The following is a 461,373-nucleotide window of genomic DNA, read 5'->3' on the forward strand; positions in this document are numbered from 1 at the left end:
ATTAGGTGTAGATATATGAAATTTAAATCAAAGACCTTCTGTTAAAAATAAATTAATTAATAGTTCTAAAAAAATATTATTAGGTTTAGGGACAATTGGTTTAATTAATTATGCAAAATTTACTAATAATGATATTAATCCTAATCCAACAGAAAATCCAATAACTCCTACAACAATTAATCCATTTCCAGATAATTTATTATTTAGTAATAATAGAACTGATAATCATTTAATAGATTGAGATACGTATATTAGTTTAAATGTTTATGGTGTTTCAAATATTATTAATGGAATTACTGAATTAATACCAAATAGATTTGAAAATATTCGTAAAATAGCAAATATGGTCACCGGTGGATGTTTAATATCAAGCGGTGTAGCAATGGGTATAAATAATGATTTTAATAATGCTTATGCAGTCCCTACCATAATTGCTGGTGCAAGTGAAATTATTCATAATTTGTTACCTATAGAAACTAATCATAATGAAGAAATGCAAGAAATACCATTTAATAATGAAACTGCAAGATTAATTAATGATAATAGATTTACTATTAATAGTGAAACTGCAAGTCAATATTATGGTAGTGATAATATGAGTGAAGTTCCATTAAATCACGATAATGCTTTATTAAATTGAGATTATAATCACATGAGTTTATAATGAATCCTTTAATTATTGAATGAATATACAATGCTTTAGTAAGTAATGATATTAAATTAGCATTAATAAATACTTTAAAAACTTATTATAAAAATCAATCATTAAAAGCAGTATTTGATAGTGAAAATATTAGTGAAAAAGAAATACATCAACCATATAGTGTTTTTAATCCAAATATACTTAAAAAATTAACAAGTATATTAAAACCAACTGAATTATCTATATTACAAAATGAAATTAATAAATTTAAAAATCCAATAAATAGTTTTAAAAATTCTATTATGCCAACAGAAATTAGAACTGTTAAAAATTATGTAAATAAATTTGATAATTTACTTAAAGAAAATGAAGAAGAAATACCAAATAATGCATGAGAAGTATTATCAAGTTCATGATTTAAAAAAGGAAGATTTATTGTTGATAATAAAAATTTAAAAATTGGAACTTTAACAACATTATTTCAAAGTGATAATGATAAAAGACAAATATGATATGGTCCATATACTTATCCAATATTTCCACAAGAAATATGAATATTAATGACACAAGCTAAAGGTAAAAATGGTTCTGGTGCTGGAACAATATTTTGAAAATTTTGAAATAGAAAATGATTACCAAGTCAATTAAGAAAATATGTTAAAAGTGAATTAGCAAAAAAAGGTAAATATTATGGTTCACAAGATACTAGTGTAATTTATCCTAATAATATTAATGTACAAAAAACTATGCTGGAATGGCAACCTTTTTTAGGACTATTTTTTGGTAGACATTTGTTTTTGATAATTAACTGGAGTTAAGTAGTTTAAAGTGCTGTGAATTCTTATGTTGTTATATCAATTGATGTAATCAAATAATTCTAATTTTAATTGGATTAATGATGTAAAATTTTTATCATTAATAAATTCGGTTTTGAAAGTTTTAAAGGTTGCTTCAGCAACAGCGTTATCATAAGGACAACCTTTTTTGCTTAAAGAGCGATTAATATTGAATGCTAGTAAAAGTTTATCAATAATTTTATTATTAAATTCATTACCGCGATCACTATGAAATATTTGAATATCTTTTAAACAGCGATTTGAGTGCATAAATGCTTGATATACTAATGATGCATCTTTTTTAGTACCTACACTATGTCCAATTATTTCGCGGTTAAATAGGTCAATTAATAAACAAATATAGTTTCACTTACCATTTACTTGAACATAAGTTAAATCACTAACAATAACTTCATTTTTAACTCTATTATTAAAGTTTCTATCAACAAGATTGTTTATTGGACTATCGTTAACTTTGTTATTATGATTTTTGTATGATAATTTAGTGTATTTTGATATTAAATTATGTTTATTCATAATTTCTTTAATTTTTCGTCTTGATAAATAAATTTCTTGGTTTTCTAGAATGACTTTTAATCTTCTAGTACCATAAACTTCTTTATTTTCTTTAAAAGCACTAATAACAGCTTCATCATAAATATTATTTTTGATTTTATTTTCTTTTTTCTTTAAATTAAAATAATATGTTGATTTAGAGATTTTTAAAAAATGACACATTGTGCGAATTTTATATTTAGATTTATTTTTGACAATAATTTCTATTTTCTGCCTATTATTAGTGCTGCTTGCTTTAAAATATCATTTTCCATTCTTAATTGTTTTAATTCTTTTCTTAATTTAATTAATTCATTTTCTTCAAAAGAACGATTATCTTTAGTTTTAAAACTACCTGAATTAGTAAATTGCTTAATTCAATTGTAAGTAGCTGCTCTTGTAACATTATATTCTTTAGCAAGGCAAGATACTGGAATGGCAACCTTTTTTAGGACTATTTTTTGGTAGACATTTGTTTTTGATAATTAACTGGAGTTAAGTAGTTTAAAGTGCTGTGAATTCTTATGTTGTTATATCAATTGATGTAATCAAATAATTCTAATTTTAATTGGATTAATGATGTAAAATTTTTATCATTAATAAATTCGGTTTTGAAAGTTTTAAAGGTTGCTTCAGCAACAGCGTTATCATAAGGACAACCTTTTTTGCTTAAAGAGCGATTAATATTGAATGCTAGTAAAAGTTTATCAATAATTTTATTATTAAATTCATTACCGCGATCACTATGAAATATTTGAATATCTTTTAAACAGCGATTTGAGTGCATAAATGCTTGATATACTAATGATGCATCTTTTTTAGTACCTACACTATGTCCAATTATTTCGCGGTTAAATAGGTCAATTAATAAACAAATATAGTTTCACTTACCATTTACTTGAACATAAGTTAAATCACTAACAATAACTTCATTTTTAACTCTATTATTAAAGTTTCTATCAACAAGATTGTTTATTGGACTATCGTTAACTTTGTTATTATGATTTTTGTATGATAATTTAGTGTATTTTGATATTAAATTATGTTTATTCATAATTTCTTTAATTTTTCGTCTTGATAAATAAATTTCTTGGTTTTCTAGAATGACTTTTAATCTTCTAGTACCATAAACTTCTTTATTTTCTTTAAAAGCACTAATAACAGCTTCATCATAAATATTATTTTTGATTTTATTTTCTTTTTTCTTTAAATTAAAATAATATGTTGATTTAGAGATTTTTAAAAAATGACACATTGTGCGAATTTTATATTTAACTTTATTTTTGACAATAATTTCTATTTTCTGCCTATTATTAGTGCTGCTTGCTTTAAAATATCATTTTCCATTCTTAATTGTTTTAATTCTTTTCTTAATTTAATTAATTCATTTTCTTCAACAGAACGATTATCTTTAGTTTTAAAACTACCTGAATTAGTAAATTGCTTAATTCAATTGTAAGTAGCTGCTCTTGTAACATTATATTCTTTAGCAAGGCAAGATACTGATTTGCCACTTTGATATAAAGCTACTATTTGTTTTTTAAATTCATCGGTATATGAGTTAATATTGGCCATAATTATAGTTCCTTTCTTTGTTCACTTGTCTACGTAATTAGTGTACAATAAAGTGGAATGGCAACCCTTTTTAGGACTATTTTTTGGTAGACATTTGTTTTTGATAATTAACTGGAGTTAAGTAGTTTAAAGTGCCGTGAATTCTTATGTTGTTATATCAATTGATGTAATCAAATAATTCTAATTTTAATTGGATTAATGATGTAAAATTTTTATCATTAATAAATTCGGTTTTGAAAGTTTTAAAGGTTGCTTCAGCAACAGCGTTATCATAAGGACAACCTTTTTTGCTTAAAGAGCGATTAATATTGAATGCTAGTAAAAGTTTATCAATAATTTTATTATTAAATTCATTACCGCGATCACTATGAAATATTTGAATATCTTTTAAACAGCGATTTGAGTGCATAAATGCTTGATATACTAATGATGCATCTTTTTTAGTACCTACACTATGTCCAATTATTTCGCGGTTAAATAGGTCAATTAATAAACAAATATAGTTTCACTTACCATTTACTTGAACATAAGTTAAATCACTAACAATAACTTCATTTTTAACTCTATTATTAAAGTTTCTATTAACAAGATTGGTTATTTGACTATCATTGACTTTATTATGATAATTTTTGAATGATAATTTAGTGTATTTTGATATTAAATTATGTTTATTCATAATTTCTTTAATTTTTCGTCTTGATAAATAAATTTCTTGGTTTTCTAGAATGACTTTTAATCTTCTAGTACCATAAACTTCTTTATTTTTTTTAAAAGCACTAATAACAGCTTGTTCATAAATATTATTTTGAATTTTATTTTTTTTCTTTAAATTAAAATAATATGTTGATTTAGAGAGTTTTAAAAAATGACACATTGTGCGAATTTTATATTTAGATTTATTATTTGCAATAATCTCTACTTTCTGCCTATTATTAGTGCTGCTTGCTTTAAAATATCATTTTCCATTCTTAATTGTTTTAATTCTTTTCTTAATTTAATTAATTCATTTTCTTCAACAGAACGATTATCTTTAGTTTTAAAACTACCTGAATTAGTAAATTGCTTAATTCAATTGTAAGTAGCTGCTCTTGTAACATTATATTCTTTAACAAGGCAAGATACTGATTTGCCACTTTGATATAAAGCTACTATTTGTTTTTTAAATTCATCGGTATATGAGTTAATATTGGCCATAATTATAGTTCCTTTCTTTGTTCACTTGTCTATGTAATTAGTGTCCAATAAAGTGTAACCCATCCAAGAATTGAAAATGGAGAATTTGACTAATGATAATATTACCTACTTTGTTTGAAAATAAAGATGAAATCGAAGTATTATCACCATTTCCCAAATCAATTCATACCAGTAATGATATTAGAACAATTATTTTAAGAGAATATCCAAATGTTAAATCAAAACACATAATTGTTTCTGATCCCGAAGGTAATGCTGCATTAATAGTTGGTGATAATGATGTTTATCAAGGTTGAATTAAAGTAACAGTTAAAAAATTAGAAATTAAAGGACAATAAAATGATTAATAATTATGAATGACTATGATATTGTGATAGTTATGGTTGTAAAAATAACAATAGTAATCAAGAAATATATGTTTGCTCAATTAAAAAAGATAAAAAATTAGGATTATGTAAAACTCATTTTAATAATTACAAAAATATAACAATTGATTATGTTATCAAAATTAAAGGAGAATAGAAAATGACAATATTCAAATTAGACTTAATAAATAAAAAATTAGAAAAATAAGATGAAAATCATCAAAAATGGGAAAAAATTAAAAACAAGGAGAATAAAAATGGAAACAAATAATTATACTTTAACTAAATTAATTAGAACTGGAATAAGTCCAATTTGTGCAATGATTGGTACAAGTGCTTATTATGGTCAAGTAATTGCAAATCCAGTATTAGGTTCAATTAATAGTTTATTATTTGGTAAAAAGTTAGGTTTAGATATATGAAATTTAAATCAAAGACCAAATACTAAAACTAAATTAATTAATAGTTCTAAAAAAATATTATTAGGTTTAGGAAAAATTGGTTTAGCAAATTATAGTAAATGAACAGAAAGTAATATTAGTCCTATTATTCCAACAACACCAATTCCAATAACTACTACAACTACAACAGAAGGTCCGCCATGATTACTATTAGATAAACAAGAACATCAGTCATTAATGGATTGAGATACATATATTTCATTAAATGCTTATGGTATTTCAAATCTTATTAGTGGATTAACTGAGTTAATACATAATAAATTTGAAGCAATAAGAAAGATTTGTAATATGGCAACTGGTGGATGCTTAATATCAAGTGGTGTAGCAATGGGTATAAATAATGATTTTAATAATGCTTATGCAATTCCTACTATTGTTGCTGGTGGAAGTGAAATAATCCATAATTTACTACCTATGGAAACTACACATCATAATGAAGAAATGCAAGAAACATCATTTAATGATGAAACTGCAAGATTAGTAAATGATAATAGATTCACAATTAATAGTGAAACAACCAGTCAATATGGTAGTGATAATATGAGCGAAGTACCATTAAATCATGATAATGCTTCATTAAATTGAGATTATAATCACATGAGTTTATAAAGGAGGTGAATAATTTATGAATAAAGAAAAAATAATTGAATATTATAATCAGGAAATAAAAACATATAAAGAAAGAATAGAAGAATTCAATAAAGAAATATCTGTATTAGTAGAAATTATAAGTAATTCACAATCAATGATTGAAAGAATTAATGGTGGTCAATTTGATGAATAATTAAAAATGGCTTTTCTCCCTTTATGTACTATTTTAATTTTATCACATAAATGCTTAGAAAAGCCTATCTACGGACTTCTCCCCACATTTTTAAATCAAACATAGAATTACAGTTTCAAAACTAGGTATCTTGTTGAATTTATATGCAGCTTCTTTAGCATATAAATGAACATGATGTTTTGCAACTTTGATATGTGTTTTAAATGTTCTTCTTATATGTTTTCAAACTGATTCAATTTGGTTGGTATTTACACCAATTTTTGAAACATAGCCATCTTGATGGTTAACTGTTTCATGCTTAGTGAAAACTGATTTAAAATCGCAATATCCTTTTCAAGAATCAGTATATACAAGACATTTTGAAGAAATGTGGTTTTTTGCAAACTGCAAAAGATTTTTACTCTTTGCGTTTTTCAATACTTTCACAATTAAATTATTGGTTGTTTTTTGATAAATGCCAACAATCAAATTTTTATTCACCAAGGATCTTCCTTGTTTTTTAAAACCCATATGTGAAAGATACATTTCATCAATTTGCACTGTACCTTCAACAATAAATTGAGGTTTTTGTTTTGCAATACGTGTTCTGATCTTATGAGTCATTCTTCAAGCAGTTTTCAAAGTCACTCCCAATTCTTTTGCAATATCTGTTGATGGAATTCCATGTTTGGTGTTTATTCATCTAAAGATAAGATAAAACCAAGATGTTAAAGATGTTTGTGACCTTGAAAATATGGTGCCTGTGAGAATGCTAAATGTTTGATTACATTTTAAACATCTCATTCTTTTTAAATCAGAAGTATTCAAATTAAAATTAAAACACCTAATACATTTGTTTTCTTTCAAATTTGCTATATATGCAAGACATTGCTGTTCAGTTTGAAAAGCATTTTTGAATTCATTCAGTTTCATTATTCCCTCCACAAGTACATGTGGGGAGAAGTCCGTTAAAAATAAACAATTGAAAGGAAAATATTCAGATGAAAGAATTTTTACATGAATTAATAATTATTGGAACAAGTGTTGGAACATTAATTTGCAGAGAAATTATTGTTTTATTAAAAAGATTTATCACAACTCCAAAATATGTTAGAGCAAATAACAAAAGGCTTTTCTCCCTTTATGTACTATTTTAATTTTATCACATAAATGCTTAGAAAAGCCTATCTACGGACTTCTCCCCACATTTTTAAATCAAACATAGAATTACAGTTTCAAAACTAGGTATCTTGTTGAATTTATATGCAGCTTCTTTAGCATATAAATGAACATGATGTTTTGCAACTTTGATATGTGTTTTAAATGTTCTTCTTATATGTTTTCAAACTGATTCAATTTGGTTGGTATTTACACCAATTTTTGAAACATAGCCATCTTGATGGTTAACTGTTTCATGCTTAGTGAAAACTGATTTAAAATCGCAATATCCTTTTCAAGAATCAGTATATACAAGACATTTTGAAGAAATGTGGTTTTTTGCAAACTGCAAAAGATTTTTACTCTTTGCGTTTTTCAATACTTTCACAATTAAATTATTGGTTGTTTTTTGATAAATGCCAACAATCAAATTTTTATTCACCAAGGATCTTCCTTGTTTTTTAAAACCCATATGTGAAAGATACATTTCATCAATTTGCACTGTACCTTCAACAATAAATTGAGGTTTTTGTTTTGCAATACGTGTTCTGATCTTATGAGTCATTCTTCAAGCAGTTTTCAAAGTCACTCCCAATTCTTTTGCAATATCTGTTGATGGAATTCCATGTTTGGTGTTTATTCATCTAAAGATAAGATAAAACCAAGATGTTAAAGATGTTTGTGACCTTGAAAATATGGTGCCTGTGAGAATGCTAAATGTTTGATTACATTTTAAACATCTCATTCTTTTTAAATCAGAAGTATTCAAATTAAAATTAAAACACCTAATACATTTGTTTTCTTTCAAATTTGCTATATATGCAAGACATTGCTGTTCAGTTTGAAAAGCATTTTTGAATTCATTCAGTTTCATTATTCCCTCCACAAGTACATGTGGGGAGAAGTCCGTAACAAAATTATAAAACATCAAAAAAAATTAGCAAAATTAAATGAAAAAATTAATAAAGAAAATAAATAATAAAGGGTGATGTAAATGTTAGAAAATGAAGATAATGTTCAACAAACAACTGAACCTTTAACTGAAAATAATGCTCAACAAGAAATAAAAAATAAAGTTAATGAAGCAGAAAATAAGTTAAATAAACTTAATCAAGAAATTGAAGAAAAAGAAATAATTAATATATTTAAAAAATATCAAGTTAAAACTGAATTTTATGATTATTTAAAATTTAAAACTAATAATTTAGAAAATTCAAAAATTGAAGAAACTATTAAAAAAATGATTAAAGAACAACCAGTATTTAAAAAAACAATTAATACAGGTGGCAATAAACAAATAATTATTAATAATAAAACAAATGATAAAGAAAATTTTTTAATTAATTATGGCTTTTCTCCCTTTATGTACTATTTTAATTTTATCACATAAATGCTGAGAAAAGCCTATCTACGGACTTCTCCCCACATTTTTAAATCAAACATAGAATTACAGTTTCAAAACTAGGTATCTTGTTGAATTTATATGCAGCTTCTTTAGCATATAAATGAACATGATGTTTTGCAACTTTGATATGTGTTTTAAATGTTCTTCTTATATGTTTTCAAACTGATTCAATTTGGTTGGTATTTACACCAATTTTTGAAACATAGCCATCTTGATGGTTAACTGTTTCATGCTTAGTGAAAACTGATTTAAAATCGCAATATCCTTTTCAAGAATCAGTATATACAAGACATTTTGAAGAAATGTGGTTTTTTGCAAACTGCAAAAGATTTTTACTCTTTGCGTTTTTCAATACTTTCACAATTAAATTATTGGTTGTTTTTTGATAAATGCCAACAATCAAGGTTTTATTCACCAAGGATCTTCCTTGTTTTTTAAAACCCATATGTGAAAGATACATTTCATCAATTTGCACTGTACCTTCAACAATAAATTGAGGTTTTTGTTTTGCAATACGTGTTCTGATTTTATGAGTCATTCTTCAAGCAGTTTTCAAAGTCACTCCCAATTCTTTTGCAATATCTGTTTATGGAATTCCATGTTTGGTGTTTATTCATCTAAAGATAAGATAAAACCAAGATGTTAAAGATGTTTGTGACCTTGAAAATATGGTGCCTGTGAGAATGCTAAATGTTTGATTACATTTTAAACATCTCATTCTTTTTAAATCAGAAGTATTCAAATTAAAACTAAAACACCTAATACATTTGTTTTCTTTCAAATTTGCTATATATGCAAGACATTGCTGTTCAGTTTGAAAAGCATTGTTGAATTCATTCAGTTTCATTATTACCTCCACAAGTACATGTGGGGAGAAGTCCGTTAATTATAAAAAGAAAAATTATTTATAAACGAAAGGAAGAAATAAAATGTCAGTACCATTTAATCAAAATTTAGACAATACAGAGAGATTAGTAGAAGCACCAGAATTTATAGATTTTTTTAAAATTTCAAATAGTCCATGGGCAAACTTTTTCCCTACTGAAATTGTTGACTCAGTAAATATTGAGTTTATTGTTAAAAAACCAAAAAAACCAGAAGTAAAAATTATTGCTTGAGATGATAAAAGTAAAAGATATGAATTACCATATGTTGATACAGATAAAATTAGTAAAAAAATAACTAAAAAATATCTTGCAGGAGAAATTATTGCAGATGTAGATTTAAAAGCAAATAATGGACAAAATTTATTAGATAGTATGCAATATGAAGTTGCTAATGACTTAGCAGATAAATTGGCAATTGATGATACACAAGCAATTGCAAAATTTGCTACTAAAATTGATATTGAGTATTGAGGAAATGTTTAGTAATCTGTGTAACTTACAAAAATAACTATGTTTAATTAATTCTAGTAAATATAATTAAATGACTAGAAAGAGTGAGTTACAGATGGCTAAAAAAGATAACTTTAATAATAATGATCCAATATCAAAAGCAGTAGATTTATTACTAGAAAATACTGAAGATTTAACAACAGTTTTTAAACCTGGCGGTTTATATAAAGAATTAACAAAAAGATTAGTTGAAAAAATGTTGAATTCTGAAATGCAAAATTATTTAGGATATGAAAAAAATCAACATAGTACTACTGAAAATGCTCGTAATGGTACAAGTTCAAAAAAATTAATAACTCAACAAGGTAAAATTGAAATTGATGTACCAAGAGATCGCAATAGTAATTTTAATCCTGTAATAGTTCCTAAAAGGCAAAGAAGATTTGATGGTTTTGATCAACAAGTTCTTTCCTTGTATGCAAAAGGAATGACATTATCTGACATTAGAATGCAGTTGCAAGAGTTATATCATGGTGCTGATATTAGTGAAAGTGTTATTAGTCAAATTACTGATGATGTTATTGATGATGTTAAAGCATGACAAAATCGACCATTAGAAAGTATTTATACTATTGTTTATTTTGATTGTATAGTAGTTAAAGTACGACAAGATAAACGGATTATTAACAAATCAGTTTATATAGCATTAGGAGTTGATTTAGAAGGCAAAAAAGATGTTTTAGGATTATGAATTAGTGAAAATGAAGGTTCTAAGTTTTGATTATCTAATTTCACAGAAATGAAAAATCGTGGCTTAAATGATATTCTTATTGCTTGTAGTGATAATTTAACAGGCATGTCAGAAGCAATACAATCAGTTTATCCTAAAACAGAACATCAATTATGCATTGTTCATCAAATTAGAAATAGTTTAAAATATGTTTCATACAAACATCGAAAAGGTCTAGTTGCAGATTTAAAACCAATTTATAGTGCATGTAGTGAAGAACAAGCAATGCAAGCTTTAGAATCGTTTGAAAGTAAATGAAATAAACAATATCCTCAAATTACTAAATCTTGATATAAAAATTGAGATAATTTAATGGTTTTTATTAGTTATCCAGTAGAAATCAAAAGAGTGATTTATACTACAAATGCTATTGAATCTGTTAATAGTCAATTACGAAAAATCATCAGAAATAAAAAAGTTTTTCCTAATGATATGGCAGTTTTCAAAATATTTTACTTGGCAATTGAAAATATAACAAAAAAATGAACATTGCCTATTCAAAATTGAAATACAGCAATTGCTCATTTTATGATAAAATTTGAAGATAGAATTAATCTAAACTAGTACTTTATAAAACAAAGATACACAGATTATTAAAAAGCCTCGATATTGAAGATACAACACCAGTAGGCTATTTAAAATCAATGTTATCGGCTTGAAATACTTTGTTTCAATTTAGAAATATTGCAAATAGTAAATTTTTTATTACTAATGGTCTTTATGATAGTTTAGTTTATTTAGCAGATAATAAAGGTTTAATTACTGATAATCAATTGGCACAACAATTACGTTTAAATGGAAATAATTTATATGTAAAAGGTGTATTATGTGAAATCGTTCTTGATGACTATATGATTTTTACTAATGATAAAAATGAACAACAATTAATGACCTTTATTTTAGCAACACCAAGAGCGATGAAAAGATACATGATAGAAAATACAGTTATTTATGTAGATTTTATTAAAGATGATAAAGCAGGAAGAGCATATAAAGTTGCTGGTGAAGTTGTTGGAGAAGCAATTCCATATATTTCTAATAATGAAACAACATCAAGATGAATGTTATGTGGAGTTATTAAAACAGAAAAAACTGATTTAAAAACTAAAATTACAGTTTTAACAACAAATATTACTGCAAATGTTAATAAAAATAATAATGAATTAGATACACAAATAAAAAGTGCTAATGAACTTAAATCATTAAATCCAAATTTAACAAATCCAACTATTAAATATTTTAGTGATGCACAAGGAAAAACTAATGTAAGTAATCAAAAACAAAAAGCAGGTGACTTATATATAACTATTACTGCAAATGTTAATGACTTAAATTATAAAGGAACAACAAATCCAATTAAAATAACTCTTAAATAAAGGACATTAATATCATGCCAATTGGTACAACTAGTACAGCAATACTTTTAAACATAAATAAACCAAAACATACTAGAATAAGTAAACAACAAGAAAATAAAAGTTTTTGATGAGAAATTTTAGAAATGATTGGTGTACAAGTTATAGCAGTAGCACTTGCTCCTTTTACTGGTGGATTAAGTGAAGATTTAGCACTTGGATTAGGTGCAAGTGATTTAATTGCTAGTATTAGTGCTGTTGGTGTAGAATTTTTAACTGATTTTACTATTAATCAAGTTTATGATTATTTAAAAGGAAATGTAACACCATTAAATACTTTTTTTAATATATTACCAGCATTTTCTGGACTTAATAAAATTAGTCGTGGTTATCGTACAACTAAATTTATTAAGTTAGCACAAAAAACTAAAACATTAGAACAAGTTGGTATTAAAGAAGCAAAAAACTTACAAGAAATTATTAGTCAAGTAAGTGGAAAAGAAATTTTAACAGATAAAATTATTGGTAATAAACGTTATTTAATGAATTATAGTTTTACTCCTAATCGTGAAACAGTATTACGAGATTTAGGTTATGTTGCTGAAAGACAATATAAGAATAATTTTCAAAAACTAGAAACAGAAAAATTAATGGAACACTTATTATTACAAAATACATTAATAAAATTAAGTCCATAATTAACTCCTAAATTTAAAATTAAAGATATTGAAAAAGCAAATAACTTTTTAAAAAAATTTACGGACTTCTCCCCACATGTACTTGTGGAGGGAATAATGAAACTGAATGAATTCAACAATGCTTTTCAAACTGAACAGCAATGTCTTGCATATATAGCAAATTTGAAAGAAAACAAATGTATTAGGTGTTTTAATTTTAATTTGAATACTTCTGATTTAAAAAGAATGAGATGTTTAAAATGTAATCAAACATTTAGCATTCTCACAGGCACCATATTTTCAAGGTCACAAACATCTTTAACATCTTGGTTTTATCTTATCTTTAGATGAATAAACACCAAACATGGAATTCCATCAACAGATATTGCAAAAGAATTGGGAGTGACTTTGAAAACTGCTTGAAGAATGACTAATAAAATCAGAACACGTATTGCAAAACAAAAACCTCAATTTATTGTTGAAGGTACAGTGCAAATTGATGAAATGTATCTTTCACATATGGGTTTTAAAAAACAAGGAAGATCCTTGGTGAATAAAACCTTGATTGTTGGCATTTATCAAAAAACAACCAATAATTTAATTGTGAAAGTATTGAAAAACGCAAAGAGTAAAAATCTTTTGCAGTTTGCAAAAAACCACATTTCTTCAAAATGTCTTGTATATACTGATTCTTGAAAAGGATATTGCGATTTTAAATCAGTTTTCACTAAGCATGAAATAGTTAACCATCAAGATGGCTATGTTTCAAAAATTGGTGTAAATACCAACCAAATTGAATCAGTTTGAAAACATATAAGAAGAACATTTAAAACACATATCAAAGTTGCAAAACATCATGTTCATTTATATGCTAAAGAAGCTGCATATAAATTCAACAAGATACCTAGTTTTGAAACTGTAATTCTATGTTTGATTTAAAAATGTGGGGAGAAGTCCGTAGATAGGCTTTTCTCAGCATTTATGTGATAAAATTAAAATAGTACATAAAGGGAGAAAAGCCAAAATTTAATACTGATTTAAAAGAAGTATTAAAAATGAATCAACATGATTGATTAAATTTAGTTCATACAATACATACAGAAAATAGATATGGAAAAACTTTAATTTTAGATTTACAAAAAATTCGTGCTAATGCTATTAAATTTAATTTTAAAAATAATGTTATTCATCAACTTGTTTTAAAAGCAAATCAAACTTTTAAATATTTTGATATTAGATTTTATTTAAAAAAAGGTTTAAATAAATTTTGAAAAGATACACCATATTTTGAAAAAATACGAGAAAGTATATATAAATTACAAGAAAAATTTGAAAAGTTAGAAAAACAAGTATTTGAAAAAATTCAGAAATTAAAAGAAAAAGCAACTGATTTATTTACTAGTGCAGAAAAAAGAGCAATTAAAAACGCACAATTAATTCCATTAAATTCACCAGTATTTATGGGTTGTAAAATTCAACCTTTGTCATTAGATAAATGTGCAATTACTATTTATCATCGCAATCCTAAATATAAACCAATTACAGTTGTTGATAGTATTCTTAAAGCAAAAACTTTTGTTACTCAAATACATCCATTCCATTGATATCGTTGATATAGTGGTTGATACATTGGTTATGGAGTTAATCAAAATAAATGATTAAAAGCAATAGCATTTGCTCCACCAGTGGTGCAACAAGTAATTAGAGATAGTTTTAAAGTATATAGAGAAATATTTAGAACTATTATAACTTATCATAAAGTAGTAAATGTTATTAATAATCCTATTGAAAATATTAACAAATCATTTAAAAATGTTGGTTTAAAATTTAGTGTTAATACTTTATTTGGTACTGGATTATTACATCATTTAGAAAAGTTTGCATATAGTCAAGTTGTAACAAAAAGTAAGAAAAAAATAAAAAAAGGTAAAAATAAAATACAAAAAGAAATTGAACATATAACACATAAAAAAACAAAAAAACATACTCATCATTATAAACAAGCATTTTTTAAGGAATGATAAATTATGATTAATAAACTTTGAACTGATGTCAGTCTTGAAAATTATAATAACTGATATCCATTAACTGGAAAAATTACAGAAACTCCACAACAATATATACAAACATGACCAAATATTAATGATTGATTTATAACTTTTGCTATTCGCGCGCAAAATGATATTAATGCTTATCTTGATTTTATTTTATCTAAATTTCCTTTTGATAGTTTTAAAGATGAATTAATTAAAGAAACATTAAGAGATATGGTTTATGTTATGGTTGAACATTGAGTATTTAATCGTACACCAATTGAATTTAATGTTGATGCTACTATTCAATTTAATAATGGTAATCAATTTAGTGCAAATAGTACTCCTACAATTAATGTTTGAGATTTAGCACCTAGTAGAATGAAAATATGAGCAAGATTAACAGAATTAAAACAAATATTTTCAAGTTATAATAATGATGAAATAGATGTTGAAAAAATTGACTTAAAAGCATTTTATACTAGAAATCAAGTTGATGAATTAATCGAACAACAAAAAGAATTTACATTATCAAAACAAATTAAATTATATGATGATTTAGTTGATGATAATGAAAATGAAATATATAGAGGTCCTGTTAGTAAATTTATTAATAAAGGTTATGTTGCAACTGATTATGATAAAGAAACTGAAACAATGATTTTAGATTGACCTGATGAAATTGGTAAATTACCCCCCGAAGCATTACAAAATAATCCACAAATTGGTGATTATACGCATGCACCAACTTGTGATTTTTCTGCTAAACAACAAAAACGAATTACTACAAATGAAAATAATATTAAATTATTAGAAACTAAAGTTGATAATAATATCAAATCAATAGAAAATAAAATTGAGATTAATAAACAAAATATTGATGATATTAAAAATAACGAGGCTTTTTAATAATCTGTGTATCTTTGTTTTATAAAGTACTAGTTTAGATTAATTCTGTCTTCAAATTTTATCATAAAATGAGCAATTGCTGTATTTCAATTTTGAATAGGCAATGTTCATTTTTTTGTTATATTTTCAATTGCCAAGTAAAATATTTTGAAAACTGCCATATCATTAGGAAAAACTTTTTTATTTCTGATGATTTTTCGTAATTGACTATTAACAGATTCAATAGCATTTGTAGTATAAATCACTCTTTTGATTTCTACTGGATAACTAATAAAAACCATTAAATTATCTCAATTTTTATATCAAGATTTAGTAATTTGAGGATATTGTTTATTTCATTTACTTTAAAAAGATTCTAAAGCTTGCATTGCTTGTTCTTCACTACATGCACTATAAATTGGTTTTAAATCTGCAACTAGACCTTTTCGATGTTTGTATGAAACATATTTTAAACTATTTCTAATTTGATGAACAATGCATAATTGATGTTCTGTTTTAGGATAAACTGATTGTATTGCTTCTGACATGCCTGTTAAATTATCACTACAAGCAATAAGAATATCATTTAAGCCACGATTTTTCATTTCTGTGAAATTAGATAATCAAAACTTAGAACCTTCATTTTCACTAATTCAGGAAATGTTTAGTAATCTGTGTAACTTACAAAAATAACTATGTTTAATTAATTCTAGTAAATATAATTAAATTACTAGAAAGAGTGAGTTACAGATGGCTAAAAAAGATAACTTTAATAATAATGATCCAATATCAAAAGCAGTAGATTTATTACTAGAAAATACTGAAGATTTAACAACAGTTTTTAAACTTGGCGGTTTATATAAAGAATTAACAAAAAGATTAGTTGAAAAAATGTTGAATTCTGAAATGCAAAATTATTTAGGATATGAAAAAAATCAACATAGTACTACTGAAAATGCTCGTAATGGTACAAGTTCAAAAAAATTAATAACTCAACAAGGTAAAATTGAAATTGATGTACCAAGAGATCGCAATAGTAATTTTACTCCTGTAATAGTTCCTAAAAGGCAAAGAAGATTTAATGGTTTTGATCAACAAGTTCTTTCCTTGTATGCAAAAGGAATGACATTATCTGACATTAGAATGCAGTTGCAAGAGTTATATCATGGTGCTGATATTAGTGAAAGTGTTATTAGTCAAATTACTGATGATGTTATTGATGATGTTAAAGCATGACAAAATCGACCATTAGAAAGTATTTATCCTATTGTTTATTTTGATTGTATAGTAGTTAAAGTACGACAAGATAAACGGATTATTAACAAATCAGTTTATATAGCATTAGGAGTTGATTTAGAAGGCAAAAAAGATGTTTTAGGATTATGAATTAGTGAAAATGAAGGTTCTAAGTTTTGATTATCTAATTTCACAGAAATGAAAAATCGTGGCTTAAATGATATTCTTATTGCTTGTAGTGATAATTTAACAGGCATGTCAGAAGCAATACAATCAGTTTATCCTAAAACAGAACATCAATTATGCATTGTTCATCAAATTAGAAATAGTTTAAAATATGTTTCATACAAACATCGAAAAGGTCTAGTTGCAGATTTAAAACCAATTTATAGTGCATGTAGTGAAGAACAAGCAATGCAAGCTTTAGAATCGTTTGAAAGTAAATGAAATAAACAATATCCTCAAATTACTAAATCTTGATATAAAAATTGAGATAATTTAATGGTTTTTATTAGTTATCCAGTAGAAATCAAAAGAGTGATTTATACTACAAATGCTATTGAATCTGTTAATAGTCAATTACGAAAAATCATCAGAAATAAAAAAGTTTTTCCTAATGATATGGCAGTTTTCAAAATATTTTACTTGGCAATTGAAAATATAACAAAAAAATGAACATTGCCTATTCAAAATTGAAATACAGCAATTGCTCATTTTATGATAAAATTTGAATACAGAATTAATCTAAATTAGTACTTTATAAAACAAAGATACACAGATTATTAAAAAGCCTCTACAACGATTTAATTTATTCCGGATTTTTGACAACTGCCCTAAAATTTTTCATAATATCATTTTTTACTCTTTTCATTTTTTAAATCATTTAACATTTATTGAACAAAATGAACGATTTTTAGCAATATTTAAAGTATTAAAAATTTGACCAGTTACTATAATTTCATCGTTTTTGTTTAATAAAATACAGCGTCTATAAAATTTTGGGTTGTTAAAAATTAAAGTAACATAGTTTAATCCATTTCATTGACCTCTAACACTATAATATAATTCTTTATTACCTTTTTCGTAATATTTTGCTTCAATAGTATTACTTAGTTTTACTGTTAATTTGACATAATTTGCTTTATCTTTCATGTTTATAATTTCCTTAAATAATTATCAAAAATTAATATTTTTTTATGATTTTTTAAATAATATTGAATATGCTTATAAGCATCTTGTTCATGTTTTGTTAATTTTATATTTCCTTTATAATTTGTTATTTTATTTTTATTTTTTGGTTGGTTTTCTAGATAATCTCAGTTGAAAACATCTTGAACTAATACCATTAATGCACCAATGATTTTAGGCGTTGATAATGGATTAGTTAGTAATTGTTTTTAATTTAAAAAGAAATTTTCTACAATAACTAATATTTTTTTATCAATAAATTTTTCTTTAATTAATTGAAATTTTTCTTTATACATATTTTTAGTTAATAAAACAGTTAATGTATTGAATGTTTCATTAAAAACAATATTATTAGTTTCATTTGAATATATAACAATTCCATTATTACCAATTCCAGCGGGGTCAATTCCAATAATTAAATCATATTGCATTAATTAAGTTAACCTCTAATAACTGTTTTAATAATTTCTAAATTACAATTACATCAACAATATTTACATTCTTCAATAAATTCTTTATGACCACAAACTAAATTATCTTTTTTTATAATCAACAATCAGTTTAATTAGTCCTATTTTAAATTCAATATCATCACTGTCTGGTATGCGAATCGTTCCTCTTTTAGTTAAATATTATTTATCCATATTTATACCTCCTACTTAACCTAATATTTAAAGGCTTTTCTCCCTTTATGTACTATTTTAATTTTATCACATAAATGCTGAGAAAAGCCTATCTACGGACTTCTCCCCACATTTTTAAATCAAACATAGAATTACAGTTTCAAAACTAGGTATCTTGTTGAATTTATATGCAGCTTCTTTAGCATATAAATGAACATGATGTTTTGCAACTTTGATATGTGTTTTAAATGTTCTTCTTATATGTTTTCAAACTGATTCAATTTGGTTGGTATTTACACCAATTTTTGAAACATAGCCATCTTGATGGTTAACTGTTTCATGCTTAGTGAAAACTGATTTAAAATCGCAATATCCTTTTCAAGAATCAGTATATACAAGACATTTTGAAGAAATGTGGTTTTTTGCAAACTGCAAAAGATTTTTACTCTTTGCGTTTTTCAATACTTTCACAATTAAATTATTGGTTGTTTTTTGATAAATGCCAACAATCAAGGTTTTATTCACCAAGGATCTTCCTTGTTTTTTAAAACCCATATGTGAAAGATACATTTCATCAATTTGCACTGTACCTTCAACAATAAATTGAGGTTTTTGTTTTGCAATACGTGTTCTGATTTTATGAGTCATTCTTCAAGCAGTTTTCAAAGTCACTCCCAATTATTTTGCAATATCTGTTGATGGAATTCCATGTTTGGTGTTTATTCATCTAAAGATAAGATAAAACCAAGATGTTAAAGATGTTTGTGACCTTGAAAATATGGTGCCTGTGAGAATGCTAAATGTTTGATTACATTTTAAACATCTCATTCTTTTTAAATCAGAAGTATTCAAATTAAAACTAAAACACCTAATACATTTGTTTTCTTTCAAATTTGCTATATATGCAAGACATTGCTGTTCATTTTGAAAAGCATTTTTGAATTCATTCAGTTTCATTATTCCCTCCACAAGTACATGTGGGGAGAAGTCCGTATTTAAAATACAATCATAACAAATCGCTTTACTATTTTTATCTCTTAAAAAATATTTTCTTGTTTTTTATATCATTATTATTAAAGAATAAATAATCTAATTTATTTTGTTTACATGTTCAACAAAAATATTTTTTCATTATGAGTTGAATTTTCCTTATAAGAAGTAACTAGATAATTAATTGGTAAATGATCATGTTTATATGGATTATTTATGGCTTTTCTCCCTTTATGTACTATTTTAATTTTATCACATAAATGCTGAGAAAAGCCTATCTACGGACTTCTCCCCACATTTTTAAATCAAACATAGAATTACAGTTTCAAAAATAGGTATCTTGTTTAATTTATATGCAGCTTCTTTAGCATATAAATGAACATGATGTTTTGCAACTTTGATATGTGTTTTAAATGTTCTTCTTATATGTTTTCAAACTGATTCAATTTGGTTGGTATTTACACCAATTTTTGAAACATAGCCATCTTGATGGTTAACTGTTTCATGCTTAGTGAAAACTGATTTAAAATCGCAATATCCTTTTCAAGAATCAGTATATACAAGACATTTTGAAGAAATGTGGTTTTTTGCAAACTGCAAAAGATTTTTACTCTTTGCGTTTTTCAATACTTTCACAATTAAATTATTGGTTGTTTTTTGATAAATGCCAACAATCAAGGTTTTATTCACCAAGGATCTTCCTTGTTTTTTAAAACCCATATGTGAAAGATACATTTCATCAATTTGCACTGTACCTTCAACAATAAATTGAGGTTTTTGTTTTGCAATACGTGTTCTGATTTTATGAGTCATTCTTCAAGCAGTTTTCAAAGTCACTCCCAATTCTTTTGCAATATATGTTGATGGAATTCCATGTTTGGTGTTTATTCATCTAAAGATAAGATAAAACCAAGATGTTAAAGATGTTTGTGACCTTGAAAATATGGTGCCTGTGAGAATGCTAAATGTTTGATTACATTTTAAACATCTCATTCTTTTTAAATCAGAAGTATTCAAATTAAAATTAAAACACCTAATACATTTGTTTTCTTTCAAATTTGCTATATATGCAAGACATTGCTGTTCAGTTTGAAAAGCATTGTTGAATTCATTCAGTTTCATTATTCCCTCCACAAGTACATGTGGGGAGAAGTCCGTTATTTATTTTAAAACCTTTTCTGTTTTCTTCTCACGTAATGTTATATTTAAAACAAGGATTAGTAATTTTAGTTTTGTTATCTGTTATTTCACCTATAAATCAACTATTATGCTGTTCATAAAATTTTAATGGTTCAAGTTTTATATCATTAAGATAATATTCTTTTGGAGCAGTTGGTTTATTAACAGTTATTTTTTGGTCTTTAATATATGGTTCTAATAATTTTATTAATTCATTACCACTTAATTCTCTTTTAATATTTTCTAAATTAAAAACTCAATATGTGTAACTGTTATCAACAATAAAAGAATTATTTTTCGGACTTCTCCCTACATGTACTTGTGGAGGGAATAATGAAACTGAATGAATTCAAAAATGCTTTTCAAACTGAACAGCAATGTCTTGCATATATAGCAAATTTGAAAGAAAACAAATGTATTAGGTGTTTTAATTTTAATTTGAATACTTCTGATTTAAAAAGAATGAGATGTTTAAAATGTAATCAAACATTTAGCATTCTCACAGGCACCATATTTTAAAGGTCACAAACATCTTTAACATCTTGGTGGAATGGCAACCTTTTTTAGGACTATTTTTTGGTAGACATTTGTTTTTGATAATTAACTGGAGTTAAGTAGTTTAAAGTGCTGTGAATTCTTATGTTGTTATATCAATTGATGTAATCAAATAATTCTAATTTTAATTGGATTAATGATGTAAAATTTTTATCATTAATAAATTCGGTTTTGAAAGTTTTAAAGGTTGCTTCAGCAACAGCGTTATCATAAGGACAACCTTTTTTGCTTAAAGAGCGATTAATATTGAATGCTAGTAAAAGTTTATCAATAATTTTATTATTAAATTCATTACCGCGATCACTATGAAATATTTGAATATCTTTTAAACAGCGATTTGAGTGCATAAATGCTTGATATACTAATGATGCATCTTTTTTAGTACCTACACTATGTCCAATTATTTCGCGGTTAAATAGGTCAATTAATAAACAAATATAGTTTCACTTACCATTTACTTGAACATAAGTTAAATCACTAACAATAACTTCATTTTTAACTCTATTATTAAAGTTTCTATTAACAAGATTGGTTATTTGACTATCATTGACTTTATTATGATAATTTTTGAATGATAATTTAGTGTATTTTGATATTAAATTATGTTTATTCATAATTTCTTTAATTTTTCGTCTTGATAAATAAATTTCTTGGTTTTCTAGAATTACTTTTAATCTTCTAGTACCATAAACTTCTTTATTTTTTTTAAAAGCACTAATAACAGCTTGTTCATAAATATTATTTTGAATTTTATTTTTTTTCTTTAAATTAAAATAATATGTTGATTTAGAGAGTTTTAAAAAATGACACATTGTGCGAATTTTATATTTAGATTTATTATTTGCAATAATCTCTACTTTCTGCCTATTATTAGTGCTGCTTGCTTTAAAATATCATTTTCCATTCTTAATTGTTTTAATTCTTTTCTTAATTTAATTAATTCATTTTCTTCAACAGAACGATTATCTTTAGTTTTAAAACTACCTGAATTAGTAAATTGCTTAATTCAATTGTAAGTAGCTGCTCTTGTAACATTATATTCTTTAACAAGGCAAGATACTGATTTGCCACTTTGATATAAAGCTACTATTTGTTTTTTAAATTCATCGGTATATGAGTTAATATTGGCCATAATTATAGTTCCTTTCTTTGTTCACTTGTCTATGTAATTAGTGTCCAATAAAGTGTAACCCATCCATATTTCTTATATTAACTTGGAAATTTAAGCTATTTATTAAAATATCCATCAGGATATTTACCATCTCATTTTATATCTCCTTGATGTCTTGGTTTGATATCAAAATATAAATCTATTTTATGATAATCTCCACTTTTATGCGATCATATAATTGCTCCTTTACCACCAACAATTTTTATACGGTCATAATTATAAAATGATAAATCTTGTAAGAATATCATAAATAAGAATTTTATTCATTATTTTATTATACTTTTTATGATTTCTTCAACAAGAAAATTTTCACCAAAAATTTCATTAATATTAGCATTTTCAATGATATTAGTAATAGTTGCTAAATTATATTTTTGTTTTTCTAGTTTTTTTTCTAAACTAGTAGTACCTGCTGAGCCTAGGAAATCACCATATATTTTAATATTTTCAATAATTCCTGCCTTAACATTCATTCAAACGTGAATAGTTCCTTTACTAGGAAAAAGTGTTTTATGCTTTAAATCAAAATCTGGAGATTTACCATAAACTCAATCTCAAGTTCGATATTTAGTATTTGCTAATAATTCAATATCAGCAATCATTTTTTCAGAAAATTCCATAATCTTTGTATTTTTTGTACTTTTTAATTGTTCAATAATTAAATTTTGAAATTCTTCAATTGTTATTGGTGGATTTAATAATGGTAAAATATTTGTTACTCGTGCTTGTACTGATTTAATACCTTTTGATTTTAATTTATCCAAATCAGGTTTTAATACTTTTGGTAACATTTGCATATCAACATTAAAAAGAATAGTACCATGATGTAAAATTCGATTTTTATATGTATATTGGGCATTACCCGATATTTTTTTATCATCAACTAAAATATCATTTTTACCACTAAATTGAGCATTTAAACCTAGACTTTGTAAAACATTAACTATTGGTTTTGTAAAAAGAGCATAATTACGAGCATTATCTTTATTTTTATCAAAAATAAAAGTAAAATTTAAATTTCCTAAATCTTGATAAACAGCTCCACCACCAGATAATCTTCGTACAACATTAACTTTTTTTGTTCTTACATATTCATTATTAATTTCTTCAATTGTATTTTGGTTTCTACCAACAACAATAGTATTATTATTTTGTCATAATAATAAGATTTCATCAGTTATATAAGGATTAGTAATCAAATATTCTTCGGCTGCTAAATTAAAATATGGGTCTTTGCTATTATTAATATAATAAATCATTATTAATTTAATCTCCTTTATCTTCAGTTTTAAAATTTGTTAATAAATGAACAAATTTTAAAGTAGTTTTGCAATATGTATCATAATCGGTAGTGACGGCTCTTATATGTTTAGCAAATGGCATAATTAATAATTCACTTATTGTTTCTTCTTCATAATTTATTTTCTCTTCATACATTTTTTGTGCCATTGTTGCTGGTACAGTTTCATCATCATTACCATGAATAAATAATACAGGAATTGAAGAACAATATTTTAATTTATTAATAGGATCAATACTATTAATATTAAATTTATCTTTTAACCTAAAGAAAAATTTAACACCATAATAAAATCAAAATCAATGAAGGTTAAAGTATTGTTTACCCATAATTTTAATAATATGACTAAAACTATCAAATCCACAATCAGAAATTGCACATTTAACACCAAATTTACCAGTATCAAATCGAGATATTGTTTCCAAAACAGTACTAGCACCCATACTATTACCAATTAAAGTAATATTGGGGGGTTGTTTAAAATCTGTTTCTGTTAAATAATTATTAAGACTTAAAATAACAGCATATAAATCATCTGCTTCTTTATTGCCAAAAGTAATTGCATCATGAATATTATTACTACCATGACCTCTTGTATCATAAGTAACAATACTATATCCCTGCTCATAAAAATGTTTAACTAAATATAAAATGCTATAGCGATTTTGTTGTCAACCATGAGTTGCAATTATTCATTTATGATTTTTATTAGATTGATGATTATTAATGAAAAAAGCTGATAACAAGCGATTATCATAAGTAGTTATCGTCATATCTTGTGCTTCCATCATATCCCAATTACTATCATCAATCATTAGTTGTAGAGAATTTTGTAATTCCATATCTCGATTATAAAAACTCAAAGTATTAAGATCAATTTTATCAAAATTTGGATTAGTACTTCGTCCAATTCGTTGAAAATTTTCCATAACATTTCGCATCATTAAACCAATAAAAAAATTAGTAATTAAAAAAGGAATAATCCATAATGGAAAAGTAAATATCAAAATAATTTTTAATCATCAAGCAATTTTATATTTACTTTCTTTAACTGGTGAAGTCATTCTTGCTCTAAGTTTTAAATATTTTTCATTACTAACCATTATATTTTATTCCTCTCAAAATTAATTTGATAAGGCAATCTATTTTTTCTTACCTTTTAAATATGGATCTGGATATGTAACATCTTCTTTTGTTAAAATTCCTGTTGCTAAAAGTGCTGCCGCAGTAACAAAGTTATAAGGCTTATTAAAGTGTGGTAAAAAATACATATCAATTAATGGAATTTCATCAATAGTAACCTTTTTCAATATTGCTAATGAAAACATTGCAATTGTTTCTGTATGATCATGAGTTGAACCAATTTCAGCTCCAACAATACGACGAGAACTCTTTTCTCATATAATTTTAATTTTTACTTCATGATTTTCACTCATAAAAGGTGGAAACACTGTATCTTGATAAAAATATGCTTCTACATTATTAGAACCTAAAATTGCTTTTGCAGAAACTTCTGATAAACCAGTAGCACATAACTTTCAACCAAAAACAGCAATTGCATTTGTTCCTTGAACACCAGGAAAGGCGATTCTTGTTTTAGGATCTGTTTTTGCAACATTTAATCCAGCAATTAAACCACTACGTACAGCATTAGTTGCTAAGGTAATATTAACATTTTTATTTCAAGCATTTGAACGAATATTAATACAATCACCAATTGCATAAACATTAGGATCTGAAGTTTGAAAATATTCATTAACTTCAATTGCACCACGAGGATCTAAGTTAAGTTGAACTTTACCATTCTCATCTTTCAAGATAGCAGTATTTGGTAAGAAACCAACAGCCATAATTACTAAATCAGCTTTATATGTTCCTTTATTAGTTTTTACTTCACTCACTTTATCATCTTTAATAATAAATTCTTGTAAAGTTTCTCCTAATTGTAATTTTACTCCTACTTTTTTCATATCTGCTTCAACATCATTTGTAAATTCTTCATCATAATAACGAGGCATAATACGATTTTCAAAATCAATTAAAGTAACTTCTTTTTTATCTTTATAAAAAGCTTCTACTAATTCAATACCAATATAACCTGCACCAATTACTACTACTTTTTTTACTTCCGGTTTACTCAAATCAGAAATAATTTCTTGAGCATGTTGGTATAGTTTTGATAAATGAATGCCATTTGTTAATTTAACACCATTTAAAGTATCTTTAACAATCACACCATCTTTATGAGCAATTAAACCAGGAATTTCTTTACCACCTGGATTTAAGATTGGTCATGAACCAATTCCTAATACTAACTTATCATAACTTTCAATAAATACTTCATTAGTATCTAAATTTTTAATAGTAACAGTTTTTGCTTTACTATCATATTTAATCATTTCATGTTTTTCTTTAATTTTAACACCTAATGCTCTTAACTTTTCAATTGTGGCATAAAATAATCCTTTTGGATCAGTAAATTCTTTACCAACTCAAAGCGCAATTCCACATCCTAAAAATGAAATATTATTATTACGATCATATGCTACTACTTCACTATTTGGATTAGACCTAATAATTGCCTTTAATGCTGTTGTTCCGGCATGATTAACACCTATAACAACTATCTTTTGTTTTCTTTCCATGCTAAAATCCTCTCTTACTTATTACTTTTTTTTCAATTTCTTTTATTGTGTAATCACAAATACAAATATATACATTATTTTATCACTTTTTATTTAATAGTTACAACTCTTTCTTTGTTCAGTAAATGAATATAACAATAATTTTAAGAAACTGAAATTGCCATTGCTGATGGACTACTTCCATCATGATCATGATGATATTTATTAATTTCTAATAAGCCACGACAAGTATCTCAATTATTATTTAAGAACGGCTTATTAGTTTGTTTATTTTTTTTGTCATAATTATTTATTTTATTTATCATGCTTTTATCAAAATTTTCAATTTCATCTTTTTCAAAAATTTTAAAAATTTTCTTTTCTTTAATGTCTTTATATGTCATACTTTTTTCTCCTTGAATCTTTAAAGTATTTATTTTTAATTAAAATTTGATAATTATTAAGTATTTTCACTTAATTTAAACATTATATATCAAAACAAAAAACCTTAATATATTTTTTTCATTTTTTAAATATTTTTTAATAAATTATATGTATCTTGACAAATCATTAATTCTTCATTTGTTCTAATTTTAAAAATAGGAACTTCTGATTGTTTATCACTAATTTCTAAGTAATCATTATACTTATCATTATTTTTATTAGTTACTAATTTTAAAGTAAACACTTTAATTTCCTCAATAACTAATTGACGAATAATTGCAGAATTTTCACCAATACCTGCTGTAAATACTAATGCATCAATATTACTATCTAAATCATTACCATATTGAACAATATAATTAGCAATTCTTTGAACAAACATTTTTATTGCTAATTGTGATTGTAAATGATATTTATGGTTTTTATCATTACTACTTGCAAGAACATCACGTAAATCAGAAGAATGTCCACTAATTCCTAATAAACCTGAACTTTTATTTAAATCATTAGTAATAGTTTCAATAGTTGCTTCTGCTTTAACATTACACATATAACCATGAATAGAAGGGTCAATGATACCACTTCTAGAACCCATAATTAAACCATCTAATGGTGTTAATCCCATGCTAGTATTAAAACTTTTACCATTTTTAATAGCACAAATACTAGCACCATTACCTAAATGACAAATAATAGCATTAATCTTATCTTTTGGTTTATTTAAAATATTAGTTAATTTATCTAAAATATAACGATAACTAGTACCATGAAAACCATATCTTCTTACCTTATATGTTTTATATCAATCATATGGAACTGAGTAAAGATATTTTTCTTCAGGAATAGTACTATGAAATGAATTATCAAATACTGCCACATGTTTAGCATGTGGAACTAATTTTTGAAAAGATGATAATCCTTTTAAAGCTGGTGGATTATGTAATGGTGCTAATGGAATACATGCTTTGATACCAGCAATGACTTTCTCATCAATAACAATTGAGTTATTAAATTTTTGACCACCGTGAACCATACGATGACCAATTCGTTTAATATCATCAAAATTATTAATGACCTTATACTCAATTAATGCATCAATAACTGTTTGTGCTCCTATAACATGATCGGCAATATCTTTCGTTACTTCATGTTTAATAAAGTTATCACCATTAGCAATTTCAATAATAAAATTACTATTTTTAATAGCTATCCTTTCAACTAAACCTTTACAAAGAATAGTAAAATGAGGTTGTTTATCATTATTAATAGCATTAAAAAGTTGAAATTTAATAGAACTACTTCCAGCATTAATAACTAAAATTTTATTTTGTTCTGACATATTTGTTTTATCTCCTTATTAATTCTTAATTAATGTTTGAATAGCAGTGATCAATGCTGTGTAATAAATGTCATCAATAGTAGCACCACGAGAAAGATCATTAACTGGCTGATTTAAACCCAAAACAATAGGACCAATAGCTTTATAATCACCTAATCTTTGGGCAATTTTATAACCAATATTAGCAGCATCTAAAGTTGGGAAAATAAATGCATTACAATGATTTTTAATTGTTAATTCTGGGAATTTTTTATTTCGCACTTCTTGATCTCAAGCAGCATCAAATTGAATTGGTCCTGCTACTTGCACATTCTTTAATTTTAAATGCTGAACAAAGTTAGTAGCATTACGTACTTTATCAACACTTTCACCACTACCACTAGTATTAGTAGAATAAGATAACATTGCTAATTTAATTCGATTAAATTCTAAAAGTTCGCCAAAGTGAATTGTAGATTTTGCAATATCTGCTAATTGTTCAGCTGTTGGATTTAAATTAATTGAACCATCACTAAATAAAAATATTTCTTCATTTTTATTCATAATAAATGTACTTGAAACAGTTTTAGTACCTGCTTTTGGTCCAATAATTTGTAAAGCCGGACGTAAAATATCAGCAGTAGTAAAAGTAATACCACCAACAAAACCATTAACTTCTTTATTATTTAATAACATCATTCCATAGTAATTACGACTTAATACCAATTTATTAGCTGCTTCTAAAGTTAAACCCTTTGCTTTTCTTAATTCATATAATTGATTAGTAAAATTTGTTACTTGATTTTCTTCAATAGATAATGTTTTAATATTAGAATTTTTAATATTACTAGTAATTTCTTTATCATTATTAAATAATAAAACTGGTGTAATAAAATTTTTAACAGGTGAATTATCATTAATAATTTTTAAAGCTACTGCCTGTACTTTTTCATTATCACCTTCTGGAAATAAAATTCTGATTGATGTTTTGCTTTTTTGTAAAATAGATAAAATAAAATCTAATAGTTTCATATTATCTTCTCTCCTTTAATTTGTTAATTTTGATTGCTAATAATAGTTGCAATTGCTTTATTTTGTACTGCTTTAATGATATTATTTTCAACCTTAATATCAAATACCATAATTTTCAAGTTAGCTTCCATGCACATTGTTGAAGCAGTTAAATCCATTACTTTTAATTGTTTATTAGTAATATCTTGATATGATAAATGTGAATAACGAATAGCATTTTTGTTAATATTTGGATCTTTATCATAAACACCATCAACGCCATTTTTTGCCATTAATAATATATCCGCATTAATTTCAGTAGCACGAAGTGCTGCTGCAGTATCCGTTGTAAAGTACGGTGAACCAGTACCACCAGCAAAAATACAAACATAGCCTTTTTCAAAACTACTAATAGCTTTTTTGTAATAAAAAGGTTCAGCAACTTGATTAATCTCTAATGATGTTTGCACAATAACTTTTACGTTAAGAGCTTTTAACTTTGATTCAATTACCAAAGCATTCATAATAGTTGCTAACATTCCCATATAATCAGCATTAATTCTTTTTAAACCAATCTTTTCTCCTTGTTTAGCACCACGTCAAATATTACCACCACCAATTACTAAACCAACTTCTACTTTTGCCTTAACTAGGGTTTGAATTTGTTTACAAACATTATCAATACTTTCATTATTATATAATTCATTACTACCATCACCTAAAGCTTCACCACTAATTTTTAATAATATTCGTTTATATTTAAATTGTTCCATTTTTTATCATCCTCCTTAAATTTAATATTATAAAAAGCCACAGATTGCTTTGTGGCTTCTTATTTATTTACTGTTATCACTAGATAATGAATCATTATTTGCGCTTTCAGCGACAGTTTCTAATTCAACGTTAGCAATAACTTTTTGTGCTAAATGATCTTTAACAAAAAGTTGTGCTTGTGGAGTAATAATTGTTAAACGTTTTTTAATTTTTTTAATACCCTGTTCATAAACAATTTTTAAAACATTTTTCTTTTGTTCCAATGCAACAATTTTACTAGTATTAACGCTTTGTCCAAAGAAATAAATATTATGTTCATCAACTGCGATACCAAAATCAAAACTAAAAATATATGCTAATCCTAACATGATAACTAAAAATATATACTCTACTATTAATAAACTTAAAAAAGCAGGATCAGATTTAATATATTCTGGTTCAAATGTTCAAACTTGCATTCCAATTGGAACAATCGAGATAACTAAACCAATTACCCCAACTATTAATGTTGCTACTAATAATTTTAAATTCAAAAATTTAATAGTTGTTTTTGGTTTATTAAAACTATATCATCCTCAAACAAGAATAACTAATAATAATATAAACATTACTAATGCAATATAATATATAATTTGAAAATTCACTTTATTTACCTCCTAAATGTTTATTTGGCAGAACTATCAATTTTTTCACCTAATTGATAACGTATCATAGCTATAATTGTAGCATGATTTTTAGTTAAATACTCTTTAACCTTAATTGTATTATCTTTAATATAAAGTTGATCAACAATAGTTAATTCAGATAATACTTTTTCAAAACGACCTCTTATAATATTTTCAAGAATATTATCAGGACTTTTTTTTGCTTTCAATTTTTCTTCTTCTTTTGTTTTTTCACTAATAATTGATAATTCTTTATCACGAACTGTTGCGGGTATGTGATCAATATCAATATATTTAGCATCTGCTGATACTAATTGCATAGCAACATTATTTGGAATATCACTTTCCTTATCAACACCTTTGATAATAACTAAACCACTATATTTACCACCACCATGGACATATGAACCAAAAACTTCATCACTATTTTTACTTAAATATTGAAAACGATTTAAAACAATATTTTCACCTAATTTAGCGATAGCAAATCTTATCTCATCATTTAAACTTTCACTACTTCCATCAGCTTTTAACATTAAAGCTTCTTCAATAGTTTTAGGTTGATGTTTTAAAATTGTTTCTAAAATCTTAGTAAATAAATCATTAAAATCTTCTAAATCAGCAACTTGTTCAGTTTGACAATTTAATTCAGCAATAATTGCATTATTACCACTAATAACAACTTTAGTAACCCCTTCAGTGGCTTTATTAATACTTTTTTTCTCTGCTTTTGCTAAACCTTTAATTTTTAATAGGGAAAGTGCTGCTTCAAAAATATTATTTTTTTCCATCAAAGCTTCTTTACAATCAGTAATTGGTAAATCGGTTGTATCTCTTAATTTTTTCAATAATTTAACATCTACTTTAACTTCTGACATATAAACTATTCTCCTTTATTCTTTATTTTTTCAATTCCATTTTCAGTTTTATTTTGATCAAGACTAGTAGTTTCTTCTACTACTATTTCTTTTTTATCAATAACTGGTTTTACACTTTGTCCTTCATTAATAGCTTCAGCAATTTTCTTTGTAATTAAAGTAATTGATTTTGTAGCATCATCATTACCAGGAATAATATAATCAATATTATCTGGATTTGAATTACTATCACAAATCGCAATAATTTTGATACCAAGTTTAACTGCTTCTTCGACAGCAATTTTATTAGTAATAGTATCAGTAACAAAAATAGCTTCTGGTAATTTATACATATTTCTAATACCACCAAGATTACGTTCTAAACGCGCTTTTTCTTTAATTACTAGCATTTGCTCTTTTTTTGTTAAAAGTTTAATTTCTCCACTTTTTTCTTTATTTTCAATATCAATTAACTTTTTAATACTTGATTTAATAGTTTTAAAATTAGTTAAATTACCACCTAATCAACGTTCTGTTACATAGGATGAATTACAACTAATTGCAAGTTCTTGCACAGCTTCTTTGGCTTGTTTTTTTGTACCTACAAATAAAACTTTACCACCATTTTCACTAGTTTCTTTAACAAAGTGACAAGCTTCATCTAATTTACGCATTGATTTTTGTAAATCAATAATATGAATACCATTTCTTTGACCAAAAATATATTTACGCATCTTTGGATCTCATCTTTTAGTTTGGTGACCAAACTGAACTCCCGCTTCAAGGAGTTGTTCACGTGTTACAACTGACATATTGTCTCCTTCTAATTTGTTTTTCTTCCATTTATTTCTAACATTGGCCACTTTTTAATTAAAAAGCACTAGGCAATGAATTCACAAATGTGTTGCTTATTTTCATTAAATTAAGCCTATATATTGTAGCATATTTTTTATATTTTAAACAAATTATTTTTAAACATAAAAATAGAATTGTATTTTAATAAACTATATTATAAAAATATTTTTTTATTTTTCTTAAAAAAATATGGCTTTTCTCCCTTTATGTACTATTTTAATTTTATCACATAAATGCTGAGAAAAGCCTATCTACGGACTTCTCCCCACATTTTTAAATCAAACATAGAATTACAGTTTCAAAACTAGGTATCTTGTTGAATTTATATGCAGCTTCTTTAGCATATAAATGAACATGATGTTTTGCAACTTTGATATGTGTTTTAAATGTTCTTCTTATATGTTTTCAAACTGATTCAATTTGGTTGGTATTTACACCAATTTTTGAAACATAGCCATCTTGATGGTTAACTGTTTCATGCTTAGTGAAAACTGATTTAAAATCGCAATATCCTTTTCAAGAATCAGTATATACAAGACATTTTGAAGAAATGTGGTTTTTTGCAAACTGCAAAAGATTTTTACTCTTTGCGTTTTTCAATACTTTCACAATTAAATTATTGGTTGTTTTTTGATAAATGCCAACAATCAAGGTTTTATTCACCAAGGATCTTCCTTGTTTTTTAAAACCAATATGTGAAAGATACATTTCATCAATTTGCACTGTACCTTCAACAATAAATTGAGGTTTTTGTTTTGCAATACGTGTTCTGATTTTATGAGTCATTCTTCAAGCAGTTTTCAAAGTCACTCCCAATTCTTTTGCAATATCTGTTGATGGAATTCCATGTTTGGTGTTTATTCATCTAAAGATAAGATAAAACCAAGATGTTAAAGATGTTTGTGACCTTGAAAATATGGTGCCTGTGAGAATGCTAAATGTTTGATTACATTTTAAACATCTCATTCTTTTTAAATAAGAAGTATTCAAATTAAAATTAAAACACCTAATACATTTGTTTTCTTTCAAATTTGCTATATATGCAAGACATTGCTGTTCAGTTTGAAAAGCATTTTTGAATTCATTCAGTTTCATTATTCCCTCCACAAGTACATGTGGGGAGAAGTCCGAAAAATAATACCAATAAAAACACACAATATATTATAAAAGTAAAAAGTAAATTACACATATAAAATATTTATTTATGATATAAAATAACAAAAACTTAATATTAAGTTTTTTAAACTAATTACTTTAATTTTAAAAGTAAATAATTTTTTTATATTTAAAAAGGAAGATGGAAGAAAAATGTGGATGGGTTACACTTTATTGGACACTAATTACATAGACAAGTGAACAAAGAAAGGAACTATAATTATGGCCAATATTAACTCATATACCGATGAATTTAAAAAACAAATAGTAGCTTTATATCAAAGTGGCAAATCAGTATCTTGCCTTGTTAAAGAATATAATGTTACAAGAGCAGCTACTTACAATTGAATTAAGCAATTTACTAATTCAGGTAGTTTTAAAACTAAAGATAATCGTTCTGTTGAAGAAAATGAATTAATTAAATTAAGAAAAGAATTAAAACAATTAAGAATGGAAAATGATATTTTAAAGCAAGCAGCACTAATAATAGGCAGAAAGTAGATATTATTGCAAATAATAAATCTAAATATAAAATTCGCACAATGTGTCATTTTTTAAAAATCTCTAAATCAACATATTATTTTAATTTAAAGAAAAAAGAAAATAAAATCAAAAATAATATTTATGATGAAGCTGTTATTAGTGCTTTTAAAGAAAATAAAGAAGTTTATGGTACTAGAAGATTAAAAGTCATTCTAGAAAACCAAGAAATTTATTTATCAAGACGAAAAATTAAAGAAATTATGAATAAACATAATTTAATATCAAAATACACTAAATTATCATTCAAAAATTATCATAATAAAGTCAATGATAGTCAAATAACCAATCTTGTTAATAGAAACTTTAATAATAGAGTTAAAAATGAAGTTATTGTTAGTGATTTAACTTATGTTCAAGTAAATGGTAAGTGAAACTATATTTGTTTATTAATTGACCTATTTAACCGCGAAATAATTGGACATAGTGTAGGTACTAAAAAAGATGCATCATTAGTATATCAAGCATTTATGCACTCAAATCGCTGTTTAAAAGATATTCAAATATTTCATAGTGATCGCGGTAATGAATTTAATAATAAAATTATTGATAAACTTTTACTAGCATTCAATATTAATCGCTCTTTAAGCAAAAAAGGTTGTCCTTATGATAACGCTGTTGCTGAAGCAACCTTTAAAACTTTCAAAACCGAATTTATTAATGATAAAAATTTTACATCATTAATCCAATTAAAATTAGAATTATTTGATTACATCAATTGATATAACAACATAAGAATTCACGGCACTTTAAACTACTTAACTCCAGTTAATTATCAAAAACAAATGTCTACCAAAAAATAGTCCTAAAAAGGGTTGCCATTCCACAATGAAATGAAGAAATGAAAAATAAAAGTAATCAAAATGCTGGAAGTTCTCATTGAGATAGAAAACAAAATAGTAATCCTTTTAGTTCTCCATTTAAATAAAATTAAATATAACTATATAAAAAGAAGAGTGAAATTTCACTCTTCTTTGTTATATTTATTAATTTTAATAATTAAGATATAAATAAAGTCTCTTCAGTAGCAAATTTAATATCACCAATTGATATTTTTACTTTTATGGTATTTCCTTTAACAAAATTTCCTGTACCTTCTGCAGATTCACTAACTTTAATTTTTAAAGCACCTTGTTTAATAAGGTCAGCAATACTTTTTACTGTTTTACCTTCAAGTTCAGTAGTTTTAAAATATTGTGTTAAATCTGTACCAACTGGAAATTTTGCTTTTGGTTCCCCAACTGCAAATCCAGGAATAGATTCAAAATTAGCATTTGATATTGTAGTTGGTAAAATTGATGTAACTAATCCTTGATCTGATTGACCCAAAATATCTAATGAGAAATTATCACCTAATGACTTATTATTTTTTTGAAAATTAAAAATTAGTGTTCCACCAGTAACTACATAATCAGCATTATCTGCCTTCTTAGAAATTGCAGGTGAATATGATTGAACATTGATACTAATTTCATTTGTTTTTTTAACCTCAAATATTCTGTTTTCACCTTCACCAGTTTTTGCTTCAATTTTTAAAACATTAACTAAAAAATTCGCAGCATCATTTGACTTAGCTTTTTGCTCACCAGTATCACCTTTTAATAAAGCTGTCGCAGTAATTGCTAATTGTTCAGATTTTCATGATGCTAATTTACTAGTTGCATTAATATCAATACTCAATTTAATTAGTGAATTAGCATTTGTATCTAAAAAAACAAAATCTTTTTTAACTTGAACATCCATTTCTTTAGTTGGTGTAGGATTTGGATTTGCTCCTCCTCCACAAGCCACAACTGAACTTGCTGCAACAGTACTTAAACTAACTGCTCCTAATAATTTTAACAACGTTTTTATATTTCTCATAATCGTTCCTCCTCAAAAATTTTTTTCCAAAAATAAAAATTATTTTCTGTTATTATTATACATTCTTTTTTTCAGTATACATAATTTTTATAGTAAAAGTCATTTTTTAGTGTTATTTATTCTTTTAAGAAAAAAAATATGTAATTTTATATTAATTAATAAATATTTTTTATTTTTATATAACGATTTACAATAAAAACTATCTGGTAACTTAATACTTCCTGAAACACTATTTCATAAATTTTTAATAACAGGAATTGATATTCCTGCTAACATGGCACCCATCAAAAATTGAGGAAAATTACCACTAACTGCCTGACACTCTTGATCAGTCATTGGTTCTAAATCTTCTAAAATCATATTTATCAACCTCCTAAAACTTATTTTTATTTAAAAAATAGTTTTTTCCTTTTTAAATTTTATAAGTTTAAAAAAATTAAAAAAAAGAATATTTTATTTGATACTCAAATAAAATATTCCTTTAACTAAAAATTTTAATTGTTAATAATTACAATAAATTAAATTTAAACTATTTTTATAATTTCTAAAATATTAATTAAAATTTTTGCTTATATATAAGTACCCTTCAGTTCCTGCTGCATATAAATTATCACCTTGATCAGTTGTTAAAGCAAGAATATGTTCTCAACCATTTTCTATTCCTATCATTTTATAAAATATAGATGAGTCTTTTACTTTTTTATAAACTTCATTTGAATCAACACCAATAAATAAACTACCTTCTTTATCTATTACTAAACGTTTAATTTCATGGCCTGTTTCTAACATTTTAGCATACATACTACCATTATCAATTTTATAAACATTACCATTATCAGATCCAGCAAAAATATTATTTGTACTATCTATTACTAAACTTTTCATTGACCCAGCATCATCTCGTTGTTTAATTAATTTAAATTCACTTATACCATCATAGCTTTTATAAATTTTACCACGATTATCAGCACCCGCATAAACAGAACCATCTTCACCTACTGCTAAACTATTAATATAATCATGTGTTCCTAACATATGATTAACATTACCATTTTTATCAATGCTATATACACCATCATCGTTACCAGCATAAACAATGCCGGTTTTTTTATTAACTGTTAAAGCTCATATTCAATTTGTTGAATCTGGCAATGAAATTTTTGGGAGCGTGTCGAAGATGTCGATAACTAATCATTTTCAAAAATAAAAACTTTCTTTTTTTACCCTTGAATTAAAAATAAATGACAAAAGACGAGAATAAAATTCTTGTCTTTTTTTGTAATTGTAAAATTTTAAAATTTTTAATAAATCTCTTTAACGCTATTATCAACACGTGTTAGGGAACTAAAAAAGTGAAATACAACACAGTTGTTAAAAATAGTAGCTAGCATGTGGACTTGCATGGATAAATAAAAAGTGGAGTGATACCTAATAAATTATACTAACCATTAATGGTAATTCTTGGGGTGGGAGCGAATTGGAAACTAGTATATATAGACCTGCTTAGGGAACCTACTATATTAAAATTCTATTTTTTATTTAACCAACCTTGCCACTCCCCAGTGAGCAAGTGTTGGTTTTATTTTTTATTTTTTTGAAAAAATTTTTGGGCGAGAAAATAAATTTCAAACTTGTAAAAAAAATTGAGCGGTGCCGGTTCAATTAAAATATTAATTTGTTTAACACAAATTAAATAAATATTGAATCGAATGCCTCAATGTTTTTTAAAATTTCATAATTTATTTTTGAGCCCATAATTTCTGGAATTAATAAAACGAATAGTAGTATTATTAATAATCTAAAAATCAAAATATATGTTCTTTATGCTAGAAGCAACAGAACATATTAGGAAAGGATTATTATGCAAATAGAATTTAAAAAAGAACAAATTGTTAAAGATAAACCACAATCTATTCTTATTGATTATGTTGAATATAAATTATCACTTCCAAAATGAATGATTAAAAATAATTCTTTTATTGTTGATAATAATTACACATATTGAGTTTTTAATTCTGAAAATATTAAAAGAGAATTAAATGGTGATGAATTAACAAAATTATTAGAACCATATATTTCTGAACAGAAAATAACTGTTAATAAACCAACTGCTCCAAAAGAATATTATCTTAATGATATAAAACTTGAACCATTAACATTTTATGAACAGCATAATAGTTGATTTATGGGTGAAATAACAGATAACAAAACAAAAATTACTAATCCTTGTTTTAAATATAACATTACGTGAGAAGAAAACAGAAAAGGTTTTAAAATAAATAATCAATATAAACAAGATGATTTACCAATTAATTATATAGTTACTTCTTATAAGGAAATTTCAACTCATAATGAAAAAGTATTTTTGTTGAACATGTAAAAAAAATAAATTAGATTATTTATTCTTTAATACTAATGATATAAAAACAAGAAAATATTTTTTAAGAGATAAAAATAGTAAAGCGATTTGTTATGACTGTATTTTAAATATTAGGTTAAGTAGGAGGTATAAATATGGATAAAGAATATTTAACTAAAAGAGGAACGATTCGCATACCAGACAGTGATGATATTGAATTTAAAATAGGACTAATTAAACTGATTGATGATTTAAAAAAAGATAATTTAGTTTGTGGTCATAAAGAATTTATTGAAGAATGTAAATATTGTTGATGTAATTGTGATTTAGAAATTATTAAAACAGTTATTAGAGGTTAATTTAATTAATGCAATATGACTTAATTATTGGTATTGACCCCGCTGGTATTGGTAATAATGGAATTGTTATATATTCAAATGAAACCAATAATATTATTTTTAATGAAACATTTAAAACTAAAACAGTTTTAGAAAGTAAAAATTTGTATAAAAAATACTTTTTATTAATTAAAAAACATTCTGATAATAAAAAAATATTAGTTATTGTCGAAAATTTCTTTTTAAATTCAAAACAATTATTAACTAATCCATTAGCAACTCCTAAAACTATTGGTACATTAATGGTATTAGTAGAAGATGTTATGAATTGAGATTATTTAGGAAGTGAACCAAAAAATAAAACTAAAATAGAAAATTATAAAGGAAATATAAAATTAACAAAACATGAACAAGATGCATATAAGCATATTAAATATTATTTAAGGAATTATAAAAATGAAAGAGAAAGCCAATTATGTCAAATTAACAGTAAAACTGAGTAACACTATTGAAACAAAATATTACGATTCATTCCTTAAAAAATGCTTTTTTGGAAATGTTTAGTAATCTGTGTAACTTACAAAAATAACTATGTTTAATTAATTCTAGTAAATATAATTAAATGACTAGAAAGAGTGATTTACAGATGGCTAAAAAAGATAACTTTAATAATAATGATCCAATATCAAAAGCAGTAGATTTATTACTAGAAAATACTGAAGATTTAACAACAGTTTTTAAACCTGGCGGTTTATATAAAGAATTAACAAAAAGATTAGTTGAAAAAATGTTGAATTCTGAAATGCAAAATTATTTAGGATATGAAAAAAATCAACATAGTACTACTGAAAATGCTCGTAATGGTACAAGTTCAAAAAAATTAATAACTCAACAAGGTAAAATTGAAATTGATGTACCAAGAGATCGCAATAGTAATTTTACTCCTGTAATAGTTCCTAAAAGGCAAAGAAGATTTGATGGTTTTGATCAACAAGTTCTTTCCTTGTATGCAAAAGGAATGACATTATCTGACATTAGAATGCAGTTGCAAGAGTTATATCATGGTGCTGATATTAGTGAAAGTGTTATTAGTCAAATTACTGATGATGTTATTGATGATGTTAAAGCATGACAAAATCGACCATTAGAAAGTATTTATCCTATTGTTTATTTTGATTGTATAGTAGTTAAAGTACGACAAGATAAACGGATTATTAACAAATCAGTTTATATAGCATTAGGAGTTGATTTAGAAGGCAAAAAAGATGTTTTAGGATTATGAATTAGTGAAAATGAAGGTTCTAAGTTTTGATTATCTAATTTCACAGAAATGAAAAATCGTGGCTTAAATGATATTCTTATTGCTTGTAGTGATAATTTAACAGGCATGTCAGAAGCAATACAATCAGTTTATCCTAAAACAGAACATCAATTATGCATTGTTCATCAAATTAGAAATAGTTTAAAATATGTTTCATACAAACATCGAAAAGGTCTAGTTGCAGATTTAAAACCAATTTATAGTGCATGTAGTGAAGAACAAGCAATGCAAGCTTTAGAATCGTTTGAAAGTAAATGAAATAAACAATATCCTCAAATTACTAAATCTTGATATAAAAATTGAGATAATTTAATGGTTTTTATTAGTTATCCAGTAGAAATCAAAAGAGTGATTTATACTACAAATGCTATTGAATCTGTTAATAGTCAATTACGAAAAATCATCAGAAATAAAAAAGTTTTTCCTAATGATATGGCAGTTTTCAAAATATTTTACTTGGCAATTGAAAATATAACAAAAAAATGAACATTGCCTATTCAAAATTGAAATACAGCAATTGCTCATTTTATGATAAAATTTGAAGATAGAATTAATCTAAACTAGTACTTTATAAAACAAAGATACACAGATTATTAAAAAGCCTCAATTTTTTTGAACTTGTACCATTACGAGCATTTTCAGTAGTACTATGTTGATTTTTTTCATATCCTAAATAATTTTGCATTTCAGAATTCAACATTTTTTCAACTAATCTTTTTGTTAATTCTTTATATAAACCGCCAGGTTTAAAAACTGTTGTTAAATCTTCAGTATTTTCTAATAATAAATCTACTGCTTTTGATATTGGATCATTATTATTAAAGTTATCTTTTTTAGCCATCTGTAACTCACTCTTTCTAGTCATTTAATTATATTTACTAGAATTAATTAAACATAGTTATTTTTGTAAGTTACACAGATTACTAAACATTTCCTAATAATCCGTTTATCTTGTCGTACTTTAACTACTATACAATCAAAATAAACAATAGGATAAATACTTTCTAATGGTCGATTTTGTCATGCTTTAACATCATCAATAACATCATCAGTAATTTGACTAATAACACTTTCACTAATATCAGCACCATGATATAACTCTTGCAACTGCATTCTAATGTCAGATAATGTCATTCCTTTTGCATACAAGGAAAGAACTTGTTGATCAAAACCATCAAATCTTCTTTGCCTTTTAGGAACTATTACAGGAGTAAAATTACTATTGCGATCTCTTGGTACATCAATTTCAATTTTACCTTGTTGAGTTATTAATTTTTTTGAACTTGTACCATTACGAGCATTTTCAGTAGTAGTATGTTGATTTTTTTCATATCCTAAATAATTTTGCATTTCAGAATTCAACATTTTTTCAACTAATCTTTTTGTTAATTCTTTATATAAACCGCCAGGTTTAAAAACTGTTGTTAAATCTTCAGTATTTTCTAGTAATAAATCTACTGCTTTTGATATTGGATCATTATTATTAAAGTTATCTTTTTTAGCCATCTGTAACTCACTCTTTCTAGTCATTTAATTATATTTACTAGAATTAATTAAACATATGGATGGGTTACACTTTATTGTACACTAATTACGTAGACAAGTGAACAAAGAAAGGAACTATAATTATGGCCAATATTAACTCATATACCGATGAATTTAAAAAACAAATAGTAGCTTTATATCAAAGTGGCAAATCAGTATCTTGCCTTGCTAAAGAATATAATGTTACAAGAGCAGCTACTTACAATTGAATTAAGCAATTTACTAATTCAGGTAGTTTTAAAACTAAAGATAATCGTTCTGTTGAAGAAAATGAATTAATTAAATTAAGAAAAGAATTAAAACAATTAAGAATGGAAAATGATATTTTAAAGCAAGCAGCACTAATAATAGGCAGAAAATAGAAATTATTGTCAAAAATAAAGTTAAATATAAAATTCGCACAATGTGTCATTTTTTAAAAATCTCTAAATCAACATATTATTTTAATTTAAAGAAAAAAGAAAATAAAATCAAAAATAATATTTATGATGAAGCTGTTATTAGTGCTTTTAAAGAAAATAAAGAAGTTTATGGTACTAGAAGATTAAAAGTCATTCTAGAAAACCAAGAAATTTATTTATCAAGACGAAAAATTAAAGAAATTATGAATAAACATAATTTAATATCAAAATACACTAAATTATCATACAAAAATCATAATAACAAAGTTAACGATAGTCCAATAAACAATCTTGTTGATAGAAACTTTAATAATAGAGTTAAAAATGAAGTTATTGTTAGTGATTTAACTTATGTTCAAGTAAATGGTAAGTGAAACTATATTTGTTTATTAATTGACCTATTTAACCGCGAAATAATTGGACATAGTGTAGGTACTAAAAAAGATGCATCATTAGTATATCAAGCATTTATGCACTCAAATCGCTGTTTAAAAGATATTCAAATATTTCATAGTGATCGCGGTAATGAATTTAATAATAAAATTATTGATAAACTTTTACTAGCATTCAATATTAATCGCTCTTTAAGCAAAAAAGGTTGTCCTTATGATAACGCTGTTGCTGAAGCAACCTTTAAAACTTTCAAAACCGAATTTATTAATGATAAAAATTTTACATCATTAATCCAATTAAAATTAGAATTATTTGATTACATCAATTGATATAACAACATAAGAATTCACAGCACTTTAAACTACTTAACTCCAGTTAATTATCAAAAACAAATGTCTACCAAAAAATAGTCCTAAAAAAGGTTGCCATTCCAATAGTTATTTTTGTAAGTTACACAGATTACTAAACATTTCCTACCGATGTTGTCAATAATATTCAAATTTGTCTTTAAATTATAAGATTAGACGAGAATAATTTAGACTTCAATAGAGTATCTACAGTTAACTTTGTAAATTATAATCCTTTTAATCTTTAAACAAAAAAACGTAAGTATTACTTACGATTTCTATTTTGTTTACGTTCATTTTCAGTCAAGAATTTTTTACGCATACGAATATTTTGTGGTGTTACTTCAACTAATTCATCGCTAGCAATAAATTCTAAAGATTCTTCTAAACTAAAAATAGTTGGTGGTGTTAATCTAACAGCTTCATCATTACCTGAACTTCTAGTATTTGTTAATTGTTTTGCTTTGCAAGGATTAACATCTAAATCTTTATCACGATTACTTAAACCAATAATCATTCCTTCATACACTTTAGTTTGTGGTTTAACAAATAAAGTACCACGTTCTTCTAAAGAATTTAAAGCATAAGGTAATGTTGTCCCTGTAATCATACTTACTAGAACGCCATTTCTATTATTATTAATTTCGCCTTTTAATGGTTCATATGTAAGGAAACTACGAACCATAACACCCGTTCCACGAGTAATATTAACGTATTGACGACCAAATCCAATTAATCCTCTTGTTGGAATATGAAAAATAATTTTATCACGAACATTATCAGAATCCATATTAGTCATAATACCTTTTCTTAGATTTAAATTATTAATAACAGTACTACTATATTCAGTAGGATGATTTAAAATAATTTCTTCGACTGGTTCAGTGGTGTGTCCTTTTTCATCTTTTTTAAATACTACTTCCGGTTTAGAAATACCTAATTCAAAGCCTTCGCGACGCATATTTTCAATTAAAACAGATAAATGTAATTCACCACGACCAAAAACTTTAAAACCATCAGCATTACTTCCGGATAATTGTTCTATTTTTAAACCAACATTAGTTTCTAATTCTCTTGTTAAACGTTCTTTAATTTTATTACTAGTTACTAGTTTACCTTCAGTTCCAGAAAATGGTGAATTATTGACAAGGAAATTCATTGACATTGTTGGAGCCTGTATTGTAATTGGTTCCATTGACACAACATTATCTTTATCACAAATAGTATTACCAATTGTTATATTTTCAATACCCGCTATGCAAACAATATCACCAGCAACAGCGTTTTTAACAGCTACTCGTTTTAATCCTTGATAAACAAATAAATATTTTACTTTTGCTTTTCTTTTTAAATCATAATCATCAACAACAATTATTTCTTGTCCTTCAGAAATAGTACTTTGAAATAATCTACCAATTCCAATTCTACCAATAAAACTATCATAATCTAATGAACTAATTTGCATTTGTAAAGGCTCATTATATTTTACTAATTTAGAAATTTTAGCATGTTTAATAATTGTTTCAAATAATGGTTCTAAATTTTCGCTTGGTTGATTCAATTCATATTGGGCAATACCTTGTTTAGTAATTCCATAAAGTGTTGGAAAGTCTAACTGTTCATCATTAGCATTTAATTCCATAAAAAGTTCTAATACTTCATCTTTTACTTCTTCAATTCTTTGGTCCTTTTTATCAATTTTGTTAATCATTAAAATTGGATTTAAGTTATGTTCTAGTGCTTTTTGCAATACAAAACGAGTTTGTGGCATTGGTCCTTCAACACTATCAACTAGTAAAATAACACAGTCTACTGTTTTCATAATTCTTTCAACTTCAGAGGAAAAGTCAGCATGACCAGGTGTATCAATAATATTAATTTTTGTATTACCATGCATGATTGAACAATTTTTAGAATAAATAGTAATTCCTCGTTGACGTTCTTGATCATTACTATCCATTATTTGTTCAACAATAACTTGGTTTTGATGAAAAATATTTGATTGCTTTAATAAAGCATCAACTAATGTTGACTTTCCAACATCGACGTGTGCTATCACTGCAATATTAATAATTTTTTGTTCAGCAGAAACTTTTTCTTGTTCAGACATTATTCATTCTCCGTTATTCTTAAATTTTGACATTATATAAATTATACGCAATATTTTTAAATTTAGTAAAATAATTAAAAAAATAATTTATTTAAAATGATTTTTTGACATATAATAATTATCTAAATCTTATGATTTGTGATTTTTTTTCATTTTCATCAGTTTTGTTTCTATATTTACTTTTATCATTATTATTTAAAAAATTATTTTGTTGTATTTGTTGGGTTAATAAATATGTTTGTATATCATTAAAATTATTTGTATATATAAAACTGCTACTAGGTTTTGATATTTTTATCGGACTTCTCCCCACATGTACTTGTGGAGGGAATAATGAAACTGAATGAATTCAAAAATGCTTTTCAAACTGAACAGCAATGTCTTGCATATATAGCAAATTTGAAAGAAAACAAATGTATTAGGTGTTTTAATTTTAATTTGAATACTTCTGATTTAAAAAGAATGAGATGTTTAAAATGTAATCAAACATTTAGCATTCTCACAGGCACCATATTTTCAAGGTCACAAACATCTTTAACATCTTGGTTTTATCTTATCTTTAGATGAATAAACACCAAACATGGAATTCCATCAACAGATATTGCAAAAGAATTGGGAGTGACTTTGAAAACTGCTTGAAGAATGACTCATAAAATCAGAACACGTATTGCAAAACAAAAACCTCAATTTATTGTTGAAGGTACAGTGCAAATTGATGAAATGTATCTTTCACATATGGGTTTTAAAAAACAAGGAAGATCCTTGGTGAATAAAACCTTGATTGTTGGCATTTATCAAAAAACAACCAATAATTTAATTGTGAAAGTATTGAAAAACGCAAAGAGTAAAAATATTTTGCAGTTTGCAAAAAACCACATTTCTTCAAAATGTCTTGTATATACTGATTCTTGAAAAGGATATTGCGATTTTAAATCAGTTTTCACTAAGCATGAAACAGTTAACCATCAAGATGGCTATGTTTCAAAAATTGGTGTAAATACCAACCAAATTGAATCAGTTTGAAAACATATAAGAAGAACATTTAAAACACATATCAAAGTTGCAAAACATCATGTTCATTTATATGCTAAAGAAGCTGCATATAAATTCAACAAGATACCTAGTTTTGAAACTGTAATTCTATGTTTGATTTAAAAATGTGGGGAGAAGTCCGTAGATAGGCTTTTCTCAGCATTTATGTGATAAAATTAAAATAGTACATAAAGGGAGAAAAGCCATTTTTATTTCAATAAATAAAGGAAATGTTTAGTAATCTGTGTAACTTACAAAAATAACTATGTTTAATTAATTCTAGTAAATATAATTAAATGACTAGAAAGAGTGAGTTACAGATGGCTAAAAAAGATAACTTTAATAATAATGATCCAATATCAAAAGCAGTAGATTTATTACTAGAAAATACTGAAGATTTAACAACAGTTTTTAAACCTGGCGGTTTATATAAAGAATTAACAAAAAGATTAGTTGAAAAAATGTTGAATTCTGAAATGCAAAATTATTTAGGATATGAAAAAAATCAACATAGTACTACTGAAAATGCTCGTAATGGTACAAGTTCAAAAAAATTAATAACTCAACAAGGTAAAATTGAAATTGATGTACCAAGAGATCGCAATAGTAATTTTACTCCTGTAATAGTTCCTAAAAGGCAAAGAAGATTTGATGGTTTTGATCAACAAGTTCTTTCCTTGTATGCAAAAGGAATGACATTATCTGACATTAGAATGCAGTTGCAAGAGTTATATCATGGTGCTGATATTAGTGAAAGTGTTATTAGTCAAATTACTGATGATGTTATTGATGATGTTAAAGCATGACAAAATCGACCATTAGAAAGTATTTATCCTATTGTTTATTTTGATTGTATAGTAGTTAAAGTACGACAAGATAAACGGATTATTAACAAATCAGTTTATATAGCATTAGGAGTTGATTTAGAAGGCAAAAAAGATGTTTTAGGATTATGAATTAGTGAAAATGAAGGTTCTAAGTTTTGATTATCTAATTTCACAGAAATGAAAAATCGTGGCTTAAATGATATTCTTATTGCTTGTAGTGATAATTTAACAGGCATGTCAGAAGCAATACAATCAGTTTATCCTAAAACAGAACATCAATTATGCATTGTTCATCAAATTAGAAATAGTTTAAAATATGTTTCATACAAACATCGAAAAGGTCTAGTTGCAGATTTAAAACCAATTTATAGTGCATGTAGTGAAGAACAAGCAATGCAAGCTTTATAATCGTTTGAAAGTAAATGAAATAAACAATATCCTCAAATTACTAAATCTTGATATAAAAATTGAGATAATTTAATGGTTTTTATTAGTTATCCAGTAGAAATCAAAAGAGTGATTTATACTACAAATGCTATTGAATCTGTTAATAGTCAATTACGAAAAATCATCAGAAATAAAAAAGTTTTTCCTAATGATATGGCAGTTTTCAAAATATTTTACTTGGCAATTGAAAATATAACAAAAAAATGAACATTGCCTATTCAAAATTGAAATACAGCAATTGCTCATTTTATGATAAAATTTGAAGATAGAATTAATCTAAACTAGTACTTTATAAAACAAAGATACACAGATTATTAAAAAGCCTCAATTTTTTTGAACTTGTACCATTACTAGCATTTTCAGTAGTACTATGTTGATTTTTTTCATATCCTAAATAATTTTGCATTTCAGAATTCAACATTTTTTCAACTAATCTTTTTGTTAATTCTTTATATAAACCGCCAGGTTTAAAAACTGTTGTTAAATCTTCAGTATTTTCTAATAATAAATCTACTGCTTTTGATATTGGATCATTATTATTAAAGTTATCTTTTTTAGCCATCTGTAACTCACTCTTTCTAGTCATTTAATTATATTTACTAGAATTAATTAAACATAGTTATTTTTGTAAGTTACACAGATTACTAAACATTTCCAAGAACTCCAATTGGAGTTAAAAAAACTGCTGAATTTGTTAAAGAACATTGTCAAAAATTTTATGAAAATATTGAACAAGCAAAAATTATTATTTGTGGTGATAGTGCAGGATGAATTAAAGAAGTTGCTGATTATTTAGGTGCACAGTTTGTTTTAGATAAATTTCATTTAATTAGAACATTATATCTTGGAATAATGGCTGGAAATAAAGAAAAATATTTAGAAGAATATAATCATTGTAAATATTTAATTAATAATGGTCAATATGAACAATTAATTAACTATTTATATAATCAATTAGATAATCATAAAAAATTTAAAAAAACAATACTTTAAAAATAATAAAGAAGGTATTGAAAATCAAGGTGCAAAATCAAATATTGGTTGCTTTACTGAAACTAATATTTGACATGTTTTAAAAGAAATGCTTGGTAATAGAACATATAATATTTTAATTTATATTAAAATGGTTATTTTTAAATGTAATAAGATAAATTTAGAAACATAATTTTAATGAATGTAATAATTATTGATTATTTCACAATTTTGAATAGCATCTCAAAAATTATTATTTTTTAATTTTGTTTTGAAACCAATAATGAAAAAAGTTAATGATATAGTTATAAAAAATAAAATTGGAAGTAAAAATAAAACCAAAAAAATGCCACTTCGTAATTCAGTTCATTCATAAAAATTTTCTTTAATATGATGAGTTCCAAAATTATAAAAATATTTTGCAGAATGCTCTATGATAAAACTTAATTGAAAGTGTTTTAACATATAAAATCCATCAATACAATTTAATTTTTTGTTTAAATAAAAAAGATTAAAATGACTAAAATCTATTAATATTAATCCTATAATTAAAGTTAAAATAGTAAAAATAAATAATAATACAGTTAATAACTGTAATTTTTTAAGTGCTTTAATTTTCATTTTTAAATTCTCCTTAATTTTACTTCATAATTTTAACACTTACTAAACTTAATTATAAGTATTTTAGTTGAAATATTTTTTAAAAAATAGTAATATAAATGTACAATTTCATAAAAATCCAAATTATTTCTTGTCTAAAATTATAATAAGACTATATGAATTAATTTAGGCTTTTCTCCCTTTATGTACTATTTTAATTTTATCACATAAATGCTGAGAAAAGCCTATCTACGGACTTCTCCCCACATTTTTAAATCAAACATAGCATTACAGTTTCAAAACTAGGTATCTTGTTGAATTTATATGCAGCTTCTTTAGCATATAAATGAACATGATGTTTTGCAACTTTGATATGTGTTTTAAATGTTCTTCTTATATGTTTTCAAACTGATTCAATTTGGTTGGTATTTACACCAATTTTTGAAACATAGCCATCTTGATGGTTAACTGTTTCATGCTTAGTGAAAACTGATTTAAAATCGCAATATCCTTTTCAAGAATCAGTATATACAAGACATTTTGAAGAAATGTGGTTTTTTGCAAACTGCAAAAGATTTTTACTCTTTGCGTTTTTCAATACTTTCACAATTAAATTATTGGTTGTTTTTTGATAAATGCCAACAATCAAGGTTTTATTCACCAAGGATCTTCCTTGTTTTTTAAAACCCATATGTGAAAGATACATTTCATCAATTTGCACTGTACCTTCAACAATAAATTGAGGTTTTTGTTTTGCAATACGTGTTCTGATTTTATGAGTCATTCTTCAAGCAGTTTTCAAAGTCACTCCCAATTCTTTTGCAATATCTGTTGATGGAATTCCATGTTTGGTGTGGAATGGCAACCCTTTTTAGGACTATTTTTTGGTAGACATTTGTTTTTGATAATTAACTGGAGTTAAGTAGTGGAATGGCAACCCTTTTTAGGACTATTTTTTGGTAGACATTTGTTTTTGATAATTAACTGGAGTTAAGTAGTTTAAAGTGCCGTGAATTCTTATGTTGTTATATCAATTGATGTAATCAAATAATTCGAATTTTAATTGGATTAATGATGTAAAATTTTTATCATTAATAAATTCGGTTTTGAAAGTTTTAAAGGTTGCTTCAGCAACAGCGTTATCATAAGGACAACCTTTTTTGCTTAAAGAGCGATTAATATTGAATGCTAGTAAAAGTTTATCAATAATTTTATTATTAAATTCATTACCGCGATCACTATGAAATATTTGAATATCTTTTAAACAGCGATTTGAGTGCATAAATGCTTGATATACTAATGATGCATCTTTTTTAGTACCTACACTATGTCCAATTATTTCGCGGTTAAATAGGTCAATTAATAAACAAATATAGTTTCACTTACCATTTACTTGAACATAAGTTAAATCACTAACAATAACTTCATTTTTAACTCTATTATTAAAGTTTCTATTAACAAGATTGGTTATTTGACTATCATTGACTTTATTATGATAATTTTTGAATGATAATTTAGTGTATTTTGATATTAAATTATGTTTATTCATAATTTCTTTAATTTTTCGTCTTGATAAATAAATTTCTTGGTTTTCTAGAATGACTTTTAATCTTCTAGTACCATAAACTTCTTTATTTTTTTTAAAAGCACTAATAACAGCTTGTTCATAAATATTATTTTGAATTTTATTTTTTTTCTTTAAATTAAAATAATATGTTGATTTAGAGAGTTTTAAAAAATGACACATTGTGCGAATTTTATATTTAGATTTATTATTTGCAATAATCTCTACTTTCTGCCTATTATTAGTGCTGCTTGCTTTAAAATATCATTTTCCATTCTTAATTGTTTTAATTCTTTTCTTAATTTAATTAATTCATTTTCTTCAACAGAACGATTATCTTTAGTTTTAAAACTACCTGAATTAGTAAATTGCTTAATTCAATTGTAAGTAGCTGCTCTTGTAACATTATATTCTTTAACAAGGCAAGATACTGATTTGCCACTTTGATATAAAGCTACTATTTGTTTTTTAAATTCATCGGTATATGAGTTAATATTGGCCATAATTATAGTTCCTTTCTTTGTTCACTTGTCTATGTAATTAGTGTCCAATAAAGTGTAACCCATCCATTTCTAGAATGACTTTTAATCTTCTAGTACCATAAACTTCTTTATTTTTTTTAAAAGCACTAATAACAGCTTGTTCATAAATATTATTTTGAATTTTATTTTTTTTCTTTAAATTAAAATAATATGTTGATTTAGAGAGTTTTAAAAAATGACACATTGTGCGAATTTTATATTTAGATTTATTATTTGCAATAATCTCTACTTTCTGCCTATTATTAGTGCTGCTTGCTTTAAAATATCATTTTCCATTCTTAATTGTTTTAATTCTTTTCTTAATTTAATTAATTCATTTTCTTCAACAGAACGATTATCTTTAGTTTTAAAACTACCTGAATTAGTAAATTGCTTAATTCAATTGTAAGTAGCTGCTCTTGTAACATTATATTCTTTAACAAGGCAAGATACTGATTTGCCACTTTGATATAAAGCTACTATTTGTTTTTTAAATTCATCGGTATATGAGTTAATATTGGCCATAATTATAGTTCCTTTCTTTGTTCACTTGTCTATGTAATTAGTGTCCAATAAAGTGTAACCCATCCAAATTAAAAGTTCCTCTTTGGTTGGAATTAAATTTTTTGCTAAAATTTTAATAAATCCTAGATTTTGATTTGCTATAAGTAAATTTAAGTCTTTTTTCTCTTGTGTGGTTGTAATATTTATATTTATCGTTTTTTCACCTATAAAGTTTATAGAAGTACTTAATGCAATTATTTTTATAATTAATTTTCTATTTTTAATGCTGAATTATACTTGTAAGTGCAAGTAAATAAAATTGCAAAAAAATTCTCATATAAAAATTTCATAATGCTAAATTTATTTTATAAAAAAAGTAAGGAGTTTTTATATGAGTTATAAACATCTTGGCGTAGATGAAAGAATTTATATTGAGAATCAATTGAAATTTAAAGTTAAAATTAGTGAAATAGCTAAAAATCTTAATCGAAATATTAGTACTATTATTCGAGAAATTAATAGAAATCAAGATAATAGTAATTATTTTTCATTGATTGCACAAAATAAAGCTGAAAATAGAAAACAATCACATATTTTTTTTCATAAGTTTAAAAATAAAGATTTAGTAAAATATGTGCAACAAAAACTATTATTAGGCTGATCACCTGAACAAATTTATGGCAGAATTAAAAATTTTCATAAACAATGAGTTATTAGTTTTAAAACAATTTACAATTGAATTTATTCTGGATTGCTTGATCAAGTTACTAGTAAAAATTTAAGAAGAAAAGGCAAAAAACGCAAATCTCAAGAAAATCGTGGCAAATTCAATAGCAAATCAATTAAAGAAAGAGATCTTAATATTAATGATCGTATAACACTTGGTCATTGAGAAGGAGATACTATAGTATCATCACGAGGCAAAAGTAAAAAATGTTTAATAACTTTAGTTGAAAGAGTATCACGATTTACTTTAGCAATATTAGTTAAAAACAGAACTACTAAAGTTATTAACAAAAATATTAGCCATTATTTATCAATTCTTCCTAAAAATATTGTTAAAACCATTACTTTTGATCGTGGTAAAGAATTTTCAAATTGACAACAACTTGAAAAAAATTTAGATGTGAAAATTTATTTTGCAAATCCATATTCACCTTGACAAAGAGGTACTAATGAAAATACTAATGGTTTAATTAGAGAAAAATTTCCTAAAAAATTTAATTTTTCAAAAACTTGTAAAAATGAAGTTCATAAATTTATATTGTCTTTAAACCAAAGACCAAGAAAAATACTAAATTATCTTTCACCGATAGAATATTTGGATAGAAAAATAATTTAGTTGCACTTACCTTTACAATTTAGCAATATCAGCATCTTGTAGAGGTGTATTATTATTTTTACTAATTTTTACATCGCTTAGTTGTAAATTTGAAAATGTTTTTTTCTTAATTTATTAATTAATTCAACTTTAAAAACTTTTACATTATTATCAAGTGTTGTAATGTCTAAGTTATCAGATAAACCTTTTAAATCTTTTTTATGTACAGGATATACTGTTCCTCCACAAGCAACTAAACTAATACTTGTTGGTGTTGCAACCATTAAAGATAATATAAATCTTAGCAGTTTTTTCATAATTATTTACCACCTTATTTTTTTCTTATTATTTTTTTTATTGTTTAAATTTTGGTAATTTATTGGGATTATCAATTTTTGAGCCAGTAGCAAAATTACTGTGTTCTATTATTTTTTTTACATTTCATTTTGAAAGTTTTTGATTGAATGATCTTGCATTAAAAAACATTTTATTCATATTTGTTACATTAGAAGTATTTCAATTTGAAATATTTTGATTAAATGTTAAAGCATCAGCAAACATTGAATTCATATTTATTACATTTGATGTATTTCAATCTGCAAGACTTTGATTAAATGCAATAGCATTTTGAAAGATAAGACTTAAATCTGTTACTTTTGAAATGTCTCACTTTGAAATATCTTGATTGAAGACAATAGCATCTCAAAACATGTGTTTTAAAGAAGTTATTTCTGGTGGTAATTGATCTGGCACTTTTTGAATTGTTTTTGGCATTTTAACCACTTGAATTTGATTAATGATGTTTTTATAAAATCCAATTTGAACAATTTCTTTGCTATTTATATTTGATAAATCTGTTTCATTAGTTGTTATTTGTTCTCCATCTTTGTCAATGTAAATTGTGTCTTGTTGAGTTTTATTAATTATATGTGCATTTTGTTGCGAACTACTATTTAAATTAACATTATTTACATTTCCAACAGTAATTGTAATTGCTAAAATACTTAATGTTGTTAATATTTTTTTCATATTACTAACACCCTCCCTCCTTTATTTTTTGTTATTATAATTTTACATGATTTTAAAAACTAGTTATTTATGTATATATCTTTTCATATATTGTTAAGTGATAGTTTAATTATATTTATAAGATTATCTGCAACTTTCGATTTAATTTTATTTAAACTTTGATATACTAAAACATAGTAAATAGTTTATAAGCAAAAGATAGGTGAATAAATAATATTATGAGTATCGATAAAAAATACATTAGAAATTTTTCAATTATTGCCCATATTGATCATGGTAAATCAACTTTGGCTGATCGTATTTTAGAATTAACTAATGCCGTTTCAAAAAGGGAAATGAAAAATCAATTGTTAGATTCACTGGATTTAGAACGTGAACGTGGCATTACAATTAAACTAAATAGTGTACAGCTTAAATATCAATCATTAGATGGTCATACTTATTTGCTTCACTTAATTGATACTCCAGGTCATGTTGACTTTACTTATGAAGTATCGCGTAGTTTAGCAGCATGTGAGGGTGCCATTTTAGTAGTTGATGCTGCTCAGGGTATTGAAGCACAAACTTTAGCAAATGTATATTTAGCATTAGATAATGACTTAGAAATTATTCCTGTTATTAATAAAATAGATTTACCAAGTGCTGAACCAGAAAAAGTTAAAGAAGAAATTGAAAAAGTATTGGGTTTACCTGCTGATTATGCGCCTTTAATTTCTGCAAAAACAGGTATTAATATTCGCGATGTTTTAGAAGCAGTTATTAAATATATTCCTTATCCAATTGATGCTGACGATAATGAACCATTACGTGCTTTAATTTTTGATTCATTATATGATAAATATCGTGGAGTGATGGCATTTATTATAATCAAAACTGGTGTAATTAAAGTTGGTGATAAAGTAAGAATGATGTCAACTGGTGCTGAATATGAAATTACTGAATTAGGAGTACGCACACCAAAAGAAGAAAAGAGAGAAATGTTAACAGCTGGTGAAGTTGGTTGAATTAGTGGTGCAATTAAAATAATTAGTGATATTCATGTTGGTGATACGATTACTAGTGTTATTAATCCTGCTGATGCACCATTACCAGGTTATAAAACTTTAAAACCAATGGTTTATTGTGGTTTATATCCAATTGATACTAATAAATATCAAGAATTAAAGGATGCATTATATAAAATTCAATTATCGGATGCCTCATTAATTTTTACTGCTGAAACATCACAAGCATTAGGTTTTGGTTTTCGTTGTTGTTTTTTAGGGTTATTACATATGGATGTTATTCAAGAGCGTTTAGAGCGTGAATATAATTTAGTTTTAATTTCAACAGCTCCTTCTGTAATTTATGAAGTAAATTTAACTAATGGTGAAAAGTTAATAATTGATAATCCAGCAAAATGACCAACTGTGCAAACAATTAAAAGTGTAGAAGAACCATTTGTACAAGTAACAATAATGACACCAGAACAATATGTTGGTGCATTGATGCAATTATGTCAGGATAAACGCGGAACTTATTTAGATCTAAAATATGCTGATAATTTACGAAGAACTCTTATTTATAATATGCCACTGAATGAAATTGTCATTGATTTTTTTGATAAATTAAAATCAATATCAAAAGGTTATGCTTCATTAGATTATGAGTTAATTGGTTATCAGGAAAGTAAATTAGTGAAAATGGATATTTTATTAGCAGGTAATATTGTTGATGCATTATCTGTTATTGTTCATAAGGATTTTGCTTATGATCGTGGGCGTGTTTTATGTGAAAAATTAAAAAAATTAATTCCGAAACAAAATTTTGAAGTTGCTATTCAGGCTGCTATTAATAATAAAATTATTGCTCGTCAAACTGTGCAAGCAGTTAGAAAAGATGTTATTGCTAAATGTTATGGTGGTGATATTACAAGAAAAAGAAAACTTTTAGAAAAACAAAAAGAAGGAAAGAAAAAAATGAAATCGATTGGTAATGTTGAATTACCACCAGAAGCATTTCGTGCTGTTTTAAAAATAGATGAAGAAAATTAAAAAAAATGTATATATATATATATATATGATTTGTATTTTTCTAAATTGAATTATTTGAAAATAAAAAAATAATTGACTTAAATAGAACAATTATTTTTTTATTTGCTAAATTGTAAAGGTAAGTGCAACTAAATTATTTTTCTATCCAAATATTCTATCGGTGAAAGATAATTTAGTATTTTTCTTGGTCTTTGGTTTAAAGACAATATAAATTTATGAACTTCATTTTTACAAGTTTTTGAAAAATTAAATTTTTTAGGAAATTTTTCTCTAATTAAACCATTAGTATTTTCATTAGTACCTCTTTGTCAAGGTGAATATGGATTTGCAAAATAAATTTTCACATCTAAATTTTTTTCAAGTTGTTGTCAATTTGAAAATTCTTTACCACGATCAAAAGTAATGGTTTTAACAATATTTTTAGGAAGAATTGATAAATAATGGCTAATATTTTTGTTAATAACTTTAGTAGTTCTGTTTTTAACTAATATTGCTAAAGTAAATCGTGATACTCTTTCAACTAAAGTTATTAAACATTTTTTACTTTTGCCTCGTGATGATACTATAGTATCTCCTTCTCAATGACCAAGTGTTATACGATCATTAATATTAAGATCTCTTTCTTTAATTGATTTGCTATTGAATTTGCCACGATTTTCTTGAGATTTGCGTTTTTTGCCTTTTCTTCTTAAATTTTTACTAGTAACTTGATCAAGCAATCCAGAATAAATTCAATTGTAAATTGTTTTAAAACTAATAACTCATTGTTTATGAAAATTTTTAATTCTGCCATAAATTTGTTCAGGTGATCAGCCTAATAATAGTTTTTGTTGCACATATTTTACTAAATCTTTATTTTTAAACTTATGAAAAAAAATATGTGATTGTTTTCTATTTTCAGCTTTATTTTGTGCAATCAATGAAAAATAATTACTATTATCTTGATTTCTATTAATTTCTCGAATAATAGTACTAATATTTCGATTAAGATTTTTAGCTATTTCACTAATTTTAACTTTAAATTTCAATTGATTCTCAATATAAATTCTTTCATCTACGCCAAGATGTTTATAACTCATATAAAAACTCCTTACTTTTTTTATAAAATAAATTTAGCATTATGAAATTTTTATATGAGAATTTTTTTGCAATTTTATTTACTTGCACTTACAAGTATAATTCAGCATTTTTATAAATCATATTTTTAGATTAAAATCAGATTTCTCACAATTTTATGTTAAATATATAGTATTTTTTTTAATTCTGCAATTATTTCCATTTTAATTTTGATGTAATTTTTTTGCATTTCAATATTAATTAAATTTTCTTGAGTTTTTGACTGATTATTTTCTAAATTATTTTTTAATTATTGCGTGACACTCAATTTCTCTAGAGTAATTTTTAATCATATTTTTTATGTTATTAATCATTTTATATTCCCCATTTCAAAGTTTTATAAATAATTTAGGCTTTTCTCCCTTTATGTACTATTTTAATTTTATCACATAAATGCTGAGAAAAGCCTATCTACGGACTTCTCCCCACATTTTTAAATCAAACATAGAATTACAGTTTCAAAACTAGGTATCTTGTTGAATTTATATGCAGCTTCTTTAGCATATAAATGAACATGATGTTTTGCAACTTTGATATGTGTTTTAAATGTTCTTCTTATATGTTTTCAAACTGATTCAATTTGGTTGGTATTTACACCAATTTTTGAAACATAGCCATCTTGATGGTTAACTGTTTCATGCTTAGTGAAAACTGATTTAAAATCGCAATATCATTTTCAAGAATCAGTATATACAAGACATTTTGAAGAAATGTGGTTTTTTGCAAACTGCAAAAGATTTTTACTCTTTGCGTTTTTCAATACTTTCACAATTAAATTATTGGTTGTTTTTTGATAAATGCCAACAATCAAGGTTTTATTCACCAAGGATCTTCCTTGTTTTTTAAAACCCATATGTGAAAGATACATTTCATCAATTTGCACTGTACCTTCAACAATAAATTGAGGTTTTTGTTTTGCAATACGTGTTCTGATTTTATGAGTCATTCTTCAAGCAGTTTTCAAAGTCACTCCCAATTCTTTTGCAATATCTGTTGATGGAATTCCATGTTTGGTGTTTATTCATCTAAAGATAAGATAAAACCAAGATGTTAAAGATGTTTGTGACCTTGAAAATATGGTGCCTGTGAGAATGCTAAATGTTTGATTACATTTTAAACATCTCATTCTTTTTAAATCAGAAGTATTCAAATTAAAAATAAAACACCTAATACATTTGTTTTCTTTCAAATTTGCTATATATGCAAGACATTGCTGTTCAGTTTGAAAAGCATTGTTGAATTCATTCAGTTTCATTATTCCCTCCACAAGTACATGTGGGGAGAAGTCCGATAATTTATTTATATTTTTGATTATATCATTTTATTTATAATTTTTATAAATAAAATGATATAATTTTCTATAATAAATCTAGTATTCATAGAAAAATAAATTAAAAGCAAGTTTAAATAAAATGATATAATAAAAAAACAATTCCCTAAGAAATTGATAAAATTTTAAGGCTTTTCTCTCTTTATGTACTATTTTAATTTTATCACATAAATGCTGAGAAAAGCCTATCTACGGACTTCTCCCCACATTTTTAAATCAAACATAGAATTACAGTTTCAAAACTAGGTATCTTGTTGAATTTATATGCAGCTTCTTTAGCATATAAATGAACATGATGTTTTGCAACTTTGATATGTGTTTTAAATGTTCTTCTTATATGTTTTCAAACTGATTCAATTTGGTTGGTATTTACACCAATTTTTGAAACATAGCCATCTTGATGGTTAACTGTTTCATGCTTAGTGAAAACTGATTTAAAATCGCAATATCCTTTTCAAGAATCAGTATATACAAGACATTTTGAAGAAATGTGGTTTTTTGCAAACTGCAAAAGATTTTTACTCTTTGCGTTTTTCAATACTTTCACAATTAAATTATTGGTTGTTTTTTGATAAATGCCAACAATCAAGGTTTTATTCACCAAGGATCTTCCTTGTTTTTTAAAACCCATATGTGAAAGATACATTTCATCAATTTGCACTGTACCTTCAACAATAAATTGAGGTTTTTGTTTTGCAATACGTGTTCTGATTTTATGAGTCATTCTTCAAGCAGTTTTCAAAGTCACTCCCAATTCTTTTGCAATATCTGTTGATGGAATTCCATGTTTGGTGTTTATTCATCTAAAGATAAGATAAAACCAAGATGTTAAAGATGTTTGTGACCTTGAAAATATGGTGCCTGTGAGAATGCTAAATGTTTGATTACATTTTAAACATCTCATTCTTTTTAAATCAGAAGTATTCAAATTAAAATTAAAACACCTAATACATTTGTTTTCTTTCAAATTTGCTATATATGCAAGACATTGCTGTTCAGTTTGAAAAGCATTGTTGAATTCATTCAGTTTCATTATTCCCTCCACAAGTACATGTGGGGAGAAGTCCGAATTTTAATTTATAATAAGTATATTAATAATAATTACTTAAATGGGGAGTAGGGGGTTATGTGAAAATTTTATTAAAAATAATTGATTGTTTGAACCCAATTTCTATTTTTAAAAGTATTAAAAAGTATATAGAAAATAGAGCTAAGATTGAAGCAAAATTAATTGATAAAGAAAAGCAAAGACAACATGAAAAAGATTTACAAGATTCTAGATTTAAACATGAATCACTTGAAAATGAAAAAGACAGAAAATTACAAAAAGAATTAGCTGAAGAAAAAACTAAAAGATTAGGGTTAATATTAGAAAATAAATTAATTATAAATAGACAAAATTATTATTTAAAACATGATAATAATCCTAGAGGCTTTTTAATAATCTGTGTATCTTTGTTTTACAAAGTTACTAATTTAGATTAATTCTGTCTTCAAATTTTATCATAAAATGAGCAATTGCTGTATTTCAATTTTGAATAGGCAATGTTCATTTTTTTGTTATATTTTCAATTGCCAAGTAAAATATTTTGAAAACTGCCATATCATTAGGAAAAACTTTTTTATTTCTGATGATTTTTCGTAATTGACTATTAACAGATTCAATAGCATTTGTAGTATAAATCACTCTTTTGATTTCTACTGGATAACTAATAAAAACCATTAAATTATCTCAATTTTTATATCAAGATTTAGTAATTTGAGGATATTGTTTATTTCATTTACTTTCAAACGATTCTAAAGCTTGCATTGCTTGTTCTTCACTACATGCACTATAAATTGGTTTTAAATCTGCAACTAGACCTTTTCGATGTTTGTATGAAACATATTTTAAACTATTTCTAATTTGATGAACAATGCATAATTGATGTTCTGTTTTAGGATAAACTGATTGTATTGCTTCTGACATGCCTGTTAAATTATCACTACAAGCAATAAGAATATCATTTAAGCCACGATTTTTCATTTCTGTGAAATTAGATAATCAAAACTTAGAACCTTCATTTTCACTAATTCATAATCCTAAAACATCTTTTTTGCCTTCTAAATCAACTCCTAATGCTATATAAACTGATTTGTTAATAATCCGTTTATCTTGTCGTACTTTAACTACTATACAATCAAAATAAACAATAGGATAAATACTTTCTAATGGTCGATTTTGTCATGCTTTAACATCATCAATAACATCATCAGTAATTTGACTAATAACACTTTCACTAATATCAGCACCATGATATAACTCTTGCAACTGCATTCTAATGTCAGATAATGTCATTCCTTTTGCATACAAGGAAAGAACTTGTTGATCAAAACCATCAAATCTTCTTTGCCTTTTAGGAACTATTACAGGAGTAAAATTACTATTGCGATCTCTTGGTACATCAATTTCAATTTTACCTTGTTGAGTTATTAATTTTTTTGAAATTGTACCATTACGAGCATTTTCAGTAGTAGTATGTTTATTTTTTTCATATCCTAAATAATTTTGCATTTCAGAATTCAACATTTTTTCAACTAATCTTTTTGTTAATTCTTTATATAAACCGCCAGGTTTAAAAACTGTTGTTAAATCTTCAGTATTTTCTAGTAATAAATCTACTGCTTTTGATATTGGATGATTATTATTAAAGTTATCTTTTTTAGCCATCTGTAACTCACTCTTTCTAGTCATTTAATTATATTTACTAGAATTAATTAAACATAGTTATTTTTGTAAGTTACACAGATTACTAAACATTTCCGCATTTTCTATTATTTCTTGAATATTAAAAAAACTATCATAACTAATAATATGTTTTAATATTAAAGTTCAGCACTACCAAAAGTATTATATGTTCTAGTAAATCCAATAACAACTACTTCTTATAATGAATCAACTTCATTTTGCGTTATTTTTTTATATAAAACCATTCTTTCATTTTTTAAAAATATCACTAAAAAATAAGCAAGTAAACTATTACTAAAATGATATAACTAACATAGTATCTTTACTAAATTTTTTTAATTTATCTATTTTACTTAAACTATTATTTAAAATAGTTTATAAACAAAAATTAATCTTTAAAAAAGAAAAAATATAAAAAAGAATTAATTAATTCACTACTAATAAAAGTAGTGGGTCTCATAATAAAGTCATTTCATCCATTTACAAATTCAAATTTGGTAGTATTTTTTCAATAGTTAGTTATTGCCACAATTGGTGACATAATTATTGAAACTGTTCATGATAAACTAATTAAACTAAATGGTTTTATTCCTGATTTTCAAATAGGAGTAGTGGTAGTTTTAATATTATTGTTATTACCAGTTAATAATGGTAATTATGAATATGTTAATGATTATGACAAAATTAGGCTTTTCTCCCTTTATGTACTATTTTAATTTTATCACATAAATGCTGAGAAAAGCCTATCTACGGACTTCTCCCCACATTTTTAAATCAAACATAGAATTACAGTTTCAAAACTAGGTATCTTGTTGAATTTATATGCAGCTTCTTTAGCATATAAATGAACATGATGTTTTGCAACTTTGATATGTGTTTTAAATGTTCTTCTTATATGTTTTCAAACTGATTCAATTTGGTTGGTATTTACACCAATTTTTGAAACATAGCCATCTTGATGGTTAACTGTTTCATGCTTAGTGAAAACTGATTTAAAATCGCAATATCCTTTTCAAGAATCAGTATATACAAGACATTTTGAAGAAATGTGGTTTTTTGCAAACTGCAAAAGATTTTTACTATTTGCGTTTTTCAATACTTTCACAATTAAATTATTGGTTGTTTTTTGATAAATGCCAACAATCAAGGTTTTATTCACCAAGGATCTTCCTTGTTTTTTAAAACCCATATGTGAAAGATACATTTCATCAATTTGCACTGTACCTTCAACAATAAATTGAGGTTTTTGTTTTGCAATACGTGTTCTGATTTTATGAGTCATTCTTCAAGCAGTTTTCAAAGTCACTCCCAATTCTTTTGCAATATCTGTTGATGGAATTCCATGTTTGGTGTTTATTCATCTAAAGATAAGATAAAACCAAGATGTTAAAGATGTTTGTGACCTTGAAAATATGGTGCCTGTGAGAATGCTAAATGTTTGATTACATTTTAAACATTTCATTCTTTTTAAATCAGAAGTATTCAAATTAAAACTAAAACACCTAATACATTTGTTTTCTTTCAAATTTGCTATATATGCAAGACATTGCTGTTCAGTTTGAAAAGCATTGTTGAATTCATTCAGTTTCATTATTCCCTCCACAAGTACATGTGGGGAGAAGTCCGCAAAATTAAATCATCCTTTTTATTTTCATTTTAACTATCTAATTTTGTTCTTGTAAAAATGTTAATAATTGCTCAATTGCTGAATTATGATGAGAAATTTTATTTTTATCTGCTAATGACAATTCACCTAAAGTAGCATGTACTACTGGAACATAAAATATTTGATCGTAACCAAAACCATCATTACCTTTTATCTCAGTAGTGATTTCACCTTCAAGTTTACCAATAAATGCTTTAGTAATCTTATGATCAAAATCAACATAAGCAATAGCAGAAATAAATACTGCTGCACGATTAGTTTCACCTTCCATTTGTTCTAAAATGTCTAACATTGCATCATGATAGGACATTTCTCCCTTTCATCGTGCTGAGTTAATACCAGGAAAATTATTTAAAGCCAATATTTCTAATCCTGAATCATCAGCAATAACAGGACCATTCACTAATTTTGCAAGTGTTGTTGCTTTTAAAATTGCATTTTCAATAAATGATGTACCTGTTTCATTAATTTCAAGAGGAGAATTAAGATCTAACATTGATTTGACATTATATCCCTTTGTTTGTAATATACTATTTAATTCATTAATTTTACCGATATTATTAGATGCAAACCATAAGGTTTTAGCAGTCATTAATAATCAATCCCTTCACGAGCAATTTGACCTTGTTCAAAATAATGTTTAATTGATTTAACTTCACTAATTAAATTAGCACATTGTTCTAAGGCAAAAGATGCATATCTACCAGATAATGCAATTTCAATATGTCTTTTTTTATTTTTTAAAATTTCAATTAAGTCTTGTTCTTTAATCAAATTATTTTGAATACACCCTAAAATTTCATCAACAACAATAAGATCAGTATTATCACTTTGACTTAACAGTTTTAATCTAGTAAGACCATAATTAGTTTCTTGTTTTAATTTATTTTTTTCTTCTTCATCCATTTCTCAAAAAAATTTTTGCGAAGATTCATAAAAACTTTCAATTTTAAGTTTAGTATTTTTTTTTAAAAAATTAATTTCACCAGAAGGACGATTTTTTAAAAAACGTAAGTAACTAACATTAAGATTATTACCCAATTCTCTAATTACCATACCATTAAGAATTGAGGTTTTACCTCTTCCTTCACCTTTATAAATATGAATATAACCTTTTTTTAACATACTATCACTTACTTTCAATAATTTTTATTTAATAAATTGTATAATTTTATTACGGACAATACAAACAAAATAGAGGTGTCATTTTGAAATTTAAAACTATTAAACCACCATATCAATTAGAACTATTAAAAACAAAAGGTTTAACCAATGACTTATTTTTAGTAAATAAACATTTTTTTTAAAACAATCTAAAGATGTTTTGCAACCTTTTTTGAATTTTACAAATCAAATTAATGTTATTAAATTAATTAAATCAAAAAAATTTACATTACCTATTAATGAAGTCAATATTAATAATAATAAACTATTAACCTTAATGCCATATTATCATAATTTAATTAATTTAAGCGAACAAATAATTAATAAACAAATATTAGAACAAATTTCATCATTGGTAAAACAACTACATAATATTAAATTTGATAATAAATCATTAATTAAAACTTGAAAAGGCTTAGAACAACTTAATTTATACTGTAATTTAACTACTAGTAATCCTTGCTTAGAAAAAATAACCAGTGAGGTAATCAAATGAATTGCTACTTATCAACCAACAACAATTATTTTATCTCATAATGATTTAACATTAAATAATTTTGTTAAAAAAAATAATTGCTGATATTTAATTGATTGAGATTTTGCCTGTTGAAATGATGAATTATTTGATATTGCCTCTTTTGCTTCTGAAAGTTTAACTTCTGAAACCGAAATTAATACTTGATTTAATTGTTTTAATTTAAATAATGAACAAACAATTATTGCTAAAAAATGAATGAATTATCAAAATTTAATTTGATATTATTGAGCTTGTTATTTATACGAACAAACTAATTTAAACATATATAAAGAAATTAGTGAAAGTAAATTAACTAATCTATTAAAATAAGTTATTTAAATAATTCATCATTTTAATTCTGATTATGTAGTTTTAACTTCTTAACAAATTGAACCATAATTAGGTAATTTATTAGTAGTCTGTTTTTTTTGTTCAATTTGTTTTCCTTGTAAATTTATTTCTACTATATTATTAACAGCTGAAATGTTTGATTCTATTTCAATAACTATACATTTATTATTTGAAGTGTGTTCTTGTAACAATGGCATTCTTTCATCATTTACAATTTGACAATTATCATTTTAAGTAATATTTTTATGTAAATTTTCTTTATAATCACATTTTGCACAAATTTCATTATTATCTCTTATTTGATTTATAAATTCTTTTACTCAATATTTCATTATTTATTTACTCCCTTTTTTCTTTTTTATTTTTCATTAGCATATACAATAAAATTTAATTTTACTGGAAATAGTTTTTAATAAATAGTATTTATAATGTTTAATAATTATTGTAAATATAAAGAATATCACAATTATTATGGCTTTAATAATTTACTACTAGAATTAGCAAAATATTTAATTGTTTCTATTAAATCTTTATCCACTTGTTTTTTTAAATCATCTAAATTAGTAAATTTTAAATTATCACGAAGAAAATCTAAAAATCTAACTTTAATGATTTTTCCATATAAATCTTGATTAAAGTTTAATAAGTAAGTTTCAACTAACGGCTTATTATTACGTAACATAATTACTGTCATACTTTGATATCATTTATTATCTACTTCAGTAAGCGTAATATAAGTAGCAAGACCTGGTAGTGCATAGTTTGTTAATAACGATAAATTAGCAGTTGGAAAATTAATCGTTCTAGCCTCTTTAATACCATGAACTACTTTACCACTAATTGTATATGGCTCTTGTTGTAAACAAAGATTAGCACTACTAATATCTTTATTTTGTAAAAGTTGTTTAATATAAGTTGAAGAAACTTTGTTATTATTAATAATAATATCATTACAAAGATAAACTTGTAATGAAGATTGTTGTAATGTTTTAATATTACCTTGCCCTTTATAACCAAACCTAATATTTGGATTAACAACTACTGCTTTAACATTATTTGCCAATAATCACGAAATAAATTGCTCTGGTGAAAGTGTTGCTATTTCTTTACTAAACTTAATTTCCCAATAATAATCAAAATTATATTTAGCAATTGTTTTAATTTTATCTTCATTACTTAATAAAACCTCATTATTTTTATTACTAATTACACTTTGTGGTTTTCTATCAAAACTAATAATACATGTTTGATAATTATTTATTGTTGAATTAACTAATAATTGTTTAAATAAGGCTTGATGACCTTGATGAATACCATCAAAAAATCCTCAACAAGCAATAATTGGTTTAGACATCAATTTTTGATTTTGAATATTTAGATTTTTCAATTTTAATATCTTCATTACATTTAAAACCTCGTTGGCTTACGTATAAATTATTTTTTTGATTACGATAAATAGCTAATGGCAAATGTTCAGAATTAACAACTAAAACATATGGCTCATTAGTACTATCAATAACTAAAGGTTTACCATCAATAACACTTTTACTATTATCAACAACAATCGCTGGCATAATATTTTTAACACCATCATAAATACTAATATGATTTTTACTAACTGTTTCTTCATTGATAACATCTAAATTTAAGGCATTACTTAAATCAAAACCCGATTGATGAATTCTTCTCAAATAAGTTAAAGTTGCTGATGTATGTAAAATTCTAGCAATGTCAGTAACCAAAGCTCGAACATAAGTTCCTTTTGAACATACTACTTCAAAAGTAACTAAATCATTATTAAAACTAATTAATTTTAAAGATTTAATATAAACCTTACGTTTTGGTAATTCAACAGGAATATTATCGCGAGCATATTCATAAAGTTTTTTACCATTAATTTTAACTGCTGCATAAGCAGGAATTATTTGCTCATATTGACGATTATTATAAAATTCAAGTGCTTTAACAATTTCTGATTCTTTTAAATCAAGATGTGGTTTTGATTCAATAATTTTACCAGTAATATCGCCGGTGTCGGTTTTTAAAAATAGTTGCATTTTTGCAATGTAAACTTTATCACTTTTTAAAATAAAATCACTAATTTTGGTTGCTTCATTCACAAGTACTACCATTAGTCCTGTTGCTAAAGGATCTAACGTACCTGTATGACCAATTTTATTTAATTTCAAACGTTTTTTAATAACAACAAGACAATCTTGTGATGTCATAAATGAAGGTTTATCTATTAATAATATATAATCTTTTAACATGCGTTTCACCTACTTTACTTCTTTATCAGAAGCTATTTCTTGATACTTTTCAACATGTTTACAATTTGGATAATTAGTACACCCTAAAAATTTTCGATTTTGTTTTGAAGATTTAACAACCATTCAACCATCTGTACATACTAAACAAGGTTTAATTTTTTCTAATTGTTTTTGAATATATCGACATTTTGGAAATGCTGAACAACCGTTAAATTTACCATATCTTCCTGTTCTTTGCACAAGTGGGGCACCACAAAGTGGACAATCTTGATCTAATAAAACTGGTTTAATTTTAAACTCAGTCATTTTATCAAAAGCATCATCAATCCTTGGTTCAAACTTAACTCAAAAGTCTTTTACCACTTGATGCATATCAAAATTACCATGAGCAATTTGATCTAATTGAGTTTCAACTTGTGAAGTATATATCTCATTAATAATATCATAAAAAAACTCTTGAAGTTTATCATTAGTTAAAAGACCTTTCTCAGTAGCTTTAAAAGACTTATTTTCAATAATAACATAACCGCGTTCTTTAATAGTGTTCATAATTGGATTATAAGTTGATGGTCGACCAATTCCTAGTTCTTCTAATGTTTTAATTAATTTAGCTTCTGTGTATCTTGGTTTTGGTTTAGTAAAGTGTTGCTGTAAATTTACTGACTCAACTTTAATAATTTGATTTTTTTCAAATTTTGGTAAAACTAAAAGTTCTTCATTTTCAAGACTTTCTATATCAAGCGTTAAAAATCCTTTAAACTTGATTTGTTGTCCTGTTAAACGAAATTGATAATCATTATTTTTAAATAAAACAGTAGTACTAATTAATTGTGCTGGTGGCATTAATGAACTAAGGGCACGAAAATAAATTAAATTATAAAGTTTTAATTGATCTTTATTTAAAAAATCAATAGCACGTTTATTATTCATTGTTAAATCAGTTGGTCTGATTGCTTCATGAGCATCTTGCACATTTTTTTTATTAGTCTGTTCTTTCTTCTGCCCAAGATATTGGTCACCATATTCATTAACAATTAATGTTTTGGCATTTTCAATAAATTTATCATTTAAACGTATTGAATCAGTACGAGGATAACTAATAAATCCGGTAAGTGTTCCATTAACATCAATTCCTTCATACAATTGCTGAGCAATAAGCGTTGTTTTAGCAGTACTAAAATTTAATTGCGTTGATGCTGCTTGTAATAAACTACTAGTAGTAAATGGATTTAATGAATTACGCTTACGATTTTGTTCAGTAACAGAAATTACTTGATAACTATCACTTAATGCATTTTTAATAGCAACTGCTTCTTGTTCATTATTAATAACTAACAGTTCTTCTTTATATTTTTCACAATTTAATATTATTTTTTTTTGATAAGTACTATTAATTGTTCAAAATTCTTTACTAATAAAATTAGTAATTTCACGTTCTCTTGTTGCTATTAATTTTAATGCTACTGATTGTACTCTCCCTGCACTACGTGAACCGATCTTTTTTTGTAATAGATTACTTAAGCGAAAACCAATGATACGATCAACTATTCTTCTTGCTTCTTGACTACGAACTAATGGTAAATCAATACTATGTGGAGATTTAAATGCTGTTAAAATTGCATCTTTAGTAATTTCATTAAAAGTTATTCGTGATGATATATTACTTGTTGCTAATACTTGATCTAAATGATAAGCAATTGCTTCTCCTTCGCGATCATGATCGGTTGCTAGATAAACATGAGTAATACTTTTTAATTTACTTTTTAATTCTTTTACCTTTCGCATTTTTTTGCGATCAATTTTGTAAATTGGTTCAAAAGTTTCTAAATCAATTCCCAAACCATATTGACCTTTAATTGCTAAATTACGAATGTGTCCATCCGAAGATAACACTAAATAATCATTACCTAAATATGATTGTACTGCTTTACTTTTAACTGGAGATTCCATGATTACTAATTTTGATGGCATCTTATATCTTCCTCTATATATAATTTATTAACTTTATTCAAATACTATTTTGTAATATATATAACTTTAACGCGAAAGTCAATATTTTTTTGGATATATGCTTTTTTATAAAAATTTTGGGAGCGTGTCGAAGATGTCGATAACTAAAAAGTTTTAAAAATTGCTCCTTTCTTTTTTAAACCCTTAAATTAAAAATAAATGACAAAAGACGAGAATAAAAATCTTGTCTTTTTTTGTGTAATTGTAAAATTTTAAAATTTTTATGGCTTTTCTCCCTTTATGTACTATTTTAATTTTATCACATAAATGCTGAGAAAAGCCTATCTACGGACTTCTCCCCACATTTTTAAATCAAACATAGCATTACATTTTCAAAACTAGGTATCTTGTTGAATTTATATGCAGCTTCTTTAGCATATAAATGAACATGATGTTTTGCAACTTTGATATGTGTTTTAAATGTTCTTCTTATATGTTTTCAAACTGATTCAATTTGGTTGGTATTTACACCAATTTTTGAAACATAGCCATCTTGATGGTTAACTGTTTCATGCTTAGTGAAAACTGATTTAAAATCGCAATATCCTTTTCAAGAATCAGTATATACAAGACATTTTGAAGAAATGTGGTTTTTTGCAAACTGCAAAAGATTTTTACTCTTTGCGTTTTTCAATACTTTCACAATTAAATTATTGGTTTTTTTTTGATAAATGCCAACAATCAAGGTTTTATTCACCAATGATCTTCCTTGTTTTTTAAAACCCATATGTGAAAGATACATTTCATCAATTTGCACTGTACCTTCAACAATAAATTGAGGTTTTTGTGCAATACGTGTTCTGATTTTATGAGTCATTCTTCAAGCAGTTTTCAAAGTCACTCCCAATTCTTTTGCAATATCTGTTGATGGAATTCCATGTTTGGTGTTTATTCATCTAAAGATAAGATAAAACCAAGATGTTAAAGATGTTTGTGACCTTTAAAATATGGTGCCTGTGAGAATGCTAAATGTTTGATTACATTTTAAACATCTCATTCTTTTTAAATCAGAAGTATTCAAATTAAAATTAAAACACCTAATACATTTGTTTTCTTTCAAATTTGCTATATATGCAAGACATTGCTGTTCAATTTGAAAAGCATTGTTGAATTCATTCAGTTTCATTATTCCCTCCACAAGTACATGTGGGGAGAAGTCCGAAAAGTTTTTATTAGACCCTACATTATTAATTAAATCTTTTAATGATTTAAAAAGATATTATAAATCAATAACTATTTATTATGATTATGATATTAAAACAGTACAAGAAATTCATAATAATTCCATTCCTACTATAACATCAACTTTATATACTGATTTTTCTATAGAAGAAAATTTTACCAATCCAAAAAAATATGATGGAATTCAAGAAATTTTATTAAAAGATTTAATTTTTCAAGATAATCCTCCAGTTAATAACCTTAGATTAGGTTATTGAAGTCATAATACTTCTGGTTCTACAATACAACTTGAAAAGGAAAGTGGTATTGCTAATATATATGGAATAACTAACGAACATTATAATTTAAATAATTACAAATTTAAAATCAAAGATAATGGTAATATTGGTGGGTGAGAAAATAATTTTGAAAATAATAATTTTTTAAATTATTGTATTGTAAATAATAATTTGAAATGAAATTTTTATTTACAAGCAACATTAGGAAAAATTGAAAATATGTGATATATTACAGGTAAAATTGGTGAAAATGATAAAGCATATGCTAGAGTATATATTGATAGTATTAAAGCAAATATATATAAAATAGTACTAAATTCAAGATAATTATGATATTATAATACTATTAAGTTAAGTAAAATATTCAAGGAGTAAATTATGGATACAAAAAAAATGTTATAACTCATGAAATAGAAAGGAAAAATTTGTTGATAAAATTTATAATAATAAGTTTTTTTTAATAACTATTATGATGACAGCAATAATAATTTTGATGATAATAGTTGCTTCTCTGTTTTTTGCATTCTTTTTAAAATAATATTTCCCCACAATCTTAAATATTAATGTATAATTTACTATAATACTTATCAAGGGTTATAGAGAAAGATAAGTATATAATTTCACTTTTATATTATTAGTAGGTTGGCACCTAATTTAAAAGTTACCAATTAAGGTAACTTTTTTTGTTTATATTATTAAATTTTAATTATAAACTTGTTATATTACTTGTAGAAAAATTAGGTTTATTATCAATTGGTAAATGTTGTTCATGATTAATAGATTTTGTAAACTCATCAGTTCATTTAGTTACATTTTTAAGTTCATTTTTTTCTTCAAAAATTTCTCTTCTTTTTCTATCATTAGGATTTGAAATTTGAGTTTCAAATGTATCATCATTATATAATCTAATTCCATTTCCAAGTTTCACAGAGCATTCAAGAGATGATTCAGAAGCTCATCAATTACAGTATTGTGATGCACCTATTTTTAAATAATAATTATCATCCTCTCAATATCAAGTTAAACCAAATCTTTGATGAACTGCTATTTTCGCTGATAAATAATTATCATCAAATTTTTGTAAACTGTTGTCTATAGAATAGTCATTACTTTTTGTATTTTCAATAATATCATGAAATTTATTATTTCTATTGCCTTTATATTTCATAAAATATTTAAGATCATATGTATTTTCTGATTTATGATTTTTTGGTTTACCATCATAAATTCAAGAACCTCATTTTGTTTTAACACCTCAACTATCAGAAAAAGTATCACCTAAAAATTCTAATTTTTCATAATTATCAATGGGATTAATTTTTTGTAATTGTAAAATTTTGTTCTCATAATTAGTTTGTATACTAAGATTAGGTTCCAAATTCATGTATCAATTATCTTTATTATAGTAATAGTAAAGTTTTATTTCCTTTTCTAGATTAGAACTTTTTACTTTAGAATCAAATAATTCTTCTGCATATACAGAATCAGGATACAATATATTTATATGGTCTGTATTTATATAAAAAATTTCTTCTTTTTTTGTTGTTACAAAAATTTTATTACTTTTTAATATTGATATAGAATTTATTTCATCATCAATATTATTTACTTTAAAAACAAAGTCTTTTCCGTGAATTAAATAAACTCCTTCTGTAGTTCCAGCATAAATATCTCCTGCTTTTAAATTTCTAACTTTTGTATTTTCATCTAAAACTTTTATAGCAGTTATATTTCCTTCAATTTTATCAATTTCTGGTTTTAAATCACAAAACTTTTCATGTCAATATTTATTTATTGCTTCTCTTTTTCCTCTAGTACAATCTCTATCTATTTTATCTAATAGAGGAGAAATCAATAAAAAAATCCTAATTCCAGTTTGCAATAAAAGTATTGTAACAGTATCTATTGATGTATTTTCTAAATGGTTTAATACTTCAGTCATAAAATTTCTTTCAGAAAAATTTCTAATTCTGTTTAATCTTTGATTAATTTGATTTCTGATTTGTATATATAAGTCAGTTTAACCATATTCATTATAGATTCTATTAAGGAACAATGCTAGGTGTGTTTGAGAATATTGACCTCATCTTATTAATAATTGATAATTATTGTTGCTATTTAATCCAATTGAAAAATAATTTCTATTAATAATTAATTCCCTATTTATGATATTTTCTCACTCTCTAAATATTAATGCTTCAGCTGTCATTAAAATAACTCTACCTAATGATAACGCTAAACTTCCTAAAGGACGTTCTGTATCAACATTTATATCAATCGTTAATCTTAAAAAAGCATTATAAATATTAGTTCAATAAATATTAGTATCTTCACTTGGCAACAGATGTCTATAAGCATTACAAATATGATTTAACATTATAGAATTTATATTAGGTATCGTTGTTAATTGTGGATTGTATCGACCAGAAGGAGTTCCTAAATTAGGATTAAAATAATAATAAGTTTCAATATTTGATGTATGTGAACCAGTATCATGATGATTTATTATAAAACCTTGAATATATAAAGCATCTGCACTTAAAACTAATTCTAATTCTATTGAATTGCTTTGTCCATTTTGTTCTTGTATAATTCGGACTGGAAGTCGAAAATAACCATAATTTGTTTCGGGATTTAAAATATATAATTGATTATCAGTTGCAGGAAGATTTAATAATATATTGTTTTGAGCTAATTCATTAATTATAGCTTGAAAACTTGTTCGATATTGTTCAGGATTATTTAATCTAATAATTAATCTTTCACTTAATTGAAAAATTGCTCTACTTGGTCTTGGATGTGGTGTCACTTGCTTTTTAATTCTTCTACTTTTTTGATGACGGTATTTGTGATGTTCATTATGTGTAGTTAAATTACTATTTCATAATGGTAAATTTAATAAAGTTAATTCTTGATTTTCTAATAATGATATATTAGTAGTATTTTTGCTAGCTCAATCTTTAATATTTTGATTATCAATTGACTTAGCATATATACCTTCACTTTTAGAATTAAAAAGTGGTGCAGATAATATTCATAATTTAAATCAATAACTTGGATTAAAATATTTCATAATTTTATACCTCTTTATTTTAAAAATAAAAACCCATTTACTTTAAAATAAAGTAATGAGTTAAAAAATTATATTAAAAACTTATATTAAATTTATGAGTTTATTCTACACCATTATTTTATTTATACTTGTTTAAACTTTTTTATAATATTCTTTAATTTCTTTTACTTTATTATTAAATTGTTTTTTATGAAAATAACACATATTAAAAAATTGAATTACACTATCTTCTATATTTAAAGTTTTTAAAGTAACTAATACTTTACTATTACAATCTTTAACAATACATTTTAATAATACTTTTTCTTGTTTTTGTTTTTGCATTAATCATCTTCCTTTTTACAATTACATAAATTAATTGATATATTTAATTGTTTTAATTTTTTTAAATTTTTTGATGATTCAATAATTGCATTTTTTGTAAAAATATCCATTTCAAATTCTATTTTCATTATTTATTTTCCTTATTTAAATAATATCAACCAATTAATAAACTATCTGCTTCATCATGATTTGATATTTTTATATTTCATTCATATTTTTCATTTAAATAAAAACATATATCTTCACTTATTTTTTTAGGCTTTTCTCCCTTTATGTACTATTTTAATTTTATCACATAAATGCTGAGAAAAGCCTATCTACGGACTTATCCCCACATTTTTAAATCAAACATAGAATTACAGTTTCAAAACTAGGTATCTTGTTGAATTTATATGCAGCTTCTTTAGCATATAAATGAACATGATGTTTTGCAACTTTGATATGTGTTTTAAATGTTCTTCTTATATGTTTTCAAACTGATTCAATTTGGTTGGTATTTACACCAATTTTTGAAACATAGCCATCTTGATGGTTAACTGTTTCATGCTTAGTGAAAACTGATTTAAAATCGCAATATCCTTTTCAAGAATCAGTATATACAAGACATTTTGAAGAAATGTGGTTTTTTGCAAACTGCAAAAGATTTTTACTCTTTGCGTTTTTCAATACTTTCACAATTAAATTATTGGTTGTTTTTTGATAAATGCCAACAATCAAGGTTTTATTCACCAAGGATCTTCCTTGTTTTTTAAAACCCATATGTGAAAGATACATTTCATCAATTTGCACTGTACCTTCAACAATAAATTGAGGTTTTTGTTTTGCAATACGTGTTCTGATTTTATGAGTCATTCTTCAAGCAGTTTTCAAAGTCACTCCCAATTCTTTTGCAATATCTGTTGATGGAATTCCATGTTTGGTGTTTATTCATCTAAAGATAAGATAAAACCAAGATGTTAAAGATGTTTGTGACCTTGAAAATATGGTGCCTGTGAGAATGCTAAATGTTTGATTACATTTTAAACATCTCATTCTTTTTAAATCAGAAGTATTCAAATTAAAATTAAAACACCTAATACATTTGTTTTCTTTCAAATTTGCTATATATGCAAGACATTGCTGTTCAGTTTGAAAAGCATTGTTGAATTCATTCAGTTTCATTATTCCCTCCACAAGTACATGTGGGGAGAAGTCCGTTTTTTTATTTCAATTTTTTAAAGAAATATTAATAATATTATTATCTATATATCATTTCTTTCATGAAGAAGGACTTATTAACATATTTTTTGTTAATAATTTATTAAATTGTCCAGCAATAAAACCACGTAAATGCTCTTGTGTTTCATAACCAATACCATTTTTTGAATGAAAAGTACCACGTTCCATTAATAAATCATATTTATTCATATCTATTAAATAACTTATTTGTAATTGTATTTTTTCTCAATCATAATTATAATCTTTAAAACTATAACTATTTATTCATATTGGTTTTTTATTTTCTCATAATGTAAAACCTGTATTTTTAATACTTGGGTCTACTGAAAGTAAATAATTATTCATAATTTCTATACTCATTTTTATTATTATTTTTTAAATTTTTAAATCTTTCACGAATTTCTTTAAATTTATCAAATAATACTTTTAAATAATTTTCACCCATTAATATTAAAAAATCTTCGGACTTCTCCCCACATGTACTTGTGGAGGGAATAATGAAACTGAATGAATTCAACAATGCTTTTCAAACTGAACAGCAATGTCTTGCATATATAGCAAATTTGAAAGAAAACAAATGTATTAGGTGTTTTAATTTTAATTTGAATACTTCTGATTTAAAAAGAATGAGATGTTTAAAATGTAATCAAACATTTAGCATTCTCACAGGCACCATATTTTCAAGGTCACAAACATCTTTAACATCTTGGTTTTATCTTATCTTTAGATGAATAAACACCAAACATGGAATTCCATCAACAGATATTGCAAAAGAATTGGGAGTGACTTTGAAAACTGCTTGAAGAATGACTCATAAAATCAGAACACGTATTGCAAAACAAAAACCTCAATTTATTGTTGAAGGTACAGTGCAAATTGATGAAATGTATCTTTCACATATGGGTTTTAAAAAACAAGGAAGATCCTTGGTGAATAAAACCTTGATTGTTGGCATTTATCAAAAAACAACCAATAATTTAATTGTGAAAGTATTGAAAAACGCAAAGAGTAAAAATCTTTTGCAGTTTGCAAAAAACCACATTTCTTCAAAATGTCTTGTATATACTGATTATTGAAAAGGATATTGCGATTTTAAATCAGTTTTCACTAAGCATGAAACAGTTAACCATCAAGATGGCTATGTTTCAAAAATTGGTGTAAATACCAACCAAATTGAATCAGTTTGAAAACATATAAGAAGAACATTTAAAACACATATCAAAGTTGCAAAACATCATGTTCATTTATATGCTAAAGAAGCTGCATATAAATTCAACAAGATACCTAGTTTTGAAACTGTAATTCTATGTTTGATTTAAAAATGTGGGGAGAAGTCCGTAGATAGGCTTTTCTCAGCATTTATGTGATAAAATTAAAATAGTACATAAAGGGAGAAAAGCCAAAATCTTTATTATTATTTGGATTTAATCTTTCCATATTTTCTCTTATACATTCATCAAATAAAACTGTATTTGTAATCATATATTTTTCAAAATAATCTAATTGTTTTTCACTTGGTTCTCATTTTTCATTAGATGCTTTTATATTATTAACGTAATTATTTTGTGGTTTATTATTTTGAATTAAATTTATATTATCATTATCTGGGTCAAGTTCATCTTCACTTAATAATAATAAATTCATTAAAAAATATCTATAAGCATAAGTTTCTGCACTACCTTTTGCTTTTGCAATATCAGTATTTGGATGGGTTACACTTTATTGGACACTAATTACATAGACAAGTGAACAAAGAAAGGAACTATAATTATGGCCAATATTAACTCATATACCGATGAATTTAAAAAACAAATAGTAGCTTTATATCAAAGTGGCAAATCAGTATCTTGCCTTGTTAAAGAATATAATGTTACAAGAGCAGCTACTTACAATTGAATTAAGCAATTTACTAATTCATGTAGTTTTAAAACTAAAGATAATCGTTCTGTTGAAGAAAATGAAATAATTAAATTAAGAAAAGAATTAAAACAATTAAGAATGGAAAATGATATTTTAAAGCAAGCAGCACTAATAATAGGCAGAAAGTAGAGATTATTGCAAATAATAAATCTAAATATAAAATTCGCACAATGTGTAATTTTTTAAAACTCTCTAAATCAACATATTATTTTAATTTAAAGAAAAAAAATAAAATTCAAAATAATATTTATGAACAAGCTGTTATTAGTGCTTTTAAAAAAAATAAAGAAGTTTATGGTACTAGAAGATTAAAAGTCATTCTAGAAAACCAAGAAATTTATTTATCAAGACGAAAAATTAAAGAAATTATGAATAAACATAATTTAATATCAAAATACACTAAATTATCATTCAAAAATTATCATAATAAAGTCAATGATAGTCAAATAACCAATCTTGTTAATAGAAACTTTAATAATAGAGTTAAAAATGAAGTTATTGTTAGTGATTTAACTTATGTTCAAGTAAATGGTAAGTGAAACTATATTTGTTTATTAATTGACCTATTTAACCGCGAAATAATTGGACATAGTGTAGGTACTAAAAAAGATGCATCATTAGTATATCAAGCATTTATGAACTCAAATCGCTGTTTAAAAGATATTCAAATATTTCATAGTGATCGCGGTAATGAATTTAATAATAAAATTATTGATAAACTTTTACTAGCATTCAATATTAATCGCTCTTTAAGCAAAAAAGGTTGTCCTTATGATAACGCTGTTGCTGAAGCAACCTTTAAAACTTTCAAAACCGAATTTATTAATTATAAAAATTTTACATCATTAATCCAATTAAAATTAGAATTATTTGATTACATCAATTGATATAACAACATAAGAATTCACGGCACTTTAAACTACTTAACTCCAGTTAATTATCAAAAACAAATGTCTACCAAAAAATAGTCCTAAAAAGGGTTGCCATTCCAATTTTTAGCACAAGCAAGTATATCAAAATATTTAATTTCTTTATCATTATCTAAATCAATAATTGTATATCTTTTAAAATAAGTTATTTCTACTTCTTTAGTATCTAAATAATTTATTTTTCTATCAGTTGTTAATATATCTTCATGTGTAATAACAATATTTAATTCTTTACATAATAATTTAAATTTATTAAAAATATCACTTAATAATCAATATTTATAATTTCCAAATTTATTAAAACAATTTTTAGGTGTACTACCAATTTCTAATTGTAATTTAAGTATTTTTTTATATAAATTATTCATTATAATCACTCTTTCTATTTTTTATTTTTTTTAATTGCATTTTTAATTAAATTTCTTACAAATTCAGATACAGTTATATCTTTTTCTTTACAAAAATCTTTTAAGTTTTGAAATTCTAATTCTCTAAATCTAATTATTAATATTTTATTTAATAATTCTTTTTTAGATATATTTTTAGGTGACATTATTATTCACTACTTTCTTTTTTAAAAGCATTTTTAATACTTTCACCATATATACCATTTTCAATATCTTGAAAAAATTGTTGTAAATTATTTGTTATTTCTTGAAAACTTTTATTTTTCATTATTTATTACACTCCTTTAAAATTTTCTAATTGTAATTCATTAATATAATATTCATATAAGTAATCTCAATTATTTGATGTTAAATACATATCTTCTTCAATCATGTCATTAATACATTTATTACAATAATAATTATTATCTATTTCACTAATTCAGATATATTTTTCATTATGAATATTACATTTCATTTTTTTCACCTATTAATTTATAAAAACATTTATTACAAGTTCTATTTCCATATGATTAATTTTTATGACAAATATCACATGAACCTTTAATTCTATATTCTCTACATTCCATAATTATTTATCCCTTTCTATAATTTTTAATATTTCTTGTATTTCAATATATTTTTGATTTTTTAATAATTTTTCATTACATATTTTTTTTATTAATTCTATTTTTTCAACATTTAATAACATATTTAATTTCCTTTAATACTTTAAATAAAATATTTTTTCATTATGATTTTCTATATTTTTCATTGGTGTAATAATATAATTTATTGCTAAATCATTATGTTTATATGGATTATTTATTTTAAAACTTTTCATATCTTGTTCTCATGTAATGTTATATTTAAAACATTCTTGATTTTTATCATTTTTAAAAATATAATAACCATTATATTCTTCATAAAATTCACAAGATATTAATTCATTTTCATTTGTATTAATATTTGGAATATTTTTAATATATTTTAAAATATCACTACCTTTAACACTTTCAATATCTTTTGTTATTGATTTTTTACCTAATTTATAATAAAAATCTTCAATTATTTTTAATGCTATTTTTTTATTTTTTTCATCAATAATAGTATCTTTAATAGGAAATCATGTTTCATATTCACCAATTTCTAATAACATACCTTTAGTTGTTTCTTTAATTTTATTTTTAATATCTAAATTAACATTAATCATTACGTATCCTTTCTATGTATAAGCCTTATCACCTACAGTGATAAAAGGCTTATATACTACTAACTACTTATCTACTCTACGTAAGGCTTATGCTACTGTAAGTAGCAAAGCCTTGGAGGGTAGGGGTTCTAGGGGAAGGGAACCAAAAAATATCAAGTTGTAAAAGAGCATGACAAAAATTACTATTGGTTAATTCCAGCACAATAGCCTAAATAATTTTTATTTAGTTATGGAATAATTAATTACTTTAATAAAGTGCTGGTTTAATAAAATAATTAATTATAATTGTTTAACAATTAAAAAATGAGAGTATTATCTCTCATTTAAGTTTTTATTAAATCTAACCATTAACTTGATACGCCCTCATTAGAAAACTTAGTACCATTCATAATATTAATTGCTTCTAAAATTAAATCTTTATCAACTATTCCGTTTTTTCAAAACTTTTACTATAAGGCAATGCTTTTTTAGTTATTATTTGACTAATATCATTACTTAGTCAAAGCAAATTAACCTCTTTAACTAAAAAAGGTAAATATGTTGTATCTGGCATATAACGAATAATAGCCTTTGTCATTCCATCTAACATATCAACATCAATATTATCAGTATTCATTTTTTCTTTTCTTAATTCACTTTTCAAACTAAATGAATTAGGAATTATAGTATAAGTTTCTTTAATACTATTATTTATTTTGCTTAGATTCGTACTTAATACATTTCCAAAAGTTCCTACAGTTGTTCCAAATGTTAAAAAACTTAATGTTGCTAATAATAACTTCATAAATTAAAACCCCTTTATATTGATAATGTAATTCTACATGATTTCTATGTTTACTTCTTTCTAATTATTTTTACAATTAATAGTATTCATTATTACAAATAATACTTAAGTTATTATTATATTTAATTTAAAAAAATGATTAATAAAGCATATACATTGCCGTAATCAAGAAAAAAATAAAAAAAACTTTATTAGTTATTGCAAATTATACTTTTCTTCAATATAATAATTAAGGTTTAGTAAATGCCCGGTTAGCTCAGCGGCAGAGCATTCGACTGTTAATCGAAGTGTCATAGGTTCAAATCCTATACTGGGCGCCATTATTCTAAACTCTTGTTTTCTACGGCTCGTTGGTGAATTGGTAAACACATAGGATTTTCATTCCTACATTACGGGTTCGATCCCCGTACGAGTCACCATTAATTAATATTTAGACTGCAAGTATTATAATTACTTGTTTTTTATTCGCCTAGATGTCTCGTTAGCTCAATTGGCAGAGCATCAGACTCTTAATCTGAGGGTTGTAGGTTCGAGGCCTATACGGGACACCAAAATGCGGAATTGGCGAAACTGGCAGACGCACCAGATTTAGGCTCTGGCGCCGAAAGGCATGAGGGTTCAAGTCCCTTGTTCCGCACCATACATTATTTTGTTAACCTTTATGTTTTTCATTAAAGGTTTTTTTCTTTTTTAACATTTTTATATAATAAAAAATTAAAATAAAATATTATATTTTAAACATAATATTTTATTTTAATTTAAGAAATTTTATTCTATGGAAATATATAGTATTTTATTATTTTATCTTTATAATATTAATAAAATAATAGAAAAAAAGAAAGCAGGAAATGATTGATGGTAAAAATAATTTTTACTGATGTAGATGGTACTTTATTTGATAGTGGCAGTGCCTTAAGTGAAATTAATCTTAATGCTTGTTTAAAAGCTCAAAAAAATAATATTAAAGTTGTAATTAATACAGGTAGATATGGTGAAAATGCTATTCGTGTTGGTAAAATGATTAATGCTGAAAAATATGATGGTTATATTATTGGTAATGATGGTGCTGAAATTTGATCATATACTAAACAAAAATGAATTTATTTACAACAATTAAATTCAGAAATAACAATTAAAATTTATGAATGATTAACCAAATATAATAAACAAATGATTTTACATTTTAATAGTATTGATACTTTGTATGTTAACCATGCGGCTAATAGTTGAAGTACATGAGTTGAAAATCTGCAAATTAAAATTATTAAGTTAACTAATAGTACTGATATTAAAATGCCAATCTCAAAAGTAATGGTTATTTTAGAAAAATATTGAAAGGCTAATGAAATTACAAAATTCATTAATAGTTTTGAAACTAACTTTCCAGATTTAACAATTGTTCAATATCATACAAATGTTTTTTCAATTGGTAATAAAAACATTAATAAAGGTTCGGCACTACAATGATTATGTAATCATTTAAATATTGACACTAAAGATGCATTAACGATTGGTGATGAATTTAATGATTTACCAATGTTTGAAGTATCTGGTCATCCAATAGTAATGGAAAATGCTAATATTGCTTTAAAACCATATGGTAAAACTATTGCTCCAAATAATGATGAGCATGGAGTTGGATACATTATTAATAATTATGTTTTTAAAAAATAAAAACTTAATATTTTTAAAAATATACTATTATAGTTTATTAACACACTAATAATTAAAATATATTATAATAATAATATAAGAAAAGTGAAAGGAGAAGGAAAATATGGCAGCAAAAAAACCTACTGTTTTTAATATTTTTATGAAAACTACATTGTCAAAGGTTAAAGCAGAACACCCAGAATTAAAACACACTGAGGCTTTTGGAAAAGCAGCAGCATTATGAGCTAATGCTGAAGAAAATCCCAAAAACAAATAGATAGACAGATAATTGCTTAAAAGAGTCAGATTTAAAATCTGACTCTTTTAAATATAAAAAAATATTGAAATTTTAAAAAAACACTAAAATTGCTATACAAATCAACAATGATAAAGTATAATCAAAATACTTACCTAGTAGGGTTATAGAGAAAGGTAAGTTTTAATTTTTAAAAAGGCTTTTCTCCCTTTATGTACTATTTTAGTTTTATCACATAAATGCTGAGAAAAGCCTATCTACGGACTTCTCCCCACATTTTTAAATCAAACATAGAATTACAGTTTCAAAACTAGGTATCTTGTTGAATTTATATGCAGCTTCTTTAGCATATAAATGAACATGATGTTTTGCAACTTTGATATGTGTTTTAAATGTTCTTCTTATATGTTTTCAAACTGATTCAATTTGGTTGGTATTTACACCAATTTTTGAAACATAGCCATCTTGATGGTTAATTGTTTCATGCTTAGTGAAAACTTATTTAAAATCGCAATATCCTTTTCAAGAATCAGTATATACAAGACATTTTGAAGAAATGTGGTTTTTTGCAAACTGCAAAAGATTTTTACTCTTTGCGTTTTTCAATACTTTCACAATTAAATTATTGGTTGTTTTTTGATAAATGCCAATAATCAAGGTTTTATTCACCAAGGATCTTCCTTGTTTTTTAAAACCCATATGTGAAAGATACATTTCATCAATTTGCACTGTACCTTCAACAATAAATTGAGGTTTTTGTTTTGCAATACGTGTTCTGATTTTATGAGTCATTCTTCAAGCAGTTTTCAAAGTCACTCCCAATTCTTTTGCAATATCTGTTGATGGAATTCCATGTTTGGTGTTTATTCATCTAAAGATAAGATAAAACCAAGATGTTAAAGATGTTTGTGACCTTGAAAATATGGTGCCTGTGAGAATGCTAAATGTTTGATTACATTTTAAACATCTCATTCTTTTTAAATCAGAAGTATTCAAATTAAAACTAAAACACCTAATACATTTTTTTTCTTTCAAATTTGCTATATATGCAAGACATTGCTGTTCAGTTTGAAAAGCATTGTTGAATTCATTCAGTTTCATTATTCCCTCCACAAGTACATGTGGGGAGAAGTCCGTTTAAAAATATAAAAAAAGTTACCAATTAAGGTAACTTTTTTTATATTTTTGATAAACTTCATTTATTTTGACTTGTAGATGGTTTATCAATATCTTCTAAATTAATTGTTTCTCAATCATTATTTTCTCTTTCTTTTACTAATAGAGAAAGTTTGTTCTTATAATAATCAATTATCAGTTGATTAATTATAATCAACTTTTCATCAGGCTTTGGTTCAACATTATTTTTTTTCTTCTATAATACCTATCATTTTTTGTAAAATAGATATCTTTTGATCAAGCTCTGCTTTTTTTTCTTGATTTTATCTAGCCATTTAAATTCCCCCTTTTAAAAAATTAAAGTACTTTTTTATTTATTATTAATTTATATATTATCTAATATTTATATTTTCTTCATTTAAAAATTAATGAATTTCCAACAACAGTTATATCAGAAAGAGCCATTGCAATTGCTAAATCAGATTGTTCTAAGGCAATAACATCATTAATACCATCACCAACAAACGCTACTTTTTTACATTTTGCTTGTAAATCAGCAACAATTTGTGATTTACCTTGTGGTGTAACATTAGCAAAGGATGTTTCTATCCCAACACGATTAGCAATAGCAAGTGTTTGTGATTCATTATCACCACTAATTAAAATAACCTCAATTCCTTGTTTTTTAACTTTTTCAATTGTTAATAATGCATTTGTTTGTAATTCATCTTCTAAAATAAAAATGGCTTTTCTCCCTTTATGTACTATTTTAATTTTATCACATAAATGCTGAGAAAAGCCTATCTACGGACTTCTCCCCACATTTTTAAATCAAACATAGAATTACAGTTTCAAAACTAGGTATCTTGTTGAATTTATATGCAGCTTCTTTAGCATATAAATGAACATGATGTTTTGCAACTTTGATATGTGTTTTAAATGTTCTTCTTATATGTTTTCAAACTGATTCAATTTGGTTGGTATTTACACCAATTTTTGAAACATAGCCATCTTGATGGTTAACTGTTTCATGCTTAGTGAAAACTGATTTAAAATCGCAATATCCTTTTCAAGAATCAGTATATACAAGACATTTTGAAGAAATGTGGTTTTTTGCAAACTGCAAAAGATTTTTACTCTTTGCGTTTTTCAATACTTTCACAATTAAATTATTGGTTGTTTTTTGATAAATGCCAACAATCAAGGTTTTATTCACCAAGGATCTTCCTTGTTTTTTAAAACCCATATGTGAAAGATACATTTCATCAATTTGCACTGTACCTTCAACAATAAATTGAGGTTTTTGTTTTGCAATACGTGTTCTGATTTTATGAGTCATTCTTCAAGCAGTTTTCAAAGTCACTCCCAATTCTTTTGCAATATCTGTTGATGGAATTCCATGTTTGGTGTTTATTCATCTAAAGATAAGATAAAACCAAGATGTTAAAGATGTTTGTGACCTTGAAAATATGGTGCCTGTGAGAATGCTAAATGTTTGATTACATTTTAAACATCTCATTCTTTTTAAATCAGAAGTATTCAAATTAAAATTAAAACACCTAATACATTTGTTTTCTTTCAAATTTGCTATATATGCAAGACATTGATGTTCAGTTTGAAAAGCATTGTTGAATTCATTCAGTTTCATTATTTCCTCCACAAGTACATGTGGGGAGAAGTCCGATAAAAATATTAGTAACAACTTTATTAATTGCCAATGCCAATACTTTCTGGCTAGGAGTAACTGTTTCAAAGTCAAATGTTTTTAGAAATGGACTAAATGGCATTTTTGCTTTTTGTAAATTTTCAAGTGATGAAATTTGTAATTCTTCAGTTTGATATTTTGCTTTAATACCAAAACCAATTTGTTCTTTAACCTCGGTAATTGTCAATGATTGTCAAACATTATTAGTATTAGAATATAAAGAAAAAGCTAAAGCCAAAGGATGTGTTGAATGCTTTTCCATAGCAATTGCCTTATTAACATGTTTTTCTTGACCATAAATTTTATTAATAACCAAATTACCAGTAGTTAATGTTCCTGTTTTATCAAAACAAATGGTATCAATCTTAGTAATTTTTTCAAAAGCACTAGCCTTATTATAAATGATTCCTATTTTTGCTGCTTTATTAATTCCAACAGCAACTGCTAATGGTGTTGCAATTCCTAATGCACAAGGACAAGCAATTATTAAAGTTGCAATTGCAATTTCTAATGATTCTTGCACACCATTACCTACTGCAAAATAACGAATAAGAAAAACTAAAATGGCAATTAAAATAACAGTTGGTGTAAATCACCCAGAGATTTTATCAGCCAATTTTTGTAATTTTGGTTTCTGAGATTGTGCATCTTCAACTGCCTTAATAATACTTGCTAATACTGTGTCTTTACCAATTTTAGTTGCTTTCATCCTAAAACTATCACCAACATTATTAGTTCCACCAATTAAATTTTGGTTAACTTGTTTCGTAATAACTTGCAATTCACCAGTTAACATTGATTCATTAATAAATGCTTCTTCACTAATTAATTGACCATCAGTAGGAATATTTTCACCTTTTCGAATAATTAAAATATCATTTAATTGTACATCTTCAATATTAATAAAAGTTTCTGTTTTGGTATTATAATCATATTTTAAGATTGATTTTGGCTTTAATGACATTAAACTTTCTAAGCCACTAGTAGCCCTTTTCTGTGCAACAGCACTAATTAAATCACCAAGTAAAACAATCATAATAATTGAAGCACTAAATTCAAAATATAAGTGTTCGGTTTTATTAATTATCATTAAATAAATAGAAAAAATAAATGCCGTTGTTGTTCCTAGTGCTACTAAAGTATGCATACCAGGTCATTTTTGTTTAATTAATTCTCGATAAATACCAATATAAAATTTACGACAAAAATAAAATTGAATTGGAATTGCTAGTGCAAATTGAACATAAGGATTACGTAAACTATCAAAAAATGAAGTATTAGGTATCATAATTAATAATAATGGTAGTAACAATATTCAACCAATAATAAGTTCAATTAAATCACGTAATTTAACATTATGTTGATGATTATGATGTTGTTCTGACATATGAGATTGATGTTGTTCACTACTATGACTATGACTACTATGATCATCTGTAATATCTTTCATATCAACTTGGTGACTCGTTTTTATATATTTAATCTCAGTTTCAAACTTACAAATTTCATATCCTAAATGATGCATTGCTTTTTTAATTTTTTTTTCATTTCAAAACTTAGGATCATAACTAAATTGTGCTTTTTTAGTAGCAAAATTGATACTAACAGTAATACCATCTTCTTTAGTAAAATGTCTTTCGATAACACTAGCACAAGAGGTACATGAAACATCTGACAGTACTGCTCTACTAATAACAAAATTATCATTTATATCACTTGTATTATTCATATTAACTTCATCTCCTCAAATTTTAATATTTTAATCTTTTTTATTATTTTTTAACACACAATATATACAAAAATAAATTATACACATTTTAATGTTAAAAAATATTAAAAAAACTAAATCCCCAATCATGTTATTGGGGATTTATTACCTTAAAAAGTAATTAAAAAGTAATATATTTATATTATAACATAGACTACCTTAAATCTAAAATTTCATTATAAACTGGCCATTTTCTTTGATTCTATTTTTACTTCAATTTGTGAATCTATATTATTTATAGCGGTTTTTTTATCTGCAAACTTATCATTGTCAACTTCAATTTGTCTTCTTTGTTTTTCATCAAATTTTTTTGCTGCATCTATGCCAAAAATAATAGCACCACCAACAGCAGCAATACCAGCACCAACAGGAATAAAAACAGGTGTTATTACAGCATTGGCAATCCCACCAATAGCAGCAGCACTAGTAGCAGCAGTTATAATATCAGTTTCTAATTGTTCTTCAGAACGGTTACTAACAGCACTGACACCACCCGCAACAGTAGCAGCAACTAAACCGCTCATTTGAGCAATAGGATTAATATACAAAGCACCAACAGCAGCACCAGTAGCAACACCTTTAGTCACTTTTATAATTTTTGCGGTTGTTCGATGTTTTGTTTTAAATTCTTTTCATTTTGTAGGTTTTTGTTCTACATTTTCTTCTGATTTTGCTTCAATATTTTGTAAAATTTCATTTTTTATAGGCATTTCTTTTAATCTTCCTTTCAAATAAAAACTCATTTATTTTTATCAAAATAATGAGTTAAAAACTTATATTAAGTTTAATTATTATTATATTCTATTCTATACTGAATATTGATATTTTTAATAAATATCGGACTTCTCCCCACATGTACTTGTGGAGGGAATAATGAAACTGAATGAATTCAACAATGCTTTTCAAACTGAACAGCAATGTCTTGCATATATAGCAAATTTGAAAGAAAACAAATGTATTAGGTGTTTTAATTTTAATTTGAATACTTCTGATTTAAAAAGAATGAGATGTTTAAAATGTAATCAAACATTTAGCATTCTCACAGGCACCATATTTTCAAGGTCACAAACATCTTTAACATCTTGGTTTTATCTTATCTTTAGATGAATAAACACCAAACATGGAATTCCATCAACAGATATTGCAAAAGAATTGGGAGTGACTTTGAAAACTGCTTGAAGAATGACTCATAAAATCAGAACACGTATTGCAAAACAAAAACCTCAATTTATTGTTGAAGGTACAGTGCAAATTGATGAAATGTATCTTTCACATATGGGTTTTAAAAAACAAGGAAGATCCTTGGTGAATAAAACCTTGATTGTTGGCATTTATCAAAAAACAACCAATAATTTAATTGTGAAAGTATTGAAAAACGCAAAGAGTAAAAATCTTTTGCAGTTTGCAAAAAACCACATTTCTTCAAAATGTCTTGTATATACTGATTCTTGAAAAGGATATTGCGATTTTAAATCAGTTTTCACTAAGCATGAAACAGTTAACCATCAAGATGGCTATGTTTCAAAAATTGGTGTAAATACCAACCAAATTGAATCAGTTTGAAAACATATAAGAAGAACATTTAAAACACATATCAAAGTTGCAAAACATCATGTTCATTTATATGCTAAAGAAGCTGCATATAAATTCAACAAGATACCTAGTTTTGAAACTGTAATTCTATGTTTGATTTAAAAATGTGGGGAGAAGTCCGTAGATAGGCTTTTCTCAGCATTTATGTGATAAAATTAAAATAGTACATAAAGGGAGAAAAGCCATAAATATATACATATTAAACAACTTTTATCTTTTTTTATAGCAACAAATATTATACTATTAAGTTTCTACTTCAACTTCATTAGTATTAACATCATCTGCTAATTTACTAATTACTAAATCAATTCCTTGTTTACTAATACTAGAAAATAAAATAATAGGAGTATTAGTGCTAAGTTTTAAAGTTGATAATATTAATTTTTTATTTTTTACTAATTGACTATTTTTCACTTTATCAACTTTAGTAGCAATTAAATGAATTTTTAAATGATAATGTTGTAAATATTCCAACATATCAATATCATCTTTACTGGGTGCATGTCTTAAATCTAATAATAAAAAAACTGCTTTTAAATTTTTTCGTGACTGAAAATATTCATCCATCATTGTCGCAAATTGGATTTTTTTTTCATTTGATACTTTAGCAAAACCATAGCCAGGAACATCAACAAAGCGACAAATATTATTATTAATTGTAAAAAAATTTAGCATTTGTGTTTTACCAGGTGTTTGTGAAACTCTAGCTAACTTACCATTATTACAAATTGTATTTAAAAATGTTGATTTACCAACATTACTGCGACCAACAAAACAAAATTCAGGAATTTCATCCTGCGGCCATTGTTCTTCTTTAATAGCACTAGTTAAAAATTGTGCTTGCTTAATTCGTTCCATTTTTTACCTCTTATTCAAAAATATATTATAGTTAATAGTTAAGATTTAAACTAATTATTATTTATTATTTTAATTTGGCTTTTCTCCCTTTATGTACTATTTTAATTTTATCACATAAATGCTGAGAAAAGCCTATCTACGGACTTCTCCCCACATTTTTAAATAAAACATAGAATTACAGTTTCAAAACTAGGTATCTTGTTGAATTTATATGCAGCTTCTTTAGCATATAAATGAACATGATGTTTTGCAACTTTGATATGTGTTTTAAATGTTCTTCTTATATGTTTTCAAACTGATTCAATTTGGTTGGTATTTACACCAATTTTTGAAACATAGCCATCTTGATGGTTAACTGTTTCATGCTTAGTGAAAACTGATTTAAAATCGCAATATCCTTTTCAAGAATCAGTATATACAAGACATTTTGAAGAAATGTGGTTTTTTGCAAACTGCAAAAGATTTTTACTCTTTGCGTTTTTCAATACTTTCACAATTAAATTATTGGTTGTTTTTTGATAAATGCCAACAATCAAGGTTTTATTCACCAAGGATCTTCCTTGTTTTTTAAAACCCATATGTGAAAGATACATTTCATCAATTTGCACTGTACCTTCAACAATAAATTGAGGTTTTTGTTTTGCAATACGTGTTCTGATTTTATGAGTCATTCTTCAAGCAGTTTTCAAAGTCACTCCCAATTCTTTTGCAATATCTTTTGATGGAATTCCATGTTTGGTGTTTATTCATCTAAAGATAAGATAAAACCAAGATGTTAAAGATGTTTGTGACCTTGAAAATATGGTGCCTGTGAGAATGCTAAATGTTTGATTACATTTTAAACATCTCATTCTTTTTAAATCAGAAGTATTCAAATTAAAACTAAAACACCTAATACATTTTTTTTCTTTCAAATTTGCTATATATGCAAGACATTGCTGTTCAGTTTGAAAAGCATTGTTGAATTCATTCAGTTTCATTATTCCCTCCACAAGTACATGTGGGGAGAAGTCCGTTTAATTTTTATTAATATTAATAAAATTAGTAAAATGAATATTATCTAATGGCCATATACCAAAACCAAAAAATAATGCAGCCAAAATGATACCACCAACAATAATACAAATAGCAAGTCATTTTATAATTTTAAATAATAACATAAAGCTAATAATAGCAATAGCTATTATAATAATACCAACTATTACAAATGTATTCATGTTTACCTCCTATTATTTTAATTATTAAAGTAACACGTAACATTAATTAATAATAACATAAAATAAATTCGAATATTTTATAGTAATCATCTTTTTCTTAAAATTATATAAATTAAAAAAAGTTATCTTTTTAAAGAGAAACATGTTAAAATGTCAAAGGATAAAGGAGAGTGATATCATGACTGACAGCGATTCCGTTTATAATAAGAAAAATAATACTAATTTAAAAATTAGTAATTTTAAAAGTGTACTTTTAAATAAAGATTCAGTTAAATATTCTCCTGTTATTTTTACTAAAAAAATATTTTTTTAGCGTGTTAATAAATTTCTAAATCCTTATTTAAAAGTCTTAAAATAAGAAAAATAAGGAGGTAAAGAAATTATGAAGATTTTTTTAAACAAAATTTATTTTAAATTACAATTTAGTTTTAAAAAACCATTAGTTTACACAAATGGTGATTATATTAAACAAATTGCACATTTTAACCAAAAACAATTACTAAAAAATTTAGATTTACATAATTTTGGTCTTAAAATAGACCAAATTGAAATAAGAAGAAAAAAATATGGTATTAATACTTTAAAAAATACAAAATTTAATTGAATTTTAGAATTTTTAAAATCATATTTTGGACCATTCAATATAATTTTAGCAATTATTACTATCTATAATTTATTCTCATATTTTACAAAAAATGATACTTCAATTTATTCATTGGTTGCCGCTATTATTGTTGGAACTATGATTTTATTAAGTGGAACCCTAATTTACATTCAATCAATACGAGCTTTTTTTATTACTAAACATTTAACAATTTTGGTCAAAAATACAAATACTGTTATTCGTAATATAAACATTAATCAAATTACTAAAGAAAACTCAATTAAAATAATTAAAAAAGCACAAGAAATAAATGTTAATGAATTATTACCAGGTGATTTAATTTATTTATCAGCGGGTGATTTAATTCCTGCTGATTTAAAAATTTTATTAAGCAATGATTTATTTATTAATCAATCATCATTAACAGGAGAATCACTACCTGCTCAAAAACACGCTATTAACGATCCTACATATCAAAACTTATTTGATTTACAAAATATTTGTTTTATGGGAACAAGTGTTGTCTCTGGAAGTGCAATTGCTATTGTTATAGCAACAGCTACTAACACCTACTTCGCTACTATTGCTGATACAATAAATAAACAACGTCCATTAAGCAGTTTTTCCAAAGGAATTAAACGCGTTACTTTAATGTTAATTTGCTTTATGCTAGTAATGGTACCCATTGTGTTAATTATCAATGGTCTTTTAAAAAACAATTGACCTGCAGCATTTATTTTTTCAATTTCGGTTGCTGTTGGTTTGACTCCTGAAATGCTACCAATGATTGTTACCTCTAATCTAGCGCGAGGTGCTAGTAAAATTAGTAAACAAAAAGTAGTTGTTAAACAACTAGCTGCTATTCAAAATTTAGGTGCAATTGATATTTTATGTACTGATAAAACAGGAACTTTAACTAATGATAATATTGAAGTAGTCAACCATATAACATTGGATAATAAAACAAATAATGACTTAATTAAGTTTATTTATTTAAATAGTTATTTTCAAACAGGAATAAAAAATCCAATGGATAATTCAATACTTGAATTTGGAGAAAAAAACAAATTAAAAAATATAAGTAATTATTATCAAAAAATTGATGAAATTCCTTTTGATTTTAATCGTCGTAAATTAACAGTTGTTTTAGAAGATAAATTAAATAATAAAAAATTAAGGCTTTTCTCCCTTTATGTACTATTTTAATTTTATCACATAAATGCTGAGAAAAGCCTATCTACGGACTTCTCCCCACATTTTTAAATCAAACATAGAATTACAGTTTCAAAACTAGGTATCTTGTTGAATTTATATGCAGCTTCTTTAGCATATAAATGAACATGATGTTTTGCAACTTTGATATGTGTTTTAAATGTTCTTCTTATATGTTTTCAAACTGATTCAATTTGGTTGGTATTTACACCAATTTTTGAAACATAGCCATCTTGATGGTTAACTGTTTCATGCTTAGTGAAAACTGATTTAAAATCGCAATATCCTTTTCAAGAATCAGTATATAAAAGACATTTTGAAGAAATGTGGTTTTTTGCAAACTGCAAAAGATTTTTACTCTTTGCGTTTTTCAATACTTTCACAATTAAATTATTGGTTGTTTTTTGATAAATGCCAACAATCAAGGTTTTATTCACCAAGGATCTTCCTTGTTTTTTAAAACCCATATGTGAAAGATACATTTCATCAATTTGCACTGTACCTTCAACAATAAATTGAGGTTTTTGTTTTGCAATACGTGTTCTGATTTTATGAGTCATTCTTCAAGCAGTTTTCAAAGTCACTCCCAATTCTTTTGCAATATCTGTTGATGGAATTCCATGTTTGGTGTTTATTCATCTAAAGATAAGATAAAACCAAGATGTTAAAGATGTTTGTGACCTTGAAAATATGGTGCCTGTGAGAATGCTAAATGTTTGATTACATTTTAAACATCTCATTCTTTTTAAATCAGAAGTATTCAAATTAAAACTAAAACACCTAATACATTTGTTTTCTTTCAAATTTGCTATATATGCAAGACATTGCTGTTCAGTTTGAAAAGCATTGTTGAATTCATTCAGTTTCATTATTCCCTCCACAAGTACATGTGGGGAGAAGTCCGAAAATTAATTTGTAAAGGTGCAATTGAAGAAGTTATTAATACATGTAATCGTATAGTTTATCAAGATAAAGTAATACCATTAAATTCTGATTTAATGAAAATGGTTAATAAAAAAATAACAAAATTAAATGAACAAGGATTACGTGTCTTAGGTGTCTCATATGAAGATACAAATCTTACTAATAATAAATATAATGAAACAAACGAAAAAAATTTAATTTTTCTTGGTTTTGTAACTTTTCTTGATACACCAAAACCTACAGCAACAAAAATGATCAAATTGCTAAAAACACATGGTGTTGATCTTAAAATATTAACTGGTGATAATGAATTAGTAACAAGAGCAATTTGTAATCGTGTTAATCTAGAAATTAAAGGATTAATTTCTGGTGAACAATTAACTGGCCTAACTGAATATGAATTAAAAAGAATTGTTGAAAATAATAATATTTTTGTTAAACTAAACCCATTACAAAAGGCAAAGATTATTCAAACTTTAAAAAGTAATGATCACGTCATTGGTTTCATGGGTGATGGTATTAATGATGCTTTAGTATTAAGAAATGCTGATGTTGGAATTTCTGTTGATAATGCTACTGATATTGCAAAAGAAGCATCAGATATCATTTTATTAGAAAAATCATTATTAGTTTTAGAAAAAGGTATTATTGAAGGTCGTCGCATTTTTGGTAATATTTTAAAATATATTAAAATCACGATTGCTTCTAACTTTGGTAATGTATTTAGTGTGCTAGTAGCATCAGCATGATTTGCTTTTGCACCAATGTCACCAGTACAATTATTATTTCAAAATTTATTATATGATATTTCACAATTTACAATTGCCTTTGATCGTGTTGATCTATCATTTTTATTAAAACCACAACGCTGAAATCCAAAAGGAATGTTACCATTTGCTTTTATTAATGGACCTATAAGTAGCATTTTTGATATCTCTACTTTTGCAATTTTAGGATTTGGATTTGGTGTCTTTGGTAATCCTTCTGCAGAAAATATTAATATGTTCAACTCAGGATGATTTATTGAAGGTTTATTAACACAAACATTAATAGTACAAATGTTTAGAACTGAAAAAATTCCTTTTATTCAAAGTCGTGGTACTTGACCGGTGAATATAATGGCAATTGTTATTTGTACCATTGGATTAGGTTTACCTTATACTTACATTGGTCATCAAATGAATATGATAGGACCACCGCCAGTCTATATTCCAATTGTTTTAGGAATAATCATGACTTATTGTGTGCTAAGTCAATTAATAAAAATGGGATACATTAAAGTATTTAAAAAATGATTATAACGGCTAATTAATATTAAAGTTTGCAATTTTAAATAGCAATTATCTATATTTAATATAGAAATAAATCTTATGATATAATTTTTTCAAACTTAATATAAGTTTTTAACCTATTTATTTTAGTTTTAAAATAAATAGGTTTTTTAATTTGATAGGAGAAAAAAATGTCTAATTTAAAAGAAATATCTAAATTAAATACAACTATAAAAATTAATAAAAATGAAAAATTAATTAAAGCCGCTAAACATGATGATTTAGAATTGACCCAAACTTTACTAAAAAATAATGCTGATGTTAATTATGTAGATGAACATTATAATAGTACATTAACAATAGCTGCTGAACATGGTAATTTAAAAATTGTTCAAATTTTATTAAAAAATAACGTTAATATTAACCATATAAATGATTTTGGTGATGATGCTTTAAGAATGGCTGCTAAAAAGGGACACACAGAAGTAGTTAACGCTTTATTAGCAACAAATAGTAAGATTATTAATCACAAAAATTGAATTGGTGATAGCGCTCTAATATCAGCAGCACAAAATGGGCATGTAAATACAATTAAAACTTTATTAAAAAGTGGTGCTTATATTAATGATACAAATATATTTGGTGATACTGCTCTAATATGAGCTACTGAAAACGGACACACAGAAACAGTTAAAGTTTTAATAACAAAAGATAATGACATTAATAATCATGTAAACAACATTGGTGACTCTGCTTTAATAATAGCCGCCAGAAAAGGTTATTTGGAAATAGTTGATACTTTAATTAAAATAAACTCTGATGTAATTCTACATAGAACTAAATTTAATAATACTGCTTTAATAATAGCGGCTAAAAATGGACACTTAGATATAGTAAAAATTTTAATAAAGAATGATATTAATATTAATCGCGAAAATAATGTTGGTGAAAATGCCTTAATATGAGCTGCCAGAAACGGACACACAGAAGTAATTAACGCTTTATTAACAAAAAATAGTGATATTATTAATCATAAAACAAAATATGGTAATAATGCTCTAATATGAGCTGCCAGAAACGGACACACAGAAGTAATTAACGCTTTATTAACAAAAAATAGTGATATTATTAATCATAAAACAAAATATGGTAATAATGCTCTAATATGAGCTGCCAAAGAAGGACACCTAGATGTAGTTAACACTTTAATAAAAAGTGGAATTGACCTTAATCATATTAATTATTTTGGTGATAATGCTCTAATATGAGCAGCCAAAGAAGGACACCTAGATGTAGTTAACACTTTAATAAAAAATGATATAGATATTACTCATTTAGATGCTAATGGTGATAGTGCTTTAACATGAGCTACTAGAAATGGACATTTAGAAATACAAAATATAATTAATGAATCAAATTATTGAAAATAACAAATAAATTCTATAGATTTACAAAATCATAATTTACAGAACAAATGTGATAAATCAAATTCTTTAAAAATATAATTTTTAAAAAAAGAAATAAAAAAAATTAAAAGATAATAATATTTTTTTGGATTTTTTCATGATAAAATCTTAAATAACATAAAGTAAATCTAAAAGAAAAAAGGACATAACTATGAATAAAAAAACAATATACTATAGTTTATTAATAATTCCTATTTCTTTATTTGTATTATTACTTACTTTATTTTTAACAAATATTTGAAAACCCTCAATTGTTGCTATTATTTTTATTACTATTTTGTTAATAATAGTAGCAATTTTTACATGATATCTTATAAAAAATAGTTATTCACAATTTGATGAAGAACATATCCATAATTTTGAAGATAATTTTAAACAACGATTTTGAAAACTAGGAATAATTGGTTTTATTGCTGATTTTTGTGACACAATTGGTATTGGTTCATTTGCAGTAAGTATTATTTTATTAAAATTAACAAAACAAGTACGTAATGATAAAAAAATTTTAGGAATTATGAATGTTGGTCATAGTATTCCTACTTGCTTAGAAGCAATTATTTTTATTGCTTTAATTCAAGTAGCATGACCAACACTAGTTTCATTAATTTCTGCTGCAACATTAGGTGCCTATTTAGGCGCCATTATCGCAAATAAAATTAAACTTAGTTGATCACAACTATTTATTGGTATTCTATTATTTATTGTTTCAATTATCATGCTTTTAGGTCAAAAACAAATTGGAATTATGCCAACAGCGGGTAATAATAATAGTCTTGATATTTGATGAAAATATTTGGTTGGTATTAGTATATTCTTTATCCTTGGTGCTTTCATGGCATTAGGCATTGGTATTTATGCTCCAGCAATGGCAACTACTTATTTATTAGGTCTTAACGCTGAATGTGCTTTTCCAATTATGATGGGATCTGCAGCTTTTTTAATGCCAGTTGCTGGCACACGTTTTATTAAAGATAAAAACTATGAAATTAAACCAGCAATTGCTTTCACACTATGTGGATCAATTGGTGTTATTTGTGCTTACTTAAGTGTATTCTTATTATTACAAAATGGTCTTGGCTTAAATAAAGAACAATTTATTAATATCCTACTATGATTAATTATCGTAATAATTTGATATACATCTTCTTCACTAATAATTACATCAGTAAAAAATTTACGTAATTATAAAAAACAAAAATCACATCAGAAATTAATTATTGACTCTTAAAAATCATAAAAGGTTGTTAATTAACAACCTTTTATTATTACTACTTAAATTTTATTATTGCTAAAATCATCAATTCCTTTTTTAATAATATTAAATACTTGCTTTGATAATACATCAGTAGATAATTTAATAAATTCACTTGGCTCAATTAGCTTATGAAAAATAAGATGAATATCTTTTTTGCCTTTATATTTTAGATCAAAAATTTGATAAGAATTAATAATAGTAACAGGAATAATTGGTACATAAGATTGATATGCCATATTAAAAGCACCTGCTTTAAATTCTTGCATTTCTTGTTGATGACTTCTTGTTCCTTCTGGAAAAATCATCATTGTACGCGGAATTCTAATTAATTCCTTTGCTTCTTGAAAAGCCGTAACGGCTGTTCGTGGATTATTACGATCAATAAATAAAACATCAATTAAAAAAATAAATCTTCGTGCCAAATGGCTTTTTTTTAATTCTTCTTTTGCAATAAAACCTAAAGGTGCATATAAACTATAATCATTTACCGATAATACTAATAATGGATCAAAATTTGATTGATGATTGGCAACCATTACACAACCTTTTCTTTTTGGTCAATTCTCAATGTTATGAACGGTTAATTTAATATTATATAATCATTTAATATAACGCACACGTTTTTTCAATCAAATATATCGTTTTGCTTCAGAAACTAAACTTGGGTCTTTTAATACCTTTCTTGTCATTGAACCTGATTTACTATAAGTTTGTAATAAATAAGGTCATGTTAAAATTGCTTTTCAAATGTTCATTATTATTTTTTTTCCTTTCTTTGATACACATTCGCCACAAATTCTGCAAATTCTGTTGTTTTGATTAATTTAAAATCAGAAAAATTACTAATAGGAAATAAAAGATCACCATTATATAAATTTTTAATGACTGAAACATATAAATAATCAGCATAATCTCATGCCTGCTTATAAATTTCAGCACCACCAATAATACAAATATCTGTTTTTTTATTACCTTGATATTGTTTTAAATATGAAATAATATCATTTGTGAAAGTAATATTATTATCATTTAGAAATTGTTGATAACGTTCTTGATGATTAGTAACAACTATATTGTAACGATTTTTTAATGGTTTGCCAATACTTTCAAAAGTTTTTGAACCCATTAATACATTTTTATTTAAAGTAATGCTCTGAAAATATTGCATTTCTTCTTTAATTTTTCAGGGCAATTTATTATTAAAACCAATTACCTTTTCTTTGGTCATTGCTCAAACTAAAATTACCATTATACTGCAACCTGACCTCTAATCAACGGATATGGATCATATTGTTCTAATTTAAAATCTTCAAATTTAAAATTAAATAAATTAGTAATATTTTTATTAATAACTAAAATTGGTAATGATTTTGGTTTTCTACTTAATTGTTCATTAATTTGTGAAAAATGATTACTATAAATATGAGCATCACCTAAAGTGTGAATAAATTCTCCTAACTGATAGCCACATATTTGTGCTAACATTATTGTTAATAATGCATAAGAAGCAATATTAAAAGGAACTCCTAAAAAAATATCTGCACTACGTTGATATAATTGACAAGATAATTTTTTATCATCAGAAACGTAAAATTGAATTAAAGTATGACATGGTGGTAGTGCCATATTTTTAATTTCTGCAGGATTTCATGCTGATAAAATGTGTCTTCGTGAAAAAGGATTGTTTTTTAAATTTTCTATTAACTCCTGCAACTGATCAACACCATTAAAATTACGTCATTGTCTACCATAAACAGGTCCTAAATCACCAAATTCAAGAGCGAATTGATGATCAGTTTTAATTTTTTCAACAAATTCTTCTAAAGTTTCATTTTGATATTTTTTACTTTCCATAAATTTCTTATAAGGTCACTCATTTCAAATTCTAATATTATTTTTAACTAAATATTCAATATTAGTATCACCAGCAATAAATCATAATAACTCATGAACAATAGAAGCAAAATGAACTTTTTTTGTAGTTAATATGGGAAAACCTTTTTGTAAATCAAAACGCATTTGATAACCAAAAGTAGAAACAGTACCAGTGACTGTTCTATCAGCTTTTTTATATCCTTTTTCTAAAACATATTGACATAAATCTAAATATTGTTTCATAATCATTACCTCTTTCATAAATCAAATTAAATCAATTATATTTTAACAAAAAATATTTTTTTATCTAAGTTTTAATTTTATTATTTATTTTATATACATATTCAAAAATTTGTAAAATACACTTAATAAATATTTAATTTTTATTATGTCTATGTATAATTAAAATAAAATATCAACATCATATTTCATGTTATTTGAAATGAAAATTAAATTGAGTCAAAATCAAGTATTTAGTTGAATAGGTGTTATTTCTGGTTCTAGCTTACTTATTTCTTTTATATTACTTTTAATGTTTTTACTAATAAAATTTTTATTAAATTATAAACAAAAAAACAAAGTTAAAAGAATACTTTCTTCAAATGATTTTAGTCAAATCATAGAAACGAAAAAAGAATTAAAAATAAAATTAAGAAAATATTTTAAAGAAATATTTATTAGAGATGTTGATATAAATTTATTTAAAAAATTCCTAAAATCAGAAAGTGGAGTTAATAAAAAACCAACAAAAATTGCCTGAAATTTTTTTATAATTTTGACAAGTTCAATATTAGTAAATAAATCCGAAGGAAGAGTTTCTGAAGCAATCAAAAGTATTAAAAATACTTTTGATGAAAGTAAACAAATATTATTAACTTCTGATAAAAATAACTTAGTAACAGATGTAATTTTAAAAATTATGAAGGCTTTTCTCCCTTTATGTACTATTTTAATTTTATCACATAAATGCTGAGAAAATCCTATCTACGGACTTCTCCCCACATTTTTAAATCAAACATAGAATTACAGTTTCAAAACTAGGTATCTTGTTGAATTTATATGCAGCTTCTTTAGCATATAAATGAACATGATGTTTTGCAACTTTGATATGTGTTTTAAATGTTCTTCTTATATGTTTTCAAACTGATTCAATTTGGTTGGTATTTACACCAATTTTTGAAACATAGCCATCTTGATGGTTAACTGTTTCATGCTTAGTGAAAACTGATTTAAAATCGCAATATCCTTTTCAAGAATCAGTATATACAAGACATTTTGAAGAAATGTGGTTTTTTGCAAACTGCAAAAGATTTTTACTCTTTGCGTTTTTCAATACTTTCACAATTAAATTATTGGTTGTTTTTTGATAAATGCCAACAATCAAGGTTTTATTCACCAAGGATCTTCCTTGTTTTTTAAAACCCATATGTGAAAGATACATTTCATCAATTTGCACTGTACCTTCAACAATAAATTGAGGTTTTTGTTTTGCAATACGTGTTCTGATTTTATGAGTCATTCTTCAAGCAGTTTTCAAAGTCACTCCCAATTCTTTTGCAATATCTGTTGATGGAATTCCATGTTTGGTGTTTATTCATCTAAAGATAAGATAAAACCAAGATGTTAAAGATGTTTGTGACCTTGAAAATATGGTGCCTGTGAGAATGCTAAATGTTTGATTACATTTTAAACATCTCATTCTTTTTAAATCAGAAGTATTCAAATTAAAATTAAAACACCTAATACATTTGTTTTCTTTCAAATTTGCTATATATGCAAGACATTGCTGTTCAGTTTGAAAAGCATTTTTGAATTCATTCAGTTTCATTATTCCCTCCACAAGTACATGTGGGGAGAAGTCCGATTATGAATTTAAAAATCAGACCAATCTTAATTGCTAGTAGATCACTAACAAAAATAGATACTAATGGTAATTTCATCATTAATGATGAAAATTTAAGCAAAGAATAAATCGAAGATTTTTGAAAACAAATTGATAAAGTTAGAAAAGATTTAATAGAAAACAAATACTTATATTTTATTTCAATACTTTCACTTTCAACTGCAACTAATGAACAAATCAAAAAATTATTAAACTACACAGATCAGTATAAAATACATAAAAAATAAACATTATAAAAATAATTTTTTTAAAAAAATTCTTATATTATGTTGCTTTTTAATAGATTTTTTAAATTATATATGTATATAATTAAAATGGAATATTATTATTAATATCATAATAATTTTCAATAAATATTGGCTTTTCTCCCTTTATGTACTATTTTAATTTTATCACATAAATGCTGAGAAAAGCCTATCTACGGACTTCTCCCCACATTTTTAAATCAAACATAGAATTACAGTTTCAAAACTAGGTATCTTGTTGAATTTATATGCAGCTTCTTTAGCATATAAATGAACATGATGTTTTGCAACTTTGATATGTGTTTTAAATGTTCTTCTTATATGTTTTCAAACTGATTCAATTTGGTTGGTATTTACACCAATTTTTGAAACATAGCCATCTTGATGGTTAACTGTTTCATGCTTAGTGAAAACTGATTTAAAATCGCAATATCCTTTTCAAGAATCAGTATATACAAGACATTTTGAAGAAATGTGGTTTTTTGCAAACTGCAAAAGATTTTTACTCTTTGCGTTTTTCAATACTTTCACAATTAAATTATTGGTTGTTTTTTGATAAATGCCAACAATCAAGGTTTTATTCACCAAGGATCTTCCTTGTTTTTTAAAACCCATATGTGAAAGATACATTTCATCAATTTGCACTGTACTTTCAACAATAAATTGAGGTTTTTGTTTTGCAATACGTGTTCTGATTTTATGAGTCATTCTTCAAGCAGTTTTCAAAGTCACTCCCAATTCTTTTGCAATATCTGTTGATGGAATTCCATGTTTGGTGTTTATTCATCTAAAGATATGGATGGGTTACACTTTATTGGACACTAATTACGTAGACAAGTGAACAAAGAAAGGAACTATAATTATGGCCAATATTAACTCATATACCGATGAATTTAAAAAACAAATAGTAGCTTTATATCAAAGTGGCAAATCAGTATCTTGCCTTGCTAAAGAATATAATGTTACAAGAGCAGCTACTTACAATTGAATTAAGCAATTTACTAATTCAGGTAGTTTTAAAACTAAAGATAATCGTTCTGTTGAAGAAAATGAATTAATTAAATTAAGAAAAGAATTAAAACAATTAAGAATGGAAAATGATATTTTAAAGCAAGCAGCACTAATAATAGGCAGAAAATAGAAATTATTGTCAAAAATAAAGTTAAATATAAAATTCGCACAATGTGTCATTTTTTAAAAATCTCTAAATCAACATATTATTTTAATTTAAAGAAAAAAGAAAATAAAATCAAAAATAATATTTATGATGAAGCTGTTATTAGTGCTTTTAAAGAAAATAAAGAAGTTTATGGTACTAGAAGATTAAAAGTCATTCTAGAAAACCAAGAAATTTATTTATCAAGACGAAAAATTAAAGAAATTATGAATAAACATAATTTAATATCAAAATACACTAAATTATCATACAAAAATCATAATAACAAAGTTAACGATAGTCCAATAAACAATCTTGTTGATAGAAACTTTAATAATAGAGTTAAAAATGAAGTTATTGTTAGTGATTTAACTTATGTTCAAGTAAATGGTAAGTGAAACTATATTTGTTTATTAATTGACCTATTTAACCGCGAAATAATTGGACATAGTGTAGGTACTAAAAAAGATGCATCATTAGTATATCAAGCATTTATGCACTCAAATCGCTGTTTAAAAGATATTCAAATATTTCATAGTGATCGCGGTAATGAATTTAATAATAAAATTATTGATAAACTTTTACTAGCATTCAATATTAATCGCTCTTTAAGCAAAAAAGGTTGTCCTTATGATAACGCTGTTGCTGAAGCAACCTTTAAAACTTTCAAAACCGAATTTATTAATGATAAAAATTTTACATCATTAATCCAATTAAAATTAGAATTATTTGATTACATCAATTGATATAACAACATAAGAATTCACAGCACTTTAAACTACTTAACTCCAGTTAATTATCAAAAACAAATGTCTACCAAAAAATAGTCCTAAAAAAGGTTGCCATTCCAATAAGATAAAACCAAGATGTTAAAGATGTTTGTGACCTTGAAAATATGGTGCCTGTGAGAATGCTAAATGTTTGATTACATTTTAAACATCTCATTCTTTTTAAATCAGAAGTATTCAAATTAAAACTAAAACACCTAATACATTTGTTTTCTTTCAAATTTGCTATATATGCAAGACATTGCTGTTCAGTTTGAAAAGCATTGTTGAATTCATTCAGTTTCATTATTCCCTCCACAAGTACATGTGGGGAGAAGTCCGTAAATATTAATAAGAAACTAAAATAAAATTAATAACTAACACAAAACAAGTAACTATTTAATTAAAAAATTATAATACTAAATTTTTTTATTTTTTTTAAACTAATACCCCAAATTATAAATATAAAAGTTATATATTTTTTTGTCGTATTATGTTTAACATTTTATGGATAAAACTAAGGAAAAGCAGATTGACTACAACTAAAATATTTAATTGAATAGCTTATATTTCAAGTATTACTTTACTTATTTTTTTCATATTACTTTTAATGTTTTTACTAATAAAATTTTTATTAAATTATAAACAAAAAAACAAAGTTAAAAGGATACTTTCTTCAAATGATTTTAATCAAATCATAGGAACGAAAAAAGAATTAAAAATAAAACTAAGAAAATATTTTAAAGAAATATTTATTAGAGATGTTGATATAAATTTATTTAAAAAATTCCTAAAATCAGAAAGTGGAGTTAATAAAAAACCAACAAAAATTGCCTGAAATTTTTTTATAATTTTGACAAGTTCAATATTAGTAAATAAATCCGAAGGAAGAGTTTCTGAAGCAATCAAAAGTATTAAAAATACTTTTGATGAAAGTAAACAAATATTATTAACTTCCGATAACAATAATTTAGTAACAGATGTAATTTTAAAAAATTATGAATTTAAAAATCAGACCAATCTTAATTGCTAGTAGATCACTAACAAAAATAGATACTAATGGTAATTTCATCATTAATGATGAAAATTTAAGCAAAGAAGAAATCGAAGATTTTTGAAAACAAATTGATAAAGTTAGAAAAGATTTAATAGAAAACAAATACTTATATTTTATTTCAATACTTTCACTTTCAACTGCAACTAATGAACAAATCAAAAAATTATTAAACTACACAGATTAAAATATTAAATGTTTAAATAAAATATAAGTAAAAAACAAATTTAAATTTTTAAAACAATATCTTTAAAATTACCTATTAAGACTTATGTTTTATAATCAAAAAAATTATAAAACATAATTTTTAATAATTTTAAAAAAGGAGTTAAACAGTGAGAAAAATTTTTATTTCATATCATCATCTAAGAGAACAAGAAGAAAAAGACCAATTAGCAGAGTTAATTAAAAAGTATGCTAATTATTTAAATATAAAAGACATGTCTGTAGAAATAGGGGATATTGATACCACATGATCAAATAATGAAATCGCTAAAACTATTAGACAAAATCATTTAAAAGATACAACTATTACTATTCTTATTCTAGGAATACATACAAAATGTAGACAACATATTGACTGAGAAATTGAAGCTTCATTAAATAAATATGGAAGTTTAAATAGAAGAAAGAAGATAAATATTTTTATAATACTTTTAACTGCTGATTTTATTAAAAAAGCAAAAATAAATTGTAATTTTAATAACACTTGTGATTATTCTTCTTTAATCACCCAAGAAAATGCTGGTCAAAGAATATATGAAACCGTAATAAATAAACATGCAATTATTGCTACTTATGATGAAATCTTTTCAGATATAATAATTCTTAAAAATTTACTTGATAAAGTTCAATCTAATCATAAAAAAGAAGAAATGTTTTATCAAAATGTTATCAGCCGTATTTTTTTAAAACCAACTGTTTTAAAAGATAATACTAAAGATACTGTTTTTAATGAAAAAAAAGAAATAGATAATGCAATATTATCTTCAAATAAAGATAATGGTTTTAAAGAAGAAGATAGTGATATTGAAATACTTTCTGAATCAGACGAAGAAATAGAAAATGCAAAATTATCTTCAAATAAAGATAATGGTGTTAACAAAGAAAATGATGATAATGATAGTGTAGTACCTTCTAAATCAGAGGAAAAAATAAATAATGAAAAATTAACTTCAAGTCAAGATAGTGGTTTTAACGAAGATGATGATAGTAATATTGTAGTACCTTCTAAATCAGAGGAAAAAATAAATGATGCAATATTAACTTTGAGTAAAGATAATGATTTTAACAAAGATGATGATAGTAATATTGTAGTACCTTTTAAATTAGAGGAAAAAATAGATAATGTAATATTAACTTCAATTCAAGATAGTGAAATTAATAATCAATTACTACAAGAAACTACAACCAACTTTACTAAAGATGATAATAAAAGTAATCTTTTAAGAAAATTATCTTTAAAACATAATAGTAAAGATAATGGAATTGGTAGTGAACTACAAAAAATAAGTATAATGAAAGATGAAAATTTTAAAAGAATACATCTCCATAAAAAAGGTAATTCAGAAGAATGTGAAGCAAAAGAAAAAGAAGAAAAAACAATGCAAGAGTTTACTAAAAAAACAAAAAAATTTATAAATTCTGGTAAAACTAATTATACACAAGAATGTCCAGAAATATATTTATCCTATCTTTAAAACATACAACTAGTAAAATTAAACATTAGAAAATAAAATATAAATATTTAAAAAGTGAGAATAAAATTTTCACTTTTTATGGAAATGTTTAGTAATCTGTGTAACTTACAAAAATAACTATGTTTAATTAATTCTAGTAAATATAATTAAATGACTAGAAAGAGTGAGTTACAGATGGCTAAAAAAGATAACTTTAATAAGGGAGGTTCCCAAAAAAGTAGGAAGATAAATTACTAGATAAATAAATTCTTTTGAATATTACCATTTCAAAATGATGATAGATAAATTAAATTTTCTTTAACCCTTAAATTTTTAAATTTATATTCGACGTATTTTAAAAAATATACATTTAAAAAATAAAATAAAAATTATTAACAAGGAAAAAGACAAGAAATAATCTTGTCTTTTTTTGTAATTGTAAAATTTTAAAATTTTTAAGAACCGTCTTTAACACTATTATCAACACGTGTTAGGGAACTAAAACAGTGAACTACAACACAGTTGTTAAAAATAGTAGCCAGAGCATGTGGACTTGCATGGATAAATAATAAGTGGAGTGATACCTAATAAAATATACTAACCATTAATGGTAATTCTTGGGGTGGGAGCGAATTGGAAACTAGTATATATAGACCTGTTGTAGGGACCTATTGTATTAATTCTATTCTTTATTTAACCAACCTTGCCACTCCCCAGTGAGCAAGTGTTGGTTTTATTTTTTATTTTTTTTGAAAAATTTTTTTGGGCGAGAAAATAAATTTCAAACTTGTAAAAAAAATTGAGCGGGGCCGGTTCAATTAAAATATTAATTTGTTCAACACAAATTAAATAAATATTGAATCGAATGCCTCAATGTTTTTTAAAATTTCACAATTTATTTTTGAGCCCAGAATTGCTGCAATTAATAAAACGAATAGTAGTATTATTAATAATCTAAAAATCAAAATATATGTTCTTTATGCTAGAAGCAACAGAACATATTAGGAAAGAATTATTATGCAAATAGAATTTAAAAAAGAACAAATTGTAAAAGATAAACCACAATCTATTCTTATTGATTATGTTGAATATAAATTACAATGTCCAAAATGAATGGTTAAAAATAATAGGGCTTTTCTCCCTTTATGTACTATTTTAATTTTATCACATAAATGCTGAGAAAAGCCTATCTACGGACTTCTCCCCACATTTTTAAATAAAACATAGAATTACAGTTTCAAAACTAGGTATCTTGTTGAATTTATATGCAGCTTCTTTAGCATATAAATGAACATGATGTTTTGCAACTTTGATATGTGTTTTAAATGTTCTTCTTATATGTTTTCAAACTGATTCAATTTGGTTGGTATTTACACCAATTTTTGAAACATAGCCATCTTGATGGTTAACTGTTTCATGCTTAGTGAAAACTGATTTAAAATCGCAATATCCTTTTCAAGAATCAGTATATACAAGACATTTTGAAGAAATGTGGTTTTTTGCAAACTGCAAAAGATTTTTACTCTTTGCGTTTTTCAATACTTTCACAATTAAATTATTGGTTGTTTTTTGATAAATGCCAACAATCAAGGTTTTATTCACCAAGGATCTTCCTTGTTTTTTAAAACCCATATGTGAAAGATACATTTCATCAATTTGCACTGTACCTTCAACAATAAATTGAGGTTTTTGTTTTGCAATACGTGTTCTGATTTTATGAGTCATTCTTCAAGCAGTTTTCAAAGTCACTCCCAATTCTTTTGCAATATCTGTTGATGGAATTCCATGTTTGGTGTTTATTCATCTAAAGATAAGATAAAACCAAGATGTTAAAGATGTTTGTGACCTTGAAAATATGGTGCCTGTGAGAATGCTAAATGTTTGATTACATTTTAAACATCTCATTCTTTTTAAATCAGAAGTATTCAAATTAAAATTAAAACACCTAATACATTTGTTTTATTTCAAATTTGCTATATATGCAAGACATTGCTGTTCAGTTTGAAAAGCATTGTTGAATTCATTCAGTTTCATTATTCCCTCCACAAGTACATGTGGGGAGAAGTCCGAATAATAGTTTTATTGCTGATGATAAATATACATATTGAGTTTTTAATTTAGAAAATATTAAAAGAGAATTAAGTGGTAATGAATTAATAAAATTATTAGAACCATATATTAAAGACCAAAAAATAACTGTTAATAAACCAATTGCTCAAAAAGAATATTATCTTAATGATATAAAACTTGAACCATTAAAATTTTATGAACAGCATAATAGTTGATTTATCGGTGAAATAACAGATAACAAAACTAAAATTACTAATCCTTGTTTTAAATATAACATTACGTGAGAAGAAAACAGAAAAGGTTTTAAAATAAATAATCCATATAAACATGATGATTTACCAATTAATTATTTAGTTACTTCTTATAAGGAAATTTCAACTCATAATGAAAAATTATTTTTGTTGAACATGTAAACAAAATAAATTAGATTATTTATTCTTTAATACTAATGATATTAAAACAAGAAAATATTTTTTAAGAGATAAAAATAGTAAAGCAATTTGTTATGACTGTATTTTAAATATTAGGTTAAGTAGGAGGTATAAATATGAATAAAGAAAAACCATTTTCTTATAAAGACCAAGAAATTATTAATGAATATAATAAAAAAAGTAATCAAGAAATAAAAAAAGAACATTTAAATAATATAGAAAAATTAAGATAAGATTTTAAAAAAGAAGTAATTAATGAATATAAAGAAAAAATAATTAATAGAATACTTGATTATGAAACCTTTTATATTGGTGATACACAAGGTTTAACTCCATTCGGATTTATTATTAAATTAAGAGATGAAATTAAAAATGGAGACTTTGATTAATAATGCAATATGACTTAATTATTGGAATTGACCCCGCTGGAATTGGTAATAATGGAATTGTTATATATTCAAATGAAATTAATAATATTGTTTTTAATGAAACATTTAAAACTAAAACAGTTTTAGAAAGTAAAAATTTGTATAAAGAATAATTTTTATTAATTAAAAAACATTATGATAATAAAAAAATAATAGTTATTGTAGAAAATTTCTTTTTAAATTCAAAACAATTATTAACTAATCCATTAGCAACTCCTAAAACTATTGGTACATTAATGGTATTAGTAGAAGATGTTATGAATTGAGATTATTTAGGAAGTGAACCAAAAAATAAAAATAAAATAACAAATTATAAAGGAAATATAAAATTAACAAAACATGAACAAGATGCTTATAAACATATTCAATATTATTTAAAAAATCATAAAAAAATATTAATTTTTGATAATTATTTAAGGAAATTATAAACATGAAAGAAAAAGCAAATTATGTCAAATTAACAGTAAAACTAAGTAATACTATTGAAGCAAAATATTACGAAAAAGGTAATAAAGAATTATATTATAGTGTTAGAGGTCAATGAAATGGATTAAATTATGTTACTTTAATTTTTAATAAACCAAAATTTTATAAACGATGTATTTTATTAAACAAAAACGATGAAATTATAGTAACTGGTCAAATTTTTAATACTTTAAATATTCCTAAAAATCGTACATTTTGTTCAATTAATGTTAAATGATTTAAAAAATGAAAAGAGTAAAAAATGATATTATGAAAAATTTTATTAATAGTACCAATATTAATAACAAGTATAACACTAATAATAATTTTAATATTTATTATTAAAGAATTAAAAAATGAAGGCTTTTCTCCCTTTATGTACTATTTTAATTTTATCACATAAATGCTGAGAAAAGCCTATCTACGGACTTCTCCCCACATTTTTAAATAAAACATAGAATTACAGTTTCAAAACTAGGTATCTTGTTGAATTTATATGCAGCTTCTTTAGCATATAAATGAAAATGATGTTTTGCAACTTTGATATGTGTTTTAAATGTTCTTCTTATATGTTTTCAAACTGATTCAATTTGGTTGGTATTTACACCAATTTTTGAAACATAGCCATCTTGATGGTTAACTGTTTCATGCTTAGTGAAAACTGATTTAAAATCGCAATATCCTTTTCAAGAATCAGTATATACAAGACATTTTGAAGAAATGTGGTTTTTTGCAAACTGCAAAAGATTTTTACTCTTTGCGTTTTTCAATACTTTCACAATTAAATTATTGGTTGTTTTTTGATAAATGCCAACAATCAAGGTTTTATTCACCAAGGATCTTCCTTGTTTTTTAAAACCCATATGTGAAAGATACATTTCATCAATTTGCACTGTACCTTCAACAATAAATTGAGGTTTTTGTTTTGCAATACGTGTTCTGATTTTATGAGTCATTCTTCAAGCAGTTTTCAAAGTCACTCCCAATTCTTTTGCAATATCTGTTGATGGAATTCCATGTTTGGTGTTTATTCATCTAAAGATAAGATAAAACCAAGATGTTAAAGATGTTTGTGACCTTGAAAATATGGTGCCTGTGAGAATGCTAAATGTTTGATTACATTTTAAACATCTCATTCTTTTTAAATCAGAAGTATTCAAATTAAAATTAAAACACCTAATACATTTGTTTTCTTTCAAATTTGCTATATATGCAAGACATTGCTGTTCAGTTTGAAAAGCATTTTTGAATTCATTCAGTTTCATTATTCCCTCCACAAGTACATGTGGGGAGAAGTCCGAAAATGAATATAAAGTATTAAAAATATTAAGTGAAATTTCTAATAAAATTAAAAATAAGGAGAAAAAATAATGACAATAAATGAATTTTTAAACAAATGAAAAGAAGAATGAGAAGGAATTAATATTGGTCATTTTTCAATAAATGGAGATTTTACTTTAAACCTAGATGATATTTGTATTGATAAATATGACTTAAATAAGTTTAAAAAATTGATAAATGATTTTGAAAATAATTTTAAAAATTGAGAAAAACTTGAAAATTGTAATAGTTGTGGAAATATCATATGAGAAGAAAATAAATAATGATAATAAAAATAAAAAAGAATAATAAATGTGGTTATGGTAGAGTTTTTGCTCATAAATGTAATAACTTATGTAAACAAAAACAAAATAAAAGAGTTAGGAAAGAAAGGTTAAATTATGAATAAAGAAAAATTAATTTTAGATATCGATGAAATTATAAATGATAAAAATCCACATAGAACTTATACAGAATATGTATTTTCTTTAAAAGAAAGAATTGAAAATGGAGAATTTGACTAATGATTATATTACCTACTTTATTTGAAAATAAAGATGAAATTGAAATATTATCACCATTTCCAAAAGCAATTCATACCAGTAATGATATTAGAGCAATTATTTTAAGACAATATCCAAATGTTAAATCAAAACAGAGGCTTTTTAATAATCTGTGTATCTTTGTTTTATAAAGTACTAGTTTAGATTAATTATATCTTCAAATTTTATCATAAAATGAGCAATTGCTGTATTTCAATTTTGAATAGGCAATGTTCATTTTTTTGTTATATTTTCAATTGCCAAGTAAAATATTTTGAAAACTGCCATATAATTAGGAAAAACTTTTTTATTTCTGATGATTTTTCGTAATTGACTATTAACAGATTCAATAGCATTTGTATTATAAATCACTCTTTTGATTTCTACTGGATAACTAATAAAAACCATTAAATTATCTCAATTTTTATATCAAGATTTAGTAATTTGAGGATATTGTTTATTTCATTTACTTTCAAACGATTCTAAAGCTTGCATTGCTTGTTCTTCACTACATGCACTATAAATTGGTTTTAAATCTGCAACTAGACCTTTTCGATGTTTGTATGAAACATATTTTAAACTATTTCTAATTTGATGAACAATGCATAATTGATGTTCTGTTTTAGGATAAACTGAGCCTTTTTAATAATCTGTGTATCTTTGTTTTACAAAGTTACTAATTTAGATTAATTCTGTCTTCAAATTTTATCATAAAATGAGCAATTGCTGTATTTCAATTTTGAATAGGCAATGTTAATTTTTTTGTTATATTTTCAATTGCCAAGTAAAATATTTTGAAAACTGCCATATCATTAGGAAAAACTTTTTTATTTCTGATGATTTTTCGTAATTGACTATTAACAGATTCAATAGCATTTGTAGTATAAATCACTCTTTTGATTTCTACTGGATAACTAATAAAAACCATTAAATTATCTCAATTTTTATATCAAGATTTAGTAATTTGAGGATATTGTTTATTTCATTTACTTTCAAACGATTCTAAAGCTTGCATTGCTTGTTCTTCACTACATGCACTATAAATTGGTTTTAAATCTGCAACTAGACCTTTTCGATGTTTGTATGAAACATATTTTAAACTATTTCTAATTTGATGAACAATGCATAATTGATGTTCTGTTTTAGGATAAACTGATTGTATTGCTTCTGACATGCCTGTTAAATTATCACTACAAGCAATAAGAATATCATTTAAGCCACGATTTTTCATTTCTGTGAAATTAGATAATCAAAACTTAGAACCTTCATTTTCACTAATTCATAATCCTAAAACATCTTTTTTGCCTTCTAAATCAACTCCTAATGCTATATAAACTGATTTGTTAATAATCCGTTTATCTTGTCGTACTTTAACTACTATACAATCAAAATAAACAATATGATAAATACTTTCTAATGGTCGATTTTGTCATGCTTTAACATCATCAATAACATCATCAGTAATTTGACTAATAACACTTTCACTAATATCAGCACCATGATATAACTCTTGCAACTGCATTCTAATGTCAGATAATGTCATTCCTTTTGCATACAAGGAAAGAACTTGTTGATCAAAACCATCAAATCTTCTTTGCCTTTTAGGAACTATTACAGGAGTAAAATTACTATTGCGATCTCTTGGTACATCAATTTCAATTTTACCTTGTTGAGTTATTAATTTTTTTGAACTTGTACCATTACGAGCATTTTCAGTAGTAGTATGTTGATTTTTTTCATATCCTAAATAATTTTGCATTTCAGAATTCAACATTTTTTCAACTAATCTTTTTGTTAATTCTTTATATAAACCGCCAGGTTTAAAAACTGTTGTTAAATCTTCAGTATTTTCTAGTAATAAATCTACTGCTTTTGATATTGGATCATTATTATTAAAGTTATCTTTTTTAGCCATCTGTAACTCACTCTTTCTAGTCATTTAATTATATTTACTAGAATTAATTAAACATAGTTATTTTTGTAAGTTACACAGATTACTAAAAATTTCCTCAAAACACATAATTGTTTCTGACCCGGAAAGTAATGTTGCATTAATAGTTGGTGATAATGATGTTTATCAAGGTTGAATTAAAGTAACAATTAAAAAATTAGAAAATTAAAGGAGAATAAACAAATGCAGAAGGAAAAAATTAAAATTAGAAATTATGAATTTGAATTAAATTCTTATGTAGTAGATTATTTACTAGATGTTATAAGAGAACTAATAAAAACAAATAAAGGAGATTAAAATGCCAAACGAAAATACACAATCAAATTATACTTTAACTAAATTAATTAGAACTGGTATAAGTCCAATTTGTGCAATGATTGGTACAAGTGCTTATTATGGTCAAGTAATTGTAAATCCAGTATTAGGTTCAATTAATAGTTTATTATTTGGTAAAAAATTAGGTTTAGATATTTGAAATTTAAATCAAAGACCAAATACTAAAACTAAATTAATTAAGGCTTTTCTCCCTTTATGTACTATTTTAATTTTATCACATAAATGCTGAGAAAAGCCTATCTACGGACTTCTCCCCACATTTTTAAATCAAACATAGAATTACAGTTTCAAAACTAGGTATCTTGTTGAATTTATATGCAGCTTCTTTAGCATATAAATGAACATGATGTTTTGCAACTTTGATATGTTTTTTAAATGTTCTTCTTATATGTTTTCAAACTGATTCAATTTGGTTGGTATTTACACCAATTTTTGAAACATAGCCATCTTGATGGTTAACTGTTTCATGCTTAGTGAAAACTGATTTAAAATCGCAATATCCTTTTCAAGAATCAGTATATACAAGACATTTTGAAGAAATGTGGTTTTTTGCAAACTGCAAAAGATTTTTACTCTTTGCGTTTTTCAATACTTTCACAATTAAATTATTGGTTGTTTTTTGATAAATGCCAACAATCAAGGTTTTATTCACCAAGGATCTTCCTTGTTTTTTAAAACCCATATGTGAAAGATACATTTCATCAATTTGCACTGTACCTTCAACAATAAATTGAGGTTTTTGTTTTGCAATACGTGTTCTGATTTTATGAGTCATTCTTCAAGCAGTTTTCAAAGTCACTCCCAATTCTTTTGCAATATCTGTTGATGGAATTCCATGTTTGGTGTTTATTCATCTAAAGATAAGATAAAACCAAGATGTTAAAGATGTTTGTGACCTTGAAAATATGGTGCCTGTGAGAATGCTAAATGTTTGATTACATTTTAAACATCTCATTCTTTTTAAATCAGAAGTATTCAAATTAAAACTAAAACACCTAATACATTTGTTTTCTTTCAAATTTGCTATATATGCAAGACATTGCTGTTCAGTTTGAAAAGCATTGTTGAATTCATTCAGTTTCATTATTCCCTCCACAAGTACATGTGGGGAGAAGTCCGAATATTTATATTAAAATGGTTATTTTTAAATGTAATCAAATAAATTTAAAAACATAACTTAATTAATTTTTTTTATTAAAATTTTAAAAACTTATTAAATTAAAAGTTAATAAGAATTTTTGTTGTGTATAAATATTAATTTTATTATTGATTTTTTCAATTTTTGTATTTTAATTGAAATTAATTTAATTTAGTAGTAAGATGTATTTACAATTGCATATAATTACAATTATTTCTTGTCTATAATTTGAAAGAAATCTTTAAAAAGTAATTATATCCTCCTTTTTTGTTACCGTCCCCTTTAATAATAATGATCCAATATAAAAAGCAGTAGATTTATTACTAGAAAATACTGAAGATTTAACAACAGTTTTTAAACCTGGCGGTTTATATAAAGAATTAACAAAAAGATTATTTGAAAAAATGTTGAATTCTGAAATGCAAAATTATTTAGGATATGAAAAAAATCAACATACTACTACTGAAAATGCTCGTAATGGTACAAGTTCAAAAAAATTAATAACTCAACAAGGTAAAATTGAAATTGATGTACCAAGAGATCGCAATAGTAATTTTACTCCTGTAATAGTTCCTAAAAGGCAAAGAAGATTTGATGGTTTTGATCAAAAAGTTCTTTCCTTGTATGCAAAAGGAATGACATTATCTGACATTAGAATGCAGTTGCAAGAGTTATATCATGGTGCTGATATTAGTGAAAGTGTTATTAGTCAAATTACTGATGATGTTATTGATGATGTTAAAGCATGACAAAATCGACCATTAGAAAGTATTTATCCTATTGTTTATTTTGATTGTATAGTAGTTAAAGTACGACAAGATAAACGGATTATTAACAAATCAGTTTATATAGCATTAGGAGTTGATTTAGAAGGCAAAAAAGATGTTTTAGGATTATGAATTAGTGAAAATGAAGGTTCTAAGTTTTGATTATCTAATTTCACAGAAATGAAAAATCGTGGCTTAAATGATATTCTTATTGCTTGTAGTGATAATTTAACAGGCATGTCAGAAGCAATACAATCAGTTTATCCTAAAACAGAACATCAATTATGCATTGTTCATCAAATTAGAAATAGTTTAAAATATGTTTCATACAAACATCGAAAAGGTCTAGTTGCAGATTTAAAACCAATTTATAGTGCATGTAGTGAAGAACAAGCAATGCAAGCTTTAGAATCGTTTGAAAGTAAATGAAATAAACAATATCCTCAAATTACTAAATCTTGATATAAAAATTGAGATAATTTAATGGTTTTTATTAGTTATACAGTAGAAATCAAAAGAGTGATTTATACTACAAATGCTATTGAATCTGTTAATAGTCAATTACGAAAAATCATCAGAAATAAAAAAAGTTTTTCCTAATGATATGGCAGTTTTCAAAATATTTTACTTGGCAATTGAAAATATAACAAAAAAATAAACATTGCCTATTCAAAATTGAAATACAGCAATTGCTCATTTTATGATAAAATTTGAAGACAGAATTAATCTAAATTAGTAACTTTGTAAAAAAAAGATACACAGATTATTAAAAAGCCTCCTTTTTATTTTAATTTAGTATTCTTCTTCAAGTGAAGAATTACCCATACCTATTAACTTCTCAGTTGGCATTAAACCAGTACCGGCCGGTATCAAGTTTCCTAAAATAACATTTTCCTTTAAACCACGTAAATTATCTTGTTTTGACTTAATAACAGCATTAGTTAATACTCTTGTTGTATCTTGGAAAGAAGCAGCAGCCAAGAATGATTCTGATTCTAATGGTGCTTTTTTAATCCCTAAAATAATTGGATGACCAAAAGCGGGTTTTTTACCAGCAACAATAATTTTGGCATTAACATTCTTAAATTCTTTGATATCAACAATCGCTCCAGGCAATAATGGTGAATCATTACCTTCAACTACAAAAATACGATTCAACATTTGTTTTACAATAATTTCAATATACTTATCAGAAATTTCAATTCCTTGTAAACGATAAACACGTTGTACTTCTTTTAAAATATATTGTTGAACTTCAATGATTCCTGCTACTTCTAGTAATTGTGTAATATTAATTGCACCTTCAGTTAGTTTTTGGCCAATCTTAACATTATCACCAATTTTAATTCTTACCTGCGCATTATATTGAGTTTTATATTCTTTATAGTCAAGTTTTGACTTTACAGTAATTGTATAAATTCCTTGCTCTTCACGAATATCTGTTACTTTACCATCAAACTCACTAATAATAGCAACAGCACCTTTGGGATTAGTAATATCTAATAATTCTTTAATTCTTGGTAATCCTTGGGTAATATCACTACCACCAGCAACTCCTCCAGTATGGAAAGTTCTCATCGTTAGTTGAGTTCCTGGTTCACCAATTGATTGCGCTGCAATAATTCCAACTGCTTCACCAATAGCAACAATAGAACCTGTTGTTAAATTAATACCATAACATTTTTGACAAACACCATAACTTGCTTCACAAGTTAAAACTGAACGAATATTTATTTTTGTAATTTTTGCCTCTAATATTGTTTCTACTAATTTTTCAGTAATTAATTCATTATTTGCAACAATTACATTATTGTTACTATCAACAACATCACCTTGAACAAAACGTCCAAATAAACGGTCACGTAAGGGCACAATAATATTATTACGTTTTTGGTCAACAACGTCACTAATTATAAAGCCATTACCGGTATTACAATCTTCTTCAGTAACAATAATATCTTGTGAAACGTCAACTAGTCTTCTTGTTAAATAACCTGAGTCAGAAGTTTTAAGCGCCATATCTGCCATTCCTTTACGAGCACCATGGGTAGAAATAAAGAACTCTGAAACATTTAATCCTTCACGGAATGAAGATTTAATTGGTAATTCAATAACTTCTCCTTTTGGATTATTCATTAAACCACGCATCCCTACTAATTGAGTAAAGTTACTAATATTAGTTCTAGCACCTGAATCTCACATCATAAAGATTGGATTTTCAATATCTTTTCTTAAAACTGTTTCTAGTTCAACTTGAATATTATTTTTAATACCACTTCATTTATTAATAATATGGTAATGACGCTCACGATTAGTTAACATACCTTGTTTATAAAACTTGTTAATTGTTTTAACATATTCATCTGCTTCTTTAAATAATCTTGTTTTACCTGAATAAGATACAACATCGCCTGCAGAAATTGTTGTTCCTGAAATTGTTGAAAATTTAAAACCAAGATTTTTCATTTTATCTAACATTTGTGCAGTTAATTGAGTTCCAAAAGTTTTAAAATATTTATGAATAATATCTGCTAAAGCTTTTTTCTTAAATGGTTCAACAATAACTCTTTTTTTAATAAATTCACGAAAATCAACATCAGTTGTAACTAAATCTTCATTATGGGTTTCAGTTAAATTAATAATATTTGGGCGATTAATAAATGGCATTCTTTCTGAAAACATTTGATTAAAAATAATCTTACCAATAGTAGTAATTAAAAATTTGTTTTGATCGGTAGCAGCAAATTTACTTGCACCTAAACTAGCAACACGAATTCCAATAATAGCATGTAATGAAACTTGTTTTGTATCATAAGCTTTAATTGCTTCATTAACATCTTTAAAAATTGAACCTTGACCTAATTCATCTAATTTTTCAATAGTTAAATAATAATTACCAAGAACCATATCTTGAGTTGGCGTAACAATTGGTTTACCATCTTTAGGACTTAAAATATTTTTTGAACCTAACATTAAACTTCTTGCTTCAGCTACTGCTTCTTGGGTAATTGGCACGTGAACAGCCATTTGGTCACCATCAAAGTCAGCATTAAAAGCAGGAGTTACTAGTGGATGTAAACGAATAGCTTTCCCTTTAACTAGAATTGGTTCAAATGCTTGAATTCCTAAACGGTGTAAAGTTGGGGCACGGTTTAATAAAACAGGACGATCTTTAATTACTTCTTCTAAAACATCTCAAATTCGTTCATCTTGGATTTCAATTAATTTTTCAGCAATTTTAATATTTAAAGCTAATTCTTGATGAACTAATCTTTGCACAACAAAAGGTTTGAACAAAATAATTGCCATATCACGAGGAATACCACATTGATACATTTTTAATTCCGGACCAACAGCAATAACACTTCGACCTGAATAATCAACACGCTTACCTAATAAGTTTTGACGGAAACGTCCTTGTTTTCCTTTTAATGTTGAAGTTAAAGATTTTAATGGACGTTTATCTCTTCCTGTTACTGGACGTGCTTTACGTTCATTATCAAATAAAGCATCAACTGATTCTTGCAACATTCTTTTTTCATTATTAATAATTAAGATTGGTGCTCCCATTTGTTTTACTTTTTTTAAGCGTTCATTACGAATAATAATTCTTCGATATAAATCATTAATTTCTGATGTTGTAAAACGACCACCATCTAACTGAATAATTGGACGAATATCAGGTGGAATCACCGGAATAGCGTGTAATACCATTCATTCTGGTTTATTTCCTGATTTAGCAAATGAATCAATAACATCTAAACGACGTTCTAGTTTTCTACGATCAGTTTGTGATTTCTTGTTTGTCAATTGTTTTTTAATGGCAAGAAATTCTTTTTCTAAATTAATATTTTTTAATAAATACTCAATAGCTGAAGCACCAATTCCAAATTTTGTTCCAGTATGTTTAGTAATAAATTGAGCACATTCATCCATTGAAAATGGACGTGAAGTATCTGCTAAAGTATCAGTTAACATTTGAGAACGAGTATAAGCAAAAGAAGAAGGTTCTAATTGTTCTAAAATTTGTGCAAATACTTTACGTAAACGATTACGAGTATCAGTTGAAGATTTAGCATTACCTAAATCCATAATCATTTTTTGTTTTAAACCTTTAGCGGTCCCTGGGTCTAAAACAATATAAGAAACAAAATATGCTACTTCTTCTAAGTCTTTAGCTTTCATATCTAATGCTAACGCAATTCTTGAAGGAGAAGCCTTTAACATTCAAATATGAGTTACTGGCTCTTCTAACTCAATGTGTCCTAAACGTTCACGTCGAACAATTGCTTCAGTAATTTCTACTAAACAACGTTCACAAACTTTACCTTTATTTTTTATTTTCTTATATTTACCACAAGTACATTCATAATTTTTAGTTGGTCCAAATATTCGTGCATCAAATAATCCATCTTTTTCAGGTTTTAATGACTTATAATTAATTGTTTCTGGCTTTGTAATTTCTCCATGTGATCATGAGCGAATTTGATCGGGAGAAGCAAGAGAAATTTTAAGGGCAGTATAATGTTTTGAATTTTTTTGCATTTGCATATATTTATTACTCCTTTTCTAATCCTCAAGATAACTTTCGACTTCTTCATCGTAAGTTACCACTTTTTGTTCTTGACCTTTTTCGTCAATTAACACAATATTTATTCCTAAACCTTGTAGTTCTTTTGTTAAAACATTAAATGATTCAGGGATACCTGGCGTTGGAATCTGTTTATTACGTAGAATCGCTTCATAAGTTTTAATTCTACCTTTAATATCATCAGATTTAATAGTTAGGATTTCTTGTAAAGTATGAGCAGCACCATAAGCTTCTAATGCTCAAACTTCCATTTCTCCAAATCTTTGTCCACCATTTTGTGCCTTACCACCTAATGGTTGTTGAGTAATTAATGAATATGGACCCACATTACGAGCATGTAATTTATCATCTACCATATGTGATAGTTTTAGCATATACATAACACCAACAGAAATTTTCTTGGCAAACTTTTCACCAGTTAAACCATCATATAATGTTAATTTATCAAAATCATTATATTTTGCTTCTTTCATAATATCTAACAAGTCTTGATTTTTTGCACCATCAAAAACAGGGGTTGCTACTTTAATTCCTAAAGTTTTAGCAGCCATTCCTAAGTGTAATTCAAGAATTTGTCCAATATTCATCCGCGATGGTACTCCTAATGGATTTAACATAATATCAACCGGTGTTCCATCTTCTAGGAAAGGCATATCTTCAATTGGTAAGACTTTAGAAATAACACCTTTATTTCCGTGTCTTCCAGCCATTTTATCTCCTTCTCGGATTTTACGTTTTTGGACAATAAATACTTTAACTACTTCTTCTACTTCTGAAGGTAAGTCAAAACCATCTTCACGTTTATAACGTTTAATACCTTGAACAATTCCAGCACCACCATTAGGTACTCGTAATGAATTATCTTTAACATTACGTGATTTTTCACCAAAAATAGCTGCTAATAATTTTTCTTCAGCAGTTGATTGTGTTTGACATTTTGGTGTAACTTTACCAACAAGAATATCTCCTTCTTTAACTTCAGTTCCAATTAAAACAATTCCTTCATCATCAAGATAACGTCTTGATTGTTCAGAAGTATTAGGGATTTCACGTGTAATTTCTTCTTTACCTTGTTTTGTTTTTCGACATTCTAAATTATATTCTTCAATATGCATTGAAGTATAAACATCATCTTTTACTAAACGTTCACTAATAATAATAGCATCTTCATAGTTATAACCATGTCAAGTCATGAAAGCAATAATTACATTTTGTCCTAATGCAAGTTCGCCATCTTTCATCGAAGGTCCATCTGCTAAAATTTGATTAACTTCAACTTTATCACCAACTTTTACTAATGGCACATGAGTTACTGCTGTTCCTTGATTACTACGTTCAAAACGACTTAACTCATAAGTTGTTATTTCATCTTCTGATTTAATAATAATTTCATGAGAATCAACATATTGTACAACTCCCGGTAAATTAGCAACAATAGCTAATCCTGAGTCACGAGCAACAGCATACTCAACACCCGTACCAACAATTGGTGTTTGGGTTTTTAATAATGGAATTGCTTGACGTTGCATATTAGCTCCCATTAAAGCACGGTTAGCATCATCATTTTCTAAAAAGGGAATACAACTTGTAGCTATTGACACAATTTGTTTTGGTGAAACATCAATATATTCAACTTCGTTTGGTCCAACAATAATATTTTGACCATTACTACGAGCAATAACATTATTATTTTTAATAACATTATTAGTATCTAATTCAATATTAGCTTGTGCAATGATATAATTCTTTTCTTCACCAGCAGTTAAATATTTAATTTCATTAGTAATTTTACCTGCAATTACTTGACGGTAAGGTGTTTCAATAAAACCGTATTCATTAATACGAGCATAAGTGGCTAAATTATTGATTAAACCAATATTAGGTCCTTCAGGAGTTTCAATCGGACAAATTCTTCCATAGTGAGAATAGTGAACATCACGAACTTCTAAACTAGCACGATCACGTGATAATCCACCAGGTCCTAAAGCAGTTAAACGTCTTTTATTAGCCAATTCTGCTAATGGATTAGTTTGATCCATAAATTGTGATAATTGTGATAAGTTAAAAAACTCACCAATAACAGCTGTTAATGGTTTATTATTTGTAATATTTGCTGGTTTCATTTTATCACTATCAGTAGTTGACATTTTTTCTTTAACGTTTTTTTCAATACGTCCCATTCCAATACGAAATTGGTTTTGTAGTAATTCACCAATTGTACGAATACGACGATTTGCTAAGTGATCAATATCATCAGCATTACCAATACCATGAACAAAATTTAAAATATAAGAAAGAGTTGCTAAAATATCAGCAATAGTAATAATTACTTCTTTACATTTAGGATTAATTCCAACAACATTAATAACTTCATTTAATCTTTCTTTATCATTATAAACTTTAATTAACTGCACATAATGTTTTGGTTCACTATCACTGATTGATGTTTTTAAAGGTACTAAACATGCTCCTTCTTCTAATACTGTTTTTAGAATTTCTAATTGTGATTTACCAATTACTGTTTTTTTTGATAAAACAACATTACCTCTAATATCTTTAATATCTTCAGCTAGAGTGTAATTTAAAACACGATCTGTAATAGCTAATTTTTGAATTAGCTTATATCTTCCTGCTTTTGTTAAATCATATTTTTTTGAATCAAATAATAATCCAGTTAAAAATTTTTCAGCACCATCAACACTGGCAGTTTCTCCGGCTTTAATTTTTTTATAAATTTCTTGCACTGCTGCTGGTAAATTTTGATGTTCATCATATTCATAAGTATTTAATAAAACATCATCTTTACCAATGATATTAATAACATCATCTTTAGTTAATCCTAAGGCAGTAAGTAAAGTGGTTACTGCAATTTTACGTGATTTTTCAATTTTAACTTGAATAATATCTTTAATTGCATTTTTATTACGAACTAATTTATTACGTTTAGAATCAGTTTCAAATTCTAGTCAAGTTCCACGTGATGGAATTAAATCACCTAAAAATTTATATAATCCGGTTTTTGGATCAATTTCAATTTTAAAATATGCACCTGGTGAACGAACTAATTGTGAAACAACAACCTTTTCACTTCCATTAATAATAAATGTTCCTTTTTGTGTCATTAATGGAAAATCACCTAAAAATACATCTCCTTCACGAGTTAATGTATAATCAACAATTAAAACATCTTCTTCTCTACTTTTAATAGTAACTTCAATAGTTGAAAATTCACTATTAGCATGAACATTTTTTTCTTCAAAATAATATATATTATCGCTAACTTTTGGTTCATTAATGTTTTTAATACCAAATTGGTCTTTAATTCAACGCATTAAATAATCTAAAATATTATCTTTAGCAGCAATAGTTAAATGACGATTATTTTCATGAATTGATAGAGATAATTTTGTATAGATTGGTGATTCATAAGTTTTTGACTCATCTTTTGCTTCTTTTAATGTTCTTCTTGGTTTACGAAATTCTCAATCAATCAATGATAAAATAATACGATTATCATTATCAGTTACCGGAAATATTTCATTAAATACTTCTTGTATTCCTGTATCAATAAATCATTTATAAGTATCACGTTGAATTGAAATTAAATCAGGAAGATCTAAATTTCCTGATACTTTAGTATAGTCACGTCTTTTAGCATAATGACCAAATTGTTTTGTAGTATATGACATTGGTTCATCTCCAATTTTAAAAATTTATTAAAATCAAATAATTTGATTTCAGTTAATTAGTATTAAATTACTAATTAGTTTGATAAAATATTAAGTTTTAAGTTGATAATTTTTAGTTAAATAACAAACAGAAAACCAGTTTTAATTAATACTGGTTTTCATATAAATTTTTAATATTTGAACTACTTAACTTCAACAATAGCACCAACGGCTTTTAACGTTGCTTCGTGTTCTGTTGCTTTTGCTGTATCAATATTTTCTAAAATCTTTTGTGGTCCTGTTGCTACTGCATCAACCATTTTTTTAGCATCCATTAAAGACATTGTTCCACCAACAATTGCCTTAACTGCTTTAATAACATCAACTTTTTTGTCTCCTACTTCTTTTAAGATTACAGAAACTGTTGATGGTTTTGTTGCTTCTTCTTTAGCTGCTGCTGGTGCAGAAGCAACTGCTGCAGTTACTCCAAAAGTTGTTTCAATTAATTCAACTAATTCTTTTAATTGAACTGCTGTCATTGTTTTAACATGTTCAATAATTTGTTTATTTGTAATATTTTCCATTATTTTTTCCTCCATATATTTTTTTATTTAATAAGTGTTAATTATGCGTTTTCTTTTTTTTGGGCTACTGCTTTAATTGCTAAAGCCAAATTGCGAACTGGTGCTTGTAAACAAGAAGCTAACATTGAAATTAATTCTAATTTTGATGGTAATGAAGCTATTTTTTGTAACTCACTTTGGTCAATAACTTTCCCTTCAAAAATGCCACCTCTTAATACTAATAATTTATTAAAATTAGCATAATTAGAAACTATTTTAGCTGTTTCTAAGTCGTTTTCAAATCCAAAGATAAAACCATTTGGACCAACTAAACTACTTTCAAGCGATGAATATTCTTTTTTTAAAGAACGAGCAACTAAATTATTCTTATAAATAGTGAATGTTGCACCTTTAGCTCTTAATTCCTTACGTAAAGAACTAATTTCTTCAACATTCATACCTTGATATTGTACAACAATTGTTGTTTTTGAATCATTAATTTGCTTAGCAATTAAATCAATAGTTTTTTGTTTTTCAACCATTGCTGGGCGCATAAGTACACCTCCTTATTATTCTGAAATAACTAGCAATAAGTAGTAAATAAAAATCGGAGCAAAACCGAGTAAATCACATGCATATATAATGATGGAAATTACCTGAGCAACATAATTAAGACAAAAGTCCGTTGCTGTCTTTGGCTTATTCTAGCTTGTATATTATATGATATATATATATTAAAATCAAGAAAAATTTACAAAAGATTAAATAAATAATTTTTTATTATATATCTTTTAAGTTATAAACACTATTTTTAATAACATAAATGCTAATTTCATCAATATCTTAATTAAGATTAAAAAAATAAACGGACTTCTCCCCACATGTACTTGTGGAGGGAATAATGAAACTGAATGAATTCAAAAATGCTTTTCAAACTGAACAGCAATGTCTTGCATATATAGCAAATTTGAAAGAAAACAAATGTATTAGGTGTTTTAATTTTAATTTGAATACTTCTGATTTAAAAAGAATGAGATGTTTAAAATGTAATCAAACATTTAGCATTCTCACAGGCACCATATTTTCAAGGTCACAAACATCTTTAACATCTTGGTTTTATCTTATCTTTAGATGAATAAACACCAAACATGGAATTCCATCAACAGATATTGCAAAAGAATTGGGAGTGACTTTGAAAACTGCTTGAAGAATGACTCATAAAATCAGAACACGTATTGCAAAACAAAAACCTCAATTTATTGTTGAAGGTACAGTGCAAATTGATGAAATGTATCTTTCACATATGGGTTTTAAAAAACAAGGAAGATCCTTGGTGAATAAAACCTTGATTGTTGGCATTTATCAAAAAACAACCAATAATTTAATTGTGAAAGTATTGAAAAACGCAAAGAGTAAAAATCTTTTGCAGTTTGCAAAAAACCACATTTCTTCAAAATGTCTTGTATATACTGATTCTTGAAAAGGATATTGCGATTTTAAATCAGTTTTCACTAAGCATGAAACAGTTAACCATCAAGATGGCTATGTTTCAAAAATTGGTGTAAATACCAACCAAATTGAATCAGTTTGAAAACATATAAGAAGAACATTTAAAACACATATCAAAGTTGCAAAACATCATGTTCATTTATATGCTAAAGAAGCTGCATATAAATTCAACAAGATACCTAGTTTTGAAACTGTAATTCTATGTTTGATTTAAAAATGTGGGGAGAAGTCCGTAGATAGGCTTTTCTCAGCATTTATGTGATAAAATTAAAATAGTACATAAAGGGAGAAAAGCCAAAATAAATTAAAATAAACTTCATATTGAAGTTTATTTTAATTAAAAAAATTGTTTTTTTATAACTGGTTACTATTTTTACTACTAGAGTTTTTGCTTTCACTTGAAGAAGATTCACTATTTATTTTTGATTTATCTAACTCAAGATTTTTACAAACTCTTTCTCTTCTTTCAGATTCATTTTTTTCTCCTCAAGCTTTATTTATTTTATCAGCATTTTTAGCATGTGCTTCTTGTTTTAATTTATTATTCTCAATAGATTTTCATGGCATAATTTATTATTCCTTTCACTTTTTGAATATTTTTTCTACCTTTAAATACTCAATAAAATTATATATTTTTTATTAAAAATATATATAAAAATATATAAAAAATTATGGGAGATTGTCAAAAATCCGGAATAAATTAATTCATATAGTCTTATTATTATGTTAGACAAGAAATAATTTGGATTTTTATGAAATTGTATTTAAATAATATAATTTTTTTAACTTAAATGCAACTAAAATACTTATTTTTAAAAAGGCTTTTCTCCCTTTATGTACTATTTTAATTTTATCACATAAATGCTGAGAAAAGCCTATCTACGGACTTCTCCCCACATTTTTAAATCAAACATAGAATTACATTTTCAAAACTAGGTATCTTGTTGAATTTATATGCAGCTTCTTTAGCATATAAATGAACATGATGTTTTGCAAATTTGATATGTGTTTTAAATGTTCTTCTTATATGTTTTCAAACTGATTCAATTTGGTTGGTATTTACACCAATTTTTGAAACATAGCCATCTTGATGGTTAACTGGATGGGTTACACTTTATTGGACACTAATTACGTAGACAAGTGAACAAAGAAAGGAACTATAATTATGGCCAATATTAACTCATATACCAATGAATTTAAAAAACAAATAGTAGCTTTATATCAAAGTGGCAAATCAGTATCTTGCCTTGCTAAAGAATATAATGTTACAAGAGCAGCTACTTACAATTGAATTAAGCAATTTACTAATTCAGGTAGTTTTAAAACTAAAGATAATCGTTCTGTTGAAGAAAATGAATTAATTAAATTAAGAAAAGAATTAAAACAATTAAGAATGGAAAATGATATTTTAAAGCAAGCAGCACTAATAATAGGCAGAAAATAGAAATTATTGTCAAAAATAAAGTTAAATATAAAATTCGCACAATGTGTCATTTTTTAAAAATCTCTAAATCAACATATTATTTTAATTTAAAGAAAAAAGAAAATAAAATCAAAAATAATATTTATGATGAAGCTGTTATTAGTGCTTTTAAAGAAAATAAAGAAGTTTATGGTACTAGAAGATTAAAAGTCATTCTAGAAAACCAAGAAATTTATTTATCAAGACGAAAAATTAAAGAAATTATGAATAAACATAATTTAATATCAAAATACACTAAATTATCATACAAAAATAATAATAACAAAGTTAACGATAGTCCAATAAACAATCTTGTTGATAGAAACTTTAATAATAGAGTTAAAAATGAAGTTATTGTTAGTGATTTAACTTATGTTCAAGTAAATGGTAAGTGAAACTATATTTGTTTATTAATTGACCTATTTAACCGCGAAATAATTGGACATAGTGTAGGTACTAAAAAAGATGCATCATTAGTATATCAAGCATTTATGCACTCAAATCGCTGTTTAAAAGATATTCAAATATTTCATAGTGATCGCGGTAATGAATTTAATAATAAAATTATTGATAAACTTTTACTAGCATTCAATATTAATCGCTCTTTAAGCAAAAAAGGTTGTCCTTATGATAACGCTGTTGCTGAAGCAACCTTTAAAACTTTCAAAACCGAATTTATTAATGATAAAAATTTTACATCATTAATCCAATTAAAATTAGAATTATTTGATTACATCAATTGATATAACAACATAAGAATTCACAGCACTTTAAACTACTTAACTCCAGTTAATTATCAAAAACAAATGTCTACCAAAAAATAGTCCTAAAAAAGGTTGCCATTCCATGGTATCTTTTCCCATCAGCAAAATATTCAATAATAGTTTGTTCAACATCTTCACCAATTCTTTTATATTTAGGTAATTCTAGTCATTCATCAACTAAACAAACACGAACTAATTTTTGTAATTTTTCATCAAAATATTCATAAATTCTTCTTTTATAAGTTACTAATCCATACATTGTTTTTCTTGTTCGATATTGATAATCAACAATTTTATATGGCTTTTCTCCCTTTATGTACTATTTTAATTTTATCACATAAATGCTGAGAAAAGCCTATCTACGGACTTCTCCCCACATTTTTAAATCAAACATAGAATTACAGTTTCAAAACTAGGTATCTTGTTGAATTTATATGCAGCTTCTTTAGCATATAAATGAACATGATGTTTTGCAACTTTGATATGTGTTTTAAATGTTCTTCTTATATGTTTTCAAACTGATTCAATTTGGTTGGTATTTACACCAATTTTTGAAACATAGCCATCTTGATGGTTAACTGTTTCATGCTTAGTGAAAACTGATTTAAAATCGCAATATCCTTTTCAAGAATCAGTATATACAAGACATTTTGAAGAAATGTGGTTTTTTGCAAACTGCAAAAGATTTTTACTCTTTGCGTTTTTCAATACTTTCACAATTAAATTACGGACTTCTCCCCACAAGTACATGTGGGGAGAAGTCCGTTTTATATTTCTTTTTATCTCTTGTATTTTTTATTCTTCAATCTCATTTTTCTCATTTCTTTGTTATATGTTCTAAAATTAATTTATCAATTTTAGGATATTGTTCTTTATAAGTTCATTTATAATTAAAATCCATATTATTATCCTAATCATTTTTTTAAATTTCTAAATTTATTATATACATATATAAGTTTAATTTTAATAAAAATAAAAAATTTTTTTAACTTCTACTCTTTTTGTTTTTTATAGTAGCTGAATTATACTTGTAAGTGCAAGTAAATAAAATTGCAAAAAAATTCTCATATAAAAATTTCATAATGCTAAATTTATTTTATAAAAAAAGTAAGGAGTTTTTATATGAGTTATAAACATCTTGGCGTAGATGAAAGAATTTATATTGAGAATCAATTGAAATTTAAAGTTAAAATTAGTGAAATAGCTAAAAATCTTAATCGAAATATTAGTACTATTATTCGAGAAATTAATAGAAATCAAGATAATAGTAATTATTTTTCATTGATTGCACAAAATAAAGCTGAAAATAGAAAACAATCACATATTTTTTTTCATAAGTTTAAAAATAAAGATTTAGTAAAATATGTGCAACAAAAACTATTATTAGGCTGATCACCTGAACAAATTTATGGCAGAATTAAAAATTTTCATAAACAATGAGTTATTAGTTTTAAAACAATTTACAATTGAATTTATTCTGGATTGCTTGATCAAGTTACTAGTAAAAATTTAAGAAGAAAAGGCAAAAAACGCAAATCTCAAGAAAATCGTGGCAAATTCAATAGCAAATCAATTAAAGAAAGAGATCTTAATATTAATGATCGTATAACACTTGGTCATTGAGAAGGAGATACTATAGTATCATCACGAGGCAAAAGTAAAAAATGTTTAATAACTTTAGTTGAAAGAGTATCACGATTTACTTTAGCAATATTAGTTAAAAACAGAACTACTAAAGTTATTAACAAAAATATTAGCCATTATTTATCAATTCTTCCTAAAAATATTGTTAAAACCATTACTTTTGATCGTGGTAAAGAATTTTCAAATTGACAACAACTTGAAAAAAATTTAGATGTGAAAATTTATTTTGCAAATCCATATTCACCTTGACAAAGAGGTACTAATGAAAATACTAATGGTTTAATTAGAGAAAAATTTCCTAAAAAATTTAATTTTTCAAAAACTTGTAAAAATGAAGTTCATAAATTTATATTGTCTTTAAACCAAAGACCAAGAAAAATACTAAATTATCTTTCACCGATAGAATATTTGGATAGAAAAATAATTTAGTTGCACTTACCTTTACAATTTAGCAGTATTAATTTTTTAAACATGTTAATATTTAAATGTAAAATATTAAAATAGGTGATTGATATGAAAACTAAAAAAATAAATAATAAATTATTTTGGGAGCGTGTCGAAGATGTCGATAACAACTCATTTCCCTTAAATAGCTCCTTTCTTTTTTAAACCCTTGAATTAAAAATAAATGACAAAAGACGAGAATAAAATTCTTGTCTTTTTTTGTAATTGTAAAATTTTAAAATTTTTAATAACCGTCTTTAACGCTATTATCAACACGTGTTAGGGAACTAAAAAAGTGAACTACAACACAGTTGTTAAAAATAGTAGCTAGCATGTGGACTTGCATGGATAAATAAAAAGTGGAGTGATACCTAATAAAATATACTAACCAGAAATGGTAATTCTTGGGGTGGGAGCGAATTGGAAACTAGTATATATAGACCTGCTTAGGGAACATACTATATTAATTCTATTCTTTATTTAACCAACCTTGCCACTCCCCAGTGAGCAAGTGTTGGTTTTATTTTTTATTTTTTTTTGAAAAAATTTTTTGGGCGAGAAAATAAATTTCAAACTTGTAAAAAAAATTGAGCGGGGCCGGTTCAATTAAAATATTAATTTGTTAAACACAAATTAAATAAATATTGAATCGAATGCCTCAATGTTTTTTAAAATTTCACAATTTATTTTTGAGCCCAGTTTTCATGGAATGAATAAAACGAATAGTATTAGTATTAATAATCTAAAAATCAAAATATATGTTCTTTATGCTAGAAGCAACAGAACATATTAGGAAAGGATTATTATGCAAATAGAATTTAAAAAAGAACAAATTATGGCTTTTTTTCCTTTATGTACTATTTTAATTTTATCACATAAATGCTGAGAAAAGCCTATCTACGGACTTCTCCCCACATTTTTAAATCAAACATAGAATTACAGTTTCAAAACTAGGTATCTTGTTGAATTTATATGCAGCTTCTTTAGCATATAAATGAACATGATGTTTTGCAACTTTGATATGTGTTTTAAATGTTCTTCTTATATGTTTTCAAACTGATTCAATTTGGTTGGTATTTACACCAATTTTTGAAACATAGCCATCTTGATGGTTAACTGTTTCATGCTTAGTGAAAACTGATTTAAAATCGCAATATCCTTTTCAAGAATCAGTATATACAAGACATTTTGAAGAAATGTGGTTTTTTGCAAACTGCAAAAGATTTTTACTCTTTGCGTTTTTCAATACTTTCACAATTAAATTATTGGTTTTTTTTTGATAAATGCCAACAATCAAGGTTTTATTCACCAAGGATCTTCCTTGTTTTTTAAAACCCATATGTGAAAGATACATTTCATCAATTTGCACTGTACCTTCAACAATAAATTGAGGTTTTTGTTTTGCAATACGTGTTCTGATTTTATGAGTCATTCTTCAAGCAGTTTTCAAAGTCACTCCCAATTCTTTTGCAATATCTGTTGATGGAATTCCATGTTTGGTGTTTATTCATCTAAAGATATGGAATGGCAACCTTTTTTAGGACTATTTTTTGGTAGACATTTGTTTTTGATAATTAACTGGAGTTAAGTAGTTTAAAGTGCTGTGAATTCTTATGTTGTTATATCAATTGATGTAATCAAATAATTCTAATTTTAATTGGATTAATGATGTAAAATTTTTATCATTAATAAATTCGGTTTTGAAAGTTTTAAAGGTTGCTTCAGCAACAGCGTTATCATAAGGACAACCTTTTTTGCTTAAAGAGCGATTAATATTGAATGCTAGTAAAAGTTTATCAATAATTTTATTATTAAATTCATTACCGCGATCACTATGAAATATTTGAATATCTTTTAAACAGCGATTTGAGTGCATAAATGCTTGATATACTAATGATGCATCTTTTTTAGTACCTACACTATGTCCAATTATTTCGCGGTTAAATAGGTCAATTAATAAACAAATATAGTTTCACTTACCATTTACTTGAACATAAGTTAAATCACTAACAATAACTTCATTTTTAACTCTATTATTAAAGTTTCTATCAACAAGATTGTTTATTGGACTATCGTTAACTTTGTTATTATGATTTTTGTATGATAATTTAGTGTATTTTGATATTAAATTATGTTTATTCATAATTTCTTTAATTTTTCGTCTTGATAAATAAATTTCTTGGTTTTCTAGAATGACTTTTAATCTTCTAGTACCATAAACTTCTTTATTTTCTTTAAAAGCACTAATAACAGCTTCATCATAAATATTATTTTTGATTTTATTTTCTTTTTTCTTTAAATTAAAATAATATGTTGATTTAGAGATTTTTAAAAAATGACACATTGTGCGAATTTTATATTTAACTTTATTTTTGACAATAATTTCTATTTTCTGCCTATTATTAGTGCTGCTTGCTTTAAAATATCATTTTCCATTCTTAATTTTTTTAATTCTTTTCTTAATTTAATTAATTCATTTTCTTCAACAGAACGATTATCTTTAGTTTTAAAACTACCTGAATTAGTAAATTGCTTAATTCAATTGTAAGTAGCTGCTCTTGTAACATTATATTCTTTAGCAAGGCAAGATACTGATTTGCCACTTTGATATAAAGCTACTATTTGTTTTTTAAATTCATCGGTATATGAGTTAATATTGGCCATAATTATAGTTCCTTTCTTTGTTCACTTGTCTACGTAATTAGTGTCCAATAAAGTGTAACCCATCCAATAAGATAAAACCAAGATGTTAAAGATGTTTGTGACCTTGAAAATATGGTGCCTGTGAGAATGCTAAATGTTTGATTACATTTTAAACATCTCATTCTTTTTAAATCAGAAGTATTCAAATTAAAATTAAAACACCTAATACATTTGTTTTCTTTCAAATTTGCTATATATGCAAGACATTGCTGTTCAGTTTGAAAAGCATTGTTGAATTCATTCATTTTCATTATTCCCTCCACAAGTACATGTGGGGAGAAGTCCGCAAATTATTAAAGATAAACCACAATCTATTCTTATTGATTATGGTGAATATAAATTACAATGTCCAAAATGAATGATTAAAAATACTAGTTTTATTGCTGATGATAAATATACATATTGATTTTTTAATTTGGAAAATATTAAAAGAGAACTAAATGGTAATGAATTAATAAAATTATTAGAACCATATATTAAAGACCAAAAAATAACTGTTAATAAACCAACTGCTCCAAAAGAATATTATCTTAATGATATAAAACTTGAACCATTAACATTTTATGAAAAGCATAATAGTTGATTTATGGGTGAAATAACAGATAACAAAACAAAAATTACTAATCCTTGTTTTAAATATAACATTACGTGAGAAGAAAACAGAAAAGGTTTTAAGATAAATAATCCATATAAACATGATGATTTACCAATTAATTATATAGTTACTTCATATAAGGAAATTTTAACTCATAATGAAAAAGTATTTTTGTTGAACATGTAAACAACATAAATTAGATTATTTATTCTTTAATACTAATGATATAAAAACAAGAAAATATTTTTTAAGAGATAAAAATAGTAAAGCAATTTGTTATGACTGTATTTTAAATGTTAGGTTAAGTAGGAGGTATAAATATGGATAAAGAAAAATTAATTTATTATCTTGATAATGAATTTATGGAATTACTTAAAGATGATATTAGTGATGAAATTAAAATTAATATTAGTAATTGAAAACTTAAATTAATAATGAAATTACAAGAAAAAATTCAAAATGGTGAATTTGATTAATTATGCAATATGACTTAATTATTGGAATTGACCCCGCTGGAATTGGTAATAATGGAATTGTTATATATTCAAATGAAACAAATAATATTGTTTTTAATGAAACATTTAAAACTAAAACAGTTTTAGAAAGTAAAAATTTGTATAAAAAATACTTTTTATTAATTAAAAAACATTCTGATAATAAAAAAATATTAGTTATTGTCGAAAATTTCTTTTTAAATTCAAAACAATTATTAACTAATCCATTAGCAACTCCTAAAACTATTGGTACATTAATGGTATTAGTAGAAGATGTTATGAATTGAGATTATTTAGGAAGTGAACCAAAAAATAAAACTAAAATAGAAAATTATAAAGGAAATATAAAATTAACAAAACATGAACAAGATGCATATAAACACATTCAATATTATTTAAGGAATTATAAAAATGAAAGATAAAGCCAATTATGTCAAATTAACAATAAAACTCAGTAACAGTATTGAAGCAAAATATTACGAAAAAGGTAATAAAGGATTATATGGAAATGTTTAGTAATCTGTGTAACTTACAAAAATAACTATGTTTAATTAATTCTAGTAAATATAATTAAATGACTAGAAAGAGTGAGTTACAGATGGCTAAAAAAGATAACTTTAATAATAATGATCCAATATCAAAAGCAGTAGATTTATTACTAGAAAATACTGAAGATTTAACAACAGTTTTTAAACCTGGCGGTTTATATAAAGAATTAACAAAAAGATTAGTTGAAAAAATGTTGAATTATGAAATGCAAAATTATTTAGGATATGAAAAAAATCAACATACTACTACTGAAAATGCTCGTAATGGTACAAGTTCAAAAAAATTAATAACTCAACAAGGTAAAATTGAAATTGATGTACCAAGAGATCGCAATAGTAATTTTACTCCTGTAATAGTTCCTAAAAGGCAAAGAAGATTTGATGGTTTTGATCAACAAGTTCTTTCCTTGTATGCAAAAGGAATGACATTATCTGACATTAGAATGCAGTTGCAAGAGTTATATCATGGTGCTGATATTAGTGAAAGTGTTATTAGTCAAATTACTGATGATGTTATTGATGATGTTAAAGCATGACAAAATCGACCATTAGAAAGTATTTATCCTATTGTTTATTTTGATTGTATAGTAGTTAAAGTACGACAAGATAAACGGATTATTAACAAATCAGTTTATATAGCATTAGGAGTTGATTTAGAAGGCAAAAAAGATGTTTTAGGATTATGAATTAGTGAAAATGAAGGTTCTAAGTTTTGATTATCTAATTTCACAGAAATGAAAAATCGTGGCTTAAATGATATTCTTATTGCTTGTAGTGATAATTTAACAGGCATGTCAGAAGCAATACAATCAGTTTATCCTAAAACAGAACATCAATTATGCATTGTTCATCAAATTAGAAATAGTTTAAAATATGTTTCATACAAACATCGAAAAGGTCTAGTTGCAGATTTAAAACCAATTTATAGTGCATGTAGTGAAGAACAAGCAATGCAAGCTTTAGAATCGTTTGAAAGTAAATGAAATAAACAATATCCTCAAATTACTAAATCTTGATATAAAAATTGAGATAATTTAATGGTTTTTATTAGTTATCCAGTAGAAATCAAAAGAGTGATTTATACTACAAATGCTATTGAATCTGTTGATAGTCAATTACGAAAAATCATCAGAAATAAAAAAGTTTTTCCTAATGATATGGCAGTTTTCAAAATATTTTACTTGGCAATTGAAAATATAACAAAAAAATGAACATTGCCTATTCAAAATTGAAATACAGCAATTGCTCATTTTATGATAAAATTTGAAGACAGAATTAATCTAAATTAGTAACTTTGTAAAACAAAGATACACAGATTATTAAAAAGCCTCTTTTGCATTTCAGAATTCAACATTTTTTCAACTAATCTTTTTGTTAATTCTTTATATAAACCGCCAGGTTTAAAAACTGTTGTTAAATCTTCAGTATTTTCTAGTAATAAATCTACTGCTTTTGATATTGGATCATTATTATTAAAGTTATCTTTTTTAGCCATCTGTAACTCACTCTTTCTAGTCATTTAATTATATTTACTAGAATTAATTAAACATAGTTATTTTTGTAAGTTACACAGATTACTAAACATTTCCTTTTTGTGGCCAATACCCCCAATCATTTCTATTAAAGCACTTAATCCTTTTGGCATACTAATCACCTCCCTCCTCTAACTATTTTCTTGCTCTTTCTTTACGCTTTTGTTCTTTACAATATCAACAATCTGGGTCAACTATATTGTGTTTTCTATTTTTAAATTTTCAAAATATCTTTTTAATAGTACCTTTAAAAGCCCAAGAAGTACCAAGCACAGCAATTATCACAACTATTCACTTAACCATTATTTTTTACCCCCTAATAAAAAATCATCATAATTCATATTTTCACTTAATCTTTGGTCAAAATTTCTTTTTGCTTTTTTCTTATGCAACTTTTGTCTTGACATATTTTTTCATTTATCTTTTTTCATAAAATTAATTCACTCCTTATAAAATAAATGTTCTTATAGTTTTATTTTGTTCATTATTTCTTAAATTTTCATCGGACTTCTCCCCACATGTACTTGTGGAGGGAATAATGAAACTGAATGAATTCAACAATGCTTTTCAAACTGAACAGCAATGTCTTGCATATATAGCAAATTTGAAAGAAAACAAATGTATTAGGTGTTTTAATTTTAATTTGAATACTTCTGATTTAAAAATAATGAGATGTTTAAAATGTAATCAAACATTTAGCATTCTCACAGGCACCATATTTTCAAGGTCACAAACATCTTTAACATCTTGGTTTTATCTTATCTTTAGATGAATAAACACCAAACATGGAATTCCATCAACAGATATTGCAAAAGAATTGGGAGTGACTTTGAAAACTGCTTGAAGAATGACTCATAAAATCAGAACACGTATTGCAAAACAAAAACCTCAATTTATTGTTGAAGGTACAGTGCAAATTGATGAAATGTATCTTTCACATATGGGTTTTAAAAAACAAGTAAGATCCTTGGTGAATAAAACCTTGATTGTTGGCATTTATCAAAAAACAACCAATAATTTAATTGTGAAAGTATTGAAAAACGCAAAGAGTAAAAATCTTTTGCAGTTTGCAAAAAACCACATTTCTTCAAAATGTCTTGTATATACTGATTCTTGAAAAGGATATTGCGATTTTAAATCAGTTTTCACTAAGCATGAAACAGTTAACCATCAAGATGGCTATGTTTCAAAAATTGGTGTAAATACCAACCAAATTGAATCAGTTTGAAAACATATAAGAAGAACATTTAAAACACATATCAAAGTTGCAAAACATCATGTTCATTTATATGCTAAAGAAGCTGCATATAAATTCAACAAGATACCTAGTTGGAAATGTTTAGTAATCTGTGTAACTTACAAAAATAACTATGTTTAATTAATTCTAGTAAATATAATTAAATGACTAGAAAGAGTGAGTTACAGATGGCTAAAAAAGATAACTTTAATAATAATGATCAAATATCAAAAGCAGTAGATTTATTACTAGAAAATACTGAAGATTTAACAACAGTTTTTAAACCTGGCGGTTTATATAAAGAATTAACAAAAAGATTAGTTGAAAAAATGTTGAATTCTGAAATGCAAAATTATTTAGGATATGAAAAAAATCAACATAGTACTACTGAAAATGCTCGTAATGGTACAAGTTCAAAAAAATTAATAACTCAACAAGGTAAAATTGAAATTGATGTACCAAGAGATCGCAATAGTAATTTTACTCCTGTAATAGTTCCTAAAAGGCAAAGAAGATTTGATGGTTTTGATCAACAAGTTCTTTCCTTGTATGCAAAAGGAATGACATTATCTGACATTAGAATGCAGTTGCAAGAGTTATATCATGGTGCTGATATTAGTGAAAGTGTTATTAGTCAAATTACTGATGATGTTATTGATGATGTTAAAGCATGACAAAATCGACCATTAGAAAGTATTTATCCTATTGTTTATTTTGATTGTATAGTATTTAAAGTACGACAAGATAAACGGATTATTAACAAATCAGTTTATATAGCATTAGGAGTTGATTTAGAAGGCAAAAAAGATGTTTTAGGATTATGAATTAGTGAAAATGAAGGTTGTAAGTTTTGATTATCTAATTTCACAGAAATGAAAAATCGTGGCTTAAATGATATTCTTATTGCTTGTAGTGATAATTTAACAGGCATGTCAGAAGCAATACAATCATTTTATCCTAAAACAGAACATCAATTATGCATTGTTCATCAAATTAGAAATAGTTTAAAATATGTTTCATACAAACATCGAAAAGGTCTAGTTGCAGATTTAAAACCAATTTATAGTGCATGTAGTGAAGAACAAGCAATGCAAGCTTTAGAATCGTTTGAAAGTAAATGAAATAAACAATATCCTCAAATTACTAAATCTTGATATAAAAATTGAGATAATTTAATGGTTTTTATTAGTTATCCAGTAGAAATCAAAAGAGTGATTTATACTACAAATGCTATTGAATCTGTTAATAGTCAATTACGAAAAATCATCAGAAATAAAAAAGTTTTTCCTAATGATATGGCAGTTTTCAAAATATTTTACTTGGCAATTGAAAATATAACAAAAAAATGAACATTGCCTATTCAAAATTGAAATACAGCAATTGCTCATTTTATGATAAAATTTGAAGACAGAATTAATCTAAATTAGTAACTTTGTAAAACAAAGATACACAGATTATTAAAAAGCCTCACCTAGTTTTGAAAATGTAATTCTATGTTTGATTTAAAAATGTGGGGAGAAGTCCGTAGATAGGCTTTTCTCAGCATTTATGTGATAAAATTAAAATAGTACATAAAGGGATAAAAGCCATTTTCATTATTAATTTCTAATAATTTACTTTGAAATTCTAATGTTTGTTTTAATTCTTTTACTTGATTATTTAAATTTTGAAATTTTCTTTCTAATTTTTTTTTTCATATCTTTTTCTTTCAACTTTTAAATCATTCTTTTTAATAAATTTATTTTCTTTTCTCTTAAAAACTCAATTTGTTATTTTATTTTTAATATTATTTCATGGAATACCAATATAACCCACAACAATACCAATTAAAATAGATACTGGTTTAATTGCAACAATTCCTAAAACTATAATGCTAGGAATTAATCCTAAAAATATACTAAATGTAATACATCCAGTTAATGCCATAAATTTTAAAATTCATCACATATATATTTTCACTTTAAACACCACCTAGTGTATAAGCATAAGAATAATCCCAATTTAAACTTGCTCTATCTAAATTAATCTCTGACATACTATCATCATTTAAATCAACATCAAGCATACCGTCATCTGTACTTTGATAATCATTAACACTACCATTAATTAATCTTGCTCTTTCATCAGTAAATACTTCTTGTAATTCTGTATTATTATGTGTATATCCTAACGGTAACAATAAAGTATTTATAATCTCACTTGCACCAGCAATAATCGTAGGAATAGCAAAATAATTATTAAAATCATTATTAATACCCATTGCTACACCACTACTAATCAAACATCCACCAGTACCCATATTTGCTATCTTTCTTATATTTTGAAATCTATTAGGTATTAATTCAGTTAATCCACTAATAACATTCGCTATACCAAAACTATTTAAAGATATATAAGTATCTCAATCTACAAAAGGCTTATCAACTACTGGCTTAGGTGTTGGTATTGGAGTAGGAATTGGTGGTTCAGTTGGACAAGGTGGTCAAAAACATGGTTCATCTCTTAATAAAAAAACTGACTTATCTACATAATGAACAAACTTAGCATAATTTATTAAACCAATTGTTCCTAAACCTAAAAATATCTTTTTATAACTATTAATCACTTTATTTTTAGTAGTAGGTCTTTGATTAATATTCCATATATCAATTCCTAACTTTTTACTAAATAACAAAGAATTAATAGAACCTAAAATTGGGTCTTTTAAATATTGACCATAATAAGCACTAATTCCTACCATAGCACTTAATGGACTTAATCCAGTTCTTAAAATTTTAGTTAAAGTATAATTACTAGTTTGTTCTAAATCATTAGGCATAAATAAAACTCCTTACTTTATATACACTAATAAGGAGCTTATTTATGAATTATAATCTAATCCATTGGGGCTTAATGAAAAATATATAATCCATATATAAGCCCCTTATTTAATTTTTACTTATTTCTTTTATTCTCTTTTCTTATTCGTTCCATTTCATTAGCAACTCTGTAACAAATTTCACAACCATATACTCTTTCATAAGTTAAATCACTACACTTATGTCTCATAATTTAACTTACTTTCTTGCTGTCTCATTGCCTTATTTAAAGCAATATCTAATATACAATTTGGACAATAATATTTTTTAGTATATAAGTTTTGTAAAACTCTTTTAGGACAAATAACTTGGTCACAAAGTTTACACATATAAATTGCTAAATGAAATGCTTGTTCACATGAACAATTATCATTTTTAGCCATAACTTAAACTTAACTCCTAACATATTAATAATTATTTAAAATTACCCTTTTAATAAATAACTATTTTCAATTAGAAAGTTTTTTAATATTACCGCTTAAATCAAGTTCAAGTGAATAAAAATTACCAACTTTTAAATCAACAGTAGATAAACAATTATTAAAATCACTAGCAAATTCGGGATTATATCATTTATCACGTGTTTGGCCAGTTGGCACGCTTGTTTGCTTATTTATTTCTACAAATTTCAAAAAATCAAACTTTAATGTTTGAACTTTATTATTTTTATCGGGAATAATACGCCCTTTTTCAATATTAACTAACTGTACTTTAAACATAAAAAAACTTAACCTCGACTATTCATTAAAATTTAATTTAATAAGTTAAGCATAGTAGGGTAAAACCTATACTTATTAATAATATATCATAAAAATATAAAATTTCAACAAAAAATAAAAAAATGAACACTAGTAAGAATAGTCGTAATTACTAATGTTCAATAAACATTATATATATATATATATATATATACAAGTAAAAATATAGAAAAACTAGTTTTTTTTCTAATGTAAAACTTTTTTCTTAAAATCTATTTTTTCAACTTTATTGCCAAAAACTTTTTCTGTCCAAGTCAAAACATCTTTATCTCTTTGAATTAAATAACCGATTTCACTAGTCCGTAAATAATGCTTATACGATAAAGCACTTAAATATAAATAGCGTTCATAATCTTCATACTCTTTAAAATAATCATTAACAACAGTACTTTCAATAATCCCACCAATCATAACAGTATCACCATTATTATCTTTTTGAGTTTTAAAATAAAACACATTTGTTGCATTAAAACTTGCTTTAATTATATCTGCAATTGTTAATTTCTTAATTCCACGAACTACAATAGGATTTTTACAATTACGACTAAAAGCATAAGCTTTTACACCTATATCTGCTTGATTTAAAGACTTAACATCATCTATTGCTTTTGTAACATATTTTCCTAAATATTTAATAACAAATTCATTAGTACCTTTTTTAACTACCCTTAAATCATTAAAACCATGAGTTCATTATTCTGCTAACATACTTTTATGTATCTTTCTATTAAAAATTATATGAAAATGTATAGCACAACGAGATTGATATTCATAAACATAAAAATATTTTAATTCTCCTAAATAATGAAAACGTTTAGGGTCATTTCATCACTTCTTTATTTTAAGAAAAAATAAACGAATATCTTTTTTTGCTTTTTTAATATCTTTTATATTATCTTTATAAGTTAAAGTAACAAAACTTAACATTTTACTATTATAAAAATTATGTAATGCTTTTTGAATTAAATTAGTTTTAGTACGAATAGTACTATTTCTTAATTTTTGTTTATTGCCAACATAAGACTTACCCCTAACATTCTCAATATTATTTAAAAAAGAAATAGGTAAAATTACATTTTTAACATAACAAGCATAAAAAATCTTTTTAACATAAAAATCTTGTTGAATATCCATACATAAAAATCGCTAATTCTAGGTTTTAAAAACCAATTTTATATATTTTAATAACAAACAAATCTTAACATAAAAAATTATAAAAACAAACAATAAAACAAAAACGTTACTTAATTAATTTAATCAATATTATATTAATTTTACAATAAAAATGTACCTTTAAATTTTTAGGTACATTTTTATTATTTTCTATTTTTTATTAACTTTGTATCATTCTAATTCTAAATCTTGTGCAACATCCATAACTACTTCTGACATTGTTGGATGTGGATGACAAGAAGAGGCTAATTCAACAATAGTACCTTCCGTTTGCATAATATTAACAATTTCAGCAATTATATCAGTAGCCGTTGAACATAAAATATGAGCACCTAGGATTTCTCCATATTTTTTATCAATAATTATTTTAACAAAACCATCAGTCTCACCATCAGCCAATGCCTTACCATTAATAGTAAATGGTATTTTCTTCATCAAATATTCTTTACCTAAAGATTTACATTCAGTTTCAGTTAAACCAACACTTGCCACTTCTGGGAATGAATAAATACAACTAGGCATTTTATTATAATCTACTTCTTGCTCTTTCAATGGATGATTATCAGCATCCGTTCTACCTTCTTTAACTAAAATATTATTAAGCGCTGCTAATCCTTGTGTTGATGCAACATGAGCAAGCATTCTTTGACCATTAGCATCTCCAATTACATATATATTATCAATAACATTATTGTTAGCATCTAAAGCTTCCAATTTATTATTTACGGCAAATGCTTGATTAGGCTTAATTTGAATTCCCAAATTAGTAAAACCTTCAGTAATCGGCGTTCTTCCAGTACTTAATAAACAATAGTCACTAGTTACTGTTAATGGTTTTTTATGTTCTTTATCGGTTGCAGCATAATAAGTTAAAGTTTTATCCTTTAATTCATTAACACTATGACCAGTAATAATATTAACAGCATTTTTTTCAAGAATTTTAGTTAAAGTTGTGCTAATATCTTCATCTAGTAATGCTAAAATACGATCTAAATATTCAATAATAGTAACTTTAGTACCAAGTGTACTAAATAAACAAGCAAACTCAATTCCAATAACACCACCACCAATAATAGTTAGTGTTTTTGGAACTTCTTTTAAAGAAAGAATTTCAGTCGAAGTTAATAATGTTTGGTTTGTTTTTAAATCTTTTTCACTTAAACCTTGTGGACCATTAGGATTATCAAACATTTTTACTTTTGAACCAGTAGCAATTATCATATATTTAGTAGTATATTTCTTTTCTTTACCATCTTTAGCTTTCACTAAAATCGTATTTTTATCAATAGCACTTCCAATCCCTAATAATTGTTCTACTTTATTAGCTTTCATTAAAAAGCCAACTCCACCAGTTAAACCTTTAACAACACCAGTTTTACGATCTTGCATTACTTTTCAATTAATTTCAATATTTTTTTTATCTTTAATAGCAACACCATATTTATCAGCATTTTCAATATAATGAAAAACTTTTGCGCCCTTTAGTAACGTCTTAGTAGGAATACATCCAACATTTAAACAGACTCCACCTCAGTTATCTTTTTCAACAATTGCAGTTTTTAAACCCATCTTTGCTGCTCGAGCCGCTGTTACATAACCACCAGGGCCTGCCCCGATAATTATTAAATCAAAATCATAGTTAGACATCTTTTACATTTTCTCCTTAAGCTAAAATTAATGTTGGATTTTCTAATAACTCTTTAAGTCGAGAAAGGAAATAACCAGCAGGTGCACCATCAATAACACGATGATCAATTGAAAGTGATAATGGAAAGAACTTATGTTCAACAATTTTACCATCAGCAATAATTAGTTTTTTTTGCATCATCCCTAGACCCAAAATTGCTACCTCTGGATAATTAATAACTGGTGTTCCCATTTCAATTCCTGCTGAACCAAAATTAGTAATAGTAAATGATCCACCTTGCATTTCATCACCTTTTAATAGCCCCTTACGAGCTTTATCACCTAATGAATTAACTTGTCTTGCTATTTCAAATAATGAAAGTTGATCAGCATTTTTAATAACAGGAACTACTAAACCCTTTTCAGTATCAGCTGCCATACCAATGTTATAATATTTTTTAACAAGAATTTCATTATTAGCCATGTTCAAAGTTGAATTAAGTAATTTAAATCGTTCTTCTTTTAACGCTTTAGCAACAACCTTTACAAAGAATGGCATAAATGTTAATTTAGCACTACCATCTGGATCTTTTTCCGCTGGTTCTTTTAAAGTTGCACGTAATTGTACTAAGTTTTCAGCATCAACATTAATCATTAAACTAACATGTGGTGCTGTATAAACTGATAATGACATTTGATTAGCAACAGCCTTACGAATTCCTGATAATGGTAAATGTTCAACATTACCAAAACTTTCGATTTTAGTAACATTAATACCTTGTGAACTAATAGTTGTAGCAGAAACTGAAGATATTGAATTAATAGGTGTTGTTGATGCAGTAGTACTGGTTGTTGTACCACCATTCTTGGCATTTAATAAATCATCTTTTAAAATTCTACCACGAGGACCAGTTCCTTTAATTGTTCCCATATCAACACCTAAGTCACGAGCCATTCTACGTGCTAATGGTGTTGCTAATACTTTACCCGTTTGTTGAATAGGTTGCACATTTTGTTTTGGTAATTCAACTGGTGATACTGTAGATGTACTAGCAACTGATTCAGATTTTGGTGAAGAATTTGTTGATGAAGGACTTTTATTATCACTAATCGTTCCACCAAACTCAACAATAACAGCACCTGATTTAATACTATCTCCTTCTTTAACAAGAATCTTAGAAACTTTACCATCCGCTTCGGCTTTAATACTATCTGAAGCTTTATCTGCTTCAATATCAACAACATTATCACCTTTTTTTACATTATCTCCAACTTTAACATGAATTTGAGTTACAGTAACTTCATCGATTCCATCCATATCTTTAAACTTCAATTCCATCTTTTCACTTTCCTTTCTTTAAACAACTAACTAAACTGGATAATTCATCATTAGTTTAACTTTTTCCATAATTTTATCTGGACTAATTATAAATCATTTTTCACCTTTAGACAGTGGAACAGTAATATCATAACCTGTTAATCTTGTTGGAGGACATTCTAAATATTCAAAACACTTTTCATTAACAACGGTAATAATTTCTGAAGCAACTGAAAATGAACGAACCGCTTCTGAAACAACTAATAATCTTCCTGTTTTTTTAACAGAATTAACAACTGTTTCTTCATCTCATGGTTGTAATGTTTGTAAATCAATTAATTCAATTTTAAAATTTTCTTTTTCTTCTAAAATTTTAACAGCAGCTTCACAATCATAAACTTTTGAACCATAAGTTACAATCGTTAAATCAGGTTTTTCTTCAGACTTATATTCTTTAAGAACTTTAGCTTTACCAAGAACAGCCACTTCATAAGCATCACTAACTTCTTCTCTAACATCATATGTATAATTATTGCTAGTATAACTATTGAAATAAGTTCCTAAACATTCTAAAACAATAACAGGATCTGGACTTTCAATTGCTGCCAATAATAATTTTTTAGTATCATTAGGTTTTGAAGTCATAACTACTTTTAAACCTGGAATATGACAAAATAAAGCTTCAATTGCTTCTGAATGATGCTCCAAAGCACCATTATTACCGTTATTTCAATCATATGAAGGCATACGTACTACCATTGGACAAGTGAATCTACCACGAGAACGATTTCTCATTCGTGCAGCATGACATAACAATTGTTGAAAAGCAGGGAAAGCAAATCCTGAAAATTGCATTTCAATAATTGGATTTAAACCATTAATTGCCATTCCAACGGCACTACCAGCAATAACTGCTTCAGCAATTGGTGCATCAAAACAACGATTAACGCCAAATTTTGCTTGTAAACCTTTAGTTGCTCGAAAAACACCACCAACATTACCGGCATCTTCACCATAAACAACAACATTAGGATTTTTTTTAATTGCTAATTCTAAGGCTAAAGTAATAGCTTGCACATTATTTCTTTTCATAATTATTTTTTCTCTCCTTCATTGAAGAAAGCTTTTGCTTCTGCTTTTTGTTCTATTAATTGTGGTGTTAATTTTTCATATGTATAATCAAATATTTCATCAATTGAAACATTTTCATTTTTTAATGCTCAAGTAATTGCATCATTAACCTTTTTAGTAATTTGTTTATCTAATTCTGCTTGTTTGTTGTCATCTCAAAGTTTAATTGATTTTAAATATTCTCTAATACGATCAATTGGATCTTTTTTTAATCATTCTTGTTCAATTTTATAATCTTCAGCAGAAAAATAATCTTTTTTAATATCAAAAGCAGAATGCGCATTTTGACGATAAGTAACAGCTTCAATTAATGAAGGACCATTACCTTTTTTTGCTCTTTCAATTGCTTCTTGTGTAGCATAATAAACAGCAAAAAAATCATTACCATCAACACGAATATTAGGTACGCCAAATGCTGTTCCTTTTTGTGCAAAAGTTGGACTCATTGTTGCTTTAGCAGTTGGTGTATCTAATGACCACTGATTATTTTCAACAAAGAAAACAACAGCTAATTTATGGATAGCAGCAAAATTAATTGCTTCAGAAAACTCACCTTCAGAAGTACCACCATCACCAATCGTAGTAATAACAATTCCTTTATCTTTTTTATATTTTTCAGCAAAAGCAATACCTGTTGCATGTGAATATTGAGTAGCAATTGGAATATTAACTGGTAAAATATTAACACCTTTCGGCATTTGACTTCCCATTTCATTTCCTAATCAATATTGAATTACTTTTTCAACTGGATATCCAGCAGTAATTCATGCTGCATTATTACGATAGGCTGGTACTAATCAATCAATACCTGGTCGTAAACAACTAGCATAAGCAACTTCAACACCTTCTTGACCTTTTGAAGATAAAAAGTTAATAACTTTTCCGATTACTTTTGGAATTCCATTTACTAATTTAACTTGTCATTTTTCATCTTTTTCATAGTTTAATTCCATTTGCATTTGTTCTTGTATTCGTGAAAAACACATGTTTTCATATGCTTTTAATAAAACCTTACTATCAAATTTTTTTAAATAATCAACAAAATTAGGATTAATTACTCCTTTTTCATTTAATATTTGAAAAATTTCTTTTTGGGGATTATCAAATTTATCAACTCACATTTAAATTTTCCTCCTAAATATTTTAGCTAATTGCAGTTACACTTTTAATTATACTAATTTTTAAAATAATGAATGAACATACCTTTTCATTATACTACTAATAATTGTTGGTTCAAGATAATTTGTACTAAAATATTAATTTATCTCCCGTTTTATTAATATCGTATTTTTTTATTTCCTATTATCATGTAAAAATGAAAAATATATTCTAACAATAAACAAAATAAAAAAATAATTCAAATAATAATATCGTTGTTTATTTATTTTTTTACAACATAAAGTCCTAATAAAATTAGGACTTTATAATAAAATTTATAATCATAAAACATTATCAAGATAATAAATATACAATAAAAATATTTTTAGGCTTTTCTCCCTTTATGTACTATTTTAATTTTATCACATAAATGCTGAGAAAAGCCTATCTACGGACTTCTCCCCACATTTTTAAATCAAACATAGCATTACAGTTTCAAAACTAGGTATCTTGTTGAATTTATATGCAGCTTCTTTAGCATATAAATGAACATGATGTTTTGCAACTTTGATATGTGTTTTAAATGTTCTTCTTATATGTTTTCAAACTGATTCAATTTGGTTGGTATTTACACCAATTTTTGAAACATAGCCATCTTGATGGTTAACTGTTTCATGCTTAGTGAAAACTGATTTAAAATCGCAATATCCTTTTCAAGAATCAGTATATACAAGACATTTTGAAGAAATGTGGTTTTTTGCAAACTGCAAAAGATTTTTACTCTTTGCGTTTTTCAATACTTTCACAATTAAATTATTGGTTGTTTTTTGATAAATGCCAACAATCAAGGTTTTATTCACCAAGGATCTTCCTTGTTTTTTAAAACCCATATGTGAAAGATACATTTCATCAATTTGCACTGTACCTTCAACAATAAATTGAGGTTTTTGTTTTGCAATACGTGTTCTGATTTTATGAGTCATTCTTCAAGCAGTTTTCAAAGTCACTCCCAATTCTTTTGCAATATCTGTTGATGGAATTCCATGTTTGGTGTTTATTCATCTAAAGATAAGATAAAACCAAGATGTTAAAGATGTTTGTGACCTTGAAAATATGGTGCCTGTGAGAATGCTAAATGTTTGATTACATTTTAAACATCTCATTCTTTTTAAATCAGAAGTATTCAAATTAAAATTAAAACACCTAATACATTTGTTTTCTTTCAAATTTGCTATATATGCAAGAAATTGCTGTTCAGTTTGAAAAGCATTTTTGAATTCATTCAGTTTCATTATTCCCTCCACAAGTACATGTGGGGAGAAGTCCGTATTTTTATTTAATGTAAGATAAATATTCTTCATATCCTTCTGTAATCATTTCTGATAATGGAATAAAACGTAAAGCTGCTGAATTAATACAATAGCGTAAACCGCCTTCTTTTTGTGGACCATCCTTAAAAACATGCCCTAAATGAATATCAGTTTTTTTAGAACGTACTTCAGTACGCTGCAACATTAGATTAGTGTTATCTTCCTTTTTAAGGATAACTATTTCACTGATTGGTCTTGTAAAACTTGGTCAGCCATGACCAAAATTACATTTATCTGATGATGCAAATAATGGTTCACCTGATAAAATATCGACATAAATCCCCTTTTCCTTATTATCTCAATATTTATTTTTAAAAGGAAGTTCCGTTACTGATTTTATAATGACCTCATATTGTAAAGTAGTTAACTCATTAATAGTTTTAATTTTTCATTTTTGTTTCATATTTTTTGTGTTTTTGGGTTATAATATGTACAAATACGTCGTTTATAATTTAATAAACCTTTTTTTGTTTTTAATCTTCTTTTTCTAAATCTATATGATTTATATACAGATTTATCACATGTACTTCATAAATAATCATCTATTTTTTTAAATAATTCTTCTGTTTGTTGTAAATTTAATTCATCTTGATTAAAATAGTGTTTGTCTCAATCAAAATGATTTGCGAATGGTAATATAAACATTTTTAATGTTCCTTTCTAATTTTTGTTTGTTAATAATTTAAGTTTAATTTTTTTAAAAAATAAGGAGTAAATATGGCTTTTATCACTAGTTATGCACAATTAAATAAAAAATATAGTCTTAATTTTAGTGATAATAATTATGGTTTTAGTTGAGATATTTTTAAACAATTTGTTGGTGATGAATGAGCAGAATTTTTTACAACTAATTGTTTTTATCGTTTTGTTCCAACTGCACGTGGAACAAGAAAAATGGAATGGCAACCTTTTTTAGGACTATTTTTTGGTAGACATTTGTTTTTGATAATTAACTGGAGTTAAGTAGTTTAAAGTGCTGTGAATTCTTATGTTGTTATATCAATTGATGTAATCAAATAATTCTAATTTTAATTGGATTAATGATGTAAAATTTTTATCATTAATAAATTCGGTTTTGAAAGTTTTAAAGGTTGCTTCAGCAACAGCGTTATCATAAGGACAACCTTTTTTGCTTAAAGAGCGATTAATATTGAATGCTAGTAAAAGTTTATCAATAATTTTATTATTAAATTCATTACCGCGATCACTATGAAATATTTGAATATCTTTTAAACAGCGATTTGAGTGCATAAATGCTTGATATACTAATGATGCATCTTTTTTAGTACCTACACTATGTCCAATTATTTCGCGGTTAAATAGGTCAATTAATAAACAAATATAGTTTCACTTACCATTTACTTGAACATAAGTTAAATCACTAACAATAACTTCATTTTTAACTCTATTATTAAAGTTTCTATCAACAAGATTGTTTATTGGACTATCGTTAACTTTGTTATTATGATTTTTGTATGATAATTTAGTGTATTTTGATATTAAATTATGTTTATTCATAATTTCTTTAATTTTTCGTCTTGATAAATAAATTTCTTGGTTTTCTAGAATGACTTTTAATCTTCTAGTACCATAAACTTCTTTATTTTCTTTAAAAGCACTAATAACAGCTTCATCATAAATATTATTTTTGATTTTATTTTCTTTTTTCTTTAAATTAAAATAATATGTTGATTTAGAGATTTTTAAAAAATGACACATTGTGCGAATTTTATATTTAACTTTATTTTTGACAATAATTTCTATTTTCTGCCTATTATTAGTGCTGCTTGCTTTAAAATATCATTTTCCATTCTTAATTGTTTTAATTCTTTTCTTAATTTAATTAATTCATTTTCTTCAACAGAACGATTATCTTTAGTTTTAAAACTACCTGAATTAGTAAATTGCTTAATTCAATTGTAAGTAGCTGCTCTTGTAACATTATATTCTTTAGCAAGGCAAGATACTGATTTGCCACTTTGATATAAAGCTACTATTTGTTTTTTAAATTCATCGGTATATGAGTTAATATTGGCCATAATTATAGTTCCTTTCTTTGTTCACTTGTCTACGTAATTAGTGTCCAATAAAGTGTAACCCATCCAAAAACTTGAAATTGCTTAGCATTTGATTTATTTATATGTTGTAATTTTAGTGATAGTAGTGTTCAAGAAGTAAGAAGATATGAAAATACTCATAGTGAAACTACAATTGGTGCTTTAATGAATGTTTGTCAAGTTTTATTAGATACATATAATATTAATTTATTACCTAATAATCCACATGGCATTAAATGAAAAATTACTAAGGATGGGGGATGTATTATATTTCCAAGTAATCAACAAATTGACTTTATTGGTTATGCTAATGGTAATAAAATTTTTGGAAAAGAAGCTGGTGGTTCAAGTTTTTTAGGTTCAAGAACAGATGAAATTATTATGGCAGAAGAAAAAGAAACATTAACTGAAAAGCAACTAACATATCGATATGAAAGATTACAAAACTCTATGTTTAGAAGCAACAGAATTAAAGTGTCAAATGAACCAATTAAAGAGTGAAGTTGAACATTTATTGATAAAAATATATATAGTAGTACATTTTGACAAAAGATTACTCGCTATTTTTACAAAAGTTTCTTTATTACTTTTACATGTAATCCATATGATAAATATCATCCATTTTATTTAAAATACTGTACGCCGTTTTTACCATTAAATGATAAAGTGATGAATAATCTTAAAAAAGTTGGTAAAGTTTACTATGAAAATCAAGACATATTTAGTGGTTTAGGTTTATTTGTTTTAAGATTTACTATTCAACCATTTTGAAATAAATTACCTGACATTCAAAAAAGAACATTATTAGAAATGAAAAAAAGTAATCCTGATGAATTTAATTCTGTTAATTATGGTTTTGAATTTTTAGATAGTGATGCAACAATTTTTCCATTTCAAAAAACAGTAAAATATTGACAATCATATATTTTAAAACAATTTTATAATCAAGAAAAAGATATGTATAAATTTGATTTTTATAGTGTTGGTATTGATTGAGCTACGGGACCAAAAGACCATACTGTATTTATGGTATTTGGTTTTAAAGAAGGCTTTTCTCCCTTTATGTACTATTTTAATTTTATCACATAAATGCTGAGAAAAGCCTATCTACGGACTTCTCCCCACATTTTTAAATCAAACATAGAATTACAGTTTCAAAACTAGGTATCTTGTTGAATTTATATGCAGCTTCTTTAGCATATAAATGAACATGATGTTTTGCAACTTTGATATGTGTTTTAAATGTTCTTCTTATATGTTTTCAAACTGATTCAATTTGGTTGGTATTTACACCAATTTTTGAAACATAGCCATCTTGATGGTTAACTGTTTCATGCTTAGTGAAAACTGATTTAAAATCGCAATATCCTTTTCAAGAATCAGTATATACAAGACATTTTGAAGAAATGTGGTTTTTTGCAAACTGCAAAAGATTTTTACTCTTTGCGTTTTTCAATACTTTCACAATTAAATTATTGGTTGTTTTTTGATAAATGCCAACAATCAAGGTTTTATTCACCAAGGATCTTCCTTGTTTTTTAAAACCCATATGTGAAAGATACATTTCATCAATTTGCACTGTACCTTCAACAATAAATTGAGGTTTTTGTTTTGCAATACGTGTTCTGATTTTATGAGTCATTCTTCAAGCAGTTTTCAAAGTCACTCCCAATTCTTTTGCAATATCTGTTGATGGAATTCCATGTTTGGTGTTTATTCATCTAAAGATAAGATAAAACCAAGATGTTAAAGATGTTTGTGACCTTGAAAATATGGTGCCTGTGAGAATGCTAAATGTTTGATTACATTTTAAACATCTCATTCTTTTTAAATCAGAAGTATTCAAATTAAAACTAAAACACCTAATACATTTGTTTTCTTTCAAATTTGCTATATATGCAAGACATTGCTGTTCAGTTTGAAAAGCATTGTTGAATTCATTCAGTTTCATTATTCCCTCCACAAGTACATGTGGGTAGAAGTCCGATATAAAATTCGCACAATGTGTCATTTTTTAAAAATCTCTAAATCAACATATTATTTTAATTTAAAGAAAAAAGAAAATAAAATCAAAAATAATATTTATGATGAAGCTGTTATTAGTGCTTTTAAAGAAAATAAAGAAGTTTATGGTACTAGAAGATTAAAAGTCATTCTAGAAAACCAAGAAATTTATTTATCAAGACGAAAAATTAAAGAAATTATGAATAAACATAATTTAATATCAAAATACACTAAATTATCATACAAAAATCATAATAACAAAGTTAACGATAGTCCAATAAACAATCTTGTTGATAGAAACTTTAATAATAGAGTTAAAAATGAAGTTATTGTTAGTGATTTAACTTATGTTCAAGTAAATGGTAAGTGAAACTATATTTGTTTATTAATTGACCTATTTAACCGCGAAATAATTGGACATAGTGTAGGTACTAAAAAAGATGCATCATTAGTATATCAAGCATTTATGCACTCAAATCGCTGTTTAAAAGATATTCAAATATTTCATAGTGATCGCGGTAATGAATTTAATAATAAAATTATTGATAAACTTTTACTAGCATTCAATATTAATCGCTCTTTAAGCAAAAAAGGTTGTCCTTATGATAACGCTGTTGCTGAAGCAACCTTTAAAACTTTCAAAACCGAATTTATTAATGATAAAAATTTTACATCATTAATCCAATTAAAATTAGAATTATTTGATTACATCAATTGATATAACAACATAAGAATTCACAGCACTTTAAACTACTTAACTCCAGTTAATTATCAAAAACAAATGTCTACCAAAAAATAGTCCTAAAAAAGGTTGCCATTCCAATAAGATAAAACCAAGATGTTAAAGATGTTTGTGACCTTGAAAATATGGTGCCTGTGAGAATGCTAAATGTTTTATTACATTTTAAAAATCTCATTCTTTTTAAATCAGAAGTATTCAAATTAAAATTAAAACACCTAATACATTTGTTTTCTTTCAAATTTGCTATATATGCAAGACATTGCTGTTCAGTTTGAAAAGCATTTTTGAATTCATTCAGTTTCATTATTCCCTCCACAAGTACATGTGGGGAGAAGTCCGTTAAAGAATATAATAATGCTCGTTATTATGACCCGTATGTTATTTGTGAATTAGTAGTTACTCCAAACGATTTTATTAATGAAAACGAAAAAATTAATGCTTATGTTAATGAAATTTTAGGATTAATGGATAATTTTGAAAATTTTGACCAAGCAATTTATTTTTATGATGATAAAGCAAGAACAGCAATTGATTGATTAAATCAAAAATTAATAGATGAACATAATACTATTTTAATAACACAAACTGCTATTAAACATGCTTCAAATTTAAATCAAGAAGCAGGATTAACTAATAGAGTAATTTGAATGATAAATATTATGAGTTATGGAAACTTTTATGCTAATAAAGATGATTTACCAAAAACTACTCAATGTTTAGAAGAATTACGTTATGACCAAACCAAAACTAATATTCCTGACAAAAATATGTATCAAGATCCATATGATGCTTTGTTTTATGCACTGTATCCATATAAAAATGTAATTAGGGGTAAAAATAATGCTACTGTGAAAAAAATTATCTTCACATTTGCTATATAATAAACAATTTCAATATAATTAATAGTATAGGTCTCATAAAATAAACGCCTTTAATTTAGGCGTTATTTTGCATTTAAAAGCATACTTGTAAAAATAATCAAAAATAGTACAATTTATAAGTAAAATCAAGGAAAAAAAAGAGTAATTTAATATGAAAACATGAATAAAAACAAATTTAAGTAAAATCACATTAGCATTAGCATTAACTGGTCCTACAACCGGAACAATAGGATTAATCATGGGGGGTGCTTACCCATGAAAATAGTAAAGATTTATGGGAGATTGTCAAAAATCCAGAATAAATTAACGGACTTCTCCCCACATGTACTTGTGGAGGGAATAATGAAACTGAATGAATTCAACAATGCTTTTCAAACTGAACAGCAATGTCTTGCATATATAGCAAATTTGAAAGAAAACAAATGTATTAGGTGTTTTAATTTTAATTTGAATACTTCTGATTTAAAAAGAATGAGATGTTTAAAATGTAATCAAACATTTAGCATTCTCACAGGCACCATATTTTCAAGGTCACAAACATCTTTAACATCTTGGTTTTATCTTATCTTTAGATGAATAAACACCAAACATGGAATTCCATCAACAGATATTGCAAAAGAATTGGGAGTGACTTTGAAAACTGCTTGAAGAATGACTCATAAAATCAGAACACGTATTGCAAAACAAAAACCTCAATTTATTGTTGAAGGTACAGTGCAAATTGATGAAATGTATCTTTCACATATGGGTTTTAAAAAACAAGGAAGATCCTTGGTGAATAAAACCTTGATTGTTGGCATTTATCAAAAAACAACCAATAATTTAATTGTGAAAGTATTGAAAAACGCAAAGATTAAAAATCTTTTGCAGTTTGCAAAAAACCACATTTCTTCAAAATGTCTTGTATATACTGATTCTTGAAAAGGATATTGCGATTTTAAATCAGTTTTCACTAAGCATGAAACAGTTAACCATCAAGATGGCTATGTTTCAAAAATTGGTGTAAATACCAACCAAATTGAATCAGTTTGAAAACATATAAGAAGAACATTTAAAACACATATCAAAGTTGCAAAACATCATGTTCATTTATATGCTAAAGAAGCTGCATATAAATTCAACAAGATACCTAGTTTTGAAACTGTAATGCTATGTTTGATTTAAAAATGTGGGGAGAAGTCCGTAGATAGGCTTTTCTCAGCATTTATGTGATAAAATTAAAATAGTACATAAAGGGAGAAAAGCCTAAATTAATTCATATAGTCTTATTATAATTTTAGACAAGAAATAATTTGGATTTTTATGAAATTGTACATTTATATTACTATTTTTTAAAAAATATTTCAACTAAAATACTTATAATTAAGTTTAGTAAGTGTTAAAATTATGAAGTAAAATTAAGGAGAATTTAAAAATGAAAATTAAAGCACTTAAAAAATTACAGTTATTAACTGTATTATTATTGATTTTTACTATTTTAACTTTAATTATAGGATTAATATTAATAGATTTTAGTCATTTTAATCTTTTTTATTTAAACAAAAAATTAAATTGTATTGATGGATTTTATATGTTAAAACACTTTCAATTAAGTTTTATCATAGAGCATTCTGCAAAATATTTTTATAATTTTGGAACTCATCATATTAAAGAAAATTTTTATGAATGAACTGAATTACGAAGTGGCATTTTTTTGGTTTTATTTTTACTTCCAATTTTATTTTTTATAACTATATCATTAACTTTTTTCATTATTGGTTTCAAAACAAAATTAAAAAATAATAATTTTTGAGATGCTATTCAAAATTGTGAAATAATCAATAATTATTACATTCATTAAAATTATGTTTCTAAATTTATCTTATTACATTTAAAAATAACCATTTTAATATAAATTAAAATATTATATGTTCTATTACCAAGCATTTCTTTTAAAACATGTCAAATATTAGTTTCAGTAAAGCAACCAATATTTGATTTTGCACCTTGATTTTCAATACCTTCTTTATTATTTTTAAAGTATTGTTTTTTTAAATTTTTTATGATTATCTAATTGATTATATAAATAGTTAATTAATTGTTCATATTGACCATTATTAATTAAATATTTACAATGATTATATTCTTCTAAATATTTTTCTTTATTTCCAGCCATTATTCCAAGATATAATGTTCTAATTAAATGAAATTTATCTAAAACAAACTGTGCACCTAAATAATCAGCAACTTCTTTAATTCATCCTGCACTATCACCACAAATAATAATTTTTGCTTGTTCAATATTTTCATAAAATTTTTGACAATGTTCTTTAACAAATTCAGCAGTTTTTTTAACTCCAATTGGAGTTCTTGTTTTTCTTATAATTGCTTTTACTCTTTTATTTTGTACTTTATGATTAATATTATCTGTATATGTTACTATTAATCTCATAGAGTGTTTTGTACCTTTACGTTTAAAATCTCAAAATTTTCGATGTCCATCATCAATTGCTACAAAAATAGGTTGATTTTTTTCCAATTTTACTTTTACTGGATTTGCTTCATTTATTTCTAAATTTTTAAAAACTCTATGAACGCTACTAACACTAATACCTGCCTTTTTACAAATCGCACAAATATCACGATATCTTTTTCCATCAGCAAAATTTTCAATAATAGTATCTTCGATATCTTCACCAATTCTTTTATATTTTGGAAGTTCAATTTTTTTCATCAACTAAACAAACACGAACTAATTTTTGTAATTTTTCATCAAAATATTCATAAATTCTTCTTTTATATGGATGGGTTACACTTTATTGGACACTAATTACGTAGACAAGTGAACAAAGAAAGGAACTATAATTATGGCCAATATTAACTCATATACCGATGAATTTAAAAAACAAATAGTAGCTTTATATCAAAGTGGCAAATCAGTATCTTGCCTTGCTAAAGAATATAATGTTACAAGAGCAGCTACTTACAATTGAATTAAGCAATTTACTAATTCAGGTAGTTTTAAAACTAAAGATAATCGTTCTGTTGAAGAAAATGAATTAATTAAATTAAGAAAAGAATTAAAACAATTAAGAATGGAAAATGATATTTTAAAGCAAGCAGCACTAATAATAGGCAGAAAGTAGAGATTATTGCAAATAATAAATCTAAATATAAAATTCGCACAATGTGTCATTTTTTAAAACTCTCTAAATCAACATATTATTTTAATTTAAAGAAAAAAGAAAATAAAATCAAAAATAATATTTATGATGAAGCTGTTATTAGTGCTTTTAAAAAAAATAAAGAAGTTTATGGTACTAGAAGATTAAAAGTCATTCTAGAAAACCAAGAAATTTATTTATCAAGACGAAAAATTAAAGAAATTATGAATAAACATAATTTAATATCAAAATACACTAAATTATCATTCAAAAATTTGGAATGGCAACCTTTTTTAGGACTATTTTTTGGTAGACATTTGTTTTTGATAATTAACTGGAGTTAAGTAGTTTAAAGTGCTGTGAATTCTTATGTTGTTATATCAATTGATGTAATCAAATAATTCTAATTTTAATTGGATTAATGATGTAAAATTTGGAATGGCAACCCTTTTTAGGACTATTTTTTGGTAGACATTTGTTTTTGATAATTAACTGGAGTTAAGTAGTTTAAAGTGCCGTGAATTCTTATGTTGTTATATCAATTGATGTAATCAAATAATTCTAATTTTAATTGGATTAATGATGTAAAATTTTTATCATTAATAAATTCGGTTTTGAAAGTTTTAAAGGTTGCTTCAGCAACAGCGTTATCATAAGGACAACCTTTTTTGCTTAAAGAGCGATTAATATTGAATGCTAGTAAAAGTTTATCAATAATTTTATTATTAAATTCATTACCGCGATCACTATGAAATATTTGAATATCTTTTAAACAGCGATTTGAGTGCATAAATGCTTGATATACTAATGATGCATCTTTTTTAGTACCTACACTATGTCCAATTATTTCGCGGTTAAATAGGTCAATTAATAAACAAATATAGTTTCACTTACCATTTACTTGAACATAAGTTAAATCACTAACAATAACTTCATTTTTAACTCTATTATTAAAGTTTCTATTAACAAGATTGGTTATTTGACTATCATTGACTTTATTATGATAATTGGATGGGTTACACTTTATTGGACACTAATTACGTAGACAAGTGAACAAAGAAAGGAACTATAATTATGGCCAATATTAACTCATATACCGATGAATTTAAAAAACAAATAGTAGCTTTATATCAAAGTGGCAAATCAGTATCTTGCCTTGTTAAAGAATATAATGTTACAAGAGCAGCTACTTACAATTGAATTAAGCAATTTACTAATTCAGGTAGTTTTAAAACTAAAGATAATCGTTCTGTTGAAGAAAATGAATTAATTAAATTAAGAAAAGAATTAAAACAATTAAGAATGGAAAATGATATTTTAAAGCAAGCAGCACTAATAATAGGCAGAAAATAGAAATTATTGTCAAAAATAAAGTTAAATATAAAATTCGCACAATGTGTCATTTTTTAAAAATCTCTAAATCAACATATTATTTTAATTTAAAGAAAAAAGAAAATAAAATCAAAAATAATATTTATGATGAAGCTGTTATTAGTGCTTTTAAAGAAAATAAAGAAGTTTATGGTACTAGAAGATTAAAAGTCATTCTAGAAAACCAAGAAATTTATTTATCAAGACGAAAAATTAAAGAAATTATGAATAAACATAATTTAATATCAAAATACACTAAATTATCATACAAAAATCATAATAACAAAGTTAACGATAGTCCAATAAACAATCTTGTTGATAGAAACTTTAATAATAGAGTTAAAAATGAAGTTATTGTTAGTGATTTAACTTATGTTCAAGTAAATGGTAAGTGAAACTATATTTGTTTATTAATTGACCTATTTAACCGCGAAATAATTGGACATAGTGTAGGTACTAAAAAAGATGCATCATTAGTATATCAAGCATTTATGCACTCAAATCGCTTTTTAAAAGATATTCAAATATTTCATAGTGATCGCGGTAATGAATTTAATAATAAAATTATTGATAAACTTTTACTAGCATTCAATATTAATCGCTCTTTAAGCAAAAAAGGTTGTCCTTATGATAACGCTGTTGCTGAAGCAACCTTTAAAACTTTCAAAAACGAATTTATTAATGATAAAAATTTTACATCATTAATCAAATTAAAATTAGAATTATTTGATTACATCAATTGATATAACAACATAAGAATTCACAGCACTTTAAACTACTTAACTCCAGTTAATTATCAAAAACAAATGTCTACCAAAAAATAGTCCTAAAAAAGGTTGCCATTCCAACTTTAATGATATTCCAGAATTTAAAATTGGACAACCTAAATCAAAATTATTAGTTGATACAGATTTAACAAACTATCTAAAAAGTCCAATTTATTCTTTAGGAGAAAGAATTGCTGATCTTATGAAACAAGGTGACCACTTTAAAGTTAAAGTAAGTAAATCCGTAAATGATGGAACTTATTTTTCAAAAGGTGATGTTATTAAAGTAAAATTTTCAATTGGTGAAATTCAATTTAATAATGAATATACGCTAACTATTATTTAAAATAAAAAATGAATATAATAATTATTCATTTTTTTATTATTAATTAAATATTAAAAGTAACATTTCATGATATTAATTTATCTATATTACTGATGTTAATCTCTTTGTTTGAGATTTACTACCTTCAATAACACTATTATTTTCTGATTCATTTATTTTTTCTACTATATATGTCATAGCAGAAACCGTTCCCACCGCAATAATACTACCAGCAAGCACAGGAGCAATAACGGGTGCACCACCAGCTCCAATTATAATACCACTAATAGCAGCAGCAGAAAGAACAGTAGTTGCAATAACTGTTTCAGATGGTGTTGGATCGATTATATGATTTTTAATTACTTTTTTTAACTTAGATATTTTTTAAAACTTTTTTTAATTTTTTTATTCATAAAACCTTTTTCTCCTTATTTTAATTAAAAACCCTTTACCTTAAAACTTAAGTAAATGGGTATAAACTTATATTAAGTTTATAAAATTATACCATATTGTCTATATTAGATATCAATAATTGATAATAAGTAAACTATTCTAAAACAGTTATTTTTTTATTTTTTAAATAATCAAATTCTTGATCATTTCAAAAACTATAATTTGATCTAATCTTATTTTTACTAAGAGCATAATAAAGTGGAATAGCAACAAAATAAGCAAAGATAGCTTGAATACTATCAGTAATTAATTCATTAACTGTAATAGCATAATCTTGATAAATTACTAAATAAGACAATGGGTAAATAAGTAATAAAATACCAGCAAAAAAGAAAGTATAAATAGTACTTCATCAAGATTTATTAATTAATAACTTAATAACAAAAAACATTAAAATTCTAATAAAAATTGTAATAGGAATAAACACAATTTTAACACCACTAATTAAATCAAAAATGCCACCCGCAATTGGTCCTGCAAATAACAGCATTGGCCCTTCAAAAAAAGCACAAAACGGAATAAAAACAGCATCAAATAATTGCAAAGTAGAATTTCCACCAAATAAACTAGTAATTGCTCAACCAAAAAGAAAAGTTGAACAATAACCAATTGTTACTAATAAACCAGTAATAATACCAGTCATTGCTAGATATTTAATTGAGCGAAAACGATACATCTTTTCCTCCTAGATTACCAAAAAATATTAGTTATTTTTTTATTACTATTTAAAGATAAAACCAATTGCAATTGGATTAATTTTAGAACCATAGTAACAAGCTGCTATAATTTCTTTTTTACCTGCTGGTTGAATAACCTTAATTACTATGTTATTAGTTTTAGTGGCAACAATAATACCTAATTTATTTATTGCAACAATTGTTCCTGGCAGAGCATTTGATAATTCATTAGTTACTGTTACTTGATGAATTTTGTATATATTATCATTCAATGTAGTATAAGCGATTGGTGTATTATACAATCCACGAACATGACATGAAATTAATTGTGCTGAAAGATTTCAATTAATTTTTTCATCACTTCTTTTAATATTTAAACCAAAAGTTACTTTATTTTCATCTTGTTCTTGCTCTTGTATTTCATTATTAATGATTTTTAATAAATATTTTATTAACATATTTTGTGCTAAAGTTATCAACTTATTAACTAAAGAAGTATATGTATCCTCAATACCAATTGAAACTTGTTCTTGAACATAAATTGCTCCTGCATCCATTTTACTTACCATTTTCATTAATGTAATACCAGTAGTTTGTAATCCATTAATAATTGCTCATTGAATAGGGGCACCACCACGCAATGATGGTAATAATGAAGCATGAATATTTAAACATTTATATTTTGGTAAATTTAAAATTGCTTTTGGTAAAAATTGACCATAAGCACAAGTAAGAATAACATCAATATTTAATAATTGTAAACTTTTTAAACTTTCAATAATATTTTCTGGTTGGAAAACAGTGATTTGATATTCTTCTGCCAATTGTTTAATTGCTAAAGGAACAACTTCTTGTTTACGACCAATTTTACGATCTGGCTGACAAACAACACCAACTATTTCAACTTCATTTTTCATTGTTATTAACAATGTTTTTAAAATATTTTCAGAAAAAAAAGAAGAACCCATAAATAAAATTTTAAATTTTTTCATAATTTTCGCCCTCAATTTTTGCTTTGTACATTTCAATAATATTTTTTACATGTCAGAATAATACTACCATACCTAAAGTATCTTGAGCACAATATTTTAACATATTTTCACGAAAATTATGAATTCAATTAGTTAAACTAATGTTATTTTCAACTCTTCTACGAAAAACTTCTGATGCCATATCTCCTTTTTTAATAACTAATCCTTCATAAGAAAAGGAAGGTTCAAATGCTGGTAAAGTTTTTTTAATTGAAAGAGAACCATAAAACTGTTCTTTATAAATTTTAAATTCTTTAAAAAAATCTTGTAAATCAATAGTACCATCATGGATTAATGATAATTTATTTTTATATTGAGGATAATAATAAGCTAATTTTTTAAGAACAGATTTTTCAAATGATTGATTATAAGCAACATACGTACCCTTACCATGAATATTAATTAAATCATGACATAATTTTTTTGTTAACATTTCTCTTGGATCATCATTTCCATCTGCTAAAAATTCATAATGTTTAATTGATTTATAAGTTTTAAAATCAAAATCTGGTGCCAATAATACATGGACAGAATATTGAAAAGGAATTTGTTGATATGGTTTACTATTTTTAAACTTAGGTATTGCAGATTTCATAGTCTCAAAATCATACATATAAATTGGATATTGGTACTTTTTGTATTCAATTTTTAAATCAACAAATTTATTGCCATCAATTAATTTTTCACCATTTTTAATTACATCATATTGTCTTAAATGTAAATTAGACTTTGTTAAAAATGGTAATAATCTTTCATCATTAATTTCTAACAAATCTTCTTCATAATATCACAATGCTTTCTTAGTTTTTCTTAAACGATATAATTCAAAAATAGTATTATGAATAGAAAAATATTTAAAAATATGAGGACAAAATTGATTACTATTTTCATGACAATAAGGTAAAGTTAATAATTTAACTATTTCATCAATATCACTAATTTTAATAATATTCTTAATATTTTCATATTGTAATTTAAAATTATTATTTAAAATTTCATCTTGAATTGATTCAAAAAGACTAAAACTTTTTTTAGTATTAGGACTTTTTTGCCAAGTTGATCCATTAACAATAAATAATTCATTTAAATCTATTTTTTCTTTATTAACATAATTATTATTTAAATACATAATATAAGTATTAACTACTTTAATTCCACATTTGGTTAAAATATCATACTGATAAAGTAAATCTCACATATGTTCTTCTTTAACTCAAGTTACTGCTTTTACTTCAATTAAATCCCAACCATCATTATTTCGTTTTAAAATATCACACTTAGTAACACAGCCCTGATATTCAAATCTTGGTTCAAATAAAACATCATACTCTTTATTATTAATAATTTCTATGACATTATTACCTGGTTCAGACTCAAAATTAAAATAAGAATATTTTACTTTAAAATATTCTTGAGCATAGTGCCCAGTTTCAATACCATCTGCAATTGTTTCACCAAGATAAAATTCAGAATCATCTTCTTCATTATAATTATTTTCAAATGTATCATCATCTAAATCAGAAATAGTAATTAAATTAGATTTAAATTTACTACTTGTTTTAGTATGCGTTAGTTCAACAAAATTTATTATCTTTTTCTCTTCAATTAAATGCTTAGCTAAAGCATAATTTTTTGCATTTAAAAATCATGAAAGTTTTCGACAAATACGGAAATGCTTATAATCATCTTTATAAATTTTCATTACATATCACCCAATTGCCTACTTAAAAATAAAGATTTATTTATCTTTTCATCCAGAAAATTTATCATGAATTGCAATTTTAGGTTTTTCTAAATTTTTAGCACGTTTTTTATTTTCTTTATTTTGTAAACGTTCTTCTTCAATTGCAAGTTTAACGGCTTCATTTTCTTTTTTAATTGCTGTTTTTTCTTCTGCTGTCTTTCTTTTTATTTTAATTTTACCACTACGTTTTTTTGACATTTCAATTTTCTTAAGTGTTTCTTCTAAATCCAATTCACAATTTACTTTTCAAATTGTTTCAAATTCTTTCTTTGATAATTGCTTAGTAAATCCTTCTACCTCAAATGCTTTAGTTGCAAATAAATCATTTTTCTTAGAATCATATAATTTTACAATTACATCAAAAACATCACGATAGCGATATTCTTTACTACTACGTGAAACTACTTGTTCAAATTCTACTGTTTTATGTTGCAATTTTAATTCATCACGCATAAAGGATTTAATAATATTTTTTACTTCTTTTTGACGTTGTTTTTTCTCTTCTTTTTTCTTCTTTTTTGCTGAAATGGTTGTAAAAATAAAAATTATTAAAACTACTCCTATAAGCGCTAACATTCATCATTGACTAGATAAATTTCCCATTTTTTATTCCTCTTTTTTTGATTTATAAATTTTCCTCGATTACTGCTAATAGTTTAGTTGGACTCATCGGTGAAATTGTTAAAATTAAATTAACATCTTTTTTAATTACAAAATAAAGATGTGTTTTATTTACTCTAATATATTTAAAACTTTTTGTCTCTTCAATATCATAAGACTCATTAATCAATTTTAAACAATATTCACGTAATTGGATATCATTTAAGTCTTGCAATTTTAATCTTGTTCTAATCCTACCAATACTATGGTAAGAAAATTGATAAGGGTTACGAAAATAGTAACTCATTTATTTACCACACCTACATTTATCATTAAAGTTTTTAAACAAATAATTTACATTAAAAGTGTAAAAAAATTAAAATATACTATTAACAAAAAGCTAACACATTAATTATACTGAAAAAATAAAAAATATTATACAACATTTATGATTTTTGTTATAATTATTTTTGTTGTAATTAATCTATAAAACATGTTCAAAACAAAAAAGGAGAAAAAATGGCTAACATTGCATCACAAATTAAAAGAATTAAAACAAACCAAAAAATAAATGAAATTAATAAAAGTTATAAATCTAAAGTTAAAACTGCTTTAAAAAAAGCTGAAATATCAATAAAAAACAAAGCAGAAAATGCTACAGTACTTGTTAATGAAGTATGTAGTTTAATTGATAAAGCTGTTGTTAAAGGCATTTATCACATTAATAAAGCTGCTCGTCAAAAATCTAAAATTATGACTAAATTAGCAAAAGCAAAATAACTATAATTTATTTTAAAAAGAGACACTATTAATAGTGTCTCTTTTTATATAATTGATATTTTTAAACTAAATTTTTGTTTTAATAAAGGCTTTTCTCCCTTTATGTACTATTTTAATTTTATCACATAAATGCTGAGAAAAGCCTATCTACGGACTTCTCCCCACATTTTTAAATCAAACATAGAATTACAGTTTCAAAACTAGGTATCTTGTTGAATTTATATGCAGCTTCTTTAGCATATAAATGAACATGATGTTTTGCAACTTTGATATGTGTTTTAAATGTTCTTCTTATATGTTTTCAAACTGATTCAATTTGGTTGGTATTTACACCAATTTTTGAAACATAGCCATCTTGATGGTTAACTGTTTCATGCTTAGTGAAAACTGATTTAAAATCGCAATATCCTTTTCAAGAATCAGTATATACAAGACATTTTGAAGAAATGTGGTTTTTTGCAAACTGCAAAAGATTTTTACTCTTTGCGTTTTTCAATACTTTCACAATTAAATTATTGGTTGTTTTTTGATAAATGCCAACAATCAAGGTTTTATTCACCAAGGATCTTCCTTGTTTTTTAAAACCCATATGTGAAAGATACATTTCATCAATTTGCACTGTACCTTCAACAATAAATTGAGGTTTTTGTTTTGCAATACGTGTTCTGATTTTATGAGTCATTCTTCAAGCAGTTTTCAAAGTCACTCCCAATTCTTTTGCAATATCTGTTGATGGAATTCCATGTTTGGTGTTTATTCATCTAAAGATAAGATAAAACCAAGATGTTAAAGATGTTTGTGACCTTGAAAATATGGTGTCTGTGAGAATGCTAAATGTTTGATTACATTTTAAACATCTCATTCTTTTTAAATCAGAAGTATTCAAATTAAAATTAAAACACCTAATACATTTGTTTTCTTTCAAATTTGCTATATATGCAAGACATTGCTGTTCAGTTTGAAAAGCATTGTTGAATTCATTCAGTTTCATTATTCCCTCCACAAGTACATGTGGGGAGAAGTCAGTTAATAAATACCAAATTCAAAAATTATTTAGCTAATAATGTAAAGTTAGAACTTGATGCTCTAATCTCAGCAAAAATTTTATTTTTTTGAAATTCATCTGATGTATCCATAACTATAAAAATACTAAAATTACTAATATCTAATTTATTACGATCAAATGTACTGTGAATTTTATAAATAGAAGCACCATTTTTAGTAATAATATTAATAATTTCGCTAATAGTACTATTATTAATTTTACCGTTAACTGAAAAAGGAACTCGTCGATGTGAACTAATTAAGGCACTATTAATAATTGTTCCTAATGTAGTAATATCAACATTGCCACCACTAATTACACAAACAACATTTTTATCTTTACCAATGATTTTATCTAATTTACCAGAAAGAATAGCAGCAACACTAACAGCACCACTACCTTCAGTTACAATTTTACATTTTTCTAATAAAAATAACATTGCTTGTGCAATTTCTTCTTCGCTAACAGTAATAACTTTATCAACATTTTTCTTTAAAATATTAAATGTTAATTCCCCTGTTTGTTTAACAGCAATTCCATCAGCAATTGAACTTTTACCTTGAATTTTAAATGGTTTTCCTTGTTTTAAAGCTTGATTATAAGAATCAACATTTAGTGCTTCAATACCAATAAATTTAATACGGACTTCTCCCCACATGTACTTGTGGAGGGAATAATGAAACTGAATGAATTCAACAATGCTTTTCAAACTGAACAGCAATGTCTTGCATATATAGCAAATTTGAAAGAAAACAAATGTATTAGGTGTTTTAATTTTAATTTGAATACTTCTGATTTAAAAAGAATGAGATGTTTAAAATGTAATCAAACATTTAGCATTCTCACAGGCACCATATTTTCAAGGTCACAAACATCTTTAACATCTTGGTTTTATCTTATCTTTAGATGAATAAACACCAAACATGGAATTCCATCAACAGATATTGCAAAAGAATTGGGAGTGACTTTGAAAACTGCTTGAAGAATGACTCATAAAATCAGAACACGTATTGCAAAACAAAAACCTCAATTTATTGTTGAAGGTACAGTGCAAATTGATGAAATGTATCTTTCACATATGGGTTTTAAAAAACAAGGAAGATCCTTGGTGAATAAAACCTTGATTGTTGGCATTTATCAAAAAACAACCAATAATTTAATTGTGAAAGTATTGAAAAACGCAAAGAGTAAAAATCTTTTGCAGTTTGCAAAAAACCACATTTCTTCAAAATGTCTTGTATATACTGATTCTTGAAAAGGATATTGCGATTTTAAATCAGTTTTCACTAAGCATGAAACAGTTAACCATCAAGATGGCTATGTTTCAAAAATTGGTGTAAATACCAACCAAATTGAATCAGTTTGAAAACATATAAGAAGAACATTTAAAACACATATCAAAGTTGCAAAACATCATGTTCATTTATATGCTAAAGAAGCTGCATATAAATTCAACAAGATACCTAGTTTTGAAACTGTAATTCTATGTTTGATTTAAAAATGTGGGGAGAAGTCCGTAGATAGGCTTTTCTCAGCATTTATGTGATAAAATTAAAATAGTACATAAAGGGAGAAAAGCCATAATTTAATAAAAAACTAATATAAATAAAAAATACTTATATTAGTAATGAACATATATTAAATTATTAATAATAATATCACAAATATTGATTTTAATAAAATTTAATATTTCATTTTATTACTAAAATAATTTATTATAATAAATATTAAAAATAAAGTAATTTTTCGTTTATAAAAAAATATTAGATATAATACTTGTAATCTAAAATATAGTTTTTGACCTATTGTTTTATTTTTTAACAAATAGGTTTTTATTTTAAAAGGGGGACAAAATGAAAACAATTAAAAAAGAGCAATTATTTACTAACAAAACTTATTTAATAAAGGCTTTTCTCCCTTTATGTACTATTTTAATTTTATCACATAAATGCTGAGAAAAGCCTATCTACGGACTTCTCCCCACATTTTTAAATCAAACATAGAATTACAGTTTCAAAACTAGGTATCTTGTTGAATTTATATGCAGCTTCTTTAGCATATAAATGAACATGATGTTTTGCAACTTTGATATGTGTTTTAAATGTTCTTCTTATATGTTTTCAAACTGATTCAATTTGGTTGGTATTTACACCAATTTTTGAAACATAGCCATCTTGATGGTTAACTGTTTCATGCTTAGTGAAAAATGATTTAAAATCGCAATATCCTTTTCAAGAATCAGTATATACAAGACATTTTGAAGAAATGTGGTTTTTTGCAAACTGCAAAAGATTTTTACTCTTTGCGTTTTTCAATACTTTCACAATTAAATTATTGGTTGTTTTTTGATAAATGCCAACAATCAAGGTTTTATTCACCAAGGATCTTCCTTGTTTTTTAAAACCCATATGTGAAAGATACATTTCATCAATTTGCACTGTACCTTCAACAATAAATTGAGGTTTTTGTTTTGCAATACGTGTTCTGATTTTATGAGTCATTCTTCAAGCAGTTTTCAAAGTCACTCCCAATTCTTTTGCAATATCTGTTGATGGAATTCCATGTTTGGTGTTTATTCATCTAAAGATAAGATAAAACCAAGATGTTAAAGATGTTTGTGACCTTGAAAATATGGTGCCTGTGAGAATGCTAAATGTTTGATTACATTTTAAACATCTCATTCTTTTTAAATCAGAAGTATTCAAATTAAAACTAAAACACCTAATACATTTGTTTTCTTTCAAATTTGCTATATATGCAAGACATTGCTGTTCAGTTTGAAAAGCATTGTTGAATTCATTCAGTTTCATTATTCCCTCCACAAGTACATGTGGGGAGAAGTCCTTTAATAAATTATGAAACTATAGAAAAAATTAAAAAACAACTACTAAATTTAAAAGCAGAAAAAATAAAACTTATTGAAAAAAGTGAGAAAATTGAAAAAAAAATTAATAATTATCAAAAAACTATTCAATTTTGAATTAAACAAGACTTTTCTCCCTTTATGTACTATTTTAATTTTATCACATAAATGCTGAGAAAAGCCTATCTACGGACTTCTCCCCACATTTTTAAATCAAACATAGAATTACAGTTTCAAAACTAGGTATCTTGTTGAATTTATATGCAGCTTCTTTAGCATATAAATGAACATGATGTTTTGCAACTTTGATATGTGTTTTAAATGTTCTTCTTATATGTTTTCAAACTGATTCAATTTGGTTGGTATTTACACCAATTTTTGAAACATAGCCATCTTGATGGTTAACTGTTTCATGCTTAGTGAAAACTGATTTAAAATCGCAATATCCTTTTCAAGAATCAGTATATACAAGACATTTTGAAGAAATGTGGTTTTTTGCAAACTGCAAAAGATTTTTACTCTTTGCGTTTTTCAATACTTTCACAATTAAATTATTGGTTGTTTTTTGATAAATGCCAACAATCAAGGTTTTATTCACCAAGGATCTTCCTTGTTTTTTAAAACCCATATGTGAAAGATACATTTCATCAATTTGCACTGTACCTTCAACAATAAATTGAGGTTTTTGTTTTGCAATACGTGTTCTGATTTTATGAGTCATTCTTCAAGCAGTTTTCAAATTCACTCCCAATTCTTTTGCAATATCTGTTGATGGAATTCCATGTTTGGTGTTTATTCATCTAAAGATAAGATAAAACCAAGATGTTAAAGATGTTTGTGACCTTGAAAATATGGTGCCTGTGAGAATGCTAAATGTTTGATTACATTTTAAACATCTCATTCTTTTTAAATCAGAAGTATTCAAATTAAAACTAAAACACCTAATACATTTGTTTTCTTTCAAATTTGCTATATATGCAAGACATTGCTGTTCAGTTTGAAAAGCATTTTTGAATTCATTCAGTTTCATTATTCCCTCCACAAGTACATGTGGGGAGAAGTCCGTTAAACAAAATAAAGAAATAGAAGATAAAGTATTTCAATTTAATATTCAAATCTATAAATTAAAGTAACAAAAAATTAACAAAATTAAAAATTTTTTTATTAATCTTTTTTCATTTGGAAAAATAAATAAAAATAAAAGTATTAATAATTTAATTGAAACAGAAGAAATAAATTGTGAATTATTTAAAAAACAAAATTAAATAATCAACAAAAAATTAATATTTTAAATTCAAATTATATTGAAAAACAAACAGAATATGCAAATTTAATAACTAATATTAATCAAATAACTGAACATGAAAACAAATTATTAGAAGATAAAAATAATTTGTTAAATAATAACAATAATTTATTAATTGATTTATTAAATCAAAAAGAACAGCAAGAAAAAGAAACAATTGTCGAAGTCAATGAACAAATGGTTGAACAATTTGAATCAGAAATATTTCAACTTAGTGAAAAAATTTGTGATTTGGAAAATCAATTATTATCTAACAGTAGTGATGAAGGTTTTAATTCAAAATCCACATCAACAGATTCTTTAAATTCAGATATTTCAGTACCTCTAAAATGCAACCAAAACTACAAATATCTAACCCCATTAATAAACAAAAAGAAAAGGACATCCCTTGAGAACAAACACTACGTAAATATGAAAATGATATTCCAACAAAAAATTATAAGCAAAGAATAAAGCCAAGTAATTCAAGAATAGTAAAATTTTAAAAATTAAACATATTTAAATAAACGCCATAAAAGGCGTTTATTTAAATTATATATTAAAGAAATTTTCAATCTTTAGAAATTAGCAATATCAACTTTATCTTTTGCTTTTGGTATATCAATTACTGGTGGAGATTCTGGATATACTTTATTCATACTACTTGCTAAATTTCTTACTCATTTATCACGATGATAAATAAATAAAGAAATAATCATCTTAAGAACATCACAAGAACGCATAATAGCATAAATATAAACAATATCTAAAGGACTATAATGTACCTCAATAAATAAAATTAATATTGAAAAACACCAAGTAAAACAACTATCAACAAGTAAAACAGTAATTGCTAAGCCACCAGCACGAAATGCATAAATACAAGTATACAAAATAGTATAAGCACTAAAAACTATAGCATCAACACGCATCATTCAACTAGAAATTCGTAAGGCTTCTGTTGTTGCATTAAATAATAATTGTGGTAAAAAAAATGAAGATAAAACTAATAAGCTAGCAAAAAATAATGATACAAAAAAGCCTAACCTAATTAAATGTTTAGCATTATATTTAGCACCAATCAAATCATCGGCACCTAAACGATTGGCAATTAACACCGAAGAAGCAATACCAAATCCAATATATAAAGTATAGAACATGGTATTAATCGTGGAAGCAATTGCCGAACCACTTAATGCTTCAAAGCTTCATTGCGAAATTAATCTAATAATCATTGTCGTAGCAACTGCAAATAATAAATCATTTAACATTAATGGCCATGTTTTAATTATAATTTTTTTAAATAAATCACCCCTAATCTTAAACATTTTCAAAACTTTTGGTTGAAATTCATATTTCTTTCATATAATAAAACCACTAATTAATGCCAACTGAGCAATTCTCGCTGTTAAAGTAGCAACTGCTGAACCTCGTGCTCCAATTCCTGTAACTACACCAATACCATTAATTAATAATAAATTTAGGCTTTTCTCCCTTTATGTACTATTTTAATTTTATCACATAAATGCTGAGAAAAGCCTATCTACGGACTTCTCCCCACATTTTTAAATCAAACATAGAATTACAGTTTCAAAACTAGGTATCTTGTTGAATTTATATGCAGCTTCTTTAGCATATAAATGAACATGATGTTTTGCAACTTTGATATGTGTTTTAAATGTTCTTCTTATATGTTTTCAAACTGATTCAATTTGGTTGGTATTTACACCAATTTTTGAAACATAGCCATCTTGATGGTTAACTGTTTCATGCTTAGTGAAAACTGATTTAAAATCGCAATATCCTTTTCAAGAATCAGTATATACAAGACATTTTGAAGAAATGTGGTTTTTTGCAAACTGCAAAAGATTTTTACTCTTTGCGTTTTTCAATACTTTCACAATTAAATTATTGGTTGTTTTTTGATAAATGCCAACAATCAAGGTTTTATTCACCAAGGATCTTCCTTGTTTTTTAAAACCCATATGTGAAAGATACATTTCATCAATTTGCACTGTACCTTCAACAATAAATTGAGGTTTTTGTTTTGCAATACGTGTTCTGATTTTATGAGTCATTCTTCAAGCAGTTTTCAAAGTCACTCCCAATTCTTTTGCAATATCTGTTGATGGAATTCCATGTTTGGTGTTTATTCATCTAAAGATAAGATAAAACCAAGATGTTAAAGATGTTTGTGACCTTGAAAATATGGTGCCTGTGAGAATGCTAAATGTTTGATTACATTTTAAACATCTCATTCTTTTTAAATCAGAAGTATTCAAATTAAAACTAAAACACCTAATACATTTGTTTTCTTTCAAATTTGCTATATATGCAAGACATTGCTGTTCAGTTTGAAAAGCATTGTTGAATTCATTCAGTTTCATTATTCCCTCCACAAGTACATGTGGGGAGAAGTCCGTAAATTTAATAAAAAGTTAATAAATACTGAAACAAAAGTTAATATTAATGAAATATAACCACGTTTTGTTTCGCGAAATACTGAAACAAAAGCAAAGTTTATTCCTAACAATGGATAAGAAAAAACAATTCATTGATTATAATCAATACCTTGTGCTGTTGCTAAAGATGCTGAATGAAATTCATAATAACGTAAAATAATTTGTACAAATTGGGGATCATTTTTATCAATATTATGAATATTCATAAAATCAATAAGTGAATTTTCACTAAAAGGATGATTATAATTTAAAATGTCCTTTAACTCATTAATATCATTAAGAGTTAATCCTTTAGCAGCACATAATTGATTAAATTTATCCAATGCACTACTAGGACTAGTAGTATAAGAAATTAAATATTCACCTACTGTATAAGATAAAATAATAACTATTACTCCAATTAAAAATCCAAAAATAATTCTCATTCTTACTGTTTGTCTTAAAGAACCATATCTTCCAGCTCCATAAAATTGAGCACCAAAAATACTAACACCGTTGATAAAACCTCCCATAACGGCATAAATAATAACAAAAATTTGATTAGAAGCAGTAACTCCCGAAACAGCAATTTGTCCTGCTGAATATTGCAAATGATAAAAATGTTCTAAACCATTATCTTTTCATCAACTTCAATTATCTCAAAGTCCTAATGAAGTAAAAATATCCCTAATATGATTATTCATTGGCTTTAAATCACTAATAAAACTATCCTTTAATTCTCCAACCATAATATTATCTAGTAAATTCATTGATGCTGATAATATTTGTTGCAATACTGCTGGAATAATAATCATTAATGCTAATAAATATCATTTTTTAGTAGCAAAAAAATTACTAATTTTATGTGGATTTGCTCTATTATTAATTTTAAATCCACTAATTTTCATAATTTCACCCTTATCATTAATTTGCTCTATATTATAATAATAATTTTACATCATTTAAATAATGAGGTTTGAAATTTAATATCGGACTTCTCCCCACATGTACTTGTGGAGGGAATAATGAAACTGAATGAATTCAACAATGCTTTTCAAACTGAACAGCAATGTCTTGCATATATAGCAAATTTGAAAGAAAACAAATGTATTAGGTGTTTTAATTTTAATTTGAATACTTCTGATTTAAAAAGAATGAGATGTTTAAAATGTAATCAAACATTTAGCATTCTCACAGGCACCATATTTTCAAGGTCACAAACATCTTTAACATCTTGGTTTTATCTTATCTTTAGATGAATAAACACCAAACATGGAATTCCATCAACAGATATTGCAAAAGAATTGGGAGTGACTTTGAAAACTGCTTGAAGAATGACTCATAAAATCAGAACACGTATTGCAAAACAAAAACCTCAATTTATTGTTGAAGGTACAGTGCAAATTGATGAAATGTATCTTTCACATATGGGTTTTAAAAAACAAGGAAGATCCTTGGTGAATAAAACCTTGATTGTTGGCATTTATCAAAAAACAACCAATAATTTAATTGTGAAAGTATTGAAAAACGCAAAGAGTAAAAATCTTTTGCAGTTTGCAAAAAACCACATTTCTTCAAAATGTCTTGTATATACTGATTCTTGAAAAGGATATTGCGATTTTAAATCAGTTTTCACTAAGCATGAAACAGTTAACCATCAAGATGGCTATGTTTCAAAAATTGGTGTAAATACCAACCAAATTGAATCATTTTGAAAACATATAAGAAGAACATTTAAAACACATATCAAAGTTGCAAAACATCATGTTCATTTATATGCTAAAGAAGCTGCATATAAATTCAACAAGATACCTAGTTTTGAAACTGTAATTCTATGTTTGATTTAAAAATGTGGGGAGAAGTCCGTAGATAGGCTTTTCTCAGCATTTATGTGATAAAATTAAAATAGTACATAAAGGGAGAAAAGCCTTTAATATATAAAAAATACTTAAACTACTAAGTAAAATCTCTACGATTAAATACTAATCATGAAGAACAAAATAAACCAATACCAAGCAAAACATAGACAGTCAATAAAACTGGAAAATTAAGAATTTTACTATTAGTTGCTTTATTGGTATCAACTTCATAATTTGTGTTAACTTTATTAAAACTAACTAAATAAGGATCTGCTGTCATAGTATACTCCTCTGGATAAGAAAAGATTGAACCTTGTTTAGTCGATATTCCATCTCAAATATATTTTAATTGATAAAAAATATTTAAATAACGCATTGCTTTAACTTGTGATGTCTTAGTATTAAGAGCATCATATTGTGATTGAGAAAGAGATGTATTTAAACCCGTAATCATAAGATTTACTCAATAATCAACATCATTGCTACCAACACCATTTGATCTTTTGGAACCAAGGTTATCAAGTCCAACTTTTTTACCTGTCATTAATTCTTCAAAACTTTGTTCTTTTCATTGACGAAAAGCATTACTAATATTGTAAATATGAGTAACTAAGTCTTTAGGAGCATCAGTAGTTGGTGGAGTAATAGTACTACCATTCTTAATTGCTAATACTATTGTTTGTTCTTTTTGATAATCATAATTATTTGGATACTTAACTTCTTTAATATATGTATCGTAAATACTAAACATAGCCTTTTGAATAGATTCAATAGTAGTTGTTGGGTTTTTTCTATATACATCATTAATTCAATCAATATCAGTTTTATCTAATTTAGCTTTTACATTATTATAAACTGCTAATGACTGTGAAACAACATAATATGTAGGATCAAATGTTACTAAACGATTAATTAATGTCGCAAAAATACTGAATAAAGCAGCCATTCCAATCATAATTGCAACTAAAGCCTTAGCATTTAAAATTAATGAAAATAAAATAGCAATTGAAGAAATAATTAAATCAAAAATAATAGCAACACCAAATAAAATTCATAAATAAGGAAATACCGCACTATAAATAGTTGAACTACCAATGCCAGGAATAGTAATGACAAAACTAGCAATAAAAATAGATAAAAATAAATATAAAATAATTACCACTTGTAAAGATAATAACTTTTCAGTCCAAATTCTAGTTCTACTAACTGGTTTTGATACTAAAATCAATAAAGTACCATCATCAATTTCATCACGAAAAACTTGTGTTGCTTTAACTGAAATAAATACAAAAATCATAATTGATAAAAGTACCGAGAATGATAATACTTTTCATTGTGGTACATAAAAATTTAATGCTTGATCATAAGTTAATTGTTTTATTGCTTCAGAACCCACAAATAACGAAATTAAAGACCAAGATAAGGCAAGAAAAATTAAAGTTATAATAAAAATAATTCAAGTTGAAGGAGTAGCAATCATCTTTTTAAAAGTATAACGAAATATTGGCATTATTTTTCTCCCTTCTTATTTTTATCATTGGCTTCCATAACAATTCGTTCATACATTGTTTGTAAATCAACAGTATATGGTTTTAAATAAGTAATGATAATATTAGCATTTAAAGCAATTGCTAATACTTCTGCAACTTGTGCCTCAGTTTTAATATTTACCAATAAACGATTTTCATTAACATCTACTGAAAATTTTTTATCTATTAATAACTTCATTAATTTATTATTATCATTATTAGAACTTATTTCATATAATGAATCAGTTTTATTAACCAATCCTGTATAAACAACTTTACTATAATTTAAAACAGTAACTTCATCAGCTAAATTTTGTAATTCAGATAAAATATGTGATGAAATAAAAACAGTTTTACCTTGCTCACGAAGTTTTCTTAAATCATTAAACAATTCTGTTCTCGCTGTTGGATCAAGATTAGCGGCTGGTTCATCTAAAATTAAGACATCTGGATTATTTAATAGTGATTGTGCTAATAACACCTTTTTCTTCATACCCGAAGAATAAGCATTAGGGTTACGTTTTTTAAACTTTCATAAATCTAATTCCTTTAAAATCATTTCTGTCTTTTCCTTAGCAACTTTATATTTCAAACCGCTAATTTGTCCCATTGAAATTAAATAATCATAAGTAGTAATTCGTTTAGGAAATCTTGCAGCTTCTGGAATATAACCAACTTGTTTTTTTGCTTCAACTGTTCATGAACGCTTACCATGAATAATTAAATCACCGTGTGTTTCAACCATAGCGCTAATTAAACATTTAATAGTAGTGGTTTTGCCTGATCCATTTGGACCAATAAAACCATGAATAGTACCTTTTTTAACTTTAATAATAGCATTATCAACAGCTTTAAATTTTTTAAACTGTTTAGTAAAATCACAAATTAAAATTGCATATTGAGCATCTTCAGGATTAACTATTACATTACGGTTATAATGATTACGTCAGTTTTTAAAATATGATTTAATAAAATTTAGAAATTTATGTTTTTCTTTTGATTTAGCATTAACATCATCTTCAACTAAAGAACTATTAATAACTGGTTTTAATATTTCTTGTTTTTTCATACTCATTCTCCTAACTACTTAAATATAATAAGGCTTTTCTCCCTTTATGTACTATTTTAATTTTATCACATAAATGCTGAGAAAAGCCTATCTACGGACTTCTCCCCACATTTTTAAATCAAACATAGAATTACAGTTTCAAAACTAGGTATCTTGTTGAATTTATATGCAGCTTCTTTAGCATATAAATGAACATGATGTTTTGCAACTTTGATATGTGTTTTAAATGTTATTCTTATATGTTTTCAAACTGATTCAATTTGGTTGGTATTTACACCAATTTTTGAAACATAGCCATCTTGATGGTTAACTGTTTCATGCTTAGTGAAAACTGATTTAAAATCGCAATATCCTTTTCAAGAATCAGTATATACAAGACATTTTGAAGAAATGTGGTTTTTTGCAAACTGCAAAAGATTTTTACTCTTTGCGTTTTTCAATACTTTCACAATTAAATTATTGGTTGTTTTTTGATAAATGCCAACAATCAAGGTTTTATTCACCAAGGATCTTCCTTGTTTTTTAAAACCCATATGTGAAAGATACATTTCATCAATTTGCACTGTACCTTCAACAATAAATTGATGTTTTTGTTTTGCAATACGTGTTCTGATTTTATGAGTCATTCTTCAAGCAGTTTTCAAAGTCACTCCCAATTATTTTGCAATATCTGTTGATGGAATTCCATGTTTGGTGTTTATTCATCTAAAGATAAGATAAAACCAAGATGTTAAAGATGTTTGTGACCTTGAAAATATGGTGCCTGTGAGAATGCTAAATGTTTGATTACATTTTAAACATCTCATTCTTTTTAAATCAGAAGTATTCAAATTAAAACTAAAACACCTAATACATTTGTTTTCTTTCAAATTTGCTATATATGCAAGACATTGCTGTTCAGTTTGAAAAGCATTGTTGAATTCATTCAGTTTCATTATTCCCTCCACAAGTACATGTGGGGAGAAGTCCGATTTAATATTTGGATTTTTACTTTTTAAATAAATTGAAATACCACTTAAAAGTCCTCCTCCACCAATTGGAACTAAACAATAATCAATTTCTTTACCCATTGCATTCATTTGTTCATATATTTCCAAACCAATTGTACCTTGACCAGCAATAACAAAATTATCATCATATGGATGAACTAACGTTAACCCTTCTTCTTTTTCAAGTCTTAATGCTTCAGACATTGCATCATCAAACATATTACCACAAAGTTTAACAGTACATTTAGCACCACCAAATTCTTTAGTAGCAGCAATTAAACCCTTTGCTTGCTGTTCCTTTGATAAATTAAGAATTTTATTTAAAGCGCCTCTAATTTTAAAACTACCTGTTTTTTGTAAATTTTCTAACTTTAAAAATATATTATTACCAGAAAATGAAGAAAGTTTATCTGCTTTTATCAAACTTGTCTTACTAATTTTATCTTTAATTTTTGAATACGTTTCTTCAATTATTTCTTCACTTACTAAATTTTCCACAATGGTTCCTCCTGAGTTTCTATCTAATTTCTCAAATATAATTAATTATACAATATAATAACTTTTATTTATAAAACAACAAAAGTAATCATTAATAGTGAAAGGGTCACCCCTAAGTTGCAATAATTATACTCTAGTGAAAAAGTAATTGAAATACTCTTTCTGGAGTATTTTTAATTATTGTATGAAATCTTGTATTATTGTATTTTCAAATAGCATGATTCATATGTAATAAAAAGGTATTTTTATTTTTGAATTTTTGTCTTTTAAAATAAACAACTTTTAAAGTTTTAAATACAGTTTCAACAATTGCATTTTGATATGAAGCATAGCCATCTGTCATGCTTAATTGAATATTATTTTTTTTAGCATAATTTCAATAATCATGAGTTCGAAACTGTATTACGCGATCAGTATGAATAATCGTATTATGCAAATTATATTTAAAAGACATGTCTTTTAAAGATTTTATAAGATGTGATTTTTCTTGATTTTTAGATCAGTGGTGATGTAATATTTTTCGTGAATAAAAATCAACAAATGCTCACAAGTATAGTTTTTGATTATTAATTTTAAATTCACTAATGTTTAAAGCAATTTTTTCTAATGGTTTATTAACGTTAAAACTAATGGTATTATTAGCTTGTTTTAATAAATTAGGTGCTATAAATTTATGTTCGGCTTTTAATTTTGATTTTTTGCCATAAGTTCCTTGTTTATGAATTGTTTTTAAACCTAACCTTTTCATTGCTGAAAGTGCTTTTTTTCTACCAATTTTTAAAATGGCAGCCATTCGTTTATGACCATATTCTTGTTGACAACCATAATCTTTATCATCATCATAAAAGATTAAATTTATTGCTTGGTCGTAACTATCATCAAACTTTGGTTTTCATTCTGGACATCCACGGATCTTTCACTTGCGATATCCTTCATTAGAAATTTGTAATAAATTTACGGACTTCTCCCCACATGTACTTGTGGAGGGAATAATGAAACTGAATGAATTCAAAAATGCTTTTCAAACTGAACAGCAATGTCTTGCATATATAGCAAATTTGAAAGAAAACAAATGTATTAGGTGTTTTAATTTTAATTTGAATACTTCTGATTTAAAAAGAATGAGATGTTTAAAATGTAATCAAACATTTAGCATTCTCACAGGCACCATATTTTCAAGGTCACAAACATCTTTAACATCTTGGTTTTATCTTATCTTTAGATGAATAAACACCAAACATGGAATTCCATCAACAGATATTGCAAAAGAATTGGGAGTGACTTTGAAAACTGCTTGAAGAATGACTCATAAAATCAGAACACGTATTGCAAAACAAAAACCTCAATTTATTGTTGAAGGTACAGTGCAAATTGATGAAATGTATCTTTCACATATGGGTTTTAAAAAACAAGGAAGATCCTTGGTGAATAAAACCTTGATTGTTGGCATTTATCAAAAAACAACCAATAATTTAATTGTGAAAGTATTGAAAAACGCAAAGAGTAAAAATCTTTTGCAGTTTGCAAAAAACCACATTTCTTCAAAATGTCTTGTATATACTGATTCTTGAAAAGGATATTGCGATTTTAAATCAGTTTTCACTAAGCATGAAACAGTTAACCATCAAGATGGCTATGTTTCAAAAATTGGTGTAAATACCAACCAAATTGAATCAGTTTGAAAACATATAAGAAGAACATTTAAAACACATATCAAAGTTGCAAAACATCATGTTCATTTATATGCTAAAGAAGCTGCATATAAATTCAACAAGATACCTAGTTTTGAAACTGTAATTCTATGTTTGATTTAAAAATGTGGGGAGAAGTCCGTAGATAGGCTTTTCTCAGCATTTATGTGATAAAATTAAAATAGTACATAAAGGGAGAAAAGCCTAAATTTAATAGAAAAGATTTGGGCGGTTGTCAAAGGGCGCATCACTTTAACCCTTAGAATCATAATTGGATAACAAAGAACGATATAAATATCGTTCTTTTTTTGTTAAAAGATTAAAACTTAATAAAACTGTCGTAGAAGTCTAATAGTGAGTACTTTATGTAAATACTTCTATATCAGTATAAAAGCGCATTTAATGTTAAGCAAGTTAAAATGTTACACTGTATCGCTTAATGTAATTATAGATTAATTTGAATAGCCTTATTATGGCTCAGTAAATAACCCATTAATCTAATTAACAATTACATTTGTATTATTTAAGAAAATAGGGGGTTTATATATAAATACATACCTCATTAACAATATCATAACACAATAAATTGGAATGGCAACCTTTTTTAGGACTATTTTTTGGTAGACATTTGTTTTTGATAATTAACTGGAGTTAAGTAGTTTAAAGTGCTGTGAATTCTTATGTTGTTATATCAATTGATGTAATCAAATAATTCTAATTTTAATTGGATTAATGATGTAAAATTTTTATCATTAATAAATTCGGTTTTGAAAGTTTTAAAGGTTGCTTCAGCAACAGCGTTATCATAAGGACAACCTTTTTTGCTTAAAGAGCGATTAATATTGAATGCTAGTAAAAGTTTATCAATAATTTTATTATTAAATTCATTACCGCGATCACTATGAAATATTTGAATATCTTTTAAACAGCGATTTGAGTGCATAAATGCTTGATATACTAATGATGCATCTTTTTTAGTACCTACACTATGTCCAATTATTTCGCGGTTAAATAGGTCAATTAATAAACAAATATAGTTTCACTTACCATTTACTTGAACATAAGTTAAATCACTAACAATAACTTCATTTTTAACTCTATTATTAAAGTTTCTATTAACAAGATTGGTTATTTGACTATCATTGACTTTATTATGATAATTTTTGAATTGGAATGGCAACCCTTTTTAGGACTATTTTTTGGTAGACATTTGTTTTTGATAATTAACTGGAGTTAAGTAGTTTAAAGTGCCGTGAATTCTTATGTTGTTATATCAATTGATGTAATCAAATAATTCGAATTTTAATTGGATTAATGATGTAAAATTTTTATCATTAATAAATTCGGTTTTGAAAGTTTTAAAGGTTGCTTCAGCAACAGCGTTATCATAAGGACAACCTTTTTTGCTTAAAGAGCGATTAATATTGAATGCTAGTAAAAGTTTATCAATAATTTTATTATTAAATTCATTACCGCGATCACTATGAAATATTTGAATATCTTTTAAACAGCGATTTGAGTGCATAAATGCTTGATATACTAATGATGCATCTTTTTTAGTACCTACACTATGTCCAATTATTTCGCGGTTAAATAGGTCAATTAATAAACAAATATATTTTCACTTACCATTTACTTGAACATAAGTTAAATCACTAACAATAACTTCATTTTTAACTCTATTATTAAAGTTTCTATTAACAAGATTGGTTATTTGACTATCATTGACTTTATTATGATAATTTTTGAATGATAATTTAGTGTATTTTGATATTAAATTATGTTTATTCATAATTTCTTTAATTTTTCGTCTTGATAAATAAATTTCTTGGTTTTCTAGAATGACTTTTAATCTTCTAGTACCATAAACTTCTTTATTTTTTTTAAAAGCACTAATAACAGCTTGTTCATAAATATTATTTTGAATTTTATTTTTTTTCTTTAAATTAAAATAATATGTTGATTTAGAGAGTTTTAAAAAATGACACATTGTGCGAATTTTATATTTAGATTTATTATTTGCAATAATCTCTACTTTCTGCCTATTATTAGTGCTGCTTGCTTTAAAATATCATTTTCCATTCTTAATTGTTTTAATTCTTTTCTTAATTTAATTAATTCATTTTCTTCAACAGAACGATTATCTTTAGTTTTAAAACTACCTGAATTAGTAAATTGCTTAATTCAATTGTAAGTAGCTGCTCTTGTAACATTATATTCTTTAACAAGGCAAGATACTGATTTGCCACTTTGATATAAAGCTACTATTTGTTTTTTAAATTCATCGGTATATGAGTTAATATTGGCCATAATTATAGTTCCTTTCTTTGTTCACTTGTCTATGTAATTAGTGTCCAATAAAGTGTAACCCATCCATATTCTTATATTGTCTTTCAGCAACATATCCTAAATCTCGTAATACTGTTTCACGATTAGGAGTAAAACTATACTTCATTAAATAACGTTTATTACCAATAATTTTATCTGTTAAAATTTCTTTTCCACTTACTTGACTAATAATTTCTTGTAAGTTTTTTGCTTCTTTAATACCAACTTGTTCTAATGTTTTAGTTTTTTGTGCTAACTTAATAAATTTAGTTGTACGATAACCACGACTAATTTTATTAAGTCCAGCAAATGCTGGTAATATATTAAAAAAAGTATTTAATGGTGTTACATTTCCTTTTAAATAATCATAAACTTGATTAATAGTAAAATCAGTTAAAAATTCTACACCAACAGCACTAATACTAGCAATTAAATCACTTGCACCTAATCCAAGGGCTACACTTTCACTTAATCCACCAGTAAAAGGAGCAAGTGCTACTGCTATAACTTGTACACCAATCATTTCTAAAATTTCTCATCAAAAACTTTTATTTTCTTGTTGTTTACTTATTCTAGTATGTTTTGGTTTATTTATGTTTAAAAGTATTGCTGTAATAGTTGTACCGATTGGCATGATATTAATTTCCTTTATTTAAGAGTTATTTTAATCAGATTTGTTGTTCCTTTATAATTTAAGTCATTAACATTAGCAGTAATAGTTATGTATAAGTCACCTGCTTTTTGTTTTTGATTACTTACATTAGTTTTTCCTTGTGCATCACTAAAATATTTAATAGTTGGATTTGTTAAATTAGGATTTAATGATTTAAGTTCATTAGTACTTTTTATTTGTGTATTTAATTCACTATTATTGTTATTAACATTTGCAGTAATATCAGTTGTTAAACTTGTAATTTTAGTTTTTAAATCAGTTTTATCAGTATTAATAATTCCACATGCCATTCAACGTGATGTTGTTTCATTATTAGAAATATAAGGTATTGCTTGACCTGTAACTTCTCCACCAACTAAATACATTCTTCCAACTTTACCATCTGCCACTTCTTGAACATAAATAATTGTATCTTGCAACATATATCTTTTCATTGCTCTTGGCGTTGCTAAAACAAATGACATAATTTCATCATCATTTTTATCATTTTTAAAAGTCATATAGTCATCCATTACAATTTGACATAATACACCTTTAATATATAAATCATTACCATTTAATCTTAATTGTTGTGCAATTTCATTATCAGTAATTAAACCTTTATTATCTGCCAAGTAAACTATACTATCATAAAGAGCATTAGTAATAAAGAATCTACAATTTGCAATATTTCTATATTGAAATAATGTATTTCATGCCCCCAACATTGCTTCTACATATTTAATTGCTTGTGATTTTGGTTCTGTTGATTTTTCAATCATAAATTTAATTGCATATTTTGCAATTACATTAGTATTGTTATTAGCTAAATAATCTGCTAAATCATTAGCAACTTCATATTGCATACTTTGTAATAAATTTTGTCCATTTTCTGCTAATAAATCTTTTGCTGCAATTGTTTCGCCAGCAACAGCTTCTTCTGTAATTTCTTTAATAATTTTATCTTTATCAGCATATCCGACATCTATTCTTTTACTCTTATCATTTCATTGAAGAACTTTAACTTTTGGGTCTTTTGGTTTTTTAACTATAAATTCAATTCTTGTTGAATTAACCATTTCGATAGGAAAAAAACTTGCCCATGGACTATTTGATTGTTTAAAAAATTCTATAAACTCTGGTGCTTCTACTAATTTTTCGGTATTATCTAAATTTTTATTGAATTGTATTGCCATTTTTTGATTTCCTTTCTGTTATAAATTATTATTTTTTTTATAATCCAATAATGTACTTTTTATTGAATTTTGTTGATTTGTTATTATTGTTTGTTGTTTACCACCTGTATTAATTATTTCTTTAAATACTGGTTGTTCTTTAATAATTTTTTTAATAGTTTCTTCAATTTTTGAATTTTCTAAATTATTAGTTTTAAATTTTAAAAAATCATAAAATTCAGTTTTAACTTGATATTTTTTAAATATATTAATTATTTCTTTTTCTTTAATTTCTTGATTAAGTTTATTTAACTTATTTTCTGCTTCATTAACTTTATTTTCTATTTCTTGTGAAGAAGCATTGTTTTCAGTTAAAGGTTCAGTTGTTTGTTGAACATTATTTTCATTTTCTAACATTTACATCACCTCTTTATTATTTATTTTCTTTATTAATTTTTTCATTTAATTTTGCTAATTTTTTTTTGATGTTTGATAATTTTGTTATTTGCTCTAACATGTTTTGGAGTTGTAATAAATCGTTTAAATCAAACAATTAATTCTCTGCAAATTAATGTTCCTACACTTGTTCCAATAATGATTAATTCATGCAATAATTCTTTCATTTCAATATTTTCCTTTCAATTATTTATTTTTTAATTATTCGTCAAATTGACCACCATTAATTCTTTCAACCATTGACTGATAATTACTTATAATAGTTACTAATAAAGAAATTTCTTTATTTAATTGTTCCATTCTTTCTTTATGTATTTTTATTTCGTGATTATAATATTCAATTATTTTTTCTTTATTCATTATTTTTCACCTCCTTTATAAACTCATGTGATTATAATCTCAATTTAATGAAGCATTATCGTTATTTAATGCTACTTCGCTCATATTATCACTACCGTATTGACTAGTTGTTTCACTATTAATTGTGAATCTATTATCATTTACTAATCTTGCAGTTTCATCATTAAATGATGTTTCTTGCATTTCTTGAATATGATGTGTAGTTTCCATAGGTAATAAATTATGGATAATTTCACTTGCACCAGCAACAATTGTAGGTACTGCATAAGCATTATTAAAATCATTATTAATACCCATTGCTACACCACTTGATATTAAACATCCACCAGTTGCCATATTACAAATCTTTCTTATTGTGGAATGGCAACCCTTTTTAGGACTATTTTTTGGTAGACATTTGTTTTTGATAATTAACTGGAGTTAAGTAGTTTAAAGTGCCGTGAATTCTTATGTTGTTATATCAATTGATGTAATCAAATAATTCGAATTTTAATTGGATTAATGATGTAAAATTTTTATCATTAATAAATTCGGTTTTGAAAGTTTTAAAGGTTGCTTCAGCAACAGCGTTATCATAAGGACAACCTTTTTTGCTTAAAGAGCGATTAATATTGAATGCTAGTAAAAGTTTATCAATAATTTTATTATTAAATTCATTACCGCGATCACTATGAAATATTTGAATATCTTTTAAACAGCGATTTGAGTGCATAAATGCTTGATATACTAATGATGCATCTTTTTTAGTACCTACACTATGTCCAATTATTTCGCGGTTAAATAGGTCAATTAATAAACAAATATAGTTTCACTTACCATTTACTTGAACATAAGTTAAATCACTAACAATAACTTCATTTTTAACTCTATTATTAAAGTTTCTATTAACAAGATTGGTTATTTGACTATCATTGACTTTATTATGATAATTTTTGAATGATAATTTAGTGTATTTTGATATTAAATTATGTTTATTCATAATTTCTTTAATTTTTCGTCTTGATAAATAAATTTCTTGGTTTTCTAGAATGACTTTTAATCTTCTAGTACCATAAACTTCTTTATTTTTTTTAAAAGCACTAATAACAGCTTGTTCATAAATATTATTTTGAATTTTATTTTTTTTCTTTAAATTAAAATAATATGTTGATTTAGAGAGTTTTAAAAAATGACACATTGTGCGAATTTTATATTTAGATTTATTATTTGCAATAATCTCTACTTTCTGCCTATTATTAGTGCTGCTTGCTTTAAAATATCATTTTCCATTCTTAATTGTTTTAATTCTTTTCTTAATTTAATTAATTCATTTTCTTCAACAGAACGATTATCTTTAGTTTTAAAACTACCTGAATTAGTAAATTGCTTAATTCAATTGTAAGTAGCTGCTCTTGTAACATTATATTCTTTAACAAGGCAAGATACTGATTTGCCACTTTGATATAAAGCTACTATTTGTTTTTTAAATTCATCGGTATATGAGTTAATATTGGCCATAATTATAGTTCCTTTCTTTGTTCACTTGTCTATGTAATTAGTGTCCAATAAAGTGTAACCCATCCAAATGATAATTTAGTGTATTTTGATATTAAATTATGTTTATTCATAATTTCTTTAATTTTTCGTCTTGATAAATAAATTTCTTGGTTTTCTAGAATGACTTTTAATCTTCTAGTACCATAAACTTCTTTATTTTTTTTAAAAGCACTAATAACAGCTTGTTCATAAATATTATTTTGAATTTTATTTTTTTTCTTTAAATTAAAATAATATGTTGATTTAGAGAGTTTTAAAAAATGACACATTGTGCGAATTTTATATTTAGATTTATTATTTGCAATAATCTCTACTTTCTGCCTATTATTAGTGCTGCTTGCTTTAAAATATCATTTTCCATTCTTAATTGTTTTAATTATTTTCTTAATTTAATTAATTCATTTTCTTCAACAGAACGATTATCTTTAGTTTTAAAACTACCTGAATTAGTAAATTGCTTAATTCAATTGTAAGTAGCTGCTCTTGTAACATTATATTCTTTAACAAGGCAAGATACTGATTTGCCACTTTGATATAAAGCTACTATTTGTTTTTTAAATTCATCGGTATATGAGTTAATATTGGCCATAATTATAGTTCCTTTCTTTGTTCACTTGTCTATGTAATTAGTGTCCAATAAAGTGTAACCCATCCATTTCATTAATAATGGTCAATATGAACAATTAATTGATTATTTATATAAAGAATTAGATAATCATAAAAAGTTAAAAAAACAATATCGGACTTCTCCCCACATGTACTTGTGGAGGGAATAATGAAACTGAATGAATTCAACAATGCTTTTCAAACTGAACAGCAATGTCTTGCATATATAGCAAATTTGAAAGAAAACAAATGTATTAGGTGTTTTAATTTTAATTTGTGGATGGGTTACACTTTATTGGACACTAATTACATAGACAAGTGAACAAAGAAAGGAACTATAATTATGGCCAATATTAACTCATATACCGATGAATTTAAAAAACAAATAGTAGCTTTATATCAAAGTGGCAAATCAGTATCTTGCCTTGTTAAAGAATATAATGTTACAAGAGCAGCTACTTACAATTGAATTAAGCAATTTACTAATTCAGGTAGTTTTAAAACTAAAGATAATCGTTCTGTTGAAGAAAATGAATTAATTAAATTAAGAAAATAATTAAAACAATTAAGAATGGAAAATGATATTTTAAAGCAAGCAGCACTAATAATAGGCAGAAAGTAGAGATTATTGCAAATAATAAATCTAAATATAAAATTCGCACAATGTGTCATTTTTTAAAACTCTCTAAATCAACATATTATTTTAATTTAAAGAAAAAAAATAAAATTCAAAATAATATTTATGAACAAGCTGTTATTAGTGCTTTTAAAAAAAATAAAGAAGTTTATGGTACTAGAAGATTAAAAGTCATTCTAGAAAACCAAGAAATTTATTTATCAAGACGAAAAATTAAAGAAATTATGAATAAACATAATTTAATATCAAAATACACTAAATTATCATTCAAAAATTATCATAATAAAGTCAATGATAGTCAAATAACCAATCTTGTTAATAGAAACTTTAATAATAGAGTTAAAAATGAAGTTATTGTTAGTGATTTAACTTATGTTCAAGTAAATGGTAAGTGAAACTATATTTGTTTATTAATTGACCTATTTAACCGCGAAATAATTGGACATAGTGTAGGTACTAAAAAAGATGCATCATTAGTATATCAAGCATTTATGCACTCAAATCGCTGTTTAAAAGATATTCAAATATTTCATAGTGATCGCGGTAATGAATTTAATAATAAAATTATTGATAAACTTTTACTAGCATTCAATATTAATCGCTCTTTAAGCAAAAAAGGTTGTCCTTATGATAACGCTGTTGCTGAAGCAACCTTTAAAACTTTCAAAACCGAATTTATTAATGATAAAAATTTTACATCATTAATCCAATTAAAATTAGAATTATTTGATTACATCAATTGATATAACAACATAAGAATTCACGGCACTTTAAACTACTTAACTCCAGTTAATTATCAAAAACAAATGTCTACCAAAAAATAGTCCTAAAAAAGGTTGCCATTCCAAGTCCTGTTTTAAAATACGCAACTTACTTTAATCCATTCAAATACGCTATGGATCCATTTATTCAAGCTTTAATTGAAACAAGTTTTACTTTTACAACAACTTATGGAATATATCTAGGAGTTGCACTTGGATTGATTGGTATTTACACAATAGTTGCAAGTTCAAAATTACGTTGACAAGCATAATAAAAATAATAATTAAAAATAATAAAATTAAAAATGACTTTTAGTCTTTTTTAATTTTATTATTTAAATAAATCAATATTACGTCAAAATTTATGATCTTTTGTATCTTTTTTATTATCATTATCTAAACTATCATCAAAAAGTGATGGATCGATTTCATAGGGTTTACCACTTAAAGCATTATTAATAACATTTTGATATTCCGAATTGGCTCTCATAATTTTATTACGATCAATTTTTGGATTAAGAATAGCAATAACTAGTATAATAGCAATTGGTAAAATTGCTGATGCTGCTGTAATATATGTTAATATTTGAAAAGCTTTAAAAGTTGCTAATCCTTTTAATCAGGGTAAAGCATTAGGATTAATTTTGTCACCTTTATCTAAAAAAGAAGTAAATGTTCTTAATAATGAATCATCTGTTGTCATATAAAATAAATTTGAAATTGTATAAATTATTCAAAAAATTAAAATAACTATTAAAAAATATGATGTTCGATATAAATCACGACCTAATTTTGGTGGTTTTAAAATTGAATATAAAAAGCCTCCATTTAAAACTATTGTTGTAACAATAGTGAAAACTATAGTTTTTGATTGTTGTGCAAAATTATAATAAACGGGTGATGTACTATTATCTTTAATTTGAAAAGTACCTGCTATAAAATAAGTTAGTATATAAGTAGCTATTGCTAGCACTGTTGTTAATAAGAAAAAAGCTGATAATATTTTCTTTAAAAGTGGAATATATTTTGGTTTATTCATATAAGGGTAAAATTTAGGATTTGTGGCGGGATGTTGCGGTAATACACCTAACTTCGCTAAATTTGCTAAACTATTATTATCAAGATTATTAATATTTAAATTATTACCTAGATTCCCAATGCCACCAATATTAGGATTTGTATCAACATTATTATCAACATTCTGATTATTTGGAGTAACACTTGGCTTAACCTCAGTAGCATCATCACTAAAATTATTTAATGCAGTAATTTGATCATTTAATTCATTAAAAGTATTATTATCAAACTGTCTTATTCGTTCAAGACTTTCTTTTTCCACAGTCTTACAAATATTAGTAATTGTAACTATTAATAAGTTACGCTCTTCAAGAATTTCAATACGATTTTTAGGAGAACTTTTAGTAATACTCAAACTACGATTTACCAAATTAGAAATTAACTGCAAAAATTCTATTGCATACTTTTTATCTTTTAATTCTTTTAGTTCTTTTTCAAGAAAAAATAAATTAGAAATTTGTAATTCTAAAATTTTTAAAAGTTCTTCATTAGCAAAAATAGATTTTCTAACAATTAAATTATTTAAACTGTTATATATAGTACTTGATATTTCATAGTATAATGCAACATTTAAATCTTCTTCTGAGTACACTTTTTCGGTTTTTTTCTTTGTAACTCTTTTTACTTTTGGTTTAACCAATGTAATGTCACTATTTTCTTCTACTAACTTTTTTTCTGTAACATCAGTATTTTTATTACTTTTCATTATATGTATCACCTCTTGAGTTTAAAACATCTATAATTATATACTAAATATTCAAAAAAAATAAATCAATTGCAATATTTTTATTAAACTTTCCTTTTTTGATATTGTAATCTAATTCATATAATTTTAACAAAATATTATTAATATTTAAATTAATATTTAAATATTGTTCTAATATTTTTACTTGAAACTTGGAAATATTTAATATATTGGAAATATCTTCATTACTTTTTTTTTGTTTAACTAAAATTTTGATATCTCTAATTAATTCTAATTGATATACAAGAATATTAATCAATTTAATTTTATCATAATTAATAACATTATAATAGTTATATTGTGTTCAAAAATTGTTATAATCTTTTTTTAATATATATTCAACAGTTTTAAAAATATTTGTTTCAAAATATTTAGGAACCACCTCAATAATAATATCTGAAGTTATTTTTTTTCCAATTAACCTTAATTTTGATAACTCATTTAAAATAATACTGACATCATTTGGCAAGTATTCTAAAAGAAAATTAGTTGCTTCTTGAGTAATGTTAACTTTAAAACTATTGCAAACTTTATTAATTAATAATAATAATTGTGATTTTGTATAATTTTTAATTTTGATAATATTAAATTGTTGAAATTCTCTACTAATTTTAAAATCAACATTTAAACTTTTAATAATTATCATTGTTTTTTGATTATGATTAAGCAAAGCATTAACAAATTTTTTTTCTTTAATATATTTTTGCCATAAATTACTGCTATCATTAATTACGATTACTTTATTTTCTTCAAATATACTCATAATTTGAATTTCATTAATAATATTAACAATTGTATCCTCTTGTAATTCATATAGATTATAATCATAATTTTCTTTTTTATGATTTTTTTTAATTAATTGTTCAATATTTTTTCTTACTAAATACTCATCTTGACCATGAACAATATAAACCATGTTTCGAACCTCACAAAATTATTAATATATTTTATGTTAATGTTATAATATAATAATGTTTCATATATAATCACACTTTTATTTTTTCCTCAATAATAAACTTTTTTAAGATTATTCAGTGTTTCAATATTCGGAAAACACTTTCGTTTTTGATAATATTCCAAATTTGAACTTTTATCTTATATACTAATTGTTATATCTAATGTTTTAAAACATTATCACTTTTCAACTAAATTATAAAGATCTTCAGCAACTGCTTGATGCACTAATGTTGTTGGATGAACTTCATCAAAGAAGAAATAATTATTTAATGTTTCTTTTGTTGAACCATTAACATATGTTCTGTAACAGCACCATCTAATGCCATATGAGCATAATCAGATTCAATTGCATTTTGAGTAATATTTTTTCCTTCTTGTTGAAATATCAACGCATATTTAGTTAATTCTTCTCTTAAACTAAATCTTCTAATAAAATTAGGATAATTAGTTGTATATAAAGATATCTCATGATTTCAAAGTGTTTTATAAGCATCAGATAATTGTTTTGCTAAAACTTGCGATTTAGTTCCATAATATTTTGGGACAAGACTAAAATCTGGAACATCAGTAGCAACAATATGTTGAATGCCTTTATTAATTAATTCTTGAATTATATCTCCTTCTTTTATAATTGCATTATAAATAATATCAAGTCCTTTATAATAGTTACCACTATCAATAGCAGCCAACATATCATTATTTCCTGATTCAAGAAAGACTAAATCATCACTTTGTAAATTTTGATGTTGAGATAATAAAGCAGCCATTTGATGTTGAAGGCTAAAACGATTTGAATAAAATTCTCCTGTTCATGAATCATTTTCAGCTGCAACAGCGCCTCCAACCGCATAGTTATTACCAAATTGTTCATAAGTTGCTGCATCATTTAAAATCGTATATTTTCATCCTGCTTGTAAGTTTAAATGTAATTTATTAGCTAAAATTTCAGCTGCAACCTTACCATTGCTGAAAGAGCGATTTAAATAATATGGATCTCCTAATTCTACTTGAGCGACTCATAAAGGTGCTAATGGTGATTTTTGGACAAAGTCACTCCCAGCTCCAACAAAACTACCAGTATCAGAAAGACTATCACCAAGAACGTATAATTGATGATAATCAGTAACTGTTTTTTCTGCCTTGCTATTGGATGTAATAGTAGTTATTAACATTGAAGGTAACAACAAAATTTTTAATAAATGATTTATTTTTTTCATATTTTTTCCCCTTTTGTTTTAATTATATATTTTTTAGCTTTCTTTTCTAAAAAGTAATTTTCTTTTAATTATTCAATACTTTTACTAAATACTCATATTGAACATGAATAATATAAATACTATTTCTAATCTCACAATATTATTATATCAGTTTATATTAACGTTATAATATCATAATGTTTCATATATATTCTTATAATCACAGTTTTATTTTTTCCCGAATAATAAATTTGAGCATTAATTTTTTTAAGATTATTCAATGTTTCAATATTGGGAAACTGTCTTCGTTTTTGATAATGTCCGGAAATTAATGCTAGTTCTGGATTAAGAGTTTTTAAAAAACTAATAGTTGATGAAGTTTTTGAACCATGGTGAGGAACTTGTAAAATATTAATTTTACTTAATACATGGGTGTTAACTAATAAATTTTCGGTTTGTTCTTCAATATCACCAGTAAATAAAATTTTATAATTATAAACTTTTAATAACAAAACTAAACTTTTATTATTTTCAGAAACATATTGCAAATTAAAACCATAAACTAAATTATGAATTGGATTAAAACCATCAATAACATATTGCGATAATTGATTGGTATTTTCATAAATTTTATCTATTTTTAAGTTCATTTTCAAAAATCCAATATTACTAATATGATCTAAATCATGATGAGTTAAAAATACTGCTTTTAAACTATGAATTCCTTTTGCTGAAAGATAATTATAAATAGTTGGATTATTTGGTTTTAAATCTTCTGTGCCCGCATCAATTAAAATAGCAGATTTATTATAAGGACTAGTTATTAAAAAACTCATAGCATTACCAACATTAATCATTGTTAATTCATAATAAGGTTTAATAATACTATTCATTCATAATGTTGAAAGTAAAACAAAATTAATAATCGGACTTCTCCCCACATGTACTTGTGGAGGGAATAATGAAACTGAATGAATTCAAAAATGCTTTTCAAACTGAACAGCAATGTCTTGCATATATAGCAAATTTGAAAGAAAACAAATGTATTAGGTGTTTTAGTTTTAATTTGAATACTTCTGATTTAAAAAGAATGAGATGTTTAAAATGTAATCAAACATTTAGCATTCTCACAGGCACCATATTTTCAAGGTCACAAACATCTTTAACATCTTGGTTTTATCTTATCTTTAGATGAATAAACACCAAACATGGAATTCCATCAACAGATATTGCAAAAGAATTGGGAGTGACTTTGAAAACTGCTTGAAGAATGACTCATAAAATCAGAACACGTATTGCAAAACAAAAACCTCAATTTATTGTTGAAGGTACAGTGCAAATTGATGAAATGTATCTTTCACATATGGGTTTTAAAAAACAAGGAAGATCCTTGGTGAATAAAACCTTGATTGTTGGCATTTATCAAAAAACAACCAATAATTTAATTGTGAAAGTATTGAAAAACGCAAAGAGTAAAAATCTTTTGCAGTTTGCAAAAAACCACATTTCTTCAAAATGTCTTGTATATACTGATTCTTGAAAAGGATATTGCGATTTTAAATCAGTTTTCACTAAGCATGAAACAGTTAACCATCAAGATGGCTATGTTTCAAAAATTGGTGTAAATACCAACCAAATTGAATCAGTTTGAAAACATATAAGAAGAACGTTTAAAACACATATCAAAGTTGCAAAACATCATGTTCATTTATATGCTAAAGAAGCTGCATATAAATTCAACAAGATACCTAGTTTTGAAACTGTAATTCTATGTTTGATTTAAAAATGTGGGGAGAAGTCCGTAGATAGGCTTTTCTCAGCATTTATGTGATAAAATTAAAATAGTACATAAAGGGAGAAAAGCCTTAATAATAATAACTGTTAACATTCTTCAATTAAAATATCGTCAACAGTTATAAATAACTATTAAAATAAAAAAATAAAGTTGTAAAATTCAAATTTCAATTTTAAAAGTCGGAATTCAAATATTACTCATATTTATTAACTTAATAATAATAATTAAAAAATTTAAAATTGGAGAAACAAAAAAACTTAAAATTGAATTTAAAAATAAATTTAAAAATAAAATAACATCACAAAAAATAATGATTGGTGTAAAAAATAATAAATATGCAACAGTTAATAAACTAAAACCATGATTTATTTGTCACTGAATAGGAATAGTGAATAAAAATAAAACAAAATTAATCAATAACATTCTAATCCAATAACTATATTTTTTAAATTTATTATTAATAAATAAAATCAAAAAAGTAATACCAAAAGAAAGTTGAAATCCTAAAAGATAGAATTGTAAAGGTCATAAACAAAGACAACAATAAGCACTAAAACTAAGAATAGAAATTGGATGAATAGTTTTTTTATTAAATTTTAAAATACAACTAAAAATTAAAAAAAATAATGCTTTCATTGCTGCAATAGATTAATTAAGTAAATATAAATAAAAACATAAAATTACAAAGCAAATTAAAAGTTTAATTAATTGATTTTTGATAAATCAAAAACTTTTTTTAAAAAAAACAAAGAAAAAATTAATGTGTAAACCACTAACAACAATAATTGGAGTAATACCAAACTTATTAAAAATGGTAAAAATAGATTTGTTTTCTTCAGTTTACTGACCAAATAATAATACGGACTTCTCCCCACATGTACTTGTGGAGGGAATAATGAAACTGAATGAATTCAACAATGCTTTTCAAACTGAACAGCAATGTCTTGCATATATAGCAAATTTGAAAGAAAACAAATGTATTAGGTGTTTTAATTTTAATTTGAATACTTCTGATTTAAAAAGAATGAGATGTTTAAAATGTAATCAAACATTTAGCATTCTCACAGGCACCATATTTTCAAGGTCACAAACATCTTTAAACATCGGAAATGTTTAGTAATCTGTGTAACTTACAAAAATAACTATGTTTAATTAATTCTAGTAAATATAATTAAATGACTAGAAAGAGTGAGTTACAGATGGCTAAAAAAGATAACTTTAATAATAATGATCCAATATCAAAAGCAGTAGATTTATTACTAGAAAATACTGAAGATTTAACAACAGTTTTTAAACCTGGCGGTTTATATAAAGAATTAACAAAAAGATTAGTTGAAAAAATGTTGAATTCTGAAATGCAAAATTATTTAGGATATGAAAAAAATCAACATAGTACTACTGAAAATGCTCGTAATGGTACAAGTTCAAAAAAATTAATAACTCAACAAGGTAAAATTGAAATTGATGTACCAAGAGATCGCAATAGTAATTTTACTCCTGTAATAGTTCCTAAAAGGCAAAGAAGATTTGATGGTTTTGATCAACAAGTTCTTTCCTTGTATGCAAAAGGAATGACATTATCTGACATTAGAATGCAGTTGCAAGAGTTATATCATGGTGCTGATATTAGTTAAAGTGTTATTAGTCAAATTACTGATGATGTTATTGATGATGTTAAAGCATGACAAAATCGACCATTAGAAAGTATTTATCCTATTGTTTATTTTGATTGTATAGTAGTTAAAGTACGACAAGATAAACGGATTATTAACAAATCAGTTTATATAACATTAGGAGTTGATTTAGAAGGCAAAAAAGATGTTTTAGGATTATGAATTAGTGAAAATGAAGGTTCTAAGTTTTGATTATCTAATTTCACAGAAATGAAAAATCGTGGCTTAAATGATATTCTTATTGCTTGTAGTGATAATTTAACAGGCATGTCAGAAGCAATACAATCAGTTTATCCTAAAACAGAACATCAATTATGCATTGTTCATCAAATTAGAAATAGTTTAAAATATGTTTCATACAAACATCGAAAAGGTCTAGTTGCAGATTTAAAACCAATTTATAGTGCATGTAGTGAAGAACAAGCAATGCAAGCTTTAGAATCGTTTGAAAGTAAATGAAATAAACAATATCCTCAAATTACTAAATCTTGATATAAAAATTGAGATAATTTAATGGTTTTTATTAGTTATCCAGTAGAAATCAAAAGAGTGATTTATACTACAAATGCTATTGAATCTGTTAATAGTCAATTACGAAAAATCATCAGAAATAAAAAAGTTTTTCCTAATGATATGGCAGTTTTCAAAATATTTTACTTGGCAATTGAAAATATAACAAAAAAATGAACATTGCCTATTCAAAATTGAAATACAGCAATTGCTCATTTTATGATAAAATTTGAAGACAGAATTAATCTAAATTAGTAACTTTGTAAAACAAAGATACACAGATTATTAAAAAGCCTCATAAAAAGTTGTTATATTTAAAAAATAAATTATTCTTTTATTTTAACTCTTTTGACTCAATTTCATCAATGTTGTTACTTCTTCTTCTGTCAAATAACGATATTCACCCATTGTTAAACCTTTTAAAGTAATATTAGCAACTTGTAAACGTTTTAAAGTAATTACTCTACTTCCTATTGCTTTAATCATACGTTTAACTTGTTGATTTTGTCCCTCATGAATGGTTAGATGTAGTAAAGTATTTTCTTTTTTTATATTTTTATAAATTATTTTAACAATAGCAGGAGAAGTTGTAAATGAAGTTGATAAAATAATACCGTCTTGTAGTTTTTTAATAGCATTTGATGACAAAATACCACTTGCCAATACTTCATATACCTTATCTATTTTATAACGAGGATGAATAATAGCATTAGTAAATTCACCATCATTAGTCATTAACAACAAACCTGAAGTATCAAAATCTAAACGACCGACTGGGTAAATTCTACTATTAATATTAGTAAAATAATTCATTACCGTTGGTCGATTTTTAGGATCACTGACTGTTGTTAAACAATTAGGTGGTTTATAAAATGCTAAATAAATATGATTAGATTGCTTAATAATTTGATTATTAACTTTAATAACATCACTACTTGTAACTTTAAAACCTAACGTTGTAATAATTTGCCCATTAACTGTTACTTGCCCATTAATAATTAGTAATTCTGCTTTTCGTCGTGAACATACTCCAGAATTAGCAATAGCTTTTTGCAAGCGTTCTAAATCATTATTCATTAGTAAAGTTGTAGACTTCTTGTTCATCATTTTGGTTATTAAATTGAGGCAAAGTTGGTAATTGAGTTAAAGATTCGATATTAAAATGATCCATAAATTCATCAGTTAAATCATATAAAATTGGTTTTCCTGGTAATTCACTACGACCAATCTCAGTAATTAAATTTAAACTTTTTAGTTTAAAAATAATAGAATCACAATTTACACCACGAATATCTTCAATTTGTGGTTTAGTAACTGGATGATTATAAGCAATAATAGCTAGTGTTTCTAAAGCTGCTTGTGATAAACGTATTAAAGGTTGTTGTTTTAATACTTGATAGCGATTATAATGAATAGGTTTTGTTGTTAATTTATAAATATTACCAACTTTAATTAAACTTAAACCACTGGTATCATCATCATTTAATTTCATTTGTAAAGACGCAATTAAATTTTCAACAGTCTTTGGTTTTTTTGTTAATTCTAAATATTCAGCAAGTGTTAATAAATCAAGGCCTTCATTGCCAGCAATAAATAATAAACCTTGTAAAACTGCTAATCTTTCGTTTGTTTTTCAATTGCTATTATTCATTTTTCTCACCTCGATAAATTACTTTAATTTCAGTAAAAGTATTAGTTTGTATAATATGTAAAATTTGATGATTTGCAAGATCTAAAATTGCAATAAAAGTAATAATAAAATAATGTAAAGTTAATGCTTTAGTAAAAAATAATTGTTCTAAAGTAAAGTGTTGCTTGGGGTTTTTCTTCAGTAACTGTTTAATTTCTTTAGCTCGATCTTCAGCTGAAATTAAGTTTAATGCTAAATTAACTGGTAATTTATTTTCATTTTGTAGTCTATTAAATAAGTTTAACATTGCTTGTGTTAATTTATTAATATTATTTTTTACCAAAATTGGTGTAATTTCATCAACTAAATATGTTTTTAAATCACTAGGTGTTTTTGTTAATAATTGGGTTCTATATAAAGCCTGTTCTTTAAAATAATTACTTATTTCTTTGAATTTTTTATATTCTAATAAACGAGCAATTAATTTTTGACGATTAACTTCATTTTCATAAGCACTATCTACCACTAGTTCTTGTTTTGGTAATAATTGTTTTGATTGCAATTCTAATAAATAAGCAGCAATCGGTAAATATTCACTTACTAAATCAATGTTTTTAATTAATTCTTCATTAATAAAATGAACATATTGGTTAGTAACATCATTTAGATTTAAATCTAAAATATCAATATTTTTTTCTTTAATTAAATGCAAAAGCAAATCCATTGGTCCTTGAAAAGATTCAATTGTAATTACTGGTTGTAACATTATTCTCGTTCCCTCAATATCATTTTATACTTATTAATATTAACGGACTTCTCCCCACATGTACTTGTGGAGGGAATAATGAAACTGAATGAATTCAAAAATGCTTTTCAAACTGAACAGCAATGTCTTGCATATATAGCAAATTTGAAAGAAAACAAATGTATTAGGTGTTTTAATTTTAATTTGAATACTTCTGATTTAAAAAGAATGAGATGTTTAAAATGTAATCAAACATTTAGCATTCTCACAGGCACCATATTTTCAAGGTCACAAACATCTTTAACATCTTGGTTTTATCTTATCTTTAGATGAATAAACACCAAACATGGAATTCCATCAACAGATATTGCAAAATAATTGGGAGTGACTTTGAAAACTGCTTGAAGAATGACTCATAAAATCAGAACACGTATTGCAAAACAAAAACCTCAATTTATTGTTGAAGGTACAGTGCAAATTGATGAAATGTATCTTTCACATATGGGTTTTAAAAAACAAGGAAGATCCTTGGTGAATAAAACCTTGATTGTTGGCATTTATCAAAAAACAACCAATAATTTAATTGTGAAAGTATTGAAAAAAGCAAAGAGTAAAAATCTTTTGCAGTTTGCAAAAAACCACATTTCTTCAAAATGTCTTGTATATACTGATTCTTGAAAAGGATATTGCGATTTTAAATCAGTTTTCACTAAGCATGAAACAGTTAACCATCAAGATGGCTATGTTTCAAAAATTGGTGTAAATACCAACCAAATTGAATCAGTTTGAAAACATATAAGAAGAACATTTAAAACACATATCAAAGTTGCAAAACATCATGTTCATTTATATGCTAAAGAAGCTGCATATAAATTCAACAAGATACCTAGTTTTGAAACTGTAATTCTATGTTTGATTTAAAAATGTGGGGAGAAGTCCGTAGATAGGCTTTTCTCAGCATTTATGTGATAAAATTAAAATAGTACATAAAGGGAGAAAAGCCAATATTAATTATAACTTAATTTAATAGTACTTGATTAATCTTTAATAAATAAAAAAACTTATTTTTAATTTTTTAATGATTAAAATAAGTTTTAAAAGTTATTATATATTTAAATATTATTATTTAACTTCACGTAACGTAATATTAATATTTTCAACATTTATTTCAAATTTTGAAGATGTCTTTATATCTGGAAAGTCTTTACTTAGGTCATATTCTAATTTAAAGTTTAAATTAAAATAACCATTTTTTTCGTTAGGATTAAGATTAAATCCACTTTCGGGATTAGTAATAGTTATTACACTATCATTTCATTTGGGAACAAGAATACTATAAATTTTATTAATATTAGCAAAATAACCCTTTGTTATAACTTGTTCTTTTATATTATTCATTTCCTTATAATCTGAAAAACTTTCTGAAGCATTTGGTAATTCCTTTACTGCATCAACTGTTCATTCAGAAAATATTTTTGAAATTTGTGTTGTTGCATCAACAAAAGTTTGGTTAATCTGAATAGCAGACTTACTTTCAATATCACCAGTATTAAAAGTAGATTTACCATCATTACCAACTAAGAAATCAATAGTAATATTACTAACATTACCATTAAATACAATTGATTTATCATCATTATTGGTCACCGTTGGATCTGCCATTTTAAATAAAGTTGATTTAGCATCATCTGAAAATTCAAAACTTAAACTTAAACCAGAATATTGAACTTTATCTTTAATGGCAACATTTAAATTTTGTTTAATATATGATAACTGAGTTCTAGCAATATCTTCTTTTGAAGGTGCATCAATTTTTCCACTAATTGGTAAGTTTTCAACATTAACATTTAAAACATTATCTTTAATTTCTCCATTAATAAGTTTCTCAATAAAATCTTTAATTGCATCAGCTTTTTTTTGATCACTAGTATGACTTGTATCATTATTAATTGTAATTTTAATATCTTTAGTAACTGATGGTAAATTTAAATAAGAGATTTCCGCTTTTACTCATAAATAACCATTGACTAATTCACTACCAGTTGGTAAAACAAACTTAGGTTTTTCTTTTTCATCATTATCATTATCTTTTTTTGGAACATAGTCCATAATTTTGACATGTGCATCAGGGTGATATCAATTTGTTGGATGTTCATTGGTACTTTCTTTAAGTTTACTAGAGAAAAAGTTACCAATAGCTGTTTGCACAGAAGTATCTAATTTGCTAAAAATTTTACCTTTCATTTCTCCTATATTTGTATCATCTGATAAATTAAGATCAGCCTTAATTTGCACACTACTATCAGTAACAAAAGAGGCAGCAAAATTAAGAATATCCCTTGGAGTCATTTGATTATTTTCACTACCACAAGCAATAACTGTTACAACTGGTGTTGTTGCTAAAGCAAGTGTGCCCAGTAATTTTAATAAAGATTTCACAAAAACGCTCCTTATCATTTCATTTAATTAATATTTTTAAAATACTGTAACATTATAAACAATTTTAAACTAAATTACATTATTATTTCTAAAATTATTGGTTTAATATCGTATTTTTTATTAGTAATCTGAAATGTAGAAATTGCCAAATCTAAAAATTGTTGATGGAAATGTTGATCTTTATTAGTATGGAGTTCCATAATTACACTATTTTTTTCAACTTTTTGACCATGAATTTGTTTTAAATAAATTCCTGCCACCGGATCAATGATATCAGTTTTCGTAGTTCTTCCTGCTCCTAATATTACTGATAATTCACCTAAAGCATAATTATTAGTAAAATCTAAATAGCCCAATAATTGCGCCTTAACTTTAATAATATATTTAGCTGGTGGTAATTTATCAATATTATCAAGATATTTAGTATCTCCACCTTGACTTTTAACAAAATCATAAAAAATTTGTAGTGGTTTTTCACTAGTAAACATAGCATTAACTTTATCAATACCCTCTTTTAAGGTTTTTACCTTTTTAGCTCCCAATAAGGCTAAAGCTACTAAATTACTAACAAGGATCTTCAAATCTTCTGGTCCTTTATTTTTTAAACTTAAAATAACTTCTTGTAATTCTAGTGCATTACCAATTGTTCGTCCTAAAGGCTTATTCATATCACTAATAATAGCATAAATTTTTTTATTAAAAGCTTTACCAATATGTACCATTAATTTTGCTAACTCTCTTGCAGTTACTATATCCTGAACAAAGGCACCTTTTCCGCATTTAATGTCTAGTAAAATTAAATCAGCGCCCATTGCTATTTTTTTAGACATAACACTAGCAGCAATTAATGGTAATGAATCAACTGTTCCTGAAACATCACGTAATGCATATAATTTTTTATCAGCAGGCACTAAATTACTAGTTTGACTAATAATACTCATACCAACTTTATTAACAACTTTAATAAAATCTGATATTTCTAAATCACATTTAAAATTTGGAATTATTTCCAGTTTATCAATAGTACCACCAGTAATACCCAATCCTCTTCCAGAAATTTTTGCAACCTTTAATCCACAAGCAGCAGCTATTGGAGCAAATACTAAACTAGTTTTATCACCAACACCACCAGTTGAATGTTTATCAATACTAAAACCAGTAATTTGTGATAAATCCATGGTTTCACCACTATTAATAATATCTTTTGTATATTCTACTAATTCATCATTAGTCATTCCCTGAAAATAAACAGCCATTGCTCAAGCACTAATTTGATAGTCTGGTATTGTTTCATTGGCAATACCTTCTGTTAAAAATTTTAGTTCTTCTTTATTTAAACTTTGTCCTAATTTCTTTTTAGAAATTAAATCAATCATATACATTTTAATAAAACACCTTACTTTCTTTTTATTAAATAACAATTGCAATTGCAATTGCATTAGTTTCATTATGTGATAAAGATAAAAGTAATTGATAATTATTAATAATAGTTATTGGTTGATTATATTGATTATAGCTAATATCAATATTTTTAAATGTTAACTTTTCTTGTGGTAATGCCTTAAAAATTGCTTCTTTTAATGCTCATCTTCCTGCCAAAAATTCCTGTTGACGTTGTAAAGAATATTGATTAAAAAGTATAATTTCTTTTTTACTTAAAATTCTTTTAGCAAGTTCTTCAATATTTTCTATTCGATTTACTTCAATAATATCTATACCTACACTACGCATTGTTAACTCCTTATATAAAATAAAAGGTTAAAACCCTAAAATCCTTGTTTTTATTATATAATTAATATGAAAGAAAGTGTGATATTAATTTCAATAAATCAAATAAATTTTGAAAAGATGGTGGTATATTAATGACATTTTACTTAAATCAAAAACAAAAATCATTAATTAAAGAACACTACCAAAACTATAAAGTTGATAATAAAAATAGTAGTTATGAATTATTTCAATATCATAATATAACAATTGAAATTTATCAAGAAAAAGTTATTTTTAAAGGTACTAAAGAAGATATTATTGCAGAATATCGCAGTATTTGAAATCAACTTGATGAAAATCAATCACCAGTCATTGGCAATGCTGAATTTGGTATTAATAATTTTTTTGGTCCACTTGTTATTATTAGTTCTTATATTGGTTCAGGTAATTTAGAAAAATTACGTTTACTTAACATTCGCGATTATAAAGACTTATCGCAAAGTAAATTTATTGAATTAGCACAAGATATTATGAAAACAATTATTTTTGAGTCAGTAATCATTAACAATCGTAAATATAATCAATGAATTGATGCGGGTTATAGCCCCAATATTATTAAAACTTGAGGAGAAAATCAAGCATTAGTTCGTATGTTACAACATAGAATTCAATATGATACTATAGTTATTGATCAATATATTAATGAAGATACATATTACAAATACATTGAAAATATGAAAGATAATCGTAATAAAATTATTAAAGATAAAGTTCAATTTGTTACTAATGCAGAAAGTAAGTATTTAGCTATCGCTTGTAGTACTATTATTAGTCGTTATTTATTTTTAGAAGAAATTAAAAAAATAAAAGTTATTGACACTAATACAATTCCATTAGGTACTGGAAAAGAAGTTAATGTATTTTTAGAAAAAATTAAAAATGAAAAAACAATTGAATTTAATAAATTTCTTGAACGTCATAGCAAAAAATCATTTACTGAATTTTTTAAATAAATAATTAAAACTTAATGGCTTTTCTCCCTTTATGTACTATTTTAATTTTATCACATAAATGCTGAGAAAAGCCTATCTACGGACTTCTCCCCACATTTTTAAATCAAACATAGAATTACAGTTTCAAAACTAGGTATCTTGTTGAATTTATATGCAGCTTCTTTAGCATATAAATGAACATGATGTTTTGCAACTTTGATATGTGTTTTAAATGTTCTTCTTATATGTTTTCAAACTGATTCAATTTGGTTGGTATTTACACCAATTTTTGAAACATAGCCATCTTGATGGTTAACTGTTTCATGCTTAGTGAAAACTGATTTAAAATCGCAATATCCTTTTCAAGAATCAGTATATACAAGACATTTTGAAGAAATGTGGTTTTTTGCAAACTGCAAAAGATTTTTACTCTTTGCGTTTTTCAATACTTTCACAATTAAATTATTGGTTGTTTTTTGATAAATGCCAACAATCAAGGTTTTATTCACCAAGGATCTTCCTTGTTTTTTAAAACCCATATGTGAAAGATACATTTCATCAATTTGCACTGTACCTTCAACAATAAATTGAGGTTTTTGTTTGGAAATGTTTAGTAATCTGTGTAACTTACAAAAATAACTATGTTTAATTAATTCTAGTAAATATAATTAAATGACTAGAAAGAGTGAGTTACAGATGGCTAAAAAAGATAACTTTAATAATAATGATCCAATATCAAAAGCAGTAGATTTATTACTAGAAAATACTGAAGATTTAACAACAGTTTTTAAACCTGGCGGTTTATATAAAGAATTAACAAAAAGATTAGTTGAAAAAATGTTGAATTCTGAAATGCAAAATTATTTAGGATATGAAAAAAATCAACATAATACTACTGAAAATGCTCGTAATGGTACAATTTCAAAAAAATTAATAACTCAACAAGGTAAAATTGAAATTGATGTACCAAGAGATCGCAATAGTAATTTTACTCCTGTAATAGTTCCTAAAAGGCAAAGAAGATTTGATGGTTTTGATCAACAAGTTCTTTCCTTGTATGCAAAAGGAATGACATTATCTGACATTAGAATGCAGTTGCAAGAGTTATATCATGGTGCTGATATTAGTGAAAGTGTTATTAGTCAAATTACTGATGATGTTATTGATGATGTTAAAGCATGACAAAATCGACCATTAGAAAGTATTTATCCTATTGTTTATTTTGATTGTATAGTAGTTAAAGTACGACAAGATAAACGGATTATTAACAAATCAGTTTATATAGCATTAGGATTTGATTTAGAAGGCAAAAAAGATGTTTTAGGATTATGAATTAGTGAAAATGAAGGTTCTAAGTTTTGATTATCTAATTTCACAGAAATGAAAAATCGTGGCTTAAATGATATTCTTATTGCTTGTAGTGATAATTTAACAGGCATGTCAGAAGCAATACAATCAGTTTATCCTAAAACAGAACATCAATTATGCATTGTTCATCAAATTAGAAATAGTTTAAAATATGTTTCATACAAACATCGAAAAGGTCTAGTTGCAGATTTAAAACCAATTTATAGTGCATGTAGTGAAGAACAAGCAATGCAAGCTTTAGAATCGTTTGAAAGTAAATGAAATAAACAATATCCTCAAATTACTAAATCTTGATATAAAAATTGAGATAATTTAATGGTTTTTATTAGTTATCCAGTAGAAATCAAAAGAGTGATTTATACTACAAATGCTATTGAATCTGTTAATAGTCAATTACGAAAAATCATCAGAAATAAAAAAGTTTTTCCTAATGATATGGCAGGTTTCAAAATATTTTACTTGGCAATTGAAAATATAACAAAAAAATGAACATTGCCTATTCAAAATTGAAATACAGCAATTGCTCATTTTATGATAAAATTTGAAGATAGAATTAATCTAAACTAGTACTTTATAAAACAAAGATACACAGATTATTAAAAAGCCTCGAGAAGTCCGTAGATAGGCTTTTCTCAGCATTTATGTGATAAAATTAAAATAGTACATAAAGGGAGAAAAGCCATCAATTATTAACCTTAAATGATGTTAAATTAATAGGAATTTATATTAATGCAAAAAATCCAAAACTTTTAAAAAATATAAAACATATTGCAGATAAATATAATTTTTTAACTAAAGTTATGTTAAATAAAATTTTTGAAAATATTAAAGAATATTTTGAAGATGAAAGTGAAATTAATTTTAGGATTGATGAAAGACAAGATAAAGGATTATTTCCAAATGGTTTAGAACAATATTTAAAACAAAATTGAAAACTATGTAATGTTAATGAAAATATAAAATTAAGGCTTTTCTCCCTTTATGTACTATTTTAATTTTATCACATAAATGATGAGAAAAGCCTATCTACGGACTTCTCCCCACATTTTTAAATCAAACATAGAATTACAGTTTCAAAACTAGGTATCTTGTTGAATTTATATGCAGCTTCTTTAGCATATAAATGAAAATGATGTTTTGCAACTTTGATATGTGTTTTAAATGTTCTTCTTATATGTTTTCAAACTGATTCAATTTGGTTGGTATTTACACCAATTTTTGAAACATAGCCATCTTGATGGTTAACTGTTTCATGCTTAGTGAAAACTGATTTAAAATCGCAATATCCTTTTCAAGAATCAGTATATACAAGACATTTTGAAGAAATGTGGTTTTTTGCAAACTGCAAAAGATTTTTACTCTTTGCGTTTTTCAATACTTTCACAATTAAATTATTGGTTGTTTTTTGATAAATGCCAACAATCAAGGTTTTATTCACCAAGGATCTTCCTTGTTTTTTAAAACCCATATGTGAAAGATACATTTCATCAATTTGCACTGTACCTTCAACAATAAATTGAGGTTTTTGTTTTGCAATACGTGTTCTGATTTTATGAGTCATTCTTCAAGCAGTTTTCAAAGTCACTCCCAATTCTTTTGCAATATCTGTTGATGGAATTCCATGTTTGGTGTTTATTCATCTAAAGATAAGATAAAACCAAGATGTTAAAGATGTTTGTGACCTTGAAAATATGGTGCCTGTGAGAATGCTAAATGTTTGATTACATTTTAAACATCTCATTCTTTTTAAATCAGAAGTATTCAAATTAAAACTAAAACACCTAATACATTTGTTTTCTTTCAAATTTGCTATATATGCAAGACATTGCTGTTCAGTTTGAAAAGCATTGTTGAATTCATTCAGTTTCATTATTCCCTCCACAAGTACATGTGGGGAGAAGTCCGTAATTGATTTATAAAAATTGCTTTTTCTGTAACATTTAAATCTGTAGCTTTTATTTCAATTTTATTTTTTAAACTTTCTTTTAAATTATTTTTTACTTTGTTATATATAAATTTTACTTTTCTTATATCTTTACATATATAGCCTGCTATGACAAAATATTTATGTCTATTATTTATTGATAAAGTCCCGGATTCATCTAATATTATATATTATAAATACCATTATATACTACACTTTCATAAGTTATCAAATTTATTATACTTGAATCATATATAAAAGTATAGTAAAATATAATAAAGTCCTTTAAGATAAACCGTATACCACTTGATTACTAAGCGTATGTTAAGTACGTGGTTTCTTAGGCAAAATCCCTTTAATTAGGGATTTTTTATTAATAAAAGTTACCTAGGTAACTTTTATTTTTTACATATAATTAATATTTTTAAATATCTTAATTTCTTTTTTTTATTTATTATAATTATCAATATATCTATTTAATCTATTTAATAACCACCCTTAGCTTCATCCCCTGAAATAATAGCAACACCATTACTAGTACCAATTCTAGTAGCACCAGCATTAATCATCGCCATTGCATCATCTTCATTTTTAATACCACCAGAAGCTTTAATTGCAACATGAGGACCAATATTTGCTTTCATTAATTTAATATCAGCAACCGTTGCACCACCATTAGCAAAACCAGTTGAAGTTTTAATAAAATCTGCTTTTACTTTAGTTACTAACTGACAAGCAATAATTTTTTGTTCTGTTGTTAATAAACTACACTCAATTATTACTTTTAAAATAATATTTGACGGACATGCATTACGAACTGCTTGTAGATCTTGCAATACAAGTTTTTGATCATTATCCTTTAGTGCCCCAATGTTAATAACAACGTCAATTTCTTGAGCACCATCTTTAATCGCATTAATTGTTTCTGCTACTTTAGTTTGTGTAGTATTGGCACCCAATGGAAAACCAACCACTGTACATACTTTAACATTACTATTTTTTAATAAAGTAACAGCACGATTAACATAAAATGGATTAATACAAACTGCTTTAAAATAATAAGTTTTAGCTTCTTTACATAATGTATCAATCATTGATAATGTTGCTTCTGGTTTTAATAATGTATGATCAATATATTCATTTAAATTAATATTACTTTTCATAAACTTCAACTCCTAATTCATTTTCACTTTTAATAATTGCTTCAATAACTTCAAGATTCATTAAACTATGATTTAATCAATAATCTCGACTTAAATAATCTTTATTTTTAATCATTTTTACAAAGTCATTTAATTCATATGTCATTAAACTTTCTTCATTGGTATTATCTGCGATTTCTTTTATTCCGTTTTTAGTATAAACCTTAATTCCACTTAATGGATGAACTTGTGATAAAACAAGACTACTATTATGACCTATAAATTCACTTTGTGCATAAGAGGTTACTCCTTTACTACAAATAATAGTAGTAATAGTTCCATTTTCATGCTTCAAAATAACATGATTACTTAAATTAACACCATTAGGTAATTTAATTGCCATCGCTTTAACTGTTTTTACTTTACCTAATAAATACAATACTAATTGTAATGGATATACTAAACTATCATAAGTTGAACCTTTACCAAAATCTTTATCAAAAACAGAATCATATATTCCTTTTTCAACTGATGGCATTCTTGAAGAAATACGATTAAAATTAAGGTTAACTACTTCTGGATTTATTTCATGCACTAATTTTTTTAATTTAGAAAAAATAGGTAAATGAACAGTAACATAAGCTTCTAATAAAATTATTTTTTTACTTCTTGCTAAAGAAATTAGGTTTTTAACTTCTTCAACTGTAAAAGTAATAGTTTTTTCTACCAAAACATGAATATTATTTTTTAAAAATAATTTACTTTGTTTGTAATGCAAACCATTTGGTGAAGCAATATAAATAGCATCAATATGTTCTATCATTTTATTTAAATCATCAGTACTATGGGCAATATTATATTTTTTTGCTCATGTTTCTGCTTTATCTAAACTTCTTGAATATATACAAGTTATTTTAACTTTTTTATTAGTTAACGCTTGCTTTATAAATCTTTGAACAATTTTTCCAGTTCCAATAATACCAATTCTAATCATCTTGTACTCCTCTAACTTTTTAAACTTGTTTCATAATTAATGATTGAAATTAAAAATAAAGGTGCAGTTTCAGCACGTAAAATTAATTTTCCTAAACTAATATTACTAAAATTAAGTTGTGTTAAAGTTGCAATTTCTTCTTTAGTGATTCCTCCTTCGGGTCCAACTATAATTGTTATTGATGATAATTTATTATTTATTTGACTAATTCAACTAGTTTCTGATGAATTTTCATATGCAACCAAATTAAGATGAGACCGATATCGCTCTAATTGTTTTAAATCAAAAACAACGGGTGTAACAATCGGAATTAAATTGCGATTTGATTGTTTGGCAGCAGCTTTTGCAATATTTTGTCAACGTAAAACTTTCTGTTCTGCTTTTGTTATTGTTAAAACACTAACACATCGTTTTAACTGCAATGGCACAATTTGATAAACTCCCAATTCTACTGCTTTTTGAATGACTAAATCAAATTTTTGTTCTTTTAATAAAGATATTACTAATGTGATTTTACATCTTAATTCTGAATTACTATTTGGCACTGTTTTTATAATTTCGCATTTAATAACTGATGTAATTTCAATAATTTTTGTTAAATATTTTTGTTCTTGATGAATAATAACTATTTCATCATTAATTTTATGACGTAATACTTTAATTAGATGTTTACTATCTTCTTCATCCAATATTAAAATATTATTAGTTTTATGGTTAGTAAAGTAGCATTCCATAGTCCACCTCTAATTTGATTATAACATAAGGTAAAACTCAAATTAACCAGTTTTAACTATCATCTTTAATTTATAAAATATAAAATTTCTTTTTTCTTTTATCATGAAACTAAATTAAAAACTACTTAATTAATTAAGTAGTTTTTAATTATTTATAAAATAATACATTTTGCAACTTTAGTAATGAGGCTTTTTAATAATCTGTGTATCTTTGTTTTACAAAGTTACTAATTTAGATTAATTCTGTCTTCAAATTTTATCATAAAATGAGCAATTGCTGTATTTCAATTTTGAATAGGCAATGTTCATTTTTTTGTTATATTTTCAATTGCCAAGTAAAATATTTTGAAAACTGCCATATCATTAGGAAAAACTTTTTTATTTCTGATGATTTTTCGTAATTGACTATTAACAGATTCAATAGCATTTGTAGTATAAATCACTCTTTTGATTTCTACTGGATAACTAATAAAAACCATTAAATTATCTCAATTTTTATATCAAGATTTAGTAATTTGAGAATATTGTTTATTTCATTTACTTTCAAACGATTCTAAAGCTTGCATTGCTTGTTCTTCACTACATGCACTATAAATTGGTTTTAAATCTGCAACTAGACCTTTTCGATGTTTGTATGAAACATATTTTAAACTATTTCTAATTTGATGAACGATGCATAATTGATGTTCTGTTTTAGGATAAACTGATTGTATTGCTTCTGACATGCCTGTTAAATTATCACTACAAGCAATAAGAATATCATTTAAGCCACGATTTTTCATTTCTGTGAAATTAGATAATCAAAACTTAGAACCTTCATTTTCACTAATTCATAATCCTAAAACATCTTTTTTGCCTTCTAAATCAACTCCTAATGCTATATAAACTGATTTGTTAATAATCCGTTTATCTTGTCGTACTTTAACTACTATACAATCAAAATAAACAATAGGATAAATACTTTCTAATGGTCGATTTTGTCATGCTTTAACATCATCAATAACATCATCAGTAATTTGACTAATAACACTTTCACTAATATCAGCACCATGATATAACTCTTGCAACTGCATTCTAATGTCAGATAATGTCATTCCTTTTGCATACAAGGAAAGAACTTGTTGATCAAAACCATCAAATCTTCTTTGCCTTTTAGGAACTATTACAGGAGTAAAATTACTATTGCGATCTCTTGGTACATCAATTTCAATTTTACCTTGTTGAGTTATTAATTTTTTTGAACTTGTACCATTACGAGCATTTTAAGTAGTACTATGTTGATTTTTTTCATATCCTAAATAATTTTGCATTTCAGAATTCAACATTTTTTCAAATAATCTTTTTGTTAATTCTTTATATAAACCGCCAGGTTTAAAAACTGTTGTTAAATCTTCAGTATTTTCTAGTAATAAATCTACTGCTTTTGATATTGGATCATTATTATTAAAGTTATCTTTTTTAGCCATCTGTAACTCACTCTTTCTAGTCATTTAATTATATTTACTAGAATTAATTAAACATAGTTATTTTTGTAAGTTACACAGATTACTAAACATTTCCGACTTCTCCCCACATTTTTAAATCAAACATAGAATTACAGTTTCAAAACTAGGTATCTTGTTGAATTTATATGCAGCTTCTTTAGCATATAAATGAACATGATGTTTTGCAACTTTGATATGTGTTTTAAATGTTCTTCTTATATGTTTTCAAACTGATTCAATTTGGTTGGTATTTACACCAATTTTTGAAACATAGCCATCTTGATGGTTAACTGTTTCATGCTTGGTGAAAACTGATTTAAAATCGCAATATCCTTTTCAAGAATCAGTATATACAATACATTTTGAAGAAATGTGGTTTTTTGCAAAATGCAAAAGATTTTTACTCTTTGCGTTTTTCAATACTTTCACAATTAAATTATTGGTTGTTTTTTGATAAATGCCAACAATCAAGGTTTTATTCACCAAGGATCTTCCTTGTTTTTTAAAACCCATATGTGAAAGATACATTTCATCAATTTGCACTGTACCTTCAACAATAAATTGAGGTTTTTGTTTTGCAATACGTGTTCTGATTTTATGAGTCATTCTTCAAGCAGTTTTCAAAGTCACTCCCAATTCTTTTGCAATATCTGTTGATGGAATTCCATGTTTGGTGTTTATTCATCTAAAGATAAGATAAAACCAAGATGTTAAAGATGTTTGTGACCTTGAAAATATGGTGCCTGTGAGAATGCTAAATGTTTGATTACATTTTAAACATCTCATTCTTTTTAAATCAGAAGTATTAAAATTAAAACTAAAACACCTAATACATTTGTTTTCTTTCAAATTTGCTATATATGCAAGACATTGCTGTTCAGTTTGAAAAGCATTGTTGAATTCATTCAGTTTCATTATTCCCTCCACAAGTACATGTGGGGAGAAGTCCGAAAATTAAATGTAAAATATTTAGATTCTAAAACAAATTTAGATATTCAAATGGCAGATTATATTGATAATATAATTTTTGTAAAAAAAAATTATCCTGAACATTCACAACCTATAAATTTTATTAATGACTGGGAATTAAATAATAACCTAATATGATATTATGAAGATTATCATAATAAAAAAATAATTGAAAAAGATGAAGTAAAAACAACAAAGAATACACATGTTACACATGTAAATCTAGTAAATGTTAAAAAAATAGATAAAATTAAAGAGTTTAAAAAAGTAAATAATAATGTTTTGATAGAAAATATATATCAAAAGGTGAATTTTTGAACATTAACGCACTATAAAAATGGAAGAATATTAATTCAAGGTAAAGAAATTATTGAATTAATAAAAATTTTAGAAATAGAAAATTTTTAGAAAAAACTGTTTAAAATGGTAATTTTTTATAGTAAAAAATAAGCAGTTTCTCATAATTACATTCTATTTTTAAATATTTCACCAATCTTTTTATCATTCCAAATAAAATATTTGATTTATTAGTATTTTATTTCCAAAAATTTGAAAAACTTATCAAAAAAAATAGATTTTTCTGATAAATCAATATATAATTTATGAGATACTAAAGTAAGGAGGCAACAGACTATGGCAGTACCAGCAAGAAGAACGTCAAAAATGCGTAAAAATACACGTCGTGCCCATGATAGTTTATCTGCAACAACTACAACTAACTGTTTAAATTGTGGAGCAATTACTAAACCACATCATGCCTGTATGAAATGCAAGACATACAAAGGTGTAAGTATTACTAATCCATTACAAGCAGAAAAAACATCATCAACAGAAAAAAAATAAAATATGAATATATCTTATCTTAGATTACCTTCCTCATTATTTATTTAAAATATTATTTTAAATATTAGAGTTTTTTTACTTTACAAAATTATTTTATAATAGTTAATAATATATTAAAATATAGATTATAATTTATTAAAATAGACACTATTTATTAGGAAGTGTAGAGTATTAAAAATAAGGGTTATTATGATTTATTATTAAAGATTAGTGATGATATTAGCAATAACTTCCAAACATCACATATTAATGATGAAAAAGAATTAATTAAAGAAATTGATCATTATTTAGTTAAACAACTAAATAATACTTTAATTGAAAAACGGACTTCTCCCTACATGTACTTGTGGAGGGAATAATGAAACTGAATGAATTCAACAATGCTTTTCAAACTGAACAGCAATGTCTTGCATATATAGCAAATTTGAAAGAAAACAAATGTATTAGGTGTTTTAATTTTAACGGACTTCTCCCCACATGTACTTGTGGAGGGAATAATGAAAATGAATGAATTCAACAATGCTTTTCAAACTGAACAGCAATGTCTTGCATATATAGCAAATTTGAAAGAAAACAAATGTATTAGGTGTTTTAATTTTAATTTGAATACTTCTGATTTAAAAAGAATGAGATGTTTAAAATGTAATCAAACATTTAGCATTCTCACAGGCACCATATTTTCAAGGTCACAAACATCTTTAACATCTTGGTTTTATCTTATCTTTAGATGAATAAACACCAAACATGGAATTCCATCAACAGATATTGCAAAAGAATTGGGAGTGACTTTGAAAACTGCTTGAAGAATGACTAATAAAATCAGAACACGTATTGCAAAACAAAAACCTCAATTTATTGTTGAAGGTACAGTGCAAATTGATGAAATGTATCTTTCACATATGGGTTTTAAAAAACAAGGAAGATCCTTGGTGAATAAAACCTTGATTGTTGGCATTTATCAAAAAACAACCAATAATTTAATTGTGAAAGTATTGAAAAACGCAAAGAGTAAAAATCTTTTGCAGTTTGCAAAAAACCACATTTCTTCAAAATGTCTTGTATATACTGATTCTTGAAAAGGATATTGCGATTTTAAATCAGTTTTCACTAAGCATGAAACAGTTAACCATCAAGATGGCTATGTTTCAAAAATTGGTGTAAATACCAACCAAATTGAATCAGTTTGAAAACATATAAGAAGAACATTTAAAACACATATCAAAGTTGCAAAACATCATGTTCATTTATATGCTAAAGTAGCTGCATATAAATTCAACAAGATACCTAGTTTTGAAACTGTAATTCTATGTTTGATTTAAAAATGTGGGGAGAAGTCCGTAGATAGGCTTTTCTCAGCATTTATGTGATAAAATTAAAATAGTACATAAAGGGATAAAAGCCTAAAAAATTTAAAAATCTTGCTTTAAAGTTGTATGACTTTATTGGTATTGGTCAATATCAATTAACAATTAAGAGTGATTATATTACTATTAAATTTTTAGTAGAATAAATAATATTTTATTTTTTTAATTTTATAAAAAATTTTAATGATTTTAATTTTAAAAAAATAATGTTTTTTTATGATAATTAGGTTGACAATAATTATGGCATGTTGTACTATTGTTATTGTCCCAAAAATAAATGGGTTACAAACTAGAAAAAACGATCTTTGAAAACTAAATAGAACAAGAATTAATCCGTCAATTTTTTATTAAAAATTAAATAAGTCAGACATCATCTTTTAACAAAAACAATTTTATTGAGAGTTTGATCCTGGCTCAGGATTAACGCTGGCGGCATGCCTAATACATGCAAGTCGAACGAAAGTAGCAATACTTTAGTGGCGAACGGGTGAGTAACACGTATCTAACCTACCATTTAGTGGGGAATAACTGTTGGAAACGACAGCTAATACCGCATATGTTATTTATTTGCAATGATAAATAATGAAAGGAGCATTTGCTTCGCTAATTGATGGGGATGCGGCGCATTAACTAGTTGGTAAGGTAATGGCTTACCAAGGTAACGATGCGTAGCCGATCTGAGAGGATGAACGGCCACATTGGGACTGAGACACGGCCCAAACTTCTACGGAAGGCAGCAGTAGGGAATTTTTCACAATGGGCGAAAGCCTGATGGAGCAATGCCGCGTGACTGATGAAGGTCTTCGGATTGTAAAGGTCTGTTGTAAAGGAAGAAGTGCTAGAATAGGAAATGATTTTAGTATCGACCATACCTTACCAGAAAGCCACGGCTAACTATGTGCCAGCAGCCGCGGTAATACATAGGTGGCAAGCGTTATCCGGATTTATTGGGCGTAAAGCGTGCGTAGACGGTTTTGCAAGTCTGAGGTTAAATTTAGGGGCTCAACCCCTAACCGCCTTGGAAACTACATTACTAGAGTATAGGAGAGGTTAGTGGAATTTCATGTGTAGCGGTGGAATGCGTAGATATATGAAGGAACACCAGTGGCGAAGGCGGCTAACTGGCCTATTACTGACGTTGTGGCACGAAAGCGTGGGGAGCAAATAGGATTAGATACCCTAGTAGTCCACGCCGTAAACGATGAGTACTAAGTGTTGCCATGAGGCAGTGCTGTAGCTAACGCATTAAGTACTCCGCCTGAGTAGTATGCTCGCAAGAGTGAAACTCAAAGGAATTGACGGGGACCCGCACAAGCGGTGGAGCATGTGGTTTAATTCGAAGCAACGCGAAGAACCTTACCAGGTCTTGACATACCTTGCGAAGCTATAGAGATATAGTAGAGGTTAACAAGGATACAGGTGGTGCATGGTTGTCGTCAGTTCGTGTCGTGAGATGTTTGGTTAAGTTCAGCAACGAACGCAACCCTTGTCCTTAGTTGCCAGCATTAAGTTGGGGACTCTAAGGAGACTGCTAGTGTAAGCTAGAGGAAGGTGGGGACGACGTCAAATCATCATGCCCCTTATGACCTGGGCTACACACGTGCTACAATGGCTGATACAAAGAGTCGCTAAACCGCGAGGTCAAGCAAATCTCAAAAAGTCAGTCTCAGTCCGGATTGAAGTCTGCAACTCGACTTCATGAAGTCGGAATCGCTAGTAATCGCGAATCAGCAATGTCGCGGTGAATACGTTCTCGGGTCTTGTACACACCGCCCGTCAAACCACGAGAGTTGGCAATGCCAGAAGTCGGTGTCCTAACCGCAAGGAGGGAGCTGCCAAAGGCAGGGTTGATGATTGGGGTTAAGTCGTAACAAGGTATCCCTACCGGAAGGTGGGGATGGATCACCTCCTTTCTATGGAGTTTAGTTTCTAATAAGAAACCAAGACAACAAGAAAAATTAGATGGATGATTTATTGGATTACTTCTTTTGTTCTGTTTAGTTTTCAGGGATTGTTTTCTCTGAACAATTGTTCTTTAAAAACTGGATAATAGACATCTTTTAAAAAAATAAGATAATTTTTATCTTGCAATAGGATATTCTAAAAATAAATTATTAAGAGCGTATGGTGGATGCCTTGGAATTGGAAGACGATGAAGGACGCGATTACCTGCGATAAGCTTCGGGGAGCTGGAAATAAGCTTTGATCCGGAGATGTCCGAATGGGGAAACCCACTATCTTTAATCAGATAGTACTGTACAATGAATTCATAGTTGTGCAGAGTGATACCTAGAGAATTGAAACATCTTAGTACCTAGAGGAAAAGAAAGCGAATGCGATTCCCTTAGTAGCGGCGAGCGAAAAGGGAGCAGCCTAAACGAGTCGTCAGACTGGGGTTATAGGACTGTCTATTAGGTTCGACCTATGAATAGTTACAAAATTTATATATAGCAGAAGTTGTTGGGAAGCAACGCCATAGATGGTGAAAGCCCAGTATGCGAAATGTATAAATCTCTTGACAGTATCCTGAGTACGGCGAGGCACGTGGAACCTTGTCGGAATTTGCGCAGACCACTGCGTAAGGCTAAATACTAACCAATTACCGATAGTGAACCAGTACCGTGAGGGAAAGGTGAAAAGTACCCCGAGAGGGGAGTGAAATAGTTTCTGAAACCATATGCTTACAACAAGTCGGAGCCCGTTAATGGGTGACGGCGTGCCTTTTGTAGAATGAGCCGGCGAGTTACGATTACATGCAAGGTTAAGTTGAAAAGACGGAGCCGAAGTGAAAGCGAGCCTGAATAGGGCGTTTAGTATGTGGTCGTAGACCCGAAACCAGGTGATCTAGCCATGAGCAGGTTGAAGTTAATGTAACAGTTAATGGAGGACCGAACCAACGTTCGTTGAAAAGACTGTGGATGACTTGTGGCTAGCGGTGAAATTCCAATCGAACCTGGAGATAGCTGGTTCTCCCCGATATAGTTTTAGGACTATCGTCAGAATTAGTGCAATGGAGGTAAAGCTCTGAATGTATGATGGCCCCACCTCGGGGTACTGAATGCAATTAAACTGCGAATGCCATTGTTACATATCTGGCAGTCAGTCTATGGGTGATAAGGTCCATGGACGTGAGGGAAACAGCCCAGATCATCAGCTAAGGTCCCCAAATCAATGCTAAGTGGAAAACGATGTGGAATTGTTCAGACAGCTAGGAGGTTGGCTTAGAAGCAGCCACCCTTTAAAGAGTGCGTAACAGCTCACTAGTCGAATGATTCTGCGCGGAAAATGTACCGGGGCTAAGCATTGTACCGAAGCTATGGGTCTATATATATGTTTACATATATTGTGGGCGGTAGGGGAGCGTTCTAATCTGCGACGAAGTTAGACCGGAAGGACTAGTGGAGCGTTTAGAAGTGAGAATGCCGGCGTGAGTAACGATTGAAGGTGAGAATCCTTCATGCCGATTGACCAAGGTTTCCTGGGCTAGGTTCGTCCACCCAGGGTTAGTCAGGACCTAAGGCGAGGCCGAAAGGCGTAGTCGATGGATAACAGGTTGATATTCCTGTACCACCATGGTGACTGATGGAATGACGGAGAAGGCTAAAATGTCCCAGTGGTTGGTAGTGCTGGGCTAAGTACAAAGAGGGTTGTGTAGGCAAATCCGCACAGCGTTAACCTTGAAGTACGATGGGGAGTGAACGGTTCGCTTAGTAACGAAGCATTTGATGCCATACTTCCAAGAAAAGTTTCTAAAGACATCACCATGGTGCCTGTACCGAGAACGGACACACGTGGTCAAGGAGAATATCCTAAGGCAAGCGAGATAACTATAGCTAAGGAACTCTGCAAAATAACCCCGTAAGTTAGCGAGAAGGGGAGCTCATAGCAATATGAGTCGCAGTGAAGAGGTCCGGGCGACTGTTTAGCAAAAACACAGCTCTCTGCTAAGTCGTAAGACGATGTATAGGGGGTGACGCCTGCCCAGTGCTGGAAGGTTAAAGAGATTTGTTAGCGTAAGCGAAGCTTTGAACTGAAGCCCCAGTGAACGGCGGCCGTAACTATAACGGTCCTAAGGTAGCGAAATTCCTTGTCAGGTAAGTTCTGACCCGCACGAAAGGCGTAACGATCCGGACGCTGTCTCGGCTATAGACTCGGTGAAATCTTAGTACCTGTGAAGATGCAGGTTACCCGCGATTAGACGGAAAGACCCCGTGGAGCTTTACTACAACTTGATATTGAATTTTGGTTTAGTTTGTACAGCATAGGTGGGAGACGTTGATATGCAGACGCTAGTAGGCATGGAGTCACCATTGGGATACCACCCTTGCTATATTGAAATTCTAACTTGAGACCATAATCTGGTCTAAGGACAGTGTCTGGTGGGTAGTTTGACTGGGGCGGTCGCCTCCTAAAAAGTAACGGAGGCGCCCAAAGGTACCCTCAATATGAATGGAAATCATATGTAGAGCGCAAAGGTAAAAGGGTGCTTGACTGCGAGACATACAAGTCGAGCAGGAACGAAAGTTGGGCTTAGTGATCCGGCGGTGCTGTGTGGAAAGGCCGTCGCTCAACGGATAAAAGTTACCCCGGGGATAACAGGCTAATCTCTCCCAATAGTTCATATAGACGGGGAGGTTTGGCACCTCGATGTCGGCTCATCGCATCCTGGAGGTGTAGTCGCTTCCAAGGGTTGGGCTGTTCGCCCATTAAAGCGGTACGCGAGCTGGGTTCAGAACGTCGTGAGACAGTTTGGTCCCTATCTGTCGTGGGCGCAAGAAATTTGAGGAAAGCTGTTCCTAGTACGAGAGGACCGGAATGGACCTACCTCTGGTGCACCAGTTGTCACGCCAGTGGCACAGCTGGGTAGCTATGTAGGGCATGAATAAGCGCTGAAAGCATCTAAGCGCGAAGTCAGTTCCAAGATGAGATTTCTCATTCGAAAGAAGTAAGATCCCTTGAATACTACAAGGTTGATAGGTCAGGTGTGTAAGCATAGTGATATGTTCAGCTTACTGATACTAATAGATCGAGCATTTATTGAAGAATATATTCTCTATTGCAAATCAAAAGTAATCAAATTTAAAGATGTCTGTTTCTAGTTTTTAGGGAGCAATTGCTAAACTATTTGGTGTCCATGGCGGAGTGGTCACACCTGTTCCCATCTCGAACACAGCAGTTAAGCACTCCAGCGGCGAAAATACCAGCAATGGGAAAATAGCACGATGCCAAATTTTTTTGTTTGTGTTAGTATTTAATTTAAAATTTAAATTTTTTTTATGTTAAGATTGAGAGTATTAAAATGTAAAAAAGATTTTAAGAAAAAAGGAGAAAAAATGGATAAGGTTGAAAAGAAATTAGATAAAAAATTATATATTGGAGCTAAAATTGGATTCATAACAAATATTATAAATATTATTTGAAGTGTAATTATTACAATTATTTTAGCAACAGCAAGTAGTGTCATTTTTAAAAGTTTTACAAAATATGATCACACTTCATTAACATCAGGAGTTAGTACAATATTTATTGTTGGATTGATTTTTGGACTTTTAATTACTATTGGATTTTCAATTGCAATAATTATTATGTGCAATAATATTTTAAAAGGAAATGCTAATAGTGGTTTAGCTGTTGGAATTGTAACTTTGGTTTTAGCAGTTTTTTCTTTAATAGTTATGTTTTCATCAAATTTTAATTTTATTAGTGGTATTAATATTATTTTTTTAGGACTTAATATTGCTTCAGGTGTATTATTAATTATTGGTAAATATCTTCCAGTTACTAATAAACCAGAAGAAGTAGTTTCTATGGTAAATGAATAATTAAAAATATTTAATAAATTGTATAAATAAGGCTTTAGAAATTAAAATCCTTATTTTATTTTTTATAATTTAAAACCATAAGGATAAGTAATGATTGGAAAATTTGGTTTATCATCATCATGCTTTTTTTTATATTGTATGTTATTAATTCATAAATAAAGGTATTGTAAACCAATACTAATAATTAACAGAAAAATAATAGCAGTAACTAATACTCCTACACCATATTTTTGGTAGTTGAAAAAAAAGTAAGGATAACAAGTATTAATATTTTCTCCTTGTTTAACACGTAGTACACCACGAACCATTACCATTACTACATAAAAACAAGGATAAAATAAAATAAATCACATATAAAGTTTATGATGATTTTTTAGTGAATAAAAATCACGTCCACATGATAAAGCAAAATTTAAAATCATAACAATTGGCATAATTAGATTTAGAATTATTGTTTTAAATCATAAATAAATATCAGTTCCATATTTACTTCTTTCTTGGCTATTACTAATGATACCTATTCAAAATACTAACATTGTAATTGTAATATAAATAGTAATGCTTAATAAAATATAAAAACTTGGTTTTGAATTTTCTTTAAATTTACTTTCAAATAAAAAAGCAAATAAATAAATGAGTACTAAATAATTAGTTTGAGTTGTAAAATAAAAATAATAAATTGCCAATCTTTCAGTTGGTTTATCAACATTAGGAACAATGAAAGCATTGGGATAATTAATAGTAATTATTAAATCAAAAATTAAGAATAAAGAAATAATAAGTAGACCAAATAAAAGTCAAATAAATTTAATAAGATTTCTTTTTTTTAATCGGTATTCACTACTATTTTTTCAATTCATATTTTTTCTCCTATTTATATTAGAATTAAATTTAATTAAATTTTTGATAGGAAATTTAATTTTTTATTATGATTGAATATGCTACTTATTTAGTATATCAAGTTTTTTCTTATCACTATTAATATTTACTAACTGATTATTTAAAACACTTAATAAGTTAAAAAAATTAACTTATTAATTATTTAATCTTGATTTTTTGGTAATAAAGTTTATTATTAATGTTAAGGATATAATTTTATCCTTATAATTTTAATGAATATATAAGTAATTATATAATTATTAAAATTATATATGTTGATTTAACAAAAAGTTTAATAATTGATTATATATCCTTAGTTTTATTTTATTAAAACTAAGATTTTAAGTATTTAATTAAATATACTTAATTTAATATTATAATTATAAACACAAATAATAGGTAAAAAAGGAGTAATCATAATGACAAATTTCTTATCTTTTAGTTTTTTTAAAACTAAAAGTTTTAAAACAATAAGTTTGGCTTTGGCATTATCTCTTACTAGTAGTTTAATGATAGTTACTAATCATCAATCTAATATTATTACTGTTAATGACAGTAACAAACTTTCTGGGTTTCATATTACTGTTAAGGAAAATAATAAAAATTTAATTAGTGAAGCCAATACTTGAAATTCAATTAATAATAAGTATGAAGATTTTATTAGATTGCATAAAGAAGTAATAACAGAACAATTTAATGATTGATCAGACCTTATTAATAAGGTTAATAATAATTCAAATGATGATATTAGTAAAGAAGTTAATAAGAAATTTAAGGAACAAATCGAAAACAAAGCTAATAATATCTTACCAGATAATGGTATTAAATATTTTACTGATAAAGTTATTGGTCGTAGTGTTGCTAAACAAAGTTTTAATGATATTGCTAGTTTTGGTTATGTTTATGTTGGTTACCATGATAATAGTTTACCAGCACAGATTAACAATGGTATTTTTGCAACGGTAAATCCTAGGGCAGATTTTAATAATTATTTTAGTATTCCTTATATGATTAAACGAAGCGATGATTTTTTAAATAGTCATAAAAGCGTTCAAGATCGGTTAGCAATTTTACCACTTAATAATTGTAATCCCAATGATACTAATCAACCAATGTTAGCTATTTTAGCAAAAAATAAAAATGATAGGAATGAACAATTATTAATAAATGATAAAAATGATGAAGTTTTTGATAATGGTTCAGTTAGTTATGCAATATTAAATCATAAACCAGACGATCATTTAAAATCAACTAGTTTTAATGTTAGTGTTAAAGATAGTGGCTATAGTAAAACTATTAAGTTAACAAATAATAGTTCAAATATTCAATTTATTACTATTAGTGATGAAAAAGTTAAAGAAAATCCTGTAATTACACCTCAATATTTAGTTCAAAATAATTCACAAGATAATAAAAATACATTAATAGTTATGAATAAAGCTATTGAGAAAGCTAAAGTAAATATTAGTGATTCACAACAACATTGACTAAAATGAAAAGTTGATTCACAAACTTTACAAAAAGCAAAAAATGATTCAGGAACACCTATTAAAGATGGTGATAATTTAACTCTTAATCAAGGAAGTAATTTTCAAGTTTATTGTATAGGTTTAGATACATCTGACTTACAACGTCAAGCCGCTTCTGAACAATATATTACTGTTTATAGAAGCAATACAAAAATACCTAATTTTCCAAATTGTACTGATTTTTTTGAAAAAACTAATAATTTATTAGCAGGTTTTCAACAATATTTAAATAGTACTACTAATAATAGTATTAAAATTGAAGATTTAAAAAATAATGCTGCTGGTGAGTTTTTATCATGATTTATTCAATATCAAGGTGATATTACTAAACAAAATTATGTTAATTATTTACAAAGTAATAATTCAGATCGTCCCTGAGATGTTAATATACCATTAACAACTAAAATGTTAGTTAATAATTGAAATATTATTATCATTTGTGGCTTCATTATTAGTTTTTTAACTATAATTACAATAGTTGTTGTTATTATTCGTAAAAAGAAATATTTAAAATAAAGTTTATTATTTTTAAGTAGTACTTGTTAAAATGCAATATATTATATAAAAATATAAAATGATAAGTGTAAAAAATGTTATTACTTGTTTTTTCTTTTTAGTGAGTTACAATAAAAATGGCAGTTATAAATGTTTAGAAAATATTTAAGTAATGCCGGTTTTAATTTTATATTTGACTTTAAGTCCTTGTATGCTATATATGCTATACAAGGAGTTTTTATATAATTTTAAAATAAAATATATTAAGAAAAAGGAGGGAAAAAATAACAAAATAATATTTAAAAAAATAATACAATTTCAAATTTTACTTTTCACAAATATATATTCCTCCCTACAATTATTTTTCAATATTTTTTAAATAATAAATAATAGTAATAAAGTGTACTAGTTTATAAACTAGTACACTTTATTTATAAATTATTTTACATTAAAAATTTGTATCTCTTAAAGCTGCTATTGGTTTATTATTTTTCTTATAAAGAATATTATTATAAAGAGTAAAAAGTAACATCAAAATTATGTATAAGATTAAAATTGCAAAGATATAAATAAAGAAAGTAGTTAAACTTTTATGAAAATCTAAAAATGGATATGGAAATGAATAATCAATTTCTGTCGTTCCTTTTCTTAAAAAACCAACAAAATTTCCTTTAGCAAGTGTATAACCTAAATATGCAAACATGTAAATAGAAATAATTGGTATTCAAAGATATGTTTGTTTTCCGAGTTTTCAGTAGTATTTACCAGCAGAAAACATAAAATATAAAATCACTATCACTGGTACTATTAAATGTAATAAAAATGTATTTATAAAATTTAATATGCTAATACTATTACTACTATCTAAATTATTTATCATTGGTTTAAATAATACAGCAAAAAATACGATAAGAGTTACGGTAATATAAACAGTAATTGCTAATGAAAATCGCCCAAAAACTAATTGTGGGCGATTGTCATGAAAACGATTTGTTAATACAAAACAAAAGAAAAGAAAAACTAAAAAATTTGATTGAATAGTAAAGGTAGAAATCATTGTTCAAATACCAACTCATGGGCCATCTGGAGTTCATAAATTATGAGGATTAGGTGTTCCAACTGTTATTGGTTTATAATCAATTAAAACTATTGCAAATTGCATTATTAGACCTATAACAGCAATAATTAGCCCAGATCAAAGTAAAAAATCAGAAAATTTACTTTTAAATCCTATATTTTTTCTTATTCCCATATGGATCAACTCACAATTCTATATTTTTTCTATTTTAATTACATTATACATGATATTATAATAAGTATGTAAGATATTAGAAAATTATTAATAGCAACTAAATGAAATAATAAGGTGATGTTATGTATCAATTATATTTAGATACAACAAATAACAAATTAACAGTGGTGATTTTGCAAGGTAATAAAATTTTAGCAAGTTCATCATTTATTGCTTGACAAAAACAAACAGAATTGGCAATTCCAACTATTACTAATTTACTTGTAAAATGTAAAATAAAATTAAAAGATATTTCAAAAGTAGTTATTGCAAATGGTCCTGGCAGTTATAATGGAATTAGAGTAGCAATTACTTTTGTCAAAACACTTAAAGTTTTGAATAGTTTTTTAACGGTTTTTACTATTAATAGTTTATTATTACAGGCAGGATTAATAAAATCAATAAGTGTTTTGTCAGCATACAATAATAAAAGTTATTTGGCAGTATGTGATAATGAAAAAATAATTATTCAGCCGCAATTAGTAGATGAAAATGCTAAAATTGGTATTATTAGTGATTTACTAGATTATAAAATAATTGAAAATTTAGAAAAGTGTAATATTGTGGAAAATTTTCAAAAGTTGTCACCATATTTTATCGAAGTAAAAAACATGGAAGATTTGCAACCATATTATATTAATGATCCATTTTCATCACATAATTAAAAAATAATAATATTTAAATATTTTACATTAGTTTAAAAAGGAGTTTTTACATGCTTATCAATGATAATTTTTGATCTAGAGTATCAAAGGAAGAAAATAATTTCACAAAAAAAGAAAAAGTTCTTATTAACTATATTAATAAGAATAGTCAAAAAATGGATCAAGTTACTATTAGTTCTTTGGCTAAAGAAAATACTGTTGGTTATAGTGTTGTTTATAATTTAATTAAGAAGTTGGGATTTAAAGGTTATCGTGAATTTATCATTAGTTTAGCTGCGCAAGAAACTACTTTCAAAGCTTTAAATCGTGAGTTTTTTGGTGATTGTAGTGTTTTAAAAGAACATTATAAAAAACTGATGGATTTAAATGATTCAACGATTAATTATGAGGAATTACAAAGATTTATTAATTGAATAGATGATAATCGTAAAGCTTGTATTTATTTAGCAGGCATTGGTCATTCTGGTTTAGGTGCGGAGGATTTATCAAATAAATTATATCGGTTTGGTTTACGATCAATCTGTTTAAATAAAGATGATGATAGTATTTTAATGCATGCTTCTTTAATTATTCCAGAAGATGTAATAATTATTTTTTCATTATCAGGTAAAACCGCTACTATTGTTGAAGCAGCTAAACTTGCTAAAAAGAATAATGCTAAAATTGCAGTTGTTACATCACAAGATAAAACTGAATTAGTGACTTATGCTGATTGAACATTTAATATTGTTTCTTCAGGACTTTATGAAGCACAAGAAATATTTATTTCTCCATTATTTGCTATTACTTATTTTAATGATTTAGTAACAACATATTTATTAAAATCAAAGCATAAAGATTGATATTTAGAAAATAGAATTAAAACTAATAAAGTAATTAAAAAATTTAATTAATTTTTTAAATAAAAAAACTGTTTTTTTAAAAATAATAATTTAATATTATGTCATTAATATTTATTAAGTAAGGAGATGAAGTATGGTGTCTAAACAAGATGATATTTTGACAGTAGAACATGTTTTTCTTGAATCTGATTGTAAAACACAAGCAGAAGCTTTTCAAGAAATAGCAACTTCTGCTAAAAAATTAGGTTTTTTGAAAAAAAATATTAGTGAAAAATCACTAGTTAATAGTTTTCTACAAAGAGAAGGAGAAGGAACTACTGGTTTTGGTGATGGTGTTGCTGTGCCGCATGCCCGTAATGAAGATATTGTTAAATCAGGAATTTTTATTATGCGTTTTAAACAGCCAATTCCTTGGAAAGCACTAGATGAACAACCCGTTAAAGCAATAATTGCTTTAATTGTGCCACTAAAAAGTGCTGGTAATGAACACTTGGAAATTTTATCAAAAGTGGCACAAAGATTAACAAAACCGGAATTTCAATCAATATTATTTAATTCAAAAGATAAAAAAGCAATTATTCAATCACTAAATATTAATAATAAACCTAATGTTGAAACTAGTAGTAAAACTATTAGTGAAGATATGAAAGGTTCTTCAAAAAAAACTAAAAATATTATAGCAATTACTGCTTGTCCAGTTGGGGTAGCACATACTTATATTGCACAAGATAAATTAGAAATTGCTGCAAAAAATTTAGGCTATAATATTAAAGTTGAAACTCATGGTAGTATTGGTATTAAAGGTGCTTTTACAGCAACTGATATTGCCAATGCTGATTTAGTTATTATTGCAGTATCAGCCGGTGTTGCAGATTTAAAATTAGAACGTTTTAATAATAAACCATTATATAAAGTAGAAATTAGCCAAGCTATTAAAAATCCTGAAAGTATTGTTAATGATGCTTTTGCTAACGCAAAACCTTATGAAATAAACAAGTCAGAATCGGGACAAAAAGCGGAAAAAGAAAATAAATCAAATTATTTATTTACTACTGATAAACAAGGAATTATGAAACATATTATGGCTGGTGTTGGCTATATGGTTCCATTTGTTGTTTTTGGTGGAATTATGTTAGCATTATCAATTGGTATTGCTAAAGCAGTTTATGGTGCTGACTTTGATATTTCCAAGTTACCACACAATCATTTTCTTTATTTTATGAATCAAGCCGGAAGTATTGCTTTTACATTAATGATTCCAATTTTAGCTGGTTTTATCGCTAATTCAATTGCAGGACGTGCTGCCTTGGTTCCGGCAATGGTAAGTGCATATGTTGCTAATACAGCAGGATTAGTTTATCCAATTGCTGGTTTAGAGCCAAAGGTTTCTGCTGGATTTTTAGGAGCATTATTAATTGGTCCAAGTGTTGGATATTTAGTAAGATGAATTATTACTTGAAAAGTACCAAAGACTATTGCTCCAATTATGCCAATTTTCTTTATTCCTATTGTAGTAACATTTTTAATTAGTTTCACTTTTATTTATGCAATTGGAGCTCCAATTGGTTGAATAATGGAACAATTTCAAAATGGGTTAACCCACATGCCACGTGAAGCAATGGCAGCAATTGGAATGTTGCTAGGAGCAATGGTTGGATTTGATATGGGTGGTCCAATTAACAAAGTTGCTTTTTTAGCAGCTTCAACAACGATAACTGCTGATCCTAGTTCACAATTATTTATGGGAGCAGTAGCTGCAGCTATTCCTGTTGCACCACTTGGAATGGGTTTAACAACTTTGATTTTTCGTAAATTATTTAATGAAAGTGAACGTACATTAGGTTTAACAGCTATGTTAATGGGGTGTATTGGTATTTCTGAAGGTGCGATTCCTTTTGCAGTAAGAGATCCAAAACGTGCTATTATTAGTAATATTATTGGTAGTGCTGTTGCTGGTAGTATTGCTGGTACTTTCTTATTAACTGATGCTGCGGGTCATGGTGGTCCTATTGTTGCTATCTTAGGTGCAGTTAGTTCAGTTAATTATGTGCTTTGGGTAAGTATTCTTTTATTCTTTTTAGCCATTATTGTTGGAAGTATTGTTACTTGTTTAGTATATGGTGGATTATTAATTATTCAATCACGTAATATTAAGGTTTTTAAATTAATGAATGAAAGAATCATGAAAATATTTAATAGTAAAAAATCTAAATATAAAAATAGTAAAAATAAAGTTTAATTGAACAAATAATCAAAGTTTAGGAGAATGAATATGAATAATAGCACATCACAAATAATTTTTTTAAAACCTGCTTTTATTCGCAAATTATGAGGTAGTCAAAAATTAGCACACAAATTTAATTTTGATTTACCTAAAAATACACCAATTGGTGAAGCATGATTAGTTAGTGCTCATCCCAATGGAATGAGTTATGTTTTAAATGGCGAGTATAAGGGATTAAGTTTAGCAGAATTGTTTAAACAGCAACCCAGTTTATTTGCTAATCTTGATAGTTCAGGTAATGTGATTAATAAAGAATATCCGTTGTTAACAAAAATTTTAGACGCAAATGATAGTTTAAGCGTTCAAATTCACCCTGATGATAAATTCGCAGAAAAAAATCATCAATGTTTAGGAAAAACTGAATGTTGGTATATATTAGAATGTTTACCCAAAGGTAAAGTTATCTTGGGTCATAATGCTAAAACCAAAGATCAGTTTAATCAATGATTGGTAAAAGAACAATGACATAAACTATTAAAATATATTCCAATTAAAAAAGATCAATTTATTTATGTTCCTTCTCTAAAAATTCATGGCTTATTGGCACATACTATGGTTTTTGAACTACAACAATCATCAGATATTACATATCGTTTATATGATTATGGTCGTAAAGATGAACTTGGTAATTTACGAAATTTGCATTTGAAAGAAGCATCAACTATTGTTTTAGCTCCTGATTTAAATAGTAGTGAAGCTAATGGTCATGATAATTATTTAGTTGATAATAAGTTTTTTAAGTTAATTAAATTAATTAATGAGGGAATTAAGCATTATAGTTATCGTAATACTAGATGATTGCAAATCTCAGTATTGGATGGTAATGGTATAATTGATGATACTAGTATTAAAAAAGGTGACTCATTTATTTTACCAAATGGTTATACTGATTTTTGTTTAAGTGGAAACATGTTATTGATGGTTGCATATTGCTAATAAATAATTATTATAGTTTTTTTAATGCTTGTTCCAAATCATTTCATAAATCTTCAACATATTCAATACCTATTGAAAGACGAACAAGACCTTCTGAAATATTTGCATCTGCTAATTCTTGTGCATTATAAGTAGAATGTGTCATTGAAGCTGGATGTTCAATCAATGACTCAACTCCACCTAAAGAAACTGCCAAAATTATTAATTTTAAATTATTTAATAGTTTGATTCCTCCATCATATCCACATTTTAATTCGAAACTAATCATTGCTCCCGGTAATTTCATTTGTTGTTCATAAAGTACTTGTTCTGTTGCTGAATTAGTTAGTCCAGGATAAAATACTTTTTTAATCTTAGGATGTTCTTTTAATCTTGCTGCAATTATTCTTGCATTTTTGCAAGCTCTTCATAATCGTAATTCTAAAGTTGATAGTCCTCTTAAAACAAGAAAGGCATCATGAGGTGATAATACAGCTCCTGTTAAATCTTTTAATCCTTCAAAACGAATTTTATTTATTAAAGTACTTTTACCACAAACAATTCCGGCCATAACATCAGAATGACCATTAATATACTTTGTTGCTGAATGGATAACAATATCAGCACCAAAAATTAAAGGTTTAGTAATGATTGGTGTTGAAAAAGTATTATCAACAATTACTTGAATTTGTGGATTATATTGATGGACAATATCACTAATTGCTTTAATATCTAAAATTTCTAAAGTAGGATTAGCTGGTGTTTCGAAAAAAACAACTTTAGTATTTGGTTTTAATTTTTTTTTAATTTCATCAAGTTTAGTAAAATCAGCAAAATCAACTTCAATTTGAAAGCGTGATATTCCTTTTTCAATAAGTGAATGAGTACCACCATAAATTGTTTTTGATGATAATAAATTGTCAGTAGCATTCAATAATGTTCAAAAAGTAGATGCAATGGCCCCCATACCCGATGAGAAAGCAATTGCTTTTTCTGATCCTTCTAAATGTGCCATTCGTTTTTATAAAACAGTTGTTGTTGGATTACCAATTCTTGTATAAACATATCCTTCTTCTTGTAAATTAAATATCCTACCACCTTGTTCGGCACTATCAAAAGCAAAAGTTGTTGATAGATAAATAGGAGGTAGAGCGGCTCCAAATTTATCATTATAATTACCACAATGAACTAATTTAGTTGCAATGTGGTAATTATTTTTATTTTTTTTAATTTTTGTCATAATTATCTCCTTATAGATATAAATTTATTTTATTTTTATGTTATTTCCATTTAATTTCTATTTTAAAACTACCTTTTATATAAAATAAAGGTAGCAAGTTTTATTAAAGTATATAAATATCTTAGATTAATGTTAACAATCTTGTTTTAAAAAAGTAGTTATAATCTAATATTCAATTTTTATATGAAAATACTATAATATCTTTTTGTTATTTTATAGTAAATGTTTTTTTTAATAAAAAAGGTTACCTTTTTACTAGTAATCTTTAAATTAATAGTTTAAATTCAATACTTATGGATGGGTTAAACTTTATTGGACACTAATTACATAGACAAGTGAACAAAGAAAGGAACTATAATTATGGCCAATATTAACTCATATACCGATGAATTTAAAAAACAAATAGTAGCTTTATATCAAAGTGGCAAATCAGTATCTTGCCTTGTTAAAGAATATAATGTTACAAGAGCAGCTACTTACAATTGAATTAAGCAATTTACTAATTCAGGTAGTTTTAAAACTAAAGATAATCGTTCTGTTGAAGAAAATGAATTAATTAAATTAAGAAAAGAATTAATACAATTAAGAATGGAAAATGATATTTTAAAGCAAGCAGCACTAATAATAGGCAGAAAGTAGAGATTATTGCAAATAATAAATCTAAATATAAAATTCGGACAATGTGTCATTTTTTAAAAATCTCTAAATCAACATATTATTTTAATTTAAAGAAAAAAGAAAATAAAATCAAAAATAATATTTATGAACAAGCTGTTATTAGTGCTTTTAAAAAAAATAAAGAAGTTTATGGTACTAGAAGATTAAAAGTCATTCTAGAAAACCAAGAAATTTATTTATCAAGACGAAAAATTAAAGAAATTATGAATAAACATAATTTAATATCAAAATACACTAAATTATCATTCAAAAATTATCATAATAAAGTCAATGATAGTCAAATAACCAATCTTGTTAATAGAAACTTTAATAATAGAGTTAAAAATGAAGTTATTGTTAGTGATTTAACTTATGTTCAAGTAAATGGTAAGTGAAACTATATTTGTTTATTAATTGACCTATTTAACCGCGAAATAATTGGACATAGTGTAGGTACTAAAAAAGATGCATCATTAGTATATCAATCATTTATGCACTCAAATCGCTGTTTAAAAGATATTCAAATATTTCATAGTGATCGCGGTAATGAATTTAATAATAAAATTATTGATAAACTTTTACTAGCATTCAATATTAATCGCTCTTTAAGCAAAAAAGGTTGTCCTTATGATAACGCTGTTGCTGAAGCAACCTTTAAAACTTTCAAAACCGAATTTATTAATGATAAAAATTTTACATCATTAATCCAATTAAAATTAGAATTATTTGATTACATCAATTGATATAACAACATAAGAATTCACGGCACTTTAAACTACTTAACTCCAGTTAATTATCAAAAACAAATGTCTACCAAAAAATAGTCCTAAAAAGGGTTGCCATTCCATTATTATAGTTTTTATTAATTAATATAATTTTAGTTTATTATTGATATTTTATATAGATTAAGATTTATTTAGAATGTATTTTATTATTGTTTTAAGTATAAAATATTTAGAATTTTGAGAAAAGTGTGAAATTGTAGTAAGAATATTAAATTGGAAAGTGTAGTAATGTATCATTAAAAATGATATTAGTTCATTTTACTAATATCATTATTATATGAATAAAACTTTTTAAATTTTAAAGTTTCTTTTTCTAAATAAATCTTGATTTAATTTTATAGTTAAAAATTTATATATATTTAATTTTATAGTTAAAAATTTATATATGCAATAAAAAAATAAAATTAGAAAAATTATTTTAAATAAGCAATTGCTTCAATTTCAATTAATGCATCTTTGGGAATTCTAGCAACTTGAACTGCTGCTCTTGCTGGAGCGTGTGCACCAAATATTTCTCCATAAACTTTATTAATTTCAACAAAGTGATTTAAGTCTTTTAAGAAAATATTAACTTTTACAATATTATTTAAAGTAATATTAGCAGCTTCACAAATTGCTTTAATATTTAATAAACTTTCTTTAGTTTGTGAAGAAATGTCAGTGCCAATAAATTCACCTGTTTTACTATTAATTGGTAATTGCCCAGAAATATATAAAAAGTCACCTGCAATTATTGCTTGACTATATGGCCCAATGGCAGCAGGAGCATTAGGAGTATGAATAATATTTTTCATAGTTTATCACTCTTTCTAAAATTATTATGTTTTGCATCATTGAATATATTAGTAAAATGTAGCGTTATTTTTAAGTTATTTAGGTGATATTAAATAATTAATAGTAATATAAAATTAGCATCATTAATTATTAAAATTAGCATCATTAATTATTAAAACTTGAACAACTATAAATATATTTTACATGATTTTCTTTTCTTTTTTTTAATTAATTATTTTTCACTTTAATAATTTTTTTCATTTTAATTTTAATAAAATATGGCTTTTCTCCCTTTATGTACTATTTTAATTTTATCACATAAATGCTGAGAAAAGCCTTAAATTATTGGTTGTTTTTTGATAAATGCCAACAATCAAGGTTTTATTCACCAAGGATCTTCCTTGTTTTTTAAAACCCATATGTGAAAGATACATTTCATCAATTTGCACTGTACCTTCAACAATAAATTGAGGTTTTTGTGCAATACGTGTTCTGATTTTATGAGTCATTCTTCAAGCAGTTTTCAAAGTCACTCCCAATTCTTTTGCAATATCTGTTGATGGAATTCCATGTTTGGTGTTTATTCATCTAAAGATAAGATAAAACCAAGATGTTAAAGATGTTTGTGACCTTGAAAATATGGTGCCTGTAAGAATGCTAAATGTTTGATTACATTTTAAACATCTCATTCTTTTTAAATCAGAAGTATTCAAATTAAAACTAAAACACCTAATACATTTGTTTTCTTTCAAATTTGCTATATATGCAAGACATTGCTGTTCAGTTTGAAAAGCATTGTTGAATTCATTCAGTTTCATTATTCCCTCCACAAGTACATGTGGGGAGAAGTCCGTAAAATATTTATTTAATATTTTATTATCAGTATTGAAAATTAAATTTTATTTTTATTTTTTAACCTTTATAAGTGTAAAAAAATATTATTAAAGTAATTTTATCATTTTTTTAGAAAAAAAATACATTTTATGGTTCACTTTATAAAATGTTACTATATAATTTGATTACAGACCAGTAACATTTTTAAATTGGTTTGAAGATAACGTAGTTATAATAATATCTATAATAGACATTATAATTATAATTCTTAAAACATTAGGAGGAAATCTTTTATGGCAAAAAGTAATTCTAAAACAAAGACAGAAATTATTAAGATAGTGGCGCAAAAGTCTGACGTCACAATTGCCTTAGCGACTAATATTATTGATTTATTTTTTGAAGAGATAAAAGTTGAAGTTGCAAATGGTGGTAAAATTAATATACCAAAATTTGGAATATTTGAAACTATTATTCGTGAAGCAAGAACAGGTCGTAATCCCCAAACTGGTGAATCTATTGTAATTAGTGCTTCTAAAGCACCTAAATTTAAAGCTAGTTCTGAATTTAAAAAACATACTAATCAACAAACAGAAACTTTATTTTCTTAAATTAAAAATTTTAAAAAATCAAGATAAAATGGATATATAATTTCTAATTTATATCCATTTTGTTCTATTTTTTTATATGTCAGTGCTTTTTTTGAACTTTTAAAAATTTTAATTTTTCTCAAAAAACTAAGAAAAAGGCATTATGTTGTGAAAAATAAATAATAACAAAACTAATAGCATTAAGATAAAAAGCATTTTCTAAGTATTCAAGTTGATATTTTTTAAAATTATTTCATGGTAATGTTAAAGACTTAGTACTTTTTGCTTCAAAACACAAATATTTACCATGATAAACTCCATGATAATCAACATTACTTTTTTCTTTAAAAATTTTATTGTTTTGATATAAACTTGGTGGATTTTGTTTAAAAATTAGTGCTTGTTTTTCATTATTTATAATTTCAATAGTATAATTAATTATAGTTTCAAGAAACATTCCGCGGTTAGCATAAAACATTATTTTAATTCCCCCTTACATATAGAATATTACTAACTTTGGAATAGTTTTCCTTTTAATTAAAGGAGGTATAAATATGAATATTTGTAAAAAGGATATTATAGATAAAGAATTTACTGTTGATTATAAAGGCTATGATTCTAAAGAAGTAGATTTATTTCTTGATTTAGTAGCTACTAATTATGAAATACTAGAAGAATTTGTAAATAAACTAAAAAAGCAAAATGCAATTTTAGAAAATAATAATTACAAGTTACTTAAAGAAATTGATATTTTAAAAACACAAATTTTAGTTTTAAAACAAGAAAAACAAAAATTAGAAGAAAAAGGTGTAGAAAATGTTGATATTATTACGAGATTAAGCAAATTAGAAAGTATTGTACATGAAGAATAAATATGTTATAATTTTCTTCTAAAAGAATAAAAAATGAGCTAATCGCTGCATTAGTATGTAGAGGAAAGTCCACGCTCGCACTTTCTGTGATGAAAGTAATGTTTGTGTTAGAGAAAACGATAACTCTAAGCAGTAATTCTGACGGCTGACAAAAACCTAAGTTTTTTATTAAATAAGGTTCTAGTCTATAAAAGTGTCATAGAGACGAGTTTTAAGGAAACTTAAAAGCTGGAACGAGATAAACCCCACAAGCGAGAAACCCAAATTTAGGTAGGGGCATTGGTTTATTAGAAATGAATAATAAACCGAACTATTGTTTACAATAGTAGATAAATGGTTAGCACTTGCAAGAAGCAAGAACAGAACGTGGCTTATGATTTTTTTATTCTTTTTTTGTATTGTAAATTATTTGATTGAAGGTTTGAAAATGACTGAACTTTTAGTTTTATTAGATAAATTTAATTTTAGAATTAGTTGTTGTGAAAGTATTACTGGTGGACTTTTTGCTCAAGAGATTACTAGTATTGCTGGTGCTTCTAAATATTTTAGTGGTGGTTTTATAACGTATACTAATTAATCAAAAATCAATATTGTTAAAATTAAAAAAACAACCATTGAAAAATATGGTGTAATAAGTAAACAATGTGCTATAGAAATGGCTTTAAATACACAAAAAATTTTAAAAACAAATATTGCTATTAGTTTTACTGGAAATGCAGGACCTAATGCTATAGAAAATAAACCGGTTGGTTTAGTATATGTAGGTATTGTTATCAATGATAATGTTTGATGTGAAGTGTTAAATATTTCAGGTAATAGAAACGAAATTAGATCAACTATAGTAGCAAAAGCAGTAGTTATTTTAAAAAAAATTTTATTAAGTTTTTAAAATTTAAAAAGGAATTATCTTACAGAGTTATTAATATTTTGTAGGGTGATTTTATGGAAATAAACATTAAAGAAAAAGAGCAATTATTAGAAAAGGCCATTAAGCAAATTGAAAAAGAATTTGGCAAAGGTGCTATTATGTTACTAAGTGATAGTGGTATTGGCGATATTGAAGTTATTAGTTCAGGAAGTATATTATTAGATGATATTTTAGGTGTTAAAGGTTTTCCAAAAGGTCGTATTATTGAAGTTTATGGACCAGAATCTGCAGGTAAAACTACATTAGCATTAATGGCTTTAGCAGAAGTTCAAAAACAAAATGGTAGAATAGCATTTATAGATGCTGAACATGCATTAGATCGTCAATATAGTCAAAAATTAGGTGTTGATATTAGTCGTTTATTAATTACACAACCAGATTCAGGAGAACAAGCATTAGAAATACTAGATATTCTTGTTAAATCAGAGGCTTTAGATATGATTGTTGTTGATTCAGTAGCTGCATTAGTTCCACAAATTGAACTTGATGGTGATATGAATGATCAAACAATTGGTGCTCAAGCGCGATTAATGTCTAAGGCATTACGAAAAATTAGTGGAAATATCGCAAAAACTAATTGTATTGTTTTATTTATTAATCAAATTCGAGAAAAAGTTGGTATTATATATGGTAATCCTGAAATAACACCCGGAGGAAAAGCATTACTTTTTTATAGTACAATTAGACTAGAATTACGTAAAGGTGAACAATTAATCAAAAGTAATCAAATAATTGGTCATAAAATAAAAATAAAAGTTGTAAAAAATAAAGTAGCACCACCATTTAAAACAACAAGTCTTGATTTTTGTTTTGAAGAAGGATTTTCAAAAATTAGTGAAATCATTACAATTGCTGTTGAGAAAGAAGTTATTAATAAATCTAGTGGCTGATACACTTATGAAGATGTAAAATTAGGACAAGGAAAAATAAAAGCAAAAGAAAGTTTAGAAGCAAATACTTTTCTTTTAGAACAAATTAAGGAACGAATCAAGTTTTAAATATTAATATTTAAAACATGCTAAAATTAATGTAGGATTATTATCCTACTTATTTGTGTGTAGATATTAAAGAAGAAAAATATAAAATTTTAATTTTATTTAATTTTTTGAGTGTAATGATTCTTTTTCTTGTAGGTGTTTTACAGCAAGGAGAGAAATATAAATGGAAAAAAATATGTTAGCTATATTATCAAATATAAGTAGTCAACAGTTTGGAATGTGAGTAGGTATATCAATTTTTCTAGCAATGATAGTAGGGATAATTACTGGATTTCTAATTAGAAAAATGTATTTAAAAATTAAAGAACAACAAAGTTTTATTAATATTTTAAAGAGAAAAAAAGAATCTCAAAAATTAATTCAATCCTCAAGAGCCGATGCAAAAATTGAAATAAGTAAAATGAAAAAAGATTTGTATTTAGAGATTGAATATCGTAAAGAACAAAATTTAGAATATGAGAAACTTTTAAATAAAAGAGAACGCAAATTAAGTGAACGTGAAGAAATAATTGAAACACAAACACAAAATCTTTATCATCAACGTGAAATTGTAAAAAATGTTAAATTAGAATATCATCAAAAAATTGATCAAATTATTATGGAATTAGAAAAAATTTCTGGTATGAGTCGAAATGAAGCAAAAGATGAATTGTTTAGTAAATTAAAAGAAAAATTATCATTAGAATTTAATAAAATTATTAAAAATCATGAATATAATATTAAACTTCAATCTAAAGAGTTAGCCAATAATATTGTTAGTGAAGCAATAGAACGTTATGCAAGTAATTTTATTGTTGATAAGTCAGTATCATACGTTAAGTTGCCTAATGAAGAAATGAAAGGCAGAATTATTGGTAAAGAGGGTAGAAATATTAAATCTTTTGAGTTAACAGCAGGTGTAGATATTATCATTGATGATACGCCAGAAACAATTCAAATTTCTTCATTTAATCCGATCAGAAGAGAAATTGCAACTAGAGCTTTAGAAGATTTAGTTAAAGATGGAAGAATTCATCCAATTAGAATTGAAGAAATCTTGAGATTTCATGAGCAGGAATTAAATGAAGGTTTTAAAGTTGATGGTAAAAAAATTATTGATGAGTTAAAATTAACTGGTTTTGAACCAGAGTTAGTATCTTATATTGGAAGATTAAAATATCGTACAAGTTATGGTCAAAATATTTTATTGCATTCCTTTGAAGTTGCCAAACTTGCAGGAGCAATGGCAGCTGAATTGGGTTTAGATGTTAATATTGCAAAACGTTCTGGTTTATTACATGATATTGGTAAAGCCGCTGATTATGAATTAGAAGGTTCACATGTTTATAATGGTGTGATTTTAGCAAAAAAATATGGTGAAAGTGATATTATTATTAATGCTATTCATTCTCATCATGGTGATGTTGCAAAAGATAATGTTTATTCTTCTTTAGTTTCAGCTGCTGATACATTATCAGCAGCTAGACCTGGTTCAAGAAATAATTCATTAGAAGAATTTATAACTAGAATTAAAGAAATTGAAGATTTGTGTAAATCTGTTAAAGGCGTAGAAAAAGCATATGCTGTTCAGGCCGGAAGACAAATTAGAGTTATTGTTGATCCTAAAGTTATTAATGATTTTGATGCTCATATATTAGCAAGAAACTTAAAACAAAAATTAGAACAAATGATTACAATACCAGGCGATATTCATATTACTGTTATTCGTGAAGTAAGAGCAATAGAATTAATTAATTAAAAAATTAATTAATTGTTTTTTAGAGAACCCTTAGGTTCTCTTTTAACTTTATAAAATATATAATTTGTTAATTCAAATATTTATTTTTTCATTATTATTTTAGTGTTAAAATAATATAGTCTTAAAAATAGAGGAGAATATAAATATGAGTTTTGCTGACATTATGTCAAAAAAAGTACAAAAAACATTAGAAAAAAATTTAAGTAAAAAAACTTTAACCATGGAAAATATGGAAGCAACAATTAAAGAATTCAGATGAATTTTGTTAGAGGCTGATGTTAATTTTAGGGTGGTTAAAACTTTAACTAATGAAATTATTAATAAAGCAAAAGGTGAATTTATTAAAGAAGGCTTAGATCAAAAAGAAATGTTAATTAAAATTATTCATGATGAATTAACAAAGATTATGGGTACTAAGAATGTTGAATTAGATTTATCTACTAATCCTACTGTTATTATGATAGTTGGTTTACAAGGTTCTGGTAAAACAACAACAATATCTAAACTAGCAAAGTTGTTAACAGATAAATATCAAAAAAAATGTTTACTAGTTGCAGGAGATATTTATCGTCCAGCTGCTGTTGAACAATTAAAAGTTTTAGGAAAACAATTGAATATTGAAGTTTTTTCCCAAAAAAATGAAACCCCTACTAATATTGTTAAAAATGCTCAAATATATGCTAATAAAAATAAGTTTGATGTAATATTAATTGATACAGCTGGAAGATTACACATTGATGAAAAATTAATGCAAGAACTAGCAGAAATAAGAAAAATTACTTCACCAAAAGAAGTTTTACTTGTTTGTGATGGTATGGCAGGACAAGATATAATTAATGTTGCTATTGAGTTTAATAATACTATTCCTATTACTGGAAGCATAATCACTAAATTAGATGGTACTGCTAAGGGTGGTTCAGCTCTTTCAATTTCTTATTTAACAAAGATTCCTGTTAAGTTCTTAGGAATGGGTGAAAAGGTAACTGATTTAGAGGTTTTTTATCCAGAAAGAATGGCAGAACGTATTTTAGGAATGGGTGATCTTACTACATTAATGGAGAAGGCCGAAAGTATAGTTTCAACTCGTGATGTTGAAGAAACTATGAATAGAATGATGTTAGGTCAATTTGATTTGAATGACCTTGTTAATCAAATGAAGCAAATTCAAAAAATGGGTAAATTGGGATCACTGGTAAAAATGATTCCTGGTATGTCTGCTAAAATTAGTGATGCTAAAATTAGTGATGCTGAAACTGATTTAAAAATAGCAGAATATATTATTGCTTCAACAACTGCTCAAGAACGTGAAAAGCCACAAATTTTACGTTATCCAACTAGAAAAGCAAGAGTATTAAAAGGCTCAGGTCGTTCAGAAAAAGAATTAAATAAAGTTTTAAACCAATTTGAAAAAACTAAAAAAGTTATGGATCAAATTGCTGGTCAGATTAAAAAAGGAGAAATGCCAAATATTCCAGGATTAGATAAGTTAATAAAAAGTTAGAAAAATAAAAAAAATTTGTTATTTTTTGTTAATTTGTTAAAATTTATTTAACTCAAGAAATGTATAAAACTTTGATTTCTTGAGTTTTTATAGATATTATTTTATTAAAATTTTTTTAAATTTTCTTCTTTGTTTTTAAAAATTTAATTTATTTTTTAAAGTAAAACTAGATTTTAAAAAGAAAATAGTTTTTAAATAGTGGGTTATTTTGAATTAAAAATATAACAAAAATTTATTTTTTCTTTTTCAGTTGCTTAATAATATTTAGGGAACAAGATAACTTTGAATTGTGTTTAGTAAACAAATTAAATTCAGTTAGGAGACAATGATTATGAAAGATACGTATACATCTGTTCGATTAGCTCAAAAGCCACAAAATTCTTTTGCTTGCTATCGATGTGGTAGAGTAATTTTGATAGCTGATTACTTAGAAGGAATAAATATTCAAGTTAATTGCAGTCGTTGTGGCTTTAAGAAGCGTGTTAATAGTATAAAGATAGAGAAAATAAACAGTAAACCAAATTCAGCGCTAAATTCTAATGAAATTTCAAAAGAAAAGATAAATGAAATTTTTAATTCCTAAAACTATTAAATTTGTAAAATTACAAATTTGGAGAAGTGTTGGTTTAATTGATTTATTAATTATTTTAATGGTAGTTGGATTTGCTTCAATTATTATTTTATTGTTGCAAATTGATATTATTTTTAAAATATTAGCTGTTATTTTAGTTGGTTGTGCTACTATTCCGCTTACTTTTTATTGACAGCCAAGAAAAAAAGGATGAGAAATTATTTTATTATGATTTAAATTTCATAGTAAAAATCGTTATTATAAATCTGAAAAAAATTCACAAATATTAGTACCATTTAAAAAAATTATTAGTAAGAATGTGATTCAATTAAATGTGAAAAATACAAATTATACTAGAGCTTTATTATTGGAGGGTTTTAATATTACATTATTATCTAATGAAGAAGCCTCAAATAAAATTAAAGATTTAGCTGCAGCTTTTAAAATTATTAATATTTCTATGTCTTTAATAAAGATTGATATGCCTTTAGATATAACTGTACAAACTAATTTTTATAAAGAACAACTCGAAAAAATTGATTTAGAAAATATTAGTGAAAAAGCAAAATTAGCAAGAAAATTTCAAATGATATCAGCAATTAATGCTAATAATGAAATTCAAAATCAAAATGAAATGACGCAACCATTTTTTTACTTATTTTTTTATTCATCAAATCAAGAAAAATTAAAAGAAGAAGTAAATGCTTTTAAAAATTATATCAGTCGTAGTGGTGTTAAAGCTAGTGATATTAATTGTTTTGAAATGATGGTTGTTTATAGTAAATTAATAAATTCTAATGAAAATGCTTCCTTAGAAGAAATGTTTACTACAAAAAAAGAAGAAACTGTTAAAAGTAAAGATTTAACTAATGATTTGGCGATTAAAGAATTATTAGTTCATAAGAATAATTTAGAATTTGCTAATTGTTTTCAAACTGTTTATAACATATATGATTATCCATTTGAAGTTTCAGCAGTCTGATTAGCAAATTTAGTAAATATTCCTAATACTAGTTTAATCTTTACTTTTAATAGTATCAGTGAAGAAAGTGCTAAAAAACAATTGAATAAAGCTATGCAAAATTTAGCAACTTTAAATTTTATGACAAAATCATTATCAGAACGAAGAGATTATGATTATCATTATCAATCATTAAATGAATTATTAGATCAAATTGCTGGTGGTGGTGAAAAAATATTTAATACTAATATGTATTTGTTAATTAATGGTGCTGATCGTAAGCAACTTAAACAAAATATTAGTACTGCCGAATACGAAATAAAAAATAATAATATGAAGTTTGATAAATTATATTATCGTCAATTAGAAGCTTTTTTATCAGTAATGCCAGATAGTGCTGATTGATTTAAAGAAACAGGTCACGAAATGCCATGTTTAACAATAGGTGCTAGTTTTCCTTTTTTAAATCAAGAATTAAATGATAAACAAGGATTATTTCTTGGATTTAATGAAAGTGGTAATAAAGTATTTTTTGATCAAAGAACTAAAAGTAGTACTCGTAAAAATCATAATCAACTAATTATTGGTACTAGTGGTTCAGGAAAATCTTATACTTCTAAAAAAGAAGTAAATTATCAAATTATGCTTGGTCATAAAGTAATTGTTATTGATCCTGAACGTGAATATCGCGATTTATGTAATTATCATGATGGAAGTTGAATTGATGTTGGTGATGGTTCTTCTGGCAATATTAATCCATTTCAAATTAGATTGGCACTGAGTGATGATAATACTAATGATAATAATACTCGTGATATTTTAGCACCACATATGCAATTCTTAGAACAATTTTTAAACGTTGCTACTGGTGGATTAACGAGAAATGAATCAAGTTTATTAATGATTTATGTAAATTTAATGTATGAAAAATTTGGTATTACTTCTCGAACAAAAATTCATTTATTAAAACCAAATCAATTTCCAATTTTTCAAGATTTATATGATATTATTGAATCTGATATGGTTAAAGAAGAAGAGATTAGAAGTAAAAATGAATTAAAAAATTTACTAATTATATTATCAAGATTTGCAACTGGTGGTACTGATGCTAATTTATGAAATGCTCATACTAATATTAATAGCAGTAGTTTATTACAAGTTTATGATTTATATACTTTAACGCAATCAGGGAATAAACGTTTAGTTAACGCTCAAATGTTTTTAATTTTGAAATATATTGAAAATGAAGTACGAAAGAATAAAAATGATAATGAAATTAATAATAAACAACAATGAATTTCAATTACTATTGATGAAGCCCATTTACTTATTGATAAAGAATTTCCAGCAGCATTATTATTTATGTATCAAATTGTTAAGAGAATTCGTAAGTATACAGGTATGATAAATATTATTACACAAAATATTAACGATTTTCTTGGTTCTGAAGAAATTAAAAAATATACTACTGCTATTATTAACTCAAGTCAATATTTAAAAGTATTAAACTTACAACCTCATGATTTAGCAGCATTAAATGAATTGTATTCTTCATATGGTGGCATTTCTGCTAATGAAACTGATTTTATTGCTCGTGCTAAAGTTGGTGAATGTCTTTTTGCTATTTCTAGTTTATATCGTATGTGTTTAAATATTAATGTTAGTGATGCTGAAAAACAAGCAATTAAAAATATAAAAAATAAAGAAATTGAAAATTAGTATATTTTTTATACATTATCGATTTCATCAATAATTGTTAATTTATTTTTAAATTAAATAAAGATACTTTCATATTAATAAAACTTATAAGTTTTATTAATATGATTTTATTTAAATAATAAATTTTATAAAATAATAAAAAATAAGTTGATAAAATTGAAAATTTTTATTTACTTTATTTTAAAACCAACTATAATTAATGTGTATCAACATTATTTATAACATATGAATTTGACTGTAAGTCCTAATTTATCTCTTTAAGGAGTAAAATAGGTCTTATTATATTATTATATAAATTCATGCTTTATAAACAATTTTGATTAGTAAATAATTTTATTTTTTTATTATTTAAGGAGAAAAAACTTATGATTTTTAATTATCTATCAGATGGACCTGATATAAATAAAATCATTGATGTAGCAAAACCTTATGTTTCGGCACTTGCAGGATTGCTAATTGCTGCTTTAATTGCATTTAGTGTTTTTAAAATAATTATATTGGCAAAAGATTTAGCGGCTGCTGGTGATGATCCACAACGTAGAAGTGAGATTAAAAAAGCGTTTATGTATACATTAATTGCACCAATTATTGGTATTACTGCATCAGCAATAATAATTGCTCTTGTGCAAGCCTTTGGTGGTAATCCAAATATTCTTCCTACTAACTAAAGAAAGTTATATATTAACTTGATATTAAGTTATGAAGAGAAAAGAGATGAAAATATGGATTGACTAACAGATATTATACTAGGAGCTTTATTATTTATACCTTGACTTATTTTCATTCAAGGACCATTATATTTAATTGACATTTTATTGAGATCACCTAATCATGGTCATGGCGGCATATTTGATTATTTAACAACTGATGCGATAACTAATTTAGTTTTTGGAGATTTTACTAAAGACCCACTTAATAGTAAAAATTTACCAGTATTTTTTTCAGCATTAGCAATTGTTTCAATTGGCGTAATACTTATTATGTTTATTATGCAATTAATTATTATCCAATTTACTGAAACACATACAATTAGAGAAAAATTAGGTAAGGCTATAAAAAATACATTTTTAGCTTTTTTAGTAATTGTTTTCATTCCATTTTTTATGAGTACTATAAATTATTTAATAACAGGATTATTGGCAGTTTTACAAATTACAGCTTTAGGAAAAAATGCTAGTTTAGCTGATTTATTATGAGGTATTGGTGCACCCGATGCTAATGCTGCTCAGCATGATCCTGGTGTTTATTCAATGCCATCTATTTCTCAATTAAAACATTGAAACTTTATTCTTGAAATTATTGCGGTGTGATTTACTTTATATGTATTATTTGTTGCATCAATGACATTGGTTGAAAGAATTATTGATTTATTACTTTTATTTTCAATATCACCAATTGTTGCTTCTATGATGCCTGTTGATCAAGGAAAAAGATTGGGTGTTTGAAAAGAAATGGTAATAGGTAAGTTTATTATTGGTCCAGGAACGATGTTACCTATTTATATATTCCTTGAAATATTACCAAAAGCAATAGTAGATATTACTAATAATACTAATTTTAGTTGACTTGAAAAACAAGTTTTATATACATTATTTTGTACAGCCGGTGCTATTAGTTGTTTAAGAACTCAAAAAATTATTAATCACTTAGTAACACAAAACTTAGGTGTACAAAGTGCTATTGATTCTAATGGAGCAGCTATTGCTGGAAATATTATGGGTAAAGCTCGGACTTTTGCTAGCCTTGCAGCCGGTGGTGCTGGTGCATTAAAACTTGGAAAACAAATTGCATTTGGTGGTGCTAAAGATGGAAGAAATCCTGATGGTAGCGAAAAGAAAGCAAATGGACTATTAAAAAATGGTATCGCGGGTTATTTAGGTAAAGGTACTAAAGGAGTTGCTAAAGGAATTGGTAAATTTCAAAATTCTAATGATCATGGTACTAAATGACAAGATACAAAAAATAATTTAAAAAGTCCTTTCGTTGGATTAAAAAATATGGCTAATGCTGCTTTTAAGCAACCTGTTGTAAATTTAAATAATATTAGAAAGAATGCAAGAAGAGGAGATTCTGATGAATAAAAAAGTAAAATATTAAAATCTTGGAGAAATAATCATGAAATTTAAAAAAACAAAAAATGAATTTAAAAAGAAAAAAAGTTATCGTTGAAGACGTAATGTAACTATTGGTATTTTATTATTAATAATATCAGGTATTGCTGGTGTTATTTCCCAATATGGGTAAAATATAAATTATTATAAAATATATAAAAAATAAAGGAACATAAAAATGAAATTTATTCGTCAAAAAAAATGAGTACTACCAGCAGTAATTATAATTGTTATACCCTTTTTAGTATTAATAAATACTTTATTAGTTTATGCTTTAGTCTTTGTTCGTAACATGTTTTCTCATAGTGGGGATAATCAACAACCATTTACACTTAAATTTTTAATACAGGATGTTATTAATTATTGATTAATATTTTTAATTCTATTTCTTATTGAATTTTCAGTTTTATTATCTTACTTTATGATTCATAAATATAAAATTTATCGTGAAACTCATAATAAAAGTCGCTTTTTACGTGATTCAAAAAATAAAGTGTATGGATCTGCTGCTTGATTAACACCCACTGAAATTGCTAATACCTTTCCTTTATCAAAAACTGTTGAAAATGATTACGGTATTGTTGTTCAAACAACAAAGACTAAAATTGGTGGTGTCCAATTTAATATTAAGTCTGATGCTCATAATATTGTAATTGGGGGAACAGGAAGTGGTAAAACTCAAAAATTAGTTATTCCAACTATATATTTAAATGCCCAATCAAAAATTAAACCATCAATGGTTATTACTGACCCAAAAGGAGAATTATTTCAAAATCATTCTAAAATATTAAAAGATAATGGTTACGATGTTTATGTTATTAATTTACGTGATACATCAGTATCTAATTCATGAAATCCTTTTGTTAAAGTATATGATTTTTATGTAGAATCAATGCGTTTAAAAAAAGAAAATAATCCTTTAAATGAATCAATTACTTATGAATCAATGGCATTATCATGAATTAATGATATTGTTGAAGCCTTATTTCCTGAATCAGATCCAAAACAAAAATTTTGAAATCAATCAGCGATGCAAGTTGTTAAATCAATTATGTTATTTATGCTAGAACAACTTGAAGATCAACCTGATGTTCCGTTAAAATACTTTAGTATGTCAAATGCTGCTATTGTTGCTACTAATCGTCAACGATATGTTGAAATTCTAAAAAAAATGCCAACTCATAGTTTAGCTCGTCAAATTGGTTTAGGTGCATTAGAAGGTGCTGAAGAAACTGCGGGATCAATTAGTCAAATGGTTGCTAATGGATTACGTTTATTTACTGATCCAGTGACACGAAATATTAGTTGTAGTAATGATATAAATTTAGATGAAATTGTAAAAAAACCAAGTGCTGTTTTCTTAGTTGTACCTGATGAAAGTAATGAACGTAATGCTTTTGTATCAATGTTTATTGCACAGTTATATAAAAATACAATTCGTTATGCAAGTACTTTGCCTGATATTAAATTACCACGTCCTTTATACTTTTTATTTGATGAGTTTGGTAATATACCAACGATTGCTAGTATGGCACAAATGATTACTGTTGCACGAAGTCGTAATATTTTTTTCATGATGATTATGCAAGATTTACAACAATTAACACAAAAATATGGTAAAGAAACAGCAGAAACTATTTTTAATAACTGTATTTTGCATACTTTTTTGCAAACTATGGATTTACAAACTGCTAATAAATATTCAGATATGTTCGGTGAAAAAACAATTATTAATTATAGCCATTCTGGTAATAAAGATAAAAAAGCTGATAATATTAATTCATCATTACAAGGTAAAAAATTAATTACAGGTAGTGAGTTAATGAAATTAGATTTTGATACTGCTGTTATTTTTTTAGCAAAACATAATCCAGCAAAAACACGTTTAATTCCGTTTTATGAATGAGGAAGTAAACCGGCAGGACAAGCAACTGTTACAAATGCTTCACGTTTAATTGATTTTAATAAAGATTATTATTTAAGTTATATTGGCTTATTCTATTATATTGAGAAAAGAAAAAATCCACAAGCTGCTGCCGAAAGAGAAAAATCAGAAAAATAAAAAACAAACAATAGTTAAGAAATTGTATATAAAAGAATATTTATTTTAATATATAAATGTATATTATTGATAGATATAGAAAATAACGATATACTTATTTCATGAATAGATCAAAAATATAAGTTTTACTTTTTATAAATTATGCTAAAAAAGGTAAGTACATAATAATGTTAAATATTATAAATAAACTTATATGAAAGGATTTTAAATATGAATGTTCCCAATATTATTTCTTTAATAAGATTAATATTAGTTCCAATTATTGTTAGTTTAATGATTATCGGTCCAATAGATAATGATAATTTTTATCATCTTTGAATAACAAGTATTAATATTAATAATTATAGTTTACCAATTAGTTGGTTAATAGCAGCAATTTTATTCATTATTGCTGCCATTAGTGATTTTATTGATGGATGATGAGCAAGAAAATTTAATCAGGTAACAACTTTTGGTAAATTTTTTGATTCAATTGCAGATAAACTTTTAACTAATGGTGTTTTAATTGTAATGGCATGTGGTACTATAATTCCGGTTTGAATGGTAGTTATTTTGGTATTACGTGATTTTATTATTGATGTAGTTCGTCAAATTTTGGCTACTAAAGGCACAGTAATGGCTGCTGATAAATATGGTAGAATAAAGGCAGCAGTACAAATGTTAGGAATTACAATTTTATTTTTTATTAATTGACGATTTTTAAATGGTAGTGTTAATGGTCATAGTAATAATGATCAATATTGTTTAATTAATCAATTAGTAATGATACCAATGTACGTTGCTACAGTATTAAGTATTTTTAGTGCTTATAATTATATTAGTTCAAATAGTAAAAAAATGTTTAATATCTAAAAATAAAAGGAGTATTAATATAAATGATAAATAAAGTAATTGTTTTGAATCAGTGAGCAGTAGTTACAGGAGCGTCTAAAGGATTGGGATATTATTACTGTCAAGCATTATTAGCACAAGGTTATCACGTATTAGGGGTATCACGTGATAGTAAAAAAATATTAGAATTAGCAGATAAGTATCCACACTTACAAGTTAAAAATTATGATTTAGATTTATCTGATTTAAAAAATATTTATAAATTATTTCAGTTATCAAAAGAATTAAATGTAACAGTAGTTATTAATAATGCTGGTTATGGTGTTTGAGGAACATTTGCAGATAGCATGTTAGAACAAGAATTAAATATGATTAATTTAAATATTTCTTGTTTACATATTTTAACAAAGTTATTTGTTCAACGTTTTAGTAAAAATAATTATGGTCGTGTTATTAATATTGGAAGTATGGCAGTTTTTAGTCCAGGGCCTGTTTTTGCTAGTTATTATGCTTCTAAATCATATGTTTGAAGTTTAGGTGTTGCAGTTAATTATGAATTAAAAAGAGCAAAAAGTAAAGTAAGAGTAATTACAATTTGTCCAGGTCCATTAAAAACTGAATTTTGAAATCGTAGTAGTAATGGTAAAGGAAATAAAGAACATTATAGTTCATTATTACCAGTTTTAGATACTGAAACTTATGCTAAAAAGTCTTTACAAACAGCCTTAAAAACAAAAAGAAAAAGTTTTATTATTACAGGAATTTCTAATAAAATTACAAGAACTATTATTAGAATATTACCTTTAAAAACAGTACTTAAATTAGTATATAATTATCAAAAAAATCGCTAATAATGAATTTCATTTTTTATTTTAATCGTAAAAATTATTAAAAAACATTTATTATAAATGTTTTTTATTGTTTTTTTAAAAGAAAGGTTTATGATGTATCCAACTTCTTAAGATTTTAAGAAATTATTAAAAAAGAGGTGTTATTTATGAAAAAATATTTATCAATGTTAACAACAGCAGCATTATCAGCAGCATCAATATTTTCAACTTCTTCGATATTAAATTCATATGTAAAAAATTCCAATTTAATAAATGTTGATAATTTACATGATGTAATACAACAAATTGATATTGTTGAATACCCTATTTTTGCTGATAATGGAGAAACTACAACTAAAACTTTTGAAAAAAATGTTATTGTTCTTTTTAGTGATCCTTCAAAATTAAAATATATAGAATTAACTGATATAAAAAGTCATGTCGATTTTCATATAAATGGAAAAGATTATTATTATAATGATCAAAGTAAGAATTCAGTTATTGTATCTAGTGATACAAAGTTTATTGATAATAGTATTTCACATGAAGGAAATATGAATAAAGTTCAACAAACAGTTAGTTACGATTATGATTGAAATCAAAAAGCATTTATTTTTAAATTTGTTAGTGTTGAAACAGTTACAGCAAATAATGAAAAAGATACTCAGTTTGTAAGAGGTTATTTTACTACTAGTTTAAAGTTAAATTTGCATGAATTTTAATTTATAGTTTAAAATATTATTTTTTTAACTTAATTAGAGAAATTATATTATAAAAGTAGTACTTAAGTATTACTTTTATTTATTTTTTTGTTTTTTAAAATAAAATAATTATAATAAAATAAATAATATTTATATTATAAAATTAATTAAAGCATTAATAATAATTTATAATAATGATTAATCAAAATATATTATATACAGTATGAGATTCTATTGTAATTTGGTTTAAATTTGTTATTATTATATTTGTCCTAAAACTTTAGGACAAAACATCAGTTTAATTAATTTAAAATTGTAAATTTGGCTTTATGCCCTTATATGAGTAATTTTCATGTAAGGGTTTTGTATTTTAATTTATTGATATGAGTCTTTAATTTAGTTTAAAAACTCAATTTAATATCTATTCCAATTTCATAAATTAATATTCCCACTTACCCTTAAACCAAAATTTATACAGACTAATAATTAAAAACATTTTAAAATTTATATCATTATAATTTAAAAGTATTAAGTTTAAGGTCAAATTTACTCTTTTATGGTAATTAAGTTTGTTTATAGTAAAAGTATTATTAAAACTTTAGAAAATGAGGTTTATTAAATGCATAATATTATAAATTGTGGCATTTATTTTGCCAATGTGCCATTAACAAAAACAACTAACGAAACTAGATGTAAAAATATAAATTGTAATTATCAATATTGTAATGGTTGCAAACTTGAAACGGTTATCATTTGAACACAAACTCCTGATCAAAAATGTTTAATAATTCCTATTATTAGAAATTCAATTGAACAACATGAGCAAAGCCTAGGCTTATTAGGTGATAACTTATCTATTATTAAATTGAAAAAATCTAATAATAATTCTATTTTAAGTTTTCGCGAGGAAGATATTAGTTATGCTGATCTTAATCGTGCAACTTGAATTAAAAACTTTAGAATTGGTGATGAATACTTAATCAATGGAGAACTTCGTGTCTTAAATGAAACTGAAATTCATGATTTATCTTTTAGAGTAAAAACATTACCAATATCAAGTATTAATACAATTGCCAATATTGGTATTAATAAAAATTTAAATTTAAATAATAAAATTGTAAGTTATAGTGACAATACTTTCAAAGAATAATTTCTTAAAACAATTAAAAATATAAAAATTCTTAATATTAAATTTCTCTCTCTTTTAAAATTAAAAAATAATAAATTTAGGGTAGTAACATTAACGTGTTACTACCCTAAAATAATAAAGAATTGTCTAAAGTTTTAAGGAAATGTTTAGTAATCTGTGTAACTTACAAAAATAACTATGTTTAATTAATTCTAGTAAATATAATTAAATGACTAGAAAGAGTGAGTTACAGATGGCTAAAAAAGATAACTTTAATAATAATGATCCAATATCAAAAGCAGTAGATTTATTACTAGAAAATACTGAAGATTTAACAACAGTTTTTAAAACTGGCGGTTTATATAAAGAATTAACAAAAAGATTAGTTGAAAAAATGTTGAATTCTGAAGTGCAAAATTATTTAGGATATGAAAAAAATCAACATAGTACTACTGAAAATGCTCGTAATGGTACAAGTTCAAAAAAATTAATAACTCAACAAGGTAAAATTGAAATTGATGTACCAAGAGATCGCAATAGTAATTTTACTCCTGTAATAGTTCCTAAAAGGCAAAGAAGATTTAATGGTTTTGATCAACAAGTTCTTTCCTTGTATGCAAAAGGAATGACATTATCTGACATTAGAATGCAGTTGCAAGAGTTATATCATGGTGCTGATATTAGTGAAAGTGTTATTAGTCAAATTACTGATGATGTTATTGATGATGTTAAAGCATGACAAAATCGACCATTAGAAAGTATTTATCCTATTGTTTATTTTGATTGTATAGTAGTTAAAGTACGACAAGATAAACGGATTATTAACAAATCAGTTTATATAGCATTAGGAGTTGATTTAGAAGGCAAAAAAGATGTTTTAGGATTATGAATTAGTGAAAATGAAGGTTCTAAGTTTTGATTATCTAATTTCACAGAAATGAAAAATCGTGGCTTAAATGATATTCTTATTGCTTGTAGTGATAATTTAACAGGCATGTCAGAAGCAATACAATCAGTTTATCCTAAAACAGAACATCAATTATGCATTGTTCATCAAATTAGAAATAGTTTAAAATATGTTTCATACAAACATCGAAAAGGTCTAGTTGCAGATTTAAAACCAATTTATAGTGCATGTAGTGAAGAACAAGCAATGCAAGCTTTAGAATCGTTTGAAAGTAAATGAAATAAACAATATCCTCAAATTACTAAATCTTGATATAAAAATTGAGATAATTTAATGGTTTTTATTAGTTATCCAGTAGAAATCAAAAGAGTGATTTATACTACAAATGCTATTGAATCTGTTAATAGTCAATTACGAAAAATCATCAGAAATAAAAAAGTTTTTCCTAATGATATGGCAGTTTTCAAAATATTTTACTTGGCAATTGAAAATATAACAAAAAAATGAACATTGCCTATTCAAAATTGAAATACAGCAATTGCTCATTTTATGATAAAATTTGAAGACAGAATTAATCTAAATTAGTAACTTTGTAAAACAAAGATACACAGATTATTAAAAAGCCTCATTTTAGATGTATTTAATAATAATTTAAATGATTGATTTAACATTTCAAATGTAAGATGTGGTGTTGTTTTTACAATATTTTTAACTCCTATATTTTTATCTATAAGTATAATTTGTTTTTGGGAGATTGTCAAAAATCCGGAATAAATTAAATCTTATATAGTCTTATTATTTTTTAGACAAGAAATAATTTGGATTTTTATTAAATCGTACATTTATATTACTATTTTTTAAAAAATATTTCAACTAAAATACTTAATTTTAAAAATTACTAAAATAAATTTAATATTTATACACAACAAAAATGCTTATTAAAGATACTTTAATAAGTTTTATTTTTATTTTTTTAAAAACATAAATTTTTAATTTATAATAATTATATTTCTGTATTTATTTTAGGCTTTTCTCCCTTTATGTACTATTTTAATTTTATCACATAAATGCTGAGAAAAGCCTATCTACGGACTTCTCCCCACATTTTTAAATCAAACATAGAATTACAGTTTCAAAAATAGGTATCTTGTTGAATTTATATGCAGCTTCTTTAGCATATAAATGAACATGATGTTTTGCAACTTTGATATGTGTTTTAAATGTTCTTCTTATATGTTTTCAAACTGATTCAATTTGGTTGGTATTTACACCAATTTTTGAAACATAGCAATCTTGATGGTTAACTGTTTCATGCTTAGTGAAAACTGATTTAAAATCGCAATATCCTTTTCAAGAATCAGTATATACAAGACATTTTGAAGAAATGTGGTTTTTTGCAAACTGCAAAAGATTTTTACTCTTTGCGTTTTTCAATACTTTCACAATTAAATTATTGGTTGTTTTTTGATAAATGCCAACAATCAAGGTTTTATTCACCAAGGATCTTCCTTGTTTTTTAAAACCAATATGTGAAAGATACATTTCATCAATTTGCACTGTACCTTCAACAATAAATTGAGGTTTTTGTTTTGCAATACGTGTTCTGATTTTATGAGTCATTCTTCAAGCAGTTTTCAAAGTCACTCCCAATTCTTTTGCAATATCTGTTGATGGAATTCCATGTTTGGTGTTTATTCATCTAAAGATAAGATAAAACCAAGATGTTAAAGATGTTTGTGACCTTGAAAATATGGTGCCTGTGAGAATGCTAAATGTTTGATTACATTTTAAACATCTCATTCTTTTTAAATCAGAAGTATTCAAATTAAAACTAAAACACCTAATACATTTGTTTTCTTTCAAATTTGCTATATATGCAAGACATTGCTGTTCAGTTTGAAAAGCATTGTTGAATTCATTCAGTTTCATTATTCCCTCCACAAGTACATGTGGGGAGAAGTCCGTTATTTTATTACATTTAAAAATAACCATTTTAATATAAATTAAAATAGGCTTTTCTCCCTTTATGTACTATTTTAATTTTATCACATAAATGCTGAGAAAAGCCTATATACGGACTTCTCCCCACATTTTTAAATCAAACATAGAATTACAGTTTCAAAACTAGGTATCTTGTTGAATTTATATGCAGTGGAATGGCAACCTTTTTTAGGACTATTTTTTGGTAGACATTTGTTTTTGATAATTAACTGGAGTTAAGTAGTTTAAAGTGCTGTGAATTCTTATGTTGTTATATCAATTGATGTAATCAAATAATTCTAATTTTAATTGGATTAATGATGTAAAATTTTTAGCATTAATAAATTCGGTTTTGAAAGTTTTAAAGGTTGCTTCAGCAACAGCGTTATCATAAGGACAACCTTTTTTGCTTAAAGAGCGATTAATATTGAATGCTAGTAAAAGTTTATCAATAATTTTATTATTAAATTCATTACCGCGATCACTATGAAATATTTGAATATCTTTTAAACAGCGATTTGAGTGCATAAATGCTTGATATACTAATGATGCATCTTTTTTAGTACCTACACTATGTCCAATTATTTCGCGGTTAAATAGGTCAATTAATAAACAAATATAGTTTCACTTACCATTTACTTGAACATAAGTTAAATCACTAACAATAACTTCATTTTTAACTCTATTATTAAAGTTTCTATCAACAAGATTGGTTATTTGACTATCATTGACTTTATTATGATTTTTGTATGATAATTTAGTGTATTTTGATATTAAATTATGTTTATTCATAATTTCTTTAATTTTTCGTATTGATAAATAAATTTCTTGGTTTTCTAGAATGACTTTTAATCTTCTAGTACCATAAACTTCTTTATTTTCTTTAAAAGCACTAATAACAGCTTCATCATAAATATTATTTTTGATTTTATTTTCTTTTTTCTTTAAATTAAAATAATATGTTGATTTAGAGATTTTTAAAAAATGACACATTGTGCGAATTTTATATTTAACTTTATTTTTGACAATAATTTCTATTTTCTGCCTATTATTAGTGCTGCTTGCTTTAAAATATCATTTTCCATTCTTAATTGTTTTAATTCTTTTCTTAATTTAATTAATTCATTTTCTTCAACAGAACGATTATCTTTAGTTTTAAAACTACCTGAATTAGTAAATTGCTTAATTCAATTGTAAGTAGCTGCTCTTGTAACATTATATTCTTTAGCAAGGCAAGATACTGATTTGCCACTTTGATATAAAGCTACTATTTGTTTTTTAAATTCATCGGTATATGAGTTAATATTGGCCATAATTATAGTTCCTTTCTTTGTTCAATTGTCTATGTAATTAGTGTCCAATAAAGTGTAACCCATCCACAATTTATAGTTCATGTAGTGAAGAACAAGCAATGCAAGCTTTAGAATCGTTTGAAAGTAAATGAAATAAACAATATCCTCAAATTACTAAATCTTGATATAAAAATTGAGATAATTTAATGGTTTTTATTAGTTATCCAGTAGAAATCAAAAGAGTGATTTATACTACAAATGCTATTGAATCTGTTAATAGTCAATTACGAAAAATCATCAGAAATAAAAAAGTTTTTCCTAATGATATGGCAGTTTTCAAAATATTTTACTTGGCAATTGAAAATATAACAAAAAAATGAACATTGCCTATTCAAAATTGAAATACAGCAATTGCTCATTTTATGATAAAATTTGAAGACAGAATTAATCTAAATTAGTAACTTTGTAAAACAAAGATACACAGATTATTAAAAAGCCTCATTAAATTTTAATAGTGTAGTATTTAGTCCTTTAATACAAATGCCTTATGATTCAAATCAATGATTACCATTTGCATTAAGTGATATTCCTTTAATTGGTAAATTATTAAATGCTTTAACATTAGGTATATGAATTAGTTGAGTTATTACTCAAAATGCTCAACAATATAAAAAAATGTTATATTTTAATGGTTTTATGTCAGCATTTTTTACAAGTAATTTAGAAAGTATTATTGGTAATGGTGGTTTAATTCCTTTAAATGCATTTACAAATGATAATGATTTTACTATTGGTAAATTATTAGGTGCAAATGTTTCAACAACTGCTATGACAATGAAATTAAGTGATAGAATAAGTGTATATCCATGAGATCCTACTACTGGTAAGAAATTAAGTGTAAAAGAACAAATAAGTACAGTTGATTTATCACAAAAGAAAAATAATAAAGTTTATATTTTAGCAGAAGATACAGAGTTTTTAGATATTGCTTCACCATTTACAAATGAAGATAAAGATTATCAATGAAATCCTACAAGTAATGGAGTTATTGATGGTTCAAATTATGCTTATATTATTGATACAATTGTAACTCAATCATTACATCAAGGTGAAGAAAGACATACATTTTATAGTGATAATCCTTTTACTTATCAAGGTGATTATAATGAAATATCAATTGCTCAATTTCGTGAGGCTTTTTAATAATCTGTGTATCTTTGTTTTACAAAGTTACTAATTTAGATTAATTCTGTCTTCAAATTTTATCATAAAATGAGCAATTGCTGTATTTCAATTTTGAATAGGCAATGTTCATTTTTTTGTTATATTTTCAATTGCCAAGTAAAATATTTTGAAAACTGCCATATCATTAGGAAAAACTTTTTTATTTCTGATGATTTTTCGTAATTGACTATTAACAGATTCAATAGCATTTGTAGTATAAATCACTCTTTTGATTTCTACTGGATAACTAATAAAAACCATTAAATTATCTCAATTTTTATATCAAGATTTAGTAATTTGAGGATATTGTTTATTTCATTTACTTTCAAACGATTCTAAAGCTTGCATTGCTTGTTCTTCACTACATGCACTATAAATTGGTTTTAAATCTGCAACTAGACCTTTTCGATGTTTGTATGAAACATATTTTAAACTATTTCTAATTTGATGAACAATGCATAATTGATGTTCTGTTTTAGGATAAACTGATTGTATTGCTTCTGAAATGCCTGTTAAATTATCACTACAAGCAATAAGAATATCATTTAAGCAACGATTTTTCATTTCTGTGAAATTAGATAATCAAAACTTAGAACCTTCATTTTCACTAATTCATAATCCTAAAACATCTTTTTTGCCTTCTAAATCAACTCCTAATGCTATATAAACTGATTTGTTAATAATCCGTTTATCTTGTCGTACTTTAACTACTATACAATCAAAATAAACAATAGGATAAATACTTTCTAATGGTCGATTTTGTCATGCTTTAACATCATCAATAACATCATCAGTAATTTGACTAATAACACTTTCACTAATATCAGCACCATGATATAACTCTTGCAACTGCATTCTAATGTCAGATAATGTCATTCCTTTTGCATACAAGGAAAGAACTTGTTGATCAAAACCATCAAATCTTCTTTGCCTTTTAGGAACTATTACAGGAGTAAAATTACTATTGCGATCTCTTGGTACATCAATTTCAATTTTACCTTGTTGAGTTATTAATTTTTTTGAACTTGTACCATTACGAGCATTTTCAGTAGTACTATGTTGATTTTTTTCATATCCTAAATAATTTTGCATTTCAGAATTCAACATTTTTTCAACTAATCTTTTTGTTAATTCTTTATATAAACCGCCAGGTTTAAAAACTGTTGTTAAATCTTCAGTATTTTCTATTAATAAATCTACTGCTTTTGATATTGGATCATTATTATTAAAGTTATCTTTTTTAGCCATCTGTAACTCACTCTTTCTAGTCATTTAATTATATTTACTAGAATTAATTAAACATAGTTATTTTTGTAAGTTACACAGATTACTAAACATTTCCAATTTCGTTATAATAATATGGGTTATTTAACTGGTAATGCTTTTAATTGAACTACTTTATATAAATTAAATCATGATGAATATGAATAAAGTGAAGAAACTACATTTAATTATCCTGCAAAAATATTACCACCAAGTCCTCAAAATATAGCAAAATCAATAATTATTAATTCAGATTTAAAAATTGAAATGACAGCAAATAATTTACCTTTAACAGATACAAGTTCAATTCCAGTAAAAGATAATCTTGATAATTGATGAAATGCAAATCAAAATAAATTAGTTAATTATGAAATTGATTTAAAGTTTTTATTAGACCCTACATTATTAATTTAGGCTTTTCTCCCTTTATGTACTATTTTAATTTTATCACATAAATGCTGAGAAAAGCCTATCTCCGGACTTCTCCCCACATTTTTAAATCAAACATAGAATTACAGTTTCAAAACTAGGTATCTTGTTGAATTTATATGCAGCTTCTTTAGCATATAAATGAACATGATGTTTTGCAACTTTGATATGTGTTTTAAATGTTCTTCTTATATGTTTTCAAACTGATTCAATTTGGTTGGTATTTACACCAATTTTTTAAACATAGCCATCTTGATGGTTAACTGTTTCATGCTTAGTGAAAACTGATTTAAAATCGCAATATCCTTTTCAATAATCAGTATATACAAGACATTTTGAAGAAATGTGGTTTTTTGCAAACTGCAAAAGATTTTTACTCTTTGCGTTTTTCAATACTTTCACAATTAAATTATTGGTTGTTTTTTGATAAATGCCAACAATCAAGGTTTTATTCACCAAGGATCTTCCTTGTTTTTTAAAACCCATATGTGAAAGATACATTTCATCAATTTGCACTGTACCTTCAACAATAAATTGAGGTTTTTGTTTTGCAATACGTGTTCTGATTTTATTAGTCATTCTTCAAGCAGTTTTCAAAGTCACTCCCAATTCTTTTGCAATATCTGTTGATGGAATTCCATGTTTGGTGTTTATTCATCTAAAGATAAGATAAAAACAAGATGTTAAAGATGTTTGTGACCTTGAAAATATGGTGCCTGTGAGAATGCTAAATGTTTGATTACATTTTAAACATCTCATTCTTTTTAAATCAGAAGTATTCAAATTAAAATTAAAACACCTAATACATTTGTTTTCTTTCAAATTTGCTATATATGCAAGACATTGCTGTTCAGTTTGAAAAGCATTGTTGAATTCATTCAGTTTCATTATTCCCTCCACAAGTACATGTGGGGAGAAGTCCGTTAATTAAATCTTTTAATGATTTAAAAAGATATTATAAATCAATAACTATTTATTATGATTATGATATTAAAACAGTACAAGAAATTCATAATAATTCCATTCCTACTATAACATCAACTTTATATACTGATTTTTCTATAGAAGAAAATTTTACCAATCCAAAAAAATATGATGGAATTCAAGAAATTTTATTAAAAGATTTAATTTTTCAAGATAATCCTCCAGTTAATAACCTTAGATTAGGTTATTGAAGTCATAATACTTCTGGTTCTACAATACAACTTGAAAAGGAAAGTGGTATTGCTAATATATATGGAATAACTAACGAACATTATAATTTAAATAATTACAAATTTAAAATCAAAGATAATGGTAATATTGGTGGGTGAGAAAATAATTTTGAAAATAATAATTTTTTAAATTATTGTATTGTAAATAATAATTTGAAATGAAATTTTTATTTACAAGCAACATTAGGAAAAATTGAAAATATGTGATATATTACAGGTAAAATTGGTGAAAATGATAAAGCATATGCTAGAGTATATATTGATAGTATTAAAGCAAATATATATAAAATAGTACTAAATTCAAGATAATTATGATATTATAATACTATTAAGTTAAGTAAAATATTCAAGGAGTAAATTATGGATACAAAAAAATGTTATAACTCATGAAATAGAAAAGGAAAAATTTGTTGATAAAATTTATAATAATAAGTTTTTTTTAATAACTATTATGATGACAGCAATAATAATTTTGATGATAATAGTTGCTTCTCTGTTTTTTGCATTCTTTTTAAAATAATATTTCCCCACAATCTTAAATATTAATGTATAATTTACTGTAATACTTATCAAGGGTTATAGAGAAAGATAAGTATATAATTTCACTTTTATATTATTAGTAGGTTGGCACCTAATTTAAAAGTTACCAATTAAGGTAACTTTTTTTGTTTATATTATTAAATTTTACGGACTTCTCCCCACATGTACTTGTGGAGGGAATAATGAAACTGAATGAATTCAACAATGCTTTTCAAACTGAACAGCAATGTCTTGCATATATAGCAAATTTGAAAGAAAACAAATGTATTAGGTGTTTTAATTTTAATTTGAATACTTCTGATTTAAAAAGGGCTTTTCTCCCTTTATGTACTATTTTAATTTTATCACATAAATGCTGAGAAAAGCCTATCTACGGACTTCTCCCCACATTTTTAAATCAAACATAGAATTACAGTTTCAAAACTAGGTATCTTGTTGAATTTATATGCAGCTTCTTTAGCATATAAATGAACATGATGTTTTGCAACTTTGATATGTGTTTTAAATGTTCTTCTTATATGTTTTCAAACTGATTCAATTTGGTTGGTATTTACACCAATTTTTGAAACATAGCCATCTTGATGGTTAACTGTTTCATGCTTAGTGAAAACTGATTTAAAATCGCAATATCCTTTTCAAGAATCAGTATATACAAGACATTTTGAAGAAATGTGGTTTTTTGCAAACTGCAAAAGATTTTTACTCTTTGCGTTTTTCAATACTTTCACAATTAAATTATTGGTTGTTTTTTGATAAATGCCAACAATCAAGGTTTTATTCACCAAGGATCTTCCTTGTTTTTTAAAACCCATATGTGAAAGATACATTTCATCAATTTGCACTGTACCTTCAACAATAAATTGAGGTTTTTGTTTTGCAATACGTGTTCTGATTTTATGAGTCATTCTTCAAGCAGTTTTCAAAGTCACTCCCAATTCTTTTGCAATATCTGTTGATGGAATTCCATGTTTGGTGTTTATTCATCTAAAGATAAGATAAAACCAAGATGTTAAAGATGTTTGTGACCTTGAAAATATGGTGCCTGTGAGAATGCTAAATGTTTGATTACATTTTAAACATCTCATTCTTTTTAAATCAGAAGTATTCAAATTAAAACTAAAACACCTAATACATTTGTTTTCTTTCAAATTTGCTATATATGCAAGACATTGCTGTTCAGTTTGAAAAGCATTGTTGAATTCATTCAGTTTCATTATTCCCTCCACAAGTACATGTGGGGAGAAGTCCGTTAAAAAGAATGAGATGTTTAAAATGTAATCAAAAATTTAGCATTCTTACAGGCACCATATTTTCAAGGTCACAAACATCTTTAACATCTTGGTTTTATCTTATCTTTAGATGAATAAACACCAAACATGGAATTCCATCAACAGATATTGCAAAAGAATTGGGAGTGACTTTGAAAACTGCTTGAAGAATGACTCATAAAATCAGAACACGTATTGCAAAACAAAAACCTCAATTTATTGTTGAAGGTACAGTGCAAATTGATTAAATGTATCTTTCACATATGGGTTTTAAAAAACAAGGAAGATCCTTGGTGAATAAAACCTTGATTGTTGGCATTTATCAAAAAACAACCAATAATTTAATTGTGAAAGTATTGAAAAACGCAAATAGTAAAAATCTTTTGCAGTTTGCAAAAAACCACATTTCTTCAAAATGTCTTGTATATACTGATTCTTGAAAAGGATATTGCGATTTTAAATCAGTTTTCACTAAGCATGAAACAGTTAACCATCAAGATGGCTATGTTTCAAAAATTGGTGTAAATACCAACCAAATTGAATCAGTTTGAAAACATATAAGAAGAACATTTAAAACACATATCAAAGTTGCAAAACATCATGTTCATTTATATGCTAAAGAAGCTGCATATAAATTCAACAAGATACCTAGTTTTGAAACTGTAATTCTATGTTTGATTTAAAAATGTGGGGAGAAGTCCGTAGATAGGCTTTTCTCAGCATTTATGTGATAAAATTAAAATAGTACATAAAGGGAGAAAAGCCAAATTTTAGGAAATGTTTAGTAATCTGTGTAACTTACAAAAATAACTATGTTTAATTAATTCTAGTAAATATAATTAAATGACTAGAAAGAGTGAGTTACAGATGGCTAAAAAAGATAACTTTAATAATAATCATCCAATATCAAAAGCAGTAGATTTATTACTAGAAAATACTGAAGATTTAACAACAGTTTTTAAACCTGGCGGTTTATATAAAGAATTAACAAAAAGATTAGTTGAAAAAATGTTGAATTCTGAAATGCAAAATTATTTAGGATATGAAAAAAATCAACATAGTACTACTGAAAATGCTCGTAATGGTACAAGTTCAAAAAAATTAATAACTCAACAAGGTAAAATTGAAATTGATGTACCAAGAGATCGCAATAGTAATTTTACTGCTGTAATAGTTCCTAAAAGGCAAAGAAGATTTGATGGTTTTGATCAACAAGTTCTTTCCTTGTATGCAAAAGGAATGACATTATCTGACATTAGAATGCAGTTGCAAGAGTTATATCATGGTGCTGATATTAGTGAAAGTGTTATTAGTCAAATTACTGATGATGTTATTGATGATGTTAAAGCATGACAAAATCGACCATTAGAAAGTATTTATCCTATTGTTTATTTTGATTGTATAGTAGTTAAAGTACGACAAGATAAACGGATTATTAACAAATCAGTTTATATAGCATTAGGAGTTGATTTAGAAGGCAAAAAAGATGTTTTAGGATTATGAATTAGTGAAAATGAAGGTTCTAAGTTTTGATTATCTAATTTCACAGAAATGAAAAATCGTGGCTTAAATGATATTCTTATTGCTTGTAGTTATAATTTAACAGGCATGTCAGAAGCAATACAATCAGTTTATCCTAAAACAGAACATCAATTATGCATTGTTCATCAAATTAGAAATAGTTTAAAATATGTTTCATACAAACATCGAAAAGGTCTAGTTGCAGATTTAAAACCAATTTATAGTGCATGTAGTGAAGAACAAGCAATGCAAGCTTTAGAATCGTTTGAAAGTAAATGAAATAAACAATATCCTCAAATTACTAAATCTTGATATAAAAATTGAGATAATTTAATGGTTTTTATTAGTTATCCAGTAGAAATCAAAAGAGTGATTTATACTACAAATGCTATTGAATCTGTTAATAGTCAATTACGAAAAATCATCAGAAATAAAAAAGTTTTTCCTAATGATATGGCAGTTTTCAAAATATTTTACTTGGCAATTGAAAATATAACAAAAAAATGAACATTGCCTATTCAAAATTGAAATACAGCAATTGCTCATTTTATGATAAAATTTGAAGATAGAATTAATCTAAACTAGTACTTTATAAAACAAAGATACACAGATTATTAAAAAGCCTCAAATTTTAATTATAAACTTGTTATATTACTTGTAGAAAAATTAGGTTTATTATCAATTGGTAAATGTTGTTCATGATTAATAGATTTTGTAAACTCATCAGTTCATTTAGTTACATTTTTAAGTTCATTTTTTTCTTCAAAAATTTCTCTTCTTTTTCTATCATTAGGATTTGAAATTTGAGTTTCAAATGTATCATCATTATATAATCTAATTCCATTTCCAAGTTTCACAGAGCATTCAAGAGATGATTCAGAAGCTCATCAATTACAGTATTGTGATGCACCTATTTTTAAATAATAATTATCATCCTCTCAATATCAAGTTAAACCAAATCTTTGATGAACTGCTATTTTCGCTGATAAATAATTATCATCAAATTTTTGTAAACTGTTGTCTATAGAATAGTCATTACTTTTTGTGTTTTCAATTATTTTATGAAATTTATTATTTCTACTTTTCATAAAATAGTCAAGATCATATGTATTTTCTGGTTTATGATTTGCTGGATTACCATCATAAATTCAAGAACCTCATTGTGTTTTAACACCTCAACCATTAGAATAAACATCACCCAAAAATTCTAATTTTTCATAATTATCAACGGGATTAATTTTTTTTAGGTTTCAATCAATTTTATCATAATTATTTTGTGTACTAACGTCAGGTTTGAAATTCATGTTTCAATTATTATTACTTTTTAAATAATATAGTTTTATTTCTTTCTCTAGATTAGAACTTTTTATCTTAGAATCAAATAATCCTTCTGCATATACAGAATCTTTATAAGATATATTTATATGGTCTGTATTTATATAAAAAATTTCTTCTTTTTTTGTTGTTACAAAATTTTTATTATTTTTTAATATTGATATAGAACTTATTTCATCATCAATATTATTTACTTTAAAAACAAAGTCTTTTCTGTGAATTAAATAAAGTCCTTCTGTAGTCCCAACATAAACATCTCCTACTTTTAAATTTTTGCCTTTTTTGTTTTCATCTAAAACTTGTATTGTTGTTACTTTGCCTTTGATATTTACTTTATTGGGTTTTATTTCATCTGTAGATAAACTATAAAGCTCTCCTTTATTATTCAAAAAATAATCAGTTAATTTATTTATATTTGTTCAATTTTGGTCATAACATATTAATTCTTCCATTCTTTTTATTCGACGATTACATTGATTCAAATACTCTAGAAATCTTCAAGAAAATATAGCTACCATTATTCTTAATGGCTGAGGATTACTTCAATTAATAGGCACACGATTACGATTATTTAAAAATGATAAAAAATTTTCTACTAAATTTCTTATATCTGTGTTTGAATTTTCTCTTAGAAATTGAGCAGATTCTTGTGTACTCCTATCTCAATTTGTTACAATTGGTTGAAAGAAATCTCAATTTCTTCCTTGAGCAACTATTTGATTAGGATGATTGTAATTTGGAATATAATGATTAGAAACCATTTGTATTCTATTTAAATCATCAAAATCTATAATAAAATTAGGATTATAACTATTTCTAATTGCTGATTGAACTGTTGGAAATCGCATACTTTCTGATGTAATTAAAGGAATAGTAATAATACTATTTCTAACTTCTCTATTATTATAAATATTATTAATATCTCTTACTATTCTTTCTCAATTAAAATTACCAGAATGTTCAAGTGAAATATAGTTTCCATCAAAATTTAAATTAATATTATTATTAACATCATTTATATAATTTGTAACATTTTGCAAACTAGCATCAGAGAAATATCTATATGAATGATTAATTATATATCCTTGTAAATATAAATCTATTGAACGATAAACTCATCTCATTGACCCAGTAATTTCATTTTCTTCATTTACAAGATTAACAGTTATAGTAAAATAATTATATGGTGAATTTTGATTTATAAAACTAAACATAGGAAGATTTATATTGGAATTATTTTCATTAATATGAAATATAATATTCTGTCTCTGCAGTTGACTATTGATTTGATTTAACTGATTAAAAAAAACAATTGGATTATTTGAAATTTCTAAAATAATTGTTGTTTGGAAAATTTTTGGTTGATTTTGTCTTTTATATCTATTTCTACTTTTTTGATGACGATGTTTGTGATGTTGATTATATGTAGTTAAATTAGTATTTCATAATGATAAATTTAGTTCTTGATTTTCTAAAAATGATATATTAGTAGTATTTTTGCTAACTCAATCTTTAATCTTTTTATTATCAATTGACTTAGCATATATACCTTCACTTTTAGAATTAAAAAGTGGTGCAGATAATAATCACATTTTAAATCAATAACTTGGATTAAAATACTTCATAATTTTATACCTCTTTATTTTAAACATAAAAACTCATTTACTTTATTTTAAAGTAAATGAGTTAAAAACTTATATTAAGTTTGATTTTATTCTACACCATTATTTTTTTTATATTTGTTTAAACTTTTTTATTTTTATAATATTCTTTTATTTCTTTTACTTTATTATTAAATTGTTTCTTATGAAAATAACACATATTAAAAAAATGCTCTGTACTACTTTCTATATCTAAAGTTTTTAAAGTAAGTAATATTTTACTATTACAACCTTTAACAATACATTTAAGTAATACTTTTTCTTGTTTTTGCATTAATTATCTTCCTTTTTACAATTACATAAATTAATTGATATATTTAATTGTTTTAATTTTTTTAAATTTTCTGATGATTCAATAATTGCATTTTTTGTAAAAATATCCATTTCAAATTCTATTTTCATTATTTATTTTCCTTATTTAAATAATATCAACCAATTAATAAACTATCTGCTTCATCATGATTATTAATATTAATATTTCATTCATATTTTTCATTTAAATAAAAACATATATCTTCACTTATTTTTTTATTTCAATTTTTTAAAGAAATATTAGTAATATTATTATCTATATATCATTTCTTTCATGAAGAAGGACTTATTAACATATTTTTTGTTAATAATTTAGGCTTTTCTCCCTTTATGTACTATTTTAATTTTATCACATAAATGCTGAGAAAAGCCTATCTACGGACTTCTCCCCACATTTTTAAATCAAACATAGAATTACAGTTTCAAAACTAGGTATCTTGTTGAATTTATATGCAGCTTCTTTAGCATATAAATGAACATGATGTTTTGCAACTTTGATATGTGTTTTAAATGTTCTTCTTATATGTTTTCAAACTGATTCAATTTGGTTGGTATTTACACCAATTTTTGAAACATAGCCATCTTGATGGTTAACTGTTTCATGCTTAGTGAAAACTGATTTAAAATCGCAATATCCTTTTCAAGAATCAGTATATACAAGACATTTTGAAGAAATGTGTTTTTTTGCAAACTGCAAAAGATTTTTACTCTTTGCGTTTTTCAATACTTTCACAATTAAATTATTGGTTGTTTTTTGATAAATGCCAACAATCAAGGTTTTATTCACCAAGGATCTTCCTTGTTTTTTAAAACCCATATGTGAAAGATACATTTCATCAATTTGCACTGTACCTTCAACAATAAATTGAGGTTTTTTTTTGCAATACGTGTTCTGATTTTATGAGTCATTCTTCAAGCAGTTTTCAAAGTCACTCCCAATTCTTTTGCAATATATGTTGATGGAATTCCATGTTTGGTGTTTATTCATCTAAAGATAAGATAAAACCAAGATGTTAAAGATGTTTGTGACCTTGAAAATATGGTGCCTGTGAGAATGCTAAATGTTTGATTACATTTTAAACATCTCATTCTTTTTAAATCAGAAGTATTCAAATTAAAATTAAAACACCTAATACATTTGTTTTCTTTCAAATTTGCTATATATGCAAGACATTGCTGTTCAGTTTGAAAAGCATTGTTGAATTCATTCAGTTTCATTATTCCCTCCACAAGTACATGTGGGGAGAAGTCCGATAATTTATTAAATTGTCCTGCAATAAAGGCTCTTAAATGTTCTTGTGTTTCATAACCAATACCATTTTTTGAATGAAAAGTATGGATGGGTTACACTTTATTGGACACTAATTACATAGACAAGTGAACAAAGAAAGGAACTATAATTATGGCCAATATTAACTCATATACCGATGAATTTAAAAAACAAATAGTAGCTTTATATCAAAGTGGCAAATCAGTATCTTGCCTTGTTAAAGAATATAATGTTACAAGAGCAGCTACTTACAATTGAATTAAGCAATTTACTAATTCAGGTAGTTTTAAAACTAAAGATAATCGTTCTGTTGAAGAAAATGAATTAATTAAATTAAGAAAAGAATTAAAACAATTAAGAATGGAAAATGATATTTTAAAGCAAGCAGAACTAATAATAGGCAGAAAGTAGAGATTATTGCAAATAATAAATCTAAATATAAAATTCGCACAATGTGTCATTTTTTAAAACTCTCTAAATCAACATATTATTTTAATTTAAAGAAAAAAAATAAAATTCAAAGGCTTTTCTCCCTTTATGTACTATTTTAATTTTATCACATAAATGCTGAGAAAAGCCTATCTACGGACTTCTCCCCACATTTTTAAATCAAACATAGAATTACAGTTTCAAAACTAGGTATCTTGTTGAATTTATATGCAGCTTCTTTAGCATATAAATGAACATGATGTTTTGCAACTTTGATATGTGTTTTAAATGTTATTCTTATATGTTTTCAAACTGATTCAATTTGGTTGGTATTTACACCAATTTTTGAAACATAGCCATCTTGATGGTTAACTGTTTCATGCTTAGTGAAAACTGATTTAAAATCGCAATATCCTTTTCAAGAATCAGTATATACAAGACATTTTGAAGAAATGTGGTTTTTTGCAAACTGCAAAAGATTTTTACTCTTTGCGTTTTTCAATACTTTCACAATTAAATTATTGGTTGTTTTTTGATAAATGCCAACAATCAAGGTTTTATTCACCAAGGATCTTCCTTGTTTTTTAAAACCCATATGTGAAAGATACATTTCATCAATTTGCACTGTACCTTCAACAATAAATTGATGTTTTTGTTTTGCAATACGTGTTCTGATTTTATGAGTCATTCTTCAAGCAGTTTTCAAAGTCACTCCCAATTCTTTTGCAATATCTGTTGATGGAATTCCATGTTTGGTGTTTATTCATCTAAAGATAAGATAAAACCAAGATGTTAAAGATGTTTGTGACCTTGAAAATATGGTGCCTGTGAGAATGCTAAATGTTTGATTACATTTTAAACATCTCATTCTTTTTAAATCAGAAGTATTCAAATTAAAATTAAAACACCTAATACATTTGTTTTCTTTCAAATTTGCTATATATGCAAGACATTGCTGTTCAGTTTGAAAAGCATTGTTGAATTCATTCAGTTTCATTATTCCCTCCACAAGTACATGTGGGGAGAAGTCCGAATTCAAAATAATATTTATGAACAAGCTGTTATTAGTGCTTTTAAAAAAAATAAAGAAGTTTATGGTACTAGAAGATTAAAAGTCATTCTAGAAAACCAAGAAATTTATTTATCAAGACGAAAAATTAAAGAAATTATGAATAAACATAATTTAATATCAAAATACACTAAATTATCATTCAAAAATTATCATAATAAAGTCAATGATAGTCAAATAACCAATCTTGTTAATAGAAAATTTAATAATAGAGTTAAAAATGAAGTTATTGTTAGTGATTTAACTTATGTTCAAGTAAATGGTAAGTGAAACTATATTTGTTTATTAATTGACCTATTTAACCGCGAAATAATTGGACATAGTGTAGTTACTAAAAAAGATGCATCATTAGTATATCAAGCATTTATGCACTCAAATCGCTGTTTAAAAGATATTCAAATATTTCATAGTGATCGCGGTAATGAATTTAATAATAAAATTATTGATAAACTTTTACTAGCATTCAATATTAATCGCTCTTTAAGCAAAAAAGGTTGTCCTTATGATAACGCTGTTGCTGAAGCAACCTTTAAAACTTTCAAAACCGAATTTATTAATGATAAAAATTTTACATCATTAATCCAATTAAAATTAGAATTATTTGATTACATCAATTGATATAACAACATAAGAATTCACGGCACTTTAAACTACTTAACTCCAGTTAATTATCAAAAACAAATGTCTACCAAAAAATAGTCCTAAAAAGGGTTGCCATTCCAGTACCACGTTCCATTAATAAATTATATTTATTCATATCTATTAAATAACTTATTTGTTTTTGTATTTTTTCTCAATCATAATTATAATTTTTAAAACTATAACTATTTATTCAAATTGGTTTTTTATTTTCTCATAATGTAAAACCTGTATTTTTTATACTTGGGTCTACTGAAAGTAAATAATTATTCATAATTTCTATACTCATTTTTATTATTATTTTTTAAATTTTTAAATCTTTCACGAATTTCTTTAAATTTATCAAATAAAATTTTTAAATAATTTTCACCCATCAAGATTAAAAAATCTTTATTATTACTTGGATTTAATCTTTCCATATCTTCTCTTATACATTCATCAAATAAAACTGTATTTGTAATCATATATTTTTCAAAATAATCTAATTGTTTTTCACTTGGTTCTCATTTTTCATTTTGTATTTTTACATTATTAATATAATTATTTTGTTGCTTATTATTTTGAATTAAATTAACATTATCATTATCTGGGTCAAGTTCATCTTCACTTAATAAAAGTAAATTCATTAAAAAATATCTATAAGCATAAGTTTCTGCACTACCTTTTGCTTTTGCTATATCTGTATTTTTAGCACAAGCTAATATATCAAAATATTTTATTTCTTTATCATTATCTAAATCAATAATTGTATATCTTTTAAAATAAGTTATTTCTACTTCTTTAGTATCTAAATAATTTATTTTTCTATCAGTTGTTAATATATCTTCATGTGTAATAACAATATTTAATTCTTTACATAATAATTTAAATTTATTAAAAATATCACTTAATAATCAATATTTATAATTTCCAAATTTATTAAAACCATTTTTAGGTGTACTACCAATTTCTAATTGTAATTTAAGTATTTTTTTATATAAATTATTCATTATAATCACTCTTTCTATTTATTTATTGCTTTTTTAATTAAACTTCTTATAAAACCATTAATTTTCATATTTTTTTCTTCACAAATTTCTTTTAATTTTTCATAATCTTTTTCAGTAAATCTTAAATGAATAATAATTTGTTTAATCATTAAATCTTCTGGTTTCTTTTTAGGTGCTGCTACCATATTTATTCACTACTTTCTTTTTGCATAAATAATTCTTTAATTCTTTCACCATATTTACCACTTTCAATATCTTTAAAAAATATTTGTAAATCATTTTTAATATCTTGAAAACCTTTATTTTGCATATTATTACACTCCTTGGAATGGCAACCTTTTTTAGGACTATTTTTTGGTAGACATTTGTTTTTGATAATTAACTGGAGTTAAGTAGTTTAAAGTGCTGTGAATTCTTATGTTGTTATATCAATTGATGTAATCAAATAATTCTAATTTTAATTGGATTAATGATGTAAAATTTTTATCATTAATAAATTCGGTTTTGAAAGTTTTAAAGGTTGCTTCAGCAACAGCGTTATCATAAGGACAACCTTTTTTGCTTAAAGAGCGATTAATATTGAATGCTAGTAAAAGTTTATCAATAATTTTATTATTAAATTCATTACCGCGATCACTATGAATTGGATGGGTTACACTTTATTGGACACTAATTACATAGACAAGTGAACAAAGAAAGGAACTATAATTATGGCCAATATTAACTCATATACCGATGAATTTAAAAAACAAATAGTAGCTTTATATCAAAGTGGCAAATCAGTATCTTGCCTTGTTAAAGAATATAATGTTACAAGAGCAGCTACTTACAATTGAATTAAGCAATTTACTAATTCAGGTAGTTTTAAAACTAAAGATAATCGTTCTGTTGAAGAAAATGAATTAATTAAATTAAGAAAAGAATTAAAACAATTAAGAATGGAAAATGATATTTTAAAGCAAGCAGCACTAATAATAGGCAGAAAGTAGAGATTATTGCAAATAATAAATCTAAATATAAAATTCGCACAATGTGTCATTTTTTAAAACTCTCTAAATCAACATATTATTTTAATTTAAAGAAAAAAAATAAAATTCAAAATAATATTTATGAACAAGCTGTTATTAGTGCTTTTAAAAAAAATAAAGAAGTTTATGGTACTAGAAGATTAAAAGTCATTCTAGAAAACCAAGAAATTTATTTATCAAGACGAAAAATTAAAGAAATTATGAATAAACATAATTTAATATCAAAATACACTAAATTATCATTCAAAAATTATCATAATAAAGTCAATGATAGTCAAATAACCAATCTTGTTAATAGAAACTTTAATAATAGAGTTAAAAATGAAGTTATTGTTAGTGATTTAACTTATGTTCAAGTAAATGGTAAGTGAAACTATATTTGTTTATTAATTGACCTATTTAACCGCGAAATAATTGGACATAGTGTAGGTACTAAAAAAGATGCATCATTAGTATATCAAGCATTTATGCACTCAAATCGCTGTTTAAAAGATATTCAAATATTTCATAGTGATCGCGGTAATGAATTTAATAATAAAATTATTGATAAACTTTTACTAGCATTCAATATTAATCGCTCTTTAAGCAAAAAAGGTTGTCCTTATGATAACGCTGTTGCTGAAGCAACCTTTAAAACTTTCAAAACCGAATTTATTAATGATAAAAATTTTACATCATTAATCCAATTAAAATTCGAATTATTTGATTACATCAATTGATATAACAACATAAGAATTCACGGCACTTTAAACTACTTAACTCCAGTTAATTATCAAAAACAAATGTCTACCAAAAAATAGTCCTAAAAAGGGTTGCCATTCCAATGAAATATTTGAATATCTTTTAAACAGCGATTTGAGTGCATAAATGCTTGATATACTAATGATGCATCTTTTTTAGTACCTACACTATGTCCAATTATTTCGCGGTTAAATAGGTCAATTAATAAACAAATATAGTTTCACTTACCATTTACTTGAACATAAGTTAAATCACTAACAATAACTTCATTTTTAACTCTATTATTAAAGTTTCTATCAACAAGATTGTTTATTGGACTATCGTTAACTTTGTTATTATGATTTTTGTATGATAATTTAGTGTATTTTGATATTAAATTATGTTTATTCATAATTTCTTTAATTTTTCGTCTTGATAAATAAATTTCTTGGTTTTCTAGAATGACTTTTAATCTTCTAGTACCATAAACTTCTTTATTTTCTTTAAAAGCACTAATAACAGCTTGTTCATAAATATTATTTTGAATTTTATTTTCTTTTTTCTTTAAATTAAAATAATATGTTGATTTAGAGAGTTTTAAAAAATGACACATTGTGCGAATTTTATATTTAACTTTATTTTTGACAATAATTTCTATTTTCTGCCTATTATTAGTGCTGCTTGCTTTAAAATATCATTTTCCATTCTTAATTGTTTTAATTCTTTTCTTAATTTAATTAACGGACTTCTCCCCACATGTACTTGTGGAGGGAATAATGAAACTGAATGAATTCAACAATGCTTTTCAAACTGAACAGCAATGTCTTGCATATATAGCAAATTTGAAAGAAAACAAATGTATTAGGTGTTTTAGTTTTAATTTGAATACTTCTGATTTAAAAAGAATGAGATGTTTAAAATGTAATCAAACATTTAGCATTCTCACAGGCACCATATTTTCAAGGTCACAAACATCTTTAACATCTTGGTTTTATCTTATCTTTAGATGAATAAACACCAAACATGGAATTCCATCAACAGATATTGCAAAAGAATTGGGAGTGACTTTGAAAACTGCTTGAAGAATGACTCATAAAATCAGAACACGTATTGCAAAACAAAAACCTCAATTTATTGTTGAAGGTACAGTGCAAATTGATGAAATGTATCTTTCACATATGGGTTTTAAAAAACAAGGAAGATCCTTGGTGAATAAAACCTTGATTGTTGGCATTTATCAAAAAACAACCAATAATTTAATTGTGAAAGTATTGAAAAACGCAAAGAGTAAAAATCTTTTGCAGTTTGCAAAAAACCACATTTCTTCAAAATGTCTTGTATATACTGATTCTTGAAAAGGATATTGCGATTTTAAATCAGTTTTCACTAAGCATGAAACAGTTAACCATCAAGATGGCTATGTTTCAAAAATTGGTGTAAATACCAACCAAATTGAATCAGTTTGAAAACATATAAGAAGAACATTTAAAACACATATCAAAGTTGCAAAACATCATGTTCATTTATATGCTAAAGAAGCTGCATATAAATTCAACAAGATACCTAGTTTTGAAACTGTAATTCTATGTTTGATTTAAAAATGTGGGGAGAAGTCCGTAGATAGGCTTTTCTCAGCATTTATGTGATAAAATTAAAATAGTACATAAAGGGAGAAAAGCCTTAATTAATTCATTTTCTTCAACAGAACGATTATCTTTAGTTTTAAAACTACCTGAATTAGTAAATTGCTTAATTCAATTGTAAGTAGCTGCTCTTGTAACATTATATTCTTTAGCAAGGCAAGATACTGATTTGCCACTTTGATATAAAGCTACTATTTGTTTTTTAAATTCATCGGTATATGAGTTAATATTGGCCATAATTATAGTTCCTTTCTTTGTTCACTTGTCTACGTAATTAGTGTCCAATAAAGTGTAACCAATCCACCTTTAAAATTTTCTAATTGTAATTCATTAATATAATATTCATATAAATAATCTCAATTATCACTTGTTAAATACATATCTTCTTCAATTATGTCATTTATACATTTATTACAATAATAACTATTATTTATTTCACTAATTCAAATATATTTTTCATTATGTATATTACATTTCATTTTTTTCACCTATTAATTTATAAAAACATTTATTACAAGTTTTATTTCCATATGATGAATTTTTATGACAAATATCACATGAACCAAATATTTTTTCTTCTTCATATTTTATATATATTCTTTTATCTTCTTTTAAATTCAACATAATTATTAATCCCTTTCTATAATTTTTAAGATTTCTTGTATTTCAATATATTTTTTATTTTTAAGTAATTTTTCATTACATAAATTTTTTATTAATTCTATTTTTTCAACATTAAGTAACATATTTAATTTCCTTTAATACTTTAAATAAAATATTTTTTCATTATGAGTTTTTATATCTTTCATTGGTGTAACTATATAATTTATTGCTAAATCATTATCATTATATGGATTATTGATTTTAAAACTTTTCATATTTTGTTCTCATATAATGTTATATTTAAAACATTCTTGATTTTTATCATTTTTAAAAATATAATAACCATTATATTCTTCATAAAATTCACAAGATATTAATTTGTTTTCAGTAGTATTAATATTTGGAATATTTTTAATATATTTTAAAATATCACTACCTTTAACACTTTCAATATCTTTTGTTATTGATTTTTTCCCTAATTTATAATAAAAATCTTCAATTATTTTTAATGCTATTTTTCTATTTTTTGTATCAATAATAGTATCTTTAATAGGAAATCATGTTTCATATTCACCAATTTCTAATAACATACCTTTAGTTGTTTCTTTAATTTTATTTTTAATATCTAAATTAACATTAATCATTACAAATCCTTTCTATGTATAAGCCTTATCACCTACAGTGATAAAAGGCTTATATACTACTAACTACTTATCTACTATACGTAAGGCTTTATGCTACTGTAGGTAGCAAAGCCTTGGAGGGTAGGGGTTCTAGAGGAAGGGAACCAAAATTTCTGAAATTTTCAAAGAGCAACAGAAAAATTACTATTGGTTAATTCCAGCACAATAGCCTACATAATTTTTTATTTAGTTATGTAATAATTAATTACTTTAATAAAGTGCTGGTTTAATAAAATAATTAATTATAATTGTTCAACAATTAAAAAATGAGAGTATTATCTCTCATTTAACTTCTTTTTAAATCTAACCATTAACTTTATACGCCCGATTTGCTTTTAAAACAAGTTGATGAATAACATTATTTTTAAAATCAAATTTAATAGCATTAGCACGAATTTTTTGTAAATCCAAAATTAAAGTTTTTCCATATCTATTTTCTGTGTGTATTGTATGAACTAAATTTAATCAATCATGTTGGTTCATAGATAGTACTTTTTTTAAATCAGTATTAAATTTTTTTAAAAAGTTAGGCTTTTCTCCCTTTATGTACTATTTTAATTTTATCACATAAATGCTGAGAAAAGCCTATCTACGGACTTCTCCCCACATTTTTAAATCAAACATAGAATTACATTTTCAAAACTAGGTATCTTGTTGAATTTATATGCAGCTTCTTTAGCATATAAATGAACATGATGTTTTGCAACTTTGATATGTGTTTTAAATGTTCTTCTTATATGTTTTCAAACTGATTAAATTTGGTTGGTATTTACACCAATTTTTGAAACATAGCCATCTTGATGGTTAACTGTTTCATGCTTAGTGAAAACTGATTTAAAATCGCAATATCCTTTTCAAGAATCAGTATATACAAGACATTTTGAAGAAATGTGGTTTTTTGCAAACTGCAAAAGATTTTTACTCTTTGCGTTTTTCAATACTTTCACAATTAAATTATTGGTTGTTTTTTGATAAATGCCAACAATCAAGGTTTTATTCACCAAGGATCTTCCTTGTTTTTTAAAACCCATATGTGAAAGATACATTTCATCAATTTGCACTGTACCTTCAACAATAAATTGAGGTTTTTGTTTTGCAATACGTGTTCTGATTTTATGAGTCATTCTTCAAGCAGTTTTCAAAGTCACTCCCAATTCTTTTGCAATATCTGTTGATGGAATTCCATGTTTGGTGTTTATTCATCTAAAGATAAGATAAAACCAAGATGTTAAAGATGTTTGTGACCTTGAAAATATGGTGCCTGTGAGAATGCTAAATGTTTGATTACATTTTAAACATCTCATTCTTTTTAAATCAGAAGTATTCAAATTAAAACTAAAACACCTAATACATTTGTTTTCTTTCAAATTTGCTATATATGCAAGACATTGCTGTTCAGTTTGAAAAGCATTTTTGAATTCATTCAGTTTCATTATTCCCTCCACAAGTACATGTGGGGAGAAGTCCGAAAAGTTATTTGCTTTTTCGATATCTTTAATTTTAAATTTAGGAGTTAATTGTGGACTTAGTTTTATTAATGTATTTTGTAATAATAAGTAATCTTTTAATTCTTGTGCTTCTAATTTTTGAAAATTATTTTTATATTGTCTTTCAGCAACATAACCTAAATCTCGTAATACTGTTTCACGATTAGGAGTAAAACTATAATTCATTAAATAACGTTTATTACCAATAATTTTACGGACTTCTCCCCACATGTACTTGTGGAGGGAATAATGAAACTGAATGAATTCAAAAATGCTTTTCAAACTGAACAGCAATGTCTTGCATATATAGCAAATTTGAAAGAAAACAAATGTATTAGGTGTTTTAATTTTAATTTGAATACTTCTGATTTAAAAAGAATGAGATGTTTAAAATGTAATCAAACATTTAGCATTCTCACAGGCACCATATTTTCAAGGTCACAAACATCTTTAACATCTTGGTTTTATCTTATCTTTAGATGAATAAACACCAAACATGGAATTCCATCAACAGATATTGCAAAAGAATTGGGAGTGACTTTGAAAACTGCTTGAAGAATGACTCATAAAATCAGAACACGTATTGCAAAACAAAAACCTCAATTTATTGTTGAAGGTACAGTGCAAATTGATGAAATGTATCTTTCACATATGGGTTTTAAAAAACAAGGAAGATCCTTGGTGAATAAAACCTTGATTGTTGGCATTTATCAAAAAACAACCAATAATTTAATTGTGAAAGTATTGAAAAACGCAAAGAGTAAAAATCTTTTGCAGTTTGCAAAAAACCACATTTCTTCAAAATGTCTTGTATATACTGATTCTTGAAAAGGATATTGCGATTTTAAATCGAGGCTTTTTAATAATCTGTGTATCTTTGTTTTACAAAGTTACTAATTTAGATTAATTCTGTCTTCAAATTTTATCATAAAATGAGCAATTGCTGTATTTCAATTTTGAATAGGCAATGTTCATTTTTTTGTTATATTTTCAATTGCCAAGTAAAATATTTTGAAAACTGCCATATCATTAGGAAAAACTTTTTTATTTCTGATGATTTTTCGTAATTGACTATTAACAGATTCAATAGCATTTGTAGTATAAATCACTCTTTTGATTTCTACTGGATAACTAATAAAAACCATTAAATTATCTCAATTTTTATATCAAGATTTAGTAATTTGAGGATATTGTTTATTTCATTTACTTTCAAACGATTCTAAAGCTTGCATTGCTTGTTCTTCACTACATGCACTATAAATTGGTTTTAAATCTGCAACTAGACCTTTTCGATGTTTGTATGAAACATATTTTAAACTATTTCTAATTTGATGAACAATGCATAATTGATGTTCTGTTTTAGGATAAACTGATTGTATTGCTTCTGACATGCCTGTTAAATTATCACTACAAGCAATAATAATATCATTTAAGCCACGATTTTTCATTTCTGTGAAATTAGATAATCAAAACTTAGAACCTTCATTTTCACTAATTCATAATCCTAAAACATCTTTTTTGCCTTCTAAATCAACTCCTAATGCTATATAAACTGATTTGTTAATAATCCGTTTATCTTGTCGTACTTTAACTACTATACAATCAAAATAAACAATAGGATAAATACTTTCTAATGGTCGATTTTGTCATGCTTTAACATCATCAATAACATCATCAGTAATTTGACTAATAACACTTTCACTAATATCAGCACCATGATATAACTCTTGCAACTGCATTCTAATGTCAGATAATGTCATTCCTTTTGCATACAAGGAAAGAACTTGTTGATCAAAACCATCAAATCTTCTTTGCCTTTTAGGAACTATTACAGGAGTAAAATTACTATTGCGATCTCTTGGTACATCAATTTCAATTTTACCTTGTTGAGTTATTAATTTTTTTGAACTTGTACCATTACGAGCATTTTCAGTAGTACTATGTTGATTTTTTTCATATCCTAAATAATTTTGCATTTCAGAATTCAACATTTTTTCAACTAATCTTTTTGTTAATTCTTTATATAAACCGCCAGGTTTAAAAACTGTTGTTAAATCTTCAGTATTTTCTAATAATAAATCTACTGCTTTTGATATTGGATCATTATTATTAAAGTTATCTTTTTTAGCCATCTGTAACTCACTCTTTCTAGTCATTTAATTATATTTACTAGAATTAATTAAACATAGTTATTTTTGTAAGTTACACAGATTACTAAACATTTCCCTTAAAATAAATAATCTCTTCCATAACCTTGTCTTTCGATTTTAATTGATGGTTGTTCATCATATATTTTGATATTAATATTAATTTTTCCAATTTTATAATTCTTTTCTTTCATTATTTTCTTCTCCTTTTTTATTTAATATTTCTAAAATTTCCTCTAATTTTTTATTAATTTTTCCTAAATGTTTTAATAAAATTAAAATTGATTTATCCATAAGTTACTCCTATCATTTTTTAATTGTTTTAAATCTATTATCTAAATGTACTTCAATATTTTTACTAGTATTAACTATTAAATGACTATTAATAAAAATTCAATTATTTTGATTACTATCTAATTTTTTAGGTAATTTATCAAATTCAATTGAATTACAAGAATAAATAGTTTTTTCTTTAATTGATTTTTCATTAATCATTTTTATCATTTTTTTCTAATCTAAATTTAAAAATAAAATCTATATCATTTTCTTCAAATTCTTTTTTTACAATTTTATTTCAATTTTTATATTGAATTTCATTTTTAAAACTTAATAATATACTTAATAAGTTATCTTTTATTTCTTCATAATTTCATTGTTCATCTGTGATTACTGATGTAGCACAAATAATTTTTTTTACTTTTCTATTCATTTTATTTCTCCTTATTAATTTAATTTTTTACAATCTCAACATAAATTGTTTTGACAACATTCGTATTTTTGATGTTCATGGCAATAGTATAAAAAATTACATTTGTTCATTTTTATTTCTTCTTAATCATTCTTTAATATTATTTTTCAAAATATTTAATTCTTTAATTTGAACCCTTAAAACATCTAATTCTCATAAATTTAATTGATTTAAATTAATTTCTTCAATTTGATATTCTAAAAATTCAATTCTAGCATTAATATTTTTAACTAATAATTGATTAAAATTACATTTTTTATTTTTACAATATTCTAATTTATATTCCATTTTTATCTTCTCCTTTAAAATATTTTGTTTTTACTTTAAATCATTCAAGTAATAATTCATTAGTTATTTCAATTTCTATTTCTTTTTGAATATTTTTACGGACTTCTCCCCACATGTACTTGTGGAGGGAATAATGAAACTGAATGAATTCAACAATGCTTTTCAAACTGAACAGCAATGTCTTGCATATATAGCAAATTTGAAAGAAAACAAATGTATTAGGTGTTTTAATTTTAATTTGAATACTTCTGATTTAAAAAGAATGAGATGTTTAAAATGTAATCAAACATTTAGCATTCTCACAGGCACCATATTTTCAAGGTCACAAACATCTTTAACATCTTGGTTTTATCTTATCTTTAGATGAATAAACACCAAACATGGAATTCCATCAACAGATATTGCAAAAGAATTGGGAGTGACTTTGAAAACTGCTTGAAGAATGACTCATAAAATCAGAACACGTATTGCAAAACAAAAACCTCAATTTATTGTTGAAGGTACAGTGCAAATTGATGAAATGTATCTTTCACATATGGGTTTTAAAAAACAAGGAAGATCCTTGGTGAATAAAACCTTGATTGTTGGCATTTATCAAAAAACAACCAATAATTTAATTGTGAAAGTATTGAAAAACGCAAAGAGTAAAAATCTTTTGCAGTTTGCAAAAAACCACATTTCTTCAAAATGTCTTGTATATACTGATTCTTGAAAAGGATATTGCGATTTTAAATCAGTTTTCACTAATCATGAAACAGTTAACCATCAAGATGGCTATGTTTCAAAAATTGGTGTAAATACCAACCAAATTGAATCAGTTTGAAAACATATAAGAAGAACATTTAAAACACATATCAAAGTTGCAAAACATCATGTTCATTTATATGCTAAAGAAGCTGCATATAAATTCAACAAGATACCTAGTTTTGAAACTGTAATTCTATGTTTGATTTAAAAATGTGGGGAGAAGTCCGTAGATAGGCTTTTATCAGCATTTATGTGATAAAATTAAAATAGTACATAAAGGGAGAAAAGCCTATTTTTATTAGTTAAATAAACATAAGTTTTATTAGATGGTCATATACCATTAGCAAGTAACATACAATAATAAGCAGTTAATTGTAATTTAATTCTTTTTAATTTATCTTCATCAATAGAAGCATAAGTTTTATAATCTACTAAATAATATTTATTTTCTTTTTTATTTAAATAAAATAAATCTGGTGTTCCAGCAATTACACTATCATTAATAGGTTTTTATATAATAAATTCATAATTATTTTTATCTTTAAATTTTTCTTTTAAAAACATAAGTGATTTTTTACAATAAGAATAATTTATATTATTAGTTAATGGTTTTAATTTTTTTAATAAATTATTAATAATATTTTCTTCATTAATATTTTGTAAATATAATTCATTAAGTTTATGAACTCATTTACCACGAACTGAAGCATTTTTTAATACTTCTGGTGCTATATGACTATATCCAAAACCTAAATAATTATCAATAATTCTAGAAACTGATATTAATTCTTTATTATCAATAAAATATTGATGTGTTTCTTTTTTAAATATTATTTGCAACATTCTCATATACCTTTAACACGAGCATCATATTTAATAATTATTTTTTTAAATTTATGTTCTTGAATAGAACCTTTAAAATTTCAATTTTCTCAATTTTTATCAAATACTTTTCATAAATTATTATTAAAATTATTAAAATCACATCGATAAGTCATGTTTATTTTCCTTTCATTAATTAAGTTTTTCTTGATTTGGATATTGCATATCTAATTCAAATGCTAATATTTCATAATGGATAATATATGCATCTTCTAATAAATGATGTTTATAATTTTTATGAAAATTATTTGCTTCCTTAAATGTATAAAAAACTTTATATTTTGTTTCAAATGTATAATTAACTTTATATTTTATTAAATAAACGTATGTCATATTTATTTTTTTCCTTTATTTTATTTATTGTGTTATGATATTGTTAATGAGGTATGTATTTATATATAAACCCCCCTATTTTTTTAAATAATACAAATGTAATTGTTAATTAGATTAATGGGTTCTTTACTGAGCCATAATAAGGCTATTCAAATTAATCTATAATTACATTAAGCGATACAGTGTAACATTTTAACTTGCTTAACATTAAATGCTCTTTTATTCTGATATAGAAGTATTTACATTTCGTACTCACTATTAGACTTCTACGACAGTTTTATTAAGTTTTAATCTTTTAACAAAAAAAGAACGATAGTTATATCGTTCTTTGTTATTTCTAAATCTATCTATTAAATTAATGCGCTCTCTTTACAAGCATTTGGATAATCAATATCTTTATCAATATCTTTTGTTGTAATTAAACCAATCAATTTATTATTTGAACCAACAATTGGTAGTTTTTCAATTTTATTTTTTAACATAACTTGTTTTGCTTGTTCGATTGTTGTTGTTTTATCACCAACAATTAAATTTTTGGTAGTCATAATATTTTTAACTAATGCATTATCATTATCAAGATATTTAAAATCACGATTAGTAACAATTCCAATTAGTTGATTTTCTTCATTTACAACAGGCAATCCAGAAATTCGATAAGTACTCATAATTGATTTTGCTTCACTAATTAAAGTTTGAACACCAATAGTAATTGGATCAGTAATAAAACCTGACTCATTTCTTTTCACTTTTTGTACTTCTAAAGCTTGTTCAGCAATTGATAAATTTTTATGAATAATGCCAATACCACCAACTCTTGCCATGGCAATTGCTAGATCAGATTCAGTAACTGTATCCATAGCAGCAGATAAAATTGGAATATTTAATTCAATTTTATTTGTTAATTTAGTTTTTAAAGAAACTTGATTTGGTAAAACTTCTGAATATCCTGGAACTAATAATACATCATCAAAAGTAATTCCTTCACATATTATTTTTTGATTTAAATCTTTATTCATAGTTTACTCCCATTCTATAGTACCTGGTGGCTTTGATGTAATATCATAAACTACTCTATTAACACCATCTACTTTATTAATAATCTCATTTGCAACTTCATCTAGAAATTTTCATGGTAAATGTGAACTTGTTGCTGTCATAAAGTCAATTGTATTAACGCTTCTTAAACTAACAACATAATCATAAGTGCGATTATCACCCATTACGCCCACAGTTTTAACTGGTAGCAAAGTGGCAAATGCTTGTGATACTTGATTATATATATTTTTTTCTTTCAATTTGGTAATAAAAATATGATCAACTTCTTGTAAAATTAAACATTTTTCTTTTGTTACTTCTTCTATAACTCTAACTCCTAATCCAGGACCAGGGAAAGGATGACGATTAATTAATGTTTCAGGTAACCCAAGTTTTAAACCAATTTCTCTTACTTCATCTTTAAATAAGGTTTTTAATGGTTCTAACAATTTAAATTGTAAATCATCAGGTAAACCACCAACATTATGATGAGTTTTAATTGTTTTTGAACTTGCATGTTTACTTGAAGATTCAATAATATCTGGATAAATTGTTCCTTGTGCTAAAAAATCAGCCGTTTTAAATTTTCTTGCTGCTGTTGTAAATACATCAATAAATTGTTTACCAATAATTTTTATTTTTTCTTCAGCATTTTTAACACCTTTTAAGGCAGTAAAAAAATGTTTACTTGCATCAATCTTTCGTGCAACTTGCTATTGTAAATAAAAAATTTTCAATTATTTGCTTACCAAATTCTGAATAGGTAACTTCAGCATGAAATTGTATACCATAAATTGGTTTAGTCAAATGTGCAATTGCTGAAATTGAAGAATCAGAATGAGCTATTTGTATAAAATCTTTTGGAATTTTTGTTACATGATCAGCATGACTCATTCATACTTTTGATTGATTAGCAACTTTTTTAAACAATTTATTATTTGGTTGATCAAGATATAAAATTGATTTTCCAAATTCTTGTTCATATGCTAATTCTACTTTCCCTTTAAAATGATTTGTCAATAATTGCATGCCATAACAAACGCCTAAAATTGCAACTGGTAAATTAAAAATTGCTTGATCAATTTTATAAGCATTTTGTAAATAAACACTTGATGGTCCACCAGATAAAATAATTGCTTTTAAATTGGGATATGTTTTTATTTTTTGATAACTAATATTAAAAGATAAAACTTCAGTATAAACATTTGCTTCTCTTACTCTTCTTGCTAATAATTGTGTATATTGACTTCCAAAATCTAAAATAAATACTTGTGTATTTATCATTTTTATTCCTCCAAATATAATAGTAATTAAATCATTTTTTGACAAAAAATAAACGGACTTCTCCCCACATGTACTTGTGGAGGGAATAATGAAACTGAATGAATTCAACAATGCTTTTCAAACTGAACAGCAATGTCTTGCATATATAGCAAATTTGAAAGAAAACAAATGTATTAGGTGTTTTAATTTTAATTTGAATACTTCTGATTTAAAAAGAATGAGATGTTTAAAATGTAATCAAACATTTAGCATTCTCACAGGCACCATATTTTCAAGGTCACAAACATCTTTAACATCTTGGTTTTATCTTATCTTTAGATGAATAAACACCAAACATGGAATTCCATCAACAGATATTGCAAAAGAATTGGGAGTGACTTTGAAAACTGCTTGAAGAATGACTCATAAAATCAGAACACGTATTGCAAAACAAAAACCTCAATTTATTGTTGAAGGTACAGTGCAAATTGATGAAATGTATCTTTCACATATGGGTTTTAAAAAACAAGGAAGATCCTTGGTGAATAAAACCTTGATTGTTGGCATTTATCAAAAAACAACCAATAATTTAATTGTGAAAGTATTGAAAAACGCAAAGAGTAAAAATCTTTTGCAGTTTGCAAAAAACCACATTTCTTCAAAATGTCTTGTATATACTGATTCTTGAAAAGGATATTGCGATTTTAAATCAGTTTTCACTAAGCATGAAACAGTTAACCATCAAGATGGCTATGTTTCAAAAATTGGTGTAAATACCAACCAAATTGAATCAGTTTGAAAACATATAAGAAGAACATTTAAAACACATATCAAAGTTGCAAAACATCATGTTCATTTATATGCTAAAGAAGCTGCATATAAATTCAACAAGATACCTAGTTTTGAAACTGTAATTCTATGTTTGATTTAAAAATGTGGGGAGAAGTCCGGAGATAGGCTTTTCTCAGCATTTATGTGATAAAATTAAAATAGTACATAAAGGGAGAAAAGCCAAAATAAAATAGATTACACTAATAATTATTTTATGATAAATTTTAATTTCTTTAAAATATAATTAAAAAAATTGAAATTAATGATAAGAACATATGAAAAAGAGTAATCATTTATTAATGATTACTCTTAAAAGTTAAATTATATTTTAAAGAAATTAAGTTGTAACTGATCTGGCTTCATTTTCATGAATTTTAATTCGTTCTAATTCTGTTTCGGGTTCATTAAGTAAATATTTTATTGCTTCTTCTTCAGTCATTGGTATGAATTCTTGATCTAATTGATTTTGATAATCTAAATTTGATGCTAAGCGTATTTTTAATTTTGGTTGATAATAAATAAAATATCAAATAACAGCAATTGCAATTAACATTCAAAACATTAAGAACTCAATAATAACAGCTATTAATACTTCGCCTCTTTTATTAATCATGTCATTAACCATGCCATAATTAAAAAAAACAAACTGACTAAGCAAAAATAAACCACAATCAACAAAAATAATTCATTCTCAAATTTTAATTTTAATTTGTTTACGATAACCCATAACACATGTGGCAGCTAATACAAAAATATATACAGCAATAGTAATGTTAGTAGAAAATCCTAGTACTGTATTAAAATCAAAAGGTGCACCAATTAAATCTGGGATTATTAACATAATAATACAAGCAATAATAGTAATAATTAAATTAGCTGTACTAGCACGCATTGCAATATTTTCTTTATTTAATTTGGCTAATTTTTCATTAATATATCCTTCTTTGGCTAATGGTTGAATCATACCACCAGAATATAAAGAATTTTGCATAGCACCATTTAATTTCAATGATAAAGTAGAAACAACTAGTACAATCATACCAGTAATACCAGCAATTCCTGATATAACATTATTTGGATTATATTCATTAGTAGCTCCAGATCAACCATTTTGGCCATTTGTACCGTCAATAGTAATGGCACCAAATATTAATACTGATACAGCTAAATAAAAAATAGTTGATAATAATAAAACTATTAAAATACCTTTACCAAAGTTTTTAGTTGGATTTTTAACATTTTTTCCAACAACAATAAAAGTTTCAAAACCAATAAAGAAATAGAAGAATCCACTAAATGCATTATTAATTTTTGGTAAAGTTAAATTAATGTTTTTTGTTCCTTCAGCCGCTTCTGAAAATGCTAAACCTTTATTAGTTACTACCAAAATAATAGCACAAACAATTAAAAACAAAGCAGAACCTCATTTAATAATACCAGAAATATTAACAAATCAACGAAATCCCTTCATTCCAAAATACATGCAACTAGCAACAGCAGCATAAATAAAAATACCAATACTATCAATAATTAAACTTGATCATCGTTCAGGAGCTCAATCAAAAATTAATAATTGATCTAAATTCACTCGAAACATAGAAATAATAGTTACAATAATTGTTGAAGGTAAAGTAATATATTGAATAAAACCAATTATTCAACCTCAAAAACGACCAAAAACTCCACGAACATAAACATAAGCGCCACCATTAGTGTCATGATAAACACGACTACATTTAGTAAAAGCAAGTGCAGTTCCCGCAGCAATTAAAGCACATAATAAAATAACTCATAGCATATGTAAACCAACGCCACCATTATTTCAATAATAAATGCCAATTAATGCCATTGGAAATGCAATACCACAAGTATAGTTAAAACCAATTCATATTAATTCATTAAGACTAATTTTTTCATTATTAGCACGAGATGATTTTGCTCAAAATTTTAATTTTTTTAAATTAAACATTCAATTAGTAATTCCTTTCAAAAAATAAATTATTTTTAACGGACTTCTCCCCACATGTACTTGTGGAGGGAATAATGAAACTGAATGAATTCAACAATGCTTTTCAAACTGAACAGCAATGTCTTGCATATATAGCAAATTTGAAAGAAAACAAATGTATTAGGTGTTTTAATTTTAATTTGAATACTTCTGATTTAAAAAGAATGAGATGTTTAAAATGTAATCAAACATTTAGCATTCTCACAGGCACCATATTTTCAAGGTCACAAACATCTTTAACATCTTGGTTTTATCTTATCTTTAGATGAATAAACACCAAACATGGAATTCCATCAACAGATATTGCAAAAGAATTGGGAGTGACTTTGAAAAATGCTTGAAGAATGACTCATAAAATCAGAACACGTATTGCAAAACAAAAACCTCAATTTATTGTTGAAGGTACAGTGCAAATTGATGAAATGTATCTTTCACATATGGGTTTTAAAAAACAAGGAAGATCCTTGGTGAATAAAACCTTGATTGTTGGCATTTATCAAAAAACAACCAATAATTTAATTGTGAAAGTATTGAAAAACGCAAAGAGTAAAAATCTTTTGCAGTTTGCAAAAAACCACATTTCTTCAAAATGTCTTGTATATAATGATTCTTGAAAAGGATATTGCGATTTTAAATCAGTTTTCACTAAGCATGAAACAGTTAACCATCAAGATGGCTATGTTTCAAAAATTGGTGTAAATACCAACCAAATTGAATCAGTTTGAAAACATATAAGAAGAACATTTAAAACACATATCAAAGTTGCAAAACATCATGTTCATTTATATGCTAAAGAAGCTGCATATAAATTCAACAAGATACCTAGTTTTGAAACTGTAATTCTATGTTTGATTTAAAAATGTGGGGAGAAGTCCGTAGATAGGCTTTTCTCAGCATTTATGTGATAAAATTAAAATAGTACATAAAGGGAGAAAAGCCATTTTTAATTATAACTTAAAAAAATATTTTTATGATAAAAAATATTTTTATTTTTTAATTATCAAAATTTTATGATATTAGAACAAAAGTAGTTTTAAAGTGATTAGCAAATTAAACAATAAAATATAACAAATTATATTATTATAATTTGTTATATAAAGAATTACTAATTATTTTACTTTTAATTTTCCTTAAATAATGAGTAAAAAAATCTTAATTTCTTCTTATTTAAATTTTGATATTTTTTATAATAATTATCAAAAAAACATTAAACTTTACGAACTGGACTTTTTACTCAATAAGTTCAATTACCAGTAAAAACATTTGTAAAATCACCTTCATTTAAATATTTTAATCCGTGATTATTTGTTCCTCAAACTTCATCTATCTTACCATTACTATCACGATTTAATGATCATATTCTAATGTTTGCTAATTTATTTGTTTGTGCTCAATTATATAAATCTTTAGCATCTTCTAAAGTAAAATAGTTATTATTTATATCATTAATACCAATCATTGGTGTAATACCTAGTTTTTGATAAACATCAGTAAGTAATAAATTAGATTTTGGAAAATATTGTTTTATTAATTCAAAATATTGGTTAGCAGTACTTTTAATTGCTTGTTTAGCAATATCAAAAAAAGTTAAACCTTTATCAATTACTTCTTGTCCAACAATTTCACCATAATCCATAGCCATAATGTTAATTGTAAATAAATCTTCAACTTTTAAATCTGCTTTTTGATATATTTCTAAAGCTATTTTAATAACATTCTCAATATCTCTACCAACTAGCACTGTTGGCATTACTGGTAATGTAACACTAAAGTTTCAATTTTGATTATTTCTTTTCATTTTTGTTAATGTAGTAAATAAAACCTTCATTCCATTAATATGATCACTATCAAAGTTTATCCCTTCAATATCTAAGTCTAAATTTAATGGCATATCTTTAGTTTCAAAACCTGCAAATTTAGTAATGCGTTCTTGATACTCAATCAAAGCTGGTTGTAGCATTGCTACTGCTTTATTAATATCTTTATTAGATAGCGTATATGCAACATCTCATGGATTATAACCAACAGCTGAAGCAGCACCACCATAAGCAACAACAATATTATTAAAACCATCATTCTTTACTAAAGGTTTAAGCACTTCTGGTTTCAATTTATTTTCTACTCAATAATCATATCCGGCGCCCAAAGACTGTCCAGCAATAGTTAATTCTAACTTATCTTTAATTGCAATTGCTTGCTGAACAAAAGCCAAAGTAATAGATTTTAAATCTTTTATTTTATTAAAAACTTTTTTACCATCATGTAATATAATTTCTTTACCATTAATTAAGTCTCTAGGAGTTGTTCCTATTCATAATCCTCCATCATAATAAGGTTGGAATAAATAGTTAGCATGTTGTTTAACTTTATTAGTAACTGATTGACCATCACGATTAGGGTTAACTTCAATTCAATTACGAATTAAACCTTTTCACGTTTCTAAATTTATTTTTATCATAATTACTTTTTTTCCTTTCATTAAAATAATAAGATTTATTAAAATATTAATTTTTCTAAAATTATTTCAAAATAAAAAATAATTGGCAATTTAGCACCAATTTTAAAATTTTATTAGGAAAATTAAATTAAAATAAATCTTAATTCTAATTTTATACTTGAAAAAATTAATATGTAATAAAAAATTTCTTATAAAAAAGTACTTTTTTATAAGAAATTAATTAAAAATACTTAAAAATGTCCAAAAAATAGACATTTTTAATAAAAATAAATTTATACAAATTTTTTAATAGCACTATGATTAGAACTAATAATTCTAATACCACCATGATTTTTATGAAAAGCAACTTGAATTTTATCACCAATTAATTTAGTAATAATACCTTTGCCAAAAATTTCATGAATAATTATATCTCCAACATTTCAATTATTAGTTATTTCAACCTTATCTTTATTATCAGCTTTATAGTAATTAAATTTAGAATGATTACGATTTTGATAAGTTGCTGCCATTTCTTGATGTTCGTTATTAATGATTTTTAAATATTTAAGATCTAAATCTTTTAAGAAACGAGATGGTTGTTTCATACGATCCAAGATATATGAATATCCACCGGCACTAGATAAAAATAATCATTTTTTTGCCCTAGTAATTGAAACATAAAAAAGTCGTCGTTCTTCTTCAATTTTATCTAAGTTTTCTACACTAGATTTACCTATTCCAGGCAAAATACCTTCATTAATGCCAACTATAAAAACAACATCAAATTCTAAACCTTTAGCACTGTGAATTGTCATTAAATTAACGGCTTTATTAGTACTATTTTCATCTAAATCAGTATATAAACTTACTTCTTGTAAAAATGACGTTAATAATTCTTCGCCTTGTAATTCATTATTACTACTATCATATTCAAGCAATTGTTCTAATAATTGTTGAACATTTTCAATTCTTTCTTTTTCAAGATTATCTTCTAGTTTTTTTAAATAATTAGTTTTATTTAATAAATTTTCAACCATGTTATGTAAAGAAGTAACATCTTTGATATTAGTTTGCATCTCATTAATTAAATTAATTAAAGGTTGTAAATGTTGACGATAATTTTTTGGTAATCCATACTGAAATTTAAATAAGTATTCATTTAAAGTTAGTGATTGTTCATTAGCAAGTAATAATAAGTTATCAATAGCTTTTGGTCCAATTTTAGGTGTTGCATTTAAAATTCTAATCATTGATATATTATCATTTCAAACAATAATTTTTAAATATGCCAAAATGTCTTTAATTTCTTTACGTTCAAAAAATTTATAACCACCAAAAATTTTATAATTTATATTATTATTAATCAAAGCTTGTTCTAAATCTTTTGATAAATAATTATTACGATAAAGAATAGCAATTTTATTCAAATCTAAATGATATTTTAAATGAATTTTTTTAACAGTTGTTGCAACTCAATGTGCTTCTTGATCACTACTACTAGCATGATACATAACAATATCATTACCAAGATCATTTTTAGTAAACAGTTCTTTTTCAATACGTTGAACATTATTTTTAATTAAACTATTAGCTGTATTTAAAATCTTAGTTGTTGAACGATAATTTTGATTTAAAATAAATGTTTGTGTATTAGGAAATTGTTTAGTAAAATTCAATATTAAATTAATATTTGCTCCTCTTCAACTATAAATAGTTTGATCGGGATCACCAACTACAGTAATATTTTTATGATTTTTAGCAAGTGACAATAAAATATTATATTGAATATCATTAGTGTCTTGAAATTCATCAACTAAAATAAAATCAAATTTCTTTTCTCATTTTGTTAAAATATGTGGAAATTCTTTAAATAGACGTTCAACTAATAATAATAAATCATCAAAATCTAAACATGAATTAATAAATTGATATTTTTTATACGATTCAAAAACTTTGATACGTAAAATTCACTCATCTTGATTTTGATAATCAGCTAATAATTCATCTTGAGAAAGATAATTATTTTTTCAGTTAGAAATATTAGAACTTAATAATCTTAACTCCTGCAATTCAGCTTTATGTGAAAATTCTTTTTGAAAAATATCTTTTAATATTTTTCGTTGATCTTCTTGATCAATAATATTAAAATTATTATTAATATTTAAATGATGAATATCTCTTCTTAATATTTTGGCACATAATGCATGATAAGTAACAATATTAACATTAATGTTGATATCATTTAAAAGTTGCATTATTCGTTCTTTCATTTCGCGTGCTGCTTTATTAGTAAAAGTTAATGCCAATATTTTTTCACTAGCAATTTTAATTACATTAATTAAGTAAGCAATTTTATATGTTATAACCCGCGTCTTTCCAACTCCAGCCCCCGCAATAATACGACATGGGCCATCAACATTAATAATTGCTTGTAGTTGTTGTTCATTTAGATTTTCTAAAAGTTTTGTTTTATCCATGTTATTTATCCTTAAGTTAGTAAGAGTATATACTATTAAAGACTATTTATATTTTCTAATTCGTCATCATTAATATTTCCTGGTTGAGAATAAACTAAATGAATATGTTGATCATTAACGTTAGTTAATATCTTCCGTTTATTAGTTGCAAGCGGTTTCTTGTTAATGACAAAAGTTTTATGATTACGATCAAAGAATAGCTGATGATATTTATCAATTTTAGTGACGATCATAATCCCACAATACCAAGCAAAATCAAAACTAACTACAGAACGAATAAGAATATTTAATCAAGAATTTAAAGTACTATTACTATTAATAGTAGCAATGTTTTCATTAAAAGTCAATTTCATAAAAATAATTATTGAAGTGGTTAATAATAAAGGAATAAAAACTAAAAATAGTTCACGATAAAAAAAATGTTTTAACTTTAAATCTTGATTTTTTTCATTTACTAATCTTATTTGAAAAATTAATTTTCCTAAAGTTTGACCATTACATTTTCATGGAATAATAATAAAATATATAATAACAATAATTATATTAATAATAAAAATAATTATTAATTGTCATGATTCTTGATTACCTTTATTATCTAAATAATGGATTGCTAATCCAATTATTAATGGGATTAAACTAACAAAAATCACGTCAAAAATACGTGCAATAATACGTTTTCATGTTTTAGCTATTATATATGTTTCGGTTGTATCTAATTTTTTAATATTCATTTTTTTACTCTCAATATTTTGAATCATCTCTAATATTATTATCTTTAAAATATTTCTTAAAATAAGTACTTAGATCAGGAGCATAAGTGGTAAATTTATCATTTGGATTAATAGTATTAAAATAAGAATTTTTTTTAAAATTTTTAAATTTAAATTCAATAATTTCTTTGACACGATTATATGTTTTTTCAATTAATGCAGGTTTTTTAGAAATACTAATAAATCTTAAAAGAGTATATAGATAGTATCTAACAAAAGCATATTCCAACTCTTCATATAAAACTTTTTTAATTTTATAATTATTATAATAGTTTAAAATATGTATTCATTGATGCATTAGTTCAAAAATATTATCATTTTCCAATGTGTTATTTTTAGACGTTAATAATGTTTCATTAATTGCATAATATGTTTTACAATGTGCTAAAAATGAGTATAAAAATAAACTATCAAATTGGATTTCTTTACGAAATTGTAAATTATATTCATTAATAATACTAACTTTCATGATTTTTGTTGTTAAAACTGGTGTTGTTAAAGCAAAGACTATTTTTCCTTGTGTTGTATTTAAATTATATAATTTATTAACTTCAGTTCTAATTGTTGAATGAAAAACATTATTTATATCAAATTCATAACGAACACAATATTCAATACAATCTAAATCTTTATTATTATCTAAAATTTTATTAACTGTTTCAACAAAATTAACGCTAAGAATTTCAGTTGGATTTAAAATAACTACATATTGTCCGGAAATATATTTAAGACCAAGATTACGACTAATGGCAATACCTGATACTTGATAATTAGTAATAATTTTTAAATTTTGTGGATATAATTTAAAATATTTACTAAATATCTCCAAATTTTCATTGTTAATGCCATCATCAACAACAACAACTTCAAAATTAGTTTTTTTATTTACAAAAATCTTTGCTAAAAAAGAATCTAAGTGTTCGGATTCAAATGAAGTTGTATATAAAATAAAAGTTAGTAGCATAATAAATATTTCCTCCCTTTTATAAATAATTATAACACTTCTTTAACAATTTTAAGTGAAGGTTTATCAACATTTATTTTTTATTTTTTTGATTACTATTTTTAAGTTTATTTTTAGATTCTAAAGTAGATTTTTCTATATTATCTGTTTCTTTAATAACTTTAACAGTCATATTTTTATGATCAAAAATAGTTTTTAAATTACCTTCAATAATAACGGTTTCAGTATTATTAGGTTTAATAACGTTTCGCTTTGCGGGATTGGTAACTTTTTTCTTTTTTTGTCCTTTTAATATTTCTGCTCTTAATAAAGCACGTGTTTTTCTAATTTCAAATTTTTCAAATTTAAAAAGAAATGATTTAATAAACTTTTTATACGAATTAACAAAATATCGAAGTCTTTTCTTGCTTCGAGCATGATTATCATATTTTAATAAAATACAAACATAGTTTAATTCATTTCTTGCTTCTGATTCAATTAATGAATTAAAAAAACTGTGATAATTATGACTTAAGTTATATGGTTGACCAGATATTGGACTTTTATAAGGAGTAAAACCTAGATTACCAGTAGTTTTATAATACTTAAAATCAGCAATTCGTGTTGTCATTTGTCCCTTAGGATGTTCTGGTGATTTAATTTCTGATATTTTAAAAATATTATTTGTATCAAATTCTAAAAAATAGGAATATACCTTATGAACAAAGTTACCTGCAGTTTTAAAAGCAATATACAAATCTACTTTTGCTTCATAATTTAAATTATCAAAAATACTAACGTATGGTTGATAAAAATCATATTTTTTATCAATAATTTCTCATCCTTGTTTTTTAATAGTAAGTTCAATCTCATCAGCACAAATATTTGGATTTAAAATAATTTTCTTCATTTTCTACTCCTAACTCTAATATTTTCTAAGTCTATTTTATCAAATTATATATAAAGTGTGGGCTAAGAAAATTTTCCACTTTGATTAATAATTAAAGTACTTTAATTATTACTATTAAACAGCTAACAATACATCATAAAATTATCTTTAAACTATATGAATATATCATATATTTCTACACATAATAAACATTCCTTTTTGTTCGCTAGTTATTAATTAAATTACACCACTTACTCCTTCCAATTTTGAAAATGTTTCATGGTTATTACAAAAGAAATTTTAATCAATTTATTATTAGAAACATGAGTATTAATTGAAAGCATAGTCCCTTAACTAGCAAAATATGTTATAGTAACATTATTAATAATTTTTCGGACTTCTCCCCACATGTACTTGTGGAGGGAATAATGAAACTGAATGAATTCAACAATGCTTTTCAAACTGAACAGCAATGTCTTGCATATATAGCAAATTTGAAAGAAAACAAATGTATTAGGTGTTTTAGTTTTAATTTGAATACTTCTGATTTAAAAAGAATGAGATGTTTAAAATGTAATCAAACATTTAGCATTCTCACAGGCACCATATTTTCAAGGTCACAAACATCTTTAACATCTTGGTTTTATCTTATCTTTAGATGAATAAACACCAAACATGGAATTCCATCAACAGATATTGCAAAATAATTGGGAGTGACTTTGAAAACTTCTTGAAGAATGACTCATAAAATCAGAACACGTATTGCAAAACAAAAACCTCAATTTATTGTTGAAGGTACAGTGCAAATTGATGAAATGTATCTTTCACATATGGGTTTTAAAAAACAAGGAAGATCCTTGGTGAATAAAACCTTGATTGTTGGCATTTATCAAAAAACAACCAATAATTTAATTGTGAAAGTATTGAAAAACGCAAAGAGTAAAAATCTTTTGCAGTTTGCAAAAAACCACATTTCTTCAAAATGTCTTGTATATACTGATTCTTGAAAATGATATTGCGATTTTAAATCAGTTTTCACTAAGCATGAAACAGTTAACCATCAAGATGGCTATGTTTCAAAAATTGGTGTAAATACCAACCAAATTGAATCAGTTTGAAAACATATAAGAAGAACATTTAAAACACATATCAAAGTTGCAAAACATCATGTTCATTTATATGCTAAAGAAGCTGCATATAAATTCAACAAGATACCTAGTTTTGAAACTGTAATTCTATGTTTGATTTAAAAATGTGGGGAGAAGTCCGTAGATAGGCTTTTATCAGCATTTATGTGATAAAATTAAAATAGTACATAAAGGGAGAAAAGCCTTTGATTAATAAGATTCCAAATTCTTCCTGGAGTTTTAATATTTTCAATAACTACTTTAAAAGCTTTTTTAAAAAAATCATTAAAATCATTAGTAAAACAACTATCAATAATAATTTCAGTTAAAAAAGTTTTGTCATTTTGATGTTGATAATAACTTTTTCAATCATCATAATAATAAACAGTAAATGTTTTTTTCTCATTGTTAATTTGTAAATCATTAATTTTAAATTCATAAGCACCACTACTATTATGATTTTCATCATCCAAATTTAAATTATGTCTATTAATAACACGATTAATTCCTACTGCAGAACTATCATTATTAACTAAAGCAATTGGTAAACGATTAATATTTCCCAATGGATTAAAAAAAGCTCATAAAGCAATAAACGCATATAAAAATGGAATAAAACATAGTGCAATACTTTTAATAACTGTTCTTTTATTTTTATAAATGTATTTAGTCCCCACTGCTTTAAAAACCACTTTAAATTCTTGAATCACAATTTTAAATTTATTTAAAATTTTTAACACTTTGTTACTCCTTAATAGATTATCTTTAATAAATTTAGTTATAATAATATTATAAATACATTTGATAAAAAGGGAGAAAAAATATTATGTTGCAATTAACAATTAAAGGTAAACCCGTTCATATTAAAAATGAAATAATCAAAGTTGGAGATACTTTATCATTTTCTGCAGTTAATAAAACAATGGATAATATGAATTTGGAAAAATTCACTAATAAATTTAAAATTATTTCTAGTGTACCAAGCATTGATACTAAAACTTGTGCTTTACAAACTATACACTTTAATAAAGAGGCCACTAAATTAAAAGATTTAGTTATTATTACTATTTCCAAAGATTTACCATTTGCTCAAAATCGCTTTTGTGAAAAACTAAAAATGAATAATAATTTTCATATTTTAAGTGATTATCGTAATAATGAAAATAATTTTAGTAATACTACTAATTTATTAAGGCTTTTCTCCCTTTATGTACTATTTTAATTTTATCACATAAATGCTGAGAAAATTCTATCTACGGACTTCTCCCCACATTTTTAAATCAAACATAGAATTACAGTTTCAAAACTAGGTATCTTGTTGAATTTATATGCAGCTTCTTTAGCATATAAATGAACATGATGTTTTGCAACTTTGATATGTGTTTTAAATGTTCTTCTTATATGTTTTCAAACTGATTCAATTTGGTTGGTATTTACACCAATTTTTGAAACATAGCCATCTTGATGGTTAACTGTTTCATGCTTAGTGAAAAATGATTTAAAATCGCAATATCCTTTTCAAGAATCAGTATATACAAGACATTTTGAAGAAATGTGGTTTTTTGCAAACTGCAAAAGATTTTTACTCTTTGCGTTTTTCAATACTTTCACAATTAAATTATTGGTTGTTTTTTGATAAATGCCAACAATCAAGGTTTTATTCACCAAGGATCTTCCTTGTTTTTTAAAACCCATATGTGAAAGATACATTTCATCAATTTGCACTGTACCTTCAACAATAAATTGAGGTTTTTGTTTTGCAATACGTGTTCTGATTTTATGAGTCATTCTTCAAGCAGTTTTCAAAGTCACTCCTAATTCTTTTGCAATATCTGTTGATGGAATTCCATGTTTGGTGTTTATTCATCTAAAGATAAGATAAAACCAAGATGTTAAAGATGTTTGTGACCTTGAAAATATGGTGCCTGTGAGAATGCTAAATGTTTGATTACATTTTAAACATCTCATTCTTTTTAAATCAGAAGTATTCAAATTAAAATTAAAACACCTAATACATTTGTTTTCTTTCAAATTTGCTATATATGCAAGACATTGCTGTTCAGTTTGAAAAGCATTGTTGAATTCATTCAGTTTCATTATTCCCTCCACAAGTACATGTGGGGAGAAGTCCGTAAAATTTTTCATAAAAATTAAAAGATAAAATAAATATTTTTAAATAAAATTATGATTTATTAACTCAAAAGTAAGGATGTTATTTTTTTAATTATTGTGCTTAAAAATTGAAAATATGTTATACTAACAACATAATAAACTAAATTATTAAAGACCATTAGGTTCGACTTATTCTTTTTTATTAGATAAGTGGAACCTAATTATTTTTAAATAAAAAAGGATGTGAAAAATTATGTCAGCACAACAACAGCAACAACAGCAACAACCAAATAAAGAAATTTTTGATAAATTACAAGGTGAAAAAGATAAAAAAGAAAAAGCAAATACTTCTTCTGGTGGTAGTAGTAGAAATTGAATTGTAAAATTTGCAAAAGATGTCGCTTATATTTCTTTTTTTCCATACATATGATTAAAAAAACTTTTAGTTTCACTATTTAATAATCGAACTAAAAAACCTAAACTAAATCAGTCAGTTAATATTATTAAAAATAAAGATAATGTTAATCAAAACAATAATGTTATTGCTCGTAGTAATGGACAAGTTAGTTTTAAAGAAGTAGATGCACTAGATCCAGAAAATGAATCAGTAGCAGAAACAACAGCAGAAGCACTAAAATTAAACGGTAATACTACTAATCCATTCCAAAATGTTGCACATAGTTGTAATCGTGAAGAAATTACAGTAGTTTCAACAACAACTTCTGGAAAAAAATTAACTACTTAAATTATTTAAAATATTTATTAGTTCGTTCTAAATCAATAATATTATCAACATCCCAATGACAATCAAATGATAAAACATAAGGTTTTAATTCAAAATTATGTTTAATACTATTACTAATTAAATATTTACCAACCATTGTTGTTTGCAATACAAGTTCTTGTTGTGGATTTATTAAATCTTCACCAAGAACTTTTGCTCATTTTTTAGTAATATAACTTCATTCTCCTGCCAAGAAACTATCCTTTTTTTTACTTTTAATAATATCAATAATATTACCATTCTTGTTTAATTTATAACTTCAATCTTCTTTGATATTATCATGATCACGATTAATAGCGGCCATCATATTAGTTGAAAAATTATTTAAAAAAATATTTTTTGTACTAATCATATCACCAGAAATAATAAAAATATCATCTTGACCATTAAAATATGATGATACTAATGTCAAAGCATAACCACTATTATAATCAAGGAAATGTTGATTATTTATTAAAATTAATTTTGAATATTTATGAGTAAGAAAATTAAATTCATCTTTTAAATGACCAGTAATGACAATAATTTTTTTTAAATCATGTATTTCAATTAAATGATTAATTATATGTTCAATTAAAGTTAAACCTTTAAATTTAATTAACGATTTATGAACATTATTTGAGATAGGTTGTAATCTACTGCCAATTCCTGCTGCAAAAATAATAGCAACTTTCATTATTCCTCCTTTACTTAACAACAAAATTAACAATCTTATTTGGTATACAAATTGTCTTAATAATTGTTTTATCTTGCAATCAATATTTTACTTTTTCTTCATTATTAACTACTTTTAAAAGTTCTTGATTATTTAAATTTTCTTTTACTACTAAAGTTATTTTCGTTTTACCATTAATCTGAATAGCAATAGTAACTTCACTAGTAATCAAAAATTTTTCATCATAACTTGGAAACTGACTTTTATTAATACTTTCTTTATTACCAAATTGAAATCATAATTCTTCAGCAATATGTGGAGCAAATGGATTTAATAATTTTAAAAAATTAACTAAATATTGTTGATAAATAGTTGGTGCTTTATAACAAGCATTGATAAAAATCATAAGTTGTGCAATAGCAGTATTAAAATTTAAATCGTTAATATCATTAGTTACTTTTTTTACAGTTTGATGATAAATTGTATCTAATGATTTATCATTCTTAGTAGTAATTTTTATTTTATACTCATCTTTATTAACAAGACGATAAATACGCATTAAAAACTTATAACAACCAACTAAACCACTATTTAATCACGGTAAATATGCTGTTAATGGTCCCATAAACATTTCATATATTCGTAAAGTATCAGCACCATACTCATTAATAATATCATCTGGATTAACAACATTACCGCGTGATTTAGACATTTTTTCATTATTTTCACCAAGAATCATACCTTGATTTACCAATTTTAAAAATGGCTCTTTAACACTAACTAATTTTAAATCATATAGTACTAAATGTCAGAAACGAGCATACAATAAATGTAAAACAGCATGTTCTTGACCGCCAATATATAAATCAACTGGTAATCAATAGTTAAAACGTTTTTGCGCAATAGCACTATTAAAATCACAATAAGTACCATCATTATTTTTTAAAATATATGCTAAATAATATCAACAGCTACCTGCTCATTGTGGCATTGTATTAATTTCTCTTTTTCCTTTTACACCATCTTTTCTAGTTACATGTAATCAGGAATTTGGTGCATTAGTTAAAGGTGCATTCCCCGAATTAGATGGCTTAATATTAGTCATTTTTGGTAATAATACTGGTAATTGTTGTTCATCTACTGTTGAGATTGTACCATCTTCTCAATAAATTATCGGAAAAGGTTCACCTCAATAACGTTGACGAGAAAAAAGTCAATCTCGTAACTTATATGCAGTATGTACTTTTCCTTGTTTTAAAGTTAGTAATTTTTTAACAATTAAATTAGTAGCTGTTTCTAAATCATTACCATTAATAAAATCAGAGTTAATATATTCACTAGTACCCAAAAATGGTTCATTTTTATTATTAGTTTTCATAATAAAAATGATTGGTAAATTTTTATTTTTAGCAAAAATAAAATCACGACTATCATGTGCAGGAACACCCATAATTGCTCCTGTCCCATAATGATTTAAAACATAATAACCAACTCAAATTGGTAATTTACTTTTAGTAAAAGGATGAATAGCATAACTTCCAGTAAAAACACCAGATTTTAAAGTATCATCTCCTTGACGCATTAAATCTGTTTTAGTTTTAGCATCTAAACAGTATTCAGTAATTGCTTGCGAATATTCACTAGTTGTTAAATCATGAATTAATGGATGTTCAGGAGCAAGTACTAAAAATGAAACACCAAAAATAGTATCAACCCTTGAAGTAAAAATAGAAACCTTACATTTATTATTTTCAACTACAAAATCAACTAATGTTCCAACACTTTTACCAATTCAATTACGTTGTAATTCCTTAACACTATTTGGTCAGTCTAAATCATCTAATCCTTTTAATAATTTTTCAGCATACTTAGTAATTTTTAAAACCCACTGACGCATTGGTTTTTTAATAACTGGGAAATTACCACGTTCAGAAACCATATGACTATTAATGTTAATTATTTCTTCATTAGCTAAAACAGTTCCTAACTGTTCACAAAAATTAACTTCAACATCTTTAATTTCAGCTAACCCTTGTTCATAAAGTTTAATGAAAATTCATTGTGTTCACTTATAATATTGAGGGTCTGTAGTATTAACTTCTTTATTATAATCAAAACTTAGACCAATACTTTGTAATTGTTTACGAAAATTATTAATGTTTTGTTTAGTAAATGTCTCTGGATTATTACCTGTATTTAAGGCATATTGCTCAGCTGGTAAACCAAAAGCATCTCAACCAATTGGATGCAAAACATTAAAACCATTCATTATTTTAACTCGAGAAATAACATCAGTAGCACAATAACCTTTAGGATGGCCAACATGTAAACCTGATCCTGAAGGATAAGGGAACATATCAAGAATATATGATTTTGGTTTTTTATTATCATCAATGTTTGTTTTAAAAGTTTCATTTTTTAATCAATACTGCTGTCATTTTTTTTCTATTTGTTGGTGATTATAACTCATGTTTTTCTCCTTTAATATGTTCAGGTAAAGTAATCATAAAACCATAATATCATAATCATTTAACAAGTTGCAATGTTTACTTATTGATTAAATTATATTTTAAATATTTTGTTAATTATCAATCAATGTTATTAAAACATTTGCTAATATTTATTTTCTACAAAAAAGAAATAGTTTTTATTGTATTTCAAATAAAATATACTATATAATTATCGTTAATATTAAATAAATTCAAAGGAGGATTCTATGAACACACAAAAAGTTTTAAATAAGTCTTTAAAACAAAAAACAAAGCAGCAAAAAATAGGCTTAGGAGAACTGGTGTGACTTTGGATTTAATTATACTTGCACAATAGCTTTTCCTATGTCTTTTATAGGAATATATTATTGAAATAATGGCGGAGTTGGATTACATCTAATCTGAATTATGATTTTAGGCGCTATAATTGCTAGTATTAGTGCATGTGCTTTTTTAAAATGTAGTAAAGTTTATGCTGGTAATAATGGTTGGAGCATATATTTATGTTAGAGCAACTTTTGGTCGTTTTTGAGGATTAATAACCGGCTTTATGCAATATATCATTTTACCATCTACTGTTATTGGTGGTATTATTTCAATGTTTAGAATTAACTTAAACCAATTATCATTTTTTTCTTGATTACCTGATAGATGATCTAATTTATTTATTGATAGTTTAGGAATTATAGTTTATTGTTTGGTTACAAGTTGTATCTATTTTGGATTAAGAGGTTTTCGTTGATTTGTTAATATTTCAGGAATCATTAAATGACTGTCAACTTGTTTTTTGATTATTTGTGCCATTATTCTGGTAATCAAAAACGGCACTATAGTTTATCAACAAGCATTTGTTGGTACTAAACATCTTCATTTTACAATTAATATTTTTAATAATGCTTTTAGTAATTTTTTCTACTTTTTCCTTGGTTTTGAGACCTTTACTGTTATTGGAAAAAATGTTAAAAATCCTAATAAAAATTTAGGTAGGGGAACAATTATTGTCTTATTTTTGACAACTATTTTTTATTTAATGATTACAATTTTAATTATTGGTGCCATCAGTTCGCAGGGACCTAATGGTAATAACGGATGAGCAAATGGTGGTAATAATTATAACCCAAATAATGTTATTGCTGGCATTGCTGGTACAACGGGTATCATTTTACTAGTTATTTGTACTTTATCAATTAAATTGAATGGTGTAATACAAGTAGCGCTATATTCTGGAGCTATGCTACAACCATTAGCCAAAGAAGGATACATTAGTGAAAAAATAGCCAAATTAAATAAAGAAAATATTGCAATGTATGGTAATACTATTAATTTTATAATTACAATTATAGTTTGTATTATTATGCTAATAATTCCGGATTTAATTGGAATTAGTTTTAATTATAACCAAATGTTGGGATTTACAACTAATATAACAATCTTTGTTTATCTTTTTGTTATAGCAGCAACTTGTGTTATGGGTTATTATAAAAAAATAAAAATAAAAGTTACTGAATGAATTATGTTTATTATCTGTTTATTATTTTTAATTAGTCAATTCATTATTTTTAATTATAATATGATTCATGATTTAGTAAGCAACAAAGGAATCATATTAATTGCAATTGCGATTAAGTTTTTAATGTTTTGAGTATTTATTATAATTGCTACTATTATTTATTTTACTTATTATAAACCAAAACTAAAACAAAGATTAATAACAAATCCAGAATATCAAAATCAATTAGATAAAGAATTTATTTTTAATTCTCATCTAGTAGTTAATTAAATTACTTAAAAATTATATTATCTTATTATCGCCAAAAATAAACTAAATGAGTTGCTGGTTTTTTACCAAAACAAGTACCAGTAGTAGTTGTACTTTTTAATTTAGCATATGCTTGAAAATGTTCAGATCAACCAATATCAATTGTATGTTGAGCATGTTTTCCTAATTCAATTGCTGCTAATACAACCTTTTTCTCATTTAATGCTTTATTCATTAATTTAATATCACCATCCATAATAATAATATCTTCTTTGATTATTTCATCATTTTTCATTATAATCACCCTTTCTATCAATTAATATTATAACGCTATTTAAAAAAGAAATAGTAATTACAATTACTATTCTAACGATATCTTTCTACATAGTGACTAACTAAACCACGATAAATAAAAGGTATTGTTAATTGCATAATTGGATAAGTAAACAAAAAAATATGAATAAAATTGTAAACTAATGAGTAAAAAAGAGGATTAAATCCTGATCAAATATTTTTACTTCCGTCAGCATTAGTAATTTGTGATCAAATAAAATATCCTGCTATTGTTTGTCAAAAATAAATAATTAAACAAACTAAAAAACAATGTAAAAAATAATTAATATAAGTAAAAATTGATTTATCAGCTTTTAAATTAAAACGTAATAATGAAATAATAGCGGGCGTTGTCATTGGCAAAAAATAATCTAATAAATAACTTCAAGCATTAATAACATAACCACCACCAATAAATAATAATGACATTAAAGCACTAATCATACCTGTTAATCATCCACCTGCAAAGCCAATAATATAACTAATAACCATTAAAGGTATATATTTAATAGCAATACCGCCGCCGTATGGCATTTTTGGTAATAAATTTTGTTCAATAAAAGCACAAGCAATAGTTACACCAGTAAATAAACCAATAATTGTATAATCAATAACTAATCATCGTTTAATACCAAATGCAAATTTAAAATTAGTTCATCATCTTGTTTTTAAAATGGCAAAAGTTTCTTCTTTTTGTCATTGATAATGTTTAATTCAATTAAAAATTAATGCAATGGGATTGATACTAAAAATTGATAGTAATGTAACAATAACAATATTTTTATGCATATCTTCTATTTTAACTGTTCATGTAATAACAGATAATAAAATTGCTGAAATTAATAATAAACAAAGAATTAATATTAAATAAATTTTACTGCTATAAAATTGTCAACCAATAATAGTAGTAACTTTAAAAAAGTGATTAATACTACTAGCAGGTAAAATACTAATAATAACTGTTAATGTTAAAAGAGTAATTAAACTAAAAATGGCTGATGCTTTAATTAACATTCCTACCCCCAGTTTGCTTTTAATTTTATTATAATTGATAGTTGTTAATAGTTGTTCTTTAAACATAATAAAATGATAACTCCTTTAATTTATCTTACATAACAAAAAGGAGTTATCATTTTTTAAAATATAAAAAATAAAGTCTCCCTCCGCTAGTACTAACTAGATCAGGTTATAGGGTATTTCTCAGGCAATGCCACCCCTGCTTTATATAATATATGCAAATTAATCCATATTTACTACTATTATAACATTCAAAATATTTTTTTAAATATAAAATATATTTTTTTATGATTTTTAGTTTAAATTAAAATTTGTTCTATTTTTATTTGAAATTTATTTGAAAAAAAATAAAATATATTCACTTCTTAAAAATAAGAAGTTATTGGGAAAAAATAAAAAGGAGTTTTTTAAATATGAAAAAGATATCAACACTAATTACAACAACAATTTTAGCAATAGCAAGTACAAACAGTTTAAATACCTTATTTATCAATAACACAAATAATAAAATTAAAACAAGTATTAAAAATGAAAATAATAATTGAAAAATAAATGAAATTAAGTCTTTAACAACTGATAGAAATAGAAATATTTATGCACTTGCTAATAATACTGTTTATAAATGTTTAGCAGAACAAACAGAATTCGAAAAAATGATAGTATGGAATGGCAACCCTTTTTAGGACTATTTTTTGGTAGACATTTGTTTTTGATAATTAACTGGAGTTAAGTAGTTTAAAGTGCCGTGAATTCTTATGTTGTTATATCAATTGATGTAATCAAATAATTCTAATTTTAATTGGATTAATGATGTAAAATTTTTATCATTAATAAATTCGGTTTTGAAAGTTTTAAAGGTTGCTTCAGCAACAGCGTTATCATAAGGACAACCTTTTTTGCTTAAAGAGCGATTAATATTGAATGCTAGTAAAAGTTTATCAATAATTTTATTATTAAATTCATTACCGCGATCACTATGAAATATTTGAATATCTTTTAAACAGCGATTTGAGTGCATAAATGCTTGATATACTAATGATGCATCTTTTTTAGTACCTACACTATGTCCAATTATTTCGCTGTTAAATAGGTCAATTAATAAACAAATATAGTTTCACTTACCATTTACTTGAACATAAGTTAAATCACTAACAATAACTTCATTTTTAACTCTATTATTAAAGTTTCTATTAACAATATTGGTTATTTGACTATCATTGACTTTATTATGATAATTTTTGAATGATAATTTAGTGTATTTTGATATTAAATTATGTTTATTCATAATTTCTTTAATTTTTCGTCTTGATAAATAAATTTCTTGGTTTTCTAGAATGACTTTTAATCTTCTAGTACCATAAACTTCTTTATTTTTTTTAAAAGCACTAATAACAGCTTGTTCATAAATATTATTTTGAATTTTATTTTTTTTCTTTAAATTAAAATAATATGTTGATTTAGAGAGTTTTAAAAAATGACACATTGTGCGAATTTTATATTTAGATTTATTATTTGCAATAATCTCTACTTTCTGCCTATTATTAGTGCTGCTTGCTTTAAAATATCATTTTCCATTCTTAATTGTTTTAATTCTTTTCTTAATTTAATTATTTCATTTTCTTCAACAGAACGATTATCTTTAGTTTTAAAACTACATGAATTAGTAAATTGCTTAATTCAATTGTAAGTAGCTGCTCTTGTAACATTATATTCTTTAACAAGGCAAGATACTGATTTGCCACTTTGATATAAAGCTACTATTTGTTTTTTAAATTCATCGGTATATGAGTTAATATTGGCCATAATTATAGTTCCTTTCTTTGTTCACTTGTCTATGTAATTAGTGTCCAATAAAGTGTAACCCATCCACAAAAAAATAATAATAAGTAATAAAAATATTTATATAATAACTAATAATAACTCTGCAATAAATAAAGTTTATAAATTTGATTTTTTACAATCAAATTTTATTGAAATGAAAGTGATTGATAATGATACATATGATGTTAGTAATATTACTTTTGATAGTAATAAAAATATTTATGTTTTAACTATTAATGGCATTTATAAATGTCCAGCAAAACAAAAAGAATTTAAAAAGGCTTTTCTCCCTTTATGTACTATTTTAATTTTATCACATAAATGCTGAGAAAAGCCTATCTACGGACTTCTCCCCACATTTTTAAATCAAACATAGAATTACAGTTTCAAAACTAGGTATCTTGTTGAATTTATATGCAGCTTCTTTAGCATATAAATGAACATGATGTTTTGCAACTTTGATATGTGTTTTAAATGTTCTTCTTATATGTTTTCAAACTGATTCAATTTGGTTGGTATTTACACCAATTTTTGAAACATAGCCATCTTGATGGTTAACTGTTTCATGCTTAGTGAAAACTGATTTAAAATCGCAATATCCTTTTCAAGAATCAGTATATACAAGACATTTTGAAGAAATGTGGTTTTTTGCAAACTGCAAAAGATTTTTACTCTTTGCGTTTTTCAATACTTTCACAATTAAATTATTGGTTGTTTTTTGATAAATGCCAACAATCAAGGTTTTATTCACCAAGGATCTTCCTTTTTTTTTAAAACCCATATGTGAAAGATACATTTCATCAATTTGCACTGTACCTTCAACAATAAATTGAGGTTTTTGTTTTGCAATACGTGTTCTGATTTTATGAGTCATTCTTCAAGCAGTTTTCAAAGTCACTCCCAATTCTTTTGCAATATCTGTTGATGGAATTCCATGTTTGGTGTTTATTCATCTAAAGATAAGATAAAACCAAGATGTTAAAGATGTTTGTGACCTTGAAAATATGGTGCCTGTGAGAATGCTAAATGTTTGATTACATTTTAAACATCTCATTCTTTTTAAATCAGAAGTATTCAAATTAAAATTAAAACACCTAATACATTTGTTTTCTTTCAAATTTGCTATATATGCAAGACATTGCTGTTCAGTTTGAAAAGCATTGTTGAATTCATTCAGTTTCATTATTCCCTCCACAAGTACATGTGGGGAGAAGTCCGTTTAAAAAAATGACAAAAATATGATGAAAAACAACAGAATTTCATTTTAATAACAGAAGACTAACTGATATAAGTTATTGAAAACAGACTAGAAATAATTCATTTATCCATACATTTGAATGAAATACAGAATATGGTTTACCAATTGATTATCGATATATTACTTTTTTTAATGAAAATGGTACTAGAAGATTATGTAGATTCATCTTATAGCTGAGGCGATACAGGATATCCAACTATTAACATTAATCAAGTTGTTAAAAATCTAAATTTTCAAAAATATTTAATAAATGCAAAAGTAACAAAAAATGGACCTATTAACCCAGCAAATTTTTGTAATATTATCATATGTAATAATAAAGAAAATTTCTTACTTGCCAGTTTATTAATAACTATTAAATTAGGATTAACTTTTTATGAAGAAAATGGAAAATGATTTTTTCAAATCATCATTGCTCATTATGGTGAAACATGAGGATCTGAAAGTGGAGGACAAATTAAAACAATTTTAGGGAACGGTTTTCGATTATACTCATAATTTATTTTTTAAATATTCATACTCCTTTAAAAATAAATTTAAAGGAGTATTTTAATAAACCTATTATTTCAAAATATTGTTAATATATAAAAATCTAATTATTTATAAAAAATAATTAGACTATAAATTAATAAAAATAAGTAAGTTATTATATTAAAACATTTTCAATTTTTGATTTAAATTTGAAACATTTTCCAAATATTTATTTTCTAATTGATTTATTACTTTAGTATTTAACTTATCACTTTGTTTTAAATAGTTTTGTTGAGATGCAACTTCTGATAATAGTTCTAAATTTTCAAATTTATTTTGATTATCTAATCATGCTTTAACTTTATCAAAATAATTAATTGGTTGTTCATCAATAACATATTTTCTTATATTTTTAGGCATTGTATATTTTCACTCCTTTGTTATTTTATAATTCATTACATACTTTTATAAAAATTAATCAAATCATTTAAATAGTTTTCAAGTTAAATAATAAATGCCACAACTAATAAGATTTAAGGCAATAAATATACCCACTAAAATACCAACAACAGCACCAGCACCAATACTTGAAACTAATCCTTCACCAATAAGACTAGCTAAAAAGTAAGTTAAAATAATTAATGGCGCAACAATTAATAAACTAGTAAATAAACTAACAATTGCTTGTCCAGTACGACTTTTAATAATAACTGACATTAGCAAAGCAATACTAGTAATAGTAATAGAAAAAAATAATGTAAATAAAATAATAATTAATAATTGTCAATTAAAAATGGAACTAATCATTCCAGATAAAGGAACAACATAACCAATGGATGGGTTACACTTTATTGGACACTAATTACGTAGACAAGTGAACAAAGAAAGGAACTATAATTATGGCCAATATTAACTCATATACCGATGAATTTAAAAAACAAATAGTAGCTTTATATCAAAGTGGCAAATCAGTATCTTGCCTTGCTAAAGAATATAATGTTACAAGAGCAGCTACTTACAATTGAATTAAGCAATTTACTAATTCAGGTAGTTTTAAAACTAAAGATAATCGTTCTGTTGAAGAAAATGAATTAATTAAATTAAGAAAAGAATTAAAACAATTAAGAATGGAAAATGATATTTTAAAGCAAGCAGCACTAATAATAGGCAGAAAATAGAAATTATTGTCAAAAATAAAGTTAAATATAAAATTCGCACAATGTGTCATTTTTTAAAAATCTCTAAATCAACATATTATTTTAATTTAAAGAAAAAAGAAAATAAAATCAAAAATAATATTTATGATGAAGCTGTTATTAGTGCTTTTAAAGAAAATAAAGAAGTTTATGGTACTAGAAGATTAAAAGTCATTCTAGAAAACCAAGAAATTTATTTATCAAGACGAAAAATTAAAGAAATTATGAATAAACATAATTTAATATCAAAATACACTAAATTATCATACAAAAATCATAATAACAAAGTTAACGATAGTCCAATAAACAATCTTGTTGATAGAAACTTTAATAATAGAGTTAAAAATGAAGTTATTGTTAGTGATTTAACTTATGTTCAAGTAAATGGTAAGTGAAACTATATTTGTTTATTAATTGACCTATTTAACCGCGAAATAATTGGACATAGTGTAGGTACTAAAAAAGATGCATCATTAGTATATCAAGCATTTATGCACTCAAATCGCTGTTTAAAAGATATTCAAATATTTCATAGTGATCGCGGTAATGAATTTAATAATAAAATTATTGATAAACTTTTACTAGCATTCAATATTAATCGCTCTTTAAGCAAAAAAGGTTGTCCTTATGATAACGCTGTTGCTGAAGCAACCTTTAAAACTTTCAAAACCGAATTTATTAATGATAAAAATTTTACATCATTAATCCAATTAAAATTAGAATTATTTGATTACATCAATTGATATAACAACATAAGAATTCACAGCACTTTAAACTACTTAACTCCAGTTAATTATCAAAAACAAATGTCTACCAAAAAATAGTCCTAAAAAAGGTTGCCATTCCATATATTTGTTTATTAATTGACCTATTTAACCGCGAAATAATTGGACATAGTGTAGGTACTAAAAAAGATGCATCATTAGTATATCAAGCATTTATGCACTCAAATCGCTGTTTAAAAGATATTCAAATATTTCATAGTGATCGCGGTAATGAATTTAATAATAAAATTATTGATAAACTTTTACTAGCATTCAATATTAATCGCTCTTTAAGCAAAAAAGGTTGTCCTTATGATAACGCTGTTGCTGAAGCAACCTTTAAAACTTTCAAAACCGAATTTATTAATGATAAAAATTTTACATCATTAATCCAATTAAAATTAGAATTATTTGATTACATCAATTGATATAACAACATAAGAATTCACGGCACTTTAAACTACTTAACTCCAGTTAATTATCAAAAACAAATGTCTACCAAAAAATATTCCTAAAAAGGGTTGCCATTCCACAATAATAATAACACCAATAAAAATAATAATATCAGAAATTAAAACTAAAGCTAAATTAAATATTGATGTTATAATAATAAACTTGGTTTTGCTAATTCTTGTTAAACCAATGCGTCGATAAACTACGCTTTGTTTTAAATCTAGTAAAATAGCTAAAAAAGTTTGAATTGAAAAGGAAGCAGTTTGTGTCAATCAAATAATCATCAAAATAAATCGTCCAATATTTTTACCAGCAGGTGATGATAATATTTGATTATTTCCACCAATTGATGCACCAATAAAAATCAATGGTGAAACGAAAACTGAAAAAATAATAATTGAACGATTACGTTTTAAATAACTTCAAAATAAATTAAGAAGAGATCAATCATTATTTTTGTTTTTTAAGGTGTTTTTTTCAAGACTTAGCTCATTTTTCATTATTTTTCCCTCCTAATCTTTTTAATAACGCTTCGCTATCATACATACCTATTTTATATTCTTTAACGGACTTCTCCCCACATGTACTTGTGGAGGGAATAATGAAACTGAATGAATTCAACAATGCTTTTCAAACTGAACAGCAATGTCTTGCATATATAGCAAATTTGAAAGAAAACAAATGTATTAGGTGTTTTAATTTTAATTTGAATACTTCTGATTTAAAAAGAATGAGATGTTTAAAATGTAATCAAACATTTAGCATTCTCACAGGCACCATATTTTCAAGGTCACAAACATCTTTAACATCTTGGTTTTATCTTATCTTTAGATGAATAAACACCAAACATGGAATTCCATCAACAGATATTGCAAAAGAATTGGGAGTGACTTTGAAAACTGCTTGAAGAATGACTCATAAAATCAGAACACGTATTGCAAAACAAAAACCTCAATTTATTGTTGAAGGTACAGTGCAAATTGATGAAATGTATCTTTCACATATGGGTTTTAAAAAACAAGGAAGATCCTTGGTGAATAAAACCTTGATTGTTGGCATTTATCAAAAAACAACCAATAATTTAATTGTGAAAGTATTGAAAAACGCAAAGAGTAAAAATCTTTTGCAGTTTGCAAAAAACCACATTTCTTCAAAATGTCTTGTATATACTGATTCTTGAAAAGGATATTGCGATTTTAAATCAGTTTTCACTAAGCATGAAACAGTTAACCATCAAGATGGCTATGTTTCAAAAATTGGTGTAAATACCAACCAAATTGAATCAGTTTGAAAACATATAAGAAGAACATTTAAAACACATATCAAAGTTGCAAAACATCATGTTCATTTATATGCTAAAGAAGCTGCATATAAATTCAACAAGATACCTAGTTTTGAAACTGTAATTCTATGTTTGATTTAAAAATGTGGGGAGAAGTCCGTAGATAGGCTTTTCTCAGCATTTATGTGATAAAATTAAAATAGTACATAAAGGGAGAAAAGCCTTATTTAAATTTAGTTTTAACATATTCTTCAATACTTCCATATTCTTTAACAACAGTTTTAACATCATTTATACTAATAATTGAACCTTCAAACATGAAAATAATTTGTTGACAAAAACGTTCAATTTCTTGCATATTATGTGAAACAATCAATACTGAAAGATTAGGTTTAATAAAAACTTCTTTTTCTAGTAATTCATAAATTCGCTCACGTACCTCTAAATCTAATCCCGTAGCTAATTCATCTAAAATTAATAAATCTGGTTCAACAATTAATGCTAATAAAATATTAATTTTTTGTTGTTGACCGCCCGATAAAGTAATAATAGGTTTATTAATAAATGCTTCAGCGTCCAAATAGTACAATAACTTTTGAATGTCTTCAACAGACTTATTTAAACGATAAGCTCTCATATAATATTGGGCCATATCTCAACCAGTTAGACCACGAGGAAATTTAGTTTCTTGTAATTGCATGCCTATTTTTAAATCAGGTTTAATATTAATAGTACCTGTTGTTGGTTTACGAAGTTGGGAAATAATTTCACATAATGTTGTTTTTCCAGTACCATTGGGGCCAACAATACCAATTTTGGCACCAATAGCAATATTCAGACTAACATTTTTAATGACTTCATTACTATCATAGTTTTTACTGACATTAATGATTTCAACATTATTTTTTTTATCTTTAATCATAATTACTTACTTCCTATAACTTTATAATTTTATCATAATTACTACATAAATATTACTTGTTTTTTAAGTTATAAAAATTAAAGGCTTTTCTCCCTTTATGTACTATTTTAATTTTATCACATAAATGCTGAGAAAAGCCTATCTACGGACTTCTCCCCACATTTTTAAATCAAACATAGAATTACAGTTTCAAAACTAGGTATCTTGTTGAATTTATATGCAGCTTCTTTAGCATATAAATGAACATGATGTTTTGCAACTTTGATATGTGTTTTAAATGTTCTTCTTATATGTTTTCAAACTGATTCAATTTGGTTGGTATTTACACCAATTTTTGAAACATAGCCATCTTGATGGTTAACTGTTTCATGCTTAGTGAAAACTGATTTAAAATCGCAATATCCTTTTCAAGAATCAGTATATACAAGACATTTTGAAGAAATGTGGTTTTTTGCAAACTGCAAAAGATTTTTACTCTTTGCGTTTTTCAATACTTTCACAATTAAATTACGGACTTCTCCCCACATGTACTTGTGGAGGGAATAATGAAACTGAATGAATTCAAAAATGCTTTTCAAACTGAACAGCAATGTCTTGCATATATAGCAAATTTGAAAGAAAACAAATGTATTAGGTGTTTTAGTTTTAATTTGAATACTTCTGATTTAAAAAGAATGAGATGTTTAAAATGTAATCAAACATTTAGCATTCTCACAGGCACCATATTTTCAAGGTCACAAACATCTTTAACATCTTGGTTTTATCTTATCTTTAGATGAATAAACACCAAACATGGAATTCCATCAACAGATATTGCAAAAGAATTGGGAGTGACTTTGAAAACTGCTTGAAGAATGACTCATAAAATCAGAACACGTATTGCAAAACAAAAACCTCAATTTATTGTTGAAAGTACAGTGCAAATTGATGAAATGTATCTTTCACATATGGGTTTTAAAAAACAAGGAAGATCCTTGGTGAATAAAACCTTGATTGTTGGCATTTATCAAAAAACAACCAATAATTTAATTGTGAAAGTATTGAAAAACGCAAAGAGTAAAAATCTTTTGCAGTTTGCAAAAAACCACATTTCTTCAAAATGTCTTGTATATACTGATTCTTGAAAAGGATATTGCGATTTTAAATCAGTTTTCACTAAGCATGAAACAGTTAACCATCAAGATGGCTATGTTTCAAAAATTGGTGTAAATACCAACCAAATTGAATCAGTTTGAAAACATATAAGAAGAACATTTAAAACACATATCAAAGTTGCAAAACATCATGTTCATTTATATGCTAAAGAAGCTGCATATAAATTCAACAAGATACCTAGTTTTGAAACTGTAATTCTATGTTTGATTTAAAAATGTGGGGAGAAGTCCGTAGATAGGCTTTTCTCAGCATTTATGTGATAAAATTAAAATAGTACATAAAGGGAGAAAAGCCTTTTATAAATTCAATAAATAACCTATCAAAAAAATTAAATAATAAAAAAATAAATAAAAAAATAAATAAAATAATGAAAATACTTACTATTGGATTATTTAATTGAAATAAAAAAATAGAAACAAAAATAACTATTTTAACAAAAATCAAAGAAATTAAACAACAAAATTTAGTAAAAATCAATGAACTAATATTACGAATTAACAAAAAAAATATAATTAAAAGTGTAAATTCGGAAATTAATTTTTCTGTAACAAATAAAAGCAAATCAAATTTATCACAAATATAAAAAAATTTTATATAAAAAAAGTAAATACTTGTTTTTAGTATTTACTTTTTTAAAGTTATAGTTATTAATAATTTAATTAGATTTTAACCTTCATCAATAATACTTGAAGTTGGTTTAATATTATTAATAGGTGAGTGAATTTTTGCTTTATGTTTATTAAAAATAAAATCATATACTTCAGAATAAAATTCAACTGAAACAATATTTAATTTTTTCTTTACTTCTTCTGGAATATCTTCTAAGTCTTTTATATTAGCTTTTGGAATTAAAATTGTTTTTAGTCCACTACGATGAGCAGAAATTGATTTTTCTTTTAATCCACCAATTGGTAATACATGACCACGAAGTGTAATTTCACCTGTCATACCAATATCTTTTGATACAGGTCTACTTGTCAGAGCAGAAATAATTGCAGTTGTTAAAGTAATACCAGCACTTGGACCATCCTTTGGCACTGCTCCTTCAGGAACATGGATATGAATATCATGTTCTGCAAAGAAAGTATCAGGAATATTGAAAGTAATAGCATTTGCTTTAATATAATCTAAAGCAATAGTAGCAGATTCTTTCATAACTTCACCTAATTTACCAGTTAATACTAAATTACCTTTTCCTTTAAAGTAGTTTACTTCAATTGGTAAGATATCACCACCATATTGAGTATAAGCAAGACCAGTTACCACTCCAATTTGTGATTCATTTTCTTTTTTAGTATAATCGAAAATTTGTTTTCCTAAATAATCTTTAACATTATCAGCAACAATTTCTTCAGTAATAATTTTTTTATTCAAAAGTTTAACAATAAATTTACGAGCAATTTTATTTAATAATCTTTCTAATTGTCGAACACCTGATTCTCTTGTATAATATTTAATTATTTCTTCAATTGAATTTGGTTTAAATTTTAACATTTTATTATTTAAACCAGTAATTTCAATAACACGAGGAATTAAATATTTTTTTGCAATTTCAAGTTTTTCTAATTCTGTATATGAAGAAAGCTCAATAATTTCCATTCGATCTTTTAATGGTTCAGGGATACCTTCCATATAATTAGCTGTTGCTAGAAACATAACTTGTGATAAATCATAATTTTCTTCAATATAATGATCTGAAAAATTAGCATTTTGTTCAGGATCTAATACTTCTAACATAGCACTAGCTGGATCACCACGATAATCAGATGACATTTTATCAATTTCATCTAATAAAAATAATGGATTAATAACTTTAGCACGTTTCATACCTTGGATAATTCTTCCTGGCATCGCACCAATATAAGTTTTACGATGACCACGAATTTCAGATTCATCTTTAACTCCACCAAGTGAAACTTTAACGAAAGTACGCCCCATCGCTTCAGCAATTGATTTAGCTAAAGAAGTCTTACCAACACCAGGAGGACCAACTAAACAAATAATTTGCCCTGGCATTGCCTTAGCCATTTTTTTAACAGCAAGATATTCAATAATTCTTTCTTTAACTTTTTCTAAACCATAGTGATATTTATCAAGAATTTTTTTTGCATTAATTAAATCAAATTTTTCTTCACTTTTTTGAAATCAAGGTAAAGTCATCATTCAATCAATGTATGTACGAATTATATTTGATTCACTTGAAGCTTGTGGCATATCTTCATAACGACTAATTTCTTCTTTAACACGAGTTTTGATTGCTTCAGGAAACTCTTCTGTTTCTAAACGTTCTAAATAACGTTTCATTTCATTAGACTTACCATCAATTTCGCCTAATTCTTCTTTAATAGCACGCAATCTTTCTCGTAAATAATATTCACGTTGTTGTTCATCAATACGATCTTTAATTTTAGCTGTTAAATCCTTTTCAATAGCACCAACTTGTTTTTGACCACCAACATCTTTCAATAATAAATCTAAACGTTTATTAATATCAATTTCTTGTAAAATTTCTTGGCGTTTATTGATAGTTAAAAATGGTAAAAATTGAGCCATTTTATCAATAATTTCACTAGCTTTCATTCCATCGGTGATTTGACTAATTACACCTTGTGGAATTGAACCATGAACATCTAAAATCTGTTGTAAATTATTTACAATTCTTTGGATCAACTCTTCTTCTAATGATTTTGAAACATTAGGACTAACTAAAGTTTCAGCATCTCCTGTATAAAATTTATCATCATAAAAATTAGAAACTTTAACTCTTTGTTGTCCATAAAAAAATACGGTAAGTGTACCATCATTATGACTTTTTTGAATTTGCACTTTACACAAAGTACCATGATTGTAGACTTCACTTAATTGAGGATTATCTACTTTTGGATCCTTTTGCGAAACTAAAATAATTTCTGAATTAAACTTAGCTACCGATTCATTAATTGCCGCTACTGATTTATGTCTGCCAACTTCTAGTTCTATTTCAACTGTTGGGAAAACAAAACTTCCTCTTGTTACTAGTACTGGAATATTAGTAATATTTTTTATCTTCATTGTCTCACCTCAAATAATGTATTAACTGGATTATAATATAAAACATTAGCACTTGCAATACTTAATTGCTAAAATATCTAATTTTTGATTTATACTATACTATTACAGCAGCACTTATTAATTCATATTTAATTTATACTAGTAGTATTTTATTACATTTATTTTTTTTTTGATAATTTTTACTTTTTGAAAAAAAATAAACGATAAAATAACCTAATTATTAAATTGGTAATTAGGTTATATAATAATTATCAAATTAAATTGGGCGAATAACAAAAATGCGGAATAAATTATTCAATACTGTCTTTATTATTATTTAGACGAGAATAAATTAAGACTTTTGTTATGTAATTGTAAATTAATAATACTACTTAGTAAAAATAATTACAACTAAAATACAAATTATGAAATTTATAAATATTTAATTAACATCAATATACAACAAAAATTCTTATTAAATTTTAATTTAATAAGTTTTTATATTCTGTAACGGACTTCTCCCCACATGTACTTGTGGAGGGAATAATGAAACTGAATGAATTCAACAATGCTTTTCAAACTGAACAGCAATGTCTTGCATATATAGCAAATTTGAAAGAAAACAAATGTATTAGGTGTTTTAATTTTAATTTGAATAATTCTGATTTAAAAATAATGAGATGTTTAAAATGTAATCAAACATTTAGCATTCTCACAGGCACAATATTTTCAAGGTCACAAACATCTTTAACATCTTGGTTTTATCTTATCTTTAGATGAATAAACACCAAACATGGAATTCCATCAACAGATATTGCAAAAGAATTGGGAGTGACTTTGAAAACTGCTTGAAGAATGACTCATAAAATCAGAACACGTATTGCAAAACAAAAACCTCAATTTATTGTTGAAGGTACAGTGCAAATTGATGAAATGTATCTTTCACATATGGGTTTTAAAAAACAAGGAAGATCCTTGGTGAATAAAACCTTGATTGTTGGCATTTATCAAAAAACAACCAATAATTTAATTGTGAAAGTCTTGAAAAACGCAAAGAGTAAAAATCTTTTGCAGTTTGCAAAAAACCACATTTCTTCAAAATGTCTTGTATATACTGATTCTTGAAAATGATATTGCGATTTTAAATCAGTTTTCACTAAGCATGAAACAGTTAACCATCAAGATGGCTATGTTTCAAAAATTGGTGTAAATACCAACCAAATTGAATCAGTTTGAAAACATATAAGAAGAACATTTAAAACACATATCAAAGTTGCAAAACATCATGTTCATTTATATGCTAAAGAAGCTGCATATAAATTAAACAAGATACCTATTTTTGAAACTGTAATTCTATGTTTGATTTAAAAATGTGGGGAGAAGTCCGTAGATAGGCTTTTCTCAGCATTTATGTGATAAAATTAAAATAGTACATAAAGGGAGAAAAGCCTTCTGTAATTAACATAAAAATATCTAAATTTTATGTTTTTAAATTTATTCTATTACATTTAGAAATAACCATTTTTATATAAATAAAAAGAGGCTTTTTAATAATCTGTGTATCTTTGTTTTACAAAGTTACTAATTTAGATTAATTCTGTCTTCAAATTTTATCATAAAATGAGCAATTGCTGTATTTCAATTTTGAATAGGCAATGTTCATTTTTTTGTTATATTTTCAATTGCCAAGTAAAATATTTTGAAAACTGCCATATCATTAGGAAAAACTTTTTTATTTCTGATGATTTTTCGTAATTGACTATTAACAGATTCAATAGCATTTGTAGTATAAATCACTCTTTTGATTTCTACTGGATAACTAATAAAAACCATTAAATTATCTCAATTTTTATATCAAGATTTAGTAATTTGAGGATATTGTTTATTTCATTTACTTTCAAACGATTCTAAAGCTTGCATTGCTTGTTCTTCACTACATGCACTATAAATTGGTTTTAAATCTGCAACTAGACCTTTTCGATGTTTGTATGAAACATATTTTAAACTATTTCTAATTTGATGAACAATGCATAATTGATGTTCTGTTTTAGGATAAACTGATTGTATTGCTTCTGACATGCCTGTTAAATTATCACTACAAGCAATAAGAATATCATTTAAGCCACGATTTTTCATTTCTGTGAAATTAGATAATCAAAACTTAGAACCTTCATTTTCACTAATTCATAATCCTAAAACATCTTTTTTGCCTTCTAAATCAACTCCTAATGCTATATAAACTGATTTGTTAATAATCCGTTTATCTTGTCGTACTTTAACTACTATACAATCAAAATAAACAATAGGATAAATACTTTCTAATGGTCGATTTTGTCATGCTTTAACATCATCAATAACATCATCAGTAATTTGACTAATAACACTTTCACTAATATCAGCACCATGATATAACTCTTGCAACTGCATTCTAATGTCAGATAATGTCATTCCTTTTGCATACAAGGAAAGAACTTGTTGATCAAAACCATCAAATCTTCTTTGCCTTTTAGGAACTATTACAGGAGTAAAATTACTATTGCGATCTCTTGGTACATCAATTTCAATTTTACCTTGTTGAGTTATTAATTTTTTTGAACTTGTACCATTACGAGCATTTTCAGTAGTAGTATGTTGATTTTTTTCATATCCTAAATAATTTTGCATTTCAGAATTCAACATTTTTTCAACTAATCTTTTTGTTAATTCTTTATATAAACCGCCAGGTTTAAAAACTGTTGTTAAATCTTCAGTATTTTCTAGTAATAAATCTACTGCTTTTGATATTGGATCATTATTATTAAAGTTATCTTTTTTAGCCATCTGTAACTCACTCTTTCTAGTCATTTAATTATATTTACTAGAATTAATTAAACATAGTTATTTTTGTAAGTTACACAGATTACTAAACATTTCCAATAAAAATACTATATGTTCTATTAGAAATCATTTCTTTTAAAACATGTCAAATATTTGTTTCAGTAAAACAACCAATATTTCACTTTGCACTTTGATTAACAATACCTTTTTTATTATTTTTAAAATATTTTTTCTTTAATTTTTTATGATTATCTAGTTCTTTATATAAATAGTCAATTATTTGTTCATATTGACCATTTTCAATTAGTTGGAATGGCAACCCTTTTTAGGACTATTTTTTGGTAGACATTTGTTTTTGATAATTAACTGGAGTTAAGTAGTTTAAAGTGCCGTTAATTCTTATGTTGTTATATCAATTGATGTAATCAAATAATTCGAATTTTAATTGGATTAATGATGTAAAATTTTTATCATTAATAAATTCGGTTTTGAAAGTTTTAAAGGTTGCTTCAGCAACAGCGTTATCATAAGGACAACCTTTTTTGCTTAAAGAGCGATTAATATTGAATGCTAGTAAAAGTTTATCAATAATTTTATTATTAAATTCATTACCGCGATCACTATGAAATATTTGAATATCTTTTAAACAGCGATTTGAGTGCATAAATGCTTGATATACTAATGATGCATCTTTTTTAGTACCTACACTATGTCCAATTATTTCGCGGTTAAATAGGTCAATTAATAAACAAATATAGTTTCACTTACCATTTACTTGAACATAAGTTAAATCACTAACAATAACTTCATTTTTAACTCTATTATTAAAGTTTCTATTAACAAGATTGGTTATTTGACTATCATTGACTTTATTATGATAATTTTTGAATGATAATTTAGTGTATTTTGATATTAAATTATGTTTATTCATAATTTCTTTAATTTTTCGTCTTGATAAATAAATTTCTTGGTTTTCTAGAATGATTTTTAATCTTCTAGTACCATAAACTTCTTTATTTTTTTTAAAAGCACTAATAACAGCTTGTTCATAAATATTATTTTGAATTTTATTTTTTTTCTTTAAATTAAAATAATATGTTGATTTAGAGAGTTTTAAAAAATGACACATTGTGCGAATTTTATATTTAGATTTATTATTTGCAATAATCTCTACTTTCTGCCTATTATTAGTGCTGCTTGCTTTAAAATATCATTTTCCATTCTTAATTGTTTTAATTATTTTCTTAATTTAATTAATTCATTTTCTTCAACAGAACGATTATCTTTAGTTTTAAAACTACCTGAATTAGTAAATTGCTTAATTCAATTGTAAGTAGCTGCTCTTGTAACATTATATTCTTTAACAAGGCAAGATACTGATTTGCCACTTTGATATAAAGCTACTATTTGTTTTTTAAATTCATCGGTATATGAGTTAATATTGGCCATAATTATAGTTCCTTTCTTTGTTCACTTGTCTATGTAATTAGTGTCCAATAAAGTGTAACCCATCCAGATATTAGAGCAATTATTTTAAGACAATACCCAAATGTTAAATCCAAACACATAATTGTTTCGGACCCAGAAAGTAATGTTGCATTAATAGTTGGTGATAATGATGTTTATCAAGGTTTAATTAAAGTAACAATTAAAAAATTAGAAAATTAAAGGAGAATAAAATGCCAAATATAGAAAATCAATCAAATTATACTTTAATTAAATTAATTAGAAATGGAATAAGTCCAATTTGTGCAATGATTGGTACAAGTGCTTATTATGGTCAAGTAATTGTAAATCCAGTATTAGGTTCAATTAATAGTTTATTATTTGGTAAAAAATTAGGTTTAGATATTTGAAATTTAAATCAAAGACCAAATACTAAAACTAAATTAATTAATAGTTCTAAAAAAATATTATTAGGTTTAGGAACAATTGGATTAGCAAATTATAGTAAATGAAGTGAAAATAATATTACTCCTATTATTCCAACAACACCAACTCCAATAACTACTACAACTACAACAGAAGGTCATCCATGATTACTATTAAATAAACAAGAAAATCAGTCATTAATGGATTGAGATACTTATATTAGTTTAAATGCTTATGGTATATCAAATATTATCAGTGGATTAACTGAATTAATTCCTAATAGATTTGAAACAATAAGAAAGATTTGTAATATGGCTAATGGTGGTTGTTTAATTTCTAGTGGTGTAGCAATGGGTATTAATAATGATTTTAATAATGCTTATGCAGTACCTACCATAATTGCTGGTGCAAGTGAAATAATCCATAATTTACTACCAATGGAAACAACTAATCATATTCAAGAAATGCAAGAAACTTCATTTAATAATGAAACTGCAATATTAATTAATGATAATAGATTCACAATTAATAGTGAAACAACTAGTCAATATGGTAGTGATAATATGAGCGAAGTACCATTAAATAATGATAATACTTCATTAAATTGAGATTATAATCACATGAGTTTATAAAGGAGGTGAAAAATAATGAATAAAGAAAAATTACTTGAATATTACAATGATAAATTAAAACAACATGAAAAAGATTTAGAAGATATACGACTGAATGAACGTTTAATTGCAAATCTTTTAATGGATGCAAAATGTATGATTGAAAGAATTAATAAAGGTGAATTTGATGAATAATCAAAAATAAATAATAAATAATTGAAAGGAAAATATTGAAATGAAAGAATTTTTACATGAATTAATAATTATTGGAACAAGTGTTGGAACATTAATTTGCAGAGAAATTATTGTTTTATTAAAAAAATTTATTACAACTCCAAAACATGTTAGAGCAAATAACAAAATTATAAAACATCAAAAAAAATTAGCAAAATTAAACGAAAAAATTAATAAAGGAGAAAAATAATATGACAAAAATTGAATTTAATGAAAAATATAGAAAACAAGATATCAGAATTGATAGGGATTTTGAATTACATATTGATAATTGTTTTAAATTTACTGATATTAACGCATTAGAAAATGCAGTTAATGATTATAAAAAATTAATAAGTGAAATGCCACAATTAGTTAAAGATTGATTATAGGAGAATGTTAAATGTTAGAAAATGAAGATAATGTTCAACAAACAACTGAACCTTTAACTGAAAATAATGCTCAACAAGAAATAGAAAATAAAGTTAATGAAGCAGAAAATAAGTTAAATAAACTTAATCAAGAAATTAAAGAAAAAGAAATAATTAATATATTTAAAAAATATCAAGTTAAAACTGAATTTTATGATTTTTTAAAATTTAAAACTCATAATTTAGAAAATTCAAAAATTGAAGAAACTATTAAAAAAATTAGGCTTTTCTCCCTTTATGTACTATTTTAATTTTATCACATAAATGCTGAGAAAAGCCTATCTACGGACTTCTCCCCACATTTTTAAATCAAACATAGAATTACAGTTTCAAAACTAGGTATCTTGTTGAATTTATATGCAGCTTCTTTAGCATATAAATGAACATGATGTTTTGCAACTTTGATATGTGTTTTAAATGTTCTTCTTATATGTTTTCAAACTGATTAAATTTGGTTGGTATTTACACCAATTTTTGAAACATAGCCATCTTGATGGTTAACTGTTTCATGCTTAGTGAAAACTGATTTAAAATCGCAATATCCTTTTCAAGAATCAGTATATACAAGACATTTTGAAGAAATGTGGTTTTTTGCAAACTGCAAAAGATTTTTACTCTTTGCGTTTTTCAATACTTTCACAATTAAATTATTGGTTGTTTTTTAATAAATGCCAACAATCAAGGTTTTATTCACCAAGGATCTTCCTTGTTTTTTAAAACCCATATGTGAAAGATACATTTCATCAATTTGCACTGTACCTTCAACAATAAATTGAGGTTTTTGTTTTGCAATACGTGTTCTGATTTTATGAGTCATTCTTCAAGCAGTTTTCAAAGTCACTCCCAATTCTTTTGCAATATCTGTTGATGGAATTCCATGTTTGGTGTTTATTCATCTAAAGATAAGATAAAACCAAGATGTTAAAGATGTTTGTGACCTTGAAAATATGGTGCCTGTGAGAATGCTAAATGTTTGATTACATTTTAAACATCTCATTCTTTTTAAATCAGAAGTATTCAAATTAAAACTAAAACACCTAATACATTTGTTTTCTTTCAAATTTGCTATATATGGAAGACATTGCTGTTCAGTTTGAAAAGCATTGTTGAATTCATTCAGTTTCATTATTCCCTCCACAAGTACATGTGGGGAGAAGTCCGTAAAATTATTAAAGAACAACCAGTATTTAAAGAAACAATTAATACAGGTGGCAATAAACAAATAATTATTAATAGCTGAATTATACTTGTAAGTGCAAGTAAATAAAATTGCAAAAAAATTCTCATATAAAAATTTCATAATGCTAAATTTATTTTATAAAAAAAGTAAGGAGTTTTTATATGAGTTATAAACATCTTGGCGTAGATGAAAGAATTTATATTGAGAATCAATTGAAATTTAAAGTTAAAATTAGTGAAATAGCTAAAAATCTTAATCGAAATATTAGTACTATTATTCGAGAAATTAATAGAAATCAAGATAATAGTAATTATTTTTCATTGATTGCACAAAATAAAGCTGAAAATAGAAAACAATCACATATTTTTTTTCATAAGTTTAAAAATAAAGATTTAGTAAAATATGTGCAACAAAAACTATTATTAGGCTGATCACCTGAACAAATTTATGGCAGAATTAAAAATTTTCATAAACAATGAGTTATTAGTTTTAAAACAATTTACAATTGAATTTATTCTGGATTGCTTGATCAAGTTACTAGTAAAAATTTAAGAAGAAAAGGCAAAAAACGCAAATCTCAAGAAAATCGTGGCAAATTCAATAGCAAATCAATTAAAGAAAGAGATCTTAATATTAATGATCGTATAACACTTGGTCATTGAGAAGGAGATACTATAGTATCATCACGAGGCAAAAGTAAAAAATGTTTAATAACTTTAGTTGAAAGAGTATCACGATTTACTTTAGCAATATTAGTTAAAAACAGAACTACTAAAGTTATTAACAAAAATATTAGCCATTATTTATCAATTCTTCCTAAAAATATTGTTAAAACCATTACTTTTGATCGTGGTAAAGAATTTTCAAATTGACAACAACTTGAAAAAAATTTAGATGTGAAAATTTATTTTGCAAATCCATATTCACCTTGACAAAGAGGTACTAATGAAAATACTAATGGTTTAATTAGAGAAAAATTTCCTAAAAAATTTAATTTTTCAAAAACTTGTAAAAATGAAGTTCATAAATTTATATTGTCTTTAAACCAAAGACCAAGAAAAATACTAAATTATCTTTCACCGATAGAATATTTGGATAGAAAAATAATTTAGTTGCACTTACCTTTACAATTTAGCAATAATAAAAAAAATGATAAAGAAAATTTTTTAATTAATTATAAAAAGAAAAATTATTTATAAACGAAAGGAAGAAATAAAATGTCAGTACCATTTAATCAAAATTTAGACAATACAGAGAGATTAGTAGAAGCGCCAGAATTTATAGAGTTTTTTAAAATTTCAAATAGTCCATGGGCAAACTTTTTCCCTACTGAAATTGTTGACTCAGTAAATATTGAGTTTATTGTTAAAAAACCAAAAAAACCAGAAGTAAAAATTATTGCTTGAGATGATAAAAGTAAAAGATATGAATTACCATATGTTGATACAGATAAAATTAGTAAAAAAATAACTAAAAAATATCTTGCAGGAGAAATTATTACAGATGTAGATTTAAAAGCAAATAATGGACAAAATTTATTAGATAGTATGCAATATGAAGTTGCTAATGACTTAGCAGATAAATTGGCAATTGATGATACACAAGCAATTGCAAAATTTGCTACTAAAATTGATATTGAAGATACAACACCAGTAGGCTATTTAAAATCAATGTTATCGGCTTGAAATACTTTGTTTCAATTTAGAAATATTGCAAATAGTAAATTTTTTATTACTAATGGTCTTTATGATAGTTTAGTTTATTTAGCAGATAATAAAGGTTTAATTACTGATAATCAATTGGCACAACAATTACGTTTAAATGGAAATAATTTACGGACTTCTCCCCACATGTACTTGTGGAGGGAATAATGAAACTGAATGAATTCAACAATGCTTTTCAAACTGAACAGCAATGTCTTGCATATATAGCAAATTTGAAAGAAAAAAAATGTATTAGGTGTTTTAGTTTTAATTTGAATACTTCTGATTTAAAAAGAATGAGATGTTTAAAATGTAATCAAACATTTAGCATTCTCACAGGCACCATATTTTCAAGGTCACAAACATCTTTAACATCTTGGTTTTATCTTATCTTTAGATGAATAAACGGAAATGTTTAGTAATCTGTGTAACTTACAAAAATAACTATGTTTAATTAATTCTATTAAATATAATTAAATGACTAGAAAGAGTGAGTTACAGATGGCTAAAAAAGATAACTTTAATAATAATGATCCAATATCAAAAGCAGTAGATTTATTACTAGAAAATACTGAAGATTTAACAACAGTTTTTAAACCTGGATGTTTATATAAAGAATTAACAAAAAGATTAGTTGAAAAAATGTTGAATTCTGAAATGCAAAATTATTTAGGATATGAAAAAAATCAACATAGTACTACTGAAAATGCTCGTAATGGTACAAGTTCAAAAAAATTAATAACTCAACAAGGTAAAATTGAAATTGATGTACCAAGAGATCGCAATAGTAATTTTACTCCTGTAATAGTTCCTAAAAGGCAAAGAAGATTTGATGGTTTTGATCAACAAGTTCTTTCCTTGTATGCAAAAGGAATGACATTATCTGACATTAGAATGCAGTTGCAAGAGTTATATCATGGTGCTGATATTAGTGAAAGTGTTATTAGTCAAATTACTGATGATGTTATTGATGATGTTAAAGCATGACAAAATCGACCATTAGAAAGTATTTATCCTATTGTTTATTTTGATTGTATATTAGTTAAAGTACGACAAGATAAACGGATTATTAACAAATCAGTTTATATAGCATTAGGAGTTTATTTAGAAGGCAAAAAAGATGTTTTAGGATTATGAATTAGTGAAAATGAAGGTTCTAAGTTTTGATTATCTAATTTCACAGAAATGAAAAATCGTGGCTTAAATGATATTCTTATTGCTTGTAGTGATAATTTAACAGGCATGTCAGAAGCAATACAATCAGTTTATCCTAAAACAGAACATCAATTATGCATTGTTCATCAAATTAGAAATAGTTTAAAATATGTTTCATACAAACATCGAAAAGGTCTAGTTGCAGATTTAAAACCAATTTATAGTGCATGTAGTGAAGAACAAGCAATGCAAGCTTTAGAATCGTTTGAAAGTAAATGAAATAAACAATATCCTCAAATTACTAAATCTTGATATAAAAATTGAGATAATTTAATGGTTTTTATTAGTTATCCAGTAGAAATCAAAAGAGTGATTTATACTACAAATGCTATTGAATCTGTTAATAGTCAATTACGAAAAATCATCAGAAATAAAAAAGTTTTTCCTAATGATATGGCAGTTTTCAAAATATTTTACTTGGCAATTGAAAATATAACAAAAAAATGAACATTGCCTATTCAAAATTGAAATACAGCAATTGCTCATTTTATGATAAAATTTGAAGACAGAATTAATCTAAATTAGTAACTTTGTAAAACAAAGATACACAGATTATTAAAAAGCCTCTAACATTTTTTTAAAAACTATTATTATAATAGTGTTACTTAAATAAAAATACTACTTTTTTAATAAGTTATTTTAAAAAATAAGCTTAAACATCTTTTATTCTACATGATAAATAGTGTATTATATAATAATACTTTTAAAAAAATAAAGAAGGAGGTATTAATCATATATGGGAATTACCAAAAAGAAAAAATTTCGTTTATTTCCATTTAAAATGCCAACAGCAATTACAGTCTTATTCTTTATTATTGCTCTAATTATCATTATTTCTTGGATTCCAGGAACAACAGGTAAATGATTAGAAGATGAATCAAAGCCTGTAAGCACCGATAACCCTTGACAAGACGGTGGGCCATTAGGTATCATGGACTTATTTTTGGCTCCAATTAAAGGTTTCATTGGTAGCAGTGATATTATTGTTTTTGTTTTAGTAATTGGTGGATATATTGGCATAGTTATGAAATCAGGTGCACTAGATGCAGGAATTGGTCGTTTAGTTAAACGTCTAAACGGAAAAGAAATTTGAATTATTCCTTCAATTATGACTATCCTATCGATTGGTGGAACAGTTGAAGGAATGTGTGAAGAAACTATTCCTTACTATTTAATTATTATTCCAGCAATGTTAGCTGCTGGTTTTGATGTTGTTACAGCTGTATTAATGATTTTATTGGGTGCTGGTGTTGGTGTTATGTTTTCAACACTTAATCCCTTTGCTATTGCTACAGCTTCACAAGCTAGTGGTTTAAATCCTGGTGATGGAATCATCTGACGTTTAATTTGTTGATTTTTAGCAACTATCGGTACTATTGCTTTTGTTATGTGATATGCAATCCGTGTTAAACGTAATCCTGAAAAATCAGTTGTTTTTCACTTACATAGCGAGCATCATGAAGAATTTATTAATAAAGAAGAAATACCTGAATTTACTAAACGTCGTAAAATTATTTTAGCACTATTTGGATTAACATTTTTAATTATGGTGCTTTGTATTATTCCATGAGGTAAAATTACAGGAACAACTATTTTTGATGATTTTCACAATACATTAATTAAATATTTTCCATATTTCACAAGTCAAATTAATGCATTTGGTGACTGAAACATTGAAATGTTAGCTTTCTTATTTTTCTTTGTTTCAATTATCATTGCAGCAATTGATTGAAAAGGCGAAGAACAATATGTTCGTAATTTTATTAGTGGTTCTTCAGAATTATTAGGTGTTGCTTTAATAATTGCTGTTGCTGGTGGAATTGGCTGATCATTACAACATTCAGGAATGCAACATGTTGTTGTTGGACAATTGCAAAGTATTGATAAATTACCAAGATTTGCTATTGTTATTATTGGTTTTTTTGCTTTTCTTTTGATTGCCTTTGTTATTCCTTCAACATCAGGATTTGCAAAAGCCGTTTTCCCTATTGTTTCAAAAATAGTAATTCTTTTAGGATTAGGTTCAGGAATGATTACTACTTTTGTTATGGCTAGTGGTTGAATTAATTTATTTGCACCAAGTGCAGGTGTAATGATGGCAGGACTTGCCATTGCTAAAGTTCCCCTAACAAGTTTTTATCGAGCAATTTGACCATATACTATTGGTATTACTGTCTTTGCCTTAATAATGTTAAGTATTGGAACTTTATTACCTCAATCAATATTTTAGTAGAATTTAAAGCACTATGTTAATTAAAACTTTTCTCTAATTAGAGAAAAGTTTTTTTATTTTTTATTTCATTTTTATAAAATTAAACAGTATTTGGGAAAACATTCACTTTCACGATTTGTTTGCGTTTGTTCATTATTTAGTAGACTTAATTGATCATCTGCTAATTCTGAAATTTCTACAACTTCATCTTCTGGTAAAAAAATTTGTTCTAATATTTTATTAATATTATTTCAATCATTTACAAAATTTTCACTCATTTTACTGTCTTTAATTATTTTTCCAGTAGCAGGATCATATTCTGTTGATTGACAATAATTTAACAACATTTCTTCAACAAAAGCAGAAACTTTATAAATAATTAATAATCGGACTTCTCCCCACATGTACTTGTGGAGGGAATAATGAAACTGAATGAATTCAACAATGCTTTTCAAACTGAACAGCAATGTCTTGCATATATAGCAAATTTGAAAGAAAACAAATGTATTAGGTGTTTTAATTTTAATTTGAATACTTCTGATTTAAAAAGAATGAGATGTTTAAAATGTAATCAAACATTTAGCATTCTCACAGGCACCATATTTTCAAGGTCACAAACATCTTTAACATCTTGGTTTTATCTTATCTTTAGATGAATAAACACCAAACATGGAATTCCATCAACAGATATTGCAAAAGAATTGGGAGTGACTTTGAAAACTGCTTGAAGAATTACTCATAAAATCAGAACACGTATTGCAAAACAAAAACCTCAATTTATTGTTGAAGGTACAGTGCAAATTGATGAAATGTATCTTTCACATATGGGTTTTAAAAAACAAGGAAGATCATTGGTGAATAAAACCTTGATTGTTGGCATTTATCAAAAAACAACCAATAATTTAATTGTGAAAGTATTGAAAAACGCAAATAGTAAAAATCTTTTGCAGTTTGCAAAAAAACACATTTCTTCAAAATGTCTTGTATATACTGATTCTTGAAAAGGATATTGCGATTTTAAATCAGTTTTCACTAAGCATGAAACAGTTAACCATCAAGATGGCTATGTTTCAAAAATTGGTGTAAATACCAACCAAATTGAATCAGTTTGAAAACATATAAGAAGAACATTTAAAACACATATCAAAGTTGCAAAACATCATGTTCATTTATATGCTAAAGAAGCTGCATATAAATTCAACAAGATACCTAGTTTTGAAACTGTAATTCTATGTTTGATTTAAAAATGTGGGGAGAAGTCCGTATATAGGCTTTTCTCAGCATTTATGTGATAAAATTAAAATAGTACATAAAGGGAGAAAAGCCTTAATAATTTTTGGTTAATATTATCATCACTTTTTTCTTTCTGTAATTGCTGTTTATACTTACTTAATTCATCTCATAATGATTTAATATTTTCCTTTTTTGCTGCTATTTTTCTAAAAATTTCTATAATTTCTTTATAATCAAATTTTATTTCAGATAGTAAAGATTTTAAATTCATATTTTTCCCCTTTCAAAATAAAAAACCTACTTGCTTAAAACTTAAACAATAGGTCAAAAACTTATATTTTTTTATTTATAGAAATATTATACTTTATTATTTTTATTTTTTTCAGATATTACTTTATAACAATAAATACTAATATAATTTTAATTTTACTATTAATAATTTACAAATACACTCTTAAAGGTTTAAAAAAACAATAAAATTTTTTTTATGTATTATAATAGTGTTAGTGAGTTATTTAAAATAATATGTTTTACATAAGATTATTGAAGATAATTTCTCACATCTATTTTAGATTTAACTGAGGAGGTTAAGAGAAAAATGAGGAATATGAGAACATTATTAAAGTTATTAGGTGCTAGTGTCATAACAACAGTACCAGTAACTACTGTTATAGCTTGTGGTAACAACAAAGAAGATCAGGTAAAAATATTACTAGATCAAGTATCAATAAATTTAGGTTTAACAAATGATGAAGGAAACGGTTTAAAAACTATTAGACTTAATTGAGAAAAAGATACATCCTTTTTCTGAATTGATAATTCCGATATTTTGGTTACTAAATTATTAGAAAAAGAGGCAACTACTGGTCAAGCCAAAGCTAAAGATAAAGACAGTTTCTATTTTTTAAAATCTGTTTTACAACAGAAATTAACATCAGGAACAACACCTGAAGATGGTACTTTTGATGCAGCGGAAGTTGCTAAAATTAAAAATAAAATATCTAATATAAAAGTTTCTACTAGTAAATTTGTAGAACCAAATGATGATGAAAAACTTGTAGTTGGTGATGGGACATATAATTTACAATTCTTTAAAGAAGATGGTAAAACAAATGGCTTTTCTCCCTTTATGTACTATTTTAGTTTTATCACATAAATGCTGAGAAAAGCCTATCTACGGACTTCTCCCCACATTTTTAAATCAAACATAGAATTACAGTTTCAAAACTAGGTATCTTGTTGAATTTATATGCAGCTTCTTTAGCATATAAATGAACATGATGTTTTGCAACTTTGATATGTGTTTTAAATGTTCTTCTTATATGTTTTCAAACTGATTCAATTTGGTTGGTATTTACACCAATTTTTGAAACATAGCCATCTTGATGGTTAACTGTTTCGTGCTTAGTGAAAACTGATTTAAAATCGCAATATCCTTTTCAAGAATCAGTATATACAAGACATTTTGAAGAAATGTGGTTTTTTGCAAACTGCAAAAGATTTTTACTCTTTGCGTTTTTCAATACTTTCACAATTAAATTATTGGTTTTTTTTTGATAAATGCCAACAATCAAGGTTTTATTCACCAAGGATCTTCCTTGTTTTTTAAAACCCATATGTGAAAGATACATTTCATCAATTTGCACTGTACCTTCAACAATAAATTGAGGTTTTTGTTTTGCAATACGTGTTCTGATTTTATTAGTCATTCTTCAAGCAGTTTTCAAAGTCACTCCCAATTCTTTTGCAATATCTGTTGATGGAATTCCATGTTTGGTGTTTATTCATCTAAAGATAAGATAAAACCAAGATGTTAAAGATGTTTGTGACCTTGAAAATATGGTGCCTGTGAGAATGCTAAATGTTTGATTACATTTTAAACATCTCATTCTTTTTAAATCAGAAGTATTCAAATTAAAATTAAAACACCTAATACATTTGTTTTCTTTCAAATTTGCTATATATGCAAGACATTGCTGTTCAGTTTGAAAAGCATTGTTGAATTCATTCAGTTTCATTATTCCCTCCACAAGTACATGTGGGGAGAAGTCCGAAACAAATTTAGGGGATAAATATACAGTAAAAGTAATGACTGGAACTGATGCTTTATTTAATATTTTTGCAAGTGATAGTCCTGCTAAGTTAAGTTATAATGAATTTGTTTATGAAGGAAGTTCTATTGAGTATTTCCAAGCGGGTTATAAATTAGAAGAAACTGTTAATAAATGATTAAAAGATAAAACAGAAGTACCATTAATAAGCAAAAGCAGAACTGAAAAAGCTATTAAATTTAATAACTTTGAATAATTGGTTGGTTGAAAAGCAAAATTTAATGTTATAAATTTTGAAAGAACAGGAATACCTCGTCCAAATAATTTAACAGACGGAGATGAACTAACACTTTCTATTGCTTTAGTAAAAAACCAAGAAACTATTTCTTTAAAGTCAACAATAATAATAAGAATAAACAATTAATAGTAAAATAATAATGATATGATTAGCATAAAATTATTATTCAACTTTTCTAAAATATATTAATTAAGGTAATACTAGTCTAGTATTACCTTATTTTTTACTTCAAAATAATATATATTATTTTAATTCTTCGCTATTAATTTTCATTGCTGAGATTTGTTTTAATTGAAATTGTTCATGCACTACTGCTTCAAATTCTAAAACAACACCTACTTTAAACTTAAGAAAAGCATCATTAACATATTTTTTATTATTAAAAATTAAAACTGCCAATTGTTCAAAAGCATAATTTAAAATTTTATCAGAATTTGGTTCTAAAGAAAGATAACAAAATATTTGTTCATTCCTTAAATATTGCGATATCTCAAAACTATTATTTAATTTATCTAATTGTTTTCATAAAAATGGTGTTAAAATAATTTTAGCAATACCATTATCACTATACTTAATACCATCTCTTTCGTAAGAAAAACCATTATTAAAAATAATGGTATTCATTCCTAATTCTTTATAATTAATAGTATATTCGGTTATTAACTCTGCAAAAATATTCTCATTACCTACTCAATCAGCGCTAAATTCTAGATTTTTATTAACAGTAATAATAAGAGCATTTGTTATTTTTTTACTTCATTGTAAAAATAGTTCTCATTGTTCAAGAATAACAAAAACTATTTCATCAATCAAAGTATATGGCATTGAAGATTCTTCTGCTAAAGCTGAAATTTTAGAAACAATATTACTACTTAAAAAATTAGATAATAATCTTACCTTATCACTTATTTGTAAATTTTTATTTTTCTTGTAAATTTTAATAATATGTTTACATGTACTTTTTTTCAAAACTAATTTAGCAGTACCGCGACGTTGATTTGAAAAATATACAAATGTTAGTAAATTATAACCGAATTTCTTTGTCATTATAATTCCCCTGACTATCTTAAATTATAAATTAAAAACTATTTTACTTTAAATTAATATAGTTTAATTATAACAGAACTAGAAAATTTAATAAACATATAAGTTTATTTCAAAAAAATTAAATTAAAAATATCAATAAGATTTGTCCATAATTATGAAGAAAAGCAATAATAAAAAATAAATAGTATTATTTCATATTTTTAGATATAATTATTTTAATTTAATAAATGTATATATCTAATATAGCTATTTTTCTATATTAGGATTTTTATTATGGATGGGTTACACTTTATTGGACACTAATTACATAGACAAGTGAACAAAGAAAGGAACTATAATTATGGCCAATATTAACTCATATACCGATGAATTTAAAAAACAAATAGTAGCTTTATATCAAAGTGGCAAATCAGTATCTTGCCTTGTTAAAGAATATAATGTTACAAGAGCAGCTACTTACAATTGAATTAAGCAATTTACTAATTCAGGTAGTTTTAAAACTAAAGATAATCGTTCTGTTGAAGAAAATGAATTAATTAAATTAAGAAAAGAATTAAAACAATTAAGAATGGAAAATGATATTTTAAAGCAAGCAGCACTAATAATAGGCAGAAAGTAGAGATTATTGCAAATAATAAATCTAAATATAAAATTCGCACAATGTGTCATTTTTTAAAACTCTCTAAATCAACATATTATTTTAATTTAAAGAAAAAAAATAAAATTCAAAATAATATTTATGAACAAGCTGTTATTAGTGCTTTTAAAAAAAATAAAGAAGTTTATGGTACTAGAAGATTAAAAGTCATTCTAGAAAACCAAGAAATTTTACAAGAAGAAAAATTAAAGAAATTATGAATAAACATAATTTAATATCAAAATACACTAAATTATCATTCAAAAATTATCATAATAAAGTCAATGATAGTCAAATAACCAATCTTGTTAATAGAAACTTTAATAATAGAGTTAAAAATGAAGTTATTGTTAGTGATTTAACTTATGTTCAAGTAAATGGTAAGTGAAACTATATTTGTTTATTAATTGACCTATTTAACCACGAAATAATTGGACATAGTGTAGGTACTAAAAAAGATGCATCATTAGTATATCAAGCATTTATGCACTCAAATCGCTGTTTAAAAGATATTCAAATATTTCATAGTGATCGCGGTAATGAATTTAATAATAAAATTATTGATAAACTTTTACTAGCATTCAATATTAATCGCTCTTTAAGCAAAAAAGGTTGTCCTTATGATAACGCTGTTGCTGAAGCAACCTTTAAAACTTTCAAAACCGAATTTATTAATGATAAAAATTTTACATCATTAATCCAATTAAAATTAGAATTATTTGATTACATCAATTGATATAACAACATAAGAATTCACGGCACTTTAAACTACTTAACTCCAGTTAATTATCAAAAACAAATGTCTACCAAAAAATAGTCCTAAAAAGGGTTGCCATTCCATTAAATTAAATATCCAAATAAAAAAGGAAAAATAAAATGTTAAAAAAAATATATAAAGAAATATTTTCAACTATGTTAGTAATTGATAATAAAGATAATAAATTTTGTTTTAAAATAAATATAATTAAAACTTCTAATAAAATTAGACAAAAATACAATATTAAAAAAGAAATAATGAATGACTTATTATTACCATATAAAAATGTTACTAGTTATTCTACTGAATTATTTCCACTACACTATTTATTAGAAAATATTAGCAAAGACATTATTAACAATAATGCCTTTCAAAAAATATTAAATAAAAATATAATAAATAAAATAGAAAAAATCTATAAAAAATATCAAGATTTTGACCATGACTTTCAAAAAAGATTCTTTTATTTAGAAGTTGCCTATAATATTAAAACACCTACAAGCCAATTAGAAAAGAATTTACAAAAACATGGCCTTCAATCATTTAAAAATATTTTAATAAATCAAGGAACTAAACCAATTAAAGAAATTTTTAATATTCAAAATAATAAATTATTAGCAACAGATATAAATAAATTAGATAATAACTTATTACCAATAAATAATTGTAATAATAAAAGTTTCTCTATTATATAATGCCACTATATTTTTTAACGGGCGCACAACTAATACGATGAATATCACAAATACCATAATTTTGTAATGCTATCTGATGATTTTTTGTATAATACCCTTTATGATTTTTAAACCCATAATTAGGATATTTAGTATCATAATTAATCATAATTTTATCTCTTACTACTTTAGCAATAATCGAAGCGCTAGCAATATTAAGTGATTTTTGATCACCTTTAACTATTGCTTCAACTTTTCCTAGAAAATTAGGAAATTGTGGTTTTTCAAAATCAACTAAACACACATCAGGTACTATTTTTAATTTATTAAATGCTTCTATCATTGCTAAAATACTAGTCTGCTTAGGATTATGAATATTAACAAATTGATGACTTTTAATACTAACAGCAACTGTTAGTGCATTATCAATTATAATTTGATACATTGCTATTCGTTGTTTTGTTGATAATTGTTTTGAATCTTTAATTAAATGATGATTAAAGTTTGGTTTAAGAATAACGATTGCAACAACAATTGGTCCTGCAATAGCTCCCCTTCCCACTTCATCAAAACCAGCAATTAATGTTCCTGATGAATAATTATCAATTTCGTATCGTAAACTACTTTTCATGTTTTAAAATCTTAGGTGGTATTTCAAATGAAATTAATCCTAATTTCCCTACTTGTAAATCATTAATAAATAAATTCATGGCACGATGAGTATTATCTTCATCATTAGCCAATTTTAAATGATATTTTTGTGCTAATTTCTTAAAATAAAGAAATAATGTTTCATCATTAATATTTTTAATTTCAAAATTAATATTATAATATTTTACTAATCTTTCATAATAATTCTCAAGTAAAAAGGTTAAAGCAAAATTAGCAATTTCTTCTAAAAATAAATGTTTAACAGGAATTGCTTTAATTAAAGCTAAAATCATTACTACTTTTTGATCATTCATTTTTGGTGGTAAAATACCAGGACTATCTAACAAATCAATCGTTGGATTTAATTTAATTCATTGTTGACCTCTAGTAACACCAGGTATATTAGCAGTTTGTGTTACTTTACGTTGTAATAAATTATTGATAAATGTTGATTTCCCCGTATTTGGTAATCCCATAATTAATACCTTAATTTTTGGATTAACAATACCTTTTGCCAATTGTTTTTCCATTTGTGGCTCCATTAATTTAGTAATTAAATTTAATAACTGCGGTTTCATTTTTGTAGTTAATGATTTTGCCAATAAAACAGAAAAACCTTGACTTTCAAAAAAATTAACTCATTCTTTAGTAAAATTATCATCTGCTAAATCAACTTTGTTAAGAACAATAATTCTTATTTTTTTCTCTAATAAACGATCTAATAAAGTACTTTTTGTTGCTAATGGTGCTCGTGCATCTAAAACTTCAATTGCAACATCAATAATTGGTAACTTAGTTTCAATTGCTTTAATGGCTTTCATCATATGACCAGGGAATCAATGAATTTGATTATGGGTACTTTCATTAGGCATTTTTTTTAACTCCTTTAATACATTTTATTATTATTTTATATCAATTTAGAAAACCACCATTGATTTTAATAACGGTGGTTTAATTATTATTTAACAGGTTTTACTGTTTTAATTTCTTTAATTCTAGCAGCTTTACCGCTTAATTTACGTAAGTAGAAAATACGTGCTCTTCTTACTTTACCCTTACGAATAACATTAATTTTATCAATTAATGGTGAATGTAAAGCAAATGTTTTTTCGACACCTTTACCACCAACAGTTTTACGAACAATAACATTTTGCGTAATTCCTGAACCTTTGCGAGCAATAACTACCCCTTCAAACATTTGAATACGTTCTTTTTTTTCTTCTTTAATTTTAGAAAATACTTGGATTGTATCTCCAGATTTAAAATTAGGAAGATTATGATTTAGTTGACTTTCACTAACTAATTTAATAATTGCATTTTGCATGTTTTATTTCTCCTTTCGTTTATTTTTTTTAAGTGAAGATTTATATTCTTCAATTATTATTTTATCTTTTGCAGATAATTGATATTTTTTAAATAAATCAATTCTTTTTTTATAAGTATTAATTAATGCTTGTTGATGACGATATTCTGCTATCTTTTCATGGTGACCACCAATTAGAACCTCTGGAACTTTCATACCTAATACTTCTTCTGGTCTTGTATATGTTGGATAATCCAATAATGAATTATTAAAAGAATCATTAAGATGAGATTGATGTTGAATAACATTAGGAATTAACCTAGTAATACAATCAATAATAACCATTGCTGGTAATTCACCACCAGTTAATACATAATCACCAATTGAAATCTCTTCATCAATATAAGACATAATGCGTTCATCAATACCTTCGTAATGACCACAAACTAAAATATAATTAATATTTTTTTGATTATATTTATAAGCTAATTGTTGATTTCATTGTTGACCTTGTGGACTAAGTAAAATTGTTTTAGCCTCAGGATATTTAAGTTTTACGCTATTAATAGCATTAATTACTGGCATTGCTTGTAAAACCATACCATTGCCACCACCATAAGGAGCATCATCAACTTGTTGGTGTTTATTATTAGCAAAATTTCTAATATCAATAATATCAATGCTAATTTGTTTTTTAGTAATAGCTCGTTTGATAATTGATGTTTGCATAAAATCATTAAAAGCATTGGGAAATAAAGTTATAATTGTGAATTGGTTTTTAGTCATTATTAATTAATCCTTCAATAATATTAAAATAAACTTTTTGTTCTTCTTTATTAATTTTATTAATAAATACTTTATTATTAGGAATAAAAAAGGTTTTTTTATTAGTCATTTTTATTTCTCATAAACCTTGATGATTATTATCTAAGAAAGCAATAACTTTTCCTAAAAAAGCATTATTATTAGCATCAAATGCTTCATAATTTAGAATATCTTCATAAAATCAAGGTAAGTTGTCATTAATTATTTCTTCAGTATTAATAACTAAATTTTTATTTTTCATACCTTCTACTAACTCAATAGTATTATAATTTTCAAATGTTAATAATAAAAACTGCTTATGATTTCTTACTCTTGAAATAATTAAAGGTGTTAGTTGTTTAGTTTCTTCTAAATAAACTGTTGTTTTTTCTTTTCATGAAAATTTATTACCATAATAATTACATAAAACCTTAACTTCACCAATAAGACCATGAGTATTAACAATAGTACCTAATTCTAAATATTTCATCTTAAAACTCATTAATTACTAATTTAATAGTATTATTTTCTAAATATGCTTTACTTTCAATAATTGTTGATAATGCACGAATAGTATTTCCTTTTTTACCAATCAATACTGATATTAATGATTTTGGTACCATTAATATTAAATCATAGTGATTTTTTTCTACTAATTCGCGAATCTCAACTTCACAAATTTTATCAAGTAAAATTGGTTCAATTAAATGTTCTAACAATGTTACATACATATTAATTAATCACTTCTAGCATATTTTAATATTAAGTAGCAGGTGCTTCTTCTTTTTTAATAGAATTAGTAGTAGCAGTTTTTTTATTTTTTACAGTAACTTTTTTTGTTATTTTTTTAGGTTTGCTACTTTTTCTCTCTTGTCTTAAATTATGAAATTTAGTCATAATTCCTTCTGTTGATAATAAACTACGAACAGTTTCTGTTGGTTGAGCACCATTTGATAAAAATTTTAATGCTTTTACTTCATCGATAGTTACTTGTTTTTCTTTGCTTGTTGGATTATAAGTACCTAATTTATCAATATATCTACCATTAAGTTTTGTTCTTGCATCAATCGCAACAATTCTGTAACTAGGTTTCACTGATTTACTTTTTCCTGTTGGTATTAAGCGTAATTTAACCATAAATTACCTCCTTCTATTAATTTGTGGCAAATAAACCTTTTTAATAATATCTTATTCACATAATGATGTCAAGTTAAAATACTTAACAGATAAAAATATTTTAAAATAATAATTTCTTTATTTTTACTAAGTTACATATTTTTTCTAAATAAATAAGTTTTTTTATTAAAAACACTTACTGATATAAGTATTTAAATAATTTATTTATTAATATTTAATTATTAAAATAATTGTTAATTTTAATAAATACATTTATCTATTTATATTTTTGGCAAAATTGGTTTACTAAAAATACTGGTTGATTGAGAACTTACATCATCATCATTAATAAATGGATTTAATTTTTCTGGATAAGAAGATTCTTCACTATCGCTACTTGCATTTGAGTCAAAACCACTATCTTGTGAACAAAATGACCTTCTTTTTTTACTTAGTACTTCAATTGCTTCCTCTGCAATTTCACATTCAGGTTCATTATTAGTTTTTTCACTGAGCATTTTTTTAAATTCTTCTTCTAAAATGTCAACTTCTGCAAGAACACTAGTTATTTCAAACATATTTTTCTTTAGTTTTTCAATCAAAATAGTAGTTTTTTCTTCTTTTAGTTTTTCATTTTCTAATTCTTTCGCTTTTATCAATTCTTCATTATTAATTTTATAATTTTCTAATTCTTCTTGTTGAACTGTTATTTTTTTATTTCAATCTCAAAAACCAAAAGTAATAATTTTTAAAAAATTATTTTTTCATTTACTAATTTTTTTATTATTTAAACTTGTAATAATATTACTATATTTATTATTGACTACTAAACAATTATCAATAGTTTGTTGATTTTGATCTAAAATTTTGGCAATTTGTTCTATTTCATATTTATAATTTTCCTGATATTTTTTCTTAGTTTTTATTATTTCTTCTTTTAAAAAAATAAAAAAATTATTATATTTTTGTTCTTCTTCTATAGTTATATTAAATAATGAAAAAATATTGTTTAATTTTTCAATTAATTCATTATATATTTCTATATTTTCTCTTATTTCATGATAATAATATTGTTGCATCAAATCTATACTATTAATATTATTTGTATTTAAACTTTTTATAAACTTATTTATATTAACTAAATCATTTATCATTCTTCTTTACCTCTTATTTTTTTTATTAATAAACCCATTTACTTAAAAAAGCAATGGATAAAAAACTTATATTAAACTTAATAATTATATTGTACATATTATTTTTTGTTTTACAAAATTTATTTATTTTTCATAAAATTAGTTTTTTATTCTTATTAAAGTCAAAATACTACGATTTTAATAATCTATTTTATAATTAATTTATAGTAAAAAATGATTTTAACCAATAATTATCGCTAATACTAAAGTTTTTTTTACAATTAATAATAATTTCCAAAAAGAAGAAGTTTCAAATATTATGTTTTAGAATAAGAATACAAGATTCACACTATCACATCTTGTCCCATAAGTGTTTAACTAAGTTTTTGATTATAAAATTAATATTTAAAAAATTAGAAAAAATATAAAAGTTTATAAAAAACTTGCATAACAAATTATACTTATTTAAAAATGGCTTTTCTCCCTTTATGTACTATTTTAATTTTATCACATAAATGCTGAGAAAAGCCTATCTACGGACTTCTCCCCACATTTTTAAATCAAACATAGAATTACAGTTTCAAAACTAGGTATCTTGTTGAATTTATATGCAGCTTCTTTAGCATATAAATGAACATGATGTTTTGCAACTTTGATATGTGTTTTAAATGTTCTTCTTATATGTTTTCAAACTGATTCAATTTGGTTGGTATTTACACCAATTTTTGAAACATAGCCATCTTGATGGTTAACTGTTTCATGCTTAGTGAAAACTGATTTAAAATCGCAATATCCTTTTCAAGAATCAGTATATACAAGACATTTTGAAGAAATGTGGTTTTTTGCAAACTGCAAAAGATTTTTACTCTTTGCGTTTTTCAATACTTTCACAATTAAATTATTGGTTGTTTTTTGATAAATGCCAACAATCAAGGTTTTATTCACCAAGGATCTTCCTTGTTTTTTAAAACCGATATGTGAAAGATACATTTCATCAATTTGCACTGTACCTTCAACAATAAATTGAGGTTTTTGTTTTGCAATACGTGTTCTGATTTTATGAGTCATTCTTCAAGCAGTTTTCAAAGTCACTCCCAATTCTTTTGCAATATCTGTTGATGGAATTCCATGTTTGGTGTTTATTCATCTAAAGATAAGATAAAACCAAGATGTTAAAGATGTTTGTGACCTTGAAAATATGGTGCCTGTGAGAATGCTAAATGTTTGATTACATTTTAAACATCTCATTCTTTTTAAATCAGAAGTATTCAAATTAAAATTAAAACACCTAATACATTTGTTTTCTTTCAAATTTGCTATATATGCAAGACATTGCTGTTCAGTTTGAAAAGCATTGTTGAATTCATTCAGTTTCATTATTCCCTCCACAAGTACATGTGGGGAGAAGTCCGTTAAAAATTATTAGACTCCCTTGTATAAAGAATTTGAGATAAAATATTAGCATTACTTCAATTTTAAAGTATATGTTGATGTTATATAAATATAATAATAATAACCTACTTTAAAATCATTAAATAATTTTAAAAATAACATTTTAGAATTTAAAGTTAATAATATTTTTTAACTTGTTTAAAAAAATATGGCTTTTCTCCCTTTATGTACTATTTTAATTTTATCACATAAATGCTGAGAAAAGCCTTAAATTATTAAAACTACAAAAAAAGAAAGTTAGGTGCCAAATAATGTTAATTAATATAACAACTAATAATTGCATCATTAAAATAGAGTTTTTTATTTCAATGTTTCATTGATGCAAACTTAACTATTGAACAAAAAAAATACATCTGATTATCTAATGATTTAAAAAATTTTTAAATATTTTTTCAAGTCATTTAAAAAACTAAAGTTAATAGTCATTTTTTAACTTGTTTAAAAAAATATTAAAATTGGTAATTTTTACTAAAATTTAAAAAAAGTCATTTATAATGATAGAATATTAAAGAAAATAGTTGACCTTAAAACACTTTTTAATTAAATTATTAAAACTACAAAAAAAGAAAGTTAGGTGCCAAATAATGTTAATTAACAAAACAGCTGATGAGTGTATCATTGAAACTGGCGGTGCTTTATTCCAATGTTTCGTTGATACAAATTTAACTGTTGATCAAAAAAAAATGTGTATAAATTGAATTGTTTTATTTTTAAACTATCAAGATGCAGTTATTCTTTGTGATGAAGAAAAAATTAATAGTTTACAAAAAGAACTTTCAGAAACATTCACAACAGATTATTATAAAAATGCTTTAAAAGAATTTAATAATGCAAATCTTATATATAAAAAAACTATACTTACCAATTTTAAAAACGTATGTTTGGAAAATACTTCACAAGATATTATTAATATTATCACTCAATTCCATCAGTCATTTATTAAAACAATAGATGAACATAAAAAATCACTTACCTTTTTGAATTTAAATAAAATATATGAAAATCTTTTATTATTATTTTTTATAATTCACTACCATTTAGGCTATCAATTTAAACAAGAATTAATTCCAATCATTAGAAGTTTCACTAATATGATTAAAATTCCTATTTATATTGAACAAAATGATAGTCATGTTAAAATGTTATTAATGAAAAAAATTTTGCAAGATAATGAACAATTATTTGAAGATCTTGAATTAATTCAATTGAGAAATTTTATTCATAGTTTAGATGATATATTTGCTAATGGTCTTAATATTAGTAGTGCCATTGAAAAATTAATATTAACTAGACCACATAAAATAAAACATTCAATGAATATGTTATTTAAAAAACACGGTATTAAACTACAAGAAATACTTTGAAAAAATAACAAAGAAAGTAATCCTACCATTGGTAATATGATTATGCACTTATTTGCTTATGAAACATATTATGTGCAAAGAAATCACAACTATGAAACATATGAACAACTAGTATTAAATAATGTTTTAACAGATCCTCTTTTTCAAAAAATATTTGTTGAATATAAAACAAAAAATCAAATTAATAAGGTTATTTAAAAATAATAATTACTTTAATTTTCTAAGTAAAAAATTAAAGTAATTTTTTTACACTTTTTTATACAAATGCTGAATTATACTTGTAAGTGCAAGTAAATAAAATTGCAAAAAAATTCTCATATAAAAATTTCATAATGCTAAATTTATTTTATAAAAAAAGTAAGGAGTTTTTATATGAGTTATAAACATCTTGGCGTAGATGAAAGAATTTATATTGAGAATCAATTGAAATTTAAAGTTAAAATTAGTGAAATAGCTAAAAATCTTAATCGAAATATTAGTACTATTATTCGAGAAATTAATAGAAATCAAGATAATAGTAATTATTTTTCATTGATTGCACAAAATAAAGCTGAAAATAGAAAACAATCACATATTTTTTTTCATAAGTTTAAAAATAAAGATTTAGTAAAATATGTGCAACAAAAACTATTATTAGGCTGATCACCTGAACAAATTTATGGCAGAATTAAAAATTTTCATAAACAATGAGTTATTAGTTTTAAAACAATTTACAATTGAATTTATTCTGGATTGCTTGATCAAGTTACTAGTAAAAATTTAAGAAGAAAAGGCAAAAAACGCAAATCTCAAGAAAATCGTGGCAAATTCAATAGCAAATCAATTAAAGAAAGAGATCTTAATATTAATGATCGTATAACACTTGGTCATTGAGAAGGAGATACTATAGTATCATCACGAGGCAAAAGTAAAAAATGTTTAATAACTTTAGTTGAAAGAGTATCACGATTTACTTTAGCAATATTAGTTAAAAACAGAACTACTAAAGTTATTAACAAAAATATTAGCCATTATTTATCAATTCTTCCTAAAAATATTGTTAAAACCATTACTTTTGATCGTGGTAAAGAATTTTCAAATTGACAACAACTTGAAAAAAATTTAGATGTGAAAATTTATTTTGCAAATCCATATTCACCTTGACAAAGAGGTACTAATGAAAATACTAATGGTTTAATTAGAGAAAAATTTCCTAAAAAATTTAATTTTTCAAAAACTTGTAAAAATGAAGTTCATAAATTTATATTGTCTTTAAACCAAAGACCAAGAAAAATACTAAATTATCTTTCACCGATAGAATATTTGGATAGAAAAATAATTTAGTTGCACTTACCTTTACAATTTAGCAAATTAAAAAAAATAATGCTTTTCTCTCTTTATGTAATATTTTAATTTTATCACATAAATGCTGAGAAAAGCCTATCTACGGACTTCTCCCCACATTTTTAAATCAAACATAGAATTACAGTTTCAAAACTAGGTATCTTGTTGAATTTATATGCAGCTTCTTTAGCATATAAATGAACATGATGTTTTGCAACTTTGATATGTGTTTTAAATGTTCTTCTTATATGTTTTCAAACTGATTCAATTTGGTTGGTATTTACACCAATTTTTGAAACATAGCCATCTTGATGGTTAACTGTTTCATGCTTAGTGAAAACTGATTTAAAATCGCAATATCCTTTTCAAGAATCAGTATATACAAGACATTTTGAAGAAATGTGGTTTTTTGCAAACTGCAAAAGATTTTTACTCTTTGCGTTTTTCAATACTTTCACAATTAAATTATTGGTTGTTTTTTGATAAATGCCAACAATCAAGGTTTTATTCACCAAGGATCTTCCTTGTTTTTTAAAACCCATATGTGAAAGATACATTTCATCAATTTGCACTGTACCTTCAACAATAAATTGAGGTTTTTGTTTTGCAATACGTGTTCTGATTTTATGAGTCATTCTTCAAGCAGTTTTCAAAGTCACTCCCAATTCTTTTGCAATATCTGTTGATGGAATTCCATGTTTGGTGTTTATTCATCTAAAGATAAGATAAAACCAAGATGTTAAAGATGTTTGTGACCTTGAAAATATGGTGCCTGTGAGAATGCTAAATGTTTGATTACATTTTAAACATCTCATTCTTTTTAAATCAGAAGTATTCAAATTAAAACTAAAACACCTAATACATTTGTTTTCTTTCAAATTTGCTATATATGCAAGACATTGCTGTTCAGTTTGAAAAGCATTGTTGAATTCATTCAGTTTCATTATTCCCTCCACAAGTACATGTGGGGAGAAGTCCGAAACATAAATCAAAATATATATTATTTTTTTTATATCTAATCTTGATATTTAAAAATATTTATATTTTTAAATATCATTATAAAATTAACTTGTCACTACTATTGGTTTTTTCTCCAAAGTGACATAATTAACATTTTTTTATATTGAAAGGAACAATAATAAAATGTCAACAAATAAATATGATTTTGATATTGAAAAAGATAAAAATTGAGAACAAGCAGTGAAATGTAAAGAAAATATTTGGGCGTTTGTCAAAGTTACGAAATAATTAATTATCATATTAGTAACTTATTTCCGAAATTACCATTTAAAAATGATGATAGACAAATTAAATTCTCTTTTACCCTTAAATTTATATTCGACGTATTTTAAAAAATATAAATTTAAAAAAATTATTCTCAAAGGAAAAAGACAAGAAATAATCTTGTCTTTTTTTGTGTAATTGTAAAATTTTAAAATTTTTATTATTAACATCCTTTAAATATCTACTACACGCAGTGACCAAGTAGGAGAAAGTTAATAATTAATAACCCTCTTTAACGCTATTATCAACACGTGTTAGGGAACTAAAAAAGTGAACTACAACACAGTTGTTAAAAATAGTAGCTAGAACATGTGGACTTGCATGGATAAATAAAAAGTGGAGTGATACCTAATAAAATATACTAACCATTTAATGGTAATTCTTGGGGTGGGAGCGAATTGGAAACTAGTATATATAAACCTGTTGTAGGGACCTATTGTATTAATTCTATTCTTTATTTAACCAACCTTGCCACTCCCCAGTGAGCAAGTGTTGGTTTTATTTTTTATTTTTTTTTGAAAAATTTTTTTGGGCGAGAAAATAAATTTCAAACTTGTAAAAAAAATTGAGCGATGCCGGTTCAATTAATTTCTTTGTTCACTTGTCTATGTAATTAGTGTCCAATAAAGTGTAACCCATCCACTTTAATAAATTTCTATTGTTTTCAAATTAATAATATTGTATAATGAACAATGAATTAGAATTATAGCAAGACAGCTACCAGCTGTCTTTATTATTTCTAGTGTAATATATTTTTTTATTTAAGTATATTTTCATTTTGAAATAAATCTATTTCAAATACTATTAAATAATAAACAACAATGTTTATAAAAAACAAGGAGGAGAAAAAGTGGACAAAGAAATTAGTCAAATCATTTTAAATGCCATAAATGAAATTGCTGAAGAAAAACAAATAGCAAAAGAAGATATCATTGAAGCTTTAAAAGAAGGACTAAAAAAAGCATATGAATATCAAAGTAATCGTGATGATAGTACAAATATCAGAATTGAAATTGATCAAAATAAAGGTACTATTAAAATTTTAAAGGATTTAATTGTTGTTCCAAAAGTTGAAGATCCTGAATTAGAAATTGCACTTTCAACTATTAAAACAAAGAATCCCGGCTTAACAATTGGTGATACATATACGCAAATAATTCCTAGTGATCAATTCTCTCGTTTATCAATTTTTAAAGCCATTCAAGTAGTTAAACAATCAATTCGTGAAGCAGAAAAAACATCAATTTATGATGAATTTATTGATAAAAAAGATCACATATTAATTGGTACTATTGAAAGCGTTGAAGAAACTTATATGTTAATTAAAATTGGTAGAGCCTATGCTTTCTTACCAAAACAAAATCAAATCCCTAGTGAGATCTTACCAAAAAATAAACCAATCGCTAATAATACTTATATCAAATTTTATGTTGAAGATATTATTAAAAATAAAAACTATGGTCAAATTTTAGCATCAAGAACTCACGTTAATTTTTTACGTTGTTTACTAGAATTAGAAGTTCCTGAAATCGCACAAGGTGTAATCGAAGTTAAAGATATTGCTCGTATTACTGGAATTAGAGCTAAGGTTGCAATTGTTAGTCATGATCCAAGCATTGATGGGATTGGTGCATGTATTGGCCCAAAAGGCGAAAGAACAAAACTAATTACGCAAGAATTAAGTGGCGAAAAAATTGACATTATTGCCTGAAATCCTAATATAAAAAAATATATAATTAACGCTTTAACACCAGCTAAAGTTATTTCAATTGATATTAATGAAGAAGAAAAACAAGCAAATATTATTGTTCCTACTGAACAATTATCATTAGCTATTGGTAAAAATGGTATGGCTGCTAAATTAGTTGCCGGTGTAACTCACTGAAATATTAATATTACTTCATTAGAACAAGCAAAAGAAAATAATATTAAATTTACTTGAAATGGTAATATTAAAGAAAGTGAATATGAAAAGTTTATATCTGAATTACTAAAAAAAACACAATGAAAAAATAAAAATCAATAAACAATAAAGTAGGTCGTTATGAATAAAATACCTTTAATTCAACGTAAAAAAATACCAATGCGTAAATGTATAGTTACAAATACTATTTTACCTAAACGTGAATTAATTAGAATTGTTATTAATAAAGAAGGACAATTATTCATTGATAAAACTGGCAAACAAAATGGTCGAGGTGCCTACATCCAACCTAAACTTGAATTAATACCTTTGCTTATTAAAAAGCAGGCATTAGAACGAGCATTAAAAACAAAAATTCCAAATGAATTTTATGAACAATTAATTAATGAAATTAAAAAAAATTGAGATTAATTTTCCCAAGCGAAAGGCAGGATGCAAATGGCAAAAAAACGAATATCTCAACAAACACAAAATATTAATCAACAACTAAAACAAAAAACATCTCAAATTAATGAAAAAGGAGTATTTTTATATAACGAACCATTAACTATTTCAGAATTTGCTAAAGCATTGCATCATCCAGTAACTGACATTATTAAATACTTCATGAAACAAGGCAAACTATTTAATCAAAATCAAATATTAACTCAAGAATTAATGCTTGAACTTTGTTTGGAATGAAATATTGATTTTGAAAAAGCTAAAGTGGTAACATATGAAAACTTATTAGAAAATATTAATCTCGAAGATGATAAAAAAAATTTAGTAACTCGACCACCTGTTGTTACAATTATGGGCCACGTTGATCATGGAAAAACAACACTATTAGATACTATCCGTAATTCTAAAGTTACTAATCAAGAACACGGTGGTATTACTCAACATATTGGTGCTTATCAAATTAAAACTAATAATAAATTAATTACTTTTATTGATACCCCAGGTCACGAAGCATTTACTGAAATGCGTTCACGTGGTTCTAAAATTACTGATATTGTTGTTTTAGTAGTTGCTGGTGATGATGGTGTGATGCCACAAACTCGTGAAGCAATTGACCATGCAAAAGTAGCTGGTGTTTCAATTATTGTTTTTGTTAATAAAATGGATAAACCAAATGTTAATACTGATCGCATTATGAATGAACTAGCTAATTGTGATTTAACTAGTGAAGAATGAGGTGGCGATATTATTTTTGTTTATGGTAGTGCTTTAAAAAATCAAGGAATTGATGAATTATTAGAATCAATATTAGTAATTGCTGAATTAAAAGAACTAAATGCTAATCCAAATCGATTTGCTAATGGAACTGTTATCGAATCTCATCATGATAAAAATGTTGGTTCAATTTGTACTTTATTAATACAAGGTGGAACACTAAAAGTTACTGATATTGTAGTTGCGGGTAGTGTTAAAGGAAAAATTAAACGCCTTATTAATGATACTGGTAAAATAATTACTAAAGCCGGACCTTCAATGCCTGTTCAAGTTTTAGGATTTGAAACAGCCCCTACTCCTGGTGAATCTTTTATTGTTTTTAATGATGATAAATTAGCAAGAAAAGTAGCACTAGTACGCCAAACAGAAGAAACAAATAAAATTAGAAATAATCGACAAATTAGTTTAGGTAATTTAACACAAGATGTTGCTACAGGTGAATTAAAACAAATTAATGTTATTTTACGAGCAGATACTCAAGGTTCAGTGCAAGCAATCGTTCAAGCAGTAAATAAAATTAATGTTAATGATATTACTGTTAAGTTTATTAGAGCAACTATTGGTGGTATTAGTGAATCAGATATTAAACTTGCTCAAACTTCACGAAGTATTATTTATGGTTTCAATGTTCGCCCCAATCATGTTATTCGTGAAGCTGCTAACAATGCCGGTGTTGAAATTAGATTACATAATATCATTTATAAAATAACTGAAGAATTAGAATTGGCTGCTAAAGGTTTATTAGAACCAACTTATGAAGATAAAATTATTGGTCAAGCACGAGTTATTAAAACTTTTCATTTTTCAAAAGTAGGAACAATTGCTGGTTGTGTTGTCATTAATGGTTTCATTCAACGTAATAGCAAAGTTCATATCATTCGTGATGATGTTGTTATTTATAACGGTGAAATCAGTGGTTTAAAACATGAAAAAAATGATTTAAAAATTGCTAAAAAAGAAACTCAATGCGGTATTACTATTAAAAATTTTAATGACTTAAAAGAAAATGATATTATTGAATCATATTTAGTAGAAGAAGTGGAGACAAAATAGTATGTCTATCATTAAATTTGAACAACAAGAAAGTTTCTTAAAAAAAGAAATTACTAATATATTAAAAAAAGAATCAAAAAATATTCTTTTCAAAGATATCACTATTACTAATGTAAAAATAACAAAAGATAACAGTTATGCTACCATTTATTGAACAGTTTACTTAGATAATTTAGATATTAAAACCATTAGTACTGCTTTAGAAAAAGCGAAAGGTTTTTGTCGAAGCGCACTTGCTAAAACAAGTAATAAATATAAAGTTCCAGAATTACGCTTTAAATATGATAATACCAACACTAGAGTTAAAAACATTGAAGAAATATTAAAAAATATCAAAAATAATAATTCTTCAAATGAATAAAAAAATAAAATTATTAGTATAATAAAAAAAGGAATCATCAATAAAATAAGGGAATTATTCAGTAGCTACTAAGTAAGAAAGGAAAGCTACTATTAATGGCACAAAAAATTTATTCAACACCAAATAGTGATGATTTTTATGTTATTCCTGAATTTTTAGAACATCAACAATGTTGAATGGTATGACCAGAAAGAACCGATAATTGAAGATTAGGCGCTAAACCAGCACAAGAAAAAATAAGTAAACTTGCTAATATTATTAGTGAACATGAACATGTAAATATGATTGTTTGGAATGGCAACCCTTTTTAGGACTATTTTTTGGTAGACATTTGTTTTTGATAATTAACTGGAGTTAAGTAGTTTAAAGTGCTGTGAATTCTTATGTTGTTATATCAATTGATGTAATCAAATAATTCTAATTTTAATTGGATTAATGATGTAAAATTTTTATCATTAATAAATTCGGTTTTGAAAGTTTTAAAGGTTGCTTCAGCAACAGCGTTATCATAAGGACAACCTTTTTTGCTTAAAGAGCGATTAATATTGAATGCTAGTAAAAGTTTATCAATAATTTTATTATTAAATTCATTACCGCGATCACTATGAAATATTTGAATATCTTTTAAACAGCGATTTGAGTGCATAAATGCTTGATATACTAATGATGCATCTTTTTTAGTACCTACACTATGTCCAATTATTTCGCGGTTAAATAGGTCAATTAATAAACAAATATAGTTTCACTTACCATTTACTTGAACATAAGTTAAATCACTAACAATAACTTCATTTTTAACTCTATTATTAAAGTTTCTATCAACAAGATTGGTTATTTGACTATCATTGACTTTATTATGATTTTTGTATGATAATTTAGTGTATTTTGATATTAAATTATGTTTATTCATAATTTCTTTAATTTTTCGTCTTGATAAATAAATTTCTTGGTTTTCTAGAATGACTTTTAATCTTCTAGTACCATAAACTTCTTTATTTTCTTTAAAAGCACTAATAACAGCTTCATCATAAATATTATTTTTGATTTTATTTTCTTTTTTCTTTAAATTAAAATAATATGTTGATTTAGAGATTTTTAAAAAATGACACATTGTGCGAATTTTATATTTAACTTTATTTTTGACAATAATTTCTATTTTCTGCCTATTATTAGTGCTGCTTGCTTTAAAATATCATTTTCCATTCTTAATTGTTTTAATTCTTTTCTTAATTTAATTAATTCATTTTCTTCAACAGAACGATTATCTTTAGTTTTAAAACTACCTGAATTAGTAAATTGCTTAATTCAATTGTAAGTAGCTGCTCTTGTAACATTATATTCTTTAGCAAGGCAAGATACTGATTTGCCACTTTGATATAAAGCTACTATTTGTTTTTTAAATTCATCGGTATATGAGTTAATATTGGCCATAATTATAGTTCCTTTCTTTGTTCACTTGTCTATGTAATTAGTGTCCAATAAAGTGTAACCCATCCAATCGTTTGAAAGTAAATGAAATAAAAAATATCCTCAAATTACTAAATCTTGATATAAAAATTGAGATAATTTAATGGTTTTTATTAGTTATCCAGTAGAAATCAAAAGAGTGATTTATACTACAAATGCTATTGAATCTGTTAATAGTCAATTACGAAAAATCATCAGAAATAAAAAAGTTTTTCCTAATGATATGGCAGTTTTCAAAATATTTTACTTGGCAATTGAAAATATAACAAAAAAATGAACATTGCCTATTCAAAATTGAAATACAGCAATTGCTCATTTTATGATAAAATTTGAAGATAGAATTAATCTAAACTAGTACTTTATAAAACAAAGATACACATATTATTAAAAAGCCTCAATTTTTTTGAAATTGTACCATTACGAGCATTTTCAGTAGTAGTATGTTTATTTTTTTCATATACTAAATAATTTTGCATTTCAGAATTCAACATTTTTTCAACTAATCTTTTTGTTAATTCTTTATATAAACCGCCAGGTTTAAAAACTGTTGTTAAATCTTCAGTATTTTCTAGTAATAAATCTACTGCTTTTGATATTGGATCATTATTATTAAAGTTATCTTTTTTAGCCATCTGTAACTCACTCTTTCTAGTCATTTAATTATATTTACTAGAATTAATTAAACATAGTTATTTTTGTAAGTTACACAGATTACTAAACATTTCCTTATTTTGCTATAAATTTATTATTAATTTTAGTTTTATGTTGGATTGATAAACTTATTTTATTTATTTCATCAATAAAATTATTATCTTTTTCTATATCTCAACCATTTTTTTGATCAATTTCTTTTGTTATTTTTTCCAATTCTATTTTGATTTCTTTTAAACTAGTTTTATTAATATTATTATTTAATCTTTTTTCAATATTTTGAATTTTTATATCAATTTCATAATATCAAGTGGTATCTACAACATTGCAAAGTGGTTCTTGTATTCAAGCATGGTACATTTTTCTTTCTTCAAATCCTTCTGGAAGTTTTATTTCTTCTTTAATTTCAGCAATTAATTTATATATAATTTTTATTTTTTTAACTTTACTATACATATCTTTTTATCTTCCTTTCAAAAAAATAAAAAACCCATATACTTTAAAAATTAAAATAATGAGTTGAAAACTTAAATTAAGTTTAAAAAATTATATCATAATATCTAGAATATTTGGTGTTAAATTTTTATACATATTTTTAAAATATAAAAAAATAGTTATAGATAAATAAAACTACTCAATTGAGTAGTTTTATTTATCTTCTTCAATTTTTACTGTCATTTCTTGATCATCAAAAACAAATTTAACTTTTTTATCATCTTTTTTATTAACAGCATCACTGGGTTTATCATTTTTTTTATTTTCAAATAAAGGTTTTGGTTTTTTCTTTAATTCTTTTTCATTTTTTAAATAATATTTTTGAACTATATCAAAAAGTTCATTATTTAAACTACCATCTTTATATCTCTTTTTAAATTTATAAAAATACTTATAACGCTTATCTAAAATTATTGATTTAATTTCATTAAAGAGTATAAAAGCATTTCTACTTGAAAATTTATAATTATTTTTACCTATTTTTACTAAATTATCACTTATAATATTATTTATTTTAAACTTAAATCTTTTTCTTTTAAAAAGAAAAATAACTAAAATAAAAATAAAAGTTAGCATTAATAATAATATTGATAATCCTATGATTATTCAGTCCTTTATTGAAAAATCTGATCAATTAACTAAAAACATTATATTTAAATTATTTTGCATATAAATAACCCCCTAAATTTTCTTAATATATAAATTTGCGTCATTTTATAAACAAGTTCTTCTTATCTTTTATTTTGGATAAATTACATTTAAAATTACACTTCCAATAACTAAATGGTCATCATAAGTCATTTCAACTGTTAAAGTAGTTGGTTTAATGTTCATATTATTATATTTTAAATTACCTAAAATAATTTTTTCTTTTATTAAATTTGATTGTGGATTACTTTCAATTAGTCTCTCTTTAATAACCTCCTTTACAGTTTCTGGACTTGTCATTTTCAATTTGTCTTCAGGTTTTAATTGCAGATTTGTTTTGTTTTTGAAAATTACTGCTAAAGTTTGTTTATTATCACTAATTGATGATTGTTTAGAGATCGAATCATTTGATTTTTTTTCTTCCTCTTCTTCTTCTTTTTCTCCTTCTGTTTCGGCAATAGCTGTCATACCACCAGCAATGGTGGCTCCAATTAAAGCTGCAGAGCCGATAAGACCAGCAATAATTTTTGTTGATTTCTTCTTCTTTTTCTTTTCTTATTCATCTTCTTCTGACATAAATTACAAACCTCTTTTCTAAGCCCTTAATTTTTTTCTAAGTTAATTTTACATGATTAAAAATAATCTATTGACATTTTACTTTTATTAGAGTAGAAATTTAAATAAACAATTAGTTGTATAAATTACTGATGTATTTTTTTATTTTTTGAAAATTAATAATCTTAAACATTAAAATAGTAATTATTATTACTTTTAATAAAGTTTTTTATCTTATTTTTTAAAGAACTTAGTAAAAATAAGATAAAATATTAATATTGCATTAAAGAAAAAGGTGAACGCATGTCATTTCAACAATTTAATTTACAACCATGACTAATTGAAAATTTAAAAAAAGAAAAACTAATTAATCCAACACCAGTCCAAACCGAAATTATTCCTTTAGCATTAACTAATAAAAACTTAATTATTAAAAGTGCTACTGGTAGTGGTAAAACTCATACTTATTTAATTCCAATTTTAAATAATTGTAATGTTACTTTAAAAGTAACACAAGCAGTTATTATTACACCTACTCGTGAACTTGCTCAACAAACGTTCAATTTTTTAAAAGCTTTAATCAAAGATCAAAATATTAGCATTGCTTGTTTAGTGGGTGGCAAAGATATTATTCGTCAAAGTAATAATTTAAGTAATAATCAACCACAAATTGTAATTGGAACTCCAACTAGATTAAAACGTTTATATGAACTTAATATGTTAGCAATTACTACTACTAACACTTTAGTTATTGATGAATGTGATATGTTATTTGATATGGGATTCATGGAAGATTTAGATTTTTTAATTACTAAAATGAATAAAAATACTCAAATTATGACTTTTTCAGCAACAATATTACCCCAACTAGTTACTTGATTAAAAAAATATATTACTAACGCTACTACAATTAGTATTGATAATAAATCTCAAAAAATTCAACATATTTTTATTAATCGTCATCATCAAGATAGTAAAAAACAACTACAATCATTATTAACAATGTTTGATCCTTATTTATGCTTAATTTTTGTTAATAACAAAGAAAATATTGAAGAAATTGCAAACGTCTTAATTGAAGAAAATAAAAAAGTAGCAATCTTACATGGTGGATTACCAGCACGAGAACGTTCTCAAACTTTTAAACGTATTAAAAATTTTGAATATCAATATGTTGTTTGTTCAGATATCGCAGCACGTGGTATTGATTTTGAAGGGGTATCTCATGTTATCTCTTTACAATTACCGACAAATAATCTAGAATATTATTTTCATCGAGCAGGGCGAACAGGACGAGCTAACTATTCAGGTATTTCTTATGTATTTTATGATAAGAGTGATAATTCTACTATTCATAAGTTAAAAAATTTAAATGTTCCAATAGAATACTATAAAATTAAAGATAATAAGTTACTACCAGAAATTAGTAATGACAACATCGTTGCTCATAAACGAAAAATAGAAAGAAATAAAGAAGAGCAATATGTTATTAATCGCTTTAAAAAAAATAAAAATGTAACTCCTGGTTATAAGAAAAAATTTAATAAAGATTTAGAAGCAATAAAAAAAGAAACAAGAAAACAACACATTAAAGCATCAATTAAGAAAATTAAAAAAACACAAGCAATTGCAAGAAGAAAAAAACTTTTTGATGAAAATTAATAATGAAAGAGGAAGCAAGATGGAAAATGACAAATTAATTATTGGATCTCATGTTTCAATGAAAGCACCAAAATATTTATTGGGTGCTCTTGAAGAGGCTCTAAGTTATAATGCCAATACGTTTATGTTTTATACAGGTGCTCCACAAAATACAATTCGTAAACCAACCAAAGCATTATTTATTAAAGAATTTACAGAAAAACTAATTGAAAAAAATATTGATATTAATAATCTTATTGTTCATGCTCCTTACATTATTAATCTGGCTAATAGTATTAACAAAAGTACTTACCAATTAGCAGTAGATTTCTTACGACAAGAAATAATTCGCTGTCAAGATATTGGCATTAAAACTTTGGTTTTACATCCAGGTAGCGCTGTTGGTGCTTTACCACAAACTGCTTTAGAACAAATTGTTAAAGGACTAAATGCAGCATGTTTAGAAAAACAAACTGTAAAAATTGCTTTGGAAACAATGTCAGGAAAAGGTAGTGAAGTAGGAACTACTTTTGAACAACTTCAATATATTATTAATAATGTAAAAAGACCCAAACTAATTGGTGTTTGTTGAGATACTTGTCACTTATCTGATGCTGGTTATGATCTTAATAATAATTTAGAACAAATAATACAAAAATTTGATCAACTTATTGGATTAGATAAATTATTAGTTATTCATGTTAATGATTCTAAAAACCCAATCAATGCTCATAAAGATCGTCATGCTAACTTAGGAATGGGTTATCTTGGTTTTCAAACTTTAATTAACATTATTTATCATCCATTGTTGCTTACTAAAATAAAAATTTTAGAAACGCCATGAATTAATGGTCATCCACCTTATTTACATGAAATTAAAATGATAAGAACAAAAAAATATAATAAAGAAATTTTAGAATCATTAGGAACTAGCAAATAATGAAAAGAATTGGCATTTTTGGTGGAACTTTTGATCCATTTCATAATCAACATTTAAACATTGCAAATACAGCTTATCATAAACTTTCACTTGATGAAGTTTGAATTTTACCAACAAAACAAAATCCGTTAAAAGATAGTGTCAGTGCCAGCGATCAACAAAGAGTCGATATGATTAATTTAGTTATTAAAAACTATTCTTGAATAAACTTAAATGATTATGAACTAACAAGTAAGCAACCTAGTTATACTATTAATACTATTAACTACTTTATTGAAAACTATCCAAATCACAAATTCTTTTTTATTATTGGTTCTGATAATTTATATACCTTAAATAAATGACAAGGAATTGAACAGTTAATTAATTTAGTTAAAATTATTGTTGTTAATCGCCCTCATTATCGTAAAACATTAGAACTAATGTCAAAATACAAATGTCAAAATTTAGTAGTTAGACCAAGCAGTGATATTAGCTCTGCCAAAATTAGAAATGGTGAAATTATTAATCAAATTGATATTAAAATTAATGATTATATTAACAATAATTTAATATATAGTTATGAGCGTTTAAAAGCAAATTTGGATAACAATAGAACTGAACATTGTATTAATGTTGGTAAAATGGCTGCTAAATTAGCAATCCATTATAACGAAGATGCTAATAAAGCCTTAATTGCTGGAACTTATCATGACCTTTGCAAACAATGAAGTAAAAATAAAATGACTAAATTTTTAACAAAATATAATAAAGAAATTTTACAAGAACCATTTCCAGTTTGACATGGTTATGTAGCAGCATTGTATTTAAAAAATCATTATCAGTACCATGATGATTTAGTTCTTCATGCAATTGCTAAACACACTACTGGTGCAAACGAAATGAAAACTTTAGAATTAATAGTATTATTAGCAGATAAAATATCAATTGAACGTAACCATTATTATGTTGAAGAATTAAGAAAACTTGCCTTTCAAGATTTAACTGTTGCTTTTAAATACTATCTAGAAATTTTAAAAAAGCATTTACTAGAGCAAAAAAAACCATTAAATAATAAGTTTTTAACAATATATGAAGCGTGAAGTAATAAAAATTAACAAATAGTATCTATAGTAAAATACTTATCGGACTTCTCCCCACATGTACTTGTGGAGGGAATAATGAAACTGAATGAATTCAAAAATGCTTTTCAAACTGAACAGCAATGTCTTGCATATATAGCAAATTTGAAAGAAAACAAATGTATTAGGTGTTTTAGTTTTAATTTGAATACTTCTGATTTAAAAAGAATGAGATGTTTAAAATGTAATCAAACATTTAGCATTCTCACAGGCACCATATTTTCAAGGTCACAAACATCTTTAACATCTTGGTTTTATCTTATCTTTAGATGAATAAACACCAAACATGGAATTCCATCAACAGATATTGCAAAAGAATTGGGAGTGACTTTGAAAACTGCTTGAAGCATGACTCATAAAATCAGAACACGTATTGCAAAACAAAAACCTCAATTTATTGTTGAAGGTAGAGTGCAAATTGATGAAATGTATCTTTCACATATGGGTTTTAAAAAACAAGGAAGATCCTTGGTGAATAAAACCTTGATTGTTGGCATTTATCAAAAAACAACCAATAATTTAATTGTGAAAGTATTGAAAAACGCAAAGAGTAAAAATCTTTTGCAGTTTGCAAAAAACCACATTTCTTCAAAATGTCTTGTATATACTGATTCTTGAAAAGGATATTGCGATTTTAAATCAGTTTTCACTAAGCATGAAACAGTTAACCATCAAGATGGCTATGTTTCAAAAATTGGTGTAAATACCAACCAAATTGAATCAGTTTGAAAACATATAAGAAGAACATTTAAAACACATATCAAAGTTGCAAAACATCATGTTCATTTATATGCTAAAGAAGCTGCATATAAATTCAACAAGATACCTAGTTTTGAAACTGTAATTCTATGTTTGATTTAAAAATGTGGGGAGAAGTCCGTAGATAGGCTTTTCTCAGCATTTATGTGATAAAACTAAAATAGTACATAAAGGGAGAAAAGCCATACTTATTTATTAATTATTTAATATATAATATTAAAGAAAAGGGAAGTATAACTTAAAACAGAAGATGTATTTATTCAGTAATGATTGCAAAATTGAATACTGATATTTATTAAGTGATTGATTTAAAAAACCAGAATATAAAGATACTTTAAATTATATAATAGATAGTAATTGTCGTTATTTTTTTAATTATATTCCATTAAAAGAATTGGGTTTACCACTATAACAAATAAAAATAAATTAGGCTTTTCTCCCTTTATGTACTATTTTAATTTTATCACATAAATGCTGAGAAAAGCCTATCTACGGACTTCTCCCCACATTTTTAAATCAAACATAGAATTACAGTTTCAAAACTAGGTATCTTGTTGAATTTATATGCAGCTTCTTTAGCATATAAATGAACATGATGTTTTGCAACTTTGATATGTGTTTTAAATGTTCTTCTTATATGTTTTCAAACTGATTCAATTTGGTTGGTATTTACACCAATTTTTGAAACATAGCCATCTTGATGGTTAACTGTTTCATGCTTAGTGAAAACTGATTTAAAATCGCAATATCCTTTTCAAGAATCAGTATATACAAGACATTTTGAAGAAATGTGGTTTTTTGCAAACTGCAAAAGATTTTTACTATTTGCGTTTTTCAATACTTTCACAATTAAATTATTGGTTGTTTTTTGATAAATGCCAACAATCAAGGTTTTATTCACCAATGATCTTCCTTGTTTTTTAAAACCCATATGTGAAAGATACATTTCATCAATTTGCACTGTACCTTCAACAATAAATTGAGGTTTTTGTTTTGCAATACGTGTTCTGATTTTATGAGTAATTCTTCAAGCAGTTTTCAAAGTCACTCCCAATTCTTTTGCAATATCTGTTGATGGAATTCCATGTTTGGTGTTTATTCATCTAAAGATAAGATAAAACCAAGATGTTAAAGATGTTTGTGACCTTGAAAATATGGTGCCTGTGAGAATGCTAAATGTTTGATTACATTTTAAACATCTCATTCTTTTTAAATCAGAAGTATTCAAATTAAAATTAAAACACCTAATACATTTGTTTTCTTTCAAATTTGCTATATATGCAAGACATTGCTGTTCAGTTTGAAAAGCATTGTTGAATTCATTCAGTTTCATTATTACCTCCACAAGTACATGTGGGGAGAAGTCCGATAAATTATTAATAAGGAGAACAAATATTATGTCCAAAAAAAATAAAACAAAAATTACTGCTTCGCCGACAAAAGAAAATACAACAGCAAAAATAAAAAAAAGCGTGACTGATTATAATGAATTAAAAATAAAAAAAAGTGGTTTCTTAAGCGCAGTTATTAAATACTTTAAAAAATATCCACTACTTTATCTAATTGCAATACTAACCACTATTGCTTCTTCAATAATTTCAGTAATTATTCCTAAAATTACTAATAATTTTTTAGCTACCCCCGATGGTTTTCAATGAGAAAAAATTACTACTTTAGCTTATATTTTAATTAGTTTACAAATTGCATCAGGATTATTTATGTACTTTCGTAATTTAACAGGAAGCATCATTGGTGTTAAAGTTGAAATTGAATATCGAAATAAAGTTTTAAAACATTTACTAGATTTAGATATGTCATATTATGAAGATCGCAAAATTGGTGACACTTTAACAAAACTAATTAGTGATACTAGTGTTATTGGTGAAAATATGCAATCTATTCCTTTAACTATGCTTAGTTCAATTGTGACTTTTTTTGGTTCAATTTACGTTATTTTTTCTTTAAATTGACAATTATCATTAATTGTTTTAGGTATTGTTTTATCAATTTTAATAATATCAGTATTAAATGTTCAAATTATTCGTTATTTAAACTATAAATGAAGAAAAGTTTACACTGAAGTTAATGCTGATATTACTGATCGACTAAATACTATTACTTTAATTAAAAGTAATGCTACAGAAAAAAGTGAAAATAAAAGATTTTCTAATGAACATCTTAAATATTATCAAGCAGCAAAAAAAACTATTACTTTTGAAAGTTTTACTAGAGCATTACTAATTACATTACTAACAGGAATTAACATTGTTGGTTTAGTTGCTGGTTTCATGTTTGTAAGTAAACACATCATTAGTGTTTCAACACTAATTGCTTTTTTATTAGCAGTCAACACTTTAATTTTCCCAGTTATTCAAAGTATTCAATTCTTAGGTAATTGAGCTAAAACATCAACTTCAATTTTAAGAGTTAATGAAATTCTTAATATTAAACCAAAAATAGTTAATAAAGAAAAAGCCTTACCAGTAAAACAAATTACTAGTGATATTATTTTTGAAAATGTTAATTTCCGCTATGATGAAAAAGAAGACTGAATTTTAAATAACTTCTCTTTCACTTTTGAAAAAGGTAAAAGTTATGCTATTGTTGGTGCAACTGGTGTCGGAAAAACTACTATTTCTAAGTTATTACTACGTTACTATGACCCTGCTGAAGGAAGAATTTTAATTAATAATAATACTGATTTACGTGATATTGACTTAGCACAATACTTACATCATATTGGCTATATTGAACAAGATCCACAAATTTTATTTGGCACATTTGCCGAAAACATTAGTTATACTAAGCAAGGAGCAACTTTAGAAGAAATCAAAATTGCTGCAAGTAAAGCTAACTTACATGATTACATTGAACAATTACCTAATGGTTATAATACAATTTTAGGTGAACGTGGGATTAACTTATCTGGTGGTCAAAAACAAAGAGTAGCTATTGCTCGTATCTTTTTAAAAAATCCAGAACTATTAATTTTAGATGAAGCTACTAGTGCTTTAGATAATATTGTCGAAAAGGAAATACAAGCACAATTTAATAAATTAATGATTGGTCGTACTAGTATTATTATTGCCCATCGTTTATCAACAATTAAAACTGTTGATAAGATTTTAGTTTTAGAAAAAGAAAAAGTTTTAGTTCAAGTTGGTACTTTTAATGAATTAAAAGTTAAAGAAGGTCACTTTAAACATTTATATGAAGCTGGAATTATGGGGTAAAATTTTTAATGAACCATTAATATTCCCATATTTAAATTAAAAAATAAAATTAATATTTTCAAATTTAGTAAGGAATATAATAATATGAAAAATAATAATGGCTTTTCTCCCTTTATGTACTATTTTAATTTTATCACATAAATGCTGAGAAAAGCCTATCTACGGACTTCTCCCCACATTTTTAAATCAAACATAGCATTACAGTTTCAAAACTAGGTATCTTGTTGAATTTATATGCAGCTTCTTTAGCATATAAATGAACATGATGTTTTGCAACTTTGATATGTGTTTTAAATGTTCTTCTTATATGTTTTCAAACTGATTAAATTTGGTTGGTATTTACACCAATTTTTGAAACATAGCCATCTTGATGGTTAACTGTTTCATGCTTAGTGAAAACTGATTTAAAATCGCAATATCCTTTTCAAGAATCAGTATATACAAGACATTTTGAAGAAATGTGGTTTTTTGCAAACTGCAAAAGATTTTTACTCTTTGCGTTTTTCAATACTTTCACAATTAAATTATTGGTTGTTTTTTGATAAATGCCAACAATCAAGGTTTTATTCACCAAGGATCTTCCTTGTTTTTTAAAACCCATATGTGAAAGATACATTTCATCAATTTGCACTGTACTTTCAACAATAAATTGAGGTTTTTGTTTTGCAATACGTGTTCTGATTTTATGAGTCATTCTTCAAGCAGTTTTCAAAGTCACTCCCAATTCTTTTGCAATATCTGTTGATGGAATTCCATGTTTGGTGTTTATTCATCTAAAGATAAGATAAAACCAAGATGTTAAAGATGTTTGTGACCTTGAAAATATGGTGCCTGTGAGAATGCTAAATGTTTGATTACATTTTAAACATCTCATTATTTTTAAATCAGAAGTATTCAAATTAAAATTAAAACACCTAATACATTTGTTTTCTTTCAAATTTGCTATATATGCAAGACATTGCTGTTCAGTTTGAAAAGCATTGTTGAATTCATTCAGTTTCATTATTCCCTCCACAAGTACATGTGGGGAGAAGTCCGATAATAATTCCTATGAAGATAAACTTAATGCAATAGTTAAATTAGAAAGTTATATATTTGAATATATAGATTTTTTTGCTTCATTTTTATTAAATGAGGCTTCTAAAGAAAAAAAGTGATCTTATGATCAAAAACAAATACAAAAATTACTAAATGCTAGAGTTAATATTACAAGTATTAGTAATGATTTAATTATATTAGAAAAATCTAAATGTAGTATTATCACTAATATTAGAACTTTAGTAAATTATTTATATGATGTGTATGAACTTGTTTATTTTTCTTTTGAAATTTTAAACATATATAAAAGTAAAAATTTAACTAAAAAAAATAAAAGTAAAATAAATAAAATTAAAAATAATTTTGAGAAATTAAATATTATTTTTTGATTAAAATTTATGCGTAATTTATTAACACATAGTATTTTTATGCAAGGTTACAATTCAGAAAAAAAGCAAGTATCATATGAAAATTTAAAAACAAAATTAAATTTTGCAGTTAAAAATAATTTAATTATGTTATCTGAAAAACAGATTTTTAATAAAAACAAAATTATTAATCAACAACTAAAAAAAAATGGATTATGATAATTTAATTATTAATAGTTTTATTCATTATTTTAAAATAGTTAATGATAATGAAAAAAGTACATGAATTTTAAATCTTATTAAAGAAGAAAAAATGGAAAAATATATTTCAATCAATCAAATAAATTCAAATCCTAATTATTTATGAATTTGAGTTGATACTAATTATAATTATTATGAATTTATTGATAATAGAAAAAATTATATATTTATTTTTGGATTTAATGTTATTAAAACATTAAAATTATTTGTAGAAGAAATTTGCAAAATTTTAAATCAAATTTTAACAGAATTAAAAGCTCCTAGACTAGTAATAAGTACTGAAAATTTTCAAATTAAATCTTTTTTTGAATCTATGAGAAAAGTTAAACAAATATTTAACTCATAATTGTAGAATTTCGCTAAAAGTACTATAATATAAATAACGATAGTTTAATATCGTTATAATTTTAATGATGATATAAACTTTATATCTTTATTAAAATTATATATTAACTTTAAATGTATAAAATATGAGAAAAACAATAAATATTTTAACAGTTGGTATTTTTTCACTAGCAACAAGTACCACTATTTTAACTAGTGTGAATCACTTTAATAGTAGCAAAAATGATTTACAAAAAGCAAACGCCACTACTAATCAAACATCATTATTTAATAATCAATATCAATATTTAAATAATAGTGACTGAATTACTAACCAATCAACAACCGATCATAAATTTTATAGTTATGATACTTCAGCATTAAAAAGTTATACTTTTACCAATGCTAGAAACGTCTTCTTAGTAGATACAACAGGTAACCTAGTTTATAATACCAAAGTTACTATTCCTAATGAAGATAAATTAAATATTGAAAATACAAAACAAGAAATGAACAGCCACAAAAAAGTAACATCACTTAAAAGCAATCCTAATTATTCTGATGCTTACAATTTTAGTGAATATCAACAAAATAATTTTATTGGTGACAATAATTGAACATATTTACAATTTGGTGGTCTTGAACAAAATATTGATATTTCTAACATTGCTGGTGCTTCTAAAATTGAAAATAATAACAATCTTAGTGAGAACTTAGGATTATATTACATTGCTGATGCTGCTATTAATAATAAAATTTCTTTAGCAATAGCTTATAATATTAGTCAACAATTCATTAATAAAAGCAGTTTAAACAAACTAATTAGTAACCAATTAACAAATAATATTATTAACTTAATTGTTGAAAATAATAACATCTTTAACTTTATTAAAAATTCACCCCTTTTCCTAAATATAAAAGATTATTCATTAAATTTTATTTTTGATAATGATAATAACTTAGTAGCAATTTACTATACAAAATGAAATGTCCAAAATATAAAACAAAGTATTAACTATCATTATAAAGAAGACTTTAGCAATATTAATAAAAATGATTGATCAAAAAATAGTGATCAACAAATCATTTTAAATTGAACTAAATATGCAAAAAATTGAGAACAATTTTCACAACTTTATCCTAAATTTAATTTTAATAATTCTAAACTATCAATTAATAATATGGGTACATATAAAGAAAATAATAATCTTACTGGTGATACTAATAATATTACTACTAATAAAAATATTAAATATGAACTACAAAATCCTTATAATGTTGTAGCAATTTCTGATCTTATTATTCAACTTCCAATTATTGAACTTTATGTATACCATGATGATAATAATATTTATTATCAATGAAATGCACGTGTTACTTCATCACCAAATTTAATTGCTGGTTGTAGTTTAGCAATTGATTTAGATAATATTAGTTTTCAATTTAAAAAATAATTAAATTTAATATATAAAAAATAATGCCTTAATTAAGGCATTATTTTTACAATGAATGTTGTCTTACACTACTTTGATTAGATGCTGATGGTTGGTTTTCTGCCATTTGATTAGAATTATTAATTAAATATTCTTCGTGAATTTCTAAACACTCAACTTTAAGGTTTTCAATTCTTTTTAAAAATTCTGGATTATTAGATGTTTTGGAAATGTTTAGTAATCTGTGTAACTTACAAAAATAACTATGTTTAATTAATTCTAGTAAATATAATTAAATGACTAGAAAGAGTGAGTTACAGATGGCTAAAAAAGATAAATTTAATAAGGCTTTTCTCCCTTTATGTACTATTTTAATTTTATCACATAAATGCTGAGAAAAGCCTATCTACGGACTTCTCCCCACATTTTTAAATCAAACATAGAATTACAGTTTCAAAAATAGGTATCTTGTTGAATTTATATGCAGCTTCTTTAGCATATAAATGAACATGATGTTTTGCAACTTTGATATGTGTTTTAAATGTTCTTCTTATATGTTTTCAAACTGATTCAATTTGGTTGGTATTTACACCAATTTTTGAAACATAGCCATCTTGATGGTTAACTGTTTCATGCTTAGTGAAAACTGATTTAAAATCGCAATATCATTTTCAAGAATCAGTATATACAAGACATTTTGAAGAAATGTGGTTTTTTGCAAACTGCAAAAGATTTTTAATATTTGCGTTTTTCAATACTTTCACAATTAAATTATTGGTTGTTTTTTGATAAATGCCAACAATCAAGGTTTTATTCACCAAGGATCTTCCTTGTTTTTTAAAACCCATATGTGAAAGATACATTTCATCAATTTGCACTGTACCTTCAACAATAAATTGAGGTTTTTGTTTTGCAATACGTGTTCTGATTTTATTAGTCATTCTTCAAGCAGTTTTCAAAGTCACTCCCAATTCTTTTGCAATATCTGTTGATGGAATTCCATGTTTGGTGTTTATTCATCTAAAGATAAGATAAAACCAAGATGTTAAAGATGTTTGTGACCTTGAAAATATGGTGCCTGTGAGAATGCTAAATGTTTGATTACATTTTAAACATCTCATTCTTTTTAAATCAGAAGTATTCAAATTAAAACTAAAACACCTAATACATTTGTTTTCTTTCAAATTTGCTATATATGCAAGACATTGCTGTTCAGTTTGAAAAGCATTGTTGAATTCATTCAGTTTCATTATTCCCTCCACAAGTACATGTGGGGAGAAGTCCGTTTAATAATAATGATCCAATATCAAAAGCAGTAGATTTATTATTAGAAAATACTGAAGATTTAACAACAGTTTTTAAACCTGGCGGTTTATATAAAGAATTAACAAAAAGATTAGTTGAAAAAATGTTGAATTCTGAAATGCAAAATTATTTAGGATATGAAAAAAATCAACATAGTACTACTGAAAAGGCTCGTAATGGTACAAGTTCAAAAAAATTAATAACTCAACAAGGTAAAATTGAAATTGATGTACCAAGAGATCGCAATAGTAATTTTACTCCTGTAATAGTTCCTAAAAGGCAAAGAAGATTTGATGGTTTTGATGAGGCTTTTTAATAATCTGTGTATCTTTGTTTTATAAAGTACTAGTTTAGATTAATTCTATCTTCAAATTTTATCATAAAATGAGCAATTGCTGTATTTCAATTTTGAATAGGCAATGTTCATTTTTTTGTTATATTTTCAATTGCCAAGTAAAATATTTTGAAAACTGCCATATCATTAGGAAAAACTTTTTTATTTATGATGATTTTTCGTAATTGAATATTAACAGATTCAATAGCATTTGTAGTATAAATCACTCTTTTGATTTCTACTGGATAACTAATAAAAACCATTAAATTATCTCAATTTTTATATCAAGATTTAGTAATTTGAGGATATTGTTTATTTCATTTACTTTCAAACGATTCTAAAGCTTGCATTGCTTGTTCTTCACTACATGCACTATAAATTGGTTTTAAATCTGCAACTAGACCTTTTCGATGTTTGTATGAAACATATTTTAAACTATTTCTAATTTGATGAACAATGCATAATTGATGTTCTGTTTTAGGATAAACTGATTGTATTGCTTCTGACATGCCTGTTAAATTATCACTACAAGCAATAAGAATATCATTTAAGCCACGATTTTTCATTTCTGTGAAATTAGATAATCAAAACTTAGAACCTTCATTTTCACTAATTCATAATCCTAAAACATCTTTTTTGCCTTCTAAATCAACTCCTAATGCTATATAAACTGATTTGTTAATAATCCGTTTATCTTGTCGTACTTTAACTACTATACAATCAAAATAAACAATATGATAAATACTTTCTAATGGTCGATTTTGTCATGCTTTAACATCATCAATAACATCATCAGTAATTTGACTAATAACACTTTCACTAATATCAGCACCATGATATAACTCTTGCAACTGCATTCTAATGTCAGATAATGTCATTCCTTTTGCATACAAGGAAAGGACTTGTTGATCAAAACCATCAAATCTTCTTTGCCTTTTAGGAACTATTACAGGAGTAAAATTACTATTGCGATCTCTTGGTACATCAATTTCAATTTTACCTTGTTGAGTTATTAATTTTTTTGAACTTGTACCATTACGAGCATTTTCAGTAGTACTATGTTGATTTTTTTCATATCCTAAATAATTTTGCACTTCAGAATTAAACATTTTTTCAACTAATCTTTTTGTTAATTCTTTATATAAACCGCCAGGTTTAAAAACTGTTGTTAAATCTTCAGTATTTTCTAGTAATAAATCTACTGCTTTTGATATTGGATCATTATTATTAAAGTTATCTTTTTTAGCCATCTGTAACTCACTCTTTCTAGTCATTTAATTATATTTACTAGAATTAATTAAACATAGTTATTTTTGTAATTTACACAGATTACTAAACATTTCCAAATGTTATTTTTTTATTAGTATTATTTGAAAATTTAATTAAATATTAGTAGTATTTTAAAATAAAATTAGTTATTATAAATTACATATATTTTTTTATTTTTTTGATTTTATTGACTATTTTATTAATTAATGAAATCACTTTAAAGGTATATAATTATTATAATTGAAAGGAGAATATTATGTTAAAACTTTTTAAGAAAAAAGAAAGGACAAATCATAAATTAACTTTATCAGAATTAGTCTGGTTTGGTTTTAATTATACTGTTGGAATTACTTTTACTGCTAACTTTGCAATTTTAATTAATAAAGATAGTTTAAATTTAGGTTCTCATATGATTTGAATTTTTTTAGTAGAAGGATTAATTGCAGGAACTTGTGCTTGAGCTTTTTCAAGACTTTCAAGAGTACATCCGGGTAATAATGGTGCTGCTTATATTTATGTTAGAAGTAGTTATGGTCGCTTCTGAGGTTGATTAATTTCTTTTTTACAGTATGCTACTTTACCTGTTATAGTTAGTTCACAAATTGTATCAATGATTAGAATTAACTTTACTGATCCATCTTCTTTTTTATATGCTAATTGAGGAGTATTACAACATTTAGGATTAGATTTGATTGGAATTCTAATTTATGGTTTAGCTTCTTGTGTATTATTTTTAGGAATGGCTGCATTTAAAAAATTTGTGAATATTTCTAGTTATTTAAAATGAGGAACAACTTTTTTATTAATCATAGCAACTATTATATTATTTGTGATGGCAGGAACTTCAAATTGAGATATGACTACTTCTCATCAACAATTAACTGCCAATAACTTTTCACAAGCTTTTGCCATGTGTTTCTTTTTCTTTTTAGGATTTGAAACCTATTCAACAATTGGTAAAAATGTTAGAAATCCTGAAAAAAATATTAGTCGTTCATTAGTTATTGTTATGATTTTATCTACTATTTTTTATATGGCAGTAACAATTCTTATGATTGGTGCTGTTGCTGGCAATTTTTTAGATAATCCCAACTTAAGTATTTTTAAAATTTTAGGTGATAAAGCTCATGCACAATGATTAGGAATAATTGGTATCCTTGTAATGTTAATTTGTACTATTTCATTAAAGTCTAATGCTGGAATGCAAAATGCTTTATATAGTGGTGCTATTTTAGAACCATTATCTGTTGAAGGGTATATTTCACCTAAATATAAAGAATTATCAAAAGATAACATTCCGTTTAAAGCTTCTAGATTAAATTTAATTATTACTTTTTCTTCAGCTTTTGTATGATTAATTTTACCTGATATTATTGGAGTAATAGTTGATACGTTACATCCTGTTTATAAGAATGGACAATTAGTTTTAAGTTCGATTGTTAATTATGGAACATTAACTGCTGAAGCCGGTATTATTATGGTTATTATTTATGTTTTTGTACTTTCCATTGCAATTAAACTGTCTATAGAAAAGAAATTGAAAAAAAATATTTTTGAAATTATTATTTGACTTGCAGCAACACTTTTCTTAGTTTGACAATTTGAAGAATGATTAAGATCTTTAATCAATGGTTTAATTTCAGGATCAAATCTTATTGGTAAAGGTGGAACTGATACTACAAAAGGAATATCTGATATAACTTCTAATGTTTTACAATTAGTTTATTTAATTGCTAGCATTGCATTTGCTCTAATTTGATACTTTGCTTATTATAAACCAATGCAAAGAAAAAGAGCACTTACAAATCCTAAATTACAAGAAGAATTGGATAGCGAATTTAGAGTGAAAGATGATTGACCTTTTGTTGCAAAAAATCTACAAAATGAAATTGAAAATTATTTAGTACGTAATGTTTTAATTAATGGTGATGATAAAAACCCTAATTATATAATTGCTAAAAATGTACGTAAAGAATTATTGATGTCAGAAGGCGAATGGCGTGAAGATGAAGAATAAAAAAAGTTTAAAAATGTATTAGTTATTATAACTAATACATTTTTAGTATTTATTATTTTTGACAAATTTTTATAGTAATATTAAAGGTGTTAATAATGAATATTTTTTTATATTATTATAAAGTATATTGATGGTAAAAAGTAAAATATGATGTATAATGTTAATTGGATTCATTTCAATATTATGTTTAGAAGTAATTCTAAATTGTGGTTATTGTATTTGTAGTTCAAAAGTCATATTATTGGAGGTACTGTATATGAATATGAAAAATATATTAAGATTAATGGGTGCATTAACATTAACAACAGCAGCTACTACTTCAGTTGTTGCTTGTGGTGATAAATCTGGTGTAGCCATGAACGTAGAAGTATCAAAACAATTAGGGTTAACAGATGATAAAGGAGAAGGTGTACAAGCATCTTCACTTGATAAAACTGTCAAGGATAATGTTACTTGAACTGTTGATGCTTTAAAAACACCAATTAAAGCTAGTGCATTATTAGGAGAAGATAATAAAGCTGCTAATCAAGCATGTGCTGATTTTCTTAATGGTAAATTAAAACAAACAGCTACAGATGGAAAATTTAATAAAGAAGAATTAGATAAAATTACTGGTGCAGTTACTGATTTTAAACCAGAATTAGCTAAAATGGATGATGGTAAAGATTATGCTATTACTGGTGGTACTTTTAATTTCCAATTTAAAAAAGGTGAAGAGGCACTTGGTGATGTTTATGGTATTAAGTTAAAAGCTGATAAAACAAAAGGTGTTATTGCTGCTGCTCTTACTACAATAGCTGCTGAAATTAAAATAGTAGATACTGATGTTACTACAAATCAAAAAATTATGTTTGTAGATGGTACTACAATTCCAGAAACTGCAAAAAAACCAGGAGAACCAATACAAATTAAAGGAGAATCAGATCAAGTAAAACAGTTTACTGCTTTAAATACTCTAACTGCTTTAAAAATTGGGGCAAATTTAGGAACAATTACTGCTGCTGGTGATGCTTGAGCTGCTGGTGATAAATTAGAAATAACTTATAAAACTGGTGATGTTACTTTTGAAGCAAAAACTGAATTAACACTTGCATAATTTTATAAAATAAAAATAATATTAATACTCCTTTTAATTTAAAAGGAGTATTTTATTTGGCTTTTATCCCTTTATGTACTATTTTAATTTTATCACATAAATGCTGAGAAAAGCCTATCTACGGACTTCTCCCCACATTTTTAAATCAAACATAGAATTACAGTTTCAAAACTAGGTATCTTGTTGAATTTATATGCAGCTTCTTTAGCATATAAATGAACATGATGTTTTGCAACTTTGATATGTGTTTTAAATGTTCTTCTTATATGTTTTCAAACTGATTCAATTTGGTTGGTATTTACACCAATTTTTGAAACATAGCCATCTTGATGGTTAACTGTTTCATGCTTAGTGAAAACTGATTTAAAATCGCAATATCATTTTCAAGAATCAGTATATACAAGACATTTTGAAGAAATGTGGTTTTTTGCAAACTGCAAAAGATTTTTACTCTTTGCGTTTTTCAATACTTTCACAATTAAATTATTGGTTGTTTTTTGATAAATGCCAACAATCAAGGTTTTATTCACCAAGGATCTTCCTTGTTTTTTAAAACCCATATGTGAAAGATACATTTCATCAATTTGCACTGTACCTTCAACAATAAATTGATGTTTTTGTTTTGCAATACGTGTTCTGATTTTATGAGTCATTCTTCAAGCAGTTTTCAAAGTCACTCCCAATTCTTTTGCAATATCTGTTGATGGAATTCCATGTTTGGTGTTTATTCATCTAAAGATAAGATAAAACCAAGATGTTAAAGATGTTTGTGACCTTGAAAATATGGTGCCTGTGAGAATGCTAAATGTTTGATTACATTTTAAACATCTCATTCTTTTTAAATCAGAATTATTCAAATTAAAATTAAAACACCTAATACATTTGTTTTCTTTCAAATTTGCTATATATGCAAGACATTGCTGTTCAGTTTGAAAAGCATTGTTGAATTCATTCAGTTTCATTATTCCCTCCACAAGTACATGTGGGGAGAAGTCCGTTTTATTTTACAAAATGTTTATTTTTTTCATATTTTTAAACATTATAAACATATAAATATTGGATAACTTATTATATGATATTATATTTGGAAAAAAGTAACTAAGTGAGGCTTTTTAATAATCTGTGTATCTTTGTTTTACAAAGTTACTAATTTAGATTAATTCTGTCTTCAAATTTTATCATAAAATGAGCAATTGCTGTATTTCAATTTTGAATAGGCAATGTTCATTTTTTTGTTATATTTTCAATTGCCAAGTAAAATATTTTGAAAACTGCCATATCATTAGGAAAAACTTTTTTATTTCTGATGATTTTTCGTAATTGACTATTAACAGATTCAATAGCATTTGTAGTATAAATCACTCTTTTGATTTCTACTGGATAACTAATAAAAACCATTAAATTATCTCAATTTTTATATCAAGATTTAGTAATTTGAGGATATTGTTTATTTCATTTACTTTCAAACGATTCTAAAGCTTGCATTGCTTGTTCTTCACTACATGCACTATAAATTGGTTTTAAATCTGCAACTAGACCTTTTCGATGTTTGTATGAAACATATTTTAAACTATTTATAATTTGATGAACAATGCATAATTGATGTTCTGTTTTAGGATAAACTGATTGTATTGCTTCTGACATGCCTGTTAAATTATCACTACAAGCAATAAGAATATCATTTAAGCCACGATTTTTCATTTCTGTGAAATTAGATAATCAAAACTTAGAACCTTCATTTTCACTAATTCATAATCCTAAAACATCTTTTTTGCCTTCTAAATCAACTCCTAATGCTATATAAACTGATTTGTTAATAATCCGTTTATCTTGTCGTACTTTAAATACTATACAATCAAAATAAACAATAGGATAAATACTTTCTAATGGTCGATTTTGTCATGCTTTAACATCATCAATAACATCATCAGTAATTTGACTAATAACACTTTCACTAATATCAGCACCATGATATAACTCTTGCAACTGCATTCTAATGTCAGATAATGTCATTCCTTTTGCATACAAGGAAAGAACTTGTTGATCAAAACCATCAAATCTTCTTTGCCTTTTAGGAACTATTACAGGAGTAAAATTACTATTGCGATCTCTTGGTACATCAATTTCAATTTTACCTTGTTGAGTTATTAATTTTTTTGAACTTGTACCATTACGAGAATTTTCAGTAGTAGTATGTTGATTTTTTTCATATCCTAAATAATTTTGCATTTCAGAATTCAACATTTTTTCAACTAATCTTTTTGTTAATTCTTTATATAAACCGCCAGGTTTAAAAACTGTTGTTAAATCTTGAGTATTTTCTAGTAATAAATCTACTGCTTTTGATATTGGATCATTATTATTAAAGTTATCTTTTTTAGCCATCTGTAACTCACTCTTTCTAGTCATTTAATTATATTTACTAGAATTAATTAAACATAGTTATTTTTGTAAGTTACACAGATTACTAAACATTTCTATGGAATTCCATGTTTGGTGTTTATTCATCTAAAGATAAGATAAAACCAAGATGTTAAAGATGTTTGTGACCTTGAAAATATGGTGCCTGTGAGAATGCTAAATGTTTGATTACATTTTAAACATCTCATTCTTTTTAAATCAGAAGTATTCAAATTAAAATTAAAACACCTAATACATTTGTTTTCTTTCAAATTTGCTATATATGCAAGACATTGCTGTTCAGTTTGAAAAGCATTGTTGAATTCATTCAGTTTCATTATTCCCTCCACAAGTACATGTGGGGAGAAGTCCGATAATAATTTTATGTAAAGGATGAAGAACAATGGACAATTATATTTATTTTTTTAGTAATAAATGAACACAATATAAAATAAAATGTTTGGATAAAAAGATACCAATTCTAAAAGGGAAATTTGATTCACTTAAAATTATTGAAGATTGAACAAATTCCTTAATCTTAGAATTAAATGATGAAATAAATAATTATTCATATAATTTTCAATTAACTACTTTAAAAGAGGTTTTTTTACCAAAAATACTTGAAGATTTTATTAATTTTAAAAAAAATAAAGATATTTTTCATTTAATAATAAATGAAAAATATTTTAAAAAAATAAAAGTATTAAATTTATTTATTAATAAACAAATTGAAAAAGATAATTTTTCTAAAAAACATTTAAAGAAAATTTTATTAAAAGTATTAAGGTTTAGAGTTTATTTTAATAGTAAATTGATAGAAGCAGAAAGCGATTTACTAACTTTAAATAGTAAAATAAAACTTTTATGAAAAGAGATTTTTGATAGGGACATAAAATTTTTACAAAAACAACAGCAGAAGTTAAAACAAAAAAATATCTTGATAGAGAATCAAAAGACAAAATTAAAAGAAAATATTAAAGATATTAAAGATAAATTAGAAAAAGAATTAAAAGCTGATTATCAAAATAATAAACTTACTAATTTTAAAATTCTTTTAGAAATACCAAAAAAAGCAAATTTTAAAATAGCATCTTTAGAAAAACAAATTACTAATTTAGAAATTAAACAATATGAATTACATGTTCAAATGCAAACATTACAACAAAAAAGTAATGAATTACATGAAAAGATACAACAATTACAACAAAAAAATAATGAATCAAATTTGAATCAAAGAAATATTAATGATCAAACAATAACCATCCAATTAAATAAACCAGAATTGACAAATAAAACATTAGTTAATAATTTAACAATGTCATTACAATTTTTAAGACCAACAAATAATTTTAATTAAAATTAAGAAAGTTACTTAAAAGAATAAAAGGAAATATTTTAATAAAATATTCATTAATTATTAATAAGACAAATGATGATTTAGTAATTAAAGAAAATTTAATTGAAGATGTAGATTTTAAATAAAATATTAGTATATAATTTATAATAAAAATATTCAAAGTATAATATAAAAATTCATAATTAAAAACGGACTTCTCCCCACATGTACTTGTGGAGGGAATAATGAAACTGAATGAATTCAACAATGCTTTTCAAATTGAACAGCAATGTCTTGCATATATAGCAAATTTGAAAGAAAACAAATGTATTAGGTGTTTTAGTTTTAATTTGAATACTTCTGATTTAAAAAGAATGAGATGTTTAAAATGTAATCAAACATTTAGCATTCTCACAGGCACCATATTTTCAAGGTCACAAACATCTTTAACATCTTGGTTTTATCTTATCTTTAGATGAATAAACACCAAACATGGAATTCCATCAACAGATATTGCAAAAGAATTGGGAGTGACTTTGAAAACTGCTTGAAGAATGACTCATAAAATCAGAACACGTATTGCAAAACAAAAAACTCAATTTATTGTTGAAGGTACAGTGCAAATTGATGAAATGTATCTTTCACATATGGGTTTTAAAAAACAAGGAAGATCCTTGGTGAATAAAACCTTGATTGTTGGCATTTATCAAAAAACAACCAATAATTTAATTGTGAAAGTATTGAAAAACGCAAAGAGTAAAAATCTTTTGCAGTTTGCAAAAAACCACATTTCTTCAAAATGTCTTGTATATACTGATTCTTGAAAAGGATATTGCGATTTTAAATCAGTTTTCACTAAGCATGAAACAGTTAACCATCAAGATGGCTATGTTTCAAAAATTGGTGTAAATACCAACCAAATTGAATCAGTTTGAAAACATATAAGAAGAACATTTAAAACACATATCAAAGTTGCAAAACATCATGTTCATTTATATGCTAAAGAAGCTGCATATAAATTCAACAAGATACCTAGTTTTGAAACTGTAATTCTATGTTTGATTTAAAAATGTGGGGAGAAGTCCGTAGATAGGCTTTTCTCAGCATTTATGTGATAAAATTAAAATAGTACATAAAGGGAGAAAAGCCATTAAAAATTGATTGAAACTAATTATAGTTTTCAATCAATTTTTTTAATATTTCTTTAGAAACTTGTGGATTTGCTTGTCCTTTAGTTAGTTTCATTAATTGACCCATAAAAAATTTTAATGCTTTTTCTGGATTGACTTTATAAATAGTAATCATGTTTTCATTTGCTTTTAAAATTGTGATTAATATTTTTTCTAAATCATTACTATCACTTACTAAAGTAATACCTAATGTTCTAATAAGATCGGTAGGGCTTTTTTCACTATTAATCATAATTGCATTTAATAACTGTTTACTTTGTTTATCATTAATTTTTTGCTCATAAACTAGACTAACTAATTGTGATAGATTATTAGCAGTAAGTTCGCTGTTTTTAATAGTAGTGTTATTAACATTACAATAAGCTTGCACAGGACCTACTAAATAATTAAACGTAGGTAATATTAAATTATTAATGGCAACTGTTTGTTCAAAAATAGTTAATATTTCTACTTTGTCAATTAATAAATTAATATCTTTTATTGGTAAATTGTATTGTTTTTTTAATCTTTCCATTATTTGTTTAGGCAATTCAGGAGGATTTTTAGCAATCATTTTGATTAATTTTTCGTCTAGTTGAATTGGAAAAATATTTGGTTCAGGAAAGTATTTATAATCAATTTTATTTTCTTTGCTACGCATGCTAATTGTTTTATTAGTTTTTTCATCAAATCTTCTAGTTTCAAGATTAATTTTTTGTTTTTTATTTAAAATATTAGTTTGACGATTAATTTCATCATTTATTGCTAAAGTAATATTATGTGTAGAATTTAAATTTTTAATTTCAACTTTGGTACCTAAAGTATCACTACCATGTGGTTTTAACGATATATTAATATCGCATCGTAATGAACCTTCATTCATTTTAGCATCACTAACTTGTAAATGAATTAATAATTGACGTAGAGTATTAATATATGCTACTACTTGTTCGCTTGTTTTAAAAATTGGTTTAGTAACAATTTCTAATAAGGGAATTCCTGCTCGATTATAGTCTAGTAATGTTTTTTTATTATTATGAATTTGTTTTGCTGTGTCTTCTTCAATATGTAAGCGTTCAAAGCTAACAATAAATTCTTCATTATTTACAACTATTGGTAATTCACCGTTTGTACCAATTGGATGAAAAAATTGTGTGATTTGATAACCTTTAGGTAAATCGGGATAAAAATAACTTTTTCGATCAAAACGTAATAGTGGATCAATATTCATTTTTAAAGCAGTACATGTTTGAATTGCCATTATAATAACAGCTTGATTAACTGTTGGTAATGTTCCTGGATAGCCACAATCAATGGCATTAATTTGAGTATTTGGTTTTTGACCAAAAGTATTGGCGGCGTTGGAAAAACATTTAGTTTTAGTTTTTAATTCACAGTGGATTTCAATACCCATTACAACATCATATTTATTATTCATGATCATCACCTAGTAGTTTATTATTAAAATTAATTTTTTTACTTAAAAATGAAGCAATATTCAATATAACTTGATCATTGAAAGGTGCACCATTAATATTAAAACCAATCGGTAAACCATTAACAGTAGTTAACGGAATATTAATGCTTGGTCCACCATTTAAGTTAGAAAGTAGTAGTAAGTCTTCTAAATAATCATGTTCACTTTTAATAACTTTTTTTTGTTCTAATACATCTTTAATTTTTGGAGCTGGATTAATATTTGGCATAATAATGAAAGCATCATATTTTTTAAAGATAGTATTTAAATGTTCAACAATTAATCTTCTTACTTTTTTAGCTTTGTTAAATAATTCTTCTTGATGATTTTCAGATAAAGCATATGCACCAATAATGTATCTGCGTTTTACCATATCACCGAAACCAAATGTTCGTGAATTTGTCATAACTTCTTGATAATTTTTACCATTTTTACGAACACCAAAATTAATACCAGTTAGATTTGCATGGCAACTGGTTGCTTCAGCAAAAGAAATAATCATGTAGACTGGTAATAAAGATTGTAATAATTCTTTATTAAATTCAATTTGTTGAACTTTTGCACCACCATCAGTTAAATGCTTTATTGCTTCATCAAAACTAGATTTAACTATATCATTTCACTGATAATCATTATAATTTAAAATAGCAATATTTTTACCTTCTATATTTTGATTTAAGTTTTTAGTATAGTTTTTTTTTTTACTTTGAACACTAGTAAAGTCTTGTTCATCAAATAAAGCAATACTATCCAAGACAATGGCAATATCTTCGACATGATTAGTAAATATACCAACTGTGTCTAAACTTGGAGCATAAGGAAAAACACCATTTCGTGAAATTAAACCATACGTTGGTTTAAAACCAACAATACCACAATAAGCGGCAGGTTTACGTATTGAATCACCAGTATCTGTTCCTAAAGCAAATGGTACAATTCCAGCAGCGACTAAAGCTGCACTGCCACTAGAACTACCACCAGTGATATGTTTTAAATTCCAAGGGTTTAAGACATGACCAGTAGCTGCATATAAACCATCTCCACCCATTCCTAGTTCATCAAGAGCAGTTTTAGCTATATTAATGGCTTTATTATTTGTTAATAACATATTAACAGTACTGTCATAATTAGGAATAAAATTAGCAAGAATTTTTGATGAACCTGTTGTTAAGAAATTAATAGTAGCAATATTATCTTTCATTACAAATGGAATTGCTGCTAATAAATTATCATTAATTTCTTGTTCAGTAATTAATTTTGTTTGTTTAATGGCATTTTGTTCTAGTGAAGTAACAACACCATTTAATTTTTTGAATTGTTCTAATCGTTTGTATACTAATTTAGTTAATTGATCTGGAGTAAGTATTTTTGTTTTTAATAATTCATGAAGTTGACGAATTGAAAGTTGGTGGTAATTAATTTTCATGATTAATCACCTGATTAATACTAATGTAATTATTTTCAACTTCTGGAGCAATATTTAAAAAACTTTTAGACGTTAAATGAGCTCCAACATTATCGGAACGTAATAAATTATTAATAATAGGAAATGGGTAATTTAAAGGTTCAATATCATTTGTATTGATATTTGTTACAATTTCCATTTGTTTTTCAATAGCTTTAAATTCTAGTAAAAGATTTTCACATTGTTCTTCGCTTAAATTGAACATAAGTTCGTTAGCAAATTCATGTAGCATTTTTGTTGTCATTTTCTTTTCAATTTTATCCATTTTTAGCTACCTCTTTCAATAAATTTTGTAATTGCTCTTCATTAATAATTTTAACATTAAGTTTGCGTGCTTGTGCTAATTTATTTCCTGGATTTTCTCCAACAATTAAATAAGAAGTATTATTACTAATAGTATTGGTAATTTTAGCACCATAGTTATTTAATAATTCAATGAATTCGTTACGACTTTTAGTTAAAGTTCCTGTTAAGACAAAAGTTTTACCATTCAATACTTGTGATTGGTTTTTTTGTAAATAATTAAAGTTAAGTTTAAAGTTTTGCAAGTTATTAATTAGTTGTTGATTATTAGGATTAAGGAAATAATCAATAACACTAGTAGCGATTATTGGACCAATTTCATTAGTATTAGCTAGATCATCAAAGGTTGCTTCCATTAAGTTATTTAAAGTTAAATATTTTTTTGCAAGAATAATTGCTGTTTTTTGACCAACATGGCGAATTCCCAAACCGAATAAAAGTCTTTCTAAGGAATTTTGTTTTGATAGAATAATTGAATTAGCAAGATTAGTGAAAGATTTTTCACCAAAACGTGGTAATGATAGTATTTCTTTTCGTAAATTAACTAAATTGTAAATATCACTAATAGTTTTAATTCATTTTAAATCTAAAAAACGTAATAATATTTTTTCATTTAAACCAATAATATCCATAGCATTTCTTGAACAGAAGTGCATTAATGATTTAAGAATTCGTGATGGACAGTCACTATTAATGCAAAATTGATCAACTTCTGGCGGAACTTGTTCTAATTTTGTTTTACAAACCGGACAATGTATAGCTTTTTTAAAAATAATATTGTTTATTTGACGATTACTAATAATTGGTGCAATTACTTCTGGAATAATATCACCAGCTTTTTTAACACTTACTAAATCATTAATACGTAAATCACGATTAATAATATAATCACCATTATGAAGTGTGGCAAAAGTAACGGTAGTACCAGCAATTATCACTGGTTGTAATCTAGCATTATAGGTTATTTTTCCTGTTCTACCAACAGTTGGAAATATATCTAAAAGTTTAGTAACACTAGTAACAGCAGGAAATTTATAAGCTATTGCTCATTTTGGTGCCTTATTAGTTCTTCCTAACATATCATAACTGGTTAGATCATTAATTTTAATGACAATACCATCAATTTCATATGGTAATGTATTTCTTAACTTTTCATATTTCTGAATATAAATTCATACTTCTTCAATATTTTTACATAACTGTCATTGTTCATTAATTTTGAAACCATATTTTTGTAAGGTAAATAATGCTTGTTCATGGGTTTTAATATTATCATTAGTAGCATTAATATAATAGTAAAGAAAGCCATCTAATTTTCTTGAATTAACAATATTAATATCAAGTTGACGAATAGTACCAGCTGCAGCATTGCGAGGATTAGCAAAGAGTGGTAAGTTTTGTTGTTGTTGTTTTTCATTAATGCGATTAAATTCTTCTTTACTTAAATATATTTCTCCTCTTACTTCTAATTTAGAATTAATTGGTATTATTTTTGGTATTGTTTTAATTGTCAAAATATTATTGGTAATGTCTTCACCAGCAATTCCATCACCTCTGGTAGCAGCAGTTTTTAATTCTCCTTTTTCATAAGTTATGGAAATTGATAGACCATCAATTTTTAGTTCACAAACATATTCAATGTTATTTTCTGATAATGTTTTTTTAATTTGTTGATCAAATTTTAGTAAATCTTCATAATTAAAGGCATTACCCAAACTTAGCATTGGTTGTTGGTGAAAAATTTTTGTTAAAGAATTAATTGGTTTATTACCAACAGTTTTAGTTGGAGAATCATTACTATTAAATTGGGGATATTGTTCTTCTAATTTTACTAATCTATGATAGGCGCTATCATAAAGTTCATCACTAACAGTAGGTGCATCTAAAACATGATATTCATAATTTCATTGTTTAATTTGGTTTCTTAATTGTATTATTTCAATTTTAATATCATTATTTTTGTTACTCATATTACTTTCTCCCCTAATTGGTTTGTTAATAAGACATAATTAATTATAAATGAATTATTACTTTAATTGTAATATTGTTTTATAAAAGTATAATTTAGTAATGTAAATAAAATAAATAAACGGACTTCTCCCCACATGTACTTGTGGAGGGAATAATGAAAATGAATGAATTCAACAATGCTTTTCAAACTGAACAGCAATGTCTTGCATATATAGCAAATTTGAAAGAAAACAAATGTATTAGGTGTTTTAGTTTTAATTTGAATACTTCTGATTTAAAAAGAATGAGATGTTTAAAATGTAATCAAACATTTAGCATTCTCACAGGCACCATATTTTCAAGGTCACAAACATCTTTAACATCTTGGTTTTATCTTATCTTTAGATGAATAAACACCAAACATGGAATTCCATCAACAGATATTGCAAAAGAATTGGGAGTGACTTTGAAAAATGCTTGAAGAATGACTCATAAAATCAGAACACGTATTGCAAAACAAAAAACTCAATTTATTGTTGAAGGTACAGTGCAAATTGATGAAATGTATCTTTCACATATGGGTTTTAAAAAACAAGGAAGATCCTTGGTGAATAAAACCTTGATTGTTGGCATTTATCAAAAAACAACCAATAATTTAACGGACTTCTCCCCACATGTACTTGTGGAGGGAATAATGAAACTGAATGAATTCAAAAATGCTTTTCAAACTGAACAGCAATGTCTTGCATATATAGCAAATTTGAAAGAAAACAAATGTATTAGGTGTTTTAGTTTTAATTTGAATACTTCTGATTTAAAAAGAATGAGATGTTTAAAATGTAATCAAACATTTAGCATTCTCACAGGCACCATATTTTCAAGGTCACAAACATCTTTAACATCTTGGTTTTATCTTATCTTTAGATGAATAAACACCAAACATGGAATTCCATCAACAGATATTGCAAAAGAATTGGGAGTGACTTTGAAAACTGCTTGAAGAATGACTCATAAAATCAGAACACGTATTGCAAAACAAAAACCTCAATTTATTGTTGAAGGTACAGTGCAAATTGATGAAATGTATCTTTCACATATGGGTTTTAAAAAACAAGGAAGATCCTTGGTTAATAAAACCTTGATTGTTGGCATTTATCAAAAAACAACCAATAATTTAATTGTGAAAGTATTGAAAAACGCAAAGAGTAAAAATCTTTTGCAGTTTGCAAAAAACCACATTTCTTCAAAATGTCTTGTATATACTGATTCTTGAAAAGGATATTGCGATTTTAAATCAGTTTTCACTAAGCATGAAACAGTTAACCATCAAGATGGCTATGTTTCAAAAATTGGTGTAAATACCAACCAAATTGAATCAGTTTGAAAACATATAAGAAGAACATTTAAAACACATATCAAAGTTGCAAAACATCATGTTCATTTATATGCTAAAGAAGCTGCATATAAATTCAACAAGATACCTAGTTTTGAAACTGTAATTCTATGTTTGATTTAAAAATGTGGGGAGAAGTCCGTAGATAGGCTTTTCTCAGCATTTATGTGATAAAATTAAAATAGTACATAAAGGGAGAAAAGCCTAATTTAATTGTGAAAGTATTGAAAAACGCAAAGAGTAAAAATCTTTTGCAGTTTGCAAAAAACCACATTTCTTCAAAATGTCTTGTATATACTGATTCTTGAAAAGGATATTGCGATTTTAAATCAGTTTTCACTAAGCATGAAACAGTTAACCATCAAGATGGCTATGTTTCAAAAATTGGTGTAAATACCAACCAAATTGAATCAGTTTGAAAACATATAAGAAGAACATTTAAAACACATATCAAAGTTGCAAAACATCATGTTCATTTATATGCTAAAGAAGCTGCATATAAATTCAACAAGATACCTAGTTTTGAAACTGTAATTCTATGTTTGATTTAAAAATGTGGGGAGAAGTCAGTAGATAGGCTTTTCTCAGCATTTATGTGATAAAATTAAAATAGTACATAAAGGGAGAAAAGCATAAATAAATAATAATATACATTTTTTTTAAAAAAATGATTATAATAAAATTAGTATTAAAAAATAATGGCTAATTAAGTATTTGGTTTTTTAAACTCCTATTAAGTTTATTTGACTTAAAGGTTTTTTTGTATATAACTAGACACATTTTTTAATATTAACCTTTGATAAGTTTTAAGTATAGTATTAAAACTAAAAATAATTACTTTAATTTTATATGAGTTAGGAGTAAGTTATGAAAGATACATATGCATCTGTTCGTTTAGCACAAAAGCCAGAAAATGCTTTTGCTTGTCATCGTTGTGGTAGGGTTATTTTAATTGCCGAATTTTTAGAAGCAAAAAATATTCAATTGAATTGTAATCGATGTGGTTTTAAAAAACATGTTGAAAAAATCAAAATAGAAAAAAAATCAGAAATTAAAAAAACTAGAATTGCTGCTATTTCTTCCAAAAATTCTTCTAAAAAATAACTTAGCTTAGATTAATATTAATAATATTATAAAAAAAGAACTCAGTTGAGTTCTTTTTTACTTATTTTTTATTTTTTTCATTTAAATACTCTTGATAATTATTATTTACTTGTTCTCAATTGATAACTTTTAATAATGCTTGTAAGTATTTCTCTTGTTCATTTTTATATTGTAGATAATGTGCATGTTCTCATACATCAATAGCGATCAATGGGTACATGTTCAAGAATCATGGATTGTCTTGATTAAAAGTTTTGTATAGTCTTAATGTACCATTATTATCAATTACTAATCATGCTCAACCACTTCCAAAAATATCCATGGCAGTTTTTGTTAAAGCAGCTTCAAATTTTTCATAAGATTCAAAGCGATTAATGATTGCTTTACCAATAGCTGATTTTTCATTAAAACCTTTATTTTTCCCCAATAGTGAAAAGAAAAGATTATGATTAATTACTCCCCCACCAAATTGTCGAATGCTACTTTGTAATTTTTTTACATTACAAGTTTCTTTATCCTCACATATATCTTCTAATTTACAATAATTACTTAATAAACGATTTAGTTCCCCTTTAGTTTCAAGATTATAATCAGAAAAAACTTTCGGATGTTTATCCATCACTAATTTTAAAGAAGTTAAATATTTCTTATGAAGTTCTTCATAATGATGTTTAATTGTTTCTTGTGAAATGTAAGGTTCTAAAGCATCATAATTATATGGTAAATCGATAATATTAATCTTGTATTTAGGCATTCTTTTCTATCCTCCTTTTCTTTTTAAACTCTTCACATATAAATATTGCATTGCATTATAATAAATTAATGTAAAATTACAAGTTTATTATATTACAAGATTTCTCACTATATGTTATACTAAAAATTAATATTAAATACTAATTTTACTAACAAAGGGTGAAAGTTTTCGTGCAGTACTTATACATGTTTAATAAAAAATCTAATCAAATTAATGTTTCTCACAACAATGATATCATACGTAGAATTAATGTAAACCAAACTGATAACATTAATAGTAATAATTTAGAAAAAAATGAACAAAAACAATCATTTATTGATAAATTTACTTCAAAATCACTTAGTTGTGATGACACCAATAACTTTAATTTCAAAACAGCCAGTTGAACTCTAACAATAATTTATCTTATATCTTTTATTATAATTCCAATTCTTTATAGTTTAATCAAAACTTATGCTGTAAAAGATACTAGTCAAAGTTCATTTCTTAGTCTTTTTATTTTTAGTTTATTGCCAATTTTTGGCTTAGTTGTTTCACTTGGTATTGATTGAGAAGCTATGATTAAAAAAGGCGGGTGGGCTGCTTATAGTCATAGTGTATTTGGTTTTATTAGTGTAGTATTTGTTCTTTTATTTTTTATTGCAACAAAAGTTATTAGTGGTAAAGATGATGATGTAACTTCGCTTGCTACTACATTTTTAATTCAACAGTTATTTCAATTGTTAGGATCAATTTTAGTATTAGTATTTTGTAGATCATTACGTGAGAGAATTATTACTACTTTAAAAGAAGCAAAATTAGATTTAATAACTTGAGTTACCATTTTTGCTGTTATTGGTACTATTTTAAATATTATTTTCAACATAATTCCTAAATTTAGTGAATTTAATATGTTAACAAGTAATAATACTTCAAAAAATCAAGATGTTTTAAACTTATTAATGAATAGTCCGTATGGCATTTTTGTTTTAGTTCTTAGTACTATTTTTATTGCTCCAATTAATGAAGAAATATCATATCGTCATGGTACTTTTACCATTGTTCGTTATCGTTGATTAGCATATGCAGCTTCATTAATTTATTTCCCATCAATGCATGTTATGGATAGTGGTGATTGAAATAATATTATTGGTTATTTAGGATTTAGTATTATATTACCCTTATTATTTATAATGACACGGGGTAATACTACATATACTATTGGTTTACATGCTTTTTCTAATCTAATTGCAACTATTTCTGGTTTTATTAATAAAAATTAAAAGGAGAAATTATGACTAACTTAACAATTACTGCCAATGATGCTGATCAAACTTTAATTAATTATTTAAAAAAAGTATTTAAAACACTACCACTGTCAAAAATTTATCGTTTATTTAGAACAAAAAAAATCAGAGTTAATAATAAAACTACTACTTATTTTAAATATCGCTTACAAGAAAATGATTTAGTAGTCATTTATGAAAGTAATTTAGTTGTTAAATATAAACCAGAAAAAATTACTAAAGAAGCACCAATTGAATTGTTTTATGAAGATGATAATTTTTTAATTGTTAATAAAGATCATAATATTGTTGTCCACCAACCATATGGTTCTTGCTTAGATAACATGGTAAAATATTATGGCTTTTCTCCCTTTATGTACTATTTTAATTTTATCACATAAATGCTGAGAAAAGCCTATCTACGGACTTCTCCCCACATTTTTAAATCAAACATAGAATTACAGTTTCAAAACTAGGTATCTTGTTGAATTTATATGCAGCTTCTTTATCATATAAATGAACATGATGTTTTGCAACTTTGATATGTGTTTTAAATGTTCTTCTTATATGTTTTCAAACTGATTCAATTTGGTTGGTATTTACACCAATTTTTGAAACATAGCCATCTTGATGGTTAACTGTTTCATGCTTAGTGAAAACTGATTTAAAATCGCAATATCCTTTTCAAGAATCAGTATATACAAGACATTTTGAAGAAATGTGGTTTTTTGCAAACTGCAAAAGATTTTTACTCTTTGCGTTTTTCAATACTTTCACAATTAAATTATTGGTTGTTTTTTGATAAATGCCAACAATCAAGGTTTTATTCACCAAGGATCTTCCTTGTTTTTTAAAACCCATATGTGAAAGATACATTTCATCAATTTGCACTGTACCTTCAACAATAAATTGAGGTTTTTGTTTTGCAATACGTGTTCTGATTTTATGAGTCATTCTTCAAGCAGTTTTCAAAGTCACTCCCAATTCTTTTGCAATATCTGTTGATGGAATTCCATGTTTGGTGTTTATTCATCTAAAGATAAGATAAAACCAAGATGTTAAAGATGTTTGTGACCTTGAAAATATGGTGCCTGTGAGAATGCTAAATGTTTGATTACATTTTAAACATCTCATTCTTTTTAAATCAGAAGTATTCAAATTAAAACTAAAACACCTAATACATTTGTTTTCTTTCAAATTTGCTATATATGCAAGACATTGCTGTTCAATTTGAAAAGCATTGTTGAATTCATTCAGTTTCATTATTCCCTCCACAAGTACATGTGGGGAGAAGTCCGAATATTATTTACAACAAAAATACCCGAAGAAGAAACGTGAGCAAACATTTAATATTAGTCATCAGTATCGTTTAGATAAACTAACTAAGGGTTTAATTATTTATCCAAAAAATAAAATCACACAAAACGCACTTCATAATGCTACTAAAAATGGTCAAATTATTAAAAAATATTTGGCTATTTGTTCTGGCCAATTAACTAAAAATTTAAATATTTCTGGTTATATTACTCATGATGAGTTAACAATGAAAATGAAATTTTCAATTGAACCAAGTGAACAAAGTAAAAGTTGTAGCACCATCTTTACACCAATATTTAATACTAAAGACTTTACTTTAGTTGAGTGTCAATTAGTTACTGGTAGAAAACATCAAATTCGTAGTACTTTACAATTTTTAAATTTGCCAATTGTTGGTGACACTAAGTATGGGTCAACAATAGTTACCCCTAATAAAATTGCATTATTTGCTTATTATTTGTCATTTAATGATTTAGAAGAACCATTTACTTATTTGAATGATCAAAATTTTATAATAAAAGATTTAAAAACAGATTTAATTAAACAGATTAAAAAAGAAAAATGATAAAATTAATCTATACTAATATATAGATTACATTTTTATTTTTTTGCTATTTTTTATTTTTAATAGTGATTAATAATATTGAACTTTTAATTTTGGGTTGTTAACATATTTAAATAAAAAACAAAATTAGTTTTATTTATATAGATTGGGTGAAGTAATGACAACTAAAAAAGGTATTTTTAATACAATTGTTGGTGTTATCATGACAATTGTTATCTCTATTTTACAGTTAACTTTTCTTTATGTTACTGGTTTAGCATACGGTGAAAAAATTAATGGTTTAATTCGTGTTATTATTTCTTTTTTGACTTACCTTAGTTTGACAGAAGGAGGACTTGGTTTAATTACCATTTTTTCTTTATATCGTCCGTTACAAAATGATGATTATGAAACCGTCAACGATATTATTAATACGACAAGAAAAAATTATCATCATTCAGGAAGAATATATTTAATTATTCTTGTCAGTGCTGGTTTTATTTTAGGATTAGCTAGTGTTCATTTACCAGAAATTGGTTTAGATATGGAAATTCCTTTTTGACAAGTAGCACTTATTATTATTTCTTTAGGATCACGTGAATTAATCTTTTTTTATTTTAGTGGTGCTTATCAAAATTTAATTCAAGCTGATCAAAAAGGTTATTTAAATCGTTTAATTTTTATTTTTTCAGAGATTATTATGTATATTTTACTAATGACGTTATTAGTTATTAGAAAGTCTGATGGTAAACCGATAGATATGTATATTCCTTTTTTTGCTTATTTTGTTTGTGGTGTATTAAAAGCATTTGTTACTTTTATCGTTATTAAAATTGAATATCCATGATTACAACATAAAAAATGAACACAACAAAAAAGGATGCTAAAACAATCGTGATGAGTAGCCCTGAATCGTTTACCTGACATGATTATTTCTAACATTGATATTATTTTAATTACTTTATTTTTATCACTGACAACAACATCAATTTACACTATTTATATTATTATTGCTACAACGATGCGCTCAATTGCTTTAATTTTAATTAGTTCTTTTCGCGAAGTTTTTGGATATTGAATTGCCAAAAGTGGACGAATTAGATGAACTGTCTATACTAAATTTGAGTTATATGCTTATATGATTGCTGGTTTTTTATTTATTAATCAATTTATTATTACTCAATATTTAGTGTCTGCTTTAAGTATTACAAATATTAATAATTCTGATGGTAATTTTGATTCTTCAAAAAATCTTTTTATTAATTTATTTTTGTCACAACCATGATTTATTTTACTTTTATCTTTAAAAAATACAATTCAAGTGGCAACCGAACCAGGAAAAGTTATTGTAAATGCTACTGTAAAACACAAAGAAACAATTTGAGGTTCATATATTCAATCAATAATCAATCTTGTTTTAGGTGTTATTTTGGGTTGAATACTATCAAATTTAGGTTGAAAACATCAAAGTTATCAATATTTATCATTAAGTTTATATATGATTCTTTTATCAAGTTGTATTGGTTGAGTTTATCGTTTAATTTCAATCTGAGTTTATGTTTGAAAACATTTGACGTATAATAGTGATTTACGTTTTATTATTCAAAATACTTTAGTGTTAATTATTCCAATTTTAGCAGTAACATTATTTGGATGTCTTTATTTCTTTGATAAATATCCACCAACATATAATTTCACAGATTATAGTTTTGTATTACGAGTTATCGGTTATTCATTATTGTATTCATCAATTTTAATTTTTGGTTTAGCCATGACTATTAATTTTCGTCAGTTTTTATCAATTTTTAATTTTAAGAAATTTTTTACTAATTTATTTTCACGTAAACGTAAGCAAAAAGCATTTATGAATCAAGAAGTACAAGAATTTTTTAAAGATAGTAATAAACCTAAAAATAACTTTACTAATAAAACATTTGATTGAACTGCTACTTATCAAAGTACCAATATGAACGTTGATGACTTTATTGAACAAGAGTTGTTACGAAGAAAAAAAGAAGTAGATATTAAAAGTGAAACAAAAGAATCTGAAAATTCTTCTATTCGCGTTGGTATTTATAAAATTAGAGGTTAGTTTATTTAAGGAGTGAATTACATGTTATTAAATGAAGAATGATTTGTAGAAAATATTGTTGAAGAAAAATATTTAGAATTATTAAAGCGTAATTATCCTTAACATCAACTTAAAGATTTATTTTTATTGAACATTGATTTACGTTTATTGTATTTAAAACATATTTTAATGATTGAAAATTCTTTAAAAAATGCTTTATTACATCAACTTTTTAATGATAATGTTCAAAATTTAGATAATGCTACTTTTCTTAATCCAGAACACCTAGCTCAAATGAAAACAGCTTTACGTTTGATTCGTGCTGGTTATAATAAATATAATAGAAGTGGTGTTTTAAAATCACGAACAATACGCAGTTTAATAGAAGTTATGTCATTTGAATGAACAATGAAATTATTACAAACTTTAAATGATAAAAGTATCGCTAAGATTGCTCATTATTTTGGTATCAAAGAATTTAATGATAGTAAAATTTTATTAGAACAGTTAGAATATATTAAAGATGTTCGTAATTATTTATCACATAATTTTAAAGTATTAGCAATTCAATTTAAGTATAAAGAACGGTTCGCTTATTATGAACAAACTTTAAATGCTAATAATGATCATCATTATTTTCACTTATTAATTACTCGTTTTTCTAGTAAAAACCAATTACTAGCGCCATTTAATGTTGATTATGAAAATTTATTTAATAGTTATGATGTTAAAATTCATGATTGTGTTAAGGAATATACTCAAAGTATAATCCATACTTAATATAGAAAAATTATTAAATTTTAGTAGATTTAATTTAATAAGTATATTATAATGATATCAATTAATTACTAGTGTAAAATAAACCATTGTCGTTTTTAAACGACAATGGTTTATTTTATTTAGAGTTAATGAAAATTAAAGAAAGTAGGAAAAAAATGAAGTCAGAGTATAATGAAAAAAAAGATTTAAATATTACAGAATTAAAACGACTTGATTTATTAAAAGAGTTATTTCCCGAAGAAATTATTAGTAAAAAAAATCTTTTTCAGATAATGAATAATTTTTATAAAAACTTAGAAGTAAAATATAAAGGTATATCTAATTATTTTGCTCCAAATATTGAAAAAACCGAAAATAGTATATTACTTAATACAATTTTTAATTTAAACAAAATGAAAATCACAGATAATATACAAAAGGGTTTTTTAAATTGTTTATTATTGAAAGGTAATGCTGAACAATTATATGCAAGTTTGTTAAAAATATCAGAAGTACAAAAGGCGCTTGATCAATTTATTGAAAGAAATAGTGAATCAGTTACAAGAAGTTTTTCTGCAACAGTAGTATTAGATATCAATAAAGAAGATACAGTATCTACTTTCGTTATTGAAAAAAATAATATTTCTTTATAATTAATTATCGGACTTCTCCCCACATGTACTTGTGGAGGGAATAATGAAACTGAATGAATTCAAAAATGCTTTTCAAAATGAACAGCAATGTCTTGCATATATAGCAAATTTGAAAGAAAACAAATGTATTAGGTGTTTTAGTTTTAATTTGAATACTTCTGATTTAAAAAGAATGAGATGTTTAAAATGTAATCAAACATTTAGCATTCTCACAGGCACCATATTTTCAAGGTCACAAACATCTTTAACATCTTGGTTTTATCTTATCTTTAGATGAATAAACACCAAACATGGAATTCCATCAACAGATATTGCAAAAGAATTGGGAGTGACTTTGAAAACTGCTTGAAGAATGACTCATAAAATCAGAACACGTATTGCAAAACAAAAACCTCAATTTATTGTTGAAGGTACAGTGCAAATTGATGAAATGTATCTTTCACATATGGGTTTTAAAAAACAAGGAAGATCCTTGGTGAATAAAACCTTGATTGTTGGCATTTATCAAAAAACAACCAATAATTTAATTGTGAAAGTATTGAAAAACGCAAAGAGTAAAAATCTTTTGCAGTTTGCAAAAAACCACATTTCTTCAAAATGTCTTGTATATACTGATTCTTGAAAAGGATATTGCGATTTTAAATCAGTTTTCACTAAGCATGAAACAGTTAACCATCAAGATGGCTATGTTTCAAAAATTGGTGTAAATACCAACCAAATTGAATCAGTTTGAAAACATATAAGAAGAACATTTAAAACACATATCAAAGTTGCAAAACATCATGTTCATTTATATGCTAAAGAAGCTGCATATAAATTCAACAAGATACCTAGTTTTGAAACTGTAATTCTATGTTTGATTTAAAAATGTGGGGAGAAGTCCGTAGATAGGCTTTTCTCAGCATTTATGTGATAAAATTAAAATAGTACATAAAGGGAGAAAAGCCTTAATTATATTTATAAACTTAAAATATTAGAAAATAATAAAAAACATTAAAGAAAATGGCTTAAATATTTAAGTATTTTATTAAAAAAAGAATTATAAAAATTACTATTATCCTATTTAAAATTTATTTAAATAGGATATTTTAAGTTATTAAAATAATTAGAAATACTTAATTATTTATTTGATAGTATGTTGTAAATAATTAATAATTTTGTTTTTTTTATATAAAATATAATATTAAATTAATAAAAAGAATAGACTTATTAAAATATAATTTGATATTGATAGTTGAACATAAAAAATAAAAACGTTATACTATCTCTGGAGTTAAATGGTAAAAGAATTAGTGTTAAATATATTTAAATATATTATTAAATTATTAAGTATCGTTTTTGTTTATGTTTGCTTTTATAATTTTTTATGTTAAGATTTGTTTGTTATTAAAATATATAGAATTAGTTTTTAAAACTAGAATTACGGAGTTTTATATATGGATATTCAGCAAGATTTTTATGTTAAAAAGATTTTTTATGCTTGTTATGTTAAAAATGTAGTTTTACCTATTTCATTTTTAAATAATATTGGAAATAAAAAAGGTAAATGTTATGTTGGTAATAAACAAAAGTTAAGAAATAATACTGTTCGTACTAAAACTAATTTAATTCAAAAAGCATTACATAATTTTTATGATAGTAAAATGTTGAGTTTTGTTACTTTAACTTATAAAGATAATATACAAGATATTAAAAAAGCAAAAAAAGATATTCGTTTATTTTTTCTTAAATTAAAAAAATGATGAAATGACCCTAAACGTTTTGAACATTTAGGAGAATTAAAATATTTTTATGTTTATGAATATCAATATCGTGGTGCTATTCATTTTCATATAATTTTTAATAGAAAGATACATAAAAGCATGTTAGCAGAATGATGAACTTACGGTTTTAATGATTTAAAAGTAGTTAAAAAAGGTACAAATGAATTTGTTATTAAATATGGCTTTTCTCCCTTTATGTACTATTTTAATTTTATCACATAAATGCTGAGAAAAGCCTATCTACGGACTTCTCCCCACATTTTTAAATCAAACATAGAATTACAGTTTCAAAACTAGGTATCTTGTTGAATTTATATGCAGCTTCTTTAGCATATAAATGAACATGATGTTTTGCAACTTTGATATGTGTTTTAAATGTTCTTCTTATATGTTTTCAAACTGATTCAATTTGGTTGGTATTTACACCAATTTTTGAAACATAGCAATCTTGATGGTTAACTGTTTCATGCTTAGTGAAAAATGATTTAAAATCGCAATATCCTTTTCAAGAATCAGTATATACAAGACATTTTGAAGAAATGTGGTTTTTTGCAAACTGCAAAAGATTTTTACTCTTTGCGTTTTTCAATACTTTCACAATTAAATTATTGGTTGTTTTTTGATAAATGCCAACAATCAAGGTTTTATTCACCAAGGATCTTCCTTGTTTTTTAAAACCCATATGTGAAAGATACATTTCATCAATTTGCACTGTACCTTCAACAATAAATTGAGGTTTTTGTTTTGCAATACGTGTTCTGATCTTATGAGTCATTCTTCAAGCAGTTTTCAAAGTCACTCCCAATTCTTTTGCAATATCTGTTGATGGAATTCCATGTTTGGTGTTTATTCATCTAAAGATAAGATAAAACCAAGATGTTAAAGATGTTTGTGACCTTGAAAATATGGTGCCTGTGAGAATGCTAAATGTTTGATTACATTTTAAACATCTCATTCTTTTTAAATCAGAAGTATTCAAATTAAAACTAAAACACCTAATACATTTGTTTTCTTTCAAATTTGCTATATATGCAAGACATTGCTGTTCAGTTTGAAAAGCATTTTTGAATTAATTCATTTTCATTATTCCCTCCACAAGTACATGTGGGGAGAAGTCCGTTAAATATTTAGGAAAATATGTTACAAAAGCAATAGATGATGTTAAATCTATAAATCAAACAGATGTAGGTGTAAAGGCTTATGCTTTTAGTCGTAATTGTAAAAATCCTATTGTGGTTCGTGGTATTAAGAAATTGACAATTGGAGATATAATTAAAGCAAGTTTTAATGCTACAAATGTATTTTATTTTAAAACTCAAAGAGATAGTAGTGGTGATACTGTTATGATTGGTGGTATTATTGAAAGTATTGTTGTAAATGATTATTTTAAAGAATATGAAGATTACGAAAGATATGTATATTTAAGTGCTTTGTCCCATAAGCATTATTTACGGACTAGTGAAATAGGTTATTTAAGGCTTTTCTCCCTTTATGTACTATTTTAATTTTATCACATAAATGCTGAGAAAAGCCTATCTACGGACTTCTCCCCACATTTTTAAATCAAACATAGAATTACAGTTTCAAAACTAGGTATCTTGTTGAATTTATATGCAGCTTCTTTAGCATATAAATGAACATGATGTTTTGCAACTTTGATATGTGTTTTAAATGTTCTTCTTATATGTTTTCAAACTGATTCAATTTGGTTGGTATTTACACCAATTTTTGAAACATAGCCGTCTTGATGGTTAACTGTTTCATGCTTAGTGAAAACTGATTTAAAATCGCAATATCCTTTTCAAGAATCAGTATATACAAGACATTTTGAAGAAATGTGGTTTTTTGCAAACTGCAAAAGATTTTTACTCTTTGCGTTTTTCAATACTTTCACAATTAAATTATTGGTTGTTTTTTGATAAATGCCAACAATCAAGGTTTTATTCACCAAGGATCTTCCTTGTTTTTTAAAACCCATATGTGAAAGATAGATTTCATCAATTTGCACTGTACCTTCAACAATAAATTGAGGTTTTTGTTTTGCAATACGTGTTCTGATCTTATGAGTCATTCTTCAAGCAGTTTTCAAAGTCACTCCCAATTCTTTTGCAATATCTGTTGATGGAATTCCATGTTTGGTGTTTATTCATCTAAAGATAAGATAAAACCAAGATGTTAAAGATGTTTGTGACCTTTAAAATATGGTGCCTGTGAGAATGCTAAATGTTTGATTACATTTTAAACATCTCATTCTTTTTAAATCAGAAGTATTCAAATTAAAATTAAAACACCTAATACATTTGTTTTCTTTCAAATTTGCTATATATGCAAGACATTGCTGTTCAGTTTGAAAAGCATTTTTGAATTAATTCATTTTCATTATTCCCTCCACAAGTACATGTGGGGAGAAGTCCGTTATTTAATTCAAAAAGATAAAGATGTTTTGACTTGGGCAGAGAAAGTTTTTGGTGATAAAGTTGAAAAAATAGATTTTAAGAAAAAAGTTTTACAGGAAATGTTTAGTAATCTGTGTAACTTACAAAAATAACTATGTTTAATTAATTCTAGTAAATATAATTAAATGACTAGAAAGAGTGAGTTACAGATGGCTAAAAAAGATAACTTTAATAATAATCATCCAATATCAAAAGCAGTAGATTTATTACTAGAAAATACTGAAGATTTAACAACAGTTTTTAAACCTGGCGGTTTATATAAAGAATTAACAAAAAGATTAGTTGAAAAAATGTTGAATTCTGAAATGCAAAATTATTTAGGATATGAAAAAAATCAACATACTACTACTGAAAATGCTCGTAATGGTACAAGTTCAAAAAAATTAATAACTCAACAAGGTAAAATTGAAATTGATGTACCAAGAGATCGCAATAGTAATTTTACTCCTGTAATAGTTCCTAAAAGGCAAAGAAGATTTGATGGTTTTGATCAACAAGTTCTTTCCTTGTATGCAAAAGGAATGACATTATCTGACATTAGAATGCAGTTGCAAGAGTTATATCATGGTGCTGATATTAGTGAAAGTGTTATTAGTCAAATTACTGATGATGTTATTGATGATGTTAAAGCATGACAAAATCGACCATTAGAAAGTATTTATCCTATTGTTTATTTTGATTGTATAGTAGTTAAAGTACGACAAGATAAACGGATTATTAACAAATCAGTTTATATAGCATTAGGAGTTGATTTAGAAGGCAAAAAAGATGTTTTAGGATTATGAATTAGTGAAAATGAAGGTTCTAAGTTTTGATTATCTAATTTCACAGAAATGAAAAATCGTGGCTTAAATGATATTCTTATTGCTTGTAGTGATAATTTAACAGGCATGTCAGAAGCAATACAATCAGTTTATCCTAAAACAGAACATCAATTATGCATTGTTCATCAAATTAGAAATAGTTTAAAATATGTTTCATACAAACATCGAAAAGGTCTAGTTGCAGATTTAAAACCAATTTATAGTGCATGTAGTGAAGAACAAGCAATGCAAGCTTTAGAATCGTTTGAAAGTAAATGAAATAAACAATATCCTCAAATTACTAAATCTTGATATAAAAATTGAGATAATTTAATTGTTTTTATTAGTTATCCAGTAGAAATCAAAAGAGTGATTTATACTACAAATGCTATTGAATCTGTTAATAGTCAATTACGAAAAATCATCAGAAATAAAAAAGTTTTTCCTAATGATATGGCAGTTTTCAAAATATTTTACTTGGCAATTGAAAATATAACAAAAAAATGAACATTGCCTATTCAAAATTGAAATACAGCAATTGCTCATTTTATGATAAAATTTGAAGACAGAATTAATCTAAATTAGTAACTTTGTAAAACAAAGATACACAGATTATTAAAAAGCCTCGTTTTACATTAGAAAAAAAAACTAGTTTTTCTATATTTTTACTTGTATATATATATATATATATATATAATGGTTAATGAATACTAGTAATTACCGTAATTCTTACTAGTGTTCGTTTTTTTATTGTATTTTTATTTTTTATGTTATAATAATTTTGTAAGTATAGGTTTACCCTACTATGCTTAACTTATTAAATTTTTAATTTAATGAATTACGGAGGTTAAGTATTTTTTTATGTTTAAAGTACAGTTAGTTAATATTGAAAAAGGGCGTATTATACCCGATAAAAATAATAAAGGTCAAACATTAAAGTTTGATGTTTTGAAGTTTGTAGAAATAAATAAACAAACGAGCGTGCCAACTGGCCAAACACGTGATAAATGATATAATCCGGAATTTGCTAGTGATTTTAATAATTGTTTATCTACTGTTGATTTAAAAGTTGGTAATTTTTATTCACTTGAACTTGATTTAAGCGGTAATATTAAAAAACTTTCTAATTGAAAATAGTTATTTATTAAAAGGGTAATTTTAAATAATTATTAATAGGTTAGGAGTTAAGTTTAAATTATGGCTAAAAATGATAATTGTTCATGTGAACAAGCATTTCATTTAGCAATTTATACATGTAAACTTTGTGACCAAGTTATTTGTCCTAAAAGAGTTTTGCAAAACTTATATACTAAAAAATATTATTGTCCGAATTGTATATTAGATATTGCTTTAAATAAGGCAATGAGACAACAAGAAAGTAATTTAAATTATGAGACATAAATGTAGTGATTGAACTTATGAACGAATATATGGTTGTGAAATGTGTTACATAGTTGCTAATGAAATGGAACGAATAAGAAAAGAGAATAAAAGAAAAAAGTAAAAATTAAATAAGGGGCTTATATATGGATTATATATTTTTCATTAAGCCCCAATGGATTAGATTATAATTCATAAATAAGCTCCTTATTAGTATATAAAGTAAGGAGTTTTATTTATGCCTAATGAGTTAGAACAGATTAGTAATTATACTTTACCTAAAATATTAAGAACTGGATTAAGTCCATTAAGTGCTATGGTTGGAGTTAGTGCTTATTATGGTCAATATTTAAAAGACCCAATTTTAGGTTCTATTAATTCTTTGTTGTTTAGTAAAAAGTTGGCAATTGATATATGAAATATTAATCAGAGACCAACTACTAGAAATAAAGTTATTAATAGTTATAAAAAGATATTTTTAGGTTTAGGAACAATTGGTTTAATTAATTACGCTAAGTTTGTTCAGTATGTAGATAAGTCAATTTCTTTATTAAGAGATGAACCATGTTTTTGACCACCTTGCCCTACTGAACCACCTAAGCCAACGTATCCACCATTTACAACTGTTAAACCGATAATTGATGTGCCTTTTGTAGATTGAGATACTTATATATCTTTAAATAGTTTTGGTGTAGTAAATGTTATTAGTGGTTTAACTGAATTAATACCTAATAGATTTCAAAATATAAGAAAGATAGCAAATATGGGTACTGGTGGTTGCTTGATTAGTAGTGGTGTTGCAATGGGTATTAATAATAATTTTAATAATTATTTTGCTATTCCTACGATTATTGCCGGAGCAAGTGAGATTATTAATACTTTATTATTGCCATTGGGAAGTACACATAATAATACTGAATTACAAGAAGTATTTACAGATGAAAGAGCAAGATTGATTAATGGCAGTGTTAATGATTATCAAAGTACAGATGACGGTATGGTTGATGTTGATTTAAATGATGATAGTATGTCAGAGATTAATTTAGATAGAGCAAGTTTAAATTGGGATTATTCTTATGCTTATACACTAGGTGGTGTTTAAAGTGAAAATATATATGTGATGAATTTTAAAATTTATGGCATTAACTGGATGTATTACATTTAGTATATTTTTAGGATTAATTCCTAGCATTATAGTTTTAGGAATTGTTGCAATTAAACCAGTATCTATCTTAATTGGTATTGTTGTGGGTTATATTGGTATTCCATGAAATAATATTAAAAATAAAATAACAAATTGAGTTTTTAAGAGAAAAGAAAATAAATTTATTAAAAAGAATGATTTAAAAGTTGAAAGAAAAAGATATGAAAAACAAAAATTAGAAAGAAAATTTCAAAATTTAAATAATCAAGTAAAAGAATTAAAACAAACATTAGAATTTCAAAGTAAATTATTAGAAATTAATAATGAAAATTTAAGAAATAATGAACAAAATAAAACTATAAGAACATTTATTTTATAAGGAGTGAATTAATTTTATGAAAAAAGATAAATGAAAAAATATGCCAAGATAAAAGTTGCATAAGAAAAAAGCAAGAGGCTTTTGAGGCTTTTTAATAATCTGTGTATCTTTGTTTTACAAAGTTACTAATTTATATTAATTCTGTCTTCAAATTTTATCATAAAATGAGCAATTGCTGTATTTCAATTTTGAATAGGCAATGTTCATTTTTTTGTTATATTTTCAATTGCCAAGTAAAATATTTTGAAAACTGCCATATCATTAGGAAAAACTTTTTTATTTCTGATGATTTTTCGTAATTGACTATTAACAGATTAAATAGCATTTTTAGTATAAATCACTCTTTTGATTTCTACTGGATAACTAATAAAAACCATTAAATTATCTCAATTTTTATATCAAGATTTAGTAATTTGAGGATATTGTTTATTTCATTTACTTTCAAACGATTCTAAAGCTTGCATTGCTTGTTCTTCACTACATGCACTATAAATTGGTTTTAAATCTGCAACTAGACCTTTTCGATGTTTGTATGAAACATATTTTAAACTATTTCTAATTTGATGAACAATGCATAATTGATGTTCTGTTTTAGGATAAACTGATTGTATTGCTTCTGACATGCCTGTTAAATTATCACTACAAGCAATAAGAATATCATTTAAGCCACGATTTTTCATTTCTGTGAAATTAGATAATCAAAACTTAGAACCTTCATTTTCACTAATTCATAATCCTAAAACATCTTTTTTGCCTTCTAAATAAACTCCTAATGCTATATAAACTGATTTGTTAATAATCCGTTTATCTTGTCGTACTTTAACTACTATACAATCAAAATAAACAATAGGATAAATACTTTCTAATGGTCGATTTTGTCATGCTTTAACATCATCAATAACATCATCAGTAATTTGACTAATAACACTTTCACTAATATCAGCACCATGATATAACTCTTGCAACTGCATTCTAATGTCAGATAATGTCATTCCTTTTGCATACAAGGAAAGAACTTGTTGATCAAAACGGAAATGTTTAGTAATCTGTGTAACTTACAAAAATAACTATGTTTAATTAATTCTAGTAAATATAATTAAATGACTAGAAAGAGTGAGTTACAGATGGCTAAAAAAGATAACTTTAATAATAATGATCCAATATCAAAAGCAGTAGATTTATTACTAGAAAATACTGAAGATTTAACAACAGTTTTTAAACCTGGCGGTTTATATAAAGAATGGCTTTTCTCCCTTTATGTACTATTTTAATTTTATCACATAAATGCTGAGAAAAGCCTATCTACGGACTTCTCCCCACATTTTTAAATCAAACATAGAATTACAGTTTCAAAACTAGGTATCTTGTTGAATTTATATGCAGCTTCTTTAGCATATAAATGAACATGATGTTTTGCAACTTTGATATGTGTTTTAAATGTTCTTCTTATATGTTTTCAAACTGATTCAATTTGGTTGGTATTTACACCAATTTTTGAAACATAGCCATCTTGATGGTTAACTGTTTCATGCTTAGTGAAAACTGATTTAAAATCGCAATATCCTTTTCAAGAATCAGTATATACAAGACATTTTGAAGAAATGTGGTTTTTTGCAAACTGCAAAAGATTTTTACTATTTGCGTTTTTCAATACTTTCACAATTAAATTATTGGTTGTTTTTTGATAAATGCCAACAATCAAGGTTTTATTCACCAAGGATCTTCCTTGTTTTTTAAAACCCATATGTGAAAGATACATTTCATCAATTTGCACTGTACCTTCAACAATAAATTGAGGTTTTTGTTTTGCAATACGTGTTCTGATTTTATGAGTCATTCTTCAAGCAGTTTTCAAAGTCACTCCCAATTCTTTTGCAATATCTGTTTATGGAATTCCATGTTTGGTGTTTATTCATCTAAAGATAAGATAAAACCAAGATGTTAAAGATGTTTGTGACCTTGAAAATATGGTGCCTTTGAGAATGCTAAATGTTTGATTACATTTTTGGAATGGCAACCCTTTTTAGGACTATTTTTTGGTAGACATTTGTTTTTGATAATTAACTGGAGTTAAGTAGTTTAAAGTGCCGTGAATTCTTATGTTGTTATATCAATTGATGTAATCAAATAATTCTAATTTTAATTGGATTAATGATGTAAAATTTTTATCATTAATAAATTCGGTTTTGAAAGTTTTAAAGGTTGCTTCAGCAACAGCGTTATCATAAGGACAACCTTTTTTGCTTAAAGAGCGATTAATATTGAATGCTAGTAAAAGTTTATCAATAATTTTATTATTAAATTCATTACCGCGATCACTATGAAATATTTGAATATCTTTTAAACAGCGATTTGAGTGCATAAATGCTTGATATACTAATGATGCATCTTTTTTAGTACCTACACTATGTCCAATTATTTCGCGGTTAAATAGGTCAATTAATAAACAAATATAGTTTCACTTACCATTTACTTGAACATAAGTTAAATCACTAACAATAACTTCATTTTTAACTCTATTATTAAAGTTTCTATCAACAAGATTGGTTATTTGACTATCATTGACTTTATTATGATAATTTTTGAATGATAATTTAGTGTATTTTGATATTAAATTATGTTTATTCATAATTTCTTTAATTTTTCGTCTTGATAAATAAATTTCTTGGTTTTCTAGAATGACTTTTAATCTTCTAGTACCATAAACTTCTTTATTTTTTTTAAAAGCACTAATAACAGCTTGTTCATAAATATTATTTTGAATTTTATTTTTTTTCTTTAAATTAAAATAATATGTTGATTTAGAGAGTTTTAAAAAATGACACATTGTGCGAATTTTATATTTAGATTTATTATTTGCAATAATCTCTACTTTCTGCCTATTATTAGTGCTGCTTGCTTTAAAATATCATTTTCCATTCTTAATTGTTTTAATTCTTTTCTTAATTTAATTAATTCATTTTCTTCAACAGAACGATTATCTTTAGTTTTAAAACTACCTGAATTAGTAAATTGCTTAATTCAATTGTAAGTAGCTGCTCTTGTAACATTATATTCTTTAACAAGGCAAGATACTGATTTGCCACTTTGATATAAAGCTACTATTTGTTTTTTAAATTCATCGGTATATGAGTTAATATTGGCCATAATTATAGTTCCTTTCTTTGTTCACTTGTCTATGTAATTAGTGTCCAATAAAGTGTAACCCATCCATTTTAAACATCTCATTCTTTTTAAATCAGAAGTATTCAAATTAAAACTAAAACACCTAATACATTTGTTTTCTTTCAAATTTGCTATATATGCAAGACATTGCTGTTCAGTTTGAAAAGCATTGTTGAATTCATTCAGTTTCATTATTCCCTCCACAAGTACATGTGGGGAGAAGTCCGTAAAGAATTAACAAAAAGATTAGTTGAAAAAATGTTGAATTCTGAAATGCAAAATTATTTAGGATATGAAAAAAATCAACATAGTACTACTGAAAATGCTCGTAATGGTACAAGTTCAAAAAAATTAATAACTCAACAAGGTAAAATTGAAATTGATGTACCAAGAGATCGCAATAGTAATTTTACTCCTGTAATAGTTCCTAAAAGGCAAAGAAGATTTGATGGTTTTGATCAACAAGTTCTTTCCTTGTATGCAAAAGGAATGACATTATCTGACATTAGAATGCAGTTGCAAGAGTTATATCATGGTGCTGATATTAGTGAAAGTGTTATTAGTCAAATTACTGATGATGTTATTGATGATGTTAAAGCATGACAAAATCGACCATTAGAAAGTATTTATCCTATTGTTTATTTTGATTGTATAGTAGTTAAAGTACGACAAGATAAACGGATTATTAACAAATCAGTTTATATAGCATTAGGAGTTGATTTAGAAGGCAAAAAAGATGTTTTAGGATTATGAATTAGTGAAAATGAAGGTTCTAAGTTTTGATTATCTAATTTCACAGAAATGAAAAATCGTGGCTTAAATGATATTCTTATTGCTTGTAGTGATAATTTAACAGGCATGTCAGAAGCAATACAATCAGTTTATCATAAAACAGAACATCAATTATGCATTGTTCATCAAATTAGAAATAGTTTAAAATATGTTTCATACAAACATCGAAAAGGTCTAGTTGCAGATTTAAAACCAATTTATAGTGCATGTAGTGAAGAACAAGCAATGCAAGCTTTAGAATCGTTTGAAAGTAAATGAAATAAACAATATCCTCAAATTACTAAATCTTGATATAAAAATTGAGATAATTTAATGGTTTTTATTAGTTATCCAGTAGAAATCAAAAGAGTGATTTATACTACAAATGCTATTGAATCTGTTAATAGTCAATTACGAAAAATCATCAGAAATAAAAAAGTTTTTCCTAATGATATGGCAGTTTTCAAAATATTTTACGGACTTCTCCCCACATGTACTTGTGGAGGGAATAATGAAACTGAATGAATTCAACAATGCTTTTCAAACTGAACAGCAATGTCTTGCATATATAGCAAATTTGAAAGAAAACAAATGTATTAGGTGTTTTAATTTTAATTTGAATACTTCTGATTTAAAAAGAATGAGATGTTTAAAATGTAATCAAACATTTAGCATTCTCACAGGCACCATATTTTCAAGGTCACAAACATCTTTAACATCTTGGTTTTATCTTATCTTTAGATGAATAAACACCAAACATGGAATTCCATCAACATATATTGCAAAAGAATTGGGAGTGACTTTGAAAACTGCTTGAAGAATGACTCATAAAATCAGAACACGTATTGCAAAACAAAAACCTCAATTTATTGTTGAAAGTACAGTGCAAATTGATGAAATGTATCTTTCACATATGGGTTTTAAAAAACAAGGAAGATCCTTGGTGAATAAAACCTTGATTGTTGGCATTTATCAAAAAACAACCAATAATTTAATTGTGAAAGTATTGAAAAACGCAAAGAGTAAAAATCTTTTGCAGTTTGCAAAAAACCACATTTCTTCAAAATGTCTTGTATATACTGATTCTTGAAAAGGATATTGCGATTTTAAATCAGTTTTCACTAAGCATGAAACAGTTAACCATCAAGATGGCTATGTTTCAAAAATTGGTGTAAATACCAACCAAATTGAATCAGTTTGAAAACATATAAGAAGAACATTTAAAACACATATCAAAGTTGCAAAACATCATGTTCATTTATATGCTAAAGAAGCTGCATATAAATTAAACAAGATACCTAGTTTTGAAACTGTAATTCTATGTTTGATTTAAAAATGTGGGGAGAAGTCCGTAGATAGGCTTTTCTCAGCATTTATGTGATAAAATTAAAATAGTACATAAAGGGAGAAAAGCCATATTTTACTTGGCAATTGAAAATATAACAAAAAAATTAACATTGCCTTGGAATGGCAACCCTTTTTAGGACTATTTTTTGGTAGACATTTGTTTTTGATAATTAACTGGAGTTAAGTAGTTTAAAGTGCCGTGAATTCTTATGTTGTTATATCAATTGATGTAATCAAATAATTCGAATTTTAATTGGATTAATGATGTAAAATTTTTATCATTAATAAATTCGGTTTTGAAAGTTTTAAAGGTTGCTTCAGCAACAGCGTTATCATAAGGACAACCTTTTTTGCTTAAAGAGCGATTAATATTGAATGCTAGTAAAAGTTTATCAATAATTTTATTATTAAATTCATTACCGCGATCACTATGAAATATTTGAATATCTTTTAAACAGCGATTTGAGTGCATAAATGCTTGATATACTAATGATGCATCTTTTTTAGTACCTACACTATGTCCAATTATTTCGCGGTTAAATAGGTCAATTAATAAACAAATATATTTTCACTTACCATTTACTTGAACATAAGTTAAATCACTAACAATAACTTCATTTTTAACTCTATTATTAAAGTTTCTATTAACAAGATTGGTTATTTGACTATCATTGACTTTATTATGATAATTTTTGAATGATAATTTAGTGTATTTTGATATTAAATTATGTTTATTCATAATTTCTTTAATTTTTCGTCTTGATAAATAAATTTCTTGGTTTTCTAGAATGACTTTTAATCTTCTAGTACCATAAACTTCTTTATTTTTTTTAAAAGCACTAATAACAGCTTGTTCATAAATATTATTTTGAATTTTATTTTTTTTCTTTAAATTAAAATAATATGTTGATTTAGAGAGTTTTAAAAAATGACACATTGTGCGAATTTTATATTTAGATTTATTATTTGCAATAATCTCTACTTTCTGCCTATTATTAGTGCTGCTTGCTTTAAAATATCATTTTCCATTCTTAATTGTTTTAATTCTTTTCTTAATTTAATTAATTCATTTTCTTCAACAGAACGATTATCTTTAGTTTTAAAACTACCTGAATTAGTAAATTGCTTAATTCAATTGTAAGTAGCTGCTCTTGTAACATTATATTCTTTAACAAGGCAAGATACTGATTTGCCACTTTGATATAAAGCTACTATTTGTTTTTTAAATTCATCGGTATATGAGTTAATATTGGCCATAATTATAGTTCCTTTCTTTGTTCACTTGTCTATGTAATTAGTGTCCAATAAAGTGTAACCCATCCAGCCTATTCAAAATTGAAATACAGCAATTGCTCATTTTATGATAAAATTTGAAGACAGAATTAATCTAAATTAGTAACTTTGTAAAACAAAGATACACAGATTATTAAAAAGCCTCATTAATTTTTCTTTATTCATAATTTAACCTTTCTTTCCTAACTCTTTTATTTTGTTTTTGTTTACATAAGTTATTACATTTATGAGCAAAAACTCTACCATAACCACATTTATTATTCTTTTTTATTTTTATTATCATTATTTATTTTCTTCTCATATGATATTTCCACAACTATTACAATTTTCAATTTTTTCTCAATTTTTAAAATTATTTTCAAAATCATTTATCAATTTTTTAAACTTATTTAAGTCATATTTATCAATACAAATATCATCTAGGTTTAAAGTAAAATCTCCATTTATTGAAAAATGACCAATATTAATTCCTTCTCATTCTTCTTTTCATTTGTTTAAAAATTCATTTATTGTCATTATTTTTTCTCCTTATTTTTAATTTGATTAGAAATTTCACTTAATATTTTTAATACTTTATATTCATTTTTTAATTCTTTAATAATAAATATTAAAATTATTATTAGTGTTATACTTGTTATTAATATTGGTACTATTAATAAAATTTTTCATAATATCATTTTTTACTCTTTTCATTTTTTAAATCATTTAACATTAATTGAACAAAATGTACGATTTTTAGGAATATTTAAAGTATTAAAAATTTGACCAGTTACTATAATTTCATCGTTTTTGTTTAATAAAATACATCGTTTATAAAATTTTGGTTTATTAAAAATTAAAGTAACATAATTTAATCCATTTCATTGACCTCTAACACTATAATATAATTCTTTATTACCTTTTTCGTAATATTTTGCTTCAATAGTATTACTTAGTTTTACTGTTAATTTGACATAATTTGCTTTTTCTTTCATGTTTATAATTTACTTAAATAATTATCAAAAATTAATATTTTTTTATGATTTTTTAAATAATATTGAATATGTTTATAAGCATCTTGTTCATGTTTTGTTAATTTTATATTTCCTTTATAATTTGTTATTTTATTTTTATTTTTTGGGTGGTTTTCTAGATAATCTCAGTTGAAAACATCTTGTACTAATACCATTAATGCACCAATAATTTTAGGTGTTGCTAATGGATTAGTTAATAATTGTTTTGAACTTAAAAAGAAATTTTCTACAATAACTAATATTTTTTTATCAATAAATTTTTCTTTAATTAATTGAAATTTTTCTTTATACATATTTTTAGTTAATAAAACAGTTAATGTATTGAATGTTTCATTAAAAACAATATTATTAGTTTCACTTCAATATATAACCATTCCATTATTACCAATTCCAGCAGGGTCAATTCCAATAATTAAGTCATATTGCATTAATTAAGTTAACCTCTAATAACCGTTTTAATAATTTCTAAATCACAATTACATCAACAATATTTACATTCTTGAATAAATTCTTTATGACCACAAACTAAATTATCTTTTTTTAAATCATCAATCAGTTTAATTAGCCCTATTTTAAATTCAATATCATCACTGTCTGGTATGCAAATCGTTCCTCTTTTAGTTAAATATTCTTTATCCATATTTATACCTCCTACTTAACTTAATATTTAAAATACAGTCATAACAAATTGCTTTACTATTTTTATCTCTTAAAAAATATTTTCTTGTTTTTATATCATTAGTATTAAAGAATAAATAATCTAATTTATTTTGTTTACATGTTCAACAAAAATACTTTTTCATTATGATTTGAAATTCCTTTCCTAATATGTCCTGTTGCTTCTAGCATAAAGGACATATATTTTGATTTTTAAATTATTAATAATACTATTATTAGTTTTATTCATTCCAGAAATTATGGGCTCAAAAATAAATTTCAAAAAAATAAAAAATAAAACCAACACTTGCTCACTGGGGAGTGGCAAGGTTGGTTAAATAAAGAATAGAATTAATACAATAGGTCCCTACAACAGGTCTATATATACTAGTTTCCAATTCGCTCCCACCCCAAGAATTACCATTAATGGTTAGTATAATTTATTAGGTATCACTCCACTTTTTATTTATCCATGCAAGTCCACATGCTAGCTACTATTTTTAACAACTGTGTTGTAGTTCACTTTTTTAGTTCCCTAACACGTGTTGATAATAGCGTTAAAGAAGATTATTAATTATTAACTTTCTCCTAATTGGTCACTGCGTGTAGTAGATATTTAAAGGATGTTAATAATAAAAATTTTAAAATTTTACAATTACACAAAAAAAGACAAGATTTTTATTCTCGTCTTTTGTCATTTATTTTTAATTTAAGGGTTTAAAAAAGAAAGGAGCTATTTTTAAAACTTTTTAGTTATCGACATCTTCGACACGCTCCCATAAATGTGGATCAAGACAGTGGTCTAGTTGTAAAAAAAAATGGTACTTTTGCACGATTAATAACATTATTAATAATAGCAAGTACATATTTTAAATCAATACAATTAATAGTGTTAGGTGTTATCATTAAACATATTGGTGCTTTTTGTTTTTCGGCTGCATTAGTAATTGCAATTAACATTTCTAAATTATCAAAGTTAAAACTTGGGATTGCGTATTTGTTAATTTGTGCATGTTTTAACATTGTTTTCAAGTTAATTTTCAATTACAATCACCTAACTTTTCTTTTTTTTAATTATATCAATAATATTTATCATGTAAGGAATATAAGATATGTTTTAAATTTTTACTTTTTTCTTTTCTTTTTAATTTTGCTTTTCTTTTTTTTTATTAAGTTGACGTAATATTTTTTGATAAAAATCATATAAAAGATGTTCAGAAGTTTGATAACGTTTGAACATTAAGTTATTAATTCAAATATAAAAATATTGTAAACTGAAAACTAAACAAAAAACAAAAACAACAGCACTAGCAGCGATTAATCATCCATATTCGCCATTTGAATAATCAAAGAAAAAATATGGATATCATGTATCTCTTGGTGGATGACCAGTTTCTATAAAATCTAAATAACGTAAATGACCTCTAATTAGAATAACAATACAATAAATTGCTGGATAAATAACAATTAATCATAAATATATTTTATGTTGTTGTTTCATATTAATATATTGATGACCTGACGTAACAATAAAACTAGTAATCATAATTATTGGAATTAATAAGTGTAAAATTAATGTTGTAATTCAATTATAAGCACTGTATTGTTTTGGATCTTGCTCAGCAGTGAAAATACCTATTCAAAATACTAACATCGTAATAGTAATATAAACAGTTACTGCTAATCGAGTTTGAAAACTTGGTTTAGTACCACGAAAATAAGAATCAAATAAATAAACACAAAAATAAATAACAACCATATAATTACTCTCAGTAGTAAAAAAAGCATAGTAGTTACTTACTCGTTCACCATATCCTAAATGTTCAAATTTTTCCATTGGATAATATATTGCACTAATTAAATCAATAATTAAAAATAAAATTATCATTATTAATGCAGATAAACGTATATAAAAGTTGGCTTTGTTACTTAATTTATACATAATAATCCCACATCTTTTCTTTTTTCTTTGTATTATAATTCTAACATTAATTGTGTATTTTCTTCTAAATGTTCTAATACTCCTAACTTATTTAATAGTTGATAATTAGTTTTAGTAATATTAGTTCGTAGTTGTAAATCATTTTTTGAAGTAATTGCTTGTTCACTCCTTGCTTTAACAATTGAATTAGCCACAATTTCACCCAATCCATCTAAAGTAATAAATGGTGGTAAAATTTGTTTTTCACCATTTATTACTTTAACTTGAAAAAGTTTAGCATCAGAATGTTCTAAACTAATATTGCTAAATTTAATATTTCTAGCATTCATTTCTAATGCCACTTCTAATAATGGGATTAAATCTTTTTCTTTAGTAGTAACTGTATTTTTTTGACCATCATTTTTTCTTAATCTGTTATTAATATCTTTTAATTTATTAGTAATAGCACCAATACCTTGTAACATAGTTTTAATATCAAAAATTTCGCATCTTGTTGTAAAATAAGTAGCATAATATTCATGTGGATAATAAACTTTAAATCAAGCTACTCTTCATGCCATTAATACATAAGCAGTAGCGTGTGCTTTAGGAAACATATATTTAATTTTTTTGCAAGATTGAATGTATCAATTAGGAACTTTCTTTTCTTGCATTAACTTTTCATATTCTTGTTTAATGCCTTTTCCTTTACGGACATCTTCCATAATATTAAAAGCAATTTTTGCTGGTAAGCCTTGATATACTAAATAAGTCATAATATCATCACGACAACCAATTACATCTTTTAGTTTTAAACCTTGTTGTGAAATTAATTCATCAGCATTATTTAATCAAACGTCAGTACCATGTGATAAACCAGATATTTGTACTAATTCCGAAAATGAAGTAGGTAATGTATCACTTAACATTTTACGAACAAAACCAGTACCAAATTCAGGGATACCAATTGCTCCTGTTTTTTCGCCAAGTAAATCATCACTAGCAATATTTAAGGAACTTAAATTAGAAAATAATGATAAAACTTTTTCATCTTGATTAGGAATTGTTTTTGGATCAATACCAGTTAAATTTTCTAACATTTTTAATGCTGTTGGATCAACATGACCTAGAATATCTAATTTTAATAAATTATCATGAATAGCATTAAAATCAAAGTGGGTAGTTTTTCATGTAGAACTAGTATCATCAGCTGGAAAATTAATTGGTGTAAAATCATTAATATTATATTCTTTTGGTACAACAATAATACCACCAGGATGTTGACCAGTTGTTCTTTTAATTCCAACACATCCTTGACTTAGTAACTCTAGTTTTGCTGCACGCATATCTGATTGACCAATTTTTTCTGCATAAGCTTTAACATAACCATAAGCTGTTTTATTAGCAATTGTTGAAATTGTTCCGGCACGAAAAACATTTTCTTCACCAAACATTTCTTTAGTAAAATCATGAGCTTTATTTTGATATTCACCAGAAAAGTTTAAATCAATATCAGGTGTTTTATCACCATCAAATCCTAAGAATGTTTCAAAAGGAATATCATGACCATCAGTAATTAAATCAATATTGCATTGTGAACACATTTTTTTTGGTAAATCATAACCACACTTATAAGAACCATTACTAATAAATTCACTAGTTTTACATTGTGGACATAAATAGTGTGGTTGTAGTGGGTTAACCTCAGTAATGTTAGCAAAAGTAGCTACTAAAGATGAACCAACTGAGCCACGACTACCAACAAGATAACCATCTTGTAAAGATTTTTCTACTAATTTGTGTGCAATTCAATAAACAACAGCAAAACCATGAGTAATAATTGCATCTAATTCACGAGTTAAACGTTTTTCTACATATGTTGGTAATGGATTACCGTAACGATTTCATGCTTGTTCATAACAAAGATTACGTAATTTAGTATCAACATTAATAATACTTGGTGTAAATAAGGCATCTTTGATTGGTTTAATCATTTCAAATTGTTTAGCTAATTGCAAAGGATTATTAATAACAATATCATTAATTAAATTAGGGTCATCTAAAAAATTAAATTCTGTTAACATTTGATTAGTAGTTCTTAAATGTTGATCAGGATATGATGTAACTTTACCTTTACGATCAAATAATGGGTGCAATAAACCACCAATTGCTTTGCTATTAATAATAACATCACGATATATTTTTTCATGGGGATGTAAATAGTGGGCATCGCTAGTAGCAATTACTAATTTATTTAATTTAAGGGCATTATTAATAATTTTTTTAATAGTATCATGTAATTGTTCTTTAGTAATATTTCCTAACTGTATTAAGTGTTTATAAACAGCAGGTGGTTGGATTTCAATAAAATCAAATCACTTCATTATTTTAATTAGTTCTTCTTCACTTTTATTTAATGCTGTTTCAAAAACAGCACCATTTATACAACTACTACCAATTAATAATTCTTTTCTATTTTCATTAATTGCTTCTGATATGATTTTTGGTGTTTTATAAAAATACTTTGTATGAGATAGTGAAACTAATTGATATAAATCTTTTAAACCTAATTGATTTTTTGCAAAAATAGTAATATGTTCACCACGAAGTTTATAATTAATTTGTTCATTAATTAAGTTATTAATTTCTTGTAAATTAATACAATTAAATTCTGTTTTTAATTGTTGTAACATTTTTAAAAATACTTGTGCTAATACATTAGCATCATAATCAGCACGGTGAGCAATTTCATCATCATATTTAATGCCATAAGTACGACAAATAGTACCTAATCGATAATATTTTAGTTGTGGTAGAATTGCTCTAGATAATTGCAAAGTATCAATGACAGGATTATTTAAAGGCATGAAACCCAATTGTTTCATTGCTGCTTGTAAAAAACCAAAGTCAAAGTTAGCATTATGAGCAACTATTGTTTTATTACCAATTATTTCAATAATTGTTGGCAATATTTGTTGTAATGTTTGTTTATCTTTTAGCATAACATTGGTAATACTAGTAAGTTCAGTAATATGTTCAGGTATGGGATTATTTGGTTTAATTAAAATTGTATCTTGTTTTAAAATCATATTGTCTTTAACAATTGTATAACCAAATTCAATAATTTCGTGATAATTGGTTGATAAACCAGTTGTTTCTAAGTCAAGAACAATGTATTCTAAATCTAATAATGATGTATTAATATTATTTTTAGTAATACTAATATTATCGGGGATTAAATCCATTTCAACACCATACATTACTTTTAAGTTTGGATGTTTTTTAGCAGCATTAGCAATATCTGGGTATGCTTGTACATTTAAGTGATCAGTAAAACCAATTGCTTGGTGTCCTCATTTAGCTACTTGATTGATATAATCACTTGCTGAAGTAATACCATCCATAGCACTCATTTTAGTATGAGTATGAAATTCAATTCTTTTAGTTTTAGCATCATCATTATTGTTAGCATTTTTATTATTTAAATCGATAATTAAATCATCAATTCATAGTACTTGTTCTTTACTATAATTATCATAACGACTATTAGCATTAATTTTTATTCAATCATCAACTTTAATATTATCAAATTTCTCATCTGGTTGATCGCTATTAATAAATGCTTTGCAAGTAATTGCATCGCTATAATCAGTAATTCAAAATGAATAAAATCATTTTTGAGTTTTGGTTAAAAATTTATTAATTTTAAAAACTTTACCACTAATAATAATATTGGGTTCGTCGCCAATGATATCTTTAATGCTATGAGTTGGGTCTGTTATTTCTAAATTAACTTTTGCTTTTTTGCGATAAGTAGTGGTACTAAAATTTTTACTTACATTATTTTTAGTAATTTTAGTTTTTAAATTGTTGGTAATTTTGCTAATTTCTGTTTTAGATTCATTTTCATAACTAATAAATGGTTGCTCTGCTTTATTTATTTTAGTTTTTAATTGAATTTTTTTAAAACCATATTGTTGAAAGTAATTAATAAATTGTAAAAATTCATTAGTTATTAATTTCTCTTCAATACTATTATGAATAGTAATGGTAATAATATTATTTTTATAATTAATTGCTGAGTCGGGTAAAGAATAATAAATGCCAGCTAATAGTTGTAATTTATGAGTTTTAATATAATGAAAATATGTTAATACAGTTGATTCATCAGCAGTAAGAGAAACATTAAAATCGACACTAATATTCGAAAAAGGTAATTTTTCAAAATGTTGTTCAAAACTTTTTAAAGTAGTAGTTGTTAGAAAATTAGGTAAATTGATGGTAATTATTACTTGTTGATTATGATGAAAATATTGTACTTTTTTAATAGTGGCATGATTAAATTCATTATTAACATCATTAAAATCCATTTCATGGAAAAGTTTTTGCAAATCTTGGTTCATATATTTTTCCCTCTCTTAATACTAAATAATTAACAATAATAACTATATTTTAATTAAAATATATTAAATCATTATTCTAATGTTTAATCAAATTTCATATTTTAATTATAACTTAATTAAAATTCTTATTCTTATTCTTATATAAAAAAAGTATGAAATTTTAGTTATAAAAAAAAATAAAAACAAAATAATTTAATTACAATAAAAAGTAATGCCTAAATATTAGGCATTACTTTTTATCATGAAGGTGTTATTGGATTATTTGTTTTAGGTAATGTTTCGGTTTCAAAAATAGCATTTATATTATTCACATTAAAATTTGAATTTAATTGTTGATTTCTTGTTTGTATAGATGGTTTATTAAAAGATTTTTTTTGTTCTTTTGTAAACACTTGTATTTGTTCTTTGGTAAATGCTGCCTTTTGATTAGAAGTAAATCATTCTAATTGTTTTGGAGTTAATGATTCAATTTGAAATTTAAATTCATAAAAATCATATTCTATTGTTAATTGATTATTAATTGTTTTTAATGCTTTTCTTATTCCTTTTTCTAGTAGTGAAAACTTATTATAACTGAAATTTTTTATTTGTTCTGTTGTAAATGCTTGTATTTGTATTTTTGTAAGTGCTTTCATTTGTTTTTTTGAAAAAGCATAAAGCAGTAAATTATTTTTTGTAAATAAGGGAATTAAGTTGGAATTAATTGTTGAAACTTGATATGGGCTTAATAGTTGCAATAATTGTCTTCAAATTGGTAACCCATTATTATCATTTGCTTTAATGATACTTAAAATAAATTTATCAATTTCTTGTTTATTGACAGTGTTTGTAAATGATTGTATTTGTGTTTTAGTAAGTCCTTTAAGTTCTGCTTTGCTAAATAATATTTGATTTTCTGTAGGCATATCTTTTAATCTTTGTCCTTTTCATTTAAATTTAATTTAATAAAAATCCTAATATATAAATAATTTCTATATTAGGTATGAACATTTATTAAATTATAAAATAATTATAATATAAATTAATTATTTTTGTTATATTATTCATTTTATGAATTATAATTTAATATGGCTTTTCTCCCTTTATGTACTATTTTAATTTTATCACATAAATGCTGAGAAAAGCCTATCTACGGACTTCTCCCCACATTTTTAAATCAAACATAGAATTACAGTTTCAAAACTAGGTATCTTGTTGAATTTATATGCAGCTTCTTTAGCATATAAATGAACATGATGTTTTGCAACTTTGATATGTGTTTTAAATGTTCTTCTTATATGTTTTCAAACTGATTCAATTTGGTTGGTATTTACACCAATTTTTGAAACATAGCCATCTTGATGGTTAACTGTTTCATGCTTAGTGAAAACTGATTTAAAATCGCAATATCCTTTTCAAGAATAAGTATATACAAGACATTTTGAAGAAATGTGGTTTTTTGCAAACTGCAAAAGATTTTTACTCTTTGCGTTTTTCAATACTTTCACAATTAAATTATTGGTTGTTTTTTGATAAATGCCAACAATCAAGGTTTTATTCACCAAGGATCTTCCTTGTTTTTTAAAACCCATATGTGAAAGATACATTTCATCAATTTGCACTGTACCTTCAACAATAAATTGAGGTTTTTGTTTTGCAATACGTGTTCTGATTTTATGAGTCATTCTTCAAGCAGTTTTCAAAGTCACTCCCAATTCTTTTGCAATATATGTTGATGGAATTCCATGTTTGGTGTTTATTCATCTAAAGATAAGATAAAACCAAGATGTTAAAGATGTTTGTGACCTTGAAAATATGGTGCCTTTGAGAATGCTAAATGTTTGATTACATTTTAAACATCTCATTCTTTTTAAATCAGAAGTATTCAAATTAAAATTAAAACACCTAATACATTTGTTTTCTTTCAAATTTGCTATATATGCAAGACATTGCTGTTCAGTTTGAAAAGCATTGTTGAATTCATTCAGTTTCATTATTCCCTCCACAAGTACATGTAGGGAGAAGTCCGTTTAATATTTTTTAAATGAATATGTAATTTGTTTTTTTTAGACAGAAGTTACTGTTAAACTTCTGGTTCTCATAACTGGTTCTTTTGATGAATTTGCTAGTTCATTAGATACTCTAATGTAATCAGGAGTAATATTTGCTTTTGATACTTTTTTTGTAGAAACAAAACCACTTAATCTTAAAAATTCCTTAAATCGTGATTCTTTAATGTCATTAGGATTAACATTTTCTTTTGATACTCTTACTGTGGGGATAGTAGGATTTGTTCTTAAAAATTTGTTAATTCTTGATTCTTTTCTTCCAAAATTTGTAGTAGTAGCCATTCCACCAGCTATTAAAGTTGTACCAATAGCAACTGGTAATAATGAAGCACCACCAGTCATAGGTGCTGCAGCAACACAAGCTGTTGTTATTCCTGCAGTTGTTGTTAATGTTCCTGTAGTTATTGTGACACCAGCAATTACTTTTCTTTTTGTACTTATTTCACTAGGCATAATACTTTTCTTCCTTTTCTTTTTCAATATTTAATTTAATAAAAATCCTAATATATAAATAATTTCTATATTAGTAATTAACAATTATTAAATTACAAAAAATATTATAATATAAAAAGGCTTTTCTCCCTTTATGTACTATTTTAATTTTATCACATAAATGCTGAGAAAAGCCTATCTACGGACTTCTCCCCACATTTTTAAATCAAACATAGAATTACAGTTTCAAAACTAGGTATCTTGTTGAATTTATATGCAGCTTCTTTAGCATATAAATGAACATGATGTTTTGCAACTTTGATATGTGTTTTAAATGTTCTTCTTATATGTTTTCAAACTGATTCAATTTGGTTGGTATTTACACCAATTTTTGAAACATAGCCATCTTGATGGTTAACTGTTTCATGCTTAGTGAAAACTGATTTAAAATCGCAATATCCTTTTCAAGAATCAGTATATACAAGACATTTTGAAGAAATGTGGTTTTTTGCAAACTGCAAAAGATTTTTACTCTTTGCGTTTTTCAATACTTTCACAATTAAATTATTGGTTGTTTTTTGATAAATGCCAACAATCAAGGTTTTATTCACCAAGGATCTTCCTTGTTTTTTAAAACCCATATGTGAAAGATACATTTCATCAATTTGCACTGTACCTTCAACAATAAATTGAGGTTTTTGTTTTGCAATACGTGTTCTGATTTTATGAGTCATTCTTCAAGCAGTTTTCAAAGTCACTCCCAATTCTTTTGCAATATCTGTTGATGGAATTCCATGTTTGGTGTTTATTCATCTAAAGATAAGATAAAACCAAGATGTTAAAGATGTTTGTGACCTTGAAAATATGGTGCCTGTGAGAATGCTAAATGTTTGATTAGATTTTAAACATCTCATTCTTTTTAAATCAGAAGTATTCAAATTAAAACTAAAACACCTAATACATTTGTTTTCTTTCAAATTTGCTATATATGCAAGACATTGCTGTTCAGTTTGAAAAGCATTTTTGAATTCATTCAGTTTCATTATTCCCTCCACAAGTACATGTGGGGAGAAGTCCGTATAAAAAAATGAAAATATTTTATTTTTTTTAAAAAAAATATTACTTAAAGGTACATAATGAAATATCAAAATAATATTAAATATATTATTATTATTATTATTTTATTGAAAAGTAGCCAATTAATAATTGCATTTTTTAATCAAACAAGTTAAGATTACTTATGGTAAATGTTATGCCCACGTAGCTCAGTGGATAGAGCACCGCCCTTCTAAGGCGGGGGTCAGAAGTTCGAATCTTCTCGTGGGCGCCATTAAATTTTAAAATACTAAGAAGGTTTAACTAAATAATGATAAATAATGACAATTATTATCAAGACATTATTGGTAAAATTAACCACCTCATTAGTGAAAATAAATGAGATCAAGCAATGAAGTTGGTCAAACATGAATTAGAGATGCCTTATATTCCTATTCATCATGAAGTTACATTACAAGAGTTACATCATAATATTACTACTCATATTAGATTAAATAGTAAAAATGAAAGTCATGAGTGAAATTTAGAGAGAATAAGTCATGTATTAATGAATCCATTTGATGAAGATCTTCATCCGGTGGCATTTTATTATTTACAAAGTCATAATGCTAGGTTAATTTTTCCAACAATTAAGATTTATCTTACAAATAAAAATATAAATAATATAAATAAAACACAACTATTATTTATATTAAATAATCAAGGTATTGATGAAGAAATAGAAGTAATAAAAGGTCATGATACATTTAAAATTAATCCAAAAAAAATAACACAATGACAAGAATCACTCGTTTATTTAAAGATTACAAAAATATTTGAAGATGAAGTTCATATTGATAATCCAGGTATTTATGGTATTTGCTTGTTTTTATTGGATAGTTATTTTGAGAATTTGTTTCCAACATTACCTAATAAAAATCAAGCAGCAGCATTAGCAGCTGCTTTGTATATTCGTGCTTGTAGTTTCCAATTTATTAGTGTAAAATTGGTAGAAAGTGCTAAAAAATTTAAAACTACTACTACTTTAATAAAAAAATACTTAAGTATTATGATTCAACAACAAATTACATAAGGAGAGATTTGAAAAATGACATTAAATATTATAAAAGATGAAAAAAATGGTCTTGGAAAATGACATGTTACCATTGATGCTAAAACTTGAAAAGATCAATTGGCAAAAGCTGAAAATAAATTGATTGCACAAGTAGAAATTCCTGGATTTCGTAAAGGAAAAGTTCCTACTAAAATGGCTAAAAAACATGTAACTGAAGAACAAACTTTACAAACAGCAACTAAAGCAGTTATTACTATTGCTTATGATTTTGCCTTAAAACAAAAACCTAACTTAATGCCTACTAATCAACCCGAAGTTAATGTGGAAAAATATACTATTAAAGAGTGTGAAATAATGTTTGTATTTGATTTACCAGCAGAAATTACTATTGGTAAATATCGTGCTATTGATATAGTAAAACCTGTAGCAACTGTTAATCAAGAAGAAATTGATACTCAAATTAAACTATTACAAGATCGTTTTGCTATTTTTAATCCAAAAGAAAAAGGAAAATTAGAAAAAGGTGATACTGCGGTTTTTAATTTTACTGGTTTTTTAGAAGGTAAAAAATTCCCTGGCGGTGAAGCTAAAAACATGGAATTAGAAATTGGTTCTGGTAAATTTATTCCTGGTTTTGAAGAAGGAATGATCGGTATGGAACCTAAATCTAAAAAAACTATTGAAGTAACTTTCCCAGAAGATTATCATGTTCCAAATTTAAAAGGTCAATTAGTACAATTTGAAATTGAATTAAACGAAATAAAAACAAAAGTTATTAATGAAGATTTAGAAGAATTAGTAAAAGATGTTAACATTCCAGATATTACTACTACTGAACAATTATTAGAAAATATTAAAAAACAAATTGAAGTACAAAAAACAATGACAATTAAGGAACAATTTATGGAAGAACTTATTGCTAAAATTGTTAAAGATTCAAAAATAATAATTCCAAATTTTGCTGTTAAAAATGAAACTGAACGTTTAGAAAATGAATTTAAAAAACAATTATCTAATCAAAACTTTACAATTGAAAACTATATGGCAGCAACCGGTTTATCTCATGAAGAAATTATTAATGAAATAAAAAAGGATGCAATTATGCAACTTCAGAATTTTTTAGTTATTGAAGAAATTATTAAACAAGAAAAAATAGAAATTACCGAAGAAGAAGTTCAAAAACAATTAACAACATTTGCCGACCAATTTAAAATAAGCATTGAAGAAGTTAAAGCAAATATTAAAGATTTAAGTTTAGTGACTACTACCCTAAAACGTAATAAAGCCTTTGATTTATTATGAGAAAGTAACGGTAAAAACCAAAAGCAAACAACAAGTGCTTAATTAATTTAATTGGGCGAATAACAAATTTAACAAATTTTATTCAATATAATATATTATAAAAATAACTTCCTAATTTTTTTAACCCTTGAATTAAAAATAAATGACAAAAGACGAGAATAAAAATCTTGTCTTTTTTTGTAATTGTAAAATTTTAAAATTTTTTATTATTAGCACCCTTTAAATATCTACTACACGCAGTGACCAAGTAGGAGAAAGTTAATAATTAATAACCATCTTTAACGCTATTATCAACACGTGTTAGGGAACTAAAAAAGTGAACTACAACACAGTTGTTAAAAATAGTAGCTAGCATGTGGACTTGCATGGATAAATAAAAAGTGGAGTGATACCTAATAAATTATACTAACCATTAATGGTAATTCTTGGGGTGGGAGCGAATTGGAAACTAGTATATATAGACCTGTTGTAGGGACCTATTGTATTAATTCTATTCTTTATTTAACCAACCTTGCCACTCTCCAGTGAGCAAGTGTTGGTTTTATTTTTTATTTTTTTTGAAAAATTTTTTGGGCGAGAAAATAAATTTCAAACTTGTAAAAAAAATTGAGCGGTGCCGGTTCAATTAAAATATTAATTTGTTAAACACAAATTAAATAAATATTGAATCGAATGCCTCAATGTTTTTTAAAATTTCATAATTTATTTTTGAGCCCAGAATTGCTGAAATGAATAAAACGAATAGTAGTATTATTAATAATCTAAAAATCAAAATATATGTTCTTTATGCTAGAAGCAACAGAACATATTAGGAAAGGATTATTATGCAAATAGAATTTAAAAAAGAACAAATTGTTAAAGATAAACCACAATCTATTCTTATTGATTATGTTGAATATAAATTATCACTTCCAAAATGAATGATTAAAAATAAGGCTTTTCTCCCTTTATGTACTATTTTAATTTTATCACATAAATGCTGAGAAAAGCCTATCTACGGACTTCTCCCCACATTTTTAAATCAAACATAGAATTACAGTTTCAAAACTAGGTATCTTGTTGAATTTATATGCAGCTTCTTTAGCATATAAATGAACATGATGTTTTGCAACTTTGATATGTGTTTTAAATGTTCTTCTTATATGTTTTCAAACTGATTCAATTTGGTTGGTATTTACACCAATTTTTGAAACATAGCCATCTTGATGGTTAACTGTTTCATGCTTAGTGAAAACTGATTTAAAATCGCAATATCCTTTTCAAGAATCAGTATATACAAGACATTTTGAAGAAATGTGGTTTTTTGCAAACTGCAAAAGATTTTTACTCTTTGCGTTTTTCAATACTTTCACAATTAAATTATTGGTTGTTTTTTGATAAATGCCAACAATCAAGGTTTTATTCACCAAGGATCTTCCTTGTTTTTTAAAACCCATATGTGAAAGATACATTTCATCAATTTGCACTGTACCTTCAACAATAAATTGAGGTTTTTGTTTTGCAATACGTGTTCTGATTTTATGAGTAATTCTTCAAGCAGTTTTCAAAGTCACTCCCAATTCTTTTGCAATATCTGTTGATGGAATTCCATGTTTGGTGTTTATTCATCTAAAGATAAGATAAAACCATGGATGGGTTACACTTTATTGGACACTAATTACGTAGACAAGTGAACAAAGAAAGGAACTATAATTATGGCCAATATTAACTCATATACCGATGAATTTAAAAAACAAATAGTAGCTTTATATCAAAGTGGCAAATCAGTATCTTGCCTTGCTAAAGAATATAATGTTACAAGAGCAGCTACTTACAATTGAATTAAGCAATTTACTAATTCAGGTAGTTTTAAAACTAAAGATAATCGTTCTGTTGAAGAAAATGAATTAATTAAATTAAGAAAAGAATTAAAACAATTAAGAATGGAAAATGATATTTTAAAGCAAGCAGCACTAATAATAGGCAGAAAATAGAAATTATTGTCAAAAATAAAGTTAAATATAAAATTCGCACAATGTGTCATTTTTTAAAAATCTCTAAATCAACATATTATTTTAATTTAAAGAAAAAAGAAAATAAAATCAAAAATAATATTTATGATGAAGCTGTTATTAGTGCTTTTAAAGAAAATAAAGAAGTTTATGGTACTAGAAGATTAAAAGTCATTCTAGAAAACCAAGAAATTTATTTATCAAGACGAAAAATTAAAGAAATTATGAATAAACATAATTTAATATCAAAATACACTAAATTATCATACAAAAATCATAATAACAAAGTTAACGATAGTCCAATAAACAATCTTGTTGATAGAAACTTTAATAATAGAGTTAAAAATGAAGTTATTGTTAGTGATTTAACTTATGTTCAAGTAAATGGTAAGTGAAACTATATTTGTTTATTAATTGACCTATTTAACCGCGAAATAATTGGACATAGTGTAGGTACTAAAAAAGATGCATCATTAGTATATCAAGCATTTATGCACTCAAATCGCTGTTTAAAAGATATTCAAATATTTCATAGTGATCGCGGTAATGAATTTAATAATAAAATTATTGATAAACTTTTACTAGCATTCAATATTAATCGCTCTTTAAGCAAAAAAGGTTGTCCTTATGATAACGCTGTTGCTGAAGCAACCTTTAAAACTTTCAAAAACGAATTTATTAATGATAAAAATTTTACATCATTAATCAAATTAAAATTAGAATTATTTGATTACATCAATTGATATAACAACATAAGAATTCACAGCACTTTAAACTACTTAACTCCAGTTAATTATCAAAAACAAATGTCTACCAAAAAATAGTCCTAAAAAAGGTTGCCATTCCATTTTCAATTGCCAAGTAAAATATTTTGAAAACTGCCATATCATTAGGAAAAACTTTTTTATTTCTGATGATTTTTCGTAATTGACTATTAACAGATTCAATAGCATTTGTAGTATAAATCACTCTTTTGATTTCTACTGGATAACTAATAAAAACCATTAAATTATCTCAATTTTTATATCAAGATTTAGTAATTTGAGGATATTGTTTATTTCATTTACTTTCAAACGATTCTAAAGCTTGCATTGCTTGTTCTTCACTACATGCACTATAAATTGGTTTTAAATCTGCAACTAGACCTTTTCGATGTTTGTATGAAACATATTTTAAACTATTTCTAATTTGATGAACAATGCATAATTGATGTTCTGTTTTAGGATAAACTGATTGTATTGCTTCTGACATGCCTGTTAAATTATCACTACAAGCAATAAGAATATCATTTAAGCCACGATTTTTCATTTCTGTGAAATTAGATAATCAAAACTTAGAACCTTCATTTTCACTAATTCATAATCCTAAAACATCTTTTTTGCCTTCTAAATCAAATCCTAATGCTATATAAACTGATTTGTTAATAATCCGTTTATCTTGTCGTACTTTAACTACTATACAATCAAAATAAACAATAGGATAAATACTTTCTAATGGTCGATTTTGTCATGCTTTAACATCATCAATAACATCATCAGTAATTTGACTAATAACACTTTCACTAATATCAGCACCATGATATAACTCTTGCAACTGCATTCTAATGTCAGATAATGTCATTCCTTTTGCATACAAGGAAAGAACTTGTTGATCAAAACCATCAAATCTTCTTTGCCTTTTAGGAACTATTACAGGAGTAAAATTACTATTGCGATCTCTTGGTACATCAATTTCAATTTTACCTTGTTGAGTTATTAATTTTTTTGAACTTGTACCATTACGAGAATTTTCAGTAGTACTATGTTGATTTTTTTCATATCCTAAATAATTTTGCATTTCAGAATTCAACATTTTTTCAACTAATCTTTTTGTTAATTCTTTATATAAACCGCCAGGTTTAAAAACTGTTGTTAAATCTTCAGTATTTTATAGTAATAAATCTACTGCTTTTGATATTGGATCATTATTATTAAAGTTATCTTTTTTAGCCATCTGTAACTCACTCTTTCTAGTCATTTAATTATATTTACTAGAATTAATTAAACATAGTTATTTTTGTAAGTTACACAGATTACTAAACATTTCCGTTGGATTATTAATAGTAGCAACTTTACGATGAAATATCATTTCTTGTTTAGTATTATTAACGTCAACTTTATCTTTGTCTGTTATCATAGCATCTTTTTTATAAATTAATTCACCTTTATTATCAACAGTAAATAATGTTCGTGCTAATGTCTTACCATCACTTAATGGATAATCAGCATGACTAGTATCATAACTATAATAGTTATTATCTATTTGATTAGTAATTCAATCACTACTACTTAAATAACCATATTGATTATTAAATAATGAAGTTACAGAATCACTTATTGATAATTTATTTGTTAATAGTTTATTAACAGTAGTGTTAGCAACATCAATAGTATTATTAATACTATTACTTGTTAAAGTTAATGTTGTTAATGTACTTAATGTCATTAGTAATTGTTTCATGTTACATTCTCCTTTCGTTTTAAGTTTACTAAAAATTATTTTATAAAAAATATCTGGCTAATCTATACTAAATATAACACTTTATTAATTTTATTTAAGAAGATTAATAAAATGCTCATTTTAAAAAGTAAATTTAGTATGTAAGTATTTAATTTCATTGAGAAATACTTTTAATATAAAATTTATCAACTAATGAAGGATGTCATATATCTGTACCATAACAGTCAATATGAATTATTATTCCATTAAAACCCACATTATTTAAAAATTTTGTTAAATTATCTTTAAATATAGAATTTCAAAAATTTTTAAAAGTTCAATTATCACCAATTTCATGCTCCATATTACTATAATCAAATAAGTTTCCATTAGTAAAATACTTATAAATTACATCTCAATTATTTTGATTATTAATTAAATAATATAAATCTTGATAATTAATATAAATATCACCTGTATAATCAACTGAAGCAAAAGGACCAGGACTAACATGAGTTTCAAAATTACTTGTATTACTTTTTTCGTAACTATAATGATTATAATTTAACTCAATAATATTATTATTATGATCAAAAATATAACTAATGGCATAACTCGTATCATCATTTGAAAATGGCATATTTAACATAAAATTATAAACATATTTATTATTAATAATTAAATCAATAATTTTAGTAATTAAGTCATTATTAATTTTTCCTTTTAAACTACTTTGTGCTATAAAATATATTCCCAAATTAATAGCAACTGACTGACTAATCTTATTTTCAATTACTGCTTTTGCAATATAATATAAACCTGATGTTTCACTTAAACTATTGCTATGTTCAACTTTATCAGCACCTGCTTGTTGGGAAATATCAATATGTTTATTAACACCACCAAATTGAATATATTGTCAATCAGTATTATCACCACTAAAATCGGTAGATGAATACTGACTATTACTATAAGAATTGTAATTTGCTTTAACTGTAGTTATTTTTTTATGACTAATCATTTCTTGCATCGTATTTTCAATATTTAATTTTTGATCAGCAGGAATAATAACATCAGGATTATAAATTAAATTTCCTTCATTATTTACTAAAAAAACATCTCTTGCATTAGCAAAAGTATAACTTTTTAAAGCTGATGTGTCATAACTATAAAACTTATGATCAGTTATTGATTGATTAGTTATTATATCACTATCATTTAAATAGCCATATTGATTATTAAATAATGAAGTTACAGAATCACTTATTCATGATTTATTTGCTAATAATTTATTAATGGTAGTATTAGTAGCATCAATAGTATTAATAATACTATTACTTGTTAAAGTTAATGTTGTTAATGTACTTAAAGTAATTAATAATTGTTTCATTGTATTTTTCCTTTCTATTTTTAGTATCCTAAAATAATATTTTTTATAAATTAAAATATCTTATTAATCTATAATAATAGATATAACATTTTATAAATTTTATTTCATAATGTTAATAAAAGATTATTGATTTAGTGTAGTTGAGAAAAAAGCACCTTCCGTTGCAAATTTAGAATATTCATATCATCTATAACTAATATAAATATTATGATCATCATGTCAAATTTGTGCATCAGCTTTTATTTCAACATGAGCCCCAAATATTCCTCCATCATGATTAACACTTACTGATCAAAAGTTATGATTAAAATTGTAACTAGTATCAATTTTAGAAGTATCAATGCTTAATTTTGAACCACTATATTGTTCCTTACCATATTGACAATAAACAGAAAAAAATGAATTATCATCAAAAGTTAATGTTGGATATATAGTAATAAAATCTTTTCAGCTAGCAATCTTACCATCTTGCGTAAAATTACTAATAACAGTTGTAGGTCCATAATATCACATACCATAATCATTATTTCCACTATAACTTTCATAAGTTTTAACATTGATATTTGAAACAAGATTATCATTATTTCATTTTGTATAATAAATAGAAATTATATTATTATTACTATCACAAATATAATTGATTGAATAATTTTTATCATTTACGTTCATTGGTGAATCATATATAAAATTAAAAATATTACGGACTTCTCCCCACATGTACTTGTGGAGGGAATAATGAAACTGAATGAATTCAACAATGCTTTTCAAAGTGAACAGCAATGTCTTGCATATATAGCAAATTTGAAAGAAAACAAATGTATTAGGTGTTTTAGTTTTAATTTGAATACTTCTGATTTAAAAAGAATGAGATGTTTAAAATGTAATCAAACATTTAGCATTCTCACAGGCACCATATTTTCAAGGTCACAAACATCTTTAACATCTTGGTTTTATCTTATCTTTAGATGAATAAACACCAAACATGGAATTCCATCAACAGATATTGCAAAAGAATTGGGAGTGACTTTGAAAACTGCTTGAAGAATGACTCATAAAATCAGAACACGTATTGCAAAACAAAAACCTCAATTTATTGTTGAAGGTACAGTGCAAATTGATGAAATGTATCTTTCACATATGGGTTTTAAAAAACAAGGAAGATCCTTGGTGAATAAAACCTTGATTGTTGGCATTTATCAAAAAACAACCAATAATTTAATTGTGAAAGTATTGAAAAACGCAAAGAGTAAAAATCTTTTGCAGTTTGCAAAAAACCACATTTCTTCAAAATGTCTTGTATATACTGATTCTTGAAAAGGATATTGCGATTTTAAATCAGTTTTCACTAAGCATGAAACAGTTAACCATCAAGATGGCTATGTTTCAAAAATTGGTGTAAATACCAACCAAATTGAATCAGTTTGAAAACATATAAGAATAACATTTAAAACACATATCAAAGTTGCAAAACATCATGTTCATTTATATGCTAAAGAAGCTGCATATAAATTCAACAAGATACCTAGTTTTGAAACTGTAATTCTATGTTTGATTTAAAAATGTGGGGAGAAGTCCGTAGATAGGCTTTTCTCAGCATTTATGTGATAAAATTAAAATAGTACATAAAGGGAGAAAAGCCAAATATTATTATTAGTACTAATTAAATTAATAATTTTACTAGTTAAATCTTTATTAAAACTATCTTTAATACTTGTTTGACTCATAAAATATCTTCCTAAATTAACAGCTACTACTTTAGTAATTTTATTTTCACGTGCTGCTTTTGCAATATAATATAAACCTAATGTTTCACTTAAACTATTGCTATGTTCAACTTTATCAGCACCTACTTGTTGTGAAATATCAATATGTTTTTCAACTCCACCAAATTGAATATATTGTCAATCAGTATTATCACCACTAAAATATTTGTTAGAATATTCACTTTTACTATATGGATTATAAATATTATTAACACTATCAATTTTTTTATGACTAAACATTTCTTGTTTAGTATTATTAACATCAACTTTATCTTTTGCTGGTATTATAGCATCTTTTTTATAAACTAATTCACCTTTATTATCAACAGTAAATAATGTTCGTGCTGATGTCTTACCATCACTTAATAAATAATTAGCATGACTAGTATCATAACTATAATATTTATGATCAGTTATTGATTGATTAGTTATTATATCACTATCATTTAAATAACCATATTGATTATTAAATAATGAAGTTACAGAATCACTTATTGATGATTTATTTGCTAATAATTTATTAATGGTAGTACTAGTATCATCAATAGTATTAATAATACTACCACTTGTTAAAGTTAATGTTGTTAATGTACTTAAAATGATTAGTAATTGTTTCATATTATTTTTTCCTTTTTTTAACTTACTAACTGGTAATTAAAATTAAAATTAAAATCAGGGAATGTTAAACTAGCACGATCACTAATAGTTTTGCCAGCAAATCTTTCTGATAAATCAAGAATATAAAGTGTATTATCTTTAGTTGGTTGTGTTTCGCTGTCAGTAAATACTAGTTTTACATTATTTAACTCTCAACCCGATTTTGTTGTTACTGCAACATCGGTTTCTAGAAAAATACTTTTTGTTTGAGTAATTAAATCTCAGAAATTATTTACCTTACCAACTTTAATATCTTTACTAATATCAACTGACATACCACTTGGTTTTGTGTCACCATCTAATAAATAATTAATAGTGAACTGTCCAGTAAATGCATTCTCAACTGGACGATAAGAATTGTTATTAATTGTATTTAATAAACTATCTTTATTAGTAATTCAATTACCTAATAAATTATCTTGTTCATAAAAATGTTGACCTTCTTGTAAAATATTTGCATCTTGACCATCTTTTAATCAAATACCTTTTAATGCAAAATCATTTGGTGAAGAATAATTACCGGTAATATTATTTTTATTATGACCATGAACAATTGCCTTAATGCTATCTAAACTTTTTGTTAATTTATGATCATTAGGACTAGCAGTTATTTTTATTTCAATATTTTTACCTAACTTATTATTAAAGATATTATCACCAACTTTTAAATTTGTTGATATTGTATAATCACTATCTTCAATATTAAGATCTGAATAATTTTTTTGGAAATAATTTTGACAAATTGTTTGAACACCTTTAATAATTTGATCATTAATAAATTTAAGATTATCTTCTGATAAACTAACATCAGCATTAATATAGTTACCATTTTTATCTTTTTGATTATCTAAAGTAATTTGAAAGTTTTTATTATCTTTATCATTATTATATTGTGCTTCAATTTCATTAGTTAATTCTTTCATACTACTTAAATCAGCAATATCATTTTTAACATTTATAGTGCAATCATCTTTTTTTCCTGTAAAGTTTCAAGGATTATTATCTAAAGATGTAATTGAAAATTGAACAGGAACACTTTTAGTAAAGTTTTGTGATTCTGAACCATTTTGAAATTCAATTTTGTAATAACTAGGTTTAATTTCTTTTTTGGGTACATTTAATGCTTTACTTAAAGTTGTTGCAAATTGATCTTGAATTGTTGGAATTAATCATTTATCTTTTATTGAATCAATAGTAGCATTTTCAGGATTAGTAATATTAATAATTTTATCAGGAAAGTTAACTGGTAAACTAGCAATATTAATTGCAACTTGATTTATAATATTAATATTAATTTCGATATTAATGTTAGTATTTTCAATACCAAAAATTGATGCTTGATCATTAGTTGTTAAATTTAAAACATAACTTTTAGACTCATTAAAGTTCTTTGGCAAAATAAAAGAAGTATTAGTTATCGGTTTTTTATCCTTACCAACAGTAAACTTAACTGCTGGATTATAATTAGCATTTAAGAAAAAATTAATTGGTAATAAATTTGAATTATCATTATCAATATCACTTTCAATTTTAGGATCAGTTTTTTGTAAATTATTATCAATACTACTTAAAACATTTGTAAAATCAATATTACCATTATCAGCAGGATTTTCAATAACATTAAAATTAACAATATTTGTTGATTTAATAAAATAAGCAATAGTAGAATTTAAACTAATAGGTTTAGAGTTACGATGATGTTTTTGATAATAATCATCTCATAATTTATTATTAGAATTAGGATTAAATTCAGAATTATTGAAAGCAGCAGTAGTATGTAAGAGTAATATTGTAGTAACTGTTGTAGAACCAAATGCTAATAAATACAACGAAAATAATAAGATTCTTTTCTTCTTATTTTTTTTAACATTAATTGTATATATTGAATTAGATCCTGTTTTTATTTTTTTATGTTTATCCTGATTAACCATATCTTTACTCGGGATATTACTATTTATTTTATATTTCATTTTAACAATCCTTTCCTAGCATTATTTTTTAAATAATCTAAAGTGAAAAATATAGCTTAACGCTTTAACTTGCTATTTTTAACTAAAATATTAAAATAGGAAAAAATATTAAAATAGTTTAAACCTTAGTTTTAATAAAATAAAACTAAGGTTTAAAGTAAACCAATTAAATTTAGTTTTTATATTTTAATATTAATAATTTTAATAATTATATAAACTTTGCTATACACATATTAAAATTATAAGGAAAGAAATAATCTGTCCTTAAAAATAATATTACACTTATTATAAAAAAAGACAATATTCTTTTTAAAAAAAGATTGAATATTTTTAATTAAAAAGAACACTAATAGTAAAATAATTTTCAAAATAATTTTTCTTAATTAAGATAAAAATTAAATTAAAAATTCAATGATTGAATTAAATAGTCATTGAATTTTTAATTTATGATTAATTTTTTTTAATATTACATTCAACATGCATTGGTTGTAAATTTTCTAAACTATTATTATTTGGATCACCATCAATGTGATCAATATTTCAAGCAAATGCTGAAGTTGGTTGTTCACCTTGATAAGCACCTTTTATCATTGGCAAACAACATCACGGACAAGGAGCTTGCACATTCAATGTTCAAAATTCAGATAATCCTTTAAAATATTTCTCCATTTTTTGAATAGAATAGTTTCATATTTTTTCTTTGTCTTCTTTTTCTCACTTTTTACGACGTGCCACAATGAATTAACCCCTTTCGTATTAAATTATACTATAAGTTACAATATTTTTTTATATTTTTTTAAACTTAATATTACAATTTATTTTATTAACGTGCTAATAATCTATTATAAGCAGTTTGCATTTGTGGGTCAAAACTACGAGTATATAAACCGTTAAAATATCCTTCATGATGCTTACTTGGATCTAATGGATCAGGTAATTGACCATTTTTTGGAATATATACATGCTTTCAAATTTCTGCTGAAAAATTAGTACTAACTTCATCCATAGCTGCTTGTAAAGGTGAGGTATAACCAAATTCACTACTTAAATCAACTTGTGTTTGTTTTTGCATTATATAATTAATAAATTTAAAAGCTAAATCTTTATGAGGAGAATCTTTACTAATTACCATATCATCATTTCAAACATTAGTCCCCATATATGGTCTAACAACAAGGTACTTACCATTATAAGAAGCAGGATCATCAGCAATTGCAGATAATAAATCACCGTTATACATCATTGCTACATCCCACTTATTTTCATTACTAATTTCATCAAAAATATCATCATTTAATAATTTTGTATTTTTATTTTTGACAACTGGTTCTAACCAATCACTTGCATCTTTAATTTCAATTGGACTATGAGCATTAATATTATCAGAAAATTCATTTCCTACTTGATTATATTGACCTGAACCAGTATTTTCTCCTCATTTATTTTTATAGTGTAAATCAGTAAGCGCAGTCATAAATAAGTTATGCATATCATCATTTAAAACGATACGTTTACCCAATTTTGCAGCATCTGTTAAAACACTTCATTGAACATTTGAACCATCAGCTTTAATACCAAGATCACTAAGATTATTTGTATTAGTAGTATTAATTACTAATACAACATCACCTCAAAAATAAGGAATACTATAACTATTTAAACCAAATTTATTTAAAATTCCATCACTATTTTCAACTCGATAATTATTCATTAATTCATATAAATCATGATTTATATCCTCTTTGGGATTAAAATCAATTCTACTATCATATTCAATATCACCTGCAGAATTTTTTGATGCAATTGGAAAAAGTCTATCTTCACTTGCTAATTTAGCCACCATATAATCACTAGGAACCATTACATCATAACTAGTAGTATACAATTTAGCATACAATGATTCATTATCATCAAAAGTTGAATATTTTATTTTAACTTGATATTTATTTTCAAATTCTTTTAAAATATTGGGATTCATATATTCGCCTCAATTAGCAATTGATAAATCATAAACATTAGTATAAATGTAGAAAGCACCCAAACTAATAAAACTTGATAATAAGATGATACTAATCATAATTAATTTTCACGGTCATAGTAAAAAACGATACTTCTCTCTTCTTAATTTTGAGCGTTCTTCTTTTAACTCTTTCTTTTTTTTAATCTTATTCTTTATATGTTCAATTCAAATTGATTCCATCTCAAGTTTTGCTTCAAGTTTAGAAATTTGATTAATAAGTTTCAGGTGATTTTTAATATAATCTTGAATTTTAATAATATCTTGCTCAGTTACAATTTCAAAATTACCATCACTATATAATGATTTACGCTTTCTACCTTTACTCTTAACCTTTTTATAGTTAAAACCATTTAATTGTAAATAATATTTAGTTAACAACTTCTCAGTTTTAATAATTTTTTTATCATGATAAATACCTTTATCAATTTTTTCATTACGTTGTTTAATTTGTTTTTTGCAAAGAATATAAGTATTTCAAGAAATAATAAGTACTGCAATTAATAAAATAATTATTGTTGAAAAAGCATTAATATAAGGCTTAATTCGTTTTAAAGAATAAATAAAAGTTGAAACGTTAGAAGTATTACCGCCAGTAAAATAAGAAATTAAAAAATCATCAAAACTCATAGCAAACGCAATAGCTGCACCGGCAATTATTGCCGGTTTAATTGTTGGTAATACAATTTTACGTAGCGTATATCAAGGGGTCGCTCCTAAATCTTGACTTGCTTCTAATTGTGACATATTTATTGATCTAATTTTTGGTAAAACAGTAATAATAACATAAGGAATATTAAAAGAAATATGAGCGAAAATTAATGTTCCAAGACCAAAACTAAAACCAAATGCCATAAATAATAACATTAAAGAAACAGCAGTAACAATATCAGCATTAACTAAAGGAATATTAGTAATCCCTAAAGTAATATTACGTGTTATTTTTTTTGTTTTACTTAAACCCAAAGCTGCAAACGTACCAATAATAACAGCAACAAAAGTAGAAATAAAAGCAACAATTAATGTTACACTAACCGATTCTCAAAGTTCACTTTGTTGAAATAAATCGTAATAAGGTTGCAATGATCAAGAATTTCAACTGCGAACTGAATCGCCACCATTAAAAGAGAATATCATTAAAACTAAAATTGGAGTATAAAATAATAAAAAGATAATAGCTAAATAACTATTTTTAAAAAAAGATCTCATTAATTAATACCTCCTATTTTTTTACCAGTAGCTCAACTACCAATCGCTTTTAAAGTAAAAATAATAATTAAAACAATAATACCTAAAATAACAGAAATAGCAGCACCATAAGCAAAATTAGCACCACGATAAAAATATGATTCAATAATATTTGCAATTAAAATAGTTTTTCCTTCACCAATATATTTAACTACTACTAGTGAAGTCATAGCACTTAACATCATTAAAGTAAAACCAGAAACAATACCAGGCACTGAAAAACGAAAGGTAACTTTTCAAAATGTTTTCATCTTAGAAGCTCCTAAATCTTGACTTGCTTCTAATAAATTGCGATCTGTTTTTTCTAAAGAATTATAAATTGGTAAAATAACGAAAGGCATAAACATATAAACCATTGCTAAAATAATACCAATTGGAGTTCCTAATAAAACATTAGGACCTAAAATACTAAAAATAATTTGTAATCCAATTGTACGTAATAAAATGTTAATTCAAATTGGTAAAGTAACTAAAACCCAAATATTTTTTGAAGCAATTTTTGTGGACATAAAAGCCATAATATAAGCAATGGGATAACCAAAAATAACAGCAATTAAAGTGGCAACAAATGAATAACCAATTGAACGTAATAAAACCATAACATAACTATTTTCTTTAAAAAAATCATTAAAATTACTAAATGTAAAACGAAATATTCAAGCATTATTAGTTGCTTTAATAATTGAATATAAAATTACAATTAATAATGGCAATAAAATTAAAATTACCATCACCAATAAATATGGATAAGCAAGCGTAACTCATGATTTAAAACCAAAATTTACTGATTTATCTTTGATTTTATTTTTAATAAAACTTATTTTTTGGTTTGTTTTTTTTCAACATAACAATGCTTTTTTCTTTTTTACTCGTTTCATTTTCGATTTATTTTTTGCTACCTCTTGTAAAGAAACATTATTTTTTTTAAGTTTAAACCATTTTTTAAATCTATAATTTTTTTTATTTTGATTATCAATAATTTTTTCTGGATTTGAATTATTAACTAACATATCTTGTGATTTTAAAATTTGTGTTTTAATATTACGTTTAAACAAATTTTTCATTTTACTCTTCAATTTCCTTTCACATAACATGAATATCTTCAACATTTCATTTTAAACCAACACGGTTACCTACTTCAAAATTATCAGTAGTATGAACTATCCATTTGCGTTTATTAGCAATAATTTCAATTTCTCATAATAATCCTTTAAAAGCAATAGTTTTAATAGTTCCATCAAAAAAACCACTACCTGCATTAACTAAATCAATATCTTCTGGTCGAATAACAATATCAATATTACGTTCTTGTTCACCAAAACCAGTATCAGAGCATGCAAATTTTTTACCGTCAAAACGAACACAATAATCATTAACAAATACACCATTTTCAATAACATTCGAGCTACCAACAAACTGTGATGTTCATTTATTTTCAGGCTCATTGTAAATATCTTGTGGTGTCCCAATTTGTTGAATTTGACCTTGATTTAAAACAACTACCCGATCTGACATAATAAATGCTTCTTCTTGATCATGAGTAATAAAGATAAAAGTAATATTAATTTCTTCTTGAATTTTTTTTAATTCTACTTGCATTTGTTGACGTAATTTCAAATCCAAAGCAGCAAAAGGTTCATCTAATAATAAAATTTTAGGATTAAGAACTAATGCTCTAGCTACTGCTACTCTTTGTTTTTGACCACCAGATAAATCATTAACATCTTTATCTTCCATACCATTTAATTTAACCAAATCTAAAGCTTTTTTAACTTCTTTTTTGATTTTTTCACGATCAATTTTTCTTAACTTTAAACCATAAGCAATATTATCAAAAACATTTAAATGTGGAAATAAAGCATAATTTTGAAAAATAGTATTTATTTCTCTTTTATGAATTGGAATTTTAGTTAAATCCTTACCTTTAAACAATAATTGACCATTGTTTGGTTGTTCAAAACCAGCAATAATCCTTAATAATGTTGTTTTTCCACAACCACTAGGACCAAGAATGGTAAGAAATTCACCTTCATGAATATTTAAACTAATTCCTTTTAAAACAACTTTACCATCATATTCTTTGGTAATATTACGTAATTCTAAAATATTTACACTCATAATTTCCTCCTTTAAATGGTTTAAAAAATTGGTGGATTTGAAACTCATAAAATAGTTGCAATTGAATTATTGGGATTTTCTAAATAATGTTTTTCATTACCTTTAATATAAAATGCTTCATTAGCTACTGCTTTTACTCTCGTTGCACCATAATGAACAAATACTGTTCCACTTAATACATATCCAAAGATCTGACCTTGAAATGGCGGAATTTTATTTGAATTACCAAATGGTTTTAAAGTTAAAATTACTGGTTCTAATGTTAATTTTTGAGCATTAGGAATAATTCATTTTATTTGATAATCTTCTTCGTCACTAACAGTAACATCTTGTGATTTAAAAACTATTTTTTCTTTTACTTCACCAGCAAAAAAGGTTGATAATGGACAATCAAAAATGTCTAAAATACTTTTTAGTGTTTCAATACTGGGTGAAGAAACATCATGCTCTAACTGACTAATAAATCCCTTTGATAAATCACAACGTTTCCCTAACTCTTCCATAGTTAAATTGTGTTTCAATCTTAAAGTTTTTAACTTTCTTCCAATTTTCATATTGATTATTTTCTCCTTTTGTTTATTTATACTAAACTTTAAGTTAAATAATACAAATAAAATTATATAATATTTTTTTAAAAAAACAATTATTTATTTTATTTTTGGCTTTTCTCCCTTTATGTACTATTTTAATTTTATCACATAAATGCTGAGAAAAGCCTATCTACGGACTTCTCCCCACATTTTTAAATCAAACATAGAATTACAGTTTCAAAACTAGGTATCTTGTTGAATTTATATGCAGCTTCTTTAGCATATAAATGAACATGATGTTTTGCAACTTTGATATGTGTTTTAAATGTTCTTCTTATATGTTTTCAAACTGATTCAATTTGGTTGGTATTTACACCAATTTTTGAAACATAGCCATCTTGATGGTTAACTGTTTCATGCTTAGTGAAAACTGATTTAAAATCGCAATATCCTTTTCAAGAATCAGTATATACAAGACATTTTGAAGAAATGTGGTTTTTTGCAAACTGCAAAAGATTTTTACTCTTTGCGTTTTTCAATACTTTCACAATTAAATTATTGGTTGTTTTTTGATAAATGCCAACAATCAAGGTTTTATTCACCAAGGATCTTCCTTGTTTTTTAAAACCCATATGTGAAAGATACATTTCATCAATTTGCACTGTACCTTCAACAATAAATTGAGGTTTTTGTTTTGCAATACGTGTTCTGATTTTATGAGTCATTCTTCAAGCAGTTTTCAAAGTCACTCCCAATTCTTTTGCAATATCTGTTGATGGAATTCCATGTTTGGTGTTTATTCATCTAAAGATAAGATAAAACCAAGATGTTAAAGATGTTTGTGACCTTGAAAATATGGTGCCTGTGAGAATGCTAAATGTTTGATTACATTTTAAACATCTCATTCTTTTTAAATCAGAAGTATTCAAATTAAAATTAAAACACCTAATACATTTGTTTTCTTTCAAATTTGCTATATATGCAAGACATTGCTGTTCAGTTTGAAAAGCATTTTTGAATTCATTCAGTTTCATTATTCCCTCCACAAGTACATGTGGGGAGAAGTCCGTTATTTTTAATAAATAAAATAAATATAAAATTATTAGTGTAAAAATGTGTAATAAAAAGAATAATTTTTTCATTTTTCTACTATAAAATTAAAATAAAATTTATTACTTTATTTTAAAGTAATAAATTTAAAAAATATATTTTATTTTTTAGTAAAGAAGAAATTGATATGTTTTAATAAATTACCTTTTACATTGTTGATGTATTAGTATTGTATACACTTGTTGAAGAATATAAATTTTCTAAATTTGAATTTATAATTTTTTTGAATCTTCAAAATCTAATTTTTGCTCTTCTTGTTTTTCATCATCTTTTTTTGCTAACATTTGAGTTATTTCAAAACCACCACCGATAGCACCACTAATGGCACCAACAGCAAATCCCCCAGCAACTAAACCAATAATAGTAGGAGCACCAAGAATAGCAACTCCTCCGGCTGCACAAGTAATAGAGGCCACATTAGTAGCAACATTAGCAACCGTAGAAGCAACTAAATTAACAGCCGCAACACCAATACCAACAACTTTTGCAGCACCAGTAATAACTCCAATAGTGCTACCCGCTGCAGCACCCACTTCAATAAGTTCAATGGGAGTAACATTATTTTTTACTTTATTATTTAATTTTTCTCTTTTTTCTATAATGGACATATATTTTAATCTTTCTTATTTGAAATTTAGAATAAAAAACATATTTACTTTATTTTAAAGTAAATAGGTAAAAAACTTATATTAAGTTTGATGTTATTATAACATAATAGATCAGTATATTTTAAAATTTATATTACCTTTTTCATATAAAGTATGTAAAATAACTATAATCAATTATTAAATTAAATTTTATTTTTACATTCTTGACCAGATAAAATTACTTTTAAATTTTCATAAGTAATTTCAATCATATTTTTAATAGCTTCATCAGTATACGATCCAATATGTGGTGTCACAATAATACGCGGATATAATGATAATAATTTATTTGTAATATTATCGGGAGTTGGTTTTCCAGCAAAATCTTTGAAAAAAACTTTGCTTTCATTTTCTAAAACATCCAAACCAACACCTTTTAAATGACCACTTTTAATTGCATCATAAACTGCTTGTAAATCCATTAATTCACCACGAGCTACATTAATTAAAACTGATCCAGGCTTCATTTTTGCTAAAAAACTCTTGTCAACTAAATGATAATTTTCTTCTTTAATATATGGACAATGTAATGAAATTAAATCCGATTATTTAAGTAAAGTTTTTAAATCACAATAAGTTAGAATACTTTTTGCTTGATCACTTTCATAAATATCATATCCCAATACCTTTGCTCCCATTCCATGTCATGCCTTAGCTGCTTGATAACCAATACGGCCAGTTCCAATAATACCTATTGTTGAATTACGAATCGGACTTCTCCCCACATGTACTTGTGGAGGGAATAATGAAAATGAATGAATTCAACAATGCTTTTCAAACTGAACAGCAATGTCTTGCATATATAGCAAATTTGAAAGAAAACAAATGTATTAGGTGTTTTAGTTTTAATTTGAATACTTCTGATTTAAAAAGAATGAGATGTTTAAAATGTAATCAAACATTTAGCATTCTCACAGGCACCATATTTTCAATGTCACAAACATCTTTAACATCTTGGTTTTATCTTATCTTTAGATGAATAAACACCAAACATGGAATTCCATCAACAGATATTGCAAAAGAATTGGGAGTGACTTTGAAAACTGCTTGAAGAATGACTCATAAAATCAGAACACGTATTGCAAAACAAAAACCTCAATTTATTGTTGAAGGTACAGTGCAAATTGATGAAATGTATCTTTCACATATGGGTTTTAAAAAACAAGGAAGATCCTTGGTGAATAAAACCTTGATTGTTGGCATTTATCAAAAAACAACCAATAATTTAATTGTGAAAGTATTGAAAAACGCAAAGAGTAAAAATCTTTTGCAGTTTGCAAAAAACCACATTTCTTCAAAATGTCTTGTATATACTGATTCTTGAAAAGGATATTGCGATTTTAAATCATTTTTCACTAAGCATGAAACAGTTAACCATCAAGATGGCTATGTTTCAAAAATTGGTGTAAATACCAACCAAATTGAATCAGTTTGAAAACATATAAGAAGAACATTTAAAACACATATCAAAGTTGCAAAACATCATGTTCATTTATATGCTAAAGAAGCTGCATATAAATTCAACAAGATACCTAGTTTTGAAACTGTAATTCTATGTTTGATTTAAAAATGTGGGGAGAAGTCCGTAGATAGGCTTTTCTCAGCATTTATGTGATAAAATTAAAATAGTACATAAAGGGAGAAAAGCCTTACGAATTTCTTTGGCAAACATAAAATCAGCAATTTTAAAATTATGATTTTGTTGATGATTAGCACTATAAAATAAATTTCGAAGTAAGCCGTTTCCCATACTTACTGCTAATTCACTAACAGCATTGGGCGAATAACCAGGTACATATGCCATTTCAAAACCTAATTCATGAGCTTTTTTTAAATCAATATGATTATAACCAACAGTTCTAGTTAATAAATATTTAACGCCATATTCTTTCATTTTTAATAAATTTTACTCATAACAGTCACAATTAGCACGAACCATTACTGCTTCATGTCCCTTTGCCGTTTCAATATTATCCTTTGTTAAATACTCTTCAATTAACGTTAAATCATATCCATAATTTTTATTTAATGTTTCAAAAAAAAGCTTTTCTGTTTTACGAACACCATAACAAACCATTTTAATTTTTTTTGCCATATTTTTATTCCCTTTCTTTTTTTTATATTTTAACTAAATAACGGTGTTGCGCCAATCGCTGTAGTAATAATTACTCAAAATGGTAATGAAATAATTGAAAATAATGTAGCAATTAATGTTAAATTACTTGTTAACAATGGCTGTTTTTTATAAGCAATTTAATAGGCAACAATAACTGATGCTGGGGGGGCTGCTAACATGATTACAATAACGCCTAATCCAACAGTATCTAATTTTCATGCTCCAGTTTCTTTTCCAATTGCCGCAACTGCACAAACTAATGCTAATCCAAATAATGGTGCAAAAATAATTTTCATTACCATTCCAAATCATACTTTTTTATCTTGTGCAGCATCTTTAAAATTACCTTTTGCTAAAGTAATTCCAATTGCCAATCATGCTAATGGCGTACATAATGCCTCTAAAGTTTTTGTTACTTTAAACAATGGTGGAAATTTATTATCTAATCGTAATGGTGAAAAATATTGACCACTAGTGGAATGGCAACCCTTTTTAGGACTATTTTTTTGTAGACATTTGTTTTTGATAATTAACTGGAGTTAAGTAGTTTAAAGTGCCGTGAATTCTTATGTTGTTATATCAATTGATGTAATCAAATAATTCTAATTTTAATTGGATTAATGATGTAAAATTTTTATCATTAATAAATTCGGTTTTGAAAGTTTTAAAGGTTGCTTCAGCAACAGCGTTATCATAAGGACAACCTTTTTTGCTTAAAGAGCGATTAATATTGAATGATAGTAAAAGTTTATCAATAATTTTATTATTAAATTCATTACCGCGATCACTATGAAATATTTGAATATCTTTTAAACAGCGATTTGAGTGCATAAATGCTTGATATACTAATGATGCATCTTTTTTAGTACCTACACTATGTCCAATTATTTCGTGGTTAAATAGGTCAATTAATAAACAAATATAGTTTCACTTACCATTTACTTGAACATAAGTTAAATCACTAACAATAACTTCATTTTTAACTCTATTATTAAAGTTTCTATTAACAAGATTGGTTATTTGACTATCATTGACTTTATTATGATAATTTTTGAATGATAATTTAGTGTATTTTGATATTAAATTATGTTTATTCATAATTTCTTTAATTTTTCGTCTTGATAAATAAATTTCTTGGTTTTCTAGAATGACTTTTAATCTTCTAGTACCATAAACTTCTTTATTTTTTTTAAAAGCACTAATAACAGCTTGTTCATAAATATTATTTTGAATTTTATTTTTTTTCTTTAAATTAAAATAATATGTTGATTTAGAGATTTTTAAAAAATGACACATTGTGCGAATTTTATATTTAGATTTATTATTTGCAATAATCTCTACTTTCTGCCTATTATTAGTGCTGCTTGCTTTAAAATATCATTTTCCATTCTTAATTGTTTTAATTCTTTTCTTAATTTAATTAATTAATTTTCTTCAACAGAACGATTATCTTTAGTTTTAAAACTACCTGAATTAGTAAATTGCTTAATTCAATTGTAAGTAGCTGCTCTTGTAACATTATATTCTTTAACAAGGCAAGATACTGATTTGCCACTTTGATATAAAGCTACTATTTGTTTTTTAAATTCATCGGTATATGAGTTAATATTGGCCATAATTATAGTTCCTTTCTTTGTTCACTTGTCTATGTAATTAGTGTCCAATAAAGTGTAACCCATCCAATTTAGCAACTATTCCCAGTATCATATAGAATAAAAAACCAACTAGTAAAATTGCAACTTGCGTTTTAACTTGCTCTGTTGTTGTATTTGTCATAAAACCATCAAAAGCTAAAGATGGTAAACCAACAACCATAACAATTTTAATTAAAACCCTTCTCAGTCTTTTTTAAATGTCCCTCTCTTCGTTAAAAATCAACCTAAAAAAATTACAAATATCGTTGCTAAAATTGCACTTAAAAATCCTCAAGCTTTTAATGTATTTATAACAGCTTGACCAACATCAGCTTGTAAATAAAATTGCATATTTCTTTCTATTTCTCCCTTCTTTAATACTTTCTCCTTTCTCTAAAATCTAAGTATTTTGTAACTACTTATGTGTTATTATATAACTTTCAAACGGACTTCTCCCCACATTTTTAAATCAAACATAGAATTACAGTTTCAAAACTAGGTATCTTGTTGAATTTATATGCAGCTTCTTTAGCATATAAATGAACATGATGTTTTGCAACTTTGATATGTGTTTTAAATGTTCTTCTTATATGTTTTCAAACTGATTCAATTTGGTTGGTATTTACACCAATTTTTGAAACATAGCCATCTTGATGGTTAACTGTTTCATGCTTAGTGAAAACTGATTTAAAATCGCAATATCCTTTTCAAGAATCAGTATATACAAGACATTTTGAAGAAATGTGGTTTTTTGCAAACTGCAAAAGATTTTTACTCTTTGCGTTTTTCAATACTTTCACAATTAAATTATTGGTTGTTTTTTGATAAATGCCAACAATCAAGGTTTTATTCACCAAGGATCTTCCTTGTTTTTTAAAACCCATATGTGAAAGATACATTTCATCAATTTGCACTGTACCTTCAACAATAAATTGAGGTTTTTGTTTTGCAATACGTGTTCTGATTTTATGAGTCATTCTTCAAGCAGTTTTCAAAGTCACTCCCAATTCTTTTGCAATATCTGTTGATGGAATTCCATGTTTGGTGTTTATTCATCTAAAGATAAGATAAAACCAAGATGTTAAAGATGTTTGTGACCTTGAAAATATGGTGCCTGTGAGAATGCTAAATGTTTGATTACATTTTAAACATCTCATTCTTTTTAAATCAGAAGTATTCAAATTAAAACTAAAACACCTAATACATTTGTTTTCTTTCAAATTTGCTATATATGCAAGACATTGCTGTTCAGTTTGAAAAGCATTTTTGAATTCATTCAGTTTCATTATTCCCTCCACAAGTACATGTGGGGAGAAGTCCGATTAGTAATTAAAATTATAGTTTATTTTTTTAGTCTATCAATAAATATGCTTGTTACTAATTTTATTAACACTATAAAATGTAAGTAAATATTATAATCTTAATAAAAAGACTTTCATTTTATTTAAAAAACCAATATTAATTAGAATAATATATTAATATTATTCATTTTTCCAGTCCAATTAATTACACGACACTATCTTAATTTTTAATTTGATATAATTATAAAAAGAGTAAGTATATTAAAAATAGATTGGGGTATTTTTATGATAGAGGAAATAAATTCTAGTTCAATGAAAGAACCAAAAATTTATCGTATTGGTCTATATAGCAAATTAACAATTATTATTAATGGTCTTCTAATTACTACAAGTTTAATGATAGGTTGGGCTTTATGAGCAACTATTGGTCGAGATGCAGTTGATAACTATATTAAATGATTCAATAATCCACAACAGCCTAATTCTAATTTACAAATTAGTTTCAATATAATAAGTATTATTGTTTTCATAGTTTCTGGTTTATCTTTAGCATTAGTAGTCGTACCTTTTATTTTTTTAAAAACTAAAAATAGTGTATCAGCACTTTTTTGTTTAATAAGTTTTATTTTTTCAGCAATATTTGTTATCTTTCTTATTGTATTTTTTATTTTTAGATTTAAAACTTTTACTTTCTTAGCTAATAAAAAAGACGGCGAAATAATAAATACAACTGGTAACTTTCTAATAACTTTTTTACCATGAATGTTGGCTGAGCTATTTGCAATACTTTTATTAATCCACAGTCTTTGATTAATTATTAATATTACCTCTAAATACAAATCAAATACACTATTAATGCCTATTGCTAAACCAAAAGCAAAACAAGAAACAGTAATAGCAAAACAAGAAGTTGATGATACGATAACGCTTCCTAACGTCGTACCAATACCAGTAACTCAAAATAATGAAGAACAACAAATAGCAAACCAAGAAACTAACAATACTGTTCTTAAGCAAGATCTAACACAAGAAAAAATAATCACTAACCCTTCAACAGCAACTGTCCATTATACTAATCATGAACTATCAAAAACACCAACGCAAGGTGCCTATCATGCCGAAACTGTTTCACCAACACCAGGTACTCTTACTAATCTTAAATCCGAATCTATTACAAATGAAGAAGAAATAAATGATAATATTGAAAATATAACAATATATTCAGAACCAACAGTTGAAAAAACAAGTGTAGAAGATACAACAATATATTCAAAATCACCAACAACAGAAAGTAATATTAATACCGAAACTAATTACCAACCAAAAAATCAAGGTGGTTTTGATGTTAAAGACAGTAGTTATTCTGAATCTGAAACATCTAATTTTAATGAACAAGCAACAACAATAACTGTTGAAGAAACACAACCAATAATAGAGAAAACAAACACAAAAACAAAAAAAGAAACAATCGAAGTGCAAAAAGTTACTACTCACCATTGAACATTAGAACAAATTGAAGCTGTTTGAGAAAAAGCGGAAATAATTGATGGTGTTAGTGATAAATTATATCGTAAAGATTATAGTGGTGCTTGAATGTTTCGTGATTCATTTACCACTGATTATAGCGCAGCAGATAACTTAGAAACTTACTCTTGAACTATTGTTCTACATCGTACTACTAGTCAACAAGGAACAACTGAATTATATAATCTAGATCCAATGAATATTGTTAATGCAAAAAGTAAAGGTGAAAATTACCCTTCTTGAAAAACTAAAATTTCTTCAAAAGGAAATAAAAATATTGCGAAAGAACAACATTGAAAAGCAAGAACATAATAAATATAGTATCATTTATTTATGAATACACAAACTACTATTGAACATTTATATATAGAAATACCTAATTTTAAACATGAAGTAAATACTAACTATTCTTATTTTATAGAAAGTATTAAAAAAGAATTAACAAATATAATAAATAAATACCAATTAAACTTAAAAACAATTTATCTTGCTAACAAAAATAAGTCAGTTTTACCAATTATTTTTTTAGAACAATTATTAATACTACTTAAACCATTGACAACCACTATCAAAGAATACAACTTTGAATTTACTATTAATAATACTAATTTCACAACTCTACAATTATTTTCCAAATTTCAAATTAATCGTTTAATTTGAAAAATAATTAGTTTTCAAAATCAATTAAATAACAAATTTAATTATCAACAAAGTATAAAAATTATTAATGATGCTATTAACTTAAAAATTAATAATTTCTCAATTGATTTAAAATATAATCTTCCTCATCAAACAGTAATTGATGTTAATAATGATTTACAAATATGTATGCAATTAAAAACACCTCATATTAGCTATGATAGTTATAATCACAAACAAAATCTTACTATTAAAAGATACATTAATAATTTCTTAAAAAAACACAAATATGATAACTATGAATACTATAGTTATAGTAAAAATACTAATAATCAATCAAAATATATTATTGCATATTGTTTATTAGAAAACTATTATGGAATTGGTCCAAATGCTGTTTCATATATTAAAACAGAAGATAAAGCAATAATAATTACTAATAGCAATAACATTAATAATAACAATCAAAAAAATAGTATCTTATCAACAAATGAAATTTTAATCCAAAAATTAATACAAGGTTTATTACTAAAAAAGGGAATAAAATTTAACAAAAGTGATAACATTCTAGAGCAGCCACTGATTAGTAAATTAATCAAAAATAAACAAATAAAAATAAAAAATAATCATTTATCTTGCACAAATAGTTCCTGATTATTGTTAAATGATTTAATAGTTGATATTATAAATAATACTACTATTTAAATTTATATATCAAGGAGTGAATAAATATGAAATTCAATGAAAAATTGTTAAAAGAAAAATATTTTCCGCAAGCACTAACAAAAATAAAAGAAATTGTTAAAATTCAATCATATGCTCAACCACCACAACAACAGCACATTATGGGCCTGGTGTTAAAGAAGTATTAGATTATGCTATTAATTTAGGGCAAGAATTAGGTTTTAAAACTTATCGTGACAAAAACAATAAATATGGATATTTAGAATATGGTGAGGGTAAAGAAATATTTGCCATATTAGGTCATCTTGATGTTGTACCACCAGGTAATTTAGAAGAATGAAAAATTTCACATTTTTCGCCAGAAATTATTAATGATATTTTATATGGACGAGGTGTATTAGATGATAAAGGTCCAACAATTATTATTCTATACTGTTTAAAATATTTAAAAGATCATGGTTATCAACCAAATCGTCGAATTAGAGTTATCTTTGGTTTAACTGAAGAAACAACATGAGATTCAATTAACACATATATGAAGCAAGAAGGTACTCCAACTTTTGGTTTTACTCCTGATGGTATGTTTCCGCTAGTATATGCTGAAAAAGGAATTATTAACTTAGATATTATTGGTATAGGTCATAAATCCATTGTTATTAATGCAGGTGATGCTTACAATGTCACTTGTTCTACTAGTAATATTAATGGTGTTGATATTGAATCATTTGTTAAAATTGGGAAAAATAAGAACTATCGAATTGAAAATAATAATCAACAAATTACCATTCATGGTAAACCAGCACATGGGTCACGACCAGATGAAGGAATTAATGCAGGATTAAGAAGTTTATTAATTTTAAATGAACTTAAAGTTGAACACAATCTAATTAAATTTGTTGGTGATATTTTACAAGAAGATACTGCTTTAACAAAATATTTTGGTGATTTAGATGATGAATCTGGAATTTTTACTATTAATGTTGGCATCGTTGAAATTAATAGCAAAAATTCAAAATTAGGATGTAATATCCGTATTCCAGTTAAAACTGATTTACAAGAAATTTTAAATAGATTAACAAAAATATTAAAACCTTATAATTTAACAATAAAACAACAACATTATGATAAACCATTATATATGCCACAAGAATCAACAATTGTTATTAAATTAATGGAAATTTATCAAGAAGTTACTGGTGATAAAAAAGCAAAACCAATTGCAATTGGTGGTGGAACTTATGCTAGAGCAATGCCAAATTGTGTAGCATTTGGTGCAATATTTGATCATACTAACTCAACTGAACATCAATATAATGAATGTATTAAAGTTGACGAATTATGAAAATCAATGTTAATTTATGTACGTGCTATTAGTACACTGGGAAGTTTAGAAATTGGTAAATTATAAAAAAAGTTAGAATAGTTTATTCTAACTTTTTTTATTTTCATTCAAATAAATTTTATGCAATTGAAGGATTTCTAGGACAACCACCAAATGCAGGACCATTAATACTATTAATAACACTCACCAATTCATCATTAAAGTTATTAGTTAATTGTCGTTCATCACTACTATTAATACTCATATAATTACTATTAGTTACTATTTCCTCTAATTCATTATTTGGAGTAGACTTAAAAAATTTCTGTCATTGTTTTTTAGCATATTTATTTAATACTTTATTACCAATAGTATCATTGATAATTAAACCAAACATAATAGCAAACATTGAAACTTGAAAAAATGTAGATTCAAATTCTGGTAATCTATCAGCAGTATACATAACAGCTGCAGTTTTAATTGCATTATCTATTATAGTTGCTATTACCATTGCTGTTAAATAACCACCACTTTTTAAAAGACTCATACATTTTGATTGTTGATAAAATAATGATTCTAACTCATCATTTTCATTAATATTATTATTTAAACAATTAAAATATCTTTTGAAAGCAAACCACATATGTGTTTTTGTTAAATATTCTATACCCTTATCTATTAAGATAGAAGTATAACATAAAACTTCTGCTCGTATAATTGTTGATAAAATATTTGGTCCATAAATAATTTTACTTCAATATTCAGCTAAACTAGTTAAAGAACCAACTGAATACATACTAGAAGCAGTAATCATAAAATGATTCGAAATTCAATATCCAACTTTTGCTATTAGCATTTTTCCAAAAATAGATGTTTTTGAAAGACATGAATAACCTTCTTCAACACCAATTTCGGAATATAAAGATAAAAGTGGACTAATTTCTTGATCAGCAGTTCTATTAAATACTGTTCTTCCTTCTTGTCAAATTTTTTCTGCTCCCCATTTTCATAAATTCATTGCTTGTGTACTAATTACCAATTGTACTGGAGTTACTCCAAAATCAACTAAATTATTTAAAGGATTTACTTTATTTCAATCAAATGATCCAATACTAGTAACTGCTACCTGAAATACTCGTTGTACAGTTTTCAAACCAACTGCTGCTGTTAATAAACCAGCTGTTCCAATTATTTTTTTAGTATCTGATCATATTAAACTACTTCAACTATTATTAATAGTATTTGCTTCTATATTACTATCTATATCATTATTTATTAATAACTCTTCTTCTTGTGGCATTTTTTCTCTTCTCTCTATTTCTTTATTAAAACATAAAAAACACATTAGTAACAAACTTTACAAAAGTGGTTATAAACCATATTTTGTTAAATTGCTTTTATGTGTTTTAACATTATTATAAAGGATTATCACTTAATAATCAATATGTAAATTCAATAATTTAAAAATATTTATTTGGGTATTTATTATATATTTGTTACAATTATTAAGCATTTATGAAAAGTACTAAGGAGTAATAAAATGACAGAAAAAAAACGCATTGTTGTTGGTATGAGTGGTGGAGTTGATTCATCAGTAACAGCAGCACTTTTACAAGCAGAAGGCCATGAAGTTATTGGTCTTTTTATGCGTAATTGAGATTCACTTTTAAATAATGATTTACAAGGTAACAATAATCAAGGTAACAATAATCAAGATATTTGTCCACAAGAACAAGATTATCTTGATGCTTTAGCTGTTTGCCAAAAATTAAATATTAAATTAGAAAGAATTGATTTTGTTAAGGAATATTGAGATAATGTTTTTACTTATTTTCTTGAAGAATTTAAAAAAAGCCGTACTCCCAATCCCGATATTTTATGTAACAAATATATTAAATTCGATGCTTTTTTAAAATATGCACAAAAAAATTTACAAGCAGATTATATTGCAATGGGGCACTATGCACGAATTAACTACAACCCAATTACTAAACAATATCAGTTATTAAAAGGAATTGATGATAATAAGGATCAAAGTTATTTTTTATGTCAATTAACACAAAAACAATTAAAATATAGTTTATTTCCTTTAGGTAATAAAACTAAAACTGAAGTTAGGGAATTAGCAAAAATATATAATTTACCAACAGCAACAAAAAAAGATTCTACTGGCATATGTTTTATTGGTAATCGTAATTTTCAAACATTTTTAACAAATTATTTACCAGCTAATCCGGGCAAAATTGTTGATATTAATACCAAAACTACTATTGGTAATCACAATGGTGTTTACTACTATACAATTGGCCAAAGAAAAGGTATTAATCTTTCAGGAATGAAAGTTCCGTATTTTGTTGTTGAAAAAGATGTTACTAATAATATCCTTTATGTTGCTAATGAAAATGAAAATAAATGACTAATGAATAGCGGTTGTACTGTTAAATCATTGAATTGAATTAATAATAGTACATTAAAAAACTCTTTAAAATGTAATGCAAAATTTCGCTATCGTCAATCTGATGTTGCTGTTATTATTAATTTTATTAATAATGATGAAATTAAGGTTGAATTTTCAGAAAAGATACGCGCTATTACGCCTGGTCAAACCGCTGTTTTTTATGATGGTGATATTTGTCTTGGTGGTGGAGTTATTGACCAAATATTTCGCTAATCAATTATTAAAAAACTAATATAAATAATAAAATTTTAATTACATATTTTTTTATAATTTTCAAGATTCAAAAATTACTATTAAACTATTTTTTTAGTTTTTAGATACTTTTATTGCATTTTCTTTTTTACGTTCTTAAAATATAAAATAACCTATTATTATAAAAGTTATAGAAAAAAACAAAAAGGAGAGTTTTAATGAAAAAAATATTAACAATATTAACTACCTTAGCATCTACAATAACTATTGAAAATTGTATTAGTAATTTTAACTTAAGGACAATCACATTACAAAATGATTGTTTTAAAAAAAATGTTCATCAAAGCAATAATGATTTTATTTTTTCTGATTTATATAAAAATAATAAAGGCGAAATATATTCAATAACTAATGATGGTATTTATAAATATACTAATGATAAAAATACATTCATAAAAATAAAAGGCATAAATGGATTAATAATAAGTTTAAAATTTGACGCAAAAGATAATATTTATGCTTTAAAAACTAATGGCATTTATAAATGTCTAGTCAATAAAAATGAATTTAAAAAAATGAAAGTAACAACTAATACTAATAATTATTCTTTTACAAATATTAAAATAGATTAATCAAACAATGTATATGTATGATCAAAGAAAGATGGTGTTTATAAATGTCTAGTCAATAAAAATGAATTTAAAAAAATAGGAGGTATGGAATGGCAACCTTTTTTAGGACTATTTTTTGGTAGACATTTGTTTTTGATAATTAACTGGAGTTAAGTAGTTTAAAGTGCTGTGAATTCTTATGTTGTTATATCAATTGATGTAATCAAATAATTCTAATTTTAATTGGATTAATGATGTAAAATTTTTATCATTAATAAATTCGGTTTTGAAAGTTTTAAAGGTTGCTTCAGCAACAGCGTTATCATAAGGACAACCTTTTTTGCTTAAAGAGCGATTAATATTGAATGCTAGTAAAAGTTTATCAATAATTTTATTATTAAATTCATTACCGCGATCACTATGAAATATTTGAATATCTTTTAAACAGCGATTTGAGTGCATAAATGCTTGATATACTAATGATGCATCTTTTTTAGTACCTACACTATGTCCAATTATTTCGCGGTTAAATAGGTCAATTAATAAACAAATATAGTTTCACTTACCATTTACTTGAACATAAGTTAAATCACTAACAATAACTTCATTTTTAACTCTATTATTAAAGTTTCTATCAACAAGATTGGTTATTTGACTATCATTGACTTTATTATGATTTTTGTATGATAATTTAGTGTATTTTGATATTAAATTATGTTTATTCATAATTTCTTTAATTTTTCGTATTGATAAATAAATTTCTTGGTTTTCTAGAATGACTTTTAATCTTCTAGTACCATAAACTTCTTTATTTTCTTTAAAAGCACTAATAACAGCTTCATCATAAATATTATTTTTGATTTTATTTTCTTTTTTCTTTAAATTAAAATAATATGTTGATTTAGAGATTTTTAAAAAATGACACATTGTGCGAATTTTATATTTAACTTTATTTTTGACAATAATTTCTATTTTCTGCCTATTATTAGTGCTGCTTGCTTTAAAATATCATTTTCCATTCTTAATTGTTTTAATTCTTTTCTTAATTTAATTAATTCATTTTCTTCAACAGAACGATTATCTTTAGTTTTAAAACTACCTGAATTAGTAAATTGCTTAATTCAATTGTAAGTAGCTGCTCTTGTAACATTATATTCTTTAGCAAGGCAAGATACTGATTTGCCACTTTGATATAAAGCTACTATTTGTTTTTTAAATTCATCGGTATATGAGTTAATATTGGCCATAATTATAGTTCCTTTCTTTGTTCAATTGTCTATGTAATTAGTGTCCAATAAAGTGTAACCCATCCAACCATTAAATGACATTGCTAAATTACGTGCAAAATTCGAAGGACAAAAACCTGATGAAGTAGTTACTAACTTATTTAAACAATGAGAATTAGATTATCCAAATTATATAAATTTATTACAAGTTAAAATTTTTAAACAAGTATTTATTATGTTATCAAAATATATTTATTCTTCATTATCAATTAATAAAGGTTTAAATGATGATTATAAATTATTATTACCATATTATTTTGAACTAAAATCAAGTCCAATTCATCCAAATAAAAATAAAATTTGAGAATATAAAGATATAAAAGTAATATTAAAATCTGTATATTTTGATTTTACTGATATTAATAACATTAAACTAAAAAATAATGATATTAGTCAAAATGAATTATTTAAATTAGATGATAATCAATTTAATTGATTATCAATAACAAATGAATTAGAAAGTAATAACATACCTTCATTAATTCCTGCTGATTGAACATTAGCAAATGGTGAATATGGTAAATATTTTACAAAAGCAATTATTAATAATAATAAAATTGAAAATGCTTTAAATTTATATGGTTCAAATAAATCTCAATTATTTTCTAAATTAGAATTGGCTTTTCTCCCTTTATGTACTATTTTAATTTTATCACATAAATGCTGAGAAAAGCCTATCTACGGACTTCTCCCCACATTTTTAAATCAAACATAGAATTACAGTTTCAAAACTAGGTATCTTGTTGAATTTATATGCAGCTTCTTTAGCATATAAATGAACATGATGTTTTGCAACTTTGATATGTGTTTTAAATGTTCTTCTTATATGTTTTCAAACTGATTCAATTTGGTTGGTATTTACACCAATTTTTGAAACATAGCCATCTTGATGGTTAACTGTTTCATGCTTAGTGAAAACTGATTTAAAATCGAAATATCCTTTTCAAGAATCAGTATATACAAGACATTTTGAAGAAATGTGGTTTTTTGCAAACTGCAAAAGATTTTTACTCTTTGCTTTTTTCAATACTTTCACAATTAAATTATTGGTTGTTTTTTGATAAATGCCAACAATCAAGGTTTTATTCACCAAGGATCTTCCTTGTTTTTTAAAACCCATATGTGAAAGATACATTTCATCAATTTGCACTGTACCTTCAACAATAAATTGAGGTTTTTGTTTTGCAATACGTGTTCTGATTTTATGAGTCATTCTTCAAGCAGTTTTCAAAGTCACTCCCAATTCTTTTGCAATATCTGTTGATGGAATTCCATGTTTGGTGTTTATTCATCTAAAGATAAGATAAAACCAAGATGTTAAAGATGTTTGTGACCTTGAAAATATGGTGCCTGTGAGAATTATAAATGTTTGATTAGATTTTAAACATCTCATTCTTTTTAAATCAGAAGTATTCAAATTAAAATTAAAACACCTAATACATTTATTTTCTTTCAAATTTGCTATATATGCAAGACATTGCTGTTCAGTTTGAAAAGCATTGTTGAATTCATTCAGTTTCATTATTCCCTCCACAAGTACATGTGGGGAGAAGTCCGTTAGAATTTTATAAAGAAATTTCACAAATTGGTAATATTAATGAATTTGAATTACAAATTGAAAACCCGATTAATAATTTAAATCGGATTGAAATCAGTGGTATATTTGGTTCTGGAAATTATAATTTAATTTTAATAACTGATAAACAAGAAATTGATTTAAACAACATTAATTTATTCGATAAATATAATGAAAATATTTCTTATATAAATTTAGAGATTTAATTATCAAAATATCCATCTGGATAAATTCCATCTCATTTTATGTCATCATTTGGAATGGCAACCTTTTTTAGGACTATTTTTTGGTAGACATTTGTTTTTGATAATTAACTGGAGTTAAGTAGTTTAAAGTGCTGTGAATTCTTATGTTGTTATATCAATTGATGTAATCAAATAATTCTAATTTTAATTGGATTAATGATGTAAAATTTTTATCATTAATAAATTCGGTTTTGAAAGTTTTAAAGGTTGCTTCAGCAACAGCGTTATCATAAGGACAACCTTTTTTGCTTAAAGAGCGATTAATATTGAATGCTAGTAAAAGTTTATCAATAGTTTTATTATTGAATTCATTACCGCGATCACTATGAAATATTTGAATATCTTTTAAACAGCGATTTGAGTGCATAAATGCTTGATATACTAATGATGCATCTTTTTTAGTACCTACACTATGTCCAATTATTTCGCGGTTAAATAGGTCAATTAATAAACAAATATAGTTTCACTTACCATTTACTTGAACATAAGTTAAATCACTAACAATAACTTCATTTTTAACTCTATTATTAAAGTTTCTATCAACAAGATTGTTTATTGGACTATCGTTAACTTTGTTATTATGATTTTTGTATGATAATTTAGTGTATTTTGATATTAAATTATGTTTATTCATAATTTCTTTAATTTTTCGTCTTGATAAATAAATTTCTTGGTTTTCTAGAATGACTTTTAATCTTCTAGTACCATAAACTTCTTTATTTTTTTTAAAAGCACTAATAACAGCTTGTTCATAAATATTATTTTGAATTTTATTTTCTTTTTTCTTTAAATTAAAATAATATGTTGATTTAGAGAGTTTTAAAAAATGACACATTGTGCGAATTTTATATTTAACTTTATTTTTGACAATAATTTCTATTTTCTGCCTATTATTAGTGCTGCTTGCTTTAAAATATCATTTTCCATTCTTAATTGTTTTAATTCTTTTCTTAATTTAATTATTTCATTTTCTTCAACAGAACGATTATCTTTAGTTTTAAAACTACCTGAATTAGTAAATTGCTTAATTCAATTGTAAGTAGCTGCTCTTGTAACATTATATTCTTTAGCAAGGCAAGATACTGATTTGCCACTTTGATATAAAGCTACTATTTGTTTTTTAAATTCATCGGTATATGAGTTAATATTGGCCATAATTATAGTTCCTTTCTTTGTTCACTTGTCTACGTAATTAGTGTCCAATAAAGTGTAACCCATCCAAAATTTATTTATCAAGACGAAAAATTAAAGAAATTATGAATAAACATAATTTAATATCAAAATACACTAAATTATCATTCAAAAATTATCATAATAAAGTCAATGATAGTCAAATAACCAATCTTGTTAATAGAAACTTTAATAATAGAGTTAAAAATGAAGTTATTGTTAGTGATTTAACTTATGTTCAAGTAAATGGTAAGTGAAACTATTGGATGGGTTACACTTTATTGGACACTAATTACATAGACAAGTGAACAAAGAAAGGAACTATAATTATGGCCAATATTAACTCATATACCGATGAATTTAAAAAACAAATAGTAGCTTTATATCAAAGTGGCAAATCAGTATCTTGCCTTGTTAAAGAATATAATGTTACAAGAGCAGCTACTTACAATTGAATTAAGCAATTTACTAATTCAGGTAGTTTTAAAACTAAAGATAATCGTTCTGTTGAAGAAAATGAATTAATTAAATTAAGAAAAGAATTAAAACAATTAAGAATGGAAAATGATATTTTAAAGCAAGCAGCACTAATAATAGGCAGAAAGTAGAGATTATTGCAAATAATAAATCTAAATATAAAATTCGCACAATGTGTCATTTTTTAAAACTCTCTAAATCAACATATTATTTTAATTTAAAGAAAAAAAATAAAATTCAAAATAATATTTATGAACAAGCTGTTATTAGTGCTTTTAAAAAAAATAAAGAAGTTTATGGTACTAGAAGATTAAAAGTCATTCTAGAAAACCAAGAAATTTATTTATCAAGACGAAAAATTAAAGAAATTATGAATAAACATAATTTAATATCAAAATACACTAAATTATCATTCAAAAATTATCATAATAAAGTCAATGATAGTCAAATAACCAATCTTGTTAATAGAAACTTTAATAATAGAGTTAAAAATGAAGTTATTGTTAGTGATTTAACTTATGTTCAAGTAAATGGTAAGTGAAACTATATTTGTTTATTAATTGACCTATTTAACCGCGAAATAATTGGACATAGTGTAGGTACTAAAAAAGATGCATCATTAGTATATCAAGCATTTATGCACTCAAATCGCTGTTTAAAAGATATTCAAATATTTCATAGTGATCGCGGTAATGAATTTAATAATAAAATTATTGATAAACTTTTACTAGCATTCAATATTAATCGCTCTTTAAGCAAAAAAGGTTGTCCTTATGATAACGCTGTTGCTGAAGCAACCTTTAAAACTTTCAAAACCGAATTTATTAATGATAAAAATTTTACATCATTAATCCAATTAAAATTAGAATTATTTGATTACATCAATTGATATAACAACATAAGAATTCACGGCACTTTAAACTACTTAACTCCAGTTAATTATCAAAAACAAATGTCTACCAAAAAATAGTCCTAAAAAGGGTTGCCATTCCACTATATTTGTTTATTAATTGACCTATTTAACCGCGAAATAATTGGACATAGTGTAGGTACTAAAAAAGATGCATCATTAGTATATCAAGCATTTATGCACTCAAATCGCTGTTTAAAAGATATTCAAATATTTCATAGTGATCGCGGTAATGAATTTAATAATAAAATTATTGATAAACTTTTACTAGCATTCAATATTAATCGCTCTTTAAGCAAAAAAGGTTGTCCTTATGATAACGCTGTTGCTGAAGCAACCTTTAAAACTTTCAAAACCGAATTTATTAATGATAAAAATTTTACATCATTAATCCAATTAAAATTAGAATTATTTGATTACATCAATTGATATAACAACATAAGAATTCACGGCACTTTAAACTACTTAACTCCAGTTAATTATCAAAAACAAATGTCTACCAAAAAATAGTCCTAAAAAGGGTTGCCATTCCATTATCTTTTTCTGGTTTAATTCTAAAATATAATTCTATTTTATGTTCATCATTTGTTTTATGTGACCATATAGTTGTTCCAGCCCCCCCAGTAAACATTATACTGATGTCCTAAATAATATTGTAAATCATTAGTTTTGTGATGCGATATTGAACCTATTATTAAACCAGTTGTTGCTAAAAATAATGCTACTATTGATGTTATTTTATAAAAATTTGTTTTTATTCATGTTTTCATATTAAATTTCTCCTTTTTTCCTTGATTTTACTTATAAATTGTACTATTTTTGATTATTTTTACAAGTATGCTTTTAAATGCAAAATAACGCCTAAATTAAAGGCGTTTATTTTATGAGACCTATACTATTAATTATATTGAAATTGTTTATTATATTTTAAATATGAAAGTGGTTTTTAAAATATTTTTTATTTTATTTAAAATAACACTTATATATTTATATAATAATTAAGTAAATTAATTTTTTAAATATATTTACAATAAATTTAAAATTTAAAAAAAGTTAGGAGAATAATATGGATTTTAATATGGATTTTAATTATAAATGAACTTATAAAGAACAATATCCTAAAATTGATAAATTAATTTTAGAACATATAACAAAGAAATGAGAAAAGTGAGATTGAAGAAGAAAAAATACAAGAGATAAAAAGAAATATAAAATTGTTGATTTTCAATATCGAACAAGAAAAACAATGTATGGATTAGTAACTTATAAAAGAAGAATTTATGAATATTTTGATGAAAAATTACAAAAATTAGTTCGTGTTTGTTTAGTTGATGAAAAAAATGGAACTTCCAAAATATAAAAGAATTGGTGAAGATATCGAAGATACTATTATTGAAAATTTTGCTGATGGAAAAATATATCGTGATATTTGTGCGATTTGTAAAAAGGCAGTTATTAGTGTTAGTAGCGTTCATAGAGTTTTTAAAAATTTAGAAATAAATGAAGCAAATCCAGTAAAAGTAAAATTGGAAAAAAATCAACCTATTTTTGTAGCAATTGATGATGGACATCGAAAATTTTGAGATTTTAAACGTAAAGGTACAAAACACTCTATGAGATTAATAGTAACATATACAGATAATATTAATCATAAAGTACAAAATAAAAGAGTAAAAGCAATTATAAGAAAAACAAGAACTCGAGGCTTTTTAATAATATGTGTATCTTTGTTTTATAAAGTACTAGTTTAGATTAATTCTATCTTAAAATTTTATCATAAAATGAGCAATTGCTGTATTTCAATTTTGAATAGGCAATGTTCATTTTTTTGTTATATTTTCAATTGCCAAGTAAAATATTTTGAAAACTGCCATATCATTAGGAAAAAATTTTTTATTTCTGATGATTTTTCGTAATTGACTATTAACAGATTCAATAGCATTTGTAGTATAAATCACTCTTTTGATTTCTACTGGATAACTAATAAAAACCATTAAATTATCTCAATTTTTATATCAAGATTTAGTAATTTGAGGATATTGTTTATTTCATTTACTTTCAAACGATTCTAAAGCTTGCATTGCTTGTTCTTCACTACATGCACTATAAATTGGTTTTAAATCTGCAACTAGACCTTTTCGATGTTTGTATGAAACATATTTTAAACTATTTCTAATTTGATGAACAATGCATAATTGATGTTCTGTTTTAGGATAAACTGATTGTATTGCTTCTGACATGCCTGTTAAATTATCACTACAAGCAATAAGAATATCATTTAAGCCACGATTTTTCATTTCTGTGAAATTAGATAATCAAAACTTAGAACCTTCATTTTCACTAATTCATAATCCTAAAACATCTTTTTTGCCTTCTAAATCAACTCCTAATGCTATATAAACTGATTTGTTAATAATCCGTTTATCTTGTCGTACTTTAACTACTATACAATCAAAATAAACAATAGGATAAATACTTTCTAATGGTCGATTTTGTCATGCTTTAACATCATCAATAACATCATCAGTAATTTGACTAATAACACTTTCACTAATATCAGCACCATGATATAACTCTTGCAACTGCATTTTAATGTCAGATAATGTCATTCCTTTTGCATACAAGGAAAGAACTTGTTGATCAAAACCATCAAATCTTCTTTGCCTTTTAGGAACTATTACAGGAGTAAAATTACTATTGCGATCTCTTGGTACATCAATTTCAATTTTACCTTGTTGAGTTATTAATTTTTTTGAACTTGTACCATTACGAGCATTTTCAGTAGTAGTATGTTGATTTTTTTCATATCCTAAATAATTTTGCATTTCAGAATTCAACATTTTTTCAACTAATCTTTTTGTTAATTCTTTATATAAACCGCCAGGTTTAAAAACTGTTGTTAAATCTTCAGTATTTTCTAGTAATAAATCTACTGCTTTTGATATTGGATGATTATTATTAAAGTTATCTTTTTTAGCCATCTGTAACTCACTCTTTCTAGTCATTTAATTATATTTACTAGAATTAATTAAACATAGTTATTTTTGTAAGTTACACAGATTACTAAACATTTCCGATATAAAAATTGAGATAATTTAATGGTTTTTATTAGTTATCCAGTAGAAATCAAAAGAGTGATTTATACTACAAATGCTATTGAATCTGTTAATAGTCAATTACGAAAAATCATCAGAAATAAAAAAGTTTTTCCTAATGATATGGCAGTTTTCAAAATATTTTACTTGGCAATTGAAAATATAACAAAAAAATGAACATTGCCTATTCAAAATTGAAATACAGCAATTGCTCATTTTATGATAAAATTTGAAGACAGAATTAATCTAAATTAGTAACTTTGTAAAACAAAGATACACAGATTATTAAAAAGCTTCAAAAGCCTCGCTTTTACTAATGTTATTTGTATAATTTTAATTTCGTTTGGTAAAATTTCTAATTTTTTTTTGAGGTTTTTTTGCTGTTAGTATTTATGGTTGTATTGCTTTAGTTTGAGATTATGTTGGTGATATGCAGTTGAATTTATTTTTCTTTTTGCCTTTTCAATTTATTGGCTATAGTTTATGGAAATTTCATTTAGATTCACAACAAGAAATAATTTCTAAACGTTTAAATTTAAAAACAAGTATTGTTACTATTTACTTTGCAATTGTTTTATCAGTATTTTTTTATTTTGAAATTCCTGAATTTTCACGTGTAATTTTAGGGAAATATGATTTTGATGGTAATACTTTTCAACAAGTTTTACCACATATTCTAGATTCATTAACTAATTCTTTAAGTATTGTTGCGCAAATACTAATGTTATTACGTTTTCGTGAACAATGAATTTTTTGAATAATCGTTCGGACTTCTCCCCACATGTACTTGTGGAGGTAATAATGAAACTGAATGAATTCAACAATGCTTTTCAAACTGAACAGCAATGTCTTGCATATATAGCAAATTTGAAAGAAAACAAATGTATTAGGTGTTTTAATTTTAATTTGAATACTTCTGATTTAAAAAGAATGAGATGTTTAAAATGTAATCAAACATTTAGCATTCTCACAGGCACCATATTTTCAAGGTCACAAACATCTTTAACATCTTGGTTTTATCTTATCTTTAGATGAATAAACACCAAACATGGAATTCCATCAACAGATATTGCAAAAGAATTGGGAGTGACTTTGAAAACTGCTTGAAGAATGACTCATAAAATCAGAACACGTATTGCAAAACAAAAACCTCAATTTATTGTTGAAGGTACAGTGCAAATTGATGAAATGTATCTTTCACATATGGGTTTTAAAAAACAAGGAAGATCC

The 461,373-nt window shown here is 25.4% G+C and carries 525 protein-coding genes, 5 tRNA genes, 3 rRNA genes, 1 other RNA gene, 35 pseudogenes, 1 riboswitch and 1 other annotated feature (2 of these 571 cut by a window edge); of the genes and pseudogenes, 250 read left to right on the forward strand and 319 right to left on the reverse strand.

The genetic code is table 4. From position 1 onward, the window contains the following. Both AACL02_RS01800 and AACL02_RS01805 read left to right on the forward strand, forming a co-directional pair. Positions 1-664 carry the 3' portion of a hypothetical protein gene (locus tag AACL02_RS01800; protein WP_339042446.1) on the forward strand. The gene continues 164 nt to the left of window position 1, outside the view, so only the last 664 of its 828 coding nucleotides appear in the window; the start codon falls outside the window, past its left edge; the stop codon is at positions 662-664. Beyond that, entirely contained in the window at positions 664-1,461 is a 798-nt protein-coding gene (locus AACL02_RS01805; RefSeq protein ID WP_339042448.1) for a hypothetical protein, read from the forward strand. Before AACL02_RS01800 ends, AACL02_RS01805 begins: the two co-directional genes overlap by 1 nt. Here the strand turns inward: AACL02_RS01805 and AACL02_RS01810 are convergent. The 3 genes from AACL02_RS01810 to AACL02_RS01820 form a co-directional block, all read right to left on the reverse strand. After that, entirely contained in the window at positions 1,417-2,337 is a 921-nt protein-coding gene (locus tag AACL02_RS01810; protein WP_339043495.1) for an IS3 family transposase, read from the reverse strand. The genes AACL02_RS01805 and AACL02_RS01810 overlap by 45 nt on opposite strands. A gap of 151 nt (positions 2,338-2,488) precedes the next feature. Beyond that, positions 2,489-3,609 (reverse strand): IS3 family transposase gene (locus AACL02_RS01815; RefSeq protein ID WP_339040217.1). Its coding sequence is split into 2 segments (ribosomal slippage): positions 2,489-3,366 and positions 3,366-3,609, totalling 1,122 coding nucleotides; the frame shifts between segments, so codons are not numbered across the junction. Positions 3,610-3,685: 76 nt separating this feature from the next. Beyond that, positions 3,686-4,803 (reverse strand): IS3 family transposase gene (locus AACL02_RS01820; RefSeq protein ID WP_422397815.1). Its coding sequence is split into 2 segments (ribosomal slippage): positions 3,686-4,533 and positions 4,533-4,803, totalling 1,119 coding nucleotides; the frame shifts between segments, so codons are not numbered across the junction. A 92-nt stretch (positions 4,804-4,895) separates the two neighbouring features. On the opposite strand from AACL02_RS01820, the gene AACL02_RS01825 reads away from it, so the two are divergent. The 3 genes from AACL02_RS01825 (at position 4,896) to AACL02_RS01835 (ending at position 6,413) form a co-directional block, all read left to right on the forward strand. Continuing rightward, positions 4,896-5,141, forward strand: a complete 246-nt coding sequence (locus AACL02_RS01825; RefSeq protein WP_339042450.1) for a hypothetical protein — start codon at positions 4,896-4,898, stop codon at positions 5,139-5,141. A gap of 284 nt (positions 5,142-5,425) precedes the next feature. Then, a complete protein-coding gene (locus tag AACL02_RS01830) occupies positions 5,426-6,238 on the forward strand; it encodes a hypothetical protein (RefSeq protein ID WP_339042452.1) in 813 nt (270 codons plus the stop codon). A 16-nt stretch (positions 6,239-6,254) separates the two neighbouring features. Next, the gene (locus AACL02_RS01835) at positions 6,255-6,413 is read left to right on the forward strand and encodes a hypothetical protein (RefSeq protein ID WP_281749444.1); all 159 of its coding nucleotides are present in this window, start codon (positions 6,255-6,257) and stop codon (positions 6,411-6,413) included. Between the two features lie 90 nt (positions 6,414-6,503). Here the strand turns inward: AACL02_RS01835 and AACL02_RS01840 are convergent, their stop codons facing one another. Further along, positions 6,504-7,325, reverse strand: a complete 822-nt coding sequence (locus AACL02_RS01840) for an IS1595 family transposase (protein WP_339042454.1) — start codon at positions 7,323-7,325, stop codon at positions 6,504-6,506. Between AACL02_RS01840 and AACL02_RS01845 the strand changes: the two genes are divergently transcribed. Beyond that, a complete protein-coding gene (locus AACL02_RS01845) occupies positions 7,271-7,549 on the forward strand; it encodes a hypothetical protein (protein ID WP_339042456.1) in 279 nt (92 codons plus the stop codon). The two genes, AACL02_RS01840 and AACL02_RS01845, sit on opposite strands and share 55 nt — an antisense overlap. A gap of 53 nt (positions 7,550-7,602) precedes the next feature. Here the strand turns inward: AACL02_RS01845 and AACL02_RS01850 are convergent, their stop codons facing one another. After that, positions 7,603-8,295 carry an IS1595 family transposase gene (locus AACL02_RS01850; RefSeq protein ID WP_339043437.1) on the reverse strand — a complete coding sequence of 231 codons (693 nt, stop codon included), beginning with the start codon at positions 8,293-8,295 and terminating at the stop codon, positions 7,603-7,605. A gap of 249 nt (positions 8,296-8,544) precedes the next feature. Here AACL02_RS01850 and AACL02_RS01855 point away from each other — a divergent pair, with 249 nt between their 5' ends. Next, the gene (locus AACL02_RS01855; protein ID WP_339042458.1) at positions 8,545-8,940 is read left to right on the forward strand and encodes a hypothetical protein; all 396 of its coding nucleotides are present in this window, start codon (positions 8,545-8,547) and stop codon (positions 8,938-8,940) included. Positions 8,941-8,980: 40 nt separating this feature from the next. Here AACL02_RS01855 and AACL02_RS01860 read toward each other — a convergent pair whose 3' ends face one another. Further along, positions 8,981-9,517, reverse strand: coding sequence for an IS1595 family transposase (locus AACL02_RS01860; RefSeq protein ID WP_281748497.1), 537 nt, complete (start codon positions 9,515-9,517; stop codon positions 8,981-8,983). Between the two features lie 24 nt (positions 9,518-9,541). After that, the gene (locus AACL02_RS01865) at positions 9,542-9,802 is read right to left on the reverse strand and encodes a hypothetical protein (protein WP_339042459.1); all 261 of its coding nucleotides are present in this window, start codon (positions 9,800-9,802) and stop codon (positions 9,542-9,544) included. Here AACL02_RS01865 and AACL02_RS01870 point away from each other — a divergent pair. The 8 genes from AACL02_RS01870 (at position 9,748) to AACL02_RS01905 (ending at position 16,056) form a co-directional block, all read left to right on the forward strand. Continuing rightward, a complete protein-coding gene (locus tag AACL02_RS01870) occupies positions 9,748-9,912 on the forward strand; it encodes a hypothetical protein (protein ID WP_339042460.1) in 165 nt (54 codons plus the stop codon). The two genes, AACL02_RS01865 and AACL02_RS01870, sit on opposite strands and share 55 nt — an antisense overlap. Continuing rightward, the gene (locus tag AACL02_RS01875) at positions 9,885-10,325 is read left to right on the forward strand and encodes a hypothetical protein (RefSeq protein WP_339042461.1); all 441 of its coding nucleotides are present in this window, start codon (positions 9,885-9,887) and stop codon (positions 10,323-10,325) included. Before AACL02_RS01870 ends, AACL02_RS01875 begins: the two co-directional genes overlap by 28 nt. Positions 10,326-10,407: 82 nt before the next feature. After that, positions 10,408-11,646 carry an IS256 family transposase gene (locus AACL02_RS01880; RefSeq protein WP_339043497.1) on the forward strand — a complete coding sequence of 413 codons (1,239 nt, stop codon included), beginning with the start codon at positions 10,408-10,410 and terminating at the stop codon, positions 11,644-11,646. Between the two features lie 80 nt (positions 11,647-11,726). Next, positions 11,727-12,458 (forward strand): hypothetical protein, encoded by a 732-nt coding sequence (locus tag AACL02_RS01885; protein ID WP_339042463.1) that lies wholly within the window; start codon positions 11,727-11,729, stop codon positions 12,456-12,458. Between the two features lie 14 nt (positions 12,459-12,472). Next, complete coding sequence (locus AACL02_RS01890; RefSeq protein ID WP_339042465.1) at positions 12,473-13,135, forward strand: hypothetical protein; 663 nt, start codon at positions 12,473-12,475, stop codon at positions 13,133-13,135. A 405-nt stretch (positions 13,136-13,540) separates the two neighbouring features. Then, positions 13,541-14,053, forward strand: a complete 513-nt coding sequence (locus AACL02_RS01895) for an IS1595 family transposase (protein WP_339043499.1) — start codon at positions 13,541-13,543, stop codon at positions 14,051-14,053. 116 nt (positions 14,054-14,169) lie between these two features. Then, a complete protein-coding gene (locus AACL02_RS01900) occupies positions 14,170-15,138 on the forward strand; it encodes a hypothetical protein (RefSeq protein WP_339042467.1) in 969 nt (322 codons plus the stop codon). A 3-nt stretch (positions 15,139-15,141) separates the two neighbouring features. Continuing rightward, a complete protein-coding gene (locus tag AACL02_RS01905) occupies positions 15,142-16,056 on the forward strand; it encodes a hypothetical protein (RefSeq protein ID WP_339042469.1) in 915 nt (304 codons plus the stop codon). 29 nt (positions 16,057-16,085) lie between these two features. On the opposite strand, the pseudogene AACL02_RS01910 reads toward AACL02_RS01905, so the two are convergent. Beyond that, positions 16,086-16,691: pseudogene (locus tag AACL02_RS01910) on the reverse strand (IS256 family transposase); the annotation flags it as partial. Positions 16,692-16,785: 94 nt separating this feature from the next. Here AACL02_RS01910 and AACL02_RS01915 point away from each other — a divergent pair. Beyond that, positions 16,786-18,024, forward strand: a complete 1,239-nt coding sequence (locus tag AACL02_RS01915) for an IS256 family transposase (RefSeq protein WP_339042470.1) — start codon at positions 16,786-16,788, stop codon at positions 18,022-18,024. A gap of 105 nt (positions 18,025-18,129) precedes the next feature. Here AACL02_RS01915 and AACL02_RS01920 read toward each other — a convergent pair whose 3' ends face one another. The 5 genes from AACL02_RS01920 to AACL02_RS01940 form a co-directional block, all read right to left on the reverse strand. Further along, a complete protein-coding gene (locus AACL02_RS01920; protein WP_339042472.1) occupies positions 18,130-18,423 on the reverse strand; it encodes a hypothetical protein in 294 nt (97 codons plus the stop codon). Between the two features lie 2 nt (positions 18,424-18,425). Further along, positions 18,426-18,617: a hypothetical protein gene (locus AACL02_RS01925; RefSeq protein WP_339042474.1), complete on the reverse strand. Its 192-nt coding sequence runs from the start codon at positions 18,615-18,617 to the stop codon at positions 18,426-18,428. A 51-nt stretch (positions 18,618-18,668) separates the two neighbouring features. Then, positions 18,669-18,890, reverse strand: coding sequence for a hypothetical protein (locus AACL02_RS01930; RefSeq protein ID WP_339042476.1), 222 nt, complete (start codon positions 18,888-18,890; stop codon positions 18,669-18,671). A 327-nt stretch (positions 18,891-19,217) separates the two neighbouring features. Further along, complete coding sequence (locus tag AACL02_RS01935) at positions 19,218-19,754, reverse strand: IS1595 family transposase (protein WP_281748497.1); 537 nt, start codon at positions 19,752-19,754, stop codon at positions 19,218-19,220. Positions 19,755-19,760: 6 nt separating this feature from the next. Beyond that, the gene (locus AACL02_RS01940; protein ID WP_339042478.1) at positions 19,761-20,039 is read right to left on the reverse strand and encodes a hypothetical protein; all 279 of its coding nucleotides are present in this window, start codon (positions 20,037-20,039) and stop codon (positions 19,761-19,763) included. Between AACL02_RS01940 and AACL02_RS01945 the strand changes: the two genes are divergently transcribed. Beyond that, positions 19,985-20,170: a hypothetical protein gene (locus AACL02_RS01945; RefSeq protein ID WP_339042480.1), complete on the forward strand. Its 186-nt coding sequence runs from the start codon at positions 19,985-19,987 to the stop codon at positions 20,168-20,170. The two genes, AACL02_RS01940 and AACL02_RS01945, sit on opposite strands and share 55 nt — an antisense overlap. 202 nt (positions 20,171-20,372) lie before the next feature. Here AACL02_RS01945 and AACL02_RS01950 read toward each other — a convergent pair whose 3' ends face one another. Further along, complete coding sequence (locus AACL02_RS01950) at positions 20,373-21,194, reverse strand: IS1595 family transposase (RefSeq protein ID WP_339042482.1); 822 nt, start codon at positions 21,192-21,194, stop codon at positions 20,373-20,375. Continuing rightward, the gene (locus tag AACL02_RS01955) at positions 21,106-21,639 is read right to left on the reverse strand and encodes a hypothetical protein (protein WP_339042484.1); all 534 of its coding nucleotides are present in this window, start codon (positions 21,637-21,639) and stop codon (positions 21,106-21,108) included. The genes AACL02_RS01950 and AACL02_RS01955 overlap by 89 nt, the downstream gene beginning before the upstream one ends. On the opposite strand from AACL02_RS01955, the gene AACL02_RS01960 reads away from it, so the two are divergent. Then, positions 21,585-21,770, forward strand: coding sequence for a hypothetical protein (locus AACL02_RS01960; RefSeq protein ID WP_339042486.1), 186 nt, complete (start codon positions 21,585-21,587; stop codon positions 21,768-21,770). The two genes, AACL02_RS01955 and AACL02_RS01960, sit on opposite strands and share 55 nt — an antisense overlap. A 50-nt stretch (positions 21,771-21,820) precedes the next feature. On the opposite strand, the gene AACL02_RS01965 is transcribed toward AACL02_RS01960, so the two are convergent. The 12 genes from AACL02_RS01965 to AACL02_RS02020 form a co-directional block, all read right to left on the reverse strand. Beyond that, positions 21,821-22,938 (reverse strand): IS3 family transposase gene (locus tag AACL02_RS01965; RefSeq protein WP_422397813.1). Its coding sequence is split into 2 segments (ribosomal slippage): positions 21,821-22,668 and positions 22,668-22,938, totalling 1,119 coding nucleotides; the frame shifts between segments, so codons are not numbered across the junction. A 305-nt stretch (positions 22,939-23,243) separates the two neighbouring features. Next, a complete protein-coding gene (locus tag AACL02_RS01970) occupies positions 23,244-24,236 on the reverse strand; it encodes a lipoate--protein ligase (protein WP_338975246.1) in 993 nt (330 codons plus the stop codon). A 7-nt stretch (positions 24,237-24,243) separates the two neighbouring features. Next, complete coding sequence (locus AACL02_RS01975; protein WP_339042488.1) at positions 24,244-25,380, reverse strand: alpha/beta hydrolase; 1,137 nt, start codon at positions 25,378-25,380, stop codon at positions 24,244-24,246. 39 nt (positions 25,381-25,419) lie between these two features. After that, positions 25,420-26,922, reverse strand: coding sequence for an FAD-dependent oxidoreductase (locus tag AACL02_RS01980; protein WP_339042490.1), 1,503 nt, complete (start codon positions 26,920-26,922; stop codon positions 25,420-25,422). A gap of 143 nt (positions 26,923-27,065) precedes the next feature. Next, positions 27,066-27,305: a hypothetical protein gene (locus AACL02_RS01985; protein WP_338978992.1), complete on the reverse strand. Its 240-nt coding sequence runs from the start codon at positions 27,303-27,305 to the stop codon at positions 27,066-27,068. Positions 27,306-27,430: 125 nt separating this feature from the next. Next, entirely contained in the window at positions 27,431-28,684 is a 1,254-nt protein-coding gene (locus AACL02_RS01990) for an acetate kinase (protein WP_339042492.1), read from the reverse strand. 18 nt (positions 28,685-28,702) lie between these two features. Further along, positions 28,703-29,695 carry a phosphate acetyltransferase gene (gene pta / locus AACL02_RS01995; protein WP_339042494.1) on the reverse strand — a complete coding sequence of 331 codons (993 nt, stop codon included), beginning with the start codon at positions 29,693-29,695 and terminating at the stop codon, positions 28,703-28,705. Positions 29,696-29,718: 23 nt separating this feature from the next. Then, positions 29,719-30,447, reverse strand: a complete 729-nt coding sequence (gene pyrH, locus AACL02_RS02000) for a UMP kinase (RefSeq protein ID WP_339042496.1) — start codon at positions 30,445-30,447, stop codon at positions 29,719-29,721. Between the two features lie 63 nt (positions 30,448-30,510). Continuing rightward, positions 30,511-31,092, reverse strand: coding sequence for a hypothetical protein (locus AACL02_RS02005; protein ID WP_281749272.1), 582 nt, complete (start codon positions 31,090-31,092; stop codon positions 30,511-30,513). A gap of 20 nt (positions 31,093-31,112) precedes the next feature. After that, complete coding sequence (gene tsf / locus AACL02_RS02010) at positions 31,113-31,991, reverse strand: translation elongation factor Ts (protein ID WP_339042499.1); 879 nt, start codon at positions 31,989-31,991, stop codon at positions 31,113-31,115. A 5-nt stretch (positions 31,992-31,996) separates the two neighbouring features. Further along, positions 31,997-32,782: a 30S ribosomal protein S2 gene (rpsB, locus tag AACL02_RS02015; protein WP_339042501.1), complete on the reverse strand. Its 786-nt coding sequence runs from the start codon at positions 32,780-32,782 to the stop codon at positions 31,997-31,999. A gap of 316 nt (positions 32,783-33,098) precedes the next feature. Continuing rightward, positions 33,099-33,920, reverse strand: coding sequence for an IS1595 family transposase (locus AACL02_RS02020; protein WP_339042503.1), 822 nt, complete (start codon positions 33,918-33,920; stop codon positions 33,099-33,101). Between AACL02_RS02020 and AACL02_RS02025 the strand changes: the two genes are divergently transcribed. Both AACL02_RS02025 and AACL02_RS02030 read left to right on the forward strand, forming a co-directional pair. Then, complete coding sequence (locus AACL02_RS02025; protein WP_339042505.1) at positions 33,866-34,018, forward strand: hypothetical protein; 153 nt, start codon at positions 33,866-33,868, stop codon at positions 34,016-34,018. The two genes, AACL02_RS02020 and AACL02_RS02025, sit on opposite strands and share 55 nt — an antisense overlap. A gap of 184 nt (positions 34,019-34,202) precedes the next feature. Beyond that, positions 34,203-35,323 (forward strand): IS3 family transposase gene (locus AACL02_RS02030; RefSeq protein ID WP_339042507.1). Its coding sequence is split into 2 segments (ribosomal slippage): positions 34,203-34,446 and positions 34,446-35,323, totalling 1,122 coding nucleotides; the frame shifts between segments, so codons are not numbered across the junction. Positions 35,324-35,519: 196 nt separating this feature from the next. On the opposite strand, the gene AACL02_RS02035 is transcribed toward AACL02_RS02030, so the two are convergent. From AACL02_RS02035 to AACL02_RS02045, 3 genes are all read right to left on the reverse strand, one after another. Continuing rightward, positions 35,520-36,383: a hypothetical protein gene (locus AACL02_RS02035; protein ID WP_339042509.1), complete on the reverse strand. Its 864-nt coding sequence runs from the start codon at positions 36,381-36,383 to the stop codon at positions 35,520-35,522. Positions 36,384-36,470: 87 nt separating this feature from the next. After that, complete coding sequence (locus tag AACL02_RS02040) at positions 36,471-36,743, reverse strand: hypothetical protein (protein WP_338978999.1); 273 nt, start codon at positions 36,741-36,743, stop codon at positions 36,471-36,473. A gap of 192 nt (positions 36,744-36,935) precedes the next feature. Then, the gene (locus AACL02_RS02045; RefSeq protein ID WP_339042511.1) at positions 36,936-37,535 is read right to left on the reverse strand and encodes a hypothetical protein; all 600 of its coding nucleotides are present in this window, start codon (positions 37,533-37,535) and stop codon (positions 36,936-36,938) included. A 709-nt stretch (positions 37,536-38,244) separates the two neighbouring features. Between AACL02_RS02045 and AACL02_RS02050 the strand changes: the two genes are divergently transcribed. The 4 genes from AACL02_RS02050 (at position 38,245) to AACL02_RS02065 (ending at position 40,965) form a co-directional block, all read left to right on the forward strand. Next, positions 38,245-38,763 carry a hypothetical protein gene (locus AACL02_RS02050; RefSeq protein WP_339042513.1) on the forward strand — a complete coding sequence of 173 codons (519 nt, stop codon included), beginning with the start codon at positions 38,245-38,247 and terminating at the stop codon, positions 38,761-38,763. Positions 38,764-38,897: 134 nt separating this feature from the next. Beyond that, positions 38,898-39,101: a hypothetical protein gene (locus AACL02_RS02055; protein WP_339042303.1), complete on the forward strand. Its 204-nt coding sequence runs from the start codon at positions 38,898-38,900 to the stop codon at positions 39,099-39,101. Positions 39,102-39,109: 8 nt separating this feature from the next. Beyond that, the gene (locus AACL02_RS02060) at positions 39,110-39,583 is read left to right on the forward strand and encodes a hypothetical protein (protein ID WP_339042515.1); all 474 of its coding nucleotides are present in this window, start codon (positions 39,110-39,112) and stop codon (positions 39,581-39,583) included. Between the two features lie 143 nt (positions 39,584-39,726). Continuing rightward, on the forward strand, positions 39,727-40,965 hold the full coding sequence (locus AACL02_RS02065; protein ID WP_281749630.1) for an IS256 family transposase: 1,239 nt from the start codon (positions 39,727-39,729) through the stop codon (positions 40,963-40,965). 40 nt (positions 40,966-41,005) lie between these two features. On the opposite strand, the pseudogene AACL02_RS02070 reads toward AACL02_RS02065, so the two are convergent. Together AACL02_RS02070 and AACL02_RS02075 are read right to left on the reverse strand one after the other, a co-directional pair. Further along, positions 41,006-41,242, reverse strand: a pseudogene (locus AACL02_RS02070) (transposase); the annotation flags it as partial. Between the two features lie 71 nt (positions 41,243-41,313). Further along, positions 41,314-41,907, reverse strand: a pseudogene (locus AACL02_RS02075) (IS256 family transposase); the annotation flags it as partial. A gap of 122 nt (positions 41,908-42,029) precedes the next feature. Here AACL02_RS02075 and AACL02_RS02080 point away from each other — a divergent pair. After that, positions 42,030-43,150 (forward strand): IS3 family transposase gene (locus AACL02_RS02080; protein ID WP_339040217.1). Its coding sequence is split into 2 segments (ribosomal slippage): positions 42,030-42,273 and positions 42,273-43,150, totalling 1,122 coding nucleotides; the frame shifts between segments, so codons are not numbered across the junction. Positions 43,151-43,352: 202 nt separating this feature from the next. Here AACL02_RS02080 and typA read toward each other — a convergent pair. Together typA and AACL02_RS02090 are read right to left on the reverse strand one after the other, a co-directional pair. Continuing rightward, positions 43,353-45,197, reverse strand: a complete 1,845-nt coding sequence (gene typA, locus AACL02_RS02085) for a translational GTPase TypA (protein ID WP_339042521.1) — start codon at positions 45,195-45,197, stop codon at positions 43,353-43,355. A gap of 118 nt (positions 45,198-45,315) precedes the next feature. Further along, the gene (locus tag AACL02_RS02090) at positions 45,316-45,585 is read right to left on the reverse strand and encodes a hypothetical protein (RefSeq protein WP_339042523.1); all 270 of its coding nucleotides are present in this window, start codon (positions 45,583-45,585) and stop codon (positions 45,316-45,318) included. Here AACL02_RS02090 and AACL02_RS02095 point away from each other — a divergent pair. Further along, entirely contained in the window at positions 45,531-46,352 is an 822-nt protein-coding gene (locus tag AACL02_RS02095) for an IS1595 family transposase (RefSeq protein WP_339042525.1), read from the forward strand. The genes AACL02_RS02090 and AACL02_RS02095 overlap by 55 nt on opposite strands. 197 nt (positions 46,353-46,549) lie before the next feature. Continuing rightward, positions 46,550-47,788, forward strand: a pseudogene (locus AACL02_RS02100) (IS256 family transposase). Positions 47,789-47,828: 40 nt separating this feature from the next. Here AACL02_RS02100 and AACL02_RS02105 read toward each other — a convergent pair. Continuing rightward, positions 47,829-48,065, reverse strand: a pseudogene (locus AACL02_RS02105) (transposase); the annotation flags it as partial. Positions 48,066-48,355: 290 nt separating this feature from the next. On the opposite strand from AACL02_RS02105, the gene AACL02_RS02110 reads away from it, so the two are divergent. Next, positions 48,356-48,496, forward strand: coding sequence for a hypothetical protein (locus AACL02_RS02110; RefSeq protein WP_339042529.1), 141 nt, complete (start codon positions 48,356-48,358; stop codon positions 48,494-48,496). A 174-nt stretch (positions 48,497-48,670) separates the two neighbouring features. Here AACL02_RS02110 and AACL02_RS02115 read toward each other — a convergent pair whose 3' ends face one another. The 5 genes from AACL02_RS02115 to AACL02_RS02135 all read right to left on the reverse strand — a co-directional run bounded on the left by AACL02_RS02115 (position 48,671) and on the right by AACL02_RS02135 (position 51,685). Further along, complete coding sequence (locus AACL02_RS02115) at positions 48,671-49,096, reverse strand: hypothetical protein (protein ID WP_281748373.1); 426 nt, start codon at positions 49,094-49,096, stop codon at positions 48,671-48,673. Between the two features lie 250 nt (positions 49,097-49,346). After that, positions 49,347-49,940 carry an IS1595 family transposase gene (locus AACL02_RS02120; RefSeq protein WP_339042531.1) on the reverse strand — a complete coding sequence of 198 codons (594 nt, stop codon included), beginning with the start codon at positions 49,938-49,940 and terminating at the stop codon, positions 49,347-49,349. 84 nt (positions 49,941-50,024) lie between these two features. Then, a protein-coding gene (locus tag AACL02_RS02125) for an IS3 family transposase (protein ID WP_422397807.1) occupies positions 50,025-51,142 on the reverse strand; the annotation gives its coding sequence in 2 pieces (ribosomal slippage) (positions 50,025-50,872 and positions 50,872-51,142; 1,119 coding nt in all). Between the two features lie 37 nt (positions 51,143-51,179). Further along, positions 51,180-51,365 carry a hypothetical protein gene (locus AACL02_RS02130; RefSeq protein ID WP_339042533.1) on the reverse strand — a complete coding sequence of 62 codons (186 nt, stop codon included), beginning with the start codon at positions 51,363-51,365 and terminating at the stop codon, positions 51,180-51,182. 41 nt (positions 51,366-51,406) lie between these two features. Further along, entirely contained in the window at positions 51,407-51,685 is a 279-nt protein-coding gene (locus AACL02_RS02135) for a transposase (protein ID WP_339040490.1), read from the reverse strand. A 370-nt stretch (positions 51,686-52,055) separates the two neighbouring features. Here AACL02_RS02135 and AACL02_RS02140 point away from each other — a divergent pair, with 370 nt between their 5' ends. Beyond that, on the forward strand, positions 52,056-53,006 hold the full coding sequence (locus tag AACL02_RS02140; protein ID WP_339040235.1) for an IS30 family transposase: 951 nt from the start codon (positions 52,056-52,058) through the stop codon (positions 53,004-53,006). A gap of 77 nt (positions 53,007-53,083) precedes the next feature. Here AACL02_RS02140 and AACL02_RS02145 read toward each other — a convergent pair whose 3' ends face one another. Both AACL02_RS02145 and AACL02_RS02150 read right to left on the reverse strand, forming a co-directional pair. Next, positions 53,084-53,302 carry a hypothetical protein gene (locus tag AACL02_RS02145; RefSeq protein WP_339042535.1) on the reverse strand — a complete coding sequence of 73 codons (219 nt, stop codon included), beginning with the start codon at positions 53,300-53,302 and terminating at the stop codon, positions 53,084-53,086. A 37-nt stretch (positions 53,303-53,339) separates the two neighbouring features. Next, positions 53,340-54,014 (reverse strand): BspA family leucine-rich repeat surface protein, encoded by a 675-nt coding sequence (locus AACL02_RS02150; protein ID WP_339042537.1) that lies wholly within the window; start codon positions 54,012-54,014, stop codon positions 53,340-53,342. A gap of 224 nt (positions 54,015-54,238) precedes the next feature. Between AACL02_RS02150 and lepA the strand changes: the two genes are divergently transcribed. Then, a complete protein-coding gene (lepA, locus tag AACL02_RS02155; RefSeq protein ID WP_422397835.1) occupies positions 54,239-56,047 on the forward strand; it encodes a translation elongation factor 4 in 1,809 nt (602 codons plus the stop codon). A gap of 128 nt (positions 56,048-56,175) precedes the next feature. Here lepA and AACL02_RS02160 read toward each other — a convergent pair whose 3' ends face one another. Next, positions 56,176-57,126, reverse strand: a complete 951-nt coding sequence (locus AACL02_RS02160; RefSeq protein WP_339040235.1) for an IS30 family transposase — start codon at positions 57,124-57,126, stop codon at positions 56,176-56,178. Positions 57,127-57,596: 470 nt separating this feature from the next. Next, on the reverse strand, positions 57,597-58,418 hold the full coding sequence (locus AACL02_RS02165; protein WP_339042541.1) for an IS1595 family transposase: 822 nt from the start codon (positions 58,416-58,418) through the stop codon (positions 57,597-57,599). On the opposite strand from AACL02_RS02165, the gene AACL02_RS02170 reads away from it, so the two are divergent. Further along, on the forward strand, positions 58,364-58,507 hold the full coding sequence (locus AACL02_RS02170; RefSeq protein ID WP_339042543.1) for a hypothetical protein: 144 nt from the start codon (positions 58,364-58,366) through the stop codon (positions 58,505-58,507). The genes AACL02_RS02165 and AACL02_RS02170 overlap by 55 nt on opposite strands. Positions 58,508-58,704: 197 nt before the next feature. On the opposite strand, the gene AACL02_RS02175 is transcribed toward AACL02_RS02170, so the two are convergent. Then, positions 58,705-59,520, reverse strand: a complete 816-nt coding sequence (locus AACL02_RS02175; protein ID WP_339043458.1) for an IS1595 family transposase — start codon at positions 59,518-59,520, stop codon at positions 58,705-58,707. Between the two features lie 101 nt (positions 59,521-59,621). Between AACL02_RS02175 and AACL02_RS02180 the strand changes: the two genes are divergently transcribed. Continuing rightward, complete coding sequence (locus tag AACL02_RS02180) at positions 59,622-59,978, forward strand: hypothetical protein (protein WP_339042545.1); 357 nt, start codon at positions 59,622-59,624, stop codon at positions 59,976-59,978. Here AACL02_RS02180 and AACL02_RS02185 read toward each other — a convergent pair. From AACL02_RS02185 to AACL02_RS02200, 4 genes are all read right to left on the reverse strand, one after another. After that, complete coding sequence (locus tag AACL02_RS02185; protein WP_339043501.1) at positions 59,965-61,203, reverse strand: IS256 family transposase; 1,239 nt, start codon at positions 61,201-61,203, stop codon at positions 59,965-59,967. The two genes, AACL02_RS02180 and AACL02_RS02185, sit on opposite strands and share 14 nt — an antisense overlap. A 787-nt stretch (positions 61,204-61,990) precedes the next feature. Continuing rightward, entirely contained in the window at positions 61,991-62,806 is an 816-nt protein-coding gene (locus AACL02_RS02190) for an IS1595 family transposase (protein WP_339043503.1), read from the reverse strand. Between the two features lie 79 nt (positions 62,807-62,885). Next, positions 62,886-63,479: an RdgB/HAM1 family non-canonical purine NTP pyrophosphatase gene (gene rdgB, locus AACL02_RS02195; protein ID WP_281749216.1), complete on the reverse strand. Its 594-nt coding sequence runs from the start codon at positions 63,477-63,479 to the stop codon at positions 62,886-62,888. After that, positions 63,479-64,012 (reverse strand): cob(I)yrinic acid a,c-diamide adenosyltransferase, encoded by a 534-nt coding sequence (locus tag AACL02_RS02200; protein ID WP_339042548.1) that lies wholly within the window; start codon positions 64,010-64,012, stop codon positions 63,479-63,481. Before AACL02_RS02200 ends, rdgB begins: the two co-directional genes overlap by 1 nt. 211 nt (positions 64,013-64,223) lie before the next feature. Between AACL02_RS02200 and AACL02_RS02205 the strand changes: the two genes are divergently transcribed. Continuing rightward, complete coding sequence (locus AACL02_RS02205) at positions 64,224-64,898, forward strand: phosphotransferase (protein WP_339042550.1); 675 nt, start codon at positions 64,224-64,226, stop codon at positions 64,896-64,898. A 50-nt stretch (positions 64,899-64,948) separates the two neighbouring features. Here AACL02_RS02205 and AACL02_RS02210 read toward each other — a convergent pair whose 3' ends face one another. From AACL02_RS02210 to AACL02_RS02235, 6 genes are all read right to left on the reverse strand, one after another. Further along, positions 64,949-65,110 carry a hypothetical protein gene (locus AACL02_RS02210; RefSeq protein ID WP_339042552.1) on the reverse strand — a complete coding sequence of 54 codons (162 nt, stop codon included), beginning with the start codon at positions 65,108-65,110 and terminating at the stop codon, positions 64,949-64,951. A gap of 278 nt (positions 65,111-65,388) precedes the next feature. Then, on the reverse strand, positions 65,389-66,321 hold the full coding sequence (ribF, locus tag AACL02_RS02215; RefSeq protein ID WP_339042554.1) for a riboflavin biosynthesis protein RibF: 933 nt from the start codon (positions 66,319-66,321) through the stop codon (positions 65,389-65,391). Next, the gene (gene truB / locus AACL02_RS02220) at positions 66,266-67,189 is read right to left on the reverse strand and encodes a tRNA pseudouridine(55) synthase TruB (protein ID WP_339042556.1); all 924 of its coding nucleotides are present in this window, start codon (positions 67,187-67,189) and stop codon (positions 66,266-66,268) included. Before truB ends, ribF begins: the two co-directional genes overlap by 56 nt. A 9-nt stretch (positions 67,190-67,198) precedes the next feature. Next, positions 67,199-69,160: a type I DNA topoisomerase gene (gene topA, locus AACL02_RS02225; RefSeq protein ID WP_339042558.1), complete on the reverse strand. Its 1,962-nt coding sequence runs from the start codon at positions 69,158-69,160 to the stop codon at positions 67,199-67,201. Positions 69,161-69,506: 346 nt separating this feature from the next. After that, positions 69,507-70,040, reverse strand: coding sequence for an IS1595 family transposase (locus tag AACL02_RS02230; RefSeq protein WP_339042560.1), 534 nt, complete (start codon positions 70,038-70,040; stop codon positions 69,507-69,509). A 99-nt stretch (positions 70,041-70,139) separates the two neighbouring features. Continuing rightward, entirely contained in the window at positions 70,140-70,325 is a 186-nt protein-coding gene (locus tag AACL02_RS02235; protein WP_339042562.1) for a hypothetical protein, read from the reverse strand. On the opposite strand from AACL02_RS02235, the gene AACL02_RS02240 reads away from it, so the two are divergent. Continuing rightward, positions 70,306-70,986 (forward strand): hypothetical protein, encoded by a 681-nt coding sequence (locus AACL02_RS02240; RefSeq protein ID WP_339042564.1) that lies wholly within the window; start codon positions 70,306-70,308, stop codon positions 70,984-70,986. The two genes, AACL02_RS02235 and AACL02_RS02240, sit on opposite strands and share 20 nt — an antisense overlap. Positions 70,987-71,365: 379 nt before the next feature. Here AACL02_RS02240 and AACL02_RS02245 read toward each other — a convergent pair whose 3' ends face one another. From AACL02_RS02245 to AACL02_RS02265, 5 genes are all read right to left on the reverse strand, one after another. Continuing rightward, complete coding sequence (locus tag AACL02_RS02245; protein ID WP_339042566.1) at positions 71,366-72,601, reverse strand: hypothetical protein; 1,236 nt, start codon at positions 72,599-72,601, stop codon at positions 71,366-71,368. A 78-nt stretch (positions 72,602-72,679) separates the two neighbouring features. Next, positions 72,680-73,732 (reverse strand): hypothetical protein, encoded by a 1,053-nt coding sequence (locus tag AACL02_RS02250; RefSeq protein ID WP_339042568.1) that lies wholly within the window; start codon positions 73,730-73,732, stop codon positions 72,680-72,682. A 132-nt stretch (positions 73,733-73,864) separates the two neighbouring features. Then, on the reverse strand, positions 73,865-74,056 hold the full coding sequence (locus AACL02_RS02255) for a hypothetical protein (RefSeq protein ID WP_339041172.1): 192 nt from the start codon (positions 74,054-74,056) through the stop codon (positions 73,865-73,867). Beyond that, positions 74,056-74,184 carry a hypothetical protein gene (locus AACL02_RS02260; RefSeq protein WP_339041174.1) on the reverse strand — a complete coding sequence of 43 codons (129 nt, stop codon included), beginning with the start codon at positions 74,182-74,184 and terminating at the stop codon, positions 74,056-74,058. Before AACL02_RS02260 ends, AACL02_RS02255 begins: the two co-directional genes overlap by 1 nt. A gap of 211 nt (positions 74,185-74,395) precedes the next feature. Then, the gene (locus AACL02_RS02265) at positions 74,396-75,217 is read right to left on the reverse strand and encodes an IS1595 family transposase (protein ID WP_281747836.1); all 822 of its coding nucleotides are present in this window, start codon (positions 75,215-75,217) and stop codon (positions 74,396-74,398) included. On the opposite strand from AACL02_RS02265, the gene AACL02_RS02270 reads away from it, so the two are divergent. Next, the gene (locus AACL02_RS02270; RefSeq protein ID WP_339042570.1) at positions 75,163-75,285 is read left to right on the forward strand and encodes a hypothetical protein; all 123 of its coding nucleotides are present in this window, start codon (positions 75,163-75,165) and stop codon (positions 75,283-75,285) included. The genes AACL02_RS02265 and AACL02_RS02270 overlap by 55 nt on opposite strands. Positions 75,286-75,611: 326 nt before the next feature. Here the strand turns inward: AACL02_RS02270 and AACL02_RS02275 are convergent, their stop codons facing one another. Beyond that, positions 75,612-75,791 carry a hypothetical protein gene (locus AACL02_RS02275; protein WP_339042572.1) on the reverse strand — a complete coding sequence of 60 codons (180 nt, stop codon included), beginning with the start codon at positions 75,789-75,791 and terminating at the stop codon, positions 75,612-75,614. Between AACL02_RS02275 and AACL02_RS02280 the strand changes: the two genes are divergently transcribed. Next, positions 75,772-76,593, forward strand: a complete 822-nt coding sequence (locus AACL02_RS02280) for an IS1595 family transposase (RefSeq protein ID WP_339042574.1) — start codon at positions 75,772-75,774, stop codon at positions 76,591-76,593. The two genes, AACL02_RS02275 and AACL02_RS02280, sit on opposite strands and share 20 nt — an antisense overlap. 40 nt (positions 76,594-76,633) lie before the next feature. Here AACL02_RS02280 and AACL02_RS12425 read toward each other — a convergent pair whose 3' ends face one another. Then, positions 76,634-76,969: an ERF family protein gene (locus tag AACL02_RS12425; protein ID WP_422397836.1), complete on the reverse strand. Its 336-nt coding sequence runs from the start codon at positions 76,967-76,969 to the stop codon at positions 76,634-76,636. Positions 76,970-77,044: 75 nt separating this feature from the next. Here AACL02_RS12425 and AACL02_RS02285 point away from each other — a divergent pair. Next, positions 77,045-78,162, forward strand: a protein-coding gene (locus tag AACL02_RS02285) for an IS3 family transposase (RefSeq protein WP_339042576.1) whose coding sequence is annotated in 2 segments (ribosomal slippage) — positions 77,045-77,315 and positions 77,315-78,162 — 1,119 coding nt in all. Because the reading frame shifts where the segments join, the coding sequence is not laid out codon by codon here. A 2-nt stretch (positions 78,163-78,164) separates the two neighbouring features. On the opposite strand, the gene AACL02_RS02290 is transcribed toward AACL02_RS02285, so the two are convergent. The 4 genes from AACL02_RS02290 to AACL02_RS02305 form a co-directional block, all read right to left on the reverse strand. Beyond that, positions 78,165-78,491 carry an ERF family protein gene (locus AACL02_RS02290; RefSeq protein WP_339042578.1) on the reverse strand — a complete coding sequence of 109 codons (327 nt, stop codon included), beginning with the start codon at positions 78,489-78,491 and terminating at the stop codon, positions 78,165-78,167. A gap of 14 nt (positions 78,492-78,505) precedes the next feature. Then, on the reverse strand, positions 78,506-78,676 hold the full coding sequence (locus AACL02_RS02295; protein WP_338977476.1) for a hypothetical protein: 171 nt from the start codon (positions 78,674-78,676) through the stop codon (positions 78,506-78,508). 557 nt (positions 78,677-79,233) lie between these two features. Then, positions 79,234-79,722 (reverse strand): hypothetical protein, encoded by a 489-nt coding sequence (locus tag AACL02_RS02300; protein WP_339042580.1) that lies wholly within the window; start codon positions 79,720-79,722, stop codon positions 79,234-79,236. 424 nt (positions 79,723-80,146) lie between these two features. Next, positions 80,147-80,506, reverse strand: coding sequence for a hypothetical protein (locus AACL02_RS02305; protein WP_339042582.1), 360 nt, complete (start codon positions 80,504-80,506; stop codon positions 80,147-80,149). A gap of 245 nt (positions 80,507-80,751) precedes the next feature. On the opposite strand from AACL02_RS02305, the gene AACL02_RS02310 reads away from it, so the two are divergent. From AACL02_RS02310 to AACL02_RS02335, 6 genes are all read left to right on the forward strand, one after another. Then, positions 80,752-80,826: transfer RNA gene (locus tag AACL02_RS02310), tRNA-Asn, on the forward strand. 24 nt (positions 80,827-80,850) lie between these two features. Further along, a tRNA-Glu gene (locus AACL02_RS02315) sits at positions 80,851-80,925 on the forward strand. 56 nt (positions 80,926-80,981) lie between these two features. Continuing rightward, positions 80,982-81,057 (forward strand) — tRNA-Lys (locus AACL02_RS02320). 4 nt (positions 81,058-81,061) lie between these two features. Continuing rightward, positions 81,062-81,146, forward strand: a tRNA-Leu gene (locus AACL02_RS02325). A gap of 215 nt (positions 81,147-81,361) precedes the next feature. Further along, a complete protein-coding gene (locus AACL02_RS02330; protein ID WP_339042584.1) occupies positions 81,362-82,180 on the forward strand; it encodes a Cof-type HAD-IIB family hydrolase in 819 nt (272 codons plus the stop codon). Between the two features lie 103 nt (positions 82,181-82,283). Continuing rightward, on the forward strand, positions 82,284-82,436 hold the full coding sequence (locus AACL02_RS02335) for a hypothetical protein (protein ID WP_339042586.1): 153 nt from the start codon (positions 82,284-82,286) through the stop codon (positions 82,434-82,436). A 477-nt stretch (positions 82,437-82,913) separates the two neighbouring features. Here the strand turns inward: AACL02_RS02335 and AACL02_RS02340 are convergent, their stop codons facing one another. The 6 genes from AACL02_RS02340 to AACL02_RS02360 all read right to left on the reverse strand — a co-directional run bounded on the left by AACL02_RS02340 (position 82,914) and on the right by AACL02_RS02360 (position 87,932). Continuing rightward, on the reverse strand, positions 82,914-83,516 hold the full coding sequence (locus AACL02_RS02340) for an IS1595 family transposase (RefSeq protein WP_339042587.1): 603 nt from the start codon (positions 83,514-83,516) through the stop codon (positions 82,914-82,916). 411 nt (positions 83,517-83,927) lie between these two features. Then, positions 83,928-84,317: an HAD-IC family P-type ATPase gene (locus tag AACL02_RS12430; RefSeq protein WP_422397837.1), complete on the reverse strand. Its 390-nt coding sequence runs from the start codon at positions 84,315-84,317 to the stop codon at positions 83,928-83,930. A 40-nt stretch (positions 84,318-84,357) separates the two neighbouring features. Next, on the reverse strand, positions 84,358-85,179 hold the full coding sequence (locus tag AACL02_RS02345; RefSeq protein ID WP_339042589.1) for an IS1595 family transposase: 822 nt from the start codon (positions 85,177-85,179) through the stop codon (positions 84,358-84,360). Beyond that, positions 85,091-86,965: a cation-translocating P-type ATPase gene (locus tag AACL02_RS02350; RefSeq protein ID WP_339042591.1), complete on the reverse strand. Its 1,875-nt coding sequence runs from the start codon at positions 86,963-86,965 to the stop codon at positions 85,091-85,093. Before AACL02_RS02350 ends, AACL02_RS02345 begins: the two co-directional genes overlap by 89 nt. 215 nt (positions 86,966-87,180) lie before the next feature. Next, positions 87,181-87,735: a hypothetical protein gene (locus AACL02_RS02355; protein ID WP_339042593.1), complete on the reverse strand. Its 555-nt coding sequence runs from the start codon at positions 87,733-87,735 to the stop codon at positions 87,181-87,183. Between the two features lie 53 nt (positions 87,736-87,788). Then, positions 87,789-87,932, reverse strand: a complete 144-nt coding sequence (locus AACL02_RS02360; RefSeq protein ID WP_339042595.1) for a hypothetical protein — start codon at positions 87,930-87,932, stop codon at positions 87,789-87,791. Between AACL02_RS02360 and AACL02_RS02365 the strand changes: the two genes are divergently transcribed. Further along, positions 87,878-88,699 carry an IS1595 family transposase gene (locus AACL02_RS02365; protein ID WP_281747836.1) on the forward strand — a complete coding sequence of 274 codons (822 nt, stop codon included), beginning with the start codon at positions 87,878-87,880 and terminating at the stop codon, positions 88,697-88,699. The two genes, AACL02_RS02360 and AACL02_RS02365, sit on opposite strands and share 55 nt — an antisense overlap. Positions 88,700-88,840: 141 nt before the next feature. Here the strand turns inward: AACL02_RS02365 and yihA are convergent, their stop codons facing one another. The 3 genes from yihA to AACL02_RS02380 form a co-directional block, all read right to left on the reverse strand. Beyond that, complete coding sequence (gene yihA / locus AACL02_RS02370) at positions 88,841-89,455, reverse strand: ribosome biogenesis GTP-binding protein YihA/YsxC (RefSeq protein WP_286640905.1); 615 nt, start codon at positions 89,453-89,455, stop codon at positions 88,841-88,843. Positions 89,456-89,613: 158 nt separating this feature from the next. Then, positions 89,614-90,429: an IS1595 family transposase gene (locus AACL02_RS02375; RefSeq protein WP_339043505.1), complete on the reverse strand. Its 816-nt coding sequence runs from the start codon at positions 90,427-90,429 to the stop codon at positions 89,614-89,616. 42 nt (positions 90,430-90,471) lie between these two features. After that, on the reverse strand, positions 90,472-90,672 hold the full coding sequence (locus AACL02_RS02380; RefSeq protein WP_252320689.1) for a hypothetical protein: 201 nt from the start codon (positions 90,670-90,672) through the stop codon (positions 90,472-90,474). Between the two features lie 382 nt (positions 90,673-91,054). On the opposite strand from AACL02_RS02380, the gene AACL02_RS02385 reads away from it, so the two are divergent. Continuing rightward, on the forward strand, positions 91,055-92,482 hold the full coding sequence (locus AACL02_RS02385) for an HAD-IC family P-type ATPase (protein ID WP_339042597.1): 1,428 nt from the start codon (positions 91,055-91,057) through the stop codon (positions 92,480-92,482). Between the two features lie 53 nt (positions 92,483-92,535). Here AACL02_RS02385 and AACL02_RS02390 read toward each other — a convergent pair whose 3' ends face one another. Next, the gene (locus AACL02_RS02390) at positions 92,536-93,357 is read right to left on the reverse strand and encodes an IS1595 family transposase (protein WP_422397826.1); all 822 of its coding nucleotides are present in this window, start codon (positions 93,355-93,357) and stop codon (positions 92,536-92,538) included. A 39-nt stretch (positions 93,358-93,396) separates the two neighbouring features. Here AACL02_RS02390 and AACL02_RS02395 point away from each other — a divergent pair. From AACL02_RS02395 to AACL02_RS02405, 3 genes and pseudogenes are all read left to right on the forward strand, one after another. Further along, a pseudogene (locus tag AACL02_RS02395) lies at positions 93,397-94,713 on the forward strand (HAD-IC family P-type ATPase); the annotation flags it as partial. Positions 94,714-94,874: 161 nt separating this feature from the next. Beyond that, positions 94,875-96,113, forward strand: coding sequence for an ankyrin repeat domain-containing protein (locus AACL02_RS02400; protein WP_339042601.1), 1,239 nt, complete (start codon positions 94,875-94,877; stop codon positions 96,111-96,113). Positions 96,114-96,300: 187 nt separating this feature from the next. Next, complete coding sequence (locus tag AACL02_RS02405; protein ID WP_339042603.1) at positions 96,301-97,377, forward strand: sulfite exporter TauE/SafE family protein; 1,077 nt, start codon at positions 96,301-96,303, stop codon at positions 97,375-97,377. Between the two features lie 44 nt (positions 97,378-97,421). Here the strand turns inward: AACL02_RS02405 and AACL02_RS02410 are convergent, their stop codons facing one another. The 3 genes from AACL02_RS02410 to thyA all read right to left on the reverse strand — a co-directional run bounded on the left by AACL02_RS02410 (position 97,422) and on the right by thyA (position 99,522). Continuing rightward, positions 97,422-98,093: a lysophospholipid acyltransferase family protein gene (locus AACL02_RS02410; RefSeq protein WP_339042605.1), complete on the reverse strand. Its 672-nt coding sequence runs from the start codon at positions 98,091-98,093 to the stop codon at positions 97,422-97,424. Positions 98,094-98,161: 68 nt separating this feature from the next. Next, positions 98,162-98,632, reverse strand: coding sequence for a dihydrofolate reductase (locus AACL02_RS02415; protein WP_286640911.1), 471 nt, complete (start codon positions 98,630-98,632; stop codon positions 98,162-98,164). Between the two features lie 20 nt (positions 98,633-98,652). Continuing rightward, positions 98,653-99,522, reverse strand: coding sequence for a thymidylate synthase (gene thyA, locus AACL02_RS02420; RefSeq protein ID WP_339043509.1), 870 nt, complete (start codon positions 99,520-99,522; stop codon positions 98,653-98,655). 532 nt (positions 99,523-100,054) lie between these two features. Here thyA and AACL02_RS02425 point away from each other — a divergent pair. Continuing rightward, positions 100,055-100,300: a hypothetical protein gene (locus AACL02_RS02425; RefSeq protein ID WP_339042608.1), complete on the forward strand. Its 246-nt coding sequence runs from the start codon at positions 100,055-100,057 to the stop codon at positions 100,298-100,300. Here AACL02_RS02425 and AACL02_RS02430 read toward each other — a convergent pair. Next, positions 100,286-101,107: an IS1595 family transposase gene (locus tag AACL02_RS02430; protein WP_339040763.1), complete on the reverse strand. Its 822-nt coding sequence runs from the start codon at positions 101,105-101,107 to the stop codon at positions 100,286-100,288. The genes AACL02_RS02425 and AACL02_RS02430 overlap by 15 nt on opposite strands. Between AACL02_RS02430 and AACL02_RS02435 the strand changes: the two genes are divergently transcribed. Beyond that, a complete protein-coding gene (locus AACL02_RS02435; RefSeq protein ID WP_339042610.1) occupies positions 101,053-101,250 on the forward strand; it encodes a hypothetical protein in 198 nt (65 codons plus the stop codon). The two genes, AACL02_RS02430 and AACL02_RS02435, sit on opposite strands and share 55 nt — an antisense overlap. A 372-nt stretch (positions 101,251-101,622) precedes the next feature. Here AACL02_RS02435 and AACL02_RS02440 read toward each other — a convergent pair whose 3' ends face one another. After that, positions 101,623-102,159: an IS1595 family transposase gene (locus AACL02_RS02440; RefSeq protein WP_339042612.1), complete on the reverse strand. Its 537-nt coding sequence runs from the start codon at positions 102,157-102,159 to the stop codon at positions 101,623-101,625. Positions 102,160-102,289: 130 nt separating this feature from the next. Here AACL02_RS02440 and AACL02_RS02445 point away from each other — a divergent pair. Continuing rightward, a protein-coding gene (locus tag AACL02_RS02445; RefSeq protein WP_339040217.1) for an IS3 family transposase occupies positions 102,290-103,410 on the forward strand; the annotation gives its coding sequence in 2 pieces (ribosomal slippage) (positions 102,290-102,533 and positions 102,533-103,410; 1,122 coding nt in all). Here AACL02_RS02445 and AACL02_RS02450 read toward each other — a convergent pair. Then, complete coding sequence (locus AACL02_RS02450; protein WP_339042614.1) at positions 103,397-103,657, reverse strand: hypothetical protein; 261 nt, start codon at positions 103,655-103,657, stop codon at positions 103,397-103,399. The genes AACL02_RS02445 and AACL02_RS02450 overlap by 14 nt on opposite strands. Positions 103,658-103,882: 225 nt before the next feature. On the opposite strand from AACL02_RS02450, the gene AACL02_RS02455 reads away from it, so the two are divergent. The 3 genes from AACL02_RS02455 (at position 103,883) to AACL02_RS02465 (ending at position 107,310) form a co-directional block, all read left to right on the forward strand. Continuing rightward, positions 103,883-104,383 (forward strand): hypothetical protein, encoded by a 501-nt coding sequence (locus AACL02_RS02455; RefSeq protein ID WP_339042616.1) that lies wholly within the window; start codon positions 103,883-103,885, stop codon positions 104,381-104,383. Positions 104,384-104,739: 356 nt separating this feature from the next. After that, positions 104,740-106,104 (forward strand): TIR domain-containing protein, encoded by a 1,365-nt coding sequence (locus AACL02_RS02460; RefSeq protein ID WP_339042618.1) that lies wholly within the window; start codon positions 104,740-104,742, stop codon positions 106,102-106,104. Between the two features lie 996 nt (positions 106,105-107,100). Then, positions 107,101-107,310: a hypothetical protein gene (locus AACL02_RS02465; RefSeq protein WP_339042620.1), complete on the forward strand. Its 210-nt coding sequence runs from the start codon at positions 107,101-107,103 to the stop codon at positions 107,308-107,310. On the opposite strand, the gene AACL02_RS02470 is transcribed toward AACL02_RS02465, so the two are convergent. Then, the gene (locus AACL02_RS02470) at positions 107,296-108,012 is read right to left on the reverse strand and encodes an IS1595 family transposase (RefSeq protein ID WP_339042622.1); all 717 of its coding nucleotides are present in this window, start codon (positions 108,010-108,012) and stop codon (positions 107,296-107,298) included. The genes AACL02_RS02465 and AACL02_RS02470 overlap by 15 nt on opposite strands. Positions 108,013-108,062: 50 nt before the next feature. Between AACL02_RS02470 and AACL02_RS02475 the strand changes: the two genes are divergently transcribed. The 4 genes from AACL02_RS02475 to AACL02_RS02490 all read left to right on the forward strand — a co-directional run bounded on the left by AACL02_RS02475 (position 108,063) and on the right by AACL02_RS02490 (position 109,736). Beyond that, positions 108,063-108,566 (forward strand): hypothetical protein, encoded by a 504-nt coding sequence (locus AACL02_RS02475; protein ID WP_339042624.1) that lies wholly within the window; start codon positions 108,063-108,065, stop codon positions 108,564-108,566. A 409-nt stretch (positions 108,567-108,975) separates the two neighbouring features. Next, positions 108,976-109,125, forward strand: coding sequence for a hypothetical protein (locus AACL02_RS02480; protein ID WP_339042626.1), 150 nt, complete (start codon positions 108,976-108,978; stop codon positions 109,123-109,125). Positions 109,126-109,269: 144 nt separating this feature from the next. Continuing rightward, positions 109,270-109,440, forward strand: a complete 171-nt coding sequence (locus AACL02_RS02485) for a hypothetical protein (protein WP_339042628.1) — start codon at positions 109,270-109,272, stop codon at positions 109,438-109,440. 2 nt (positions 109,441-109,442) lie between these two features. Further along, positions 109,443-109,736: a hypothetical protein gene (locus AACL02_RS02490; RefSeq protein WP_339042630.1), complete on the forward strand. Its 294-nt coding sequence runs from the start codon at positions 109,443-109,445 to the stop codon at positions 109,734-109,736. A 184-nt stretch (positions 109,737-109,920) separates the two neighbouring features. On the opposite strand, the gene AACL02_RS02495 is transcribed toward AACL02_RS02490, so the two are convergent. Next, positions 109,921-110,736, reverse strand: a complete 816-nt coding sequence (locus tag AACL02_RS02495) for an IS1595 family transposase (protein ID WP_339043511.1) — start codon at positions 110,734-110,736, stop codon at positions 109,921-109,923. 111 nt (positions 110,737-110,847) lie between these two features. Here AACL02_RS02495 and AACL02_RS02500 point away from each other — a divergent pair, with 111 nt between their 5' ends. The 3 genes from AACL02_RS02500 to AACL02_RS02510 all read left to right on the forward strand — a co-directional run bounded on the left by AACL02_RS02500 (position 110,848) and on the right by AACL02_RS02510 (position 111,491). Further along, entirely contained in the window at positions 110,848-111,081 is a 234-nt protein-coding gene (locus AACL02_RS02500; protein ID WP_281748215.1) for a hypothetical protein, read from the forward strand. 117 nt (positions 111,082-111,198) lie between these two features. Further along, positions 111,199-111,321: a hypothetical protein gene (locus AACL02_RS02505; RefSeq protein ID WP_339042632.1), complete on the forward strand. Its 123-nt coding sequence runs from the start codon at positions 111,199-111,201 to the stop codon at positions 111,319-111,321. Beyond that, complete coding sequence (locus tag AACL02_RS02510) at positions 111,321-111,491, forward strand: hypothetical protein (RefSeq protein WP_339042634.1); 171 nt, start codon at positions 111,321-111,323, stop codon at positions 111,489-111,491. The genes AACL02_RS02505 and AACL02_RS02510 overlap by 1 nt, the downstream gene beginning before the upstream one ends. 4 nt (positions 111,492-111,495) lie before the next feature. Here the strand turns inward: AACL02_RS02510 and AACL02_RS02515 are convergent. Together AACL02_RS02515 and AACL02_RS02520 are read right to left on the reverse strand one after the other, a co-directional pair. Then, positions 111,496-111,975: pseudogene (locus tag AACL02_RS02515) on the reverse strand (IS256 family transposase); the annotation flags it as partial. A gap of 40 nt (positions 111,976-112,015) precedes the next feature. Next, positions 112,016-113,254, reverse strand: a complete 1,239-nt coding sequence (locus tag AACL02_RS02520) for an IS256 family transposase (protein WP_339043513.1) — start codon at positions 113,252-113,254, stop codon at positions 112,016-112,018. A 334-nt stretch (positions 113,255-113,588) separates the two neighbouring features. Here AACL02_RS02520 and AACL02_RS02525 point away from each other — a divergent pair, with 334 nt between their 5' ends. Next, entirely contained in the window at positions 113,589-113,903 is a 315-nt protein-coding gene (locus AACL02_RS02525; protein ID WP_339042636.1) for a hypothetical protein, read from the forward strand. Here the strand turns inward: AACL02_RS02525 and AACL02_RS02530 are convergent. Continuing rightward, entirely contained in the window at positions 113,889-114,710 is an 822-nt protein-coding gene (locus AACL02_RS02530) for an IS1595 family transposase (RefSeq protein ID WP_339042638.1), read from the reverse strand. The two genes, AACL02_RS02525 and AACL02_RS02530, sit on opposite strands and share 15 nt — an antisense overlap. Between AACL02_RS02530 and AACL02_RS02535 the strand changes: the two genes are divergently transcribed. Then, positions 114,656-114,802 carry a hypothetical protein gene (locus AACL02_RS02535; RefSeq protein ID WP_339040623.1) on the forward strand — a complete coding sequence of 49 codons (147 nt, stop codon included), beginning with the start codon at positions 114,656-114,658 and terminating at the stop codon, positions 114,800-114,802. The genes AACL02_RS02530 and AACL02_RS02535 overlap by 55 nt on opposite strands. A gap of 279 nt (positions 114,803-115,081) precedes the next feature. Then, positions 115,082-116,267: pseudogene (locus AACL02_RS02540) on the forward strand (IS256 family transposase). 56 nt (positions 116,268-116,323) lie between these two features. Here the strand turns inward: AACL02_RS02540 and rpoC are convergent. The 5 genes from rpoC to AACL02_RS02565 form a co-directional block, all read right to left on the reverse strand. Then, positions 116,324-120,076: a DNA-directed RNA polymerase subunit beta' gene (gene rpoC, locus AACL02_RS02545; RefSeq protein ID WP_339043515.1), complete on the reverse strand. Its 3,753-nt coding sequence runs from the start codon at positions 120,074-120,076 to the stop codon at positions 116,324-116,326. 24 nt (positions 120,077-120,100) lie between these two features. Then, positions 120,101-123,811 (reverse strand): DNA-directed RNA polymerase subunit beta, encoded by a 3,711-nt coding sequence (locus AACL02_RS02550; protein WP_339042640.1) that lies wholly within the window; start codon positions 123,809-123,811, stop codon positions 120,101-120,103. Positions 123,812-123,993: 182 nt separating this feature from the next. Further along, positions 123,994-124,374 carry a 50S ribosomal protein L7/L12 gene (gene rplL / locus AACL02_RS02555; RefSeq protein ID WP_252320298.1) on the reverse strand — a complete coding sequence of 127 codons (381 nt, stop codon included), beginning with the start codon at positions 124,372-124,374 and terminating at the stop codon, positions 123,994-123,996. Positions 124,375-124,415: 41 nt separating this feature from the next. Next, the gene (rplJ, locus tag AACL02_RS02560; protein WP_339042642.1) at positions 124,416-124,907 is read right to left on the reverse strand and encodes a 50S ribosomal protein L10; all 492 of its coding nucleotides are present in this window, start codon (positions 124,905-124,907) and stop codon (positions 124,416-124,418) included. Between the two features lie 38 nt (positions 124,908-124,945). After that, positions 124,946-125,069 (reverse strand) — a sequence feature (ribosomal protein L10 leader region). Between the two features lie 75 nt (positions 125,070-125,144). After that, positions 125,145-125,309 (reverse strand): hypothetical protein, encoded by a 165-nt coding sequence (locus AACL02_RS02565; RefSeq protein WP_339042644.1) that lies wholly within the window; start codon positions 125,307-125,309, stop codon positions 125,145-125,147. On the opposite strand from AACL02_RS02565, the gene AACL02_RS02570 reads away from it, so the two are divergent. Then, complete coding sequence (locus tag AACL02_RS02570; protein ID WP_339040763.1) at positions 125,255-126,076, forward strand: IS1595 family transposase; 822 nt, start codon at positions 125,255-125,257, stop codon at positions 126,074-126,076. The two genes, AACL02_RS02565 and AACL02_RS02570, sit on opposite strands and share 55 nt — an antisense overlap. Before the next feature lie 140 nt (positions 126,077-126,216). Here the strand turns inward: AACL02_RS02570 and AACL02_RS02575 are convergent, their stop codons facing one another. Continuing rightward, positions 126,217-126,429 (reverse strand): hypothetical protein, encoded by a 213-nt coding sequence (locus tag AACL02_RS02575; RefSeq protein WP_252320294.1) that lies wholly within the window; start codon positions 126,427-126,429, stop codon positions 126,217-126,219. 598 nt (positions 126,430-127,027) lie between these two features. Between AACL02_RS02575 and AACL02_RS02580 the strand changes: the two genes are divergently transcribed. Next, a protein-coding gene (locus AACL02_RS02580) for an IS3 family transposase (protein WP_339042324.1) occupies positions 127,028-128,148 on the forward strand; the annotation gives its coding sequence in 2 pieces (ribosomal slippage) (positions 127,028-127,271 and positions 127,271-128,148; 1,122 coding nt in all). Here AACL02_RS02580 and AACL02_RS02585 read toward each other — a convergent pair. The 3 genes from AACL02_RS02585 to AACL02_RS02595 all read right to left on the reverse strand — a co-directional run bounded on the left by AACL02_RS02585 (position 128,135) and on the right by AACL02_RS02595 (position 128,989). Further along, positions 128,135-128,347 carry a hypothetical protein gene (locus AACL02_RS02585; protein ID WP_339042646.1) on the reverse strand — a complete coding sequence of 71 codons (213 nt, stop codon included), beginning with the start codon at positions 128,345-128,347 and terminating at the stop codon, positions 128,135-128,137. The genes AACL02_RS02580 and AACL02_RS02585 overlap by 14 nt on opposite strands. Positions 128,348-128,469: 122 nt before the next feature. After that, a complete protein-coding gene (locus AACL02_RS02590; protein ID WP_339041852.1) occupies positions 128,470-128,832 on the reverse strand; it encodes a transposase in 363 nt (120 codons plus the stop codon). Beyond that, positions 128,813-128,989, reverse strand: coding sequence for a hypothetical protein (locus AACL02_RS02595; RefSeq protein ID WP_339042648.1), 177 nt, complete (start codon positions 128,987-128,989; stop codon positions 128,813-128,815). The genes AACL02_RS02590 and AACL02_RS02595 overlap by 20 nt, the downstream gene beginning before the upstream one ends. Positions 128,990-129,210: 221 nt before the next feature. On the opposite strand from AACL02_RS02595, the gene AACL02_RS02600 reads away from it, so the two are divergent. Further along, complete coding sequence (locus tag AACL02_RS02600; protein ID WP_339040235.1) at positions 129,211-130,161, forward strand: IS30 family transposase; 951 nt, start codon at positions 129,211-129,213, stop codon at positions 130,159-130,161. An 820-nt stretch (positions 130,162-130,981) separates the two neighbouring features. Continuing rightward, positions 130,982-131,110 (forward strand): hypothetical protein, encoded by a 129-nt coding sequence (locus AACL02_RS02605; RefSeq protein WP_339042650.1) that lies wholly within the window; start codon positions 130,982-130,984, stop codon positions 131,108-131,110. Here AACL02_RS02605 and AACL02_RS02610 read toward each other — a convergent pair. The 3 genes from AACL02_RS02610 to AACL02_RS02620 form a co-directional block, all read right to left on the reverse strand. Continuing rightward, positions 131,096-131,707, reverse strand: a complete 612-nt coding sequence (locus tag AACL02_RS02610) for an IS1595 family transposase (RefSeq protein WP_339042652.1) — start codon at positions 131,705-131,707, stop codon at positions 131,096-131,098. The two genes, AACL02_RS02605 and AACL02_RS02610, sit on opposite strands and share 15 nt — an antisense overlap. A gap of 12 nt (positions 131,708-131,719) precedes the next feature. Next, a protein-coding gene (locus tag AACL02_RS02615) for an IS3 family transposase (RefSeq protein WP_339042654.1) occupies positions 131,720-132,840 on the reverse strand; the annotation gives its coding sequence in 2 pieces (ribosomal slippage) (positions 131,720-132,597 and positions 132,597-132,840; 1,122 coding nt in all). A gap of 29 nt (positions 132,841-132,869) precedes the next feature. After that, complete coding sequence (locus AACL02_RS02620; protein ID WP_339042657.1) at positions 132,870-133,130, reverse strand: hypothetical protein; 261 nt, start codon at positions 133,128-133,130, stop codon at positions 132,870-132,872. Between AACL02_RS02620 and AACL02_RS02625 the strand changes: the two genes are divergently transcribed. The 4 genes from AACL02_RS02625 to AACL02_RS02640 all read left to right on the forward strand — a co-directional run bounded on the left by AACL02_RS02625 (position 133,076) and on the right by AACL02_RS02640 (position 135,805). Next, entirely contained in the window at positions 133,076-133,660 is a 585-nt protein-coding gene (locus AACL02_RS02625) for a hypothetical protein (RefSeq protein WP_339042660.1), read from the forward strand. The two genes, AACL02_RS02620 and AACL02_RS02625, sit on opposite strands and share 55 nt — an antisense overlap. 134 nt (positions 133,661-133,794) lie before the next feature. Further along, a complete protein-coding gene (locus AACL02_RS02630; protein ID WP_338957292.1) occupies positions 133,795-133,950 on the forward strand; it encodes a hypothetical protein in 156 nt (51 codons plus the stop codon). Between the two features lie 2 nt (positions 133,951-133,952). Continuing rightward, positions 133,953-134,390 carry a hypothetical protein gene (locus AACL02_RS02635; RefSeq protein ID WP_339042662.1) on the forward strand — a complete coding sequence of 146 codons (438 nt, stop codon included), beginning with the start codon at positions 133,953-133,955 and terminating at the stop codon, positions 134,388-134,390. A 176-nt stretch (positions 134,391-134,566) separates the two neighbouring features. Next, a complete protein-coding gene (locus AACL02_RS02640; RefSeq protein ID WP_339043517.1) occupies positions 134,567-135,805 on the forward strand; it encodes an IS256 family transposase in 1,239 nt (412 codons plus the stop codon). Between the two features lie 35 nt (positions 135,806-135,840). On the opposite strand, the pseudogene AACL02_RS02645 reads toward AACL02_RS02640, so the two are convergent. The 3 genes and pseudogenes from AACL02_RS02645 to AACL02_RS02655 all read right to left on the reverse strand — a co-directional run. Next, positions 135,841-136,011: pseudogene (locus tag AACL02_RS02645) on the reverse strand (IS256 family transposase); the annotation flags it as partial. Positions 136,012-136,183: 172 nt separating this feature from the next. Beyond that, entirely contained in the window at positions 136,184-136,351 is a 168-nt protein-coding gene (locus AACL02_RS02650; RefSeq protein ID WP_339042666.1) for a hypothetical protein, read from the reverse strand. Then, positions 136,351-136,479, reverse strand: a complete 129-nt coding sequence (locus AACL02_RS02655) for a hypothetical protein (protein WP_281749165.1) — start codon at positions 136,477-136,479, stop codon at positions 136,351-136,353. Before AACL02_RS02655 ends, AACL02_RS02650 begins: the two co-directional genes overlap by 1 nt. 107 nt (positions 136,480-136,586) lie before the next feature. On the opposite strand from AACL02_RS02655, the gene AACL02_RS02660 reads away from it, so the two are divergent. Both AACL02_RS02660 and AACL02_RS02665 read left to right on the forward strand, forming a co-directional pair. Next, entirely contained in the window at positions 136,587-137,426 is an 840-nt protein-coding gene (locus tag AACL02_RS02660) for an IS1595 family transposase (protein ID WP_339042668.1), read from the forward strand. Between the two features lie 47 nt (positions 137,427-137,473). Further along, positions 137,474-138,712 carry an IS256 family transposase gene (locus tag AACL02_RS02665; RefSeq protein ID WP_339043519.1) on the forward strand — a complete coding sequence of 413 codons (1,239 nt, stop codon included), beginning with the start codon at positions 137,474-137,476 and terminating at the stop codon, positions 138,710-138,712. 253 nt (positions 138,713-138,965) lie between these two features. On the opposite strand, the gene AACL02_RS02670 is transcribed toward AACL02_RS02665, so the two are convergent. From AACL02_RS02670 to AACL02_RS02730, 13 genes are all read right to left on the reverse strand, one after another. After that, positions 138,966-139,232: a hypothetical protein gene (locus AACL02_RS02670; RefSeq protein ID WP_339042670.1), complete on the reverse strand. Its 267-nt coding sequence runs from the start codon at positions 139,230-139,232 to the stop codon at positions 138,966-138,968. 13 nt (positions 139,233-139,245) lie between these two features. Beyond that, complete coding sequence (locus tag AACL02_RS02675) at positions 139,246-140,103, reverse strand: hypothetical protein (RefSeq protein WP_339042672.1); 858 nt, start codon at positions 140,101-140,103, stop codon at positions 139,246-139,248. Between the two features lie 219 nt (positions 140,104-140,322). After that, entirely contained in the window at positions 140,323-140,526 is a 204-nt protein-coding gene (locus AACL02_RS02680) for a hypothetical protein (protein ID WP_339042674.1), read from the reverse strand. A 60-nt stretch (positions 140,527-140,586) separates the two neighbouring features. Next, positions 140,587-140,862: a hypothetical protein gene (locus AACL02_RS02685; RefSeq protein WP_339042676.1), complete on the reverse strand. Its 276-nt coding sequence runs from the start codon at positions 140,860-140,862 to the stop codon at positions 140,587-140,589. Positions 140,863-141,087: 225 nt separating this feature from the next. Further along, complete coding sequence (locus AACL02_RS02690; protein ID WP_339042678.1) at positions 141,088-141,357, reverse strand: hypothetical protein; 270 nt, start codon at positions 141,355-141,357, stop codon at positions 141,088-141,090. Between the two features lie 237 nt (positions 141,358-141,594). Continuing rightward, positions 141,595-142,035 carry a rolling circle replication-associated protein gene (locus AACL02_RS02695; protein WP_339042680.1) on the reverse strand — a complete coding sequence of 147 codons (441 nt, stop codon included), beginning with the start codon at positions 142,033-142,035 and terminating at the stop codon, positions 141,595-141,597. Positions 142,036-142,224: 189 nt separating this feature from the next. Next, positions 142,225-143,721 (reverse strand): dihydrolipoyl dehydrogenase, encoded by a 1,497-nt coding sequence (gene lpdA, locus AACL02_RS02700; RefSeq protein WP_339042682.1) that lies wholly within the window; start codon positions 143,719-143,721, stop codon positions 142,225-142,227. Positions 143,722-143,737: 16 nt separating this feature from the next. Then, positions 143,738-145,039, reverse strand: coding sequence for a dihydrolipoamide acetyltransferase family protein (locus AACL02_RS02705; RefSeq protein WP_339042684.1), 1,302 nt, complete (start codon positions 145,037-145,039; stop codon positions 143,738-143,740). 30 nt (positions 145,040-145,069) lie between these two features. Continuing rightward, positions 145,070-146,110, reverse strand: coding sequence for an alpha-ketoacid dehydrogenase subunit beta (locus tag AACL02_RS02710; protein WP_339042686.1), 1,041 nt, complete (start codon positions 146,108-146,110; stop codon positions 145,070-145,072). A 2-nt stretch (positions 146,111-146,112) separates the two neighbouring features. After that, positions 146,113-147,270, reverse strand: a complete 1,158-nt coding sequence (locus AACL02_RS02715) for a thiamine pyrophosphate-dependent enzyme (RefSeq protein WP_339042688.1) — start codon at positions 147,268-147,270, stop codon at positions 146,113-146,115. Between the two features lie 447 nt (positions 147,271-147,717). Continuing rightward, positions 147,718-148,533: an IS1595 family transposase gene (locus AACL02_RS02720; protein WP_339043521.1), complete on the reverse strand. Its 816-nt coding sequence runs from the start codon at positions 148,531-148,533 to the stop codon at positions 147,718-147,720. A gap of 46 nt (positions 148,534-148,579) precedes the next feature. Beyond that, positions 148,580-149,020: a peptide-methionine (R)-S-oxide reductase MsrB gene (msrB, locus tag AACL02_RS02725; protein WP_338962616.1), complete on the reverse strand. Its 441-nt coding sequence runs from the start codon at positions 149,018-149,020 to the stop codon at positions 148,580-148,582. Beyond that, the gene (locus AACL02_RS02730) at positions 148,981-149,262 is read right to left on the reverse strand and encodes a hypothetical protein (RefSeq protein ID WP_339042690.1); all 282 of its coding nucleotides are present in this window, start codon (positions 149,260-149,262) and stop codon (positions 148,981-148,983) included. Before AACL02_RS02730 ends, msrB begins: the two co-directional genes overlap by 40 nt. 72 nt (positions 149,263-149,334) lie before the next feature. Between AACL02_RS02730 and AACL02_RS02735 the strand changes: the two genes are divergently transcribed. Continuing rightward, positions 149,335-149,580, forward strand: a complete 246-nt coding sequence (locus AACL02_RS02735) for a hypothetical protein (RefSeq protein WP_339042692.1) — start codon at positions 149,335-149,337, stop codon at positions 149,578-149,580. Here the strand turns inward: AACL02_RS02735 and AACL02_RS02740 are convergent. Beyond that, a protein-coding gene (locus AACL02_RS02740) for an IS3 family transposase (protein WP_339040217.1) occupies positions 149,536-150,656 on the reverse strand; the annotation gives its coding sequence in 2 pieces (ribosomal slippage) (positions 149,536-150,413 and positions 150,413-150,656; 1,122 coding nt in all). The two genes, AACL02_RS02735 and AACL02_RS02740, sit on opposite strands and share 45 nt — an antisense overlap. A 183-nt stretch (positions 150,657-150,839) precedes the next feature. Between AACL02_RS02740 and AACL02_RS02745 the strand changes: the two genes are divergently transcribed. After that, on the forward strand, positions 150,840-151,763 hold the full coding sequence (locus tag AACL02_RS02745) for a hypothetical protein (protein ID WP_339042694.1): 924 nt from the start codon (positions 150,840-150,842) through the stop codon (positions 151,761-151,763). A 40-nt stretch (positions 151,764-151,803) separates the two neighbouring features. Here AACL02_RS02745 and AACL02_RS02750 read toward each other — a convergent pair whose 3' ends face one another. Beyond that, a complete protein-coding gene (locus AACL02_RS02750; protein WP_339043523.1) occupies positions 151,804-152,619 on the reverse strand; it encodes an IS1595 family transposase in 816 nt (271 codons plus the stop codon). 57 nt (positions 152,620-152,676) lie between these two features. On the opposite strand from AACL02_RS02750, the gene AACL02_RS02755 reads away from it, so the two are divergent. Next, complete coding sequence (locus tag AACL02_RS02755; protein WP_339042696.1) at positions 152,677-153,477, forward strand: IS3 family transposase; 801 nt, start codon at positions 152,677-152,679, stop codon at positions 153,475-153,477. Here the strand turns inward: AACL02_RS02755 and AACL02_RS02760 are convergent. Beyond that, positions 153,464-153,724, reverse strand: a complete 261-nt coding sequence (locus tag AACL02_RS02760; protein ID WP_339042698.1) for a hypothetical protein — start codon at positions 153,722-153,724, stop codon at positions 153,464-153,466. The genes AACL02_RS02755 and AACL02_RS02760 overlap by 14 nt on opposite strands. On the opposite strand from AACL02_RS02760, the gene AACL02_RS02765 reads away from it, so the two are divergent. Further along, complete coding sequence (locus AACL02_RS02765) at positions 153,705-154,301, forward strand: hypothetical protein (protein WP_339042700.1); 597 nt, start codon at positions 153,705-153,707, stop codon at positions 154,299-154,301. The two genes, AACL02_RS02760 and AACL02_RS02765, sit on opposite strands and share 20 nt — an antisense overlap. Positions 154,302-154,533: 232 nt before the next feature. Here AACL02_RS02765 and AACL02_RS02770 read toward each other — a convergent pair whose 3' ends face one another. After that, entirely contained in the window at positions 154,534-154,698 is a 165-nt protein-coding gene (locus AACL02_RS02770; protein ID WP_339042702.1) for a hypothetical protein, read from the reverse strand. On the opposite strand from AACL02_RS02770, the gene AACL02_RS02775 reads away from it, so the two are divergent. Both AACL02_RS02775 and AACL02_RS02780 read left to right on the forward strand, forming a co-directional pair. Next, positions 154,644-155,465: an IS1595 family transposase gene (locus tag AACL02_RS02775; protein ID WP_339042704.1), complete on the forward strand. Its 822-nt coding sequence runs from the start codon at positions 154,644-154,646 to the stop codon at positions 155,463-155,465. The two genes, AACL02_RS02770 and AACL02_RS02775, sit on opposite strands and share 55 nt — an antisense overlap. 250 nt (positions 155,466-155,715) lie before the next feature. After that, positions 155,716-156,141, forward strand: coding sequence for a hypothetical protein (locus AACL02_RS02780; protein WP_339042706.1), 426 nt, complete (start codon positions 155,716-155,718; stop codon positions 156,139-156,141). Between the two features lie 174 nt (positions 156,142-156,315). On the opposite strand, the gene AACL02_RS02785 is transcribed toward AACL02_RS02780, so the two are convergent. After that, a complete protein-coding gene (locus AACL02_RS02785; protein ID WP_339042708.1) occupies positions 156,316-157,014 on the reverse strand; it encodes an Mbov_0401 family ICE element transposase-like protein in 699 nt (232 codons plus the stop codon). Positions 157,015-157,147: 133 nt separating this feature from the next. Here AACL02_RS02785 and AACL02_RS02790 point away from each other — a divergent pair, with 133 nt between their 5' ends. After that, complete coding sequence (locus AACL02_RS02790) at positions 157,148-157,426, forward strand: transposase (protein WP_339040199.1); 279 nt, start codon at positions 157,148-157,150, stop codon at positions 157,424-157,426. Between the two features lie 41 nt (positions 157,427-157,467). Next, positions 157,468-157,788, forward strand: a complete 321-nt coding sequence (locus AACL02_RS02795) for an IS3 family transposase (RefSeq protein WP_339042710.1) — start codon at positions 157,468-157,470, stop codon at positions 157,786-157,788. Here the strand turns inward: AACL02_RS02795 and AACL02_RS12435 are convergent. Together AACL02_RS12435 and AACL02_RS02805 are read right to left on the reverse strand one after the other, a co-directional pair. Beyond that, complete coding sequence (locus tag AACL02_RS12435) at positions 157,744-157,932, reverse strand: IS3 family transposase (RefSeq protein ID WP_422397838.1); 189 nt, start codon at positions 157,930-157,932, stop codon at positions 157,744-157,746. The two genes, AACL02_RS02795 and AACL02_RS12435, sit on opposite strands and share 45 nt — an antisense overlap. Then, positions 157,902-158,435 (reverse strand): annotated as a pseudogene (locus AACL02_RS02805) (IS3 family transposase); the annotation flags it as partial. The gene AACL02_RS12435 and the pseudogene AACL02_RS02805, both read right to left, overlap by 31 nt. A gap of 83 nt (positions 158,436-158,518) precedes the next feature. Between AACL02_RS02805 and AACL02_RS02810 the strand changes: the two are divergent. Both AACL02_RS02810 and AACL02_RS02815 read left to right on the forward strand, forming a co-directional pair. Beyond that, positions 158,519-159,639 (forward strand): IS3 family transposase gene (locus AACL02_RS02810; RefSeq protein WP_339042713.1). Its coding sequence is split into 2 segments (ribosomal slippage): positions 158,519-158,762 and positions 158,762-159,639, totalling 1,122 coding nucleotides; the frame shifts between segments, so codons are not numbered across the junction. A gap of 145 nt (positions 159,640-159,784) precedes the next feature. Next, positions 159,785-159,928: a hypothetical protein gene (locus AACL02_RS02815; protein ID WP_338975298.1), complete on the forward strand. Its 144-nt coding sequence runs from the start codon at positions 159,785-159,787 to the stop codon at positions 159,926-159,928. Between the two features lie 526 nt (positions 159,929-160,454). Here AACL02_RS02815 and AACL02_RS02820 read toward each other — a convergent pair. Genes AACL02_RS02820 through AACL02_RS02840 form a run of 5 tightly spaced genes read right to left on the reverse strand, consistent with a single transcriptional unit; the run spans position 160,455 to position 164,647 of the window. After that, complete coding sequence (locus tag AACL02_RS02820; RefSeq protein WP_339042715.1) at positions 160,455-161,036, reverse strand: hypothetical protein; 582 nt, start codon at positions 161,034-161,036, stop codon at positions 160,455-160,457. 45 nt (positions 161,037-161,081) lie between these two features. Continuing rightward, positions 161,082-162,029: a methionyl-tRNA formyltransferase gene (fmt, locus tag AACL02_RS02825; RefSeq protein ID WP_339042717.1), complete on the reverse strand. Its 948-nt coding sequence runs from the start codon at positions 162,027-162,029 to the stop codon at positions 161,082-161,084. Next, complete coding sequence (locus AACL02_RS02830; RefSeq protein ID WP_339042719.1) at positions 162,016-163,770, reverse strand: DUF2779 domain-containing protein; 1,755 nt, start codon at positions 163,768-163,770, stop codon at positions 162,016-162,018. Before AACL02_RS02830 ends, fmt begins: the two co-directional genes overlap by 14 nt. 36 nt (positions 163,771-163,806) lie before the next feature. Continuing rightward, positions 163,807-164,415 carry a hypothetical protein gene (locus AACL02_RS02835; protein ID WP_281747823.1) on the reverse strand — a complete coding sequence of 203 codons (609 nt, stop codon included), beginning with the start codon at positions 164,413-164,415 and terminating at the stop codon, positions 163,807-163,809. Positions 164,416-164,437: 22 nt separating this feature from the next. Then, the gene (locus AACL02_RS02840; protein WP_339042722.1) at positions 164,438-164,647 is read right to left on the reverse strand and encodes a hypothetical protein; all 210 of its coding nucleotides are present in this window, start codon (positions 164,645-164,647) and stop codon (positions 164,438-164,440) included. 284 nt (positions 164,648-164,931) lie between these two features. Between AACL02_RS02840 and rpsT the strand changes: the two genes are divergently transcribed. Next, positions 164,932-165,192 carry a 30S ribosomal protein S20 gene (rpsT, locus tag AACL02_RS02845; protein ID WP_339042724.1) on the forward strand — a complete coding sequence of 87 codons (261 nt, stop codon included), beginning with the start codon at positions 164,932-164,934 and terminating at the stop codon, positions 165,190-165,192. Between the two features lie 169 nt (positions 165,193-165,361). On the opposite strand, the gene AACL02_RS02850 is transcribed toward rpsT, so the two are convergent. Both AACL02_RS02850 and AACL02_RS02855 read right to left on the reverse strand, forming a co-directional pair. Then, positions 165,362-166,183 carry an IS1595 family transposase gene (locus AACL02_RS02850; protein WP_339042726.1) on the reverse strand — a complete coding sequence of 274 codons (822 nt, stop codon included), beginning with the start codon at positions 166,181-166,183 and terminating at the stop codon, positions 165,362-165,364. Positions 166,184-166,241: 58 nt separating this feature from the next. Next, the gene (locus tag AACL02_RS02855) at positions 166,242-166,895 is read right to left on the reverse strand and encodes a pyridoxal-phosphate dependent enzyme (protein ID WP_339042728.1); all 654 of its coding nucleotides are present in this window, start codon (positions 166,893-166,895) and stop codon (positions 166,242-166,244) included. 24 nt (positions 166,896-166,919) lie between these two features. Here AACL02_RS02855 and AACL02_RS02860 point away from each other — a divergent pair, with 24 nt between their 5' ends. Then, entirely contained in the window at positions 166,920-167,735 is an 816-nt protein-coding gene (locus tag AACL02_RS02860) for an IS1595 family transposase (RefSeq protein WP_339043458.1), read from the forward strand. A 355-nt stretch (positions 167,736-168,090) separates the two neighbouring features. Further along, positions 168,091-168,240 carry a hypothetical protein gene (locus AACL02_RS02865; protein WP_339041530.1) on the forward strand — a complete coding sequence of 50 codons (150 nt, stop codon included), beginning with the start codon at positions 168,091-168,093 and terminating at the stop codon, positions 168,238-168,240. Here AACL02_RS02865 and AACL02_RS02870 read toward each other — a convergent pair. Beyond that, positions 168,226-169,047 (reverse strand): IS1595 family transposase, encoded by an 822-nt coding sequence (locus AACL02_RS02870; protein WP_339042729.1) that lies wholly within the window; start codon positions 169,045-169,047, stop codon positions 168,226-168,228. The genes AACL02_RS02865 and AACL02_RS02870 overlap by 15 nt on opposite strands. On the opposite strand from AACL02_RS02870, the gene AACL02_RS02875 reads away from it, so the two are divergent. Continuing rightward, on the forward strand, positions 168,993-169,268 hold the full coding sequence (locus AACL02_RS02875) for a hypothetical protein (protein ID WP_339041534.1): 276 nt from the start codon (positions 168,993-168,995) through the stop codon (positions 169,266-169,268). The genes AACL02_RS02870 and AACL02_RS02875 overlap by 55 nt on opposite strands. 40 nt (positions 169,269-169,308) lie before the next feature. Here the strand turns inward: AACL02_RS02875 and AACL02_RS02880 are convergent, their stop codons facing one another. Next, entirely contained in the window at positions 169,309-170,124 is an 816-nt protein-coding gene (locus tag AACL02_RS02880; RefSeq protein WP_339043525.1) for an IS1595 family transposase, read from the reverse strand. 369 nt (positions 170,125-170,493) lie between these two features. Between AACL02_RS02880 and AACL02_RS02885 the strand changes: the two genes are divergently transcribed. Then, positions 170,494-170,859, forward strand: coding sequence for a hypothetical protein (locus AACL02_RS02885; protein WP_339041536.1), 366 nt, complete (start codon positions 170,494-170,496; stop codon positions 170,857-170,859). A 104-nt stretch (positions 170,860-170,963) separates the two neighbouring features. On the opposite strand, the gene AACL02_RS02890 is transcribed toward AACL02_RS02885, so the two are convergent. The 4 genes from AACL02_RS02890 to AACL02_RS02905 all read right to left on the reverse strand — a co-directional run bounded on the left by AACL02_RS02890 (position 170,964) and on the right by AACL02_RS02905 (position 173,906). Beyond that, entirely contained in the window at positions 170,964-171,776 is an 813-nt protein-coding gene (locus tag AACL02_RS02890) for an MATE family efflux transporter (RefSeq protein WP_339042730.1), read from the reverse strand. Positions 171,777-171,950: 174 nt separating this feature from the next. Beyond that, a complete protein-coding gene (locus tag AACL02_RS02895) occupies positions 171,951-172,643 on the reverse strand; it encodes an IS1595 family transposase (RefSeq protein ID WP_339040707.1) in 693 nt (230 codons plus the stop codon). A gap of 128 nt (positions 172,644-172,771) precedes the next feature. Beyond that, complete coding sequence (locus AACL02_RS02900) at positions 172,772-173,734, reverse strand: MATE family efflux transporter (RefSeq protein ID WP_339041542.1); 963 nt, start codon at positions 173,732-173,734, stop codon at positions 172,772-172,774. A 31-nt stretch (positions 173,735-173,765) separates the two neighbouring features. Next, entirely contained in the window at positions 173,766-173,906 is a 141-nt protein-coding gene (locus tag AACL02_RS02905; protein ID WP_339042732.1) for a hypothetical protein, read from the reverse strand. Here AACL02_RS02905 and AACL02_RS02910 point away from each other — a divergent pair. Continuing rightward, positions 173,852-174,673 carry an IS1595 family transposase gene (locus AACL02_RS02910; protein ID WP_339041079.1) on the forward strand — a complete coding sequence of 274 codons (822 nt, stop codon included), beginning with the start codon at positions 173,852-173,854 and terminating at the stop codon, positions 174,671-174,673. The genes AACL02_RS02905 and AACL02_RS02910 overlap by 55 nt on opposite strands. Before the next feature lie 109 nt (positions 174,674-174,782). Here the strand turns inward: AACL02_RS02910 and AACL02_RS02915 are convergent, their stop codons facing one another. The 6 genes and pseudogenes from AACL02_RS02915 to AACL02_RS02935 form a co-directional block, all read right to left on the reverse strand. Beyond that, positions 174,783-176,195, reverse strand: a complete 1,413-nt coding sequence (locus AACL02_RS02915) for an ABC transporter permease (protein WP_339041544.1) — start codon at positions 176,193-176,195, stop codon at positions 174,783-174,785. Beyond that, positions 176,195-177,283 carry an ABC transporter ATP-binding protein gene (locus AACL02_RS02920; protein WP_339041546.1) on the reverse strand — a complete coding sequence of 363 codons (1,089 nt, stop codon included), beginning with the start codon at positions 177,281-177,283 and terminating at the stop codon, positions 176,195-176,197. The genes AACL02_RS02915 and AACL02_RS02920 overlap by 1 nt, the downstream gene beginning before the upstream one ends. 113 nt (positions 177,284-177,396) lie before the next feature. Beyond that, the gene (locus AACL02_RS02925) at positions 177,397-177,933 is read right to left on the reverse strand and encodes an IS1595 family transposase (RefSeq protein WP_339040488.1); all 537 of its coding nucleotides are present in this window, start codon (positions 177,931-177,933) and stop codon (positions 177,397-177,399) included. Between the two features lie 6 nt (positions 177,934-177,939). Then, positions 177,940-178,218: a hypothetical protein gene (locus tag AACL02_RS02930; protein WP_339042733.1), complete on the reverse strand. Its 279-nt coding sequence runs from the start codon at positions 178,216-178,218 to the stop codon at positions 177,940-177,942. Between the two features lie 96 nt (positions 178,219-178,314). Beyond that, positions 178,315-178,770: pseudogene (locus AACL02_RS12440) on the reverse strand (pyridoxal-phosphate dependent enzyme); the annotation flags it as partial. Positions 178,771-178,903: 133 nt separating this feature from the next. Then, on the reverse strand, positions 178,904-179,782 hold the full coding sequence (locus AACL02_RS02935; protein ID WP_339042734.1) for a DDE-type integrase/transposase/recombinase: 879 nt from the start codon (positions 179,780-179,782) through the stop codon (positions 178,904-178,906). Here AACL02_RS02935 and AACL02_RS02940 point away from each other — a divergent pair. Further along, positions 179,763-180,584, forward strand: coding sequence for an IS1595 family transposase (locus AACL02_RS02940; protein WP_339040763.1), 822 nt, complete (start codon positions 179,763-179,765; stop codon positions 180,582-180,584). The genes AACL02_RS02935 and AACL02_RS02940 overlap by 20 nt on opposite strands. Positions 180,585-181,071: 487 nt before the next feature. Here the strand turns inward: AACL02_RS02940 and AACL02_RS02945 are convergent. The 11 genes and pseudogenes from AACL02_RS02945 to AACL02_RS02995 form a co-directional block, all read right to left on the reverse strand. After that, positions 181,072-181,545, reverse strand: a pseudogene (locus AACL02_RS02945) (IS3 family transposase); the annotation flags it as partial. 108 nt (positions 181,546-181,653) lie between these two features. Next, a protein-coding gene (locus tag AACL02_RS02950) for an IS3 family transposase (RefSeq protein ID WP_422397808.1) occupies positions 181,654-182,771 on the reverse strand; the annotation gives its coding sequence in 2 pieces (ribosomal slippage) (positions 181,654-182,501 and positions 182,501-182,771; 1,119 coding nt in all). 37 nt (positions 182,772-182,808) lie between these two features. Continuing rightward, on the reverse strand, positions 182,809-183,423 hold the full coding sequence (locus tag AACL02_RS02955) for a hypothetical protein (RefSeq protein ID WP_339040352.1): 615 nt from the start codon (positions 183,421-183,423) through the stop codon (positions 182,809-182,811). A 14-nt stretch (positions 183,424-183,437) separates the two neighbouring features. Beyond that, positions 183,438-184,637, reverse strand: a complete 1,200-nt coding sequence (locus AACL02_RS02960) for a hypothetical protein (protein ID WP_339040354.1) — start codon at positions 184,635-184,637, stop codon at positions 183,438-183,440. Between the two features lie 18 nt (positions 184,638-184,655). Next, complete coding sequence (locus AACL02_RS02965; RefSeq protein ID WP_339040356.1) at positions 184,656-185,033, reverse strand: hypothetical protein; 378 nt, start codon at positions 185,031-185,033, stop codon at positions 184,656-184,658. 32 nt (positions 185,034-185,065) lie between these two features. Beyond that, positions 185,066-185,239: a hypothetical protein gene (locus AACL02_RS02970; RefSeq protein WP_339040358.1), complete on the reverse strand. Its 174-nt coding sequence runs from the start codon at positions 185,237-185,239 to the stop codon at positions 185,066-185,068. Positions 185,240-185,273: 34 nt separating this feature from the next. Continuing rightward, the gene (locus tag AACL02_RS02975) at positions 185,274-185,432 is read right to left on the reverse strand and encodes a hypothetical protein (RefSeq protein ID WP_339040360.1); all 159 of its coding nucleotides are present in this window, start codon (positions 185,430-185,432) and stop codon (positions 185,274-185,276) included. 15 nt (positions 185,433-185,447) lie between these two features. After that, positions 185,448-185,768: a hypothetical protein gene (locus AACL02_RS02980; protein WP_339040362.1), complete on the reverse strand. Its 321-nt coding sequence runs from the start codon at positions 185,766-185,768 to the stop codon at positions 185,448-185,450. A gap of 43 nt (positions 185,769-185,811) precedes the next feature. Continuing rightward, positions 185,812-186,929 (reverse strand): IS3 family transposase gene (locus AACL02_RS02985; protein ID WP_422397807.1). Its coding sequence is split into 2 segments (ribosomal slippage): positions 185,812-186,659 and positions 186,659-186,929, totalling 1,119 coding nucleotides; the frame shifts between segments, so codons are not numbered across the junction. Between the two features lie 29 nt (positions 186,930-186,958). After that, a complete protein-coding gene (locus tag AACL02_RS02990) occupies positions 186,959-187,237 on the reverse strand; it encodes an IS3 family transposase (protein WP_339042735.1) in 279 nt (92 codons plus the stop codon). 107 nt (positions 187,238-187,344) lie between these two features. Continuing rightward, positions 187,345-187,557: a transposase gene (locus tag AACL02_RS02995; RefSeq protein WP_339042736.1), complete on the reverse strand. Its 213-nt coding sequence runs from the start codon at positions 187,555-187,557 to the stop codon at positions 187,345-187,347. A 360-nt stretch (positions 187,558-187,917) separates the two neighbouring features. Here AACL02_RS02995 and AACL02_RS03000 point away from each other — a divergent pair. Further along, positions 187,918-189,035, forward strand: a pseudogene (locus AACL02_RS03000) (IS3 family transposase). A gap of 268 nt (positions 189,036-189,303) precedes the next feature. On the opposite strand, the gene AACL02_RS03005 reads toward AACL02_RS03000, so the two are convergent. From AACL02_RS03005 to AACL02_RS03020, 4 genes are all read right to left on the reverse strand, one after another. Then, a complete protein-coding gene (locus AACL02_RS03005) occupies positions 189,304-190,755 on the reverse strand; it encodes a hypothetical protein (RefSeq protein WP_339042737.1) in 1,452 nt (483 codons plus the stop codon). Positions 190,756-190,798: 43 nt separating this feature from the next. Then, positions 190,799-191,710 (reverse strand): DNA polymerase III subunit delta, encoded by a 912-nt coding sequence (holA, locus tag AACL02_RS03010; protein ID WP_338975289.1) that lies wholly within the window; start codon positions 191,708-191,710, stop codon positions 190,799-190,801. 307 nt (positions 191,711-192,017) lie between these two features. Next, entirely contained in the window at positions 192,018-192,968 is a 951-nt protein-coding gene (locus AACL02_RS03015) for an SGNH/GDSL hydrolase family protein (RefSeq protein WP_339042738.1), read from the reverse strand. A gap of 152 nt (positions 192,969-193,120) precedes the next feature. After that, positions 193,121-193,963 carry a ComEC/Rec2 family competence protein gene (locus tag AACL02_RS03020; protein WP_339042739.1) on the reverse strand — a complete coding sequence of 281 codons (843 nt, stop codon included), beginning with the start codon at positions 193,961-193,963 and terminating at the stop codon, positions 193,121-193,123. On the opposite strand from AACL02_RS03020, the gene AACL02_RS03025 reads away from it, so the two are divergent. Then, positions 193,909-194,730 (forward strand): IS1595 family transposase, encoded by an 822-nt coding sequence (locus AACL02_RS03025; protein ID WP_339040600.1) that lies wholly within the window; start codon positions 193,909-193,911, stop codon positions 194,728-194,730. The two genes, AACL02_RS03020 and AACL02_RS03025, sit on opposite strands and share 55 nt — an antisense overlap. A gap of 716 nt (positions 194,731-195,446) precedes the next feature. On the opposite strand, the gene AACL02_RS03030 is transcribed toward AACL02_RS03025, so the two are convergent. Further along, positions 195,447-195,692 (reverse strand): hypothetical protein, encoded by a 246-nt coding sequence (locus AACL02_RS03030; RefSeq protein ID WP_339042741.1) that lies wholly within the window; start codon positions 195,690-195,692, stop codon positions 195,447-195,449. Here AACL02_RS03030 and AACL02_RS03035 point away from each other — a divergent pair. Together AACL02_RS03035 and AACL02_RS03040 are read left to right on the forward strand one after the other, a co-directional pair. Beyond that, positions 195,638-195,859 (forward strand): hypothetical protein, encoded by a 222-nt coding sequence (locus tag AACL02_RS03035; RefSeq protein WP_339042742.1) that lies wholly within the window; start codon positions 195,638-195,640, stop codon positions 195,857-195,859. The two genes, AACL02_RS03030 and AACL02_RS03035, sit on opposite strands and share 55 nt — an antisense overlap. Before the next feature lie 82 nt (positions 195,860-195,941). After that, a pseudogene (locus AACL02_RS03040) lies at positions 195,942-197,180 on the forward strand (IS256 family transposase). 84 nt (positions 197,181-197,264) lie between these two features. Here AACL02_RS03040 and AACL02_RS03045 read toward each other — a convergent pair. Genes AACL02_RS03045 through AACL02_RS03060 form a run of 4 tightly spaced genes read right to left on the reverse strand, consistent with a single transcriptional unit; the run spans position 197,265 to position 199,454 of the window. Further along, complete coding sequence (locus AACL02_RS03045; protein WP_281748443.1) at positions 197,265-198,002, reverse strand: pseudouridine synthase; 738 nt, start codon at positions 198,000-198,002, stop codon at positions 197,265-197,267. Continuing rightward, positions 197,995-198,576, reverse strand: coding sequence for an SMC-Scp complex subunit ScpB (scpB, locus tag AACL02_RS03050; RefSeq protein ID WP_339042743.1), 582 nt, complete (start codon positions 198,574-198,576; stop codon positions 197,995-197,997). The genes AACL02_RS03045 and scpB overlap by 8 nt, the downstream gene beginning before the upstream one ends. After that, on the reverse strand, positions 198,569-199,321 hold the full coding sequence (locus AACL02_RS03055; RefSeq protein WP_339042744.1) for a segregation/condensation protein A: 753 nt from the start codon (positions 199,319-199,321) through the stop codon (positions 198,569-198,571). Before AACL02_RS03055 ends, scpB begins: the two co-directional genes overlap by 8 nt. After that, the gene (locus AACL02_RS03060) at positions 199,254-199,454 is read right to left on the reverse strand and encodes a hypothetical protein (protein WP_339042745.1); all 201 of its coding nucleotides are present in this window, start codon (positions 199,452-199,454) and stop codon (positions 199,254-199,256) included. The genes AACL02_RS03055 and AACL02_RS03060 overlap by 68 nt, the downstream gene beginning before the upstream one ends. Between AACL02_RS03060 and AACL02_RS03065 the strand changes: the two genes are divergently transcribed. Both AACL02_RS03065 and AACL02_RS03070 read left to right on the forward strand, forming a co-directional pair. Further along, the gene (locus AACL02_RS03065; RefSeq protein WP_339042746.1) at positions 199,400-199,678 is read left to right on the forward strand and encodes a hypothetical protein; all 279 of its coding nucleotides are present in this window, start codon (positions 199,400-199,402) and stop codon (positions 199,676-199,678) included. The genes AACL02_RS03060 and AACL02_RS03065 overlap by 55 nt on opposite strands. A 6-nt stretch (positions 199,679-199,684) precedes the next feature. Continuing rightward, positions 199,685-200,221, forward strand: a complete 537-nt coding sequence (locus tag AACL02_RS03070; protein WP_339042747.1) for an IS1595 family transposase — start codon at positions 199,685-199,687, stop codon at positions 200,219-200,221. A 201-nt stretch (positions 200,222-200,422) separates the two neighbouring features. Here AACL02_RS03070 and AACL02_RS03075 read toward each other — a convergent pair whose 3' ends face one another. From AACL02_RS03075 to acpS, 3 genes are all read right to left on the reverse strand, one after another. Next, positions 200,423-201,739, reverse strand: a complete 1,317-nt coding sequence (locus AACL02_RS03075; protein ID WP_339042748.1) for a hypothetical protein — start codon at positions 201,737-201,739, stop codon at positions 200,423-200,425. A gap of 74 nt (positions 201,740-201,813) precedes the next feature. Next, the gene (locus tag AACL02_RS03080; RefSeq protein ID WP_339042749.1) at positions 201,814-203,115 is read right to left on the reverse strand and encodes a thymidine phosphorylase; all 1,302 of its coding nucleotides are present in this window, start codon (positions 203,113-203,115) and stop codon (positions 201,814-201,816) included. A 34-nt stretch (positions 203,116-203,149) separates the two neighbouring features. Further along, positions 203,150-203,470: a holo-ACP synthase gene (gene acpS, locus AACL02_RS03085; RefSeq protein ID WP_339042750.1), complete on the reverse strand. Its 321-nt coding sequence runs from the start codon at positions 203,468-203,470 to the stop codon at positions 203,150-203,152. Between the two features lie 131 nt (positions 203,471-203,601). Between acpS and AACL02_RS03090 the strand changes: the two genes are divergently transcribed. After that, positions 203,602-204,462, forward strand: a complete 861-nt coding sequence (locus tag AACL02_RS03090; RefSeq protein WP_339042752.1) for a ribonuclease HIII — start codon at positions 203,602-203,604, stop codon at positions 204,460-204,462. A gap of 98 nt (positions 204,463-204,560) precedes the next feature. Here AACL02_RS03090 and AACL02_RS03095 read toward each other — a convergent pair whose 3' ends face one another. Further along, positions 204,561-205,010, reverse strand: coding sequence for an IS1595 family transposase (locus AACL02_RS03095; RefSeq protein ID WP_339042189.1), 450 nt, complete (start codon positions 205,008-205,010; stop codon positions 204,561-204,563). 127 nt (positions 205,011-205,137) lie between these two features. Between AACL02_RS03095 and AACL02_RS03100 the strand changes: the two genes are divergently transcribed. Continuing rightward, positions 205,138-206,376, forward strand: a complete 1,239-nt coding sequence (locus tag AACL02_RS03100) for an IS256 family transposase (RefSeq protein WP_339043527.1) — start codon at positions 205,138-205,140, stop codon at positions 206,374-206,376. A gap of 233 nt (positions 206,377-206,609) precedes the next feature. Beyond that, entirely contained in the window at positions 206,610-206,804 is a 195-nt protein-coding gene (locus AACL02_RS03105; protein ID WP_339042754.1) for a hypothetical protein, read from the forward strand. 53 nt (positions 206,805-206,857) lie between these two features. Here the strand turns inward: AACL02_RS03105 and AACL02_RS03110 are convergent, their stop codons facing one another. From AACL02_RS03110 to AACL02_RS03140, 7 genes and pseudogenes are all read right to left on the reverse strand, one after another. Beyond that, entirely contained in the window at positions 206,858-207,550 is a 693-nt protein-coding gene (locus tag AACL02_RS03110; RefSeq protein ID WP_339043529.1) for an IS1595 family transposase, read from the reverse strand. A 128-nt stretch (positions 207,551-207,678) separates the two neighbouring features. Beyond that, positions 207,679-207,921: a DUF3800 domain-containing protein gene (locus AACL02_RS12445; RefSeq protein ID WP_422397839.1), complete on the reverse strand. Its 243-nt coding sequence runs from the start codon at positions 207,919-207,921 to the stop codon at positions 207,679-207,681. A gap of 297 nt (positions 207,922-208,218) precedes the next feature. Then, entirely contained in the window at positions 208,219-208,884 is a 666-nt protein-coding gene (deoC, locus tag AACL02_RS03120) for a deoxyribose-phosphate aldolase (protein WP_422397840.1), read from the reverse strand. Between the two features lies 1 nt (position 208,885). Further along, entirely contained in the window at positions 208,886-209,869 is a 984-nt protein-coding gene (locus AACL02_RS03125; protein WP_339042757.1) for a Gfo/Idh/MocA family oxidoreductase, read from the reverse strand. Between the two features lie 11 nt (positions 209,870-209,880). Then, positions 209,881-210,603: an RsmE family RNA methyltransferase gene (locus AACL02_RS03130; RefSeq protein ID WP_339042758.1), complete on the reverse strand. Its 723-nt coding sequence runs from the start codon at positions 210,601-210,603 to the stop codon at positions 209,881-209,883. 227 nt (positions 210,604-210,830) lie between these two features. Then, positions 210,831-212,069: pseudogene (locus tag AACL02_RS03135) on the reverse strand (IS256 family transposase). A gap of 111 nt (positions 212,070-212,180) precedes the next feature. After that, positions 212,181-213,002, reverse strand: a complete 822-nt coding sequence (locus tag AACL02_RS03140; RefSeq protein WP_339042759.1) for an IS1595 family transposase — start codon at positions 213,000-213,002, stop codon at positions 212,181-212,183. A gap of 18 nt (positions 213,003-213,020) precedes the next feature. On the opposite strand from AACL02_RS03140, the gene AACL02_RS03145 reads away from it, so the two are divergent. The 8 genes from AACL02_RS03145 (at position 213,021) to AACL02_RS03180 (ending at position 221,085) form a co-directional block, all read left to right on the forward strand. Continuing rightward, positions 213,021-213,464, forward strand: a complete 444-nt coding sequence (locus AACL02_RS03145; RefSeq protein ID WP_339042760.1) for a hypothetical protein — start codon at positions 213,021-213,023, stop codon at positions 213,462-213,464. Between the two features lie 225 nt (positions 213,465-213,689). Continuing rightward, complete coding sequence (gene rpmF / locus AACL02_RS03150) at positions 213,690-213,899, forward strand: 50S ribosomal protein L32 (RefSeq protein ID WP_281747878.1); 210 nt, start codon at positions 213,690-213,692, stop codon at positions 213,897-213,899. Between the two features lie 358 nt (positions 213,900-214,257). Further along, positions 214,258-214,485, forward strand: coding sequence for a hypothetical protein (locus AACL02_RS03155; RefSeq protein WP_339042761.1), 228 nt, complete (start codon positions 214,258-214,260; stop codon positions 214,483-214,485). Continuing rightward, on the forward strand, positions 214,397-215,218 hold the full coding sequence (locus AACL02_RS03160) for an IS1595 family transposase (RefSeq protein WP_339042762.1): 822 nt from the start codon (positions 214,397-214,399) through the stop codon (positions 215,216-215,218). The genes AACL02_RS03155 and AACL02_RS03160 overlap by 89 nt, the downstream gene beginning before the upstream one ends. A 436-nt stretch (positions 215,219-215,654) precedes the next feature. Then, a 16S ribosomal RNA gene (locus AACL02_RS03165) occupies positions 215,655-217,176 on the forward strand. 191 nt (positions 217,177-217,367) lie between these two features. Beyond that, positions 217,368-220,305: ribosomal RNA gene (locus tag AACL02_RS03170) — 23S ribosomal RNA — on the forward strand. Between the two features lie 82 nt (positions 220,306-220,387). Then, a 5S ribosomal RNA gene (gene rrf, locus AACL02_RS03175) occupies positions 220,388-220,494 on the forward strand. The 16S, 23S and 5S rRNA genes sit together here, the layout of an rRNA operon. Positions 220,495-220,539: 45 nt before the next feature. After that, positions 220,540-221,085 carry a hypothetical protein gene (locus AACL02_RS03180; protein WP_339042763.1) on the forward strand — a complete coding sequence of 182 codons (546 nt, stop codon included), beginning with the start codon at positions 220,540-220,542 and terminating at the stop codon, positions 221,083-221,085. 62 nt (positions 221,086-221,147) lie between these two features. Here the strand turns inward: AACL02_RS03180 and AACL02_RS03185 are convergent, their stop codons facing one another. Then, positions 221,148-221,945 carry a Pr6Pr family membrane protein gene (locus AACL02_RS03185; RefSeq protein ID WP_339042764.1) on the reverse strand — a complete coding sequence of 266 codons (798 nt, stop codon included), beginning with the start codon at positions 221,943-221,945 and terminating at the stop codon, positions 221,148-221,150. A gap of 438 nt (positions 221,946-222,383) precedes the next feature. Between AACL02_RS03185 and AACL02_RS03190 the strand changes: the two genes are divergently transcribed. After that, entirely contained in the window at positions 222,384-224,009 is a 1,626-nt protein-coding gene (locus AACL02_RS03190) for a hypothetical protein (RefSeq protein WP_339042766.1), read from the forward strand. 427 nt (positions 224,010-224,436) lie between these two features. On the opposite strand, the gene AACL02_RS03195 is transcribed toward AACL02_RS03190, so the two are convergent. Further along, the gene (locus AACL02_RS03195; RefSeq protein WP_339042767.1) at positions 224,437-225,240 is read right to left on the reverse strand and encodes a hypothetical protein; all 804 of its coding nucleotides are present in this window, start codon (positions 225,238-225,240) and stop codon (positions 224,437-224,439) included. 122 nt (positions 225,241-225,362) lie between these two features. On the opposite strand from AACL02_RS03195, the gene tsaB reads away from it, so the two are divergent. The 4 genes from tsaB (at position 225,363) to AACL02_RS03215 (ending at position 230,006) form a co-directional block, all read left to right on the forward strand. Continuing rightward, entirely contained in the window at positions 225,363-225,944 is a 582-nt protein-coding gene (gene tsaB, locus AACL02_RS03200; protein ID WP_339042769.1) for a tRNA (adenosine(37)-N6)-threonylcarbamoyltransferase complex dimerization subunit type 1 TsaB, read from the forward strand. Positions 225,945-225,994: 50 nt separating this feature from the next. After that, positions 225,995-226,837 carry a MurR/RpiR family transcriptional regulator gene (locus tag AACL02_RS03205; protein WP_339042770.1) on the forward strand — a complete coding sequence of 281 codons (843 nt, stop codon included), beginning with the start codon at positions 225,995-225,997 and terminating at the stop codon, positions 226,835-226,837. 82 nt (positions 226,838-226,919) lie between these two features. Further along, positions 226,920-229,025 (forward strand): fructose-specific PTS transporter subunit EIIC, encoded by a 2,106-nt coding sequence (locus AACL02_RS03210; RefSeq protein WP_339042772.1) that lies wholly within the window; start codon positions 226,920-226,922, stop codon positions 229,023-229,025. Between the two features lie 33 nt (positions 229,026-229,058). Continuing rightward, on the forward strand, positions 229,059-230,006 hold the full coding sequence (locus AACL02_RS03215) for a type I phosphomannose isomerase catalytic subunit (RefSeq protein WP_281749621.1): 948 nt from the start codon (positions 229,059-229,061) through the stop codon (positions 230,004-230,006). Between the two features lie 10 nt (positions 230,007-230,016). Here the strand turns inward: AACL02_RS03215 and AACL02_RS03220 are convergent. Beyond that, positions 230,017-231,225, reverse strand: a pseudogene (locus AACL02_RS03220) (trans-sulfuration enzyme family protein). 360 nt (positions 231,226-231,585) lie between these two features. On the opposite strand from AACL02_RS03220, the gene AACL02_RS03225 reads away from it, so the two are divergent. Continuing rightward, positions 231,586-232,706, forward strand: a protein-coding gene (locus AACL02_RS03225) for an IS3 family transposase (protein ID WP_339042774.1) whose coding sequence is annotated in 2 segments (ribosomal slippage) — positions 231,586-231,829 and positions 231,829-232,706 — 1,122 coding nt in all. Because the reading frame shifts where the segments join, the coding sequence is not laid out codon by codon here. A 374-nt stretch (positions 232,707-233,080) separates the two neighbouring features. Here AACL02_RS03225 and AACL02_RS03230 read toward each other — a convergent pair. Continuing rightward, a complete protein-coding gene (locus tag AACL02_RS03230) occupies positions 233,081-233,461 on the reverse strand; it encodes a RidA family protein (protein ID WP_339042775.1) in 381 nt (126 codons plus the stop codon). Positions 233,462-233,752: 291 nt separating this feature from the next. After that, on the reverse strand, positions 233,753-234,259 hold the full coding sequence (locus tag AACL02_RS03235) for a hypothetical protein (RefSeq protein WP_339042776.1): 507 nt from the start codon (positions 234,257-234,259) through the stop codon (positions 233,753-233,755). Here AACL02_RS03235 and AACL02_RS03240 point away from each other — a divergent pair. Further along, positions 234,240-234,386, forward strand: a complete 147-nt coding sequence (locus AACL02_RS03240) for a hypothetical protein (RefSeq protein WP_339042777.1) — start codon at positions 234,240-234,242, stop codon at positions 234,384-234,386. The genes AACL02_RS03235 and AACL02_RS03240 overlap by 20 nt on opposite strands. Positions 234,387-234,568: 182 nt before the next feature. Next, on the forward strand, positions 234,569-234,883 hold the full coding sequence (locus AACL02_RS03245; RefSeq protein ID WP_339042778.1) for an HU family DNA-binding protein: 315 nt from the start codon (positions 234,569-234,571) through the stop codon (positions 234,881-234,883). A 64-nt stretch (positions 234,884-234,947) separates the two neighbouring features. On the opposite strand, the gene AACL02_RS03250 is transcribed toward AACL02_RS03245, so the two are convergent. Continuing rightward, on the reverse strand, positions 234,948-235,340 hold the full coding sequence (locus tag AACL02_RS03250; protein WP_339042779.1) for a Holliday junction resolvase RecU: 393 nt from the start codon (positions 235,338-235,340) through the stop codon (positions 234,948-234,950). A gap of 76 nt (positions 235,341-235,416) precedes the next feature. Between AACL02_RS03250 and AACL02_RS03255 the strand changes: the two genes are divergently transcribed. From AACL02_RS03255 to AACL02_RS03335, 17 genes and pseudogenes are all read left to right on the forward strand, one after another. Next, positions 235,417-235,734 carry a DivIVA domain-containing protein gene (locus tag AACL02_RS03255; protein ID WP_281749393.1) on the forward strand — a complete coding sequence of 106 codons (318 nt, stop codon included), beginning with the start codon at positions 235,417-235,419 and terminating at the stop codon, positions 235,732-235,734. A gap of 29 nt (positions 235,735-235,763) precedes the next feature. Next, positions 235,764-236,113: RNase P RNA component class B (gene rnpB / locus AACL02_RS03260), an RNA gene on the forward strand. A gap of 48 nt (positions 236,114-236,161) precedes the next feature. Continuing rightward, positions 236,162-236,623 (forward strand): annotated as a pseudogene (locus AACL02_RS03265) (CinA family protein). A gap of 53 nt (positions 236,624-236,676) precedes the next feature. Continuing rightward, the gene (gene recA, locus AACL02_RS03270; RefSeq protein ID WP_339042780.1) at positions 236,677-237,660 is read left to right on the forward strand and encodes a recombinase RecA; all 984 of its coding nucleotides are present in this window, start codon (positions 236,677-236,679) and stop codon (positions 237,658-237,660) included. 163 nt (positions 237,661-237,823) lie between these two features. Further along, positions 237,824-239,398, forward strand: a complete 1,575-nt coding sequence (rny, locus tag AACL02_RS03275) for a ribonuclease Y (RefSeq protein WP_339042782.1) — start codon at positions 237,824-237,826, stop codon at positions 239,396-239,398. Positions 239,399-239,543: 145 nt separating this feature from the next. After that, a complete protein-coding gene (gene ffh / locus AACL02_RS03280) occupies positions 239,544-240,899 on the forward strand; it encodes a signal recognition particle protein (RefSeq protein WP_339042783.1) in 1,356 nt (451 codons plus the stop codon). A gap of 331 nt (positions 240,900-241,230) precedes the next feature. Next, on the forward strand, positions 241,231-241,482 hold the full coding sequence (locus AACL02_RS03285; RefSeq protein WP_174480064.1) for a hypothetical protein: 252 nt from the start codon (positions 241,231-241,233) through the stop codon (positions 241,480-241,482). Continuing rightward, positions 241,463-244,150: an Mbov_0397 family ICE element conjugal transfer ATPase gene (locus AACL02_RS03290; RefSeq protein WP_339042784.1), complete on the forward strand. Its 2,688-nt coding sequence runs from the start codon at positions 241,463-241,465 to the stop codon at positions 244,148-244,150. Before AACL02_RS03285 ends, AACL02_RS03290 begins: the two co-directional genes overlap by 20 nt. A gap of 365 nt (positions 244,151-244,515) precedes the next feature. Further along, positions 244,516-244,818, forward strand: coding sequence for a hypothetical protein (locus tag AACL02_RS03295; protein ID WP_281749399.1), 303 nt, complete (start codon positions 244,516-244,518; stop codon positions 244,816-244,818). An 18-nt stretch (positions 244,819-244,836) separates the two neighbouring features. Further along, positions 244,837-246,231, forward strand: a complete 1,395-nt coding sequence (locus AACL02_RS03300) for an Mbov_0396 family ICE element transmembrane protein (protein WP_339042785.1) — start codon at positions 244,837-244,839, stop codon at positions 246,229-246,231. A gap of 34 nt (positions 246,232-246,265) precedes the next feature. Further along, positions 246,266-246,394, forward strand: a complete 129-nt coding sequence (locus AACL02_RS03305; protein ID WP_255495888.1) for a hypothetical protein — start codon at positions 246,266-246,268, stop codon at positions 246,392-246,394. 45 nt (positions 246,395-246,439) lie between these two features. Next, positions 246,440-248,323 (forward strand): VirD4-like conjugal transfer protein, CD1115 family, encoded by a 1,884-nt coding sequence (locus AACL02_RS03310; protein ID WP_281749401.1) that lies wholly within the window; start codon positions 246,440-246,442, stop codon positions 248,321-248,323. A gap of 210 nt (positions 248,324-248,533) precedes the next feature. Then, positions 248,534-249,175 carry a CDP-diacylglycerol--glycerol-3-phosphate 3-phosphatidyltransferase gene (pgsA, locus tag AACL02_RS03315; protein WP_339042787.1) on the forward strand — a complete coding sequence of 214 codons (642 nt, stop codon included), beginning with the start codon at positions 248,534-248,536 and terminating at the stop codon, positions 249,173-249,175. A gap of 23 nt (positions 249,176-249,198) precedes the next feature. After that, positions 249,199-250,005: an SDR family NAD(P)-dependent oxidoreductase gene (locus tag AACL02_RS03320; RefSeq protein WP_339042788.1), complete on the forward strand. Its 807-nt coding sequence runs from the start codon at positions 249,199-249,201 to the stop codon at positions 250,003-250,005. Positions 250,006-250,151: 146 nt separating this feature from the next. Next, a complete protein-coding gene (locus AACL02_RS03325) occupies positions 250,152-250,706 on the forward strand; it encodes a hypothetical protein (protein WP_338973674.1) in 555 nt (184 codons plus the stop codon). Positions 250,707-251,304: 598 nt separating this feature from the next. After that, positions 251,305-251,835 (forward strand): hypothetical protein, encoded by a 531-nt coding sequence (locus AACL02_RS03330; protein WP_339042789.1) that lies wholly within the window; start codon positions 251,305-251,307, stop codon positions 251,833-251,835. A 232-nt stretch (positions 251,836-252,067) separates the two neighbouring features. Beyond that, positions 252,068-253,306, forward strand: coding sequence for an IS256 family transposase (locus AACL02_RS03335; protein WP_339043531.1), 1,239 nt, complete (start codon positions 252,068-252,070; stop codon positions 253,304-253,306). Positions 253,307-253,828: 522 nt separating this feature from the next. Here the strand turns inward: AACL02_RS03335 and AACL02_RS03340 are convergent. Further along, positions 253,829-254,644, reverse strand: a complete 816-nt coding sequence (locus tag AACL02_RS03340) for an IS1595 family transposase (RefSeq protein ID WP_339043533.1) — start codon at positions 254,642-254,644, stop codon at positions 253,829-253,831. 252 nt (positions 254,645-254,896) lie between these two features. Continuing rightward, positions 254,897-256,014, reverse strand: a protein-coding gene (locus AACL02_RS03345; RefSeq protein ID WP_339042790.1) for an IS3 family transposase whose coding sequence is annotated in 2 segments (ribosomal slippage) — positions 254,897-255,771 and positions 255,771-256,014 — 1,119 coding nt in all. Because the reading frame shifts where the segments join, the coding sequence is not laid out codon by codon here. A gap of 68 nt (positions 256,015-256,082) precedes the next feature. On the opposite strand from AACL02_RS03345, the pseudogene AACL02_RS03350 reads away from it, so the two are divergent. Together AACL02_RS03350 and AACL02_RS03355 are read left to right on the forward strand one after the other, a co-directional pair. Continuing rightward, positions 256,083-256,451 (forward strand): annotated as a pseudogene (locus AACL02_RS03350) (transposase); the annotation flags it as partial. A gap of 82 nt (positions 256,452-256,533) precedes the next feature. Then, positions 256,534-257,196, forward strand: a complete 663-nt coding sequence (locus tag AACL02_RS03355) for a hypothetical protein (protein ID WP_339042791.1) — start codon at positions 256,534-256,536, stop codon at positions 257,194-257,196. Positions 257,197-257,226: 30 nt separating this feature from the next. On the opposite strand, the gene AACL02_RS03360 is transcribed toward AACL02_RS03355, so the two are convergent. After that, entirely contained in the window at positions 257,227-258,465 is a 1,239-nt protein-coding gene (locus AACL02_RS03360) for an IS256 family transposase (protein ID WP_339043535.1), read from the reverse strand. A 282-nt stretch (positions 258,466-258,747) separates the two neighbouring features. Here AACL02_RS03360 and AACL02_RS03365 point away from each other — a divergent pair, with 282 nt between their 5' ends. Then, positions 258,748-258,894 carry a hypothetical protein gene (locus AACL02_RS03365; protein WP_339042792.1) on the forward strand — a complete coding sequence of 49 codons (147 nt, stop codon included), beginning with the start codon at positions 258,748-258,750 and terminating at the stop codon, positions 258,892-258,894. A 252-nt stretch (positions 258,895-259,146) separates the two neighbouring features. Here AACL02_RS03365 and AACL02_RS03370 read toward each other — a convergent pair whose 3' ends face one another. Next, positions 259,147-259,797, reverse strand: a complete 651-nt coding sequence (locus AACL02_RS03370; RefSeq protein ID WP_339042793.1) for an IS1595 family transposase — start codon at positions 259,795-259,797, stop codon at positions 259,147-259,149. Between AACL02_RS03370 and AACL02_RS03375 the strand changes: the two genes are divergently transcribed. Further along, positions 259,743-260,432, forward strand: coding sequence for a hypothetical protein (locus AACL02_RS03375; protein ID WP_339042794.1), 690 nt, complete (start codon positions 259,743-259,745; stop codon positions 260,430-260,432). The two genes, AACL02_RS03370 and AACL02_RS03375, sit on opposite strands and share 55 nt — an antisense overlap. A gap of 413 nt (positions 260,433-260,845) precedes the next feature. Next, the gene (locus tag AACL02_RS03380; protein WP_339042795.1) at positions 260,846-261,070 is read left to right on the forward strand and encodes a hypothetical protein; all 225 of its coding nucleotides are present in this window, start codon (positions 260,846-260,848) and stop codon (positions 261,068-261,070) included. Here AACL02_RS03380 and AACL02_RS03385 read toward each other — a convergent pair. Further along, on the reverse strand, positions 261,056-261,877 hold the full coding sequence (locus AACL02_RS03385) for an IS1595 family transposase (RefSeq protein WP_281748407.1): 822 nt from the start codon (positions 261,875-261,877) through the stop codon (positions 261,056-261,058). The two genes, AACL02_RS03380 and AACL02_RS03385, sit on opposite strands and share 15 nt — an antisense overlap. On the opposite strand from AACL02_RS03385, the gene AACL02_RS03390 reads away from it, so the two are divergent. From AACL02_RS03390 to AACL02_RS03400, 3 genes are all read left to right on the forward strand, one after another. Then, complete coding sequence (locus tag AACL02_RS03390) at positions 261,823-262,179, forward strand: hypothetical protein (RefSeq protein WP_339042796.1); 357 nt, start codon at positions 261,823-261,825, stop codon at positions 262,177-262,179. The two genes, AACL02_RS03385 and AACL02_RS03390, sit on opposite strands and share 55 nt — an antisense overlap. Then, complete coding sequence (locus AACL02_RS03395) at positions 262,180-262,614, forward strand: IS1595 family transposase (RefSeq protein ID WP_339042797.1); 435 nt, start codon at positions 262,180-262,182, stop codon at positions 262,612-262,614. 184 nt (positions 262,615-262,798) lie between these two features. Next, entirely contained in the window at positions 262,799-264,037 is a 1,239-nt protein-coding gene (locus tag AACL02_RS03400) for an IS256 family transposase (RefSeq protein WP_339043537.1), read from the forward strand. Between the two features lie 50 nt (positions 264,038-264,087). Here the strand turns inward: AACL02_RS03400 and AACL02_RS03405 are convergent, their stop codons facing one another. The 6 genes from AACL02_RS03405 to AACL02_RS03430 all read right to left on the reverse strand — a co-directional run bounded on the left by AACL02_RS03405 (position 264,088) and on the right by AACL02_RS03430 (position 267,978). Next, positions 264,088-266,412 carry a ribosome-inactivating family protein gene (locus tag AACL02_RS03405; protein WP_339042798.1) on the reverse strand — a complete coding sequence of 775 codons (2,325 nt, stop codon included), beginning with the start codon at positions 266,410-266,412 and terminating at the stop codon, positions 264,088-264,090. A 118-nt stretch (positions 266,413-266,530) separates the two neighbouring features. After that, entirely contained in the window at positions 266,531-266,722 is a 192-nt protein-coding gene (locus AACL02_RS03410) for a hypothetical protein (RefSeq protein WP_339042799.1), read from the reverse strand. Next, complete coding sequence (locus AACL02_RS03415) at positions 266,722-266,850, reverse strand: hypothetical protein (RefSeq protein ID WP_338977469.1); 129 nt, start codon at positions 266,848-266,850, stop codon at positions 266,722-266,724. The genes AACL02_RS03410 and AACL02_RS03415 overlap by 1 nt, the downstream gene beginning before the upstream one ends. Next, positions 266,850-267,056 (reverse strand): hypothetical protein, encoded by a 207-nt coding sequence (locus AACL02_RS03420; RefSeq protein ID WP_339042800.1) that lies wholly within the window; start codon positions 267,054-267,056, stop codon positions 266,850-266,852. The genes AACL02_RS03415 and AACL02_RS03420 overlap by 1 nt, the downstream gene beginning before the upstream one ends. Positions 267,057-267,157: 101 nt before the next feature. Next, complete coding sequence (locus AACL02_RS03425; RefSeq protein ID WP_339042801.1) at positions 267,158-267,607, reverse strand: IS1595 family transposase; 450 nt, start codon at positions 267,605-267,607, stop codon at positions 267,158-267,160. Further along, complete coding sequence (locus AACL02_RS03430) at positions 267,496-267,978, reverse strand: hypothetical protein (protein WP_339042802.1); 483 nt, start codon at positions 267,976-267,978, stop codon at positions 267,496-267,498. Before AACL02_RS03430 ends, AACL02_RS03425 begins: the two co-directional genes overlap by 112 nt. Before the next feature lie 184 nt (positions 267,979-268,162). Here AACL02_RS03430 and AACL02_RS03435 point away from each other — a divergent pair, with 184 nt between their 5' ends. Next, positions 268,163-268,441, forward strand: a complete 279-nt coding sequence (locus AACL02_RS03435) for a transposase (RefSeq protein WP_339042803.1) — start codon at positions 268,163-268,165, stop codon at positions 268,439-268,441. 193 nt (positions 268,442-268,634) lie between these two features. On the opposite strand, the gene AACL02_RS03440 is transcribed toward AACL02_RS03435, so the two are convergent. Continuing rightward, the gene (locus tag AACL02_RS03440) at positions 268,635-269,450 is read right to left on the reverse strand and encodes an IS1595 family transposase (protein ID WP_339043539.1); all 816 of its coding nucleotides are present in this window, start codon (positions 269,448-269,450) and stop codon (positions 268,635-268,637) included. 24 nt (positions 269,451-269,474) lie between these two features. Between AACL02_RS03440 and AACL02_RS03445 the strand changes: the two genes are divergently transcribed. Next, positions 269,475-270,227 carry an IS3 family transposase gene (locus tag AACL02_RS03445; RefSeq protein ID WP_339042804.1) on the forward strand — a complete coding sequence of 251 codons (753 nt, stop codon included), beginning with the start codon at positions 269,475-269,477 and terminating at the stop codon, positions 270,225-270,227. Here the strand turns inward: AACL02_RS03445 and AACL02_RS03450 are convergent. The 5 genes and pseudogenes from AACL02_RS03450 to AACL02_RS03470 form a co-directional block, all read right to left on the reverse strand. After that, positions 270,214-270,441, reverse strand: a complete 228-nt coding sequence (locus AACL02_RS03450) for a hypothetical protein (protein ID WP_339042805.1) — start codon at positions 270,439-270,441, stop codon at positions 270,214-270,216. The genes AACL02_RS03445 and AACL02_RS03450 overlap by 14 nt on opposite strands. Continuing rightward, the gene (locus tag AACL02_RS03455) at positions 270,434-271,156 is read right to left on the reverse strand and encodes an ERF family protein (protein ID WP_339042806.1); all 723 of its coding nucleotides are present in this window, start codon (positions 271,154-271,156) and stop codon (positions 270,434-270,436) included. The genes AACL02_RS03450 and AACL02_RS03455 overlap by 8 nt, the downstream gene beginning before the upstream one ends. 14 nt (positions 271,157-271,170) lie before the next feature. Next, positions 271,171-271,305, reverse strand: a complete 135-nt coding sequence (locus AACL02_RS03460) for a hypothetical protein (RefSeq protein ID WP_339042807.1) — start codon at positions 271,303-271,305, stop codon at positions 271,171-271,173. Between the two features lie 38 nt (positions 271,306-271,343). Beyond that, on the reverse strand, positions 271,344-271,466 hold the full coding sequence (locus AACL02_RS03465; protein ID WP_339042808.1) for a hypothetical protein: 123 nt from the start codon (positions 271,464-271,466) through the stop codon (positions 271,344-271,346). A 37-nt stretch (positions 271,467-271,503) separates the two neighbouring features. Continuing rightward, positions 271,504-271,797, reverse strand: a pseudogene (locus tag AACL02_RS03470) (IS3 family transposase); the annotation flags it as partial. A 69-nt stretch (positions 271,798-271,866) separates the two neighbouring features. On the opposite strand from AACL02_RS03470, the gene AACL02_RS03475 reads away from it, so the two are divergent. Next, a protein-coding gene (locus AACL02_RS03475; protein ID WP_422397807.1) for an IS3 family transposase occupies positions 271,867-272,984 on the forward strand; the annotation gives its coding sequence in 2 pieces (ribosomal slippage) (positions 271,867-272,137 and positions 272,137-272,984; 1,119 coding nt in all). Positions 272,985-272,986: 2 nt separating this feature from the next. On the opposite strand, the gene AACL02_RS03480 is transcribed toward AACL02_RS03475, so the two are convergent. Together AACL02_RS03480 and AACL02_RS03485 are read right to left on the reverse strand one after the other, a co-directional pair. Continuing rightward, positions 272,987-273,517, reverse strand: coding sequence for an IS3 family transposase (locus AACL02_RS03480; protein ID WP_339042809.1), 531 nt, complete (start codon positions 273,515-273,517; stop codon positions 272,987-272,989). A gap of 41 nt (positions 273,518-273,558) precedes the next feature. Continuing rightward, entirely contained in the window at positions 273,559-273,735 is a 177-nt protein-coding gene (locus tag AACL02_RS03485; protein WP_339040681.1) for a hypothetical protein, read from the reverse strand. Here AACL02_RS03485 and AACL02_RS03490 point away from each other — a divergent pair. Next, positions 273,681-274,502 carry an IS1595 family transposase gene (locus AACL02_RS03490; protein WP_281748407.1) on the forward strand — a complete coding sequence of 274 codons (822 nt, stop codon included), beginning with the start codon at positions 273,681-273,683 and terminating at the stop codon, positions 274,500-274,502. The two genes, AACL02_RS03485 and AACL02_RS03490, sit on opposite strands and share 55 nt — an antisense overlap. Here AACL02_RS03490 and AACL02_RS03495 read toward each other — a convergent pair. From AACL02_RS03495 to AACL02_RS03515, 5 genes are all read right to left on the reverse strand, one after another. Then, positions 274,488-274,784, reverse strand: a complete 297-nt coding sequence (locus AACL02_RS03495) for a transposase (protein ID WP_339041697.1) — start codon at positions 274,782-274,784, stop codon at positions 274,488-274,490. The two genes, AACL02_RS03490 and AACL02_RS03495, sit on opposite strands and share 15 nt — an antisense overlap. A 29-nt stretch (positions 274,785-274,813) precedes the next feature. After that, positions 274,814-275,026, reverse strand: coding sequence for a hypothetical protein (locus AACL02_RS03500; protein WP_339042810.1), 213 nt, complete (start codon positions 275,024-275,026; stop codon positions 274,814-274,816). Next, positions 275,016-275,171, reverse strand: a complete 156-nt coding sequence (locus tag AACL02_RS03505; protein ID WP_339042811.1) for a hypothetical protein — start codon at positions 275,169-275,171, stop codon at positions 275,016-275,018. The genes AACL02_RS03500 and AACL02_RS03505 overlap by 11 nt, the downstream gene beginning before the upstream one ends. A 134-nt stretch (positions 275,172-275,305) precedes the next feature. Continuing rightward, complete coding sequence (locus tag AACL02_RS03510) at positions 275,306-275,794, reverse strand: hypothetical protein (RefSeq protein WP_339042812.1); 489 nt, start codon at positions 275,792-275,794, stop codon at positions 275,306-275,308. Positions 275,795-276,585: 791 nt separating this feature from the next. Further along, positions 276,586-277,266, reverse strand: a complete 681-nt coding sequence (locus AACL02_RS03515) for an IS1595 family transposase (protein ID WP_339042813.1) — start codon at positions 277,264-277,266, stop codon at positions 276,586-276,588. 612 nt (positions 277,267-277,878) lie between these two features. Between AACL02_RS03515 and AACL02_RS03520 the strand changes: the two genes are divergently transcribed. Further along, on the forward strand, positions 277,879-278,217 hold the full coding sequence (locus AACL02_RS03520) for a transposase (RefSeq protein WP_339043541.1): 339 nt from the start codon (positions 277,879-277,881) through the stop codon (positions 278,215-278,217). Here the strand turns inward: AACL02_RS03520 and AACL02_RS03525 are convergent. The 5 genes from AACL02_RS03525 to AACL02_RS03545 all read right to left on the reverse strand — a co-directional run bounded on the left by AACL02_RS03525 (position 278,214) and on the right by AACL02_RS03545 (position 280,618). Continuing rightward, positions 278,214-279,452 (reverse strand): IS256 family transposase, encoded by a 1,239-nt coding sequence (locus tag AACL02_RS03525; RefSeq protein WP_339043542.1) that lies wholly within the window; start codon positions 279,450-279,452, stop codon positions 278,214-278,216. The genes AACL02_RS03520 and AACL02_RS03525 overlap by 4 nt on opposite strands. Positions 279,453-279,770: 318 nt before the next feature. Continuing rightward, the gene (locus AACL02_RS03530) at positions 279,771-279,962 is read right to left on the reverse strand and encodes a hypothetical protein (protein ID WP_339042814.1); all 192 of its coding nucleotides are present in this window, start codon (positions 279,960-279,962) and stop codon (positions 279,771-279,773) included. After that, positions 279,955-280,176 (reverse strand): hypothetical protein, encoded by a 222-nt coding sequence (locus AACL02_RS03535; RefSeq protein WP_174481251.1) that lies wholly within the window; start codon positions 280,174-280,176, stop codon positions 279,955-279,957. Before AACL02_RS03535 ends, AACL02_RS03530 begins: the two co-directional genes overlap by 8 nt. A gap of 96 nt (positions 280,177-280,272) precedes the next feature. Further along, positions 280,273-280,503: a hypothetical protein gene (locus AACL02_RS03540; protein WP_339042815.1), complete on the reverse strand. Its 231-nt coding sequence runs from the start codon at positions 280,501-280,503 to the stop codon at positions 280,273-280,275. Next, a complete protein-coding gene (locus tag AACL02_RS03545) occupies positions 280,493-280,618 on the reverse strand; it encodes a hypothetical protein (RefSeq protein WP_339042816.1) in 126 nt (41 codons plus the stop codon). Before AACL02_RS03545 ends, AACL02_RS03540 begins: the two co-directional genes overlap by 11 nt. A 327-nt stretch (positions 280,619-280,945) precedes the next feature. On the opposite strand from AACL02_RS03545, the gene AACL02_RS03550 reads away from it, so the two are divergent. Continuing rightward, positions 280,946-281,458, forward strand: coding sequence for an IS1595 family transposase (locus tag AACL02_RS03550; protein WP_339043544.1), 513 nt, complete (start codon positions 280,946-280,948; stop codon positions 281,456-281,458). Positions 281,459-281,511: 53 nt separating this feature from the next. On the opposite strand, the gene AACL02_RS12450 is transcribed toward AACL02_RS03550, so the two are convergent. The 5 genes and pseudogenes from AACL02_RS12450 to guaA all read right to left on the reverse strand — a co-directional run bounded on the left by AACL02_RS12450 (position 281,512) and on the right by guaA (position 284,784). Continuing rightward, positions 281,512-281,754: a PD-(D/E)XK nuclease family protein gene (locus tag AACL02_RS12450; RefSeq protein WP_422397841.1), complete on the reverse strand. Its 243-nt coding sequence runs from the start codon at positions 281,752-281,754 to the stop codon at positions 281,512-281,514. A gap of 6 nt (positions 281,755-281,760) precedes the next feature. Next, the gene (locus tag AACL02_RS03555; protein WP_339042817.1) at positions 281,761-282,093 is read right to left on the reverse strand and encodes a hypothetical protein; all 333 of its coding nucleotides are present in this window, start codon (positions 282,091-282,093) and stop codon (positions 281,761-281,763) included. Next, positions 282,081-282,248 (reverse strand): hypothetical protein, encoded by a 168-nt coding sequence (locus AACL02_RS03560; protein ID WP_339042818.1) that lies wholly within the window; start codon positions 282,246-282,248, stop codon positions 282,081-282,083. The genes AACL02_RS03555 and AACL02_RS03560 overlap by 13 nt, the downstream gene beginning before the upstream one ends. Positions 282,249-282,830: 582 nt before the next feature. Beyond that, positions 282,831-283,481: pseudogene (locus AACL02_RS03565) on the reverse strand (IMP dehydrogenase); the annotation flags it as partial. 3 nt (positions 283,482-283,484) lie between these two features. Continuing rightward, positions 283,485-284,784 (reverse strand): annotated as a pseudogene (gene guaA / locus AACL02_RS12455) (glutamine-hydrolyzing GMP synthase). Between the two features lie 88 nt (positions 284,785-284,872). Here guaA and AACL02_RS03580 point away from each other — a divergent pair. Continuing rightward, the gene (locus AACL02_RS03580) at positions 284,873-285,694 is read left to right on the forward strand and encodes an IS1595 family transposase (protein WP_281747836.1); all 822 of its coding nucleotides are present in this window, start codon (positions 284,873-284,875) and stop codon (positions 285,692-285,694) included. A 237-nt stretch (positions 285,695-285,931) separates the two neighbouring features. Here the strand turns inward: AACL02_RS03580 and AACL02_RS03585 are convergent, their stop codons facing one another. Beyond that, entirely contained in the window at positions 285,932-287,692 is a 1,761-nt protein-coding gene (locus tag AACL02_RS03585) for an APC family permease (protein WP_339042821.1), read from the reverse strand. Between AACL02_RS03585 and AACL02_RS03590 the strand changes: the two genes are divergently transcribed. Further along, positions 287,638-288,459 carry an IS1595 family transposase gene (locus AACL02_RS03590; RefSeq protein ID WP_339042822.1) on the forward strand — a complete coding sequence of 274 codons (822 nt, stop codon included), beginning with the start codon at positions 287,638-287,640 and terminating at the stop codon, positions 288,457-288,459. The two genes, AACL02_RS03585 and AACL02_RS03590, sit on opposite strands and share 55 nt — an antisense overlap. Positions 288,460-288,809: 350 nt before the next feature. Here AACL02_RS03590 and AACL02_RS03595 read toward each other — a convergent pair whose 3' ends face one another. The 5 genes from AACL02_RS03595 to AACL02_RS03615 form a co-directional block, all read right to left on the reverse strand. Beyond that, positions 288,810-290,081, reverse strand: coding sequence for a hypothetical protein (locus AACL02_RS03595; protein ID WP_339042823.1), 1,272 nt, complete (start codon positions 290,079-290,081; stop codon positions 288,810-288,812). A gap of 251 nt (positions 290,082-290,332) precedes the next feature. Next, positions 290,333-292,519, reverse strand: coding sequence for an ATP-dependent helicase (locus AACL02_RS03600; RefSeq protein WP_339042824.1), 2,187 nt, complete (start codon positions 292,517-292,519; stop codon positions 290,333-290,335). A gap of 35 nt (positions 292,520-292,554) precedes the next feature. Next, complete coding sequence (locus AACL02_RS03605) at positions 292,555-293,250, reverse strand: RDD family protein (protein WP_339042825.1); 696 nt, start codon at positions 293,248-293,250, stop codon at positions 292,555-292,557. A 4-nt stretch (positions 293,251-293,254) separates the two neighbouring features. Then, on the reverse strand, positions 293,255-294,253 hold the full coding sequence (locus AACL02_RS03610; protein WP_339042826.1) for a glycosyltransferase family 2 protein: 999 nt from the start codon (positions 294,251-294,253) through the stop codon (positions 293,255-293,257). A gap of 73 nt (positions 294,254-294,326) precedes the next feature. Then, complete coding sequence (locus AACL02_RS03615; protein WP_339042827.1) at positions 294,327-295,142, reverse strand: hypothetical protein; 816 nt, start codon at positions 295,140-295,142, stop codon at positions 294,327-294,329. Positions 295,143-295,549: 407 nt separating this feature from the next. On the opposite strand from AACL02_RS03615, the gene AACL02_RS03620 reads away from it, so the two are divergent. Together AACL02_RS03620 and AACL02_RS03625 are read left to right on the forward strand one after the other, a co-directional pair. Beyond that, positions 295,550-295,828, forward strand: a complete 279-nt coding sequence (locus AACL02_RS03620; protein ID WP_339042733.1) for a hypothetical protein — start codon at positions 295,550-295,552, stop codon at positions 295,826-295,828. Between the two features lie 6 nt (positions 295,829-295,834). After that, positions 295,835-296,371 carry an IS1595 family transposase gene (locus AACL02_RS03625; protein WP_339042828.1) on the forward strand — a complete coding sequence of 179 codons (537 nt, stop codon included), beginning with the start codon at positions 295,835-295,837 and terminating at the stop codon, positions 296,369-296,371. A 53-nt stretch (positions 296,372-296,424) separates the two neighbouring features. Here AACL02_RS03625 and AACL02_RS03630 read toward each other — a convergent pair whose 3' ends face one another. Continuing rightward, a complete protein-coding gene (locus AACL02_RS03630; protein WP_339042829.1) occupies positions 296,425-296,988 on the reverse strand; it encodes a hypothetical protein in 564 nt (187 codons plus the stop codon). A gap of 86 nt (positions 296,989-297,074) precedes the next feature. On the opposite strand from AACL02_RS03630, the gene AACL02_RS03635 reads away from it, so the two are divergent. Next, the gene (locus AACL02_RS03635) at positions 297,075-297,470 is read left to right on the forward strand and encodes a redoxin family protein (protein ID WP_339042830.1); all 396 of its coding nucleotides are present in this window, start codon (positions 297,075-297,077) and stop codon (positions 297,468-297,470) included. A gap of 53 nt (positions 297,471-297,523) precedes the next feature. Here the strand turns inward: AACL02_RS03635 and AACL02_RS03640 are convergent, their stop codons facing one another. Next, a complete protein-coding gene (locus AACL02_RS03640; RefSeq protein ID WP_339043548.1) occupies positions 297,524-298,216 on the reverse strand; it encodes an IS1595 family transposase in 693 nt (230 codons plus the stop codon). Positions 298,217-298,613: 397 nt separating this feature from the next. Between AACL02_RS03640 and AACL02_RS03645 the strand changes: the two genes are divergently transcribed. Next, positions 298,614-299,105 (forward strand): hypothetical protein, encoded by a 492-nt coding sequence (locus AACL02_RS03645; protein ID WP_339042831.1) that lies wholly within the window; start codon positions 298,614-298,616, stop codon positions 299,103-299,105. Position 299,106: 1 nt separating this feature from the next. Here the strand turns inward: AACL02_RS03645 and AACL02_RS03650 are convergent, their stop codons facing one another. Both AACL02_RS03650 and leuS read right to left on the reverse strand, forming a co-directional pair. Beyond that, positions 299,107-299,820, reverse strand: a complete 714-nt coding sequence (locus AACL02_RS03650) for a sugar phosphate nucleotidyltransferase (protein WP_281747899.1) — start codon at positions 299,818-299,820, stop codon at positions 299,107-299,109. Between the two features lie 10 nt (positions 299,821-299,830). Further along, the gene (leuS, locus tag AACL02_RS03655) at positions 299,831-302,269 is read right to left on the reverse strand and encodes a leucine--tRNA ligase (RefSeq protein ID WP_339042832.1); all 2,439 of its coding nucleotides are present in this window, start codon (positions 302,267-302,269) and stop codon (positions 299,831-299,833) included. Positions 302,270-302,772: 503 nt separating this feature from the next. Here leuS and AACL02_RS03660 point away from each other — a divergent pair. Beyond that, positions 302,773-304,068: an APC family permease gene (locus AACL02_RS03660; RefSeq protein WP_339042833.1), complete on the forward strand. Its 1,296-nt coding sequence runs from the start codon at positions 302,773-302,775 to the stop codon at positions 304,066-304,068. A gap of 25 nt (positions 304,069-304,093) precedes the next feature. On the opposite strand, the gene AACL02_RS03665 is transcribed toward AACL02_RS03660, so the two are convergent. Both AACL02_RS03665 and AACL02_RS03670 read right to left on the reverse strand, forming a co-directional pair. Further along, the gene (locus tag AACL02_RS03665) at positions 304,094-304,342 is read right to left on the reverse strand and encodes a hypothetical protein (protein ID WP_339042834.1); all 249 of its coding nucleotides are present in this window, start codon (positions 304,340-304,342) and stop codon (positions 304,094-304,096) included. A 71-nt stretch (positions 304,343-304,413) separates the two neighbouring features. Beyond that, the gene (locus tag AACL02_RS03670; protein WP_339042835.1) at positions 304,414-305,460 is read right to left on the reverse strand and encodes an energy-coupled thiamine transporter ThiT; all 1,047 of its coding nucleotides are present in this window, start codon (positions 305,458-305,460) and stop codon (positions 304,414-304,416) included. Positions 305,461-305,520: 60 nt separating this feature from the next. Next, positions 305,521-305,608: riboswitch (TPP riboswitch) on the reverse strand. Between the two features lie 115 nt (positions 305,609-305,723). On the opposite strand from AACL02_RS03670, the gene AACL02_RS03675 reads away from it, so the two are divergent. Further along, complete coding sequence (locus AACL02_RS03675) at positions 305,724-306,080, forward strand: hypothetical protein (protein ID WP_339042836.1); 357 nt, start codon at positions 305,724-305,726, stop codon at positions 306,078-306,080. Positions 306,081-306,082: 2 nt separating this feature from the next. On the opposite strand, the gene AACL02_RS03680 is transcribed toward AACL02_RS03675, so the two are convergent. After that, positions 306,083-307,200, reverse strand: a protein-coding gene (locus AACL02_RS03680) for an IS3 family transposase (RefSeq protein WP_422397827.1) whose coding sequence is annotated in 2 segments (ribosomal slippage) — positions 306,083-306,930 and positions 306,930-307,200 — 1,119 coding nt in all. Because the reading frame shifts where the segments join, the coding sequence is not laid out codon by codon here. A 172-nt stretch (positions 307,201-307,372) separates the two neighbouring features. Between AACL02_RS03680 and AACL02_RS03685 the strand changes: the two genes are divergently transcribed. Further along, positions 307,373-307,594 (forward strand): hypothetical protein, encoded by a 222-nt coding sequence (locus tag AACL02_RS03685; RefSeq protein ID WP_339042838.1) that lies wholly within the window; start codon positions 307,373-307,375, stop codon positions 307,592-307,594. On the opposite strand, the gene AACL02_RS03690 is transcribed toward AACL02_RS03685, so the two are convergent. Continuing rightward, positions 307,580-308,401, reverse strand: coding sequence for an IS1595 family transposase (locus AACL02_RS03690; RefSeq protein WP_339042078.1), 822 nt, complete (start codon positions 308,399-308,401; stop codon positions 307,580-307,582). The genes AACL02_RS03685 and AACL02_RS03690 overlap by 15 nt on opposite strands. Between AACL02_RS03690 and AACL02_RS03695 the strand changes: the two genes are divergently transcribed. Both AACL02_RS03695 and AACL02_RS03700 read left to right on the forward strand, forming a co-directional pair. Then, positions 308,347-308,649, forward strand: coding sequence for a hypothetical protein (locus AACL02_RS03695; RefSeq protein ID WP_339042839.1), 303 nt, complete (start codon positions 308,347-308,349; stop codon positions 308,647-308,649). The two genes, AACL02_RS03690 and AACL02_RS03695, sit on opposite strands and share 55 nt — an antisense overlap. After that, positions 308,609-308,974, forward strand: a complete 366-nt coding sequence (locus tag AACL02_RS03700) for a hypothetical protein (protein WP_339042840.1) — start codon at positions 308,609-308,611, stop codon at positions 308,972-308,974. Before AACL02_RS03695 ends, AACL02_RS03700 begins: the two co-directional genes overlap by 41 nt. Before the next feature lie 153 nt (positions 308,975-309,127). On the opposite strand, the gene AACL02_RS03705 is transcribed toward AACL02_RS03700, so the two are convergent. Together AACL02_RS03705 and AACL02_RS03710 are read right to left on the reverse strand one after the other, a co-directional pair. After that, on the reverse strand, positions 309,128-309,367 hold the full coding sequence (locus tag AACL02_RS03705; protein ID WP_338960177.1) for a hypothetical protein: 240 nt from the start codon (positions 309,365-309,367) through the stop codon (positions 309,128-309,130). A 54-nt stretch (positions 309,368-309,421) separates the two neighbouring features. Then, on the reverse strand, positions 309,422-309,664 hold the full coding sequence (locus AACL02_RS03710) for a hypothetical protein (protein WP_339042841.1): 243 nt from the start codon (positions 309,662-309,664) through the stop codon (positions 309,422-309,424). A 182-nt stretch (positions 309,665-309,846) separates the two neighbouring features. Between AACL02_RS03710 and AACL02_RS03715 the strand changes: the two genes are divergently transcribed. Then, positions 309,847-310,967 (forward strand): IS3 family transposase gene (locus AACL02_RS03715; protein WP_339040217.1). Its coding sequence is split into 2 segments (ribosomal slippage): positions 309,847-310,090 and positions 310,090-310,967, totalling 1,122 coding nucleotides; the frame shifts between segments, so codons are not numbered across the junction. A gap of 23 nt (positions 310,968-310,990) precedes the next feature. Then, a pseudogene (locus AACL02_RS03720) lies at positions 310,991-311,422 on the forward strand (IS3 family transposase); the annotation flags it as partial. On the opposite strand, the gene AACL02_RS03725 reads toward AACL02_RS03720, so the two are convergent. Continuing rightward, on the reverse strand, positions 311,372-311,860 hold the full coding sequence (locus tag AACL02_RS03725; RefSeq protein ID WP_339042842.1) for a hypothetical protein: 489 nt from the start codon (positions 311,858-311,860) through the stop codon (positions 311,372-311,374). The pseudogene AACL02_RS03720 and the gene AACL02_RS03725 overlap by 51 nt on opposite strands. Beyond that, positions 311,811-311,981 (reverse strand): hypothetical protein, encoded by a 171-nt coding sequence (locus AACL02_RS03730; RefSeq protein WP_339042843.1) that lies wholly within the window; start codon positions 311,979-311,981, stop codon positions 311,811-311,813. Before AACL02_RS03730 ends, AACL02_RS03725 begins: the two co-directional genes overlap by 50 nt. On the opposite strand from AACL02_RS03730, the gene AACL02_RS03735 reads away from it, so the two are divergent. Next, a complete protein-coding gene (locus AACL02_RS03735) occupies positions 311,962-312,783 on the forward strand; it encodes an IS1595 family transposase (RefSeq protein WP_281747836.1) in 822 nt (273 codons plus the stop codon). The two genes, AACL02_RS03730 and AACL02_RS03735, sit on opposite strands and share 20 nt — an antisense overlap. Before the next feature lie 82 nt (positions 312,784-312,865). On the opposite strand, the gene AACL02_RS03740 is transcribed toward AACL02_RS03735, so the two are convergent. Next, positions 312,866-313,564: an ABC transporter ATP-binding protein gene (locus AACL02_RS03740; protein WP_339042844.1), complete on the reverse strand. Its 699-nt coding sequence runs from the start codon at positions 313,562-313,564 to the stop codon at positions 312,866-312,868. Between the two features lie 164 nt (positions 313,565-313,728). Continuing rightward, complete coding sequence (locus AACL02_RS03745) at positions 313,729-314,091, reverse strand: transposase (RefSeq protein ID WP_339041852.1); 363 nt, start codon at positions 314,089-314,091, stop codon at positions 313,729-313,731. A 327-nt stretch (positions 314,092-314,418) separates the two neighbouring features. On the opposite strand from AACL02_RS03745, the gene AACL02_RS03750 reads away from it, so the two are divergent. After that, the gene (locus AACL02_RS03750; protein WP_339043550.1) at positions 314,419-314,931 is read left to right on the forward strand and encodes an IS1595 family transposase; all 513 of its coding nucleotides are present in this window, start codon (positions 314,419-314,421) and stop codon (positions 314,929-314,931) included. Between the two features lie 454 nt (positions 314,932-315,385). Here AACL02_RS03750 and lon read toward each other — a convergent pair whose 3' ends face one another. Further along, complete coding sequence (gene lon, locus AACL02_RS03755) at positions 315,386-317,770, reverse strand: endopeptidase La (protein ID WP_339042845.1); 2,385 nt, start codon at positions 317,768-317,770, stop codon at positions 315,386-315,388. 531 nt (positions 317,771-318,301) lie between these two features. Here lon and AACL02_RS03760 point away from each other — a divergent pair. Then, complete coding sequence (locus tag AACL02_RS03760) at positions 318,302-319,117, forward strand: IS1595 family transposase (RefSeq protein ID WP_339043552.1); 816 nt, start codon at positions 318,302-318,304, stop codon at positions 319,115-319,117. A gap of 213 nt (positions 319,118-319,330) precedes the next feature. Here AACL02_RS03760 and AACL02_RS03765 read toward each other — a convergent pair whose 3' ends face one another. From AACL02_RS03765 to AACL02_RS03775, 3 genes and pseudogenes are all read right to left on the reverse strand, one after another. Next, positions 319,331-320,569 carry an IS256 family transposase gene (locus tag AACL02_RS03765; RefSeq protein ID WP_339043554.1) on the reverse strand — a complete coding sequence of 413 codons (1,239 nt, stop codon included), beginning with the start codon at positions 320,567-320,569 and terminating at the stop codon, positions 319,331-319,333. Positions 320,570-320,651: 82 nt separating this feature from the next. Further along, complete coding sequence (locus AACL02_RS03770) at positions 320,652-320,885, reverse strand: hypothetical protein (protein WP_339042846.1); 234 nt, start codon at positions 320,883-320,885, stop codon at positions 320,652-320,654. Positions 320,886-320,897: 12 nt separating this feature from the next. Beyond that, positions 320,898-322,015, reverse strand: a pseudogene (locus tag AACL02_RS03775) (IS3 family transposase). Between the two features lie 230 nt (positions 322,016-322,245). On the opposite strand from AACL02_RS03775, the gene AACL02_RS03780 reads away from it, so the two are divergent. Genes AACL02_RS03780 through AACL02_RS03800 form a run of 5 tightly spaced genes read left to right on the forward strand, consistent with a single transcriptional unit; the run spans position 322,246 to position 323,944 of the window. Further along, on the forward strand, positions 322,246-323,070 hold the full coding sequence (locus AACL02_RS03780) for a hypothetical protein (RefSeq protein WP_339042847.1): 825 nt from the start codon (positions 322,246-322,248) through the stop codon (positions 323,068-323,070). A 15-nt stretch (positions 323,071-323,085) separates the two neighbouring features. After that, complete coding sequence (locus tag AACL02_RS03785) at positions 323,086-323,244, forward strand: hypothetical protein (RefSeq protein ID WP_281748786.1); 159 nt, start codon at positions 323,086-323,088, stop codon at positions 323,242-323,244. 40 nt (positions 323,245-323,284) lie between these two features. After that, positions 323,285-323,473 (forward strand): hypothetical protein, encoded by a 189-nt coding sequence (locus tag AACL02_RS03790; RefSeq protein WP_281748785.1) that lies wholly within the window; start codon positions 323,285-323,287, stop codon positions 323,471-323,473. Between the two features lies 1 nt (position 323,474). Continuing rightward, complete coding sequence (locus tag AACL02_RS03795) at positions 323,475-323,654, forward strand: hypothetical protein (protein WP_339042848.1); 180 nt, start codon at positions 323,475-323,477, stop codon at positions 323,652-323,654. A gap of 11 nt (positions 323,655-323,665) precedes the next feature. Beyond that, a complete protein-coding gene (locus tag AACL02_RS03800) occupies positions 323,666-323,944 on the forward strand; it encodes a hypothetical protein (RefSeq protein ID WP_339042849.1) in 279 nt (92 codons plus the stop codon). Positions 323,945-324,138: 194 nt separating this feature from the next. Here the strand turns inward: AACL02_RS03800 and AACL02_RS03805 are convergent, their stop codons facing one another. Both AACL02_RS03805 and AACL02_RS03810 read right to left on the reverse strand, forming a co-directional pair. Next, entirely contained in the window at positions 324,139-324,339 is a 201-nt protein-coding gene (locus AACL02_RS03805) for a transposase (RefSeq protein WP_339043556.1), read from the reverse strand. 15 nt (positions 324,340-324,354) lie between these two features. Further along, complete coding sequence (locus AACL02_RS03810; protein ID WP_339042850.1) at positions 324,355-324,819, reverse strand: hypothetical protein; 465 nt, start codon at positions 324,817-324,819, stop codon at positions 324,355-324,357. 18 nt (positions 324,820-324,837) lie between these two features. Between AACL02_RS03810 and AACL02_RS03815 the strand changes: the two genes are divergently transcribed. The 6 genes from AACL02_RS03815 (at position 324,838) to AACL02_RS03840 (ending at position 330,021) form a co-directional block, all read left to right on the forward strand. Next, entirely contained in the window at positions 324,838-324,960 is a 123-nt protein-coding gene (locus AACL02_RS03815; protein ID WP_339042851.1) for a hypothetical protein, read from the forward strand. A gap of 74 nt (positions 324,961-325,034) precedes the next feature. Further along, the gene (locus AACL02_RS03820) at positions 325,035-325,985 is read left to right on the forward strand and encodes an IS30 family transposase (RefSeq protein ID WP_339040235.1); all 951 of its coding nucleotides are present in this window, start codon (positions 325,035-325,037) and stop codon (positions 325,983-325,985) included. A 105-nt stretch (positions 325,986-326,090) separates the two neighbouring features. Further along, positions 326,091-326,744 carry a hypothetical protein gene (locus AACL02_RS03825; RefSeq protein ID WP_339042852.1) on the forward strand — a complete coding sequence of 218 codons (654 nt, stop codon included), beginning with the start codon at positions 326,091-326,093 and terminating at the stop codon, positions 326,742-326,744. Then, a complete protein-coding gene (locus AACL02_RS03830) occupies positions 326,744-326,995 on the forward strand; it encodes a hypothetical protein (protein ID WP_339042853.1) in 252 nt (83 codons plus the stop codon). Before AACL02_RS03825 ends, AACL02_RS03830 begins: the two co-directional genes overlap by 1 nt. A gap of 82 nt (positions 326,996-327,077) precedes the next feature. Next, a complete protein-coding gene (locus tag AACL02_RS03835) occupies positions 327,078-328,316 on the forward strand; it encodes an IS256 family transposase (protein ID WP_339043558.1) in 1,239 nt (412 codons plus the stop codon). Positions 328,317-328,527: 211 nt separating this feature from the next. Continuing rightward, complete coding sequence (locus AACL02_RS03840) at positions 328,528-330,021, forward strand: YfcC family protein (protein ID WP_339042854.1); 1,494 nt, start codon at positions 328,528-328,530, stop codon at positions 330,019-330,021. Positions 330,022-330,095: 74 nt separating this feature from the next. Here the strand turns inward: AACL02_RS03840 and AACL02_RS03845 are convergent, their stop codons facing one another. Then, positions 330,096-330,407, reverse strand: a complete 312-nt coding sequence (locus AACL02_RS03845; protein WP_339042855.1) for a hypothetical protein — start codon at positions 330,405-330,407, stop codon at positions 330,096-330,098. 24 nt (positions 330,408-330,431) lie between these two features. Here AACL02_RS03845 and AACL02_RS03850 point away from each other — a divergent pair, with 24 nt between their 5' ends. Beyond that, complete coding sequence (locus AACL02_RS03850) at positions 330,432-331,247, forward strand: IS1595 family transposase (RefSeq protein ID WP_339043560.1); 816 nt, start codon at positions 330,432-330,434, stop codon at positions 331,245-331,247. A 53-nt stretch (positions 331,248-331,300) separates the two neighbouring features. Here the strand turns inward: AACL02_RS03850 and AACL02_RS03855 are convergent, their stop codons facing one another. Further along, positions 331,301-331,507 (reverse strand): hypothetical protein, encoded by a 207-nt coding sequence (locus tag AACL02_RS03855; protein ID WP_339042856.1) that lies wholly within the window; start codon positions 331,505-331,507, stop codon positions 331,301-331,303. Positions 331,508-331,843: 336 nt separating this feature from the next. Here AACL02_RS03855 and AACL02_RS03860 point away from each other — a divergent pair, with 336 nt between their 5' ends. Then, a complete protein-coding gene (locus AACL02_RS03860) occupies positions 331,844-332,392 on the forward strand; it encodes a hypothetical protein (protein WP_339042857.1) in 549 nt (182 codons plus the stop codon). Between the two features lie 40 nt (positions 332,393-332,432). On the opposite strand, the gene AACL02_RS03865 is transcribed toward AACL02_RS03860, so the two are convergent. Then, positions 332,433-333,248 carry an IS1595 family transposase gene (locus AACL02_RS03865; protein ID WP_339043562.1) on the reverse strand — a complete coding sequence of 272 codons (816 nt, stop codon included), beginning with the start codon at positions 333,246-333,248 and terminating at the stop codon, positions 332,433-332,435. Between the two features lie 76 nt (positions 333,249-333,324). Here AACL02_RS03865 and AACL02_RS03870 point away from each other — a divergent pair, with 76 nt between their 5' ends. Then, on the forward strand, positions 333,325-333,543 hold the full coding sequence (locus tag AACL02_RS03870) for a hypothetical protein (RefSeq protein WP_339042858.1): 219 nt from the start codon (positions 333,325-333,327) through the stop codon (positions 333,541-333,543). 285 nt (positions 333,544-333,828) lie between these two features. Here the strand turns inward: AACL02_RS03870 and AACL02_RS03875 are convergent, their stop codons facing one another. After that, positions 333,829-334,632: a hypothetical protein gene (locus AACL02_RS03875; protein WP_339042859.1), complete on the reverse strand. Its 804-nt coding sequence runs from the start codon at positions 334,630-334,632 to the stop codon at positions 333,829-333,831. Between the two features lie 340 nt (positions 334,633-334,972). Here AACL02_RS03875 and AACL02_RS03880 point away from each other — a divergent pair. After that, positions 334,973-336,086 (forward strand): annotated as a pseudogene (locus AACL02_RS03880) (IS3 family transposase). Positions 336,087-336,145: 59 nt separating this feature from the next. Continuing rightward, the gene (locus AACL02_RS03885; protein ID WP_339042860.1) at positions 336,146-336,721 is read left to right on the forward strand and encodes a hypothetical protein; all 576 of its coding nucleotides are present in this window, start codon (positions 336,146-336,148) and stop codon (positions 336,719-336,721) included. On the opposite strand, the gene AACL02_RS03890 is transcribed toward AACL02_RS03885, so the two are convergent. The 9 genes and pseudogenes from AACL02_RS03890 to AACL02_RS03930 all read right to left on the reverse strand — a co-directional run bounded on the left by AACL02_RS03890 (position 336,714) and on the right by AACL02_RS03930 (position 343,084). Beyond that, positions 336,714-337,331 carry a ribonuclease HII gene (locus tag AACL02_RS03890; RefSeq protein ID WP_339042861.1) on the reverse strand — a complete coding sequence of 206 codons (618 nt, stop codon included), beginning with the start codon at positions 337,329-337,331 and terminating at the stop codon, positions 336,714-336,716. The genes AACL02_RS03885 and AACL02_RS03890 overlap by 8 nt on opposite strands. Further along, a complete protein-coding gene (gene ylqF / locus AACL02_RS03895) occupies positions 337,321-338,223 on the reverse strand; it encodes a ribosome biogenesis GTPase YlqF (protein ID WP_339042862.1) in 903 nt (300 codons plus the stop codon). The genes AACL02_RS03890 and ylqF overlap by 11 nt, the downstream gene beginning before the upstream one ends. Before the next feature lie 86 nt (positions 338,224-338,309). Further along, on the reverse strand, positions 338,310-338,675 hold the full coding sequence (rplS, locus tag AACL02_RS03900; protein WP_252319419.1) for a 50S ribosomal protein L19: 366 nt from the start codon (positions 338,673-338,675) through the stop codon (positions 338,310-338,312). Between the two features lie 3 nt (positions 338,676-338,678). Then, a complete protein-coding gene (gene trmD / locus AACL02_RS03905; protein WP_281747932.1) occupies positions 338,679-339,440 on the reverse strand; it encodes a tRNA (guanosine(37)-N1)-methyltransferase TrmD in 762 nt (253 codons plus the stop codon). Next, entirely contained in the window at positions 339,433-339,948 is a 516-nt protein-coding gene (rimM, locus tag AACL02_RS03910) for a ribosome maturation factor RimM (protein ID WP_252319423.1), read from the reverse strand. The genes trmD and rimM overlap by 8 nt, the downstream gene beginning before the upstream one ends. Position 339,949: 1 nt before the next feature. Continuing rightward, a complete protein-coding gene (locus tag AACL02_RS03915; protein ID WP_338962636.1) occupies positions 339,950-340,189 on the reverse strand; it encodes a KH domain-containing protein in 240 nt (79 codons plus the stop codon). Positions 340,190-340,331: 142 nt separating this feature from the next. Continuing rightward, positions 340,332-340,595, reverse strand: a pseudogene (rpsP, locus tag AACL02_RS03920) (30S ribosomal protein S16); the annotation flags it as partial. A 260-nt stretch (positions 340,596-340,855) separates the two neighbouring features. Beyond that, positions 340,856-341,728, reverse strand: coding sequence for a hypothetical protein (locus tag AACL02_RS03925; RefSeq protein ID WP_339042864.1), 873 nt, complete (start codon positions 341,726-341,728; stop codon positions 340,856-340,858). Between the two features lie 534 nt (positions 341,729-342,262). Beyond that, positions 342,263-343,084, reverse strand: coding sequence for an IS1595 family transposase (locus AACL02_RS03930; RefSeq protein WP_339040848.1), 822 nt, complete (start codon positions 343,082-343,084; stop codon positions 342,263-342,265). Between AACL02_RS03930 and AACL02_RS03935 the strand changes: the two genes are divergently transcribed. The 3 genes from AACL02_RS03935 to AACL02_RS03945 all read left to right on the forward strand — a co-directional run bounded on the left by AACL02_RS03935 (position 343,030) and on the right by AACL02_RS03945 (position 345,846). Continuing rightward, the gene (locus AACL02_RS03935) at positions 343,030-343,161 is read left to right on the forward strand and encodes a hypothetical protein (RefSeq protein ID WP_339042865.1); all 132 of its coding nucleotides are present in this window, start codon (positions 343,030-343,032) and stop codon (positions 343,159-343,161) included. The genes AACL02_RS03930 and AACL02_RS03935 overlap by 55 nt on opposite strands. A 582-nt stretch (positions 343,162-343,743) precedes the next feature. After that, on the forward strand, positions 343,744-344,721 hold the full coding sequence (locus tag AACL02_RS03940; protein WP_338974992.1) for a hypothetical protein: 978 nt from the start codon (positions 343,744-343,746) through the stop codon (positions 344,719-344,721). Between the two features lie 174 nt (positions 344,722-344,895). Continuing rightward, positions 344,896-345,846: an IS30 family transposase gene (locus AACL02_RS03945; protein WP_339040235.1), complete on the forward strand. Its 951-nt coding sequence runs from the start codon at positions 344,896-344,898 to the stop codon at positions 345,844-345,846. 122 nt (positions 345,847-345,968) lie between these two features. On the opposite strand, the gene AACL02_RS03950 is transcribed toward AACL02_RS03945, so the two are convergent. Further along, the gene (locus tag AACL02_RS03950; protein ID WP_281748407.1) at positions 345,969-346,790 is read right to left on the reverse strand and encodes an IS1595 family transposase; all 822 of its coding nucleotides are present in this window, start codon (positions 346,788-346,790) and stop codon (positions 345,969-345,971) included. On the opposite strand from AACL02_RS03950, the gene AACL02_RS03955 reads away from it, so the two are divergent. From AACL02_RS03955 to AACL02_RS03980, 6 genes are all read left to right on the forward strand, one after another. Beyond that, the gene (locus AACL02_RS03955; RefSeq protein ID WP_339042866.1) at positions 346,736-346,957 is read left to right on the forward strand and encodes a hypothetical protein; all 222 of its coding nucleotides are present in this window, start codon (positions 346,736-346,738) and stop codon (positions 346,955-346,957) included. The two genes, AACL02_RS03950 and AACL02_RS03955, sit on opposite strands and share 55 nt — an antisense overlap. A 1,023-nt stretch (positions 346,958-347,980) precedes the next feature. Beyond that, positions 347,981-349,156: a transcription termination factor NusA gene (nusA, locus tag AACL02_RS03960; protein ID WP_339042867.1), complete on the forward strand. Its 1,176-nt coding sequence runs from the start codon at positions 347,981-347,983 to the stop codon at positions 349,154-349,156. Between the two features lie 18 nt (positions 349,157-349,174). Continuing rightward, entirely contained in the window at positions 349,175-349,465 is a 291-nt protein-coding gene (rnpM, locus tag AACL02_RS03965; protein WP_338977889.1) for an RNase P modulator RnpM, read from the forward strand. Positions 349,466-349,492: 27 nt separating this feature from the next. Then, positions 349,493-351,322, forward strand: a complete 1,830-nt coding sequence (infB, locus tag AACL02_RS03970; protein WP_339042868.1) for a translation initiation factor IF-2 — start codon at positions 349,493-349,495, stop codon at positions 351,320-351,322. Position 351,323: 1 nt separating this feature from the next. Then, positions 351,324-351,683 carry a 30S ribosome-binding factor RbfA gene (rbfA, locus tag AACL02_RS03975; protein ID WP_281747920.1) on the forward strand — a complete coding sequence of 120 codons (360 nt, stop codon included), beginning with the start codon at positions 351,324-351,326 and terminating at the stop codon, positions 351,681-351,683. Between the two features lie 95 nt (positions 351,684-351,778). After that, positions 351,779-351,994, forward strand: coding sequence for an agmatine deiminase family protein (locus tag AACL02_RS03980; protein ID WP_339042869.1), 216 nt, complete (start codon positions 351,779-351,781; stop codon positions 351,992-351,994). Between the two features lie 2 nt (positions 351,995-351,996). On the opposite strand, the gene AACL02_RS03985 is transcribed toward AACL02_RS03980, so the two are convergent. Further along, positions 351,997-353,114, reverse strand: a protein-coding gene (locus AACL02_RS03985) for an IS3 family transposase (protein WP_339040653.1) whose coding sequence is annotated in 2 segments (ribosomal slippage) — positions 351,997-352,871 and positions 352,871-353,114 — 1,119 coding nt in all. Because the reading frame shifts where the segments join, the coding sequence is not laid out codon by codon here. A gap of 61 nt (positions 353,115-353,175) precedes the next feature. Between AACL02_RS03985 and AACL02_RS03990 the strand changes: the two are divergent. Next, positions 353,176-353,505, forward strand: a pseudogene (locus AACL02_RS03990) (transposase); the annotation flags it as partial. Between the two features lie 40 nt (positions 353,506-353,545). On the opposite strand, the pseudogene AACL02_RS03995 reads toward AACL02_RS03990, so the two are convergent. The 4 genes and pseudogenes from AACL02_RS03995 to AACL02_RS04010 form a co-directional block, all read right to left on the reverse strand. Next, positions 353,546-353,782 (reverse strand): annotated as a pseudogene (locus tag AACL02_RS03995) (transposase); the annotation flags it as partial. Between the two features lie 94 nt (positions 353,783-353,876). Beyond that, on the reverse strand, positions 353,877-354,257 hold the full coding sequence (locus AACL02_RS04000; RefSeq protein ID WP_339042871.1) for a hypothetical protein: 381 nt from the start codon (positions 354,255-354,257) through the stop codon (positions 353,877-353,879). Between the two features lie 192 nt (positions 354,258-354,449). Next, positions 354,450-354,965 (reverse strand): hypothetical protein, encoded by a 516-nt coding sequence (locus AACL02_RS04005; RefSeq protein WP_252320024.1) that lies wholly within the window; start codon positions 354,963-354,965, stop codon positions 354,450-354,452. Between the two features lie 69 nt (positions 354,966-355,034). Beyond that, entirely contained in the window at positions 355,035-355,412 is a 378-nt protein-coding gene (locus tag AACL02_RS04010) for a hypothetical protein (RefSeq protein ID WP_339042872.1), read from the reverse strand. 390 nt (positions 355,413-355,802) lie between these two features. Between AACL02_RS04010 and AACL02_RS04015 the strand changes: the two genes are divergently transcribed. From AACL02_RS04015 to AACL02_RS04030, 4 genes are all read left to right on the forward strand, one after another. Continuing rightward, a complete protein-coding gene (locus AACL02_RS04015; protein ID WP_339042873.1) occupies positions 355,803-357,161 on the forward strand; it encodes a DEAD/DEAH box helicase in 1,359 nt (452 codons plus the stop codon). 19 nt (positions 357,162-357,180) lie between these two features. Further along, positions 357,181-358,080, forward strand: a complete 900-nt coding sequence (locus AACL02_RS04020) for a deoxyribonuclease IV (protein WP_422397842.1) — start codon at positions 357,181-357,183, stop codon at positions 358,078-358,080. Beyond that, positions 358,080-359,177, forward strand: a complete 1,098-nt coding sequence (locus AACL02_RS04025) for a nicotinate-nucleotide adenylyltransferase (protein ID WP_339042875.1) — start codon at positions 358,080-358,082, stop codon at positions 359,175-359,177. Before AACL02_RS04020 ends, AACL02_RS04025 begins: the two co-directional genes overlap by 1 nt. 69 nt (positions 359,178-359,246) lie before the next feature. After that, a complete protein-coding gene (locus AACL02_RS04030; RefSeq protein WP_339043564.1) occupies positions 359,247-360,062 on the forward strand; it encodes an IS1595 family transposase in 816 nt (271 codons plus the stop codon). A gap of 409 nt (positions 360,063-360,471) precedes the next feature. On the opposite strand, the gene AACL02_RS04035 is transcribed toward AACL02_RS04030, so the two are convergent. Beyond that, positions 360,472-361,287, reverse strand: a complete 816-nt coding sequence (locus AACL02_RS04035; protein ID WP_339043566.1) for an IS1595 family transposase — start codon at positions 361,285-361,287, stop codon at positions 360,472-360,474. Between the two features lie 70 nt (positions 361,288-361,357). Here AACL02_RS04035 and AACL02_RS04040 point away from each other — a divergent pair, with 70 nt between their 5' ends. Further along, positions 361,358-363,193 (forward strand): ABC transporter ATP-binding protein, encoded by a 1,836-nt coding sequence (locus AACL02_RS04040; protein WP_339042876.1) that lies wholly within the window; start codon positions 361,358-361,360, stop codon positions 363,191-363,193. Positions 363,194-363,515: 322 nt separating this feature from the next. Here the strand turns inward: AACL02_RS04040 and AACL02_RS04045 are convergent, their stop codons facing one another. Continuing rightward, positions 363,516-364,196, reverse strand: coding sequence for an IS1595 family transposase (locus AACL02_RS04045; RefSeq protein WP_339042877.1), 681 nt, complete (start codon positions 364,194-364,196; stop codon positions 363,516-363,518). On the opposite strand from AACL02_RS04045, the gene AACL02_RS04050 reads away from it, so the two are divergent. From AACL02_RS04050 to AACL02_RS04070, 5 genes are all read left to right on the forward strand, one after another. After that, a complete protein-coding gene (locus AACL02_RS04050; protein ID WP_339042878.1) occupies positions 364,142-364,267 on the forward strand; it encodes a hypothetical protein in 126 nt (41 codons plus the stop codon). The two genes, AACL02_RS04045 and AACL02_RS04050, sit on opposite strands and share 55 nt — an antisense overlap. Positions 364,268-364,629: 362 nt before the next feature. Continuing rightward, the gene (locus tag AACL02_RS04055) at positions 364,630-364,821 is read left to right on the forward strand and encodes a hypothetical protein (protein WP_339042879.1); all 192 of its coding nucleotides are present in this window, start codon (positions 364,630-364,632) and stop codon (positions 364,819-364,821) included. Beyond that, a complete protein-coding gene (locus AACL02_RS04060) occupies positions 364,808-365,206 on the forward strand; it encodes a hypothetical protein (RefSeq protein ID WP_339042880.1) in 399 nt (132 codons plus the stop codon). Before AACL02_RS04055 ends, AACL02_RS04060 begins: the two co-directional genes overlap by 14 nt. A 124-nt stretch (positions 365,207-365,330) precedes the next feature. After that, positions 365,331-366,638 carry a hypothetical protein gene (locus AACL02_RS04065; RefSeq protein ID WP_339042881.1) on the forward strand — a complete coding sequence of 436 codons (1,308 nt, stop codon included), beginning with the start codon at positions 365,331-365,333 and terminating at the stop codon, positions 366,636-366,638. A 275-nt stretch (positions 366,639-366,913) separates the two neighbouring features. After that, a complete protein-coding gene (locus tag AACL02_RS04070) occupies positions 366,914-367,060 on the forward strand; it encodes a hypothetical protein (RefSeq protein ID WP_339042882.1) in 147 nt (48 codons plus the stop codon). Here the strand turns inward: AACL02_RS04070 and AACL02_RS04075 are convergent. Further along, on the reverse strand, positions 367,046-367,867 hold the full coding sequence (locus tag AACL02_RS04075) for an IS1595 family transposase (RefSeq protein WP_339042883.1): 822 nt from the start codon (positions 367,865-367,867) through the stop codon (positions 367,046-367,048). The two genes, AACL02_RS04070 and AACL02_RS04075, sit on opposite strands and share 15 nt — an antisense overlap. A gap of 20 nt (positions 367,868-367,887) precedes the next feature. Between AACL02_RS04075 and AACL02_RS04080 the strand changes: the two are divergent. Beyond that, positions 367,888-368,229: pseudogene (locus AACL02_RS04080) on the forward strand (transposase); the annotation flags it as partial. Between the two features lie 38 nt (positions 368,230-368,267). Here the strand turns inward: AACL02_RS04080 and AACL02_RS04085 are convergent. Then, complete coding sequence (locus tag AACL02_RS04085) at positions 368,268-369,506, reverse strand: IS256 family transposase (protein WP_339043568.1); 1,239 nt, start codon at positions 369,504-369,506, stop codon at positions 368,268-368,270. Between the two features lie 275 nt (positions 369,507-369,781). On the opposite strand from AACL02_RS04085, the gene AACL02_RS04090 reads away from it, so the two are divergent. Continuing rightward, the gene (locus tag AACL02_RS04090; protein ID WP_339042887.1) at positions 369,782-371,542 is read left to right on the forward strand and encodes an APC family permease; all 1,761 of its coding nucleotides are present in this window, start codon (positions 369,782-369,784) and stop codon (positions 371,540-371,542) included. Positions 371,543-371,798: 256 nt separating this feature from the next. Next, a complete protein-coding gene (locus tag AACL02_RS04095; RefSeq protein WP_339042889.1) occupies positions 371,799-372,638 on the forward strand; it encodes a hypothetical protein in 840 nt (279 codons plus the stop codon). Positions 372,639-372,778: 140 nt separating this feature from the next. On the opposite strand, the gene AACL02_RS04100 is transcribed toward AACL02_RS04095, so the two are convergent. Further along, complete coding sequence (locus tag AACL02_RS04100; protein ID WP_339042891.1) at positions 372,779-373,600, reverse strand: IS1595 family transposase; 822 nt, start codon at positions 373,598-373,600, stop codon at positions 372,779-372,781. On the opposite strand from AACL02_RS04100, the gene AACL02_RS04105 reads away from it, so the two are divergent. Continuing rightward, the gene (locus tag AACL02_RS04105; protein WP_339042894.1) at positions 373,546-373,674 is read left to right on the forward strand and encodes a hypothetical protein; all 129 of its coding nucleotides are present in this window, start codon (positions 373,546-373,548) and stop codon (positions 373,672-373,674) included. The two genes, AACL02_RS04100 and AACL02_RS04105, sit on opposite strands and share 55 nt — an antisense overlap. 110 nt (positions 373,675-373,784) lie before the next feature. Here the strand turns inward: AACL02_RS04105 and AACL02_RS04110 are convergent, their stop codons facing one another. Further along, positions 373,785-375,023, reverse strand: coding sequence for an IS256 family transposase (locus tag AACL02_RS04110; RefSeq protein WP_339043569.1), 1,239 nt, complete (start codon positions 375,021-375,023; stop codon positions 373,785-373,787). 92 nt (positions 375,024-375,115) lie between these two features. Further along, entirely contained in the window at positions 375,116-375,376 is a 261-nt protein-coding gene (locus AACL02_RS04115; RefSeq protein ID WP_339040794.1) for a hypothetical protein, read from the reverse strand. On the opposite strand from AACL02_RS04115, the gene AACL02_RS04120 reads away from it, so the two are divergent. After that, positions 375,322-376,395 carry a hypothetical protein gene (locus tag AACL02_RS04120; RefSeq protein WP_339042896.1) on the forward strand — a complete coding sequence of 358 codons (1,074 nt, stop codon included), beginning with the start codon at positions 375,322-375,324 and terminating at the stop codon, positions 376,393-376,395. The two genes, AACL02_RS04115 and AACL02_RS04120, sit on opposite strands and share 55 nt — an antisense overlap. Positions 376,396-376,536: 141 nt before the next feature. Here the strand turns inward: AACL02_RS04120 and AACL02_RS04125 are convergent, their stop codons facing one another. After that, complete coding sequence (locus AACL02_RS04125; protein WP_339042898.1) at positions 376,537-376,674, reverse strand: hypothetical protein; 138 nt, start codon at positions 376,672-376,674, stop codon at positions 376,537-376,539. Here AACL02_RS04125 and AACL02_RS04130 point away from each other — a divergent pair. After that, entirely contained in the window at positions 376,620-377,441 is an 822-nt protein-coding gene (locus AACL02_RS04130) for an IS1595 family transposase (protein WP_339042900.1), read from the forward strand. The two genes, AACL02_RS04125 and AACL02_RS04130, sit on opposite strands and share 55 nt — an antisense overlap. Positions 377,442-377,541: 100 nt before the next feature. On the opposite strand, the gene gatB is transcribed toward AACL02_RS04130, so the two are convergent. From gatB to AACL02_RS04155, 5 genes are read right to left on the reverse strand one after another with little or no spacing between them, the layout of a single operon-like run. After that, positions 377,542-378,981, reverse strand: coding sequence for an Asp-tRNA(Asn)/Glu-tRNA(Gln) amidotransferase subunit GatB (gene gatB, locus AACL02_RS04135; protein ID WP_339042902.1), 1,440 nt, complete (start codon positions 378,979-378,981; stop codon positions 377,542-377,544). After that, entirely contained in the window at positions 378,974-380,446 is a 1,473-nt protein-coding gene (locus AACL02_RS04140) for an amidase family protein (protein WP_339042904.1), read from the reverse strand. Before AACL02_RS04140 ends, gatB begins: the two co-directional genes overlap by 8 nt. Beyond that, positions 380,436-380,750, reverse strand: coding sequence for an Asp-tRNA(Asn)/Glu-tRNA(Gln) amidotransferase subunit GatC (gene gatC / locus AACL02_RS04145; RefSeq protein ID WP_339042906.1), 315 nt, complete (start codon positions 380,748-380,750; stop codon positions 380,436-380,438). The genes AACL02_RS04140 and gatC overlap by 11 nt, the downstream gene beginning before the upstream one ends. Next, positions 380,743-382,758 carry an NAD-dependent DNA ligase LigA gene (gene ligA / locus AACL02_RS04150; protein WP_339042908.1) on the reverse strand — a complete coding sequence of 672 codons (2,016 nt, stop codon included), beginning with the start codon at positions 382,756-382,758 and terminating at the stop codon, positions 380,743-380,745. Before ligA ends, gatC begins: the two co-directional genes overlap by 8 nt. Positions 382,759-382,815: 57 nt before the next feature. Beyond that, positions 382,816-382,968, reverse strand: a complete 153-nt coding sequence (locus tag AACL02_RS04155; protein WP_339042910.1) for a hypothetical protein — start codon at positions 382,966-382,968, stop codon at positions 382,816-382,818. On the opposite strand from AACL02_RS04155, the gene AACL02_RS04160 reads away from it, so the two are divergent. From AACL02_RS04160 to AACL02_RS04170, 3 genes are all read left to right on the forward strand, one after another. Continuing rightward, positions 382,914-384,254, forward strand: coding sequence for an IS1595 family transposase (locus AACL02_RS04160; protein ID WP_339042912.1), 1,341 nt, complete (start codon positions 382,914-382,916; stop codon positions 384,252-384,254). The two genes, AACL02_RS04155 and AACL02_RS04160, sit on opposite strands and share 55 nt — an antisense overlap. 86 nt (positions 384,255-384,340) lie before the next feature. After that, the gene (locus AACL02_RS04165) at positions 384,341-384,682 is read left to right on the forward strand and encodes a transposase (RefSeq protein WP_339043571.1); all 342 of its coding nucleotides are present in this window, start codon (positions 384,341-384,343) and stop codon (positions 384,680-384,682) included. Positions 384,683-384,998: 316 nt separating this feature from the next. Further along, positions 384,999-385,235, forward strand: a complete 237-nt coding sequence (locus AACL02_RS04170; RefSeq protein WP_281748081.1) for a hypothetical protein — start codon at positions 384,999-385,001, stop codon at positions 385,233-385,235. 61 nt (positions 385,236-385,296) lie between these two features. Here the strand turns inward: AACL02_RS04170 and AACL02_RS04175 are convergent, their stop codons facing one another. Next, on the reverse strand, positions 385,297-385,989 hold the full coding sequence (locus tag AACL02_RS04175) for a superoxide dismutase (RefSeq protein ID WP_338960088.1): 693 nt from the start codon (positions 385,987-385,989) through the stop codon (positions 385,297-385,299). A 185-nt stretch (positions 385,990-386,174) separates the two neighbouring features. On the opposite strand from AACL02_RS04175, the gene AACL02_RS04180 reads away from it, so the two are divergent. Both AACL02_RS04180 and AACL02_RS04185 read left to right on the forward strand, forming a co-directional pair. Then, the gene (locus AACL02_RS04180; protein ID WP_338960085.1) at positions 386,175-387,251 is read left to right on the forward strand and encodes a type II CAAX endopeptidase family protein; all 1,077 of its coding nucleotides are present in this window, start codon (positions 386,175-386,177) and stop codon (positions 387,249-387,251) included. Positions 387,252-387,262: 11 nt separating this feature from the next. Then, the gene (locus AACL02_RS04185; protein WP_339042915.1) at positions 387,263-387,655 is read left to right on the forward strand and encodes a hypothetical protein; all 393 of its coding nucleotides are present in this window, start codon (positions 387,263-387,265) and stop codon (positions 387,653-387,655) included. Between the two features lie 40 nt (positions 387,656-387,695). Here the strand turns inward: AACL02_RS04185 and AACL02_RS04190 are convergent, their stop codons facing one another. Continuing rightward, positions 387,696-388,517, reverse strand: a complete 822-nt coding sequence (locus AACL02_RS04190; RefSeq protein ID WP_339042917.1) for an IS1595 family transposase — start codon at positions 388,515-388,517, stop codon at positions 387,696-387,698. Between AACL02_RS04190 and AACL02_RS04195 the strand changes: the two genes are divergently transcribed. The 4 genes from AACL02_RS04195 (at position 388,463) to AACL02_RS04210 (ending at position 391,966) form a co-directional block, all read left to right on the forward strand. After that, complete coding sequence (locus AACL02_RS04195) at positions 388,463-388,627, forward strand: hypothetical protein (protein WP_339042919.1); 165 nt, start codon at positions 388,463-388,465, stop codon at positions 388,625-388,627. The two genes, AACL02_RS04190 and AACL02_RS04195, sit on opposite strands and share 55 nt — an antisense overlap. Next, entirely contained in the window at positions 388,606-389,139 is a 534-nt protein-coding gene (locus tag AACL02_RS04200; RefSeq protein WP_339043573.1) for an RNA pseudouridine synthase, read from the forward strand. Before AACL02_RS04195 ends, AACL02_RS04200 begins: the two co-directional genes overlap by 22 nt. Positions 389,140-389,293: 154 nt before the next feature. Next, positions 389,294-391,207, forward strand: coding sequence for a hypothetical protein (locus tag AACL02_RS04205; RefSeq protein WP_339042921.1), 1,914 nt, complete (start codon positions 389,294-389,296; stop codon positions 391,205-391,207). A gap of 117 nt (positions 391,208-391,324) precedes the next feature. Next, positions 391,325-391,966, forward strand: a complete 642-nt coding sequence (locus tag AACL02_RS04210) for an Abi family protein (RefSeq protein ID WP_339043575.1) — start codon at positions 391,325-391,327, stop codon at positions 391,964-391,966. Between the two features lie 322 nt (positions 391,967-392,288). On the opposite strand, the gene AACL02_RS04215 is transcribed toward AACL02_RS04210, so the two are convergent. Next, entirely contained in the window at positions 392,289-392,696 is a 408-nt protein-coding gene (locus tag AACL02_RS04215; RefSeq protein WP_339042923.1) for a hypothetical protein, read from the reverse strand. On the opposite strand from AACL02_RS04215, the gene AACL02_RS04220 reads away from it, so the two are divergent. Together AACL02_RS04220 and AACL02_RS04225 are read left to right on the forward strand one after the other, a co-directional pair. Then, entirely contained in the window at positions 392,642-393,463 is an 822-nt protein-coding gene (locus AACL02_RS04220) for an IS1595 family transposase (RefSeq protein WP_339042924.1), read from the forward strand. The two genes, AACL02_RS04215 and AACL02_RS04220, sit on opposite strands and share 55 nt — an antisense overlap. A 571-nt stretch (positions 393,464-394,034) precedes the next feature. Further along, a complete protein-coding gene (locus AACL02_RS04225; RefSeq protein ID WP_339042926.1) occupies positions 394,035-394,583 on the forward strand; it encodes a rolling circle replication-associated protein in 549 nt (182 codons plus the stop codon). Between the two features lie 40 nt (positions 394,584-394,623). Here AACL02_RS04225 and AACL02_RS04230 read toward each other — a convergent pair whose 3' ends face one another. Next, a complete protein-coding gene (locus tag AACL02_RS04230; protein WP_339042928.1) occupies positions 394,624-395,379 on the reverse strand; it encodes an IS1595 family transposase in 756 nt (251 codons plus the stop codon). A 235-nt stretch (positions 395,380-395,614) separates the two neighbouring features. On the opposite strand from AACL02_RS04230, the gene AACL02_RS04235 reads away from it, so the two are divergent. Beyond that, a complete protein-coding gene (locus AACL02_RS04235) occupies positions 395,615-395,866 on the forward strand; it encodes a hypothetical protein (protein ID WP_339042930.1) in 252 nt (83 codons plus the stop codon). Between the two features lie 53 nt (positions 395,867-395,919). Here AACL02_RS04235 and AACL02_RS04240 read toward each other — a convergent pair whose 3' ends face one another. Beyond that, entirely contained in the window at positions 395,920-396,456 is a 537-nt protein-coding gene (locus tag AACL02_RS04240) for an IS1595 family transposase (RefSeq protein ID WP_339042932.1), read from the reverse strand. 303 nt (positions 396,457-396,759) lie between these two features. Between AACL02_RS04240 and AACL02_RS04245 the strand changes: the two genes are divergently transcribed. The 6 genes from AACL02_RS04245 to AACL02_RS04270 all read left to right on the forward strand — a co-directional run bounded on the left by AACL02_RS04245 (position 396,760) and on the right by AACL02_RS04270 (position 400,523). After that, the gene (locus AACL02_RS04245; protein WP_339042934.1) at positions 396,760-396,909 is read left to right on the forward strand and encodes a hypothetical protein; all 150 of its coding nucleotides are present in this window, start codon (positions 396,760-396,762) and stop codon (positions 396,907-396,909) included. Between the two features lie 57 nt (positions 396,910-396,966). Next, positions 396,967-398,205 (forward strand): IS256 family transposase, encoded by a 1,239-nt coding sequence (locus AACL02_RS04250; RefSeq protein WP_339043577.1) that lies wholly within the window; start codon positions 396,967-396,969, stop codon positions 398,203-398,205. Positions 398,206-398,481: 276 nt separating this feature from the next. After that, positions 398,482-398,757, forward strand: a complete 276-nt coding sequence (locus AACL02_RS04255; protein ID WP_281748222.1) for a hypothetical protein — start codon at positions 398,482-398,484, stop codon at positions 398,755-398,757. Between the two features lie 60 nt (positions 398,758-398,817). Continuing rightward, the gene (locus AACL02_RS04260; RefSeq protein WP_339042936.1) at positions 398,818-399,021 is read left to right on the forward strand and encodes a hypothetical protein; all 204 of its coding nucleotides are present in this window, start codon (positions 398,818-398,820) and stop codon (positions 399,019-399,021) included. A 217-nt stretch (positions 399,022-399,238) separates the two neighbouring features. Further along, a complete protein-coding gene (locus tag AACL02_RS04265) occupies positions 399,239-400,102 on the forward strand; it encodes a hypothetical protein (protein WP_339042938.1) in 864 nt (287 codons plus the stop codon). A gap of 13 nt (positions 400,103-400,115) precedes the next feature. After that, entirely contained in the window at positions 400,116-400,523 is a 408-nt protein-coding gene (locus AACL02_RS04270; RefSeq protein ID WP_339042940.1) for a hypothetical protein, read from the forward strand. 125 nt (positions 400,524-400,648) lie between these two features. Here AACL02_RS04270 and AACL02_RS04280 read toward each other — a convergent pair. Further along, positions 400,649-401,551 (reverse strand): annotated as a pseudogene (locus AACL02_RS04280) (IS256 family transposase); the annotation flags it as partial. A gap of 72 nt (positions 401,552-401,623) precedes the next feature. Between AACL02_RS04280 and AACL02_RS04285 the strand changes: the two are divergent. Then, positions 401,624-401,794: a hypothetical protein gene (locus AACL02_RS04285; RefSeq protein WP_339042944.1), complete on the forward strand. Its 171-nt coding sequence runs from the start codon at positions 401,624-401,626 to the stop codon at positions 401,792-401,794. A 53-nt stretch (positions 401,795-401,847) separates the two neighbouring features. On the opposite strand, the gene AACL02_RS04290 is transcribed toward AACL02_RS04285, so the two are convergent. The 3 genes from AACL02_RS04290 to AACL02_RS04300 form a co-directional block, all read right to left on the reverse strand. Beyond that, on the reverse strand, positions 401,848-402,384 hold the full coding sequence (locus AACL02_RS04290) for an IS1595 family transposase (RefSeq protein ID WP_339042946.1): 537 nt from the start codon (positions 402,382-402,384) through the stop codon (positions 401,848-401,850). Between the two features lie 24 nt (positions 402,385-402,408). Further along, positions 402,409-402,540 (reverse strand): hypothetical protein, encoded by a 132-nt coding sequence (locus tag AACL02_RS04295; protein ID WP_339042948.1) that lies wholly within the window; start codon positions 402,538-402,540, stop codon positions 402,409-402,411. Positions 402,541-402,552: 12 nt separating this feature from the next. After that, a protein-coding gene (locus AACL02_RS04300; protein ID WP_422397821.1) for an IS3 family transposase occupies positions 402,553-403,670 on the reverse strand; the annotation gives its coding sequence in 2 pieces (ribosomal slippage) (positions 402,553-403,400 and positions 403,400-403,670; 1,119 coding nt in all). A 228-nt stretch (positions 403,671-403,898) separates the two neighbouring features. Here AACL02_RS04300 and AACL02_RS04305 point away from each other — a divergent pair. Next, on the forward strand, positions 403,899-405,059 hold the full coding sequence (locus AACL02_RS04305) for an IS256 family transposase (protein WP_339042950.1): 1,161 nt from the start codon (positions 403,899-403,901) through the stop codon (positions 405,057-405,059). Beyond that, positions 404,971-405,792, forward strand: coding sequence for an IS1595 family transposase (locus AACL02_RS04310; RefSeq protein WP_339042952.1), 822 nt, complete (start codon positions 404,971-404,973; stop codon positions 405,790-405,792). The genes AACL02_RS04305 and AACL02_RS04310 overlap by 89 nt, the downstream gene beginning before the upstream one ends. Before the next feature lie 153 nt (positions 405,793-405,945). On the opposite strand, the gene AACL02_RS04315 is transcribed toward AACL02_RS04310, so the two are convergent. From AACL02_RS04315 to AACL02_RS04370, 12 genes are all read right to left on the reverse strand, one after another. Beyond that, positions 405,946-407,063, reverse strand: a protein-coding gene (locus AACL02_RS04315) for an IS3 family transposase (protein WP_422397808.1) whose coding sequence is annotated in 2 segments (ribosomal slippage) — positions 405,946-406,793 and positions 406,793-407,063 — 1,119 coding nt in all. Because the reading frame shifts where the segments join, the coding sequence is not laid out codon by codon here. A gap of 318 nt (positions 407,064-407,381) precedes the next feature. After that, complete coding sequence (locus tag AACL02_RS04320; protein ID WP_339042954.1) at positions 407,382-407,615, reverse strand: hypothetical protein; 234 nt, start codon at positions 407,613-407,615, stop codon at positions 407,382-407,384. A 164-nt stretch (positions 407,616-407,779) separates the two neighbouring features. Beyond that, positions 407,780-408,073 (reverse strand): hypothetical protein, encoded by a 294-nt coding sequence (locus tag AACL02_RS04325; RefSeq protein WP_339042630.1) that lies wholly within the window; start codon positions 408,071-408,073, stop codon positions 407,780-407,782. Between the two features lie 2 nt (positions 408,074-408,075). Further along, positions 408,076-408,540 carry a hypothetical protein gene (locus AACL02_RS04330; protein WP_339042956.1) on the reverse strand — a complete coding sequence of 155 codons (465 nt, stop codon included), beginning with the start codon at positions 408,538-408,540 and terminating at the stop codon, positions 408,076-408,078. 8 nt (positions 408,541-408,548) lie between these two features. Further along, positions 408,549-408,752 (reverse strand): hypothetical protein, encoded by a 204-nt coding sequence (locus tag AACL02_RS04335; protein WP_339042958.1) that lies wholly within the window; start codon positions 408,750-408,752, stop codon positions 408,549-408,551. Between the two features lie 770 nt (positions 408,753-409,522). Beyond that, the gene (locus AACL02_RS04340; RefSeq protein WP_339042960.1) at positions 409,523-409,792 is read right to left on the reverse strand and encodes a class II fructose-bisphosphate aldolase; all 270 of its coding nucleotides are present in this window, start codon (positions 409,790-409,792) and stop codon (positions 409,523-409,525) included. A 121-nt stretch (positions 409,793-409,913) separates the two neighbouring features. Beyond that, complete coding sequence (locus tag AACL02_RS04345; protein WP_339042962.1) at positions 409,914-410,606, reverse strand: Pr6Pr family membrane protein; 693 nt, start codon at positions 410,604-410,606, stop codon at positions 409,914-409,916. Positions 410,607-410,743: 137 nt separating this feature from the next. Further along, positions 410,744-415,093: a PolC-type DNA polymerase III gene (locus AACL02_RS04350; protein WP_339042964.1), complete on the reverse strand. Its 4,350-nt coding sequence runs from the start codon at positions 415,091-415,093 to the stop codon at positions 410,744-410,746. A 236-nt stretch (positions 415,094-415,329) separates the two neighbouring features. Further along, complete coding sequence (locus tag AACL02_RS04355; RefSeq protein ID WP_339042966.1) at positions 415,330-415,998, reverse strand: hypothetical protein; 669 nt, start codon at positions 415,996-415,998, stop codon at positions 415,330-415,332. Between the two features lie 246 nt (positions 415,999-416,244). Then, a complete protein-coding gene (locus tag AACL02_RS04360; RefSeq protein WP_339043581.1) occupies positions 416,245-417,060 on the reverse strand; it encodes an IS1595 family transposase in 816 nt (271 codons plus the stop codon). A 78-nt stretch (positions 417,061-417,138) separates the two neighbouring features. After that, positions 417,139-417,594, reverse strand: a complete 456-nt coding sequence (locus AACL02_RS04365) for a hypothetical protein (RefSeq protein WP_339042968.1) — start codon at positions 417,592-417,594, stop codon at positions 417,139-417,141. A gap of 200 nt (positions 417,595-417,794) precedes the next feature. Then, positions 417,795-418,616, reverse strand: a complete 822-nt coding sequence (locus tag AACL02_RS04370; protein WP_339042970.1) for an IS1595 family transposase — start codon at positions 418,614-418,616, stop codon at positions 417,795-417,797. Between AACL02_RS04370 and AACL02_RS04375 the strand changes: the two genes are divergently transcribed. From AACL02_RS04375 to AACL02_RS04395, 5 genes are all read left to right on the forward strand, one after another. Beyond that, complete coding sequence (locus tag AACL02_RS04375; protein ID WP_339042972.1) at positions 418,562-418,684, forward strand: hypothetical protein; 123 nt, start codon at positions 418,562-418,564, stop codon at positions 418,682-418,684. The genes AACL02_RS04370 and AACL02_RS04375 overlap by 55 nt on opposite strands. 143 nt (positions 418,685-418,827) lie before the next feature. Continuing rightward, positions 418,828-418,903, forward strand: a tRNA-Arg gene (locus AACL02_RS04380). Between the two features lie 36 nt (positions 418,904-418,939). After that, complete coding sequence (locus tag AACL02_RS04385; protein WP_339042974.1) at positions 418,940-419,701, forward strand: DUF3196 family protein; 762 nt, start codon at positions 418,940-418,942, stop codon at positions 419,699-419,701. A gap of 15 nt (positions 419,702-419,716) precedes the next feature. Continuing rightward, positions 419,717-421,027, forward strand: coding sequence for a trigger factor (gene tig, locus AACL02_RS04390; RefSeq protein ID WP_339042976.1), 1,311 nt, complete (start codon positions 419,717-419,719; stop codon positions 421,025-421,027). 782 nt (positions 421,028-421,809) lie between these two features. Next, positions 421,810-422,016, forward strand: coding sequence for a hypothetical protein (locus AACL02_RS04395; RefSeq protein ID WP_339042978.1), 207 nt, complete (start codon positions 421,810-421,812; stop codon positions 422,014-422,016). Here AACL02_RS04395 and AACL02_RS04400 read toward each other — a convergent pair. Next, positions 422,002-422,538 carry an IS1595 family transposase gene (locus tag AACL02_RS04400; RefSeq protein ID WP_339042980.1) on the reverse strand — a complete coding sequence of 179 codons (537 nt, stop codon included), beginning with the start codon at positions 422,536-422,538 and terminating at the stop codon, positions 422,002-422,004. The two genes, AACL02_RS04395 and AACL02_RS04400, sit on opposite strands and share 15 nt — an antisense overlap. 141 nt (positions 422,539-422,679) lie before the next feature. Here AACL02_RS04400 and AACL02_RS04405 point away from each other — a divergent pair. Beyond that, positions 422,680-423,800 (forward strand): IS3 family transposase gene (locus AACL02_RS04405; RefSeq protein ID WP_339042982.1). Its coding sequence is split into 2 segments (ribosomal slippage): positions 422,680-422,923 and positions 422,923-423,800, totalling 1,122 coding nucleotides; the frame shifts between segments, so codons are not numbered across the junction. Positions 423,801-423,825: 25 nt separating this feature from the next. Here the strand turns inward: AACL02_RS04405 and AACL02_RS04410 are convergent. The 4 genes and pseudogenes from AACL02_RS04410 to AACL02_RS04425 all read right to left on the reverse strand — a co-directional run. Then, positions 423,826-424,890: pseudogene (locus tag AACL02_RS04410) on the reverse strand (IS256 family transposase); the annotation flags it as partial. A 135-nt stretch (positions 424,891-425,025) separates the two neighbouring features. Further along, positions 425,026-425,475 (reverse strand): hypothetical protein, encoded by a 450-nt coding sequence (locus tag AACL02_RS04415; RefSeq protein ID WP_339042984.1) that lies wholly within the window; start codon positions 425,473-425,475, stop codon positions 425,026-425,028. Between the two features lie 148 nt (positions 425,476-425,623). Continuing rightward, on the reverse strand, positions 425,624-426,844 hold the full coding sequence (locus AACL02_RS04420) for a hypothetical protein (RefSeq protein WP_339042986.1): 1,221 nt from the start codon (positions 426,842-426,844) through the stop codon (positions 425,624-425,626). 123 nt (positions 426,845-426,967) lie between these two features. Beyond that, positions 426,968-427,561 carry a hypothetical protein gene (locus tag AACL02_RS04425; protein ID WP_339042988.1) on the reverse strand — a complete coding sequence of 198 codons (594 nt, stop codon included), beginning with the start codon at positions 427,559-427,561 and terminating at the stop codon, positions 426,968-426,970. A 327-nt stretch (positions 427,562-427,888) separates the two neighbouring features. Here AACL02_RS04425 and AACL02_RS04430 point away from each other — a divergent pair, with 327 nt between their 5' ends. Beyond that, the gene (locus tag AACL02_RS04430; protein WP_339043585.1) at positions 427,889-428,401 is read left to right on the forward strand and encodes an IS1595 family transposase; all 513 of its coding nucleotides are present in this window, start codon (positions 427,889-427,891) and stop codon (positions 428,399-428,401) included. A 53-nt stretch (positions 428,402-428,454) separates the two neighbouring features. On the opposite strand, the gene AACL02_RS04435 is transcribed toward AACL02_RS04430, so the two are convergent. The 8 genes from AACL02_RS04435 to AACL02_RS04470 form a co-directional block, all read right to left on the reverse strand. Further along, positions 428,455-429,225, reverse strand: a complete 771-nt coding sequence (locus tag AACL02_RS04435) for a hypothetical protein (protein WP_339042990.1) — start codon at positions 429,223-429,225, stop codon at positions 428,455-428,457. Between the two features lie 17 nt (positions 429,226-429,242). Further along, positions 429,243-431,234 carry a hypothetical protein gene (locus AACL02_RS04440; protein WP_339042992.1) on the reverse strand — a complete coding sequence of 664 codons (1,992 nt, stop codon included), beginning with the start codon at positions 431,232-431,234 and terminating at the stop codon, positions 429,243-429,245. Between the two features lie 450 nt (positions 431,235-431,684). Continuing rightward, positions 431,685-431,969 (reverse strand): HNH endonuclease signature motif containing protein, encoded by a 285-nt coding sequence (locus AACL02_RS04445; RefSeq protein WP_252319983.1) that lies wholly within the window; start codon positions 431,967-431,969, stop codon positions 431,685-431,687. Between the two features lie 88 nt (positions 431,970-432,057). Next, positions 432,058-434,460 carry an extracellular solute-binding protein gene (locus tag AACL02_RS04450; protein WP_339042994.1) on the reverse strand — a complete coding sequence of 801 codons (2,403 nt, stop codon included), beginning with the start codon at positions 434,458-434,460 and terminating at the stop codon, positions 432,058-432,060. Further along, the gene (gene potB, locus AACL02_RS04455; RefSeq protein ID WP_339042996.1) at positions 434,460-435,563 is read right to left on the reverse strand and encodes a spermidine/putrescine ABC transporter permease; all 1,104 of its coding nucleotides are present in this window, start codon (positions 435,561-435,563) and stop codon (positions 434,460-434,462) included. The genes AACL02_RS04450 and potB overlap by 1 nt, the downstream gene beginning before the upstream one ends. Position 435,564: 1 nt before the next feature. After that, positions 435,565-436,617 (reverse strand): spermidine/putrescine ABC transporter ATP-binding protein, encoded by a 1,053-nt coding sequence (gene potA, locus AACL02_RS04460; protein ID WP_286640486.1) that lies wholly within the window; start codon positions 436,615-436,617, stop codon positions 435,565-435,567. Positions 436,618-436,637: 20 nt separating this feature from the next. Further along, positions 436,638-437,171 carry a helix-turn-helix domain-containing protein gene (locus AACL02_RS04465; protein ID WP_174481534.1) on the reverse strand — a complete coding sequence of 178 codons (534 nt, stop codon included), beginning with the start codon at positions 437,169-437,171 and terminating at the stop codon, positions 436,638-436,640. A 188-nt stretch (positions 437,172-437,359) separates the two neighbouring features. Further along, positions 437,360-438,181, reverse strand: coding sequence for an IS1595 family transposase (locus AACL02_RS04470; protein ID WP_339040763.1), 822 nt, complete (start codon positions 438,179-438,181; stop codon positions 437,360-437,362). Between AACL02_RS04470 and AACL02_RS04475 the strand changes: the two genes are divergently transcribed. Beyond that, the gene (locus tag AACL02_RS04475) at positions 438,127-438,258 is read left to right on the forward strand and encodes a hypothetical protein (RefSeq protein ID WP_339042999.1); all 132 of its coding nucleotides are present in this window, start codon (positions 438,127-438,129) and stop codon (positions 438,256-438,258) included. The genes AACL02_RS04470 and AACL02_RS04475 overlap by 55 nt on opposite strands. Before the next feature lie 211 nt (positions 438,259-438,469). Here the strand turns inward: AACL02_RS04475 and AACL02_RS04480 are convergent, their stop codons facing one another. Then, positions 438,470-438,865 (reverse strand): hypothetical protein, encoded by a 396-nt coding sequence (locus AACL02_RS04480; protein ID WP_339043001.1) that lies wholly within the window; start codon positions 438,863-438,865, stop codon positions 438,470-438,472. 182 nt (positions 438,866-439,047) lie between these two features. Then, positions 439,048-439,704, reverse strand: a pseudogene (locus AACL02_RS04485) (NAD(P)-dependent oxidoreductase). On the opposite strand from AACL02_RS04485, the gene AACL02_RS04490 reads away from it, so the two are divergent. Next, complete coding sequence (locus AACL02_RS04490) at positions 439,650-440,471, forward strand: IS1595 family transposase (protein WP_339043003.1); 822 nt, start codon at positions 439,650-439,652, stop codon at positions 440,469-440,471. The pseudogene AACL02_RS04485 and the gene AACL02_RS04490 overlap by 55 nt on opposite strands. On the opposite strand, the gene AACL02_RS04495 is transcribed toward AACL02_RS04490, so the two are convergent. From AACL02_RS04495 to AACL02_RS04525, 7 genes and pseudogenes are all read right to left on the reverse strand, one after another. Then, positions 440,457-440,798, reverse strand: coding sequence for a hypothetical protein (locus AACL02_RS04495; RefSeq protein WP_339043005.1), 342 nt, complete (start codon positions 440,796-440,798; stop codon positions 440,457-440,459). The genes AACL02_RS04490 and AACL02_RS04495 overlap by 15 nt on opposite strands. Before the next feature lie 12 nt (positions 440,799-440,810). After that, positions 440,811-440,999 carry a hypothetical protein gene (locus AACL02_RS04500; protein WP_339043007.1) on the reverse strand — a complete coding sequence of 63 codons (189 nt, stop codon included), beginning with the start codon at positions 440,997-440,999 and terminating at the stop codon, positions 440,811-440,813. A 158-nt stretch (positions 441,000-441,157) separates the two neighbouring features. Further along, entirely contained in the window at positions 441,158-441,445 is a 288-nt protein-coding gene (locus AACL02_RS04505; RefSeq protein ID WP_339043009.1) for a hypothetical protein, read from the reverse strand. Between the two features lie 73 nt (positions 441,446-441,518). Beyond that, positions 441,519-442,636, reverse strand: a pseudogene (locus AACL02_RS04510) (IS3 family transposase). Positions 442,637-442,673: 37 nt separating this feature from the next. Next, the gene (locus AACL02_RS04515; RefSeq protein ID WP_339043011.1) at positions 442,674-442,835 is read right to left on the reverse strand and encodes a hypothetical protein; all 162 of its coding nucleotides are present in this window, start codon (positions 442,833-442,835) and stop codon (positions 442,674-442,676) included. A gap of 11 nt (positions 442,836-442,846) precedes the next feature. Further along, the gene (locus AACL02_RS04520; RefSeq protein WP_339043013.1) at positions 442,847-443,005 is read right to left on the reverse strand and encodes a hypothetical protein; all 159 of its coding nucleotides are present in this window, start codon (positions 443,003-443,005) and stop codon (positions 442,847-442,849) included. 113 nt (positions 443,006-443,118) lie between these two features. Next, the gene (locus AACL02_RS04525) at positions 443,119-443,934 is read right to left on the reverse strand and encodes an IS1595 family transposase (RefSeq protein WP_339043587.1); all 816 of its coding nucleotides are present in this window, start codon (positions 443,932-443,934) and stop codon (positions 443,119-443,121) included. 333 nt (positions 443,935-444,267) lie between these two features. Here AACL02_RS04525 and AACL02_RS04530 point away from each other — a divergent pair, with 333 nt between their 5' ends. From AACL02_RS04530 to AACL02_RS04545, 4 genes are read left to right on the forward strand one after another with little or no spacing between them, the layout of a single operon-like run. Then, positions 444,268-445,791, forward strand: coding sequence for a hypothetical protein (locus tag AACL02_RS04530; RefSeq protein WP_339043015.1), 1,524 nt, complete (start codon positions 444,268-444,270; stop codon positions 445,789-445,791). Positions 445,792-445,812: 21 nt separating this feature from the next. Further along, complete coding sequence (locus AACL02_RS04535; protein ID WP_339043017.1) at positions 445,813-446,823, forward strand: hypothetical protein; 1,011 nt, start codon at positions 445,813-445,815, stop codon at positions 446,821-446,823. Positions 446,824-446,849: 26 nt separating this feature from the next. Further along, positions 446,850-446,990, forward strand: coding sequence for a hypothetical protein (locus tag AACL02_RS04540; protein ID WP_339043019.1), 141 nt, complete (start codon positions 446,850-446,852; stop codon positions 446,988-446,990). 14 nt (positions 446,991-447,004) lie between these two features. Next, a complete protein-coding gene (locus tag AACL02_RS04545; RefSeq protein ID WP_339043588.1) occupies positions 447,005-448,210 on the forward strand; it encodes a Sapep family Mn(2+)-dependent dipeptidase in 1,206 nt (401 codons plus the stop codon). 52 nt (positions 448,211-448,262) lie between these two features. Here AACL02_RS04545 and AACL02_RS04550 read toward each other — a convergent pair whose 3' ends face one another. Further along, positions 448,263-449,423 (reverse strand): hypothetical protein, encoded by a 1,161-nt coding sequence (locus AACL02_RS04550; protein WP_339043021.1) that lies wholly within the window; start codon positions 449,421-449,423, stop codon positions 448,263-448,265. Between the two features lie 240 nt (positions 449,424-449,663). On the opposite strand from AACL02_RS04550, the gene mnmA reads away from it, so the two are divergent. Together mnmA and AACL02_RS04560 are read left to right on the forward strand one after the other, a co-directional pair. After that, positions 449,664-450,794, forward strand: a complete 1,131-nt coding sequence (mnmA, locus tag AACL02_RS04555; RefSeq protein WP_339043023.1) for a tRNA 2-thiouridine(34) synthase MnmA — start codon at positions 449,664-449,666, stop codon at positions 450,792-450,794. Positions 450,795-450,991: 197 nt separating this feature from the next. After that, a complete protein-coding gene (locus AACL02_RS04560; RefSeq protein ID WP_339043025.1) occupies positions 450,992-451,405 on the forward strand; it encodes a hypothetical protein in 414 nt (137 codons plus the stop codon). A gap of 108 nt (positions 451,406-451,513) precedes the next feature. On the opposite strand, the gene AACL02_RS04565 is transcribed toward AACL02_RS04560, so the two are convergent. Beyond that, positions 451,514-452,631 (reverse strand): IS3 family transposase gene (locus AACL02_RS04565; RefSeq protein ID WP_339041528.1). Its coding sequence is split into 2 segments (ribosomal slippage): positions 451,514-452,388 and positions 452,388-452,631, totalling 1,119 coding nucleotides; the frame shifts between segments, so codons are not numbered across the junction. A 214-nt stretch (positions 452,632-452,845) separates the two neighbouring features. Between AACL02_RS04565 and AACL02_RS04570 the strand changes: the two genes are divergently transcribed. Continuing rightward, on the forward strand, positions 452,846-453,385 hold the full coding sequence (locus AACL02_RS04570) for a hypothetical protein (protein ID WP_339043027.1): 540 nt from the start codon (positions 452,846-452,848) through the stop codon (positions 453,383-453,385). Here the strand turns inward: AACL02_RS04570 and AACL02_RS04575 are convergent. Next, positions 453,371-454,192, reverse strand: a complete 822-nt coding sequence (locus AACL02_RS04575; RefSeq protein ID WP_339043029.1) for an IS1595 family transposase — start codon at positions 454,190-454,192, stop codon at positions 453,371-453,373. The two genes, AACL02_RS04570 and AACL02_RS04575, sit on opposite strands and share 15 nt — an antisense overlap. On the opposite strand from AACL02_RS04575, the gene AACL02_RS04580 reads away from it, so the two are divergent. Further along, complete coding sequence (locus AACL02_RS04580) at positions 454,138-454,452, forward strand: hypothetical protein (protein ID WP_339043031.1); 315 nt, start codon at positions 454,138-454,140, stop codon at positions 454,450-454,452. The genes AACL02_RS04575 and AACL02_RS04580 overlap by 55 nt on opposite strands. Before the next feature lie 73 nt (positions 454,453-454,525). Here the strand turns inward: AACL02_RS04580 and AACL02_RS04585 are convergent. Further along, a protein-coding gene (locus tag AACL02_RS04585) for an IS3 family transposase (RefSeq protein WP_339043033.1) occupies positions 454,526-455,646 on the reverse strand; the annotation gives its coding sequence in 2 pieces (ribosomal slippage) (positions 454,526-455,403 and positions 455,403-455,646; 1,122 coding nt in all). Positions 455,647-455,990: 344 nt separating this feature from the next. Between AACL02_RS04585 and AACL02_RS04590 the strand changes: the two genes are divergently transcribed. The 4 genes and pseudogenes from AACL02_RS04590 (at position 455,991) to AACL02_RS04605 (ending at position 458,799) form a co-directional block, all read left to right on the forward strand. Then, a protein-coding gene (locus tag AACL02_RS04590) for an IS3 family transposase (RefSeq protein ID WP_422397815.1) occupies positions 455,991-457,108 on the forward strand; the annotation gives its coding sequence in 2 pieces (ribosomal slippage) (positions 455,991-456,261 and positions 456,261-457,108; 1,119 coding nt in all). Between the two features lie 18 nt (positions 457,109-457,126). After that, a pseudogene (locus AACL02_RS04595) lies at positions 457,127-457,558 on the forward strand (IS3 family transposase); the annotation flags it as partial. A 556-nt stretch (positions 457,559-458,114) separates the two neighbouring features. Then, positions 458,115-458,408: a hypothetical protein gene (locus AACL02_RS04600; protein WP_339043035.1), complete on the forward strand. Its 294-nt coding sequence runs from the start codon at positions 458,115-458,117 to the stop codon at positions 458,406-458,408. Continuing rightward, entirely contained in the window at positions 458,389-458,799 is a 411-nt protein-coding gene (locus AACL02_RS04605) for a hypothetical protein (protein ID WP_339043037.1), read from the forward strand. The genes AACL02_RS04600 and AACL02_RS04605 overlap by 20 nt, the downstream gene beginning before the upstream one ends. A 12-nt stretch (positions 458,800-458,811) precedes the next feature. Here the strand turns inward: AACL02_RS04605 and AACL02_RS04610 are convergent, their stop codons facing one another. Continuing rightward, positions 458,812-460,029 (reverse strand): IS256 family transposase, encoded by a 1,218-nt coding sequence (locus AACL02_RS04610; RefSeq protein WP_339043590.1) that lies wholly within the window; start codon positions 460,027-460,029, stop codon positions 458,812-458,814. Positions 460,030-460,104: 75 nt separating this feature from the next. Here AACL02_RS04610 and AACL02_RS04615 point away from each other — a divergent pair. Both AACL02_RS04615 and AACL02_RS12460 read left to right on the forward strand, forming a co-directional pair. Then, positions 460,105-460,398 (forward strand): annotated as a pseudogene (locus tag AACL02_RS04615) (transposase); the annotation flags it as partial. A 175-nt stretch (positions 460,399-460,573) separates the two neighbouring features. Continuing rightward, positions 460,574-460,828: pseudogene (locus tag AACL02_RS12460) on the forward strand (hypothetical protein); the annotation flags it as partial. A 42-nt stretch (positions 460,829-460,870) separates the two neighbouring features. Here AACL02_RS12460 and AACL02_RS04620 read toward each other — a convergent pair. Further along, on the reverse strand, positions 460,871-460,999 hold the full coding sequence (locus tag AACL02_RS04620; protein WP_339043039.1) for a hypothetical protein: 129 nt from the start codon (positions 460,997-460,999) through the stop codon (positions 460,871-460,873). Between AACL02_RS04620 and AACL02_RS04625 the strand changes: the two genes are divergently transcribed. After that, positions 460,945-461,373, forward strand: partial view of an IS1595 family transposase gene (locus AACL02_RS04625; protein ID WP_339043040.1) — the 5' portion only. 393 nt of this gene lie beyond the right edge of the window; 429 of the gene's 822 nt are visible here — the first part of the coding sequence; its start codon is at positions 460,945-460,947; the stop codon falls past the right edge of the window. The two genes, AACL02_RS04620 and AACL02_RS04625, sit on opposite strands and share 55 nt — an antisense overlap.

The sequence above is a fragment of the Spiroplasma endosymbiont of Apeira syringaria genome (genome assembly GCF_964020205.1).
Classification (GTDB): domain Bacteria; phylum Bacillota_I; class Bacilli_A; order Mycoplasmatales; family VBWQ01; genus Spiroplasma_E; species Spiroplasma_E ixodetis_A.